Origin of the sequence: Mesorhizobium sp. C089B, from assembly GCF_030323125.1 — a bacterium.
GTDB lineage: Bacteria > Pseudomonadota > Alphaproteobacteria > Rhizobiales > Rhizobiaceae > Mesorhizobium.
The window spans coordinates 3,732,501-4,178,628 of sequence record NZ_CP100469.1 but is presented as its reverse complement, the minus strand read 5'-3'; the positions used below and the strand labels follow the sequence as shown (position 1 = coordinate 4,178,628).

At 63.2% G+C, this 446,128-nt stretch carries 440 protein-coding genes, 4 tRNA genes, 1 other RNA gene, 11 pseudogenes and 2 riboswitches (2 of these 458 only partly in view); of the genes and pseudogenes, 253 read left to right on the top strand and 203 right to left on the bottom strand.

All coding sequences use genetic code 11. The annotated features are described in order from the left end of the window. The 5 genes from kduI to NLY44_RS20695 all read left to right on the top strand — a co-directional run. Positions 1 to 324, top strand: the 3' end of a protein-coding gene (gene kduI, locus NLY44_RS20715) for a 5-dehydro-4-deoxy-D-glucuronate isomerase (protein ID WP_023806374.1). Its footprint begins 534 nt before the window's first position; only the last 324 of its 858 coding nucleotides appear in the window; the start codon falls outside the window, past its left edge; it ends in the stop codon at positions 322 to 324. Continuing rightward, entirely contained in the window at positions 321 to 1,088 is a 768-nt protein-coding gene (gene kduD / locus NLY44_RS20710) for a 2-dehydro-3-deoxy-D-gluconate 5-dehydrogenase KduD (RefSeq protein ID WP_023806373.1), read from the top strand. Before kduI ends, kduD begins: the two co-directional genes overlap by 4 nt. A gap of 10 nt (positions 1,089 to 1,098) precedes the next feature. Continuing rightward, positions 1,099 to 1,437: a cupin domain-containing protein gene (locus NLY44_RS20705; RefSeq protein ID WP_023684110.1), complete on the top strand. Its 339-nt coding sequence runs from the start codon at positions 1,099 to 1,101 to the stop codon at positions 1,435 to 1,437. Between the two features lie 264 nt (positions 1,438 to 1,701). Then, positions 1,702 to 3,540 (top strand): DNA helicase RecQ, encoded by a 1,839-nt coding sequence (gene recQ / locus NLY44_RS20700; protein ID WP_023806372.1) that lies wholly within the window; start codon positions 1,702 to 1,704, stop codon positions 3,538 to 3,540. Positions 3,541 to 3,936: 396 nt separating this feature from the next. Beyond that, positions 3,937 to 4,089 (top strand): hypothetical protein, encoded by a 153-nt coding sequence (locus NLY44_RS20695; RefSeq protein ID WP_023684112.1) that lies wholly within the window; start codon positions 3,937 to 3,939, stop codon positions 4,087 to 4,089. Between the two features lie 767 nt (positions 4,090 to 4,856). On the opposite strand, the gene NLY44_RS20690 is transcribed toward NLY44_RS20695, so the two are convergent. Further along, entirely contained in the window at positions 4,857 to 5,795 is a 939-nt protein-coding gene (locus NLY44_RS20690; RefSeq protein ID WP_023684114.1) for an AraC family transcriptional regulator, read from the bottom strand. Between the two features lie 126 nt (positions 5,796 to 5,921). On the opposite strand from NLY44_RS20690, the gene NLY44_RS20685 reads away from it, so the two are divergent. Beyond that, entirely contained in the window at positions 5,922 to 6,815 is an 894-nt protein-coding gene (locus NLY44_RS20685; protein ID WP_023668686.1) for an SDR family oxidoreductase, read from the top strand. 276 nt (positions 6,816 to 7,091) lie between these two features. On the opposite strand, the gene NLY44_RS20680 is transcribed toward NLY44_RS20685, so the two are convergent. Beyond that, on the bottom strand, positions 7,092 to 8,138 hold the full coding sequence (locus tag NLY44_RS20680) for a class I SAM-dependent methyltransferase (protein WP_023668687.1): 1,047 nt from the start codon (positions 8,136 to 8,138) through the stop codon (positions 7,092 to 7,094). Between the two features lie 267 nt (positions 8,139 to 8,405). On the opposite strand from NLY44_RS20680, the gene NLY44_RS20675 reads away from it, so the two are divergent. Further along, positions 8,406 to 10,385 (top strand): putative bifunctional diguanylate cyclase/phosphodiesterase, encoded by a 1,980-nt coding sequence (locus NLY44_RS20675; RefSeq protein WP_023806371.1) that lies wholly within the window; start codon positions 8,406 to 8,408, stop codon positions 10,383 to 10,385. On the opposite strand, the gene NLY44_RS20670 is transcribed toward NLY44_RS20675, so the two are convergent. Next, complete coding sequence (locus tag NLY44_RS20670; protein ID WP_286454927.1) at positions 10,382 to 11,374, bottom strand: IS481 family transposase; 993 nt, start codon at positions 11,372 to 11,374, stop codon at positions 10,382 to 10,384. The two genes, NLY44_RS20675 and NLY44_RS20670, sit on opposite strands and share 4 nt — an antisense overlap. Positions 11,375 to 11,846: 472 nt before the next feature. On the opposite strand from NLY44_RS20670, the gene NLY44_RS20665 reads away from it, so the two are divergent. Then, positions 11,847 to 12,107, top strand: a complete 261-nt coding sequence (locus NLY44_RS20665) for a hypothetical protein (protein ID WP_023806592.1) — start codon at positions 11,847 to 11,849, stop codon at positions 12,105 to 12,107. 224 nt (positions 12,108 to 12,331) lie between these two features. Next, positions 12,332 to 13,165, top strand: a complete 834-nt coding sequence (locus tag NLY44_RS20660) for a hypothetical protein (RefSeq protein WP_156941062.1) — start codon at positions 12,332 to 12,334, stop codon at positions 13,163 to 13,165. Positions 13,166 to 13,218: 53 nt separating this feature from the next. On the opposite strand, the gene NLY44_RS20655 is transcribed toward NLY44_RS20660, so the two are convergent. Then, positions 13,219 to 13,308: transfer RNA gene (locus NLY44_RS20655), tRNA-Ser, on the bottom strand. A 369-nt stretch (positions 13,309 to 13,677) separates the two neighbouring features. Here NLY44_RS20655 and NLY44_RS20650 point away from each other — a divergent pair. The 3 genes from NLY44_RS20650 (at position 13,678) to NLY44_RS20640 (ending at position 15,465) form a co-directional block, all read left to right on the top strand. Further along, positions 13,678 to 14,376, top strand: a complete 699-nt coding sequence (locus NLY44_RS20650) for a 50S ribosomal protein L21 (protein ID WP_023668688.1) — start codon at positions 13,678 to 13,680, stop codon at positions 14,374 to 14,376. 99 nt (positions 14,377 to 14,475) lie between these two features. After that, positions 14,476 to 14,745: a 50S ribosomal protein L27 gene (rpmA, locus tag NLY44_RS20645; protein ID WP_015315190.1), complete on the top strand. Its 270-nt coding sequence runs from the start codon at positions 14,476 to 14,478 to the stop codon at positions 14,743 to 14,745. 132 nt (positions 14,746 to 14,877) lie between these two features. Further along, the gene (locus NLY44_RS20640; protein ID WP_023684119.1) at positions 14,878 to 15,465 is read left to right on the top strand and encodes a GNAT family N-acetyltransferase; all 588 of its coding nucleotides are present in this window, start codon (positions 14,878 to 14,880) and stop codon (positions 15,463 to 15,465) included. A gap of 191 nt (positions 15,466 to 15,656) precedes the next feature. On the opposite strand, the gene NLY44_RS20635 is transcribed toward NLY44_RS20640, so the two are convergent. Then, entirely contained in the window at positions 15,657 to 16,520 is an 864-nt protein-coding gene (locus NLY44_RS20635; protein WP_023668690.1) for an endonuclease/exonuclease/phosphatase family protein, read from the bottom strand. Positions 16,521 to 16,687: 167 nt separating this feature from the next. Between NLY44_RS20635 and obgE the strand changes: the two genes are divergently transcribed. The 5 genes from obgE to NLY44_RS20610 all read left to right on the top strand — a co-directional run bounded on the left by obgE (position 16,688) and on the right by NLY44_RS20610 (position 22,295). Further along, complete coding sequence (gene obgE, locus NLY44_RS20630; protein ID WP_023668691.1) at positions 16,688 to 17,719, top strand: GTPase ObgE; 1,032 nt, start codon at positions 16,688 to 16,690, stop codon at positions 17,717 to 17,719. A gap of 2 nt (positions 17,720 to 17,721) precedes the next feature. After that, on the top strand, positions 17,722 to 18,900 hold the full coding sequence (gene proB, locus NLY44_RS20625; protein WP_023806590.1) for a glutamate 5-kinase: 1,179 nt from the start codon (positions 17,722 to 17,724) through the stop codon (positions 18,898 to 18,900). A 3-nt stretch (positions 18,901 to 18,903) separates the two neighbouring features. Further along, positions 18,904 to 20,190 (top strand): glutamate-5-semialdehyde dehydrogenase, encoded by a 1,287-nt coding sequence (locus NLY44_RS20620; protein WP_023806589.1) that lies wholly within the window; start codon positions 18,904 to 18,906, stop codon positions 20,188 to 20,190. A gap of 162 nt (positions 20,191 to 20,352) precedes the next feature. Beyond that, the gene (locus NLY44_RS20615) at positions 20,353 to 20,940 is read left to right on the top strand and encodes a nicotinate-nucleotide adenylyltransferase (protein WP_023698215.1); all 588 of its coding nucleotides are present in this window, start codon (positions 20,353 to 20,355) and stop codon (positions 20,938 to 20,940) included. Between the two features lie 74 nt (positions 20,941 to 21,014). Continuing rightward, positions 21,015 to 22,295: an MFS transporter gene (locus tag NLY44_RS20610; RefSeq protein ID WP_023698214.1), complete on the top strand. Its 1,281-nt coding sequence runs from the start codon at positions 21,015 to 21,017 to the stop codon at positions 22,293 to 22,295. Between the two features lie 15 nt (positions 22,296 to 22,310). Here the strand turns inward: NLY44_RS20610 and NLY44_RS20605 are convergent, their stop codons facing one another. Then, positions 22,311 to 23,141, bottom strand: a complete 831-nt coding sequence (locus tag NLY44_RS20605) for a mechanosensitive ion channel family protein (RefSeq protein ID WP_353654464.1) — start codon at positions 23,139 to 23,141, stop codon at positions 22,311 to 22,313. Between the two features lie 264 nt (positions 23,142 to 23,405). Here NLY44_RS20605 and rsfS point away from each other — a divergent pair, with 264 nt between their 5' ends. From rsfS to NLY44_RS20565, 8 genes and pseudogenes are all read left to right on the top strand, one after another. Continuing rightward, the gene (gene rsfS / locus NLY44_RS20600) at positions 23,406 to 23,783 is read left to right on the top strand and encodes a ribosome silencing factor (RefSeq protein ID WP_023668698.1); all 378 of its coding nucleotides are present in this window, start codon (positions 23,406 to 23,408) and stop codon (positions 23,781 to 23,783) included. A 62-nt stretch (positions 23,784 to 23,845) separates the two neighbouring features. Continuing rightward, entirely contained in the window at positions 23,846 to 24,328 is a 483-nt protein-coding gene (gene rlmH / locus NLY44_RS20595) for a 23S rRNA (pseudouridine(1915)-N(3))-methyltransferase RlmH (protein WP_023684125.1), read from the top strand. Positions 24,329 to 24,450: 122 nt separating this feature from the next. Beyond that, a pseudogene (locus NLY44_RS20590) lies at positions 24,451 to 25,808 on the top strand (murein hydrolase activator EnvC family protein). A 1-nt stretch (position 25,809) separates the two neighbouring features. Then, complete coding sequence (locus NLY44_RS20585) at positions 25,810 to 27,135, top strand: S41 family peptidase (RefSeq protein ID WP_023668701.1); 1,326 nt, start codon at positions 25,810 to 25,812, stop codon at positions 27,133 to 27,135. Between the two features lie 184 nt (positions 27,136 to 27,319). Beyond that, a complete protein-coding gene (locus NLY44_RS20580; RefSeq protein ID WP_023737901.1) occupies positions 27,320 to 28,501 on the top strand; it encodes a divergent polysaccharide deacetylase family protein in 1,182 nt (393 codons plus the stop codon). A 2-nt stretch (positions 28,502 to 28,503) separates the two neighbouring features. Further along, positions 28,504 to 29,019 carry an RNA pyrophosphohydrolase gene (locus NLY44_RS20575; RefSeq protein ID WP_023737900.1) on the top strand — a complete coding sequence of 172 codons (516 nt, stop codon included), beginning with the start codon at positions 28,504 to 28,506 and terminating at the stop codon, positions 29,017 to 29,019. 74 nt (positions 29,020 to 29,093) lie between these two features. Further along, positions 29,094 to 30,239, top strand: coding sequence for an alanine racemase (gene alr / locus NLY44_RS20570; protein ID WP_023737899.1), 1,146 nt, complete (start codon positions 29,094 to 29,096; stop codon positions 30,237 to 30,239). Between the two features lie 92 nt (positions 30,240 to 30,331). Continuing rightward, complete coding sequence (locus NLY44_RS20565; RefSeq protein WP_023668705.1) at positions 30,332 to 31,588, top strand: D-amino acid dehydrogenase; 1,257 nt, start codon at positions 30,332 to 30,334, stop codon at positions 31,586 to 31,588. Between the two features lie 104 nt (positions 31,589 to 31,692). Here the strand turns inward: NLY44_RS20565 and NLY44_RS20560 are convergent, their stop codons facing one another. The 3 genes from NLY44_RS20560 to NLY44_RS20550 form a co-directional block, all read right to left on the bottom strand. Further along, positions 31,693 to 33,843 carry a phospholipase D-like domain-containing protein gene (locus tag NLY44_RS20560; RefSeq protein ID WP_023806587.1) on the bottom strand — a complete coding sequence of 717 codons (2,151 nt, stop codon included), beginning with the start codon at positions 33,841 to 33,843 and terminating at the stop codon, positions 31,693 to 31,695. Further along, the gene (locus NLY44_RS20555) at positions 33,840 to 34,280 is read right to left on the bottom strand and encodes a phospholipase A2 family protein (RefSeq protein WP_023806586.1); all 441 of its coding nucleotides are present in this window, start codon (positions 34,278 to 34,280) and stop codon (positions 33,840 to 33,842) included. The genes NLY44_RS20560 and NLY44_RS20555 overlap by 4 nt, the downstream gene beginning before the upstream one ends. A gap of 123 nt (positions 34,281 to 34,403) precedes the next feature. Beyond that, positions 34,404 to 35,285: a LysR family transcriptional regulator gene (locus tag NLY44_RS20550; protein ID WP_023806585.1), complete on the bottom strand. Its 882-nt coding sequence runs from the start codon at positions 35,283 to 35,285 to the stop codon at positions 34,404 to 34,406. Between the two features lie 363 nt (positions 35,286 to 35,648). Here NLY44_RS20550 and NLY44_RS20545 point away from each other — a divergent pair, with 363 nt between their 5' ends. Further along, a complete protein-coding gene (locus NLY44_RS20545; RefSeq protein WP_023684131.1) occupies positions 35,649 to 37,145 on the top strand; it encodes a CoA-acylating methylmalonate-semialdehyde dehydrogenase in 1,497 nt (498 codons plus the stop codon). A 202-nt stretch (positions 37,146 to 37,347) separates the two neighbouring features. Further along, positions 37,348 to 37,647 (top strand): hypothetical protein, encoded by a 300-nt coding sequence (locus NLY44_RS20540; RefSeq protein WP_023684132.1) that lies wholly within the window; start codon positions 37,348 to 37,350, stop codon positions 37,645 to 37,647. A 36-nt stretch (positions 37,648 to 37,683) separates the two neighbouring features. Here NLY44_RS20540 and NLY44_RS20535 read toward each other — a convergent pair whose 3' ends face one another. Next, positions 37,684 to 38,373 (bottom strand): GntR family transcriptional regulator, encoded by a 690-nt coding sequence (locus NLY44_RS20535; protein WP_050588433.1) that lies wholly within the window; start codon positions 38,371 to 38,373, stop codon positions 37,684 to 37,686. Between the two features lie 69 nt (positions 38,374 to 38,442). On the opposite strand from NLY44_RS20535, the gene NLY44_RS20530 reads away from it, so the two are divergent. The 13 genes and pseudogenes from NLY44_RS20530 (at position 38,443) to NLY44_RS20470 (ending at position 53,363) form a co-directional block, all read left to right on the top strand. Continuing rightward, the gene (locus tag NLY44_RS20530; RefSeq protein WP_023806584.1) at positions 38,443 to 39,336 is read left to right on the top strand and encodes a dihydrodipicolinate synthase family protein; all 894 of its coding nucleotides are present in this window, start codon (positions 38,443 to 38,445) and stop codon (positions 39,334 to 39,336) included. Positions 39,337 to 39,387: 51 nt separating this feature from the next. Continuing rightward, positions 39,388 to 40,806, top strand: a complete 1,419-nt coding sequence (locus NLY44_RS20525; protein WP_280791064.1) for an NAD(P)/FAD-dependent oxidoreductase — start codon at positions 39,388 to 39,390, stop codon at positions 40,804 to 40,806. Between the two features lie 13 nt (positions 40,807 to 40,819). Further along, complete coding sequence (locus NLY44_RS20520) at positions 40,820 to 41,821, top strand: 4-hydroxyproline epimerase (protein ID WP_023806582.1); 1,002 nt, start codon at positions 40,820 to 40,822, stop codon at positions 41,819 to 41,821. 461 nt (positions 41,822 to 42,282) lie between these two features. Continuing rightward, on the top strand, positions 42,283 to 43,185 hold the full coding sequence (locus NLY44_RS20515; protein WP_023668715.1) for a branched-chain amino acid ABC transporter permease: 903 nt from the start codon (positions 42,283 to 42,285) through the stop codon (positions 43,183 to 43,185). Positions 43,186 to 43,189: 4 nt separating this feature from the next. Continuing rightward, a complete protein-coding gene (gene livM, locus NLY44_RS20510; protein ID WP_023668716.1) occupies positions 43,190 to 44,785 on the top strand; it encodes a high-affinity branched-chain amino acid ABC transporter permease LivM in 1,596 nt (531 codons plus the stop codon). Then, positions 44,785 to 45,891, top strand: a pseudogene (locus NLY44_RS20505) (ABC transporter ATP-binding protein); the annotation flags it as partial. The gene livM and the pseudogene NLY44_RS20505, both read left to right, overlap by 1 nt. Positions 45,892 to 45,911: 20 nt before the next feature. After that, positions 45,912 to 46,640, top strand: a complete 729-nt coding sequence (locus NLY44_RS20500) for an ABC transporter ATP-binding protein (RefSeq protein ID WP_023668718.1) — start codon at positions 45,912 to 45,914, stop codon at positions 46,638 to 46,640. 112 nt (positions 46,641 to 46,752) lie between these two features. Continuing rightward, positions 46,753 to 47,100: a DUF6867 family protein gene (locus NLY44_RS20495; protein WP_023806580.1), complete on the top strand. Its 348-nt coding sequence runs from the start codon at positions 46,753 to 46,755 to the stop codon at positions 47,098 to 47,100. Between the two features lie 137 nt (positions 47,101 to 47,237). Then, positions 47,238 to 48,359, top strand: coding sequence for a branched-chain amino acid ABC transporter substrate-binding protein (locus NLY44_RS20490; protein ID WP_023668720.1), 1,122 nt, complete (start codon positions 47,238 to 47,240; stop codon positions 48,357 to 48,359). A 282-nt stretch (positions 48,360 to 48,641) separates the two neighbouring features. Then, complete coding sequence (pyc, locus tag NLY44_RS20485; RefSeq protein ID WP_023732990.1) at positions 48,642 to 52,100, top strand: pyruvate carboxylase; 3,459 nt, start codon at positions 48,642 to 48,644, stop codon at positions 52,098 to 52,100. A 149-nt stretch (positions 52,101 to 52,249) separates the two neighbouring features. Further along, positions 52,250 to 52,510, top strand: coding sequence for a DUF2312 domain-containing protein (locus NLY44_RS20480; protein WP_023668722.1), 261 nt, complete (start codon positions 52,250 to 52,252; stop codon positions 52,508 to 52,510). A 93-nt stretch (positions 52,511 to 52,603) separates the two neighbouring features. Continuing rightward, entirely contained in the window at positions 52,604 to 53,044 is a 441-nt protein-coding gene (locus NLY44_RS20475) for a hypothetical protein (protein WP_023688925.1), read from the top strand. 7 nt (positions 53,045 to 53,051) lie between these two features. Further along, the gene (locus NLY44_RS20470) at positions 53,052 to 53,363 is read left to right on the top strand and encodes a hypothetical protein (protein WP_023688926.1); all 312 of its coding nucleotides are present in this window, start codon (positions 53,052 to 53,054) and stop codon (positions 53,361 to 53,363) included. A 62-nt stretch (positions 53,364 to 53,425) separates the two neighbouring features. Here the strand turns inward: NLY44_RS20470 and msrB are convergent, their stop codons facing one another. From msrB to NLY44_RS20440, 6 genes are all read right to left on the bottom strand, one after another. Further along, positions 53,426 to 53,830: a peptide-methionine (R)-S-oxide reductase MsrB gene (gene msrB, locus NLY44_RS20465; RefSeq protein ID WP_013529102.1), complete on the bottom strand. Its 405-nt coding sequence runs from the start codon at positions 53,828 to 53,830 to the stop codon at positions 53,426 to 53,428. Between the two features lie 100 nt (positions 53,831 to 53,930). Beyond that, positions 53,931 to 54,728: an MBL fold metallo-hydrolase gene (locus NLY44_RS20460; protein ID WP_023726160.1), complete on the bottom strand. Its 798-nt coding sequence runs from the start codon at positions 54,726 to 54,728 to the stop codon at positions 53,931 to 53,933. Positions 54,729 to 54,744: 16 nt separating this feature from the next. Continuing rightward, a complete protein-coding gene (locus NLY44_RS20455; protein WP_023806579.1) occupies positions 54,745 to 55,935 on the bottom strand; it encodes a vWA domain-containing protein in 1,191 nt (396 codons plus the stop codon). Between the two features lie 9 nt (positions 55,936 to 55,944). After that, a complete protein-coding gene (locus tag NLY44_RS20450; RefSeq protein WP_050485875.1) occupies positions 55,945 to 56,205 on the bottom strand; it encodes a type II toxin-antitoxin system HicB family antitoxin in 261 nt (86 codons plus the stop codon). A gap of 35 nt (positions 56,206 to 56,240) precedes the next feature. Continuing rightward, entirely contained in the window at positions 56,241 to 56,687 is a 447-nt protein-coding gene (locus NLY44_RS20445; RefSeq protein WP_023726162.1) for a GNAT family N-acetyltransferase, read from the bottom strand. Positions 56,688 to 56,745: 58 nt separating this feature from the next. Then, the gene (locus NLY44_RS20440; RefSeq protein ID WP_023737887.1) at positions 56,746 to 57,609 is read right to left on the bottom strand and encodes a LysR family transcriptional regulator; all 864 of its coding nucleotides are present in this window, start codon (positions 57,607 to 57,609) and stop codon (positions 56,746 to 56,748) included. A 142-nt stretch (positions 57,610 to 57,751) separates the two neighbouring features. On the opposite strand from NLY44_RS20440, the gene NLY44_RS20435 reads away from it, so the two are divergent. Next, the gene (locus tag NLY44_RS20435; protein ID WP_023806578.1) at positions 57,752 to 59,290 is read left to right on the top strand and encodes an MFS transporter; all 1,539 of its coding nucleotides are present in this window, start codon (positions 57,752 to 57,754) and stop codon (positions 59,288 to 59,290) included. 43 nt (positions 59,291 to 59,333) lie between these two features. Here the strand turns inward: NLY44_RS20435 and NLY44_RS20430 are convergent, their stop codons facing one another. Together NLY44_RS20430 and NLY44_RS20425 are read right to left on the bottom strand one after the other, a co-directional pair. Continuing rightward, positions 59,334 to 60,173 (bottom strand): AAA family ATPase, encoded by an 840-nt coding sequence (locus NLY44_RS20430; protein ID WP_023806577.1) that lies wholly within the window; start codon positions 60,171 to 60,173, stop codon positions 59,334 to 59,336. 210 nt (positions 60,174 to 60,383) lie between these two features. Next, a complete protein-coding gene (locus tag NLY44_RS20425; RefSeq protein WP_023732997.1) occupies positions 60,384 to 60,617 on the bottom strand; it encodes a hypothetical protein in 234 nt (77 codons plus the stop codon). A gap of 358 nt (positions 60,618 to 60,975) precedes the next feature. On the opposite strand from NLY44_RS20425, the gene ssrS reads away from it, so the two are divergent. The 5 genes from ssrS to NLY44_RS20400 all read left to right on the top strand — a co-directional run bounded on the left by ssrS (position 60,976) and on the right by NLY44_RS20400 (position 64,134). Continuing rightward, positions 60,976 to 61,131: non-coding RNA, 6S RNA (gene ssrS / locus NLY44_RS20420), on the top strand. Positions 61,132 to 61,223: 92 nt separating this feature from the next. Beyond that, positions 61,224 to 61,808, top strand: coding sequence for a 5-formyltetrahydrofolate cyclo-ligase (locus NLY44_RS20415; protein WP_023668732.1), 585 nt, complete (start codon positions 61,224 to 61,226; stop codon positions 61,806 to 61,808). A gap of 82 nt (positions 61,809 to 61,890) precedes the next feature. Next, positions 61,891 to 62,418: a DUF3592 domain-containing protein gene (locus NLY44_RS20410; RefSeq protein ID WP_196813862.1), complete on the top strand. Its 528-nt coding sequence runs from the start codon at positions 61,891 to 61,893 to the stop codon at positions 62,416 to 62,418. A gap of 56 nt (positions 62,419 to 62,474) precedes the next feature. Beyond that, positions 62,475 to 63,299: a TIGR00282 family metallophosphoesterase gene (locus tag NLY44_RS20405; protein WP_023668734.1), complete on the top strand. Its 825-nt coding sequence runs from the start codon at positions 62,475 to 62,477 to the stop codon at positions 63,297 to 63,299. Positions 63,300 to 63,372: 73 nt separating this feature from the next. Next, on the top strand, positions 63,373 to 64,134 hold the full coding sequence (locus NLY44_RS20400; RefSeq protein ID WP_023694576.1) for a TerC family protein: 762 nt from the start codon (positions 63,373 to 63,375) through the stop codon (positions 64,132 to 64,134). Positions 64,135 to 64,155: 21 nt separating this feature from the next. Here the strand turns inward: NLY44_RS20400 and NLY44_RS20395 are convergent, their stop codons facing one another. Genes NLY44_RS20395 through NLY44_RS20385 form a run of 3 tightly spaced genes read right to left on the bottom strand, consistent with a single transcriptional unit; the run spans position 64,156 to position 65,533 of the window. Further along, positions 64,156 to 64,638, bottom strand: a complete 483-nt coding sequence (locus NLY44_RS20395; protein ID WP_023698429.1) for an SRPBCC family protein — start codon at positions 64,636 to 64,638, stop codon at positions 64,156 to 64,158. Positions 64,639 to 64,667: 29 nt separating this feature from the next. Then, positions 64,668 to 65,054 (bottom strand): VOC family protein, encoded by a 387-nt coding sequence (locus NLY44_RS20390; protein WP_460221647.1) that lies wholly within the window; start codon positions 65,052 to 65,054, stop codon positions 64,668 to 64,670. After that, complete coding sequence (locus NLY44_RS20385) at positions 65,051 to 65,533, bottom strand: SRPBCC domain-containing protein (RefSeq protein ID WP_023668738.1); 483 nt, start codon at positions 65,531 to 65,533, stop codon at positions 65,051 to 65,053. Before NLY44_RS20385 ends, NLY44_RS20390 begins: the two co-directional genes overlap by 4 nt. Before the next feature lie 50 nt (positions 65,534 to 65,583). On the opposite strand from NLY44_RS20385, the gene NLY44_RS20380 reads away from it, so the two are divergent. From NLY44_RS20380 to NLY44_RS20365, 4 genes are all read left to right on the top strand, one after another. Then, positions 65,584 to 65,907, top strand: a complete 324-nt coding sequence (locus NLY44_RS20380; RefSeq protein WP_023668739.1) for an ArsR/SmtB family transcription factor — start codon at positions 65,584 to 65,586, stop codon at positions 65,905 to 65,907. A gap of 180 nt (positions 65,908 to 66,087) precedes the next feature. After that, positions 66,088 to 66,837, top strand: coding sequence for a YebC/PmpR family DNA-binding transcriptional regulator (locus NLY44_RS20375; protein ID WP_023668740.1), 750 nt, complete (start codon positions 66,088 to 66,090; stop codon positions 66,835 to 66,837). Positions 66,838 to 66,918: 81 nt separating this feature from the next. Continuing rightward, positions 66,919 to 67,707 (top strand): RDD family protein, encoded by a 789-nt coding sequence (locus NLY44_RS20370; RefSeq protein ID WP_023668741.1) that lies wholly within the window; start codon positions 66,919 to 66,921, stop codon positions 67,705 to 67,707. Further along, entirely contained in the window at positions 67,704 to 68,015 is a 312-nt protein-coding gene (locus NLY44_RS20365) for an Rdx family protein (RefSeq protein WP_023668742.1), read from the top strand. Before NLY44_RS20370 ends, NLY44_RS20365 begins: the two co-directional genes overlap by 4 nt. A 33-nt stretch (positions 68,016 to 68,048) precedes the next feature. Here NLY44_RS20365 and NLY44_RS20360 read toward each other — a convergent pair whose 3' ends face one another. Together NLY44_RS20360 and NLY44_RS20355 are read right to left on the bottom strand one after the other, a co-directional pair. Then, positions 68,049 to 68,525, bottom strand: a complete 477-nt coding sequence (locus NLY44_RS20360; protein ID WP_023668743.1) for an anthrone oxygenase family protein — start codon at positions 68,523 to 68,525, stop codon at positions 68,049 to 68,051. A 1-nt stretch (position 68,526) separates the two neighbouring features. Continuing rightward, positions 68,527 to 69,354, bottom strand: coding sequence for an NAD(P)H-binding protein (locus NLY44_RS20355; RefSeq protein ID WP_023806576.1), 828 nt, complete (start codon positions 69,352 to 69,354; stop codon positions 68,527 to 68,529). A 118-nt stretch (positions 69,355 to 69,472) separates the two neighbouring features. On the opposite strand from NLY44_RS20355, the gene NLY44_RS20350 reads away from it, so the two are divergent. Beyond that, positions 69,473 to 70,114: a TetR/AcrR family transcriptional regulator gene (locus NLY44_RS20350; RefSeq protein ID WP_023668745.1), complete on the top strand. Its 642-nt coding sequence runs from the start codon at positions 69,473 to 69,475 to the stop codon at positions 70,112 to 70,114. Positions 70,115 to 70,130: 16 nt separating this feature from the next. On the opposite strand, the gene NLY44_RS20345 is transcribed toward NLY44_RS20350, so the two are convergent. Next, positions 70,131 to 71,249 carry a helix-turn-helix domain-containing protein gene (locus NLY44_RS20345; protein WP_286454910.1) on the bottom strand — a complete coding sequence of 373 codons (1,119 nt, stop codon included), beginning with the start codon at positions 71,247 to 71,249 and terminating at the stop codon, positions 70,131 to 70,133. A gap of 122 nt (positions 71,250 to 71,371) precedes the next feature. On the opposite strand from NLY44_RS20345, the gene NLY44_RS20340 reads away from it, so the two are divergent. After that, the gene (locus NLY44_RS20340) at positions 71,372 to 72,079 is read left to right on the top strand and encodes a hypothetical protein (protein WP_031199509.1); all 708 of its coding nucleotides are present in this window, start codon (positions 71,372 to 71,374) and stop codon (positions 72,077 to 72,079) included. A 51-nt stretch (positions 72,080 to 72,130) separates the two neighbouring features. On the opposite strand, the gene rpmE is transcribed toward NLY44_RS20340, so the two are convergent. Continuing rightward, complete coding sequence (rpmE, locus tag NLY44_RS20335; protein ID WP_023668748.1) at positions 72,131 to 72,352, bottom strand: 50S ribosomal protein L31; 222 nt, start codon at positions 72,350 to 72,352, stop codon at positions 72,131 to 72,133. A gap of 204 nt (positions 72,353 to 72,556) precedes the next feature. Between rpmE and NLY44_RS20330 the strand changes: the two genes are divergently transcribed. Then, positions 72,557 to 74,359, top strand: coding sequence for an ABC transporter transmembrane domain-containing protein (locus NLY44_RS20330; protein WP_023668749.1), 1,803 nt, complete (start codon positions 72,557 to 72,559; stop codon positions 74,357 to 74,359). A 10-nt stretch (positions 74,360 to 74,369) separates the two neighbouring features. On the opposite strand, the gene NLY44_RS20325 is transcribed toward NLY44_RS20330, so the two are convergent. Continuing rightward, entirely contained in the window at positions 74,370 to 75,857 is a 1,488-nt protein-coding gene (locus NLY44_RS20325; protein ID WP_023694585.1) for a carboxypeptidase M32, read from the bottom strand. Between the two features lie 153 nt (positions 75,858 to 76,010). Between NLY44_RS20325 and NLY44_RS20320 the strand changes: the two genes are divergently transcribed. After that, a complete protein-coding gene (locus NLY44_RS20320) occupies positions 76,011 to 76,364 on the top strand; it encodes a DUF1304 domain-containing protein (RefSeq protein WP_023806573.1) in 354 nt (117 codons plus the stop codon). A 78-nt stretch (positions 76,365 to 76,442) separates the two neighbouring features. Here the strand turns inward: NLY44_RS20320 and NLY44_RS20315 are convergent, their stop codons facing one another. The 7 genes from NLY44_RS20315 to NLY44_RS20285 all read right to left on the bottom strand — a co-directional run bounded on the left by NLY44_RS20315 (position 76,443) and on the right by NLY44_RS20285 (position 82,569). Continuing rightward, positions 76,443 to 76,868, bottom strand: a complete 426-nt coding sequence (locus NLY44_RS20315; protein WP_023806572.1) for a hypothetical protein — start codon at positions 76,866 to 76,868, stop codon at positions 76,443 to 76,445. Between the two features lie 220 nt (positions 76,869 to 77,088). Beyond that, positions 77,089 to 78,120: a peptidoglycan -binding protein gene (locus NLY44_RS20310; protein WP_023728632.1), complete on the bottom strand. Its 1,032-nt coding sequence runs from the start codon at positions 78,118 to 78,120 to the stop codon at positions 77,089 to 77,091. A gap of 1 nt (position 78,121) precedes the next feature. Beyond that, on the bottom strand, positions 78,122 to 79,147 hold the full coding sequence (locus tag NLY44_RS20305) for a MotA/TolQ/ExbB proton channel family protein (RefSeq protein WP_023728631.1): 1,026 nt from the start codon (positions 79,145 to 79,147) through the stop codon (positions 78,122 to 78,124). Between the two features lie 179 nt (positions 79,148 to 79,326). After that, on the bottom strand, positions 79,327 to 80,043 hold the full coding sequence (gene trhA, locus NLY44_RS20300; protein WP_023688947.1) for a PAQR family membrane homeostasis protein TrhA: 717 nt from the start codon (positions 80,041 to 80,043) through the stop codon (positions 79,327 to 79,329). Between the two features lie 110 nt (positions 80,044 to 80,153). Beyond that, positions 80,154 to 80,954 (bottom strand): inositol monophosphatase family protein, encoded by an 801-nt coding sequence (locus tag NLY44_RS20295; protein ID WP_023684166.1) that lies wholly within the window; start codon positions 80,952 to 80,954, stop codon positions 80,154 to 80,156. A 22-nt stretch (positions 80,955 to 80,976) separates the two neighbouring features. After that, positions 80,977 to 81,543: an elongation factor P gene (gene efp / locus NLY44_RS20290; RefSeq protein ID WP_023668757.1), complete on the bottom strand. Its 567-nt coding sequence runs from the start codon at positions 81,541 to 81,543 to the stop codon at positions 80,977 to 80,979. 141 nt (positions 81,544 to 81,684) lie between these two features. Continuing rightward, positions 81,685 to 82,569, bottom strand: coding sequence for a LysR family transcriptional regulator (locus NLY44_RS20285; RefSeq protein WP_023806571.1), 885 nt, complete (start codon positions 82,567 to 82,569; stop codon positions 81,685 to 81,687). Between the two features lie 80 nt (positions 82,570 to 82,649). Here NLY44_RS20285 and NLY44_RS20280 point away from each other — a divergent pair, with 80 nt between their 5' ends. Beyond that, positions 82,650 to 83,666, top strand: coding sequence for a zinc-dependent alcohol dehydrogenase family protein (locus tag NLY44_RS20280; RefSeq protein ID WP_023688949.1), 1,017 nt, complete (start codon positions 82,650 to 82,652; stop codon positions 83,664 to 83,666). A 9-nt stretch (positions 83,667 to 83,675) separates the two neighbouring features. Here the strand turns inward: NLY44_RS20280 and NLY44_RS20275 are convergent, their stop codons facing one another. The 3 genes from NLY44_RS20275 to NLY44_RS20265 form a co-directional block, all read right to left on the bottom strand. Next, on the bottom strand, positions 83,676 to 84,740 hold the full coding sequence (locus NLY44_RS20275) for a tetratricopeptide repeat protein (protein ID WP_198025840.1): 1,065 nt from the start codon (positions 84,738 to 84,740) through the stop codon (positions 83,676 to 83,678). A gap of 46 nt (positions 84,741 to 84,786) precedes the next feature. Then, complete coding sequence (locus NLY44_RS20270; protein ID WP_023688951.1) at positions 84,787 to 85,434, bottom strand: thiamine phosphate synthase; 648 nt, start codon at positions 85,432 to 85,434, stop codon at positions 84,787 to 84,789. A 142-nt stretch (positions 85,435 to 85,576) separates the two neighbouring features. Then, positions 85,577 to 86,494, bottom strand: coding sequence for a DMT family transporter (locus tag NLY44_RS20265; RefSeq protein WP_023688952.1), 918 nt, complete (start codon positions 86,492 to 86,494; stop codon positions 85,577 to 85,579). 129 nt (positions 86,495 to 86,623) lie between these two features. On the opposite strand from NLY44_RS20265, the gene NLY44_RS20260 reads away from it, so the two are divergent. Beyond that, on the top strand, positions 86,624 to 87,061 hold the full coding sequence (locus tag NLY44_RS20260; RefSeq protein ID WP_023704892.1) for an Lrp/AsnC family transcriptional regulator: 438 nt from the start codon (positions 86,624 to 86,626) through the stop codon (positions 87,059 to 87,061). On the opposite strand, the gene NLY44_RS20255 is transcribed toward NLY44_RS20260, so the two are convergent. Next, the gene (locus NLY44_RS20255) at positions 87,018 to 87,515 is read right to left on the bottom strand and encodes a GNAT family N-acetyltransferase (RefSeq protein ID WP_023684173.1); all 498 of its coding nucleotides are present in this window, start codon (positions 87,513 to 87,515) and stop codon (positions 87,018 to 87,020) included. The genes NLY44_RS20260 and NLY44_RS20255 overlap by 44 nt on opposite strands. Before the next feature lie 205 nt (positions 87,516 to 87,720). On the opposite strand from NLY44_RS20255, the gene NLY44_RS20250 reads away from it, so the two are divergent. Then, complete coding sequence (locus tag NLY44_RS20250; RefSeq protein ID WP_023688953.1) at positions 87,721 to 88,491, top strand: sulfite exporter TauE/SafE family protein; 771 nt, start codon at positions 87,721 to 87,723, stop codon at positions 88,489 to 88,491. A 7-nt stretch (positions 88,492 to 88,498) separates the two neighbouring features. Here NLY44_RS20250 and NLY44_RS20245 read toward each other — a convergent pair whose 3' ends face one another. After that, on the bottom strand, positions 88,499 to 89,050 hold the full coding sequence (locus NLY44_RS20245) for a DUF2269 family protein (RefSeq protein WP_023806570.1): 552 nt from the start codon (positions 89,048 to 89,050) through the stop codon (positions 88,499 to 88,501). A gap of 310 nt (positions 89,051 to 89,360) precedes the next feature. On the opposite strand from NLY44_RS20245, the gene NLY44_RS20240 reads away from it, so the two are divergent. The 6 genes from NLY44_RS20240 to NLY44_RS20215 all read left to right on the top strand — a co-directional run bounded on the left by NLY44_RS20240 (position 89,361) and on the right by NLY44_RS20215 (position 93,984). Next, positions 89,361 to 89,741, top strand: coding sequence for a hypothetical protein (locus tag NLY44_RS20240; protein WP_023688955.1), 381 nt, complete (start codon positions 89,361 to 89,363; stop codon positions 89,739 to 89,741). A gap of 387 nt (positions 89,742 to 90,128) precedes the next feature. Beyond that, positions 90,129 to 90,659, top strand: a complete 531-nt coding sequence (gene rcdA, locus NLY44_RS20235; protein WP_023688956.1) for a protease adaptor protein RcdA — start codon at positions 90,129 to 90,131, stop codon at positions 90,657 to 90,659. A gap of 67 nt (positions 90,660 to 90,726) precedes the next feature. After that, positions 90,727 to 91,233, top strand: a complete 507-nt coding sequence (gene ruvC, locus NLY44_RS20230; RefSeq protein WP_023688957.1) for a crossover junction endodeoxyribonuclease RuvC — start codon at positions 90,727 to 90,729, stop codon at positions 91,231 to 91,233. A gap of 10 nt (positions 91,234 to 91,243) precedes the next feature. Beyond that, positions 91,244 to 91,864 (top strand): Holliday junction branch migration protein RuvA, encoded by a 621-nt coding sequence (gene ruvA, locus NLY44_RS20225; RefSeq protein ID WP_023684176.1) that lies wholly within the window; start codon positions 91,244 to 91,246, stop codon positions 91,862 to 91,864. 43 nt (positions 91,865 to 91,907) lie between these two features. Continuing rightward, a complete protein-coding gene (gene ruvB / locus NLY44_RS20220) occupies positions 91,908 to 92,945 on the top strand; it encodes a Holliday junction branch migration DNA helicase RuvB (protein WP_023688958.1) in 1,038 nt (345 codons plus the stop codon). Between the two features lie 136 nt (positions 92,946 to 93,081). Then, a complete protein-coding gene (locus NLY44_RS20215; protein WP_023688959.1) occupies positions 93,082 to 93,984 on the top strand; it encodes a metallophosphoesterase in 903 nt (300 codons plus the stop codon). A gap of 145 nt (positions 93,985 to 94,129) precedes the next feature. On the opposite strand, the gene NLY44_RS20210 is transcribed toward NLY44_RS20215, so the two are convergent. Then, complete coding sequence (locus tag NLY44_RS20210) at positions 94,130 to 95,380, bottom strand: glycoside hydrolase family 5 protein (RefSeq protein WP_023700289.1); 1,251 nt, start codon at positions 95,378 to 95,380, stop codon at positions 94,130 to 94,132. 65 nt (positions 95,381 to 95,445) lie between these two features. On the opposite strand from NLY44_RS20210, the gene ybgC reads away from it, so the two are divergent. From ybgC to ftsH, 9 genes are all read left to right on the top strand, one after another. Beyond that, the gene (ybgC, locus tag NLY44_RS20205) at positions 95,446 to 95,916 is read left to right on the top strand and encodes a tol-pal system-associated acyl-CoA thioesterase (RefSeq protein ID WP_023700290.1); all 471 of its coding nucleotides are present in this window, start codon (positions 95,446 to 95,448) and stop codon (positions 95,914 to 95,916) included. 312 nt (positions 95,917 to 96,228) lie between these two features. Continuing rightward, on the top strand, positions 96,229 to 96,939 hold the full coding sequence (tolQ, locus tag NLY44_RS20200; RefSeq protein ID WP_023673844.1) for a protein TolQ: 711 nt from the start codon (positions 96,229 to 96,231) through the stop codon (positions 96,937 to 96,939). A 9-nt stretch (positions 96,940 to 96,948) separates the two neighbouring features. Then, a complete protein-coding gene (gene tolR, locus NLY44_RS20195; protein ID WP_023673843.1) occupies positions 96,949 to 97,401 on the top strand; it encodes a protein TolR in 453 nt (150 codons plus the stop codon). A gap of 7 nt (positions 97,402 to 97,408) precedes the next feature. After that, positions 97,409 to 98,566 carry a cell envelope integrity protein TolA gene (gene tolA / locus NLY44_RS20190; protein ID WP_023700291.1) on the top strand — a complete coding sequence of 386 codons (1,158 nt, stop codon included), beginning with the start codon at positions 97,409 to 97,411 and terminating at the stop codon, positions 98,564 to 98,566. Between the two features lie 38 nt (positions 98,567 to 98,604). Continuing rightward, a complete protein-coding gene (tolB, locus tag NLY44_RS20185) occupies positions 98,605 to 99,909 on the top strand; it encodes a Tol-Pal system beta propeller repeat protein TolB (protein ID WP_023673841.1) in 1,305 nt (434 codons plus the stop codon). Between the two features lie 249 nt (positions 99,910 to 100,158). Further along, positions 100,159 to 100,665 (top strand): peptidoglycan-associated lipoprotein Pal, encoded by a 507-nt coding sequence (pal, locus tag NLY44_RS20180; protein WP_023684182.1) that lies wholly within the window; start codon positions 100,159 to 100,161, stop codon positions 100,663 to 100,665. 211 nt (positions 100,666 to 100,876) lie between these two features. Next, entirely contained in the window at positions 100,877 to 101,959 is a 1,083-nt protein-coding gene (gene ybgF / locus NLY44_RS20175) for a tol-pal system protein YbgF (protein WP_286454905.1), read from the top strand. 51 nt (positions 101,960 to 102,010) lie between these two features. Next, positions 102,011 to 103,417, top strand: coding sequence for a tRNA lysidine(34) synthetase TilS (gene tilS, locus NLY44_RS20170; protein WP_023806569.1), 1,407 nt, complete (start codon positions 102,011 to 102,013; stop codon positions 103,415 to 103,417). A 103-nt stretch (positions 103,418 to 103,520) separates the two neighbouring features. After that, a complete protein-coding gene (ftsH, locus tag NLY44_RS20165) occupies positions 103,521 to 105,446 on the top strand; it encodes an ATP-dependent zinc metalloprotease FtsH (RefSeq protein ID WP_023673598.1) in 1,926 nt (641 codons plus the stop codon). Positions 105,447 to 105,512: 66 nt separating this feature from the next. Here the strand turns inward: ftsH and NLY44_RS20160 are convergent, their stop codons facing one another. Beyond that, positions 105,513 to 105,881 carry a winged helix-turn-helix transcriptional regulator gene (locus NLY44_RS20160; RefSeq protein WP_023726185.1) on the bottom strand — a complete coding sequence of 123 codons (369 nt, stop codon included), beginning with the start codon at positions 105,879 to 105,881 and terminating at the stop codon, positions 105,513 to 105,515. A gap of 185 nt (positions 105,882 to 106,066) precedes the next feature. Here NLY44_RS20160 and NLY44_RS20155 point away from each other — a divergent pair, with 185 nt between their 5' ends. After that, positions 106,067 to 106,831: an SDR family oxidoreductase gene (locus NLY44_RS20155; RefSeq protein WP_023704884.1), complete on the top strand. Its 765-nt coding sequence runs from the start codon at positions 106,067 to 106,069 to the stop codon at positions 106,829 to 106,831. Between the two features lie 19 nt (positions 106,832 to 106,850). Further along, positions 106,851 to 107,735 (top strand): annotated as a pseudogene (locus tag NLY44_RS20150) (NAD(P)-dependent oxidoreductase); the annotation flags it as partial. A gap of 73 nt (positions 107,736 to 107,808) precedes the next feature. On the opposite strand, the gene NLY44_RS20145 reads toward NLY44_RS20150, so the two are convergent. Both NLY44_RS20145 and NLY44_RS20140 read right to left on the bottom strand, forming a co-directional pair. Further along, a complete protein-coding gene (locus NLY44_RS20145; RefSeq protein WP_023744990.1) occupies positions 107,809 to 108,261 on the bottom strand; it encodes a hypothetical protein in 453 nt (150 codons plus the stop codon). A gap of 241 nt (positions 108,262 to 108,502) precedes the next feature. Further along, complete coding sequence (locus NLY44_RS20140; protein WP_023806567.1) at positions 108,503 to 109,498, bottom strand: hypothetical protein; 996 nt, start codon at positions 109,496 to 109,498, stop codon at positions 108,503 to 108,505. Positions 109,499 to 109,841: 343 nt separating this feature from the next. On the opposite strand from NLY44_RS20140, the gene glmM reads away from it, so the two are divergent. The 5 genes from glmM (at position 109,842) to serA (ending at position 116,416) form a co-directional block, all read left to right on the top strand. After that, the gene (gene glmM / locus NLY44_RS20135; protein ID WP_023806566.1) at positions 109,842 to 111,194 is read left to right on the top strand and encodes a phosphoglucosamine mutase; all 1,353 of its coding nucleotides are present in this window, start codon (positions 109,842 to 109,844) and stop codon (positions 111,192 to 111,194) included. 251 nt (positions 111,195 to 111,445) lie between these two features. After that, entirely contained in the window at positions 111,446 to 112,291 is an 846-nt protein-coding gene (locus tag NLY44_RS20130; RefSeq protein ID WP_023806565.1) for an outer membrane protein, read from the top strand. Between the two features lie 227 nt (positions 112,292 to 112,518). Beyond that, on the top strand, positions 112,519 to 113,379 hold the full coding sequence (locus NLY44_RS20125) for an outer membrane protein (RefSeq protein ID WP_023694608.1): 861 nt from the start codon (positions 112,519 to 112,521) through the stop codon (positions 113,377 to 113,379). Between the two features lie 201 nt (positions 113,380 to 113,580). Then, entirely contained in the window at positions 113,581 to 114,756 is a 1,176-nt protein-coding gene (locus tag NLY44_RS20120) for a phosphoserine transaminase (RefSeq protein WP_023684193.1), read from the top strand. Between the two features lie 58 nt (positions 114,757 to 114,814). Beyond that, complete coding sequence (serA, locus tag NLY44_RS20115) at positions 114,815 to 116,416, top strand: phosphoglycerate dehydrogenase (RefSeq protein WP_023806564.1); 1,602 nt, start codon at positions 114,815 to 114,817, stop codon at positions 116,414 to 116,416. A 63-nt stretch (positions 116,417 to 116,479) separates the two neighbouring features. Here the strand turns inward: serA and NLY44_RS20110 are convergent, their stop codons facing one another. Both NLY44_RS20110 and NLY44_RS20105 read right to left on the bottom strand, forming a co-directional pair. After that, the gene (locus tag NLY44_RS20110) at positions 116,480 to 116,944 is read right to left on the bottom strand and encodes a DUF2231 domain-containing protein (RefSeq protein WP_023747277.1); all 465 of its coding nucleotides are present in this window, start codon (positions 116,942 to 116,944) and stop codon (positions 116,480 to 116,482) included. Positions 116,945 to 117,049: 105 nt separating this feature from the next. Beyond that, positions 117,050 to 117,955 carry a DMT family transporter gene (locus tag NLY44_RS20105; protein ID WP_023806563.1) on the bottom strand — a complete coding sequence of 302 codons (906 nt, stop codon included), beginning with the start codon at positions 117,953 to 117,955 and terminating at the stop codon, positions 117,050 to 117,052. 208 nt (positions 117,956 to 118,163) lie between these two features. On the opposite strand from NLY44_RS20105, the gene NLY44_RS20100 reads away from it, so the two are divergent. Both NLY44_RS20100 and NLY44_RS20095 read left to right on the top strand, forming a co-directional pair. Further along, the gene (locus tag NLY44_RS20100; RefSeq protein ID WP_023684197.1) at positions 118,164 to 119,462 is read left to right on the top strand and encodes an adenylosuccinate synthase; all 1,299 of its coding nucleotides are present in this window, start codon (positions 118,164 to 118,166) and stop codon (positions 119,460 to 119,462) included. Between the two features lie 76 nt (positions 119,463 to 119,538). Next, a pseudogene (locus NLY44_RS20095) lies at positions 119,539 to 121,196 on the top strand (hypothetical protein). 26 nt (positions 121,197 to 121,222) lie between these two features. Here NLY44_RS20095 and NLY44_RS20090 read toward each other — a convergent pair. The 3 genes from NLY44_RS20090 to NLY44_RS20075 are packed head-to-tail and all read right to left on the bottom strand — an operon-like array spanning position 121,223 to position 124,300. After that, positions 121,223 to 121,522, bottom strand: coding sequence for a CcdB family protein (locus NLY44_RS20090; RefSeq protein WP_023673676.1), 300 nt, complete (start codon positions 121,520 to 121,522; stop codon positions 121,223 to 121,225). Then, a complete protein-coding gene (locus NLY44_RS20080) occupies positions 121,522 to 123,639 on the bottom strand; it encodes a type II toxin-antitoxin system CcdA family antitoxin (RefSeq protein ID WP_353654440.1) in 2,118 nt (705 codons plus the stop codon). The genes NLY44_RS20090 and NLY44_RS20080 overlap by 1 nt, the downstream gene beginning before the upstream one ends. Position 123,640: 1 nt before the next feature. Then, complete coding sequence (locus tag NLY44_RS20075; protein ID WP_023690494.1) at positions 123,641 to 124,300, bottom strand: thiamine diphosphokinase; 660 nt, start codon at positions 124,298 to 124,300, stop codon at positions 123,641 to 123,643. Positions 124,301 to 124,462: 162 nt separating this feature from the next. Next, a riboswitch (TPP riboswitch) is annotated at positions 124,463 to 124,577 on the top strand. A 43-nt stretch (positions 124,578 to 124,620) separates the two neighbouring features. On the opposite strand from NLY44_RS20075, the gene thiB reads away from it, so the two are divergent. From thiB to NLY44_RS20055, 4 genes are all read left to right on the top strand, one after another. Then, positions 124,621 to 125,628 carry a thiamine ABC transporter substrate binding subunit gene (gene thiB, locus NLY44_RS20070; RefSeq protein WP_023752858.1) on the top strand — a complete coding sequence of 336 codons (1,008 nt, stop codon included), beginning with the start codon at positions 124,621 to 124,623 and terminating at the stop codon, positions 125,626 to 125,628. Between the two features lie 220 nt (positions 125,629 to 125,848). Next, positions 125,849 to 127,447, top strand: a complete 1,599-nt coding sequence (gene thiP, locus NLY44_RS20065; protein ID WP_023807014.1) for a thiamine/thiamine pyrophosphate ABC transporter permease — start codon at positions 125,849 to 125,851, stop codon at positions 127,445 to 127,447. Next, positions 127,444 to 128,208 (top strand): thiamine ABC transporter ATP-binding protein, encoded by a 765-nt coding sequence (gene thiQ, locus NLY44_RS20060; RefSeq protein ID WP_031356306.1) that lies wholly within the window; start codon positions 127,444 to 127,446, stop codon positions 128,206 to 128,208. The genes thiP and thiQ overlap by 4 nt, the downstream gene beginning before the upstream one ends. A 328-nt stretch (positions 128,209 to 128,536) precedes the next feature. Further along, on the top strand, positions 128,537 to 129,943 hold the full coding sequence (locus tag NLY44_RS20055) for a M48 family metalloprotease (protein WP_245260366.1): 1,407 nt from the start codon (positions 128,537 to 128,539) through the stop codon (positions 129,941 to 129,943). 82 nt (positions 129,944 to 130,025) lie between these two features. Here NLY44_RS20055 and NLY44_RS20050 read toward each other — a convergent pair whose 3' ends face one another. Continuing rightward, a complete protein-coding gene (locus NLY44_RS20050; protein WP_023693606.1) occupies positions 130,026 to 130,883 on the bottom strand; it encodes an RNA polymerase factor sigma-32 in 858 nt (285 codons plus the stop codon). Between the two features lie 397 nt (positions 130,884 to 131,280). Here NLY44_RS20050 and NLY44_RS20045 point away from each other — a divergent pair, with 397 nt between their 5' ends. The 3 genes from NLY44_RS20045 to NLY44_RS20035 all read left to right on the top strand — a co-directional run bounded on the left by NLY44_RS20045 (position 131,281) and on the right by NLY44_RS20035 (position 133,636). After that, complete coding sequence (locus NLY44_RS20045; RefSeq protein WP_023702802.1) at positions 131,281 to 132,054, top strand: amino acid ABC transporter substrate-binding protein; 774 nt, start codon at positions 131,281 to 131,283, stop codon at positions 132,052 to 132,054. Positions 132,055 to 132,191: 137 nt separating this feature from the next. Further along, complete coding sequence (locus NLY44_RS20040; RefSeq protein ID WP_023693608.1) at positions 132,192 to 132,872, top strand: amino acid ABC transporter permease; 681 nt, start codon at positions 132,192 to 132,194, stop codon at positions 132,870 to 132,872. Next, a complete protein-coding gene (locus NLY44_RS20035) occupies positions 132,869 to 133,636 on the top strand; it encodes an amino acid ABC transporter ATP-binding protein (RefSeq protein WP_023685808.1) in 768 nt (255 codons plus the stop codon). Before NLY44_RS20040 ends, NLY44_RS20035 begins: the two co-directional genes overlap by 4 nt. Before the next feature lie 196 nt (positions 133,637 to 133,832). Here the strand turns inward: NLY44_RS20035 and NLY44_RS20030 are convergent, their stop codons facing one another. The 6 genes and pseudogenes from NLY44_RS20030 to NLY44_RS20005 form a co-directional block, all read right to left on the bottom strand. Next, complete coding sequence (locus NLY44_RS20030; protein WP_023673664.1) at positions 133,833 to 134,414, bottom strand: CarD family transcriptional regulator; 582 nt, start codon at positions 134,412 to 134,414, stop codon at positions 133,833 to 133,835. A 426-nt stretch (positions 134,415 to 134,840) separates the two neighbouring features. Next, the gene (fdxA, locus tag NLY44_RS20025) at positions 134,841 to 135,179 is read right to left on the bottom strand and encodes a ferredoxin FdxA (RefSeq protein ID WP_013529180.1); all 339 of its coding nucleotides are present in this window, start codon (positions 135,177 to 135,179) and stop codon (positions 134,841 to 134,843) included. A 253-nt stretch (positions 135,180 to 135,432) separates the two neighbouring features. Beyond that, the gene (locus NLY44_RS20020) at positions 135,433 to 135,819 is read right to left on the bottom strand and encodes an RNA-binding S4 domain-containing protein (RefSeq protein WP_023673663.1); all 387 of its coding nucleotides are present in this window, start codon (positions 135,817 to 135,819) and stop codon (positions 135,433 to 135,435) included. A gap of 17 nt (positions 135,820 to 135,836) precedes the next feature. Then, a pseudogene (locus NLY44_RS20015) lies at positions 135,837 to 139,347 on the bottom strand (helicase-related protein). Positions 139,348 to 140,040: 693 nt separating this feature from the next. Next, positions 140,041 to 140,766 (bottom strand): acetoacetyl-CoA reductase, encoded by a 726-nt coding sequence (gene phbB, locus NLY44_RS20010; protein ID WP_023698448.1) that lies wholly within the window; start codon positions 140,764 to 140,766, stop codon positions 140,041 to 140,043. A gap of 129 nt (positions 140,767 to 140,895) precedes the next feature. Beyond that, positions 140,896 to 142,080: an acetyl-CoA C-acetyltransferase gene (locus tag NLY44_RS20005; protein WP_023673832.1), complete on the bottom strand. Its 1,185-nt coding sequence runs from the start codon at positions 142,078 to 142,080 to the stop codon at positions 140,896 to 140,898. A 302-nt stretch (positions 142,081 to 142,382) separates the two neighbouring features. Between NLY44_RS20005 and phaR the strand changes: the two genes are divergently transcribed. After that, positions 142,383 to 142,997, top strand: a complete 615-nt coding sequence (gene phaR, locus NLY44_RS20000) for a polyhydroxyalkanoate synthesis repressor PhaR (protein WP_023685813.1) — start codon at positions 142,383 to 142,385, stop codon at positions 142,995 to 142,997. A 45-nt stretch (positions 142,998 to 143,042) separates the two neighbouring features. Here the strand turns inward: phaR and NLY44_RS19995 are convergent, their stop codons facing one another. Together NLY44_RS19995 and NLY44_RS19990 are read right to left on the bottom strand one after the other, a co-directional pair. Continuing rightward, positions 143,043 to 143,498: a GNAT family N-acetyltransferase gene (locus tag NLY44_RS19995; RefSeq protein ID WP_031356307.1), complete on the bottom strand. Its 456-nt coding sequence runs from the start codon at positions 143,496 to 143,498 to the stop codon at positions 143,043 to 143,045. A 50-nt stretch (positions 143,499 to 143,548) separates the two neighbouring features. Further along, complete coding sequence (locus NLY44_RS19990; RefSeq protein ID WP_023702797.1) at positions 143,549 to 143,968, bottom strand: rhodanese-like domain-containing protein; 420 nt, start codon at positions 143,966 to 143,968, stop codon at positions 143,549 to 143,551. Positions 143,969 to 144,057: 89 nt separating this feature from the next. Between NLY44_RS19990 and ftrA the strand changes: the two genes are divergently transcribed. Continuing rightward, positions 144,058 to 145,050, top strand: a complete 993-nt coding sequence (ftrA, locus tag NLY44_RS19985; RefSeq protein ID WP_031215630.1) for a transcriptional regulator FtrA — start codon at positions 144,058 to 144,060, stop codon at positions 145,048 to 145,050. Here the strand turns inward: ftrA and NLY44_RS19980 are convergent. Further along, positions 145,047 to 146,186 (bottom strand): citrate synthase, encoded by a 1,140-nt coding sequence (locus tag NLY44_RS19980; RefSeq protein WP_023828284.1) that lies wholly within the window; start codon positions 146,184 to 146,186, stop codon positions 145,047 to 145,049. The genes ftrA and NLY44_RS19980 overlap by 4 nt on opposite strands. Positions 146,187 to 146,279: 93 nt before the next feature. Between NLY44_RS19980 and NLY44_RS19975 the strand changes: the two genes are divergently transcribed. The 9 genes and pseudogenes from NLY44_RS19975 (at position 146,280) to NLY44_RS19935 (ending at position 157,210) form a co-directional block, all read left to right on the top strand. Beyond that, positions 146,280 to 147,368 (top strand): citrate synthase/methylcitrate synthase, encoded by a 1,089-nt coding sequence (locus tag NLY44_RS19975; RefSeq protein ID WP_023807023.1) that lies wholly within the window; start codon positions 146,280 to 146,282, stop codon positions 147,366 to 147,368. Between the two features lie 372 nt (positions 147,369 to 147,740). Next, a complete protein-coding gene (locus tag NLY44_RS19970; RefSeq protein ID WP_023807025.1) occupies positions 147,741 to 148,871 on the top strand; it encodes a patatin-like phospholipase family protein in 1,131 nt (376 codons plus the stop codon). Between the two features lie 520 nt (positions 148,872 to 149,391). After that, on the top strand, positions 149,392 to 150,570 hold the full coding sequence (locus NLY44_RS19965) for an efflux RND transporter periplasmic adaptor subunit (protein ID WP_031204824.1): 1,179 nt from the start codon (positions 149,392 to 149,394) through the stop codon (positions 150,568 to 150,570). A gap of 81 nt (positions 150,571 to 150,651) precedes the next feature. Then, positions 150,652 to 153,822: an efflux RND transporter permease subunit gene (locus NLY44_RS19960; protein WP_023745740.1), complete on the top strand. Its 3,171-nt coding sequence runs from the start codon at positions 150,652 to 150,654 to the stop codon at positions 153,820 to 153,822. A gap of 96 nt (positions 153,823 to 153,918) precedes the next feature. Then, a pseudogene (locus NLY44_RS19955) lies at positions 153,919 to 154,076 on the top strand (DUF3309 family protein). Positions 154,077 to 154,426: 350 nt separating this feature from the next. Continuing rightward, positions 154,427 to 154,843, top strand: a complete 417-nt coding sequence (locus tag NLY44_RS19950) for a DOPA 4,5-dioxygenase family protein (protein WP_155923330.1) — start codon at positions 154,427 to 154,429, stop codon at positions 154,841 to 154,843. Positions 154,844 to 155,373: 530 nt separating this feature from the next. Then, positions 155,374 to 155,982: a hypothetical protein gene (locus NLY44_RS19945; protein WP_027050800.1), complete on the top strand. Its 609-nt coding sequence runs from the start codon at positions 155,374 to 155,376 to the stop codon at positions 155,980 to 155,982. Continuing rightward, positions 155,979 to 156,371: a phage holin family protein gene (locus tag NLY44_RS19940; protein WP_023693628.1), complete on the top strand. Its 393-nt coding sequence runs from the start codon at positions 155,979 to 155,981 to the stop codon at positions 156,369 to 156,371. Before NLY44_RS19945 ends, NLY44_RS19940 begins: the two co-directional genes overlap by 4 nt. Then, entirely contained in the window at positions 156,368 to 157,210 is an 843-nt protein-coding gene (locus tag NLY44_RS19935; protein WP_027050799.1) for a DUF3618 domain-containing protein, read from the top strand. The genes NLY44_RS19940 and NLY44_RS19935 overlap by 4 nt, the downstream gene beginning before the upstream one ends. A gap of 277 nt (positions 157,211 to 157,487) precedes the next feature. Here NLY44_RS19935 and NLY44_RS19930 read toward each other — a convergent pair whose 3' ends face one another. From NLY44_RS19930 to NLY44_RS19910, 5 genes are all read right to left on the bottom strand, one after another. Further along, a complete protein-coding gene (locus NLY44_RS19930; protein WP_023684042.1) occupies positions 157,488 to 157,733 on the bottom strand; it encodes a MoaD/ThiS family protein in 246 nt (81 codons plus the stop codon). A gap of 24 nt (positions 157,734 to 157,757) precedes the next feature. After that, positions 157,758 to 160,022: a xanthine dehydrogenase family protein molybdopterin-binding subunit gene (locus NLY44_RS19925; protein WP_023706258.1), complete on the bottom strand. Its 2,265-nt coding sequence runs from the start codon at positions 160,020 to 160,022 to the stop codon at positions 157,758 to 157,760. Continuing rightward, a complete protein-coding gene (locus NLY44_RS19920; RefSeq protein WP_023684040.1) occupies positions 160,019 to 160,501 on the bottom strand; it encodes a (2Fe-2S)-binding protein in 483 nt (160 codons plus the stop codon). The genes NLY44_RS19925 and NLY44_RS19920 overlap by 4 nt, the downstream gene beginning before the upstream one ends. Continuing rightward, a complete protein-coding gene (locus tag NLY44_RS19915; protein WP_023752873.1) occupies positions 160,501 to 161,361 on the bottom strand; it encodes an FAD binding domain-containing protein in 861 nt (286 codons plus the stop codon). Before NLY44_RS19915 ends, NLY44_RS19920 begins: the two co-directional genes overlap by 1 nt. 178 nt (positions 161,362 to 161,539) lie before the next feature. Beyond that, a complete protein-coding gene (locus NLY44_RS19910) occupies positions 161,540 to 162,496 on the bottom strand; it encodes an SDR family oxidoreductase (RefSeq protein ID WP_023806501.1) in 957 nt (318 codons plus the stop codon). A gap of 95 nt (positions 162,497 to 162,591) precedes the next feature. On the opposite strand from NLY44_RS19910, the gene NLY44_RS19905 reads away from it, so the two are divergent. Beyond that, the gene (locus NLY44_RS19905) at positions 162,592 to 163,500 is read left to right on the top strand and encodes a LysR family transcriptional regulator (RefSeq protein WP_023806502.1); all 909 of its coding nucleotides are present in this window, start codon (positions 162,592 to 162,594) and stop codon (positions 163,498 to 163,500) included. Here NLY44_RS19905 and NLY44_RS19900 read toward each other — a convergent pair. From NLY44_RS19900 to NLY44_RS19890, 3 genes are all read right to left on the bottom strand, one after another. Continuing rightward, entirely contained in the window at positions 163,464 to 164,639 is a 1,176-nt protein-coding gene (locus NLY44_RS19900; RefSeq protein ID WP_023806503.1) for an MFS transporter, read from the bottom strand. The two genes, NLY44_RS19905 and NLY44_RS19900, sit on opposite strands and share 37 nt — an antisense overlap. Positions 164,640 to 164,965: 326 nt before the next feature. Next, positions 164,966 to 165,274 (bottom strand): DUF1244 domain-containing protein, encoded by a 309-nt coding sequence (locus tag NLY44_RS19895; RefSeq protein WP_023673120.1) that lies wholly within the window; start codon positions 165,272 to 165,274, stop codon positions 164,966 to 164,968. A 12-nt stretch (positions 165,275 to 165,286) separates the two neighbouring features. Beyond that, positions 165,287 to 166,084 (bottom strand): N-formylglutamate amidohydrolase, encoded by a 798-nt coding sequence (locus NLY44_RS19890; RefSeq protein WP_023806504.1) that lies wholly within the window; start codon positions 166,082 to 166,084, stop codon positions 165,287 to 165,289. Between the two features lie 246 nt (positions 166,085 to 166,330). Between NLY44_RS19890 and NLY44_RS19885 the strand changes: the two genes are divergently transcribed. Together NLY44_RS19885 and pyk are read left to right on the top strand one after the other, a co-directional pair. After that, on the top strand, positions 166,331 to 166,819 hold the full coding sequence (locus tag NLY44_RS19885) for a DUF1036 domain-containing protein (protein ID WP_023673118.1): 489 nt from the start codon (positions 166,331 to 166,333) through the stop codon (positions 166,817 to 166,819). Further along, a complete protein-coding gene (gene pyk, locus NLY44_RS19880) occupies positions 166,816 to 168,261 on the top strand; it encodes a pyruvate kinase (RefSeq protein ID WP_023673117.1) in 1,446 nt (481 codons plus the stop codon). Before NLY44_RS19885 ends, pyk begins: the two co-directional genes overlap by 4 nt. An 8-nt stretch (positions 168,262 to 168,269) precedes the next feature. Here the strand turns inward: pyk and NLY44_RS19875 are convergent, their stop codons facing one another. The 4 genes from NLY44_RS19875 to ykgO form a co-directional block, all read right to left on the bottom strand. Continuing rightward, positions 168,270 to 168,734 carry a hypothetical protein gene (locus NLY44_RS19875; protein WP_023806505.1) on the bottom strand — a complete coding sequence of 155 codons (465 nt, stop codon included), beginning with the start codon at positions 168,732 to 168,734 and terminating at the stop codon, positions 168,270 to 168,272. Positions 168,735 to 168,739: 5 nt separating this feature from the next. Continuing rightward, a complete protein-coding gene (locus tag NLY44_RS19870; RefSeq protein ID WP_023806506.1) occupies positions 168,740 to 169,804 on the bottom strand; it encodes an alpha/beta fold hydrolase in 1,065 nt (354 codons plus the stop codon). A gap of 193 nt (positions 169,805 to 169,997) precedes the next feature. Continuing rightward, positions 169,998 to 170,579 (bottom strand): tetratricopeptide repeat protein, encoded by a 582-nt coding sequence (locus NLY44_RS19865; RefSeq protein ID WP_023690055.1) that lies wholly within the window; start codon positions 170,577 to 170,579, stop codon positions 169,998 to 170,000. 112 nt (positions 170,580 to 170,691) lie between these two features. After that, positions 170,692 to 170,817 (bottom strand): type B 50S ribosomal protein L36, encoded by a 126-nt coding sequence (gene ykgO / locus NLY44_RS19860; RefSeq protein WP_006327841.1) that lies wholly within the window; start codon positions 170,815 to 170,817, stop codon positions 170,692 to 170,694. Between the two features lie 242 nt (positions 170,818 to 171,059). Between ykgO and NLY44_RS19855 the strand changes: the two genes are divergently transcribed. Further along, a complete protein-coding gene (locus NLY44_RS19855) occupies positions 171,060 to 171,488 on the top strand; it encodes a lysozyme inhibitor LprI family protein (protein ID WP_023806507.1) in 429 nt (142 codons plus the stop codon). A 38-nt stretch (positions 171,489 to 171,526) separates the two neighbouring features. On the opposite strand, the gene NLY44_RS19850 is transcribed toward NLY44_RS19855, so the two are convergent. The 8 genes from NLY44_RS19850 to NLY44_RS19815 form a co-directional block, all read right to left on the bottom strand. Next, positions 171,527 to 172,603, bottom strand: a complete 1,077-nt coding sequence (locus NLY44_RS19850) for a 5-(carboxyamino)imidazole ribonucleotide synthase (RefSeq protein ID WP_023806508.1) — start codon at positions 172,601 to 172,603, stop codon at positions 171,527 to 171,529. Continuing rightward, positions 172,600 to 173,097, bottom strand: coding sequence for a 5-(carboxyamino)imidazole ribonucleotide mutase (purE, locus tag NLY44_RS19845; RefSeq protein WP_023754121.1), 498 nt, complete (start codon positions 173,095 to 173,097; stop codon positions 172,600 to 172,602). Before purE ends, NLY44_RS19850 begins: the two co-directional genes overlap by 4 nt. 74 nt (positions 173,098 to 173,171) lie before the next feature. Then, a complete protein-coding gene (locus NLY44_RS19840; RefSeq protein WP_031244798.1) occupies positions 173,172 to 174,377 on the bottom strand; it encodes an aminotransferase class V-fold PLP-dependent enzyme in 1,206 nt (401 codons plus the stop codon). A gap of 20 nt (positions 174,378 to 174,397) precedes the next feature. Further along, positions 174,398 to 174,859, bottom strand: coding sequence for a RidA family protein (locus NLY44_RS19835; protein WP_023673109.1), 462 nt, complete (start codon positions 174,857 to 174,859; stop codon positions 174,398 to 174,400). Positions 174,860 to 174,976: 117 nt separating this feature from the next. Next, positions 174,977 to 175,771: an amino acid ABC transporter ATP-binding protein gene (locus NLY44_RS19830; RefSeq protein WP_023673108.1), complete on the bottom strand. Its 795-nt coding sequence runs from the start codon at positions 175,769 to 175,771 to the stop codon at positions 174,977 to 174,979. A gap of 4 nt (positions 175,772 to 175,775) precedes the next feature. After that, positions 175,776 to 176,426 (bottom strand): amino acid ABC transporter permease, encoded by a 651-nt coding sequence (locus NLY44_RS19825; protein WP_023684027.1) that lies wholly within the window; start codon positions 176,424 to 176,426, stop codon positions 175,776 to 175,778. Position 176,427: 1 nt separating this feature from the next. Beyond that, positions 176,428 to 177,093: an amino acid ABC transporter permease gene (locus tag NLY44_RS19820; protein ID WP_023693641.1), complete on the bottom strand. Its 666-nt coding sequence runs from the start codon at positions 177,091 to 177,093 to the stop codon at positions 176,428 to 176,430. Between the two features lie 69 nt (positions 177,094 to 177,162). Further along, positions 177,163 to 177,993, bottom strand: a complete 831-nt coding sequence (locus NLY44_RS19815; RefSeq protein ID WP_023673105.1) for a transporter substrate-binding protein — start codon at positions 177,991 to 177,993, stop codon at positions 177,163 to 177,165. A 156-nt stretch (positions 177,994 to 178,149) separates the two neighbouring features. Here NLY44_RS19815 and NLY44_RS19810 point away from each other — a divergent pair, with 156 nt between their 5' ends. Continuing rightward, a complete protein-coding gene (locus NLY44_RS19810; protein ID WP_023806509.1) occupies positions 178,150 to 178,965 on the top strand; it encodes an IclR family transcriptional regulator in 816 nt (271 codons plus the stop codon). Between the two features lie 24 nt (positions 178,966 to 178,989). On the opposite strand, the gene NLY44_RS19805 is transcribed toward NLY44_RS19810, so the two are convergent. Next, positions 178,990 to 179,193, bottom strand: a complete 204-nt coding sequence (locus NLY44_RS19805) for a YdcH family protein (RefSeq protein WP_023673103.1) — start codon at positions 179,191 to 179,193, stop codon at positions 178,990 to 178,992. A gap of 240 nt (positions 179,194 to 179,433) precedes the next feature. Between NLY44_RS19805 and NLY44_RS19800 the strand changes: the two genes are divergently transcribed. From NLY44_RS19800 to NLY44_RS19775, 6 genes and pseudogenes are all read left to right on the top strand, one after another. Continuing rightward, the gene (locus NLY44_RS19800) at positions 179,434 to 179,613 is read left to right on the top strand and encodes a YdcH family protein (RefSeq protein ID WP_023684024.1); all 180 of its coding nucleotides are present in this window, start codon (positions 179,434 to 179,436) and stop codon (positions 179,611 to 179,613) included. A gap of 287 nt (positions 179,614 to 179,900) precedes the next feature. Then, positions 179,901 to 181,154 carry a flavodoxin-dependent (E)-4-hydroxy-3-methylbut-2-enyl-diphosphate synthase gene (gene ispG / locus NLY44_RS19795; RefSeq protein ID WP_023806510.1) on the top strand — a complete coding sequence of 418 codons (1,254 nt, stop codon included), beginning with the start codon at positions 179,901 to 179,903 and terminating at the stop codon, positions 181,152 to 181,154. A gap of 3 nt (positions 181,155 to 181,157) precedes the next feature. After that, on the top strand, positions 181,158 to 182,015 hold the full coding sequence (locus NLY44_RS19790; protein ID WP_023806511.1) for a lytic transglycosylase domain-containing protein: 858 nt from the start codon (positions 181,158 to 181,160) through the stop codon (positions 182,013 to 182,015). Between the two features lie 8 nt (positions 182,016 to 182,023). Beyond that, positions 182,024 to 182,574: pseudogene (locus NLY44_RS19785) on the top strand (chloramphenicol phosphotransferase CPT family protein). 167 nt (positions 182,575 to 182,741) lie between these two features. Continuing rightward, positions 182,742 to 183,878, top strand: coding sequence for a sterol desaturase family protein (locus NLY44_RS19780; protein ID WP_031356212.1), 1,137 nt, complete (start codon positions 182,742 to 182,744; stop codon positions 183,876 to 183,878). Between the two features lie 79 nt (positions 183,879 to 183,957). Further along, positions 183,958 to 184,710: a Stf0 family sulfotransferase gene (locus NLY44_RS19775; protein WP_023806513.1), complete on the top strand. Its 753-nt coding sequence runs from the start codon at positions 183,958 to 183,960 to the stop codon at positions 184,708 to 184,710. On the opposite strand, the gene NLY44_RS19770 is transcribed toward NLY44_RS19775, so the two are convergent. The 3 genes from NLY44_RS19770 to NLY44_RS19760 form a co-directional block, all read right to left on the bottom strand. Beyond that, entirely contained in the window at positions 184,711 to 187,053 is a 2,343-nt protein-coding gene (locus tag NLY44_RS19770) for a response regulator (RefSeq protein WP_023806514.1), read from the bottom strand. A gap of 85 nt (positions 187,054 to 187,138) precedes the next feature. Next, positions 187,139 to 187,324, bottom strand: coding sequence for a hypothetical protein (locus NLY44_RS19765; RefSeq protein ID WP_023684018.1), 186 nt, complete (start codon positions 187,322 to 187,324; stop codon positions 187,139 to 187,141). A 37-nt stretch (positions 187,325 to 187,361) separates the two neighbouring features. Then, complete coding sequence (locus NLY44_RS19760; protein ID WP_031195645.1) at positions 187,362 to 188,381, bottom strand: LacI family DNA-binding transcriptional regulator; 1,020 nt, start codon at positions 188,379 to 188,381, stop codon at positions 187,362 to 187,364. Between the two features lie 218 nt (positions 188,382 to 188,599). Here NLY44_RS19760 and NLY44_RS19755 point away from each other — a divergent pair, with 218 nt between their 5' ends. The 6 genes from NLY44_RS19755 to NLY44_RS19730 all read left to right on the top strand — a co-directional run bounded on the left by NLY44_RS19755 (position 188,600) and on the right by NLY44_RS19730 (position 195,359). Further along, positions 188,600 to 189,433 (top strand): inositol monophosphatase family protein, encoded by an 834-nt coding sequence (locus NLY44_RS19755; RefSeq protein WP_023806515.1) that lies wholly within the window; start codon positions 188,600 to 188,602, stop codon positions 189,431 to 189,433. 61 nt (positions 189,434 to 189,494) lie between these two features. Beyond that, positions 189,495 to 190,520 carry an ABC transporter substrate-binding protein gene (locus NLY44_RS19750; RefSeq protein WP_023806516.1) on the top strand — a complete coding sequence of 342 codons (1,026 nt, stop codon included), beginning with the start codon at positions 189,495 to 189,497 and terminating at the stop codon, positions 190,518 to 190,520. A 90-nt stretch (positions 190,521 to 190,610) separates the two neighbouring features. Then, the gene (locus tag NLY44_RS19745) at positions 190,611 to 192,815 is read left to right on the top strand and encodes an ABC transporter permease (protein WP_023806517.1); all 2,205 of its coding nucleotides are present in this window, start codon (positions 190,611 to 190,613) and stop codon (positions 192,813 to 192,815) included. Between the two features lie 14 nt (positions 192,816 to 192,829). Beyond that, positions 192,830 to 193,930: an ATP-binding cassette domain-containing protein gene (locus NLY44_RS19740; protein WP_050588942.1), complete on the top strand. Its 1,101-nt coding sequence runs from the start codon at positions 192,830 to 192,832 to the stop codon at positions 193,928 to 193,930. 98 nt (positions 193,931 to 194,028) lie between these two features. Then, a complete protein-coding gene (locus tag NLY44_RS19735) occupies positions 194,029 to 194,502 on the top strand; it encodes a carboxymuconolactone decarboxylase family protein (protein WP_023806519.1) in 474 nt (157 codons plus the stop codon). Continuing rightward, positions 194,502 to 195,359 carry a sigma-70 family RNA polymerase sigma factor gene (locus NLY44_RS19730; RefSeq protein WP_023684011.1) on the top strand — a complete coding sequence of 286 codons (858 nt, stop codon included), beginning with the start codon at positions 194,502 to 194,504 and terminating at the stop codon, positions 195,357 to 195,359. Before NLY44_RS19735 ends, NLY44_RS19730 begins: the two co-directional genes overlap by 1 nt. 115 nt (positions 195,360 to 195,474) lie before the next feature. On the opposite strand, the gene NLY44_RS19725 is transcribed toward NLY44_RS19730, so the two are convergent. Next, positions 195,475 to 196,059 carry a TetR/AcrR family transcriptional regulator gene (locus NLY44_RS19725; protein WP_023690068.1) on the bottom strand — a complete coding sequence of 195 codons (585 nt, stop codon included), beginning with the start codon at positions 196,057 to 196,059 and terminating at the stop codon, positions 195,475 to 195,477. A gap of 102 nt (positions 196,060 to 196,161) precedes the next feature. Between NLY44_RS19725 and NLY44_RS19720 the strand changes: the two genes are divergently transcribed. After that, a complete protein-coding gene (locus tag NLY44_RS19720; RefSeq protein ID WP_023806520.1) occupies positions 196,162 to 196,977 on the top strand; it encodes an oxidoreductase in 816 nt (271 codons plus the stop codon). 68 nt (positions 196,978 to 197,045) lie between these two features. Then, positions 197,046 to 198,047 (top strand): NADP-dependent oxidoreductase, encoded by a 1,002-nt coding sequence (locus NLY44_RS19715; protein WP_023745772.1) that lies wholly within the window; start codon positions 197,046 to 197,048, stop codon positions 198,045 to 198,047. 97 nt (positions 198,048 to 198,144) lie between these two features. On the opposite strand, the gene NLY44_RS19710 is transcribed toward NLY44_RS19715, so the two are convergent. After that, positions 198,145 to 199,062, bottom strand: a complete 918-nt coding sequence (locus NLY44_RS19710; RefSeq protein ID WP_023736994.1) for a polyprenyl synthetase family protein — start codon at positions 199,060 to 199,062, stop codon at positions 198,145 to 198,147. 132 nt (positions 199,063 to 199,194) lie between these two features. Here NLY44_RS19710 and NLY44_RS19705 point away from each other — a divergent pair, with 132 nt between their 5' ends. The 4 genes from NLY44_RS19705 (at position 199,195) to NLY44_RS19690 (ending at position 201,978) form a co-directional block, all read left to right on the top strand. Then, positions 199,195 to 199,902, top strand: a complete 708-nt coding sequence (locus NLY44_RS19705; RefSeq protein ID WP_050587122.1) for a biosynthetic peptidoglycan transglycosylase — start codon at positions 199,195 to 199,197, stop codon at positions 199,900 to 199,902. 153 nt (positions 199,903 to 200,055) lie between these two features. Continuing rightward, the gene (gene rpmF / locus NLY44_RS19700; protein WP_008834724.1) at positions 200,056 to 200,238 is read left to right on the top strand and encodes a 50S ribosomal protein L32; all 183 of its coding nucleotides are present in this window, start codon (positions 200,056 to 200,058) and stop codon (positions 200,236 to 200,238) included. Between the two features lie 197 nt (positions 200,239 to 200,435). Continuing rightward, a complete protein-coding gene (locus tag NLY44_RS19695; protein ID WP_023690073.1) occupies positions 200,436 to 201,383 on the top strand; it encodes an agmatinase in 948 nt (315 codons plus the stop codon). Between the two features lie 193 nt (positions 201,384 to 201,576). Beyond that, positions 201,577 to 201,978, top strand: coding sequence for a hypothetical protein (locus NLY44_RS19690; protein ID WP_023670154.1), 402 nt, complete (start codon positions 201,577 to 201,579; stop codon positions 201,976 to 201,978). A 247-nt stretch (positions 201,979 to 202,225) separates the two neighbouring features. Here the strand turns inward: NLY44_RS19690 and NLY44_RS19685 are convergent, their stop codons facing one another. The 3 genes and pseudogenes from NLY44_RS19685 to NLY44_RS19675 all read right to left on the bottom strand — a co-directional run bounded on the left by NLY44_RS19685 (position 202,226) and on the right by NLY44_RS19675 (position 203,672). After that, complete coding sequence (locus NLY44_RS19685; RefSeq protein WP_023701310.1) at positions 202,226 to 202,657, bottom strand: GlcG/HbpS family heme-binding protein; 432 nt, start codon at positions 202,655 to 202,657, stop codon at positions 202,226 to 202,228. Positions 202,658 to 202,832: 175 nt separating this feature from the next. Continuing rightward, entirely contained in the window at positions 202,833 to 203,066 is a 234-nt protein-coding gene (locus NLY44_RS19680; protein ID WP_023670152.1) for a hypothetical protein, read from the bottom strand. A 79-nt stretch (positions 203,067 to 203,145) separates the two neighbouring features. Continuing rightward, a pseudogene (locus tag NLY44_RS19675) lies at positions 203,146 to 203,672 on the bottom strand (winged helix-turn-helix transcriptional regulator). Between the two features lie 115 nt (positions 203,673 to 203,787). On the opposite strand from NLY44_RS19675, the gene NLY44_RS19670 reads away from it, so the two are divergent. The 5 genes from NLY44_RS19670 (at position 203,788) to NLY44_RS19650 (ending at position 206,605) form a co-directional block, all read left to right on the top strand. Then, positions 203,788 to 204,621, top strand: coding sequence for an alpha/beta fold hydrolase (locus tag NLY44_RS19670; protein ID WP_023727309.1), 834 nt, complete (start codon positions 203,788 to 203,790; stop codon positions 204,619 to 204,621). A gap of 116 nt (positions 204,622 to 204,737) precedes the next feature. Next, positions 204,738 to 205,394 (top strand): glutathione S-transferase family protein, encoded by a 657-nt coding sequence (locus tag NLY44_RS19665; protein WP_023683999.1) that lies wholly within the window; start codon positions 204,738 to 204,740, stop codon positions 205,392 to 205,394. 5 nt (positions 205,395 to 205,399) lie between these two features. After that, positions 205,400 to 205,726 (top strand): ArsR/SmtB family transcription factor, encoded by a 327-nt coding sequence (locus NLY44_RS19660; protein WP_023699361.1) that lies wholly within the window; start codon positions 205,400 to 205,402, stop codon positions 205,724 to 205,726. A 23-nt stretch (positions 205,727 to 205,749) separates the two neighbouring features. Continuing rightward, positions 205,750 to 206,124, top strand: a complete 375-nt coding sequence (locus NLY44_RS19655; RefSeq protein ID WP_032893136.1) for a nuclear transport factor 2 family protein — start codon at positions 205,750 to 205,752, stop codon at positions 206,122 to 206,124. A 16-nt stretch (positions 206,125 to 206,140) separates the two neighbouring features. Further along, a complete protein-coding gene (locus NLY44_RS19650; RefSeq protein ID WP_023670148.1) occupies positions 206,141 to 206,605 on the top strand; it encodes an SRPBCC family protein in 465 nt (154 codons plus the stop codon). Positions 206,606 to 206,634: 29 nt separating this feature from the next. Here the strand turns inward: NLY44_RS19650 and NLY44_RS19645 are convergent, their stop codons facing one another. The 3 genes from NLY44_RS19645 to NLY44_RS19635 all read right to left on the bottom strand — a co-directional run bounded on the left by NLY44_RS19645 (position 206,635) and on the right by NLY44_RS19635 (position 208,459). Next, positions 206,635 to 206,898, bottom strand: a complete 264-nt coding sequence (locus NLY44_RS19645) for an ArsR/SmtB family transcription factor (protein ID WP_023670147.1) — start codon at positions 206,896 to 206,898, stop codon at positions 206,635 to 206,637. Positions 206,899 to 206,923: 25 nt separating this feature from the next. After that, positions 206,924 to 208,168: an MFS transporter gene (locus NLY44_RS19640; protein WP_286454885.1), complete on the bottom strand. Its 1,245-nt coding sequence runs from the start codon at positions 208,166 to 208,168 to the stop codon at positions 206,924 to 206,926. 96 nt (positions 208,169 to 208,264) lie between these two features. Then, a complete protein-coding gene (locus NLY44_RS19635) occupies positions 208,265 to 208,459 on the bottom strand; it encodes a DUF1192 domain-containing protein (protein ID WP_023806521.1) in 195 nt (64 codons plus the stop codon). Between the two features lie 146 nt (positions 208,460 to 208,605). On the opposite strand from NLY44_RS19635, the gene NLY44_RS19630 reads away from it, so the two are divergent. The 3 genes from NLY44_RS19630 to NLY44_RS19620 all read left to right on the top strand — a co-directional run bounded on the left by NLY44_RS19630 (position 208,606) and on the right by NLY44_RS19620 (position 211,130). Continuing rightward, positions 208,606 to 209,613 carry an NAD(P)H-quinone oxidoreductase gene (locus tag NLY44_RS19630; protein WP_032905218.1) on the top strand — a complete coding sequence of 336 codons (1,008 nt, stop codon included), beginning with the start codon at positions 208,606 to 208,608 and terminating at the stop codon, positions 209,611 to 209,613. 357 nt (positions 209,614 to 209,970) lie between these two features. Then, the gene (locus NLY44_RS19625) at positions 209,971 to 210,111 is read left to right on the top strand and encodes a DUF1127 domain-containing protein (protein ID WP_023670143.1); all 141 of its coding nucleotides are present in this window, start codon (positions 209,971 to 209,973) and stop codon (positions 210,109 to 210,111) included. 326 nt (positions 210,112 to 210,437) lie between these two features. Next, positions 210,438 to 211,130, top strand: a complete 693-nt coding sequence (locus NLY44_RS19620) for a DUF1013 domain-containing protein (protein ID WP_023670142.1) — start codon at positions 210,438 to 210,440, stop codon at positions 211,128 to 211,130. 63 nt (positions 211,131 to 211,193) lie between these two features. On the opposite strand, the gene NLY44_RS19615 is transcribed toward NLY44_RS19620, so the two are convergent. The 3 genes from NLY44_RS19615 to NLY44_RS19605 all read right to left on the bottom strand — a co-directional run bounded on the left by NLY44_RS19615 (position 211,194) and on the right by NLY44_RS19605 (position 212,802). Continuing rightward, entirely contained in the window at positions 211,194 to 211,913 is a 720-nt protein-coding gene (locus tag NLY44_RS19615) for a helix-turn-helix transcriptional regulator (protein WP_023683994.1), read from the bottom strand. Positions 211,914 to 212,039: 126 nt separating this feature from the next. Further along, positions 212,040 to 212,450 (bottom strand): hypothetical protein, encoded by a 411-nt coding sequence (locus NLY44_RS19610; RefSeq protein ID WP_031205930.1) that lies wholly within the window; start codon positions 212,448 to 212,450, stop codon positions 212,040 to 212,042. Positions 212,451 to 212,631: 181 nt separating this feature from the next. Beyond that, positions 212,632 to 212,802, bottom strand: coding sequence for a hypothetical protein (locus tag NLY44_RS19605; RefSeq protein WP_023670139.1), 171 nt, complete (start codon positions 212,800 to 212,802; stop codon positions 212,632 to 212,634). A 204-nt stretch (positions 212,803 to 213,006) separates the two neighbouring features. Here NLY44_RS19605 and NLY44_RS19600 point away from each other — a divergent pair, with 204 nt between their 5' ends. Continuing rightward, positions 213,007 to 213,168 (top strand): hypothetical protein, encoded by a 162-nt coding sequence (locus NLY44_RS19600; protein WP_023670137.1) that lies wholly within the window; start codon positions 213,007 to 213,009, stop codon positions 213,166 to 213,168. Positions 213,169 to 213,177: 9 nt separating this feature from the next. Here NLY44_RS19600 and NLY44_RS19595 read toward each other — a convergent pair whose 3' ends face one another. The 8 genes from NLY44_RS19595 to tkt all read right to left on the bottom strand — a co-directional run bounded on the left by NLY44_RS19595 (position 213,178) and on the right by tkt (position 222,960). Then, complete coding sequence (locus NLY44_RS19595) at positions 213,178 to 213,498, bottom strand: hypothetical protein (protein WP_156941061.1); 321 nt, start codon at positions 213,496 to 213,498, stop codon at positions 213,178 to 213,180. Between the two features lie 25 nt (positions 213,499 to 213,523). Then, a complete protein-coding gene (locus tag NLY44_RS19590; RefSeq protein ID WP_023706280.1) occupies positions 213,524 to 214,237 on the bottom strand; it encodes an SGNH/GDSL hydrolase family protein in 714 nt (237 codons plus the stop codon). A 63-nt stretch (positions 214,238 to 214,300) separates the two neighbouring features. Beyond that, positions 214,301 to 215,041, bottom strand: a complete 741-nt coding sequence (locus NLY44_RS19585) for a DUF899 domain-containing protein (RefSeq protein ID WP_023806524.1) — start codon at positions 215,039 to 215,041, stop codon at positions 214,301 to 214,303. Positions 215,042 to 215,215: 174 nt separating this feature from the next. After that, the gene (locus NLY44_RS19580; protein WP_023806525.1) at positions 215,216 to 216,241 is read right to left on the bottom strand and encodes a class I fructose-bisphosphate aldolase; all 1,026 of its coding nucleotides are present in this window, start codon (positions 216,239 to 216,241) and stop codon (positions 215,216 to 215,218) included. Between the two features lie 121 nt (positions 216,242 to 216,362). Further along, entirely contained in the window at positions 216,363 to 217,565 is a 1,203-nt protein-coding gene (locus NLY44_RS19575) for a phosphoglycerate kinase (protein WP_023806526.1), read from the bottom strand. 145 nt (positions 217,566 to 217,710) lie between these two features. After that, on the bottom strand, positions 217,711 to 219,597 hold the full coding sequence (locus NLY44_RS19570) for a potassium/proton antiporter (protein WP_023683985.1): 1,887 nt from the start codon (positions 219,595 to 219,597) through the stop codon (positions 217,711 to 217,713). 205 nt (positions 219,598 to 219,802) lie between these two features. Beyond that, positions 219,803 to 220,813, bottom strand: coding sequence for a type I glyceraldehyde-3-phosphate dehydrogenase (gene gap, locus NLY44_RS19565; RefSeq protein WP_023683984.1), 1,011 nt, complete (start codon positions 220,811 to 220,813; stop codon positions 219,803 to 219,805). A 155-nt stretch (positions 220,814 to 220,968) separates the two neighbouring features. Then, entirely contained in the window at positions 220,969 to 222,960 is a 1,992-nt protein-coding gene (tkt, locus tag NLY44_RS19560) for a transketolase (RefSeq protein WP_023737393.1), read from the bottom strand. Between the two features lie 273 nt (positions 222,961 to 223,233). Between tkt and NLY44_RS19555 the strand changes: the two genes are divergently transcribed. The 4 genes from NLY44_RS19555 to NLY44_RS19540 all read left to right on the top strand — a co-directional run bounded on the left by NLY44_RS19555 (position 223,234) and on the right by NLY44_RS19540 (position 225,752). Then, on the top strand, positions 223,234 to 223,506 hold the full coding sequence (locus NLY44_RS19555) for a DUF4164 domain-containing protein (RefSeq protein ID WP_023670128.1): 273 nt from the start codon (positions 223,234 to 223,236) through the stop codon (positions 223,504 to 223,506). A 12-nt stretch (positions 223,507 to 223,518) separates the two neighbouring features. Then, on the top strand, positions 223,519 to 223,884 hold the full coding sequence (locus tag NLY44_RS19550) for a cell division protein ZapA (protein ID WP_023670127.1): 366 nt from the start codon (positions 223,519 to 223,521) through the stop codon (positions 223,882 to 223,884). Positions 223,885 to 224,074: 190 nt separating this feature from the next. Then, positions 224,075 to 224,734, top strand: coding sequence for a peroxiredoxin (locus tag NLY44_RS19545; RefSeq protein ID WP_023806528.1), 660 nt, complete (start codon positions 224,075 to 224,077; stop codon positions 224,732 to 224,734). Between the two features lie 145 nt (positions 224,735 to 224,879). Next, positions 224,880 to 225,752: an MBL fold metallo-hydrolase gene (locus tag NLY44_RS19540; protein WP_023818423.1), complete on the top strand. Its 873-nt coding sequence runs from the start codon at positions 224,880 to 224,882 to the stop codon at positions 225,750 to 225,752. 291 nt (positions 225,753 to 226,043) lie between these two features. Here NLY44_RS19540 and rpoH read toward each other — a convergent pair whose 3' ends face one another. Both rpoH and NLY44_RS19530 read right to left on the bottom strand, forming a co-directional pair. Next, on the bottom strand, positions 226,044 to 226,955 hold the full coding sequence (gene rpoH, locus NLY44_RS19535; RefSeq protein WP_023670124.1) for an RNA polymerase sigma factor RpoH: 912 nt from the start codon (positions 226,953 to 226,955) through the stop codon (positions 226,044 to 226,046). Between the two features lie 244 nt (positions 226,956 to 227,199). Next, complete coding sequence (locus NLY44_RS19530) at positions 227,200 to 228,258, bottom strand: RluA family pseudouridine synthase (RefSeq protein ID WP_023806530.1); 1,059 nt, start codon at positions 228,256 to 228,258, stop codon at positions 227,200 to 227,202. A gap of 26 nt (positions 228,259 to 228,284) precedes the next feature. On the opposite strand from NLY44_RS19530, the gene NLY44_RS19525 reads away from it, so the two are divergent. The 6 genes from NLY44_RS19525 to NLY44_RS19500 all read left to right on the top strand — a co-directional run bounded on the left by NLY44_RS19525 (position 228,285) and on the right by NLY44_RS19500 (position 231,734). After that, entirely contained in the window at positions 228,285 to 228,665 is a 381-nt protein-coding gene (locus NLY44_RS19525; RefSeq protein WP_023735222.1) for a hypothetical protein, read from the top strand. 13 nt (positions 228,666 to 228,678) lie between these two features. After that, positions 228,679 to 229,086, top strand: a complete 408-nt coding sequence (locus NLY44_RS19520) for a VOC family protein (protein ID WP_023735221.1) — start codon at positions 228,679 to 228,681, stop codon at positions 229,084 to 229,086. Between the two features lie 91 nt (positions 229,087 to 229,177). After that, positions 229,178 to 229,252 (top strand) — tRNA-Glu (locus NLY44_RS19515). Positions 229,253 to 229,935: 683 nt separating this feature from the next. Beyond that, on the top strand, positions 229,936 to 230,559 hold the full coding sequence (locus NLY44_RS19510; protein WP_023696434.1) for a VOC family protein: 624 nt from the start codon (positions 229,936 to 229,938) through the stop codon (positions 230,557 to 230,559). Beyond that, a complete protein-coding gene (locus NLY44_RS19505) occupies positions 230,543 to 231,418 on the top strand; it encodes a glutathione S-transferase family protein (RefSeq protein ID WP_023696433.1) in 876 nt (291 codons plus the stop codon). Before NLY44_RS19510 ends, NLY44_RS19505 begins: the two co-directional genes overlap by 17 nt. A gap of 55 nt (positions 231,419 to 231,473) precedes the next feature. Beyond that, the gene (locus tag NLY44_RS19500) at positions 231,474 to 231,734 is read left to right on the top strand and encodes a UCP034077 family protein (RefSeq protein ID WP_032887139.1); all 261 of its coding nucleotides are present in this window, start codon (positions 231,474 to 231,476) and stop codon (positions 231,732 to 231,734) included. 135 nt (positions 231,735 to 231,869) lie between these two features. On the opposite strand, the gene NLY44_RS19495 is transcribed toward NLY44_RS19500, so the two are convergent. Beyond that, on the bottom strand, positions 231,870 to 232,085 hold the full coding sequence (locus NLY44_RS19495; RefSeq protein WP_023696431.1) for a hypothetical protein: 216 nt from the start codon (positions 232,083 to 232,085) through the stop codon (positions 231,870 to 231,872). A 292-nt stretch (positions 232,086 to 232,377) separates the two neighbouring features. Between NLY44_RS19495 and NLY44_RS19490 the strand changes: the two genes are divergently transcribed. Beyond that, entirely contained in the window at positions 232,378 to 233,289 is a 912-nt protein-coding gene (locus NLY44_RS19490; protein WP_023806531.1) for a DUF2865 domain-containing protein, read from the top strand. A gap of 118 nt (positions 233,290 to 233,407) precedes the next feature. Here the strand turns inward: NLY44_RS19490 and NLY44_RS19485 are convergent, their stop codons facing one another. After that, entirely contained in the window at positions 233,408 to 233,764 is a 357-nt protein-coding gene (locus NLY44_RS19485; protein ID WP_023693676.1) for a hypothetical protein, read from the bottom strand. A gap of 242 nt (positions 233,765 to 234,006) precedes the next feature. Here NLY44_RS19485 and NLY44_RS19480 point away from each other — a divergent pair, with 242 nt between their 5' ends. From NLY44_RS19480 to phoB, 7 genes are all read left to right on the top strand, one after another. Then, a complete protein-coding gene (locus NLY44_RS19480; protein WP_245263868.1) occupies positions 234,007 to 238,515 on the top strand; it encodes a PAS domain-containing hybrid sensor histidine kinase/response regulator in 4,509 nt (1,502 codons plus the stop codon). A gap of 496 nt (positions 238,516 to 239,011) precedes the next feature. After that, complete coding sequence (locus NLY44_RS19475) at positions 239,012 to 240,040, top strand: substrate-binding domain-containing protein (RefSeq protein ID WP_023806533.1); 1,029 nt, start codon at positions 239,012 to 239,014, stop codon at positions 240,038 to 240,040. Between the two features lie 95 nt (positions 240,041 to 240,135). Further along, on the top strand, positions 240,136 to 241,596 hold the full coding sequence (gene pstC / locus NLY44_RS19470) for a phosphate ABC transporter permease subunit PstC (protein ID WP_023806534.1): 1,461 nt from the start codon (positions 240,136 to 240,138) through the stop codon (positions 241,594 to 241,596). Next, on the top strand, positions 241,593 to 242,909 hold the full coding sequence (pstA, locus tag NLY44_RS19465) for a phosphate ABC transporter permease PstA (protein WP_023693680.1): 1,317 nt from the start codon (positions 241,593 to 241,595) through the stop codon (positions 242,907 to 242,909). The genes pstC and pstA overlap by 4 nt, the downstream gene beginning before the upstream one ends. Positions 242,910 to 242,926: 17 nt before the next feature. After that, on the top strand, positions 242,927 to 243,751 hold the full coding sequence (gene pstB, locus NLY44_RS19460) for a phosphate ABC transporter ATP-binding protein PstB (RefSeq protein ID WP_023670110.1): 825 nt from the start codon (positions 242,927 to 242,929) through the stop codon (positions 243,749 to 243,751). Positions 243,752 to 243,792: 41 nt separating this feature from the next. After that, the gene (gene phoU, locus NLY44_RS19455) at positions 243,793 to 244,497 is read left to right on the top strand and encodes a phosphate signaling complex protein PhoU (RefSeq protein ID WP_023670109.1); all 705 of its coding nucleotides are present in this window, start codon (positions 243,793 to 243,795) and stop codon (positions 244,495 to 244,497) included. A 16-nt stretch (positions 244,498 to 244,513) separates the two neighbouring features. Next, positions 244,514 to 245,203, top strand: coding sequence for a phosphate regulon transcriptional regulator PhoB (gene phoB, locus NLY44_RS19450; protein WP_031193203.1), 690 nt, complete (start codon positions 244,514 to 244,516; stop codon positions 245,201 to 245,203). 30 nt (positions 245,204 to 245,233) lie between these two features. Here phoB and NLY44_RS19445 read toward each other — a convergent pair whose 3' ends face one another. After that, a complete protein-coding gene (locus NLY44_RS19445) occupies positions 245,234 to 246,469 on the bottom strand; it encodes an ROK family protein (RefSeq protein ID WP_023683969.1) in 1,236 nt (411 codons plus the stop codon). A gap of 266 nt (positions 246,470 to 246,735) precedes the next feature. Here NLY44_RS19445 and xylF point away from each other — a divergent pair, with 266 nt between their 5' ends. The 4 genes from xylF to NLY44_RS19425 all read left to right on the top strand — a co-directional run bounded on the left by xylF (position 246,736) and on the right by NLY44_RS19425 (position 251,850). Next, positions 246,736 to 247,776 (top strand): D-xylose ABC transporter substrate-binding protein, encoded by a 1,041-nt coding sequence (gene xylF, locus NLY44_RS19440; protein WP_023683968.1) that lies wholly within the window; start codon positions 246,736 to 246,738, stop codon positions 247,774 to 247,776. Positions 247,777 to 247,920: 144 nt separating this feature from the next. After that, on the top strand, positions 247,921 to 249,237 hold the full coding sequence (locus tag NLY44_RS19435) for a sugar ABC transporter permease (protein WP_023683967.1): 1,317 nt from the start codon (positions 247,921 to 247,923) through the stop codon (positions 249,235 to 249,237). 12 nt (positions 249,238 to 249,249) lie between these two features. After that, a complete protein-coding gene (locus NLY44_RS19430; protein ID WP_023683966.1) occupies positions 249,250 to 250,047 on the top strand; it encodes an ATP-binding cassette domain-containing protein in 798 nt (265 codons plus the stop codon). Positions 250,048 to 250,203: 156 nt separating this feature from the next. Further along, on the top strand, positions 250,204 to 251,850 hold the full coding sequence (locus NLY44_RS19425; RefSeq protein ID WP_023806535.1) for a CHASE domain-containing protein: 1,647 nt from the start codon (positions 250,204 to 250,206) through the stop codon (positions 251,848 to 251,850). Positions 251,851 to 251,889: 39 nt separating this feature from the next. On the opposite strand, the gene NLY44_RS19420 is transcribed toward NLY44_RS19425, so the two are convergent. From NLY44_RS19420 to NLY44_RS19395, 6 genes are all read right to left on the bottom strand, one after another. Further along, positions 251,890 to 252,132: a YMGG-like glycine zipper-containing protein gene (locus NLY44_RS19420; protein ID WP_023683965.1), complete on the bottom strand. Its 243-nt coding sequence runs from the start codon at positions 252,130 to 252,132 to the stop codon at positions 251,890 to 251,892. An 83-nt stretch (positions 252,133 to 252,215) separates the two neighbouring features. Continuing rightward, complete coding sequence (locus tag NLY44_RS19415; protein WP_023670101.1) at positions 252,216 to 252,542, bottom strand: hypothetical protein; 327 nt, start codon at positions 252,540 to 252,542, stop codon at positions 252,216 to 252,218. 142 nt (positions 252,543 to 252,684) lie between these two features. Beyond that, positions 252,685 to 252,861 carry a hypothetical protein gene (locus tag NLY44_RS19410; RefSeq protein ID WP_023670100.1) on the bottom strand — a complete coding sequence of 59 codons (177 nt, stop codon included), beginning with the start codon at positions 252,859 to 252,861 and terminating at the stop codon, positions 252,685 to 252,687. 129 nt (positions 252,862 to 252,990) lie between these two features. Continuing rightward, positions 252,991 to 254,025, bottom strand: coding sequence for a sensor histidine kinase (locus NLY44_RS19405; protein ID WP_023670099.1), 1,035 nt, complete (start codon positions 254,023 to 254,025; stop codon positions 252,991 to 252,993). Between the two features lie 163 nt (positions 254,026 to 254,188). After that, the gene (locus NLY44_RS19400) at positions 254,189 to 254,356 is read right to left on the bottom strand and encodes a DUF1328 domain-containing protein (RefSeq protein WP_023670098.1); all 168 of its coding nucleotides are present in this window, start codon (positions 254,354 to 254,356) and stop codon (positions 254,189 to 254,191) included. A 220-nt stretch (positions 254,357 to 254,576) separates the two neighbouring features. After that, the gene (locus NLY44_RS19395; RefSeq protein WP_023670097.1) at positions 254,577 to 255,371 is read right to left on the bottom strand and encodes a response regulator; all 795 of its coding nucleotides are present in this window, start codon (positions 255,369 to 255,371) and stop codon (positions 254,577 to 254,579) included. 212 nt (positions 255,372 to 255,583) lie between these two features. On the opposite strand from NLY44_RS19395, the gene NLY44_RS19390 reads away from it, so the two are divergent. Both NLY44_RS19390 and NLY44_RS19385 read left to right on the top strand, forming a co-directional pair. Continuing rightward, complete coding sequence (locus NLY44_RS19390; protein ID WP_023670096.1) at positions 255,584 to 255,787, top strand: NepR family anti-sigma factor; 204 nt, start codon at positions 255,584 to 255,586, stop codon at positions 255,785 to 255,787. A 3-nt stretch (positions 255,788 to 255,790) separates the two neighbouring features. Continuing rightward, positions 255,791 to 256,342, top strand: coding sequence for a sigma-70 family RNA polymerase sigma factor (locus NLY44_RS19385; protein ID WP_023670095.1), 552 nt, complete (start codon positions 255,791 to 255,793; stop codon positions 256,340 to 256,342). A gap of 56 nt (positions 256,343 to 256,398) precedes the next feature. On the opposite strand, the gene NLY44_RS19380 is transcribed toward NLY44_RS19385, so the two are convergent. Then, positions 256,399 to 256,776 carry a response regulator gene (locus NLY44_RS19380; RefSeq protein WP_023806536.1) on the bottom strand — a complete coding sequence of 126 codons (378 nt, stop codon included), beginning with the start codon at positions 256,774 to 256,776 and terminating at the stop codon, positions 256,399 to 256,401. A gap of 279 nt (positions 256,777 to 257,055) precedes the next feature. On the opposite strand from NLY44_RS19380, the gene NLY44_RS19375 reads away from it, so the two are divergent. The 3 genes from NLY44_RS19375 (at position 257,056) to NLY44_RS19365 (ending at position 258,741) form a co-directional block, all read left to right on the top strand. Continuing rightward, entirely contained in the window at positions 257,056 to 257,817 is a 762-nt protein-coding gene (locus NLY44_RS19375; RefSeq protein WP_023806537.1) for a Crp/Fnr family transcriptional regulator, read from the top strand. A 124-nt stretch (positions 257,818 to 257,941) separates the two neighbouring features. Continuing rightward, positions 257,942 to 258,268 (top strand): ElaB/YgaM/YqjD family protein, encoded by a 327-nt coding sequence (locus NLY44_RS19370; RefSeq protein ID WP_023670092.1) that lies wholly within the window; start codon positions 257,942 to 257,944, stop codon positions 258,266 to 258,268. An 11-nt stretch (positions 258,269 to 258,279) separates the two neighbouring features. Then, on the top strand, positions 258,280 to 258,741 hold the full coding sequence (locus NLY44_RS19365) for a hypothetical protein (RefSeq protein ID WP_023806538.1): 462 nt from the start codon (positions 258,280 to 258,282) through the stop codon (positions 258,739 to 258,741). Positions 258,742 to 258,798: 57 nt separating this feature from the next. On the opposite strand, the gene NLY44_RS19360 is transcribed toward NLY44_RS19365, so the two are convergent. Further along, positions 258,799 to 260,373, bottom strand: coding sequence for a sensor histidine kinase (locus tag NLY44_RS19360; protein WP_084013071.1), 1,575 nt, complete (start codon positions 260,371 to 260,373; stop codon positions 258,799 to 258,801). Between the two features lie 112 nt (positions 260,374 to 260,485). Between NLY44_RS19360 and NLY44_RS19355 the strand changes: the two genes are divergently transcribed. Next, positions 260,486 to 260,713: a hypothetical protein gene (locus tag NLY44_RS19355; protein ID WP_023670089.1), complete on the top strand. Its 228-nt coding sequence runs from the start codon at positions 260,486 to 260,488 to the stop codon at positions 260,711 to 260,713. Positions 260,714 to 260,739: 26 nt separating this feature from the next. Here NLY44_RS19355 and NLY44_RS19350 read toward each other — a convergent pair whose 3' ends face one another. Then, complete coding sequence (locus NLY44_RS19350) at positions 260,740 to 261,660, bottom strand: diacylglycerol/lipid kinase family protein (protein ID WP_023670088.1); 921 nt, start codon at positions 261,658 to 261,660, stop codon at positions 260,740 to 260,742. A gap of 258 nt (positions 261,661 to 261,918) precedes the next feature. Between NLY44_RS19350 and NLY44_RS19345 the strand changes: the two genes are divergently transcribed. Continuing rightward, entirely contained in the window at positions 261,919 to 263,223 is a 1,305-nt protein-coding gene (locus NLY44_RS19345; RefSeq protein ID WP_023706302.1) for a PRC-barrel domain-containing protein, read from the top strand. A gap of 88 nt (positions 263,224 to 263,311) precedes the next feature. Here the strand turns inward: NLY44_RS19345 and NLY44_RS19340 are convergent, their stop codons facing one another. After that, a complete protein-coding gene (locus NLY44_RS19340) occupies positions 263,312 to 264,859 on the bottom strand; it encodes an alkaline phosphatase family protein (protein WP_023806540.1) in 1,548 nt (515 codons plus the stop codon). Between the two features lie 217 nt (positions 264,860 to 265,076). Here NLY44_RS19340 and NLY44_RS19335 point away from each other — a divergent pair, with 217 nt between their 5' ends. The 4 genes from NLY44_RS19335 (at position 265,077) to NLY44_RS19320 (ending at position 268,246) form a co-directional block, all read left to right on the top strand. Continuing rightward, complete coding sequence (locus NLY44_RS19335) at positions 265,077 to 266,009, top strand: VOC family protein (protein WP_023806541.1); 933 nt, start codon at positions 265,077 to 265,079, stop codon at positions 266,007 to 266,009. Positions 266,010 to 266,013: 4 nt separating this feature from the next. Beyond that, on the top strand, positions 266,014 to 266,646 hold the full coding sequence (locus NLY44_RS19330) for an alpha/beta hydrolase (RefSeq protein WP_023806542.1): 633 nt from the start codon (positions 266,014 to 266,016) through the stop codon (positions 266,644 to 266,646). Then, on the top strand, positions 266,639 to 266,938 hold the full coding sequence (locus NLY44_RS19325; RefSeq protein ID WP_023683956.1) for a GNAT family N-acetyltransferase: 300 nt from the start codon (positions 266,639 to 266,641) through the stop codon (positions 266,936 to 266,938). Before NLY44_RS19330 ends, NLY44_RS19325 begins: the two co-directional genes overlap by 8 nt. A gap of 249 nt (positions 266,939 to 267,187) precedes the next feature. Next, positions 267,188 to 268,246, top strand: a complete 1,059-nt coding sequence (locus NLY44_RS19320; RefSeq protein ID WP_023737411.1) for a dipeptidase — start codon at positions 267,188 to 267,190, stop codon at positions 268,244 to 268,246. A 3-nt stretch (positions 268,247 to 268,249) separates the two neighbouring features. Here the strand turns inward: NLY44_RS19320 and NLY44_RS19315 are convergent, their stop codons facing one another. Genes NLY44_RS19315 through NLY44_RS19300 form a run of 4 tightly spaced genes read right to left on the bottom strand, consistent with a single transcriptional unit; the run spans position 268,250 to position 272,947 of the window. Further along, complete coding sequence (locus NLY44_RS19315; RefSeq protein ID WP_023670081.1) at positions 268,250 to 268,495, bottom strand: hypothetical protein; 246 nt, start codon at positions 268,493 to 268,495, stop codon at positions 268,250 to 268,252. A 2-nt stretch (positions 268,496 to 268,497) separates the two neighbouring features. Next, positions 268,498 to 269,724, bottom strand: coding sequence for an aminomethyl transferase family protein (locus NLY44_RS19310; protein WP_023806543.1), 1,227 nt, complete (start codon positions 269,722 to 269,724; stop codon positions 268,498 to 268,500). Between the two features lie 51 nt (positions 269,725 to 269,775). Further along, positions 269,776 to 271,341, bottom strand: coding sequence for a phytoene desaturase family protein (locus NLY44_RS19305; protein WP_023806544.1), 1,566 nt, complete (start codon positions 271,339 to 271,341; stop codon positions 269,776 to 269,778). Further along, positions 271,328 to 272,947, bottom strand: coding sequence for a phytoene desaturase family protein (locus tag NLY44_RS19300; RefSeq protein ID WP_023806545.1), 1,620 nt, complete (start codon positions 272,945 to 272,947; stop codon positions 271,328 to 271,330). Before NLY44_RS19300 ends, NLY44_RS19305 begins: the two co-directional genes overlap by 14 nt. Before the next feature lie 202 nt (positions 272,948 to 273,149). Here NLY44_RS19300 and NLY44_RS19295 point away from each other — a divergent pair, with 202 nt between their 5' ends. From NLY44_RS19295 to NLY44_RS19275, 5 genes are all read left to right on the top strand, one after another. Next, positions 273,150 to 273,950 carry a class I SAM-dependent methyltransferase gene (locus NLY44_RS19295; RefSeq protein ID WP_023806546.1) on the top strand — a complete coding sequence of 267 codons (801 nt, stop codon included), beginning with the start codon at positions 273,150 to 273,152 and terminating at the stop codon, positions 273,948 to 273,950. Between the two features lie 27 nt (positions 273,951 to 273,977). Next, positions 273,978 to 274,640: a transcriptional regulator BetI gene (gene betI / locus NLY44_RS19290; RefSeq protein ID WP_023806547.1), complete on the top strand. Its 663-nt coding sequence runs from the start codon at positions 273,978 to 273,980 to the stop codon at positions 274,638 to 274,640. A gap of 53 nt (positions 274,641 to 274,693) precedes the next feature. Beyond that, positions 274,694 to 275,776 (top strand): ABC transporter substrate-binding protein, encoded by a 1,083-nt coding sequence (locus NLY44_RS19285; RefSeq protein ID WP_023748364.1) that lies wholly within the window; start codon positions 274,694 to 274,696, stop codon positions 275,774 to 275,776. A 116-nt stretch (positions 275,777 to 275,892) separates the two neighbouring features. Next, the gene (locus NLY44_RS19280) at positions 275,893 to 276,969 is read left to right on the top strand and encodes an extracellular solute-binding protein (protein WP_023806548.1); all 1,077 of its coding nucleotides are present in this window, start codon (positions 275,893 to 275,895) and stop codon (positions 276,967 to 276,969) included. After that, entirely contained in the window at positions 276,966 to 278,261 is a 1,296-nt protein-coding gene (locus NLY44_RS19275; protein WP_023806549.1) for a flavin monoamine oxidase family protein, read from the top strand. Before NLY44_RS19280 ends, NLY44_RS19275 begins: the two co-directional genes overlap by 4 nt. A gap of 40 nt (positions 278,262 to 278,301) precedes the next feature. Here the strand turns inward: NLY44_RS19275 and NLY44_RS19270 are convergent, their stop codons facing one another. The 3 genes from NLY44_RS19270 to NLY44_RS19260 form a co-directional block, all read right to left on the bottom strand. Beyond that, positions 278,302 to 279,375, bottom strand: a complete 1,074-nt coding sequence (locus tag NLY44_RS19270; protein ID WP_023806550.1) for an ABC transporter ATP-binding protein — start codon at positions 279,373 to 279,375, stop codon at positions 278,302 to 278,304. Positions 279,376 to 279,466: 91 nt separating this feature from the next. After that, positions 279,467 to 280,291: an ABC transporter permease gene (locus NLY44_RS19265; RefSeq protein WP_023690125.1), complete on the bottom strand. Its 825-nt coding sequence runs from the start codon at positions 280,289 to 280,291 to the stop codon at positions 279,467 to 279,469. Next, positions 280,288 to 281,205, bottom strand: coding sequence for an ABC transporter permease (locus NLY44_RS19260; protein WP_023806551.1), 918 nt, complete (start codon positions 281,203 to 281,205; stop codon positions 280,288 to 280,290). The genes NLY44_RS19265 and NLY44_RS19260 overlap by 4 nt, the downstream gene beginning before the upstream one ends. Before the next feature lie 291 nt (positions 281,206 to 281,496). On the opposite strand from NLY44_RS19260, the gene NLY44_RS19255 reads away from it, so the two are divergent. After that, positions 281,497 to 282,909, top strand: a complete 1,413-nt coding sequence (locus NLY44_RS19255; RefSeq protein WP_023806552.1) for an aminotransferase — start codon at positions 281,497 to 281,499, stop codon at positions 282,907 to 282,909. A 15-nt stretch (positions 282,910 to 282,924) separates the two neighbouring features. Here the strand turns inward: NLY44_RS19255 and NLY44_RS19250 are convergent, their stop codons facing one another. Next, a complete protein-coding gene (locus tag NLY44_RS19250; protein WP_023806553.1) occupies positions 282,925 to 284,127 on the bottom strand; it encodes an aromatic ring-hydroxylating oxygenase subunit alpha in 1,203 nt (400 codons plus the stop codon). Between the two features lie 500 nt (positions 284,128 to 284,627). Between NLY44_RS19250 and NLY44_RS19245 the strand changes: the two genes are divergently transcribed. Beyond that, complete coding sequence (locus NLY44_RS19245) at positions 284,628 to 285,008, top strand: hypothetical protein (RefSeq protein ID WP_023690129.1); 381 nt, start codon at positions 284,628 to 284,630, stop codon at positions 285,006 to 285,008. A gap of 233 nt (positions 285,009 to 285,241) precedes the next feature. Here the strand turns inward: NLY44_RS19245 and NLY44_RS19240 are convergent, their stop codons facing one another. After that, positions 285,242 to 287,332 carry a hybrid sensor histidine kinase/response regulator gene (locus tag NLY44_RS19240; RefSeq protein WP_023670065.1) on the bottom strand — a complete coding sequence of 697 codons (2,091 nt, stop codon included), beginning with the start codon at positions 287,330 to 287,332 and terminating at the stop codon, positions 285,242 to 285,244. 221 nt (positions 287,333 to 287,553) lie between these two features. Beyond that, positions 287,554 to 288,282: a response regulator gene (locus tag NLY44_RS19235; protein ID WP_023690130.1), complete on the bottom strand. Its 729-nt coding sequence runs from the start codon at positions 288,280 to 288,282 to the stop codon at positions 287,554 to 287,556. Between the two features lie 94 nt (positions 288,283 to 288,376). Here NLY44_RS19235 and NLY44_RS19230 point away from each other — a divergent pair, with 94 nt between their 5' ends. Then, entirely contained in the window at positions 288,377 to 289,081 is a 705-nt protein-coding gene (locus NLY44_RS19230) for a response regulator transcription factor (protein ID WP_023670063.1), read from the top strand. Between the two features lie 71 nt (positions 289,082 to 289,152). Here the strand turns inward: NLY44_RS19230 and NLY44_RS19225 are convergent, their stop codons facing one another. Together NLY44_RS19225 and NLY44_RS19220 are read right to left on the bottom strand one after the other, a co-directional pair. Further along, entirely contained in the window at positions 289,153 to 289,323 is a 171-nt protein-coding gene (locus NLY44_RS19225; RefSeq protein WP_023670062.1) for a hypothetical protein, read from the bottom strand. Between the two features lie 33 nt (positions 289,324 to 289,356). Further along, entirely contained in the window at positions 289,357 to 289,689 is a 333-nt protein-coding gene (locus NLY44_RS19220) for a hypothetical protein (RefSeq protein ID WP_023713277.1), read from the bottom strand. Between the two features lie 333 nt (positions 289,690 to 290,022). Here NLY44_RS19220 and NLY44_RS19215 point away from each other — a divergent pair, with 333 nt between their 5' ends. Continuing rightward, complete coding sequence (locus NLY44_RS19215) at positions 290,023 to 290,484, top strand: L,D-transpeptidase (protein ID WP_023690132.1); 462 nt, start codon at positions 290,023 to 290,025, stop codon at positions 290,482 to 290,484. Between the two features lie 164 nt (positions 290,485 to 290,648). Here NLY44_RS19215 and NLY44_RS19210 read toward each other — a convergent pair whose 3' ends face one another. Continuing rightward, positions 290,649 to 293,732 carry an efflux RND transporter permease subunit gene (locus NLY44_RS19210; RefSeq protein ID WP_023806554.1) on the bottom strand — a complete coding sequence of 1,028 codons (3,084 nt, stop codon included), beginning with the start codon at positions 293,730 to 293,732 and terminating at the stop codon, positions 290,649 to 290,651. Continuing rightward, positions 293,729 to 295,033 (bottom strand): efflux RND transporter periplasmic adaptor subunit, encoded by a 1,305-nt coding sequence (locus tag NLY44_RS19205; protein ID WP_023806555.1) that lies wholly within the window; start codon positions 295,031 to 295,033, stop codon positions 293,729 to 293,731. The genes NLY44_RS19210 and NLY44_RS19205 overlap by 4 nt, the downstream gene beginning before the upstream one ends. 149 nt (positions 295,034 to 295,182) lie before the next feature. Between NLY44_RS19205 and NLY44_RS19200 the strand changes: the two genes are divergently transcribed. The 12 genes and pseudogenes from NLY44_RS19200 to NLY44_RS19150 all read left to right on the top strand — a co-directional run bounded on the left by NLY44_RS19200 (position 295,183) and on the right by NLY44_RS19150 (position 304,976). Next, entirely contained in the window at positions 295,183 to 295,719 is a 537-nt protein-coding gene (locus NLY44_RS19200) for a TetR/AcrR family transcriptional regulator (protein WP_023693712.1), read from the top strand. A gap of 332 nt (positions 295,720 to 296,051) precedes the next feature. Then, positions 296,052 to 296,840 (top strand): 3-hydroxybutyrate dehydrogenase, encoded by a 789-nt coding sequence (locus NLY44_RS19195; protein ID WP_023806556.1) that lies wholly within the window; start codon positions 296,052 to 296,054, stop codon positions 296,838 to 296,840. Between the two features lie 74 nt (positions 296,841 to 296,914). Next, positions 296,915 to 297,181 carry a metal-sensing transcriptional repressor gene (locus NLY44_RS19190; RefSeq protein ID WP_023806557.1) on the top strand — a complete coding sequence of 89 codons (267 nt, stop codon included), beginning with the start codon at positions 296,915 to 296,917 and terminating at the stop codon, positions 297,179 to 297,181. Next, complete coding sequence (locus NLY44_RS19185) at positions 297,178 to 298,215, top strand: cation diffusion facilitator family transporter (protein WP_023806558.1); 1,038 nt, start codon at positions 297,178 to 297,180, stop codon at positions 298,213 to 298,215. Before NLY44_RS19190 ends, NLY44_RS19185 begins: the two co-directional genes overlap by 4 nt. A gap of 39 nt (positions 298,216 to 298,254) precedes the next feature. Continuing rightward, positions 298,255 to 298,662: a HoxN/HupN/NixA family nickel/cobalt transporter gene (locus tag NLY44_RS32990; protein ID WP_245263869.1), complete on the top strand. Its 408-nt coding sequence runs from the start codon at positions 298,255 to 298,257 to the stop codon at positions 298,660 to 298,662. 25 nt (positions 298,663 to 298,687) lie between these two features. Next, on the top strand, positions 298,688 to 298,966 hold the full coding sequence (locus NLY44_RS32985; RefSeq protein WP_245263870.1) for a hypothetical protein: 279 nt from the start codon (positions 298,688 to 298,690) through the stop codon (positions 298,964 to 298,966). 144 nt (positions 298,967 to 299,110) lie between these two features. Further along, positions 299,111 to 299,929, top strand: a complete 819-nt coding sequence (locus NLY44_RS19175; protein WP_023806560.1) for a chromate resistance protein ChrB domain-containing protein — start codon at positions 299,111 to 299,113, stop codon at positions 299,927 to 299,929. Continuing rightward, positions 299,926 to 301,310 (top strand): annotated as a pseudogene (gene chrA / locus NLY44_RS19170) (chromate efflux transporter). Before NLY44_RS19175 ends, chrA begins: the two are co-directional and overlap by 4 nt. Before the next feature lie 237 nt (positions 301,311 to 301,547). Continuing rightward, positions 301,548 to 302,534 carry a methyltransferase gene (locus NLY44_RS19165; protein ID WP_023696403.1) on the top strand — a complete coding sequence of 329 codons (987 nt, stop codon included), beginning with the start codon at positions 301,548 to 301,550 and terminating at the stop codon, positions 302,532 to 302,534. 379 nt (positions 302,535 to 302,913) lie between these two features. Continuing rightward, positions 302,914 to 304,119, top strand: a complete 1,206-nt coding sequence (locus NLY44_RS19160; protein WP_352853675.1) for a pilus assembly protein TadG-related protein — start codon at positions 302,914 to 302,916, stop codon at positions 304,117 to 304,119. Positions 304,120 to 304,123: 4 nt separating this feature from the next. Beyond that, positions 304,124 to 304,576: a TadE/TadG family type IV pilus assembly protein gene (locus NLY44_RS19155; RefSeq protein ID WP_031209425.1), complete on the top strand. Its 453-nt coding sequence runs from the start codon at positions 304,124 to 304,126 to the stop codon at positions 304,574 to 304,576. After that, complete coding sequence (locus NLY44_RS19150) at positions 304,566 to 304,976, top strand: TadE/TadG family type IV pilus assembly protein (RefSeq protein ID WP_023708223.1); 411 nt, start codon at positions 304,566 to 304,568, stop codon at positions 304,974 to 304,976. Before NLY44_RS19155 ends, NLY44_RS19150 begins: the two co-directional genes overlap by 11 nt. 278 nt (positions 304,977 to 305,254) lie before the next feature. On the opposite strand, the gene NLY44_RS19145 is transcribed toward NLY44_RS19150, so the two are convergent. Both NLY44_RS19145 and NLY44_RS19140 read right to left on the bottom strand, forming a co-directional pair. Further along, positions 305,255 to 305,331 (bottom strand) — tRNA-Arg (locus NLY44_RS19145). Between the two features lie 106 nt (positions 305,332 to 305,437). Further along, positions 305,438 to 306,601 (bottom strand): M20 aminoacylase family protein, encoded by a 1,164-nt coding sequence (locus tag NLY44_RS19140; protein WP_023685374.1) that lies wholly within the window; start codon positions 306,599 to 306,601, stop codon positions 305,438 to 305,440. 233 nt (positions 306,602 to 306,834) lie between these two features. On the opposite strand from NLY44_RS19140, the gene NLY44_RS19135 reads away from it, so the two are divergent. Further along, positions 306,835 to 308,013 (top strand): D-alanyl-D-alanine carboxypeptidase family protein, encoded by a 1,179-nt coding sequence (locus NLY44_RS19135; protein WP_023694057.1) that lies wholly within the window; start codon positions 306,835 to 306,837, stop codon positions 308,011 to 308,013. Between the two features lie 3 nt (positions 308,014 to 308,016). Next, positions 308,017 to 309,120 carry a CobW family GTP-binding protein gene (locus NLY44_RS19130; RefSeq protein WP_023686739.1) on the top strand — a complete coding sequence of 368 codons (1,104 nt, stop codon included), beginning with the start codon at positions 308,017 to 308,019 and terminating at the stop codon, positions 309,118 to 309,120. Between the two features lie 3 nt (positions 309,121 to 309,123). Here NLY44_RS19130 and NLY44_RS19125 read toward each other — a convergent pair whose 3' ends face one another. From NLY44_RS19125 to NLY44_RS19105, 5 genes are all read right to left on the bottom strand, one after another. After that, the gene (locus NLY44_RS19125; RefSeq protein WP_031201282.1) at positions 309,124 to 309,381 is read right to left on the bottom strand and encodes a sulfurtransferase TusA family protein; all 258 of its coding nucleotides are present in this window, start codon (positions 309,379 to 309,381) and stop codon (positions 309,124 to 309,126) included. A 59-nt stretch (positions 309,382 to 309,440) separates the two neighbouring features. Beyond that, positions 309,441 to 310,736 carry a L,D-transpeptidase family protein gene (locus NLY44_RS19120; protein WP_023686738.1) on the bottom strand — a complete coding sequence of 432 codons (1,296 nt, stop codon included), beginning with the start codon at positions 310,734 to 310,736 and terminating at the stop codon, positions 309,441 to 309,443. 234 nt (positions 310,737 to 310,970) lie between these two features. Continuing rightward, a complete protein-coding gene (locus NLY44_RS19115) occupies positions 310,971 to 311,921 on the bottom strand; it encodes an acetyl-CoA carboxylase carboxyltransferase subunit alpha (protein WP_023685389.1) in 951 nt (316 codons plus the stop codon). An 88-nt stretch (positions 311,922 to 312,009) separates the two neighbouring features. Beyond that, positions 312,010 to 312,921, bottom strand: coding sequence for a site-specific tyrosine recombinase XerD (locus tag NLY44_RS19110; protein WP_027050748.1), 912 nt, complete (start codon positions 312,919 to 312,921; stop codon positions 312,010 to 312,012). Between the two features lie 21 nt (positions 312,922 to 312,942). Then, positions 312,943 to 313,095, bottom strand: a complete 153-nt coding sequence (locus tag NLY44_RS19105) for a hypothetical protein (protein WP_023804521.1) — start codon at positions 313,093 to 313,095, stop codon at positions 312,943 to 312,945. Positions 313,096 to 313,267: 172 nt separating this feature from the next. Here NLY44_RS19105 and NLY44_RS19100 point away from each other — a divergent pair, with 172 nt between their 5' ends. Genes NLY44_RS19100 through NLY44_RS19090 form a run of 3 tightly spaced genes read left to right on the top strand, consistent with a single transcriptional unit; the run spans position 313,268 to position 315,902 of the window. Beyond that, complete coding sequence (locus tag NLY44_RS19100; RefSeq protein WP_023804522.1) at positions 313,268 to 313,879, top strand: shikimate kinase; 612 nt, start codon at positions 313,268 to 313,270, stop codon at positions 313,877 to 313,879. Continuing rightward, positions 313,876 to 315,009: a 3-dehydroquinate synthase gene (gene aroB, locus NLY44_RS19095; protein ID WP_023742904.1), complete on the top strand. Its 1,134-nt coding sequence runs from the start codon at positions 313,876 to 313,878 to the stop codon at positions 315,007 to 315,009. The genes NLY44_RS19100 and aroB overlap by 4 nt, the downstream gene beginning before the upstream one ends. Continuing rightward, on the top strand, positions 315,006 to 315,902 hold the full coding sequence (locus tag NLY44_RS19090; RefSeq protein WP_023670669.1) for an HlyC/CorC family transporter: 897 nt from the start codon (positions 315,006 to 315,008) through the stop codon (positions 315,900 to 315,902). The genes aroB and NLY44_RS19090 overlap by 4 nt, the downstream gene beginning before the upstream one ends. Before the next feature lie 41 nt (positions 315,903 to 315,943). On the opposite strand, the gene NLY44_RS19085 is transcribed toward NLY44_RS19090, so the two are convergent. The 3 genes from NLY44_RS19085 to NLY44_RS19075 are packed head-to-tail and all read right to left on the bottom strand — an operon-like array spanning position 315,944 to position 320,778. Continuing rightward, positions 315,944 to 317,494 (bottom strand): SpoVR family protein, encoded by a 1,551-nt coding sequence (locus NLY44_RS19085; protein ID WP_023685369.1) that lies wholly within the window; start codon positions 317,492 to 317,494, stop codon positions 315,944 to 315,946. Between the two features lie 9 nt (positions 317,495 to 317,503). Then, entirely contained in the window at positions 317,504 to 318,811 is a 1,308-nt protein-coding gene (locus NLY44_RS19080; protein WP_023685368.1) for a YeaH/YhbH family protein, read from the bottom strand. Between the two features lie 17 nt (positions 318,812 to 318,828). Next, on the bottom strand, positions 318,829 to 320,778 hold the full coding sequence (locus NLY44_RS19075; RefSeq protein WP_023685367.1) for a PrkA family serine protein kinase: 1,950 nt from the start codon (positions 320,776 to 320,778) through the stop codon (positions 318,829 to 318,831). Between the two features lie 173 nt (positions 320,779 to 320,951). Between NLY44_RS19075 and NLY44_RS19070 the strand changes: the two genes are divergently transcribed. Beyond that, complete coding sequence (locus NLY44_RS19070; RefSeq protein WP_245260666.1) at positions 320,952 to 321,203, top strand: hypothetical protein; 252 nt, start codon at positions 320,952 to 320,954, stop codon at positions 321,201 to 321,203. 112 nt (positions 321,204 to 321,315) lie between these two features. Then, entirely contained in the window at positions 321,316 to 322,869 is a 1,554-nt protein-coding gene (locus tag NLY44_RS19065; protein WP_023804523.1) for an acetolactate synthase large subunit, read from the top strand. Between the two features lie 12 nt (positions 322,870 to 322,881). On the opposite strand, the gene NLY44_RS19060 is transcribed toward NLY44_RS19065, so the two are convergent. Then, a complete protein-coding gene (locus NLY44_RS19060; protein ID WP_023694052.1) occupies positions 322,882 to 323,184 on the bottom strand; it encodes a BolA family protein in 303 nt (100 codons plus the stop codon). A 168-nt stretch (positions 323,185 to 323,352) separates the two neighbouring features. Between NLY44_RS19060 and NLY44_RS19055 the strand changes: the two genes are divergently transcribed. From NLY44_RS19055 to NLY44_RS19030, 6 genes are all read left to right on the top strand, one after another. Next, positions 323,353 to 323,982, top strand: a complete 630-nt coding sequence (locus tag NLY44_RS19055; RefSeq protein WP_032887126.1) for a J domain-containing protein — start codon at positions 323,353 to 323,355, stop codon at positions 323,980 to 323,982. Between the two features lie 121 nt (positions 323,983 to 324,103). Further along, positions 324,104 to 325,090, top strand: coding sequence for a cobaltochelatase subunit CobS (gene cobS / locus NLY44_RS19050; RefSeq protein WP_023670677.1), 987 nt, complete (start codon positions 324,104 to 324,106; stop codon positions 325,088 to 325,090). Between the two features lie 11 nt (positions 325,091 to 325,101). After that, the gene (cobT, locus tag NLY44_RS19045; RefSeq protein ID WP_023706318.1) at positions 325,102 to 327,000 is read left to right on the top strand and encodes a cobaltochelatase subunit CobT; all 1,899 of its coding nucleotides are present in this window, start codon (positions 325,102 to 325,104) and stop codon (positions 326,998 to 327,000) included. After that, positions 326,997 to 328,022: an esterase-like activity of phytase family protein gene (locus tag NLY44_RS19040; protein ID WP_023804524.1), complete on the top strand. Its 1,026-nt coding sequence runs from the start codon at positions 326,997 to 326,999 to the stop codon at positions 328,020 to 328,022. Before cobT ends, NLY44_RS19040 begins: the two co-directional genes overlap by 4 nt. Before the next feature lie 177 nt (positions 328,023 to 328,199). Next, a complete protein-coding gene (locus tag NLY44_RS19035; RefSeq protein WP_023804525.1) occupies positions 328,200 to 328,571 on the top strand; it encodes an ArsR/SmtB family transcription factor in 372 nt (123 codons plus the stop codon). Continuing rightward, positions 328,568 to 329,044, top strand: a complete 477-nt coding sequence (locus NLY44_RS19030) for an SRPBCC family protein (protein WP_023804526.1) — start codon at positions 328,568 to 328,570, stop codon at positions 329,042 to 329,044. Before NLY44_RS19035 ends, NLY44_RS19030 begins: the two co-directional genes overlap by 4 nt. 47 nt (positions 329,045 to 329,091) lie before the next feature. On the opposite strand, the gene NLY44_RS19025 is transcribed toward NLY44_RS19030, so the two are convergent. The 3 genes from NLY44_RS19025 to rpmB all read right to left on the bottom strand — a co-directional run bounded on the left by NLY44_RS19025 (position 329,092) and on the right by rpmB (position 330,912). Beyond that, positions 329,092 to 329,769: a polyamine aminopropyltransferase gene (locus NLY44_RS19025; RefSeq protein ID WP_023804527.1), complete on the bottom strand. Its 678-nt coding sequence runs from the start codon at positions 329,767 to 329,769 to the stop codon at positions 329,092 to 329,094. 3 nt (positions 329,770 to 329,772) lie between these two features. Continuing rightward, positions 329,773 to 330,453 (bottom strand): queuosine precursor transporter, encoded by a 681-nt coding sequence (locus tag NLY44_RS19020; RefSeq protein ID WP_023804528.1) that lies wholly within the window; start codon positions 330,451 to 330,453, stop codon positions 329,773 to 329,775. A gap of 162 nt (positions 330,454 to 330,615) precedes the next feature. After that, complete coding sequence (rpmB, locus tag NLY44_RS19015; protein ID WP_023670682.1) at positions 330,616 to 330,912, bottom strand: 50S ribosomal protein L28; 297 nt, start codon at positions 330,910 to 330,912, stop codon at positions 330,616 to 330,618. 260 nt (positions 330,913 to 331,172) lie between these two features. Between rpmB and NLY44_RS19010 the strand changes: the two genes are divergently transcribed. The 3 genes and pseudogenes from NLY44_RS19010 (at position 331,173) to NLY44_RS19000 (ending at position 333,576) form a co-directional block, all read left to right on the top strand. Next, positions 331,173 to 331,973 carry a DUF3108 domain-containing protein gene (locus NLY44_RS19010; RefSeq protein ID WP_023706322.1) on the top strand — a complete coding sequence of 267 codons (801 nt, stop codon included), beginning with the start codon at positions 331,173 to 331,175 and terminating at the stop codon, positions 331,971 to 331,973. A gap of 45 nt (positions 331,974 to 332,018) precedes the next feature. After that, positions 332,019 to 332,906, top strand: a complete 888-nt coding sequence (gene yddG, locus NLY44_RS19005) for an aromatic amino acid exporter YddG (RefSeq protein WP_023699112.1) — start codon at positions 332,019 to 332,021, stop codon at positions 332,904 to 332,906. After that, positions 332,903 to 333,576 (top strand): annotated as a pseudogene (locus NLY44_RS19000) (lysoplasmalogenase family protein). The gene yddG and the pseudogene NLY44_RS19000 overlap by 4 nt, the downstream one beginning before the upstream one ends. On the opposite strand, the gene NLY44_RS18995 reads toward NLY44_RS19000, so the two are convergent. Together NLY44_RS18995 and gloB are read right to left on the bottom strand one after the other, a co-directional pair. Beyond that, positions 333,573 to 334,004 carry a cupin domain-containing protein gene (locus NLY44_RS18995; protein WP_023731081.1) on the bottom strand — a complete coding sequence of 144 codons (432 nt, stop codon included), beginning with the start codon at positions 334,002 to 334,004 and terminating at the stop codon, positions 333,573 to 333,575. The pseudogene NLY44_RS19000 and the gene NLY44_RS18995 overlap by 4 nt on opposite strands. A gap of 20 nt (positions 334,005 to 334,024) precedes the next feature. Beyond that, positions 334,025 to 334,792 (bottom strand): hydroxyacylglutathione hydrolase, encoded by a 768-nt coding sequence (gene gloB / locus NLY44_RS18990; RefSeq protein ID WP_023701385.1) that lies wholly within the window; start codon positions 334,790 to 334,792, stop codon positions 334,025 to 334,027. A 118-nt stretch (positions 334,793 to 334,910) separates the two neighbouring features. Here gloB and NLY44_RS18985 point away from each other — a divergent pair, with 118 nt between their 5' ends. The 3 genes from NLY44_RS18985 to NLY44_RS18975 all read left to right on the top strand — a co-directional run bounded on the left by NLY44_RS18985 (position 334,911) and on the right by NLY44_RS18975 (position 338,504). Beyond that, positions 334,911 to 335,693 carry a class I SAM-dependent methyltransferase gene (locus NLY44_RS18985; protein WP_023670688.1) on the top strand — a complete coding sequence of 261 codons (783 nt, stop codon included), beginning with the start codon at positions 334,911 to 334,913 and terminating at the stop codon, positions 335,691 to 335,693. 137 nt (positions 335,694 to 335,830) lie between these two features. Then, complete coding sequence (locus NLY44_RS18980) at positions 335,831 to 337,651, top strand: ABC transporter ATP-binding protein/permease (RefSeq protein ID WP_023804529.1); 1,821 nt, start codon at positions 335,831 to 335,833, stop codon at positions 337,649 to 337,651. Positions 337,652 to 337,715: 64 nt separating this feature from the next. After that, positions 337,716 to 338,504 (top strand): DUF1194 domain-containing protein, encoded by a 789-nt coding sequence (locus tag NLY44_RS18975; protein ID WP_023714977.1) that lies wholly within the window; start codon positions 337,716 to 337,718, stop codon positions 338,502 to 338,504. A 51-nt stretch (positions 338,505 to 338,555) separates the two neighbouring features. Here the strand turns inward: NLY44_RS18975 and NLY44_RS18970 are convergent, their stop codons facing one another. Continuing rightward, the gene (locus NLY44_RS18970) at positions 338,556 to 339,491 is read right to left on the bottom strand and encodes a glycosyltransferase family 2 protein (protein ID WP_023673297.1); all 936 of its coding nucleotides are present in this window, start codon (positions 339,489 to 339,491) and stop codon (positions 338,556 to 338,558) included. 195 nt (positions 339,492 to 339,686) lie between these two features. On the opposite strand from NLY44_RS18970, the gene NLY44_RS18965 reads away from it, so the two are divergent. Next, positions 339,687 to 340,058, top strand: coding sequence for a DUF1330 domain-containing protein (locus tag NLY44_RS18965; RefSeq protein WP_280790976.1), 372 nt, complete (start codon positions 339,687 to 339,689; stop codon positions 340,056 to 340,058). A 7-nt stretch (positions 340,059 to 340,065) separates the two neighbouring features. Here NLY44_RS18965 and metW read toward each other — a convergent pair whose 3' ends face one another. Beyond that, positions 340,066 to 340,680: a methionine biosynthesis protein MetW gene (gene metW, locus NLY44_RS18960; RefSeq protein WP_023673299.1), complete on the bottom strand. Its 615-nt coding sequence runs from the start codon at positions 340,678 to 340,680 to the stop codon at positions 340,066 to 340,068. Continuing rightward, positions 340,677 to 341,846, bottom strand: a complete 1,170-nt coding sequence (gene metX, locus NLY44_RS18955) for a homoserine O-acetyltransferase MetX (RefSeq protein WP_023685352.1) — start codon at positions 341,844 to 341,846, stop codon at positions 340,677 to 340,679. The genes metW and metX overlap by 4 nt, the downstream gene beginning before the upstream one ends. 59 nt (positions 341,847 to 341,905) lie before the next feature. Further along, a riboswitch (SAM riboswitch) is annotated at positions 341,906 to 341,983 on the bottom strand. Between the two features lie 126 nt (positions 341,984 to 342,109). Between metX and hisC the strand changes: the two genes are divergently transcribed. Together hisC and NLY44_RS18945 are read left to right on the top strand one after the other, a co-directional pair. Continuing rightward, entirely contained in the window at positions 342,110 to 343,219 is a 1,110-nt protein-coding gene (hisC, locus tag NLY44_RS18950; protein WP_023726966.1) for a histidinol-phosphate transaminase, read from the top strand. Between the two features lie 4 nt (positions 343,220 to 343,223). Beyond that, positions 343,224 to 344,159 carry a prephenate/arogenate dehydrogenase family protein gene (locus NLY44_RS18945; RefSeq protein ID WP_023685350.1) on the top strand — a complete coding sequence of 312 codons (936 nt, stop codon included), beginning with the start codon at positions 343,224 to 343,226 and terminating at the stop codon, positions 344,157 to 344,159. Positions 344,160 to 344,166: 7 nt separating this feature from the next. Here the strand turns inward: NLY44_RS18945 and NLY44_RS18940 are convergent, their stop codons facing one another. Next, a complete protein-coding gene (locus NLY44_RS18940; protein ID WP_023731075.1) occupies positions 344,167 to 345,090 on the bottom strand; it encodes a sugar kinase in 924 nt (307 codons plus the stop codon). A 124-nt stretch (positions 345,091 to 345,214) separates the two neighbouring features. Beyond that, the gene (locus tag NLY44_RS18935) at positions 345,215 to 346,213 is read right to left on the bottom strand and encodes a DUF2125 domain-containing protein (RefSeq protein WP_023731074.1); all 999 of its coding nucleotides are present in this window, start codon (positions 346,211 to 346,213) and stop codon (positions 345,215 to 345,217) included. Positions 346,214 to 346,337: 124 nt separating this feature from the next. Between NLY44_RS18935 and NLY44_RS18930 the strand changes: the two genes are divergently transcribed. The 3 genes from NLY44_RS18930 (at position 346,338) to NLY44_RS18920 (ending at position 348,694) form a co-directional block, all read left to right on the top strand. Next, positions 346,338 to 346,871 (top strand): gamma-glutamylcyclotransferase, encoded by a 534-nt coding sequence (locus tag NLY44_RS18930; protein ID WP_023698719.1) that lies wholly within the window; start codon positions 346,338 to 346,340, stop codon positions 346,869 to 346,871. Between the two features lie 165 nt (positions 346,872 to 347,036). Continuing rightward, entirely contained in the window at positions 347,037 to 347,984 is a 948-nt protein-coding gene (locus tag NLY44_RS18925) for an aldo/keto reductase (RefSeq protein ID WP_023698718.1), read from the top strand. An 83-nt stretch (positions 347,985 to 348,067) separates the two neighbouring features. After that, the gene (locus NLY44_RS18920; RefSeq protein ID WP_023698717.1) at positions 348,068 to 348,694 is read left to right on the top strand and encodes a LysE family translocator; all 627 of its coding nucleotides are present in this window, start codon (positions 348,068 to 348,070) and stop codon (positions 348,692 to 348,694) included. A gap of 69 nt (positions 348,695 to 348,763) precedes the next feature. Here NLY44_RS18920 and NLY44_RS18915 read toward each other — a convergent pair whose 3' ends face one another. Beyond that, a complete protein-coding gene (locus tag NLY44_RS18915) occupies positions 348,764 to 349,573 on the bottom strand; it encodes a lysophospholipid acyltransferase family protein (RefSeq protein ID WP_023673308.1) in 810 nt (269 codons plus the stop codon). A gap of 115 nt (positions 349,574 to 349,688) precedes the next feature. Further along, positions 349,689 to 350,594: a LysR family transcriptional regulator gene (locus NLY44_RS18910; protein WP_023698716.1), complete on the bottom strand. Its 906-nt coding sequence runs from the start codon at positions 350,592 to 350,594 to the stop codon at positions 349,689 to 349,691. Positions 350,595 to 350,708: 114 nt separating this feature from the next. On the opposite strand from NLY44_RS18910, the gene NLY44_RS18905 reads away from it, so the two are divergent. Then, a complete protein-coding gene (locus NLY44_RS18905) occupies positions 350,709 to 351,341 on the top strand; it encodes a pyridoxamine 5'-phosphate oxidase family protein (RefSeq protein ID WP_023673310.1) in 633 nt (210 codons plus the stop codon). Between the two features lie 92 nt (positions 351,342 to 351,433). Here the strand turns inward: NLY44_RS18905 and NLY44_RS18900 are convergent, their stop codons facing one another. From NLY44_RS18900 to NLY44_RS18885, 4 genes are all read right to left on the bottom strand, one after another. Further along, positions 351,434 to 352,153, bottom strand: a complete 720-nt coding sequence (locus NLY44_RS18900) for a YdcF family protein (RefSeq protein WP_023673311.1) — start codon at positions 352,151 to 352,153, stop codon at positions 351,434 to 351,436. Positions 352,154 to 352,286: 133 nt separating this feature from the next. Then, the gene (locus NLY44_RS18895; protein WP_023673312.1) at positions 352,287 to 353,276 is read right to left on the bottom strand and encodes a cell division protein FtsX; all 990 of its coding nucleotides are present in this window, start codon (positions 353,274 to 353,276) and stop codon (positions 352,287 to 352,289) included. Continuing rightward, positions 353,269 to 353,928: a cell division ATP-binding protein FtsE gene (ftsE, locus tag NLY44_RS18890; RefSeq protein ID WP_023685344.1), complete on the bottom strand. Its 660-nt coding sequence runs from the start codon at positions 353,926 to 353,928 to the stop codon at positions 353,269 to 353,271. Before ftsE ends, NLY44_RS18895 begins: the two co-directional genes overlap by 8 nt. A gap of 285 nt (positions 353,929 to 354,213) precedes the next feature. Continuing rightward, positions 354,214 to 354,480 carry a hypothetical protein gene (locus tag NLY44_RS18885; RefSeq protein WP_286454848.1) on the bottom strand — a complete coding sequence of 89 codons (267 nt, stop codon included), beginning with the start codon at positions 354,478 to 354,480 and terminating at the stop codon, positions 354,214 to 354,216. 284 nt (positions 354,481 to 354,764) lie between these two features. Between NLY44_RS18885 and hpt the strand changes: the two genes are divergently transcribed. Beyond that, positions 354,765 to 355,307, top strand: a complete 543-nt coding sequence (hpt, locus tag NLY44_RS18880) for a hypoxanthine phosphoribosyltransferase (protein ID WP_023673315.1) — start codon at positions 354,765 to 354,767, stop codon at positions 355,305 to 355,307. A gap of 64 nt (positions 355,308 to 355,371) precedes the next feature. Beyond that, a complete protein-coding gene (locus tag NLY44_RS18875) occupies positions 355,372 to 355,743 on the top strand; it encodes a response regulator (RefSeq protein WP_023804531.1) in 372 nt (123 codons plus the stop codon). A gap of 6 nt (positions 355,744 to 355,749) precedes the next feature. On the opposite strand, the gene NLY44_RS18870 is transcribed toward NLY44_RS18875, so the two are convergent. Continuing rightward, positions 355,750 to 356,700 carry a DMT family transporter gene (locus NLY44_RS18870; RefSeq protein WP_023804532.1) on the bottom strand — a complete coding sequence of 317 codons (951 nt, stop codon included), beginning with the start codon at positions 356,698 to 356,700 and terminating at the stop codon, positions 355,750 to 355,752. A gap of 226 nt (positions 356,701 to 356,926) precedes the next feature. On the opposite strand from NLY44_RS18870, the gene NLY44_RS18865 reads away from it, so the two are divergent. Continuing rightward, the gene (locus NLY44_RS18865) at positions 356,927 to 357,790 is read left to right on the top strand and encodes a LysR family transcriptional regulator (protein WP_023726969.1); all 864 of its coding nucleotides are present in this window, start codon (positions 356,927 to 356,929) and stop codon (positions 357,788 to 357,790) included. Here the strand turns inward: NLY44_RS18865 and NLY44_RS18860 are convergent. The 3 genes from NLY44_RS18860 to NLY44_RS18850 all read right to left on the bottom strand — a co-directional run bounded on the left by NLY44_RS18860 (position 357,787) and on the right by NLY44_RS18850 (position 361,866). After that, the gene (locus tag NLY44_RS18860) at positions 357,787 to 358,158 is read right to left on the bottom strand and encodes a glyoxalase superfamily protein (RefSeq protein WP_023685340.1); all 372 of its coding nucleotides are present in this window, start codon (positions 358,156 to 358,158) and stop codon (positions 357,787 to 357,789) included. The genes NLY44_RS18865 and NLY44_RS18860 overlap by 4 nt on opposite strands. Before the next feature lie 41 nt (positions 358,159 to 358,199). Further along, on the bottom strand, positions 358,200 to 360,788 hold the full coding sequence (locus NLY44_RS18855) for a TIGR02302 family protein (RefSeq protein WP_023804533.1): 2,589 nt from the start codon (positions 360,786 to 360,788) through the stop codon (positions 358,200 to 358,202). Positions 360,789 to 360,924: 136 nt separating this feature from the next. Next, positions 360,925 to 361,866, bottom strand: a complete 942-nt coding sequence (locus tag NLY44_RS18850) for a threonine/serine dehydratase (RefSeq protein ID WP_023804534.1) — start codon at positions 361,864 to 361,866, stop codon at positions 360,925 to 360,927. A gap of 50 nt (positions 361,867 to 361,916) precedes the next feature. On the opposite strand from NLY44_RS18850, the gene NLY44_RS18845 reads away from it, so the two are divergent. Continuing rightward, positions 361,917 to 362,219 carry an ArsR/SmtB family transcription factor gene (locus NLY44_RS18845; RefSeq protein WP_023815687.1) on the top strand — a complete coding sequence of 101 codons (303 nt, stop codon included), beginning with the start codon at positions 361,917 to 361,919 and terminating at the stop codon, positions 362,217 to 362,219. Between the two features lie 20 nt (positions 362,220 to 362,239). On the opposite strand, the gene lysA is transcribed toward NLY44_RS18845, so the two are convergent. The 3 genes from lysA to argH all read right to left on the bottom strand — a co-directional run bounded on the left by lysA (position 362,240) and on the right by argH (position 365,248). Further along, positions 362,240 to 363,508, bottom strand: coding sequence for a diaminopimelate decarboxylase (gene lysA / locus NLY44_RS18840; protein WP_023804535.1), 1,269 nt, complete (start codon positions 363,506 to 363,508; stop codon positions 362,240 to 362,242). A 64-nt stretch (positions 363,509 to 363,572) separates the two neighbouring features. After that, a complete protein-coding gene (locus NLY44_RS18835; RefSeq protein WP_023673325.1) occupies positions 363,573 to 363,779 on the bottom strand; it encodes a hypothetical protein in 207 nt (68 codons plus the stop codon). Between the two features lie 68 nt (positions 363,780 to 363,847). After that, a complete protein-coding gene (argH, locus tag NLY44_RS18830) occupies positions 363,848 to 365,248 on the bottom strand; it encodes an argininosuccinate lyase (RefSeq protein WP_023804536.1) in 1,401 nt (466 codons plus the stop codon). 34 nt (positions 365,249 to 365,282) lie between these two features. Here argH and tlpA point away from each other — a divergent pair, with 34 nt between their 5' ends. Next, the gene (tlpA, locus tag NLY44_RS18825) at positions 365,283 to 365,975 is read left to right on the top strand and encodes a thiol:disulfide interchange protein TlpA (protein WP_023804537.1); all 693 of its coding nucleotides are present in this window, start codon (positions 365,283 to 365,285) and stop codon (positions 365,973 to 365,975) included. Between the two features lie 99 nt (positions 365,976 to 366,074). Here the strand turns inward: tlpA and NLY44_RS18820 are convergent, their stop codons facing one another. Further along, on the bottom strand, positions 366,075 to 368,522 hold the full coding sequence (locus NLY44_RS18820; protein ID WP_023804538.1) for a bifunctional diguanylate cyclase/phosphodiesterase: 2,448 nt from the start codon (positions 368,520 to 368,522) through the stop codon (positions 366,075 to 366,077). Positions 368,523 to 369,001: 479 nt separating this feature from the next. On the opposite strand from NLY44_RS18820, the gene ugpB reads away from it, so the two are divergent. The 4 genes from ugpB (at position 369,002) to NLY44_RS18800 (ending at position 373,195) form a co-directional block, all read left to right on the top strand. Next, entirely contained in the window at positions 369,002 to 370,312 is a 1,311-nt protein-coding gene (ugpB, locus tag NLY44_RS18815) for a sn-glycerol-3-phosphate ABC transporter substrate-binding protein UgpB (protein ID WP_023743999.1), read from the top strand. A 71-nt stretch (positions 370,313 to 370,383) separates the two neighbouring features. Next, the gene (ugpA, locus tag NLY44_RS18810; RefSeq protein WP_023731064.1) at positions 370,384 to 371,268 is read left to right on the top strand and encodes a sn-glycerol-3-phosphate ABC transporter permease UgpA; all 885 of its coding nucleotides are present in this window, start codon (positions 370,384 to 370,386) and stop codon (positions 371,266 to 371,268) included. A 9-nt stretch (positions 371,269 to 371,277) separates the two neighbouring features. Further along, complete coding sequence (gene ugpE, locus NLY44_RS18805; protein ID WP_023804540.1) at positions 371,278 to 372,126, top strand: sn-glycerol-3-phosphate ABC transporter permease UgpE; 849 nt, start codon at positions 371,278 to 371,280, stop codon at positions 372,124 to 372,126. A gap of 7 nt (positions 372,127 to 372,133) precedes the next feature. Beyond that, on the top strand, positions 372,134 to 373,195 hold the full coding sequence (locus NLY44_RS18800; RefSeq protein WP_023742882.1) for a sn-glycerol-3-phosphate import ATP-binding protein UgpC: 1,062 nt from the start codon (positions 372,134 to 372,136) through the stop codon (positions 373,193 to 373,195). A gap of 35 nt (positions 373,196 to 373,230) precedes the next feature. Here the strand turns inward: NLY44_RS18800 and NLY44_RS18795 are convergent, their stop codons facing one another. The 3 genes from NLY44_RS18795 to NLY44_RS18785 form a co-directional block, all read right to left on the bottom strand. Next, entirely contained in the window at positions 373,231 to 374,313 is a 1,083-nt protein-coding gene (locus NLY44_RS18795; RefSeq protein WP_023704309.1) for an ABC transporter ATP-binding protein, read from the bottom strand. Continuing rightward, positions 374,310 to 375,881 (bottom strand): ABC transporter permease, encoded by a 1,572-nt coding sequence (locus NLY44_RS18790; RefSeq protein ID WP_023737454.1) that lies wholly within the window; start codon positions 375,879 to 375,881, stop codon positions 374,310 to 374,312. The genes NLY44_RS18795 and NLY44_RS18790 overlap by 4 nt, the downstream gene beginning before the upstream one ends. Before the next feature lie 154 nt (positions 375,882 to 376,035). Beyond that, the gene (locus NLY44_RS18785) at positions 376,036 to 377,043 is read right to left on the bottom strand and encodes an iron ABC transporter substrate-binding protein (protein WP_023804541.1); all 1,008 of its coding nucleotides are present in this window, start codon (positions 377,041 to 377,043) and stop codon (positions 376,036 to 376,038) included. 204 nt (positions 377,044 to 377,247) lie between these two features. On the opposite strand from NLY44_RS18785, the gene NLY44_RS18780 reads away from it, so the two are divergent. The 3 genes from NLY44_RS18780 to NLY44_RS18770 all read left to right on the top strand — a co-directional run bounded on the left by NLY44_RS18780 (position 377,248) and on the right by NLY44_RS18770 (position 380,576). Then, the gene (locus NLY44_RS18780) at positions 377,248 to 377,799 is read left to right on the top strand and encodes a sigma-70 family RNA polymerase sigma factor (protein ID WP_023685326.1); all 552 of its coding nucleotides are present in this window, start codon (positions 377,248 to 377,250) and stop codon (positions 377,797 to 377,799) included. A gap of 1 nt (position 377,800) precedes the next feature. Then, a complete protein-coding gene (locus NLY44_RS18775; protein WP_023671666.1) occupies positions 377,801 to 378,439 on the top strand; it encodes an NrsF family protein in 639 nt (212 codons plus the stop codon). A 202-nt stretch (positions 378,440 to 378,641) separates the two neighbouring features. Further along, entirely contained in the window at positions 378,642 to 380,576 is a 1,935-nt protein-coding gene (locus NLY44_RS18770; RefSeq protein ID WP_050587396.1) for a PAS domain S-box protein, read from the top strand. 27 nt (positions 380,577 to 380,603) lie between these two features. Here the strand turns inward: NLY44_RS18770 and NLY44_RS18765 are convergent, their stop codons facing one another. The 7 genes from NLY44_RS18765 to NLY44_RS18735 all read right to left on the bottom strand — a co-directional run bounded on the left by NLY44_RS18765 (position 380,604) and on the right by NLY44_RS18735 (position 386,032). Then, positions 380,604 to 381,482: a 3-hydroxybutyryl-CoA dehydrogenase gene (locus NLY44_RS18765; RefSeq protein ID WP_023804542.1), complete on the bottom strand. Its 879-nt coding sequence runs from the start codon at positions 381,480 to 381,482 to the stop codon at positions 380,604 to 380,606. A 119-nt stretch (positions 381,483 to 381,601) separates the two neighbouring features. After that, positions 381,602 to 382,531: an electron transfer flavoprotein subunit alpha/FixB family protein gene (locus NLY44_RS18760; protein ID WP_023742875.1), complete on the bottom strand. Its 930-nt coding sequence runs from the start codon at positions 382,529 to 382,531 to the stop codon at positions 381,602 to 381,604. A 19-nt stretch (positions 382,532 to 382,550) separates the two neighbouring features. Next, positions 382,551 to 383,300, bottom strand: coding sequence for an electron transfer flavoprotein subunit beta/FixA family protein (locus NLY44_RS18755; protein WP_023737458.1), 750 nt, complete (start codon positions 383,298 to 383,300; stop codon positions 382,551 to 382,553). A gap of 216 nt (positions 383,301 to 383,516) precedes the next feature. After that, positions 383,517 to 384,317 (bottom strand): rhomboid family intramembrane serine protease, encoded by an 801-nt coding sequence (locus NLY44_RS18750; protein WP_023804543.1) that lies wholly within the window; start codon positions 384,315 to 384,317, stop codon positions 383,517 to 383,519. A gap of 31 nt (positions 384,318 to 384,348) precedes the next feature. Beyond that, positions 384,349 to 384,930 (bottom strand): cob(I)yrinic acid a,c-diamide adenosyltransferase, encoded by a 582-nt coding sequence (locus NLY44_RS18745; protein ID WP_023671672.1) that lies wholly within the window; start codon positions 384,928 to 384,930, stop codon positions 384,349 to 384,351. A gap of 19 nt (positions 384,931 to 384,949) precedes the next feature. Continuing rightward, positions 384,950 to 385,141 carry a twin transmembrane helix small protein gene (locus tag NLY44_RS18740; RefSeq protein ID WP_023671673.1) on the bottom strand — a complete coding sequence of 64 codons (192 nt, stop codon included), beginning with the start codon at positions 385,139 to 385,141 and terminating at the stop codon, positions 384,950 to 384,952. Positions 385,142 to 385,165: 24 nt separating this feature from the next. Further along, the gene (locus NLY44_RS18735; RefSeq protein ID WP_084012944.1) at positions 385,166 to 386,032 is read right to left on the bottom strand and encodes an SDR family oxidoreductase; all 867 of its coding nucleotides are present in this window, start codon (positions 386,030 to 386,032) and stop codon (positions 385,166 to 385,168) included. Between the two features lie 60 nt (positions 386,033 to 386,092). Between NLY44_RS18735 and NLY44_RS18730 the strand changes: the two genes are divergently transcribed. Next, on the top strand, positions 386,093 to 386,944 hold the full coding sequence (locus NLY44_RS18730) for a YihY/virulence factor BrkB family protein (RefSeq protein ID WP_023671675.1): 852 nt from the start codon (positions 386,093 to 386,095) through the stop codon (positions 386,942 to 386,944). Here the strand turns inward: NLY44_RS18730 and NLY44_RS18725 are convergent. Beyond that, a complete protein-coding gene (locus NLY44_RS18725; RefSeq protein ID WP_031201294.1) occupies positions 386,941 to 387,816 on the bottom strand; it encodes a DMT family transporter in 876 nt (291 codons plus the stop codon). The two genes, NLY44_RS18730 and NLY44_RS18725, sit on opposite strands and share 4 nt — an antisense overlap. Positions 387,817 to 388,035: 219 nt before the next feature. On the opposite strand from NLY44_RS18725, the gene NLY44_RS18720 reads away from it, so the two are divergent. Next, a complete protein-coding gene (locus NLY44_RS18720) occupies positions 388,036 to 388,323 on the top strand; it encodes a hypothetical protein (protein WP_023701414.1) in 288 nt (95 codons plus the stop codon). Here NLY44_RS18720 and gluQRS read toward each other — a convergent pair whose 3' ends face one another. Continuing rightward, a complete protein-coding gene (gene gluQRS / locus NLY44_RS18715) occupies positions 388,324 to 389,199 on the bottom strand; it encodes a tRNA glutamyl-Q(34) synthetase GluQRS (protein ID WP_023804545.1) in 876 nt (291 codons plus the stop codon). It lies immediately after the preceding gene. Positions 389,200 to 389,272: 73 nt separating this feature from the next. Between gluQRS and NLY44_RS18710 the strand changes: the two genes are divergently transcribed. Both NLY44_RS18710 and NLY44_RS18705 read left to right on the top strand, forming a co-directional pair. Beyond that, on the top strand, positions 389,273 to 389,914 hold the full coding sequence (locus tag NLY44_RS18710; RefSeq protein WP_023804546.1) for a DNA-3-methyladenine glycosylase family protein: 642 nt from the start codon (positions 389,273 to 389,275) through the stop codon (positions 389,912 to 389,914). Between the two features lie 128 nt (positions 389,915 to 390,042). Continuing rightward, positions 390,043 to 390,600: an HNH endonuclease gene (locus NLY44_RS18705; RefSeq protein WP_008874122.1), complete on the top strand. Its 558-nt coding sequence runs from the start codon at positions 390,043 to 390,045 to the stop codon at positions 390,598 to 390,600. A gap of 283 nt (positions 390,601 to 390,883) precedes the next feature. Here the strand turns inward: NLY44_RS18705 and NLY44_RS18700 are convergent, their stop codons facing one another. Together NLY44_RS18700 and NLY44_RS18695 are read right to left on the bottom strand one after the other, a co-directional pair. After that, positions 390,884 to 391,402, bottom strand: coding sequence for a disulfide bond formation protein B (locus NLY44_RS18700; protein WP_023686688.1), 519 nt, complete (start codon positions 391,400 to 391,402; stop codon positions 390,884 to 390,886). 62 nt (positions 391,403 to 391,464) lie between these two features. Continuing rightward, a complete protein-coding gene (locus NLY44_RS18695; RefSeq protein WP_023673756.1) occupies positions 391,465 to 392,049 on the bottom strand; it encodes a YqaA family protein in 585 nt (194 codons plus the stop codon). 205 nt (positions 392,050 to 392,254) lie between these two features. Between NLY44_RS18695 and NLY44_RS18690 the strand changes: the two genes are divergently transcribed. From NLY44_RS18690 to NLY44_RS18680, 3 genes are all read left to right on the top strand, one after another. Next, positions 392,255 to 392,339: transfer RNA gene (locus tag NLY44_RS18690), tRNA-Leu, on the top strand. A 92-nt stretch (positions 392,340 to 392,431) separates the two neighbouring features. After that, positions 392,432 to 393,658, top strand: a complete 1,227-nt coding sequence (locus tag NLY44_RS18685; RefSeq protein WP_286454837.1) for a site-specific integrase — start codon at positions 392,432 to 392,434, stop codon at positions 393,656 to 393,658. Continuing rightward, positions 393,658 to 393,879 carry a site-specific integrase gene (locus NLY44_RS18680; protein WP_286454836.1) on the top strand — a complete coding sequence of 74 codons (222 nt, stop codon included), beginning with the start codon at positions 393,658 to 393,660 and terminating at the stop codon, positions 393,877 to 393,879. Before NLY44_RS18685 ends, NLY44_RS18680 begins: the two co-directional genes overlap by 1 nt. Before the next feature lie 13 nt (positions 393,880 to 393,892). Here the strand turns inward: NLY44_RS18680 and NLY44_RS18675 are convergent, their stop codons facing one another. The 7 genes from NLY44_RS18675 to NLY44_RS18645 form a co-directional block, all read right to left on the bottom strand. Then, positions 393,893 to 395,113, bottom strand: a complete 1,221-nt coding sequence (locus NLY44_RS18675; RefSeq protein ID WP_023804548.1) for an MFS transporter — start codon at positions 395,111 to 395,113, stop codon at positions 393,893 to 393,895. After that, entirely contained in the window at positions 395,110 to 396,504 is a 1,395-nt protein-coding gene (locus NLY44_RS18670) for an NAD(P)-binding protein (protein ID WP_023804549.1), read from the bottom strand. Before NLY44_RS18670 ends, NLY44_RS18675 begins: the two co-directional genes overlap by 4 nt. A 45-nt stretch (positions 396,505 to 396,549) precedes the next feature. Continuing rightward, positions 396,550 to 396,870, bottom strand: a complete 321-nt coding sequence (locus NLY44_RS18665) for an ArsR/SmtB family transcription factor (RefSeq protein ID WP_023804550.1) — start codon at positions 396,868 to 396,870, stop codon at positions 396,550 to 396,552. A 64-nt stretch (positions 396,871 to 396,934) separates the two neighbouring features. Beyond that, entirely contained in the window at positions 396,935 to 397,357 is a 423-nt protein-coding gene (arsC, locus tag NLY44_RS18660) for an arsenate reductase (glutaredoxin) (protein ID WP_023804551.1), read from the bottom strand. Then, positions 397,354 to 398,043 carry an aquaporin gene (locus tag NLY44_RS18655; protein WP_023804552.1) on the bottom strand — a complete coding sequence of 230 codons (690 nt, stop codon included), beginning with the start codon at positions 398,041 to 398,043 and terminating at the stop codon, positions 397,354 to 397,356. Before NLY44_RS18655 ends, arsC begins: the two co-directional genes overlap by 4 nt. 30 nt (positions 398,044 to 398,073) lie before the next feature. Further along, positions 398,074 to 398,406, bottom strand: coding sequence for an ArsR/SmtB family transcription factor (locus NLY44_RS18650; protein WP_023804553.1), 333 nt, complete (start codon positions 398,404 to 398,406; stop codon positions 398,074 to 398,076). A 156-nt stretch (positions 398,407 to 398,562) separates the two neighbouring features. Then, entirely contained in the window at positions 398,563 to 399,522 is a 960-nt protein-coding gene (locus NLY44_RS18645; protein ID WP_050588869.1) for a hypothetical protein, read from the bottom strand. A 191-nt stretch (positions 399,523 to 399,713) separates the two neighbouring features. Here NLY44_RS18645 and NLY44_RS18640 point away from each other — a divergent pair, with 191 nt between their 5' ends. Further along, positions 399,714 to 400,346: a recombinase family protein gene (locus tag NLY44_RS18640; protein WP_023804555.1), complete on the top strand. Its 633-nt coding sequence runs from the start codon at positions 399,714 to 399,716 to the stop codon at positions 400,344 to 400,346. Between the two features lie 954 nt (positions 400,347 to 401,300). On the opposite strand, the gene NLY44_RS18635 is transcribed toward NLY44_RS18640, so the two are convergent. Further along, positions 401,301 to 402,107, bottom strand: a complete 807-nt coding sequence (locus NLY44_RS18635; protein ID WP_286454832.1) for a hypothetical protein — start codon at positions 402,105 to 402,107, stop codon at positions 401,301 to 401,303. 1,812 nt (positions 402,108 to 403,919) lie between these two features. Here NLY44_RS18635 and NLY44_RS18630 point away from each other — a divergent pair. After that, positions 403,920 to 404,741, top strand: coding sequence for a ParB N-terminal domain-containing protein (locus NLY44_RS18630; protein WP_156940967.1), 822 nt, complete (start codon positions 403,920 to 403,922; stop codon positions 404,739 to 404,741). A 518-nt stretch (positions 404,742 to 405,259) separates the two neighbouring features. Here NLY44_RS18630 and NLY44_RS18625 read toward each other — a convergent pair. The 7 genes and pseudogenes from NLY44_RS18625 to NLY44_RS18595 form a co-directional block, all read right to left on the bottom strand. After that, positions 405,260 to 405,835 carry a cation efflux transmembrane domain-containing protein gene (locus NLY44_RS18625; protein ID WP_023673757.1) on the bottom strand — a complete coding sequence of 192 codons (576 nt, stop codon included), beginning with the start codon at positions 405,833 to 405,835 and terminating at the stop codon, positions 405,260 to 405,262. Between the two features lie 138 nt (positions 405,836 to 405,973). After that, positions 405,974 to 407,125 (bottom strand): YncE family protein, encoded by a 1,152-nt coding sequence (locus tag NLY44_RS18620; RefSeq protein WP_023704302.1) that lies wholly within the window; start codon positions 407,123 to 407,125, stop codon positions 405,974 to 405,976. 76 nt (positions 407,126 to 407,201) lie between these two features. Beyond that, positions 407,202 to 408,480, bottom strand: a pseudogene (locus NLY44_RS18615) (GNAT family N-acetyltransferase). Then, a complete protein-coding gene (locus NLY44_RS18610) occupies positions 408,480 to 409,883 on the bottom strand; it encodes a lipopolysaccharide biosynthesis protein (protein ID WP_023804559.1) in 1,404 nt (467 codons plus the stop codon). Before NLY44_RS18610 ends, NLY44_RS18615 begins: the two are co-directional and overlap by 1 nt. Before the next feature lie 264 nt (positions 409,884 to 410,147). Next, complete coding sequence (locus tag NLY44_RS18605; RefSeq protein ID WP_023686685.1) at positions 410,148 to 410,651, bottom strand: hypothetical protein; 504 nt, start codon at positions 410,649 to 410,651, stop codon at positions 410,148 to 410,150. Between the two features lie 152 nt (positions 410,652 to 410,803). Further along, on the bottom strand, positions 410,804 to 411,109 hold the full coding sequence (locus tag NLY44_RS18600) for a hypothetical protein (protein ID WP_081731383.1): 306 nt from the start codon (positions 411,107 to 411,109) through the stop codon (positions 410,804 to 410,806). Further along, entirely contained in the window at positions 411,087 to 411,359 is a 273-nt protein-coding gene (locus NLY44_RS18595; protein WP_023673765.1) for a DUF4242 domain-containing protein, read from the bottom strand. Before NLY44_RS18595 ends, NLY44_RS18600 begins: the two co-directional genes overlap by 23 nt. Positions 411,360 to 411,603: 244 nt before the next feature. On the opposite strand from NLY44_RS18595, the gene NLY44_RS18590 reads away from it, so the two are divergent. Continuing rightward, positions 411,604 to 414,192, top strand: a complete 2,589-nt coding sequence (locus NLY44_RS18590) for an ATP-binding protein (protein ID WP_286454828.1) — start codon at positions 411,604 to 411,606, stop codon at positions 414,190 to 414,192. Positions 414,193 to 414,410: 218 nt separating this feature from the next. Here the strand turns inward: NLY44_RS18590 and secA are convergent, their stop codons facing one another. After that, entirely contained in the window at positions 414,411 to 417,143 is a 2,733-nt protein-coding gene (gene secA, locus NLY44_RS18585) for a preprotein translocase subunit SecA (RefSeq protein ID WP_023804561.1), read from the bottom strand. A 244-nt stretch (positions 417,144 to 417,387) separates the two neighbouring features. Between secA and NLY44_RS18580 the strand changes: the two genes are divergently transcribed. Next, entirely contained in the window at positions 417,388 to 418,308 is a 921-nt protein-coding gene (locus NLY44_RS18580) for a peptidylprolyl isomerase (protein ID WP_023804562.1), read from the top strand. A gap of 46 nt (positions 418,309 to 418,354) precedes the next feature. On the opposite strand, the gene NLY44_RS18575 is transcribed toward NLY44_RS18580, so the two are convergent. Both NLY44_RS18575 and NLY44_RS18570 read right to left on the bottom strand, forming a co-directional pair. After that, the gene (locus NLY44_RS18575) at positions 418,355 to 418,942 is read right to left on the bottom strand and encodes a TetR/AcrR family transcriptional regulator (protein WP_023694003.1); all 588 of its coding nucleotides are present in this window, start codon (positions 418,940 to 418,942) and stop codon (positions 418,355 to 418,357) included. 139 nt (positions 418,943 to 419,081) lie between these two features. Further along, positions 419,082 to 420,311 (bottom strand): caspase family protein, encoded by a 1,230-nt coding sequence (locus NLY44_RS18570; protein WP_023686681.1) that lies wholly within the window; start codon positions 420,309 to 420,311, stop codon positions 419,082 to 419,084. Between the two features lie 169 nt (positions 420,312 to 420,480). On the opposite strand from NLY44_RS18570, the gene argJ reads away from it, so the two are divergent. The 5 genes from argJ (at position 420,481) to NLY44_RS18545 (ending at position 423,630) form a co-directional block, all read left to right on the top strand. Then, positions 420,481 to 421,722, top strand: a complete 1,242-nt coding sequence (argJ, locus tag NLY44_RS18565) for a bifunctional glutamate N-acetyltransferase/amino-acid acetyltransferase ArgJ (protein WP_023672988.1) — start codon at positions 420,481 to 420,483, stop codon at positions 421,720 to 421,722. A gap of 29 nt (positions 421,723 to 421,751) precedes the next feature. Then, positions 421,752 to 422,501, top strand: a complete 750-nt coding sequence (locus tag NLY44_RS18560) for a GNAT family N-acetyltransferase (protein ID WP_023713717.1) — start codon at positions 421,752 to 421,754, stop codon at positions 422,499 to 422,501. After that, positions 422,498 to 422,914 carry an 8-oxo-dGTP diphosphatase MutT gene (mutT, locus tag NLY44_RS18555; protein ID WP_023686680.1) on the top strand — a complete coding sequence of 139 codons (417 nt, stop codon included), beginning with the start codon at positions 422,498 to 422,500 and terminating at the stop codon, positions 422,912 to 422,914. The genes NLY44_RS18560 and mutT overlap by 4 nt, the downstream gene beginning before the upstream one ends. A gap of 97 nt (positions 422,915 to 423,011) precedes the next feature. Beyond that, positions 423,012 to 423,320, top strand: coding sequence for a hypothetical protein (locus NLY44_RS18550; protein WP_023686679.1), 309 nt, complete (start codon positions 423,012 to 423,014; stop codon positions 423,318 to 423,320). 127 nt (positions 423,321 to 423,447) lie between these two features. Continuing rightward, on the top strand, positions 423,448 to 423,630 hold the full coding sequence (locus NLY44_RS18545; RefSeq protein WP_023686678.1) for a Flp family type IVb pilin: 183 nt from the start codon (positions 423,448 to 423,450) through the stop codon (positions 423,628 to 423,630). A gap of 12 nt (positions 423,631 to 423,642) precedes the next feature. On the opposite strand, the gene NLY44_RS18540 is transcribed toward NLY44_RS18545, so the two are convergent. Next, a complete protein-coding gene (locus NLY44_RS18540) occupies positions 423,643 to 424,515 on the bottom strand; it encodes a methyltransferase domain-containing protein (RefSeq protein ID WP_286454826.1) in 873 nt (290 codons plus the stop codon). A 72-nt stretch (positions 424,516 to 424,587) separates the two neighbouring features. On the opposite strand from NLY44_RS18540, the gene NLY44_RS18535 reads away from it, so the two are divergent. The 4 genes from NLY44_RS18535 (at position 424,588) to NLY44_RS18520 (ending at position 427,052) form a co-directional block, all read left to right on the top strand. Further along, positions 424,588 to 425,373, top strand: a complete 786-nt coding sequence (locus NLY44_RS18535) for a ComF family protein (protein ID WP_198028940.1) — start codon at positions 424,588 to 424,590, stop codon at positions 425,371 to 425,373. A 22-nt stretch (positions 425,374 to 425,395) separates the two neighbouring features. Further along, the gene (gene grxC, locus NLY44_RS18530; protein ID WP_023804564.1) at positions 425,396 to 425,677 is read left to right on the top strand and encodes a glutaredoxin 3; all 282 of its coding nucleotides are present in this window, start codon (positions 425,396 to 425,398) and stop codon (positions 425,675 to 425,677) included. Between the two features lie 86 nt (positions 425,678 to 425,763). Then, positions 425,764 to 426,630: a carbon-nitrogen hydrolase family protein gene (locus tag NLY44_RS18525; protein ID WP_023804565.1), complete on the top strand. Its 867-nt coding sequence runs from the start codon at positions 425,764 to 425,766 to the stop codon at positions 426,628 to 426,630. Further along, the gene (locus NLY44_RS18520) at positions 426,627 to 427,052 is read left to right on the top strand and encodes a DUF1178 family protein (RefSeq protein ID WP_023685783.1); all 426 of its coding nucleotides are present in this window, start codon (positions 426,627 to 426,629) and stop codon (positions 427,050 to 427,052) included. The genes NLY44_RS18525 and NLY44_RS18520 overlap by 4 nt, the downstream gene beginning before the upstream one ends. Before the next feature lie 4 nt (positions 427,053 to 427,056). On the opposite strand, the gene NLY44_RS18515 is transcribed toward NLY44_RS18520, so the two are convergent. Next, positions 427,057 to 427,542: a MarR family winged helix-turn-helix transcriptional regulator gene (locus tag NLY44_RS18515; protein WP_023672979.1), complete on the bottom strand. Its 486-nt coding sequence runs from the start codon at positions 427,540 to 427,542 to the stop codon at positions 427,057 to 427,059. 101 nt (positions 427,543 to 427,643) lie between these two features. Here NLY44_RS18515 and NLY44_RS18510 point away from each other — a divergent pair, with 101 nt between their 5' ends. Further along, on the top strand, positions 427,644 to 428,534 hold the full coding sequence (locus NLY44_RS18510) for a DMT family transporter (RefSeq protein ID WP_023727011.1): 891 nt from the start codon (positions 427,644 to 427,646) through the stop codon (positions 428,532 to 428,534). An 87-nt stretch (positions 428,535 to 428,621) separates the two neighbouring features. Here NLY44_RS18510 and NLY44_RS18505 read toward each other — a convergent pair whose 3' ends face one another. The 4 genes from NLY44_RS18505 to NLY44_RS18490 all read right to left on the bottom strand — a co-directional run bounded on the left by NLY44_RS18505 (position 428,622) and on the right by NLY44_RS18490 (position 431,949). Further along, a complete protein-coding gene (locus NLY44_RS18505) occupies positions 428,622 to 428,954 on the bottom strand; it encodes an MmcQ/YjbR family DNA-binding protein (RefSeq protein WP_023685781.1) in 333 nt (110 codons plus the stop codon). Positions 428,955 to 428,977: 23 nt separating this feature from the next. Further along, positions 428,978 to 429,727 (bottom strand): bifunctional 2-polyprenyl-6-hydroxyphenol methylase/3-demethylubiquinol 3-O-methyltransferase UbiG, encoded by a 750-nt coding sequence (ubiG, locus tag NLY44_RS18500; RefSeq protein ID WP_023672976.1) that lies wholly within the window; start codon positions 429,725 to 429,727, stop codon positions 428,978 to 428,980. Positions 429,728 to 429,811: 84 nt separating this feature from the next. Continuing rightward, positions 429,812 to 430,111, bottom strand: a complete 300-nt coding sequence (locus NLY44_RS18495) for an antibiotic biosynthesis monooxygenase (protein WP_023685779.1) — start codon at positions 430,109 to 430,111, stop codon at positions 429,812 to 429,814. Further along, positions 430,108 to 431,949, bottom strand: coding sequence for a CHASE3 domain-containing protein (locus tag NLY44_RS18490; protein WP_023712843.1), 1,842 nt, complete (start codon positions 431,947 to 431,949; stop codon positions 430,108 to 430,110). Before NLY44_RS18490 ends, NLY44_RS18495 begins: the two co-directional genes overlap by 4 nt. A 245-nt stretch (positions 431,950 to 432,194) precedes the next feature. Here NLY44_RS18490 and NLY44_RS18485 point away from each other — a divergent pair, with 245 nt between their 5' ends. From NLY44_RS18485 to NLY44_RS18445, 9 genes are all read left to right on the top strand, one after another. After that, on the top strand, positions 432,195 to 433,448 hold the full coding sequence (locus NLY44_RS18485; protein ID WP_023685777.1) for an aspartate kinase: 1,254 nt from the start codon (positions 432,195 to 432,197) through the stop codon (positions 433,446 to 433,448). A gap of 83 nt (positions 433,449 to 433,531) precedes the next feature. Beyond that, the gene (gene ptsP, locus NLY44_RS18480) at positions 433,532 to 435,802 is read left to right on the top strand and encodes a phosphoenolpyruvate--protein phosphotransferase (protein ID WP_023672972.1); all 2,271 of its coding nucleotides are present in this window, start codon (positions 433,532 to 433,534) and stop codon (positions 435,800 to 435,802) included. 8 nt (positions 435,803 to 435,810) lie between these two features. Further along, positions 435,811 to 436,890: a peptide chain release factor 1 gene (gene prfA / locus NLY44_RS18475; protein ID WP_023672971.1), complete on the top strand. Its 1,080-nt coding sequence runs from the start codon at positions 435,811 to 435,813 to the stop codon at positions 436,888 to 436,890. Further along, entirely contained in the window at positions 436,883 to 437,761 is an 879-nt protein-coding gene (prmC, locus tag NLY44_RS18470; RefSeq protein WP_023804566.1) for a peptide chain release factor N(5)-glutamine methyltransferase, read from the top strand. The genes prfA and prmC overlap by 8 nt, the downstream gene beginning before the upstream one ends. Positions 437,762 to 438,065: 304 nt before the next feature. Continuing rightward, entirely contained in the window at positions 438,066 to 439,061 is a 996-nt protein-coding gene (locus NLY44_RS18465) for a DUF4167 domain-containing protein (protein WP_023804567.1), read from the top strand. A gap of 208 nt (positions 439,062 to 439,269) precedes the next feature. Then, the gene (gene clpB / locus NLY44_RS18460) at positions 439,270 to 441,876 is read left to right on the top strand and encodes an ATP-dependent chaperone ClpB (protein WP_023804568.1); all 2,607 of its coding nucleotides are present in this window, start codon (positions 439,270 to 439,272) and stop codon (positions 441,874 to 441,876) included. Positions 441,877 to 441,947: 71 nt separating this feature from the next. Beyond that, complete coding sequence (locus NLY44_RS18455; protein ID WP_023685771.1) at positions 441,948 to 442,304, top strand: MmcQ/YjbR family DNA-binding protein; 357 nt, start codon at positions 441,948 to 441,950, stop codon at positions 442,302 to 442,304. A 292-nt stretch (positions 442,305 to 442,596) separates the two neighbouring features. Next, positions 442,597 to 444,114, top strand: coding sequence for a L,D-transpeptidase family protein (locus NLY44_RS18450; protein ID WP_023743066.1), 1,518 nt, complete (start codon positions 442,597 to 442,599; stop codon positions 444,112 to 444,114). Between the two features lie 101 nt (positions 444,115 to 444,215). Then, positions 444,216 to 445,775 (top strand): MFS transporter, encoded by a 1,560-nt coding sequence (locus NLY44_RS18445; protein ID WP_023686665.1) that lies wholly within the window; start codon positions 444,216 to 444,218, stop codon positions 445,773 to 445,775. A 173-nt stretch (positions 445,776 to 445,948) separates the two neighbouring features. Here the strand turns inward: NLY44_RS18445 and NLY44_RS18440 are convergent, their stop codons facing one another. Next, positions 445,949 to 446,128, bottom strand: the 3' portion of a protein-coding gene (locus NLY44_RS18440; protein ID WP_023804569.1) for a M23 family metallopeptidase. 1,791 nt of this gene lie beyond the right edge of the window; the window shows 180 of its 1,971 coding nt (coding positions 1,792-1,971); its start codon lies off the right edge, out of view; it ends in the stop codon at positions 445,949 to 445,951.

The following is a 446,128-nucleotide window of genomic DNA, read 5'->3' as shown; positions in this document are numbered from 1 at the left end:
GTCAAGACCTGCCAACTGGTGGTCGGTATGACCCAACTGGCGCCGGGCTCGGTGTGGAACACTATCCCTTGCCATGTGCATGACCGGCGCATGGAGGCCTATCTCTATTTCGACCTGCCGGAGACGGCCCGCGTCTTCCATTTCATGGGCGAGCCGGACGAAACGCGGCATCTGGTGATGGCCAACGAGGAGGCGGTGCTGTCGCCGGGCTGGTCGATCCATTCGGGGGCCGGCACCTCGAACTATGCCTTCATCTGGGCGATGGCCGGCGACAATGTCGACTACACCGATGTCGATCCGGTGCCGCTGGGTGAATTGCGTTGAGCGGCCCTTCCTCCTTCAGCCTGGCCGGCAAGCGTATCCTGGTCACCGGCGCGAACACCGGCATCGGCCAGGGCATCGCCGGCTCGATCGCGCGCGCCGGCGGCACCGTCATCGGTGTCGGCCGCTCGGCGATGGACGACACGGAAAGACAAGTCGCGGAAGCCGGTGGCCAGTTCGAGGCGGTGCGATGCGATCTTGCCGACCATGCGGCCGCCAAGGCGATGCTCGACCATGTCTGGGAAAAGACCGGCCCGATCGACGGGCTGGTCAACAATGCCGGCATCATCCGCCGCGCCGATGCGGTCGATTTCTCCGAGGCCGACTGGGACGACGTCATCGACGTCAATCTGAAGACGCTATTCTTTCTCAGCCAGGGTTTTGCCAGGCGCGTGCTGACCGACCCGAGGCGGCGCGGCAAGATCGTCAACATCGCCTCGGTGCTGAGTTTCCAGGGCGGCATCCGCGTCGCGTCCTACACCGCGTCGAAACATGGCGCGCTCGGCATAACCCGGCTGCTGGCCTGCGAATGGGCGGCAAAAGGCATCAACGTCAACGCCATTGCGCCCGGCTATATCGAAACCAACAACACGCAGGCGCTGCGCGCCGATCCCGACCGCAGTGCTGCCATCCTGGCGCGCATTCCGGCGGGACGTTGGGGCGGGCCGGAAGACATAGGCGATGCCGCCGTGTTCCTGCTGGCGCCGGCGTCCGACTATATGCATGGCGCGGTGATTCCCGTGGACGGCGGCTGGCTGGCGCGATGAGGAGATGGTCATGATTGAAGCCAAGATTTTCGCACAGCCCGGCGAGAGCGCCTGGACGCCGACGCCGGACGGCAACAGACGCCGCGTTCTCGTCTCCACCGATGAGCTGATGATGGTCGAGTTCGGCTTCGACAAGGGCGGCGTCGGCGCACTGCATTCGCACCCGCATGTCCAGGCCAGCTATGTCGCCGAAGGTCGCTTCGAGGTGACCATCGACGGCCGCACCGCGACCATCGAGACCGGCGGCAGCTTCATCGTGCCGTCCAATCTGGTGCACGGCGTCAAGGCGCTGGAGGCCGGGCGCCTGGTCGACAGCTTTACCCCGCACCGCGCCGATTTCCTGGCCTGAACCTTTTTCGGCAATTCCAGAAACAGGAAACCCGCGCCTCCTGGGGAGGCGCGGGCTGTTGCCTGTGCGCTCGTGGCGCAGCGGTACTCGAAACATCGCCGCAGGGTTGGACGGTGCCGCAACATGGTGAAGATAGGTTTAACGATGCCAATCAGGTCGATCGCCGGTGGGGTGTTGCTGCTGCTTGTTGTGGTCACGCAGGGGCTGCGCTAATCGTTCTGTCCACGCCGCTGCTTCGGGCGGCCGATCGCAAAAACATCAGTGATGCAGATATCGACGACAAGCGTGCCGACGCACGATCCCAAACGGCGCGTCCTCAAGGACGTGTTCGGCTTCGACGATTTCCGTCCCGGACAGGCCGCGGTGATGGAGGCGCTGCTTGGCGGCCGCCATGTGCTGGCCGTCATGCCAACGGGTGCCGGCAAATCGCTGTGCTACCAGGTTCCGGCGCTGGTCAAGGGTGGGCTGACCATTGTCGTTTCGCCGCTAGTGGCGTTGATGCAGGATCAGGTCGCGGCACTGCGCCTCGCCGGCGTCGCCGCCGATACGATCAATTCCTCGATCGACCGTGATGCCAATGTCGCGGCATGGCGCCGCGTCGCGTCGGGCCAGACGCGGCTGCTCTACCTCGCGCCGGAACGGCTGATGACCGAGCGGATGCTGGATGCGCTTGCCAGGCTCGATGTCAGCCTGATCGCCATCGACGAGGCGCATTGCATTTCGCAGTGGGGGCCGGCGTTCCGGCGCGAATATGAAGACCTGTCGCAGCTGCGTGGCATCTTTCCCGACGTACCGATCATTGCGGTGACGGCGACGGCGGACGAGACGACGCGGGCAGACATCGAGAGACGGCTGTTTGGCGGGCGTGTCGAAACGCAGGTGCTTGGCTTCGACCGGCCCAACATCAAGCTTGCCATCGAGCCCAAGCAGGACAGCAAGCGGCAGTTGCTCAACTTCATCGAGCGCCATCAGGGGCGCAGCGGCATCGTCTACTGCCTGTCGCGCAAGAAGACCGAAGAGATGGCGGCGTTTCTCGAAAAGAACGGCGTGACCGCGCTCGCCTATCACGCCGGGATGAGCAAGGAGGCGCGCGATGCGAATCAAAACGCCTTCATGACCCTGTCGGGCGTCGTCATGGTGGCGACCATCGCCTTCGGCATGGGGATCGACAAGCCTGATGTCGCCTATGTCTTCCACACCGATCTGCCCGGCAGCCTGGAAGCCTATTACCAGGAGATCGGCCGTGCCGGTCGTGACGGGCGGGCGGCTGAGGCGCATATGCTTTACGGCCTCGGCGATATCCGCATGCGCCGCATGTTCATCGACGACGAGGACGCCGCTGTCGAACACAAGCGCCGCTCGCATGGCCGGCTCGATACGCTGATCGGCTATTGCGAGACGGCCGAGTGCCGCCGCCAGGTGCTGCTCGGTTATTTCGGTGAAGAGGCGGTCCCTTGCGGCAATTGCGACAATTGCCTGGAACAGGCGCCGCGCGCCGACGGCACCGCCGAGGCGCGCCTCATCCTGGCGGCGGTGGCGCAGAGCGGCGAGCGCTTCGGCTCCGGCCATGTCATCGACATCCTGATCGGCCACGAGACTGAAAAGATCGCGGCAAGGGGGCATCACAGGCTGGCAGCCTTCGGCAATGGCGCCGCGCACAAGAAGGATTTTTGGCAATCTATGATTCGCCAGCTGGTCGCGAACGGTTTCCTGATGCCGGACCCGGCCGGCCATGGCGGGTTGGCCATCGCGGACAAGGGCCACGCACTCGGCCGGGGCGAGGTGCCGTTCCAGTATCGGGTCGAGATGCGCACGCGCGCCGCGCGCCGCGCGGCTCGTGCCGGGCAGAGCCCCCAGAGCGAAAATGTAGATGCGTCGCTGCTCGCGACGCTGAAGACGCTGCGGCTGCGTCTGGCCAAGGAACGCCAGGTGCCGGCCTATGTGGTGTTTTCGGATCGTACACTGATCGACATGGCCGAGCGTCGTCCGCAAGACCTCGACGATTTTGCCGGGGTCAACGGCGTAGGTGCGGCCAAGCTCAAGGAGTTCGGCGCGATTTTTGTCAGCGCCATTGCCGCGCACCTTTCCGAGACGCCAGGCTGAAAGGGGTTTTGCTGGACCAAAGCCCGATCCGGCATCAGTACGCCTTCAACTTGCCCGCCCGCTTATCCTTTCATTTTGGCGCTACCCTGCCGTAGGGGAATGGCCTTCCAAATTGTATGGAACCGTGACGACAACACACATTCCTGAATCTATGCGGTCGATTCTTCGGATGTAGCCGTGACTATGGAAACCCGCTGTTGCGCGCGGATGGCGGTTTTCTCGGCCTTGGAGACGCTACGTCGGCAGCCGCTATCCCTGACCCGAATGGTATGATTCAGACCATCTTTGTTGTTGAAAACCCGCTTTCGACGGGAGTATAAAACTCGAGGTTACCATTGCTTTTCGTATAGAGGCTGTGGTGGAAACGTGGGTCCAATCCGCAAAGCATTGCCTTGCGTGGAAGTGGTCGAAGCCGGCGGCGAATGGTCCGTTCCTGTGGCCAAGGAAGACCAGGAAATTACCCGATCATTCGTGATTGAACCGTTTGCGCTGTCCTATGCTGAGGGCCAGCGGATACGCCTGCTTCTCGACAAGTTCGTTCGTCTGTAGAGAGGCTAAGCCCGATGAAAGACCGGTGGGAACCTGACCACCAGTTCATTGAAAGCGCCCGCCGTAGCCAGCTCCGAGCGGAGAGCCAACTGGACTCCCTGCAATCGACCATCGCCGAAACGCGACGCGTCCTAGAGGCTTCACGGAAGCTCTTGGAAAGATTGCCGAGCGGGAACACCATACCCAGCCATAGGGAATGGCCGGTGCAGGTTGGGCATGCTTGTGGGGCTTCACCGCACCGGCCACTGCGGGAAGATATGAGGCCCCCGCGCCGCCTAAGATATAGGCATATTAGCAATCGCGCAATTAACCCTATTGCGCTACCCAGCCGTAGAGGCAAGGAAATCGGAGAAGTTGGTGCCGGTTAACCGCCAGCACGCGAGCAAGTCATTCTGAAAGCATGAAAAACGCGATTTTGCTCGTGCCAATTGAGCGTCTGAAATCTAGTTCCTGCTGCCGATTATCCCTAAGTTAACTGAAATACTTATATTCCCGAAGGGTTGCGAATCAGTCGATTGTCAAGCGCATGCCATGGAGCAAGCAAGGGATCGATCTGAGCAGAAGGGCCGCAGCGGTCGAAGCGCGCTGGGAAATCCGAGCGGCTTCGGCAATTGTCCGCTCTGGCTCGCCCGCTACAACTCGACTCGCGCAGTGTGGACGGAATCACCGGCCATGTGGACGAGAACCATCTGGCGATGTCGTTCACCGAGTTTCGTTCGCGCTTCAGCCTTTAAGGGCAAGGTGATCAAGGCGATCGGATCGCCGCCTCAGGCGGCTTCGCGTTCGGCCTGCGCAGTCAGGTCCGGCTCCCGGCGGCTGTACTGCCGCGGCGAACAGCCCATGACGCGCTTGAATGCCGTGCTGAAGGCGCTTTCGGATTCGTAGCCGAGCGCCAGCGCGATGACGGAAACCGGATCGCCGGAATGCATCAGCCTGTCGCCGGCCAGCATCATGCGCCAGCGCGTCAGATAATCCAGGGGTGAGGCCCCGACCGTCTGCTTGAATCTGAGCGCAAAAGTCGATCGCGACATGCCCGCGCGCTCCGCCAGTTGCTGCAATGTCCAGCCATGCGCCGGGTCCTCGTGCATGGCGCCGATCGCCGCGCCGATCTGCCTGTCGGTAAGTGCGAACAGCCAGCCGACATTGCCTTGCGCGGTCATATGCAGGCGCAAGGCCTCGATCAGGATCATGTGGGCGAGGTGCTCGACGATGAGAAAGCCGCCGGGACGCCGCTGGCGCAATTCCTGCATCATCCGCTCCACCGGCCAGCGAAGCGCCGAATGGTCGCTCTCGCCGCGGATGTGGACGATGGGCGGCAGCATCCGCAAGAGGATGCCGGCATGGTCGCCGGACAGCGTGAAGCGACTGCTGACCAGGAGGAAATCGCCGCCGCCATTATGGACGGTGATGCCGCCGGTCCGCGCCGGTGAAAAGATCGTTCGCGCATCGACCGTCGGCAGGCCGAGATCGCTGGCAAGGCGGAAAGGCCGGCCGCGCGGCAACAGGAAGCAGTCGCCCACGTCCAGCCGCACCGCGTCAGGGACGCCCTCGACCGACAGCCAGCATCGGCCGGACACCACGGCGCCGCATTTGATGGCGGCCTGCTGGTCAGGAAACTGGATCGCCCAGTCGCCACCGGCTTCCAGGCCGGCGGACAGGTAATTGCGCGGCTTCAGCAGCGACAGCACGTCTGACAGCGGATCCATGAGGGTTCTCGGACGATTGCGAAGATATCTCGGATTTTACCGCATAGATCGTATGATCTCAACCTTCTATCTCCTTCGGCAACGGCTGCTTTGTGCAGTCATCGATGAAAACAAGGAGAAATCATCATGCGTGTGTTCGTTACCGGGGCTACCGGTTTTGTCGGTTCGGCTGTTGTGAGGGAATTGGTCGGGGCGGGCCATCAGGTGCTTGGCCTCGCGCGGTCGGAAGCAGGTGCGGAGTCGATCGTGGCCGCGGGTGCCGAGGCGCATCGCGGCGATATCGAGGATTTCGACAGCCTGCGCAGCGGCGCTGCCCAATCGGATGGCGTCATCCACACGGCCTTCAACCACGACTTTTCGAGATTCGCCGCCAGTTGCGCAGTTGACCAGCGCGCCATCGAAACGCTCGGCGCGGCGCTCGAGGGTTCCGAGCGGCCGCTGCTTGTCACCTCCGGCCTCGCCGGTTTTGCGCAGGGAAGGCCGGCAACCGAAGACGACAAACCCGCGCCTCCATCGGCCGCCATGCCGCGCGCTTCGGAAGCAACGGCCGTGGCGCTCGCAGCGCGCGGGGTGCGCGCATCGACGGTGCGGCTGGCGCCGACCGTCCATGGCGAGGGCGATCACGGTTTCGTGCCGATGCTGATTGCCATTGCGCGTGAAAAGGGCGTCTCGGCCTATGTCGGCGACGGCGCAAATTGCTGGGCGGCGGTGCACCGGTTCGACGCCGCCACCCTGTACAGGCTGGCGCTGGAGAAGGGGGCGGGCGGCGTCAGCTATCATGCGGTTGCCGAACAGGGCGTGGCGAGCAAAGAGATCGCCGAGATCATCGGCCGCCGGCTCGGCCTGCCGGTCGTTTCCATAGGCCCCGAGGACGCGGCTGCGCATTTCGGCTTTCTCGGGCATTTCATCGGCAGGGACTTGTCGGCGTCAAGTGAGCAGACCCGCACTGCGCTGGGATGGCAGCCGACCGGGCCGGGGCTCATCGCCGATCTCGATCGTGCCCGCTATTTCGAGGCCTGATCAGGCCGGCCAGTCGCGTTGCATTGCACGACCGACAGCCTGGCGATCAGCGGCAGTGCCAGCAAAACGGCCAGACGCAGCCCGCCGAGCGGGCAGCACCGTCGTGCTGCTGGAACCGCCGCCACATCTGTATGGCGGCAAGCAGAACGAACACGGCGTAGGCCGCCCGCAGCCCGGACGACCTGCTCGCCCGTCGCCGGAAAGCCGGCGAAGGCATGGCCTCGTCATGGCAGACCTACCTTGTTACGGGGATGCGCGCGCGATTCCCGCGCCTAGTTAGAGATCGCCCTTCCTCACCTTGCCGTAAACGATATTCCGGTTCGAGCCATAGTAGACTTTCGCGTCGAAAGGACTCCCGCCGAGGGCGGCATTGATGATGTCCCACATATCGTCGGCCGAACGTAGGATGAGCGGCCAATCCATGAAAGTCTCCATGTAACCATCCGTCGTTATCTCGTCGCTGAAATTGGCAAACAGGAATTCGCCACCGGGCTTGACGAGTTCCATGGCTCTTTGAAGCAGGCGGACGCCGATGGCACGCGGCAGGTAATCGTAAAGCCCCGATGCGTAGACGAGATCGAATGTGCCAAGGGCGTAGGCGCGGCGCAGGATGCCGCGTACGGAACCCTGGACTGCCTCGACTGCCGTGCCGGCAAAGTCGTGGTTCACCGTGGCTACGCTGACGGGGTCCTGATCCAGGCCGATCCAACGTTGCAGTTTATGCCTGGCCAACGCATCGGAGCGTTCGGCTTCCCTGAGGTGGCCGCAGGCAATCGCCAGCACCTCAGCCTTTTCCACACTGCTGGCCGTCTCGTCCACGGTCCTGGCCAGAATATCCCGCCGCTCGCGCCCCGCCACCGAACTGGCAGCTTCACTGGTGTACGCATAAATTTGCCGACCAAGTAAGGTCGACGAGGCCACGATCTCGTCGGCGATCGGATGCTTGTAGTAAATATCCAGCAGGCCTGCATCGCCTGAATACCCGCGCGGTTTTTCGACCGACCACCGCGTGAACGGGTCTTGGAGCAAATATTCCGCGACCCGATGCTGCTGAGCCAAAGGAACGAGTTTCTGCCAGACCGCGGGAGCAACCTGCCGGCGGAGCTTGTGGAGTCGCCCCGCCAAACGATGGACGACGGGGGCGGCCGGTTTGTTTCGCGCAAAGGCTTGATGAGCAAGGTCCAGTATCAGGGCGAGCTGGGCCGTGCTGTCCCTCAACTCGTCGGAGTCAGCCGCCTCTTCGGAGGTCGCAACATGTTTCTTCATCAGCCTGGTGGTGACCAGGCTGTATTGGTCGAGCTGCAGTTTTGGCTTGATAGGCATGCCGTTTACTCTCCGGTTTACCGCCCCGGTCCCCGGCCAGCAGCATAGGTGCGCCGCCAACCAATGCTAACAATTTTAATAAAATTTTAGTAAAATTTTAATCAACGGAACGGCCATCAATCCTGCAAACTGGCTAAATCCGAACCGCCCGTTTACCCTCGGTTAGCGACATCTGACTTTTCTTGCGGACAGGGACGTCTTCATTCCCCAACCGCAGGCGACGTCGGCTGTTGCATTCGCTACTGCAGATCGCGGAGGAGCGTTGCGATGCAACTGAGCGAGGACGTTGCCCAGAAGGTGGCGGCAGCGATTGGACGTCCGCGGTGGCATTCCGCCGATCCGGAACTCCTGACACTGTTCCTGCAGAAGGATGCCGATGAGAATCACAGCCTTGTGCGATGGGGTATTGCGGCTGCTGTATTCAGCTATGTGGCCTATGGCCTTTTCGATTGGTTTCTCTTTCCGGATGTCGCCGGCCGGCTTGTTTTGACGCGCGTTACGCTAGGGGTCACTTCCCTGGCGCTTGTCGAATTTGTCGCCCGACGGGGCTTTGCCCTTGCCACCTTGCACCTTGTAGCAGCGCTGGCGATTGTCTCCGGTGCCCTTGGGTGGCTCGTCTCCGCTGTTGGAACAGAGCATCAGGATGCCCTCTCCCATTTCATGGTTTTTGGCACAGTGTTCATCCTGGGTGCGAATCTGTTCTTCAACTTCCGTTTTTGGCTTTCAGCCCTTGCCTCCGCGACGGTCGCCGCAAGCTTTGTGTACGCCGCGATGTTCTCCCTTCAGGCCGACATCGCCGGTCGGGTCGTGTTGTCGGCCTATTTCGTGAACTGCCTCGTCTTGTCGCTTTATCTTTCCTGGCGGCTGAGTCTGGAGCGGTACCAGACTTTCCTGCACGCGCTTCGGGCACAATTCCAGGAGCAGGCTGCTATCAAGAAGGGGCAAAAGCTAACTGAAATCGCCGACACCGATCCGCTCACGGGAATGAAGAACCGCAGGGCGATCATTCGAGAATTCTCGGAGCTGCGCGAAGACTGGGCCGCGGACGACGACGAGATAGGCCTCATTCTGATCGACGTCGACTACTTCAAAAGGTTTAATGACGGACTTGGTCACCAGGCCGGCGACGATTGCCTGATCAAACTCGCCCATGTCCTTTCCGAGATGGCGGCTGCCAACAACGCCATCGCGGCCCGCTATGGCGGAGAAGAATTCGTCATTCTCTGCAAGGTCACCGGGCGGGCTCACCTTCATGAGATAACGAAGAAATTCTGTCGCGCTGTAGAGGATTTGGATATCTACCACCCTGATCGGGGCGACAAGCTCAACATCGTCACGATCAGTGCCGGAGCGTCGTTGACGCGCGCCGATCAGAGCATAGAGCTTAGAATCCTGCTGCAGGAAGCGGACCGCGCACTCTACGCGTCCAAGTTTGCCGGTCGGGCTACGTTCACGATTTACGACCCGCACGCCACCAGCCAGGATCGCTCCGGCGAAAATCTTTCAGAACTGCTGAAGCTGGCAATTTCCAACCAGCTCGTTTCTGTCGCCTACCAGCCAATTTTCGACCTGGCGTCTGGACGCGTGCTGGGCCACGAGACTCTGATGCGGCTGTGCGACTTCGATGGCACCATGATCGGTCCGTCCGTATTCATACCCGTTGCCGAGCAGACCGGAGCGATCGTGGAACTGGGTACGTGGCTGATCGATCGAGCCTGCGGTGACATGGCGGAATACGGATTGGGCTCGGTCGTGACGGTGAACGTCTCCGTTCTTCAGCTCAAGGCTCCCAACTTTTCGCTCCGGATCACCGAAATCCTTGGCAGGCACGGCCTTGCGCCCCAGAAACTGGCCATCGAAATCACCGAAGGCAGTGACATCTTTCTGGAGGCGCAAGCGGTAAGAAACGTGGAGCGGTTGCGAAAACTGGGCGTTCAGATCTGGCTGGACGACTTCGGAACGGGATTTGCCGGCCTGACATGGCTGCGCCGTTTCAAATTCGACGTGGTCAAGATCGATCGCAGCTTCCTCCACGATTGCCAGACGTCTCGTGGCTTGAGCCTGTTGCGGGACATGGTCGGGCTGCTTCGCAATCTCGGCCATGTCGTGCTCGCCGAGGGCGTCGAAACGGAGGAGCAGTACATATTGCTGCAGCGCCTGGGGGTAAATTTGATGCAGGGCTTCCTCACCGGGCATCCGGTCCCGATCGAAGACGTAAACCAAATGAGGGAAGGCCTCGTTGCCTAGATGTTTAGTCCCAAGGTTTGATGGGTTGGATCGAGCCTGAATCGTTCGGGCTCTTTTGTCCAGATTTTGCAGATGTATTCAAAGGGCGTGAGGCCCTTGAGGGTCTTCAGTCGACGGCCGAAATTATAGGCTAAGACGAAATCGGCGAGATGCTGGCGCAGTTGGTCATGGCTCTCGTAGTAGAAGCGTTTGACGGTCGCATCCTTGATCGTGCGGTTCATGCGTTCGACCTGGCCGTTGGTCCATGGGTGCCTTGGCTTTGTCGTTCGGTGGTCGATATCGGCCTTGGCGCAAGTATGTTCGAAGGCGTGCGCCCATATGATTTCTCCCGCCGCCATGGCTTCCTTGATCAGCGGAACGGCCGAGCCGCCGGCACCTGGGGTCGTGAACTGAATGCCGTTGTCGGTAAGCACTGTGTGGATCTTGTAAGGGACAGCATCAAGAAGATGGCGCAGGAAATCGGCGGAGACCGCTGTCGTTGCCTTCTCGTGCAGCTCGACGAAAGCGAACTTCGAGGTCCGATCTATGGCCACGAACATATGCAGCTTGCCCTGCTCGGTTCGGACCTCGGCGACGTCGATATGGAAGTAGCCGATTGGATAGGCCTTGAACTTCTTCCTTGCCGGCTTGTCGCCCTCGACATCCGGCAACCTGCCTATCCCGTGACGCTGCAGGCAGCGATGCAAGGATGACCGCGACAGATGCGGGATCGTCGGTTGGAGAGCATAGAGGCAATCGTCCAGTGGCAGCAGCGTATAACGCCGAAAGGCGACGATGACCGCCTCTTCCTCAGTCGATAGCACTGTCGACTTCGGATCTCTGGGGCCAGTCGGAAGATCGGCGGCCGACGTCCGGTTCCTCCACTTCCTAACCGTCTTCTGATTGATGCCGTAGCGCTTCGCCAGCGCCCTCAGGCTCTCTTGACTATGCTGTATCGCTCGACGGATCGCCTCTGTCGTCGTGGCGCTCCCATGAAGAACCTGGCCCATAGCGCATCCTTTGATTCGGACGAAAAGTATGCGCCATCAAAGCTTGGGATCAAACACCTAGAGCGTTTCACCGTTCACGGAAACGGCGAACCGCTCGATCTGCTTGTTTTTTGCAATCCCCAGGGGAAAGCGCTACGCGCTTTTCCCGAGAAAACCGCTCACACACTGCGATCCTCGCCTTCATTGCCCGACTGCCAGTTGGCTCCTTTCGGCCTGCTGGAGGCAGTGCTCAAGGAGAGGGAGCCATTCCTCAACCAAGGCCCTTTACCTAGACACTCCCCAAACGAAACCTCCAGCGCTTCCCTGCACCATGACCGCCGCTTCCCAGCCATCCTGCGGTCCATGGGTGTCCCACCAATGCGTCTCGCAGTACAGTAAGGTTCTCCGCTAGCTTTTTATTTACTGCTCTTTATGGTTTAATTCTTGTCGCTTGGGGCTTATCCCGAGTTTCAGAACAAGGGGGGAGTAATTGATGGCACCGGTTAAACCGACGATAGAACAACGCGTGGCAGAGCTAGAAAGAGCACTTAAACTGCTTACTCCGCGAGTTGACATCATGGAAAAAGGGGAAGTTCGTATCGTCGCAAAAGAGATGTCCGAGAGACCCTTTGACCTCGCCCTGTGGACAGCGGGCTACGGCGTCGCGCTTGAAAGATGGCCCACTACCGACCCTAAGGCGAACTTCACTTTAGTGTGGGGCGCAGGCAAGAGGAAGAAGCCCAAAAAGAACTAGTCTATCGGAAGATGCCGCCCTAGCGGCGGCGATGGCGCAGCGGCGCGTACTCACTTGGGGCGCGCCCTGCGCTTGTCCAGCTTTTGAGAACAAACTTCGGGTTCTGTCAGTCGGCTCGCACGGGACATGACTAATGCGCCACGAACAGAGGCGCCTCTTGGATTACAGTTTTGGCGCTACCATTTGTCATGCGGGCAAATAGCCGCCAAAGGGGGTGAACGATTGTGGGTGTGTTCTTTGAACCCTATTCGCCGGATCGCTGCTGCCTCTGCGGCTCTCCTGATGGCCTCACGGGTGAGCATAAGATCAAGGCTTCTGCGCTAAGATCAATATTTGGTCGTGATGCTATGGTGATTGGCCACTTCGACGGCCTACGTGCGCCGCGAGCCGCTCAGGGGCCAAAGTCACGCGAGTTTCATTTTTCAGCTAAGCTATGTGGCGAATGCAACTCAGTTCGAACTCAGCCAGCCGACAATGAGTTCGTTAGGTTTCATGAAAGCGCACTGGCACTTTATTCAGCAGGAGATGATCCGGCGCAGGCCTTTCGTCTCGATCGCTACCGCATCGGCTCTGAGCCATATTTGAACGTGTTCCGGTATCTGGCCAAACTTATGGCGTGTCACATTGCTGAATCGAAAGGGCCACGATCGTTATCGATTGCAAGATTCGCGAGCGGCGATTCGGATTTCAATCCAATCAAGCTCTTTATGGACCCTGATCCGACTTATCGCGAGTTTGCAAATCTAACTGGCGACCATAGCTTCGCTGCTCATGGCGGATTGGTAGTTAAAACGGACCCGAAAACTGAGCTTCCGACTGGCTTTCACACTTTCCTCACGCTTGGCCAACTTCGTTATGTTTTCTCGGTTGATTTTTCTCCACTTGTCGCGATCGCATTGAAGATGTTCCATCGGGATTTCTTCAACAAATGTCAGGCTGCTTACCGAGCAGCGCTAGCAGAACCGATCTCGGCGGATACACTGACAAAGCTTGGCCTTGACAAATCGCTAGCCCAAGATGAGCAGATCTGTAGCGAGGAAGATCGCGAAAGCTGTTGAACGTCCCATGGATGTTCCGAGAGCCTATCGAGAATTGCTGCAGCAAAGCAAACTGGCGGAGAGGGAGGGATTCGAACCCCCGATGGGCTTGCACCCATGCCGCATTTCGAGTGCGGTGCATTCGACCACTCTGCCACCTCTCCGCGGTCATGGTCGGCCGTTGCCGGCGCGGCGCACTAGATAACGGCTGGGCGGGCAGGTTACAAGGCCAAATCCGCGGGGGAATTCAGCTTCCTGTGCGGGCTCTGTCTGGAGGGCTGCGTTGCGGCCACGTCGGCAGATGGGGCCAACCGGTCCTCGACCGGAGAGATCGGGGGCGGCAAGGAGGCGGCGTGGCCAAGGATTCCGCCCGTTTGCCTTGACTCGTACCGAACCTTCGGTTAGGGGAAGCGCGCAATCGGCGTGGAGGGTTCTTCCACGCCGCTTGTTTTTCGAACCCGCAGACTGACAAAAAGACGGCCGAACCGCGTGACGCGGCTCATCGAGGCCGACCGAACAGCGAAAGGCAAAAAATGTTCGCAGTCATTAAAACGGGCGGTAAGCAGTATCGCGTTGCCGCCAACGATCTCCTGAAGATCGAGAAGCTCGAAGCCAATGTCGGCGATATCGTCGAAATCGGCAGCGTCCTCGCCCATGGCGAAGGCGAAAATGTCACTTTCGGCGCCCCGTTCGTCGATGGCGCTCTGGTCACGGCGGAAGTCGTCGAGCAGGGCAAGAACCGCACCGTCATCGCTTTCAAGAAGCGCCGCCGGCAGAATTCGCGCCGCAAGATCGGCCATCGCCAGCTTCTGACCACCGTGCGGATCGCCGAGATCCTGCTGGGTGGCGCCAAGCCTTCCAAGAAGGCCTCAGCCAAGGTGGAAGTCAAGGCTGACGTAGCGCCCGAGGCGAAGGCCGAGGCCGCGCCGAAGGAAGCCAAGGCGAAGAAGGAAGCCAAAGCCGAGGCTGCTCCGAAGGATGAAGCCAAGACGGAGACCGCCGTCGCCGCGCCGCTGTTCAAGGCGCCGAAGGGCGAGCCGGACGATTTGGCCGTGATCAAGGGCATCGGCCCGGTTGCCGCCGGCCAGCTGCACGAGCAGGGCATCACCACCTTCGCCCAGCTTGCCAAGCTGTCGGACAAGGACGTGGCCAAGATCGACGCGCACATGCCCTTCAGCACCGACCAGATCAACGACTGGCGCGAGCAGGCCAAGGAACTGGCGAAGAAGTAAAACGAACCGGCGACAAGGTCGCCGGATCGGACTTGAAACGGAACGCGAACGCGTTCATAAGACCATTCAAGCGCCCCAGGGCGCATCGGAGTTAGTTAGATGGCACACAAGAAAGCTGGCGGCTCGTCGCGCAACGGTCGCGACTCGCATTCCAAGCGTCTGGGCGTGAAGAAGTTCGGCGGCGAAGCCGTCATCCCGGGCAACATCATCATCCGTCAACGCGGCACCACCTGGCATCCCGGCGTCAATGTCGGCATGGGCACGGACCACACCCTTTTTGCGCTCGAGACCGGCGCAGTCACCTTCAACAAAAAAGCCAACGGCCGAACCTACGTATCGGTCAACCCGATTACCAAAGCCGCGGAGTAGCCGGTTCCGCACTATAAAACCGGCGCCCATCTCGGGAACCGGTGTCTGGCCAAACCAGTGAATGGAGCCAGGAAAAGGATCAGGGGAGATGGGTTTTCCATCTCCCCTTTTTTCTTGCCTGGAGGACGTCGAATGGTTGCCGAAGCGGAAGACACCGAAGACGAAAGTTACGCGATAGATTGCCCGGTGCTGGCCACGGAGCGGCTGGTGATGCGCGCCCCGTGTGAAGCCGACATCGCGCAACTGGTCGAGCTTGCCGACAACCGTCACGTCGCCGAGATGCTGGCCCGCATGCCGCACCCCTATGGCGAGGCCGAGGCACGCGCCTTCCTGGCTATGACCCGGTCGCGCCGGGCCGGCATCGCCTACGCCCTGACGCTCGCCGGCACCGACATTTTCGTCGGCTGCGCCGGCCTCAACATGACCGATCGCGGGCTGGAACTCGGCTACTGGATCGGCGAGCCCTATTGGAAGCGCGGCTATGCGACGGAGGCCGCGCACGCGTTGGTCGACCTTGCCTTCCAACGGACGTCGATCCACGTGCTGCAGGCTTCGACGCGGGTGATCAATCCGGCCTCGCGCCGGGTCATCCACAAATGCGGCTTCCAGTATGCCGGCCAGGGCATGCTGAACTCGATCGTCGCCGGCCAGGTGCCGGTCGAGCGGTACCGGCTGGACAGAAAGACCTGGATCAGTCTTCGAAACTGGGTGCATTTCTAGGTGTTTTGATATTCAGGTGAGGCCGGCCTGCAAACGCGGGTTTTATGCGCTTCCGGTGCACGTACTTAAGTACACTCCGCTCCGGTTCTCGAAAGACAGTGTTTTCGGCTCGGCCTGACCTGAATCTCAACACCTAGGCGCGTGCCTCCAAACGACAGGTTTGGAAACGTTGGTTGTGGATCGGGCTCAACTCAGCCCATCTCGACCCAAATCGGGAGATGGTCCGAACCGACCGCTTGCGGGTCGACCCACAGGCGCTTCAGCGATCCGGCGAGCGAGGCCGAGGTAAAGATGTAGTCGATGCGCTTGTGGCGGCTTGTGTCTTCGGGTCGCGTGGGATCGACCCAGGTGACGACGTCTGGTGTGTTCAGGCGCTGGGCGACGTCGACGGCGAGATCGGCGGTCAAGGGCATGCCGAATTCATGGTCCGGGCGGCCGACGAGTTCGACATATTCGGGCGAGCCGGGCAGCATGTTGAAGTCGCCCATGACGATGAAGGCTTCGGGATAGGGCAGGTCCGGCAGGCCGATCTCGGGAATGCCGGAGAGACCGCCGCCCTCGAAGGCATAGTTCAACAGGCGCTGGCGCAGGAAACGGATCTGGCTGGCGCGCTCAACCGGACTGCGATGGTCGAGATGCGTGGAATAGAAGCGGATGAAGCCGAGCGGGGTCTCGACCAGCGCCTCGAGTGCGCCGCGCTGGAAGTTCATCGCCTCAAGGCTGCGGCTGCGCGGCAAAAGCAGATTGCGCGACAGATGGATCGGTGTCTTCGACAGCACCATGTTGCCGAGCTGGAAAGTGGTGGTGATGGCGCGGCCGGCCTCCAGGCGCGAGCCGACATTGACCTCGAAATTGCTGCCGTAGGCGGCAAAATATTCGGGCAGCGCCTCACCGATCTCGGCGACCATGTCGCGGTTGCCGTTCCTCGGATTGTTGCGGGTCACTTCCTGCAGCGCGATCACGTCGGCGCCGCGAACCGCCTCGGTGATGCGGCCGAGATCGTAGCGGCCATCCAGACCGATACCGTACTGGATGTTGTAGCTCACAACCTTCATTCCCGCGCCCCTCAAGCTCCGTCCGCGAACACTGCTACCGCGTCCCCGACAAAAGGGCATCCGGCGCTTTAGTCGCAAAACGGCCTCGCCCTTGGCCGCGCCTTGGTTTAGAGCAAGGCGCAAGATCTAGAGCAAAGCCGCAAGGCCAACAGAAACTGCGTAGTCCAATGAAATTTCTCGATCAAGCCAAGGTTTATATCCGCTCCGGCGACGGTGGCGCCGGCTCTGTGTCGTTCCGGCGCGAAAAATTCATCGAGTTCGGCGGCCCGGATGGCGGCGACGGCGGCCGCGGCGGCGATGTCTGGCTGGAAGCGGTCAACGGTCTCAACACGCTGATCGACTATCGCTATCAGCAGCATTTCAAGGCCAAGACTGGTGTCCACGGCATGGGCCGCAACATGACCGGCGCCAAGGGCGCCGATGTGACGCTCAAGGTGCCGGCCGGAACCCAGGTGTTTGCCGAGGACAATGAGACGCTGATCTGCGACCTGACCGTGGTCGGCCAGCGCTTCCTGCTGGCCAAGGGCGGCAATGGCGGTTTCGGCAACCAGCATTTCAAGACCTCGACCAACCAGGCGCCTCGCCGCGCCAATCCCGGCCAGCCCGGCGAAGAGATGAATGTCTGGCTGCGGCTGAAGCTGATTGCCGACGCCGGCCTGGTCGGGCTGCCCAATGCAGGCAAGTCGACTTTTTTGGCAACCGTCACCGCGGCCAAGCCGAAGATCGCAGACTACCCCTTCACCACGCTGCATCCCGGCCTCGGCGTTGCCCGCATCGATGCGCGCGAATTCGTCATCGCCGACATTCCGGGCCTCATCGAGGGCGCGCATGAGGGTGTCGGCATCGGCGACCGCTTCCTCGGCCATGTCGAGCGCACGCGTGTACTTCTGCACCTGGTCTCGGCGCAGGAGGAAAACCCGGGCAAGGCCTACAAGACCGTGCGCGCCGAGCTCGACGCCTATGGCAATGGGCTGATCGAGAAGGTCGAGATCGTCGCGCTCAGCCAGGTGGATATCCTTGACGCCGATGAGCGCAAGAAGAAGGTTGCGTCCCTCAAACGCGCTGCCGGCCGCGCGCCGATGCTGCTGTCGGCGGCCACCGGCGAGGGCGTCGAAGCGGTGCTGCGCGCGCTGATGGCAGTTGTCGGCGAAGCGCGCGACAGGGCTGCCGCTCCCGTCGAGACCCGCTGGGACCGATAACGATGACGGCGCGGTCGCTGACAAAATACCGGCGCATCACGGTCAAGATCGGTTCGGCCTTGCTGGTCGACCGCACCAGCGGCCTGAAGCGCGACTGGCTGGCTTCGCTTGCCGAGGATATTGCGGTGCTGGCCAATGGCGGCGCCGAGATCCTGGTCGTGTCGTCCGGCGCCATTGCGCTCGGCCGCACCATTCTCGGTCTCGGAAAACGGGCGCTGAAGCTCGAGGAGAGCCAGGCGGCGGCCGCCGTCGGGCAAATTGCGCTCGCCGGCGCATGGTCGGATGCGCTGGGCAAGGGTGCGCTGAAATCGGGCCAGATCCTGCTGACGCTCGGCGACACCGAGGAGCGCCGACGCTATCTGAATGCCCGCGCGACGATCTCGACGCTGCTCAAGATGAAGGCGGTGCCGGTCATCAATGAGAACGACACGGTAGCGACCTCCGAAATCCGCTATGGCGACAATGACCGGCTGGCGGCCCGGGTGGCGACGATGATGGGCGCCGACCTGCTGGTGCTGCTCTCCGACATTGACGGGCTCTATACGGCGCCGCCGGCGCGCGATCCCGCTGCGAAATTCATTCCGGTGGTCGACCGCATTACACCCGATATCGAAGCAATGGCGGGGGCGGCCGCTTCCGAACTGTCGCGCGGCGGCATGCGCACCAAGCTCGATGCCGGCAAGATCGCCACCGCCGCCGGCACCGCCATGATCATCACCTCGGGCACCAGGCTGTCGCCACTGATGGCGATCGAGCGTGGCGAGCGCGCCACCTTCTTCAGGCCGAGCGCCAATCCGGTGAAAGGCTACAAGACCTGGATCGCCGGCCAGCTCGAACCGGCCGGGCGGCTCACCGTCGACGCCGGCGCCATCGGTGCGCTGCTGTCCGGCAAATCGCTGCTGCCGGCCGGCGTCAGGCTGGTCAGCGGCAATTTCTCGCGCGGCGACACGGTGGCCATCCTGTCGCCGGAAGGGCGCGAGATCGCGCGCGGGCTGGTTGCCTATGATGCCGCCGATGCCGTAAGGATCGCAGGCCTGAAGACCGCCGAGATCGAAACCGTGCTCGGCTACGAGGCGCGCTCGGCGATGATCCACCGCGACGATCTGGTGGTGAGCGATCCGGGTGACCAGATACGGGCTGCCGGCCAGGTATGGGCCGGGGGCGAGGTAAGCGGAGGATGAGACATGCTGAAACTGCATGAACAATCCGGGGATGACACCGTCGCGCTGATGGCTGATATCGGCCGCCGCGCCCGCGCGGCCGCCCGACCGTTGGCGATTGCGACCGCCGCCGCCAAGAATGCCGCACTCGTCGCCATGGCCGACGCGATCATTTCGCGTGAGCAGGACATTCTCGACGCCAACGCCATCGATGTCTCGAATGGCCACGAATCGGGATTGTCCGGCTCGTTCATGGACCGGCTGAAGCTCGATCCGGCGCGCACCCGTGCCATGGCGGATGGCATCCGTGAAATCGCCGAGCTCAGGGACCCGGTCGGCGATGTGATTGCCGCCTGGGATCGCCCCAACGGCCTGCAGATCGAGCGCGTGCGCACGCCGCTCGGCGTTGTCGGCGTCATTTATGAAAGCCGGCCGAATGTGACGGCGGATGCCGGCGCGCTCTGCCTCAAGGCCGGCAATCCGGTGATCCTGCGCGGCGGCTCGGACTCGCTCAATTCGTCCGCCGCCATTCATGCCTGCCTGGTCGAGGGGCTGAAGGCCGCCGGCCTGCCGGAAGACGCCATTCAGCTGGTGCCGACCACCGACCGCGCCGCCGTCGGCGAGATGCTGAAAGGGCTTGGCGGCAATCTCGACGTCATCATTCCGCGGGGCGGCAAGAGCCTGGTCGGGCGCGTCCAGAGCGAGGCGCGGGTGCCGGTCTTTGCCCATCTTGAAGGCATCTGCCATCTCTACATCGACCGCTCGGCCGATCTCGACATGGCGGTCAGGATCGCCGTCAACGCCAAGATGCGGCGCACCGGTGTCTGTGGCGCTGCAGAGACTTTGCTGGTCGACCGCGCGGTGGCCTCCACACATCTGGTGCCGATCCTCGACGCGCTACGCGCCGCCGGCTGCGAGATCCATGCCGATCAGGAAGTGATGAAGCTGTTCTTCGACGCCAAGCCGGCGACCGATGCCGACTGGATGACCGAATATCTCGAGGCCATCATCGCGGTAAAGCTGGTAGACGGAATTGCCGGTGCCATCGACCATATCGAGACGTTCTCCTCACACCACACCGAGGCGATCATCGCCGAGGATACCAAAGCGGTCGAGCGGTTCTTCAACGAGATCGACTCGGCGATCCTTTTGCACAATGCCTCGACGCAGTTCGCCGATGGCGGCGAATTCGGCATGGGAGCCGAGATCGGCATCGCCACCGGCAAGATGCATGCGCGCGGTCCGGTCGGCGTCGAACAGCTGACCTCGTTCAAATACCGCGTGCGCGGGTCGGGACAGGTGAGGCCTTGAGCGCTGGCCTTACCCTCCCCCTTGTGGGGAGGGTGGCGAGCGCAGCGAGCCGGGTGGGGGTACGACGCTGAATTCTGCAATCCCCCACCCCGCTCCGCTTCGCGGATCGACCCTCCCCACAAGGGGGAGGGTGGGGCGCCTCTTTCCTCGCACTACCTCCGCATGCCGCATGCCGAAAAGGGCCTTGCCGTCGGCCTGTTCGGCGGCTCGTTCAACCCGCCGCATGCCGGTCATGCGCTGGTGGCGGAAATCGCGCTCAGGCGGCTGGCGCTCGACCAGCTATGGTGGATGGTGACGCCAGGCAATCCGCTGAAGAGCACGAGGGAATTGGCGCCGCTGAGCGACCGGCTGCTGCAGTCGGAGCAGATCGCCAAGAACCCGAAGATCAAGGTCACCGCCTTCGAGGCGGCGCATCATATTCGCTTCACCGCCGACACGCTGGCGCTGGTCAAGGCACGCAATCCCGGCGTCGACTTCGTCTGGATCATGGGCGCCGACTCACTCCGCGATTTCCACCGTTGGCAGCGCTGGCGCCAGATCGTCATGGCCTTCCCGATCGCCGTCATCGACCGCCCGGGCGCGACGCTGTCCTTCCTGTCCTCGGTCGTGGCCAAGACCTTCGACTATGCCCGCGTCGACGAGGGTGACGCGCCCCGGCTCGCCCGCATGAAGGCGCCGGCCTGGACTTTTATTCACGGCCCACGCTCATCGCTGTCATCGAGTGCTATTCGCCAGCAAGCCAAGGGGTAACTCCGTAAGACCAGATCGCCGATGTCGCTTTTACGGCGGCCTTTCGCGATTGGCTGGGCGATGCTGCGCTGGATATGGCCACTTCAGTGAACCAGACCGACATCGACCCCAATCATGGCACCCCGCCGGCGCCCGTGATCGCCATTGCCAGCGTAATCGTGTCGATGGCGCTGATTGCGGTCGGCAACGGGTTGATGTTCGCCTATATCCCGGTCCGGCTTGGCGTCGAGCGCTTCGATCCGACCTGGGCCGGGCTGATCATCACCGGCCTGTCTGCCGGCGGACTTGCCGGCTGTATCCTGACCGGGCCGCTGGTGCGCCGCGTCGGGCACGCCCGCGCCTTCATGGTGCTGTCGGCGCTGATAGCGCTGTCGAATGCTGCCATTGGCGCCGGCACCTACCCGCTGCTGTGGATCGCGGCGCGCGCGCTTTACGGTTTTGCAATATGCGGCCTGTTCATCGTCGCCCAGAGCTGGCTCAACGATGCCGTCGCAAACGCCATTCGCGGCCGGGTGATGGCGGTGTTTTACGTCGCCTATGTCGCCGGACTTGGCGTCGGCTATGCCCTGCTGGCGGCGGTCGACATCGCGACGGCGCAGGCGCCGCTGATCGGCATTGCCTTCACCGCGGTGTCGATCCTGCCGGTCGGCATGACGCGGTTGGCTCAACCGCCGCCACCTCGCGCAGCCTCCGTGGCGCTTGGCCGCGCCTGGCGGATCTCGCCGGTCGGCGTGGCCGGCATGCTGGCCGTCGGCGGCCTGTCGATGGCGATCGCCGGGTTCGCTCCGATCCATGCCACGGCCAAGGGCTACAGCCAGGCCGATGTGGCGCTGCTTTTGTCGGCCATGCCCGTCGGCACGCTGATCCTGCAGATCCCGCTCGGCTGGATTTCGGATCGTACCGATCGCCGTTACGTGCTGGCCGGCGCTGCGGCACTGGCCATCGTTGCCGGTATTCTGGCTATCGGCTTTGACGGTGGCGCTCTGGCGGTGCTGGTGGTGATCTATGTGATCTGGGACGGCGCTTCGGAATCGATCTATTCGCTGGCCAGCGCACACGCCGCCGATCGCGCCGGCAAGGACGACATGGTGGCGCTGTCGAGTTCGTTGCTGTTTGCCTGGTCGCTGTCGGGGTTCATCGTGCCGGGTATCGTGACGGCCCTGTCGGCTGTCTATGGCACGCAGGCCTTCATTTATGTGGCCATCGTCATCGCCACTGTCTTCTGCCTGTTCGTGCTGTGGCGAGTGGCCACCACGCGCGCCGTCCCCGCTACGGAGACCAGCAGTTTCGCGCCGATGTCGGCGCAGGCGCCGCTGCCGGTGGAGCTCGCCTACGCCCCGGAAGATCAGCGCTGAACGGTTTCACAGCTCCTACTGCCTGGTAGCGGCAGTTTCCTGTCGAGCCTCCGGCGGAGGTGCGGGAACCGAAATGGCTTCGGCGTCGAACGCCTGCTTGACGCGTTTGGTGAGATCGATCTGGGTGGCGAAGAAATCCGCCGCCGTGGTCCAGTAGCGCAAGGTGATGGCGACGCTGGCATCGCCCACCGTGGCGACGAAGGCGATCGGCGCCGGCTCTCGCTTGACGCGGCGCTCGCCGCCGGCAACGCCCAGCATGGTTTTCTGCGCCAGGTCGATGTCGTTCCAGGAGCCGATGCTCAGCGTGATGTCGCCGCGGCGCACACCGTTGCGAGTAAAATTGCGCACCGGCTGGTTCCACAGCGTCGAATTGGGCGCCAGCACATAGACGCCGTCTGTCGTGCGGAGCTTGGTGGCGAACAAGCCGATTTCCTCGACGGTGCCGGAAATGGCGCCGACCTCGACATATTCGCCGATGCGGAATGGCCTGAGCGCCAGAAGCATGATGCCTGCGGCGATGTTCTGCAGCGTGCCTTGCAGCGCCAGGCCGATTGCCAGCCCGATGGCGCCGATGGCGGCGATGATCGAGGCCGTCTGAACGCCGAACTGGCCGAGCACCATGATGACGACCAGGATCAGGATGGCGTAGCGCACGATCTTCGAGAAGAAATGGCGCAGCGTCGCGTCGAAACCATGGATATGGCCGAGGCCGGCTGAGATCGATCGTTCTGCGAGCCCGGCGACGAGATAGCCGACGACCAGCAGGATGATGGCGCCGATGGCGGAGAAGGAATAGGAAACGATCAGTGTGCTGAGTTGCGCAAGGCCAGCCTGCACGGTGAGCAGCGTGTTCTGGGGTCGATTGGCATCAGGAAAATCCGTTTGGGGGGTGTGTCGATAACCCCTGCCGCGGCCATGGGTTCCGATTTTTCTCAAGGCTCCGGAACCGGAAGTCGTGCACTGCGTTCGCGGTGGCAGGGCCTCCCGTCTTGAAACTGCAAGGGAACTCTGCCTATCTATAGGGTGTCACCTGATTTCGTGGGTGATTTGGTTGTTCTTGCTGCGAAAGGAAATACACTGAGAACAGCATTGCGGAAGAAGGCTGACGTCATGCCTTCGCCGGCCAGGATCAGCGTAGATGACGCCGTGTCCCGTGCCATCAAGACAGTCCTTGCCAGTCTGGAAGACTCCAAGGCCGAAAATATTGTCTCAATCGACATTCAGCGGAAATCGAGCCTCGGCGACTATATGGTCATCGCGTCGGGCCGGTCGCACCGTCATGTCTCGGCTGTCGCCGACCACCTGCTCAAGGCGCTCAAGGATGCCGGTCTCGGCACGGCGCGCGTCGAGGGGCTGTCCGGCGCCGACTGGGTCCTGATCGATTCAGGCGACATCATCGTCCATGTCTTCCGCCCAGAAGTCCGCGAATTCTACAATCTTGAAAAGATGTGGCAGGCGCCGGACCTCGAGGAAGAGACCTTGCACTGAGCTCCGTCTCATGTCGTAACCATCCGGGGTGCGACATGGATTGAAAGCTCGCCGAGGCAGGGATGAAGATAGCAGTTCATGCCGTGGGCCGGATGAAGGCCGGCCCCGAGAGAGAACTCGCCGACCGCTATTTCGAGCGTTTCGCCAAGAGCGGCCCGGCGATCGGGTTCGAATTCTCTGGTGTCGCCGAGATCGCCGAGGGACGAGCCCAGAACGCCAATGAGCGCCGCCGCGAGGAAGGCCAGAAGCTGCAGGCACAGCTGCAGCCGGGCACGGCGCTGTTCCTGCTCGACGAACGCGGCAAAAACCTGTCCTCAGACGATTTCGCCAGCCGTATCGGCCAGCTGCGCGATGGCGGACGCAAGGCGTTGGTCATCGCCATTGGCGGCGCCGACGGGCACGACCAGTCGATTCGCGATCAGGCTGAGCTGATAGTCTCGTTCGGCGCGGCGACCTGGCCGCACCAACTGGTGCGCGTCATGCTGGGCGAGCAGCTCTATCGGGCGGCAACGATTCTTTCGGGACATCCCTACCACCGTTCGTAAATCAGTGGGTCGAGGATCAATCGTCCGGATTTCCGCCCCAACGCGCGGCTGTTTTGTGCTAGGCTTCGGTTCGATCATGGTTGATGGTTCGTTAACGAAGCCACGCATAGAGTCGGGCTTCAATGGCTGACAACGGGAAATCACGAACGGGCTTCCGGCACGCGCGCTGCGGCATCGCTGCAGCAGTGGTTTTGCTGTCGCTCGGGCTTGCGCGGGCCGAAAATACGCTGGACGTGGCGCCCGACCCCGATCTGAGCCGTGCCGAATATGAGAAGGTGTCGGCCGAGATCACGCTGTCGTCCGAACGGCTGGCCAAGCTCGCCGCCGACATTGCTTCGGTCAAGAAGGACCATGCCTCGATCACCGCGGCGCTTATCCAGTCGGCGATGACCGAGCAGAAGCTCGGCCAGGACATCGAGGATATCGGCGCCAGGCTCGAAGGACTGAAGGGCGAGGAACAGAAGATCCGTGTCTCGCTGGCGGCGCGGCGCGACGTGCTGGCCGAGGTGCTGGGGGCGCTGCAGCGCATGGGGCTCAATCCGCCGCCGGCGATCCTGGTCAAGCCGGAAGACGCACTGTCGTCGGTGCGCAGCGCCATCCTGCTCGGCGCAGTGGTGCCGGAACTGCGCCAGCAGACCGACAAATTGCTGGCCGACCTCAGGGAACAGACCCGGGTGACGGCCTCGATCGAGGCCGAGCGGACGCGGCTGACAGCGGCGGTCGGCGAGCAGACGGCGGAAAAGAAACGCCTCTCCATGCTGCTCGAAGCCAAGCAGAAGCTCGAGGCGGACACCTGGACGGCGATGGCCGCTGAAAAGCAGCGGTCCCAGGCGCTTGCGGCCAAGGCCGGCAGCCTGAAAGAGCTGATCGCTTCGCTTGAAGCCGACAAGAGCCGCAAGGCGGCGGATGCCGTCAAGGCAGGCGAACAGAAAGCGGCCGACAGCGATAAGCCGGACGCCGATAACGCCGATGCAGGCACAACCGCGTCGACGGAGCTGGCTTCGCTGCCCGTGCCGGAAGGCAACCGCCTCACCGCCGCCGCGCCGTTTTCGGCACTTCAGGGACAAGTCTCGCTGCCGGTCACCGGCAAGATCAAGCTGCGTTTCGGGGCCGATGACGGTAACGGCGCGGTGATGCTTGGCGACATGGTTGCGACACAATCGGGAGCCATCGTCACGGCACCGGCGGACGGAAATGTGCTTTATGCGGGGCCTTTCGCTCCTATGGTCAACTCTTGATCCTCAATGCGGGAGACGGCTATCATGTCGTCCTGGCGGGGATGAGCAGAATCAGCGTCGCGTCTGGCCAGTCGGTGCTCGCAGGAGAGCCGGTCGGCGCGATGGGAGAGGCCCGGGTGGCAAGCACCTCGGCCTCGAAGAATGGAAATGCCACGCCGGAACTCTATGTCGAGTTCCGCAAGGATGGAAAACCCGTCGATCCGACCCCATGGTGGGCGGACCGCTTCTCTGGAAGGACGTGAAATGATGCGGAAACTGTCGCTTCTTATTGCCGGTGCGCTGATGGGCGCGTCAGCGATGAGCCTGGTCTATGGCGCCCCCGGCTCGACGGCGAACGCTGCAGGCTCCGAGACCTACAAGCAACTGGCGATCTTCGGCGACATCTTCGAGCGCGTGCGGGCGCAGTATGTGACGCCGCCGGACGACAAGTCGCTGGTCGAAAACGCCATCAACGGCATGCTCACCTCGCTCGACCCGCACTCCTCCTACATGAATGCCGAGCAGGCGCAGGACATGCGCGTGCAGACCAAGGGTGAGTTCGGCGGCCTCGGCATCGAGGTCACCATGGAGAACGACCTGGTCAAGGTGATCACGCCGATCGACGACACCCCGGCTGCCAAGGCAGGCGTGCTGGCCGGCGACTATATCGCCAAGATCGACGGCCAAGAGGTTCGCGGCCTGACGCTCAACGATGCAGTCGAAAAGATGCGCGGCCTGGTCAACACGCCGATCAAGCTGACCATCCTGCGCCAAGGCGCCGACAAGCCGATCGAGCTGACGGTGGTGCGCGATATCATCAAGGTCAAGGCGGTCAAGTTCCGGGTCGAGAACGACATCGGCTACATGAAGATCACCTCCTTCACCGAAAAGACCTATGACGACCTCGAGAATGCCATCGACACCATCAAGAAGCAGGTGCCGAACGACAAGCTCAAGGGCTATGTGCTCGATCTCAGGCTCAACCCGGGCGGCCTGCTCGACCAGGCGGTGAGCGTGTCCGACGCCTTCCTCGACCGTGGCGAGATCGTCTCGACCCGCGGCCGCGACCCGAAGGACGTCACACGCTTCGACGCCAAGGCAGGCGACGACATCGGCGCCAAGCCGCTGATCGTGCTCGTCAATGGCGGTTCGGCCAGCGCCTCCGAGATCGTCGCCGGCGCGCTTCAGGACCTGCGCCGCGCCACAGTGGTCGGCACGCAGTCGTTCGGCAAGGGCTCGGTGCAGACCATCATCCCGCTTGGCGAGAACGGCGCGCTGCGCCTGACGACGGCGCTCTATTACACGCCGTCCGGCAAGTCGATCCAGGGCAAGGGCATCACGCCCGACATCAAGGTCGACCAGCCGCTGCCGCCCGAACTGCAGGGCAGGGACCTGACGCGCGGCGAATCGGACCTCAAGGGCCATATCAAGGGCGCCGACGAGAGCGATACCGGCTCGGGCTCGGCTGCCTATGTGCCGCCGGATCCGAAGGACGATCTGCAGCTGATCTATGCCGAACAGCTGCTGCGCGGCCAGAAGACCGATCCGGCATTCCCGCCGAATCCGGAGAAGGCAGTGCTCAACCAGTAAAATCGACTGGTAGCTCTGGCTGCCCAATCGAAGCGATGCAATGCTGCCGGGACCGTGAGGTTCCGGCAGTTTGATTCGGGGACCGCTGGGCGCTGCGCCTCAAAAGGCGCAGGGGACGCGCCGTCAGTTTTGGATCTGCGCATGGCGAAAAGATTTCGCTGATCACGCGCCCGGGGGATGCGGCTTGGCTGACGTCGGCAAGGACATCGAACGCCCGCTCGGACAGACCGTCCGACCGCGTGCCGCGTCGCGCGGGATCAGCGCTGGCGCCGTCGCGGCGACGCTGGTCGTGCTGGCCGCGGTCGGCATCTCCGGTGCGATCGCGCTGCGCGAGAAGCCGTTCCGCAAACCGGAAGCAATCGCGCTCTCGACGCCGAAGGTGACGGCGGCGGCCGAGCCCGCGGCCGCAGCGCCCACTGCTCAAGCGACGGCGGCAGCGCCGAAGGCGGAAACGCCCAAGGCCAGCGGTCCGCAGATCATCCATGTGCAGTCCCAGGAGGGTGATGGCCCGCCCAATGCAGCCATCGTCATCCACGACCCGTCGACGATCGGCCAGAACCTGAAGATCGCGCATATCCCCGACAGGGCGCTGATCGAGGCCAGCGACACCGGCCCGTTGCCGGTTCGCGCCGCTGACGGCCGGCGGCCGTTCGATGTCTATGCGCGGCCGTGGTCGGGTTCGCGTGGCGCTCGAGTGGCAATCGTCATCGGCGGGCTTGCCGTGTCGCAGACCGGCACGCAGGCCGCGATCGCCAAGCTGCCGGCCGAAGTGACGCTGGCTTTTGCGCCGCAAGGCAACAGCATCGGCCGCTGGATGCAGGCGGCACGGCAGAGCGGGCATGAGGTGGTCATGCAGGTGCCGCTCGAACCGTTCGACTATCCCAACGTCAATCCCGGCCGCAACACGCTGACGGTGGCGGCAAGCCCGGACGACAATCTGAAGAATCTGCGCTGGGCGCTGTCGCGGACCACCAACTATACCGGCGTCATGAACTATATGGGGGCGCGCTTTTCGGCCGACGCGACGGCGATGGGGCCGTTCATGGCCGAGCTTGGCAAGCGCGGCCTTGCCTATGTCGATGACGGCTCGTCCGCGCGGAGCCTGGCGTCCGATCTCGCCTTGAAGGACGGTGTGCCATTCGTCGCCGGCGATACGGCAATCGACGCCGTGCAGGACCGCGGCGCCATCCTGAAAAAGCTCGACGCGCTGGAAGCGACCGCGCGTGCCAAAGGCTCCGCCGTCGGCATCGGCTCGGCCTTCGACCTCACCGTCGATACCGTGGCGTCCTGGGTGGTCGAAGCAAAAAAGCGCGGCATCGAGATCGTGCCGATCTCGGCGGTGGCCATCGACCCGGAAAAAGGCTGATCATGACGAAGAAACCTGTCGACCCCGAGACGCTGCCTTACCGCCCTTGCGTAGGACTGATGATCCTCAATGGCGACGGGCTGGTCTGGGTCGGGCACCGCATCGCCGAACCGGACAGCGAATTTGCCGGGACCACGCAGCTCTGGCAGATGCCGCAAGGCGGCATAGACGAGGGCGAGGAGCCGCTGCAGGCGGCCGGGCGCGAGCTCTATGAAGAGACCGGCATGCGCTCGGTCACGCTGCTCGACGAGGCGCCGCACTGGATCAACTACGACCTGCCGCGCGATCTGGTCGGCATCGCCCTCAAGGGCCGCTATCGCGGCCAGACGCAGAAATGGTTCGCCTACCGCTTTCACGGCGAGACCAGAGAGATCCAGATCAATCCGCCGCCGGGCGGCCACACCGCCGAATTCGATGAATGGGCATGGCGGCCAATGCAGGACCTGCCCGATCTGATAGTGCCGTTCAAACGCAAGGTCTATGAGGACGTGGTGACGGCGTTCCGGCATTTGGCTTAGGCGGCTCGCTGTTGCGACGTCCATGATCTGTCCTTACTGATAGGGTTTGTTTCGTGCTCTGGTCAGGAGCGGGGATGAGCAGCGCCTCAGGGAAGTCATTGCATTCTGCACCGGAAGCCGGCTTGCAGCCGATCAGCGAAGCGGCGGCCGGCGCCGTTCTCACCATCGATCTCGGCGCTATCCGAGAGAATTACCGGCGGCTGAAGGCAAAGCTCGGCGGCGTGCGCTGCGCCGGCGTCGTCAAGGCCGACGGTTACGGGCTCGGCGCGCGGCAAGTGGCGGCGGCACTGGTTGCCGAAGGCTGCGACAGCTTCTTTGTCGCGCATCTCACCGAGGGTGTCGCGCTGCGCGACGCACTCGGACCGAAGCTGGAAATCCATGTGCTGAACGGCCTGCCGCCGGGCTCGGAACCTGAAGCGGTGGCCGCCGACCTTGTTCCCGTCATCAACAGCACCGGGCAACTGAAGGCGTGGAGCGAGGCAGGCCAAAAGGCCGGCCGCAAGCTCAAGGCCGCCATCCAGGTCGACAGCGGCATGTCGCGGCTGGGCATGGCGCCGGCAGAGGTCGAGGCGCTTACGGCCGATGCTTTCGCCGGCGTCGATGTCGTCCTCGTCATGAGCCATCTGGCCCGCGCCGACGAACCGACCAATGCGGCCAATGACGCGCAACTTCGGGAATTCGAACGGCTGCGCAAAATGCTGCCCAGGGCGCCGGCGTCGCTCGACAATTCCTCCGGCATCTTTCTTGGGCCGCGCTATCAGTACGACCTCGCGCGTCCTGGCGCTGCGCTCTACGGCATCAATCCGACGCCTGATGAGGCGAACCCGATGCTGCCGGTCGTGCGGCTCGAGGCAAAGATCATCCAGACACGCGGCATCGATAAGGGCGCGGGCGTCGGCTACGGACATGCGTTTCTGGCCAGCGGTCCCTTGCGCGCGGCCACGATCTCGCTCGGCTATGCCGATGGCTGGCACCGGCGCGCGGCTTCGGCTGCCTGGCTCGACGGCGTGCGACTGCCCTTTGTCGGGCGGGTGTCGATGGATTCGATCATACTCGACATCTCGGCCCTGCCGGCCGGCCGGCTGCGCGAGGGCGACCTTGTCGAACTCCTAGGCCCCTCGCAGAGCGTCGATGACGCCGCCGGTCATGCCGGCACGATCGGCTATGAAATCCTGACCAGTCTCGGCCCCCGCTTCCACCGCCGCTATGTCAACTCATAGAGCCGCGACACGCCGCCCCTTGGCGGACGCCGCAGAATCCGGCAGACAGGAGGCGGCGGCCCTCTGACGGAGTCGTCGTGGAGAGTGATGCGATGAAGATCTTCGTGTTGGGCGGCGGCGTTATCGGGGTCACCACTGCCTATTATCTCGCTGAGGCCGGCCACGAGGTGACGGTGTTCGACCGCCAGAAAGGGCCGGCGCTGGAAACCAGCTTCGCCAATGCCGGCGAGATCTCGCCGGGCTATGCTTCGCCCTGGGCCGGCCCCGGCATTCCGCTGAAGGCAATCAAGTGGCTGTTGATGAAGCACGGCCCGCTGGTGGTGCGGCCGGCCTTCGATCCGTATATGTGGACATGGCTCATCAAGATGCTGCGCAATTGCACCGCGGATCGCTACGCCATCAACAAGGCGCGCATGGTGCCGCTCGCCGAATACAGCCGCGACACGCTGAAGGCGCTGCGCGAGGCGACCGGCATCGCTTATGATGAGCGGACCAAGGGCACGCTGCAGCTGTTTCGCACGCAAAAGCAGCTCGACGGCACCGGCGGCGATGTCGAGGTGCTGAAGAAATATGGCGTTCCCTACGAGTTGCTCGATCCCGAAGGCTGCATTGGGGCCGAGCCGGCGCTGGCCGGCGTGCGGGAAAAGTTTGTCGGCGGGCTGAGATTGCCCGGCGACGAAACTGGCGACTGCAAGATGTTCACCGATCGGCTGGCCGAGCTCTGCGTGGCGCGCGGCGTCACGTTCGAGTACGGTACGCAGATCCGGCGCTTCTCCAAGAACCGCAATCGCATCGTCAGCGTCGGCACCGACCAGCGCTCGCGCGCGGCCGACGCTTATGTGCTGGCGCTGGGCAGCTATTCGGCGCGCTTCATGCGCCTGCTCAGGCGCCCGATCCCGGTCTATCCGGTCAAGGGCTATTCGATCACCGTTCCGATCAAGGACGCGGTCGCCGCCCCGGTGTCGACGGTAATGGACGAAACCTACAAGGTGGCGATCACCAGGCTCGGCGACCGCATCCGCGTCGGCGGCACGGCGGAGATTTCCGGCTTCGATCTCAGGCTGCATGAATCGCGCCGGCGCACCCTCGAACATTCGGTCGGCGATCTGTTCCCGGATGGCGGCGACCTCAAGGCGGCGTCCTTCTGGTGCGGGCTGCGGCCGATGACGCCGGACGGGCCGCCGCTGGTCGGCCGCACCGAGTTCTCCAACCTCTATCTCAACACCGGGCACGGCACGCTTGGCTGGACCATGGCCTGCGGCTCGGCCAAGGTGCTGTCCGACATCATCTCCAGCAAGGTGCCTGATATCGATGTGCGGGAGCTGGGGCCGGAGCGGTATTTGAGGTAGGGGTGCTTTCTAAAGCTCGCGGGCCAGCACCCCCTCTGTCCTACCGGACAGAGGGGGTGTAAAGGATCGCTACAGAACGGCATTCCTTCAGCCTCGCCAGCCTCTCAAAACGCCTCCTTCACCCAGCCCTTCGAGAACAGCCACCGGTAGGCCCAGGGGATCATTACCTTGGTCGATACCGGATTCGAATGGGCGACATAGTCGTCGTAGACCGGCTGCATCCTGGCGTAGAAGGCAGGGTCGAGCACCGTCATGCCGTTCTCCAGATCGTGGAAGAAACTGCGGTTGTTGAGATTGACCGACGAGATCGTCACCAGCCTTTCGTCGATCATCATGATCTTGGAGTGCAGCACGACATCGGGCGCCTTGAATTCGCGGATGTTGATGCGGTCGCCATATTTCTCGACGAACAGCTTGTTGAGCGCGGTCAGCAGCTTGCCGCCAATATCGCCCTTGAGGTCGATGCGGCCGACAATGTCGATCCTGACGCCGCGCGCCAGCGCCCGCTCGATGGCCAGGCTGAGCTTCGGCGTCAGATTAAGGTAGGGATTGACGATCTCGATATGGTGCCGGGCAGTGTCGATCAGCTCGACGAAATAGGTCTCGAGCGCATGGTTGTCCTCGTAGGGCACGGAAATGAAATGGCGCACCGTGCCCGGCGGGCGCCGGCTGTCGGAGCGCACCGGAATGGAGAAGGGCCTTGCGATGTTGGTGTCGGCGTCGCGCAGCCACAATGTCGAGAGATGCGCGGCCAGCGTCTCGACCGTGGCCGGGTCGGCAAACTCGATGTCGAAATCGCTCCAGTTCGAATAGTAGTTGAGCGAGAGGCCGTCGGTCTTGCCGTATTGCTCGAGGTTCGGATAGCGCGACAGGTCGATCGGCTTGTGGAACAGGAAGCCGTCATGAATGTTGCGGCCGCCGATGATGACGCGCGAGCGAGCGGGATCCTCGGCAAGTGTCGCCAGCATCTTGACGTGATGGGTCTTGTGCAGCTGTGACAGTTGCTCGTCGACCGGCGCGCCGTGGTCGGCCCGCCAGCGATATTCCTGCAACTCGACATTGGGATAATCGGCCGCCAGCCGGTGCAGCAGCGCGTCGTCCTTGTCGCGCTCCAGCACGTCTGTGACCATGATGCGCACTTTGGTGCCGAGGCCTGCGTGATGGCGGATCAGCCGCTCGATGACGCGGCCGGAAAAATCGGCCTTGAACTCCAGCGACGACAGATAGACCAGCTTGAGTTTCGGCGCGCGCGAGAAATCGAGCGGCAGTTCGGGGTCGGCCTTGTCGAAGGCGCTGTCGGGTAAAGGCGCGCCGAGCAGCGCTTCGACCTTGGCGTTAAAGCCGTCGCGCGACTTGCGTAACAGGCGCGGTGACCCGAGCGGCAGCGAACAGCTCTGCGACAGCCAGCGGCCGGCGTAAAAGACGCTGGCAAGCTTATCCAGGCGGGATGGATCGGGCACTGGACAACGCTCGTAGCGGCTGTCGAGCGCGGCTATCGCCGGATAGGCAACCTCTTCGCGCAGGATGGTGAGCGGGGCGCCTGCCGGCGCCAGACTGGAGCTGAGCTTGAGGCCGCAACGGTTCAAACCATCGCTGGGGAACAGGCTGGCGGTTTGCCCGGCCGACAGGCGGAGGCGGAAGGCGGCACCGCTCGCCACGCTGCGCGAGCCACCGCCGGCGCGAATCGCCAGCGCCCCGTCGCAGGCGCCAGATATCTCAACCGGCTGCTTTCCCGCCTGGCGCATCACGATCTCGATCGAGCGCGCCTGCAGGCCGGAAAAGCTGAACGTCTTTGGCGCGGAGGGCCGCGCGGCGGCGTTGACATAGAGCGTCTGCCGCGACACGCGCCAACGGCCGTTGAAATGGCCTTCGCCGGTGCCCCTACCTGCCGGCATCTGTTCGGCGCTAACCGGCTTCGCCAGCTGTTCCAGCGTCCGGTAGGTGGCCTGGAAATCGCGGTTGGCGATGGCGTGGCGGTCATGGCCGAACGGACCGGTGCCGTTCGCCCTGTCGATGGCGCCGATCTGGTTGTGGGCGAGCAGCGCCAGAAACTGCCTTTCATAGTCGCGGGCGCCGGCATCGCCGAAAAACGCTGCTGCTGCAGTCTGCGGTCCCGGCGTGTCGGCCGATAGCGACGGCCGGCCGCAATCCTTCGCATCGGGGAAGAAATCGCAGCTGTGCCGGATCGGGGCGGCGCAACCGGCAAGGGCCGCCAGCCCCAGCCCGGCCAAGGCCAGGCAGATGGCGCGGTTCATCCGGCCGCACCGTTCATCGTCTTCAGTTCAGCCGGATCGCGCGGCGGCAGGAAGCCTTGCGGAAACACCTTGCAGACGGGAAGTGCGAAAGTGGCGATCAAAAGCTCGGCCTCGCCGCGCATCTTTTTCGGCGCTGTCTTGTCATCACGGATCGCCTTTGCCGAGGCGACGAGCGCGCCGTCGCAGTCGCAATGATTATGGCGCGCGATGTAGCAGGCGTCATGGATTTGGCAGGCGCTGTCGAGGCGATTGACAGGGCGAGCCGAGAGGTCGCCGGTGCGGGTGCCGGGACCGCAGTAATTGCCGAAGACGAAAGGCGACGGGCGGGCCATTGCGATACGGACCGGCTTGGGCAGTTCGGCTTCCGGAACTACGGTCCATGGATTGGCGCAGGCGGAAAGCGCGACAAGCGGCAAGATGGCGAGCACCGCTCGCATTTTGATCCGCACCAGCTTTGCAAAAAAGTGTCCCACCCGGCGCAGCCAATCCTTAATAATAGGCGACATCGCGCTTGTTGCCACACTGGCCGATTTTGTGGCGAGGGCAAGGCGGCGCGGCCATCAGACAAACAGCCCGCGCTCTCTCTCGACTGCCTTGGTGATGAAGTTGGCGACGATCTGCACGCGGCGCAGTGGCCGGACCGATTCATGATAGACCAGCCAGTAGGCGCGGCGGATCGGCGTCACGATGTTAACGGGGATCAGCTCCGGCATCGAGCGGGCGACAAAGGTGTGCAAGATGCCGATGCCGGCGCCCGACCGCACCGCTTCGGCCTGGCCCAGCGCTGAGGAGATGGCGAAGCTGGTGCGCCAGTCCGGGCTGAACTCCGCCGCATAGTCGAGCGACGGGCTGACGATCAGGTCTGGGACATAGCCGATCAGCGTATGCTGGCCGAGTTCGGCAGCGGTCTCGGGTAAGCCGTGCGCCTGCGCATAGGCGCGCGAGGCAAACAGGCCGAGTGTGTAGTCGACCAGCTTTCCCGCCACCAGCCTGCCTTCGCTCGGCCGCTCGACGGTGATGGCGATGTCGGCCTCGCGCCGCGACAGCGAGAAGGAGCGCGGCACCGGCACCAGTTGGATGGTGAGTTCGCGGTGCAGCGCGGTCAGCGCGCCAAGACGCGTGGCGAGGAATGCGACGCCAAACCCGTCGGGCGCGCCGATGCGCACGGTGCCTGAGATATCGTCGCCTTCGCCCGACACGGCGGAGCGCGCGGCGATCATGTCGGCTTCCATGCGCTCGGCAATGTCGAGAAAGCGCTGGCCGGCCGGCGTCAGCTCGCTGCCGGTGGTAAGCCGGCGAAACAGTTTTGTCCGTAACGCATCCTCAAGCGCTGCGATGCGGCGCGAGACGGTGGCGTGATTGAGTTCCAGCCGCTTGGCGGCGCCAAGGATCTGCCCGGCGCGGGCCACGGCGAGGAAGATGCGGACGTCATCCCAGTTCATGGGGGTGGTCCGGGCTAGCGGCGAACGCGGCGTTCCCGCCCACCCCCTCTGGCCTGCCGGCCATCTCCCCCGCAAGGAGGGAGATTGGCAGCTCCGCCACCTGCGTCTCTTTTGCTGCGTTGAAGATTTGCGAAGGCGGCGGCCACATCTGATCTCCCCCCTTGCGGGGAGATGTCCGGCAGGACAGAGGGGGGTGTGACGGAGCGCAACCTTCGGGCCTTTCAGCAATCTGTAATTTGCGGCAATTAATGCACACTCGTCCTTCGTTGTCTATTTCTTGCACAACGGTTGCGTTTCCCCTCGCGTTGCCTTCGCGCCTGCAAAGGCGTTGAATGCTTCATCACAAACTCAGGGAGAGAAACCATGATCGAATACGGTCATTTCATCGGCGGCAAGCATGTCGCCGGGACCAGCGGGCGCAAGCAGGACGTCATGCAGCCCATGGACGGCTCGGTGCGCGGCACGGTGGCGCTGGCGTCGCCGGCGGAACTGCGTGCGGCTGTGCTGAACGCCAAGGAAGCACAGATCAAATGGGCTGCGACCAACCCGCAGCGGCGTGTGCGCGTGCTGATGAAGTTTCTTGAACTGGTTGCTCGCGACTATGACGAACTGGCCGATCTCCTGGCGCGCGAGCACGGCAAGACCATCGCCGACGCCAAGGGCGACATCCAGCGCGGCCTCGAAGTGGTCGAAGTCTGCATCGGTGCGCCTCACATGATGAAGGGCGAGTTCACCGACGGCGCCGGCCCCGGCATCGATGTCTATTCGATGCGCCAGCCGCTTGGCGTCGTTGCCGGCATCACCCCGTTCAATTTCCCGGCGATGATCCCGTTGTGGAAGATTGCCCCGGCGCTGGCCTGCGGCAACGCCTTTATCCTGAAGCCTTCCGAGCGTGACCCTGGCGTGCCGATGCGCATCGCCGAACTGTTCCTCGAGGCTGGCCTGCCGGCTGGCGTTCTCAACGTCGTCAATGGCGACAAGGATGTCGTCGACGCCATCCTCGACGATCCTGATATCAAGGCTATCGGCTTTGTCGGCTCGACGCCGATCGCGCATTACATCTACTCGCGCGGCACGGCCGCGGGAAAACGCGTGCAGTGCTTCGGCGGCGCCAAGAACCACATGATCATCATGCCCGATGCCGACATGGACCAGACCGTCGACGCGCTGATCGGCGCGGGCTACGGCTCGGCCGGCGAGCGCTGCATGGCGATCTCGGTTGCCGTTCCCGTCGGCAACGACACCGCCAACCGGCTGATGGAAAAGCTGATCCCGCGTGTCGAAAGCCTCAAGGTCGGCCCGTCGACGGATTCGTCCGCCGATTTCGGCCCGCTGGTGACGGCGCAGGCATTGGAACGCGTCAAGGGTTATGTCGACACCGGCGTCAAGGAAGGCGCCAAGCTGGTCGTCGATGGCCGCGGCTTCTCCATGCAGGGCTACGAGGATGGCTACTATATGGGCGGCTGCCTGTTCGACAATGTGACCGCTGACATGCGCATCTACAAGGAAGAGATCTTTGGTCCGGTGCTGTCGGTGGTGCGTGCGCCGACCTATGAGAGCGCCATCAAGCTCGCCAACGATCATGAGATGGGCAATGGCGTGGCCATCTTCACCCGTGACGGGGATGCTGCTCGTGATTTTGCTTCGCGCGTCCAGGTCGGCATGGTCGGCATCAACGTGCCGATCCCAGTTCCGATCGCTTACTACACGTTCGGCGGCTGGAAGGCGTCGTCCTTCGGCGACCTCAACCAGCATGGTCCGGACGCGTTCCGCTTCTACACCAAGACCAAGACGGTGACCTCGCGCTGGCCCTCCGGCGTCAAGGACGGTGCCGAGTTCGTCATCCCGACGATGAACTGACCGGACGATTTCGAAGATCGGCAAGAAGGCCCGGGTTCAACGTCCCGGGCCTTTCTTTGTACGAAACCGACATTGGCGATCACGTTCAAGCGATGGAACCAAGAGCCTGTCATCTGCCTTAAATTGCATTCCTGCCGTGTGCAGGCCATCAAAATAGCGCCGGTTGCAGCCGGGGTTCTCGTCTGGCGCAAGGAGGTGTCAGATGACACGACGTCTTGTGGCGGCGATATTCTTTGCGGTGTTCGCGATGTCCGGCATCGCCGAGGCCAAAGCCGATCAATGCGCGGCGCGGACCGACTTGGTCAAGGCGCTCGGCGAGAAGTTCCACGAAAACCAAGCCGCTCGTGGCCTGGTGAACCCGAATGTGGTGCTTGAGATATTCGTCTCCGACCAGGGCACCTGGACCATCCTGGCTACCGACACACACGGCCAAAGCTGCATCATCACGGCTGGCGAAGGCTGGGACGGGGCGACCATGGCCGCAGTCTTGCCGGGCACCTGATAAAGACCGGTCGGAAGTCTGGAGCAGAGACGGAGTTCAGCGTGTGGCGGCCACTTCGGCATGGCCGCGCAGCAGTGCCATAAGGCGTTTGGCGTCCTTGGCGGCAGCCTCTTCGTCACCAGCCAGGATCGAGCGGATTAGCGCGACGTGGTGCTCAGCCGATTCGGCCAGTCCTGTGTCGGCCTTGTAGCGGAACCAGAAGCGGCGGCTGTGGGTCTGCAGGGGCGCGGCCAGACGGGCCGCAAACGGGTTGTCGGCGGCCATCGCCAAGGCCTCGTCGAGCGCCTTGTCGGCCTGGATGAAGGCCAGCACATTGCCCGAGATGACGGCCTTCTGCATGGCAAGGGCTGCCTCATGAAACAGGTCGGCGGCCTCACGGGTGACGAAGCGGGCGGCCGAGCGCGCCAGCACCACCTCGACGCCGCGCCTGGCATCCAGCACGCGCAGCCAGTCGCCGGGATGAAGCGGGGCAATGGCGATGCCGGCGCGTGGCCTGACATCCAGCAGTCCTTCCCAGGCGAGGCGCTGGATCGCTTCGCGCACCGGCGTGCGTCCTAGCGCCAGCTTCTCGATGAGGGCGCCTTCGGTGACAAAGCTCGCCGGCGCCAGTTCCAACGTCACGATCATATGCTCGAGTACATGGTAGGCCTTGGCGGCGGCCGGCTCGGGGTATGCTGTCTCACTGGATATCAAAGGTGGGCTCCTGATATATCTCACATATATCATAACGAATTCCGCGTTGACAGCCGGTTTTCAAATAGATATACGGCTGATATATCAGATGGAGAGACGATCATGTGGACCGGAGTTTTCCCCGCCGTCACGACCAAGTTTACTGATGACGACCGCCTCGATCATGCCGAGATGGAGCGCTGCCTTGCTTTGCAGATGGAGGCAGGCTGCGACGGTATCATCGTCTGCGGTTCGCTCGGCGAAGGGCCGATGCTGTCGCATGACGAGAAGATCGAGGTGCTGAAGACTGCCCAGAAAGTTGCAGGCAACAAGCCGGTGCTGCTGACGGTCAACGAGGCGGGCACCCGCGAGGCGGCGAGCATCGCAAAGCGCGCGAGCCGGGAAGGCGCCAACGGGCTGATGGTGGTACCGAGCCCGATCTATCACACCAACCCGGAAGAGACGGTCGCCGCCTTGCGCGCCGTCGCTCAGGCCGGCGACCTGCCGGTGATGATCTACTCCAACCGCCTCGCCTACCGCGTCGACGTCACCGTCGGCCAGATGGAAGAACTGGCCGCCGACAAGCGCTTCGTCGCCATCAAGGAGTCCTCCGACGACATCCGCCGCTCGACAGAGATCATCAACCGCTTCGGCGACCGCTACGATTTGTTCACCGGCGTCGACAATCTCGCCTTCGAGGCGCTGTCGGTGGGCGCCATCGGCTGGGTGGCGGGTCTGGTCGTCGCCTTCCCGCGCGAGACCGTCGCCATCTACCAGCTGATGAAGCAGGGCCGCCGCGAGGAGGCGCTTTCGATCTACCGCTGGTTCCGGCCGCTGCTCGATCTCGATGTCTCGACCTATCTGGTCCAAAACATCAAGCTTGCCGAAGTGCTCGCGATCGACACAAATGACCGCGTGCGCATGCCGCGCCAGCCGCTGTCGGGCGAGCGCCGCAAAGCGGTCGAGAAGATCGTCAAGGACGCGCTGGCGGTACGGCCGAAGCTGCCGCAGTTCTGAAGGCTTTCTTCTCCCCGTGCACGTGCACGGGGAGAAGATGGCGGCAGCCAGATGAGGGGCAGCGCCGACGTGCAAGGAAATTCCAGGGACACAGAGGAGGGCCGCCGCCCCTCATCCGCCCTTCGGGCCCCGCAGCCCTTCGCTGGCGCTCCGGGCGTTCGTCGTTCGGAAAGCCAAGCAGTCGGCTTTTCCACCGCTTCGCGGACCACTCCTCACCCCCGTGAACGGGGAGAAGGGGTAGATATCGCCATTGTCGGTGGCGGCATTGTCGGCATCTGCGCGGCGGCCATGCTGGCCGAGGCCGGGCGCAGCGTCACGGTCTTCGACCGCACCGGCATCTGCGAGGAGACGAGCTCCGGCAATGCCGCCGCCTTCGCCTTCTCCGACGTGCTGCCGCTGGCGCATAAGGGCATGATGCGGCACTTGCCGAAATGGCTTGCCGATCCGCTCGGGCCACTCAGCATCCCGCCGGCCTACTTGCCGAAGCTGTTGCCTTGGCTGTTGCGCTTCTGGCGCGCTGGCGCACCAGAAAAATATGAGGCGAGCCTTGCTGCTCAGGCAGGCATGATGAAGCTCGCCGAGGCTGAATGGATGGGCCTGCTCGACCGTTCCGGCACGCGGCTGATGCTGCGCGAGGACGGCTCGCTGGAGCTTTATGAAAGCGAGGCCGAATTTCAGGCCGGGCTGCCGGGCTGGGCGGCGCGCGAGCGCTTCGGCATCGGCTTTCGCCATGTCGAAGGCGACGAACTGGCGCGGCTGCAGCCGGGACTGTCGCCGCGCTTCATCAAGGGCACCTTCGTGCCGGGCTGGAAGACCGTCGCCGATCCGAAACTGCTCGGCAAGGGGGTGTGGGCCTATGCCGAAAGGCTGGGCGCGCGTTTCGAAAAGGCGCGCATAGAGCGCGTCGCCGCCAATCCTGATGGCGCGACGCTGACGCTGACGGACGGCACGACCAGGCAGGCAAGACATCTTGTCGTGGCCGCCGGGGCATGGTCGCATCTGCTGACGAAGGCGCTTGGCGACACCATCCCGCTCGAAACCGAGCGCGGCTACAACACGACACTGCCGAAGACCGCTTTCGACGTGCAGCGGATGCTGATCTTTTCCGGCCATGGCTTCGTCATCACGCCACTCGAGACGGGCTTGCGCGTCGGCGGCGCCGTCGAGTTGGGCGGTCTCGACCGGCCGCCGAATTTTGCGCGTTCGAAGGCCATGCTGGAAAAAGCCAGACAATTCCTTCCGGGGCTGGACGCGTCAGGCGGCCGCGAGTGGATGGGCTATCGCCCGTCGCTGCCGGATTCGCTGCCGGTGATCGGCACGGCGCGAACCGCGCCCAACGTTGTCTACGCCTTCGGCCATGGCCATCTCGGCCTGACCCAGGCGGCGGCCACCGGCCGCTTGATCCGCAATCTTGTTCTCGGGCAAACTTCGCCGATCGATCTTGCTCCCTTCAGCCCGCAACGGTTTTGAGTTCGAGGAAATCATGGCCAAAAAATCCTTCTTTTGCATCGACGGCCATACCTGCGGCAATCCGGTGCGGCTGGTCGCCGGCGGCGGCCCTTTGCTTCAGGGGTCGACGATGATGGAGCGGCGGGCGCATTTCCTGGCGGAGTATGACTGGATCCGCACCGGGCTGATGTTCGAGCCGCGCGGCCACGATGTCATGTCGGGCTCGATCCTCTATCCGCCGACGCGCGAGGATTGCGACATAGCCATCCTGTTCATCGAGACGTCGGGCTGCCTGCCGATGTGCGGCCACGGCACGATCGGCACGGTGACGATGGCCATCGAACATGGGCTGATCAAGCCGAAGACACCCGGCGTGCTCCGGCTCGACACACCGGCCGGGCTGGTTATCGCCGAATACAAGCAAGTCGGCGACTATGTCGAGGAGGTGCGCATCACCAATGTACCGTCCTTCCTTTATGCCGAGGGACTGACGGTCGACTGCCCGCAGCTTGGCGAGATCACCGTCGATGTCGCCTATGGCGGCAATTTCTACGCAATAGTCGAGCCGCAGGCGAATTTTCGCGACATGGCTGATTATTCCGCCGGCGATTTCATCGCCTGGAGCCCCGTGGTGCGGCAGCGGCTCAACGAGAAGTACTCGTTCGTGCATCCGGAAAACCCCGGCATCAACCGGCTGTCCCACATGCTGTGGACGGGCAAGCCGACGGTAGCGGGCGCGGATGCGCGCAACGCCGTCTTCTATGGCGACAAGGCCATCGACCGTTCACCTTGCGGCACCGGCACCTCGGCGCGCATGGCGCAGCTTCATGCCAAGGGAAAGCTCAAGGCAGGCGACAGCTTCGTCCATGAATCGATCATCGGTTCGCTGTTCGAGGGCAAGGTCGAAAAGGACGTCACCGTCGCCGGCAAGCCGGCCATCATTCCCTCGATCGGCGGCTGGGCGCGGATGACCGGCCTGAACACCATCTTCATCGACGACCGCGATCCGTTCGCGCACGGTTTTGTGGTTAAGTGATACGGTAGGCTGCCGATCATCCACCGAGACCCAAGACTTGGACCCAGAGCGGGACCTCTTGGCGAAACCAGTCAGCGAAAGGTTAGCGCGTTGGGCGAGGCATCCACCGCCATAGTCGGGAAGTAACCCATGTTGCAGCTGGTCAGTACGGAATGTGGCTAAAAAACGAAGCCCGCCAACAACGCAAAGATTCGTCTCATCACCTAATTTTGACCGGGATTTCTTCGAAATGAGGTCGCTGGTCCGGCTGAATCGTCAAAGACATTGCGTTATGCCAATGATAGGGTCCGCGATAGTCCAGGGGTCGGGAGCAAAAAAACGGGCAATCGGAAGGCGTGCCGGCAAAACACGCTCGACGTTTGAAAAATCACGTTGCAATCCGGGCTCGAAACTTTACGACTAGGGGAAATACGAAAAGGAATGCGTCTGCATGGGCGACATTCCAGGGGAGCCATGTACACATGCAGTACTTTGTCCAGCAGCTTATCAATGGGCTGACGCTGGGATCGATCTATGGGCTGATCGCAATCGGCTACACGATGGTCTACGGCATCATCGGCATGATCAACTTCGCCCACGGCGACATTTTCATGGTCGGGGCATTCGCCGCCCTCGTCGTCTTCCTCATCCTCGGCTCCTTGTTCTATTCGGTGCCGGTCGTCCTGGCGCTGCTGATCATGATGATCGTGGCGATGCTGCTCACCAGCCTCTACAACTGGACGATCGAGAAGGTGGCGTACCGGCCGCTGCGCGGTTCGTTCCGGCTGGCGCCGCTGATCACCGCCATCGGCATGTCGATCGCGCTGTCGAACTTCATCCAGGTGACGCAGGGCCCGCGCAACAAGCCGATCCCGCCGATGGTCAGCCAGGTCTACAACATCAACGGCATCAGCGTGTCGCTGAAGCAGATCATCATCGTCGTCGTCACCGCCCTGCTGCTGGCGCTGTTCTGGTACCTGGTCAACAGGACTTCCCTCGGCCGGGCGCAAAGGGCGTGCGAGCAGGACCGCAAGATGGCGGCGCTGCTCGGTGTCGATGTCGACCGTACGATCTCGATCACCTTTATCATGGGTGCAGCGCTTGCGGCCGTCGCGGGCACGTTGTTCCTGATGTATTACGGCGTCATCGCCTTTTCCGACGGCTTTGTGCCGGGGGTCAAGGCCTTCACCGCGGCCGTTCTCGGCGGCATCGGGTCTCTGCCGGGCGCGGTGCTTGGCGGGCTTTTGATCGGCTTCATCGAGAGCATGTGGTCGGCGTATTTCTCGATCGACTACAAGGACGTCGCGGCGTTCTCGATCCTGGCGATCGTGCTGATCTTCCTGCCTTCCGGCATTTTGGGCCGGCCAGAAGTCGAAAAGGTCTGAGACAATGGCGGTTTCCGTATCCTCGGAGCGCGACACCGTCGCCTCCCCCGTGCAGCGTGCATTGCGCGAAGCGTTCTATGCCGGCGCCATCTCGCTGGGGTTGTTCATTCTCTTCATCGGCCTGAAGACCGACCAGAACATAAGCAACCAGCTGATCCTGGTGCAGCGCTGGTTGCTGCTCATCACCGTGGTCGTGCTGACCATGCTTGGCCGCTTCTTCTACATTGCATATGGCCAGCCGTTCATGGCCAATCAGAAGATCACCAATGTCGCCACCGGCCTGTTGCCGGCGAGCGTCGCGTCGCGCTTCTTCCTGCTTCCGGCCTTCATCGTCGCCGTCGTGCTGGCGGTTGTCCTGGTTGCGTTCGGCAGCGCCCTGCCGGTGTTGGTGGGACCCGATCTGGCCGGCTACCTTCAGTTCCTGCGCGCATTGGCCGTCATTTACGCGCTCGCTTGCGTGATCTTCTATTTCCGCTCCTTCATCCACGCCAATTTCACCAAGCTCGGGATTGCGGCGCTGGTGCTATACCCGATCCTCGTCGTCGTGGTGCTGTCGATCTACGCGTGGTCGATAACCGGCGGCCTGCAGGGCTCGTTGAAGTGGGTCGACAATTTCGGCATCCAGATCCTGATCTATGTGATGCTGGCCTGGGGGCTGAACATCGTCGTCGGCCTCGCCGGCCTGCTCGATCTCGGCTACGTCGCCTTTTACGCGGTCGGCGCCTATGCCTATGCGTTGCTGGGCTCGCAATACGGCCTGTCGTTCTGGATCCTGCTGCCCGCCGCCGGCGCCATGGCCGCCTTCTGGGGCGTTATGCTCGGCTTTCCGGTGCTCAGGCTTCGTGGCGATTACCTGGCGATCGTGACCCTGGCGTTCGGCGAGATCATCCGCCTGGTGCTGATCAACTGGCGTGAAGTCACCAACGGCTCGGCCGGCATCTCCGGCATCCCGAAGGTCACCTTCTTCGGCCTGATGACGTTTAATTCGACCGACCCGAACTACATCGGCAAGGTGCTGCACATTGCCCAGTCGAGCGCCTACTACAAGATCTTCCTCTACTATCTGATTCTCGGGCTGGCGCTGCTGACCGCCTTCGTCACCATCAGGCTCAGGCGCATGCCTGTCGGCCGCGCCTGGGAGGCGCTGCGCGAGGACGAGATTGCCTGCCGCTCGCTTGGCATCAACACCACCACCACCAAGCTCACCGCCTTTGCCACCGGCGCCATGTTCGGCGGTTTTGCCGGCGCCTTCTTCGCCGCACGGCAAGGCTTCGTCAGCCCTGAATCCTTCGTCTTCCTGGAATCGGCGATCATCCTGGCCATCGTGGTGCTCGGCGGCATGGGCTCGCTGGTCGGCATCGCGGTCGCCGCGCTGGTGATGATCGGCGGCACCGAGGCACTGCGCGAACTCGATTTCCTGAAAAGTGTCTTCGGAAAAGATTTCACGCCGGAGCTTTACCGCATGCTTTTGTTCGGCATGGCGATGGTCATCGTCATGCTGTGGAAGCCGCGCGGCTTTGTCGGCAGCCGTGAACCGACGGCCTTCCTCAGTGAACGAAAAGCGGTCTCCTCCTCCTTCACCAAGGAAGGGCACGGCTGATGAGCGCGACCTCCATTCAGAAGACCAATCCGGGTATGAAAGACGCCATCCTCCAGGTCGAGCATCTTTCGATGAAGTTCGGCGGCCTGATCGCCATCGGCGATCTGTCGTTCCAGGCCAAGCGCGGCGAGATTACCGCTCTGATCGGACCCAATGGCGCCGGCAAGACCACCGTCTTCAATTGCATCACCGGCTTCTACAAGCCGTCGGAAGGCATGATTACGCTCAACCGGGCCGACGGCTCGAGCTTCCTGCTCGAACGGCTGCCCAATCATGAGATCCCGGCGCGCGCCAAGGTGGCGCGCACCTTCCAGAACATCCGCCTGTTCTCGGGCATGACGCTGCTGGAGAATCTGCTGGTTGCCCAGCACAACAAGCTGATGAAGGCATCCGGCTACACGATCCTGGGCCTGTTCGGGATCGGCGGCTACCGCAGAGCCTCGGCTGAATCGGTGGAGCTTGCCAAGCACTGGCTGGAGAAGGCCGACCTTGTCGATCGCGCCGACGATCCGGCCGGCGACCTGCCCTATGGCGCGCAGCGGCGCCTCGAGATTGCGCGCGCCATGTGCACAGGGCCCGAACTTCTGTGCCTCGACGAGCCTGCGGCCGGTCTCAATCCGAAGGAATCGGCAGCGCTGAATTCGCTGCTGATGGACATCAAGAGCAGTACCTCGATCCTGCTGATCGAACATGACATGTCGGTGGTCATGCAGATTTCCGACCATGTCGTGGTGCTTGAATATGGCCGCAAGATTTCCGACGGCAGCCCGCAATCGGTGCGTACCGACCCGCGCGTCATCGCCGCCTATCTCGGCGTCGACGACGAGGAGGTCGAGACGGTGCTGACCGAGGTCGGCGATGAAGACGTCATCGAGCAGCTGGACATCGGGCCGGATTCGGCTCACGGACCAGGCACATCGTCTTCCTATCTCGCCGGCCCGGTAAGCGACACGATCGGCCACAGCCAGGGCGAGCGGGTCACAGTGTCGAAGGGAGCTTCAAAGGCCACCCAATACGATACAAGAGCCAACTCCGCGCCAAGAGCACCGTCCGAGCGTCTAACGGCCAAGTCCAAGCCGGCGCCCACCAAATCCCCGACAGGCAAGCCGCGCGGAGGGCGTAAGTGATGGCCGAGACAACGCTCCTCGACATCAAGGGCGTCGAGACCTACTACGGCAACATCAAGGCGCTGAACGGCGTCGATGTCCACGTCAACCAGGGCGAGATCGTCGCGCTGATCGGTGCCAACGGTGCCGGCAAGTCGACGCTGATGATGACCATCTTCGGTGCGCCGCGCGCTCGTGCCGGCTCAATCACTTTCGCCGGCACCGACATCACCCAGATGCCGACGCACGAGATCGCCCGCATGCGCATTGCGCAGTCGCCGGAAGGCAGGCGCATTTTCCCGCGCATGACGGTGATGGAAAACCTGCAGATGGGCGCCGGTCTCGACAATCTCAAGCACTATGACGAAGATGCCGAGAAGGTGTTCGCGCTGTTCCCGCGCCTCAAGGAGCGCATTGCCCAGCGCGGCGGCACGCTGTCGGGCGGCGAGCAGCAGATGCTGTCGATCGGACGTGCGCTGATGGCGCGGCCGAAGCTGCTGCTGCTCGACGAGCCGTCGCTGGGTCTGGCGCCGCTGATCGTCAAGCAGATCTTCGATGCCATCCGCGAACTGAACCGCACGCAAGGGCTGACCGTGTTCCTGGTCGAGCAGAACGCCTTCGGCGCGCTCAAACTCGCCACGCGCGGCTATGTCATGGTCAACGGCAACGTGACCATGAGCGGCACAGGCAAGGAATTGCTCGCCAATCCGGAAGTGCGGGCGGCCTATCTCGAAGGCGGCCATCACTGATTTTGGAGCGGAATGTATGCATACGGTATTCCGCTCCAACTTGTTTGTTTGTCGCATGACCTTTGTCCGAAAAGTCTGCAACTTTTCGGGATCATGCTAGGGAGTCTTCATCATGCAAGGCATTCTTCACGAGGAACCTTCCATCTGGCAGTTCTTCTTCGTCACCTGTCTGCTCGGCGGCTGGGCGGCATGGATGACCGGCAAGGCCAGCGCCCAGACATGGCGCAGCCTGCCGGCGCTGTTCGCCTATCTGCTGGGCCTCGGCATCGGCATCAGGTTCATCCATCATGCCTTGTTCGGCGGCACGATGTTTTCGCTGCAATACTATGTCGTGGACACAATCGTGCTCATGATATTGGGGTTTGTCGGCTTTCAATACACGCGTACGAACCAGATGGTGACGCAGTATAATTGGCTTTACGAACGGGCTTCGATCTTAAGCTGGAAACCGAAAGGTTGACGTTCATCATTAACGCCGTTCCGGGGATGAATCGGCGTGACAAGGGCCTGAAAATCGGCAAAGTACGCTTTCTGCGATAAGGGTGGGCATCGCATGAAAGTTTCATCCACGCCCACCTCGTAAATGGGAGCGTTTAAATGAAGAAATCACTTTTGTCCGCCGTTGCCCTGACCGCGCTTGTCGCGTTCGGTGGCAATGCATGGGCTGACGTTATCGTCGGCGTCGCAGGTCCGATCACCGGTCCGAATGCGGCCTTCGGTGCGCAGCTGCAGAAGGGTGCGGAAGCGGCCGTTGCCGACATCAACGCAGCAGGCGGCATGAACGGCGAGCAGATCAAGCTCGAAGTCGGCGACGACGTCTCGGATCCGAAGCAGGGCATTTCGGTCGGCAACAAGTTCGTCGGCGACGGCGTGAAATTCGTGATCGGCCACTTCAACTCGGGGGTCTCGATCCCGGTTTCGCAGGAAGTCTACGTCGACAACAACATCGTCGAAGTGACGCCTGCGGCGACCAACCCGAAATTCACCGAGCGCGGCCTGTGGAACGTGTTCCGCACCTGCGGACGCGATGACCAGCAGGGCGGCATCGCCGGCGGCTATATCGCGACCAACTTCAAGGACGCCAAGGTTGCCGTCATCCACGACAAGACCCCCTATGGTCAGGGCCTTGCCGACGAGACCAAGAAGGCGATGAACGCAGCCGGCCTGACCGAAGTCATGTACGAAGGCGTCAATGTCGGCGACAAGGACTTCTCGGCGCTGATTGCCAAGATGAAGGACGCCGGTGTTACCCTGATCTATTGGGGCGGCCTGCATACCGAAGCCGGCCTGATCATCCGCCAGTCGGCGGACCAGGGCCTCAAGGCTACCCTGATGTCGGGCGACGGCATCGTCACCGACGAGCTGGCTGCGATCGCCGGCGATGCGGTTATCGGCACGCTCAACACCTTCGGTCCCGATCCGCGCCTGATCCCCGAGAACAAGGCACTGGTCGAGAAGTTCCGCGCTCAGGGCTTCGAGCCGGAAGCCTACACTCTCTACTCCTACGCCGCCATGCAGGTGATCGCCGAGGCTGCTGCCGTGGCCAAGTCGAACGACCCCGTGGAAGTGGCCAAGGCGCTGCACGAGAAGGGCCCGTTCAAGACCGTTCTGGGCGATCTCGCCTATGACGCGAAGGGCGATCCGAAGCTCCCGGGCTACATCATGTACGAATGGAAGAAGGGTCCGGACGGCAAGATCTCCTGGTTCCCGAAGTCGTAATTCGGAACGCAGCTCTATGGAATGCCCGGCGCTCGCGCCGGGCATTTTTGTTGGTGACAGGGCGGCAGCGAGGGTGGCTGGACAAGCCGTTAGCCGGGGTCGACTTTGTGCGGGCACGACAATTAGCGTCACCTCGCGGCGCCAATCGCACGCAGCTTTTCGAGCCGTGGTGCTAGAATCGCGTTTAAATCGGTTTAATCTCTCCTCGATTTTGGTTGCACTGCAGCATTTTCGCGTTAATCATGCCTCCGCCCCATCCCTCCCTGTCCGGAGCCTCCTTCCTTGGCCATCACGAAGATCCTCGTCGCCAACAGGTCCGAAATTGCCATCCGCGTCTTTCGCGCGGCCAACGAGCTCGGCCTCAAAACCGTGGCGATCTGGGCCGAGGAGGACAAATATTCGCTTCATCGGTTCAAGGCCGATGAAAGCTACCAGGTCGGGCGCGGGCCGCATCTGGCCAGGGACATGGGGCCGATCGAAAGCTATCTGTCGATCGAGGAAGTGATCCGGGTCGCCAGACTGTCCGGCGCCGACGCCATCCACCCGGGCTATGGCCTCCTGTCGGAAAGCCCTGAATTCGCAGATGCCTGCGCCGAGGCCGGCATCACTTTCATAGGGCCGAAGCCCGACACGATGCGCCGGCTCGGCAACAAGGTCGCCGCGCGCAATCTGGCCATCGAGGTCGGCGTGCCGGTGGTGCCGGCAACCGAACCGCTGCCGGACGACATGGAAGCAGTCAAGCAGCTCGCCAAGACAGTCGGCTATCCGGTGATGCTCAAGGCATCGTGGGGCGGGGGCGGGCGCGGCATGCGCGCCATCCGCACGGAAGCCGACCTCGCCCGCGAGGTGATGGAAGGCAAGCGCGAGGCCAAGGCCGCCTTCGGCAAGGACGAGGTCTATCTCGAAAAGCTGATCGAGCGCGCCCGCCATGTCGAAGTCCAGGTGCTCGGCGACACGCATGGCAACGCTGTACATCTGTTCGAGCGCGACTGCTCGATCCAGCGCCGCAACCAGAAGGTCGTCGAACGGGCGCCGGCGCCCTATCTCAGCGAGGTATTGCGCCAGGAGCTTTGCGGCTATGCGCTCAAGATCGCGCGGGAGACCAGCTATATCGGCGCCGGCACGGTGGAATTCCTGCAGGACGCCGACACCGGCAAGTTCTACTTCATCGAGGTCAATCCGCGCATCCAGGTCGAGCACACCGTGACCGAGCAGGTGACCGGCATCGACATCGTCAAGGCGCAGATCCACATACTGGACGGCTTTGCCATCGGCACGAAAGAGTCGGGCGTGCCGGCGCAGGCCGACATCAGGCTGAACGGTCATGCGCTGCAGTGCCGCATCACGACCGAGGATCCGGAGCATAGTTTCATTCCGGACTACGGCCGCATCACCGCTTATCGCGAAGCCGCCGGTTTCGGCATCCGCCTCGACGGCGGCACCGCCTATTCGGGCGCGGTCATCACCCGCTTCTACGATCCGCTGCTGGAGAAGGTGACTGCCTGGGCGCCGACACCGGCCGAGGCGATCGCCCGCATGAACCGGGCCTTGCGCGAGTTCCGCATCCGCGGCGTGGCGACCAACCTCACCTTCCTCGAGGCAATCATCAACCACCCGCGCTTCGCCGACAATTCCTATACGACCAGGTTCATCGACACGACGCCGGAGCTGTTCGCGCAGGTGAAGCGGCAGGACCGCGCCACCAAGCTGCTCAACTATCTGGCCGACGTCAGCGTCAACGGCCATCCCGAAACCCGCGGCCGTCCGATGCCCAAGGCCGATGCGGCAGCGCCTGTCGTGCCCTATCTCAACGGCAACGTGCCTGATGGCAGCAAGCAGAAGCTCGACGCGTTGGGGCCGGAGAAATTCGCTGCCTGGATGCGTGAGCAAAAAGAGGTGCTTGTCACCGACACGACGATGCGCGACGGCCACCAGTCGCTGCTCGCCACCCGTATGCGCACGCATGACATTGCCGGCATCGCCGGCACATATGCGCGGGCGCTGCCGCGGCTGCTGTCGCTGGAATGCTGGGGCGGCGCCACTTTCGACGTCGCCATGCGCTTCCTGACCGAGGATCCGTGGGAGCGGCTGAGCAAAGTGCGCGAAGCCGCCCCCAACCTTTTGCTGCAGATGCTTCTGCGCGGCGCCAACGGCGTCGGCTACACCAACTATCCCGACAATGTGGTGCAACATTTCGTCAGCCATGCGGCGGCCGGCGGCGTCGACCTGTTCCGCGTATTCGACTGCCTGAATTGGGTCGAGAATATGCGCGTCGCCATGGACGCGGTGGGCGCCGAGGGCAAGCTGGTCGAAGCGGCGATCTGCTACACCGGCGACATCCTCGATCCGGCGCGCGCCAAATACGACCTTAAATACTATGTCGGGCTGGCGAAGGAATTGCAGGCCGCCGGCGCCCATATCATCGCCGTCAAGGACATGGCCGGGCTTTTGAAGCCGGCTGCCGCCCGCGTGCTGTTCAAGGCGCTGCGCGAGGCGACCGACCTGCCGATCCATTTCCACACCCACGACACGTCAGGCCTGTCGGCGGCGACGGTGCTGGCCGGCGTGGAAAGCGGCGTCGACGCCATCGACGCGGCGATGGATTCCTTCTCCGGCAACACCTCGCAGCCTTGCCTGGGCTCGATCGTCGAGGCGCTGAAGGGAACCGAGCGCGATCCCGGCCTCGATCCGCAATGGATCCGCAAAATCTCCTTCTACTGGGAAGCGGTGCGCAACCAGTATGCCGCCTTCGAAAGCGACCTCAAGGGGCCAGCCTCGGAAGTCTATCTGCACGAAATGCCGGGCGGCCAGTTCACCAACCTCAAGGAACAGGCGCGTTCGCTGGGGCTGGAAACGCGTTGGCACGAGGTGGCACAAGCCTATCACGACGTCAATTTGATGTTCGGTGACATCGTCAAGGTGACGCCGTCGTCCAAGGTGGTCGGCGACATGGCGCTGATGATGGTGAGCCAGGATCTGACCGTTGCCGACGTCGAAAACCCAGCCAAGGACATCGCCTTCCCGGACTCGGTCGTCTCGATGCTGCGCGGCGATCTCGGCCAGTCGCCCGGCGGCTGGCCTGCGAAGCTGCAGAAGAAGGCACTGAAGGAAAGCAAGCCGATCACCGAGCGCCCGGGCTCGCTGCTCAAGCCAGCCGACCTCAAGGCCAGCCGCAAGGAGATCGAGCAGAAGCTGGAGCGCAAGCTCTCGGAGTACGAATTCGCCTCCTGGCTGATGTATCCGAAGGTGTTCACCGACTTCGCCGCCGCGCAGGAAACCTACGGGCCGGTCAGTGTGCTGCCGACGCCGACCTATTTCTACGGCATGAAGTCCGAAGACGAGATCTTCCTGGACATCGAAAAAGGCAAGACGCTTGTAGTGCGCTGCCTTGCGATCGGCGACGTCGATGAGAAGGGCATGGTCACCGTGTTCTTCGAGCTCAACGGCCAGCCGCGCCGTGTCCGGGTGCCGGACAGGGCGCATGGCGCCTCGGCGGCCAAGGCTCGGCGCAAGGCCGAGCCCGGCAACGAGGCGCATGTCGGCGCGCCGATGCCGGGCGTGGTCTCCGCCCTTTCGGTTGCCGCCGGCCAAGCGGTCAAGGCCGGCGACGTGCTGTTGTCGATCGAAGCCATGAAGATGGAGACGGCCCTGCATGCCGAGCGCGACGGCACAGTGGCCGAAGTGCTGGTCAAGGCCGGCGATCAGATCGATGCGAAGGATCTGTTGATCGCGTTTGGCTGACGCGCGGATCCATCACACTGGGGACGGCTGGCAGCAGCCGTTGATGGAGCATCGATAATGGCTTGACCCGCCGCGCCTGCTCGGGCATCGAACCCGCTCCCAATTTACCGCGCCAGAATCGCGGTGCTTAAAAGTAGCGGAGAAAAAACATGGCCGACGACATCACAGATACCAGCCAGACTGTTGCCGCCGGCCAGTTGCGCGCCTTCATCGAGCGCATCGAGCGGCTCGAGGAAGAAAAGAAGACCATCGCCGACGACATCAAGGAAGTGTTCGCCGAGGCCAAGGGCACCGGCTTCGACACCAAGGCGATGCGGTCGATCATCCGGCTGCGCAAGAAGGACCAGGCCGAGCGCCAGGAAGAGGAAACCATCCTCGATCTCTACAAGGCCGCGCTCGGCATGGTGTAAGGCTGTGTGGAAATTCTACTCCGGTTGATATCGCCGGAGCGAATTTCGAAACAGTCTCGGGCCAAGGAATGATGCTGGAACGGGCATCGAACCATGAGCGAATTCGACTTCGGCGCCCGCCGCGCCTCTGAATTCCGCCAACGCAGCTTCTGGGCGCTGTTCGCCGAACGGCATCCGGAGGAACGCGCTTCCATGGCGCGGCGCGGACCCTGGTTCTGGCAGCGCGGGCTGCCTGACTTCGCTCTGGTCCTGTCCATGTATGTCGCGCCGGCGCAAAGCCAAGTTGGCGTCTTTTTCGGCCGTAACGGGAAGTTCGGCGCGACCGGGGTCTGGTCGCGGCTGAAGCCGTTCCAACCGGCAATCGAAGACAGGCTGAAGCTCAGGCCGGAGCAGAGCTGCGAGGGCCTCGGCATCAATTCGATGTGGCGGGTGAACTGCTATGCCGAGGACAACTGGCCGGCCATGGCCGACTGGCTGGTGACGGAATGCTCGCGCTTCGAGCGCGCCGTCACCGACGTGCTGGGAGAGGGATAGCTATCAGGTGTTGGTGCAAAGCATCGGATCCTTCTTCGGCTCGCGCTGGCAAGGCGCGGTGCCGGTCGAGCGGTTGTTCTGGCGCGATCTAGTCCTTGTCGGCACGGCGATCAACATCGCCTCGTCGGTGGCCGCGCTCATTCTGCTCGGCTTGAAGCTGCCGCTCGCCGTCGTCCTGGCGGTGCATTTCGCGCCCGTGCCCTACAACATCTTTCTGACCTTTGCCGTCTGGCGAACCACGGAAAAATCCAGTGGCGCCAAGGCTTCGTTGATGACGCTCGGGGCTACGCTTTGGCTGATCCTGGTGGTGGTTGTCTGAGAAGATTGACACGAAAAAGGGCGGCCGAAGCCGCCCTTTGAAGATGGTGGTCAAGCTGCGGCTTAAGCCGCCGGCTCGAATTTCAGCGCCACGCCGTTGATGCAATAGCGCAGGCCGGTCGGCGGCGGGCCGTCCTCGAAGACATGGCCGAGATGGCTGCCGCAGCGGGCGCAGTGGCATTCGGTGCGGACCATGCCGTAGCTGCGGTCGACGGTGTTTTCGACCGAACCGGGCACCGGATCATTGAAGCTCGGCCAGCCGGTGCCGCTCTCGAACTTGAGCTTGGATTCGAACAGCGGCTGGTCGCAGCCGACGCAGGAAAAGGTGCCGGCGCGCTTTTCGTAGAGCAGGGCGCAGCTTCCGGGCCGTTCGGTGCCATGGCCGCGCATGACCGCATATTGCTCGGGCGTCAGGCGGGCGCGCCATTCGGCGTCGGTGCGGGTGACAGGGTAGGTGTGGGTGTCCATTTGATCTCCTCAGCCTTGGCGGCTTGTTGTTGGTTGCAAGCTATCTTCGCTTAGAGATAGGCGTTTGTTACGTGTTTTGCTCGCATTTTCAGCCGAGCTCCTACCCAATCGCCTGAAGATAGCGGGCGATCGACGCATGAAATGCCGTTCCTGCGCCGCCGATGATGTTCTGCTGCCACCACGCGCCGTAGATGTCGTCGAATTCGAAAGGCTCAAGTGCCGCCGCGATGCGTCGCACGGCCGGCGCATTGAGCGGAATGTAGTTCGGATAGCTGTACATGAAGCTGACATGGCGACGCGTCGGCGTCACCTGCAATATGTCGCCGGACAGCAGGGCGTTACCGTCATCGCGTTTCCAATGCAGCACCTGGCCGCCGGCAAAATGGCCACCGCAACGCACGAGTGTCAGCGACGGGTTTATGGCCAGCGTCTCGCCCGCCCAGCTGACGATGGCGTTGTGCGGCCGCATGATCCACTGGCGGTCGTCGGCATGGAGATAGATCGGCACGCCGCCAAACGCCTCGCTCCACTCGACCATCACCGAATAATAGTGGCAGTGCGAAATGGCGATCGCGGCCAGGCCGCCGCGACGGTTGATTTCGGCTACCGCCTCGTCGCTCACCATCGAGATGCAATCCCACAGCACATTGCCGTGCGGCGTCTGCGCCAGCAGCGCCCGCTGGCCGATAGCAAAGCGCGGCTCGATGCCGAAAGCGAGAACGCCGGCATCGTCCTTCATCACAAGCCTATGCCCGGCAGAGAGTTCTTCCCCAGTGGTCCAGGCCTGGCCTTCCCAGCGCACATATTGCCGCTCGTCCTCGCAGATCGGGCAATTTTCTGGAGGGGTCTGCGTTGCCGCGAACTGGACGCCGCATTGCGGGCAAAGAAAGCAGGTCATCGGTTTTCCTCTCATATCAACGCTTGCGTGAGAGCTGCTTCGTCGCGGCTTCCAACCCGGCCAGCGTCAGTGGGAACATGCGGCCGCCGAAGAGATCGCGGATCATCGCGATCGAATGGGTGAAGCCCCAGTTTTTCTGATTTTCGGGGTTCAGCCAGACCGCATTCGGCCATTGCTGGATGAGGCGGTCAAGCCAGACACTGCCGGCTTCCGGGTTCCAATGCTCGACCGAACCGCCGGGATGCGCGATCTCGTAAGGGCTCGTCGAGGCATCGCCGACGACGATCACCTTGTAGTCGGGGCCGTATTTGTGAAGCAGATCGAAGGTCGGGATGGTCTCGGCATGCCTGCGCCGGTTGTCCTTCCAGACGCCCTCGTAAAGGCAGTTGTGGAAGTAAAAATATTCGAGCTGGCGGAATTCGGCGCGGGCGGCCGAAAACAGCTCCTCGACGCTTTTGATGTGGTCGTCCATCGAGCCGCCGACATCGAAGAACATCAAGAGCTTCACGGCGTTGCGCCGTTCGGGGCGCGTCTGCACATCGAGATAGCCGTGCTCGGCGGTGGCATGGATGGTGCCGGGCAGGTCGAACTCTTCCTCCGCACCCTCGCGCACCCAGAGACGCAGGCGCTTCAGCGCCACCTTGATGTTGCGGGTGCCGAGCTCGACGGCGTCGTCGAAGTTTTTGAACTCGCGCTTGTCCCAGACTTTCACCGCACGGCGATTGCGGCTTTCATGCTGGCCGATGCGCACGCCTTCGGGATTGTAGCCATAGGCGCCGAAAGGCGAAGTGCCGCCGGTGCCGATCCATTTCGAGCCGCCCTGGTGGCGGCCTTTCTGCTCCTCCAGCCGCTGCTTCAGTGTCTCCATCAGCTTGTCGAAACCGCCGAGCGCCTCGATCAGTTTCTTCTCTTCCTCGGTCAGGTGCTTTTCGGCGAGCCGGCGCAGCCATTCCTCAGGGATGTTGGCGACACCGACGGCATCGGGGCCGGTGAGCGCCTCGATCCCCTTGAAGACATGCGCAAACACCTGGTCGAAGCGGTCGATATGGCGCTCGTCCTTCACAAGCGCGGCGCGGGCGAGGTAGTAAAAACCCTCGACGTCATAGTCGACCAGCCCGGCTTCCAGACCTTCCAGCAGCGACAGATACTCCCGCAGCGAAACGGGAATCCGCGCGGCCTTCAGTTCGAGGAAGAAGGGGAGGAACATGGTTGGCCGTTATCTATGCCGAACGGTCACGGCGGAGTCGCCACGGGCACTGTCGATTTCGCCGGATTGCAGAAGATTTGCCACAGTACGTGGGTTGGGCATGGGCAAGTGCTTTGCGATGCGGGCTTCCGCCCATTCGCGCATAGCCGACGCGGCATCGGCTATCGCTTCAGCCGGGTTTGCGCCGGCCCCGTGGCAGCCGGCGAGATCGGGCATCCGCACTCCCCAAACGCCGTCACTGCCATCCAGGATTCCGACATAGCGGATCATTCGGCTCCTTCCGCGTTATTTCGATCGCGCTCGCATCATAGCAGATCATACTCGATAAACCCTGTCCGCCGCGCGACATGGTCGTAGAGCTTGCGCGCTGTGGCGTTGGTTTCGTGGGTCATCCAATAGACGTTCTTGACGCCGATCTTGCCGGCTTCCTGCTTGACCGCTTCAATGAGGGCCGCACCGATGCCCTTGCCGCGCACATCAGGGTCGGCGAACAGGTCCTGCAGGTAGCAGTTGTTTTTCTCCGACCAGCCGGAGCGGTGATAGAGATAATGGGTCAGGCCGACCGCCTTGCCGTCGAGCGTGGCGATAAACCCCTTCGGTTCGAATTCACCTTCCGTGAACAGTCGTTCCCAGGTGATGTCGTAGACCTCGTCCGGCAGCTTGGTCTCGTAGAAGGTGAGGTAGGCAGTCCACAGCCGCCGCCAGTCGGCATGGTCGGCCAGCGCCAGCGGGCGGACGGTGATCTCGGTCATTTCGGTTCCTCCAAAGCCTTATCGGATTCCGGCGGAATCAGATCGGAAACACCATCGCCTAATCCACCGGCGAATTGTACTCGCGAAATGCGGTCGCCAGCATCTGCAGCGCGTCACGCGCGCGCGGCGCCAGATTGTGCGAATGCAGCACCACTTCGGAAGGGTCAAGCGATGGAAGACCAAGTTTGCGGCCAACCTCGATCAGGCCGGGCGGAGCGACGCAGTGAGCCAGCGCCGAAACGGCAAAGCCCGCCGATATCGCAATGTTGACGGCCGCGCCGCCGCCGCCGACGAAGGCCTCCTCCCAGGCGATGCCTGCTTTGTCCAGCGCCTCGACCGCCCGCACACGATCCGGACAGTTGCACACGGTGCTTAAGAGCGCGAGGCGCAACGGCGTTCCGCGCTGCCACTCGAAGGAAGGTGCTGCGAACCAGCCATAGTGGTTGCGCGACAAGGTCCGGCCAGGACGGCTGTCGCCTTCGCGGTGCACGATGACTGCATCGAGCTCGCCGTGATCGAAAGCTTCCTTGAGCACCGTGCTGGTATCGATCCTCAAACTGAGCGTCAGCGATGGATCGTGCGCATGGAGCTGGGCAATCAGAATGGACAGCGCCGGACCGGCGGCATGATCGACAAAGCCGAGCGCAAGCCGGCACGGTGCTGACGCAAACTCCGCCATGGCGCGCTCGTGCGCGGCAAGGAAGTCGCGCGCGGCGGGGAGGAAGACGGCGCCTCGTGCCGACAGGCTGACGCGGCGCGGCGTTCTTTCAATCAATCGCGCGCCGAGCTTTTCCTCAAGACGGCGCAGCTTGACGCTGATTGTCGCCTGGGTGCTGCCCAGCGCCGTGGCCGCCTGGGTGAAGCTCTGCAGATCGGCCACCATCACAAAGGTTCGTACGGCGTCCACATCAAGACTGGTCATCGCAGCACTCCATTGGGCCAATCATTCCGTTTTGTCATTTCTGATATAGCCGAGCATAGCCTTTTTTCATGGTCGAGTCTCCTCTATCTCAAACCGGTCGCGGTTTGAAGAGCGCCTCATGCTCGGATGAAAAGAGATCGATATGCCAATTCAACGAAACACCATAGCGCTCACCGGCGTGTGCCTGGCGTCGCTGCTGTTCGGGCTCGAAATCTCCAGCGTGCCGGTGATCCTGCCGAAACTGGAAAGCGTGCTCGCCGCCGATTTCAAAGACCTGCAATGGATCATGAACGCCTACACCATTGCCTGCACCACGGTGCTGATGGCGACAGGGACATTGGCCGACCGTTTCGGCCGCAAGAGCGTGATGGTGATCACCACCGTCGCCTTCGGCCTCGCCTCGCTGCTGTGCGGCCTGGCGCCGAGTGCGACGCTGCTGATCGCCGCCCGCTTCCTGCAAGGTCTCGCCGGCGGCGCGATGCTGACCTGCAGCGTCGCCGTGCTGTCGCATCAGTTCCAGGACGGCCGCGAACGCGGCAAGGCTTTCGTCGCCTGGAGCGTCGTCTCAGGCATCGGGCTCGGTTTCGGGCCCGCCATTGGCGGCTTGATCGTGGCGCTGTCGAACTGGCAATGGGTGTTCCTCATCCACGTGCCGCTGGCGCTCCTGGCGCTCGCCTTTATCGGCGCCGGTGTCACGCAATCGCGCGATCACAACGCCCAGAAGCTCGACTGGGCCGGCATGCTGACGCTGTCGGCTTCTGTGTTCGGCTTCTCCTATCTGATCACGCAGGGTGCGGATCTCGGGACCAGCGCCCGCATCGGCGTGATATCAGCCTCCGTGGCTGCGTTCATCGCTTTCCTTGTCGCCGAGAGGGTCAATCCCTATCCGATGTTCGATTTCGCCGTGTTCCGCATCCGCCAGTTTTCCGGCGCGATCATGGGCGCCATCGGCATGAATTTCAGCTACTGGCCGTTCATCATCTATCTGCCGATCTATTATTCCGGCGTTCTCGGCTACGACAGCACGACGACCGGCCTGCTGTTGCTCGTCTACACGCTGCCCTTCATGGTGATGCCGCCGATCGCCGAGCGCCTGCGCGCGCGCTATCAGGCGCGAATTGCCATCCCGCTCGGTCTGCTGACGCTAGGGATCGGTTTCATCGCCATGTGGATCGGCTCCGGGCTCGAGGGCGCGACCTGGCTGACCATGCTGCCCGGCACGCTGATTGCCGGCATCGGCATCGGTCTCACCAATTCGCCGACCACAAACACCACGACCGGCGCGGTATCGCCGGATCGTGCCGGCATGGCGTCCGGCATCGACATCAGCGCACGCCTGATCACGCTTGCCATCAACATCGCGGTGCTCGGCCTGCTGCTGACGCAAGGTATCGTTTCCCACCTGCGGGCCACACTCGGCGCGGCTTTGGAGCCGGATGAGTTGCGGGCACTGGCGGAAAGGGTCGCCACCGGCAATCTGGAGGGCCTTGCGCAGGGGACGCCGAAGCTCGCAGCCCTCGACCCATCCGGCGCCATCGTGCATGCCGCCCTGGTCAACGGTTTCGGCTGGGTCATGCTCTATTGCGGGATCGGCGTTCTCGCCCTGTCGGTCATCGGCTTCGTCATCTTCGGGCCGAAGCGCGTCGCGCCGCAGGAGACAGGGCTTGCGGCGGCCGAGTGATCGGCCGAAGCCCGCTCATAGCGCTCAGCCCGCCCGACGATCCTTATCCCTGCCGCCTGGCCATGAAAGCAAGGCGCTCAAACAGATGCACGTCCTGCTCGTTCTTCAGCAGCGCGCCGTGCAGCTTCGGCAGCGCGTTCCTGGGGTCGGCGCGCAGATCCTCGGGTGCGATGTCGTCGGCGACCAGCAGGCGGATCCAGTCGAGCGCCTCGGAGGTCGACGGCTTCTTCTTCAACCCCTGCACGTCGCGGATCTCGTAGAACTGGGTCAGGGCAGCACGCACCAAATTCTGCTTTATGCCGGGATAGTGCACGTCGACGATTTTGTGCAGCGTGTCGACATCGGGAAAGCGGATGTAGTGGAAGAAGCACCGGCGCAGGAAGGCGTCGGGCAGTTCCTTCTCATTGTTGGAAGTGATGATGACGATGGGGCGCACAGCGGCGCGGATCGTTTCGCCGGTTTCGTAGACGAAGAACTCCATCCGATCGAGTTCCTGCAGCAGGTCGTTGGGGAATTCGATATCGGCCTTGTCGATCTCGTCGATCAACAGCACGACCTTCTTACCGGCCGCGAAGGCGTCCCAGAGCTTGCCGCGCTTGATGTAGTTTTTGATGTCGTTGAACCTGGCATCGCCGAGCTGGCTGTCGCGCAGCCGCGAGACAGCATCATATTCATACAGTCCCTGCTGCGCACGGGTGGTCGACTTGACGTGCCATTCGATCAGGTCGAGGCCGAGCGCCGATGCCACCTGGCGGGCAAGCTCGGTCTTGCCGGTGCCCGGCTCGCCCTTGACCAGCAATGGCCGCTCCAGCGCGATCGCGGCGTTCACCGCCACCATCAGATCCTTGTCGGCGACATAGGCCGCCGTGCCTTCGAAACGCATACTTGCTCCTCGGTTGGTCAGCGCGAGCGTAAGGACGCTGCTTGACCTGTGCAAGGGCGAGCCGGCTGCGACCAAAGCGCAATAAGAAGATTGCGCAGGACGTGCGGAAGGTGATGCGCGAAAACGGCTCAACGATGCCGGAAAACCTTCCGGTTGCCGAGCCGATCAGGGTAGTCGAAAAGAGAGTGAAGGCGGCCCGCAAACTCGAAATTAAGTCTTAGCCCACCGCTTTTCCGCTGCCTTCTTGGCAATTTCAGCGCGCCGCTCTGGCGTCATGTTCTCGGCGCGCTTCTTCCCGCCCTTGGCGCCCAGCGCCTTCGCAGCGGGGTCTTTGCCGTCGTCAATCACGGTGTCGTCTTCATCGCCAGTGGCAATGCGCATGACGCGGACGGCGTTGCCGATCACGTCGGCGGGGCGCTTCTGGCCTTTAGGTCCGGTTGGCATTGCTACTCCTATGTGCTTTCCAGAGTGACAAACACCAGCGGCACCTTCTCCACGTCCGCCGGCTGCGGCACATGTGTTATCTCGGTTACCGCGTAGATGGCCAGACTATCGCCGGATGGCATGTGCACCCAGTCGCCTATCACAGGCGTTGACGCGAACGTCCACATCGACGCTTCGTTTTCAATTTTGACAAGGCAACGGATCGCCACACAACCACTCCATGCTTTCCGCTAAGCATATAGGCGTTTCCGCCTATGCGGGCAAACCCGGACAGGCGCTTTCGCATATTTCAAATTTCAAACTGAGACACTACCTCATGTCACTAGCGCTTGACCGACCAGCCGCCTATATTGGGCTTGGCGGTCTGCGCTTCCCGGCAGGAGAACATTTTCCCCGGGGCCTTAACGATCCTTAGGGAGCTGTCCCTGGGAAGACCCGTGGGTTTTCTCATACGGCGCCCACCTACTTTGTAGGTTCCCGGGATCGCTCTCTCCACCGGTTGTGTGGATCGTCACTTACCTGTATCCGCCCAGTTTGGCGGATGATGTGGTAGAAAACGTCGCTCATGAAACGTCACCCAGATCCGACCTTTTCTATCGTCCGCGCATGACATCTCCCAAAGACCTGAAAAAGCAGTTGCGCCTCGAGGCACTCGGCCGTCGCGATGCGCTCGATCCGCTGTGGCGGGTGGAGATCGCGCTTGAAATGGCCGAGACGGCGCGCGACCACCTCGCCATCGAGCCGGGTCAGATCGTTTCAGCTTTCTGGCCGATGCGATCGGAAGTCGACGTCAGGCCGCTGATGTTCGCCTTGCGCGAGAAGGGGGCCAGGCTTTGCCTGCCGGCCATCCTCGACAAGACCACCATCGTCTTTCGCGAACTGGTGCGCGGCGCGCCGATGGTCGAGATGGGTTTTGGCACGGTCGGTCCGCATGCGGAGGCCGAGGTTCTCGATCCCGCGGTGATGCTGGTGCCGCTCGCGGCCTTCGACAGTCGCGGTCATCGCATCGGGTATGGCGCCGGCTATTACGACCGCGCCATCGCCAGGCTGATCGACAAGGGCCAGCCGCCACGACTGATCGGCATCGCCTTCGATTGCCAGGAGGTGGGTCTGGTGCCGGATGAGGCGCACGACGTCATCATCCCGGAAATACTCACCGAGAGCGGTTTGCGCCGCTTCGACATCGCTTAAAAGACCGCGATCCCGCTTAACGCGTTTCCAAGACGTGCCGGATAGTATTCCGGCAACACAGTCCGAGCCGATGGCGGCCATCATGTTTGTCTTCGCACGCTTCCTGCTGATGCCGTTCGTCCTCATCGCGGTAACGCTGTTCGCGATGGCATTGCACATTTCCGGAACGGCCCTGCACCACCAGTTCGCCTGGCATCAGACGGTTGCCACAGTGACGGATGTCAGTTCCTACAGCGAAGCCCAGGGTAATGGCCTCACCGCGAAAGGCATCAACGTCGCTGTCACCTATGTCGCGAACGATGCACCGATGACGTGGTCCGGCAAGGGAAAGGACATCGGCCTCTACACGGCGTCCAAAGGCGACGCGGTGAAGTTGTATTACAACCCTGCCAATCCATCGATCCTCGATACCGCGGCGATGAAGGGCTGGCGCGGCGGGCTGTTGCTCCTGGCCGCTACTGGTGGGTTCACTGTTTTTTACGTGTGGTTCTTCTGGCTGCGCGGACGCACCGCACCGCCGGCGTCACCGATGATGCCTTCGGCAGTTCGCGTTGCGGGCGCGAGCGCCAAGCCGCCTCAACAGCAGCGTGGTACTTTCGGCCGGCGTTAGCGCCAATCGCCCGGGTAGCGCTTGCCTAGCGTCCGTGCCTCTGGATAGAAGTGGGCATGAGACTTCTCTTCCTCGGCGACATGGTGGGCAAATCGGGACGTACGGCGGTGTGGGAACAACTGCCCGGCCTGATCTCGGATTTCAAACTCGACTTCGTCATCGTCAATGGCGAGAACGCCGCCGGCGGCTTCGGCATCACCGAAGACATTTTTCGCGACACCATCGCCGCCGGTGCGGATGTCGTCACCACCGGCAACCATGTCTGGGACCAGCGCGACGCACTGGTCTTCGCGCCGCGCGAGGAGCGCTTCTTGCGCCCGTCCAACTTCCCCAAGGGCACGCCGGGGCGCGGTTCCGGCGTCTATATCGCCAAAAACGGCGCGCGCGTGCTGGTCGCCAACATCATGGGCCGGGTGTTCATGCATCCCGAGCTCGACGATCCGTTCCAGGCCGGCGAGCGCGAGCTGGCCGCCTGTCCGCTGGGCGAGCAGGCCGATGCCGTGGTCATCGACTTCCATGCCGAAGCGACCTCGGAGAAAATGTGCTTCGCGCATTTCGTCGACGGCCGCGCCAGCCTCGTCATCGGCACCCATACGCACCAGCCGACGGCCGACCACCAGATCCTCAACGGCGGCACCGGCTACATGTCCGATGCCGGCATGTGCGGCGACTATGATTCCTCGCTCGGCATGGACAAGGAAGAGCCGCTCAACCGCTTCCTGTCGAAAGTGCCGAAAGGCCGCTTCGAGGCGGCGACCGGACCGGCGACATTGTGCGGCGTCGGCGTCACTATTTCCGACCGCACCGGCCTGACCGAGAAGATCGCGCCTTTTCGTCGCGGGCCGCGGCTCGAAGAAACCGCGCCATCCTTCTGGTCTTGACATTGATATAGTCGAGTAAAGTACCTAACTGGCGACGAAACTGCTCTAGATCGTTAAAGAGGGGACGACCTCCATGCAGCTGATCGAGTTCTTTGCGCCGCATTTTCAATTTGTTTCCGATCCAACCGCGTGGGTCGCGTTGCTGACGCTGATCGTCCTCGAGGTCGTGCTCGGCATCGACAATCTGATCTTCATCTCGATCCTGACCAACAAATTGCCTGAGGCGCAGCGCGCCCGCGCCCGCCGTCTCGGCATCTCGGCGGCGCTGATCATGCGGCTGGTGCTGCTCGCAACCATCTCCATCATCGTGCAGCTGACGACGCCGGTGTTCACAGCGTTCGGCCATGGCTTTTCCTGGCGCGACCTGATCCTGATTGCCGGCGGCCTGTTCCTGGTCTGGAAGGCGACCAAGGAAATCCACCACACCGTCGATCCCGACGACCACAAGGATACGATGATGGGCGAGACGCTGCAGATCTCGCTTGCCGGCGCCATCTTCCAGATCCTGCTGCTCGATCTCGTCTTTTCGATCGATTCGATCATCACCGCCGTCGGCATGACCGACGAGATTGCCATCATGTACATCGCCGTGATCGTGGCGGTGAGCGTGATGATGCTGGCGGCCGGGCCGCTGGCCAATTTCATCGCCAAGAACCCGAGCATCGTCATGCTGGCGCTGGGCTTCCTGCTGATGATCGGCATGACGCTGATCGCCGACGGCATGGGCTATCATGTGCCGAAGGGCTACATCTACGCCGCGATGGGCTTTTCCGCCCTGGTCGAGGGCCTCAACATGCTGGCGCGGCGAAGGAAGAAATCCAGCGGTGGGCATTGAGGCTGGGCGATCGGGGCGATCCTAGCGCCCCGGCACGCCCTTCGGATAACGGTCGCCGATCAGGCCAAGCGACAGGCCCTGTTCCAGCCATGCCTTTGCGCCGGCAAGAACGAGTGCGAAGCCGTCGGTCGAGCCGACCGCCTGCTTGACCTGCTCGTCGGCGGTGCCGGCGAAGCCGAAATTGCTGACCTCAAGAAAGGTCGCACCGTCAGGCGTTTCGGCGCCGGGCATCTCCGTGAATGTCCAGACCACAGTGGTCGGCGGATCGCTCCATTGCATGACGATCTTCTTGTTCTCGACGATCTCGCTGACATTGACCATCGCCGAGGCCCCGTACATGCGCCACTCCCAGCGAACCTCTTTGCGGCTATCCAGCCGGCCGCTACTGTGGGTAAACCAGAATTTCGTGGTGATGGCCGGGTCGACGATCGCCTCGAAGACCTCGGCGACCGGCCGCCTGATCAGCATGCCGGCTTCGGCAGTCGGCGTTTTGTGAATTTCCATCGATGCTCCTTTCCTTGTCCGGTTTGCGCTCACCAGGCGTAAGGCTCGCGCACCATGTGAACGATGCTGGCCGGGTTGGCGATCCAGAAGCCGCGAAAGCTTTCGCCCAGGGGCTCGACCGCGTCGCAACGGACGACGCCGGCCTTGGCGAGATGATCCGCAATGGCTGCAGAATTGTCGGTGAAAAGCTCAAGCCAGACTTCGGCCTGGCTCAGCATCGGCGCCTCGTCGATCCACAGACGGTTTGGGCCAAGCTCGAAGCCGATGGCCGGCGTCTTGGCGGTGAATGGATTCAAGCCGACGACGTCGCGATAGAAGGCGATCGTCGCCTCGTACTGATGTGACGGGACTTTCATGGCGATGTTGATTCCACCTGTCATTTTCGCGGTTATTGCGGGCTCCGTTGCGCTGTTCATCTGTTTGTCTCGTTGGCCGGCTCGCCCCTCATCTCGCCGCGGTAGTAGCCGTCGCGCAGATTGATGCCGTATTCGACATAGGCCTTCATGCAGGCCAGCATCTGCGACCAGCCCTCGCAATTGAGGTAGGATTTCTGCAGGCCGACCACGCCTTCCGGCCAGCCGGATTCAGCAATGGTCACAAGGGTGCCGCCATCGTCCAGCGGCTCGAAGTTCATCTCGATGCGTGTCTTGTAGGCGGGCTTGCCTTCGGCATCGGTGGCATCCCAGCGCAGCACGATATGGCGGTCCTTGATCACCTCATCGACTTCGACGGGCACCTTGCCCCACCAGACCACCCCGGTGCCGGCCTTCAGCGGCGCGCTGGCGCCGCCGATGGTGGTGAAATAGCCACTCAGCTTTTTGGGATTGACGACGGCGTCGAAGACTTCGGCGACCGGTTTGCCGATGCGCCCGGAAACTCTGAATCCAAGAGACATATCCACAGCTCCTCCTTGATTGGCTCGACGATATGTTATAGAAACATAACATGTCAAGCCAAACCGCAGACGATCACGTTTTCAAGGCGTTGGCGCATCCGCGCCGTCGCGAATTGCTGGATCGGCTGAAGGATGCGCCGCAGACGACCGGCATGTTGTGCGAGGCGTTTCCCGACATCGATCGCTGCACCGTCATGCTGCATCTCAAGGTGCTGGAAGAAGCCGAACTGGTGGTGGCAAAGCGCCAAGGGCGAGAGCGCTGGAACCATCTCAACGCGCTGCCGATCAAGCACATCCACGACCGCTGGATCAGCCAGTATGCCGGCCATGCGCTCAGCATTATCGACCGGCTGAAGTCCGATCTGGAGGGCTGAACCGGCGCGGCTGGACGAATTGAGCCGATTTATCTATAAGCCGGCCATTCCGACAGAGAACGCCGTGCATCCATCGCGTTGCACCTTGGACGGCTCTGAAAATTTGAATTCGAGTACCCGGGAGGACGAGGTGAGACCACCTCGCTTCGGGATGCTCTAGCCGAAGACGACAGGGGTGCCATGGCCGGCCATTCACAGTTCAAGAACATCATGCACCGCAAGGGCCGGCAGGACGCGGTGCGGTCGAAAATGTTTTCCAAGCTGGCGCGCGAAATCACCGTCGCCGCCAAGAGCGGAACACCGGATCCGTCGATGAACCCGCGTTTGCGCCTGGCCATTCAGAACGCCAAGGCGGTGTCGATGCCGAAGGACAACATCCAGCGCGCCATCAACAAGGCATCGATGGGCGATGCCGAGAATTACGAAGCGGTGCGCTATGAAGGCTATGGGCCAGGCGGCGTGGCGCTGATCGTCGAGGCGCTGACCGACAACCGCAACCGCTCGGCCTCGAACGTGCGCGCCGCCTTCACCAAAGCCGGGGGTGCGCTTGGTGAAACCGGCTCGGTGTCGTTCATGTGGAACCGCGCCGGCGAGATTTACTATCCGGCCTCCGCCGGCAGCGCCGACAAGGTGATGGACGCGGCGATCGAGGCCGGCGCCGATGACGTCGAGTCCGACGAGGAAGGCCACACCATCTACTGTGCGTTCGAGAGTATGGGCGAAGTGTCTAAGGCGCTGGAAGCCTCGCTTGGCGAGGCCGAATCGGTGAAGCCGATCTGGCAGCCGCAGAACAATGTCCCGGTCGACGAAGAGCGGGCGCAATCGCTGATGAAACTGGTGGCAACGCTCGAGGACGATGACGACGTGCAGAGCGTCTACGCCAATTTCGAGGTCGACGACGAGACCATGGCCAAGCTCAGCGCGGCGTAGGTCCGTGCAATACAGTCGGATGCGAATATTGCTGTATGACGGCGGCCTGCCTATAGATTAGTCAGTTATCAGGGGGGGCCGATGACCGAGTATAAAGAGGCAAGTTTTGCCGATGCGGTGGCCTGGCCTCGCCGGCCCGGCATATGGCGACGGTTTCTCGCTGCACTCATCGACTACCTTGTAATCCTGATCGCCCTCTATTTGCTCGTAGGGGCTCTATTTCTGCTGACCAACGGTGGCGTAAAAGGCAGCTTTTGGCTGAACTGGAAACTATGCCAGGAGGGTACGGTTCACGGTGCCCCGACACTTGCCCGTTATGATTGGCAGGTGTGTAGAACATCAGTACTCGGTTTGCCGGTCGCCATATGGAGCGTGGGTACGGCGCCGGGCTCAAAGCCTGGAGAAACCTCCTCCATCTCGATCGATCTGGATTCGCAAGGGAATTTCAGGCCTGCAGCATTGGACCTGGGTTTCCTCGAGCTGATCGCTCTGGCGTCTTATCTCCTCATTATGGAGTTGAAGTCCGGCCAATCAATCGGCAAGCGGCCCACGGAGCTCACTGTACATGATGAGGACGACAGACATAGGGTCGGCCTGCCGGCGAGAAAGGCTGTTCGGCGGCAACTTATCAAGTTTCTCGGCGCATTACCGATCGTCCTGACGGGAAGCTGGTATGCTTTTCAGGCTTGGGGCACCGCTCCCGGTGGCGTGCAGGATTACTCCAGCCTGGAAATAGTGGTTGCATCCGCTGCCCTCGTTTTGGTGCTGATCTGGCCGGTCTGGATTGCGATATCCATAGCTCTGGGCGACGACCCGATACACGATCGATTCGCAAATACCACGGTGCGCATACAGGAGGCCCAGACATGAGTGTGCCGGAGAGGCCCCGCGTGGTCATCACCTATTGCACGCAGTGCCAGTGGCTGTTGCGGGCCGGCTGGATGGCGCAGGAACTGCTCTCCACCTTCGGCACGGATCTTGGTGAAGTGACGCTGGTGCCGGGCACAGGCGGCATCTTCACCGTTTCCTGCAACGATGTGCTGGTCTGGGACCGCAAGCGCGACGGCGGCTTTCCCGATGCCGCCAAGCTCAAGCAGCTGGTGCGCGACGTCATCGATCCGGGCCGCGATCTCGGTCATTCCGACCGCAAGGGTCACACGCAAAAGGACCCCGCTTGAGGCGAGGTCCTTGCGTTTGCGAAGTGTCATTTTTCAGAGCAATGCGAACATGAAGCAGGCCATCGACACGATGGCGGTGATGGTGCGGACGTGGTTCCACATCACCCATTGATTCAGATGGTTCGCCCACACGGCTGCGCCATTGGCGCTGGCCGGGTCGACGGCGGCGAGCGCATCGTTGAGCGGCACATTGAAGACCATGGTCACGATCGGGTTGCCGATCAAATAGATCACGGCGCCGGCAAGCAGCCAGTATGAGCCGGACTGGCTCCACCCCATGAGAACGGCGGCGATAAGCACCAGACAGAGCAGGCCGGTGCCGAACAGCGCCGTCATGAAGGTGGGCGTGATCACCGTGATGTTGATCGAATTCATCGCTGCGATGCCTTGGGGGACCGGCAGCCGGGCAAGCGCCGCCATGATAAAGTTGGAAAAGGCGAAGAACACGCCGCCGACGACGCCCGAGCCGATGGCGGCGATGATGGTGAGGGTGGGAAGAAGCTTGATCATCTCAGTTGCTCCAGATGCCGGTTGCAGCGGTTTCATTTGCGTAGGCGGAAAAGTCTTTCGGCGCGCGGCCGAGCACACGCTGGACGCCGTCGGTCAGCGTCTCGTTGCGGCCGTCAAGCACTTCGGTGAACAGCTCGTTGAGCAGCCAGGCGATTTCGGGCGGCAGTTCGTATGCCGCCGTCGCGGCGGTGAATTCGTCATGCGAGATCTTGATATAGCGGATGTCGCGGCCGGTCGCCTTGGCGATCTCGGCAACCGCGTCGGCGAAGCTTAGCAGCCGCGGCCCGGTCAACTCATAGAGCTGGCCGACATGACCCGGTTCGGTCAGCGCAACGAAGGCAGCATCGGCGATGTCGTCGACATCGACGAAGGGCTCGCCAACAGGGCCGACAGGCAAAGCCACTTCGCCTTGCCGCAAGGACTCGACGAGAAAACCTTCGCTGAAATTCTGCGAAAACCAAGCGCAACGCAGGATCGTCCAGTCAGCGCCCGAGGCTTTGACCATCTCTTCGGCGCGCTGGGCTTCGGTCTCGCCGCGGCCGGAGAGCAGCACCATGCGGGTGACGCCATTTGCTACCGCAAGCCTGGCGAAGGCGCCGACGGTCTCGGCGGCGCCCGGCACGGCGATGTCGGGATAGTAACTGATGTAGACGGCGCCCACGCCCTGCATCGCAGGCTCCCAGGTCGCCGGAACCTCCCAGTCGAAGCGGGGGCTGCCGGAACGCGAGCCGATGCGCACGGGAATGCCCTGTGAGGTCAGCCGCTCGGCGAGGCGACGGCCGGTCTTGCCAGTGCCACCGAGGATCAGGACTGGTTTGGTGTTAGTCATTGGGGTTTTCCTTTGTTTGCAAATGTGAGTAATCCTCACATTTGCAAAACGTGATAAACCCTCGTATTTTGCGAGTCAAGCCGTTTGTTGGCAGATTTTGTCGAGGCCGGAGGCCGTCATGGAAGACACAGCAACGCCCGCATCTGCCCAGGAGCAGGTCGCATCGCCGCGACGGGCGCCCACCCAGCAGCGCAGCCGCGAGCGGGTCGAGCGCATGCTGGCCGCAGCCTCGGCGCTGATTGCCGAGCAAGGCAGCGACGCCATGCGCATGGGCGAGGTGGCGGAACGGGCCGCGGTGTCGATCGGCTCGCTCTACCAGTTCTTTCCCGACAAGCGGGCGATCGTCTGGGCGCTGGCCGAGCGCTACACCGCCGAAAGCCAGGCCTGCATCTCCTCGGCGCTCAAGGATGTCGTCGACGCCGAGGGCCTGCGGCAGGCGTTTTCGGAGCTGGTGGATATCTACTATCAGCTGTTCCTGGCCGAGCCGGTGATGCGCGACATCTGGTCGGGCACGCAGGCCGACAAGGCGCTGCGCCAGCTCGAACTCGCCGACAGCCGGGCGAATGCCGAATTCCTGACCATGGTGCTGAAGCGGCTGCATCCCGGCGCCGATCCGGTGGCGCTGGAGACCACAGCGTTTCTGGTCTGGCAGATGGGCGAGGCTGCCGTGCGGCTGGCGATCTCGGTCGACCGGCAGGAGGGCGACAGGCTGGTCGCCGCCTACAAGCGCATGGCGTTGCGGGAATTAGTCGGCGCCTGACCGGTGTCGCCCGCCTTCATTTTGTCTCGCCTGGCAACGGCATGGCCGCGAGATTTCGCTTCGACGGCCGATGCTCCAGCCGCCAAGCCTTCGGGCTCAAGCCTGTCACGCGCAGGAACTCGCGGTTGAAGTTCGATTTGCTGAGAAACCCGGCGTCGAACATGATGCGGGTGATGGGTTCGTCGCTGGCCGCCAGCAGGCGGCAGGCTTCGCCGATGCGCTGGTTGTTGACATATTGCGACACGCTCGATCCGTGGATGCGGTTGACCGCCGACGACACTTGCCGCGCCGACAGGCCGAGGCGCCTGGCGATACGGCCGAGGTTGAGGTCAACGTCCCTGTAGAGTTCTTTTGACTGCATCAGCGCGTCGACGGCCGCTGCGACCGCGGAATCCTCGCTCGTCGCCCGTGGCGTGGCTTGCGGCCCATCGTCTTCATCGTCATCCAGAGGCGCGGTTTCGCTGGCCACCGCGGCTGCACCGCCAAGCAGCAGCAGCGCCAGCACATTGCCGGCGGCAATCACCGCGCCGGAATGGGCACCGCCGGTCCATTCGAGGTCGAGGCTGATGATGATGTCGGTGACCGGCGAGGCCAGGATCGCCAGCGTCGTCACCAGCAGCGCCCGGTAGGAGCGCAAGACACCGTCCAGACGCGACTCGGCAAGGCCGTCCGGCCCGACCCGCGCAAGCCAAAGAAGGGTGACGCCATAACACAGGAAGACCAGCATGATCACGGGGCCTACCGGCTCGCGCCAGAAGATCAGCAGCAGGGCCACAAGACAGGCCGGCAACAGATGCGGCCACAGCGAAGCCAGGCGATGCCGCGAGCGTTCCCTCGCCAGACCGCTAAAAGCTATCCAGGCAAGCGGCGCGATCAATGTCGCCAACACCGCCTGGAAAGGCATGATTGCCCTGACTTCGTAGCCCCAGCGGATACCGATCAGCACCGACTGCAAGGCGTAGGCAGCCATCAGCAGCATGAAAAACATGTTTTCGCGCAGATCGGCCTCGTTTCGGCGGATCATCTGCACGAGCAGGATGACGAGCAGCAGGGCAACGACGAATGGCAAGGGAATGAAGATCATGATCGCAAGCGTGGTTCCAAAGCGGCCGACGATGGACCGGGCGGCCGACAATGACCTGGATTGCGTTCACGGTCGTCCCGGATCGTGATCGAGGTCGCGAAAATCGACGTCTCGGATCATCTGGGCAACGCCGCGGTCCTTTCGCGACCGCCCACCCATGATCGGAGACAATGATGAAATCCGCAATTCTCGTCTTGCTGCCCTTTGCCGCAGTTGCCCTGGCACCGCCGGTGGCCGGTGATGCCGCAAAGACGCTCGATCTCGCCGGTGTTACCGCCATCATCATCACCGGCGAGGCAAGCTCGGTCAAGCTGACCACTTCAGGTGCAGAACCCTACCAGGCGACGATCGGCAGCCGCCGCGAGGGCTGGTTTGCCAGCTGGTATTCGTCCTGGTTCGCTAATGACTGCCGCACCGCCAGCGACATGAAGCGAGAGGCCTCGACGTTGCGCATCAATGTCGCTCCGTCGTCCTGGCTGGACCCTTCGGATTGCAGGGTCGAGATCAACGCCAACATTGCGCCCGAGAGTTCGGTGTCGATCGACCAGGCGGCCTTGCTGGCCAGTATGACGGGGAATTTCTCCAGCATCGCCATTACCGGCAAGGCGGCCGATGTTTCGCTCGAAGGGCATGCTTCACGCATCGATCTCAAGGGCGAGGCGCTGAGGGCCAATCTCGCCTATGGCAGCATCCGGAAGGACGAGACTGTCGCCATTGCCGGCAAGGCGCTGGATGCCACGCTGACCTTCGGCAGGCAGGTTCAAATCAGCTACTCGGTGACCGCGTCGGCGTCCTTCGTCGACAGTTCGCTTGCCAACACTTCCGGTGCCAAACCCTCGATCGTCATCAAAGGCGATTTCGTCCGCGCCACGATCCGCTGAACAAAAAACCCGCCACAAGGGCGGGTTCCTGATCTGCGAAAGCCGATAGGCTTAAAGGCCGAACCCTTCGAAGCGCTTCTTGAACTTCGACAGGCGGCCGCCGCGGTCGAGCAGGGTCTGCTGGCCGCCGGTCCAGGCCGGGTGCGTGGTCGGGTCGATATCGAGGTTCATCGTATCGCCTTCCTTGCCCCAGGTCGAACGGGTCGAATATTCGGTGCCATCGGTCATGACGACCTTGATGGTGTGGTAGTCGGGATGGATATCGGCCTTCATTGTCGTGCTTCCTGGCTTGCGGCGCTACAGACGGGCCCGCGGCCTGCGTCGATGCGCCCCTTTTTAAAACTCGAAGCCGCAGCTATTGAAAAGCCACGGCTTCTAAAACGGTCGGCGAGCCTATACATCAGCCGGAATTGAATCACAAGGCCACGGCAGGCGCATATTGAACGCGCCCACCTGGAGCGGCCAGAGGAAACGGTCATGGCGGACATCAGCGGCGAGCAAGACGGGCGCAGGCGCTCGCTCGGGCCGCTCAGGCGCCTATATCCCTACATATTCCGCTACCGCAAACTGGTCATAGGCGCCCTCATTTCGCTCGCCATCGCCGCAGCGACGACGCTGGCGCTGCCGCTGGCCGTGCGGCGCATGATCGACCACGGTTTCAGCGCTTCCGGCACCGTCTTCATCGCCGAATATTTCGCCGCTTTGGTGGCGATGGCAGCCATTCTGGCGGCGGCATCGGCCGGACGCTACTACTTCGTCATCACGCTCGGCGAGCGGGTCGTTGCCGACATCCGCAGCGACGTGTTTTCGCATGTCACGACGCTTTCGCCGTCCTTCTTCGACACCGCCCAGTCGGGCGAGATCGTCTCGCGGCTTGCCGCCGACACCACGCAGGTGAAATCCGCCGTCGGCGCCACCGCCTCCGTGGCGTTGCGCAACGTCATCCTCGGCCTTGGCGCGGTGGCGATGATGGTCGTCACCAGCCCGAAACTGTCGGGCCTGGTGATCGCGGCCATTCCGCTCATCGTGCTGCCGCTGGTCGCGTTCGGCCGTTCGGTGAGGCGCCGGTCACGGCAGGCGCAGGACACGCTGGCGCAAGCGACCGCCTATGCCAGCGAGCAGATCGGCGCGGTGCGCACGCTGCAGGCGTTCACCAACGAGACGCTGGTCACCGGGCGGTTCTCGGCCGCGGTGGAAGCCGCCTTCCAAGCGGCGCGCTCGTCGATCTTCTCCCGCTCGCTGCTCACCTTCTTTGCCATCTTCATGATCTTTTCCTCGGTCGTGGCGGTGTTGTGGTTCGGCTCGCGTGACGTGCTTGCCGGCACGATGTCGCCCGGTACGCTCGGCCAGTTCCTGCTTTACTCCGTGTTTGCCGCAGGCGCGCTGGGCGCACTGTCGGAAGTCTGGGGCGAGCTTGCCCAGGCGGCGGGTGCGGCCGAAAGGCTGACCGAGATACTCGACGAGACGCCGGCGATTCAACCGCCGGCCAATCCGCTGCCGCTGCCCGCCAAGGCGACAGGCGCGATCAGCTTCGACGACGTCTCCTTCTCCTACCCGGCAAGGCCGGACCGTGCCGCCGTCCACGGCTTGAGTTTTCAGGTCAAGCCCGGCGAGACGGTGGCGATCGTCGGCCCGTCGGGCGCCGGAAAGAGCACCGTCTTTTCGCTGATCCTGCGCTTCTACGATCCAGAAACCGGCCGCATCGCCATTGACGGCGTCGACGTGCGCGAAGCCGATCCGGCTGAAGTGCGGGAGCGCATTGCGATCGTGCCGCAGGATGTCACCATCTTTGCGGCAAGCGCGCGCGACAATATCGGCTTTGGCCGGCCGGGCGCGACGAATGCCGAGATCGAGGCCGCCGCCAGGGACGCGCTGGCCGACGAGTTCATCCTCAGGCTCGACAAGGGCTACGACAGCCAGGTCGGCGAGCGCGGCGTCACCTTGTCCGGCGGCCAGCGCCAGCGCGTGGCGATCGCCCGCGCCATCCTGCGCGACGCGCCGATCCTGCTGCTCGACGAGGCCACGTCGGCGCTCGACGCCGAAAGCGAAACGCTGGTGCAGACGGCGCTGGAACGGCTGATGCAGGGCCGCACCACCATCGTCATCGCCCACCGGCTGGCGACCGTGCTGAAGGCCGACCGCATCCTGGTCATGGATGGCGGCCGCATCGTCGAGGAAGGCACGCACCAGAGCCTGGTCGCCAAGGGCGGAATCTATGCAAGGCTGGCCAAGCTGCAGTTCGAAACCGGAGCAAGCGCCTTCAGGGGTGCCGCGGAGTAGCAACCCGCAATCAGGCGGGACCATACCGCTTGCGGAGATGCTCGGTGAAATGCGCGGCATTCAGTTTCTCGCCGGTGGCGCGCTCAAGCAGTTCGGGCGTCGACCAGCGCGATCCCTGCGACCAGATCTTGTCGCGGCGCCAGTCATTGATGGCGGCGAAATTGCCCCTGGCGAGATCGCTGTCGGCTGAAGGATGGTCGCGCGTCAGCGCAGCCCATTGCTGCGCCGCCATCATGGCGCCCAGCGTATAGGACGGGAAATAGCCGAAGGCGGCGCCCGGCCAATGCACGTCCTGCATCGGTCCGTCGGCTGGGTTGTCGATGGTCGAAAGGCCAAGATACTCCCGCATCTTGGCGTCCCACGCTTCGGGCAGGTCGGCCGCCTGCAGCCGCCCCGAGACCAGCTCCTGCTCCAACTCGTAGCGCAGGATGACATGCAGCGGGTAGGTTACCTCGTCCGCGTCGACGCGGATCAGGCCGCGCTCGACCCGGTGCACATGCGGCAGGATGTCGTCGAGCGACCAGGCTTCGCCGAGATGCTTTTCGACCACGGGCAGCGCCCAGCGCCAGAATTCGGGGTTGCGGCCGACCTGTTTCTCGACGAACAGGCTCTGGCTTTCATGCACCGCCATGCCGCGCGCCTTGCCGAGCGGCCAGTGCGCCCAGGCCTTCGGCAGGTTCTGCTCGTAGAGCGCATGGCCGGTCTCGTGCAGCACGCCCATCAAGGCCGACAGGAAGTCGGACGTCTTGTAGCGGGTGGTGATGCGCACGTCGCTCGGCACGCCGCCGCAGAAGGGATGGTGCGATACGGACAGAGAACCGTGGGTGAGGTCGAAGCCGACCGAAGCCATCATGGCGAGACCAAGCTCGCGCTGCCGGTCGATCGCATAGCTGCCGGAGAGCGGCTTCACGGGATGCCTGGCCAGGCGCGCTTCCTGCGCGGCCAGGGCTTCCGGCACGAAGCCCTTCAGGAATGTCTTCAGCTCGGTGAAGACCGGCGTGATGTCGGCGGCGCGGTTGCCAGGATCGTATTGCTCCATCAGTGCGTCGTAGGGATCGAGGCCGAGCGCGTCGGCGCGCAAAGCGGCTTCCTCGCGCACCAGCGCGATGACACCTTCGAGCGCCGGCAGGAAGCCTGCCCAGTCATTCTTGGCGCGCAGGTCGCGCCAGAGCTGCTCGGAGCGCATACGCGCCACCGTCTGGCGCTCGACGAATTCGACCGGCAGGCAGGTCAGGTTGGTGTATTGGCGACGCAGTTCGCGGACCGCCGCCTGCTGCTCCTCGTTCAGCGCCTCCTGTTCGGCGGCGGCGAGCCAGTCGGCGATCTCCGGCGCGGTAGCCCTGATATGCAGCATCCCGGCCAGGGACGACATGGCTTCGGCGCGCTTCTCGCCGCCGCCGACGGCCATGTGGGTCGCCTCGTCGGCGCCGAGGATAGCGAGCGCATGTTCCAGCGCTTCGAGCTTGTGGCCGAGATCATCGAGCTTCTGAAAAGACATGGCAGGTTCCGCGTTTTGGACCGCGGGAAAAGATACCAACGCGCCAGGATTGGCAACCCTCAAAGGTGGCTTTCGCCGATGCAGCTTGCGCCGATGAGCTTGTGCGTGGAATGCTGGCTGGCGGTGGAACACCGCCATGCAGGGGAGACTAAGATGATCGGCAATATCCTGGTCGGGCTGGTGGCCCTGATCCACCTCTACATCGTCTATCTGGAGATGGTGGCGTGGGACACACCGCGCGGGCACAGGGCGTTCAACCTCAAGCCGGACTTCGCCAGCGCATCGAAGGTGCTCGCCGCCAATCAGGGGCTCTACAACGGCTTCCTTGCCGCCGGGCTGATCTGGGGCCTCTATCTCGGCGCAGCCGGATTCCAGATCAAGGTGTTCTTCCTGCTTTGCATCGCCGTCGCCGGCCTCTATGGCGCGGCGACTGCCAGCCGGAAGATCCTCTATATTCAGACCGTGCCGGCGGTGCTGGCCCTCGCTGCGCTGTGGCTGGGCTGGTGACAAAAAAGACGCCCTCGGAGCCAGATCCGGGGGCGTCAGACAGTCCCTTCCTCATTCCTGGAGATATCAGAGCGGATCTCAGCCGTTCGGATAATTTCCGCCGTCGGAGCCATCACCGATCATGAAGCCGCTGCCGGTGTCGGACATCAGCCTCTGATCGACATTGTCGAGGCGGCGCAGCAGATCGTCATATTGCGCGGCCGGGATCCGGCCATGGTCCGAAGCGGCGACCCGTTCGGCGGCCTGGCCGATATGCGCAGCACGCAGATGCAGCCACTGCGCTTCCGAGGTCGAGATGCCCTTCGTCTCGCGCGCATCCGTGATGCCCTGTTCGACGCCCCGCACCTGCTCGATCAGGCCGGTCACGCGCGGACCGGTCATGTCGGTCGGGTCGCTGGCGTCGAGGGCGCCCTTGTGATGTCCGGCGGCATAGGCGCCGGCGAGTGGAACAGTGATCAGAAGTGTCGTGAGGGTTGCGGTCCTGAGAGTCTTCAAAGAGCGCATGATGTGCGTCTCCTCCTGCTATGGAAGGGGCAAGCGCTTTCGCTCCGCCTTCCGGAAGCGGGCCGTCCGGTTCCGTCGCGTCGCGATGGGAGGCATCGCCGGCGGTTCTCGGCCCTGCGCGTCAAAGTAGGAGCCCGGAAACGCGAAATGTTTTCAGGCCTTGCCGGCCTGGCGTTTCGCCCTAGAGTTGAGCTGGCAAACAATTTCGCGTGACTGAAAATCACCGTTCGGTGAGCTTCAGTTCAATGCGTCGGTTCTTGTTGCGGGCGTCTTCGGTGTCGGCGGGGTCGAGCGGCTGGAATTCGCCGAAGCCGGCCGCAACCAGCCGGTTGGCGGGCACGCCGTTCTCGATCAGGAACTTGACCACCGAGGTCGAACGCGCCGTCGACAATTCCCAATTGTCGCGATAGCGGCCGGCGCCGGACAGCGGCTTGTTGTCGGTGTGGCCGTCGACGCGCAGCACCCAGTTGATCTCGGGCGGGATTTCCTTTTGCAACTCGATGATGGCGTCGGCGAGCTTCTTCATCTCGACCTTGCCGGCATCGTTGATCACTTCGGAGCCGGTCGGGAACAGAACTTCCGACTGGAAGACGAAGCGGTCGCCGACGATGCGGATGTTCTCGCGATCGGCGAGGATTTCGCGCAGGCGGCCGAAGAAGTCGGAGCGGTACCGGTTCAGTTCCTGCACGCGCTGCGCCAGCGCGACGTTGAGCCGACGGCCGAGATCGGCGATCTTGGTGTTGGAATCGCGGTCGCGCGTTTCGGACACGTTGAGGGCGTCCTCGAGCGCGCCGATCTGCTTGCGCAGTGCTGCGATCTGCTGGTTCAGGATCTCGACCTGGCTCAGCGCCTGCTGGCTGATCTGGCGCTGGCTGTCGAGTTCGCCGCCGAGCTCCGCGGCGCGCTGGTTGGCGGCGTCGCCGGTGCCGGCGCCTTGCGCCAGCAACTGCTCGAGCCGGCTCTTCTCAGCTTCCGCCGCCGACAGCGACGCCTGCAGATTGGCCAGCGAATCGTCCTTGTCCTGCGCGCTCGAGCGCTCCAGCGCCAGCAACTGCGTCAGTTCGTTGATCTGCGAGTTGAGGCGCGTGAGCGCCGTATCCTTGCCGGAGAGTTCGCGTCCGAGCAGGAACTGCGCCAGCACGAAAACGGTGAGCAGGAACATGATGGCCAGCAGCAGCGTCGACAGCGCGTCGACGAAGCCCGGCCAATAGTCGATCCGGCGATCGGTGCGCCGGCCCCTGGCGAGAGCCATGCTAGTGGACCCCGGGTTTCTTCAGCGCGTCGGCGATCTTTTCCAGCGTGTTGCGCATCGCCTTCTGCTCGTCCGACTGGGCCTCGACCCAGTCGCGCATGATCTGCTGCTCGGAGCGCATGTTCTTGACCAGGCCGGAAATGCCGTCGGCGAGATTGGCCATGGCGGTGGCGACGCGCGGATTGGAGCCGCCGCCGCTTTCCTGCATGCTGCGCAGCCGTTCCGACAGGACCCGGATCTCGTCGGAGGATTCAGTCTTGGCCTGGTCGGCGACGGCGATGTCGGAGGAGAGATCGGTGACCGAGGACAGCCAGTTTTCAAGCTCGGTATAGAAGCGGGTCTGCGCGCGGCCGGCCTGCAGATCGAGGAAGCCTAGCACCAGCGACCCGGAAAGGCCGAACAGCGAGGACGAAAAGGCCGTACCCATGCCGGCCAGCGGCGCCGACAGCCCCTGCTTCAGCGAATCGAGCACTGCGGCGGCGTCGCCGGTGCCGGGATCGAGCGATTCGATGGTTTCGCGGATCGAGCCGATGGTGTTGAGCAGGCCCCAGAAGGTGCCGAGCAGACCGAGGAACACCAGCAACCCGACGAGATAGCGCGAGGTGTCGCGGCTTTCGTCGAGGCGGGTGGCGATCGAATCCAGCATGGTGCGCATCGAAGACGTCGAGAAGGCGACCGTCGAGGAGCGGCCGATCATCGCCTTCATCGGAGCCAGCAGCACCGGCTCGGTGGTTTCGGAACCGGCGCGGAAGGAATTGACCCAGCGCACTTCGCGAAACAGTCGTCCGACCTGGGCGAAGGCGAGCAGGATGCCGACCACAAGGACGCCGACGATGAGGCCATTGAGGCCGGGATTGCTCCCGAAAGCGGTCGAGATCTGGCGGGTGAGGATGGCGGCGATGAAGGCGACGATGACCAGGAAGATGACCATGGTCAGGAGGAAGACCTGCGGGCTCGACAGTTTGTGCGGATCGTACATCAGGACATCAGAACGCCTGCCCACGCCGAAGGATCTGAGAAAAGCCATCCGTGCCCCGTTTCCGATGCTCTATTTGCCTTGACGCAATTCCGAACGGGAAGCCGCTCATACTTCCCTGGAACCGCTCCAGTGCCGCCGATCACGTAATTCGCGACTCTAAACGGAATTGTGACCAAATTGAATGGCGCTTGGCAATATTGCCCGACTGTCGGGCCGCACCACGCCGTTCAGAGGCGGTTGACGACCAGGCAGTCGACCATGGCGGCAAGATGCAGCCCGGCGCCGGTGACGACAAAGCCGTGCCAGAGGGCATTGTGAAAGCGCAGGCGTTTCCAGGCGAAGAAGATGACGCCGCAGGAGTACACGATGCCGCCGGCGACAATCAGCGCGATCGAGGTCGTCGGCAACGTCGCCACCAGCGGCTTGACCAGGACGACGCCGCTCCAGCCGATGGCGAGATAGAAGACAATGGCCAGACGATCGAAGCGGCCGGGCAGGAACACTTTCATGGCAATGCCGGTCAAAGCAGCGGTCCAGACAAGGACAATCATCGGCAGCGCCAGCGGCGAGCCGTCGAGCTGGGCCAGAAAGGGCGTGTAGGTCGCGGCGATCAGGAGGTAGATCGCCGCATGATCGAAGCGCCGCAAGATCCACTTCGCCGGCGACGTCACCGGCCACAGATTGTAGGTCAGCGAAATCGACAGCACAGTCAGCAGCGACACCACAAAGAAGGCGGCGGCGATGTATTCGCCGGGACCGGCATGGAAGGCGGCCAGTGCCAGCAAGGCCGAGCCGGCTGCTATCGCCAGCACGATGCCGACCGCATGGACGATGCCATCGGCGATCATCTCCGCACGCGAGTAGTGCCAACGCCCGACATAAGGGATTTCAACTGGCTGGTCTGGCTGCGCTTCTCGCGAGGATAGTGAAGGTATGCTCGTCATAAAAAATCCTGCGTCACCCTTATCTGGGCGGCCGCCGGGCAGTATTTCAAGCTTTGATTGCGGTTTTGCGACTGCGGCGCTTCAGCACGCCGCGCCGGCATGCCAAGTGATCAGCGCGCCGAAAGCGGCTTCTTCACCGCCTTGAGCAGCGCGCGCTGGATGACCTCGTTGCCGGCGACGAGCGAACCCGCCTCGAGCATATCCTGGCCTCCATCCATGTCGGAGACGAAGCCACCGGCCTCGCGGATCAGCAGCAGGCCGGCGGCAATGTCCCAGGCCGAAAGGCCGGTTTCCCAAAAGCCGTCCATGCGGCCGGCGGCGACATAAGCGAGATCGAGCGCGGCGGAACCCAGGCGGCGCACGCCCGAGACCTCGGCCATCACATTGCGCAACTCGACGAGGAAATTGCCGTGCTGGCCGCGGCCGAGATGCGGCACGCCGCAGCCGATGACGCAGTCGGTGAGCTTGCTGCGGCCGGCAACGCGCAGCCGGCGATCGTTCATGAAGGCGCCGCCGCCGCGCTCGGCGGTGTAGAGCTCATCCATTGCCGGATTGTAGATGACAGCGGCGACCAACTGGCCCTGTCGCTCCAGCGCGATCGAGATGGAAAAGATCGGAATGCCGTGCAGGAAATTGGTGGTGCCGTCGAGCGGGTCGACGATCCAACGGTGCTGGTCGTCGTCCCCTGCGATCATGCCGCGCTCTTCCATCAGGAAGGCATAGCCCGGCCGTGCCTTCGACAGTTCGGCAAACAGGATGTCCTCGGCCTTGCGGTCGGCTTGGCTGACATAGTCGCCCGGTCCCTTCATCGACACCTGCAGGTTCTGCACCTCGCCGAAGTCGCGCGACAGCGAGCGGCCGGCCTTCATGGCGGCCTGGACCATGACATTGAGAAGTGCGGAGCGTGCCATCGTATCTGTTCCTGCCTACGTGTCAGTCTGCGCGGCGCATGTAGGTGAGTTCGTTGGTGTCGACGACGATGCGTTCGCCGGCGCCGATGAATGGCGGCACCAGCACGCGGATGCCGTTTTCCAGGACCGCCGGCTTGTACGAGGACGCGGCCGTCTGGCCCTTCACCACCGGGTCGGCCTCGGTGATGGTCAGCGTCACCTGGTCGGGCAGCGAAATGCCGATCGGCCTGTCCTCATAGAGCTGGACCGTCACCATCATGCCGTCCTGCAGGAAGGCGGCGCGGTCGCCGACGAAATCCTTCGCCAGCTCGAGCTGCTCGTAGCTCTGCGTGTCCATGAACACCAGTGCGTCGTCCTGGGCGTAGAGGAAGGAAAAATCCTTCAGGTCGAGCCGGATCTGCTCGACGGTCTCGGCCGAGCGGAAGCGCTCGTTGAGCTTGGTGCCGTTGATCAGGTTCTTCAGTTCGACCTGGTTGTAGGCACCGCCCTTGCCGGGCTTGACGGTGTTGGTCCTGACCGCCACCCAAAGGCCGCCATCGTGCTCGATGACATAGCCGGGACGGATTTCGTTGCCATTGATCTTGGCCATGATGAGATTGATCCGGGATGCTACCAACGGCTTGGCCGTTGGTATGGGGATGGTCGCTGGACAAGCGATTTCGGGCCCCCAAGACCACAAATCGGCAGGAGAGGCAAGGGATGCCAGATCGCCCGACAAGGGCCGGTAGCCTCAAACCTGGGCTGCAATGACTTTGCCGACGGCCTCGACTATGGCATCCGCAGCCTCAGTCAGCCGGTTGAGATGAGGCGAACGAAGTGCGGCGACCTGCAAGGAAAGGTCGACATCTTCCGTGTTGACCAGCATGAGGCCGTCGGGAAGTCCGCGCCTTGCAAGACGCAACGGCACTAGCCCAAGGCCGTGCCCCCGACGGACCCATTCCATCTGCAAGGCCGGATCCTGTATCTCCGCCGCGATCTCGAAATAACGCCTTCCGCCGACCAGAACGGACATGAGTTTCTGGCGCGCGTCGCAAGGGGCCGGACTAAGCACCCACGGCATGGGTGTCCGGCCACCGTCTTCCGGATCAGGGACGGTGGACGCAGCTATGACGCCAAGACGTTCAGTGCCAAGCGCTTCCGGACCTGGCTTATCCGACGATCGCAGAACAATCGTCACATCGAGCTCGCCGCGTTCGAATTGATCGATCAGTTCGGCGCTCCAGCCGGTCTTGAGCCGTAGCGACACTTTCGGGAACGCCGCCGCGGCGTTGGCGATGGCCCCGGCGATGTCGCGGTCCGAGAGGCCATGGGCGAGACCCAGGCGGAACAGTCCTTCCGGCTCGGTCTTTCCGGCGAAGGATTTCAGCGCTTCTACGGAAGCGATGATATCGCGGCCGCGCGCCAGCACTTCCAGCCCCGTCGGCGTCAGTCGCGGCGGCTTTTGCCGGCGGTCGAGCAGCGTCGTGCCAAGCATGTCCTCCAGCCGCTGGATTTGCCGGGTCACAGCCGGCTGCGTCAGCGGCAGGCGCCGGGCGACCTTCTGGATCGAGCCCTCCTCGGCAAACAGGGCGAGCGTGCGCAATTCCTCAAGCATAGCCAGAACGATGTTTTGCAAGCATAATCATTCTGAACATTATGAATTTGAAATCCACCGCCTGGCAAGCGATTTTCCTTTCAAACGGAAGGACAATGACAATGAAGGCAATCGAACTGCAGAAGCCGGGCGGCATCGACAATCTCAAGATGGTCGAACGACCAACGCCGGAACCCGGCCGTCAGGAGATGATCGTCCGCGTCAAGGCGACGGCGCTCAACTACCGCGATGTGGAGATCGCGCGCGGCAGCTATCACACGACATTCCCCTTGCCGCTGGTGCCGCTTTCCGACGGCGTCGGCGAGGTCGTTGCGGTTGGCTCCGAGGTCAGCCGCTTCAAGGTCGGCGACCGGGTCTGCGGCACGTTCTGGCAGCGATGGGTCGGCGGCAGCTTCGCCATGGCCGAACCCTCATACCAGCGCGGTGGCCCCATCGACGGTTTGCTGAGCGAATTCGCCCGGCTGGACGAACAGGCAGCTGTCATCGCGCCGGCGCATCTCAGCGACGTAGAGGCGGCGACGTTACCCTGCGCCGCGGTCACCGCTTGGCATGCCTTGTTTACGGAAGGCAACCTCAAGCCGGGCGAGACCGTGCTCAGCCTCGGCACGGGCGGCGTATCGCTGTTTGCCATGCAGTTCGCGAAGGCGGCCGGCGCGCGGGTCGTCGTTACGTCGAGTAGCGATGAGAAACTTGTCCGAGCCAAAGAGCTCGGCGCGCATCACGGCATCAACTACCGCGACAATCCGGACTGGTCGTCGGCCGTGCTGGCGCTGACCGATGGCCGTGGCGCGGACCACATCATCGAAGTCGGTGGTCCCCAGAGTTTCGCGCATTCGCTCAAGGCGTCGGCGCGTGGCGCCCAGATCAATGTCATCGGCTATCTCGGCGGCAGCGAAGGGGTGATTAATCCGCTCGACATCTTCCGCCGCCAGGTGAAAGCACGCGGCATACCGGTCGGCTCGCGCGAGTCCTTCGAAGCGATGAACCGGGCGCTCGCCGTCAATCGGCTGCGGCCGGTGATCGACCGGGTCTTCCCATGGGCAGAGGCAGCGCAGGCCTTTCGCCATCTCGAACACGGCTCTCCCTTCGGCAAGGTCGTGCTGGATCATACACAGTGACGTTGCGTGTCAGAGCAGGCGGTTGGCCTTCTGCAAGGCTTGCTTTGTCTGGTCGTCGGTCAGCCCTTGCAGGAAATCGTCCATCTCCGGATCGATAAGGCCGGCGCGGCGGGCGACCACATACCAGGCCCCAGCCAGGATCAGGTCGGGGTCGGTGCCGATGCCGCCCATATAGAGCTTTGCCAACCGGTTCTGGGCAGCGACATTGCCGCCTTCAGCTGCCTGCTTCATCCAGTTGAAGCCGGATTTCAGGTCGCGAACACCGCCCCGGCCCTCGATCATCCAGGCGGCAAGATCGATCTGAGCGGTGTCGTAGTTCTGCCTGGCAGCCTGTGCCAGCAAGCTGCGCGCCTTTGCATCGTCTCGCGTCTTGCCGCCGACGCCATTGGCATAGATCTGCGCCATCGCATACTGGGCGTCGGCAAGCCCTGTCGCCGCGGCACGCTCATAATAGGGCACAGCCCGGGCGATGCCGGCATCGCCAGGATCCTGCTGCACGAGCAATTGCGCGAAGTTGAACTGCGCCAGCCGGTTGCCGGCCTCGGCGGCGGCCTGCATCAGCGCATAGGCTCCCTTCTCGTCCTTCTTGACGTAGCGGCCGTCGAGCAGCATCAGCGCATACTGGAACTGCGATTCAGGAATCCCCTGCTCGGCGGCCTGCGCATACCATTTGGCGGCTTCCGCTGGGTTGAGCGGCACGCCCAACCCGCGCGATAGGATCTCGGCCACCAGCGTTTGCGCCGCCGGGTCGCCATTCTGAGCCCGCACCAACGCCAGATTGTAGGCCGTCTTGTAAAGGCCGCGCTGGAAAGCGCCATAGGCGGGGTCCGCCGGCTTGGCGCCGAAACGCTCTGGGTTGATGGCGTCGGCCGACGGCAGCGGCGCGGTGGTCGCGGGCTGGGGCAGCGGGGTGTCGATCGGCTTGTCGATATGGACGCCGGAATCGGTGGCACCGGCTTTTGGGGCACCCGCATCGGGGGCGACCGCATCCGGCACGCTGAGGGCGGGCGGGCTGGTGTCCGGCCTCGGCTGCGGCAGCGGAACGGTCTCCGCCGCGACCGCTGCCCCGCTCATCAAGGCTGCGACGAGAATCGCGAGAGGAAGTCCAGGTCGGCGCACGTCAGCCCTCGAAGCGCGGCGCGGTTTGGTCGAGCAGCGCATTGGCGGCAGCAATCGCCGCCTTCGGATCGGCGCCTTCGGCGAAGACAGCGCTTGAGACGGCCACGAACTCGGCGCCAGTGGCGGCCACCGCTTCTACCGAAGCGATGGCGGAACCGGCCATGACGACGCAAGGGATCTCAATCACGTCCGCCCACCATTGCCCAAGCGACAGGTTGCGCGGATGCGGTTCCGGCTTGTTGTCGTAGCCGAAGCGGCCGAAGAAGATGTAGTCGGGCCTGGTTTCGCCGAGTTCCAGCGCGTCGTCGCGCGTCTTGGCGCCACCGGCGCCGACCATCATCTTGCCCTGGAAGTGTTCGATGGTCTCGGCGAGCGCGTCCTTGGAAACCTCGACATGAATGCCGTCGGCCTGGACACGGCCGGCAATGCGGGTATCGCCGGCGATGATGACGGCGATGCCGGCCGCTTGCGCCGCCGGTACGATCTGTTCTGCAAAGGCCTGGAAGGCAGCCTCGTCCATGCCGTTCTCAGGCAGGATCAGCGAAGCGATATCACCGCCGTCGAAGGCAGCCGCAATGCGCTGCGCCGGAGCGTCATTGGGCGCGATCAGCACGATGCGGCAGCGGTTGGGGGGTGTTGCGTCGTTCATTGGCTTCGATCCCGGGTTTCGCCTATGCCGGGCGAAGATGGTTGCATTGCGGCATAGAACAAAGCGCCCGCTTTGAACAGGCGGGCGGGGATCGATGCGATGGCTTTGGTTTACGATCGCCGGCGAGCCGACGCTCTGCGGCTCATTTGACGGCTTGCGGGCTTTCGGCCGGCGATTTGGCCCTCCACAAAGTCCAGCCGAGATTCATGCCAGCGGCGGCGATCAGGATGGCGGCTGCGCCGACGAGCTGGGCCGGATGCAGCCGGTGGCCGAAAGCCATGACATCGACCAGGATCGCAACGACAGGATAGATGAAGGACAGCGACCCCTGCAGATGCGTCGGCAGTTTCTGGATGGCGGCGTACATCAATATGTACACCAGGCCCGTGTGAACGACGCCAAGCGTGGCCAGCATGGCCCAGCTCCAGGCATCGGCGGGCAAATGCGAGAGGTTGGCGAAGGGCGCCAGCATGACGACGCCGACGCAGACCTGGATCAGCGCGATCAGATGCGGCGGGGTGCCCTTGAGCTTCTTGGCGACGATTGCCGCGACAGCCCAGAAGAAGGCCGCTCCGAGCGCCATGATGATGCCGATGACATAATCTGTGCCGGTTATGCCGGAACCGACACCCGCATCGGGCCCTGTCTGCACGATCAGCAGCATGCCGGCGAAGGCGATGCCGAGCCAGGTCAGCTTGGCCAAGGTCAGCCGCTCGCCGAAGAACAGCGCGCCGAAGCCGACCAGCATGAAGGGCTGCGTGTTGTAGACCGCCGTGGCAATCGAGATCGAGGCGCGGGAGAAGGCGCTGAACAGCAACAGCCAGTTGATGACAATGGCCGCGCCGCCAAGAGCGGCGATGGCAACAATGCGCAGCGTCAGCCTGCCGCGCAGCAGCCCGAGTGCCGCGCAGGTGATCAGCAGCGCCACCGCGCCGAAGGCGCAGCGCCAGAACACCACGTCCATGACGGGCTGGCCCGACATGACGACAAACCAGCCGATCGTGCCGACGATCGTCATCGCCGCCGTCATCTCGATCGTGCCGCGTACCGTGTTGTCCATGACAATACCTCTATCTGTTGAGGCCATAATCTCATGCCGTCTTGAGGGTTTATATGCCCTATGAAAGGTGATAAGGGGACAACACCTTATTTAATAAGGCGCGCGCTGCCCTTTTGCGAGGAGATGAAAATGCTGGACGAGTTGGACAGAAAGCTTCTCGACATCCTGATCCTGGATTCGCGGACTTCGTTGAAGGATCTGGCGCAGCAGGTCGGGCTGTCGTCGCCGAGCGTCTCGGAACGGCTGCGGCGGCTCGAGGAACGCGGCGTCATCCGCGCCTTCACCATCGAGATCGACCCGGAGGCGCTGGGGTTTCCGCTGCAGGCGATCGTGCGGGTGCGGCCACTGCCGGGCAAGCTGCATATCGTCCAGAAGCTGATCGAGGAGATCCCGGAATTCGGCGAATGCGACAAGGTCACCGGCGACGACTGTTTCGTGGCCCGGCTCTACGTGCGCTCCATCGGCGAGCTCGACAAGCTTCTCGACCGCATCGCCGACAAGGCGGAGACCAGCACCGCCATCATCAAGGCGCAGCCGATCCGGCGCCGTCCGCCGCCACTGAATTAAGCTCCAGCTTGTAGCCGATGTGGCTAGCCTTGAAGCCGAGCCGGTCATAGAAGCGATGCGCGTCCTGGCGGCTCTTGTTGGTGGTCAGCTGGACAATCTTGCAGCCGCGTTCACGGCACTGTTCGATCGCCCATTCCAGCAGACGCTGTCCCAGCCGTTCGCCGCGGCGGTCTGCGACGACGCGCACAGCCTCGATCTGGCCGCGCAAGGCGCCCTGCAGCGACAGCCCGGCGAGATAGCTGATCTGCAACGTGCCGATGACGCGGCCGCTATCCGTCATCACGGCAAGAAACTGGTTGGGGTCGGCGTCGATGGCGGCAAAGGCGTCGCGATAGGCCTTGGCGAGTGGTTCGGTCGCATCCTCGCGGCTGCGGCCAAGCGGATCGTCGGCGAGCATGACTACGATGGCAGACAGGTCGGCCGCTTCGGCGCGGCGGATGTGGGGTTCGCTCATTGTCAAAACCTGGGGGTCAAAAACCTGGGGCCAAAACCTGATGCAGCGGGGACGGCGCCCTTATGCATCGGCGACGATCTTGCCGCAAATCCGGAACCGTCGCTTTACGCACAGTTGATCGACACGGCCGGCATTTTCCCGGTCGCGGCGCAAGGGTTTCTGGGCTATTGCAGGGCAACCGTCTTCCCTCCAGCTTTTCCAGTTCATGTCAGGTCTGCTCGCCGATCCGTGGTTTTATGCCGCCGCCATTCCGGCGGTGATACTTGTCGGGCTGTCGAAAGGCGGCTTCGGCGGCGCTGTCGGCTTCGTTGGCGTGCCTTTGATGGCGCTGGCCATGCCGCCGGTGCAGGCGGCGGCCATCCTGCTGCCGATCCTGTGCCTGATGGACATCGTTTCGGTGTGGACGTGGTGGGGCGTCTACGACAGAAAGATGCTGGTCGACATGATGCCGGGCGCGGTGATCGGCATTGGGCTCGGCTGGCTGACGGCAGCGCTCGTAACCGAAGAGATGGTGCGGCTGATCGTCGGCGCTGTCGCGCTGATCTTCGTGCTGCGCTGGCTCTATCTCCAGTTCCGCCACGGTTCCGACCATGCGGCGGCGGCCAACCGCATCGCCGCCGCCTTCTGGGGCACCGTCGCCGGCTTCACCAGCTTCGTCGCCCATGTCGGCGGGCCCCCCTTCCAGGTCTATGCGCTGCCGATCCGGCTCGATCCGAAGGTGCTGTCGGGGACATCGGCGATCTTCTTTGCCGCCACCAACGCGCTGAAGCTGATCCCCTACTTCGCGCTTGGCCAGTTCGACACCGCCAACCTGACGGCGTCGGCCGTGCTGATGCCGCTGGCGCCGCTGGCCACCATCGCCGGCGCCTGGCTGGTGCGGCGCATGCGGCCGGAGATTTTTTATCCCTTCACCTACGCGACCGTGGCCGTGGTCGCGGTCAAGCTGCTTTGGGACGGAATCGCCGGCCTGTTCTAAATGCCGCTCAGGCGGCTGCCGGTTTGGTTCGCCGGGCGCTCGCAAAGGTCAGCGATGCACCACCCATGACCACGACCGCCATTGCGCCGAGAGTGGCGATGTCGTGCGCGGTCGGCTTCAGCACCATGTCGGCGACGACGACGATCATGATGACGAAATCGAACTTGACGATCCGTATCATGCGGCGCCCAAACGTTATGGCAGCCGGGGTCATGCCGTCTGCGGCAAGCATTGTGGCAAGCTTTTCGAACGAAGGCTTCAGCACGAGGATACCGGTCAGAAACGCGGCGGCGTAGCCGCAAAGGCCGATGACGACCCAAAGGTCGGAGAAGCCGGTCCATAGCGAAGTCAGCACCAGGCCAGAAGCCAGGGTCGCGACGGACGCCGGCACGAACAGACGCAAGCCGAGTTTGTCCGTCGTTCTCAGCATGACCATCAGCGTCTCGTCGTCGCCGGCGCGATCGGCGAGTATCGAAACCAGCAGCATGGCGAAACCGCCGCCGAGCCAGAGGATCGCTGCCATGACATGCAGGAATTTGAAGAGAGAATACCAGTCCATTGCCGCTCCTTGTGCATCGTTCCGGGGGTAAACGCTGCTTTCGCGCGTCTGCTTCCGAAGGAGGGCGGATTATCTCCGTACATGTATCCAGAAGATGCCGCGTGGGTGCCGGCTTGTTGCGGTGGCGCCGTCGCCGGATTTTACCGCAGCCCGCACAATACCCGGCATTTGCCGGATGGACGCCGTGTCGGCATTGGCTGGTTTCGCGGCATGATCCTGAAACCTGCGGGGACTAAGCCGCTCGCGACCGACGCTCCATTTTGGCCGCGCGCGGTCGGACCAAGTCTGGAACAACCATCGAGGGTATCCCATGCAAGGCGTAGCACGAAATTTCTTCACCCTGGCCGTCATCTATTCCCTGTGCGGCATGGCGCTCGGCCTGCATATGGCGATCTCCAATGACCATGGGCAGATGCCGACCCACGCGCACACCATGGTGGCGGGCTGGCTGATGTCGGCGGTGTTTGCCTTCTTCTACCACCTGTTTCCAGCGGTCGGGCAAAAGACGATTGCCGTCGTGCATTTCTGGCTGACGGCAATCTGCGGCATCGCACTGATGATCGGGCTTTACTTTGAACTTGCCGGCCATCCGGAGATCGAGCCGGTGCTGGCTTCCTCCTCGATGAGGTTTTATGCGGCAATGCTGCTGTTCGCCTTCATTTCCTTGCCGGCTGTGTGGAAGAAGGCATGAACAAGCTGACGATCAGGCTTCGGGGGCCGTTGTGCTGATACGGCACAGAAGGGCAGCGGTCGATCAAGAAATATCCGCGCCGTTAAGGGTTCATTAAGCTTTACAGGTGTTTACTATGTCCATCCAGTGATCTGGATTCTTACCGAGTGGTTGGAGCCACTTCGTTTGACGCCTCCCTGTTAAACTCCTGAGAGCCGCCTTATCCGCGGCTCTTTTTTTTGTCTGCTTTTGGTCCGCTTGGCGCCCCTGCGCAGGCGTTAACCGTTTGTTAAACATGTGCTTGCCTTCGCCGGCGGCGAAGCGCATTTTCAAGCTTCAGTCATCTAGGGTGCCGGCGTGACGGCGATGAAGCCGAATCAGCCGACGGGGCAGTGCAGGGGCGTATCGATGAACGAGCCTTCGAAGGGCAGCGCGAAAACCATCAAGCTGGCGGAACGCCGGGTTTTCTCCCAATCCTTCAAACCGCTCTACCAGGAAGGCATGGGCCTGGTTGAGCAAGCAGCGGAATATCTCGACGGCAAGGGCCGGGCCGAGGCCAAGAAGCTGTCCAGACTGGCGGCGACGCTCTATGCGGCCGAATCGATGCGGCTGACCACAAGGCTGATGCAGGTCGCCTCCTGGCTGCTTTTGCAGCGGGCGGCAAATTCCGGCGAGATGACCCGCGACCAGGTCGCCTCGGAAAAATCCAAGGTGCGTCTCGACACCGCCTCGGCGCATGACGAAGCGGTCGGCTGGGGCGAACTGCCGAAGGATTTCCTCGACCTCGTCACCCGCTCGCTGCGCCTGCAGGCGCTGGTGCGCCGCATGGACGAAGAGATCTATGGCGGCGCGTTTGCCGAGACGCCGGTAACAGGCCGCCGCGCCAATCCGGTTTCCGACCAGATCACGCTGCTGAATACGGCTTTCGCTCGAGGTTAAACGCTTCCCGTTTCCGGTTTGTTCACATTTCCCTGACATCGCTGTGCGCCGGAGGTAAACTTCGCGCATGAGGGAAGCGATTCGCATTATCGGTATCGATCCGGGGCTGAGGCGCACCGGATGGGGCATCGTCGAGAGCCTCGGCAACTCGCTGCGCTTTATCAGTTCCGGCACTGTACGCTCCGACGACAAGGCGGCGCTGGCGACACGGCTCTGCCAATTGCATGACGGGCTGGCCGAGATCCTGCATGCGGCCATGCCGCAGGAAGCGGCCGTCGAGCAAACCTTCGTCAACAAGGATGCGGTGGCGACACTGAAGCTCGGCCAGGCGCGCGGCATAGCCATGCTGGTGCCGGCGCTCGCCGGCCTTGTCGTCGCCGAATATGCCCCCAATGCCGTCAAAAAGGCGGTGATCGGCGTTGGCCATGGCGACAAGAAGCAAATCCACATGATGGTCAAGGTGCTGTTGCCGAAAGCCGTTTTCGACACCGAACACGCCGCCGACGCGCTAGCTATCGCCATCTGCCACGCGCATCACCGGCAAAGCGTCGCCTACAGGATGGCGCTGGCATGAGGGATCACGCATGATCGGCAAATTGAAAGGCACGCTGGACGAGATCGACGAGGATTTCTGCCTCGTCGATGTGCACGGCGTCGGCTATGTCGCCTATTGCTCGGCGCGCACGCTGGCCGCGCTGCCTTCGCCCGGCGAGGCGGTGGTGCTGTTCATCGAGACCTATGTGCGCGAGGACATGATCCGGCTCTACGGTTTCCAATCGGTGCTTGAGCGCGAATGGTTCCGGCTGTTGATGAGCAATGTGCAAGGCGTCGGCGCCAAGGTGGCGCTGGCCATCCTGTCGACGCTGGCGCCGGCCGACCTCGCCAATGCGATCGCGCTGCGCGACATCGCCATGGTCAGCCGCGCGCCCGGCGTCGGCAAGAAGGTGGCCGAGCGCATCGTCACCGAATTGAAGAACAAGGCGCCGGCCTATGCCGGAACCGCCTCCGGCGCCATCGGCCTGAAGCAGGAACTCGGGGAAGGCGTGGCGCCGGCGCCCATCACCGACGCCGTCTCGGCGCTGGTCAATCTCGGCTATTCGCGCGACACCGCAGCCAATGCTGTCGCGGCGGCGCTGAAGACGGCCGGCGAGGACGCCGATGCCTCGAAGCTCATTCGTTTCGGGCTGAAGGAACTGGCGCGGTGAGTGATTGCTTGTCCGGTCCTTTGCCCTGTGCGAGGAAGGCCGCATGAGCCTTTCACCCCGCCTCATTGCCCCGGAAAAGCGCGGCGAGGATGCTGAGCAGACCTTGAGGCCGCAGACGCTCGCCGATTTCGTCGGCCAGGCCGCGGTGCGGGCCAATCTCAAGGTCTTCATCGAGGCCGCCAAGGGCCGCAGCGAGGCGCTTGACCATGTGCTGTTCGTCGGGCCGCCGGGGCTTGGCAAGACAACGCTGGCGCAGATCATGGCGCGCGAGCTCGGCGTCAATTTCCGCTCGACCTCCGGTCCGGTGATCGCCAAGGCCGGCGATCTCGCCGCACTTCTCACCAATCTCGAAGACCGCGATGTGCTGTTCATCGACGAGATCCACCGGCTCAATCCGGCAGTCGAGGAGATCCTTTACCCGGCGATGGAGGATTTCCAGCTCGACCTGATCATCGGCGAAGGTCCGGCGGCACGCTCGGTCAAGATCGATCTTGCCCGCTTCACGCTCGTTGCCGCCACCACCAGGCTCGGCCTTTTGACCAACCCGCTGCGTGATCGCTTCGGCATTCCGGTGCGGCTCAATTTCTATTCTGTCGAGGAACTGGAGCAGATCGTGCGGCGCGGCGCCCGCATCCTGCAAATGCCGCTTGGCGACGATGGCGCGCTGGAGATCGCACGTCGCGCCCGCGGCACGCCGCGCATCGCCGGCCGGCTGCTGCGCCGGGTGCGCGACTTCGCCTCCGTTGCCGGCGACGGTCACGTCGACAAGCAGGTTGCCGACGAAGCCCTGACGCGGCTGGAGGTCGACGCGCTCGGCCTCGACGCGCTCGACCGCCGCTATCTCTCGATGATCGCGCGCAATTTCGGTGGTGGGCCGGTCGGCATCGAAACCATCGCCGCCGGCCTGTCCGAGCCGCGCGACGCCATCGAGGACATTATCGAGCCCTATCTGATCCAGCAGGGTTTCATCCAACGCACGCCACGCGGCCGCGTGCTGACCGCCAATGCCTGGCGCCATCTCGGCCTCGACGCACCGAAGGATCTGGCGCAGCAGCAGATCAACCTGTTCCAGGAAGAGTAACGGAGATTTGTCCTCCGGAACGGGCTGTCTGCGCAGAATTTCCTCAAGCCTGCCAGCGTGAAGGCGCATTCCTGGATGCTATCGGGCGTCGTAGTGTCGGCGCGAACTGCTCCGATCAAGCGTCGGAGCCAGAAAAGTGATCACCAGACGCGGGTTCCTGAAATTCGCCGGAGGTTCGTTCCTCTCGCTAGCTTCGCTCAGTGCCTATGCGGTCGGCATCGAGCCGATGCTGTTGACGCATGTGAAGCGCTACCGGCTGACGCCGCCGCATTGGCCTGCAGATCTCAAGCTGCGCGTCGTAGCACTTGCCGATATTCACGCCTGCCGTCCCTGGATGACGCCTGAGCGGATCGCTTCGCTCGTCGAAGATGCGAACGTGCTGAAGCCCGATCTGATCGTACTGCTCGGCGACTATTTCTCAGGCATGTCCCTGGTGACGAACCGGGTGGAGGCCCATGAATGGGCGCCGGCCTTGTCAGGACTGAAGGCGCCGCTTGGTGTGCTGTCGATCCTCGGCAATCACGACTGGTGGCACGATCCTTTCGCGCAGCAGGCCGGAGCGGGGCCGACTGTGGCGCGCAAGGCATTGGAGGAAGCCAGCATCTCGGTTCTGGAGAACGACGCCGTGCGCCTGCAAAAGGACGGATACGGCTTCTGGATCGCCGGACTCGCCGACCAGCTGGCCCTGTTACCGAACAAGGCCGCAGGCCGCGACAAATTTGAAGGCCTCGACGATCTCGACGGCACGCTGGCCAAGATCACCGACCAGGCACCGATCATCCTGCTTGCGCATGAGCCTGACATTTTCCCGAAAGTGCCGTGGCGGGTTTCGCTGACGCTGTCGGGCCACACACATGGCGGGCAGGTCAGGCTGTTCGGCTATTCACCGGTGGTGCCGTCCCGCTTCGGCAACCGCTTTGCCTATGGCCATGTCGTCGAGAATGACCGCAATTTGATCGTGTCAGGCGGGCTCGGCTTCAGCATCGCGCCGGTGCGCTTTGGCATGCGGCCGGAGATCCTGCAGATCGACCTCGGTTAGGGCATGCCGGTATTCAGGTGATGCCGGCCTGCAAATGAGGTGTTCCTGCGCTTCCGGTAGTCACGGACCAAAGTCCGCTCCCTTCCGGTTCTCGGAACCCCTCATTTCCGACTCGGCCTGACCTGAAATCTCGACATGCCCTAGGCTAATGGAGCGAGCGGATTGCATCCATCACGGCGGGTTCGGCCTTTTCGCCGTTGAAGGCATCGACGATGCCGAAGGCGCCGCCAAAACTCCACACCGACCATGAGAAGCCATGCGCCTCGGCGCGCGCGATCATGTCCTTGACATAGGCCGCGCGGTATTTGGGCGGCATCACATAGGGATTGCCATATTCCTGGCGGATCATGCCGAACTCGCCCAGCGTGATGTTTTCCGGCTTGATGGCGTTGGCCTTCGCCCAGGCCTCGACCTTTTCGAACGGCGCATCCATGACGCCGAGCAGCTTTTCGTCCGTGTCCATGCTGGCGACTTGTTCATCGAGATAGGCGAGCAGGCCGTTCCGTCTGGTCCGTGGCGCCTCGGCTTTTATCTTGGCGCGGATCGCATCCAGCGTCGCATCGAGCTCGGCGCGCGGCACCGCGGTCAGCGGATAGGGCAGGCCGGTAACATAGAGAATGAAATCGCCGGCCCAGGTCGCGCCCTGATGCGTCAGCAGGAACGGGTCGTAGGAGTGGAAGGTCCAGATGATGTTGTCGTCGGGGATCGACTTTGGGTCGATCCTGACCAGCGAAGCCGCACTGGAATAACAGGCGCCGGTCAGGATCAGCGTCAGCCTGGTGGCCGAGGCGCGCGCGGCCGCGAACAGCTTTTGCTGACGCTCCGGCCACAGGCTGGTGCCCTCGCTGTCGCAGTCGACGATAGGCTCGTTCATCGGCTCGAAAGCGACCTGCGCCGGGTCCTCAGTGGCAAGCGTGCGCGCCATTTTGCGGACGACCTCGACATAGGCCTCGAAGGTTGCGGGATCGTCCATCACCTGGCCCATGCCGATCTCGCGGCCGCCGCCGGCCGGGATCAGGTGCATGTCGACGATCACTTTCAGACCGGCCCGGTTGATCATGCGCGCCGAGTCTCGCACGCTGGCATAGAGGTCGTCGCGCAGCGCCAGCGTCTGGTCCGACATAAACGGCGAGGGGTCGACCGGCATGCGCAGAAAGTCGAAACCGGCGGCCTTCAGCGCCTTGAGGTCACCCTCGTCGAGGAACTTGCGCCATTCCGGATAGGGCAGGATGGCTTGTCGGTCGTTCCATTTGTCTTCCCCGACCCAGGTCGTCCACTGGTCGAGGTTGAGGCCGCGCTTCATCGAAAAGGTCGCGGCCTGACCGGGAAGCGCAGACGCCGCCAGCACCAGCAGCGCTGCCATCAAGGTCTTGATCATCGCCGTCAACAGTGCCATCCGGTTTGCTGCGCTGGTGATTTTGGCAAGACAGGTGCCCCGCCGGGGGCAAAAAGGAAAGCGCGATGGACGATCATGGTGAATCGGCGGCGCTTGCTGCCGGGCTTTCCGGAGCCTTGACGGAATTCGGCCATCGGCTGATGGCGCGAGTCTATTATGCCGACACCGATTTTTCCGGCGTCGTCTACCATGCGCGCTATCTCGAATTCTTCGAGCGCGGGCGCTCGGACTATCTCAGGCTGGCGGGCGTCCACCACACAGAACTTCACGAAGGCAAGCACGGCGAACGGATCGTCTGGGTGGTGCGACGCATGGAGATCGACTTCCGCTCGCCTGCCCGCATGGACGACATCCTGACCATCGACACATCAACGCAGGATATTTCCGGCGCCCGCATCGTCATGGCGCAGCAATTGAAACGCGGGACAGAGGTTCTGGTCGAAGCAAAGGTCGAGGCGGCGATCATTGGCGAGAACGGCCGGCCGAAGCGCTTTCCGAAAGAATGGATCGCGGCCTTTCTACCAGGAGCAAGCTGATATCCAGGCCTGCCGGCCGGCAACGGGCGGCCAATCGGCAGCGCATTCGATTGTGGATGGATGGTCCGCGTCGTCCCTTGGCGCGGCAATGCGCCGCGCCATATTTCCTAACCCATCCTTAACCATAACGGTTCATGAAGAGATCGGTGAAGATTGGAAGAATCCGCGCGCCTTCCTTTCACCAATATTTGCCCTGAAAAGGCCGCCAACGGTGCATTTTGGGGTTAATCCGGAAGCCAAGCGCGAACGGACCACAAGGGATGCCCATGGGCCAGCCGCCAGCGATGCCCGGAAAATCTTAAGGACTGAAGCATGGAAACTACCGCACTCGCCGATCCGGCAGCGCAATTGTCGATTTGGGCGCTGTTCACACAGGCCAGCTGGGTGGTCAAGCTGGTCATGATCGGTCTGCTCTGCGCCTCGGTCTGGACCTGGGCGATCATCGTCGACAAGCTGGTCAGCTATGCCCGCATGCGTCTGTCGCTCAATCGCTTCGAACAGGTGTTCTGGTCGGGGCAGTCGCTGGAAGAGCTCTATCGCACGCTTGCCGACCGCAAGACCACGGGCATGGGTGCGATCTTCGTCGCCGCCATGCGCGAATGGAAGAAGAGCTTCGAGAAGGGGGCCAAATCGCCGCTCGGCCTGCAGACCCGCATCGACAAGGCCATGGACCTGGCGCTGACGCGCGAGATGGAGAAGCTGGAGGGCCGTCTCGGCTTTCTCGCCACCACCGGTTCGGCTGCACCCTTCATCGGCCTGTTCGGCACCGTCATCGGCATCATGACCTCGTTCCAGGCGATTGCCGGTTCGAAGAACACCAGTCTCGCGGTTGTTGCACCCGGCATTGCCGAAGCGCTGCTGGCGACGGCCATCGGTCTTCTCGCCGCCATACCGGCGGTTATCGCCTACAACAAGCTGTCATCCGACGCGAACAAGATCGCGGTGCGGATGGAAGGGTTCTCGGATGAGTTCTCCGCCATACTCTCGCGCCAAATCGATGAAAAAGTAGCGCCTAAGGGCTGAGGTAAGAAGATGGGTATGTCGGTTGGCATGGCAGGACGCGGCGGGCGCGGACACAGGCGGCGCGGCCGCCACCATGCATTGATGTCGGAAATCAACGTCACGCCGATGGTCGACGTGATGCTGGTGCTATTGATCATCTTCATGGTCGCCGCACCTATGTTGACGGTCGGCGTGCCGGTCGACCTGCCGGAGACGAAGGCCAAGGCTATGAACGCCGACACCCAGCCGATCACCGTTTCGATCGACGCGGCCGGCAAGATTTTCCTGCAGGAGACCGAAATCCCAAGGGAAGAGCTGGTCGCCAAACTGCAGGCGATTTCCAAGACCGGCTACGAAGAGCGCATCTTCATCCGAGGCGACAAGGCGACCAACTATGGCGCCGCGATGGAGGTCATGGCCCTCATCCAGGCCGCCGGCTACAAGAATATCGGCCTGATTTCACTGCAGCAACAGGATCAGTAGACGCACGATGAAGACCGGCCTCACCACATCGGTGATACTGCATACGGTGGCACTGGCTTTCGGCCTGTTCACCCTGTCGGCGCCGGCCGCGCTGCCGTCCACGGATGTCGAGTCGATAGCGGTCGACATCGTTCCCATGGAAGCCATTGCGCAGACGCTGCAGGGGGACAAGAAGGCGGTGATGCACGAAAAGCCGGCGCCGATGCCGACCAAGCGTCCCGACATCGTGCCAGATGCACAGAAAATCGGCGAGAACAGCGTTGATACCGACAAGCCGGTGACGGACGATCCCAAGCCGAAGCCGGTGGAGAAAACAGCGACGGCTGCTCCGGCGCCGACGCCGACCGAAAAGCCGAAGACCGAGGACACGCCGAAGCCAAAGGAAGCGCCGAAGCCGACACCTGCGACGGAGGTGGCGCCGGAGCCGCAGCCGAAGGAAGAGGTCAAGCCCGAGCCGGTGAAGCAGGTTGAACCGAAGCCGACCCCGGTGAAGGAGCCTGCACCAACACCGCAGCCGGACACGACCGCCGCCATAGAGCCGAAGCCACGCGTGAAGCCCGATGCGGTCGCCGAAGCCATATCGGATCAGCAGCCTCTGGAAGAAGCGCAGCTTCCGACTTCCGCTCCTGCTCCCGAAGCACGGCCGAAGCCGCAGCCGGCGCAGGCCGAAAGCGCGAAGGCTCCGGACCGCAAGGACACCGACAAGCCGGTCAAGGAAGCCTCGTCGAAGCCGAAGTCGGATGACAAGCAGTTCAATGAGGCTGACATCAAGGCTTTGCTCGACAAGCAGAAGCCATCCGGCGGCGGCGCCAAGCGCTCGACCCAGCAGGCATCGCTAGGCGGCGACAAGGATCAAGGCCAGAAGCTGTCGAAGTCCGAGCAAGGGGCATTGGAAGAACAGCTCGGTGGCTGCTGGACCCTCCCGGTTGGGCTTGAGGGTTCTGAGGATTTCACCGTGGTGATCCGTTTCAGCCTGGATGCCTCCGGCAAGCTGGAGGGCCGTCCGACCGTCGAGAAGTCCAGCGGCAACCCCCAATTCGACAGCAGCGCGGTTCGCGCTGTGCAGAAATGCGATGTCGCCGGCCTGCAGGTGCCCGCCGGAAAGCATGACATTTGGTCCGACGTTCGCGTCAACTTCGATCCCAGAGCGATGCTTGGCCTGTAGCCTGAGCACCCAGAAATCAGCAAGAGAAGCGAGAAGACATGAAATCCATCCTCAAGCCGCTCCTGATGGTCGCCGCGATGGCGATGGGCATGAACGCCGTCGTCACCTTGCCTGCTCGAGCAACCCTCGAGCTCAACGTCAACAAAGGCAATGTCGAACCGATGCCGATCGCCATCCCAGATTTCCAGGGAGGGCTCGGCGCGCAGATTTCCGAGATCGTCACCGCCGACCTGAAGCGCTCCGGTCTCTTCGCACCGATAGACAAGAACGCCTTCATCGAGAAGATCGCCAATCCGGATGCGCAGCCCCGTTTCGACGACTGGAAGGTGATCAATGCGCAGGCGCTGGTCACCGGCAGCGTGAGCAAGGAGGCGGACGGCCGAATCCGCGCCCAGTACCGACTATGGGATATTTTTGGCAACCAGCAGATAGCCGGGGAGCAGTTTTTCGCCAACGACGCAAATCAACGCCGTGTCGCCCACATCATCGCCGATGCGATCTATGAGAAGCTCACCGGCGAGAAGGGCTATTTCGACACACGCGTCGTCTTCATCGACGAATCCGGCGCCAAGAATGCGCGTAAGAAGCGGCTCGCCATCATGGACCAGGACGGCGCCAATGTGCGCTATCTCTCCGATGGCCGCTCGATCGTGCTGACGCCGCGTTTCTCGCCGAATCGGCAGGAAATCACTTACATGTCGTATGAAAGCGGCCAGCCGCGGGTCTATCTGCTGCAGATCGAGACCGGACAGCGCGAACTGGTCGGCAACTTTCCCGGCATGACCTTTGCGCCGCGCTTCTCGCCCGACGGCCAGAAGGTGATCATGAGCCTGCTGCGCGATGACGGCAATTCCAACATCTTCGCCATGGACCTGCGAAGCCGCTCGACCACCCGGCTGACCAACTCGACCGCCATCGACACCTCGCCCTCTTATTCGCCCGACGGCAGCAAGGTGGTATTCACTTCCGATCGTGGCGGCCGTGCGCAGATTTATGTGATGGGCGCCGACGGCTCGGGCCAGACCCGCATTTCGTTCGGCGACGGCGTCTATTCGACGCCGGTGTGGTCGCCGCGCGGCGACCTCGTCGCCTTCACCAAGCAGACCGGCGGCGAATTCCAGATCGGCGTCATGAAGACCGACGGTTCGGGCGAGCGCATCCTCTCCTCGGGCTTCCAGCAGGAGGGACCGACCTGGGCGCCCAACGGCCGCGTGCTGATGTTCTTCCGCGACTCCGCCGGCGGCCCAAAACTGGTTTCCGTCGATCTCACCGGCCGCAACGAACAGTCGATCCCGACCGCGAATTTCGCGTCGGATCCCGCCTGGTCGCCGCTGCTGGAGTAGTTTCGGCCGAATTGCCACACCTGCTAAAAAGGGGCCCGTTTGGCCCCTTTTCCATTCATTAGTCGCGTTTCGGCCGCATTTCCGCCTAGGGTCCGCGCCAACTGTGACCGTGGATTTGAAGGTCGTGGACGGACGATCGAAACCAAACATTAACCGTATTTCTTGAATGCCGGTTAACCCAAACGTGGTTACTGGGTGATCAACGAAATCACTCGAAATACGATCACTCGAATACGAAGGAGAGGCGGCATGGGCCGTATCGCAGCACTTACCAGAAACCCGGCGATGATCGCCCTGATCGCGATGCTCGCCATCACCGGTTGCGCCTCGAAGAAAACCCCGAACAACGCTGCCGATCTCGGTCTCAATGGCGCGGGTGCCGCAACGCCGGGCTCGGCGCAGGACTTCACCGTCAACATTGGCGACCGCATCTTCTTTGACACGGACTCGACCGCGATCCGCGCCGATGCGCAGACGACGCTGTCGCGGCAGGCACAGTGGCTCAACCAGTACAAGCAGTACGCCATCGTCGTCGAAGGCCATGCTGACGAACGCGGCACACGTGAATACAATCTGGCTCTCGGCGCCCGCCGCGCCGCCGCCACCCGCGACTTCCTGGTCGCCAGGGGCGTTTCGGCGAGCCGCCTGAAGACCATTTCCTACGGCAAGGAACGTCCGGTCGCGGTCTGCGACGACATCTCCTGCTGGTCGCAGAATCGCCGCGCCGTCACCACGCTCTCCGGCGCCGGCTCCTGATGAGTAAGACGGCGGCCTTAGTCGCATAATTGCAACACCTCCATGCGAAAGGCGGCCTTGTGGCCGCCTTTTTCAGTTTCGGCCCCGGAAACAAACCCGGAAACAAAATTTGGCCGAAGTCTCGCCTCCTGCTAAGAGCCGAGGGCGTCGTGCCGGTCCCACTGTGATCGGAAGGCGCGAACAGGCTCACGATATTCACGGCGAGAGGCACATGCATTTCAGATCGGTCTTGAGCGGCACGCTTGCGCTGCTGCTCGTATCAGGCTTCGCGGCTTCCGCGAGCGGCACCGGACAACCCGCGGATAGCGGCTTTTCCTTCCATCTGCCGACGCTCGGCATTTTCGGCAAGAAGGAGAAGCCGGAGCAGCAACAGATCGCGCAGCAGCAGGACGGCACCGCCGCCGCGGGGCTGGAAGATCAGCTCCGGCAGATGAACGGCAAGCTCGAGGAACTCAACTTCCAGATCCTGCAGATGCAGGAGCAGATGCGCAAGCAGCAGGAAGACAACGAGTTCCGCTTCCAGCAGTTGGAAGGCGGCTCCAGCGGGCAGCCGCCGGCCCAGAAGAAATCGGAGGCCGCGCCGCAGGACGGTGGCGCGGGCACCGGCGTCGCCGAGGGCCCGGCAGACCAGGCGCCGGCCGATGCCGGCGCGCAGTCGGATGGCGGCCAGAGCGTCGGCGAGGTCATCGTCGAATCGCAGACCGGCGATCCCGGCAAGGTGATCAACGGCACGCCGCCCAAGACCTTCGGCACCATCACCGTCGACAAGAACGGCAATGTAATCGACGCCGGCGGCAACACGCAGGCAGCGGCGCCGGCGGAAGGTGCGGCTCCCGCCGCCGAGGCGCCGGCTGCCGGGGCTAAGACCGGCAAGTCGGACGGCACGGTGGTGGCGGCGCTGCCTGCCACCAACAACCCGGAAGAGATCTACCGCAACTCCTACCAGTTCATCCTGTCGGGCGACTACAGCACCGCCGAGCAGGGTTTTCGCGACCACATCGCCCGGTTCCCGAAGGACGCCAAGGCGGCGGACGCGCATTACTGGCTTGGCGAATCGCTGCTTGGCCAGCAGAAGTATCATGACGCCGCCGAGGTTTTCCTCTCCGCCAGCAAGGACTATCCGAAGGCCAAGAAGGCGCCTGACATGCTCCTGAAGCTTGGCGTGTCGCTGGTCGGCCTCAAGCAGAAAGATGTCGCCTGCGCCACCTTCGGCGAGATCGGCAAGCGCTATCCCGATATTTCGGCCGCGCTCAAGGAACGCGTTAAGCAGGAGAGGGCGCTGGCGGCGTGCTAGTCTTTGCCGTGTTGTCCCAGAACCGGGACCACTTTTGCGCGACATGCACTGATGCTCGATACCGAGCCTGACCTTTCGAATTTTTCGCAGATCGACTTTACCAACGGCGCGCTTGCGGCCGTATCCGGCGGCAGCGACTCGACCGCCCTCCTTCTTCTCCTCAAGGCTCACCTCGACCGTAGCGCCCCGACAGCCCGGCTGCTGGCGGTGACGATCGACCACGGCCTGCGTCCGGAAGCAGCAGTCGAAGCGCGCAGCATGGCAAAGCTCTGTGCCGAGCGCGGCATTGCGCACCGGACGCTCAACTGGTCCGGCACCAAGCCGTCGGCCGGCCTGCCCGCGGCGGCGCGCGAGGCGCGCTACCGGTTGCTGGCCGAGGCAGCGCAGGCGCAAGGCATTGGTGTGATCGTGACCGGCCACACCGCCGACGACCAGGCCGAGACCGTCCTGATGCGAGCCGCGCGGAATGATGGGCGAGAGCTTGCAGGCCGAGGTCTGGCCGGCATGGCGCCTGCCACTCTCTATGACTGGCGGACCTGGATCGCGCGGCCGCTGCTCGGCGCTCGGCGCGCGGCGTTGCGCGCCTTCCTGCAGCGCGAACATGTCGGCTGGGTCGAGGATCCGACCAACATCGACACGAATTTCGAACGCCCGCGCATCCGGGCCGTGCTCGGCGAAGACCGGAGCGGGCAGCGTTTTGCCGAGGCAATCGGCCTGGCTGGGCGGGCTGCCGGCGATCGCGAGGAACTCGGTCGCCGCGCCGCCGCCCTGATCGGTGAATTTGCCAGCCGGCCGGCGAGGGGTCTCATCCGTCTCGATCCCGGTTTTGCCGAAGCTGACGAAACGCGAGCCGCGGTCTATGCGCTGCGTGTTCTGCTGGCGGCGACGGGCGGCACCGCCTTGTTGCCGGACCAGGCGCGCGGCGAAGCGCTGTTCGAGCAAATGCGGGCCGGACCGCTTTGCGCCACATTGTCGCGGACGGTGGTCGATATCAGGCGAAACGGCATCTTCCTGCGCCGTGAATCGCGCGACCTGCCGCGTTCCGCGCCGGCAGCTGGCACTCTGCTCTGGGACGGTCGCCGGCGGATCACGCCAGACATCGAAGCCGGGGCGATCACATTGGGCGACAGTTCGGGTGCATGGTTGATCGCGCCGCTTGGCGCCGCTGCCGCCGCCAAAACGCCGATTGCCGGGGATGGCGCGCCGCCAAGCCTTGTGCGCGCCGCCCTGGCTGCGGAACCGGCGCTGTGGCGCGGCGGCGAATGCCGTGGTTTTGCAGGGGATGTAGCGGCGGCGGCGGCAATCGCCGTCAGTCCCGCCGTTGCGCCCTTTGCCCGTTTTCTGCCGTGCTTCGATCTGGTGTTGGCGCAGGCCGTGGCCGAGTTGATCGGCGCACCGCCTGTCCCGGCTTGCCCTTTGGCCGCCACAGTGCCGGTTGATCATGGCGCGAAAGCTTAACCCAGACGTGCTGTTATGCTTGGCAAGGGGGGGCGCTCTCCCTATGTTAGGCGCAAGTTTCCTCTCATGACGCGTGTCCCAGCGGGCACCAACGGGACAATTGATGAATCCGAATTATCGCAATCTCGCGCTCTGGGCGATCATAGCGGTCCTGCTCATTGCTCTCTTCAATCTGTTCCAGACGCCGCAGACTCGCGGGGCCTCGACCGACGTTCCCTATTCGCAGTTCCTGCAAGAGGTCGCGGCCGGCCGGGTCAAGACGGTGGTCATCGCCGGCGCCCGCATCACGGGCACCTACGCCGACAACGCCAATGGCTTCCAGACCTATTCGCCTGGCGATCCGCAGCTGGTCTCGCGGCTGCAGGACAAGAACGTCACCATCAATGCGCGGCCTGAGTCGGACGGTTCCAACTCGCTGTTCAGCTATCTGATCTCCTACCTGCCGATGATCCTGATCCTTGGCGTGTGGATATTCTTCATGCGCCAGATGCAGTCCGGCTCCGGCCGCGCCATGGGTTTCGGCAAGTCGAAGGCCAAGCTTCTCACTGAGGCGCATGGCCGCGTCACCTTCCAGGATGTCGCCGGCGTCGACGAGGCCAAGGAAGATCTGGAAGAGATCGTCGAGTTCCTGCGCGATCCGCAGAAGTTCCAGCGCCTCGGCGGCAAGATCCCGCGCGGCGTGCTTCTGGTCGGCCCTCCTGGCACCGGCAAGACGCTGCTTGCGCGCTCGGTCGCCGGCGAGGCCAATGTGCCGTTCTTTACCATTTCGGGTTCCGACTTCGTCGAGATGTTCGTCGGCGTCGGCGCAAGCCGTGTCCGCGACATGTTCGACCAGGCCAAGAAGAATGCTCCCTGCATCATCTTCATCGACGAAATCGACGCTGTGGGCCGCCATCGCGGCGCCGGCCTCGGCGGTGGCAATGACGAGCGCGAGCAGACGCTGAACCAGCTGCTGGTCGAGATGGACGGCTTCGAGTCCAACGAGAGCATCATCCTTATCGCCGCCACCAACCGGCCCGACGTGCTCGATCCGGCGCTGCTGCGTCCGGGTCGCTTCGACCGCCAGGTGGTGGTGCCGAACCCCGACATCGTCGGCCGCGAGAAGATCCTCAAGGTGCATGTGCGCAACGTGCCGCTGGCACCGAATGTCGACCTCAAGGTGATCGCACGCGGCACGCCGGGCTTCTCGGGCGCCGACCTGATGAACCTTGTCAATGAATCCGCTCTGATGGCGGCGCGCCGCAACAAGCGCCTTGTCACCATGGCCGAGTTCGAGGACGCCAAGGACAAGATCATGATGGGCGCCGAGCGCCGCTCGTCGGCCATGACCCAGGCCGAAAAGGAACTCACGGCCTATCACGAGGCCGGCCACGCCATCCTGGCGCTCAACGTGCCGTCGGCCGATCCGCTGCACAAGGCGACCATCATCCCGCGCGGTCGCGCGCTCGGCATGGTCATGCAACTGCCGGAAGGCGACCGCTATTCGATGAGCTACAAATACATGATCTCGCGGCTTGCCATCATGATGGGCGGCCGCGTCGCAGAGGAGTTCAAGTTCGGCAAGGAGAACATCACCTCCGGCGCGTCCTCGGACATCGAGCAGGCGACAAAGCTGGCGCGCGCCATGGTCACGCGCTGGGGCTTCTCCGACAAGCTCGGCCACGTCGCCTATGGCGACAACCAGGAAGAGGTTTTCCTCGGCCATTCGGTGGCGCGCACGCAGAACGTCTCGGAAGAGACTGCGCAGATCATCGACGCCGAAGTACGCCGCCTGATCGACGAGGCCTATGTCACGGCCAAGTCCATTCTGACCAAGAAGAAGAAGGAATGGATCGCTCTGGCGCAGGGCCTGCTCGAATACGAGACGCTTTCGGGCGAAGAGATCAAGCAGCTGATCGCCGGGCAGAAGCCCGCGCGAGATTTGGGGGATGACACCCCCACAAGCCGCGGCTCGGCTGTGCCGAAGTCCGGCCGCCGCAAGAAGGGTCCCGAGCCCGAAGGCGGCATGGAGCCTCAGCCGTCGAGCTGAGCTGACATCATGTGATGCAAGAAAACGCCGCGGCTCAATCCGCGGCGTTTTGCTATTCAGGGTCTCTCAAATAGCATGCGGGACGGATGCATTTGCTTTGCCGGGGCGCACACCGTCAGTCCGGCCAGCATGTTGCTTGCCCCATCTGGCCAGCGGGATCAGGGCATTGTCCAGCTCGATGCCGAATTCGGTAATCGAGTATTCGACCCTCGGCGGCACCTCGGGAAAGATTTCGCGATGGACGATGCCGTCGGCCTCCATTTCGCGCAGCTGTTGGATCAGCATCTTTTCGCTGATGTCAGGCACCAGCCGCTTCAGCTCACCGAATCGTGCCGGCGCCTTGTGAATCTGCCAGAGCAGTAGCGCCTTCCATTTGCCGCTGATGACCTCCAGCGCCGGCCCCAATCCGCAACTATCTGGCTGTTTCTTTCCCATGTTTCATCCAATTCTGAGCAATCGGTGGGTAGCTTACATTTTTGTCGGTACTTGAGAAAAACCAAGCCGGTCCATAGCTTCAAACCAGCTCGCCGGCATCGGCGAACACCACAACATCATATCGGTACCTCGCTTCGACCTGCAAAGGCCGTCGGCGGCCGGATTTTGTCAAAAAGGGATGGATCATGACACGATACGCAAACAAGAAGGCCGTTGTCATCGGCGGGACGCACGGCATGGGGCTCGCCGTTGCCGAAGCCCTGATCGAAAGCGGCGCCGAGGTCCTGGTCACCGGCCGCGACCAGCGCAACATCAAGGCCGCGCGAGCCAAGCTGCTTTCGCGAGCTCATGTCGTGCGGTCCGATATCTCAGACATGGCCGATATCGTCACGCTCGGTGCCGAAGTGGGGCAGAAGCTTGGCCAGATCGACTTCCTTCACGTCAATGCCGGGGTGGCCAATCTCGAACCCGTGGAGCGGGTCACCGAGGACAGTTACGATCGCACCTTCGACATCAACACCAAAGGCGCTTTCTTCACCGCGCAGCGCCTGCTGCCCCTCATCAGGGATGGTGGCGCCATAGTCTTCACCTCGTCGATCGCCGACGAATCCGGCACCGGCGGCATGAGCGTCTATTCCGGATCGAAGGCGGCACTGCGCGCCTTCGCCAAGGTCCTGGCCGCCGAGCTTCTGCCGCGCCGCATCCGCGTGAATGTGGTCAGCCCTGGTTTCATCGATACGCCGACGATGGGTGTGGCCGACGCCTCGGCCGAGGAGCGGGCCGCCTTCATGGCGATCGGCGACGCGGTCACGCCGATGAAGCGCCACGGCACGATGGAGGAGGTGGCGCGCGCAGTGCTGTTCCTGGCGTTCGACGCGACCTTCACCACGGGCGCGCGGCTGACCGTGGACGGTGGCCTTGGCCAGGACCTGAGCCCGACACCGGCGTAACCGCGCAACCAAACCAAGGAGAAGCAGAATGAGCGACATAACAGTGATCGGTCTCGGCGCCATGGGCACGGCGCTTGCCGAAGCCTTTCTGAACCAGGGACATGCGGTGACGGTGTGGAACCGTTCTCCGGCAAAGGCTGAGGCTTTGGCAGCCAAGGGCGCCACTGTGGCCAAGAGTGTCGAGGAAGCCGTCAGATCGAGTCCACTGATCGTGGCGTGCCTGCTTGTCTATGACACCGTTCGTGAGGTGCTCGGCCCAAGCCGAGACGCGCTGTCGGGCCGCACATTGGTCAATCTCACCAACGGCACGCCCGAGCAGGCGCGGGCGATGTCGGGCTGGGCGGTGAGCCAGGGCGCGAGCTATATCGACGGCGGCATCATGGCGGTGCCGCCGATGATCGGCGGGCCGCACGCCTTGATTCTCTACAGCGGTTCGCGCCAGGCGTTCGATGCCTGTTCGGGGCAGCTCGGAGCGCTCGGCACCAGCAAATTCCTCGGTGAGGATGCTGGCCTCGCGCCGCTCTATGATATCTCGCTTCTGACCGGCATGTACGGCATGTTCGCGGGCGTTCTGCAGGCGTTGGCATTGACGGGCGCAGCAGGAATCCCGGCCGGCGAGTTCATGCCGCTGCTGGCCTCCTGGCTTCAGTCGATGCAAGGCCTGCTGCCGAAGTGGGCGGAACAGATCGACAGTGGCGATCACACCAGCAATGTCGTTTCCAACCTGGGCATGCAGGTTGATGCCTACGTCAATCTCATCGATGCCAGCAGGTCGGCTGACGTCAGCACCGAACTCGTCTTGCCGATGCAAAGCCTGATGAAGCGCGGGGTGGCTGCCGGCCAGGCCAATGCCGATCTTACAAGCCTGGTCGCACTGCTCCAGCTCTCGAAACAAGGCGCTTGACGGGGCAAGACCCAAGAGAAGGCCCGCCAACCTTGCGGTTGAGGGCCTTCGATCTTCAAACGCTGCTGGTCGATCAGCTCTTCAGCTTGGCGTTGCAGAGGCTGTAATAGCCGCCGCCCTTCTGGATCCAGCGAAGGCCGTTCAACGTACCCGCGTCCTTGTTGCCGTGGTAGCCCTGCAGGCAGGTCTTCATCCGCGCCTTCGAGGGCTTCTCGGTCTTGAATTCGGCGGCGAGGGTGGTCGGGAATGTCACGCCCGTCGGCGCTACAGCGGGGGCGACCGCCGCGCTGGTTTCCTTCTGCGGCTGCGGCTCGGTTTTGACCGCATCCGCATTGGCACTCTCCGCAGCTGACGTCGCACACTTCTCGGTGCGGAAAGCGGTCCAATCCATGCCGTTCAGAGTGCCGCCTTCCTTGGCTGTGCGATAGGCCTCGCCGCATTCCTTCATTGTCAGTGCGCTTGCAGGGGTGACGCTCCACGCAATCCATGCCGTCACAGCCAATGCCGCCAATTTCAATCTGGACATAAGACCCTCCTGGTTGACAAAAGTTCGATGTCCTTTTGTATACCATTTGTTCTGCATATGTTCAATTGGAATCTTTGCGAACCACCGATATGTCTGGGGTGGGCAGTGTGGGCGAATAGATGATGCCGACAGCTTCCGCGATATGTAGACGTCGATCAACACCGGGTGTGTTCGAGCGCAATAAAAAGGCCCGCGCATGCTGCGATGCGCGGGCCTCTGTCTGGAGAATATTGCTACGCGATCAGCTCTTCAGCTTGGCATTGCAGAGGCTGTAGAAGCCGCCGCCCTTCTGGATCCAGCGCAGGCCATTCAGCGTGTTGGCATCCTTATTGGCGTAGTAGAGCTCGAGGCAGGTGTGCATGCGGCCCTTGGCCGGCGTCTCGCCGGCGTATTTCTTCGAGATCGCGGCCGGGAACTTCACGCCCTTGGGAGCGGTGACCGAGGGCTTCTCGGGCTCGCTGGTATAGGTCGCCTCGCTCGGAGCGGGCACGGTGTCGTCGTCATCTGCGCCTGCGCCGCATTCGGCCTTGCGGAAGTCGTTCCACTTCTTGCCGCCCAGAGTATTGGCAGACTTGGCAGCCTGGTACTTGGAGCTGCAATCGGCCATGCTCAGGCCCTTGCCGCTGCTGTCGGCAGCTGCCTTGGTGGTTGCCTTGGCGGGTGCTGCCGCGGCCGAGGCCCCGGCGGCGCATTCGGCCTTGCGGAAGTCGTTCCACTTCACGCCGTTCAGCGTGCCGGCGGCCTTTGCCGCCTGGTACTTGGTGCTGCATTCCTTGGCCGTCAGGCCCTTGGCGCCATCGTCGGTTGTGGCTGCGGCCTTGGTCGTGGCCGGTTCTGCCGCGGCGGATGCGCCGGCGGCGCATTCGGTCTTGCGGAAGTCGTTCCACTTTGCGCCATTGAGCGTACCGGCGGCCTTGGCAGCCTGGTACTTAGCGCTGCATTCCTTGGCCGTCAGACCCTTGGCGCCATCATCAGCAGCGGCGGCCTTGGTCGTGTCCGTCTTGGCCGCAGCGGCCTTCTTGGCCGCCGGCTTTGCGGTCTCGGTGGTGGCCGCCGCGTCGGTGCCGCACTCGGCCTTCCGATACTGATTCCAGGTCTGCCCGTTCAGCGTGCCGGCGTCCTTGGCGGCATTATACTTGGTACTACACTGGGCCATGGTCAGCGCGCTGGCGGGCGCCGCCATGAACAAGGTTGCGACGGCAAGACCCGTCAAAGTTGCAAGTCGGTGGATGAGCATGGCGTTCTCCCGTTGCTGCGCCCATAGGTTGTATCTGTGTCAATCAATAGCTCTCAACGCTAGGCTGCGCCAGATGCTAAACGGCGTTCTCCCGATAAGGTGATGGACCCTTGCGATCTGCCCCTCCAACAGTCCGGCTTACCGGCCCAATCTGCGCAGTGTGGCCCAGTGTGAATGTTATATTGCGGCAACACCGTGTCATGATACGCTGCCAACGCTCCGAACAGCCTGCTACAATGATTTTCTAAGAATTGGTAATATACAATCACACAATGTGATAGTCGGGCTCGGACCAATTGTGGCATTACGAGCCGGCTGAAAACCGACGGGGATTCTGGCAAGCATGGCAGGACGTTATTTTGGCACCGACGGCATTCGCGGGCGCGCCAACAAGTTTCCGATGACGGCTGAGATCGCGATGCGGGTCGGCATGGCCGCCGGCCTGTCGTTCCAGCGCGGCAGCCATCGCCACCGCGTCGTGCTCGGCAAGGACACCAGGCTGTCCGGCTACATGATCGAAAACGCCATGGTGTCCGGCCTGTGCGCGGCCGGCATGGATGTGTTCCTGCTCGGCCCGATCCCGACACCGGCGGTCGCCATGCTGGTACGCTCGCTGCGCGCCGATATCGGCGTCATGATCTCGGCCTCGCACAACCCTTATTACGACAACGGCATCAAGCTGTTCGGTCCCGATGGCTACAAGCTCTCCGACGAGATCGAGGAGCGCATCGAGAGCATGCTCGACAAGGATATCGAACTGGCGCTCGCCGATTCCGACGGGCTCGGCCGCGCCAAGCGCGTCGACGGCGTGCATGACCGCTACATCGAATTCGCCAAGCGCACGCTGCCGCGCTCGATGTCGCTGTCGGGTCTCAGGATCGTCGTCGATTGCGCCAATGGCGCAGCCTACAAGGTGGCGCCTGCCGCACTTTGGGAACTGGGCGCCGAGGTCATTGCCATCAATGTCGATCCGAACGGTTTCAACATCAACAAGGAATGCGGCTCGACCCATCCGGCCGGCCTGCAGAAGAAGGTGCATGAAGTGCGCGCCGATATCGGCATCGCACTCGACGGCGATGCCGACCGTGTCGTCATCGTCGACGAGAACGGCACCATCGTCGACGGTGACCAGATCATGGCGCTGATCGCCGAGTCCTGGCACCAGAGCGGGCGATTGGCCGGCGGCGGCGTCGTCTCGACGGTGATGTCCAATCTCGGCCTCGAACGCTTCCTTGGCGACATGAAGCTGCAGCTGCATCGCACCAAGGTCGGCGACCGCTATGTCGTTGAGCATATGCGCGCGCATGGGTTGAATGTCGGCGGCGAGCAGTCGGGCCACATCGTGCTGTCCGATTTCTCGACCACTGGCGACGGGCTGGTCTCGGCGCTGCAGGTGCTGGCCTGCATCAAGCGGCAGAACCGGCCGGTCAGCGAACTGTCGAAGAAATTCGAGCCGGTACCGCAGCTGCTGAAGAATGTCCGCATCGCCGGCGGCAAGCCGCTTGAGGAAGCCACGGTCAAGGCGGCGATCGAAGATGCGCGCAACCGTCTCGGCAAGGCCGGCCGCCTGGTCATCCGGCCCTCCGGCACCGAGCCGCTGATCCGCGTCATGGCCGAGGGCGACGACCCACAGCTGGTCGAGGCCGTGGTCAACGACATCGTCGACATCATTTCGGAAACGCGCAGCGCCGCCTGATTGCGCTGCCTACAACGGCAGGGGCGGACTGCCGGCTCAAGACTTCAAGCCCGCCTGCAGGCGGGCTTTTTGTTTCGGCCAGGGTTGGTCCCAGCGTCATGCCGGCGGAGGCCGTTTGCTAAAATGTCGAGAATTCGTGGTTAATCGACAGGGTTAAACGCCTTTTAACTTTTGCAATTCATTATCCACAACTGAGGTCAAACACATTCGAGCGGATTCAAAGTTCCGACGGGTTCTCAGGGGTGACAAACATGTTCAATACAGCAAAAATGGCTTTCCTTGCCGCGCTGTTCGCAGGCGTGGCCGGGCCAGTGTTCGCCGCGGATCTGGCGGAGCCGCCGGTGGTTGAAGAAGCGCCGGCGCCGATCGCCTACGAGCAGCCGGCGGATTTCGGCGGCTGGTACATCCGCGGGGATATCGACTATCACTGGTCGAAGTTCCGCGGTGGTGACTATATTACCTACGGACCCGGCACGAACGACTTCGACACCGGCAAGCTCAAAAGCGCATTTTCGGCCGGCGCCGGTGTCGGTTACCAGATCAACCAGCATTTCCGTACCGATCTCACACTCGACTGGATGAGCAAGTCCAAATTCCGCGGCTCGACCAGCGGAACCTGCGGCGATCTGCTTCCTTGTACTTCCGTCGACACTTCCTCCTATTCGGCATTGTTGCTCCTCGCCAATGCCTATGTCGATATCGGTACTTGGCACGGCGTGACGCCCTATGTCGGCGCCGGCATCGGCGGTGCATGGCTGAAGTGGGATACGCTGCACAACACCGACAGAGACGGTTCGTTCGAGCACCGCGGCGGCAAAGGCTGGCGTTTCGCCTACGCCCTCATGGCCGGCGCCTCCTACTGCCTGACCGACCGCGTCAAGCTCGATGTCGGCTATCGCTACAGCCACATCAATGGCGGCCGCATGTTCGAATATGCTTCTGGACTGGGTGGCACCACCGGCGCTGGTCCGGGCTTCGATCGCGGCATCAATGTGCACGAAGTGCGCGGCGGCCTGCGCTACCAGTTCGGCCGGTCGGACTGCGCCCCGCCGCCGGAGCCTTACCAGCCCGAGCCAGAGCCGATCTACACCAAGTAAACGCTTCGAAACTCCAGTTCGCGAACCGCCCGGCTTTTGCCGGGCGGTTTTCGTTGTGGTCTCAAAGAGACCTTCCAGACGGCATTGACCGCCAGGAAAAAGCCCGGCGAAATCAATTCGGTAACGCTCCGTTATCCTTAACCCTGACTTAACCACTATGGTTAACAATGCTTGTTGAAACGGCGCTCGCCTTCAACGAGGGTGCCAATTTCAGGAGCCGGGGACCCATGAATTTCAAATTGCTGACAGCGCCGGCACTTGCCGCACTCGCGCTAGCGCTGCTGACGCCGGCGCAAGCCGCGGACTACGACCCGCCGATCTATGTCGATCAGGCGCCGGACTATCAACCGGTCGAGGTCGGCTCGGGCTGGTATCTGCGCGGCGATGTCGGCTACGCGTTCAGCCATCCCTTCGAGCATGAGGAAGCGACAACCGGCCCGCTTAACAGCTTTACCGATGAGAGCAGCCTTTTCACAGGCAGTTTCGGTATGGGGTATCATGTCAACGACTATCTTCGGGTCGAGCTGAACGGCGGGATTCTTCCGACCGACAAATTCGGGGAACACGCCAAGTTGGCAGCCACTTGCGACGGCCATACGCTTGTGGACGACGGTTTTGGCACCATCAATTCCGTCGCGGCTACGCAGGCATGCGATCTTTCCGACAATGCTTCCAACAAAGGCTACAGCATCATGGCCAATGGCTATGTCGATCTCGGCACCTATGTTGGAATCACTCCATATCTTGGCGGAGGGGTCGGTGTCGCATACAATAAATATTACAGGAGCATTGGGGCGAAGGATTGCGTGGAAGTGGCCCCCAATTCGTCCGGCACGGGCGGGTTCTCTTGTGATGATCCGGCCGGCTACGAGGGTGCAACGGATAAAGAGGGCAAATTCAACCTTGCTTATTCGATCGGGGGCGGTCTTTCCTATCAGGTGGCCAAGAACGTGTCGGTTGACCTTGGCTACGAATATTTCTCGGTGCCGGGCGCCAAATACGTCGCTTATGACAGCGGCGCCTTCAACATCCACAAGGGCATCAATTATCAGACGGTCAAGCTCGGGCTGCGCTACGACCTCTGGTAGGCTGGCTGCAGATACGAAACCCGACGGCGGATCTCTTCGATCCGCCGTTTGCGTTTGGGCTCACGAAATCCTGATCCCGGACTGCTTCTATCTTGTCAGCGACAAAAACTTTCCTCTTGACGCCTGAGGGCTGAACGCATATCGCCGTCCGTGGGCCACCCCTCCCCAACGAGGGGCCACTATCTGGAAGGATAGACCACGATGACGACGCATACGAAGCCCGGACTCCGTCCGGCAAACCCCAATTTCTCCTCAGGTCCCTGCGCAAAACGCCCCGGCTGGTCGGTCGAGGCGCTGAAGAATGCTGCGCTCGGCCGTTCGCACCGCGCCAAGATCGGCAAGACCAAGCTCGAACAGGCCATCGAGTTGACGCGCGAGATTCTCCAGGTTCCGGCCGATTACCGTATCGGCATCGTGCCGGCGTCGGACACGGGTGCTGTCGAGATGGCGCTGTGGTCGCTGCTCGGTGAACGCGGTGTCGACATGGTGGCATGGGAAAGCTTTGGCTCGGGCTGGGTGACCGATGTCGTCAAGCAGCTGAAGCTCGCCGATATCAGAAAGGTCGAGGCAGGCTATGGCGAACTGCCGGATCTCACCAAGATCGATTTCGACCGCGATGTGGTCTTCACCTGGAACGGCACGACCTCAGGCGTGCGCGTGCCGAATGGCGATTTCATACCGGCGGATCGCAAGGGCCTGACCATCTGCGATGCCACCTCAGCGGCATTCGCGCAAAAGCTCGATTTCCAGAAGCTCGACGTCGTCACCTTCTCCTGGCAGAAAGTGCTGGGCGGCGAGGGCGCACACGGCATGCTGATCCTGTCGCCTCGCGCCGTCGAGCGACTGGAAACCTACAAGCCGGCGTGGCCGCTGCCGAAAATCTTCCGCCTGACCTCGGGCGGCAAGCTGATCGAAGGCATCTTCAAGGGCGAGACCATCAACACGCCGTCGATGCTGTGCGTCGAGGACTATCTCGATGCGCTTCATTGGGCGAAGTCGATCGGCGGTCTCGATGCGTTGATTGCCAGAGCCGATGCCAATGCCGCCGTGCTCGATGGGTTTGTCGACAAGTCGTCCTGGCTCGGCCATCTCGCGGTCGATGCGGCGACACGTTCCAACACGTCCGTATGTCTGTCCTTCACCGACGCCGATGTCGCGGCGCTCGACGCCGACGGGCAGGCGGCTTTCGCCAAGGCGATCGTCTCTGTGCTCGACAAGGAAGGCGTCGCGTACGACATCGGATCCTATCGCGATGCACCTTCCGGCCTGCGCATCTGGTGCGGCGCCACCGTCGAGACCTCCGATCTCGAAGCGCTGCTGCCCTGGCTCGACTGGGCCTTCGCCACGCAGAAGGCTTCGCTGAAGGCCGCAGCCTGAGATTTCGTGGTGGCCTGCGGGCCGCCCTTTCCCGACAATCCAATTCAAGGAGGCCGCCATGGCGCCCCGCGTTCTCGTCTCTGACAAACTCTCCACCACCGCCGTCCAGATATTCAAGGACCGCGGTATCGAGGTCGACTATTTGCCCGATCTCGGCAAGGACAAGGAAAAGCTGCTCGAAGTCATCGGCCAGTATGATGGCCTTGCCATCCGCTCGGCGACCAAGGTCACGGAAAAACTGATCAACGCCGCGACAAGACTCAAGGTCGTCGGCCGCGCCGGCATCGGTGTCGACAATGTCGACATCCCCGCGGCGAGCCGCAAGGGCATCATCGTGATGAACACGCCTTTCGGCAATTCGATCACCACGGCCGAACATGCGGTGGCGATGATCTTTGCACTCGCACGGCAGATCCCGGAGGCCAATGCCTCGACCCATGCCGGCAAATGGGAAAAGAACCGTTTCATGGGCGTCGAGATCACCGGCAAGACGCTGGGTGTCATCGGCTGCGGCAATATCGGCTCGATCGTCGCCACGCGCGGCGTCGGCCTGAAGATGCATGTCGTTGCCTTCGACCCGTTCCTGTCGGACAAGCGCGCCGAGGAACTCGGCGTCGACAAGGTCGAGCTGGACGAGCTTTTCGCCCGCGCCGATTTCATCACGCTGCACACGCCGCTGACCGACAAGACGCGCAACATCATCGACGCGGCGGCGATCGCCAAAATGAAGAACGGCGTGCGCATCATCAATTGCGCGCGTGGCGGGCTCATCGTCGAAGCCGACCTGGTCGCGGCGCTGAAGAGCGGCAAGGTGGCGGGCGCCGGCGTCGATGTGTTCGAGGTCGAACCGGCGGAGAACAACGCGCTGTTCGGCATGGAGAATGTGGTGGCAACGCCGCATCTCGGCGCCTCCACAGCGGAAGCGCAGGAAAATGTCGCGCTCCAGGTGGCCGAGCAGATGGCCGACTATCTGATCAAGGGCGCGGTTTCGAATGCCATCAACATGCCCTCGATCACGGCCGAGGAAGCACCGCGGCTGAAGCCGTTCGTCAAGCTCGCCGAAGTGCTCGGCGCCTTTGTCGGCCAAGTCACCGAGGACCCGATCAACGAGGTCGAGATCCTGTTCGACGGCTCGACCGCGACGATGAACACGCGTGCCCTGATCAGTGCCGCGCTTGCCGGACTGATCCGGCCGCAGGTCGCCGACGTCAATATGGTGTCGGCGCCGATCATGGTGAAGGAGCGCGGCATCATCGTCGCCGAGGTCAAGCGCGACAAGTCGGGCGTGTTCGACGGCTACATCAAGCTGACGGTGAAGACCGAGCACATGACGCGCTCGATCGCCGGCACCTGCTTCTCCGACGGCAAGCCGCGCTTCATCCAGATCAAGGGCATCAATCTCGACGCCGAGGTCGGCCAGCACATGCTCTACACAACCAATGCCGATGCGCCCGGCATTATCGGCCTGCTCGGCACGGTGTGCGGCGAGAACGGCGTCAACATCGCCAACTTCCAGCTCGGCCGCAACCGGCCGGGCGGCGACGCGATTGCGCTGCTCTATCTCGACGCGCCGTTCCCGGAAAAAGTGCTGGAACAGGTCAAGGCGCACAAGTCCATCGACTCGGCCAAGCGGCTGCAGTTCGACATCAACGCAATGTAGTTGACGGCGTGGCGGATGCGGCGGTCCTCCCCCATCGTTGGGGCGGCCGTCGCACAGGCCGGTTCAGGTCAATTCGTCTGAGCCGTCGGAGACGCCCACGCGATGCCGATAGACCAATTCCCAGCCCTTCCAGCCTGTAAACAGCAGGACCAGAACCACGATCAGCGACAAGATAAAGCCGGTCGGAATCACGGCCGCCGCTCCACCGACATAACGCGAGTACCAGTTATAAAGCTCGATCAGCACGACGAGCACGTTGCCGCCGGCATGGAGCCATGCCGTCGTGAGATTGCGGATCTGAACATCGCCGAGGACATCCGTCAGGCCGGTAAGAGCGGCCAAGGCGCCCATGATCAGGCCGGCGCCGAGAAGCCAAAGCGATCCGCTGACCCACCCGGGATCGGCTGTTTGCCAGAAAATCAGATCGCAAACGAAGGTGCCGACAAAGAAGGCGATCGGAAACGGAATCAGCATTGGATGAATGGGGTGACCGGCAATGCTTGCTGTGCTGCGAGGGTTATGGCTCATCTTGTTGCCTCCCACGCAAGCAAACTCCGCCAGAGGTAAAATGTTCCAGGTCGGCGCGCGGCAGCAGTTATCGCGACGGCGGCGCAGCGCGGCAGCGGCCAAATGTCATCCGCAGCGGTTCGGTGCCGACATCTTGCGCCCGCTGTATTCGGCGAGCGAAATGCCGCCCAGCACCAGGGCAAGCGCCAGCGCCTGGTAGAGCTGGAATGTCTCGCCGACGATCAGCACTGACAGCAGCGTGCCGAAGATCGGCACCAGATTGATGAACAGCCCGGCACGGTTGGCGCCGATCAGTTCGTTGCCCCTGATGTAAGTGATCTGCGAAATGACCGAAGCGCCGATCGCGGTATAGACGATGACCACCCAGCCGCTGATATCGGGGACGATAACCTTGCCGGCGGCGACCTCCCACAGGAAGAACGGCAGCGAGGTGATGAGGGCAGCGATCGCCAGGGACAACATCAGGCTCTGCCAGCGCATCACCGGCTTCAGCCGCAGCCCGACCGAATAACCGCTGTAGAGGACGACCGCGACCAGCATGATGGCGTCGCCGAAATTGAGTTCCAATGTGAGCAGCCGGCGCGGATCGCCGTGGCAGGCAGTCAAGATGACGCCGAAGATGGTCAGCACCACGCCCGCAATCTGCGCCCAGCTCACGCGCAGGCGGAAGAAGAAGAAATTGGCAATGATGATCAAGACCGGCATTGCCGCCTGTTCGATCGAGACATTGATCGCGGTCGTGTAGTTGAGCGCGGTGTAAAAAATGGTGTTGAACAGAGTGAAGCCGCTGGCGCCAAGTGCAGCCAGCACGAACCAGTGTTTGCGCACCACCTGCCAGTCCTCCCTGATCGTGCGCCAGCCGATCGGCAGCAGGATCGCGACGGCCAGCACCCAGCGCAGGAAGACCAGCGTCATCGGCGAGACGTGACCGACCGCCAGCTTGCCGGCGACGGAATTGCCGCCCCACAGCAGGGTGGTCAGCAGCAGGAACAGGTAGGCGCGTCGATGCATGCGGGATTCCGGCCGCTTGGGGAGTTGTGTTTGCCGGCCTATTGCCCCCGCCGACGCAAGTAAATGATGTCAAAGCCGAAAATTGTTGTGCCTCAGGGCATTTTCGGCGGCAAAGAAAGGTCGCGCTTGCGAGGTCTTGACGCTATAGAGGCCTGTCGTTTCGAACCATATCCAGGCCGCCAGGGCGGCATCTCAAGGGAAAAGAAACATGGCCAATGTGGTGGTCGTCGGCTCGCAATGGGGCGACGAAGGCAAGGGCAAGATCGTCGACTGGTTGTCGGAGCGCGCCGACGTGGTCGTGCGCTTCCAGGGCGGCCACAATGCCGGCCATACGCTGGTCGTCGACGGCAAGGTCTACAAACTGTCGCTGCTGCCGTCGGGCGTGGTGCGGCAAGGCAAGCTGTCGATCATCGGCAATGGCGTCGTCTTCGACCCGCACGCCTTTGTCGCGGAAGTGGCGAAACTCAAGGCGCAAGGCGTCGAGGTCACGCCGGACCGCCTGAAAATAGCCGAAAACACGGCGCTTATCCTGTCGCTGCACCGGGAGCTGGACGGATTCCGCGAGGACGCCGCCTCCAATTCCGGGACGAAAATTGGCACGACGCGTCGTGGCATCGGCCCAGCCTATGAAGACAAGGTGGGCCGGCGCGCGGTTCGGGTGATGGATCTGGCGGATTTGGAAACGCTGCCTCTCAAGGTCGACAGGCTGCTGACGCATCACAATGCGCTGCGTCGCGGGCTTGGCCATGGCGAAGTCACGCATGAGGCGATCATGACCGAGCTGACCTCGGTCGCCGATGAGATCCTGCCCTATATGGACCGCGTCTGGAAAATCCTCGACGACAAGCGCCGCGCCGGCGAACGCATCCTGTTCGAGGGCGCGCAAGGCACGCTGCTCGACATCGACCACGGCACCTATCCGTTCGTCACCTCGTCCAACACCGTTGCCGGCCAGGCAGCCGCCGGCTCGGGGGTGGGCCCCGGCGCCATCGGCTATGTCCTGGGCATCACCAAGGCCTATACGACGCGTGTCGGCGAAGGCCCGTTCCCGACCGAGCAGAAGAACGAGATCGGCGAATTTCTCGGTACGCGTGGCCACGAATTCGGCGTCGTCACCGGGCGCAAACGCCGTTGCGGCTGGTTCGACGCCGTGCTGGTGCGCCAGGCCGTCGCCGTCAACGGTATCAAGGGCATCGCCCTGACCAAACTCGACGTGCTCGACGGGCTGGATGAGATCAAGGTCTGCACCGGCTACCGTCTCGACGGCGAAACGATCGACTATCTGCCGGCCAGCCAGGGCGCGCAGGCGCGTGTCGAGCCGGTCTACGAGACGCTCGAAGGCTGGAAAGGCACCACAGCCGGCGCGCGCAGCTGGAACGACCTTCCGGCGCAGGCCGTCAAATATGTCCGTTACATCGAGGAGCTGATCGGGGCACCCGTCGCGCTCCTTTCCACCAGCCCGGAACGGGACGACACGATACTTGTGACCGATCCGTTTCAAGACTAGTTTTCTGAAGCCTTTCCGGGCATCGCGGCCGATTTGCGGGGGCCGGCGCGGAAACAAAATACAGGTCGACTGAAGCATGGCAGATTTCGTTGCTATTCTGAAAAGGCGCTCGACAAGCACGGCGACGAAACGCCCGAAAAGCGTACGCGGATCTATGAAAGCGTTCGTACCATGCTGGCGAAGAAGCTTGCGGAGTATTCGCCGCCGCTGGCCGCCGAAGCCATAAGCACGCAGAAGCGATCCCTGGAAGATGCCATCTCGAGCGTCGAGCGCGACTATGCCAGGGCGGTGCCGGCATCCGATCCGCTGGCGGAGCTGGAGCACATCTTCTCCTCCATCGACCGCAACAAGAACCAGTCCAGTCATGTAAAGCCTTCCGCCACGCCTGCGCCGGCCTGGCAGCCGGCGAAACCCGTGCAGCCGGCGCCGACCGCCAGGACAGAGCCGAGCTGGCAGAGGCCCGCGCCGACACCGCCGTCGCCTGCGGCGCGTGCAGAAACCATCGACAAGCAAGCCGCGGAGCTGGACGCTGACGACGATAGCGCCGATGTCTTTGCCAATGACGAGCAGCCGGCGGCGGACACGTTCCAGCGCCTGCGCCCCGCCGAGCGCAGGCGCAGCTATGGCGGGTTGATCGCGGCTGTCGTCGCGCTTCTGGTGGTCGCCGGCGGCGGCTATGGCATCTGGCTGAACAAGGATGCCTTTGGCTCGATGCTGGGCCTCGGCGGCGACACCAAGACGGTCTCGATCGAACCGCTGGTAAAGCCGGCGCCGGCCAAGCCCGCGGCCGATGCACCCGCACCGGCTGCTGCCGGCGAGGGAACGAAGTTCACCCAGCGCCTGTCGCCCGAAGGCGGTGAGACCGACCCCGGTCCCGCGGCCGGTCAAAGCGGGATCGGCGAGGGCGAGTCCGTTGCCGCGCTGACCACACCGCCCCCCGCGGCTCCAGCGCCACCTGCGGCTCCAGCGCCTGCGACCCCGCCGGCCGGCGACGCCGCAGCCACGGGCGCGCCCGCCACGCCGGCGCCCGACGCTTCCGCCACGCCACCGGCAACGCCGCCCGCCGATGGCGCCGCTCCGCCGGCCAATGGGGCAGCACCGGCTGATGCCGCCGCCACGCCGCCCGCGGCCGGCACGCCGCCCGCGGCGCCGGCGGCCGCCGCTTCCGAGCCCACCGTTGCGGTCGGCCAGAAGGCGATCTTCTACGAGGAACGCACCTCGACCGCGCAAGGATCGGCCGAACCCGGCAGCATCGTCTGGTCGCTGGTGCAGGAATCCCCCGGCGGCGACCTGCCGCCCGAGCCGGCGATCCGCGCCGAGGCGACCATTCCCGGCAAGGACATCCAGCTGCGCATGACCATCCGGCGCAATACCGACCAGACGCTGCCGGCCAGCCACATCATCGAGATGATCTTCCTGACGCCCGAGGGCTTTGACGGCGGTGGCGTCGACAACATCCTGCGCGTCGCCATGAAGAGTTCGGAACAGGATGCCGGCAGCCCGCTGATCGGCATTCCGGCCAAGATCGCCGACGGCTTCTTCCTGGTGGCGCTCAACGACACCAAGGCCGACGAGGACGCCAATATGACCTTGCTTCGAGGCCAGGACTGGATCGACGTGCCGGTGGTCTACAAGACCGGACGCCGGGCGCTGCTGACCATGGAAAAGGGCATTCCGGGCGAGAAGGTGTTCGACGAGGCGCTGAAGGCCTGGCAGGCCAAGACGGCAGGTTGACGGGCGGCAGTAGCGGCTGCCTTCGCTCAGAAGCCCTGGAACAGCATGTCGAGCGCGGCGACGATGTCGTCGTGATGTCTAGAAAGGTTTCCCTCTGGCATCCGCAATTCGGACGCGCTGAAGGCCGACACAAACTGTGTGACCATCACAAGATCTTTGCCGTTTATAGCGAAGGTCGGGTTCAGGCGGCGGCCAGGAAGCGGGGCAATCTCGGGCGGCATCAAAGGTACGACCACCCTCGTGCTCAGCCCTTCAAGCATATCTGACTGCACGTCGAGAAGATAACCGTCGCTCTCGGTACTCCGATAGAAATCGTAACGCGCCATCAGAACGGCCGGTGTTTAGCCAATGGCAGTCCGTTCTTTCGGACATATTCGTTGGAGCTTTCGATGGCTTCCCAGTTTTCTTCTTGCCATCGACGCGTTTTCTCCGCCGCAATCGCTTTCGCGATCCCTGCTTCGGCAGCGCGGGAGATGTTGATGCCCAACGCTTTGGCGTCCTTGATCAACTGAGAGTCAATGGACGTGTTGACAGAGGTCCGCTGAGTTTTTGGCGTCGATTGAAGCACGGAGATGCCTCCTTTTATGCGCACAATATACGCGCATAAAAGACCGCAGGCAATGCTACCCTCCATCTCCTCACGCAGCATTTCCAGTTCCAGCCACTCTTCCTCGAGTGCGGCCAGCGTGGCGCGTTCCTTGTCGAGGGCGGCGATGGTCTTTTGGAACGAGGCCGGGTCGCGCTCGTAATAGGCGGGATCGGCGATGTTGTTTTCCAAACGCGAGATCGAGGCCATTACCGCCTCGATCTTCTTGGGCAGCGATTCCAGGGCGAATTTCTGCTTGAACGACAGTTTCTTCGACGGCCCTTTTGGCGCTGCCGGCTCGCTCTTGCCCGGCGCCGGCGCATCGCTGGCTTCGGCCTTGGCGCGCGCCTTGCGGTCGTCGAGCCGGGTGCCGCCGCGCTGCGCCAGCATGTCGGAATAGCCACCGGCATATTCGATCCAGCGGCCGCCTCCGTCCGGGGCGATGATGCTGGTGACGGTGCGGTCGAGGAAGTCGCGGTCGTGGCTGACCAGGATGACCGTGCCGGCAAAGCCGGCGACAAGTTCCTGCAACAGTTCCAGCGTCTCCATGTCGAGATCGTTGGTCGGCTCGTCGAGCACTAGAAGGTTGGCCGGCCGCGCCAGAACACGCGCCAGGAGCAGCCGCGCCCGTTCGCCGCCGGACAGCTCGCGCACCGGGGTGCGCGCCTGTTCCGGCTTGAACAGGAAATCCTTCATGTAGGACACGACATGGCGCTGCTCGCCATTGATGACGAGGTTTTCGCCGCGCCCGTCCGTGAGATACTGCGCCAGGGTCTCGGCCGGATCGACCGCCTCGCGCTTCTGGTCGAGCGTGGCGATTTCCAGATTGGTGCCGAGCCGCACCGAGCCGGCGTCGGGCTTCATCTCGCCGGTGAGCATCTTCAACAGCGTCGTCTTGCCGGCGCCGTTCGGCCCGACAAGGCCGATGCGATCGCCGCGCTGGATGCGGGTCGAGAAGCCTTTGACCACGGTGAGGTCGCCAAAGCTCTTTTCGATGTTCTTGGCCTCGATCACCAGCTTGCCGGATTCGGCGGCGTCGCTGGCCACCATGGTGGCCGAGCCCTCGGCGCCGCGATGGCCGCGAAAACGCTGGCGCATGGTCTGCAGTTCGCCCAGGCGGCGCATGTTGCGTTTGCGGCGAGCCGTCACGCCATAGCGCAGCCAATGCTCCTCGCGCACGATCTGGCGGCCGAGCTTGTGCTGTTCGCGCTCTTCCTCTTCCAGCACAAGGTCGCGCCATTCCTCGAAATGGCCAAAGCCCTTGTCGAGGCGGCGGGTCTGGCCACGGTCGAGCCAGACGGTGGCGCGCGAGACGCGTTCGAGGAAGCGACGGTCGTGCGAGATGACGATCAGCGCCGAAGACGTCCGGACAAGCTCTTCTTCCAGCCATTCGATGACCGACAAATCGAGATGGTTCGTCGGCTCATCAAGCAGCATAATATCGGGTTCGGGCGCCATGACGCGGGCAAGTGCTGCGCGGCGCGCCTCGCCGCCGGAGAGATCGTTGGGGTTCTCCGTGCCGGCGAGGCCGAGATGCTCCATCAGATATGTGGCGCGGTAGGGATCGTCGGCAGGCCCAAGCCCGGCCTCGACATAGGCGCGCACATTGGCAAAGCCGTCCATGTCGGGCATTTGCGGGAGATAGCGCACCGTTGCCGAAGGCTGGCGGAAGACCTCGCCGTCTTGCGGCTCGATCAGACCAGCAGCAATCTTCAGGAGCGTCGACTTGCCGGAGCCGTTGCGGCCGACGAGCGCAATCTTGTCACCGGCGGACGCCGTCAGTTCGGCGCCATCGAGCAGCGGCGTGCCGCCAAAGGTCAGTCTTATGCCGTCGAGGTTGAGAAGGGGCGGGGCCATGTCAGCTTTCAGGCAAGGGGTAGGGGTGGGCGAGCAGCAGCGCGCGGCCATGGCCGAGCGCGATTTCGAGGCCGCCCCCGGTCGTGTTGGACTTCACCTCGTTCGAGATGGTCAGCGACGAGCCGAACACGACCTCGACATGGTCGAGCGGCCACTTCGCGCCGGACACGGTGAGGCCCGAAAGATCGGAAAAGCCGAGCACCGAAAACAGCGTTCCGTCGGCATAGTCGAAGCCGGCCTTGCCAGGCAGCAGAGGGGCGCCTTCCTGCGCTCCGCTGGTCAACAGCAATTTTGTACCGGCCTCGGCCAGCCGCAGGCTGAGCGCCAGATGGAGGAAGGCGTGGTCGGCGCGCTTGCCGCCGAAAGCGCCGGCCAGCACCAGGCTGGTGGCGCCGCGTTCCAATGCCGCCGCGATCGCCAGTTCGCCATCGGTCTTGTCCTTTTCGGGAGGAAACACCTCCCGCGGCACGGCGGCGAGATCGGCAGGCAGGTCCGCCGGCACGGAATCGAAATCGCCGACCCACAGCTCCGGCATCACGCCGAGCAGGCGGGCATGATCGATGCCGGCGTCGGCGGCGATGACGCGCGTGCCCGCGACCTGGCGGTCGAGCCGCGGCGTGCGGACGAGATCGCCGCCAAGCAGGATGGTGAATGTGCTCATATCCGCTGGCCCTTACCAGCCCCGCCGACGAAACGGAAGGCCGAGCGGCACCGTCACTCTTTGTTGGAGCATGATCTTTTTCCGGAAACGGATTCCACTTTCCGGGATCATGCTCGGGCAAACTTCCACTTGCGTGGCACCTTGGCCGGGCCTATGTGTCGAAACGCTCTAACGGGGTGCCGGACGCGATCTTCGCGGACCGGCTGAGAGGCAGTCTCGCCAACCCGCTGAACCTGATCCGGTTTGTACCGGCGGAGGGATTAGACGCTTCGGACAGCCCGACGCCTCAATTCCTTTCAACACGAATGAAGGAGGCGCCGATGCGCATGTTTTTGTCCCGTCTTGTCCCAGCGCTGGGGCTTGCTGTTTCGCTACTGGCAAGCTCTGCGTCCGCGCAGGAAAAACTCACGATCTATACCTATGAGAGTTTCACTGCCGACTGGGGTCCGGGCCCCCAGGTGAAGAAGGAATTCGAGGCCGAGTGCGGCTGCAGCGTCGACTTCGTCTCGGTGGCCGACGGCGTCGCGCTGCTCAACCGCGTCAAGCTCGAAGGTGCCTCGACCAAGGCCGATATCGTGCTTGGTCTCGACACCAACCTCACTGCGGAAGCCAAGGCTTCCGGCCTGTTTGTCCCACATGGCGCGGTGGCTGAAAACAACGTGCCGGGCGGCTGGAGCGACGACACTTTCGTGCCCTATGATTATGGTTATTTCGCCGTCGTCTACGACACCGAAAAGCTGAAGAGCCCGCCGAAGAGCCTGAAGGAACTGGTCGAGGGCGATGCCGCCGACAAGATCGTCATCCAGGATCCGAGGACGTCGACGCCGGGCCTCGGCCTGCTGCTGTGGGTCAAGTCGGTCTATGGCGACAAGGCGCCGGAAGCCTGGGCGAAACTCAAGGGCAAAGTGCTGACGGTGACGCCCGGCTGGAGCGAGGCCTATGGCCTGTTCACCAAGGGCGAGGCGCCGATGGTGCTTTCCTATACGACGTCGCCGGCCTACCACATGGTGGCCGAGAACACCGGGCGCTACCAGGCGGCCTCGTTCGAGGAAGGCGAGTATCTGCAGATCGAGGTCGCCGGCATCACCACCACGGGCGCGAAGAATCCGCTGGCGGCGAAGTTCCTGGCCTTCATGACCGGGCCGAAATTCCAGGATGTCATTCCGGAGACCAACTGGATGTTCCCGGCCGGGAAAACCGACAAGCCGCTCAATCCGGCTTTTGATAGGCTGGTCAAGCCGGCGAAGACCTTGCTGTTCAGCCCGGAAGAGGTCGCGGCAAATCGCAAGGCCTGGGTGGATGAATGGCTGGCGGTGATGAGCAAATAGCTTTGGCTGTATGATCGAAAGATGAGTGCCCTACGGCGCCCCCCTCTGTCCTGCCGGACATCTCCCCCACGAGGGGGGAGATTGGCTATCGTCGGCGATTTCGCCAGTCGCCAAGGTTGCAGGAATAAGCGGGGCGCGGAAATAGCTGATCTCCCCCCTTGTGGGGGAGATGTCCGGCAGGACAGAGGGGGGCGCGAAGGAACGCGACGCCCGGTAAAGAGTGCAACGCTCTGACCCCCGCATCACGGCCGGCATTGTCGCGCTTGCGGCAATCGCGCTGCTGATCGGTGGCGCCTTCGCCGGCCTTATCCGCGAAGGCGCGCACGACCTTTCCGGCGCCGCGTCCGCCTTTGACCTCTATCTCCTGCGCGTTGTCCGCTTCACGCTCTGGCAGGCTGCGCTCTCGATGCTGCTTTCCGTCGTACCGGCGCTGTTCGTCGCCCGCGCGCTGTCGCGGCATCCGCGCTTCTTCGGACGCGGCTTCATCCTGCAGCTGTTTACTGTGCCCCTTGCCTTGCCGGCGATTGTCGCAGCGCTGGGCATACTGGCGCTCTACGGCCGCGCCGGTTATTTCGCCGCGATCGGTGGCCAGAGCTGGCCCGACATCTATGGGCTGCCGGGCATCCTCGTCGCCCACGTCTTCTTTAACCTGCCGCTGGCCACCCGGCTGTTCCTCGAAGCGCTGGGCACGGTGCCGGCCGATCAATGGCGGCTGGCGAACCAGCTCGGCATGGGAGCGAGGCCAGCCTTCCGGCTGATCGAGTGGCCGGTGCTGCGCGCCGCGCTGCCGGGCGTCGCCGGGCTTGTCTTCATGCTTTGCATCACCTCCTTCACCATCGTCCTGATCCTCGGCGGCGGGCCGGCGGCGACGACGCTGGAAGTCGCCATCTATCAGGCACTGCGTTTCGACTTCGATCCGGCGCGAGCGGTGACGCTGACCGTGCTGCAGATCGCGCTGACTTTTGCCGTCATGCTGGCGCTGACGCGGCTTGGCGCCAATATGACCGGCGACGCCAATTTGCCTGTCGCGCCGCGCCGCTATCACTTGGCCGGCAAAGCAGAAACAGCGTTCAACGCCGTCCTGATCGTGCTCGCCTTGCTGTTCGTCGCCGGACCAATGGCGGCCACCGTCGCGTCCGGCCTCGACGCCGATCTCGGCCGGTTGGCGGGCGAGAGTGCCGTGCGTCAGGCGACGCTGACCAGCGCCGGTCTCGCCTTCTCGGCGGCGCTACTTTCGGTGGCGCTGTCGCTGTCGCTGATCATGGCGCGTCGGGCATTGTCGCTGCGCCGCCGGTCCAGTGCCCGTTCATTGCTCGAACATGCCACCGACACCGGCGCCGGCTTCGTCCTCGTCGTGCCACCCGTCGTCATCGGCGCCGGCTGGTTTCTCCTGCTGCGCACGGTCAGCGATGTCTTTGCCATCGCGCCGGTCATGGTCGTCACCGTCAATGCGGTGATGGCGATGCCCTTTGCCATCCGCGCGATGCGCCCGGCCTATGATGCGGCGAGCGAGCGCCATGAGAGGCTGTGCGCGCAGCTCGGGATTGCGGGCTGGAACCGGCTGCTTCTGGTCGACTGGCCGTCGCTCCGGCGGCCGCTGGCCACCGGCTTTGCCTTCGCCATGGCGCTGTCGCTCGGCGATCTCGGCGTCATCGCGCTGTTCGGCAGCGATTCGGTGCAGACCTTGCCCTATCTCCTGCTGGCGCGCATGGGCAGCTATCGCACGGCCGATGCTGCCGGGCTGGCTTTGCTGCTCGGGGCGGTCTGCCTTGCATTGGTGGTCGCGGCAGACTGGCTGGGACGGGGAGAGAGATCGTGACGTCCGCTGTGGAGAAAGGCACGACTGTCCGGCTGGACACGGTCTCGTTCAGCTATGGCGAAACGTCATTCCTGTTCGATGTCGAATTCGATACATCGAAGATCACCGCCATCATGGGGGCAAGTGGTTCGGGCAAATCGACCTTGCTCAATCTGGTGGCTGGTTTCGAGACGCCGGAGTTCGGTCGTGTGCTGATCGGCGGCGCCGATGTCGGCGCCGAGCCGCCTTCGGTGCGGCCGGTGTCGATGGTATTCCAGGAAAACAATCTGTTTGCTCATCTCTCGGTGGAGAAGAATGTCGGGCTCGGCCGCTCGCCATCTCTCAACCTGACCGACGCCGATCGCGCCGCAATCGCCGAGGCGCTTGACCGCGTCGGCCTGGCCGGCAAGGAAATGCGCCTGCCGCGCGAACTCTCCGGCGGCGAAAGGCAGCGCGTGGCGCTCGCCCGCGTTCTGGTGCGCGACCGGCCGGTGCTGCTGCTCGACGAGCCGTTCGCTTCGCTCGGGCCAGCGCTGCGCGATGATATGCTCGACCTGGTGTCCGGCGTTCATGCCGAGCGGGCGATGACGGTGCTGTTCGTCACGCATCAGCCGGAAGACGCTCGCCGTATCGGCGAGCAGATGGTTTTTCTGGACAATGGCAGGGTTGCCGCGACGGGACCTGCCGCCGATTTTTTCGACGGCACTGGCCCTGAAGCGTTTCGGCGCTATATCGGCGCAAGTTCGGGCGGATCACGCGATATTGCCCGGAAGCGGACATAATTTACGACCAAACCGGCTACAGGTGATGTGGCGCTTGCTTGCCATGGTCCAGTCGATGTGGCTAGGTCCGCTTAGTACTGGTCCGGCACGAGCCGTGATTTGCCCCTACAGCGCCGCACCCGGCCGGATGCGTAAACGCTGTAGGTTTTTTGATGTGCAGGATTGCCAACGAAAACCGATTTTTCGCTGGCGCGGGCCCCGGTCCAAATCATGCGCCGAGAGCTGAAGGAACGCCGTGCTAACGACCGGCACTGACACTTTGAAACGCAGACCGCTGGTGCGCTTCCTCGCGCTGGCCGGCCTTGCCGTGGCGCTGGCCAGCTGCCAGATGTTCACGCCTCCCGAAGTGCAGGAATCTGGCTTCCAGCCTTCCGACAAGCCGATCACGGTCGACAATGTCGCCGCCAACAGCAAGCTTGCCGAACTGGCGAAGGCACAGCATCCGCGCATCCTTGCCACCTATGGCGGCGAATATTCCGATCCCAAGCTCGAGCGCATGGTGGCCAAGGTTGTCGGCAGCCTGACCGTGGTGTCGGCCAATCCGACCCAGACCTATCGCATCACCATCCTCAATTCGCCCAACGTCAACGCTTTCGCGCTGCCGGGTGGCTATCTCTACGTCACCCGCGGCCTGCTGGCGCTGGCCAATGATTCGGCCGAACTCGCCGCCGTCATCGCGCATGAGATGGGCCACGTCACCGCCAATCATGGTCTGCAGCGACAGCAGCTCGAGGCCGAGGAAGGCCTGGCGACCAAGGTGGTCTCCGATGTGCTGGGCGACAGCCCGACCGCCAAGCAGGCATTGATCCGCGGCAAGCTGAGGCTGGCGCAGTTCTCGCGCAACCAGGAGCTGGAGGCAGATGCCATCGGCATCAAGTCGATCGGCGAGGCGGGTTACGATCCCTATGCCGCCGGGCGTTTCCTGCAGTCGATGTCGGCCTATACAGATTTCCGCTCGATCAGCGGCGCCACCGACGCCAGCCTCGACTTCCTGGCTACGCACCCCAACACGCCGCAGCGAATTGATCTGGCGCAGCGTCACGCCCGCCAGTTCGGCGCGCCGGGCATCGGCACGCGCGACCGCGATTCCTTCCTGGCCGGGATAGACGGCCTGCTCTATGGCGACACGCCGGAAGAGGGCTATGTGCGCGGCCAGACCTTCCTGCATCCGGGCCTCGGCGTATCGTTCACGGTGCCCGACGGCTTCATCATCGACAATTCGGCAGCGGCGGTGACGGCGACCGGTCCCGGCGACATGGCGATCCGCTTCGACGGTGTGTCGATCGACAAGGATCGTGCGCTGACCGACTACATCAGAAGCGGCTGGGTGGCCGGTCTCGACGAGACCAGTGTGCGCCAGGAGACGATCGACGGCAACGAGGCGGCGACAGCGCACGCCGGCGCCGATGGCTGGCAGTTCGACATTGCAGTGATCCGCGCCGGCGGCCAGGTCTATCGCCTGCTGACGGCCGCCCCCTCGGCCAGCACGACACTCGATCCGGTGGCACGCTCGGTCAGCGGTTCGTTCCGCGTGCTCAGCCCCGCCGAGAAAGCGGCACTGAAGCCGCTGCATATCCGCGTCGTCACGGTACAGGCCGGGCAGACGATGGGCACACTTTCGGCGCAGATGGTCGGCGTCGACCGCAAGCTCGATCTGTTCCGCGTGCTCAACGCGATGTCGCCGGGCGCCTCGGTTTCGGCCGGCGACAAGGTCAAGATCGTCACGGACAGATAGCGCCGGTCTTCGTCAGAAACCACAGCCTGCGTAGTGCTTTTTTCTGAGATAACTCAGGGCGGTACCCCTGTTCCTGGCAATCTCACGCTGCCATGAATTCGGGGTTCTGCTTGACCAGCGCGAGCTTGAGCTTTTCCATGGCGCGGGCCTCGATCTGGCGGACACGCTCCTTGGAAATGCCGAGCGTCTCGCCGAGCGCCTCAAGCGTCGCACCTTCGTCTGTCAGCCGACGCTCCTCGATGATCCTGAGTTCGCGGGCATTGAGCGCGCGGAGCGCCGTCTTCAGCCACATCAGGCGCCGTTCGACGTCGATGGTGTCGCCGGCGACCTCGTCAGGCAATGGATCGTCCGAAATCAGGAAGTCCATCCGCTCGGTGGTACCGGCCTCATCGGCGAGCGGTGCGTTGAGCGAAGAGTCAGGTGCTGAAAGCCTGGAATCCATCTTCTCGACATCGGCCTCGGAGACGCCGAGGGCTACCGAGACTTCGCGGTAGAGCGTGGCGTTAGAGATCGGCTCGGCGCCATTGGCAAGACGGGCGCGCAGGCGCCGCAGGTTGAAGAACAGTGCCTTTTGCGCCGAAGAGGTGCCGCCGCGAACGATCGACCAGTTGCGCAGGATGTAGTCCTGCATCGAAGCGCGGATCCACCATGTCGCATAGGTCGAGAAGCGCACCTCGCGCTCCGGCTCGAAACGCGCGGCTGCTTCCAGCAGCCCGACATGGCCCTCCTGGACCAGATCGCCGAGCGGCAGGCCGTAATGTCGGAATTTCGAAGCCATGGAGATGACCAGCCGCATATGGGCGACGGTAATCTGATGCAGCGCCTGCTGATCCTGGTCTTCCTTCCAGCGCAAGGCGAGAACATGTTCCTCATCGCGCTCGAGGTAAGGGGCTTTCATTGCCGTGCGGACCATGGTCCGTCCTGCCGTGTCTTCGATCATGCCGCGCTCCTGCTCCCGGACATTTTCGGACGGCCTGGCGGCCGTTATCTCTGTTTGACGCAATTCCGAAGGAAACCGCTTTCCCACTTTCCTGGAATTGCTTCGGGCCTAGCGCAGCCAAGGGTTCTTGAAATGGAAACGCGGCGCCCTACAACAAGCCATGAACGTGCCACACCGGGGATTGGTTCCGCCGCCGATGGCGGTTGTTTTGTGCGGTCCGACAGGGCGCATCGACACCGCAGATCGGGACTATTGGCACCGATCCGAGCTGCTTTGAGAATCTGATTTCTGGATCGCCGTTTTTTTGAAATCTGGTTCCTTATTTTGCTGCGCTGTATCTGTCAGTTTCCGGCTCTCACAAGCGCCGGACACCGGCCAAGGACGGGATCACATAGAAATGAAATGGCTCAATTCGCTCATCGTCGCCGGAACGCTTCAGGTTCTGGCTGTTACATCAGGCCATGCCGGCGCCAATCTTGACCAGATCAAGCAGGCCGGCACCCTCAAAGTCGGCACCGAAGGCACCTATGCACCCTTCACCTATCATGATGCTTCCGGCGCGCTGGTCGGCTTCGACGTCGAGATCGCCAAGGCGATCGGCGACAAGCTCGGCGTCAAGGTCGAGTTCCTCGAAGGCAAATGGGACGGGCTGATCGCCGGCCTCGACGCCAACCGCTACGACGCCGTGATCAACGAGGTCGGCATTACCGACGCGCGCAAGGCCAAGTACGATTTCTCCGATCCTTACATCGCCTCCAAGGCCGTGCTGATCGTGCGCGGCGACAATACCGACATCAAGACCTTCGCCGACCTCAAGGGCAAGAAGTCGGCACAGTCGTTGACATCGAATTTCGGCAAGCTCGCCGAGACCAACGGCGCCGAACTTGTCGGCACCGACGGCTTCGACCAGTCGATCCAGCTGCTGCTCACCGGCCGCGCCGACGCCACCATCAATGACAGCCTGTCTTTCCTCGACTTCAAGAAGCACAAGCCGGACGCCAATGTGAAGATCGCCGCGCAGGAAGAGAACGCCGACTATTCCGGCGTCATCGTGCGCAAGGGTGATCCGGAGCTGGTCGCGGCGATCAACAAGGCGCTGGCCGACATCAAGGCCGACGGCACCTACAAGAAGATCGCCGATACCTATTTCGGCCAGGATGTCTCGCAGTAAAGACCATCTCCCGGCGGTTTGCCGGCAATGACAAATAGCGGCGGGCCGTCTTTGACGGCTCGCCGTTATTCGCATGATATGAGAAGCACACAATCGCACTGCCGTCACCGCGGCGGTCTGTGAGGGAGGAGCCGTTCGTGCCGCACTGGCTACACCTGATGCTGGACTCGTTGCCGACACTGCTGTGGGCGGCGTTGATCTTCACCGTACCGCTGACATTGCTATCGTTCGCACTCGGCCTGTTCGTCGGCCTTGTTGTCGCCCTGGTGCGGCTGTTCGGCCCCAAGCCTCTGGTTGCCGTGGTCCGCTTCTATGTCTGGATCTTTCGCGGCACGCCGCTTCTGGTGCAGCTGTTCCTGATCTTTTACGGCCTGCCTTCGGTCGGCATATTGCTGGATGCTTTTCCGGCGGCGCTGATTGGCTTCACCCTCAACATAGGCGCCTACAGTTCGGAAATTATCCGCGCCGTGATCGGCTCGGTGCCGAAGGGCCAGTGGGAAGCGGCCTATTCGATCGGCATGACCTGGAGCCAGGCGATGCGGCGCACCATCCTGCCGCAAGCCGGCCGCGTCGCCGTGCCGCCGCTGTCCAACACCTTCATCTCGCTGGTCAAGGATACGTCGCTGGCCGCCGCCATCACCGTGCCGGAGATGTTCCAGGCGGCGCAGCGCATCGTCGCCACCACCTATGAACCGCTGATCCTCTATGTCGAGGCGGCGATCCTTTATCTGGCGATGAGCTCGGTGCTTTCGGCCTTGCAGACGCGGCTGGAGGAGCGGCTCAACCGCTATGGCGGCTTCCTGGAGGCGCGCTCATGATCGGCCTCACCGATATCGAAAAGCGCTTCGGCGACAATCTGGTGCTGAAGGGCGTGACGGTCACCATTGCCGAAGGCAGCGTCACCGCGCTTGTCGGTCCCTCCGGCGGTGGCAAGAGCACTCTGCTGCGCTGCATCAACCTGTTGGAGATCCCGACCTCGGGCATGGTGCGCATCGGCGACGAGACGCTGGAATTCCGTCCCGGCATCAAGATCCCCAGCCGCGACATCCAGCGCCTGCGGCTGCAGACCGGCATGGTGTTCCAGAACTTCCAGCTGTTCCCGCATCGCACCGCGATCGAGAACGTCATGGAAGGCCTGGTGACGGTGCTGAAATGGCCGACGGCAAAGGCGCGCGAGCGGGCACTGGCGCTGCTCGAGAAGGTCGGCATGGCGCACAAGGCGGATGATTGGCCGGCAACGCTGTCGGGCGGCCAGCAGCAGCGTGTGGCGATCGCCCGCGCCCTGGCGCCGTCCCCGAAAGTGCTGCTTTGCGACGAGCCGACCTCGGCGCTCGATCCGGAACTGGCGCAGGAAGTGGTCGACGTGCTGGGAAAACTCGCCAGCGAAGGCACGACCATGGTGATGGCCACGCACGACCTTCGCCTTGCCTCCAAGATTGCGCAGGAGGTGGTGTTCCTCGACGCCGGCGTCATCGTCGAGAAGGGGCCGTCCGCCGTGGTGTTCTCCAACCCGGAGCGTGAACGGACGAAGCGTTTTATTGCGACGCTGAAGCAGGAGGCGGAGAAGGAAGCCGGCGGCTGAGCCTTCTACCTCCCCCTTGTGGGAGGTCGGACGGAAGGTCCGGGTCGGGTCTGGTGCCGTCCCCCATCCTCGCTGCTTCGCAGCGACCCTGCCTGGGCGAGCCACGGGTCTCGCCCTTCCTTGGAACCCCACAAGGGGGTAAAAACAAAAACCCGGCACAAGGCCGGGTTTTTCATGAATTCGACGGTGAAAGCGATCAGGCAGCTTCTTCCTGCTCGGCTTCCTCATTGTCGGCCTTGGCGCCGCGCTTCGGGCCCTTGTTGAGGTTGACCTCGATCAGGCGCACGGCTTCGGTTTCCGACATGCGGTTGACTGCCGCGATCTCGCGCGCCATGCGGTCGAGTGCCGCCTCATAGAGCTGACGCTCGGAATAGGACTGTTCCGGCTGGTTGTCGGCACGATAGAGGTCGCGCACGACTTCCGAGATCGAGATCAGGTCGCCCGAATTGATCTTGGCATCATATTCCTGCGCACGGCGAGACCACATGGTGCGCTTGACGCGGGCGCGGCCCTGGACGACCTTCAGCGCGCGCTCGACATAATCCTCTTCCGACAGCTTGCGCATGCCGATGGAGGTCGCCTTGGCGACCGGAACCTTCAGGCGCATCTTGTCCTTCTGGAAGTCGATGACGAACAGTTCCAGCTTGTGGCCCGCAACTTCCTGCTCGTCGATCGAGACGATCTGGCCGACGCCGTGCGCCGGATAGACGATGTACTCGCCGGTCTTGAAACCGTGGCGTGCCGAGGTGGACTTCTTCTGCGGGGTGATCGTTGCCATTACGCCCTGAACTCCTTGTTGTGGCACCGGCGGCCTGCCGGTCCGAACGCATGCGACCGGGGACACCGATCGTTAGCCGCACAACAGATGAACCCATCGGAAAAAGCCGGGACCGGCAAACCGCATACATAGCGACTGCCTGGCCCAGATCGCTCTGGTCCGATTGGGGATTTCACCTTTCAGTGATTTGGGGCGCTTGCGCCATAAATCGACGTTGTGTCACCGGCATGTTTCAACTGGTGTAGCACAAAAAGTCGGAAGAATCAAGGTTTTGCTGCAAACGCGAAGGTCGAGCGCCATCGCCGCCTGTCAAGGCAGTTAATGTATGATGCGCGTTACGCAGCGTTATAACGATCCAATAGGCCGCACTTTTTTGCTTTGCGCATCACCCTTTCCGAAATCGATTCCGATTCCAGCGTCATGTGCTCAGTCGCCTTCGCCGGGCTCGGCGGAGAAATATTTCTCGAACTTGCCGGCCTCGCCGTCGAAGCTCTTGGCATCTGCCGGAGGCTCCTTCTTGGCGGTGATGTTGGGCCATTTCTCGGCGTATTCGGTGTTGACCTGCAGCCATTTGTCGAGGCCCGGCTCGGTGTCGGGCTTGATTGCATCGGCCGGGCATTCCGGTTCGCAGACGCCGCAGTCGATGCACTCGTCGGGATGTATGACAAGCATGTTCTCGCCCTCGTAGAAGCAGTCGACCGGACAGACCTCGATGCAGTCCATGTACTTGCATTTGATGCAGTTGTCGGTCACGACATAGGTCATTGGTCGGCTCCGGGACGTCCCGTTCTTGCTAGAGCGACGTGCGTCCAATTGGACGCACAAAGTACGCTCTGACACTTTGAATCTGCGCATCGTGCCTTCCGAAAAATCGATTTCCGATTTTCGGGCCGATGCGGCGGCTTTTTTGGTGAGGTAACGCCTTTGCCTGCCGCTTGCAAGGGCAGCCATTGCAGGCGGGGCCCGCGTGTCCGGAATGAAATTCCAGACCGCCGGCATGGCGCAGACGGCCAAGGCTTCAGTCTTCGCCGAACAGCCGGTCGGTTTGCCTGCGCTCTTTCTTGGTCGGCCGGCCGCTGCCGGCGTCGCGCAGCGCCGGAATGGCATCGGCAACAGCCTCGCCTTTCGGCGCCGGCGGCGGGGACATGTCCTCGTAGAGCGTGCGCGCTTCCTCGGCCGGACCGCGCCGCACGCCGGTGCCAAGCACCTTCCAAATGAAAATACGGCGCTCGTGCGTAATGGTCAAAACGTCGCCAGGCTTGACCAGATCGGAGGCCTGCGCTGCTTTGTCGCTGTTGATGCGGACGCGTCCGGCGACAACCAGCTTGGCCGCCAGCGAGCGCGATTTTATCGCGCGCGAAAAGAACAGCCACTTGTCGATGCGCTGACGACCTTCAGCAACCATCGCAGCGAACCTGGGGCTTATTTCTTCAGCTGGTCGCGCAAGGCGGCGAGCTTGGCGAAGGGCGAGTCCGGATCGAAGCGCGCAGGGCGTTCCTCGCGTGGCTTGGCCTGGAAAGCCGGCTTGGCGCCTTGCGGTCCGCCTTTGCCTTCCGGCCTGCCGCCTTTCCAGTCAGGCCGGCCCTCGCGCGGACGCTCGCCTTGCGGCTTGCCGTCGCGGCGCTGTTCGCCCTCGGCCTGCGGCTTGGGCTTGAACTTCGAACGGTCGAAGCGTGGCTTGGCGGCACCGTCGCGCTGGTCGCGCCGGCCCTGATAGGCCGGCCGTTCGCCCGGTGCCGGCTGTCCGCCGGCAGCGTCGGCCGGCGCATCGGCGCGGCTAGCCTGGCCGTTACGCGGGCGATTGTCTCTGCGGTTGTCTTGCCGATGGCGCGGGCGCTGCTCGAAACGGCCCTGCCGCCACAACAAGATGGGCTTTGGGGCTTCGGCCTCGGGGGCAGGCTCAGCGCTTCCACCCTCCCCTCGTGGGAGGGTCGGCGCGCAGCGCCGGGGTGGGGGCAGCGCCGGCGCCGGCGGTTGCGCCTGCATCGGCTACGCGGTCTGCACTATCGGTTTCGTCAGCGCTGTCACCCCCACCCGCGTCGCTTCGCGCCGCGACCTCCCCATCGAGGGGAGGTAAAAGCGTCGGCGCTTTCGGTGACAGTGTCGTCAGCCTCTGCAACGGCCGGAGCGTGTTCTTGCGCTGCAGGCTCTGCAGTTGTTTCGTCGATGGCTGGGACCTCGGCGGTAGCTTCAACGGCCGCAGCTGGCTCCGAACCCTCGGCAGGCGCTTCCGGCTGAGCGTCTGCAACAGCCTCCGCTGCGGCTTCGGCGACGGGCTGCTCAGCCGCAGGCTCAGCGGCGGCAACCGCATCCGGCTCCGATCCAACGGCCGGCGCTTCAGCGACGGCTTCGCTTGCAGCGGCTTCCGCCGCCTTGGCCTGTTCAGCTTTTGCAGCCGCGTCCGCAGCCAGCTTGGCGGCAGCCGCTTCCCGCACCGCGTTGTCCTGTGCTTCCAGCCGCGCCTTGACCTCTGCCGGCGGCTTCGGCTCGGCGCGATAGCCGAGACCTTTCAGGATCTCTTCCATGTCGTCGGCGGTTGCGCCGAGGATGGACATCATCGGCGGCGTCACCATGAAGGACTGGCCGTCATAGGCGCCGTCCGGGCGCTGTCCCAGACCGGGCTTCCAGTTGGTCGCAGGCCGGATCAGGTCGGCCAGCCGTTCCAGAATGTCGATGCGCACGGCGCGGCGGCCGAGATTGCGGTAGCCGGCAAGCTTGTAGAAGCTCTTGTCGAAAGCAGGATCGATGACCACCGAGGTGCGGCCGGAAGCCAGTGCGTGCACCACGTCGCCAAAGCCCGGCTTGTCCTTGCCGTCGTTCTTCAGCGCCCACAACAGCGTAATCAGTCCGGCGGGCGCCGGCTTGATCAGCGCCGGCACGAAGACGTGGTAGGCGCCGAAGCGCACACCGAGCCGGCGCAAGGCGGCGCGACCCTCCTGGTCGAGCGACTTCATTTCCTCGGCGATGTCGCGGCGGTTGATGAGGCCGAAATGCTCGACGAGCTGGAAGGCGATGCCACGGCCGATGCCGGCGATCTGCTCGGCATTCTTCAAGTCGACCAGCGGCTTCAGCAGCGACTCGATCTGGAAATTGACGAAACGCTCGGCGCGCGCGGCGACCTTGTCTCGGGCGGGGCCGGTCAACTGCTCGTCGGCCAAAAGCACCAGGCGCGGCTTCAGCGCGTCCTCGCCGGCAACCAGCGTGCCGATCGGCGCGCCGATCCAGCGCAGCGTGCCGTCGGAGCCGAGCGCAAGGTCGCCATTGGCGCAGGCGCCGAAGCGTTCGGCACGCGCCTCGAACTCGGCGGCCAGCGCTTTTTGCGCTGCCGTACGCACGGCCTTGGCGTCTTCGCCGCCGGCGCTCTGGTCGGCGGTGAAGCGGAACCCTTGCAACTCGCCGACATGATGGCCTTCGACAAGGACGGTTCCGGTAGGACTGATTTCGGCTTCAGGCATTGTATTTTCTCTAAGGCGCCGCATGAGGACGGAAGTCCTGCGGTCTACAACCGTTTCGTCAACCGCTCATGCAGCGCATCCGACAATCTGTCTTCGATTTCGCGCGTCTTTTCCCGCCAGTGTGCCTGATCGGCCAGCCAGCCCGGCCGGTTGGACACGAATGTCCAGGTGCGGATCTGCGCAATGCGGTGCGACAGCGTGTCGATGTCCCCCTCGGTCGTATCGGCGCGGCGCACCTGCTCGGCCATGTAGTTCTCGTCGACATGGCCGTGTTTGGCGAGGTCGGTGTAGATAGAAGCGATCAGGTCGGAGTGCTGGGCCGGCGCGATCTTGCGGTAGTCCGGCAACGCGCAGGCTTCCCACAGCAGCGCCACGCGCTTGGCATTGGTAGCCAGCGCGCGGATGTCCTCGTCGCGGGAGAGATGTTCGAGCGCCTGCGCATCGACCGCCGGCAGCGCCCGCGTCAGGCCTTCGACCGGCGCGTTGGTTTCGATCGAGCGCTTCAGCGCGTCGAGGCTGGCGAAGTCGAAATGCGCGGTGCGCCATTGCAGCACCTTCACCGGATCGAACTCGTGCCCCTCGATGCGCTTGACCAGTTCCTCGTCCAGCGGATCGACCTGACCGGTGACGCCGAAGGTGCCGTCGCGCAGATGCCGGCCGGCGCGGCCGGCGATCTGGCCGAGCTCGGCCGCCGTCAGGTTGCGGTACTGGTAGCCGTCGAATTTGCGGTTCTGGGCGAAGGCGACATGATCGAGATCAAGGTTGAGGCCCATGCCGATGGCGTCGGTGGCGACGAGATAGTCGACGTCGCCTGCCTGGAACATTGCCACCTGGGCGTTGCGGGTGCGGGGCGACAGCGCGCCGAGCACGACCGCCGCTCCTCCTTGCTGGCGGCGGATCAGCTCAGCGATGGCATAGACCTCGTCGGCGGAGAAAGCGACGATCGCCGTACGCCGCGGCAGGCGGGTCAATTTCTTCGAACCGGCGTAGGCCAGGTGCGACAGGCGAGGGCGCGTCACCACCGAGACGCCTCTCAGCAGCTTTTGCAGGATGCCATGCATGGTGGCCGCGCCGAGCAGCAGCGTTTCCTGGCGCCCGCGCAGGTGCAGGATTCGGTCGGTGAAGATATGGCCGCGCTCGAGGTCGCCGGCGAGCTGCACCTCGTCGATGGCGACGAAGGCAACGTCGGTCTCGCGCGGCATGGCTTCGACGGTGCAGACCGAATATTTCGCGCCGGGCGGCTGGATTTTTTCCTCGCCGGTGATGAGCGCCACCTTGTGGGCGCCGACCTTTTCGCAGACGCGGGCATAGACCTCGCGCGCCAGAAGGCGGAGCGGCAGGCCGATAATGCCGCTCTCATGCGCCACCATGCGCTCGATGGCGAGATGGGTCTTGCCGGTGTTGGTCGGACCCAGCACGGCAGTCACGTCGCGGCCCGACAGGATCAGCGGCTCGGTGTGTTTCGGCTGGATGTTCATCGGCCTGGAGATGAGGCTTTCTGCATCGTGTTGTCGGGAGCGCGCCTCGCGTGGCGCGTATGACAGGCGACACATAGGGATTTCAGGCGCGAAGCGAAAGCGGAATGTTCCGGCCGGCAATCCCACGGTTCGTCTTTGAGGTCTCAATTAACAGTTGGAACGAGTCTGGAACGAATCGGCGACGAATCAGTGACTCCGGCAGATTCAGCTTTTGTTCACGGCTACATGTGGATTTTGCGAGGCTGAGTCTCACCATATGCTGAATCGCGGAAACTGGCCCGATTCCTGCAAGGCGACCATTGGCGTTAACCTTTGCCGGCGGGGCATCGTCGTGATCCGATACGCCTCGGCCAACATTATGAAATTGTTGAATTTTCTTAATCGGCCTTAACCATTTGCCGGTGATTTTCGGCGTTGGTCGTTAACGTTGCGCTCAAAGCCGGAACGAATCGGCGATCAATCAGCGATGGCGGGATTTTCCTGGTTTGTTCACCCCAACATGTTGTGTTATCCACAGCTTGTCCACCGAGAATTCACAGCTTGCGAACCGGGTTTTGCACAGGGCGCCTGGAAATCGTTAATCTTTGCGTGCCGGAACGGGTCAATGTCTAGCGCGCAGCCCGGAACATCGCCGGCCGGCGATGAAAAAACGGGCCATAAGCCGGCCCGTCCTACCGGGCGAAATGCTGTCGTTCAGGCGAAATACTGGCCGCCATTGGCTGTGATGGTCGAGCCGGTGATGAAACCGGCGTCCTCAGAGGCGAGGAAGACGACGCAACGCGCGATCTCTTCCGGTTCGCCGAGGCGGCCGACCGGGATCTGCGGAATGATGCGTTCATTCAGCACCTTCTCGTCGATCGCCTTGACCATCTCGGTGGCGATGTAGCCGGGGCAGATGACATTGACTGTGATGCCCGCGCGCGCGCCCTCCTGCGCCAGCGCCTTCGAGAAGCCGATGTCGCCGGCCTTTGCGGCGGAATAGTTGACCTGGCCGGCCTGGCCTTTCTGGCCGTTGATGGAGGAAATGGTGATGACGCGGCCGAATTTGCGGTCGCGCATGCCGCCCCACAGCGGATGCGTCATGTTGAAGACCCCAGACAGATTGGTGTCGATGACTTCCTTCCACTGCTCGCGCGTCAGCTTGTGGAACATGGCGTCACGGGTAATGCCGGCATTGTTGACCAGCACCGAGACCGGGCCGAGATCGGCCTCGACCTGTTTGATTCCGGCGGCACAGGCGTCGTAGTCGGCGACCGACCATTTGTAGGCCTTGATGCCGGTTTGTGCGCTGAACTTCCCCGCTGCCTCGTCATTGCCGGCATAGTTGGCTGCAACGGTGTAACCGGCATTCTTCAGGCCGATCGATATGGCGGCGCCGATGCCGCGCGATCCACCGGTGACGAGCGCTACTTTGGTCATTGAAAGTTCTTCCTCCCTTTGGTCGGAAGAAGGGAATAGGGAATAGGGAGTAGCGAGTAGGGATCGATATCCCGCCGCGCTGCTCCTTCTTCCCCATTCACTACTCCCTATTCACTACTCACTTCTCTTTCACAGCGCTTCCACGCACAGAGCGACGCCCATGCCGCCGCCGATGCACAGCGTGGCAAGGCCCTTCTTGGCGCCGCGGCGGCGCATCTCGAAAACCAGCGTGTTGAAGACGCGGGCGCCCGACGCGCCGATCGGATGGCCGATGGCGATGGCGCCGCCATTGACGTTGACGATCGACGTATCCCAGCCCATGCCCTTGTTGACGGCGCAGGCCTGCGCGGCGAAGGCTTCATTGGCCTCGACAAGGTCGAGGTCCTTGACCGACCAGCCGGCCTTCTCGAGCGCCCGCTTCGAGGCGGGAATAGGTCCGGTGCCCATGATCGCCGGATCGACGCCGGCCGTCGCCCATGAGGCGATGCGCACCAGCGGGGTGATGCCGCGCCTTGTGGCTTCAGCCTCGCTCATCAGCAGCGCGCCGGCGGCGCCGTCATTGATGCCCGACGCGTTGGCGGCGGTCACGGTGCCGTCCTTGTCGAAAGCCGGCTTCAGCTTGGACATGGCGTCGATGGTGGCTCCGTGGCGGATGTACTCGTCCTGGTCGACGACAGTGTCGCCCTTCCTGCCCTTGATCGTGAAGGCGACGATCTCGTCCTTGAACTTGCCGGCCTTCTGCGCGGCCTCGGCCTTGTTTTGCGAGGCGAGCGCAAACTGGTCCTGGTCGTCGCGGGTGATCTGGAACTGGCGGGCGACGTTCTCGGCGGTGTTGCCCATGTGGTAGCCGTTGAAGGCGTCCCACAACCCGTCCTTGATCATGGTGTCGATCATCTTGTAGTCGCCCATCTTGACGCCGGCGCGCAGGTGCTCGGCGTGCGGCGACAGCGACATCGATTCCTGGCCGCCGGCGATGATCACAGTGGCGTCGCCGGCGGCGATCTGCTGCATGCCGAGCGCGATGGCGCGCAGGCCAGAGCCGCAAACCTGGTTGAGCCCCCAGGCGGTGGTCTCCTTGGGCAGGCCGGCATTGATCGACGCCTGGCGGGCGGGGTTCTGGCCCTGCGCGGCGGTCAGCACCTGGCCGAGAATGACCTCGTCGACTTCGCCCGGCTCGACGCCGGCGCGCGCCAAAAGCTCCCTGATGACGACGGCGCCAAGTTCATGCGCCGGGGTGGCGGCGAAGGCGCCGTTGAAGGAGCCGACAGCCGTGCGTGCGGCGCTGGCAACGACGATTGAATTGGAAGCGGACATTTTTCTCTCCAGACTTCGAGGTGTCGTGTTCTTGGGGGCTTGTTGGGACTTTTCTTGCCCGTTCCACACCCCAAGTCAAACCGGAAATGGGCATGCCGGCCAAGCGCCGCAAGCAGGGCGCGGGCGGCCGGCGGGATCGCCCAACCTTTGCTGCGCAGCATAATTGGCCGGCCATGCAGCAATAAATGATGCCGCACTGCACAAAGCGCTTGGAATTATAGAGCTTTTGCGCATATCCTTAAAAATGGCGCAATCGTTACCGGCGGCTTACTCAGGCGCGCCGGTGTCCCGGGAGGATGCTGATGGCCGCGAAAGACGACCCTATCATTATCAAGAAATATGCCAATCGCCGGCTCTACAATACCGGCACCAGCACCTATGTCACGCTCGAGGATCTGGCCGAGATGGTCAAGAAGGGCGAGGAGTTCACCGTCCAGGACGCCAAGACCGGTGACGACATTACCCATCCGGTGCTGACGCAGATCATCTTCGAACTGGAGAACAAGGATGGGCAGAACATGCTGCCGATCCCGTTCCTGCGCCAGCTGATCGCTTTCTATGGCGACCAGATGCAGCAGATCGTGCCGAGCTTCCTCGAACAGTCGATGATGGCCTTCTCCAAGGAACAGGAGCGGTTCCGCGAGCAGATGAAGGGCGCGATCGGCAAGTCGCCGCTGGATGTGATGAAGATCGCCACGCCGATCAAGGCGCTGGAAGAGCAGACACGCCGCAACATGGAAATGTTCCAGAACGCGATGCGCCTGTTCACGCCGTTCCCGACCGCCGCCACAAATGCTGCGGCCGCGGCTGCACCCGAGCCGGCCCGCAAGGATGTCCCGGAAAAGAGCGGCGACGACCTTCAGGAACTGAAGCAACAGATCGCCGCCATGCAGCGCAAGCTTGACACCATGTCGTAAGCGACCGCCGCATGGTCGACCGCCCTCAGTTGGTCGAGGCGGCTGTCACGGGTCGATTTTCAGCTGCCACGGTTCCCAGATATCGTCGGGCTGGCCGTCGAGCGAGCGGTAGAAGGCTTTGGCCGGCGAGTTGGATTTCAGCACCGTCCATTTGATGGCGGAGGCGCCAATGCTCAAAGCGTGTTGGCGAAGCTGTTCAACAAGCGCATGGCCGACCGCCATGCCGCGCGTCGCTTCAGTGACGTAGAGTTCCTTCAGCCAGACAACCGGCTTCAGGTCGTAGGTCCAGGGGATGAGGTAGTGGACGGCGATGCCGACGATCACGCCCTCTCGCTCCGCCACCAACACGCCGAACCGGGGCGATGGCCCCAGCCCGTGCTCGATGAGGTTCGCTTCGGTGACGCGAAGCTTGTCGTCATAACCCTCGAAGACGGCTAGCGCCCGCATGAGGGCGAGCACCGCACCGACATCCTGGCGCTCGAATGGACGAATTCTAACCATCGCCTTCTGCATGCTTGCTCAGTCTTCAAGGCCGACCATATCGCGTGGCCTCACGCGTGCAAGACACCGGGCTCCTTGCCTGAAGCGAAAGGAAGGTCCTCGTCCTGCCAACCGGTTATGCCGCCGATCATGATCTTCACGGGACGACCGAGGCTGGCCAGCTTGAAGGCCGCCTGATCCGCGCCATTGCAATGCGGTCCCGCGCAATAGACGACGAACAGCGTCCTTTCGGGCCATTGCACCATCCGCCCGGCCGATATTTCGCGGTGGGGCAGATGCAGCGCGCCCGGCACATGGCGGCGTCCATAGGCTTCCGGCGAACCTACCACATGCAGGAGAACAAAGTCCGGCTCCCCGGCACGCAGTGCGGCGGCGACGTCGGAACAGTCGGTCTCGACGGAAAGCCGGCGCAGAAAATGGTCGCGGGCGATATCCGGCGATGCCGCCGGAATGTCTGTCACGTGGCTCATCCTCGTATCTCCATTGCTGATGCGACGGAGAGATAAGACAGGAAGCAGGGCGATTGCAGCTGGCAGCTTTGCCATATATCGTCAAGATCATGCCATCCTCTGCGAATCCGCGCCCTGCCAACCCTCTTGTCGTTGCCGTTGCCTATGACGGGCTGTGCACGTTCGAGTTTGGCGTGGCGGTTGAGATCTTCGCCTTGCCCCGGCCGGAAATGGGTGAGGATTGGTACCGTTTTGCCGTTGCCGGGATCGATGGCGGTGAAATGCGCGCGGTGGGCGGCGTGCGTATTGTTGCCGACGGCGGGATCGATCTGATCGGCCAGGCCGGCACGGTGATCGTACCGGGATGGCGCGGAACGGAGGCTCCGGTGCCGCCGGCGCTGATCGAGGCGCTGCGGAAGGCGAGCGAGCGCGGCGCTCGCATTCTTTCGATCTGTTCGGGCGTGTTCGTGCTTGCGGCGGCCGGCCTGCTTGCGGGCAAAAGAGCGACGACGCACTGGCGCTATAGCGAGAAGCTGACGGAGCTCTACCCTGACATCACCGTGGTTCCGGATATCCTGTACATCGATGAGGGAAATGTCCTGACTTCCGCCGGCAGTGCCGCGGGCATCGACCTCTGCCTGCATCTGGTCCGGCGCGACTTCGGCACCAAGGCGGCAAACATGGTGGCGCGCCGTCTGGTGGTGCCGCCGCATCGCGACGGCGGCCAGGCGCAGTATGTCGAGAGCTCCGTTCCCGAGCCGCACGAACGCAGCCGGCTTGGCCCGTTGATCGACAGGATGCGCGCCGATATTTCCGCCGACTATCCCGTCGCCATCTTGGCCGAGCTTGCCGGGATGAGCGAGCGGACGTTTCTGCGCCGCTTTGCGGCCGCAACCGGCGTCACGCCGGCGCGCTGGCTGCTGTCGGAACGGCTTTCGCGGGCGCGCACGCTGCTGGAAGACACCGCCATGCCGATCGAACGCATTGCCGAGACCGCCGGCTTTGGCGCGGCAGGCACGCTGCGGCATCATTTTCGTCAGCAGTTCGCCACGACGCCCGTCGCGTACCGTGCGCGGTTCGGGAACACGGCCAGGTCGGCTTAAGTCACGCGTCCCTCATAGCGGCCACGCGGCCTGATGATGCTGCCGCTAATGATCTGTTCGACCATATGCGCGGCCCAGCCGACACTGCGTCCAAGCGCAAACAGCTGGAACGGTGCATCGCGCGGCAAGCCAAGGCCGCGCGTTAGTGCGGCCAGGGCGAAGTCGATGTTGGGCTGGGCACCGACCGCCGCCATAGCGGCTTTTTGCAGCTGTTGCAGCGTCTCGTCGACAGGGATGACTGCCAGAAGTGCGGTGGCACGGGGATCGCCGTCGGGATAGAGCGGATGGCCGAACGCCGGCAAGGGCCGGTCATGGCCGAGCCAGCGCCGGATCGCCGCATCCGCGCCGTGGGCTGCTGCATCTTCAGCCAGTTGCATCACCGCTTCGCCGGCGCCACCGTGGCGCGGGCCGGACAGCGTTGCCAGGCCGGCCAGCAGGCATGCGGCAGGCGAGGCGCCTGTGGACGCTGCGACGCGGGCGGCGAAGGTCGATGCGTTGAGTTCATGATCGGCGAGCAGGACGAGGGCGCAGCGGATCGCTTCCGCGCCGGCATCATCCACCGACCAGCCCTGCGCCAGGCGCTTATGGACGGGCGCTGTGCCGGCTTCAGCGCCCAGCGACTGCGCCAGCGCTCCGACTGTGCGCGCGGCCTCGGTGCACAGCGAGGCGGCGCTGCGCCCGAGCGAAGGCCGCCCGTGGCCTGCAAGCATGGCAAGCTGCGCAAAGGCCGAGGCGCGGCCGACTGGATGAGGCGCTTCAGGTGACGGAGCTTTGAACGTCACCGGTTCGGCCGATGCCCACAGCAGAGCGGCGGTTTCCTCCAGCGTCGCCGATTTGGAGAGCGCAACGGCGTCTTGCCCTCGGTAGATCAGTCGACCGTGCAGCACAGTCGAAATCGCGGTGACAATCGAGGGTTCGCCCCAGGCGATCGCGCTCGCGGCGATGGCCGAGGGACTGCGGCCCCGCGCCCGGCGGGTCGCCAATGCCGCGATGTCGTCGGCGCGGTACTGGCTGCGGCGCGGGTCGCTCTCATCCGGCCGCATGCCGATGCGGCCACGGCTGACATAGGCGTAGAGCGTCTGCGGCCGGACCTTGAGCCTTTCCAGCGCCTCTTCCCGCGACAGCCATTCGGACATTTTTAGCTCACATATTGATTATATTGATCAAGATTGATCGAGGCGCAGCCCAACCCTTATCTCCCATGCAGAAAAGCTGCAAGGAGATGAGATATGGCGAACGGGCTCGATGATGTGGTGGCGGCGGAGACCGTGCTCTCCGATGTCGATGGCCTTGGCGGCCGCCTGACGATCCGCGGTCATTCGCTGCCGGAATTGGCGGGACGCTGGCGCTATGCGCAAGTCGTTCGCCTGTTGCTCGACGGCTTCTTCGACGGCCTTCCCGGCGATGCCGAACTGGCAGCGAGGCTGGGCGAGGCTCGCGTCGAGCTGTTCGAGCGGCTTGCGCCCTCGCTGCCGCTGCTCGCACCGCTTGAGATCTATGGCGCCATGCGCGCCGGCATGGCGCTGCTGCCGGATGGCGAGACGCTGACGGACGCCTTGCGGCTGATCGCGGCGCCCGCCGTGCTGACGCCGGCTCTGCTGCGGCTGGCGCGTGGCGAGCAGCCGATCGCACCTGACGCGAAGGCCGATCATGCCGCCGACATGCTGAGGATGCTCGAGGGATCCGTCCCGTCGCCGGCGCTGGCAAGGGCACTCGACACCTATCTGGTCACCGTCTGCGATCACGGCCTCAACGCCTCGACCTTCGCCACCCGCGTCGTCGCTTCGACGCTGGCAGGGCTGACATCGTCGGTGCTGGCCGGGCTCGGCGCGCTCAAGGGGCCGCTGCACGGCGGCGCGCCCGGCCCGGTGATCGAGATGCTCGATGCAATCCAGGCGCATGGCGACGCGGCCGGTTGGCTGCGCGAGAAGGTCGCGCATGGCGAGCGCATCATGGGTTTCGGCCATCGCATCTACCGCGTGCGCGATCCGCGCGCCGATGTGCTGAAGGGGGTGGTGCGGCAGCTCGGCAGCGAGGGCGAGACCGGCCGCCGGCTGGCCTTCGCCGAACAGGTCGAGCAGACGGCGCTCGAAGTGCTGCGGATCGCCAAGCCGCAGCGCTCGCTGCAGACCAATGTCGAGTTCTACACAGCGCTTGTGCTTGAGGCGGCGGGCTTTCCGCCACAGGCGTTCAGCAATGTCTTTGCCGCCGGACGTGTCGCCGGCTGGATCGCGCATGCGCGCGAACAGCAGACGACAGGGCGGCTGATCCGTCCACAGTCGCGCTATGTCGGGCCGGTGCCGAAGCTTGTCGCTTGAGGTTTTTGCGAAGAGGACCCCACCCTAGCTTGCCGGGGCGAGCCACGGGTCTCGCCCGTCCTTCGGACCCCCACAAGGGGAGGGCAGCTGGCGCGCGCCGCCGAAACGTCGGTGGTTTGCTGAGATCAGCGTCTACCAAGTCTCCCTCCCCCTTGTGGGGAGGGATCAAGGGTGGGGGTATTCGTAGGGCGAAGACCTGGGCGTGGAGGACCATTCCCCATGACTAAAATTTCATGTGATCACGCGACCGTGTTCGTGTTCTTGCCTTGGTCATCCCTTATATGCTGCACTGCAATATAAATCCGCTGCCGTCGAACCCGCCCGATTTCCGGGCGGAATGAGGCAGCAGCGACCAAACCGAACAGGAACGCCATGACCAAAAACGGCAAGGCGGAGGAAACGAAAAAGATCAACATCGCGCTGCAGGGCGGGGGCTCGCACGGAGCCTTCTCCTGGGGCGTGCTCGACCGGCTGCTGGAGGATGGCAGGCTCGACATTTCAGCCGTGTCCGGCACCAGCGCCGGCGCGATGAATGCGGTGGCGCTGGCCGATGGTTTTGTGCGCGGCGGCGTCGAGGGTGCACGGCAAAAGCTCGACGATTTCTGGCGCGCGGTGGCGGCCAAGGGCCGCTTCAGCCCGGTGCAGCGCATGCCGTGGGACGTCGCCTGGGGCAACTGGTCGATCGAGAACACCCCCGGCTATTTCTTCTTCGACACCATGTCGCGAGTGTTTTCGCCCTATGTCGCCAATCCGCTGGGCTTGAACCCGCTGCGCGACGTGGTCGAGCAGGAGATCGATTTCAAAAATGTTCACGCCTGCAAGTCGATGGAGCTGTTCATTTCGGCGACCAATGTCGAGACCGGCCAGCTGCGCGTCTTTTCCGATGGCGAGATCGACCTCGACACGGTGATGGCCTCGGCCTGCCTGCCACAATTGTTCCGCGCCGTCGAGATCAAGGGCGTGCCCTATTGGGATGGCGGCTATGGCGGCAATCCGGCGCTGTTCCCGTTCTTCAAGACGGCGGCGACCGAGGATGTGCTTTTGGTGCAGATCAATCCGGTGGTGCGCGAAGGCACGCCGAGAAGCGCCAACGAAATCCAGAACCGCATCGACGAGATCACCTTCAATGCCGGGCTGCTGAACGAATTCCGCTCGATCGCCTTCGTCAAGGAGCTGATCGCCGCCGGCCGGCTGCCGCCTGGCGAATACCGCGACATCCGCATGCACCGCATCGATGCCGACGAGGCGTTCAAGGATCTGTCGGCGTCGTCCAAGGTCAATGCGGAATGGGCCTTCCTGAGCTATCTCAGAGACCTTGGCCGTATAGCGGCCAGCGACTGGCTGGAGGAGAATTACGACGCCGTCGGCAAGCGGCCGACGCTCGATCTTTCCGGCGAACTCGATGACGGCTTCAAACCGGTGCGCGGGCCGGCACCGGGACGGCGGGTGAAGGAATTTCTCGCCGCCCGCAAGAAGCCGGACGCCGAACGCCGGCGGGCCTGAGTCCGCCCGGATCGATCAAGACGATCAGCGAAGTGTTCGGCAAATCGGAGTAGCGCCGATGACTTTCCGTCCCGGAACAACCGTTGCGTGTGACGGTATACAAAATCATACTGACGCCTGCTGCCATTCACTGAGTGGCTACGCAGGTCGCGCCCACATTTGAGCGTCAAAAACTAGTGCAGGCACAGGAGAATGTCAGTGCTCAAAACGCCTTGAAAACAAAGCGCCTCCAACACCCGTATGGTTCCGAGACTGTGGTTCCGCCGCCTGACGGGGCGCTGACAAAACCGTTTCCCGTTGGCCACACTACATCGCCTGGCACAATGTTCCTGCAACTTTTCGACTGTATTGCGATGCAACTTTGATGTAGAAGCGCGGCTTCGCCGTTCACGGCAAATTGAACACGGCCTGGCGCGCACCCATATCGGCGACGCGCCCGAGTTGGAAGACACGGTAGCTGTTAGACGACGGACTCCTGTTGGATAACGACTTGGCCGAACCCCGCAGTGGAAAAACAATGATGCCGAAGATCAGGTTTCACAAGCTTGCCGCTATTGTCGTGCTCATCGGCTTCGCCGCCTGGATGGGAACAGGCGCGTTCTCGTCCGTCGGCAGCGCCGCTGTCGAAGGTGCTGGCAAGGCAGGCGATCAGGCCAAGCCGGGCGATCAGGCCAAGGCACCGGATGCAACCAAGACCGCCGAGGCCGAACCGAAGGCGCCGCTGCGCACCGTCGCTGTGGTGACGCCGCCGCGCAAGACCTATGCCCGCGCCATCCGCATTTCCGGGCTGACCGAGGCCGACAAGCGCGCCGTGCTGGCGACGCGCGTCGCCGGCGTCATCGAAAAGCTGCCGGTCAAGCAGGGCGATCACGTCAAGACCGGCGACCTGGTGCTGATGCTGGCGGCCGAAGAAAAGATCTCGATGGTCGACAGTGCCAAGCAGCTCGTCGCGCAGCGCCAGGCTGAACTCGACGCATCGCTGCGGCTCATGAAGACCGGCAATCTGCCCAAGCTGCAGCTCGACACGGCGCGTTCGAACCTGACCGCTGCGCAGTCGCAGCTGGAAACGGCGCAGGCCGAACTCGAGCGCAATCTGGTCAAGGCGCCCTTCGACGGCGTCATCGACCGGGTGCCGGTGGAGCTCGGCAGTTCCATCATGCAGGGCGGCGAGGTGGCAACCATCCTCAAGCTCGATCCGGTGATTGCGCGCGGCGAAGTCAGCGAACGCGACCTCGGCTATCTCAAGCTCGGCGACAAGGCTGCTGTGCGGCTGGTCAGCGGCCAGACCGTCGAAGGCACGGTGCGCTACATCAGCCGCGACGCCTCGTCGGCGACCCGCACCTTCCGCGTCGAGATTGCCGTGCCCAACGCCGATGGCTCCGTGCCGGCGGGCATGACGGCCGAGATTTCGCTCAGCGCGCAGCCGACCGACGCCGTCATGTTGCCGCGCTCCGTGGTGACGCTGGGCGACAAGGGCGATCTTGGCATCCGTGCCGTCGACAAGGACAACAAGGTGGTGTTCTTCCCGATCGACCTCGTTGACGACTCGCCGAAGGGCTTGGTGCTTGGCGGCATTCCAGCCGATGCCCGCGTCATCGTCGCCGGCCAGGAACTCGTCAAGGAAGGCGACGTAGTCAAGCCGGTCGAGGCCGACCAGGCGACCATCCAGAAACTGTTGGGCGAAGCGACAACGCAGTAGCGCCGGAACGGCCCCGGCCGGGGACAGCCGGGGCGGGGACAACCGGCCGCAATGCGGCTCCTGAAATCTTGAGAACAGGCCATGGATATCGTCAAACTCGCGATCAACAATGCCCGGCTGACCATTGCGGTGCTGGTGTTCCTGCTGCTGGCGGGCTGGGTCGCCTATCAGTCGACGCCGAAGGAAGCGGAACCCGACGTTCCTACCCCTTATGTTTATATAAATGTTGCCTATCAAGGCATCGCGCCCGAAGACGCTGAAAGACTTCTGCTTAGGCCTCTGGAGGCAAAGCTTAAGAGTCTCAAGGGGTTAAAGGAGATGAAATCATCCGCCTATCAGGGCGGTGCCTTTGTCTTCCTTGAGTTTCTGCCGTCTATAAAAGTCGACACCGCGGTGACTGATACACGCTCGAAGGTTCAGGACGCGAAGGCTGACCTTCCCCAAGCGGCAGAAGAACCGGTTGTTACCGAGGTCAACATTTCCGAGTTTCCCGTCCTGGTCGTCACGCTGTCCGGCGATGTGCCCGAGCGTGTGCTTACGGCGGCGGCGCGCGAACTGCGCGACCGCATCGAGGAAGTCCCGGGCGTTCTTGAGGGCACCATACAAGGCGCGCGCGACGATCTCGTCGAGGTCGTCATCGACCCGATGAAGCTGTCCTCCTACGGCCTGCAGCTCGACCAGCTGATCGGCGCGGTCGGCGCTTCCAACAGCCTGGTCGCCGCCGGCAATATCGAGGGTTCGGAAGGCAAATACGCGGTCAAGGTGCCGTCGCTGATCGAGACACCCGAGGATGTCGCGTCCTTGCCGGTGGTCGCCGGCCCCAATGCCGTCGTGCAGGCGAAGGACATCGCCACGGTGCGTTCGACCTTCGCCGACGCCGAGACCATCACCCGCCTCAACGGTAAGCCGGCCATCGCCATCGAAGTCAAGAAGCGCATCGGCGCCAACCTGATCGACACGCTGGCCAAGGTGCGGGAAGTGTCCGACGCCTACGTCAAGACCATGCCGGAAGGCATGAACATCACCTACACGCAGGACAAGTCTGTCTTCGTCAACCAGCTGCTGGGCGACCTGCAGAACCACGTGATGATCGCCGTCATCCTGGTGTTCATCGTCATCCTCTATGCACTGTCGGGACGCGCCTCGCTGCTGATCGGGCTTGCCATTCCGTCATCCTTCCTGATCGGCATCCTGCTGCTTGCGATGATGGGCTACACGATCAACATGATCGTGCTGTTCAGCCTTATCCTGGCGGTCGGCATGCTGGTCGACGACGCCATCATCGTCACCGAATTCGCCGAACGGCGCATGGGCGAAGGCATGCCGAAGGCGGAAGCCTTCACGCTGGCCGCCAAGCGCATGGCCGGCCCGGTCATCGCCGCGACGATGACGCGCATCGCGGCGTTTTCGCCGCTGCTGTTCTGGCCTGGCATCATCGGCGACTTCATGAAATACATGCCGATCACGCTGATCGTGACGCTATCGGCCTCGATGCTTTATGCGCTGGTGTTCGCGCCGACGCTGGGCGCGCTTTTCGCCAAGGCGCCGGAGCACCACGAGGAACACAATCGCGACGGCTGGTACATGGCGCTGGTCAAGCAGGCGGTGCGCTTCCCGATCACCGTGCTGGTGCTCACCGCCGTGCTTTTGACCGGCGTCGGCTTCGCCTATTCGAAATATGGCGCCGGCGTCGAGTTCTTCCCCAGCGTCGAGCCCGATTACGGCCTGCTCTATGTGCACGCCCGCGGCAATCTCTCGCTGGCCGAAATGGACACGGCGACCAGGATCGCCGAAAACCGGCTGCTTGGCTGGCCTGGCGTCAAATCGGTCTATACCCGCGTCGGCAAGACGCAGGGCGGCGGCCAGGACGTGCCGGAGGACGTCGTCGGCGTCATCCAGTATGAGTTCATCGACTGGCGCGAGCGCAAATCGGCGAACAATATCCTGGATGAGCTGCGCACCGTCATGGCCGGCATTCCCGGCGTCGATGTCGAAGTGCGCGTGCCGGAGGCCGGTCCTCCCACAGGCAAGGCGGTCCAGCTCCGGCTTTCGGCCATCGATCCAAAAGGGCTTGACGACCAGGCCCGTGCCGTTGCGGCGCGCATTGCCAAGGTGCCCGGTGTCATCGACGTTTCCGACGGCCTGCCGCCGCCCGGCGTGGACTGGGCGCTCGAGGTCGACCGCGCCAAGGCGGCGCAGTACGGCATCAGCCCGACCGCCGTCGGCACCGTGGTGCAATTGGTGACCAATGGGTTGAAGCTGTCCGAGTACCGGCCGGCCGGCGCCGACGATGCCGTCGATATCCGCCTGCGCCTGCCCGAAGACCGGCGCACGCTGTCGACGCTCGACGAGCTCCGGGTGCAGACTGCGCAAGGCTCGGTGCCGATCTCGAACTTCGTCGTGCGCAAGCCGGAGCCGACCGTCGGCATCCTCAACCGCATCGACGGCGCCCGCACCGTGGTCGTCCAGGCCAACGTCGCCGCCGGTAACCAGGTTGCGGCGGTGCAGGCGGAGGTGACCAAGGCGGTCACCGACATGAAGCTCGACAACGGCATACGCTGGAAGCTCGCCGGCTCCAACGAGGACAGCGCCGAAGCCAGCGCCTTCCTCGGCAAGGCCTTCGGCGCGGCGATCTTCCTGATCTTCCTGGTGCTGCTGATGCAGTTCAACAAGTTCACCAGCGTGCTTCTGGTGCTGTCCTGCGTGGTCATGGCGACGATCGGTGTGTTCCTGGGGCTGCTGCTGACAGGCGAAGCGTTCGGCATCGTCATGTCGGGCATCGGCGTCATCGCGCTGGCCGGTGTGGTGGTGAACAACAACATCGTCTTGATCGACACTTATGACCGGTTGCGCGAAGAGGGCTGGGACAAGATGGAAGCGGTGCTGCAGACCTGCCGCGAACGTGCCCGCCCGGTGGTGCTGACGGCGGTATCGGCCATCCTCGGCGTGCTGCCGATCGCCTTTGGTCTCGGCCTCGAAATCTTCCATCACGAGACGACGATCAACGCACCGTCGACGCAATGGTGGATTTCGCTGTCCTCGGCCATCGTCTTCGGCCTGTCGTTCGCCACCCTGCTGACGCTTGTGGTGACGCCGTCGATGCTGATGATCTTCACGCGCAGCAAGAACAGCCGCTTCTATGCCTTCTTCCGCCGGCTGTTCGGCCGCGACAAGAAAAGGGATGCGTCCACGGGGCCGAAGCCGGGTCCGCTCGATGAGCCGGCAATCGCCTTCCCGAAAGCCGCGGAATAGCTGCATTCGACCAGTCAGACGAAAGGCCGTCCGGAACAACCAGGCGGCCTTTTGCATTGTCCCCCCGTATCCGACCAGCAAGGCGAGGGACTCTTAATGACCGTCAGCACCATCCTCATCATTGTCTTGATCCTGATCCTGATCGGCGCCGTCCCGGCCTGGCCACACTCGCGCTCCTGGGTTATGGGCCGTCCGGAATAGTCGGCGCTGTGCTGGTGGTGCTGCTGATCCTGGTGCTGATGGGCAGGGTTTGATTGGGGCAAGAGACCTCTGCGATCAGCGGGTCCTCGCCCGATGAAGTGCTGGCAATAGGCATACGGCGGCGCCCGCCCCCACTCCGTCCGCTTCGCGGCCACCTCTCCCACATGTCCATGGGGGAGAGGAAATGCCAAGCTTTTCAAGGCAGCGACCTCGGCGATTAGCATTTCCTCTCCCCCACGAATGTGGGGGTAGAGGTGGCTGGGCGAAGCCGAGACGGAGTGGGGGAGCTCCATATGCGATTGGCCCGAAATCGAGATGACGAGCACACGCTGGGTCCCCCTTGGCCACCCCGCCCGCTTGCGTATACGCTGCCCGCACCACAATCACCGAGGGAGCCATCAAGGTGAACACCGCCAGCCCGCCAAGGCCTCTCGCCGAGATCGCCAGCTATCACGCCCACATCTACTATGACGGGCAAGCCGAACGGCAGCAGGCCGAATGGCTGCGCCTGCGCATCGGCGAACGCTTCCGCGTGCGACTGGGCAACTGGCGCGACGAGCCGGTCGGCCCGCATGAGCGGGCCATGTACCAGGTCTCCTTCGCCACCGAGATCTTCGCGACGCTCGTTCCCTGGCTGATGCTGAACCATGGCGGCCTCAGCATCCTCATCCACCCCAACACCACCAACCCCAAGCGCGACCATCTGGTCGATCCGATCTGGATCGGGCGGCCGCTGGGGGTTCATGGCGAGGTGCTGGGTGAAGAGGATGAAGCGGAAGAGGCGCTGGAGGTGAACACCGAGCCGACGCTGGGGGCGTAGGGAGGCGTTCTGCAAAGTAGAGACTTGGCCTTGGAGACGCGTTCGCCAGTAGCCTAGCTCAGGCATGCATGACAAGCCGCTTTGCCCCTCAAGCCGTATCCTATGCCTTCATCATTGCTTCGTTGAAGGTGCCGAACCAGCGCGGGGCCGTTGGAGCGATGGACCGTCAATTGATGGCAAGGGAGAGTTCTCCTTGGTCGCCGGTACGCCGAGGCGGGGTCGCCGAATAGGCAAAGATTGCAATAGAGGAGGCAGCCGGCACTCGTTCCCGCAGGGTAGGGCGCACCCGTTCGGACGGAGCAACTGGCGCTCCGCACGAGGGACAGGGCAACTCACTGGTGACTGGGTGCGTGCCTGACGAAGCTCTTCGTTTCGGCTGAGATAAATGCTCTCACTTACGGAACATCGCAGGTTCGTCGAAGTTGGAAAGCTACGGAGGACGTGCACATGAACAGTGTCATCTATCTTATCGGCCTTATCGTTGTCGTGCTCGCGGTCCTCTCCTTCCTCGGTTTTCACTAGGTGGCCTCATGCAGCATGAGAACGATCAGGGCGGACAGCGCACCGATTTCGACAAGGCGAAAAGCGACGTCTCGAACAGACTTCGCCAGGAAAATGAGCGTGCCAGCGAGTTGCTTCACGACGCGCGGGACGAGGTGACCCGTAAGGCTGGCGACTATGCATCTGAAGCCACGCAGATCATCTCCGAAAAGGCGGAGGAGGCGCAGCGCGACATCGGATCGAGCTTGGCGGCGTTGGGTGGTGCACTGCGAGTGGCCAGCGATCACCTTGCCAGCAACGATGAAAGGAACGCATCGAAATTCGCTTTGGATGCTGCCAGTGGCCTTGAGCGGCTTTCATCGTCCTTGAAACAGAAGCCCTTTAGCCAAGTCCTTGATGACGTGCAGTCCTTCGGCCGGCAAAATCCCGGTGTCCTGCTTGCGGGATCGGTGTTGGCCGGATTGGCTCTCGGGCGGTTCATCAAGGCTTCTCCGTCGGCAAGGCCCGATTCTGAGGCCGCTCCGGGAGGCCTCAGATCACACACCGATCAGCCACAGGGTTGGTCCGCTGATCGTCCACAAGATTTTGGCGTGGTCGGCGATGATGGCGCCACGCAGATCGCGGAGCAGGACAGATGAATAACCAGGACAATCCCAGCCTTGCCGGGCTAGTCACCGATTTGGCCCAGAATGTCACCACTCTGGTGCAAACCGAGGCGAGGCTGTTTCGGGCCGAGCTCTCTGAAAAGCTTACCAAAGCCGGAGCAGGTGCCGCGGAAGTGCTGGGCGGCGCGATTTGCCTGCTCGCCGCGCTCTTGGTGTTGCTGCAGGCGCTCATTATCGCACTGACGCGGGCAGGGCTTGGCGCGGGGTGGTCTTCCCTGCTGGTCGGTGTGGTCGTGGCGGTCCTCGGCGTCATCCTGCTGCGGACCGGGACGGCCAGCATGGCGCCTTCGGAACTTACCCCCGACCGGACCCAGGGACAGCTCAAGCGCGACGCGAGCGCGATTAAGGAACAGGTGAGATGAACGAGAAATCCGCAGCCGAACTTGAACGCGAGGCCGAGGCTGCTCGCGCTCGGGTGATGGAGACCGCCGAATCCATTCGAGGCAAGATGACGCCTGGACAATTGCTGGATGAGTTCACCGGGCTGTTCTCGGGAGGGGAGAGCGCGGCCATGCTCAGCAATCTCAGAACGCAGGTCCGAGACAATCCTTTGCCGGTCACCATGGTGGGCGCAGGTCTGGCCTGGCTGATGTTCGGCAGCGGTACCTCAAACACCGCCCACCGTTCGGCTGGCTATCCATTGCCTTCAGCGCCGGGACGACATGATGTAGCAGGGGAGCGCGGCGGCTTGGGCGGCACGCTCTCCGACGCCGCGGAATTGGTCTCCTCGAGCGCTGCCAGCGTCGGCGACACCATATCGAGCACCGCAAGAGCCGCTGCGGCGGGTCTGACGGGAAGCGCTGCCAATGCGAGCTCGACGACTGGGGACATGGCGGCGAAAGCCAGCCGCTCCGCGCAAGATCTGTTGGAGGATCAACCCTTGGCCGTAGCGGCCGTCGGTCTCGCCATCGGCGCCGCTATAGGTGCAATGCTGCCCCATACCGCAACGGAGGACGAGCAACTAGGCGCCTATGGCGACAAGCTTCGCGATTCCGCCGAAACTTTGCTCGACAGGGGCCTCGATGAGGCCAAGCAGGTCGCCGCCGACGCCTATGAGACCATCAAGCAGGAAGCTGGCCGGCAAGATATGGAAGCAGACACGATAGCCGATCAGCTCGGCGAGATCGTGAAGTCCACAGCAGACAAGACCGAGCATGCCGTGCGCGAACGAATTTCCGATACGTCTCAGCGCCAAACCTAGCTTGATGATCCTGGATCAACGATAGCCGGCCTCTCCAGAAAGGGGCCGGTGTTGTCCGTCAAACGGTGACCCGCTCGAGTCACTTCAGAGCCGTGTGCGGACTGATGTCCCTTGCCGATAGTAATCCAGCGGATCAGGTTCTCTGGATTGTTGGCCAACCCGCCGCCGATAAGACGCGGTCAGCAAAACTGGCATCTAGGCGAGGACCGACATTGCACTTGAAGTTCGCAGACCGAGGATGCCGGTCCGCTCTGGGACGTAGGGCGACACCCCCACTTCACCCCCCAGCCAGCCGCGGCAGCAGAAAAATCTCCGCCCCCGGCGGCAGTTCCTTCGACCACGTATCGCGATAGATCGTCCCGTCGATGGCCACCGCGATGCCCTTCTCGATCCAGGGCTCGATGCCGGGATACTGTTCAGCCAGTTTCCTGAACAGCTCCCTTATGTCCTTGGCCTCGACCTCGACCTTGCTCTGGCCGCCGGCGAGCTGGCCCAGCGCGCCCCAGAGCGTCACTTCGACCATTAGGGCAAGAACCTCATTTTTGCCCTAGCCTCCCCGTTCCGCCTCGATCGCGGCGAGAACCCGTGGCGGCGACATCGGGATGTGGGTCATGCGTACGCCGGCGGCGTTGGAGACCGCATTGGCGATCGCCGCCAGCGGCGGCACGATCGAGGTTTCGCCGACGCCGCGCACGCCATAGGGGTGGTTGGGGTTGGGGATCTCGAGGATCTGCGTGTCGATCATCGGCAGGTCCGAGCAGACCGGGATGCGGTAGTCGAGGAAGCCGGCGTTCTGCAGGCGCCCGTCCTTGCCGTAGATATACTCCTCGTTGAGCGCCCAGCCGATGCCTTGCGCGGCACCGCCCTGGTACTGGCCCTCGACATAGGTCGGGTGCACCGCCTTGCCGGCGTCCTGGATCACCGTGTAGCGGATCACCCTGGTCGAGCCGGTATCGGGGTCGACCTCGATGTCGCATATATGGGTGGCGAAGGAGACGCCGGCGCCGTCGGCGACGAGCTCGCTGTGGCCGGCGATCGGCCCGCCGGTCTTGCCGGAAGCAGCGGCGATCTCCTTCAGCGACAGGGCTGCAAGATTGCCGTATTTTTCGCCCTTGGCGATGGCGTGGCCGTTTTCCCAGACCACGTCGTCGACGGGGATGTCCCACGTCTGGGCGGCGCGCTCACGCAGGATCTTGATCGCGTTGCGGGCGGCCGAGATGGTCGCCATCGAGGACGAGAAGGTGCCCCGGCTGCCGTCGGTCATGTCGTTGTAGCCAAGCGAGGACGTGTCGGCGACCACCGCCTTGAGCTGGGCATAGTCGATGCCGAGCTCCTCCGCCGCCACCAGCGACAGCGAAGCGCGCGAACCGCCTACGTCCACCGTGCCGACAGCCAGCGACACCGAGCCGTCCATGCCGATGTTCAGGTCCACGCAGGTCTGGCCACCGAAGTTGAACCAGAAGCCGCAAGCCATGCCGCGACCCTGGTTCTTGCCCAGCGGCGCCTTCATGTGCGGATGGTGCTTGGCCGCCTCGAGCGTCGGGCCAATGCCGATCGGGCCGTAGACCGGGCCATAGGACGACCTTGTGCCTTCCTGCGCGGCGTTCTTGATGCGGAACTCGACCGGATCCATGCCGAGTTCCTTGGCCAGCTCGTCGACGGCACTTTCCACCGCGAAAGCCGCCATCGGTGCGGAGGGCGCGCGGTAGGCCGCGGTCTTCGGCCGGTTGACCAGCACTTCGAAGCCGACCGTCTTGACGTTGTCGAGCTTGTAGCAGGCGAATGCCGTCATGGCGCCGATCTCGGCCCAGGTGCCGGCATAGGGACCGCTGGTGTAGCGCAGCGTCGCTTCGGCGGCAGTGATGGTGCCGTCCTTGCGAGCGCCGATCTTCACGTCGATCGAGGTGGCACTGGTCGGACCCGAGGCGCGGAACACCTCGTCGCGGGTCATGACGAGCTTCACCGGCCGACCGGCCTTGCGCGACAGCGCCAGCGCCACCGGTTCGGCCCAGACATGGGTCTTGCCGCCGAAGCCGCCGCCGATTTCAGACGAGGTGACGCGCAGCTTCGAGGCTTCCAGCCCGAGCAGTTGCGCGCAATGCTGGCGGTAGACGAAATGGCCCTGCGTGCAGACCCATAGGTCGGCGGTGCCGTCGGACGAGACGCTCGCCACGCAGGCATGCGGCTCGATATAGCCCTGGTGCGTCTGCTCGGTCTTGAAGGAGCGCTCGACGATGACATCGGCGTGGCCGAAACCCTGATGGACATCGCCATGGCCAAACTGGCTGCGCTTGGTGACGTTGGAAGGCTTTACCGGCTTTTCCTCGAGACCTTCGGTGAAGATCGTGTCGTTGATCAACGGCGCGGTGTGCTTCATCGCCTCGTCGACATCGGTGACATGCGGCAACAGCTCGTACTCGACTTCGATGAGCTTCAGCGCCTGCCTGGCCGTGCGGGCATCGACGGCGGCGACCGCGGCCACGGCGTGGCCGTCATAGAGCGCCTTGCCGCGCGCCATGCAATTGTCGAGGACGTCGTACATGGCGGCATCGCCATCGGTGAGATCGGGCAGGTCGGCGGCGGTGATCACCGCCTTCACGCCGGCCAGCTTTTCCGCTTTCGAAGTGTCGATCTTGAGGATCCTGGCATGCGCATGCGGGCTGCGCAGGACACGCCCGACCAGCTGTCCCGCCATGTTGAAGTCGGCGCCGTAGCGCGCGCGGCCCGTCACCTTGTCGACGCCGTCGGGACGGATAGGCCGCGTGCCGACGGAGGAGAATTTGCGGCCCGAAAAGCGTGGATCGAAGTTCATGCGTGCGCTCCCTTCATCACATTGGCCGCATCCTGGACCGCGCGCACGATCTTGTCGTAGCCGGTGCAGCGGCAGAGGTTGCCGGCGAGGCCGAAGCGGATTTCTTCCTCGGTAGGATCGGGGTTCTTGGCCAAAAGGTCCTTCGCCGCGATGAGGAAGCCCGGCGTGCAGATGCCGCATTGCAGCGCTGCATGCTCGAGGAATTTCTGCTGCAGCGGATGCAACTGATCGCCATGCGCCATGCCCTCGACGGTTTCGATATGCCGGCCTTCGGCTTCAGCGCCAAGCACAAGGCAGGAGCAGACCAGCCGATTGTCGAGAATGATCGAGCAGGCGCCGCAGTCGCCGGTGCCGCAGCCTTCCTTGGCGCCGGTCAGGCCGAGCCGATCGCGCAGGACGTCGAGCAACGTCTCGTCGGGCTGGCAAAGGTATTCGACGTGATCGCCGTTGATTGTCGTTGAAACTGCTACACCGGCCATCATTTGCCTCCTGCGCGTGCGTAGGCGGTCGTCGCGGCCCGTCCGGCCAGCACGCCCGCAACTTTTCGTCTGAACTCGATCGTTCCGCGCTTGTCGTCGATGGGGCGGCAGGCCCCGGCGCAGACCTTGGCGAGCCGCTCAAGTGCCGCCTCATCCAGCTTCCTGCCGATGAGAGCCTCGGCTGCTTCTTCCACCAGAAGCACGGTCGGGGCCGCGGCGCCCAGCGCGACGCGCGCGGCCGTGATGACGCCATGCTCGTCGAGCGACAGCTTCACGCCGGCGCTGACCACGGCGATGTCCATCTCGGTGCGCGGAATGAACCTGAGATAGGCGTCGCCCGAACGCGGCTCCCGCTTGCCGAGCAGGATCGCCTCGACGATCTCACCCTTGGTGAGCGAGGTCTTGCCGGGCCCGATCGGCACGGCCTCGACAGGAATGGTGCGCTTGCCCGAGGGACCGGCAACCACCGCCTTTGCGGCGGCGGCCACCAAGGCCGGGACGCTGTCGGCGGCCGGCGAGGCGTTGCACAGATTGCCAACGATGGTGCAGCGGCCCTGGACCTGTTTCGAGCCGATCAGCTTCGACGCTTCGACGACACCGGGCCAGGCCTTCTTCAGAACCGAGCTCTCGCCCAGGACGGCGCAGGGGACGGTGGCGCCGATGCTGAAGCCGTCGGCCGTCTCCCTGATCTCGCTCAAGCCCTCGATCGCCTTGATGTCGACGATCAGGTCGGGATCGACAAACCCGCCCTTCATCCGAACGAGGAGGTCACTGCCTCCAGCGAGAATGGCTGATGTGCCGGAAGCGTCGGCCAGCAGGCCAACGGCGTCTTCGATTGAAAGCGGACGTATGTAACGCATCGTCTCCCCTTGGTGATGGTGATCTCGCCGACCGTTATAAACAGTCTCCTCATAATGACCATCCGGTTGCTGATTTCCAGCGATTGGGCCAGCACCGCGAGAGAGATTTTTGTCTAAAGTCTTTGTTTTGATGCATGTCGTTGTCCCAGAACCGCGCACACTTCTGGGCGACATGCATTTAAGCGGCGTCTTTTGCATTGTCGAGGCTGATGCCGATGTCCTTCAATGCCTCGGCCACGGCCTCGTCCAGCGGCGTGTGCGGGACTTCGCCGATGATGCTTGCCAGCCGGTCGGACACGAGCCGGTGCGGTTCGAAGCGCAGATAGGACATCGAGACGATCTCGCGCCACATCGCCACGAACGGGCTGCCGGCGCGCAGCACCCACCAAGGCATGAAGGTCAGTTTCAGCGGACGGCCCAGCGCCTTCTCGGCGGCGGCCTTTATGTCCATGTCGGTGACGGCGTGGCCGGGGAAGTTGAGCGCCTCAAAGAAGCCGAGCTTGCCCTGATTGCGCGCCAGGCCGACGAAGCCGATGGCGAAGTCCGGCAAATAGGCCCATTCGTGCACGAGGTTGGCAGGGCCAGGCGCTGTGTAGACGCCCTTGTTCATCTTGGCGGCGACGACGAGGTCGAACCATGAACCGCTGCCCGTGCCGCCGAAGAAATCGCCGGCGCGCAGGATGATGGTGCGGACGCGGCCGGCATCCGCCTCGCGGCGAAACAGCGCTTCCATGGCGCAGCGGATGCGGCCCTTCTCGGTCGTCGGACGAAATGGCGCGTCTTCGGTGACCACCTCAGGCATCGGCGAGCCGTAATTGTAGACAGTGCCGGGGAAAAGATGCAGCGCGCCGTTGGCAGGGCAGGCGGCCATGACGTTCTCCGCCATCGGCAGGCATTTGCTCCAGTCGGTGTAGATCGGGTTGAGACCGTTGAAGACGATGTCGACACCCTGCGTGGCGCGGATCAGCGCCTCGCGGTCGAGCGCATCGCCGGCGACGGCGGTGGCGCCCTTGAGTTCGGCTGGGACCTTGCCGCTGCGGGTGACGGCGCGGACGTCGAAACCGGCGTCGATGAAGGCTTTCCCAACCACGCGGCCGAGCCGGCCATTGGCGCCTAGAATTGCGATCTTGGTCATTTTTCTTCTCCGTGTCTGTGTTTGCACGGCGAATATGATGCGTTCATACGCGAATGAAAATTGACTATGGATGCAGATTTGTTATTCATAAATGAATGGAAGACATCGACTGGAACCTGATCAAGAGTTTCGTCACCGTGGCGGAGACCGGCAGCCTGTCGGCCGCAGCGCGCAAACTGTCGGCCAGCCAACCGACGCTCGGGCGTCACATCGGTGAGCTCGAACAGGCGTTGGGCGTCACCTTGTTCCGGCGCGGGCGGCGCGGCTATGCGCTGACGGAAGCAGGCGCCACGCTGTTCGAACGCGGCAAGGCCGTGAGCGAGCAGGCGAGCGCGTTCTCACTATTGGCATTGGGCTCGGTCGAGGCGATCGAAGGCACGGTGCGCATTGCCGCCAGCGAGGTGGTGGCGGCCTATGTGCTGCCGAAGATGACGGCGCGGCTCGGCATCGAGGAATCCGGCATCGAGGTCGAGATCGTCGCCTCGAACCAGGTCGAGAACCTGCTGCGAAGGGATGCCGATATCGCCATCCGCATGGTCAAGCCGGCGCAGAACGAGCTGACGGCGCGCAAGGTCTGCGATATCAAGCTCTGCTGCTGCGCGGCGAAATCCTATCTCGACCAGCACGGCCGCCCGCTCAAGCCCGCCGATCTTCTCGACCATCCGCTGATCGGCTTCGACCGCAGCGACGAGATGATCCGGGGCTTTACCCAGGCCGGCATCCCCGTCACCCGAAGCAGCTTCCGCTTCAGGGCCGACAACCAGATCGTGCTGTGGGAAGCGCTGCGGGCGGGAAACGGCGTCGGTCTTGGCCAGGAGCCGCTGACGGACAGCGACCCGTCGCTGGAGAAACTGCTGCCCGGCCTGCCACTGCCCAGCCTGCCGGTGTGGCTGGCCATGCATCGCGACGTGCGCACCAGCGTGCGCATCCGCCGCGTCGCGGATTTCCTCTATGAGGAGCTGAAGCGCTATTCGGCGGGGGCGGCCGCGAATTCGGCGCGGTGAGCGAGCCCGGCCATCAAAAGCACGACGATCAACAGCCCCGACATGGCGACGAAGATCGGCCCGAAGCTGGAATGCTCGGCGACGAAGCCGATCGCCGACGGCGCCACCAATATGCCGGAATAGCCCATGGTGGTGACGACGCTCATGCCGGTGCCCGACGACATGCCTTCCTGGTTGCCGCCGGCCGAGAAGATGATCGGCACCATATTGGCGATGCCGAAGCCGCACAGGGCAAAAGCCGCGATGGCAATCCAGGGCGAAGGCGACAGGCCGGCGACCAGCATGCCGGCGGCGGCGACCACCGCCGAGCCGCGCAGCGTCGCCACCGCGCCGAAGCGGTTGCGCACGCCGTCGCCGAAAAAGCGCATGACAGCCATGACGCCGGAGAAGGCGGCGTAGGCAAGGCCGGCGATGGCGAGGTCGGCGCCGAGCTCCTGCCGGAGATAAAGCGCTGCCCAGTCGAGCACGGCGCCCTCGGAAATCATCGTCAGCAGCGCCATGAGCCCGACAAGATAGACCAGCGGGTTGGCCGGCAGCGCAAATTTGTGATGTTCGGCGGCATGCGGCTTGTGCTCGGCGATGAGGTAGCCGACCGCCACGGCAATGACGGCAAAAGCAATGACCGTGACTACAGCCGCATGGGCGAGGTGGCCGTAAGTCTGGATGGCGTAACCGCCCAGACCGCCGCCGGCGAAACCGCCGAGGCTCCAGAAGCCGTGCGAGGACGACATGATGGCGCGGGAGAGCCGGCGCTCGACCACCACCGCATTGGCGTTCATCGCGACATCCATGCCGCCGATCGAGCCGCCGAAGATGATCATGGCGATCGCCGCCAGCGGGACGTTGGGCGCCAGCGCCACGATCAGCAGGCCGAGGCTGCCGCACAGGCCGAACCAGCGCAACACGGTGCGCGAGCCATGCCTGGAGATCAGATGGCCGCACCAGCTCATGGCCGCGACCGCGCCGACGCCGAACAGAAGGATCAGCAGGCCGAGGGTGAATTTCGAGATGTCGAGCCGGGTCAGGAACACCGGAATCTGCGGCGCCCAGCTGCCGGTCAGGAAGCCGTTGGCGAGGAAGATCGCTGCTACGGCCCATCGCCCGCGAATGGCGCTCTGCATGGTGTCTTGCGCGTCCATGGTTCGAATCCGGTCAAGGAATGGCTTTGCGCGGCAAATTAAATCGATTCAATTTCTCGTCAAGCGCTTGGCTGCGAAAAGCTTGTGGGCCACATCTAAGGGGAGAAACCGTTAAGCAGCGTTCCTTCGCGCCCCCCTCTGTCCTGCCGGACATCTCCCCCACAAGTGGGGAGATTGGCGGCTTCGGCGCCTCGCTTATTCTTGCACCGCTGGCGATTGGCTAGAGCCTGCGTGACGGCCAATCTCCCCCCAAGTGGGGGGAGATGTCCGGCAGGACAGAGGGGGCGCTGTCCCGCCGACGTCAATCCTGTGAACCGCGCGCTACTTCAGTGATCCCTCGGCCGTCTTGCCTCGAACTCCGCTTTCTTGGCGTCCGAAGCCTCGGTCTGGTTCAGCGCCTGCCATTGCGCATAGGGCATGCCGTAGACGATTTCGCGCGACTGATCCTTGCCGAGATCGACGCCCTCAGCCTCGGCCGCTTCGCGATACCAGTTCGACAGGCAGTTGCGGCAGAAGCCGGCGAGGTTCATCAGGTCGATGTTTTGCACATCGCTGCGCTCGCGCAGATGATCGACCAGCCGGCGGAAGGCCGCGGCCTCGAAATCGCGTTTCTGGTCATCGCTGAGTTCGGTCATTGCCTTGGATCCTCACAGCGGCCCGGTGCGCGAGCCGAACATCTTCACCTGATGTATATCGGGACGGCGGTCGATGGCGTCAACGATCGGCGCCAGCCGTTCCGTCCAGGCCAGCGCCCCCTTGCGGTCTGATATCAGGTCCTGGCGGATCTCGATCAGCGCATGGGCAAAGCCGTTGACGATGGCGTGCTTGAACATGGTGTCGCCGCGCAAAGCGCCGTCATAGGGTTCATTGTCGCCAACGACGAGGTTTTTATCCTGCGCCAGCATGTCGATCAGCGGCCGCGCCACGCGGTCGTCGAGGTCCCACAATATGCCGACATGCCAAGGGCGGATGAAGCCCTGCATGACAGGGGTGAAGGAGTGTACGGAGAAGATGAACGGCGCTTTGCCTGAGGCGTGCGCCACCGACGCGATCATGGCGCCGACCGCGTCCTGATAAGGCCGGTAGAAGCCGTCGAGCCGCCTTTCGCGTTCTTGCGGCGCCATAGGGTAGTTTCCCGGCACGACAGTGCCGTCATAGAGCTGGCGGATCAACGTCGGGTCGTCCTCGCCGCGATTGGGATCGATCAGCAGCCGCGAAAAATTGGCGATCACCGCCGGCACGTCGAGCGCCGCCGCCAGTTCGCGCGTCACCGTCTCGACACCGATGTCGTAGGCGATATGGCGATCGAGTTCCGCCGCCGGCAAGCCGAGACTGCCATACTCCTCCGGCAGGTCGCGGCGGGCATGGTCGGCGACAAGCACGATGCCTCGCTTGCGGTCGCCTTCGACGATATCGAAAGGCGCGAAAACTGTGGATCGGGTCATTGGCTGGAAAGGTCTGTTCGCTGGCTTCCGGGGAGGGTGGTATCGTCATTCCCACGAAGAGGACTGTTGCGCAATGCCGTTGTTTGGCCACGGTTTCTGCGAAAATCCTGTGACGCGCGGCGTATCGCGTGTCGGGGGCCTTTCTAAATCGATTGGAATTGGACAGAACGGCGCGTTGACATGCGCCCGGACTTTTCCGAAAAGGGGCGTTGAGAGATGCAGATGACGTTATTGAGGGGTTTCGGGATGGGTTCCGCCGGCAGGCCGCGTGCGCGCACCGCCTTTGCCGTGCCGCTCCTGACCCTGACGCTAGGGCTCACCGCGCTGGTCGCGGCTTCGCCTGCCCGCGCCGATTTCCGCGTCTGCAACGCCACGCAGAACCTGGTCGGCGTTGGCATCGGCTACCGCGCCAAGGCAGGCTGGATCACCGAGGGGTGGTGGCACATCGAAGGATCGAGCTGCAAGACGCTGATCGAAGGTCCGCTGTCATCGAGGTTTTACTATCTTTATGCAGAAGACGCCGAGCGCGGCGGGCGCTGGGATGGCCCGATCAACATGTGCGTGGCCGAAAAAGAGTTCAAGATCGCAGGCGTTACCGATTGCGTCGCCCGGGGCTTCCAGCGCGCCGGATTCCAGGAATATGACACGGGCGAGCAGGCAAGCTGGATGGTCCAGCTGACCGATGAGTCCACAACGGGAGGCGCTCCAGCCGCCCCGGGAACAAACAGTCAATGAGACGTAGCCGCAAGGTCAAGATCCTCGCCACCATCGGTCCTGCCTCCTCGTCCGAGGAGATGCTGCAGAAGCTGTTCGAAGCCGGCGCCGATGTCTTCCGCATCAATATGAGCCACACCGATCACGAGCTGATGCGCACGCTGGTCGGCCGCATCCGCGCGGTCGAGGAAAAGGTCGGCCGTCCGATCGGCATCCTGGCCGATTTGCAGGGACCGAAGCTGCGCGTCGGCAAGTTCGCCAACGGCAAGGAGGTTCTGACGCCGGGCCAGACCTTCACCCTCGACAACAATCCCGAGCCCGGCACGTCGACCCGGGTCTACCTGCCGCATCCCGAAATCCTGAGTTCGGTCGAGGCCGGCCACCGTCTGTTGATCGACGACGGCAAGCTGGAGCTCAGGGCGGTGAAGAGCGACGGCAAATCGATCACCTGCACCGTCGTCGCCGGCACCACCATTTCCGACAAGAAGGGCGTCAGCCTGCCCGACACCGACCTGCCGGTCGGTGCGCTGACCGAAAAAGACCGCAAGGACCTCGATGCGGTGCTGGCGGAAAGCGTCGACTGGGTGGCGCTGTCGTTCGTGCAGCGGCCGGAGGATTTGGCGGAAGCCCGCAAGATCGCGCGCGGCCGGGCGCTGATCATGGCCAAGATTGAAAAGCCGCAGGCCGTCGCCCGGCTGGCCGAAATCATCGAACTCTCCGACGCGCTGATGGTCGCCCGCGGCGATCTCGGTGTGGAAATGCCGCTGGAAGCCGTGCCTGGCATCCAGAAGCAGATCACGCGCGCCGCGCGCCGCGCCGGCAAGCCGGTGGTGGTCGCCACGCAGATGCTGGAATCGATGATCACCGCGCCGGTGCCGACCCGCGCCGAGGTGTCCGACGTGTCGATCGCCGTGTTCGAGGGCGCCGACGCCATCATGCTTTCAGCCGAATCCGCTGCCGGCGCCTATCCGGTCGAGGCGGTGGCGATGATGAACCGCATCGCCACCAAGGTCGAAACCGACCCGACCTATGCCGGCATCATCAACGCGCAGCGCTCGGAACCGGAAGCAACCGGCGCCGACGCCATTTCGCTCGCCGCCCGCGAGATTGCCGAGACTCTGAAACTGTCGGCGATCATAACCTATACGGCGTCGGGCACCACCGGCCTGCGCGCCGCGCGCGAGCGGCCGCAAGTGCCGATCATCGCGCTGTCGCCGATCCTCAACACGGCGCGGCGGCTGTCGCTTTTGTGGGGCACGCATTGCGTCGTCTCGCCCGACGCCAGCGACCTCGACGACATGGTCGACCGCGCCTGCCGCATCGCTTTCGAAGAGGGGTTCGGCCAGCCGGGCGACCGTGTCATCATCACGGCGGGCGTGCCGCTGAGGACGCCGGGTTCGACCAACATGCTGCGCATCGCCTATGTCGGATCGGACGTGCAGGCCACCCGCAACATAGGTTGACAGAGGCTTCAACTCATCACAGTTCGCAGCGCTCTTGCCGCACCTTCGGCGTGATCGATACGCTGAAGGAAGCGGTGTGCGCGGCGAACGGGGTCGTGCAGGTACTGGTCCGGACCCAGCATCTTTCGCCGGTTGAGTTCGACTGTGTCGAGCAGATCGAAATCGACCGTGGCGATCGTGCAGTGCCACCCGGGATTGCGCGACGCCCAGCCCCTCTTGTGGTGTTCCAAAAGCCGCTCGCGGGCGGAATAGCCGTGGTAGTCGAACGCGATCACGCCGTTGGTCGCGTAAATATGGTTCCCGGAAAAGCCCTCGCCAGGAATGATCCGTTCGCCGTAGAATCCTTCCAGAGGAGCATGCTCGAGAAAGGCGCCAGCAAGAATGGCGCACGCGCCATAGCCGAAGAAGATGCGGTCCGGCAACGCCCATCGCTTCTCCGGGTTTCTCTTGACGCCGTGTTTCAGGACATACATTGCGATCAGGTCGGGGCCAGTTCCGCGTCGGGCACTGTGATGTCGGGGCATCGCCCCTCATTGTACGCATCGCCGGCGATGCGTGCTTCCACGGTTTTTGCCATTGCCTGCAGGTCGACGACCTTGCCGGCGACTTTCTCGATCGCGCCGACGACGAGGTCGGAGGCGATCCAATCCGGCTTGTGGCCGAGATTGTGGACCCAGATCAGTTCGGCGCCGGGGATGTCCCTGACCAGGCCGACCGAATGGATCGAGGCATAGACCACCTTGTCGCGATCGCCCGAGATGACGATCGTCGGCGCTGTGATGTCGCGGTAATGCGGCGCGGCCTTCAGCGTATAGTCGTAGAGGCCGGCGACATCGATGGCGTTGGCGCGGAAAGCGCCGGGACGCAGCACCAGCGGAATCGAGGCATTGCCGACATAGCCTTCCGGCACCTTGTTGGGAGAAAACACGCAGGCCGTGGCGCTGTCCATCTGCAGCGTGCCTGCCGGATAGGTCAATGTCTGCGAGAACAGCCAGCCGATGATGGGGGTGGCGGTCAGCTTGTAGTACCAGGCGGTCGCGCCGCCCGGCCAGGCGTGGCTGACCGGCGACAGAAAGACCAGCCCGAGCGTCTTCTCCGGGTGTTCGCGGCCAAAGGCGGCGGTGATCACGCCGCCAAACGAATGGCCGACCATGATCGCCTTGTGGATGCCGAGACGGTCCATCAGCCTGGCGATGGTGTCGGCCTGCCCCGACGGGCTCTCATTGCCGGGGCCGCGTGCCGACCAGCCGAAGCCCGGCCGGTCGAGGAAGACCATCTCGGCGCGGCCTTCGAGCAAAGGCCTGATCGGCAGCATCTGATCCCTGAGGTTGGCGCTGGCGCCATGGATGAAGACGATCGCCGGCAGCTCGGCATTTTGAGGCGCCGGCACGTGGACATAGTGGATGCGGGTGGCGTCGATGTCGGCAAATTCGCCGGCCGGCGGGTTCCGCCACTCGATCAGCCACGTGCCGGCGCGGGTGACACCGGCCAGGGCAAAGACGAGCGCGAGGAGCAAAGCACAGGCGGCGTAAATGAGGTTCATGCGCGGAGATACGGGGGTGGAGGGGGATAAGTTCTAGGGAGTAGGGAGTAGGGAGTAGGGAGTAGGGAGTAGGGAGTAGGGAGTAGGGAGTAGGGAGTAGGGAGTAGGGAGTAGGGAGTAGGGAGTAGGGAGGTGGCGTCTCGACCAATCTTCTCTACTGACTACTCACTAATCCCTAATTCCTACTGCCTAATCAAATTCCTTCGCCGGCAAGCTCTTCCGAAATTGCCGCGACCTGGTCCTGGGCGCTGCGCATCATCGGATAGATGGTAAGCACCTTCTGCCAGGCTTCGAGCGCCGATTGCTTGTGGCCGGTGGCGGCCATGATCTGGGCCAGGCCCGAAAGCGCGCCGAAATGGCGTGGTTCCAGCTGCAGCGTCTGGTCGATGTCGGACATCGATTTCCCGAAATTCTTCATCATGTAATGCACGGTGGCGCGCCGGTTCCAGCCTTCGGCATATTTTGGCTGCAGGATGACGACCTGGTCGAGGAAGTCGAGGGCGACGTCGAACTTCTGGTCGTCAATCGCCTTTTGCGACCATTGCATCATCAGGTCGATCGAGGCGCTGCCGGACTGGAACCATTCGCCCCAGATGCGCCCGGCGATGCGCTCGGCCGCCTTTTCGTTGCGCTCGCGCTTCAGCTCGGCAAACAGTTGGTCGAGCCTGGCTTCCCTGGTCAGGGCAACCGGCGGCTTTGCCGGCGGATCGTCCGCCGACGCCGGAGCGACGCCGAAAAGAAAGAGGGTGGCCAAAAATGCAAAAAGAATCCGCATCGCCGGAATCTAACCCGGACGGCGGATCGTCAAACTGAAATTAGCGTGAAAGTGCCTGGAACCAGGCAATTACCATCGTATGGACGGAGGCAACGAGCCTCCGGCCGAACACTCAGCCCTGGCGCGCCTTGTAGCGTGGAGCGGTCTTGTTGATGATGTAGACGCGGCCCTTGCGGCGAACCAGCTGGTTGTCGCGGTGACGCGCCTTCAGCGCCTTGAGCGAATTCTTGATCTTCATGGTCTTGCCCGTCGGTCTGGGCCCTGTCCGGGCCGAATTATTAAGGCGCGCCTGAAAAGCGCGCCTTTGAACTTGCGGTGGCTCATAAACGAGGAGCCTTGCCCGTGTCAACCGCAAGCGTGCTGGATAGAGGCCGAGAATGGCTTTGGCCATCAAATATCCGCCATCTCGGCTCCACGCCATTGCGCGGCCGAAGGCGGGCTGGAATGGTGCGGCACCCGCAAGCCGATTTGGAGACCTCTATGCGCCTGTTGTTTGTGTCCGCGAGCCTTGCCGTTCTGGCAGCCGCCTCCATCGCGCAGGCGCAGGAATGCGACCGCAACGACGACAGCCAGCAGATGATGAACATCTGCGCCGGCGAGGACTATCGGGCGGCCGATGCCAAGCTCAACCAGGCCTACAAGGATCTCGTCAGTCGCAACGACGACAAGGGCAGGAAGCTGCTGCAGGTCGCGCAACGCGCCTGGATCGCCTTCCGCGACGCCGAATGCGCCTATACGACGACAGACAGCGAGGGCGGCTCCATCCATCCGATGGAGGTTTCACAATGCCTGACCGAACTGACGGACCAGCGCATCAAACAGCTCACCGCGGGCGCCAATTGTAGGGAAGGCGATGCGAGTTGCGCCAGCCCCGACGAAGACGGGGATCTGAACGACGAGCTGCAATAGGGCTCGAGCCACGCCCTCGCGCAAAGTGCCGGAATGGCTTAGCTACGGCGGCTGATGCGCGTGAAATGGCCCATCTTGCGGCCTGGGCGCGCTTCCGCCTTGCCGTAGAGATGCAGCATCAGATCGGGCTCGGCGAGCAAAGCGGGTACGCGCAGCACATCGTCGCCGATCAGGTTTTCCATGATGCAGTTTGAATGCCGGCCAGGGTTGCCCAGCGGCAGGCCGGCAATGGCGCGGATATGCTGCTCGAACTGCGAAACGATGCCGGCGGCTTCCGTCCAGTGGCCGGAATTGTGCACGCGCGGCGCCATTTCGTTGGCCAGCAGCGTGCCATCGGCAAGAACGAAGAACTCGACGCCGATGACGCCGACATAGTCGAGGGCCGACAGGATTTTCGCTGCCGCCCCCTGTGCCGTCGCCGCCGTCTCCAGCCTGATCTGGGCCGGCAGGGTCGAGGTATGCAGGATGCCGTCGCGGTGGACGTTCTCAGCCGGATCGTAGGCGGCGACCGCGCCGTCCAACCCGCGCGCGGCGATGACCGAGATTTCGCGCTCGAAAGCGACGAAGGATTCGAGGATCAGCGGCACATTGCCCATGGTCTCGCAGGTGCCGGCAAAGCCGCCCGTCTCCAAGTTGCGGAAGACGCGCTGGCCCTTGCCGTCATAGCCCATGCGGCGGGTTTTCAAGATGCCGCTGCCACCGAACTCTCTCAGCGCCGCCGTCAGCTCGTCGTCATTGTCGACGGAGCGGAAATCCGCTGTCCTGATGCCGATGCCGTTCAGGAATAGCTTCTCCGCCACCCGGTCCTGGGCGACTTCCAACGCCCTGGGCGGCGGATAGACCGGGACCTTGGCGGCGAGCGCGCCGGCAGCCGCCACCGGCACATTCTCGAATTCGTAGGTGACGACGGCGCTGACTGCCGCCAGTTCGGCAAGGGCGTCCGCATCGTCATAGGCGGCGGTGATCTGGCGGTTGGCGACCTGAGCTGCCGGGCAATCGGCCTGCGGTTCGAGGATAATTGTGCGGTAGCCGAGGCGCGCTGCGGCAACAGCCAGCATGCGGCCGAGCTGGCCGCCGCCGATGATGCCGATGCTCGATCCCGCGGGCAGACTCACGGCGCGTCCGTCGGTTCGGTGGCGACCCTGGCGGTTTGGGCGGTGCGCCAGGCATCCAGGCGGGCGGCAAGTTCTTCGTCGTTCAGCGCCAGCACGGCGGCCGCCAGAAGGGCGGCGTTGGCCGCACCCGCCTTGCCGATGGCAAGCGTGCCGACCGGAATGCCGGCCGGCATCTGGACGATGGAGAGCAGCGAATCCTGGCCTGACAGCGCCTTCGATTCGACCGGCACGCCGAACACCGGCAGCGGCGTCAGAGCCGCCGTCATGCCGGGCAGGTGGGCGGCGCCGCCGGCCCCGGCGATGATCACCTTGTAGCCGGCCGCCTTGGCGCCCTTGGCGAAATCATAGAGGCGGTCCGGGGTGCGGTGGGCGGAGACGATCAGCCGCTTGTGCGGAATGCCCAGCGCCTCCAGCGTTTCGGCGGCGTGGCGCATCGTCGCCCAGTCGGACTGGCTGCCCATGATGATGGCGACGTCGGCGCGGTGGTCGGTCAAGCGCATGCTCCCGGCGGTAAAGGCGCGCCTTAGCGGAATTCGGGCTGGCCCGCAAGGATGGCGGCCGCCGCAGCCTAGTCCGGCCAGCGCAGGGCGCCGGATGAATCCTTTCGCGGCTGTCTCATCGCATCCGCCGGCCTGTCGGCCGCGGTGAGCACGGCGCGCAGCTGCTCGGCGACGATCTCGGCCTCGCCGGGGTGCAGATTGCACGGGTCGAGGAAGAAATGGCCGCGCTCGGCCTCGTGGTTGCGCACGATGATGGGCGGCGATCCGGCCGCCAATGCCGAGGCGAGGCCGGCGGCGGTGAAGCGGCTTTTGGGCAAGACAAAGATTTGCAGCCGGTCGAGCGGATTGGCGGTCGGGTCGGGAATGATGTTTGCGACGATGCCGGGTATTCCCTGTAGCGAATCCCTCCACAGATTGAGCGCCGCTTCCTCGCGCCGGCGGATGCCGGCATGGTCGCGCTTTTCCCAGGCTTCGAGCGCAGCCATGGTGCCGGCGATGCTTTCCTTGCCGACCTTCATGGCGCGGGCGACGCCGCGGTTTTGCAGATAGGCGGCGCGGACCAGATCCTTGCGGCCGGCGACGATGCCGCTGGTTGGCCCCGACAGGAATTTGTGGCCGCTGTAGACGACGATGTCGGCGCCGCGGACCAGGAAGCTGCGCAGATCATATTCGGAAGCCGCGTCGACGATCACCGGCACGCCCCTGGCGTGGCAGATATCGCAGAATTCCTCGAGGGAAAGCATGCCGTATTGCACGGTGTGGTGCGCCACGACGTAGAGCGCCGCCGCCGTGCGCTCGTTGATAGCCTCGCGCACATGATAATCCTGCGTGACGCTGACCGTGCCAGCCGGAATGACCTTGGCGCCGGCGACGCGGATCGACTGGTCGATCGGTGCGCCGTAATTGACGATATGGCCGAGCTGGATGACGACTTCGGACTTCAGCCCTTCGGTATCGTCGGGCAGCCGTTCGATCGCCAGCAAATTGGTGCCGGTCATCGCCCCGGCGATCGCCATTGTGATGCCTGAGGCGCAGCAGGCGGTGATGAAGCCGGCCTCGCTGCCGGTGAGGCGGGCGGTGATCACGCTTGCGGCGCGCTGCAGATCGTCCATCTCCACCCATTGCGAGGCGATCTCGGCCATGGCGCTGATCGCCTCGGGAACGATGATCGAGGCGCCGAGCGTCGTCATCGTGCCGGAGACGTTGATGATCGGCCTCAGTCCCAGTCGTTCACGGATCGTGGTGTTGGAGCCGGTGTCGGAATAGGTTTTCATGTTCAGCAATCCCTTGACGGTCAGGCGGCGATCTCGACGACCGCTTCGATTTCGACGGTGATGTTTCCAGGCAGCGAGCCGACCCCGATCGCCGAGCGGGCATGGCCGCCGATCTTGTCGAAGACGCTGGCGAACAGGTCCGAGCAGCCATTGACCACTTTCGGGTGGTCGCTGAAGGTCGGCGTCGCATTGACGAAGCCGAGCAATTTGACGACGCGCACGATGCGGCCGAGATCGCCGGCGGCGGCGTGCATGACGGCGAGCAGGTTGAGGCCGGTGAGGCGGGCATGCTCATAGGCCTGCTCGACGGTGACGTCCTCGCCGACCTTGCCGGTGCACAGCGTGCCGTCGGCGCGCAACGGCCCTTGACCCGAAAGAAAGATCAGCCGGCCGCTTTCCGCATGAGTGACGAAATTGGCGATCGGCGTCGGCGGCTCGGGCAGCGTCAGGCCGAGTTCGGCGAGCCGGATGTAAGGCGTCATGTAAGAATTCTCCTTGGGCCGGCCTGTTGTTTTACGCAATTCCCAAGGCAAAGCGCTTCGCGCTTTTCCCGGGAAAACCGCTTACACTTTTCCTGGAATTGCTTTGGGCCGCCCATGTCAGAAATGCGAGGCGCGGAAGCGCGCCAGGAAAGAGCGCAGGCGCTCATTGGTGGTCTCTTCGGCAAGGATCTCCTTCGGCGGGCCAACAGCGCTGACACCGCCATCGGCCATGAAGACAATGCGGCTCGAAGCGTCGCGGGCAAAGGCCATCTCGTGCGTGACCATCACCATGGTCATGCCGTCTTCGGCCAGGCTGCGCACAACGGCCAGCACCTCGCCGACCAATTCGGGATCGAGCGCGGAGGTGATCTCGTCGAGCAGCAGGATCTTCGGCTCCATGGCGACTGCCCGCGCTATGCCGACGCGCTGCTGCTGGCCCCCGGAGAGTTCCGCCGGCAGGCTGTCGGCCTTGTGGGCCAGGCCGACGCGGCTCAGCCAATGCTCCGCGATCTGGCGCGCCTCGGCCTTGCTCTTGCCGCGCACCTTGGTGAGGCCGAGCATGATGTTGCCGGCGGCGGTGAGGTGCGGAAACAGGTTGAAGCTCTGGAACACCATGCCGGTTTCGGCGCGCATATTGGCAAGGTCGCGCTCGCTGCGCCGCTGGCGCGCGCCGGCCTCACGAAAACCGACCTCCTTGCCGTCGATGCGGATCGAGCCTGAGTCGTAGCTTTCGAGAAAGTTGACGCAGCGCAGCAGGGTGGTTTTGCCGCTGCCGGAAGGGCCGATGACGGTGACCACCTCGCCCCTGTCCACCTTGAGGCTGACCGAGCGAAGCACCTCGACCGAACCAAAGGCTTTCGAGACCCCGGCAATGTCGAGAAGGGCAGCATTGTCGTTCGAGCTTGTGGCCATCGTGCTAGTCCCGGATGAAGGCAAAGCGCCGTTCCAGCCGCCGGCTGGCGTAGGAAAGCGCATAGTTGACGGCGAAATAGATCAAGGCGCCGAGGATGTAGAGCGGCATCGCCTCATAGGTGCGGCCGATCACCTGGTTGATCGCCTGCATCAGGTCGGTGATGCCGAGCAGCGAGACCAGGGCGCTGCCCTTGACCGCATCGGTGACGCCGTTGATCCAGGGCGGCAGGAAGCGGCGGAAGGCCTGCGGAAAGATGACGTAGGTGAGCCGCTGGCGAAAAGTCAGCCCAATGGCCATCGCCGCTTCTGACTGGCCCTTGGGAATGGAGCCGACGGCGCCCCGGAGATACTCAATGACCTGCGCCGTCTTGAACAAGGTCAGCGCCAGCACCGCCGCCGAGAAGGATTGCAGATGCAGGCCGATGGCCGGCAGGCCGTAATAGACGAAGAACATCAGCACCAGGATCGGAATGCCGCGGATGGTGTCGGAGAAGATGCGCACGGCCCAGCGCAGCGGCGCCGGGCCGTAGACCAGGCCGACGCCGAGCGCGACGCCGGCAATCAGCGACAGCACCACGACCAGCAGCGACACCCACAAAGTGATGGCGAAGCCCTGGGCGAGGAACGGTACGGCGTAGAGGATCTGGCTCAGCATGTCAGCGCGCAGCCCTGAACCGGCGTTCGACCAGCCGCAGCCCAAAGAGCAGGGTGTAACCGGTCACCAGGTACATCGCCGTCGTCACCAGATAGACCTCGACGATGCGGAAGGTGTTGAAGTTGATCCACTGGGCGCCGAAGGTGAGCTCGGGCACCGAGATCACCGAGGCGATCGACGTGTCCTTGAAAAGCGAGATGAAGGTGTTGGACAGCGCCGGCAGCGTGATGCGCAGCATGGTCGGCAGGCGCACGTGAACCAACCGCTGCCAAGGCGTCAGCCCGATCGCCTTGCCGGCATCGAGCTGGCCGCGCGGCACGGCTTCCAGGCCGGAGCGGAACACCTCGACCAGATAGGCGCCGCTATAGACCGACAGCGTCAGCACGAACGAGGTCGGCGCGTCGTAGGCGACGTCGATCACCGTCGGCAGGCCGTAGAAGACAAGATAGACGAGCAGGATCAGCGGCACGTTGCGGATGAATTCGACGTAAGCCGCAATGATGGCGCGCACCACGCGTCCGGCCGAGACATACCAGACCGCCAGCACCAGGCCGATGACGACGCCGATGGCAATCGAAATCACGGCAAGCTCGAGGCTGAGCAGAAGGCCGCCCCACAGCTTGTCGAAATGGCGCCAGATCAGGTTGAAGTTGAGCGTATAGCCCATGCGTCTCCCGCAATAACCAAGGGGATGCGAACTAGAAGGCGGAAGGGCTAACCCTTCCGCCAGCGCTTGTCAGACAACCGGGAAACCGGGATGGCGGGCCGGGGGCTCCTGGCCGAAATAGTCCTTGAAGGCGGCGTCGTAGAGTGCGGTCTCATGGCCGAACATGGCGATGGTGAAGGTCTGGTTGACGAAGGTCAGCCAGTCCAGGTCGCCCTGCCTGACCGCCGCGCCGTAGAGCATCGAGTACCAGCTCTTGCCGGCATCGAAATATTTGTCGGGGTTGCGCGAGGCCAGCCAGCGCACGGTTGAAAGATCGACAGCGGCGGCATCGGCGCGTTTCGATTCCAGTGCCTGCAGCACATTGGCCTGGGTGTCGATCTGCAGCACCTGCGCCTCCGGCAGGGCGTAATGGACCGAGCTTTCGGCATCGACATTCTGCAGGATCGAGATGCGCGTCGCCGAACCACCGGCGAGCAGCTTGTCGAAGGTCTTGTTTTCCGCCGTCGGCAGCGTCAGCAGGGCGACGCCCTCGACATAGTATGGCCTGGAGAAGTGGATCAGCTGCGAGCGCTGCGCGGTCATGGTCATGAACTGGATGGTGATGTCGACCTTGTTGGTGGTGACATTGGGGATGCGCTGCGCCGGATCCTGCATGACGAACTCGACCTTGCTCGGATCGTCGAACAGACCCTTGGCCAGGATGCGGCCCATGGTGATGTCCATGCCGACCAGCTCGCCGGCATCGTTTTCGAAATGCCATGGCGCGTTGGTGCTGCCGGTGCCGACGATCAGCTTGCCGCGGTCAAGCGCGGTGCGCAGAACGCTGTCGGATGCGGCTTGTGCCGCCGCCTTTTCGGCGCTGACAGCGGTCATCACGCCCGCCGTTGCAAGCCCGGCCATGCCCAGTTTCAGAAAATCTCGCTTGGATGCGTCGTTCACTGCGACCTCCTGTTGTTTGAGTTCCCCTTACAGACACACGTGTCGCCGACCTGAATTGTCTCTTACAATAGACACATGTATCCTGTACAAGACAGATACTAACATCAGGAATCAGTTATGCAAGACAGCAATGGACTCACGGATCGGGCGGAGCTTGGTCCAGCCGAGAGCCCGACGCCCGACAAGACCTCCGGCTCGCGCGAGAAGGGCCTCAACCGGGTGCTGGAGATCCTGGACTTCCTGCATGTTACCCAGCGCGCCATCGGCATTGGCGATCTAGCCAAGGGGGTGAATGCGCCGCGCTCCACCACCTACACGCTGGTGCGTTCGTTGGTCGATGCGGGTCTCCTGGAGATGGAGGGCGACGGCAACCGGGTCTATTTCGGCAAGAAGCTGTACCTCTATGGAATGGACTATGTCAGGGGCAACGACCTGCTTAGGCGGGGCCGGCAGGAGGTCGACAATCTGTCGCGCGAGACCGGCGAGACCTCCGAATTGTGCATGCTGCAAAGCGGGCGCTATACCATCGTCCATTCCAGCCCCGGCACCAGGCCGTTCCGCATCAGCTCGGCCACCGGCCTGCAGATCCCGCTGCCATGGACGGCATCGGGGCGGCTGCTTCTGGCCGGATTGGAAAGGGCCGCCATCCAGGACATGGTCTCGGCAGACGACCTTTTGCTGCCCGACGGCCGCAGGCTGCAGTTCGACGACTTCATTGCCGATATCGCGACGGCCAGAACGACCGGCTATTGCATCACTTCGGGGCTGGTCGACGCCTACACCAAATGCCTGGCCGCCCCTGTCTTCGCGGCCGCCGGCAAGGTCGAGGCGACGATGTGTCTGGTGGTGCCGATCGACACTTCAGCGGAGAAGACCGACGAATTGCTGACGTTGCTGCGCCATCGCGCGGCGCGGCTGTCGATAGCGGGGTGAGCAGTTAGGCCCCGAGGCCGTCGGCTAAGCGATGATGTCCGGAATGATCTTGTCTTCCAGCGCCATCAGCCGGTCCTTGAGGAAAAGCTTCTTCTTCTTCATGCGCTGGATCTGCAAGGGGTCGCAGCCCATGGCGATCATCGCATTGATGGCCGCGTCGAAATCGGCATGCTCCTGCTTCAGGCGGGAAAATTCGAGGCGGACATCGGCCTTTTCCTGGTCGGACATTCTCTACCGTCTGCATGTCTGCGGCGCCCGGCAATGGGCATGATTGGGCGGGGGCGGCATCAATTGCCGCCGGCGCGCAGCCAATATCACATATCACATTGTCGTGGAATGCTACCACGCAGCATTCGACATCGCAGCCGGATGGTGGCAGACTGTCATGGTGCCGTCACAGATGCGACCTGCGGTGGACGTGCCTTTGACGGCTGCAATCGAGGAAAACCATGAAAGGGAGAACCAATCATGTCTCTTGCATCCCATCTTGATGAGTTGCAGCGGAAACACGGTGACATCGAACGCGAGATCGACGATGCGATGAACCATCCATCGGTCGACGACCTCGAAATCGTGAATCTGAAGCGACGCAAGCTGGCACTCAAGGACGAGATTGAAAAACTGAAGGCGAAACCGACGAGACACTGACGCCCTTCCAAGATTAGACGCGCCGCCCTGGCGCGTGACTATCGCTCCGGTGGCGACATGCCGCCGGAGGCCTGTTTTTGCTACTGATTCCGATACTGCTGGCCGGCGAAACCCGTCTGTGGGGTCGCCGCGCTACTGCGATTTGGCAGCTCTGCTTGTCTGTCGCCATTGACAAGCCATCTTTGCTCCTCCACCTCATGCCCGAACCTCAGCGCTATGCGCTGATAGCTGATTGAGCGTGCGTCGACGTGGACGTGTGTCGCTCGGGTGATCAAGAGGCTGCCGGCATGACCGGGTATTTTTCCTCCCCCTTTGCGCGCCGGACATCGGTCGGCGTCGATGTCGGCGGCGTGGTCGTCGGCGGCGGCGCGCCGGTCGTCGTGCAGTCGATGACCAACACCGACACGGCCGATATCGACCAGACCGTCGCGCAGGTTGCGGCTTTGCATCGCGCTGGCTCCGAGATCGTGCGCATCACCGTCGATCGTGACGAGAGCGCCGCCGCCGTGCCGCGCATCCGCGAACGGCTCGAGCGGCTCGGCATCAATGTGCCGCTGGTCGGCGACTTCCACTATATCGGCCACAAGCTGCTGGCCGATCATCCGGCCTGTGCCGAGGCGCTGGCCAAATACCGCATCAATCCTGGCAATGTCGGCTTCAAGGACAAGAAGGACCGCCAGTTCGCCGCGATCGTCGAAATGGCGATCAGGCATGACAAGCCGGTGCGCATCGGCGTCAATTGGGGGTCGCTCGATCAGGAGCTGCTCACCCGGCTGATGGACGAAAACCAGCGCCAAGGCTTTCCGCTGACGGCGCAGGAAGTAACCCGCGAAGCGATCGTGCAGTCGGCCATCCTGTCGGCCGAAATGGCCGAAGAGATAGGCCTCGCCCGCGAAAAGATCATCCTGTCGGCCAAGGTCAGCGGCGTGCAGGATTTGATCGCCGTCTATACCGAGCTTGCCACGCGCTCCAACCATGCGCTGCATCTTGGCCTCACCGAAGCCGGCATGGGATCCAAGGGCATCGTCGCCTCGTCGGCGGCCATGGGCATCCTCTTGCAGCAAGGCATTGGCGACACCATCCGCATCTCGCTGACGCCGGAGCCGAATGGCGATCGCACTCGCGAGGTGCAGGTCTCGCAGGAACTGCTGCAGACCATGGGCTTCCGTCAGTTCGTGCCGATCGTGGCCGCTTGCCCCGGCTGCGGCCGCACGACATCCACCGTGTTCCAGGAACTCGCCCAGAACATCCAGGCCGATTTGCGCAAGAACATGCCGGTCTGGCGGGAGAAATATCCCGGCGTCGAGAACCTCAAGGTCGCGGTGATGGGCTGCATCGTCAACGGCCCCGGCGAATCCAAGCACGCCGATATCGGCATCTCGCTGCCCGGCACCGGCGAGACGCCGACCGCGCCCGTTTTCGTTGACGGCAAGAAGTCGGCGACGCTGCGCGGTCCGTCGATCGCCGCCGATTTCGAAAAAATGGTTGCCGATTATATCCAGCAGCGGTTTGGACAGCACGGCAAAGCCGCGGCCGAATGAGCCATGCGGGGGCTGCTCAAAGCCGGTGTGATCCTGCTCTGCGGGCTGGGTGCCGGACAGGCACTTGCCGATCCACCGCAATCGCGCTCGGCGGCGAAACGATTGATCGGCCGTGTCTGTGACCTGATCGAGACGCATGCCGAGCGGAACGGCCTGCCGAAGGATTACTTCGCCCGGCTGATCTGGAAAGAAAGCCGCTTCGATCCCAATGCGGTTAGCCCGGTCGGTGCCGAAGGCATCGCCCAGTTCATGCCGGGCACCGCCAAGATGCGCGGGCTGGCCGATCCTTTCGACATCGAGCAGGCGATCCCGGCTTCGGCGAAATATCTCGGCGAGATGAAGCTCGCCTACGGCAATCTCGGCCTGGCGGCGGCCGCCTACAATGCCGGCGAGAACCGGGTGTCGCGCTGGCTGGGTTCGGGCGGCTTCCTGCCGATGGAGACCGAGAGCTACGTCTTCGACGTCATGGGCGAACCCGTCGACAAGTTTTCCGACAGCGCTTACGCCGGGACGGTCGAGCCGCTCGACGCGAAAACCGGCTTTGCCGTCGCCTGCCGCAAGCTGCCGGTGATCATGTCGAGAACCGTGGCGATGGCGTCGATCAATGTGAAGCCATGGGGCGTCCAGGTGGCCGGCAATTTCCGCAGGGGAGCTGCCATCAATCAGTGGCTGCGGGTCAGGAGCCGGTTTCCGGCGCTGCTTTCCGGTCGTGACCCGGTGGTCAGCCGGGTGCGCACGCCGATCGGCCGACGCGGCATCTACGCCGTCAGGATCGGCGTCGACGACCGTGCCGCCGCCAACGTCATCTGCCAGAAACTGCAAAGCGTCGGCGGCGCCTGTATCGTCGTGCGCAACCGATAGGGGGCGACATGACGGCCAAAATCGTCCTGCTCAATGGCGTCGGCAGCGCCGGCAAAAGCTCGATCGCCAGGGCGCTGCAAACGATCGCCACTGAACCGTTCCTGCATGTCCAGATGGATGCTTTCATCGACATGCTGCCGCCGGCGCTGCAGGATCATGCCGACGGGTTTTCCTTTGAGACCGTGCTGGAAGACGGCAAGCCGTCGGTGGTGATCAGGAGCGGGCCGGTCAGCGCGCGAGCCATGCGCGGCATGCGCCATGCCATCGCCGCCATGGCCGGGCAAGGCAACAATCTCATCGTCGACGACGTGATCTTCAATGAAGAGATGCGGAGTATGTCGAGTTGCTGTCGAGCTTTGACCTGCATCTGGTCGGCGTCATGGCGCCGCTGGAGGTGCTGGAAGCGCGCGAGGCCGCGCGCGCCGACAGGCTGCCCGGCCTGGCGCGCTGGCAATATGGACGCGTCCACAACGGCATAGACTACGACCTCGAAGTCGACACCAGCCGGCTGACGCCGCTTGAATGCGCCCGTCGCATCCAGGAAAGATTCCGACTATAGTGGCCGGTGTCTTTGACACGATCGCAGCTTTTACCAATTGCCCCAAAAGCCGATAGCCGTCTCTGGCCTGCAAAGTCGTGTCGATTAAATATTTATGAGCCCTGCTGTAGTAAGACGGGTGGAAATTTCCGGCGAGACCTTTTGAAGGCCGTTAACGGGGGAGCATCATGGCGGTGGCAAATTTCCTTAGACGCGTTGTAAGTGAACTTGAAACGCCGCGCGCCAAACGGCCGTTCGGTTCTGGCTGGCTGTCCGGCTCGATTGGCTTGCTTGCCGGGGTCACCGCCCTGCTGATGGTCATCGTGCTGCGCTACCCGTCGCTTACATCGATGCCGGATCTGGCCCCCATCCACCAGATGCTGTTCTTCAAGCCGGTGCTCTATTTCGTCCTCATCTCCGGCTATATCCTGGCGATCCTCAGCATGACGCTGCGCAGGCAAAAGACGCTCGGCGCGGCAGCGATGTTCACTGTGCTGCTGGCGTCGCTGGTCGGAATGCTTCCGGTGCGCCATCACCTGCACATAGACGGGGTGTTCTTCGGGCTCGATTTCTTCATCCTGAACGCCTTGTTCATGGGTGTGCTGTTCGTCCCGCTCGAACGTCTTTTCGCGCGCAACAAGGATCAGACCGTGTTCCGCGACGAATGGCGCGAGGACCTGTTCTACTATCTGGTTTCATCGCTGCTGGTGCAGATTTTGACCTACCTGACCTTGGCGCCGTCCAACTTCGTCAATGCACAGGGCGCCCTTGGTTCGGTGCGCGCCTGGGTCCACGACTTGCCGTGGCTGGTGCAACTGATGGCGGTAATGTTCCTGACCGACCTTGCCCAGTATTGGGTGCATCGGGCCTTTCATCGCATTCCCTGGCTGTGGAAGTTTCATGCCGTGCACCATTCCGCCAAGTCGATGGACTGGATTGCCGGTGCGCGCATGCATTTCCTGGAAATCATCATGCTGCGCAGCCTGACGGCAACCCCGATGTTCGTGCTGGGGTTCGATGAATCGGCTATCCAGACGTATATATTGATCGTCTACGTCTATTCGTCTTTCATCCATTCCAACATCGGAACCAGTTTCGGTCCAGTCGAAAAGGTGCTGGTGTCCCCGCGTTACCACCACTGGCATCACGGCTTCGAGAAAGAAGCGATCGACGTAAATTTCGCCATCCATTTCCCGCTGCTCGACCGGCTGTTCGGTACCCATCATATGCCCGAAGGGCGCTGGCCGAACGGCTACGGCATTCACGGACATCCCGTTCCGAACGGATACTGGCAGCAATTCCTCTATCCCTTCCGGCGCGGCTAGACTGGAGTCCTTCGCGAAGCGCGCGTGTCACCGCGCCTGGCGAGGTTAGCCCAATCCATGACAAGCGACAGAGCCCGAGATGCGTGACGGCTACATAATCTGCGGCACGCCGAGAACCGGAAGCACCTTGCTGTGCGGCCTTCTGGCCTCGACGAAAACAGCCGGCGATCCGCACTCGTTCTACCGGCGGCAGGACAAGGCGGAATGGGCAGAAGAGTGGAAATTGCCGCATCCCGATACGATGAGCGCGCATGACTTCGATGTCGCCTACCTCAAGGCGGCAATCAGCGCGGGAAAGGGCGGAACAGCCGTCTTCGGCTTGCGCCTGATGCGGGAGAACCTGGGTGAACTCTCGGCCATCCTCGACCGGATCTACCCAGACCTGCCATCGGACAAAGCACGCTTTGAAAAGGCCTTCGGCCGTATCCTCTACATCCATCTTTCGCGCGAAAACAAGCTGGCGCAGGCGGTGTCGCTGATCAAGGCCGAGCAGACCGGGCTTTGGCACATCGCGCCCGACGGAACCGAGATCGAACGGGCCGCACCGCCGCAGGAACCCCGCTACGATTTCAAGCGGATCCAGCGCGAGCTTGCCGAACTCGAAGCCTATGACGCGGCCTGGAACGTCTGGTTCGCGGAGCAGGGGATCGTCCCGCTGCGCATCGGCTATGAGCGCCTGTCAGCCGATCCGGCAGCGGCATTGTCATCCATCTGCAAGGCCCTGGGCGTTCCGGCGCCGAATGCCGCCGACGTAAAGCCGGGCGTCGCCAAGCTCTCCGACGAGACCAGCCTCGACTGGATGCGCCGCTATCATCTGGACGCGGCGATTTGATCAAGCCCTCTTTACCGCCACCGTTTCGCTGAGCCATGTGCCGATCTTGCTGCCGAGACGGTCGGGCGACACCGGCTTGGGTAGATAGTCGTCCATGCCGGACTCGATACATTTGTCGCGGTCGCCCTTCAGTGCGTGCGCGGTGACGCCGATGATTGGTGTGTGATTGCCACTCGCTGCCTCCGCCGCCCGGATGGCGCGGGTCGCCTCGTAGCCGTTCATCTCCGGCATGGAGACGTCCATGAGGATCAGCTTCGGTCGCAGCGCCCGGTACATCTCGACGGCCGTGCGGCCATTGCTGGCGATGCGGTAGCTGAGGCCAAGCCCATTGAGGATCTGGCCGAACACCAGCTGGTTCACGTCATTGTCCTCGGCGATCAGAATATCGATCGGGCCGTTTGGCGTGGCGATCGATTCAGGCACTGTGGCCGCCGGAATTGCCGGGCCGCGAATGACGGTGAAGGCGGGTGGCGTCACGGGTGCCGCCTGCGGAACAACAGGCTCGCGAACGAACTGGGCCTTGCCGATCTGGGCCCGCGCTTTCTGGATTGCCGAGATGACGGTGCCGAGCAGGACGGCCGAGCGCGCCGGCTTGGTGAGATGCGCGGCGATGCCGAAATCGATGACCATCTTGCCGAAATCGACCTGGTCGACGGAGGTCAGCAGCACCACCGGGATAGCGGAGAGACGGCTGTCGGCGGAAATCGCCTTGGCGACATCGGCGCCGTTCATGCCGGGCATCTGGTAGTCGAGGATGATGCAGTCGACCGCAGCACCGAGCTGGCTGGCCCGGTCTAGAAAGGCGAGGCCGACGGCGCCGCTTTCGGCGGCCGCGCAGTCGAAGCTCCAGCTTCTGAGCTGTTCCAGCAAGATCTCGCGGTTGACCGGGTTGTCGTCGATGACCAGCACGCGGGCGCCGGTGACATCGACCGGCACGACCTCGTTGCGCGTGTCCTGCTGATGCGCCGGCAGCGGCACGGCGAACCAGAACACCGAGCCGCGGCCGATCTCGCTTTCGACGCCGATCTTGCCGCCCATCAGGTCGATGAGGCGGGCGGCGATGGCAAGGCCGAGGCCGGTGCCTTCATGGCGGCGCGTCGACGAGCCGTCGACCTGCGCGAATTTCTCGAACACGTTCTCGAGCTTCTCGGCAGGAATGCCGATGCCTGTGTCCTCGACGCGGACCTTGAGCTGGACCATGCCGTCGACCACCTCGCCGCCGACATCGATCAGCACATGGCCCTTCTCGGTGAACTTCACCGCATTGCCGAGCAGATTGGTGACGATCTGACGGAACCGTCCGGCATCGCCGACGACATGGGCAGGCAGGCGCGGGTCGACACGCACGATCAGCTCGAGGTTCTTTTCGGCGACGCGCGCCGACACCAGTGTGGCCACGTCCTCGACCGCTTCGGCAAGCCGGAAGGGTGCAGGATCGAGCGTCAGCTGACCGGCATTGATCTTGGAGAAATCGAGGATGTCGTTGATGATGGTGAGCAGCGCATTGCCGGACTTGACGATGACTTCGGTGAAGGTTTTCTGGCGCGCGTTAAGCTCGGTCTTGGCGAGCAGTTCGGCCATGCCCAGCACGCCATTCATCGGCGTGCGGATCTCATGGCTCATATTGGCCAGGAATTCCGATTTGGCGCGGTCGGCCGCTTCGGCCTTGAACAAGGATGCGGCGGATTCGGTGAAGGCGCGGCGGATCGCATTTTCCATCGGCCGGAAGATCCAGAGGGCAACGATGGCAAGAACCGCGAACAGAAGGCCGCTTGCCCACAACAGCAGCCTGTCGCTGGAGGCGTCGGCCAGATGGCGTTCGCCATCCATGGCGGTACGCACACGCACCAGCATCGGCTGGACGAACAGGTCGTTCTGGTTGAGGATTTCGCGCGAACTCCATTCGTCGGTCTGTTGCGCCGCCGACATCAGGTTGAAGTTGCGCACGATGTCGCGCGACGACCAGAACAGGTCGCCGTTGACGGCGGCCGACGAGAGTTCGTCCAGCGTTTTGGCCGACAGGCTCGGCTTGATCGCGGCCAACTCCGCGGACAGTGTTTCGATCTCGCTGGTCAGGCGTTGCGAATGGCCGCGCGCTGCGGCGGCAAGGCCGTCACGGGTTTCGGTGCGCCAGGTCGTGCTGGCGGTTTCGGCAAAGCTGGAGGCGTTGCGCAGGTCGCGGGTGAAGACGACGAGATTGCTGCTCAGCGCGTCGATGTCGTGGCGGAAGGAATTGACGCGATTGAGCGCAAACATCACCGCGGTGGAAGCCAGCGCAAAGATGAGCAATCCCGAGATGTAGCGGATCCGGATCGAGCGGATGAAGAAAGAATATTCCGGCATGCGCAACCCCAACACATACGCATCATTTTAACGGTCGGGATTACGCTTGATTTACATTAAAATTCCGTTCGCGCCTGGCGGGCCGTCAAGATCCTGGCTGCACGTGCCCGGAGTTGGCGCCATAGAGGGTGGCATCGCATTCGCGCATCATGCGCAGTGCTTCTTCCTCGGTCAGGCCGAACTTGCGCATCATGCTCCGGATTTCGGGGCCTACAGCTATCTCCACCGGTCTTGCCGCCTGGCGGGTCTTCCTGGCCTTTTTCTTGGACATCAGTACGTTTCCCGTCTTGACCGACACATGTTTCGCATCAGCCCTGGCCCGGCCTCACCGTGCTGCGCCAGACCATGGGCGCATGGCAGATCAGGCGGCTGCCAGCCTCCTCCCGCGCGCCGGTCGCGAGCCGCACGGCGCGCCTGGCGATCTCCTCGATCGGCGGCGAGAACGTCGTCAGCCGGTAAGAGGCCCAGTCGGCCTGCTCGATGTCGTCAAAACCGATGACGCAGAGATCGCGGGGTACGTTGATGCCAAACTCGTGGCGGGCCGCATCGAGAAAGCCGCACGCAATCAGGTCGGTCACGCAGAACGCCGCATCCGGCCGCTGCCGGCCGGAAAAGAGCCGCCTGGCGCCATCGGCTCCGGTGGCATAGCCGGTGCGGCCCTCGCGCCACACGGTCACCTCCAGCCCTTCCTTCTGCGCGGCGGTAAGGAAGGCGGTTTCGCGGGAGAGCAGGCTGGGCGTGCCGGCAGCCGAGGTCACCAGGGCGGGGCGGGTACAGCCGGCCCGGATGAAGGCATGCAGCGCTGCCTCTGCGGCTGCAGCGTTGTCGACACCGATATTGTGCGGGCCGTCGAAGCGGTCATCGCGATTGATCAGCACCAGCCGCTGGCCGTTCTCAAGACAGGTGCGGATCAGCAACTGCGGCGGCGAGCCGGACAGAACGATGCTCGCATCGGCGCGATAGTTCAGCGTGTTGCGCAACGCCTGGTCGACATGGTGGCTGGGGCCGGAGGTGTTGAACACCATGGCCATTTTGCCGGCGTCCCGCAGATGTTGGGTCAGCGCCTTCTGCAGGCGGGCATGATAGGGCGTGTCGCCATCGGCAACGATGAGGCAGACAATGCCGGTCGAGGCCCGCATCAGGCCGCGAGCCAGATGGTTGACGTGATAGCCGAGTTGCTCGGCCGCCAGCATCACTCGCTCGCGGGTTTCCCCGGAAACGGAAGCGCCGGGCGTGAAGGTACGTGACACGGCCGAGCGTGAAACCCCGGCGAGGTCGGCAACCTGCTGGGCGCTGGAAAATCCGGTGCGGATTCTCGGAACCGTCAAGCGAACGCTCTCGCTGCTGTTTTCGTGATTCTTTGCACGCCCGTGCAATGTAATGCAACTCTCCTGCCATTGCCACCCACCGCACTTGACAGGCATGGCGGAATGCAACAGCTTTGCACAGCCGTGCAATACAAGCGGGCTCAAGAGTGGCATCGGAGGAATACCCTGTCCATTTCGCCGAAGACGGCATTGAGGGCGCGACTGTCCGGACCGGCTGCATGAGCAGGGCGGCGGCGCATTCGAAGGCGGACCGGCTGTCCGAAGCCGAGATGGACAGGCGTGCCGAGGTCTGCCGGAAACTGCTTGTCACGGCCGGGCAACTGGCGATGGAAGGCTATGCCCGGCAGGGCGCCGTCCAGCCGGTGGCGATGAAAGGCCCGCAGGATTTTCTCACTGAAACCGACGGCAAGGTCGAGGAGCACATCCGCGCGACGCTGGCAGACGCTTTTCCGCAGGACGGGTTTTTGGGCGAGGAAGGCGGTGGCATCGGCTCTGCCCGCATGTGGGTCGTCGACCCGATCGACGGCACCGCCAATTTCATGCGCGGTATTCCGCATTTCTGCATTTCGATAGCTTTCGTCGAGGACGGCCGCAGCGAGATCGGCGGCATTGCCAATCCGGCCATCGGCGAAACGTACTTTGCCCGTCGCGGGCAGGGCGCGACGCGCAATGGCGCGCCGATCCATGTGTCGCCGACGCAAGCGTTCGACCGCGCCTTTGTCGAGTTCGGCTGGTCGCCCAGGATTCCCAATCGCGACTATCTGGACAAGGTGAGCCTTGTCTGGGCACTCGGCGCCAATGTGCGGCGCTCCGGCTCCGGAGCGCTTGGGCTGGCCTATGTGGCCGACGGCCGCTCGGATGCCTATGCCGAGCTGCACATCAATTCGTGGGACTGCCTGGCCGGATTGCTGCTGGTGGAGGAGGCCGGCGGCCGTGTGAACCGGTTCCTCGACGGCGACGGCATGGCGAAGGGCAATCCCGTGCTAGCGGCAGCACCCGGCGTTGCGGCGACATTGTCCCAGGTGATCGGAGTGCCGCTCGACGACGGGTAGATCGTTTCCAGTGAGAAGACAGGGAGGAATATCGATGAAGACATTTGACAGTAAGCAAGGCTTGCGCGCCGCCTGGCTTGGCCTTGGCGCGGCGCTGGCCTTGTTCGGATTGGCGAGTGCCGCCCAGGCGGCCGCCCGGAGCCTCACAATGTATTGCGCCGTCGACGAGGCCTGGTGCCGGGCGATGGCGACCACCTACCAGAAGGAGACGGGCGTCAGCGTCGACATGACCCGCATGAGCGCCGGCGAAATCTACGCCCGCCTCCGGGCCGAGAAGGACAATCCGCAAGCCGATATCTGGTGGGGCGGCACCGGCGACCCGCATCTGCAGGCGGCGGAAGAGGGCCTCACCCAGGAATACAAGTCGCCGCAACTGGCAAACCTGCGCGACTGGGCGCTGAAGCAGGCCGACAGGTCGAAGAACCGCACGGTCGGCATTTATCTCGGTGCGCTCGGCTACGGCTACAATGAGGAAGATCTGAAGCAGCGCGGGCTGACCGCGCCGGCGTGCTGGGCCGATCTGGTCAAGCCGGAATTCCAGGGCGAGATCGAGATGGCCGACCCGAATTCATCGGGTACGGCCTGGACCATGCTTGCCACCATCGTCCAGCTGATGGGCGAGGACAAGGCATTCGACTATCTCAAGCAGCTCAACAAGAACATCGCCGAATACACCAAGGCAGGGGCCGCGCCGGCGCTCGCCGTCGGCAAGGGCGAGACGCTGATCGGCATCTCCTTCCAGCACGACGTGATCAATGCCGCGAAACAGAACCCTGCCGTGAAGGTGGTGTCGCCTTGCGAAGGCACCGGCTTCGAGATCGGTTCGATGAGCATCGTGACGGGCGCCAAGCATGCCGAAGAGGCGCAGAAATTCTACGACTGGGCGCTGAGCCCGGACGCGCAGAAGCTCGCGGCGCCGAACGGCAGCTTCCAGATCCCGTCGAACACCGCCACGCCGGTGCCGCCCGAGGCGCCGGACCTCTCGAAGATCAAGCTGATCGACTACGACTTCGCCAAATACGGCTCGTCGGCCGAACGCAAGCGGCTGTTGAAGAAGTTCACCGATGAGGTCCGCAATGGCGGCTGAGCGCGTTCTTTTGCGCTCACTCTAGCATCTGATCGCCGGCTGCCCCTCGCGGCAGCCGGCGCACCATCCTTTGGCACAGAAAGACATTGAATGGCCGCGGCCGGTTCCATGGTCAGTTCCGCTCCTGGACGCAGCGCGCTCGCGTGGGTGATGGCCGCGTGGGCGAGCTTCGTGCTCTTGCCTTGGTACAAGGTCGAAGGCGGCTTCCTGTCGTTCGACTGGCTGGCACAGCCGGCGGATGCGACGCCGGCCATACTGCTGGTCCTTGATGGCCGGCTCTGGCTCTTGCCCCTCATTCTGCCGCTTCTGCTGGCGAGCTGGCTGGTGGCGCGCAACAACCCCAAGAGCCTGGCGGTTGCAGGCGCGGCGGGCCTGCTGTGGCTGGCCATCGAAGGCTTTTCCATCATCCATTCGGGCTGGGGATTTGGCTTGCTTACCCGGATCGCCGGCACGCCGGGACCGATACAGCCGGGGCTCGGCTGGGGCGCGACGCTCTATGCCGTGGCGATGCTGATGTTCATCGCCGAGGCGCTCGCCGCGCGCGGCTGGTGCAAGGGCGACCGTTTCGTCGTCGGCTCGCTCTCAATCGTGATTGCTTCGCTGATCCTTTTCGTCGCCTATCCGCTGCTGTCGATCCTCACCTCGGCCATCAAGGACAATGACGACAATGTCGTGCCGGCGCTGTTCTTCGATAAGATCTTCAGCGCCAACATATGGAGCCTGCGCTGCCTCTATGGCGAGGGCTCCTGCGGCGTGGCGTGGAACACGGTGGCGATCGCAGTCCTCGTCGGCTTTTTCTGCACGGCGCTCGGCCTGGCCCTGGCGCTGATCGCGCTTCGCACCAAGCTGCCGGCCAAATGGCTGCTGCGCGGCCTGTCCATCCTGCCGATCATCACGCCGCCCTTCGTCATCGGCCTGGCGCTGATCCTGCTGTTCGGCCGCGCCGGCATCGTCACCAACCTCATGTCGGTGCATCTCGGCATTCCGCGCAGCCGCTGGATCTACGGCATGGCCGGCATCACCATCGCGCAGGTGCTGGCCTTCACGCCGATCGCCTTCCTGGTTCTGGTCGGCGTGCTGCAAGGCGTCAGCCCAAGCATGGAGGAAGCATCACAAACCCTGCGCGCCAGCCGCTGGCGCACATTTCGCACCGTCACCTGGCCGTTGATCCGGCCGGGGCTGGCCAGCGCCTTCCTGATTTCGTTTATCGAGAGCATGGCCGATTTCGCCAATCCGCTGGTGCTGGGCGGAAACTTCAACGTGCTGTCGACCGACATCTTCTTTGCAGTGGTCGGTGCGGCGCACGACCAGGGCCGCGCGGCGGTGCTGGCGATCGTGCTGTTGATGTTCACGCTGGCAGCCTTCGTCATCCAGCGCCGCTGGATCGGCAGCCGCAGCTACGTCACCGTTGCAGGCAAGGGCGATGGCGGTGTACCGGCGACGCTGCCCAAGGCCTTGCGGATCGGCTGCTACGCCACCGTCGTTCCGTGGCTGGTTCTGACCATCGTGGTCTACGGCATCATCCTGGGCGGCGGTTTCGTGCAATCGATCGGGCGCGACAACACGCCGACGCTCCAATATTTCATCACCGCCTTTTCGATCGAGAAAGGCGTCAATGGCTGGTTTTTCAGCGGCTCGGCCTGGCCGTCGCTGCTGATGACCATCGGCCTGGCGCTGGTGGCGATGCCGTTCACCGCGGCGCTCGGCATCCTGACGGCCTATCTGCTCGACCGGCAGCGTTTCGCCGGGCGTACCATGTTCGAGTTCCTGGCCATGATGAGTTTCGCCATTCCCGGCACGGTGATCGGCGTCAGCTATATCCTTGCCTTCAACGTGCCGCCGGTGCAGTTGACCGGTACCGGGTTGATCATCGTCATCTCCTTCATCTTCCGTAACATGCCGGTGGCGATCCGTGCCGGGCTCGCCAATCTCGGACAGATCGACAAGAGCCTGGACGAGGCATCGCTGACGCTTGGGGCGCGATCCTTCGCCACCTTGCGGCGGGTGATCCTGCCGATCCTGAAGCCGGCGATCGTGACCGCGATGATCTACAGTTTCGTGCGCGCGGTTACGGCGGTCAGCGCCGTCATCTTCCTGGCGAGCGGCCGGTTCAACCTTGCCACGGTCTACATTGTCGGGCGCGCAGATGTCGGCGAATACGGCATCGCGATTGTCTATTCGGCGGTGATGATCGTCGTCATGATGGTCATCCTCATCGGCATCCAGCTGCTGGTCGGCGAACGCCGGCTCGGCCGGCGCCGTGCGGGTCCGGAAGCCGTCGTGGCGGCAATCTGATGGGGAGAAGCGGCGTGGATCAGACGGCGAAGAATGCTGCCCCGGTTGTCACGGACAGGCCGGCCGTGCGGTTCGAGGGCGTCACCAAGAAATATGGCGCGGTGACCGCCGTCGACAACGTCAGCTTCGACATCGCGCCGGCCAGCCTGGTGACGCTGCTCGGGCCCTCGGGTTGCGGCAAGACGACGACGCTCAGGTTGATCGCCGGGCTGGAACAGACCAGCACCGGGCGCATCCTGATCGACGACAAGGACGTCACCTTGCTGTCCGCCGCCGAGCGAGATGTCTCCATGGTGTTCCAGTCCTATGCGCTGTTCCCGCACATGAACGTGATGGAGAATGTTAGCTACGGCCTGCGGGCGATGGGGCTTGGCAAGGCGCAGGCAGCCGAGCGCGCCGCCGAAAAGCTGTCGCTTGTCGGCCTGTCCGGCTACGAGAAGCGCCAGCCGAGCGAGTTGTCCGGCGGCCAGCAGCAGCGCGTCGCGGTGGCGCGCGCCATCGTACTGGAGCCGAAGGTGCTGCTGTTCGACGAGCCGCTGTCCAATCTCGACGCCAAGCTGCGCCGGCGGGTGCGCGACGAAATCCGCGGTCTCCAGCAAGATCTGGCGCTGACCATGGTCTATGTCACGCATGACCAGGAAGAGGCGCTCGCCGTCTCCGACCGCATCATCGTCATGAACGCCGCTCGCGTCGCCCAGGACGGCACGCCGCGCGACCTCTACAACGAGCCGACCAACCGTTTCATCGCCGACTTCATGGGCGACGCCAATCTGCTCGACGTCGAGGTGCTTTCCAGCAATGCGACCAGTGCAAGGGTCAAGGTCGGACCCTTGCTGCTCGACATGCCGGGTCGCGGTAACGCTCCGGGGCCGGCGATGCTCGCTGTACGCCCGAATGCCGTGCGCATCTTGCCCGGCCAGGCAGCGGGCACCATGAAGGGCCGGGTGGTCAAGAGCTCGTATCTCGGCGCCCACATGGAATACCGGATCGCGATCAGCGATCCGGCGGTCGAACTGTTCGCGACATCGCCTGATGTCACACCCGCCGTGGCGGAAGGGACGATGGTCGGGATCGATTTCGATCCGGCGAAGATCGTGCTGATCAAAGACGATTGAACGCGCCGGGAAAGCACCTTCGAAAAAATCCAGCCTGAATGTCACACCGGCCGGTCTTGTCTCGTCATGATGGCGTACCCAACACAAGGACTGCAATCATGACCGCCAAGATCGACCTCTTCGCCGCCGCCCCTGCGCTGATCAAGCAGTGGCAGCGCGAATCGACCGAACTCTCCGTCGCCGCCGGGCTCGAGCACAGCCTCAACGAGCTGGTGAAGCTTCGGGCGTCGCAGATCAATGGCTGCGCCAACTGCATCAATCTGCATGCCACCGAAGCGCGCGAGAATGGCGAGACCGAGCAGCGCATCTATCTGCTGCCGGCCTGGCGCGAAGCGCCCTGCTACAGCGACCGCGAGCGTGCCGCGCTCGGCTGGACCGATGCGCTGACGCGCCTCTCGGAAGGACAGGACCGCGAAAGCGCCTATGATGATCTTAAGGCGCATTTCACCGAGGAGGAGCAGGTGAAGCTCACCGTTTTGATCAACATCATCAATGGCTGGAACCGCATCGCCGTTGGCTTCGGGCTCTACACCGACGCAGCAACGATACGCGCCAGCGCCAAGGCGGCCTGATGACGGCGACGGCACCCGACGACGCGGCAGCGGGCTTCGGCCCGCTGCGTCCGAAGCTGATGCGGGTCGCCTATCGCATGCTGGGCTCGGTGAGCGACGCCGAGGATGTCGTGCAGGATGCCTTCATCCGCTGGATGGGGACCGACCGCTCGCAGGTTCGCGAGCCAGAAGCGTTCCTGCGCCGCACGGTGACGCGGCTTTGCCTTGACCAGCTCAAATCCACGCGGCGCCAGCGCGAGACCTATATCGGCCCTTGGCTGCCCGAGCCGATCGTCGAAGAGGACGATCTTGAAGATGTCACCTTGCCGCTGATGTTGGCGCTGGAGCGGCTTTCGCCGCTCGAGCGGGCGGCCTTTCTGCTGCACGATGTGTTCGGGCTGGAATTCGAGGAGGTCGCGACCGCCATCGAGCGCGATTCAGCCGCCTGCCGCCAGCTTGCCGCTCGCGCACGGGGCCATGTCCGCGAGGCGCGGCCTCGCTTCAAGGTGGAGAAGCAGCGTGGCCTGGAGATCGCCGAAGCCTTTTTCGCGGCATCGCGCAGCGGCGACATGCAGGCGCTCGGCGCGCTGCTGACGGAAGATGTCAGCGCTCATGCCGATGGCGGCGGCAAGCGTCCGGCGGCTTTGGCGCCGGTGCTGGGCTTCGACGCCGTCATGAAGCAATACGCGCAAGTCGCGGCCTGGCTGCGCGACAATCGCTCGACGCTGGTGCGCATCGGCTTCGTCAATGGACTGCCGGGGTTCGTCACGCGGGAGGCCGATGGCGAACTGCAGACGACCGCGCTTGACATCGAGGACGGGAAGATCGCGGCCGTCTATGTCATGCGCAATCCCGACAAGCTCAGGCATCTGCGTTAGACCCGATTGAATCGGAGCGAAATACCGGTTCGGCCCGCCTCCAAAAGCCGGCCCTTCCTGTGTGCGACCCGAGGACGATGTCAGGGCTGCCCTTTGCCGCTGCCGCCACCGACCTCTAGGATGCCTTCTCCCCGTCACGTGGCTGGATCAGCCTGCGCGCGGCATCTGCTCCTGCCGCAAGGAAGCGATCCGACAATTCGGTCCCTGCCACCGCGCGGGCCAGTTGAAGCGCGCCGATGAGGGTCGCAAAGACGCCCGTGGCAACGCCTTCCGGATCCCTGGCCTGCGGAAGCGCTGCAGACAACTGGCGCACCAAAACCAGCAAGCGTTCGGTGTAGACTTGGCGCGTTTCGGGCGGCTGACGCGCGAGTTCCGGCAACAGGGCGGCCGACGCGCAGCCGGCTCCCGGATTGTCCCGGTGCTCAGCTGACAGATACGCCGCTATGCCCATCTCCGGACCACCGGCTGCCAATACCTCCTGCAGTTGCTGCGACTGGGCCTCCAGTGCCGCTACAAGGCTTTCACGCACAAGCTCCGCCTTGGACTGGAAATGCGGATAGAAGGCTCCGTTCGTCAGTCCGGCGTCGCCCATGATGGCTGCCAGTCCGGACGCGGCGATGCCGTCACCGCGAAAACGCTGGGCTGCGACCTCGACGATGCGATCGCGAGAGGCGTCCTTTCGGCCCTTTTCGTAGCGCATGGCGCTCTTCCTTTCTGCTATTGCATTATAGGTGTAATGTGATATTACGATCATAATTCAATCAACGGCAAAAAGCTAGCCCTCATGTCTGTGGAGTATCAAATGAGTACCCTTTCGGGAAGAACCGCAGTCGTGACCGGAGCCTCTTCGGGCATCGGCCGCGCCAGTGCCGAGGCCTTGGCGCGGGCGGGGTATACCGTCTTCGGGACAAGCCGCAGCAAGGCCGGCAACGGCCCGGCGCAGGTGTCCATGCTGACCTGCGACGTGACCGACGGGGAGTCCGTCAGCGCCCTCGTTGCAACCGTGCTGGCCCAGACCGGTCGTATCGATCTGCTGGTGAACAATGCCGGTGTCGGCCTGCTTGGCGGTGCCGAGGAATCTTCGGTCGCACAGGTGCAGGCTCTGTTCGACGTCAATCTGTTCGGCGTCATGCGCATGACCAATGCGGTGTTGCCGTCGATGCGGCGCCGCGGCCAAGGGCGCATCGTCAACATCGGCTCGATTCTGGGATTGGTGCCCGCGCCATACTCAGCGCACTACTCGGCGGTCAAGCACGCGCTGGAGGGCTATTCGGAATCGCTCGATCATGAGGTTCGCGCCTTCAACATTCGCGTCTCGGTCATCGAGCCGGCATTCGTGCGCACCGTCTTCGACCAGAACGGCATGGAGCCGGATTCCCTGTTGAAGGACTACGATCAGGCGCGCGCCGGTCTCAAGGCGCTGCTTGCCGATGTGATGCCCAAAGCCGACCGGCCGGAAGTGGTGGCGGATGTGGTCGTCAAGGCAGCGACCGACGCCCGTCCGCGACGGCGCTATACCGCAGGGAAGGCAGCGCGCCAGGTCAGCCTGCTGCGCCGCTTCGCCCCCGCGGAGATGTTCGACAAGACCTTGCGCAAGCAGTTCCGCCTGCCGGTCTGAACAACGGTGGGACGGAGAATTTCACACACAAACGGCACACCAACGGACACTCTCAGAAAGTCACTGCCATGAAGGCATTCGTTGTCGATAAATATAGCAAGAAAGGCATTTTGCGGCTGGCCGAGATGCCGGAGCCGGAGCTGCTGGACAATGACGTCCTGGTCGAGGTCCATGCCGCCGGGGTGAACCTGCTGGATTCCAAAATCAGAACCGGCGAATTCAAACTCGTCCTTCCCTATCGCCGGCCCTTCATCCTCGGTCACGACGTTGCCGGGAGGGTTGTCAGGGTGGGCTCGAAAGTCCGCAAATTCAAACCCGGCGACGCCGTCTATGCGCGGCCGCGCGACGGCCGGATCGGGACATTCGCCGAATTCATCGCAATCGATGAAGCCGACGTGGCGCTGAAGCCGGCGAACCTCAGCATGGAAGAGGCGGCCTCGATCCCGCTGGTCGGTCTGACCGCCTGGCAGGCTCTCATCGAGAGGGCGGGTCTGAAGACAGGCCAGAAGATCTTCATCCAGGCTGGCTCCGGCGGCGTGGGGACATTCGCCATCCAGTTGGCAAAGCACCTCGGCGCGATCGTTGCGACAACAGCGGGCGCGGCAAGCAACGATCTGGTCAGGGATCTCGGTGCCGATGTCGTCGTCGACTACAGGAAGGACGACTTCGAGAAAATCCTGTCGGGCTACGACGTCGTCCTGAACAGCCAGGACGCCAAGACGCTTGAGAAATCCCTGACTGTGCTGAAACCGGGTGGGAAGCTCATCTCGATTTCCGGTCCTCCGGATCCCGAATTTGCCAGGAAACAGGGACTGAACGTGGTGCTAAGGCTGCTGCTGCGGCTGCTGAGCCGTGGTATCAGGACCAAAGCCAAGCGCCGGGGCGTGGGATTTTCGTTCCTGTTCATGTCGGCGCAAGGTGAGCAACTGAGCAAAATCACGTCCCTCATCGAAGATGGGGCGATTCGCCCGGTCGTCGACAGGGTCTTTCCTTTTGAAGCGACCAATGAGGCGCTGGCTTACGTCGAAACAGGACGCGCCAAGGGCAAGGTCGTCGTCAAGGTCAGATAGCGCGCCCAGTTGCTTTGGGGCATTTGAGAGACACCAAAGCAAGGCAGCGCAAGGCCGACAAATTCCGAAAACGGTTCGGCATCCGATCGCCCAAACCTCAGTTGTTGCGGATTGCCACGAAGCTTGCCGCTGCCTTCAGCAAGGCTGCCTGTTCACCGTAAGGCTCAAGCAATTCATGGGCCTGCTTGACCAGCCCATGGAGCTGGCTGCGCGCCCAGTTCGCGCCATGCAGCGCCACCAGCGTCGCCTTGCCGGCGGCTGCGTCCTTGCCGGTCGCCTTGCCCATCTGGCTGGCATCGGCGGTCAGGTCGAGCAGGTCGTCGGCAAGCTGGAAGGCAAGCCCGACCGCCGAGCCGAATTCGGCCAGCCGGTCGCGGTCCTGCGGTGCGGCGCCGGCAATGATCGCGCCGGCTTCGCAGGCGAAGCGGATCAGCGCGCCGGTTTTCATCGCCTGCAGCCGGATAATGCCGGCTTCGTCCGGCCTGCTGCGCTCGGCTTCGAGATCGAGCGTCTGCCCGCCGACCATGCCCCCAGTGCCGGCCGCGCGCGCCAGCGCCAGCACCAGTGCCGCCCTGCGCTCCGCCGGCAGCGCCGTCGCCTCATCGGCGAGGACATCGAAGGCAAGCGTCAGAAGCGCATCGCCGGCAAGTATGGCGGTGGCTTCATCGAAGGCCTTGTGCACGGTCGGCTGGCCGCGGCGCAGATCGTCGTCGTCCATGGCAGGCAGATCGTCATGGATCAGCGAATAGCAATGCACGCATTCGAGCGCCGCCGCCACGCGCATCGCCGCCTCGCCATCGGCGCCAAAAAGGGCGGCACTTTCCATGACCAGGAAGGGGCGCAGCCGCTTGCCGCCGTTCAGCACGCCATGGCGCATGGCCGCCATCAGACGCTCCGGCCGGGCGATCTCGCCGGCAAGCGTGCGGCCGTCGAGCAGCAGCCTGAGCCCGGCCTCGATCGCCGCCGCCCGCCCCAGAAGTGCGGCCTCAAAGGCCAATTGCTCGTCTTTCGTCATGGCCGGGAGCGGTAGCCGACACTCAGACGTTGCGCAAGAAGCCTCGCGCCATTATGCCGGAGGCGGGAGAGTGGCGCGGGTGGGGGCGGCTTGACGGAACCGATCGTCGATCATGAAACCGAAGGGTTTGAGATGGCGCGACCAAGGCGCGTGAACCGCGCCGGTCTGAAGCGCCTGGCACGGCGCGGCCTGGTCGTCGCCGTCGTGCTGGCGGCGATACCCATTGTGCTGACCTTCCTCTATCTGCCGTCCTTCGTGCATCCGATATCGACCTTGATGGTCAAAGACCTCGCGACCTTCTCCGGTTACGACCGGCGCTGGGTGTCGATCGACGATGTGTCCCCGGTGCTGGCCAATTCGGTGATCATGTCGGAGGACGGGCAATTCTGCTTCCATCGCGGCATCGATCTCGGCGAATTGCGCGGCGTCGTCGACGATGCGCTGGCCGGCGAGGCGACGCGCGGCGCCTCGACCATCACCATGCAGACGGTGAAGAACCTTTTCCTGTGGTCGCGGCCGCTGGGCTCGGTGCGCAAGGTGGTCGAACTGCCGCTGGCCGTCTATTTCGACGCGGTGATGTCGAAACGGCGGATCATGGAAATCTATCTCAACATCGCCGAATGGGGGCCGGGCATTTACGGCATCGAGGCGGCGGCGCAGCATCATTTCGGCGTTTCGGCCAAACAGCTGTCGCGGCGGCAGGCGGCATTGCTCGCCGTCTCGTTGCCCAATCCGATCGCCCGCAATCCGGCCAAGCCCGGTCCGGGTCTGCGGCGCCTGGCGTCGCTGATCGAACGCCGCGCCGGCCGTTCGGGCGCGTATGTCGGTTGTCTTGATTAGGTCGAACCGCTGCCGGCTCAAAAAAAATCGCCACGGTGCTGGCCAAAACGGCGCAGGGCGTGTATAGGCACCCGACTTTCTCAGATTATGGCCCTGACGCGGCCCTTTCACGAGGGCTATCGGGGCATTTTGACCATGTAGTGGAGCATATCCATGGCCGTTCCGAAACGAAAAACCTCTCCGTCCAAGCGCGGCATGCGCCGCTCGGCCGACGCTCTCAAGGCCCCGACCTATGTCGAGGACAAGAATTCCGGCGAAATGCGCCGCCCGCACCATATCGACCTGAAGACCGGCATGTATCGCGGTCGCCAGGTGCTGACGCCCAAGGAAAGCTGAGACCAGCTTTCGAAGGGTTTGAATGCCAAAAGAACCGGCCATTGGCCGGTTTTTTTGCGTTTGGTGCGCCGCGCCGCCAACTATGCCAAAGACCGGGCGTCCGTGGCGATACAAGCTGCGGCGGCGGTGCTGTATTGAGTCCGCATGCCTTGTCGCGGCGCTTCCGCGCGATGATCGACCGGCTTCAGAGGGACCGCATGACCAAGCTCACCACAGCACCCCGCGATATCTTCCAGACCTTCATGAACTTCCCGCTGGTCGAGGACCTCGATGCGCTGAAGGCGGATGTCGCCATCATCGGCATGCCTTACGGCAGTCCCTACACGATCGACGAGCTGGTCAACGACCAGACCAACGCGCCGACCGCGGTGCGGCGCGCCTCGCAGCGCATCAGCCTCGGGCTCGACCGCTATGATTTCGACATTGGCGGAACCCTGTTCGACGGGCAGGACGTCAAGGTGGTCGATGTCGGCGATGTCCCCGGCGATGCCGCCGGCAGCCACTACAGGTTGGCCGAAACGGCGATCCGCAAGATCCGCGTCGCCGGCGCCTTGCCGATCACCATTGGCGGCGATCACGGCATTCCAATCCCGATCCTGCGGGCGCTTGACGGCGAAGGGCCGATCACCCTGGTTCAGATCGATGCCCATCTCGACTGGCGCGACAATGTCAACGGGGTCAGGGAAGGCTATTCCAGCCCCATCCGCCGCGCTTCGGAGATGGCGCATATAGCCGGGATTTTCCAGCTCGGCATCCGCGGCCAGGGCAGCGCCCGGCTCGAGGAGGTCGAGGCGGCCCGCGCCTACGGCTCCAACATCGTCACCGCCAATGAATGGCAGGATATCGGTACGGCGGCGCTGCTCAAGCGCATCCCGGACCGTGGCCGCTATTACCTGACCATCGATGCCGACGGTCTCGATCCCGCTGTCATGCCGGCGGTCGAAGGCCCGGCGCCTGGCGGCATCAGCTACCGGCAGACGATCGAACTGATCAAGGGGCTGTTCGCCAAGGGACGTGTCGTCGGCATCGACATCGTCGAGATCGCGCCGGCGCGCGACGTCAACGAGATCACCTCGATGACCGCCGGCCTTTTCATCCTCAACGCTATCGGCGCCGCCGTGCGGACAGGCCAGTTCAAGCGCTGAATCCCGGCGTGTCGGTGGTCAGCCGGGGCAACTGTGGCTGACAGGGTTGTTTCGCGCGGTCTTTTTCCGTGTTTGCGGGCGCTAGCGAAAAATCTTGACGGCGTGCCTGCGGGGCATTCTACAGAAGGTGCCCCCATTGTTTAGGCAATTCCTTGGGAAACCGCTTTCCTGGAATTGCTAGAGGAGACGCCTGATGTTCGGTGCCATCCCGCTGCTGATCGTGCCCTTCGTGGCCTACAATCTCGGACTCCTCGGAATATTCGGCAGCGGCGACGATCCGTGGGCGACCGAGATCTTCTCGTTCAGCATGATGTCGGGCGGGGTGTTCTCGATGACGCTCGGCGACCTGATGGTGGTGATCGGGCTGATCTTCCTGTTCCTGGAAATGGTGAAGTCGGTGCGCACCACGAACGCCTCGATCATGGACCATCTGTTGTCGACGCTGGTCTTCGTGGCGTTCCTGGTCGAGTTCCTGCTGGTGAAGGGCGCGGCGCATTCCGTCTTCTTCACGCTGATGGTGATCGCGCTGTTCGACGTGCTGGCCGGGTTTTCGGTGTCGATGCGGTCGGCGAGTAGAGACATAAATTTGAACTAGCCGCCTTCGTTGGATGATCGCATCCGTTCGCGATTGGCGTGGCTGCTCTTTCTGGTCGTCATCCTGGGGCGAAGCAGGAGCGAAGCGACGCGGCGCAGACCCTGGGATCCATTCCGTGAAGCTAAGGCGTTGCAACGGTTCAGAGTTCTGCTCCGCTTACACTTGCGGCAAAGGTCGCGGCCTGGATCCCAGGGTCTTCGCGACGGAGTTTCGCTCCTGCTTCGCCCTGGGATGACGAAGCTCCCCCTCAGCCCGGATCGGCGATGAAGCCCGCCGCTTCGATGCCGGCGATGGCGGCGGCCTCGTCATTGTCAGACGTATCGCCCGAAATTCCGACGGCGCCGATGACGGCGCCTGCCTTGTCGCGGATCAACACGCCGCCGACGACAGGCAATACGCGTCCACCCGAAACGTCCGAAATGCCGGCGACGAGATGCGGCCGCTCCTTGGCGAAAGCCTCGACACGGCGCGAGCCCATGCCGATGGCGAGCGCGCCATAGGCCTTGCCGGCCGACATTTGCGGGCGCAGGAACGAGGCGCCGTCCTGACGCTGGAAGGCGACGAGATGCGCGCCGGCATCCAGCACGGAAACGCCGAGCGGTTTGAGCTTCATCTCGGCGCCCTTGGCGAAGGCGGCGTCGATGATGTGCTTGGCTTTTTCGAGGGTCAGTGCGGTCATGGCTGTCTCCTGATCAAAACGCGTCAATCATCGACCTGACATGCGGGATGCGAAATCCCGGTTGCGGTTGAAATTGCTTCGCGCGGGAAAGCGGAAATGGCGGGCATTGCTGATCGTGGCACATGGCGGATACGATCCGCCGGCATCCAGATGGCGCGTCGATGAAGAGACCGAGTTATTTTTTCTTGGCTCGGGCCGCTTTCTTGACCGGAGCGGCGGGTGCGTTGGCGAGGTCTTCCGCTTCCTTGGCAAGGCGCAATGCCCGGAGCTTGTTGGTCTTGGCCTGGCGGGCGTCGGCCTCGGCGACATACTCCGCCATCGCCTTTTGCCGCACCGTGGCGGCCTCTTCCTGCTTCTTGAAACGCATATCTGCCCGGGCGCGGGCAGTATCCTTAGAGTTCTCGACCAAGAGCGTTATCCAATCCCGTAAATTATGTTTTTCAGCCCCTTGATAGCAGAGCCGGCCTGATAATGGGGAAATAAGTTGGTCAAGCGGCCGGGGCCTCGATGCCGCTCGACGCCTTGCGGGCTACCACCGCCTCATATCCGGCCTGCAATGTAGCGCGGACGGAAGGCTGCGCGGGTGTGGCGACAGGCGTGCCCAGATGGTCGTGGCGCAACTCGTCCATGAACTGCTCCCACATTGGCGGCCCGCCTTTCTCCAGCAGCTCGGCGCGGATCGAAAGCTCCTCGCTCACCGGCAGCCAGACGCGGCCCCAAGCGCCGAGATGCGCCATGATCGGCACCAGCGTGATGGCCATCTCGGTCAGGCTGTAGATCGCCTTCTGCTTGTGCGAGGGGTCGTCGGCCTTGGTCAGCATGCCGAGTTCCATCAGCCGCTTCATCCGGTCGGCCAGGATATTGGAAGCGATGCCCTCGATCGAGCCGTTGAGCAGTTCGCGAAAGTGGCGTTTGCCGCCAAAATCATGTCGCGCAGGATGATCAGGCTCCAGCGATCGCCAAACACTTCCAGCGACAGATTGATAGGGCATCCCGAGCGGTGTTCGGTTTTCATCCGACTCTCCTCAAAAAACCGGTTGCATTATCGTATCAGTTTTATTATCGTGCAACCGATTGCAAAATGCAACCAGTTTGATTGGCCTTTGATTGGCCGATAGGAGGAGAGTCCCATGACAAGGGCCGCAGCACCCGAAATCGTCTCCCAGACGTTTGGCGATCCCGGAGATCCAGCCATTCTGCTGATCATGGGCGCCATGGCCTCGATGCTCTGGTGGCCGGAGGCGCTCTGCAAAAAGCTCGCCGGCGAAGGCCACTTCGTGATCCGCTACGACAATCGTGACACCGGCCTGTCGACCAAATATACGCCGGGCGAGCCGCCGTATACGTTCGACGACATGGCGGACGATGCGGTGCGCGTCCTCGACAGTTGCGGCATCGGCAAGGCGCATGTGATCGGGATGTCGATGGGCGGCATGATCGCGCAACGACTGGTGTTGAAACATCCCTTGCGTGTCATCTCGCTGACCGTAATCAGCAGTTCGCCGGTGGGGATCGACACATCGCAGCTGCCGGGAACGACCGAAGCCTATATGGAGCACTCGGCCGATGGCGCCAGAGTCGACTGGTCGAACCGCGACCAGGTGGTCGGCTTCGTCGTCAAGGATGCGCGTGCGATCGCCAGCACCGCGCATCCCTTCGACGAGAAGGCGATGCGGGCGTTCGTCGAACGGGACTACGACCGATCCGGCGGCTTCCTGAGCGCGACTAACCATTTCATGCTGAAGAGCTGCGAGGATCTGAAAGGACGCCTGCGCGAGATCAAGGTTCCGCTGCTCGTCATTCACGGGACATCGGATCCGATCTTTCCGGTCGAGCATGGCGCAGCCCTTGCCGACGCTGTTGCCGGCGGGCGGCTTGTCCGCGTCGAAGGCGGTGGCCACGAACTGCATCCCGACGACTGGGGCACGATCGTTGCCGCCATCGTCACGCATACCAAACCCTGAAGGCAGTCTGGAACCTTGACACATTCGCCTCACGGAAATAGTTAAGTAATTGCTTCAGTGTCGGCGCAGGCTGGCACCGCTCCAGCATCGGCGAACCACAAACAGACGAGCAAAAAATGTCCCTGACCTTCCATTTCCATCCGCTGGCATCGTTCTGCTGGAAACCGCTGATTGCGTTCTACGAGAACGACACGCCCTTCACGCCGGTTATCGTCGACCTCGGCGACGAGCAGTCGCGGGCAGCATTCCTGAAGGTGTCGCCGACCGGCAAGATGCCGGCGCTGCGTGACGATGCACGCAATCGCACGGTGCTGGAATCGACCATCGTCATCGAATATCTGGCCGCGCATTATCCCGGGCCGGTCGAGCTCATCCCGGCCGAGGCCGACCTTGCTCTCCAGGTCCGCCAGGCCGACCGTTTCTACGATTTCTACGTGCAGGCTCCGATGCAGAAGATCGTCGGCGACAGGTTGCGCCCGCAGGACAAGACCGATCCGTTCGGGGTCGAGGAAGCGCGCGCGCAACTGCGCAACGCCTATGCGATCATCGAGGAGGAGATGCGTTCGAAAATCTGGGCGGCCGGCCCCACCTTCACCATGGCCGACTGCGCGGCCTCGCCGGCGCTGTTCTACGCCAACAAGGTCGAGCCGTTCGGCGACAGCTATCCGGCCGTGAAACACTACCACGACCGCCTGCTCAAGCGGCCGTCCTTCGCCCGGGTGGTCGAGGAGGCGCAGCCCTACTTCAAGTTCTTTCCCTACAATAACGGCTGATCGCGATGCTGCACGATCCCGCCCAGCTCGACCTGATGTTCCAGGCGCTCGCAGACCCGGCCAGGCGCAGCATGGTCGAACGGCTGTCGCGTGGGCCGGCCTCGGTCAGCCAGTTGGCCGAACCGCTGGCGATGTCGCTGTCGGCCGTCGTCCAGCATCTCAACGTGCTCGAAGCAAGCGGGCTGGTGCGCTCGGAAAAGCTCGGCCGCGTGCGCACCTGCCAGATCGCGCCGCAGGCGCTGCGCAGCGCAGAACACTGGATCAACGAACGGCGGCTGACATGGGAGCGTCGGCTCGACCGGCTCGGCGATTTTCTCGCCGGGACCGAATGACCTGAAGCAGAGGAGAAATGACCATGCCCGGCAAAAGCAGAGCGGAGTTGATCCGCGGCTATTTTTCCGCCTACCAGGCGAATAACAAGGCTGCCGTCGCGGCGGTGCTCGCCGACGATTTCACCTTCACCAGCCCCTATGACGACGCCATCGACCGTGCGACCTATTTCGAGCGCTGCTGGCCGGACAGCCCGGCCTTCAGCTCGATCGTCATCGAGCGGATATGCGAGGACGAGGACGCCGCCTTTGTCCTCTATCGCTGCGAGACGGCGGACGGAAAGACCTTCCGCAACACCGAACTGCATCTGTTCCATGGCGACAGGTTGCGCGCCGTCGAAGTCTATTTCGGCGCGTCCTATCGCGACGGCGTCTTCGTCGCGCAGAAACCATCAAGCTGACCAAGAGGACCCGACCATGGCCGAACGATCCGTCGTCCACTCCACCTTCGTCCTCGAGCGCCTCTATCCAGTTGCGCCGGCGAAAGTCTATTTCGCGCTCAGCGATCCGGCCGCCAAGCGGCGCTGGTTCGCCGACCCCGACAACCCGATGACCCACAGGCACGAAATGGATTTTTGCGTCGGCGGCCAGGAGGTCAATGCCGGCGGGCCGAAGGACGGGCCGATCCACACCTATACCGCCACCTATCAGGACATCGTGCCCAACCAGCGCATCGTCTACAGCTACGACATGCTGTTCGGTGATGTCAGAATCTCGGTTTCGCTGGCGACAATTGAGCTTCGCCCGGAAGGCACGGGCACGCGTCTGGTGCTCACCGAGCAGGGCGCGTTTCTCGATGGGCACGACACACCGTCATCGCGCGAGCATGGTACCGGATTCCTGCTCGATGCGCTGGGCAAGGCGCTGGCAACGGACACTTGAAAGCCAGGGAGGCGAGCTGGAATCGCGGCCTATGCTTCCCAGAACTGATCAAGCCAAATATTGAGCTTGAGGAAGCCGCCACTGCTGACTGTATAGACCCGCCTCGTGCCCTCGGCCTTGGCCTGAACCAGACCGGCGTCCAGCAACACTTTCAAATGCTGGGACACGGCCGGGCGGGAGACTGGCAGGCCCGAAGCCAGTTCGTTGACGGTTTTCGGGCCACGCCGGAGCTCTTCCAGAAGATAGCGCCGGTTGGGGTCCGCAATCGCCATGAAGGCGTCAGAAAAGATCATGCCTATACTTGTGGGGCAAAGCTTTTCAAATCTCAACCGTCGGCTTCCGCTTTCTGAGCCGCAGTGCTTCAGGGGTGACCGAGCGATCGGCCGGCTGGGTCTTGAAGGCGTCGCGGTCTTCGATCGGCACCGGCGCGCGGCGGCTGATGCGCAGCAACGTGTAGGCGGCGAGGCTGAGATGCGCCAGCGCGGTGGCCAGGAACAGGCCTTCGGGGCGGAGCCAACCCATCAGGGCGGCAGCCAGCAGGGGCCCGATCATGGTTCCGAAGCCATACAGAAGCAGCAGGCCGCCCGAGACCTTGACGAAATCCTCCGATCGGGCGTGGTCGTTGGCATGCGCCACGGCGATCGAATAGAGCGTGTAGGCAAAGGCGCCGTAGGCGGCGGCGAAGACAATGACGAGGACGGCGGAACGCGGTTCGAACAGGAAGATCAGGATGGCGAACAGTGCGGCGCCGAAAGCCGCGCCCGCCAGCACGAAACGGCGGTCGGTCTTGTCGGAGAGGCGTCCGGCCGGAAGCTGCATGGCCGCGCCGGCAATAACGACAAGGCTCATCATCAGTGCGATCTGGGCGGTGGAGATGCCGATACGGGCGCCGTAGACGGCGCCAAGCGTGCCCCAGGCGCCATTGGCGATGCCGACCAACAGGCAGGCGATCGCCGACACCGGCGAGTTGGCGTAGAGACCTTTGACGTCGAGCTTGACGTCCTGCAAAGGCTTGGGAGACGAAGCCGACGACACCGCGGTCGGGATCAGCGACAAGCAGAACAATATGCCGGTGATCATGAACAGCGACGCCGATCTGACGTCGCCGCCCGCAACGATCATCTGGCCGCCCATGATCGAGGCATAGGTGACCATCATGTAGAGGCCGAAGACGGTGCCGCGGTTCTCGTTGGTGGCCTTCTCGTTCAGCCAGCTTTCGATGACCATGAAGGCTCCGGCCATGGTGAAGCCGGTGAAGGCGCGCAGCAGGATCCAGACATATTCGTCGATGATCAGGCCGGTAAGCAGCGCCACGATGGCGCCCGAAGCGGCAAAGGCGCCGAACGCCCGGACGTGGCCGGCGCGGCGCACCAGGCGCGGTGCGAAGAAGCAGCCGGTGACGAAGCCACCGGCCCAGGCCGTGCCCATCAGACCGAGCGATGCGGTCGAAAACCCTTCGATCTGGCCGCGCAACGGCAACAACAGGCCGTGCAATCCCGAAGCTGCAAGCAGGAAAGCGGTGCCGCGAAGCAGCGAGAGGATCGGCCTGTAGCTTGCAAACATTGTTTGATCCGTCTGGAGATTCGGTGGCGGGGTCTGAAGACAGGCGCATTCGGGCTTTTCGGCGGCGGATGCTCAACGCCGAAACTAACGCGAAAACTAGCCGCGGCGAAACAGGGCTTCGGCCGCCGATTTGGTGCTGCCCTTGGTCTGGAGCTCGGCTTCGAGCCGGGCAATCTGCTCGCGCAGGATGCTGATCCGTTCGGTAAGGTCACCGACCGAAAGCAGCGACAGATCCTGTCCGATCTCATGCGGGCGGGCTTTCTTTTTGGGTTCGTCGTCGAAGATCGCCATCGTCGCTCCTCCCTATTCAGTATTGGGCTGATTTGGCCATTTGCCTGATCCGGCAATCAGCATACATAGGGCAGGGGCGCAGATGCAAACAGCCGGCAAGAAGCTGGCAGCCGGCGACAGACCGGCGGACCGAGACGGGAAATTTCATGGCGAGCGGACATAAAATTCCAGCCACGATGACGGCCATCGCAATCTCGCAACCGGGCGGGCCGCGGGTGCTGAAACCGGAAACGCGCGACGTGCCGGTGCCTGGTCCCGGCGAAATCCTGATCCGGGTGCGTGCGGCCGGCGTCAACCGCCCCGACGTGCAGCAGCGCAAGGGCGCCTATCCGGCGCCGCCCGGCGCCTCCGACCTGCCCGGTCTCGAGGCATCGGGCGAAGTGGCCGCCCTTGGCGACGAGATATCGCGCTGGCGCATCGGCGACCGGGTCTGCGCGCTGACGCCGGGGGGCGGTTATGCCGAATATGTCAAGGTTCATGCCGGCAGCGTGCTGCCGCTGCCCGCCGGCTTCACCCACACGGAGGCGGCCGCGGTTCCGGAAAACTATTTCACCGTCTGGCACAATGTGTTCGAGCGCGGCGGCTTGAAAAAGGGTGAGACGCTGCTGGTCCATGGCGGCTCATCGGGCATCGGCACCACGGCGATCCAGCTGGCGTCGGCCTTCGGCGCGTATGTCGTCACCACCGCCGGCAGCAAGGAAAAATGCGACGCCTGCCTGAAGCTCGGCGCCGACCGGGCGATCAACTACCGCGAGGAGGATTTCGTCGCGGCGGTCAAGGATGCGACTGGCGGCAAGGGGGCCGACGTCATTCTCGACATGGTCGGCGGCGACTATATCGCGCGCAACTACGAGGCCGCCGCGGTCGAGGGCAGGATCGTCCAGATCGCCGTCCAGGCCGGCGCGGTGGCGAGCGCCGATTTCTCGAAAATCATGGTCAAGCGGCTGACCCACACCGGCTCGACGCTGCGGCCTCGCACGGTCGAGTTCAAGGCGGCGCTCGCCGCCGCACTGGAAGCACAGGTGTGGCCGCTGCTCGGCACCCGGGTAGCGCCGGTGATGGACATGATCTTCCCGCTGACCGACGCCTGGCGGGCGCATGAGCGCATGGAAGAGGGCGAGCATATAGGCAAGATCGTTCTCGACGTCGGCTAGATGGGGCGAGATTCAGGTGAGGCCGGCCTGCGAATGGCGGCTCCCTGCGCTTCCGGCCTTCCGCCGGCCGAAGCCCTCATGAGGGGTTGCGGCAGTTAAGGCTACGGCCGGCGTAGGCCGGTGCTTCGTACTGAAGTACGCTCCGCTCCGGTTCTCGGGAGCCGCCATTCTCTGCTCGGCCTGACCTGAACCTCGCGCCATGCTCCGCGCTCAGCCTGTCGGCAAGATGAACAGAAGCTTAATGCTGCAATGCAGCATTTGCATTGCGGCTATGCAAAGACGTCCGTTCAATTCGTGGGCAGCACTGCCTATCTAAGCGTCATCGAAACGATTTGATCCAACAACTGGAGGACAACCATGAACCCGATCCGCGCTTTCCGTAACTGGCGTATGTACAACGAAACCGTGCGCGAGCTGAACAAGCTCAACGCCCGTCAGCTCAGCGACCTCGGCATCAGCCGCGGCGACATCGAGAGGATTGCCCGCAAGGCCATCTAATTCGAAGCCTGGTCGGCCGATGAGGCCTGACCACGCGGCAGAAGCAAGAGCCGCCGCAGACGGTATCCCGTCGCCGGTTCCGAGCCCGCTGGACCCTGTCCGGCGGGTTTTGTCGTTTTGGACCCCCTGTACAACTCGGCATCAATGATCGCCGGAGCCGAGGTCCTCCTGGCCTCCCCCGCTGTCCGGTGTCCGACGGCTGCGCCCTGCGCCAAAAACATTGCGAAACGGCAGCGGAGCGGTTATACAGGCCGCGAATTTCCCATTTTGGTGGCTCTAAACCACCGCCCGCGCGGGAACGCGGGCGAACGAGAAGGATTTTTGAAATGGCCAATACGCTGCTGATGCCCAAGGCGACCGCCGTCTGGCTGGTCGACAACACCGCGCTTTCCTTCGAGCAGATCGCGCAGTTCTGCGGGTTGCATCCGCTCGAGGTCAAGGCGATCGCCGACGGCGAATCGGCGCAGGGCATCAAGGGCATGGATCCGATCATGACCGGACAGCTGACCCGCGACGAGATCGCGCGCGCCGAGAAGGATCCGAACCAGCGCCTGAAACTGTCCGACCCCAAGGTGCGGGTGCCGGAATCCAAGCGCAAGGGTCCCCGCTACACGCCGTTGTCGAAGCGCCAGGACCGGCCCAACGCCATCCTGTGGCTGGTCCGCAACCATCCGGAATTGAAGGACGCGCAGATTTCGCGCCTGGTCGGCACGACCAAGTCGACGATCGAACAGATCCGCGAGCGCAAGCACTGGAATTCGGCCAATCTGCAGCCGATGGACCCGGTGACGCTGGGTCTCGCTTCGCAGATCGACCTCGACATGGAAGTCAACCGCGCCTCGCGCGGCCGCGAGCAGGCGCAGCCTGTCGGCGACACGCTGCTGCCGGCTGCCGTGACCGAGCGCCTGGTGCCGGCGCCGGAGAAGCCGAAGGACGAGGATGCCGAACTCGACGCCAACGCCGTGTTCGCCAAGCTCTCGGCGCTCAAGTCCAAGAAGGAAGATGCGGACGACGAGTAAGGTTTGCGACAGTTCATCAAAAAAGCCCGCTTCGAGCGGGCTTTTTCATTGATTATCGAAGTCTCAGCTGCGCGCCGCCCGGTCCGGCGTCATGCCATAGTCCTCCGAGCGTTCGACGGCGCGGTAGAAGTCGGCAAGCTGCTTGCCGCGCTCAGGCTTGAAGATGCGGCCGGCGATGACCACCGAGGCGATGCGGTCGATGCGGAAGGCGCGGAAATCGTCGCGCATCTCGCACCAGGCAACCAGCGTCCATACCTTGCCCCAGAACCACAGACCGAGCGGACGGATGTCACGCCCGGTGCCGCGGCCGGCCTCGTCGCGGTAGTCGATGGTCAGCACCTGTCGCTTCTCGACAGCGCGCTCGATCACGTCGATCGCCTCACGCGCGGCGTCGCTCACCACCCACATCGGCGTGTGGATCTCGGTGCGGGCGATGCGGTCCTTCTCGGCGTCGGGCAGGACGGCGCCGATCTTGACCAGCGCCTCGTCGGCCGCACGCGCCATGGCCGCGCCGCCAAAGGCCCGCACCATGCGGGCGCCGGCGACCAGCGCGACGATTTCGTCACGCGTGAACATCAGCGGCGGAAGGTCGAAACCCTCCCTCATCATGTAGCCGACGCCGGCCTCGCCGTCGATCGGCACTCCGGTCGACTGCAAATCGGCGATATCGCGGTAGATGGTCCGCTCGGAAACCTCGAGCCATGTGCCGAGCTTCTGGGCGGTGACCAGCCGGCCGCCACGCAGGTGCTGCACGATCTGAAAGAGCCTGTCGGCACGTCGCATCGTATGGTCCCTCGACTGCTTGTCTATGAATGTCATGGTCCCAAAACCGGTTCCGGGTGACATCCATGTCCTGTTTTATGCTTGTCGTTCTCCCAAAAACCGCTGCGCACTTTTGGGCGACACGCATTATGGTTTAAGTCCTTCGCGCCTGCGCTGCACGGCGACGAATTCCGCGCCGAAGGACAACTTCTTCGTTGTCGGCGTGTTCACGTCGAGCACACGCCAGTACGGCGTGATATCGTTCAGCGTCATGCCGCGTTCGAGATCCTCATTGGCGGCTTCGGCGACGGTTCGCAGATGATAACCGATGGTGACCGGACATGTCACTTGCGCCCCATGCTCGATGGCGAGCGCGGTGCGCAAGGCGCGTACATCCATCTCGAGGCCGTTGGGGATCGTGCGGATGAAATCATCGACCTGACGGGGCGTCGGCACCAGCATCGGCTGGCCCTCGACGACGTCGCCCATTGTGCGTGGCGTCGGCTTCACGCCGTTGACGCCCGGCGTGTTCAGCCTGTCGTTCCAGCTTTTCACCATTCATGTCTCCTGACACGTTTATGGCATGGTGCTCCTGACAGCATTCTGTCAGGAGCCTTCAGCATTGTCCGTAGCAGGCGCCAAAGTTTTTGCGCCAGCCCGAGGGGTCGCCGCCCGGGGGGGCATGTCAATGATCCGGGCGTTGCTGGGTTCGCATCCAAGCATTGTCATGTAAAACGCCTCAGATCTCGCGAATGCGGCTGTGACCCTCATACATATCCGGCCAGCCAATGTCCTTGCGGATGTCCGCGGGCAAGGAGTTCAGGAAGCGCTGGGTACGAACTTCATTGCGCATCGTGCGGATCTTGCCGACATAGTGCTGTACGCTGTTCAAAATACCAAAGCTGTTCATGACCATCTCCTCTTCTCTGATGGAGACACTATTGCATACCCCTCCTGACAGCAGTCTGTCAGGAGCATGTCAGGTCGTTGAAGAAAGCTGCGAGGTGCTTGGCGGTCGGTTCGGAAACGAGCCTTTTGTCAGGAATGGCCAAGTCGACCGAGACCATGCAAGAACCGCTTTGACAGCCTGTCGCGATGCTGCTCAAAGGCGGGCATGTCGAAACTCCTCGCGCTCGTCATCATCGGCATGATGGCCATTCAGCTGATCAAGCCGCTCGGCTGGCCGGGCCTGAAGCGGCGCGGCGATTTCTGGAAGCTGGCCCTGATCGCCATGGCGGCCATCGCGCTGGCGGGTGCGCTGGGGCACTGGACATAGCCTTGAGGGTCAGGTCGGGTCCATCGTTCCCATGGCAATCATCCGGATGGCGTTGAGGCTGGGCACGAAGAAGTAATCGCCACCGCGCGTCGTCATGAATTCCGGCAGGTTCGCCGCAATAAAAGGCGTGGCGTTGGCGGGGCCGGCCGGAATGACATGCTTGCTCGATTCGGCGCGGTTGCCGGTCAGCGTGCAGGTGTCGTTGCCGGTTTCGGAATCCAGGCCGTAGCTCATCCATTGCTGCTGGATGATATTCTGGCTCAGATCCATTGGAAGCAGGCTGCAATCAACAGTATTTGGAAATACTCGCGTCAGTTCTCTGAAGCCCACCAGTCCGAGCTTGTGCCCCCTCAGGTCAATCGGCGAGCACCCATCCGACCAGATGTTCGGCCCAGGCGCGGTAACCGGCTTCCGAGGCATGAAAGCCATCGGAGGCAAAGCCGGCCTCAGGGTTGGTGATCGGCAGCCGTGGCGCCGGCACGGCGCCGCGCTCGAAACAGAGGCGCTCGCCCATGCGGTTCATTGCGGTAGCGCGGATTTCTAGTATCTTGCCGAGCAGCGGCGGCATGGCCGGCGCACGGGTGAATTCCAGCACCGGCGACCAGACGACGCGGGCCTCCGGCCATTTGGCGCGCAGCGCGTAAAGCAGGCCGCCGAACTCTTTCTTGAAGCGCGGCACCGAGTGGAAATTCTTGGTGTCGTTGGTGCCGATGGCCAGCACTATATGCGTCCACCGATCGGCCGACAAATTGGGCAGCACATGGTCGCGGATCTGGCCCGACGTTGCCGAGTTGAATCCGGCGGCGCGCCAGCGCACGGCAAGGCCGGTTCGTTTTGCGACCAGCATTGCAAGCTGCGCGGCAAGCCCGTTCTCGGAATTGCCGATGCCGACGGAAGCGGCCGAGGAATCGCCCAGCACCAGCAGCGAGATGGCCGGCGCCTTGCCCGATATTTCGTGCATGACCGGCCCTTGTGCCGGCAGCATGCGGGTGGTGCGGCGGCGCACGCCGAGGCCCTGCCAGACATAAACGGGGTAGGCGAGCCAGGTAAGAAGGGCCGGGAAGCGCATGGCGATACCGTTTAGAGATCAGCGGCAGCCTTAGCGCAAGTTTTGCCTGAGGTGAACGAGCTTCTAGTCGCAGCAGTTCGGCTTGTCCGCCTGCTTGTCCTGATATTCGTCATGCAGCCGCACCCAGTCCATCAGGCTATGATAAGGGCCATTTTCGCCGCGGCCCTTCGGTGTCATGTCGAGATAGTCGTAAGTGCCGATCTGGGCCTCGCCGCCGCGGGCGCGCGACATAAAGGTAAGGAATATGTCGCCGTTCTCTTCCTTGTAGAAAACACTGGTGCCGGGAAGGTCCTTTGACGTGCGCGGACGCGTCTCGAAATTGTAGGTGGTGTCGCCGGCCGCGATCTGCTTGTCGGTGAAGGAGACCTGCATGTCGAAGTTGAAATCCGAGGCGTAGGACGACACCCAGTCGAATTTCCACCCCATACGCTGCTTGTAAGGCAGCAGTTCCGCCAGCGGCGCGCGCGCAACCACCACCAGCGACACGTCGTGGTGCCTCAGATGCTGATCGGCGCCGTCTATATGGTCGGCAAGGAAGGAGCAGCCTTCGCAGCGGTGGTTCGATCCTGGCGTCATCATGAAGTGGTAGACGATCAGTTGGCTGTTGGCGCCGAACAGTCCGGCCAGGTTCTTCGGACCCTGCTCGGTCTCGAAGACATAATGCTTGCGGATTTTCATCCAGGGCAGTTCACGTCGCTCGGCGGCGATGCGCTCGCGCAACCGTGTCAATTCCTTCTCGCGCGCCAGATGCGCCTTGTGCGCCTCAAACCAGTCTTCACGCGAAACCACCTTATTGCGAGTCATGAAGTTCTCCCTGTCTGTTCACCCAAGGACGTTTCGGGTGGGCAGAAACCGACATCGCCGTCAGCTTTTGCCGAAAAGGAGATAAGGATGGGCGAACTCCGTCCCAAGCCCGCCTTGTCATAAACAAAACCCGGGCGCATCGGCCCGGGTTGTATGACAACGGGAGGACTGCGCTCAGGCGGCCTGTTCGAGGCTCGCCGTCCATCGTCCCAGCGCCGCCAGATGGTTCATGTGGGCACGATGGGTGAAGGCGGCCTGGCCGGAGGCGACGTTCGATGCCTTGCCGCTCCAGGCCTTTTGTGGGGCGGCCTGCAAGGCGCGGCCATAGGAGAAGGTCAGCTTCCACGGATGCGGCCCGATGGCGTTGATGGCGTTGAGGTTGGCGGTCGCCTCCTCGTCCGACTGCCCGCCCGAAAGGAAGGCGATGCCCGGCACCGCTGCCGGTACGGTTTCGCGGAACAGTTTTATGGTCTTTTCCGCGACCTCTTCGGGGCTGCTCACCTTGCCCGACTTCCTGCCGGCCAGCACCATGTTCGGCTTCAGGATGGTGCCTTCCAGCACAACGCGCGCCGCATGCAGCTCGTCATAGAGCTTGATCAGCGTTGCCTTCGAGATGTCGTAGCAGGTGTCGATGTCGTGCGCGCCGTCCATCAGCACTTCCGGCTCGACGATCGGCACGATGCCGGCCTCCTGGCACAGTGCGGCATAGCGGGCCAGCGCATGGGCGTTGGAGCCAATCGAATTGACCGAGGGCACGCCCTTGCCGGTGTCGATGTCGATCACCGCGCGCCATTTGGCGAAGCGGGCGCCGAGCTTGTAATAATCCGCGAGCCGTTCGCGCAGGCCGTCGAGGCCTTCGGTAACGGTATCGCCGGGAAAGCCGGCGAGTGGCTTGGCGCCGGCATCGACCTTGATGCCGGGAATGGCGCTCGCCGCCTTGATGATGTCGACCAGAGGCGTGCCGTCGGCAGCCTTCTGACGGATGGTCTCGTCGTAGAGAATGACGCCGGAGATGTACTTCGTCATTGCGTCCTTGGCGCGGAACATCATCTCGCGGTAGTCGCGGCGGCTATCGGCGGTCGATTCGACGCCGATAACGTCGAAGCGCTTCTTGATGGTGCCGGAGCTCTCATCGGCGGCCAGCAGGCCCTTGCCGCCGGCCACCATCGCGGCGGCAATGTCTTCGAGACGTTCGCTCATTTTGCTTCTCCTTGACGGCGTTGTTCCGCGCTTAACGGAACTCTACCGCCAAAGGAATGGCATCGGAAAGCTCGAATCGGTTGAAAGTTCCTGGCGTCCGTTTTTGTGCCCCCCAATCCGGTCAGGCTTGTTTCTTCAGCACGTCGACGCCGGGCAGCGGCTTGCCTTCCATCCATTCGAGGAAAGCGCCGCCGGCGGTCGAGACATAGGTGAAATCGTCGGCGACGCCGGCATGGTTGAGGGCGGCCACCGTGTCCCCGCCACCGGCGACCGAGACCAGCTTGCCGGCCCTGGTGCGGGACGCCGCGTGCTTTGCCGCAGCCACCGTGGCGTGGTCGAAAGGCTCGATCTCGAAGGCGCCGAGCGGGCCGTTCCAGACCAGCGTCGCGGCGCGGTCGATCCATTCACCGATCGTCTTCACGGTCTTTTCGCCGACATCGAGGATCATGCCGTCAGCCGGGACATCCGAAATGGCAACGGTCTCGCTGGCCGCACCCGCCTTGAATTCCTTGGCGACGACACCGTCGACAGGCAGGATGATGGCGCAGCCGGCCTCGGCGGCCTCGATCATGATCTGCTTGGCGGTCGCGGCAAGGTCATGCTCGCACAGCGACTTGCCGACAGCGGTGCCACGCGCGGCGAGAAAAGTGTTGGCCATGCCGCCGCCGATCACCAGCGCGTCGACCTTCTTCACCAGGTTCATCAACAGGTCGATCTTGGTCGACACCTTGGCGCCGCCGACAATGGCGACGACAGGGCGGACCGGATTGCCGAGCCCCTTCTCCAGCGCCTCGAGCTCGGCCTGCATGGTGCGGCCGGCATAGGACGGCAACAGCCGCGCCAGGCCTTCGGTCGAGGAGTGTGCCCGGTGGGCGGCGGAAAAGGCGTCGTTGACGAAGATATCGCCATTGGCGGCGAGCCGCTCTGTAAAGGCCGGGTCGTTCTTCTCCTCGGTCTTGTGGAAGCGGGTGTTTTCCAGCAGCAGCACATCGCCCTTGTTCATGGCGGCGACCGCACTGCCCGCCGTGTCGCCGACGCAGTCGCCGGCAAAGCCGACGGGGCGGCCAAGCACCTCCGCGGCAGCCTTGGCGATCGGCTCCAGCGAGAATTCGGGCGAGGGACCATCCTTCGGGCGGCCGAAATGCGCGAGCAGGATGACCTTGGCGCCCTTGCCGGACAGCTCGGCGATGGTCGGCGCGATGCGTTCGATGCGGGTGGCGTCGGTGACCTTGCCGTCGGCGACGGGCACGTTGAGGTCGACGCGCACCAGCACGCGCTTGCCGCTGATATTGCCGATATCGTCGAGTGTCTTGAAGGCGGCCATGCGGGTTCCTTTCCGTGGAAAATCGCCGGGACCATACCTCGCATCGATGACGATGCAAGGCTTGAGCCGGGGTGCGAGCTAAATTTTGAGATCAAGGCGAAGGCTGTCGTGATGATGCGGGACGTCAGCGTGAACCGATCGCTTGTCAGCCTTCTGTCGTTATCTTTTCCGCCGTCGGCTCAAGGGCCTTCTCATTGGCTGTCGCCTCTGCAGTCTGCGTCTCGGTCGGCTTGCGCCAGTTGCGGATGAAGGCGGAGACACGATCGCCGATCTCGCCGGCGCTCAGGAACACCGGAACCCGCGCCACCGGCGCGGTCGGCTCGAAGGAGAGGCCGAGACCGGTGATCTTGCCCTTGTCGTCGACGTCGCGGACGATCAATTCGATCGGGCCGATCAGCACCCGGTCGGCATATTCGGCATGGCCGCCAAGCCTTGCCGTCACCAGCGCGCCGACGGTGAGCTTCTGCTCGGCTTCGCTCAATCCCGGTGTGTATGCGGCCTCGAGCTCTGCGGCCGAGCGGGCGGGATCGACGGCGAAGGCGCCGAAGAAGTCGGCATCCTCGGGGTCGACTACGGCGCGGCTGGCAAACAGCTTGTCAAGCAGGCGCGGATAGCGGTCGGGCACGAAGATATAAACCTGGTCGCCGGCCGCGAGCCGGCCCATGTCCTGGAAACGCATCGAGCGGCCGTCGCGCAGCACCAACGAGGGCCGTGCCCAGCGCGGGATACGCTCGCCGCGCGCCACCGGGCTGCCGGGCGCCACGCGGTAGGCGAGCAGTTCGTGATGGGCGGAGCCCGGCAGTTCGAGTTCGACCTTGTCGAGCGGCCCGAGCCTCGCCGGCACGATCAGGCCGAGCCGGCGCGCCAGCGGACCGACCGACCAGCCCTGCACCACCAGCGATACCAGCACGATGATGAAGGCGACGTTGAAGATGGTGCGGCCGTTCTCCAGTCCGCCGAGCAGCGGGGTGATGGCAAGCAGGATGGACACGGCGCCGCGCAGGCCGACCCAGGAGACGAAGGCGATCTCGGGACGCGGCAGGCGGAACGGGATCAGGCAGAGCCAGACGGCGACAGGGCGCGCGACAAACATCAGGAATAGGCCGAGCAGCACCGCCGGCACCATGATCGCCGGAAACTGCGAGGGTGTCGCGAACAGGCCGAGGATCAGGAACATGATGATCTGTGCCAGCCACGACATGCCGTCCTGGAAGCGCTTCAGGATGGTGACGGCGCGGATGTCGGAGTTGCCGGCAATGAGCCCGGCGAGATAGACCGCCAGGAAGCCAGAGCCGCCAATGGCGCCGGCCGCGGCGAACACCATCAGTGACAGGGTCAGCACGAAGATCGGCAGCAAGCCATGGTCAAGGTTGAGCCGGTCGACGAGGCGCACGATGCCGAGCCCGCCAAGCACGCCGACGACGGCGCCGAGCCCCATATTGAGCAGGAAGCCGAGGATCAGGTCGGTGACCAGCACATGGGTCTCGGGATTGGCGTGGGCGGCGATGATCTCGACCAGCGTGATGGTCAGGAAGATGGCGATCGGGTCGTTGGTGCCGGATTCGACTTCCAGTGTCGCGCGCACGCGTTCGCGCAGATTGATCTCGCCGGCGCGTAGCAGGAAGAAGACGGCCGCCGCATCGGTCGAGGCGACCGCGGCGCCGAGCAGGAAGGATTCCAGCCAGCTGAGGTCGAGCAGGTAATAGGCGGCGGCGCCGAACAGGCCAGTGGTCAGGATTACGCCGAAGGTCGCCAGCGACACCGCCGGTCCGGCCGCCTGGCGCAGCGCGTTGAGCGGCGTGCCGAAACCGGAATCGAACAGGATGACCGCCAGCGCCAGCGAGCCGGCAAAATATGCCACGCGCGCATTGTCGAATTCGATGCCGAGACCATCGACGCCGCTGGCGAGGCCGATGCAGAGGAAGAGCAGCAGCAAAGGGGCGCCGAAGCGGAAGGCGATCAGGCTCGAGAACGCTGCGGCGACGACTAGCGCTGTGCCGACCAGCGTGACGAGATAGATCGCATGCTCCATCCGTGATTTGCCCCTCGAATTCCTCTTTCTACCGATTCACGGGAGAGTGGGGCGAAGGCATGGCCGGTGCAAGGCGCAAGGATGGCTTTTTGCCTGATGCCGCTGATTTTCCGGCGTTTGGCGGCTTGGCGCGCCTTGCCCGCCGCCCTGACGAAAAACGCCCGGACAAGCCGGGCGTTCGAAGCTGCGAGACGATGCCTTCAGGTCAGGCGATGGTCTTGCCAAAGGCGACCGAGGTGTCGGCCATGCGGTTAGAGAAGCCCCACTCATTGTCGTACCAGGACAGCACCGAAACGAAGTTGCCGTCCATGACCTTGGTCTGGTCGAGCGCCAGGATCGACGAGCGCGGATCGTGGTTGAAGTCGATCGACACATTCGGGTGATGGGTGACGCCGAGAATGCCCTTCAACTTGCCGTTGGAGGCGGCGATCACCGCTTCGTTGATCTCCTGCACGGTGGTGGCGCGCTTGGCGATGAACTTGAAGTCGACAACCGAGACGTTGGGGGTCGGCACGCGGATCGAGATGCCGTCGAGCTTGCCCTTGAGGTCGGGCAGCACCAGGCCGATCGCCTTGGCCGCACCGGTCGAGGTCGGGATCTGCGACAGGGCAGCCGCGCGGCCGCGGTAGAGATCTTTGTGCATGGTGTCCAGCGTCGGCTGGTCGCCGGTGTAGGAGTGGATCGTCGTCATCATGCCCTTTTCGATGCCGACGGTCTCGTGCAGCACTGCGGCCAGCGGCGCCAGGCAGTTGGTGGTGCAGGACGCATTCGAGATGACGATGTGGTCCTTGGTCAGCTTGTCGTGGTTGATGCCGTAGACGACGGTGAGGTCAGCACCTTCGGCAGGCGCGGAGACGACGACGCGCTTGGCGCCAGCGGTCAAGTGCGCGGCAGCCTTGTCGCGGGCGGTGAAGATGCCGGTGCATTCGAGCGCGATGTCGATGCCGAGCTCCTTCCACGGCAGCTGCGCCGGGTCCTTGATCGCGGTGACCTTGAAGGTCTCCTTGCCGACGGTGATCTGGTCGCCCGAGACCGACACTTCGTGCGGGAAGCGGCCGTGCACGCTGTCATAGCGCAGCAGATGCGCGTTGGTCTCGACCGGGCCGAGGTCGTTGACGGCGACGACGTCGATGTCCTTGCGGCCGGATTCATGGATGGCGCGCAGGATGTTGCGGCCGATGCGGCCAAATCCGTTGATGGCAACTCTGACGGTCATTTTACTCTCCCTGGGAGCTGGAGGCGGCAGATGGGTCCGCAGCTTCATAGCGGCGGATGGCACAAGAATCCAGCCGCAGAAGGCCGAATTTAAATCGATTAGGTTGGTCCAGCCCCGCGAATCCGCCTTGGAGGTGCGCGGGACTGACCCTGATCTTACTTGCCGTGCAGGCGGGCTTCCGCGGCCTTGGCCGCGGCTTCGGCGGTGATGCCGAAATGCGGGTAGAGCTGCTCGATGGTGCCGGAAGCGCCGAAGCCGGTCATGCCGATGAAGATGCCGTCGGAGCCGATCAGGTGATCCCAGCCCTGGCGGATGCCGGCCTCGATCGCCATCTTGATCGGCGCGTTGCCGATCGTCTCCTTGCGGTAGGCGTCGCTCTGCCGGTCGAACAGTTCGAAGCAAGGCACCGAGACGACGCGGGTCGGGTGCCCATGCTTTTCAAGCAAATCACGGGCGCCGAGCGCGATCTCGACCTCGGAGCCGGTCGCGAAGATCGTCACCGCCGCTTCGCCGCTCGCCGCGGCCAGTTCATAGGCGCCCTGGCTGCTGAGGTTCCTGGCCGAGTGCTCGGTGCGCACCGTCGGCAGGTTCTGGCGGGTCAGCGCCAGGGTGGACGGGGTCTTTTCCGATTCAATGGCAATCTGCCAGCATTCGGCGGTTTCCACCGCGTCGGCCGGACGGAAGACATTGTGGTTGGGGATGGCGCGGAGCGCCGCCAGGTGCTCGACCGGCTGGTGGGTCGGCCCGTCTTCGCCCAGACCGATCGAATCATGGGTCATGACGAAGATCGAGCGGATGCCCATCAGCGACGCCAGCCGCATCGACGGACGGGCATAGTCGGAGAAGCACATGAAGGTGCCACCATAGGCGATGAGGCCGCCATGCAGCGTCAGGCCGTTGAGGGCGGCCGCCATGCCATGCTCGCGGATGCCGTAGTGGACATAGCGCTGGCCGTAATCGTCCGGCGTGATGTTCTTGGTCTGGCTGGTCTTGGTGTTGTTGGAGCCGGTGAGGTCGGCAGAGCCGCCGATGGTTTCCGGCACCGCGCCATTGATGACTTCCAGCGCCATTTCCGACGATTTGCGGGTGGCGACCTTCGGCTTGTCGGCCGACAGCTTCTTCTTGTAGTCGGCAATGACGGCATCGAAATTCGACGGCAGCTTGCCGGCAAGGCGGCGCTCGAACTCGGCCTTCAACTCAGGCTTGGCCTTGGCGAGCCGGCCTTCCCAGTCGGTGCGCGGCTTGACGCCGGCCTTGCCGGCGGTGCGCCAGGCGTCGAGAATGTCGGCCGGAATTTCGAAGGGCGGCGAGTCCCAGTTGAAGAATTTCCGCGCGCCTGCGATCTCGTCGGCGCCGAGCGGCGAACCGTGCGCCTTGTTGGTGCCGGCCTTGGTCGGGGCGCCGAAGCCGATGGTCGTCTTGCAGGCGATCATCGTCGGCTTGTCGGAATGGCGGGCGGCTTCGATGGCGTAGGCGATTGCCTCGGGGTCGGTGCCGTCAATGTGGCTGGCGTTCCAGCCCGAGGCCTGGAAGCGGGCGACCTGGTCGGTGTTGTCTGCAAGCGAAACCGGACCGTCGATCGAGATGTTGTTGTTGTCCCAGAAGACGATCAGCTTGTTGAGCTTGAGGTGCCCGGCCAGCGCGATGGCTTCCTGCGAAACCCCTTCCATCAGGCAGCCGTCGCCGGCCAGGACATAGGTGTAGTGGTCGACGAGGTCGTTGCCGAAGGCGGCGTTCATGATGCGCTCGCCGAGCGCGAAGCCGACCGAATTGGCGAGACCCTGGCCGAGCGGGCCGGTCGTCGTCTCGATGCCGGTGGCATGGCCGTATTCGGGATGGCCGGCAGTCTTGGAACCCAGCTGGCGGAAATGCTTGATCTGGTCGAGGGTCATGTCCTCGTAACCGGTCAGATGCAGCAGCGAGTAGAGCAGCATAGAACCGTGGCCGGCCGACAGGATGAAGCGGTCTCGGTCCGGCCAATGGGGGTTCTTCGGATCATATTTCAGAAAGCGGGTGAACAGCACTGTGGCGATGTCGGCGCAGCCCATGGGCAGGCCGGGATGGCCGGACTGGGACTTCTCGACGGCGTCCATGGAGAGAAAACGGATCGCATTGGCCATCCGGTCATGTTGTTCACGCGACGTCATGGTACCTCCGGGGTGGGGATTTGTGGGCTTGGCAGAGCCCAGGAAAGAGTGCGCGACACATAGCAGCCACGGGCTTTTAGTCAACAAATCGGCTGCACATTTGCCGGTCTTGTGATGGCTTTGAGACCTTATGGGGCGACCTACATTAGCGTTAGCGGGGGACAGTCGCGAGAGCTTTGTTGACGTTGCCTTCACCCGGTGCCTAATGTTTCCTTGTTAACGCGTTCTGAACGCGAAGCGATTCGGTGATGGGCAGGGCACAGGACGAAGGCCATGACCGGCGAAACCACACTCAAGGAAGTCATCCACAGGCTGGGCAAGGCCATCGAGGGGCTGGAAAACGCCGTCGCGGCCAAGCTCGAGCACGAGCGCGACTATTCCGAAGCCGAGGCTGAGGTGCAGCGCATGAACGCCGACCGTTCACGGCTGGCGCAGGAACTCGACAATTCCGAAGCCCGCGCCGAACGGCTGGAAGATGCCAACAAGGAAGTGTCGCGCCGCTTGGTGACCGCCATGGAAACCATCCGCGCGGTGCTGGACAGGTAGGAGCTGCAGGCCATGGCACAGGTCACGGTTTCCATCGACGGCAAGCAGTATCGCATGGCTTGCGACGAGGGTCAGGAAGAGCACCTGATCGACCTCGCCGAGCGGTTCGACCGTTATGTCTCGCATCTGAAGGATTCGTTCGGCGAGATCGGCGACCAGCGGCTGACGGTGATGGCCGGCATCATGGTGATGGACGAGCTTTCGGAGCTGCAGAAGCGGGTCAAGGGCATGGAGACCGAAGTGCAGACGCTGCGCAAGACGCGCGACGAAGCGCTGACCAAGGCCGACAAGAACGACACTGTGCTGACCAGCGCGCTCGGCGCGCTCGCCCAGCGCATGGAAGACCTGGCCACGTCGCTGGCGGTCAACAAGGCCTGAGCCTTTCCCGCACAAACGAAAGATTGTCGGCCCAACGTCGGTCCGTAGAACGAAAGTGCTCGTTCCGTCGCCAATAATAGTTTTCTATTGTCCTGCAGCCGCGATTTTTGCGCTAAGATGCGGGAATGCCGGAGCGTTGACGCCGTCCACGGCCGCTCCTGACGAAATCTGTTGCTGGGGAAATAATGCCATGAGCCTTCGTATCAACGACATCGCGCCTGACTTCACCGCCGAGACCACGCAAGGGCCGATCAAGTTTCATGACTGGATCGGCGACGGCTGGGCGATCCTGTTCAGCCATCCGAAGAATTTCACCCCGGTCTGCACCACCGAGCTGGGCACGATGGCGGGGCTCGAAGGCGAGTTCAAGAAGCGCAACGTCAAGGTCATCGGCATTTCCGTCGATCCCGTTGCGAGCCACGACAAGTGGCAGGCCGACATCAAGACGGCGACCGGCCAGACGGTGCACTACCCGCTGATTGGCGACAAGGACCTCAAGGTGGCCAAGCTTTATGACATGCTGCCGGCGGGCGCCGGCGAGACGTCGGAAGGCCGCACGCCGGCCGACAACGCCACGGTGCGCTCGGTCTATGTCATCGGGCCGGACAAGAAGATCAAGCTGGTGCTGACTTACCCAATGACGACGGGCCGCAACTTCGACGAGATCCTGCGCGCGGTCGATTCCATGCAGCTGACGGCCAAGCACCAGGTGGCGACGCCGGCCAACTGGAAGCAGGGCGAGGATGTGATCATCACCGCCGCGGTTTCGAACGAAGATGCGGTCAAGCGTTTTGGCGCTTTCGAGACGATCCTGCCCTATCTCAGGAAGACCAAGCAGCCGTCAGCCTAGGTTTTCTCCGCCGGAGCTATTTGGGGCTTCAGTCCTATTTGTGGCAAGGCGTGCTTGACCGGCGCGCTTTGCCAGATGACCATGCTCTTGTTCAACCCGACGGAGAAAACGGTTCCTGTCGGGCAAGGGGCAGGGGGGCCGGACATTGGACATCGCTTCGGCCAAACCTGAGGTCGCCGGCTTCTACGACAAGCCGACCGGCGCCATCCAGTATGTCGTCACCGACCCGGTGACGAGACGCTGCGCCGTCATCGACCCGATCCTCGATTTCGACGAAAAATCCGGCGCGACGGCGACGAAGAATGCCGACGCCTTGCTGGATTTTATCCGCGAAAACGGGCTGGAGCTCGAGTGGATCCTGGACACCCATCCGCATGCCGATCATTTCTCGGCGGCGCACTATCTCCGGGAAAAGACCGGCGCGCCGACGGCGATCGGCGACAGGATCATCGAAGTCCAGGCGCTGTGGAAGGCGATCTACAACTGGCCGGATTTCCCCGCAGACGGCTCGCAGTGGGACCGGCTGTTTGGGGAAGGCGAAACGTTCATGATCGGCAACCTGCCGGTCAAGGTGCTGTTCTCGCCCGGCCACACGCTCGCCTCGATCACCTATGTCATTGGCGACGCAGCCTTCGTCCACGACACGCTGTTCATGCCCGACAGCGGCTCGGCAAGGACGGACTTTCCCGGCGGCAGTGCCGCGCGGCTGTGGCATTCGATTGAGGGCATTCTGGCGCTGCCGGACGATACGCGGGTGTTCGTCGGCCACGACTATCAGGCCGGCGGGCGCGAGCCGTGCTGGGAGAGCACGGTCGCCGAGCAGAGGGCAAAGAATATCCACCTCGTTGCGGCGCGCAGCGAAGCCGAGTTCGTCGACTTGCGCGAAGCGCGCGACAAGACACTGCCGATGCCGCGGCTGATCCTGCATGCGCTGCAGGTCAACATGAATGGTGGACGGCTGCCGGAACCGGAGGCCAATGGGAGGCGGTATCTGAAGTTTCCGCTTGATGGGCTTTGAGAGGGCAGTGGCGAAGCTGCCGATCTCCCCCTTGCGGGGGAGATGCCCGGCAGGGCAGAGGGGGGTGCTGTCCCGCTGACCTTTGGCTGTGTGCTCGAACAATTCCAGGTTGGGGATAGTTAAAATCGCAAGCTGCGATCCGTCACGCCCCCCTCTGTCCTGCCGGACATCTCCCCCTCAAGGGGGAGATCAGCTGTTGTCCGACTTTCGCTAACCGCCGACGGACGACAAAACAAAAAAGGCGGCGCCGGTTTCCCGACGCCGCCTTCTGTTCCTTAACCGAACCCAGCCTTAGGCCGCCGGCTGCGCCTCGATCGTGCGCAGCGCCTGCATCTGGCGCTTGGCGGCGGCCTTGACCGCGTCCTGCACCTTCTCGAAGGCGCGCACCTCGATCTGGCGCACGCGCTCGCGGCTGATGTCGAACTCGGACGACAGTTCTTCCAGCGTCAGCGGCTCCTCGGCGAGGCGGCGGGCCTCGAAGATGCGCCGCTCACGATCGTTGAGCACGGCCAGAGCGCCCGACAGCATGCCGCGGCGGTTTTCCAGCTCGTCCTGCTCGATCAGCATGTCTTCCTGGCTTTCGTGGTCATCGACCAGCCAGTCCTGCCATTCGCCGGATTCACCTTCGCTGGCGCGGATCGGCGCGTTCAGCGACGCGTCGCCGGACAGGCGGCGGTTCATCGACACGACTTCAGCTTCCGACACGTTCAGCCGGGTGGCGATCTCGGTGATCTGGTCGGGCTTGAGGTCGCCATCGTCCAGCGCCTGGATCTTGCCCTTCACCTTGCGCAGGTTGAAGAACAGGCGCTTCTGATTGGCGGTCGTGCCCATCTTGACCAGGCTCCACGAGCGCAAGATGTACTCCTGGATCGAGGCCTTGATCCACCACATGGCGTAGGTCGCGAGGCGGAAGCCACGCTCGGGTTCGAATTTCTTGACGGCCTGCATCAGGCCGACATTGCCTTCCGAGATCACTTCGCCGATCGGCAGGCCGTAGCCGCGATAGCCCATGGCGATCTTGGCGACGAGCCGAAGATGGCTGGTGACGAGCTTGTGCGCAGCGGAAGTGTCTTCATGCTCGGCGTAGCGCTTGGCGAGCATGTACTCTTCCTGCGGCTGAAGCATCGGAAAGCGGCGGATTTCTTCCAGGTAGCGGCTGAGGCCGCCTTCGCCGGAAACAATACTGGGTAGTGACTGGGCCATGATTGCGCCCCCTCTCTATTGGAGTGATGCCCCCGAAACGCGGCGGGCATGTGACGCGAGCACCAAAAGGCTCGCCCGCGGCAACTGATTTATATAGGAACAAAACCAGAAAAGACAGGCATTTGTTCAACACGAAACAGTGTGTCACGCTGAAGTGAACAATGCCGCTCAGGTTTTAGCTGGCTTGTTTAGACGCAATTCCGGACGGAAAACCGTTTCACACTTTTCCTGGAATTGCTCGGGTTCAGAGTTTGCGGAAGCCGCCGACGAGTTCCTCCATGTCCCCCGGTATCGGCGCCTCGAACCTCATCGGTAAATGGGTAGCCGGGTGCCGAAATGCAAGAAGCCAGGCATGCAAAGCTTGCCTGGAAAATGCCTTGACCTGACCCTTCAGCAGTTCGGGCAGCCGGTTGGCCTTGGTGCGGAAGGCCTGGCCGTAATCGGGGTCGCCGATGACGGGATGGCCGATATGGGCCATGTGGACGCGGATCTGGTGGGTGCGGCCGGTTTCCAGCCGGCATTCGACCAGGCTGGCGGTGGCGAACGCCTGCTGGCCCTCGCCGAAACGCTCCTTGACGGTGAAATGGGTCACGGCGTGGCGGGCATCGTCACGGCCTTCCGGCACGACGGCGCGGCGCACGCGGTCGGCGGCACGGCCAAGCGGCGCGTCGACCGTTCCGGTCGGCCGCGACGGGATTCCCCAGACCAGCGCCAAATAAGCACGTTCGAGGTCGCCGGTGCGGCCGTGGTCGGCAAAGGCCTCCGACAGCGCCTTGTGGGCGCGGTCGGTCTTGGCCACCACCATGACGCCGCTGGTTTCCTTGTCCAGCCGATGGACGATGCCCGGCCGCCTGACGCCGCCAATGCCTGAAAGACTGTCGCCGCAGTGGTGGATCAGGGCATTGACCAGCGTGCCGGTCCAGTTGCCGGCGCCGGGATGGACGACGAGGCCGGCCGGCTTGTTGATGACGATCAGCTCGTCGTCCTCATAAAGCACGTCGAGCGCGATGGGCTCGCCTTGCGGTTCGGCCGGTTCGGGCTTGGGCATGACGACCGATACGCGCTCGCCGGCACTCATTTTGCGCTTGGTCTCGTCGACCGGCTTGCCGTCGATCGAAACGGCACCTTGCCGGATCAGCATCTGCACCCGGCTGCGCGACATGTCAGGCCCGAGGGCGCTCGCCAGCCACTGGTCGAGGCGCTGGCCGGCCGCTTCCGCGCCGGCTTCGAGCACGGTCGGCGCCGCCTCTATGAATTGTCCAGCCTCTATCAATTCAGGGGTCTCTTCGCTATGAGCGCTCATCGAAAAAAGTTCCGGAAAGTTCTGCCATGGCCCGGCCCGTTGCCGATGAAGAAGAAAAGCCGCTCGATCCCGAGATCGAAAAGGTGCGCGGCAGGCTCATCCGTTTCATGGCCATCAATCTCGGCCTGCTTTTGCTGGCCCTTATGGTGGTGATCGCGGCCATTGTCTACAAATCGCGCAAAGCGCCGCCCGCGAACCCGCCGCTCGCCAACGACATTCCAGTTCCGCCCGGCGAGCCGCTCGTGGCCGACATAGTGCTCCCGGTCGGAGCCAAGGTGATCAGCCAGGCTCTGTCGGGCAATCGCATTTCGATCGACGCCGAGATCAGCGACGGCAGCCGCACCATCTTCGTCTACGACATCGCCGAGCGCCGTATCATCGGCCGCTTCGCCATCCGCAACAAATGAGCGGGCCGAAACAATGACCGGGTTTGCCGACCATCGCCGCATCGCAACCATCACGCTCGTCGTCGCCGACTATGACGAGGCGATCGCCTGGTATGTCGGCAAGCTTGGCTTTGTCCTCTGCGACGACATCGAGCTCGGCGACGGCAAGCGCTGGGTGACGGTAACGCCGGCGGTCGGGCAAGGGCCCCGGCTGCTTCTGGCGGAAGCGTTGGACGATGTGCAGAAGAGCCGCGTCGGCGACCAGACCGGAGGCCGCGTGGTTTTGTTTCTCGAAACCGATGATTTTGCCAGGGACCATGCGACGATGCTGGAAAACGGCGTCGAGTTTCACGAAACGCCACGCCATGAGCCTTACGGCACCGTGGCGGTTTTCGCCGACCTCTATGGCAATCTGTGGGACCTGATCGAGCCGAAACGCTAGGTCCACGAACCGACATTGCACAGAAGCGGTCCGGCCGTTCGAAGCCAGTTGCTTTTTCCAAACCGTCAGCCTATATCGCCGGTTCTTGAACGCGCCCATCGTCTAGCGGTCAGGACACCGCCCTCTCACGGCGGGAACAGGGGTTCGATTCCCCTTGGGCGTACCAAGCAACGACTTTCCTTCCGCATCATCGAAAATTTCGGGCAGCAGCCGCGCGGATCGCGTGTGACCGCGAGGGTCGGCGGCATCAGCGAAATTCGGCAAGTCCGCGCACCCGAATACACCCAATTTAAGTCAGGCCGCGACGCTTGAAAGCGTAGCGATCTCTGTTACTTGCGGTGCGGGGATAGCATCTGCGGCAACGCGGATTTGGTTGGGCATAGCAAGTATGAGTTCGGCAAAAATGATATGCTCGCGCTGTCACGGCAGCGGGCAGGTTTTCGATTGCTTGAAATGGCGTGAGTCGAAAGGGCATTGCTGCCCGCAAGGTACGCATCGGGCCGGCTGTCCCGGGCAGACCATGGCATGCGCCGAATGCGCGGGCCTGGGCACGCTGGCGGAGGCCGAACTTAGAGCCGTCGCTTAGCCAAGATTCGACAACCTTGAGCGCTTGGCTCTCCACGCATCGTTAGCTATCGTCGCTTCTGGCGCGGCGCTGCCAATTGCACTAGCATCATTGTACGAAGCCTTTCCAAAGGGCTCGTTACGGCGCGCAAAACGCCGGGGAACAGATAGGGGGAAACGCCGCCAGGCATGCACATCGGCCACGCGCATGGCGTGCGGCGATGGTATGAGGTGGCGGGATCCAAGCTCGCCCCGGAAGGCGAGGGGTCGGCGAGGAGGAGACCGATGCAGAAACTGCAGTCGCAGGGCGTCCATCACATCACGCTCGTCGGCGCCGGCCGCCAGACCTCGATCGATTTCTGGGAGGGCGTGCTCGGCATGCCGTTCATTTTCGAGCAGCCCAACCTCGACAAGCCAAGCGAAAGCCATCTTTATTTCGATCCCGGCGACGGCAGGCTGATCACCGTCTTCACCGACGAGAGCCGCACGCCGGTCAAGCGGCGCACGCCGACCGAACCGGGCTGCGTCCATCATATTGCGTTCTCGGTGTCGCGCGTGACCTTCCTGCAGGCGGTCGCTCGGCTCGATGAGCGCGCCATCAAGCACAGCGGCGTCAAGGATCGCGGCTTCATGGATTCGATCTATTTCGAGGATCCGCTCGGCCTCTTGATCGAACTCGCCTCCTATCGCTTCGATCCGCCGGCAGGTTTCACCCATGCCGACGTGCTGATGCAGGCGCACAAGCTGCGCGTTGCGCGCGGCGACTACAACATCGCCGAAGTACACCTTGCCGACGCGATCCAGACGCTGGTCGAATGGTCGCGCGCGACCTTGTCAGACGACCGGACGCCGAAGAATCCATACCGACGGCCAGCAAAAGGGGAGGACCACAATGGCAAAGACAGTTAAGAGCGCTGGCAAACCAGCGGCCAAGCCAGCAGTAAAAGAGGCAGTGAAGCCGGCGGCAAAAGCGGCCGTAAAGGCCGCGCCGAAGGCAGCCGCAAAGCCGGCCGCCAAAACCGCGACGAGGCCGGCTGCCAGGAAATCCGCGCCGAAGGCCAAGGCGGCGAAAAAACCTGCGCTGAAGCTCTCGATGCTGAAGCCAAGCGTCAACAACATGACCGTTCGGGTGTTTGCCCGTGCAGCCGGGTTCGACGCCGCCGAGACCGACGCCTGGGGCCACACGCGGTCGCCGGAATATATGGCGCGCAATCCGGCGCATCTGACGCCGATGATCGAGGACAAGGGGCTGCCGCGCGGCGTGCTGTGGGAGAGCTGTGCCATCATGCAGTATCTCGCCAACAAGCACGGGCTGGAGAAATTCTATCCCAAGGCACCGGCCAAGCGGGCGATGGTCGACAGCGCCATGTTCTACCTGATCGGCACGCTCTACCCCTATGTGGCGCGCGCCACCTATCCGGCGCTGGGTTTCCCGCACTATGCCGGCGAGGTCGGCCATAGCGACGCTCATCCGGAGAAGAAGTCCGAGGCGCAGAAGGCCGCCATGGCGGCGATTGCCGAGCCGCTGGAGGTGTTTCACTCCTTCTTCAGGGACGGCAAGCCGTTCATCGGCGGCAAGCACCCGTCGATCGCCGACATACGCCTGGCATCGACGCTGGAGTTCCTGGCCGTCATCGACTATGCGCTGCCAAAATGGGCCAAGGAGTATGTCGCGGCGATGGAGAAGAAACTCGGCAAGGCCTATGCCGAGCCGGCCGGCGACGTGCGCGGCTACATCGCCTATGTGAAGTCGCAGGCCAGCGCGTAAAGCTAAGGATTCATTAACCAGAACGCTGTCTATTGAAGGCACCGCGCGACCACGGATGTACTGGCGCAAGGGTGAAGGGAAAGGTCGGCGCAATGCCGGCCTTTTGCTTTTCGCCGATGCGCCATCAGGCCCGTCTCATGCCGTAAAGTCTGACATCAGGATCAAGGTCGATGGCGATGCGGATACCAGGAAGTCGTTCGTCGACGCCGCAACCACTGCCCTGCAAAAGTGCCTGCCGTTGAGCTTCTCGCCGACGCTGGCGCAAGGCGTCGCGGGCAATGTCTTCACCGTGCAATTCGCTTCGCCCAAGCAGTAGGCGAGCGGGCGAGCGTTTCACCGTTTTCACAGAAACGGCGACCCCCTCTCTCGTTGTCTTGACGCAATTCCCAGGGGAAAGCGCTACGCGCTTTTCCCGGAAAAACGACTCACACTTTTCCTGAAGTTGCTCTGATCAGTTGTGCAGGCGTCTGATATCGACATGCCGCTGCAGTTCCGGCGTCTCGAAGACGTAGTCGGCCCAGGCGGATTCCGGAATCTGTCCGGCCAGATAGCATTCCAGCAACAGGCTCTGTTCGGGATCGAGCGCTCTCGGCGCCCGCTCATGGTCCAGCCCCAGCGAGTGGAACAGGTTCCTGGTCAGGCCAGAGACAGTGAAGTGAATAGACATCTTCGTCTCCTTTGCCCGACACAACGCGAGACACCGGAGAAAGGTTTCATCCGCAAGGGCCCGATAACGCGGGATCGATGATTGCGGGCGGCCTGGCTCGCCCGAGCCTGGCTTCGTCTCATCTTGAAACAAAAGTGTAATAGCGAATTTACAGGAACCGGCATAATACACTCGGCATAAAATACCTGGCGGTTGCTGGCGTCTCTTGAATTAGACTTACCTCCCGCATTGAGGCTCAATCGGCTGGAGCGGCGATCGGCTCCACAGGGGTACAAGGAACCAGGTGTCGCCGATGATGCGTTTGTGGCTTGTCGTGACCTTTGCACTGGTGTCGGTAGCGGCAAGCGTCCTCGGCATTTCGGCTTCCCTTGCCGATCCATGCGCCGCGCTCAGGAGCCAGCTGGCACCGTCCGGCCGCAGCGGCGGGATCAGCTCCGAGCTTGCGCAGCTACGTCGCCAGCTTGCGGCGATCCAGGGGCTGGAGAGGCAACGCCGGTGCACGGCGCAAAGTGCGGTGGGGGGCTTCTTCAATGCTTGCGCCGACCTCGCCAAAAGCCGCACACAGGTGCAACGCCAGATCGCCGGCGCCGCGATTTCGCGCCGGGATGCGTCCGGACTGCAGGCCAGGCTCGTCGCGCTCGGCTGCAGGCCCGCCGCCGGGCAACAAAGACAGCGTCCGGCTGGTGCCATGATCGGCAGCAATTCGATGCTGTTTTGCGTTCGTCTCTCCGACGGCTATTTCTTCCCGGCGCCGAAATCGCAGTTCGTGCAAGGCGGCGATGTCAAGGAGATGGTCGATCAGTGCCGCTACATCTGCGACGATGCCGGCGTCGACCTGTACATGCTCAGTGACCCAAGCCTTGAAACCGAAGAGATGGTCGCGCTCGATACGCGCACATCCTACAAGGACCTGCCGACGGCCTTCAAATATCGCGATGATGCGAACTTCAGGGCCTGCGACCTCAAGCGCTATCACCGGCGCGTTGCCGAGCTGAGAGCGCGCACGGTGACGCCAGCCAATATGGCCAACGCGATCATTCCTTTGCCGTCAGCGAAGCCGGATCTTGGCACCGTGGCGCAACTTCCCCAGCCTGGCGCAGACGCTGCAGAGGCCAGGGGCGCCGCCCAGCGACAACCGGTCGAGCCATTGGCCGGCTCGCGGCCGGTCAGGGTGGTCGGGCCGGCTTTCTTCCCGGCGGAGTAACCTGCGCCTAGAGCGTTTCACCGTTTCACCGAAACGGCGAACCGCTCTATGTCTTTGTTTTACGCAATTCCGGACGGAAAACCGTTTCACACTTTTCCTGGAATTGCACTAGTACCAGCTATTCGCAAACCATCCTGTAGCGTTTGCCGGGTTCGCTGACATTCTTGCAGGTGAGCGGATTGGCCGGTTCGGAAGCCATGCTGGGCGGGCTGGACCTGACGTGCCGCCTTGGCGCAGCTATTTGTGTTGTGTGCCTGCGTGCCGCGGGCCGGTAGGGCTCCTGCGGCGGCGGCGTCGGAAACACACCGGCTGCCGCCTGCATCCGGCTGGCCTCAGTCTGCGACGGATCGCGATCCCAGACCCGCCTGATATCGAGCGGCTTCGGGATCACCACCGTGCCGTCATAGCTGCGTGCGCAGCCGCTGCCCGCAAGCAGCGCCAGGCACAGGAAACAAGGCACGATCCAACCCGTCATCAGCAACACCCCCGCCGACTTATAGCCCGGCCGGGGTTCCGCCGACAACCGGCGGAATACCGCAGGGCAATGTGGCTCTGGCCGCAGTCTGGATTGGTTATGGTTAGCGGATCATTAATGCTTCTCGGGCAAATTCCGCCGGCGAACCGCTGAGGGGGTTCGGCCTTGGCTTTCGGGGTGGGAACGGGATGGCTGACGGGACTGTTGGAACACGCGGCGGACGCGGTTCCCGAAAAGGGGTGGTGAACGGCGAGGATACGTCCGTCGGGGGTTCGCCCGAAGCGCTGCGCGAACTGGTCGAGGCCGGCGCCGACTGGGTCTGGGAGACCGACGCCGAGCTGCGCTTTTCCTGGCTTTCGGAGAACTACCAGGCCGCCACCGGCATCGATCCCGCCAGCATTCTTGGCCGTTTCCGCTTCGATTTCCTCAAGCAGATGGTGCACGGCAATCGACACGCCGCCGCGCATCTGGAGGATCTGCAGGCGCATCGGCCGTTTCGCGACTTTGTTTATGAGTTGAAGGGCGGCCGTCCCGCCTGCCGCTGGGTTTCGATCACCGGTTCCCCGCGGTTCGACGGCGAAGGCGAATTCATCGGCTATCGCGGCATCGGCCGCAACGTCACGGCACTGGCCGGTGCGCTGGACGAACTGCGGCAGGACGAGAGCGATCCCCCGGCCGGGGAGGCCACGCAGCACCTCGCCGATCTCGAGCGGACGATGGATGCCATGCATATGGGCGTCGTGCTGCTTGACGAAAAGCTCGGCACACTCATCGTCAACAAGGCCTATCGCGAGCTCTCCAGGATTCCCGATGGCGCCGTCACTGTCGGCGCGCCGTTCAGTCTGTTGATGGAACTCAACCGCCGCAACGGCATCTACGGCGATCTCGATGAACAGCAGTGGCAGCACTACCTAGCCACCCGCATCGAGGAGATCAGCGCCGGCTCGGTTGCGCCACGCGAATTTCTCCATGCCAACGGCAGGACGATGATGTTCTCGGTGACGGCATTGTCCGGCGGCAAGCGGCTGTTGACCTACTACGACGTCTCCGAGCTCAAGCGTCGCGACGCAGAGATCGAGAGTGCCAACGCCAAAATCACGGAGACCTTCGCCAATCTTCGCACGATGGTCGACCAGATGCCGATCGGCGTGCTCGTCCTTGATGCGGACATGCGGGCGGAGGTGATCAACCGCGCCTTCTATGATTTCTGGGAAATCGATCCCCGACGCGCCAGGATCGGCTGCGGCTTCCGCGAACTGATGCAGGCCAGCCGCGATATGGACCCGTACGGTGCTGACGATGCGGAATGGCAGGACCACATCGCCGAGCGCGAAGCAGAAATCTCGGCCGGCCTGGTGGGCTCCAGGCAACTGCCACGCAATGACGGCCGTACGCTGATTGCATCGCTGGCGCCGCTCGCCGGCGGCAAAAGGCTGATCTCCTATGTCGACGTCACCAACATGAAGGATCGCGAGGCTGAACTCGCCCATGCGCTGGAGAAATCGCGGCTGGCCGAGGCGGTGATCAACGGCGTCAAGGACCCGATCTTCGTCAAGGACGACAATCTGCGTTTCGTCTTCGTCAATGAGGCGTTTTCGGCACTGTTCGGACAGAGCCCGCAAGCGATGCTGGGCAGGCCCGGCGGCGACTTCCTCAAGCAAAAGGACGCCGCGCAATTCGAAGACAGCGAACGCGCCGTGCTGGCGACCGGCACGCCCTACGAGGTCGAGGAGACTTTCGACGCCGAGGGCGCCAGCCGCTCGCGCATCGTGCGCAAGAACCGCGTCGGCATGCCCAGTGGCCGCAACTATGTCGCCGGTTTCCTGTTCGACATTTCCGACATGAAGCGCCGCGAGACCGAGGCCGAGGACGCGCGCAAGAACCTCGCCACGGTGCTGGAGTCGCTGCCGGCCGCCGTCATCATCTATGACCGCGACGACAAGTTCATCTTTGCCAATCGCAAGCTGCAGGACACGCTGCCGGCGCTGAAACCGGCATGGCAGCCCGGCCGCACCTTCCGCGAGGCGTTGGAACTTGGACATTCCGTGGGATATTTCCGCTTCAGTGGCGATCCGGAGACCGACAAGCTCTATGACGGCGATCGAGACATCTGGCTGGATGCCATTCTCGCCCGCTACCGCCTGCCGAACTCCTCCTACGAACGGTGCAATCCCGACGGCCGCTGGTATCAGGTCTACGATATGCGCACCGAGGACGGCACCTTCATCGGCGTGCGCGTCGACATCTCGGAGATCAAGAGCCGCGAAAAGGCGCTGCAGGAAAGCATGCGCCAGATCGACCTGTTCCGCCACGTCATGGACGAACTGCCGGTCGCCGCCTTCATCAAGGCGCAGGATCTGAGCATGGAATTCGTCAACAAGGCCTGGTGCGCGCTGACCGGCATCCCCAAGGAGGAGGTCATCGGCCGAACCGATCTCCAGCTTTTCGGCATAGACGACGCCGAAACCTACGCCCATGACGACACCCAGGTCGTCGTCACCGGCCGCGGCCGCGAGATCGAGGAGCCCGTTACCCATCGCGACGGCACGGTGCGGCAATTGATGACGCGCAAGAGCCGGCTGGTGGCGCTCGATGGGTCGGTGCACCTGGTCGGCTCCAGCACCGACATCACCGACGTCAAGGCACGCGAGCAGGCGCTGGAAGAGAGCATGCGCGAGAACGAGGTGTTCCGCAATCTCATCGACAACGTGCCGGTGTCGATCTACGCCAAGCGCTCCGACCTCAGGCAGTTCTACGTCAACAAGGGCTGGTGCGACCTCACCGGCCTCCGCAGGGAAGACGCGATCGGCAAGACGGACATCGAGATTTTCGGCGAGGACGGCGAAGCCTTCGTCAACAGCGATCTCGCCGTGCTGCGCACAGGCGATACACAGGAGATCGAGGAAACGGTGACGCTTGCCGACGGCAGCGTGCGCCACCAGTTCGCCCGCAAGGGCGCGATGATCGCGTCCGACGGTTCGCTCTATCTGATTGGGTCGACCACCGACATCACCGAACTGAAGCTGCGCGAGGCCGAACTGCGCGAGGCGCGCCAGCGCGCCGTGTTGGCCGACCGCGCCAAGTCGGAATTCCTGGCCAATATGAGCCACGAGATCCGCACGCCGATGAACGGCGTACTCGGCATGGCCGAGTTGCTGGCCAAATCCGACCTCGATCCCAAGCAGAAGACGTTCACCGACATCATCGTCAAATCGGGTAACGCGCTCTTGACCATCATCAACGACATACTGGACTTCTCCAAGATCGATGCCGGACAGCTGGTGCTCGACCCTGCGCCCTTCAACCTGCCCGAAGCGATCGAGGATGTGGCGACGCTGATATCGACGCGCGCCAAGGAGAAGGACCTCGAGCTCATCGTGCGCGTCGAGCCGGGCCTGGAAAGCCTGTTCGTCGGCGATGTCGGTCGCATGAGGCAGATCGTCACCAATCTGGTCGGCAACGCGGTGAAGTTTACCGACGAAGGCCACGTGCTGGTCGACGTGACCGGACAAAGGGGGCCGACGGGGACAAAGCTTACCGTTTCGGTCACCGACACCGGCATCGGCATTCCGCAGCAGAAACTGAAGCTCGTCTTCGAAAAATTCAGTCAGGCCGACACCTCGTCGACCAGACGCCACGAAGGCACGGGGCTCGGGCTCGCCATCACCTCGCGGCTGGTCGAGTTGATGGGCGGCGAGATCGGTGTCGAGAGCGCCGAAGGCAAGGGCTCGACCTTCTGGTTCACCGTGACATTGCCCAGGGCCGAGGAACAGACCGGACGGCGGATCATGCCGGTCGACGTGACCGGCTCACGGGTGCTGATCGTCGACGACAATGCCGTCAACCGATCGATCCTGAGCGAGCAGATGGCGTCATGGACCTTCGATTCCTGCGCCGCCGAAAGCGGACCCGAAGGGCTCAAGGTGCTGGTCGCCGCGGCTGCCTACGGCGTGCCGGTCGATTGCGTCGTGCTCGATTATCAGATGCCGGGGATGAGCGGCGCCGAGATGGCGCGCGTCGTGCGCAGCACCGCAGGGCTGGCCGACACGCCGATCATCATGCTGACTTCGGTCGACCAGTCGCTCGCCAACACCAGCTATCGCGATCTCGGCATCGACGCCCAGCTGATCAAGCCGGCGCGCTCCTCGGTGCTTCTGGAAACGCTGGTCGCCACCATCCAGCGCCACCATCACAATATCACGGGCGGCCGTGTGCTGCCGGCGGCAAGCAGCGGTTCCGGCGGCGGCAGGAACGAACCGTCGCCGGCAAAGCCGCCGCTCGCTGCCTCGGAACGGGCCCTGCTGCAACCGCCGCCGGTTCGTGCCCGCGCCCGGGCCGCCGGGGATGAACGCCGGCTCGACATCCTCGTTGCGGAGGACAATGAAGTAAACCAGATGGTGTTCACCCAGATAATCGGCGAAACCGGCTACAGTTTCGAAATCGTCGGCAACGGGCGCAAGGCGCTCGATGCCTTCGGCCGGCTTAATCCGCGCATGATCCTGATGGACGTCTCGATGCCGGAGATGAACGGGCTCGAGGCCACCGCCGCAATTCGCCGGCTTGAAGAACATACGGGTATGCATATCCCGATCGTCGGCGTCACCGCGCATGCCTTGAAGGGCGACCGCGAGCGCTGCCTGGAAGCCGGCATGGATGACTATTTGCCCAAGCCGATCAGCCCCAGGGCGCTGCTCGAAAAGGTCGAGCGCTGGGTCGGCATATCAGGCGAAGCCCAACGAGACGCTGGATAGCAACCTGCGGCGCCGCCGGGATTCGGCCGCGCCGCAACAGCCAAGGCTATGGTGCGATCGCACCATATCAAAGCTGGCGCCCAGTCAGGACAATGGTCGCAACGAAACCGCTCATTCAGTTACGGGCGGGAGCAAGCGACCGCCGACAAGAAACAGCGTCGAATCTACCCCAACGGACCTGTTTTTGGCGATGGCTCGGCCAAGATTCGCTCTGGCCACGGGCAACGCGCTCCCGTCCGGTTTTTCTTTCTCGGCATCGCGGCCTGCGATCTGCCGGGACTTGATGCCAGCACGAATCGCGCAAGCGTCTGATTCCAGCGGCAACTTCCATCCCCACAAACCGGCTTAAAGGCTGCGGCTCACGAGGCGTCTGTGCGACGTTACCGGGCTGACACGAAACTGTCATGCGACTGTAATAATCGAAGGCTATTGGCCTCAGCGGGCGCCGGTTTGAAGAGGGCGCCAAGAGACCATCTTCCGAACAGGAGCAGGCCACATGAAGAAATTCCTCGTTACGGCATCGGCCGTGGCGGTAGCGTTCGCCGCATCGTCCGGTGTCGCCGCTGCGCGTGACCAGATCCAGGTCGCCGGTTCGTCGACCGTGCTGCCTTACGCCAAGATCGTCGCCGAGCAGTTCGGCGAAACCTTCACCAGCTTCAAGACCCCGGTGGTCGAGTCCGGCGGCAGTGGCGCCGGTATCAAGGAGTTCTGCAAGGGGGTCGGCGAAGACACGATCGACATCGCCAACTCCTCGCGCCCGATCAAGAAGGACGAGCTGAAGTCCTGCGCCGACGCCGGCGTCAAGGACGTCCAGGAAGTCCGCATCGGCTATGACGGCATCGTCTTTGCCACCGACATCAAGGGTCCGGACTGGGCGCTGGTTCCCGCCGACATCTACAAGGCGCTCGCCGCCAAGCTGGTGGTCGACGGCAAGCTGGTCGACAACCCGAACACCAAGTGGAACCAGGTCAATCCGAAGCTGCCCGACTGGGATATCGCCGCCTATATCCCGGGTGAGAAGCACGGCACCCGTGAAGTGTTCGAGACCAAGCTGCTCGACGCCGGCTGCGACAAGGCCGCTTTGAAGGCTGCCGGCATCGCCGACGACAAGGAAATCGGCAAGACCTGCATCGCCATCCGCAAAGACGGCAAGGCTGTCGACATTGACGGCGACTACACCGAGACGCTGGCCCGCATCGACTCCAACAAGACCGGCGTTGGCGTGTTCGGCCTCGCCTTCTACGAGAACAATGCCGACAAGCTGAAGGTCGCTACCGTGGAAGGCATCGTGCCTTCGACGCAGACCATCGCCGATGGCACGTACCCCGTGTCGCGGCCGTTGTTCTTCTACGTCAAGAAGGCGCATCTGGGCGTCGTTCCCGGCCTCAAGGAATATGTCGAGTTCTTCCTTGATGACCAGATGATCGGCCCGGAAAGCCCGCTCGCCCAGTACGGCCTGGTTTCCGCTCCCGACGCCGAACGTCAGGGCCAGCGCGACGCCTTCGCCGCTGGAAAGACAATGTAATCAACGGACGGATCAGGGCGCGGATGAACTCCGCGCCCTGACTTCGCCGCTTGCCGCAACGGCTGCGGCGATCTGAATTTTCCCTGGGGTGGGTGATGTCGTCCTTGCTCGTACTCGCCATAGTCATCGCCATAGGCGTGGTCGCTTTTGTGGTCGGCCGCCAGCGCGCAGCGGCGCAGGATACCGGCAAGGTCAAGCCGCATTCGCGCGCGCATTATCATGGCTGGTGGGCCTTTCTGCTCGCGGTCCTGCCTGCCGTCCTTTTGCTCGCCGTCTGGGATATCGGCTCTTCCTTCTATCTCGACCGGCATATCCATGCCGCTTTGCCCGAGCGCACCGCCGACACAAAGGTGGCCAGCGAAGCGCTCGACGCCAGCCTGGTGAAGAGCCTGGCCAAGGGCCTGCGCCGGCTCGATGGCGATACCGCACTTCCCGCTACTTTCGCCGAATTGCAGCCGCTGCTCGCCGCCAAGGGCGTGGCACTGGCCAGTGACACCCAGGACTATATGATCCCGATCGCGGTCGAGGCGAACCAGGTCCAGGACCGGCTCGGCCTGTTCAGCGCCGTGCTGACCTTCGCGCTGTCGGTCGCCGGCGCCTTCTATGCGCTGAGGCAGATCGCGCCGCGCGCCAGGGCGCGCAACAACGTCGAGAAGCTGATGCTGTGGGGGCTGCTTGCGGCCTCGACCATCGCCATCCTGACCACGGTCGGCATCGTGCTGTCGATGCTGTTCCAGACCATCACCTTCTTCGAGAGCGTGTCGCCGATGAGCTTCTTCTTCGGCACGGTGTGGGATCCGCGTTTCGCCGCCGCCGGTTCCGGCGGCAGCCAGGGTCAGTTCGGCCTGATCCCGCTTCTTGCCGGCACGCTCTACATCGCCGCCGTCGCCCTTCTGGTGGCAGTGCCGGTCGGGCTGATGTCGGCGGTCTACATGTCCGAATATGCCTCGCGCGGTGTGCGCTCGGTGGTCAAGCCGGCGTTGGAACTGCTGGCCGGCATTCCGACCATCGTCTACGGCATCTTCGCCGTTGTCACGCTCGGACCGTTCTTGCGCGACCTGTCGGCGGCACTCACCGGCGGCTCGCCCTTCATCCAGGGCCAGAGCATCTTCACCGCCGGTCTGGTGATGGGCGTCATGCTGATCCCGGTCGTGTCCTCTTTGTCCGACGACATCATCACCGCGGTGCCGCGCGCAATGCGTGACGGCTCGCTCGGCCTCGGCGCCACGCGCTCCGAGACGATCAAGCGGGTCATCCTGCCGGCCGCGCTGCCCGGAATCGTCGGCGCCATCCTGTTGACGGCGTCGCGCGCCATCGGCGAGACGATGATCGTCGTGCTGGCGGCGGGCGTCGCCGCCAATCTGACGGCCAATCCGTTCGAGGCGATGACGACCATCACCGTCAAGATCGTCAACCAACTGACCGGCGATCTCGAGTTCAACTCGCCGCAGACGCTGGTCGCCTTCGCGCTCGGCCTGACGCTGTTCGCGCTGACGCTGGTGATGAACATCGTCGCCCTCTACATCGTGCGCAAGTACCGGGAGCAGTACGAATGACCGACATCCCCCTGGACACGATGGCGGGTGCCGTCGCGCGTCCGCGCCGCGACATCGGGCTGAAGGCGCGCTATGCCGCCGAACGCCGGTTCCGCATCTATGGCGTGATTGCGATCTCGGTGGGCCTGGCGTTCCTGGCCATCATGTTGATCACCATCGTCTCGAAAGGCTACACCGCCTTCTGGCAGACGACGGTGACGCTTCCGATCACCTTCGATGAGAAGGTCATCGACCCCTCGAACAAGCGTGCCACAGACCCGAATGTGCTGATCAAGGCGAACTATCCCAAGCTCGCCGAAAACGCGCTGGTGGCCAAGCTCGGCATCGATCCGGCCAACAAGCCGATGATGCTGAAGCTCAAGGGCTTCCTGTCGGAAGGCGCGCGGGTCCAGCTGCGCGACATCGTCTCCGCCGATCCGTCGGTGATCGGCACGACGCGCGATGTCGACATCCTGGCTGCCGCCAATCTCGACTCGGCCTTCAAGGGCCAGATCGACCTCGGCGTCGATGAAGCGCGCCGCAAGGTGTCCAACCAGCAGATCGACTGGATGAACAAACTCAAGGCCGAAGGCGCGATGGCCGAGCATTTCAACACCGGCCTGTTCAGCTATGGCGCCTCCAGCCGGCCCGAGACGTCGGGCATGGGCGTGGCCATCATCGGGTCGTTCTACATGATGGTGATCGTGCTTTTGCTGGCGCTGCCGATCGGCGTCGCCGCCTCGATCTATCTCGAGGAATTCGCCAAGAAGAACCGCTTTACGGACCTGATCGAAGTCAACATCAACAATCTCGCGGCGGTGCCGTCGATCGTCTTCGGTCTGCTTGGCCTTGCCGTGTTCATCAACTTCCTCGGCATGCCGCGCTCGGCTTCCTTCGTCGGCGGCCTGGTGCTGACCTTGATGACATTGCCGACCATAATCATCGCCACGCGCGCCGCCCTCGCCGCGGTGCCGCCGTCGATCCGCTCGGCGGCACTCGGCCTCGGCGCCTCCAAGATGCAGATGGTGTTCCACCACATCCTGCCGCTTGCCGCCCCAGGCATCCTTACCGGCACCATCATCGGCCTGGCGCGTGCGCTCGGCGAGACAGCACCGCTGCTCTTGATCGGCATGGTCGCTTTCGTCGCCGATTATCCGGCGACGCCTTTCGATCCGGCGACCGCGCTGCCGGTGCAGATCTATATGTGGGCAAACGAGGCTGAGCGCGCTTTTGTCGAGCGCATGTCCGGCGCCATCATCATCCTGCTCGTCTTCCTCATGGCCATGAACATCACCGCGATCGTGCTCCGGCGCCGGTTCGAGCGGCGCTGGTAGAAAAAAGGCAATTTGGTATGAACATCATGACCGAACAGTCCCTTGAGAATGCAGTGGGCGACAAAATGAACGCCAAGTCGAACGAAGTCATCAAGATGCGCGGCGACAAGGTCGGCGTCTTCTACGGCGAGAAGCAGGCGTTGTTCGACGTCAATCTCGACGTCCGCCAGAACCAGGTGACGGCGCTGATCGGCCCGTCCGGCTGCGGCAAGTCGACCTTCCTGCGCTGCCTCAACCGCATGAACGACACCATCGATTCGGCGCGGGTGACCGGCAAGATCACGCTCGATGAAGACGACATCTACGACAAGAACATCGATGTCGTCGAACTGCGCGCCCGCGTCGGCATGGTGTTCCAGAAACCCAACCCGTTCCCGAAGTCGATCTACGAGAACGTCGCCTACGGCCCGCGCATCCATGGCCTGGCCAAGCGCAAGTCCGACATGGACCAGATCGTCGAGCAGAGCCTTAAGAAGGCTGCGATCTGGAACGAGGTCAAGGACCGCCTGCAGGAGCCCGGCACCGGCCTGTCCGGCGGCCAGCAGCAGCGCCTGTGCATCGCGCGCGCCATCGCCGTGTCGCCGGAGGTGATCCTGATGGACGAGCCCTGCTCGGCGCTCGATCCGATCGCCACCGCCCGTGTCGAGGAGCTGATCGACGAACTGCGCCAGAACTACACGATCGTCATCGTCACCCACTCGATGCAGCAGGCGGCGCGCGTGTCGCAGCGTACAGCGATGTTCCATCTTGGCTATCTCGTCGAGGAGGGCGCCACCGACAAGATGTTCACCAACCCCGACGACAAGCGCACCCAGGACTACATTACCGGCCGCTTCGGCTGAGCCGTCCGGCGGGTGAATTTTCAGGCACGAGGACCAAGACCATGGGTGAACATACCGTCGCCTCCTTCGATGAAGAGCTCGGGCAGATCAGTAAGCTGATCCGCGACATGGGCGATCTGGCCGGCTCGATGGTCAGCGGCTCGACCAGGGCGCTGCTCAATTCGGACAATGCGCTGGCACAGCGTGTCGTGTCCGACGACGCCATCATGGATGCGCGCCAGCGCGAACTGGACGACCGCGCCATCACGCTGATCGCCAAGCGCCAGCCGATGGCCAACGATCTGCGCGCCGTGGTCGGCTCGATCCGCATGGCGGGCGACCTCGAGCGCATCGGCGACCTCGCCAAGAACATCGCCAAACGCGTCGGCACCGTGGGCTTGAGCGTCACGCCGCGCGACCTCTCGCACTCCATCGATGCCATGGCGCAACTGGTGCTGATCCAGGTGCAAGGCGTCGTCGAGGAATATGCCGCCACCGATGCGGCAGCTCTTGCAAAACTCAGGAATGACGACGAGCGCATCGACGTCAAATACACGTCCGTGTTTCGTGAGCTCTTGACCTACATGATGGAAGATCCTCGCAACATCACCGCCTGCACGCATCTCTTGTTCTGCGCCAAGAATCTTGAGCGCATCGGCGATCATGTCACCAACATCGCCGAAAATGCGTATTATGTGCTGACCGGCCAGCAATTGCCCGCCAATCGTCCGAAGCAGGACGAGACGGCGATGGCCACGCCGGCCTGATGAGGGTGAACTGCCTATGATCGCGCCACGCATCATGGTCGTGGAGGACGAGGAGCCACTAGGCGTGCTCCTCCGCTACAACCTCGAATCCGAAGGCTATCACGTAGAGGTGGTGACACGCGGCGACGAGGCCGAGATCCGCCTGCAGGAAAACGTGCCCGATCTCCTAGTGCTCGACTGGATGGTGCCCGCTGTTTCCGGCATCGAGCTCTGCCGGCGGCTTAGAGTGCGGCCCGAAACCGAGCGGCTGCCGATCATCATGCTGACCGCGCGCGGTGAGGAAAGCGATCGCGTGCGCGGCCTGTCCACCGGTGCCGACGACTATCTGGTCAAGCCATTCTCGACGCCGGAGTTCATGGCGCGCGTGAAGGCGCTGCTGCGCCGGGCCAAGCCGGAAGTGCTGTCCAGCGTGCTCAAGGTCGGCGACATCGTGCTCGACCGCGAGTCGCACCGTGTCTACCGCAAGAAGAGCGAGATCAGGCTCGGACCGACCGAGTTCCGGCTGCTCGAATTCATGATGCGCCATCCCGGCCGCGTGTTCTCGCGCAGCCAGCTGCTCGACAATGTCTGGGGCGAGACGATCTACATCGACGAGCGAACCGTCGACGTCCATGTCGGGCGCTTACGCAAAGCGGTCAACAACGGCCGCATGCCGGATGTCATCCGTACCATTCGCGGCGCCGGCTACGCGATCAGGGAAGACTAGGATGCTGCGCGTCGCGCCGTTGCCGGCCATTCAGGCGACATGCTTGCCGGATTTGGCCTGAATGCCCGGCGCGAAAATCTCCTGATCGACGAAGCCGAGCGCGCGCATGGCACAGCCTTCGCGGATCAGCGGCAGCTCGTTGGGCTCGGTGTCGAAGGAGATCGATTTCGAGTGCTGGCCGCCGGCGGTCTGGGCGATCGCTTCGCGCAATGCCGGCTCGATCAGGTCGAAGGCGGCGGCGCTGACGCCAACCATGGCGACAGGCGCCGGGTCGATCAGCGCAAACAGGCTGCCGAGGCCGAAGCCGAGCGCCTCACCGGCCTTGCGATAGGCTTCGCGCTCCGGGCCATCGGTTTCGCGGGCGCGCGCGGCGAGTGCGCGCATATCAGCGTCGCCGATATCGACCGGCTCGGCATCTTCGCTCATCATTTTGGCGCTGCGCCAGATGGCGTAGTTTCCGGCATAGGCCTCGACGCAGCCGCGCCGCCCGCAGCGGCAGAGCGCGCCGCCCGGACGGTGGATCATGTGGCCGAACTCGCCGCCCGAGGAATGGGTGCCGGTGAACAGTTCGCCTTTCAGCACCAGCCCCATGCCGATGCCGTGCGACAAGAGGATCGCGATGAAATTGTCGCGGTAGCGCTCGGGCTGGCGCCATTGCAGGGCCACCGCCATCATATTGCAGTCGTTCTCCATGGTGGCAGGAATGCCGAATTCCGCTTCCAACATGTCGGCGAAGGCAATGTCGGTCAGTGGCGTGATTGGTGACCACAGCATGGCCCGCGCCTGCGAATCGGTGATGCCCTGGATGCCCATGGCAATGCGGGCGATGCTCTGGACATCGAGGTCCGGGTCCGCGAGACGCCGCCCGACGATTGCTACGCATTCGCCGATCAGCTCGTCGCGCGGCATGGTCAGCGTGTCGAGCCGGCGCTGTTCTTCCGCGACCACCTGGCCGGCATAGTCGATGACGGTGACGGAGAGGAAGTTCAGCGACAGCACCACGGTCATGACCGCCGCCGCTTCCGGGTTGAGGCCAAGGCCGACCTGCGGCCGGCCGCGTTTCAGCGAGCCGGTCTCGCCAGGCTTGCCTTCAATCAGGATGCCTTCTTGAATTAGATCAGACGAGATTGCCGATATCGTCGAATGGCTGAGGCCGGTGGTCGCCGCAATCTCGGTCCGCGACGGCTGGCCGGCCCGGCGCACGGCCGAAATCACCATCGCACGGTTGCGACGGCGCAGATCGTCGTGGCGGATCCCAACCGACATTTGTTTTCCTCCCGGCCTCCTCGCGCCTCATGATAGTGAAGGCGTTCGACGGCACCAGCCAAATATTGGCAGACGCCGGCAGCCCTGTCATTGTTTATTGCGGAGCTCGAAAAAATTCGGCAACGCCATCAGAATCCATCATAATCGATGTTGACAGTGCCTTATCATTGAACCAGTATTTTTTCGAGGCTCGAAAAAATGGAGCCTCTTTGTGCAGGCCTTCGGGCCGGTTTTGTCGCGCCGTGGGCGGCGCAGGGAGGGTTATAATGAACAGATTTGCAGCCGCCATGCTGGCGGGTGTCGCCATGTCGCTGGCGCTGATGTCGGTCGCGCAGGCGAAGGACAAGGTCATCGGCGTGTCGTGGTCGAACTTCCAGGAAGAGCGCTGGAAGACCGACGAGGCGGCGATGAAAACGGCGATCGAAGCCGCCGGCGACAAGTACATTTCGGCCGACGCGCAGTCCAATCCCGGCAAGCAGCTGACCGACGTCGAAAGCCTGATCTCGCAGGGCGCCAACTCGCTGATCATCCTGGCGCAGGACGCCTCGGCCATCGGCCCGGCGGTGCAGAAGGCGCTGGATGAAGGCATTCCGGTCGTCGGCTATGATCGCCTGATCGAGAACAAGGACGTCTTCTACCTGACCTTCGACAACAAGGAAGTCGGCCGCATGCAGGCCCGCGAAGTGTTCAAGGCGAAGCCCGAAGGCAACTATGTCTTCATCAAGGGCTCGGGCTCGGATCCGAATGCCGATTTCCTGTTCTCGGGCTCGATGGAAGTGCTCAAGGAAGCCATCGACTCGGGCAAGATCAAGAATGTCGGCGAGGCCTATACCGATGGCTGGCTGCCGGCCAACGCCCAGAAGAACATGGAACAGTTCCTGACCGCCAATGACAACAAGGTCGATGCCGTGGTTGCGGCCAATGACGGCACCGCCGGCGGCGTTGTCGCCGCGCTGACGGCGCAGGGCCTTGCCGGAACGGTTCCGGTCTCGGGCCAGGACGGCGACCATGCCGCCCTGAACCGCATCGCGCTCGGCACGCAGACGGTGTCGGTGTGGAAAGACGCGCGCGAACTCGGCAAGAACGCCGCCGAGATCGCCTCGCAGCTTGCCGATGGCAAGAAGACCGGCGACATTGCCGGCGCCAAGGACTTCACCACGCCTGGCGGCAACACCGTCAAGTCGCTGTTCCTGACCCCCGTCGCGATCACCAAGGACAACCTCAACGTCGTCATCGACGCCGGCTGGATCAAGAAGGACGAAGTCTGCACAGGCGTCGCCGCCGGCAGCGTCGCGGCTTGCAACTGATCTCGACGACTTGAAGAAATGAGGCGCCGCGGCTGTCAAGCCGCGGCGTTTTCTCTACGAGAATTGTGTGTTTCCGCCATCGGCGGCAAACTTCTAGGCTGTGGTCCGGCATCCGCGCCAGACGGCAAGCCGCTGGAGGACATCATGACCGACACGACCTCAAATCCGCAGGCCGATACGGCACGAGCGTCTGAACTCGGCGCGGTCGCCCGGTTCCTGAAAGCGACCGAGCTCGACACGCGCATGCTCGGCATGGTCGGCGCGCTGCTGGTCATCTGGGTCGGCATACATATCCTGTCGGGTGGGCTTTTCCTGACGCCGCGCAATCTTTGGAACCTGTCGGTGCAGACGTCCTCGGTCGCGATCATGGCGACCGGCATGGTACTGGTCATCGTCATGCGCAACATCGACCTTTCGGTGGGCTCCGTCGAAGGCGTGATCGGCATGATCATGGGCGTGGCACAGGCCGAATTCCTGATTCGCGTCATCGGCTTCCAGCTTGGAAACCCCTGGCTCTGGGTCGTCGCGCTTGCCGCCGGCGTGGTGCTTGGTCTGCTGATCGGCGCGTTCCAGGGCTTCATCATCGCCTATATGCAGGTTCCGGCCTTCATCGTGACGCTTGGTGGCCTGCTGGTCTGGCGTGGCATGGCATGGCTCATCACCAGCGGGCGCACGGTCGCGCCACTCGACGCCACCTTCCAGCTGATGGGCGGCGGACCACGCGGCTCGATTGGCGCCGCTGCCAGCTGGATCGTCGGCATCGTCGCCTGCGCGGCGGTCGCCTTCGCGCTGCTCAACGGTCGCTCACAGCGCAAGCGCTTCAGCTTTCCACTGCGCCCCGTCTGGGCCGAGACCTTGCTTGGCGTGGTCACTTGCGCGGCCATCCTCGGCGCCGTGTGGATCGCCAATTCCTATCCATGGCCGATCGGCATCGTGCGCCAGTACGCACAGCAGAACGGCATCACCGTTCCCGAAGGCGGGCTGTTCATCGCGCATGGCATCGCCATACCGGTGCTAATGGCGGTGATTGTCGGCATCATCATGACGTTCATCACCAAGCGCACGCGTTTCGGCCGCTATGTCTTCGCCATCGGGGGCAATCCGGAGGCAGCGGAACTCGCCGGCATCAACACGCGCTGGGTGACCATGAAGGTGTTCATGATCATGGGTGTGCTGGCTGCAATCAGCGCGGCGATCTCGTCGGCCCGTCTCAATGCGTCAACCAATGCGCTGGGCACACTGGACGAGCTTTTGGTGATCGCGGCCGCTGTCATCGGCGGCACGTCGCTCGCGGGCGGCGCCGGAACGGTGATGGGCGCCATGCTCGGCGCGCTACTGATGCAGTCGCTGCAATCCGGCATGGTGCTGCTCGGCATCGACTCGCCGCTGCAGAGCATTGTCGTTGGCGCTGTCCTGGTCATCGCCGTCTGGCTCGACACCGTCTACCGCAAGCGCGTCTAGGGAGGAACGATTATGGAAAAAACTGCTCCCACCGGTACGCCACTGATCGACATGCGCAACATCTCGATCGCGTTCGGTGGCATTCGCGCCGTCGACGATGCGTCCATCGATCTTTTCCCGGGCGAAGTGGTGGCGCTGCTTGGCCACAACGGCGCCGGTAAGTCGACGCTGATCAAGATCCTGTCGGGCGCCTACAAGCGCGATGCCGGCCAGATCTTGGTCAACGGCCAGGAGGCCTCGATCTCCAATCCGCGCGACGCCAAGAAATACGGCATCGAAACGATCTACCAGACGCTTGCGCTGGCCGACAATGTCGACGCTGCCGCCAACCTCTTCCTCGGCCGCGAACTGATGACCGCGTGGGGGACACTCGACGATGTCGCCATGGAGGCCGAGGCGCGCAAGGTGATGGGCCGGCTCAATCCGCGCTTCCAGCGCTTCAAGGAGCCCGTGATCAAGCTATCGGGCGGCCAGCGCCAGTCGGTGGCGATCGCACGCGCCATCCTGTTCAACGCCCGCATCCTGATCATGGACGAACCGACGGCCGCGCTTGGGCCGCAGGAGACGGCGCAGGTCGGCGAACTGGTAAAGCAGCTCAAGGCCGACGGCATCGGCATTTTCCTGATCAGCCACGACATTCACGACGTGTTCGAGCTTGCCGACCGGGTCTGCGTAATGAAGAACGGCCAGGTCGTCGGCACCGCGCTCACCACCGATGTGACGCAGGACGAAGTGCTCGGCATGATCATCCTGGGAAAGTGCCCGCCCGGCGCCATTCCCGGTCCGGGTGCGCTGAAGATCGCGGCCTGAGACCACGCTATCGTCAGCTGTCATGTTCACTGATGCTCGAGATCGATAAGCCGGCTAAATATGCATGATATGCCAGCTGTCATTATGGCTTGGCCGCGCCATTGTCTTGCCGCGGCGACTTGCCCATAAAGGTCCCGAACCGTCCATGGGCCTGCGTTGAAGAAGTTTTTCCCGATCCTTGCCTTCATTGCCGTTGCACTGATCAGCCTGACGATGGCGGGCTTCGCCTATTTCGCGACCCAGGAAGCGGCGCGCATCAAGTTCGAGGCGACGGCCGACGACGCGCTCAACCGCATCGAAAGCCGTATCGATCTGCATCTGTCACTGCTGCGCTCGACGCAGGCGCTGTTCGACGCCCGCAATGGCGAGATTTCAGGTAGCGAATTCAAGGCCTTCTTCAGCGCCCTCGATGTCGATAACAATTTCGCCGGCCTGCGCGGCATCGGCTATCTCAGGCTGGCCAAGACCGGTGACGAAGCGGCGGTCGAGCGCGACATGTTGCGCGACCGCGGCGCCGCCCACACGGTCTATCCGGACACGACACAGCCATGGCGCACGCCCGTCGTGCTGTTCGAGCCGCTCGACCCTGCCAACGAATCCACCATCGGCTACGACATGTTCACCGAGCCGGTGCGGCGCGAGGCGATCGAAAAAGCGATGGCCGATGACGCACAGCACGCAAGCGGTCTGGTCGAGCTCGGCCAGGACACTGGCGCGGCGCAGACCTTTACCGGTTTCCTGGTCTTCGTCAGGCTCAATGTCGAAACCGCGCCGGATGGTATCAATGCGTCCAGATCATCGACATCAGGCCTTCTCTACGCGGCCTTCCGCGCCCGCGACCTGTTCCAGACCGCGCTCAGCCGCACGCCTTTGCTGCCGGTCAACACCGCGGTCTATGACGGCACGGCCGACGCCGACAATCTTCTGTTCCAGTCGGAAACGCCGCCGGTTGCGAGCTTTGGCGACAGGCTGTTGGTGACGCGCAAGATCATCGTCGCCGGTCGGCCGTGGACGGTGCTGTTTCGGCCGACAAGTGCATTTTCGCAACCGTCCTCGCGCGCCATTCCGGTCATGCTCGGGCTGTTCGGCCTGCTTCTGGCCGGGGCCATCGCGTTGGTGGCGCGCTACCAGGAGCGCGCCTACGACGCCAAGTCGCTGCTGCATGAAACGACGGAAAAAAGCCTGCTCGAAAAGGATTTGATGCTGCAGGAGATGAAGCATCGGATCAAGAATTCGATCACGCGGGTGCTGGCGATTGCGCGCCAGACGGCAGCGCAAGCAACCGACGTGAAGGAGTTCTCAACTTCCTTCTCAGCCCGCCTGCAGGCAATGGCGGCTTCCCAGGATATGCTGACGCGTTCGCGCTGGCAGAAGGCCGATCTTGGCGACCTGCTGCGCATCGAGCTCGGCCAGGTGTTCGGCAAGGAGCTTCCGGAAGGGATATTGTCAGGGCCTCAGGTGCTGCTCGACGAGAGGACGACGCAGGCGCTTGGCCTGACCTTTCACGAACTGGCGACGAATGCGCTGAAATATGGCGAGGCCGGCAATTCCGTGGGTGCGCTCAAGGTCGACTGGTCGTTCGAGGGGCGCGGGTCCGAGCGGATGCTGGTTCTGAACTGGCGCGAGGCCGGGCAGAAGGAACTCGAAGCGCCGGCGAAGACCGGCTTCGGCACCAAGCTGATCGACCTCAATGTCACGCGCGAATTGCGCGGCACGATTGCCCGAGATTTTCGCATCGATGGGCTTACGGTGGAAATCAGGATCCCGCAGCCTGATGCAGTCAAACAAACGGAGACCGGCTGACCGGTCTCCGTCGCGATTGTCTGACGCTTTTGAAGCGGATCAGCAGCGAGCGGTGTAGAGCCGGCCGCGATTGTCGCGATACTGGCAATAGCCGTTGCGCAGGTTGCGCACCAGCAGGCCGGAACCGGCGCCAACGGCTGCGCCGATCAGCGCACCCTTGCCGCCGCCGATCAGTCCGCCGGCCAAAGCACCGACACCGGCGCCGACACCGACATCCTGCTCGGTCGTGCTGCAGCCGCTGACGGCGACCACCGTAACCATGGCAATAATCAATTTCCGCATAGAATCTCTCCTCACTTTTGTCCTCACTTTAGTAAGCTCCAGCCGCTATTTAGCACGAAACAGCAGCCTTTGCCCGCTCGATCTTATTGTTGGCTAAGAGAGTCTTTTTCGCGGCGCGTGGCGTTCGACGCGACCACGACACTGGAAATCTGCAAAGACGCGTCGAGGGTGCCGTCCGGGCGCACGTTCCAGACGATCTGGTCGTAATCATCCTCCAGCGCGGGGTCGACCGTAAGACATTTGGCAACGACGTGCTCGGCCTGACCCTGCACGTCGCCGGCAGCGAATGGACGTTCTGCCGTGCATGCTTCGGCGGTTTCGAAAACACTGACCGGCACCGGCAGTTCACGACATTCGGTCATGTTGTTCGAACAGCCAATTACCAAAAGCAAAGCGGCGATGTGTTCCACGGCGATACGTCCTCTCGCCATAAGAACGGTCCACAGCCGTCAAAGTTCCTGTGCCGAAAGGGGCGTTAATAATTGGTCGGCTACGAGCTGGACAGCTTCTGAGCCAGGCTGCTTGGGAGCAGCGTGAACCTGAGCATCTGGCTCAGGCCAATTGCGACGCCACGATCAGCACAACAGCGGCGACGAGCGCGACAGCGGCGACGCGAAGCAAGGGATGCCAGGCGTGCTGCAAAGGCGAGGCTGAAGCGTCAGGATCCTGAAAGCCGCTCATGGACACCCGGGCGGCCTGCTCCAGCCTGTTCATATCGGCAACCGTCATGATCATTCCTCCCATACTCGCGTTGCAGGCTGCGGCCGAAACATCGGTTGAATCGGTCAAGATCCAGCAATCTCTGGGAACCACAGCATCGGATTTTATGGTGAACAGCCGGTTAAGGAATCCCGCCGCTCATTCGGTTTCGAAATTGCCGTGCGGAACGACGAGGCGATATTCGAGGCGGTCACTGGTGATCTCCAGCGTCGCCGTGCCGTTCAGCGATGCCGGCACGACACGTTCGAGGGCAACGCTGCCGAAGCGTTTCTCGGTGCGCCTGTTATCATTGGCGACAATGGCCTCGACCCAGGTCAGCGACAAAGCCGGCTTGTCTGCGGCCTCTGCGACGTTCGACAGATCGGCGGTTACCTCGACAAAGCCGTCCGGCCGCGCCAGGGCGCCGTAGCTGAATGAATTGACGGCGAGTTCGTGCATTGCCAGTCCGATATGAATGGCCGCGTTGGGATTGAGGTAGGGGTTGACGCCATTGAAGCGCAGGCTCTGCGCGGGATCGGCGCCGTAGCGAACGACCTGGCCGCGGATAAGCTCGCGAAGTGCTGCACCCCGCCAGTTCGACGACGTTACCAGATCCTGGGAGGAAGCCAGTGACTGCAGGCGGCCGCGAAAGCGCTTCAGGAAATCGTCGGGTGTCTCGGAATAGCGGCCGGTCTGGGTGGCAATACTCTGGATGATGGCCAACAGGTTCTTGGAGCGGTGGCTGACTTCGCGCAACAGCGTCTTCAGCGTCTGTTCGCGGCGTTTCTGCTCGGTGGTTTCCACCATCGTGGTGACGACGCCCTGAACGTCGCCGCGATGGCCCCGATCGGCATCGACCCATACCTGGAACCAGCGCATGCCATCACCGGTGGGAACACTCAGTTCAAGGCGTTCCGGATTGCCGGAAGCGATCACATTGCTTTTGGCGGCGGCGATTTGCTCAGCTTGCGCCGGTGGCAACGCGCCGTTGCTGTCGGCTGTGTCGGAAACCCACGGCGCACGCATGTTGCGGGCCCATACAGTCTTCAATTCACGATCCTGATAGAGGACGGAAATGCCGGCATTGTGCAGAGCGTGAAGCAAGGCCCGGCCAAGCTGCATTCCGCTTTCAGCCGGGTGCAGTGCGATCACCTCGTCGCCCTGTCCGCTCTCGCCTCCGCCAATGGAACGCATCAATCACCTGTCCACCTGATCAGGACCGAACGATTCACTTGGACTCAGTTCCTGAGTAGGTCCCCAGAAAAGGTCCGCCGGACGATGTCCCGTTGGAGGACATCGCCCGGCGGTGGCTGGAAACCGTTTGAGGGGTGCGGCTTCCAGTGTTCTTCGCCCGCTCCTACGATGCCCGTCTGAACAGGCCGGCCAGAAGCGAGATGACGAGGAAGGCGAGAAAGATGAAGAACAATATTTGCGCGATACCGGCCGAGGTACCGGCGATGCCGCCGAAACCAAGCGCGCCGGCGATGATCGCCACGACGAGAAATACGAGCGCCCAGTAGAGCATGATCTGTCTCCTTCCGATACTGGATCAAGAACGTGAGTGATTGCTGTTTGTTCCACCATTTGCCGAAAAAGAAGGTCTTTGGAAGAGGCCCGGACGCGAATTGATTCGCGCGCGTGAGCGCGATACGGCGCGACGGGCAGCCGCCGATCGCCGGGTTAGGCGATCGCCAGTGCCGCCAACGCTGCGAGGCGGCGAAAAGTTGGAGATTGAAGGCCCTACTTCACGCGGCGGCCTTGGCCTGCCGGTCGAAGAACAGCGCTTGGCTGATCAGCGCCTTGACCATGTCGGGATTGAACGGCTTGGTGACGAGGAAGGCCGGTTCAGGCCGCTCGCCGGTCAGCAGACGTTCGGGGAAGGCGGTGATGAAGATTACCGGCACCGAAGTCGACGACAGGATTTCGTTGACCGCATCGATACCCGAGCTGCCATCGGCAAGCTGAATGTCGGCCAGCACCATCTTCGGCCTTGTCTTGCCGAACATCGCCACCGCCTCGGTATGGGTGCGCGCGGTTCCGACCACGTGGTGGCCGAGGCTCTCGACCATTTCCTCGATGTCCATGGCGATCAGCGGCTCGTCCTCGATGATCAGCACATCGGTCGCCACCTGGCGAGAGATCTCGTTGCTCGCCTGGGCAAGCAGTTCGGAGAATTCCTTGGCGTCGACATCGAGAATTTCAGCTGCCTCGTCTTCACCGAAGCCTTCGACCGCGACCAGCAGGAAAGCCTGGCGTGGCCGTGGCGCAATGGCGTTCAGATTGGCGGCGGCGCGCTGCTCCCATGCCGATTGCGCCTGCTCCTGCGGAACGCGGATGGCAATGGAGGTGAACAGTTTGGCGAATACCTTGTAGAGCGCGATGCGGTCGCTTGACGCTTGCGGGAAGATGTCGACGTCGGCGATGATGGCTTCGAGCATCGCGGCTACCAGCGCATCGCCACTCTCCTGCGATCCGGATACGGCGCGTGAAAAGCGGCGCAGGAACGGCAGGTGCGGAGCGATGGTTGCGGAAAGGCTCATGGTAGACGTCTCCCTCAGATGACGTGATTGCATAGATTGAAGGTCAAGCTGATTGCAAGCCCCAACACCCAAACGCGGGTTTTGCGAAAAAGTTCCGACACTTGTGGAACGAAACTGCACGGGCGACGTTTGTGGTGCGATGGGCAACCAGACGAGGGGGCCGCTTTGCGTTGTGTAATGGGGCGGCTCGGGGCGCTGGATTTAAGGGCGAAATGAAGGACATGAATAAAGAAACGCTGGCTGGCGCCGCTGACAGGCGCCGGGCCAATTCCGGCGACCCGCTCGGGGCGAATTCGGAAATTGGCCGTAAACTCAAACAGTATTATGACGAGCTGGTCTCGGACAATGTGCCGGATCGCTTTGCCCAGTTGCTCAGCCAACTGGAAAAGGCCGAACCCGCACAGAAGAAGGACTGAGGCATGGCAGCTGTCTCACAAGGGTTCAAGACCGACCTGCTCGGCTCGATCCCGAGCCTGCGGGCTTTTGCCGTGTCGCTGACGCAGAATGCCGACAAGGCCGACGATCTGGTGCAGGAGACGCTGGTCAAGGCTTGGGACAAGCATGAGAGCTTTCAGCCCGGCACCAATCTCAAGGCATGGCTGTTCACCATCCTGCGCAACGAGTTCTATTCCCAGATGCGCAAGCGCGGCCGCGAGGTGCAGGACAGCGACGGCATCATGACGGCCAGGCTTGCCGTTCATCCGGCTCAGCACGGCCAGCTTGACCTCAAGGATTTCCGCGGCGCGCTCGAGCAACTCCCCGAGGACCAGCGCGAAGCCATCATCCTCATCGGCGCTTCAGGCTTTTCCTATGAAGAGGCCGCCGAAATCTGCGGCTGTGCGGTCGGAACGATCAAGAGCCGGGTCAGCCGGGCCCGCACGCGGTTGCAGGAGATCCTCAAAATCTCCGGCGAAGACGAATACGGGCCGGACGCGATCTCGTCCCAGGTGACGGGTTCAAACGCTGCCTGACGGCGGAGGCCCCGTTTGCGGGCCTGGGCTCTCTACACATACGCATCGAAGATATCTCAGACTGGCGCGCGTCCGCAGGCCGCCGCCAGAGCCTCGACGAGATCGGTCCCCGAATAAGGCTTGGTGACCAGGCGGATGCCGGGAAAAGACACTTTGATCTCATCCGGGTCCGAATAGCCGGAGGCAAAGACAAACGGCAGGCCCGATTGGCGCAGCCGCGAGGCGAAATCGAGTGTAGACGTTCCGCCCAGCATGAGGTCCACGATAGCGGCGTCGAACTCGCCAACGACCTTCTGCTCATCGATCTCGGCCAGAGCGCGGGCAATCACTACGTCGCTCGCGCCATGGTCGCGGCAAAGCTGCTCGACATCCATGGCGATCAGGAATTCATCCTCCAAGACAAGAATTCGCAATCCCTCAAGCAATGGCGGCACTTGGCAATCTCTCCTCAATTCTTGCAGCATCGGGTACAGTGACTCCAGTCAACCGCATCGCGGACCTTGGGGGATCGGTCAGGCCTTAATCCGAAAAGTTCGCCCACCGGCTCTACTCCACAAGCGAGCTTCGAATTCGCCTCAGTCGAGTGTAGCGAGTCATGATCGCTATTTGCCATCCTGTCATTTAAAAAAGACATGCCATCGGCAGCGGAACCGCGGCCTTGCAAAGGCGTAGCACTCAGTCTCTGGCAAGAGACTTTCGAAAGAGGGATCGAAATGTCTGGCCAGAATGGTCGTTCGTTTTCCAGCCGTCAGTACCCATGCGAGATCTGCCCGCTTCGGGCATTGCCGGTGTTCCGGGAATTCGAGAAGCAGGAGCTTGCCTATGTCAGCATGTTCAAGAAGGGCGAACTGGCCGTCGACAAGGGCGCCACAGTGCTGGTCGAAGGCAGCCAAAGTGCTCATCTCTACACCGTGCTTTCGGGCTGGGCCTTCCGCTACAAACTATTGTCGGACGGCAGGCGCCAGATCCTGAACTACTCCATGCCCGGCGATCTTATCGGGCTGCAGGGCAGCCTGATGGGCGAAATGCAGCACTCGGTCGAGGCGCTGTCGCCCATGCTGTTGTGCGTCTTCGAGCGTGAAAACCTGCACGAGCTCTACCGCAACCATCCGGGCCTTGCTTACGACATTACCTGGCTGGCGTCGCGCGAGGAGCGCATGCTGGACGAGAACCTGCTCAGCGTCGGTCGGCGCACGGCGGTCGAGCGCACCGCCTATCTCATTGCCTTCATCGCCAGCCGCGCGGCGGCAGTCGGGCTCAACGGCAAGGCGCCGGTGCAAATCCCGATTACCCAGCAGCATGTCGCCGATACGCTCGGCCTGTCGCTGGTCCACACCAACAAGACGATCCGCAAGCTCATCGATCGCAAGCTGATCGCCTGGCGCGACGGCGGTTGCGAAGTGATCGACGGGGAGGGGCTGAAGGATCTCGCGCGCTGGGAGGGCCTAAGCGAAGGCCGTCGGCCGCTGATCTGACAGGCAGGCCTCCATCTGGGGCTGGACTCGCACTTGCAAACACCCTTTCATGGATACGGTCTCCGATTTCGGAACCATGACGTGTGTCGGGCGTTTGAAGCCAAGCAAACGCAAGGAGTTTAGAATGGCAACTGCCGCAGGAAAAACCGCCAACGAAAGTCAGACGAACGCCGACCTCGAAGCCGACATTCGGCAGTTGAAGGCGGATATCGAAAAGTTGACCAAGCAATTGGCCAAGACCGGCGAACATGGTTACGGCACGGCGCGGCGCGCTGCTGCCGAAGGCGTCGACCAGTTGCGCGCCCAGGGTGAAGCCGTCTTCGACAGCCTGCGTGGCAACGCCAAGGATCTTGAGGCCCAGATCACGGCCAATGTGCGCGAGAAGCCAGTTACTTCACTGGCGATCGCGGCCGGCGTCGGCTTCCTGTTTGCGCTTCTTGCCCGGCGCTAGTTTCGACAGAGATGGGCATGCTGGCACCGCTTATCTCGGCCTTGGCCTCGGGTGAAGCCATTGCCGCCATGCGCCGCGCGCGCACGGCGGCAATCGTCTACGGGTTCGCCGCCGTCGCTGCCCTGTGCGGCCTCGGGTTTCTCCTGGGGGCGGCCTACATCTGGGCGGCTGACCGTTATGGCTCGATGGCCGCCTGTCTCGGCTTCGCGGCTGGTTTCCTGGTACTGGCCGGGCTTATCGTGCTCATTCATCAACTTGCGGCTGGAACGCGTGCGCGCCGACGTGCGCGAAGGCGCAATGCCGACCTGAAGGCGCTCGGTATCACCGCGGCGCTTGCCGTGCTGCCGGCCTTGCTCAAGGGGAAAGGCGGGAAGGGCGTCATTCTCGGCCCGATGATCGCGCTCGCGGCCTATGCCATCTACCGTGAGAACGTCAAGCCGGACCGGGGCGATCCGGACAGCGAAGCCGACTAAAGCGCGCGCGCTGATACGCTGTTCCCGGGAAAACCGCTTCGCACTTCTGAAATTGCTTTAAGCCGGCAGATCTTCAAGCGGCATCGATATTTCGGCGAACACGCCTTCGCTGCGGAATTCGTGGGTCACTTCGCTCGATAAAACCTTGGCGAGGCTGCGGCGGATCAGGATAGAGCCGAAGCCCTGGCGTTCCGGCGGGTCGACTTTCGGCCCGCCGCTTTCGCTCCAGGTCAGCACAAGGCGGCGCGCGCCTTTCTTGCCCGCCGCCTTCCAGTCGACATCGACCTTCCCCGAGCCAACCGACAGCGATCCGTATTGCAGCGCGTTGCTGGCCAGTTCGTGCATGATCAGGCCGAGCCCCACCGCCTGGTCAGGCGAAAGCAGCAGCTCCGGACCGGAGATCACGATGCGCGGCCGTTCTGCCGAATCGAACGGCTTGACCTCGATCTGCATCAGTTCGCGAATACCGATGCCGCGCCATTCGCGATCCGACAGCAGGTTATGGGCAGCGCCCAGCGCCTGCAGCCTGGCGCCGAAGGCTTCCAGGAATTCGCTTGGGCGGCGAGCGTGGCGAACGGTCTGCGTCGCCAGCGCCTGCACCGTCGCCAGCGTGTTCTTGACCCGATGGTTGAGTTCGCGCAGCAGCAGCCTTTGCCGGTCCTCGCCGAGCTTGCGTTCCGAGATGTCGTAGTTGACGCCAAAGATAAGCGTCGGCTTGCCTTCGCCGTCGCGCTCGATGACGCGGCCGCGGGTGACTATCCAGCGCGGCGGATCGAAGCCTTTGACACGGTATTCGCCGAAATAGTCGTCGCTGCCGGTCAGGGCATCGCGAAAGCGCGTCTCGGTCTGGTAGACGTCGCGCGGGTCGATGGCGGCCAGAATGTCGCGCGCCCGCAGCCGGTTCGAACGCGGCAGGTTGAACAGCTCCGACAAACGCACGTCGCATTCGATCATGTCGGTGCGGATATCCCAGGCCCAACTGGCGAGCGAGGCGGCGTCGAGCGCTATGGCTCGGCGCTTTTCCTCCTGCGCCAAAGCAGCCGTGGCAATGGCGCCGCTGCGGGTGGCGTCCTTGAGGGTAAACAGGCTGGCGGCGAGGCTGGCCAGCGATTTCAAATGATCGAGCGCGGCAGCGGACGGAAATTCATGCGGCTCCCGGTCGAGTACGCACACCGTGCCGACGCGCGCGCCGGCGACCACCATCGGCGCGCCGACATAAAAGCGGACATGGTGTTCGCCGGTGACCAGCGGATTGCGGGAGAAGCGAGGGTCGATGCTGGCATCCGGCACCACCATCGGCTCGTCGCCGGCGGCAATGGTATGGGCGCAGAACGATATGTCGGTCGCGGTTTCGGTCTCGTTGAAGCCGACACAGGATTTGAACCACTGTCGTTCGGTGTCGAGCAGCGTGACGAGCGCGATCGGCGCCTGCATCACGGCTGCGGCAAGGTCGGTGATGTGATCGAAGTCGGGATCGGAGTCGGTGTCGATCGCGTCAAGCCCGTGCAGTACGGCAAGCCGCTCCGGCGCCGCCACGGCGCGGCGGACCTCAACCGGCAAACCAGCCTGCTTCGCCACCTTGCTATCCACCAAGCCCCCTCGCTTGCAGGCCCCACCCGCGGTGGCGCGCATCTTGCGCGGCCGTCGCGCGCCGGAACTTTTGTAGCAAGCAATCGTTACCCCACCATGTTTCGCCGGCGATGGTTTCATCGACCATGCCGGTTGCACGATAGGAACGCCGCCAATGACCAAGATCGCCCCTGAAAACAAAGCCCGTCAGGGGCGCTGGGGTTGGCACGGCCTGCGCATATTGGTCGCCGCGTTGCTCCTGGCTTTTATTGCTTGGGGAGCGGCCGAGATTTATGGCCAAAAGATAGATCCAGATACCCCTGAAAGCCAAGGGCAGCCCACCGGCCAGACCGCGCCGGCCAACCAGAGCTCGCCAGCCGGCGAGGGGCAGTCGGGCGGCTAGGGTTTTCCGCGTCATTCGTAATCGCATCAGGCGGCCTTCGCCTGGGCGGCTTGCGCCGGAACCAGGACGTTCAGTGCTCCAGGGTGGATCTGGATTGTCGTTTCGCGCTCCAGCTTGACCAGTTCGCCGTCGATGACGGCGCCGAATTTCTTGCTCCCGGTATGGATCTTCACGATTGCCTTGTCGGCCTGATGAGTTTCGACATGATCGCTGTCGCGCCACCTGCCTCGAGCCATGTCGAAGAGCGCCCTGACCAGCTCGCCACGCTGCCGCGCCACGGTGACATAGATGCCGAGCACGCCGCCGGCAGGATTGTCGGCATAAGGCAGATGGCCTTCGCCAAACAGATTGTTGGAAATGCCGATGCCGCTGATGCGGGTCACGATCTCGGCTTCGCCGACCGTCAATGTCACCTTCATGGCGGGAGGATTGTTGATCGTCGTCCAAGCGGCCTTGGCCGAAGCGCGAATCTTTCCCAAGCGCGAGGCGAATTCCATATTGTCGCGCAGCTTCACCATCCTGGCGTGCAGGCCGATCGAGAACTGATGCACGAACGGCCGGCCATTCGCGCTCGCGATATCGACCGCCATGATCTCGCCGTCGGCAAAGGACTTCAGCGCGCCATCGATGGTCTGCGGAATTCCAAGGCCGCGGGCGAACAGGTTCATGGTTCCTGCAGGCAGGACGGCCAGCGCCTTCTTGCCATTCATCAGCCGCCCCGCGGCGGCCGAAATGGTGCCGTCGCCGCCACCGGCCAGCACGACGTCGATGTCGCGCCGCGCGGCGACCTTGTCGAGCGCCGCGACAATCTCCTTGCCGGCGACGATGTCGATCTCGATGGAGTGACCAGCCGCCTCGAGCGTCTGGCGCATCCGGTCGGTTAGCGCTGAAAGATCGGTGGTCCGCAAGGTGCCGCCGTCCCGGTTCAGCACCGCTGCAAATCGCATGCCCCACTCCGTATTCTTTTTAGCGGCCGGAATGCCAGCCGCAGGCTGAAACGGGCAAGCTTGGCAAAGGTTCCATCGGCCGGGCGGGAATGTCGGGCGATTCCGCGGACTTGCCCAGGGTATTTCGATGCTCCCGTTTTTTCGGAACAAGCGCCTTGTCACAACGTTGTGATCCCATTGGATGCGCCGCCTTCGGTCTCCCGGCAAGTGGTTTGCCGATTGCGGCGCGCATGAGATCACGCAAGAGGAGACTTAATCATGATCCGCACACTGTTCGCGACGACTGCACTCGCAACGCTGATCGCTACCGGTGCGTTTGCGCAGTCAACGACGGCCCCGGCGACGACCCCAGCGCCGGCTGAAGCCCCTGCTACCATCGCGCCGGCGCCGCAACAGGCCGACGGCGCGCTGATGACCAATATCATCGGCGAGTCCGTCTACAATGGCACTGGCGACGATGCGCAGAAGATCGGTGACGTCAGCGACGTCGTCCTCGATGAAAACGGCCAGGCGAAATCCGCCATTATCGGCGTTGGCGGCTTCCTCGGCATAGGCAGCAAGAACGTCGCCTTCGACTACGGCAAGTTGCAATGGGTCGAGAGGAATGGTGACCGCTGGCTCGTCGCCGAGACGACGAAAGAAGCGTTGACGGCGCTGCCCGATTTCGACCGCAAGCCCTACGATCCGGCCCCGGCCACTGCTTCCACGGCGCAGAACGACCCGCAGAAGCCGGTTGATCTCAACGCCGCGCCGTCAGAACCGGCGGTGAAACGCGCTGACGGCAATCTCGCAACCAACATCATCGGCGAGAATGTCTACAATGGCACTGGCGACGATGCCCAGAATATCGGCGACGTCAACGACATCGTGCTGACCAAGGATGGCAAGGCGCAGTCGCTGGTGATCGGCGTCGGCGGCTTCCTTGGCATGGGTGAAAAGAATGTCACCTATGATTTCGCCAAGGCGCAGTGGGCCGAAAAGAACGGCGATCGCTGGCTGGTGGCGCAGACCACCAAGGAGGAACTGCAGGCGCAGCCTGATTTCGACCGCAAGCCCTATGATCCGGCGCCGGTGACGACAACCTCCGACGCAACGCAGCCGACTGCTCCCGCTGCCCCGACGGCCGTTGCACCGGCTGACAATGCTCAGCCAGCGGACAAGACCGCGGAAGCTCCGGCCGGTACAAAAGCCACCGATCCGACGCAAACGGCAGCGATCGACAAGTCGACACTGACCGAAATGCCGGTCGGCAACATCAGAGGCGACGACCTGAAGGGCACCACCGTCTATGGCGCCAACGACGCCAAGGTCGGCGAGATCGGCGACGTCGTGCTCACGCCCGACAGCAAGCCGGATGCCGTCATCATCGATGTCGGCGGCTTTCTAGGCATCGGCGCCAAGGAGGTCGCGGTCGGCATGGACAAGCTCAAATTCATGACCGACAAGGACGGCAACAAATATCTCTACACCAACTTCACCAAGGAGCAGCTGCAGGCGCAGGCCGCCTATGACAAGGGCAGCTATGCTGAGAAGCGCGACCAGCAGCGGATGATGGTACAGTAAGGGAATAGGCAGTAGGGATTAGGCAGTAGGCGAAAAACCAAGCGACTAGGCATCAGGCCGCCGGAAACATTCTGCTGCCTGCTGCCTCCTACTGCCTGCCCACATACCCCACCACCCCCTGGCCCGTCAGCTCTGCAAGCGCCAGCGGCTGGTCGAGATGCTCGGCGCGCCAGGCAAGCAGCCGCTCGGCAAATTCAAGCCGCACGCTGAGATAGGCCGGGTCGGCGGCAACGTTGGCCAGTTCGCCCGGATCCTTCTCCATGTCGAAGAGCAGCGGCGGCAGGCCGCCGCCGAAATGCACGTATTTGAATTTTTCCGTACGGATGACGGCGAGGTTGCACTGGCGCGAGCCGATGCCGAAATGCCGTTCGGCCTCACCGCTGGCAATCGAGCGGAAGTCGAACTCCCAATGCGCCGCGTCGCGCCAATCCTTAGGCGGTTCATCTTGCAGGAACGGTTTGAGCGAGCGGCCGTCGAGATGCAGCTGGGCGTCGGCGTCAAGCAGATCGAGCAAAGTCGGAAAGATGTCGACTGCCTCGGTGAAGTGGTTGACGATCGAGCCGGCTGCATTGCCGCGTCGTGGGTCGCGCACGATCAATGGGATGTGATAGCTGCCGTCGAAGAAGCCGCCTTTGCCCAGCATGAAATGGTCTCCCATCATCTCGGCGTGGTCCGAAGTCAGCACGATGATGGTGTCATCCCATCCATTCGCCGCCTTGATCGCTTGCCAGATGCGGCCAAGCTGCGCGTCGACCTCCGAGATCATGCCGTAATAGATCGCGCGGATGGCCCGGATGTTGTCCTCGCCCCAGTCGCGCACGTGGCCGTCGGTGCCCGGGCGGAAGCTTTTCCGCTTCTGGCGGCCAAGATCATATGCCAGATAGGGATGGCTCTCAGCTTCCACCTGCCAACTTTCCTGGCGGCGGAAGGCGGGACCATCGGCTGGATCATACATAGTGTTGTAGGGCTGCGGCACGACAAAGGGCGGATGCGGGTTGATGAAGGAGACATGCGCGAACCATGGCGCATCCTGTTCGTCCAGCCAGCGAATGAATTTGCCGGCAAGAAAAGCGGTCGGCGTCTCGTCCCTGGAATAAACAGGCGGCGCATTGGTCACGGCGCCGCTCGCTTCCCCGCCCACGGGACGGTGAATGCCGGGAGAGCCTGCGCTGGTGTCGACGCCACGTGCCTTCAGCCATGACAGCCATGGTTTCTGATGCTCAGGCAGGAGCTGGCGCACGCTGAAGCCGGGCAGCACGCCCTCATAGCTTTTCAGCCGGGGATCGCCCGGCGCCATCGTGCGCGGATCGGGCGAGACGTCGGTGTAGCCGAACAAAGTCGGATCATAGCCGAGGGCGCGGGCCGAAAGCGCCATGTTGCCGTGGCGGGCGTCGAGCGGCGTGCCGTTGCGGCAGACGCGATTGTTCATCTGGTAAAGGCCGGTGTAGAGGCACGCGCGGGCCGGCGAGCAGGGCGCCGCGCCGCCGTAATGCCGCTTGAAAAGGACGCCTTCGGCGGCGAGCGCATCGGCATTCGGCGTCTTCACCACGGGATGGCCGGCAGCCGACAGGCAATCGCCCCGCCATTGGTCGCAGGAGATCAATAGGATGTTTGGGCGTCTGCTTTTCGCGGCCAATGCTCTATCCTGTCACGTCGGGAAGACGTTCAATGAACCGGAATTTGGCTGCGGCGCAAGCCTGTCGGTCTTGCTTAAATGGTGAACGAAAATTTCCTGCTGTTCACTATTAGGATACAGTCCATTCTGAGTTTGCCGCCTTTGCCATTGCCGGGCGGCCCCTCATATAGGCGTGGACAGCGGCAAGGGCCGCAAACCGAAGGGAAGGAGCAAGACAATGCTCGACCAGATCAAGGGCCTGCATCACGTGACGTCGATGGCCGGCGATGCGCGCCAGAACAATGATTTCTTCACGCACAAGCTCGGCCTGCGCCGGGTCAAGAAGACCGTCAACTTCGACGCGCCAGATGTCTATCACCTCTATTATGGCGACGAGCACGGTACGCCCGGCTCGGTGATGACCTATTTTCCGTTCCCCGACATTGCCAGGGGCCGCCACGGCGTCGGCGAGGTCGGTACCACGGCCTATTCGGTGCCGGCCGGCACGCTCGGCTATTGGGAAAAGCGCTTCGCCGATGAAGGCGTTGCGGGTGTCTCCCGCGAAGAGACGTTCGGCGAGAAGCGGCTGGCCTTCGCCGGTCCCGACGGCGACGGTTTCGCGCTGGTCGAAGACAAAGCGGACAGCCGCGCGCCATGGTTGAAAGGCGGCATTCCCGCTGATGAGGCGATACGCGGCTTCCACTCGGTCTCGCTCAGATTGAAGGATGGCGGCGCCACGGAAGAGCTGTTGAAGTTCATGGGCTATGAGCAAGTGGACAAGTCCGGCAATGTCAGCCGGCTCGCCATCAAGAACGGCAACGGCGCTGATGTCGTCGATATCGAATCGCTGCCTACGGCGGGCTTTGCCAATCTCGGCGCCGGCTCGGTCCACCATGTCGCCTTCGCGGTGGAGAACCGCGCCCAGCAACTCCAAGTGCGCAAGGCGCTGATCGATACGGGTTATGGCGTAACGCCGGTGATCGACCGCGACTATTTCTGGGCGATCTATTTCCGCACGCCGGGCGGCGTGCTGTTCGAAGTCGCCACCAATGAGCCGGGCTTCGACCGCGACGAGGACACCGCCCATCTCGGCGAAGCCCTGAAACTGCCGACGCAGCACCAGCATCTGCGGCCCTATCTTGAAGAGCATCTGCAGAAGCTGGAAGGCTGAGACGATGAGCAAGGAAGCTTACATCCATAAGGCGCTGCCGGGTTCGCCCGGCGGCCCGCTGCTCTTCGTCTTTCACGGCACCGGCGCGGACGAGAGCCAGCTGCTGTCGCTCGGGCGCGACCTCGCGCCACAGGCGACGATCGTATCGCCGCGCGGCGATGTTTCCGAGCATGGTGCGGCGCGTTTCTTCCGCCGCACCGGCGAGGGCGTCTACGACATGGACGACCTCGCGCGGGCGACCGGCAAGATGGCCGGTTTCATCAAGGCGCAGGTGGCAGCGGCAAGGCCATCTTCGGTCTTGGGTCTCGGCTATTCCAACGGCGCCAACATCCTGGCGTCCGTAGTGTTCGCCGCGCCCGAGCTGTTCGATGCGGCGGTGCTGATGCACCCGCTGATCCCGTTCGAACCGCAGGTGCAGGGCAGCCTTGCCGGACGCCGCATCCTGGTCACCGCCGGCAAGCGCGACCCGATTTGCCCGCCCAACCTGACATCCCGGCTGGAGGGCTATTTGCGCGCCGATGGCGCCGATGTCACAGTGGAGTGGCACGATGGCGGCCACGAAATTCGACCAAACGAGATCGAAGCGGCGAGGCGGCTTTTTGCCGATGCGCCGGTTGAAGGAGCAAGCGATGCCTGACGAATTGCCTGAGATCGAACTCGAGGACCGCGGCTCGAAGGGACGTTATGTCCTGCGCGGGCCCGGTGGCGCCGAGGCGGAAATGACCTTCACCAAGGTCGGCGAGCACCAGATCATCATCGATCACACCGAAGTGCCGGACGTGTTTCGCGGCCAGGGCGCCGGCCTTCGGCTTGTCACACGCGCCGTCGAGGACGCGCGGGCAGTGGGCAAGAAGATCATCCCGCTCTGCCCCTTCGCCAACGCCCAGTTCCGCCGCCATCCGGAATGGGCGGATGTGCTGAAGCAATAGACCTTTTTCCCTTCTCCCCTTGTGGGGTGAGCAGCCGGTTCGCCGCAGGCGAATTCATCGTGCCGGTGGCATGATGAAAGGCCGGCGAACGCCGGGACGCTGCGAAGCAGCGGGGACCGGCAGGTGGTTGGAGTCGCTCAGCCACAAGAGCGAACGCCTCTCTGGCATTTGCGCAGTTCGGCCTTCTTGCCTAAGTACACAGTTCGCTGCGGTTCGTCCGCTCCTGCCAACTGACCGAATGGCTTCCTGATGACCGAATCCGATCTCGTCCCCGTCTTCGACGGCCACAACGACACGCTGCTGCGACTGTACCAGTCGAAAGACACCGACGTCGAAAAGCTGTTCATCGAGGGGACGCAGGGCGGTCATATAGATCTGCCGCGCGCCAAGAAGGGCGGCTTTGCCGGCGGCATGTTCGCGATCTTTCCACCGCCGGTCGAGAAGAGCAAACGCTCTGCGGTGCCGCCGGCGCCGAGCGACAATGAGCCGTTGCCGCCGGAACTGCCGCGCGCTGATGCGCTCAATTCCACCATCGGCATGGCCTCGATCCTGTTTCGGCTGGAGCGAGCGGGGGCGCTGACCGTCTGCCGCAGTGCCGGTGACATTCGCGAGGCGATGGCGAAAGGTTCGATCGCGGCGGTGTTTCATATTGAAGGCGTCGAGGCGATCGATCCCGAACTTACCTTGCTCGACGTGCTCTACGAAGCCGGCCTGCGCTCGCTCGGCATTGTCTGGAGCCGCCCCAACGCCTTCGGCCACGGCGTCCCGTTCCGCTTTCCGTCGTCGCCCGATACCGGACCGGGGCTGACCGATGCCGGCAAGGCGCTGATCAAGGCCTGCAATCAGCTCAAGATCATGGTCGACCTGTCGCATCTCAACGAAAAGGGCTTTCGCGATGTCGCCGCACTCAGCGATGCGCCGCTGGTCGCCACCCATTCGAACGTGCATGCGCTGTGCACCCATTCGCGCAACCTGACGGACTGGCAGCTCGGCGCTATCCGCGAGACCGGCGGCATGGTCGGGCTCAACTTCGCCACCGGCTTCCTGCGCGAAGACGGACGGATGAACTCGGACACCAGCCTCGACATCATGGTGCGCCATGTCGACTCGCTGCTGCAGGCGCTGGGCGAGGACGGCGTCGGTCTCGGCTCCGATTTCGACGGGGCGATGATTCCGGCGGTCATCGGCGACGTTGCCGGTCTGCCGAAGCTGATAGATGCGCTGGCCGCGCGCGGCTTCGGACGCGCATTGATCGAGAAGATCGCCTATCGCAACTGGCTGAACGTTCTCGAAAGAACCATAGGCTGAGGCTTAAGCGCCCATGCGCTTCAGCCAATCCTGGCCGCCGCGATCCCTGATCATCGGCAGCGGGTTCTCCCAGTCCAGCCGCGCGCAGATGCGGTAGACTTCGAGCGTCTCGGCGCTCATTTCGCCGCGCTTGTAGAAGTACATGGCGGCGGCATAGCGGGCGCGACCCGACCATTTTTCGCCGAGCGGCGTGTTGACCAGCTGCCACTGTTCGGCGGCTTCCGCCTCATCATCCGGTTCGTTGGCCATGATCAGAAATCCGCCGGCGGATTGGCGGTGCGGCGGTCGAGCTTGATGAAGGGACGGGCCACCACCTTGGCCCGCTTCATCAGCTTCTGGTACTGCAACTCGCGCATTGCGTAGATCTCGACCCAGAGGTCTTCGACCATCCTATCACCATAGGGACGCGTCAGCGAGGCGATGGCGATATTGCGCTTGGCCATCGGCGACCACATGGCGGCGCTGACCAGCCCGACCTCCTGATGCTTCTTGTGATAGACGATGGCGTGTTCGGCCGGGATGTTGCCTTCGATCTCCAGCCCGACCAGCACGTAAAGCAGCTTGCGTTTGGCACGGGCTTCGAGGATGGCGCGGCGGCCATTGAAATGGCCTTTTCCCAGGGCGACCATAAAGCCGAGACCGATCTCGTCCGGCATGCGCAGACGGTCGGCGCGAATGGCATGGTCTGCGGTGGTGAAGTCGGCATTGGCGACGATCAGGCCGGCTTCCAGCCGGGCGCGGTTGAGGGCGGCGTAGCCGATGGCGCGGATGCCGCGCAGTTCGCCTGCCATCATCAGGCGGTCCCAGAGGCTGAGCGCTTTTTCGGCCGGCACGAACAGTTCGTAGCCGAGATCGCCGGTGAAGCCGGTGCGCGAGATGATGATAGTGCCGCCATCGTGCGGGAATTCGGCGAGATCGAACACTTTGAGTTTTTCAACGCCGGCGAAACCCGCCTCGTGCAGCACGGCGAAGGAGGTTGGGCCTTGCAGAGCGAGACCAGCGACGCTTCCAGTCTCTTCCTCGACTGTCACCTCGAAGCCGGTCGCGCTGTCCAGCAGCCAGGGCAGGTGCCGCTCCTGCGAACACAGGCGGAAGCGGGTCGGCGACAGCCGGAACAGCGTGCCGTCATCGAGGACAAAACCTTCGTCGTCGCACCATGCGGTGTAGTGGACGCGGCCCGGTTTCAGCTTGGTGACATCGCGCAGCGTGACGCGATCGAGGAAGGCTTCGGCATCCGGCCCCTCGATGCGGTATTTGGTCATCGGCGAGATGTCGAACAAAGCCGCCTGGCTGCGGATGGCGAAATATTCGAGTTCCTCGTCCCACAACGAACGCGGCGCGCGATAGCCGGCCCAATTGTACCAGTCCTGAGTTTTGGCCAGCGCATCGATGCGCGGCTGGAACGGCGTGCCGAGACGCAGTGTGCGGAAATGCGACTGCGCTGTGGTGCGGGCGGCGTTGTTGATCGGACTCGTCATGACGGCATTCCTTCGCCGTAAAGTGCGGCGTTGACTGGCTGAAACATCAGATCATCCCTTCATCGCGATGATGCGCCGCGCCGCATTCAAACCGGGAGCACCCGAAACGCCGCCGCCCGGATGCGAACCGGCGCCGGCCAGGAACAGCCCCTCGATCGGCGTGTCGTAGCCCGACCAGCCGGAGACGGGCCGCGACATCAACATCTGGTCGGCCTGCAATTCGCCGTGGTGCCAATGGCCGCCCGGCATGCGGCAATTGGCTTCGATATCGGCTGGCGTCAAAAGCTCGGCATGCAGCACGGACTTGCCGATACCGGGGGCGTACGCTTCGAGCTGCGCCATAACAGCCTTGAGGAATTTCGGCTTGCCGGCATCCCAACCCTCTTTCAGCGCATAAGGCGCGTATTGCGCGATCGCCGACAGCACGTAGGCGCCGCTTGGCGCGAGCGACGGGTCGGAGAGCGACGGCAGTGTGATCTCCATCACCGGTTCGGCTGAGAACTCGCCATATTTTGACGGGTTGAAGGCGCGCTCGACATGGTCGGCCGAGGGCGCGATGACCAGACGGCCCTTGTGGCTGGCGGCGTCGACGCCGGCGAAGTGCGGCGGCCGGTCGAGCGCCAGATGGAGCTTGGCCGCATCGCCCTTCATGCGAATGTTCTTCACCTTGCGCACGAAGCCGGTGCCGATCTCGCGTGACCCGACCAGGCCGAGCATGGTGGTCGCCGGGTTGATGGCGGAGATGATGGTTCTGGCTTGCAGCACCTCGCCGCTGTCGAGGGTCACGCCGACGGCGCGGCCTTTCTCGACGACTATCCTGGCCACGGGCGCTGCCGTGCGGATGGTGACGCCGGCTTGCTCCGCCGCCGCGCGGATCGCGGCGACGACCGCACCCATGCCACCTTTCGGCAGCATCTGTGCCCCTGCCGCACCGCCGGTCTCGCCGGCCAGCCGATAGTAGAGGCCGAGCAGGGAGGTCGGCGAACGCGGGCCGAGATGGCTACCAAGCGTGGCGTCGAAGGCAAGCAGGCCCTTCAGCCTGATATCGGCAAGCTGCTCGTCGAGCAGGTCGGCGACGTTCATCAGGAGAACGCGCAGGAAGTCGCGCATGTCTTCCTTGCCGAGCTTTTTCAGCGCCACGACCGTCTGGCCGAGCGCTGCGGTTTCAAGCAGCGACATGCCACCGAGATCGGGCGGGCGCCGCGACAGGAACGGTTTCAGGATGCCGGCATAGCGCATGAGTTGGGCGCGCAATTCCTTCCAGGCGGACTGCTCGGACGGAGTGGAGCCGGTCAGCACTTCGCCATAGGCGCCATGCAGGACAAGCGGCGGGCCGTCCTTCGCCAAGGCGACCGACGGCATGAAGTCTGTACGGGTGACCTGCACCCCGTGTTTCTCCAGCTCCAATGTCTTCACCACGTCGGGGTGCAGGCGGTTCAGCACATGCGCGATCGAGGAGACCCGAAAACCCGGCGCAAACTCTTCGGTGCGCGCCGCGCCGCCGACATCGCCAGCGGCTTCCAGCACCAGCACCTTGCGGCCGGCCTTGGCCAGCGTGGCGGCAGCGACAAGGCCGTTGTGGCCACCGCCAATGATAATGGCATCAAATGACGTCATGGGCCGGGCTCATATGGGAGGTCGATTTGGCGAGGTCGCGCAGGATCTCGGCTGCCGCATTGCGGCCGGGTGCGCCCATGACGCCGCCGCCGGGATGTGTCGAGGAGCCGCACATATAGAGCCCGCCGACCGGCGAGCGGTATTGTGCGTAGCCCGGCACCGGCCGGTTGAACAGCAGCTGGTCGAAGGTCAGCTCGCCCTGGAAAATATTGCCTTCGGTCAGCCCAACCTCGGCCTCGATCTCGCGTGGCGTGCGCACCTCCATATGGACGATGCGGTCGCGGAAGCCTGGCGAGTATTCCGCGATCTGCGCAACCACGCTTTCAGCGAAGCCGTCGCGGTCGGTATCGGTCCAGTCGCGGCCGTTCACCTTGGACGGCGCGTACTGCACGAAGCAGCTCATGAAATGCTTGCCCGGCGGCGCCATGGTCGGGTCGAGCGTCGTTGGGATGACCATGTCGAGGAATGGGTCGGCCGACCAGCGACCGGCCTTCCAGTCGTCATAGGCGCGCTCCATGCGCTCCATGGAATCGGTGAAATGCATGTCGCCGCGATAAACGGGCGAATCCTTCGGCAGTGCCGGGAAATCTGGCAGCGAATCCAGCGCGATGTTGACCTTGCCGGAGGAGCCGCGGATCTTGAAATTCCTGACCCGACGCAGGAAAATGTCGGGCAGTTCCTTCTCCTCGACCAGTTTCAGGAATGTGCGTTTGACGTCGGCGTTGGAGACGACGAGCTTGCCGTAGACCTCCTCGCCGCCGGCCAGCACCACGCCCTTGGCCTTGCCTCGGCTTACCAGCACATGGTCGACCTCGGCGCCGGTACGGATGGTGCCGCCGGACCCCTTGAAGGAAGCGGCGAGCGCCTTGGTGACGGCGCCCATGCCGCCGCGCGCATAGCCCCAGCCGCCGACCGAGCCGTCGACCTCACCCATATAATGGTGCAGCAGCACGTAGGCTGTGCCGGGCGACATCGGCCCGAGCGCTGTACCGATAATGCCGGACAAAGCGAAGTTCGCCTTGATGACATCGGTCTCGAAATATTCGTCGAGGAATTCCGAGATCGACATGGTCCAGAAGCGCAGCGTCAGCGCCATTTCTTCTGATGACAGGCCGACGAATTTCTTGCCGAGATAGAGAAGCTCTCCGAGGTCGCGCGGCTTGAGACTGGCCGGGTCCGGTGCGGTGCGCATCAGCAGCGGCTGGATGAAACGGCACTGCCGCGTCACGTCGCGCGAATAGCGGTCATAGGCCTCCGCGTCGCGCCTGGAGAAGCGGGCAAACTCGCGCCGGTGCGCATCGTGATCGCGGTAGTTGGCGAGGTAGTCGCCATCGCGCGTGAACACGGCGCCGCCCTCATAGGAAATCACCTGCAAGCCGAAGCGCGGCAGTTCGAGGTCGCGCATGATTTCAGGGCGAAACAGCGAGCAGACATAGGAGCAGTTGGAGTAGAGGAAGCCCGGCGTCAGCTCGCGGCTGGTAGCGGCGCCGCCGACCCAGTCGTTCTTTTCCACCACCAGCACGTCGAGCCCGGCGCGTTGCAAATAGCAGGCGTTGACCAGGCCGTTGTGCCCGCCGCCGATGACGATCGCATCCCAAGCTTTCATTCGCGCCCAGCCTTCATGGTGCTCGACCCTTCATTTTTCGCGTGATTTGTCGCCGAATGCGCGGAATTTGGCACGGCAGCGGCTATTCTGTCCAGCCGTTCTGAATGAATGTTCAGCAAATGATATTGCGTTTTCCTGTTAATACGCTACGCTTTGCCGGCATTCGAACCTGCGCAATTCGGCTGATGGGACTTAAGGTCTGATGATCGAAACGGCAGATGGCGAGCCGGAATATGACGACGCCGCGATCCGCTTCCTCGAGGCGCTGTGGGGCGAGGGTTATCTGTCGCCGGGCGGACCAGACGAGGTCGACCGGGTGGTGGAAGGGCTGTCGCTCAACGGCAAGACGATCCTCGACATCGGCTGCGGCTCCGGCGGGATCGCGCTGCATCTGGTCGAGCGCCACGGTGCCGCTCATGCCACCGGCTTTGACATCGAGCGGCCGGTGATCGAGGCGGCCAGAAAGCATGCCGCTGCACGAGGGCTTTCAGACCGCGCCAGCTTCGTCCAGGCGCCGCCGGGGCCGCTGCCTTTTGCCGACGCTTCGTTCGATGTCGTCTTCTCCAAGGATGCGCTGGTGCACGTGCCCGACAAGGACGCGCTGTTTGCCGAAATCTTTCGCGTGCTGAAGCCGGGCGGCGTCCTTGCCGCCTCCGACTGGCTGATCGGCCATGACGGCGAGCCGTCATCTGAGATGAAGGCCTATGTCGCGGCCGAAGGCCTGTCCTTCGCCATGGCCTCGCCGGCACGCTATGCGCAAGCGATGCGCAGCGCCGGCTTTGCCGATGTCACTGTGAAGGACCGCAATTCTTGGTATCGCGAGGTCGCACGCGGCGAGCTGGAAAGGCTGAAAGGCCCGCTCTACGAGACGGCGGCAGTCGCGGTCGGAGCGGCCTATGTCGACAAGAACATCAAGACCTGGGAGGCCATGCAGAAGGTGCTTGACAGTGGCGAGCACCGTCCCACTCATCTTCGCGGGTGGAAGCCGGCTGTGGTGGGATAGCCGGCAATGTGGAGCATGACGGCACCGATGAAAGCTGCGCGCGAAGAGCGATCCTCCGACACGTCTGGAAAAACCGAACCGGAAAAACGCGGCCGCAAGGCGTCGAAGGAGGTCAGGCAACAGCAGCTGATCGAAGCGACCATCGATTCGCTGGCCAAGCGCGGTTATTCGGAAACGACGATGGCCGATGTCGCTGACGGCGCCGGCCTGTCGCGCGGCATCGTCAACTTTCATTTCGAGAGCAAAGAGAAGCTGCTGATCGCCACCCTGCAGTATATGTATGACGAGTATTCGGCACATTGGCGTGCTGCCCTGCGGAAAGCCGGTGATGACCCAGCCCGCCAATTGCAGATTCTGGTTTGGGCCGACTTCGACCGCTCGATCTGCAACAAGCGCAAGCTCGCCGCTTGGCTCGCTTTCTGGGGCGAGGCCAAGTCGCGGCCGGTCTATCAGGCGCTGAGCAGTTCCCGCGACGCATATTACCAGCAGGTCTTCATCGACCTCTGCGCGACGCTCAAGCAGAGCGGCGGCTATGCCTATGAGCCGCAGGTGATGGCGCTGGCGCTGTCAGCCATGTTGGAAGGCCTGTGGCTGCGGTTGATGATGGGAACCGAAGACACCACGCGCGAAACCGCGCTGCAAGCGGCCAACGCGTTCCTCGCAGCCGCCTTTCCCAAGCACTACGGATAACCAGAAGCCGGCCAGTCGAGTCGGCAATGCAATGACAAAGAGGATGGAACAGCATGAAAAGAATAACCCGACGCCTGACACTGACATTGGCGCTGACGGCGACGCTGGCTGGTTCGGCCGCGGCGATTGCGGTCGCCGCCGACAAGGACCTGATCGTGTTCGACTGGTCCGGCTATGAGGACCCGAGCTTCCACCCCAAATATGTCGAGAAGAACGGCGACTCGCCGACCTTCGCCTTCTTCGGCGACGAGGACGAAGCCTTCGAGAAAGTGCGCTCCGGTTTCAAGGCCGATCTTGGCCATCCCTGCTCGCAGAGCGTGACAAAGTGGCGTGAGGCGGGGCTGCTGCAGCCGCTCGACACCTCGAAGATCACCGGCTGGAAGGATCTCAATCCCGGCATCATGGCGATGAAGGATCTGGCCACCACTTCGGACGGCAAGGCCTGGTTCATGCCGTGGGACTGGGGCAACACCCAGCTCACCTACAACTCCGACAAGATCGACGCGAAGGATGTGCAGTCGCTGAAGGCCTTCGCCGATCCCAAGTTCAAGGGGCGGGTCTCAATCGGCGACAATGTCGACGACGCCTATGCGCTGGCCAGCCTTGCCATCGGGCTTAAGGACTGGACCAAGATGACGGACAACCAGTTCAAGCAGGCTTCCGACTTCCTGCGTCAGGTGCACAAAAATGTCCGCTCCTACTGGACCGATACCACCGACGTCGTGCAGTTGCTGAGCGGCGGCGAGGTCGATCTCGCCTGGGCATGGAACGATGCCACGGTACAATCCGTCGCTGCCGGTGTGCCGATCAAGTCCAAGAAGGATACGGACGAAGGCATCTCGACCTGGGTCTGCGGCTACGTGCTGTTCAAGGACGCACCCGGCAATGTCGACAAGGCCTATGACTACCTCAACGCGATCAACGATCCCGAGACCGCCAAGGTGCTGGTCAAGGACTGGGGTTATGGCCAGGCCAACGCCAAGGGCATGGCCGGCGTCGACCCGGCGATCCTGAAAGAAAAGGGCTATGACGACGTGCAGAAATTCGTCGACAAGACCCTGTTCCAATCGCCCGTGCCGTCGTCGCTCAAGCTCAAGATGATCGCCGAATTCGAGAAGATCAAGGCAGGCTACTAAAGCTCTGTCCGGCCTCCTCCGTCTGCCTGTCAGTGCGCCGGGCAGACGGTCTCGCCAAGGCCGCTGAAATTCCGTAACGTCGCCCGGCCGCTTTTCGCGATGAGGAGTTTCGCGCCATGAATTCCATGCTTCGCCGCCTCGCCCTTGCCGCTGCTCTTACAGTCGGCGCCGGCGCCGTGCTTGCTTATGCCGAAGGCGGCGGCGACCTCGTCGTGTTCGACTGGTCAGGCTATGAAGATCCGTTGCTGCACCCCGACTACACCGCCAAATACGGCGCCGAGCCGACCTTTGCTTTCTTCGGCGACGAGGAGGAAGCGTTCCAGAAGATGCGCGCCGGCTTCAAGGCCGACATCGCCCACCCCTGCTCGCAAAGCGTGACCAAGTGGCGCGCGGCCGGCATTCTGCAACCGCTCGACACCTCCCGGATCGCCGGCTGGAAGGATCTCAATCCCGGCATCATGGCGATGAAGGATCTCGCCGTCACCGCCGACGGCAAGGCCTGGTTCATGCCGTTCGACTGGGGCAACACTTCGCTGCTCTACCGCACCGACAAGGTCACGGCGGAGGAAGCGCAGTCGCTGAAGATTTTCGCCGATCCCAAATTCAAGGGCCGCGTCACCATCGGCGACAATGTCGATGACGCCTATGCGCTGGCCAGCCTGGTCATCGGCCTCAAGGACTGGACCAAGATGACCGACGCGCAGTTCCAGGAGGCGTCCGCCTTCCTGCGTGACGTCCACAAGAACATCCGCTTTTACTGGACCGACGACACCGACCTCAACCAGGCCTTTACCGGCAATGAGGTCGACCTCGTCTGGGGCTGGAATGAGACCTTCGTGACGCTCAAGGGCCAAGCCATGCCGATCGCCATGAACCGCGACACCAGGGAAGGCATATCCACCTGGGTGTGCGGCTATGTGCTGATGAAGGATGCGCCGGGCAAGCTCGATCAGGCCTATGATTTCCTCAGTGCGGTCAACGCGCATGCCGTTTCCGATTACTTGGTCAAGACCTTCGGCTACGGCCACGGCAACAGCGCCGGGATGGCCGCGATCGACCATCAGGTGCTGAGCGACCGTGGCTTCGACAATCTCGACAAGTTCTTGGACAAGACGCTGTTCCAGCAGCCGGTGCCGCCTGAGCTCAAGCAGCGCATGGTCACGGAATTCGAGAAGATCAAGGCCGGCTATTGAGCGACAGGACTGAAAGAACCGATGTCGTCATCGTCGGCGCCGGTTTCACCGGCCTGTCGGCTGCGCTTGAGCTGAGAAAGGCCGGCACCAATGTCGTGCTGCTCGAAGCACGCGACCGCGTCGGCGGCAGGGTCGAGGCTATTCGCAACGGGCTTGGCGAGCGCATCGACAGCGGCGGACAGTTTTTCTGCGAAGACATGCCGGAGGTCACGGCGCTTGCCGCGTCCCGTGGCAAGGCCTTCGTCGAAACCTATGTGAATGGCGATTTCATCACCCATCCATCGCTGTCGGTCGAAGAGGCCGAACGGACCTATCATGGCGCGATGGCAATCCGCGAGCGGATGAATGCGATCGAGCCGGACGATCCCTCGATCGCCGGCATGAGCGCTGCCGCCTGGCTCGAACGCCAGCATGATCCCACTGACGCCAAGACAGCTTTCCGCTCGATGATCGAAGGCCTGTGGTGCCTGGCGATGGACAAGGTGCCGCTGTGGTACCTCATCGACAATGACCGCCGCATCACCAACGAGGTGCCTGAGCTGCAATATTCGCTGCTCGAAACCATGCAGTCGCTGGCCGAGGACATGGCGGGAGATCTCGGCGACAGGGTTTGGCTGAACGAGCCGGTTACGCGCATCGAGCACGGGCCGCAAGGGGTTCGTGCCGTCTCGGCAAGCAGCGCCATCGAAGCGCGAAAAGTGCTGGTCGCGCTGCCGCCGGCGACGGCCGCGAAGCTGGATTTCGCGCCCGCTCTGCCGCCGGCTCTCGCAAAGGCGCTCGGCGTCTGGGAAAGCGGTGCGGTGATCAAGATCCTGGTGCGCTATCCCACGCCGTTCTGGCGCAAGCGCGACCTGTGCGGCATGGTGATGTGGCGCGACCTGCCGGGCCTGTTCGCCTGTGACGCCAGCAAGGATGCGCAACATGCTGCGCTGGTCGTCTTCGTCGGCGGACCGCTGGCCTTGCATTGGCGTCCGCTCGCGGACGCGGCGTTGCGTGCGGAGGTCACGGCAAGGCTCGTTGATGCCCTTGGCCCGGAGGCGGCCGACATTGTCGATTTCAGCCAGCGCGACTGGATCGATGACCGCTGGAGCGGCGGCGCCTACAGCGACCTAATTGTCGATGTGACGGCACGGGATGCCGAGCGCACGATCCGTGCCGGCGCTGCCCCGGTTCATTTAGCATCGTCGGAACTGTCGCCGTCATTCCCGGGCTATGTCGAAGGCGCCATCGTGATGGGGCGGATCGCAGCCAAACAGATCGCGACGGAACTTAAAATTCTTAGTGGAGCATGATCTTATTCCGAAAATCGGTTCCCACTTTTCGGGATCATGCTCAGTCCGCCATCGCCACCAGGGCCTCGGGATCGTAGCCGAGGCGGACCGACGTGCCGACGGGGATATCGTCGGCGCCGAAGTCGTTGGTCTCGGTGACCGACAGTGGCTTTTCCAATCCGGGTATCTCGACGATCAGGTGGGTGATCTCGCCAAAATAGTGGCGTTCGACCACCTTGCCGGCCACTTCGAATTTCGCCGTCGCGTTGTCCCACAGCACGCGCAATCGCTCCGGCCTGATGCCCAGCGTGGCGCCGCCGCCATTGCGCACGAAGGCCTTCGGCTTGTCGGTCCTGACCCGGCCGAAGCCCAGCGTGTCGACGACCAGCGAGGCGCTGCTCTCCTCGACGATCTGCGCTTTTACGAAATTCATGCCGCCGAGGAAATCGGCGACCTGGCGGTTGACCGGCCGCTGGTAGATTTCCTTGGGCGAGGCGACCTGGGCGATCTTGCCGCCGAACATTACGGCGATGCGGTCGGACATAGCGAGCGCCTCATACTGGTCATGGGTGACCAGCACGAAGGTGATGCCGACCGCCTGCTGCAGGCGGCGCAGTTCGACCTGCATCTGCTCGCGCAATTTCTTGTCGAGAGCCGACAGCGGCTCGTCGAGCAGCAGCACCTTGGGCCGCATCACCAAGGCGCGGGCGAGCGCCACGCGCTGGCGCTGGCCGCCGGAAAGCTCGGTGGCGAGGCGTTTGCCGAGGCCGGTGAGCGACACCTGCGCCAGCGCTTCCTCGACGCGGCGCTTTTCTTCCGTTCCTCCCAGCCTGAGCCGTTTCAGCCCATAGGCGACATTCTGCTCGACATTGAGATGCGGGAAGATGGCATAACTCTGGAATACCATGTTGGTCGGCCGGCGGTTGGCGGGGATGCCTTCCATCGACTGGCCGCCGACCGAGATCGAGCCGCTGGTCGGGTTGTCGAAACCGGCAATCATGCGCAGCAGCGTGGTCTTGCCGCAGCCGGAAGGGCCGAGCAGCGAAAAGAACTCGCCCTCCTTGATGGTCAGCGAGGCGTCGTCGAGCGCCTTGAACGCCCCATAGCTGCGGGTAATGCTGCGGATTTCGATCATTGCTCGGTCGGTTTGGGGTCGATCAGATTGGGCCCGCTCGGACTTATCTTGCTTGGATGGCTCATCCTGAGGCCGTTCGGCCCGGGACTGCTCAGGCATAGAGGCCTCCCTCGCTCTGGGTGCGTCTGGCCGCATGACGGCGCAGGATCTCGGCAACGGTCATCAAAACGAAAGAGGCAACCAGCAGCAGCGTGCCCAGCGCCAACACACCCGGCAGCTTGGCGGCAAAGCGCAACTGGCCCCAGATATAGATCGGCAGCGTCGTCTCGGTGCCGGTCAGGAAGAAAGCGATGACGAACTCGTCGAGCGAGATGGTGAAGCAGACCAGGAGGCTGGAAATGATCGCCGGCGCCACCATCGGCAGCGTCACCCGCCGGAAGGTGCCGAAGGCACTCTCGCCGAGATCGGCGGAGGCTTCTTCGAGGCTGCGGTCGAAGCCCTCGAAACCGGCGGTCAGCACCGTCATCGAATAGGGAATGCAGATCAGGACATGGCCGAGCACGACGGTGAACAGCGACAGGCTCAGGCCTAACTGCAGCATGACCAGCAGCATGGAGATGGCGAGGATGATTTCCGGCAGCACCAGCGGCGCCATGATCAGGCCATTGATTGTGCGGCGGCCGGGATAGCGGTAGCGGGTGATCGAGCGGGCGGCGAGGATGCCGAGCAGCGTCGACAGCACCGATGCCGAGATACCGACGATCAGGCTGTTCCAGGCGGCGTCAAGCAGCGCCGGCGTCTTCGGCAGGTCTTGGTACCATTTCAGCGTATAGCCGGTGAGAGGAAATTTTGGCGTCGGCGCGGTGTTGATCGAGAAGATCGGCAGGAAGATCACCGGCAGATAGAGAAAGACGACGTAGAGGAGGGCGTAGGCGGACAGCCAGCCGCCGGGGAAAAGGCGCCGCCTCGCCGTCATCGCGCCAGCCTCTGCAGCGCGCGGATGATGAGCACGGTGGCGCCCGCCATCAGCGTCACGACCAGCATGGTGGTCACGGACAGTGCCGCGCCGAGTGGCCAGTTGGAGGCCTTGTGAAACTGCGACTCGATGGCATTGGCGATCATCACGCCATCCTTGCCGCCGACCAGCCTTGCGGTGACGTAGTCGCCGACGGTGGGGATCATGACGATGAGAGCGGCCGAGATGACGCCCGGCGCCGACAGCGGCAGCGTCACGCGCAGGAAGGAGCGCAGCGGGCCGTCGCCAAGATCGGTGGCAGCCTCGACCAAGGTGCGGTCGACCTTCTCGAGCGAAACGAAGATCGGCAGGATGGCAAAGGCCGCCCAGGCGTGTGTGAGCGTGATGATGACGGCGCTGGAATTGTAGAGTAGCGCGGTCGATGGTTCGTCGATGATGCCGAGGCCCATCAGGCCGGAATTCAGCACGCCATTATAGCCGAGGATGACTTTCCATGACATCACGCGCAGGAGATAGCTGGTCCAGAACGGGATGGTGATCAGGAACAGCCACAGGCTCTTGTGGCGACCGCCATGGAACGAGATGAAATAGGCGATCGGATAGGCGAGGATGACGGTGAAAAAGCTCACCGTCAGCGAAATGTAGAGCGAGCGCCAGAGCAGATCGCGGTAGATCGGCTCGGTCAGCGCGATGCGATAATTCTCCAGCGTGAATGTATGGTCGATGGTGAGGTAGTTCTGCGTCCAGAAGGAGTGGGCGAAGACCACCAGGATCGGCACCAGCAGCAGGATCAAAGCGTAGACCAAGGTCGGGCTGATCAGGGCAAGGCCCTGGACGGACTCGGACTGCAGAAGGGCGTTTCGCCTTGCTCGCGTCATGCGCCGCGTGGGCACCCCTTCGGCAGCTACCGTCATTGCAGCGACCCGGGCGTGATCTCGGTTGCTGGCTCGAACTGTTCCGCCATGATGCTCCCATCGACCGGGCCGGCTGCCTGTTCCCAATTTTTGCGGAGCGCGCTTTGCTGGTTGCGCTCAAGCTTGCCGGCTTTCTTTCATCATGAGCGCATCCGTGCATTGAAATCAAGCGCTATTTCTGTAATATTGATTGAACCGACATTCAAAATGAAGTGAAGAAAGCCGGCTTTCCTGCCCTTGGCGCTTCGCTTTCTGTCCGGTGAAATTACGCTCAGACGATGCGAGGCAATGATGGCGGCTGCAAGAGACCTAAGAGCGATGGAAATGGCTGACGGTGGCGATGCGGTCGAGCTGGCCAAGCGCCATCTCATCCAGCCCTGGCCTTATGCCGGCTCGGTCGGCAATGAAGCGCGTGCGCTGATCGGCGAGGGCGATGGCATCTACATCACCGATGTAACAGGCAAGCGACTGATCGACGGGCCGGCCGGCATGTGGTGCATCAATGTCGGCCACCGCCGCGAGGAGCTGGCCAGGGTGATGTACGACCAGGCGATGATGCTGTCCTACAACACGCCCTGGTATACGATGAATGCGCCGTCGGCCGAGCTCGCCAAGCGCCTCGCCGATCATGCGCCGGGCGGTCTCAGCCATACCTTCTTCACCACCGGCGGATCGTCGGCTGTCGAGACGGCGCTGCGCTTCATGCAGTTCTACAACAATGTGCGCGGGCGGCCGGAAAAGAAGCTGATCCTCAGCCGCGGTGGCGCCTATCACGGCTCGACCTATCTGTCGGCCTCGCTCAACGGCCGGCCGCGCGACCGCGACTGGATGGACGGCGCCGACGATCTGGTCATCAAACTGTCCTCGCCAGACCCGTTCCGGCGGCCGAAAGGCATTGACATCGCCGCCTTCTGCGATTTCCTGGTCGATCAGTTTCGCGTTACGGTCGCTCGCGTCGGCGCAGAGAAGATCGGTGCTTTCGTTGGCGAACCGGTGCAGGCGTCAGGCGGCGTCGTCGTGCCGCCGGATGGCTATCTCAAGCGCATTCGCGAAATCTGCAGGGACAACGACATCCTCTATATCTCCGATGAGGTGGTGACCGGCTTCGGGCGGCTCGGCCATGTCTTTGCCTCTGGCGATGGCTTCGGCATCGACCCCGACATGATCACCTTCGCCAAGGGCGTCACATCAGGCTATTTCCCGCTTGGCGGCGTCATCATCTCGGAGCGGCTGCTTCAGGAAATGCGCCGTTCCAACCATCCCGACGCTATGTTCGGCCATGGCCTGACCTATACCAGTCATCCCATCGGCTGCGCGGTGGCGCTGAAGAACCTCGATATCCTGGAAGACAGCGTGCTGGCCCACACGCGCGATGTCGCGCCCTATTTCCAGGCGCAGTTGAAGACGCTGGAGGAACTGCCGCTGGTTGGCGAAGTCCGCGGCATAGGCCTGATGGGCTGCGTCGAGTGCGTAGCCGACCGCGAAAGCAAGGATCCGCTTCAGCTCGACAAGGATGTCGGCAAGCGCATCGACGCGCATTGCCACGAACTCGGCCTCCTGGTTCGGCCGCTGATCAACATGTGCGTGATGTCGCCGCCGCTGATCATCACGCGAGAGCAGATCGACGACATGGTGGCGATCCTGCGCGAAGGCATTTCGCGGACCATGGATGATCTGCGCAAAGAGGGCGTGTGGCAGGGGTGACTGGCAGTTCCGCCCCTACACCTGCGAGCGCATAGCCTCATTGAGGTTCCACATGTCCTTCTCCTCCGGCGCCGTCTCCAAGCCCAGCACCGGGATCTGCTTGCGCAGATGGTCGTGGTGGGTGCGCACACCGTATTCGAGGTCGGAGAGATAAAAACCCTTGAAGGCCTCCGAGATCATGGACTCGTTTGACCAGACGGAAAGCTGCACGTCCTCGTTCATGGTATCGCGGTCGATGCGGTAGGCGAGATAGCGGGCGGCCGCCTGTTCCCTGGTTTCGTCGGGGTAGCGGTAGATGGCGCCGCGCAGCAGCGTCTCGCCGGTCGACAGCGGGAACTCCTGATAGAACTGCACCGATTCCGGCATGATCGACAGCGCGTTGTTGGGGAAGATGCCGTAATAGATCCAGGCCCTGCGCAGATGCTCCGGCAGGTGTGAGGCATCGGGCGTGAGCTTGATGTATTCGCGCACGCTCCAGCGCCGGCCGGCATGCGGACTGTAGGTGGCAAACGAGCGCGACACGCCGTCGATGAACGGCTCGTCGAAATAGGTTGAGCCGTAGAGATCCTGCAGCGCCGGATGCGCCATGGCAACGTGGTAGCCTTCATTGTCGACGTCGCGCACCGACTTCCAGTTGACCGGCGTCTTCTGTGTCCAGATGCCCCAGGACGCCACCATCTCGGCCACATTGTAGTGTGCCATCTCGGCCTCGATCGGCTTCAACAGTTCGGCCACCGAAGGCTGCGGGCCGCCCTTGCGAAAGCGGACAAAGATGAAGCCCATCCATATCTCGAGGTCGAGCGGCATCAGGCCGAATTCGGTCTTGTCGAGCCCGGGGAAGGAGCGCGGCCGGGCGGCGCCGCGCAGCGTGCCGTCGAGATTGTAGACCCAGCCATGGAACGGGCAGACCAGCGCGTTCTTGCAGGTGCCCTGGCTGTCGGCGACGACGCGGCTGCCGCGATGCCGGCACATGTTGTTGAAGGCGCGCACGATGCCGTCCTTGCCGCGCACGATGAGCGCCCGCTCGCCGACCACGTCCATAGTCAGATAGTCGCCGGCATTCGGCACGTCGCAGACATGGCCGGCGATCTGCCAATGGTTGCGGAAGACGTATTCCTTCTCAAGTTCGAGAAGCGCGTCGGAGTGATAACTCCAGCCCGGCAGACCCCGCCGGTCCCAATCATTGGGGATCGCCACGTCACGGAGATGCGGGTTCATAAAAAAGCTCTTCTTTTATTGAATACTCATTCAATAAAACCATATTTTGCATTGAAATGCAATGGCTTGTAGAAATCTCAACTTTTCAAGTCGGTACAAAAGGGCCGCCTGAAAGCCAGAAAATCCCGGAATATCCGGGCGTTAACGGGGTCGTGAAATAGCTGTCCGGCATGCGGATTTCGCCGTGCCGCTTGCAAAAACGTCCCGCTCCAAGGCGAAAATACCTGCCGTCCGCAAATTCGACCGCAGTGTGAGCTTGTTCATAGTGCGGCGGACAGGAAGCGGGCTTGGTGCGTTCGCGGCCCGCCTGTCGTCAACATTTGATTGCGCGCATGAAACAGCTTCGCAAATGCATCTTGCCGTCGGCACATGACCGGATCTGTCCGGATATGCCCGAATTTCTTGTTTCAAACCTGTTACGCGGGCAAGCCAAGCGCATCATTCGCCCGTTACCAGGCGCGCTTAGGTTCGTTTCATAAGAAAAACGAAGGGGAGCAGAAATGCATACGAAAGTCGAGATCACCAGCAACGAACGGCGCGCCAAACTGGCACTGCGTCAGCGCGCCAGCGACCATCCGGTTGCGATGTTCTCCATGCTGGGCGCCTGCGCTCTGGCCGTCATGTTCCTGACGCCGGCTTCCGGTCCGGCTTTTGCTTCGCTCAACCCGCCGGCCAATGTCGTCCAGGGCGCGCCGACCACCATCAAGACCACCCGGCTGCCGGAGCCGGAAATCGATTTTGCCTGCCAGGGTCAGGCCTGGGGCGCCGAGAGCGCGGAGTGCCTGCGCGTCATCGCCGCCCAGTCCGGCGTGCACAAGGCGCGTTCCGTCCGCATGATCGCCAACGCAGCGCCGCTGACCACGACACCCAACGTTTTCTGAACCTCCCGAGCGCTTCCTCCCGCGCTCGTTCTTGGCTCCCGCCGCTTCCCTCGGTCGGGAGCCTCTTTTTAGGGCCTATCGATATTCGGGTGAGGCCGGCCTGCGCATGGAGGTTCCCTGCGCTTCCGGTGCTCGCGTACTTCAAGTACGCTCCGCTCCGGTTCTCGGGAACCACCATTCTCGACTCCGCCTGACCCGAATCTCGATAGACCCTACGTGGGTGCTTCGGAAAATTAGCCGGCGGCGGCGACCTGGTCGGCTATTGCCGAGAGTACGCCGCGGACGTCCAGCGTCGAGAACGGCTTTTCCAGGATTTGCGGGCGCTGCGGCGCCGGCAAGGCTTCGATCTCGGCCTTGGCGCCGATCAGGTCGCCGGTTACCAACACGAAGCGTTTGGCCAGCGCCAGGTTGTCGGCGAGCAATTCGCGGTAGATGGCAATGCCGCTGGTGCCGGGCATGCGCAAGTCGGAAAAGACGATGTCTGGTGGCATGTGGCCGGTCAAGGTCGCCGCCGCCGACGTCCAGGCCGGCACGACCCGCGACTTGATACCCATCAGTTCCAGGATGTCGGAGAGGGAGCCGGCGACGTCGGGTTCGTCGTCGATGATCAGCGCATGGCGCAAGCCGCTGGAACGAGCCGGGCTGTCGCCGGCTGCTGCCGCGCCGCCGGTGATCACCGGCAGCTGGACGACGAAGCGCGCGCCACGCGGCAGCACCTCCTCGAACCAGATATTGCCGTTGTGGCGCTCGACGATCGATTTCGAGATCGACAGGCCGATGCCGGTGCCGACGCCGACCGGCTTGGTGGTGAAATAGGATTCGAAGATGCGGCTGCGGATCGCCTCGGGAATGCCCGGTCCGTTGTCCTCGACCGAAAACCCGGGGTTGCCGCGATCGCTGCGGAATGTCCGCACCTTGATCAGGCGGTCGCCGCCGATACCGGCCAGAGCGTGTTGGCTGTTGATCAGGAAATTGGCGGCCACCTGCGTGACGTGGTCGGCATCGGCCATCGCCAGCAGCGGGCCGGGCGCGAAATCGGTGTCGATGATGATGCCGCTCGAGCGTGCGCCATAGGCGGTCACTTCGAGTGCGGCGCGGATCACCTGGTTGAGATCGGTCTCGGCCTGCGCCGCCGGATGCAGGCGCACCATCGACAGGAAGCTTTTGACGATGCGGCCGCAGCGCTCGGCGGCGGCGCGCACTTTCTCGGCGCGAACCTTGGTCTGCGGGTCGGTGGCGAATTCATGCAGCAGCGTCGACTGGGCAACGACAACGGCGAGCGGGTTGTTGAGCTCGTGCGAAACACCGGCCAGCAGCGAACCCATCGCCGCCATCTTCTCGTTCTGGTGCAGTTTTTCGCGCTGGCGATTGATCTCTTCTTCGGCGCGCAGCTTATCGCGCAGATCGCGGATCGAACCGAAGATGAGCTGACGGTCGGCCACCCGCATCTCGGTCGCCGTCAATTCGATGGGAAACACCTCGCCGGCCGCATTCTGTGTCACGGTCTCAAGCCGCTGGCCAACCATCGGCGCGCCGCGGCCAGACATGTATTCGGCGCCCGAGACATAGCCCTTGCGGTAATATTCCGGCACCACGGTATCGAGCAGGTCCTTGCCGAGGATGTCGCTGCGCTGATAGCCGAACATCTTTTCGGCGGCCGGATTGAATTCGATGATCGAGCCGGTCTCGTCGATGACGATGATGGCGTCGAGCGACGCCTGCAGCATGGTGCGGCGGATGACTTCGCTGGCATGGGCGTCGGACGGCGAGTGCTCGATGGCGTCGCCGATGGCGAGCGCGATGATGTGCATCGTCGCCTCTTCCTCTTCGGTCCATTCGCGCTCGTTTAGGCAGTCATTGACCGCGAACGTGCCCCACAGATGACCGTGCGCGAACACCGATACCGACAGGAACGACTTGATGTGCTGCTTTTCGAAATCGGCCCTGAGGAACCCGTCGAGATCGCGCGTATGGCCGGCGAAGATTTTGCCTTGCCGCTCGTCCTCTCCAATCCGCTCCAGCAGCGGATCGGTATCGACGATCGACTGCATGATCACCGTCGGCGAAGCCAGTTCGCCGCCGAAGCGAGGATCGATCCAGTAGGCGGCGACCGATTGGGCGAAGCCCTGGCCGGGCAATTCGCGCAGCCTGAACAGGATGCCGCGCTGGCAATTCATGGCGCTGCAGAGCGTTTCGAGGATGGTTTCCATCTCGCGCTGCCAGTCGCCGGCATCGCGCAACCGGCGGACGACGCGCACAGCCGCCATCGCGGCGCTCTGGCGAGCGCCTTGCGGGTCCATACGTGGTGCTGGTTCAGCGGTCATGTCAGCCATCAGTAAAGGGCCGTCGAATTAGGCAGCTATGGAGCATTTCACGAAAAAGGTGAAACGCTCCATGTTTCAATGCAATCCCGAACGGAAAATCGCTACGCACTGTTCCTGGAATTGCTAAAGCGCTTCACCGTTTCACGGAAACGGAGAAGCCTCTATCTCTTTGTTTTCACACAATTCCGGGCGGAAACCGCGTACACTTTCCTGTAATTGCTCTAGTGCCCGTCACCGGTCGGCAGCGAGAAGATATAGCCTTCGCCGCGCACTGTGCGCAAAAATTTCGGATTGGCCGGATCGGTTTCGATCTTCTTGCGCAGCCGCATGATGCGAATGTCGACGGCGCGCGACGATTCAGGATCCTCGACAAAACCAATCGCCTCGGAGATCGCCGATCGCGTCAACAGCCGGTTGGCGCGGGTCAGGAAAACCTCCAGCACATCGAACTCGCTCTTGGCCATGTCGATGACGGCGCCGTTGGCGCCGGTGACAAGCCTGCCGTCGAGGTCGGCCTGGAACGGGCCGAAGGTCAGGCGGCGGCCGCCATCGGCTTGTGTCTTCGCCGCCTGGGGCGGGCTCGGCTGCGGAACGCGGCGCAGCACGCTGCGCACACGAGCCAGCACCTCACGCAACTCGTAGGGCTTGACGATGTAGTCGTCGGCGCCAAGCTCCAGCCCGACAATGCGGTCGAGTGCGGTGCCGGCGGCCGTGGCATAGATGATGCCGACCGGTATTTGCGAGCGCAGCCAGCGGCCGAGCGACAGTCCGTCCTCGCCCGGCATGGCGATGTCGAGAATGGCCAAATGAAACGATTCCGTCTCCAGCAAGGCGCGCGCCTCGGCCGCGCTTCCGGCCTGGGTCACATCGTAGCCGTTGGCGCCGAGATACTCGGCGACCGCGTCCCGGAGATCGGGCTCGTCCTCGACGATGACAATCCGTGCCCGCACTATGGCCTCGCTCCCGCTTTCAGCGGAAAGTAGATTGGGTATAAACATGATGTCCAGCACTCATATCCGGTTGCGGGGGAACGGGAAGAAAAACATGGCTGCACGATCCGTCATCGCGCTGGTTTCCGTCGCCGATGTGGTGGCCGGCGATCTTGCCGATCATCTCGACCGGCGCGGCCATGACGTCCGCGAGGCGCGGCAGCCCTGGGAAGCTGAATCCCTGCTTTCGGCCGGAGGCATCGATATCGTCATCGTCGGCGACAGCCTCAGCCAGGCGGAGGGGCGGGACCTGCTCAGGCGTTATGGCGGCGGCCAGAGCGCGGACGGGAAGGCGGGGCCGGATTTCATCCTGATCTGCCGGCCGGCCGATCTGGTCGACAAGGTGCTGGCGCTCGAGCTTGGCGCCGCAGATGTCGTCGAAAGTCCGCTCAATGTCAGGGAGCTTGCCGCGCGCATCGGCGGCCTGCTGACGCGGCGCGGCAGGTCCGCCCAGGAACTGATCGTGCTGGAAAATGCCACCGTCGATTTGCGGTCGGCCATCGTCATGCACCGTTCGGGTACGGAAGAACAGCTGTCGCCGGGCCAGGTGGCGCTGCTCAGGCTGTTTCTGGCCAGCCCGCGCAAGGTGCTGACGCGCGACGACATCATTGCGGCGGCGCCCGCCGAAAATGCCGATGCCTTCGACCGCTCGATCGATTCGCGCATCGTGCGGCTGCGCCGCAAGCTCGACACCGAAACCATCACAACTATACGCGGCGCAGGCTACCGGTTCGACCCGCCGACGCAGCGCGCCGACTGAGGGTCGGGAGGCTGGATTGTTCCTCGGCTCGCCCAAAAAAGCTGCGCAATCTCGGGCGCCATGCATAGGCGTCAGCGCACCACCAGAAGCGATGGTCCCGACGGCAATTCGCTGGCGACTACGATTTCGCTGGCGGCATGCGCGCGGTCCTTCAGAAGAACCGTGGCGAGACCGGCAAAGCCGAGCAGGCCTTGTGCATAGAGCAGTACCGAAAGCACGGAGGCTGCAGATTTCGTCTTCATCGGTTGTCCCCAAAAATCAGAACCGCGGGTGCTTCAGGATAAACCCGAAGTGCCCGCGTCGCCCACGGAGCCCCCCGTTGCGACGCGGGCCTTCGGTCCTCTCGGCAGCAAGTTGCCGGAGGGGCCGCGCATCCACTTCAACCCGAGGCCGACCCGCCAGAGGGCCCTGAGACGGTTGATGCGCAGACTGGAGACAATCCAGACCAAGGCTATGAACAGCGCGGCATGCAGCGTCGAAATCTCACCCGAATTCATCACCGCCAGTTTCGTCATCGGGGTGCCGGCTACTGTGCCGATGCCGCCGACGACAAATGCGGCGATGCTTATCCTGAAGTACCAGGACAGGGTGGTCGATTTGATGCTCATTTTCGTTGGCGCCGGCTGTTCTCGTTGGGATGACTGTGCCGCGAGCCTGTAACCAGATCATGCCGCCCAGGCCGCGCTTTGTTGCAAGTCGGTTTCGAGCGAAGCCAATCTTCTTTCATATAAGGACATCAGCACTTTCGTTTGTGGGCGCGGTGGGTGATTGGGAGTGCGCAGCGAAGACGGGAGCACGCTCCTTGTTGTCCACCTTGCTTGTTAATCCGAGGAAACAGATTCGAAACACAAACGAGCGTCAACCGAAATCAGCTTGAAACATGACGCAGGGATAAACGGCCATCGAATTGACGCCGGCCGGGCCGGCAAAGGGGAGCCATCATGTACAAAGCCATTTCCGCCAAACTCATCAGCGTCACCGCCGCCGCTGCCGGCGCCGCGCTTCTGCTTGGCGCCGCCAACAGCACCGCCCATGCCGCGGCAAACCAGATCGTCGCGCGTGTTTCGCTGTCGCAGCAGACCATGGAAGTGCTGGTCGATGGCCGGCCGACTTTCGCCTGGAAGGTCTCGACCGGCGACAGTGCGCATGTCACGCCGACCGGCTCGTTCAGGCCGACCCGCATGCACGAGATGTGGCATTCGAAGAAATACGACAACGCGCCGATGCCGCACTCGGTCTTCTTCAGCGGCGGCTACGCCGTGCATGCGACCAACGCCATCAAGCGGCTGGGACGGCCGGCGTCGCATGGCTGCGTGCGGCTGCATCCCGACAATGCCGCCGACTTCTACCAGTTGGTCGAAACCTTCGGCCCGACCAACACCAGCATCGTCATCGTCAAGTAGCAGACTGCGTTTGGAGCGATGGTGCAGCGCAGCCGGCCAGGTCATGCCGCACCGCAAGTTCCCGCCTGAAGCTCCATCAGAGCTTCGCGGTAAATCAATCCAGTCAAAAAAGAGGCCGGAAATTTCCGGCCTCTTTTCGTTTGTTCGCTAACGCCGTTCGCAGCTCAGTCCGCGTGCACCGGCATCAGCTTCGGGTCTGGCTTTTCGGCGTGGTGCGGCAGGTCCTTGCTGGCGATGAAGGTGTAGAACATCGGCACCACGAACAGGGTGAACATGGTTCCGACCAGGATGCCGGTGAAGATCACGAGGCCCATCGAATAGCGCGCCGCCGCACCAGCACCACTGGACACGATCAGCGGCACGACGCCGAGCGCCATCGCCGCTGTCGTCATCAGGATCGGCCGCAAGCGCACCTTGGCCGAGGCGACGATCGCATCGCGCCGCCTCATGCCATGCAACTCGCGCTGCTGGTTAGCGAACTCGACCAGAAGAATGCCGTGCTTGGTGATCAGACCTATCAGTGTGATCAGGCCGACCTGCGTGTAGATATTGAGCGTTCCAAGCCCCAGATTGAGCGGCACGATGGCGCCAAAGATCGACAGTGGCACCGCCATCATGATGATCAGCGGGTCGCGGAAGCTTTCGAACTGCGCCGCCAGCACCAGATAGATGACGATTACGGCGGCTGCGAACGCGATAAGGATCGTGTTGCCCTGCTCCTTCTCCTGCCGGGACTGGCCGGAATAATCGATGAAGAAGGTATCGGGCAGGCTCTCCTTGGCAAGGTTCTCCAGGGTCTGCAGCCCGTCGCCCGTGGTGACGCCGGGAAGCGGCAGCGCTGATATCGTCGCCGAGTTCAGCTGGTTGAACTGCTCGATCGCGGCCGGCGCGGCGTTGGTCGAAATCTTCACCACCGCTGAAAGCGGCACCATTTCGCCGGTCACGCTACGCACGAAATATTCGCCGAGCTTCTCGGGATTGTCGCGGAATTCCTTCGGCACCTGCGGGATGATGTCGTAGCTGTTGGAGTCGCGGTCGAACTGAGCCAGTTCGGCGCCGCCGACCAGCAGCGTCAGCGTCTGGCCGATGTCGGCGATCGGCAGATTGAGAGCCGCCGCGCGGTCGCGGTCGATGGTCACCGTCACCTGCGGCGCGTCGTATGACATCGAGTTTTGCACGACGATGAAGCGGCCGGAGGCCTGCGCCTTGTTCTTAATCTGCTCGGCCGCCTCGTAGACCTCCGCGGAACCACCGGTCGAGCGCACCACCATGGAGATCGGCAGGCCGCCGCCGGAGCCCGGCAGCGTCGGCGGCGCGAAGACGAAGGCCTCGACGCCGGCCACCTTGCCGAGGCGTCCCTGGATATCGGCTTGAAGCTCCTTTGAGTTGCGCTGGCGCTCGGCCCAATCCTTAAAGGCGAAGCCGACAAAGGCGCCGTTGGTGGCGCCGCCAAAGGCAACGGCGGAGAATTGCGCCCTGGTTTCGGGAATGTCCTTCACCAGGCCGAGGATCTGGTTGACGTAGGTCTCGGTGTAGTCCGAGGTCGCGTAGCGCGGTGCCGTCACGATAGACAACAGGAAGCCCTGGTCCTCTTCCGGCGCCAGTTCGCTCGAGGTCTTGGTGAACATGAAGCCGGTGAGCGCAACCAGCGCCACGACCATCAGCAGCGTCACCGGTCGATTTCTCAAGGAGGCGGTGACCGCCCGCTCATAGACATGCTCGACACGGCTGAAGGTTCCGTCGACGACGCGCTGGAAGCGACTGTGCGATCCCGTCTTGAGCAGACGCGCCGCCATCATCGGCGTGATGGTGACGGCTATGAGGCCGGACAGCACCACCGAACCGGCGAGCGTCACCGCGAACTCGCGGAACAGCGCGCCGGTCAGGCCGCCGGTGAAGGCCAGCGGCGCGAACACGGCGGCGAGCGTGATGGTCATGGCCACGATGGCGGAGAAAATCTCGCGCATGCCGTTGAAGGCCGCCTGCATCGGCGACATGTGGTCCTCCTCCATGTGGCGATGGATGTTCTCCACCACCACGATAGCGTCGTCGACGACAAGGCCGATGGCCAGCACCATGGCCAGCAGCGACAGAAGGTTGATCGAATAGCCGACCGCAAACAAAAGGAAGCAGACGCCGACCAGCGACAGCGGGATGGTCACGATCGGCATCATCACCGAGCGGAATGAGCCGAGGAACAACAGGATGACCACGACGACGATGGCGACGGCTTCGGCGATGGTCTTGAACACTTCATCGATCGAGGCGCTGATCTGTTCGGTGGAATCGTAGACGATTTCGATGGTCATGCCTTTCGGCAGCGTCTCTTGAATCAAAGGCACGATCTTGTGGATCGCCTCCGCCGTTGTCAGCGGGTTGGCGGCCGGCGTCGGGAAGATGGCGAGGAAGGTGCCGGGCTTGCCATTGAAGCTCACCCTCGTGTCGGTGCTCTCGGCGGCAAGCTCGACTCGCGCCACGTCGCGCAAGCGCACCACCTGGCCGTCCGTCGAGCGCAGCGGAAGCTCGGCAAAGGCCTCAGGCGTCTGCAGCGTCGAGCGAACCGTGATCGAGGAGACGACATATTCGTTCTCGGTGTTGCCGGGCGCCGACAGGAAGTTGGAGTTGTTGATCGCCGCCAGCACCTCGGCGGCGGTGACGCCACGCGCAGCAAGCTTGACCGGGTCGATCCAGACCCGCATCGAATATTCCTCGGCGCCGAAGATCTGCACGTCGGCGACACCTTCGACCGTCGACATGCGGGGCCGCACGACGCGCTCGATATATTCGGTGAGCTGCTCCTTGCTCATGTTCGGATTCTGCATCGAGATGTACATCATCGCGAACTCTTGGCCGGTGCCCTTGACGATGACCGGGTCCTTGGATGCATCCGGCAAGGTGCCGCGTACGCCCTGCACCTTCGACAGGACCTCGGTGAGCGCGACATCCGGATTGGAGCCGAGCTTCATCTGGACGACCACAGTGCTCGAAGACGGCCGGCTGGACGAGGTGACGTAGTCGATGTTCTCGGTCGAGGCGACGGCCCGCGCGATCGGGGCGGAGATAAAGCCCTGGATCAGGTCGGCGCTGGCGCCGGGATAGGCGGTGGTGATGGTGATCGCCGTCTCGTCAACCTTGGGATACTGCCGGATCGACAGGTTGGAGATGCCCTGGAAACCCAGGAGCAGGATCATGCAGGCGAGGACGGTGGAGAGGACCGGCCGGCGAATGAAGATGTCGGAAAAGTTCATTGCTGAGCCTGCTGGTTAGCCGACTTGCTGGGGTCAATGGTGTTGTCGACAGCGACGGACATGCCGTTGAAGAGACGGTTCTGACCGGCGGTGACGACCTCGTCACCGGCCTTGATGCCCTCGATGATCTCGACCATGCCGTCGTTGCGGCGGCCGGGCTTCACGAACACCTGCGACAGCACGAGCGCCGGCTTTTCCGGTTCTGCCGCGGGCTTCGCGGGGTCGACAGCCGGCTTGTCCGCGGGCTTCGCCGCGGCGTCTTCGGCAGCCGGTTTCGCGTCTGCCGGCTTTGCATCTGCCGCCGGCTTTGCTGCGTCGGCCCCCGCGGCAGGCTTTTCCTCGGGTTTCGCGGCTGGGGCGCCTTCCGCCGGCTTCGCCGGAACGACGACGAAGACGAAGTCGCCATAGAGGCTCGACGTCAATGCCGTCTGCGGCAAGGACAGAATGTTTTTCTCCTGCGGCAGCTCGACGCGAACCTGGACGAACTGGCCGGGCGTCAGCTTGCCGTCAGGGTTGGCGACCTCGCCGCGGACGGACACCAGGCGGCTTGAAGCGTCGATCTTGGGATCGATGCCGCGAATGGAGCCGGCAAACGGCATGTCGGCGCCGCCGCCGGTGCCGCCGAGGCCGAGCCGCACCGCCTGGCCTATCTTGAGCAGCGGCAGCTGCTGTTCGGGTACCGAGAAATCGACCCGCATGGTGTCCAGATCCTGCAAGGTCACCACTGCGTTGCCGGGCGAGAGATATTGGCCGAGGTCGATCTTGGGGATGCCCACGGTGCCGGCGAACGGCGCCGTCAGCTGCTTCTGATCGAGCACGGCCTGCAGCTTGTTGACCTGCGCGGCGGAGGCCGATGCAGCGGCTTGAGCGGTGTCGAGCGTGGCATCCGTTCCGACGCCGCGCCGCTGCAGCTCCAGCGCGCGTTCGAGCGCCGTCTTGTCGGACACGGACTGCGCCTTGGCCGCGACCAGATCCGCGCGTTCGACGGCATCGTCGAGCTGCAGCAGGACCGAATCGACCGGCACCTTCTGGTTGGCATGGAAAAGGATCTCCTTGACGATGCCGCTGGTCTCGACGGTAAGGTCGACACCGCGCACGGCGCGTACCGTGCCGATCGCCTCGACCCCCGGCGTCCAGTCGGAAGGCTTGACGACAACCGTCGACACGGTCGTCGCCGGCGGCTTCATGGTGGCGAAATACTGTTTGATAGCGTTGTCGCGGAACAGGTTGAAGCCGACAACGCCGACGCACACCAGAGCGAGCAGAAGCAGAATTGCGGTGATAGAGATGAAGCGCTTCACGAACTGTCCCCTCGGCCGATGTCCGGCAAAATAGCCGAATAGCGGGACACTTATCGACGCCAGGTCCCGATTACAAATGACGGCGAACTTACTGTACCGTCTGGACGGTCTTGTCAATTCCGCCTAGGCTGGCGCGGGGGAAGGGATCGATGAAGACCCAAAGGGCAAATTCGCGCGACAAGATACTCGCCGCCGCCGCCGATGTCGCACGCGAGACCGGTCCCGGCAGCCTGTCGCTTGACGCCGTCGCCAGCCGCGCCGGCGTGTCGAAAGGCGGCCTGTTATATAACTTTCCGACCAAGGCCAAACTGATGCAGGGCCTGGTGGAGAATTACCTGCGCGCGTTCGAGCTGGCGCTGGAATCGGGCCGTGTCGCCGGCGCCAGCGGCGAGAGCCTGCTCGCCACCTATATCCGGCTCTCGGCGGATGATTGCGAGGAGCCGAAGCCGACGGCTTCGTGGATATTCTCGGCGATCGCCGAGGATCCGGATTTCCTGACGCCGATAAAAGCCTTCAAGTCGCAGCTGCTGCAGCGGCTGAAGAGCGAGACGCCGGACCTGAAGACGCTGCTGGTCTGCTTTCTGGCCATCGAAGGGCTGCGCAGCATGAACCTCTTCGATTCCGACGTGCTTTCCGCCGACGAACGCCGCTTGCTGGTATCGGCCCTGCTGGAGATTGCGGGATAGCTCAAGGCGTCGGATCGAAGAAGCGATACGGGCTGGGGGAAACGACGGTTGGTGAGCGGCATGGCATAGGCACGCATCACGACATCGGCGATTTCAAGCTACAGCCCCCCTGATTCGTTGGATCGATGGTTCAGGAATGACTGCGCGAATGCGCGGCCGACTATGTTGCGTCGCACCATAACACTGCCGTGTCAGCCTTGAGACGGCGCTCGGCGAGGCCGGCAAAGCGCGTTTTAGGGCTGTGATGGCGCCGACATATGGTTACGGCATTGTCATGTTGCGGCGCACAAACTATGTGCCTTTGTAGTCCTCCTAACAGTCGCGAGATCTCCATGGGTTCCCTTTCTTCGAAGAATGCGCTCGTCACCGGATCGACCAGCGGCATTGGCCTGGCCATTGCCCGCGCCCTTGCCGCCGAGGGCGCCAACGTCACGATCAACGGCCTTGGCGAAGCCGCGGCGATCGAACAGGAGCGCGCCGGCATCGAGAAGGATTTCGGCGTCCAGTGCCGCTACTCCGGCGCCAACATGATGGACGGCGCAGCGGTGACCGCCATGGTGCGCGAAGCCGAGCAGGCCTTGGGCAGCCTCGACATTCTGGTCAACAATGCCGGGATACAGCATGTCGCGCCAATCGAGGAGTTTCCCGACGACAAGTGGGAAGCCATCATCCGCATCAATCTGCTTGCCGCCTTTTACGCGATCAAGGCCGTGGTGCCCGGCATGAAGGCGCGCAAATGGGGCCGCATCATCAACACCGCGTCGGCGCATGCACTGGTCGCCTCGCCGTTCAAGTCGGCTTACGTCTCGGCCAAGCACGGCATAGCGGGTCTGACCAAGACGGTAGCGCTGGAAGTCGCGCAGGACGGCATCACCGTCAACGCCATCGCGCCCGGCTATGTCTGGACGTCACTGGTCGAAAGGCAGATCCCCGACACGATGAAGGCGCGCGGCATGACCGAGGAACAGGTCAAGCGCGACGTGCTCCTGGCGGCACAGCCGACGAAGCAATTCGTCACCGTGGAGGAGCTCGCCGCGCTGACGCTGTTTCTGTGCTCGGACTCGGCCAGGCAGATTACCGGCACGACTTTGCCGATGGATGGCGGCTGGACGGCGCAGTAGGCGCGGTCCCCGAGATCAACTCGCCACCACAGACTGCAGATTGACTCATCCCCCGGGGAGGATAGTCGACTCGCATGACAGACAATACGCATCGGTCGCATCCCGCTATCGTGAAGCGTCTAAAGCGCGCGCAAGGCCACCTTGCGGCAGTGCTCTCCATGTTCGAAGCTCATCGTTCCTGTGTTGACCTCGCACAGCAACTCCATGCCGTGGAAAGCGCCATAAGCAGCGCCAAGCGCGAACTGATCCACGATCATATCGAACATTGCCTGACCGACACCGCCGAGGGCGGAGCGCACGACTCGCTGACTGAACTCAAGCAGCTGGCCAAGTATCTATGAGCGGTCTCGGCAGGCGCACTCTCGACTGGTTCGGTTTCGGTTCGCATGATCATTCTGGCCACGATCATGACCACCACGGTCCGCATGGCCATACACACGGCGTCATCGATGCAACCATCGCGACGACCGATCGAGGCATCTGGGCTATAAAGTGGTCCTTTGTCATCCTGGCGGTCACCGCAGCAATGCAGATGGTCGTGGTGGTTCTCTCGGGAAGCGTAGCCCTTCTTGCCGACACCATTCACAATATTGGAGACGCAACCACTGCCATTCCCTTGTGGGTCGCCTTTATGCTGGCGAGGCGCAAGCCGTCGTCAACCTTCACCTACGGGCTCGGTCGGGTCGAAGACCTTGCCGGTATCATTATCGTGCTGATCATTCTGTTCAGCGCCATCGTCGCCGGGTACCAGGCTATCGAGCGCCTAATCCATCTGCAGGCAGTGACGCATCTCGGTTGGCTGACGACGGCGGGCATCGTCGGCTTCCTCGGCAATGAGGCCGTCGCGGTGTTTCGCATCCGTGTCGGCAGGGAAATCAACAGCGCGGCGCTCGTCGCTGACGGCTACCATGCCCGCACCGACGGTCTCACGAGCCTTGCCGTGGTCATCGGCGCCATCGGCGTGTGGCTCGGATTTCCGCTGGCCGACCCGATCATCGGGCTTCTCATCACGGTCGCCATTTTCGGTATCGTCTGGCAATCGGCGCGCTCAGTGCTCACCCGTATGCTCGACGGCGTCGAGCCGGGTGTGATGGCCGAAATTCATCATGCTGGCGAGCACGTGCCGGGTGCTCACATCATCGATGCCAAGGCCCGCTGGATCGGCCACAAGTTGCACGCCGACATCGCCATCGCCGCAGACGAAACCTTGCCGCTCTCGGAGGCAAACAAGATCACGGCGGCGCTGGAGAATGAATTGTTCGAACACATGCCGGCCCTCGCCGCTGCCAACATCCGTTTTTCGAGCGAATATGGCGCGCACGAGCATCCACACCCTCACGACCACAATCATGGCGAACACCAAAACCAACACTGACGTGCGCAGAAAACCAACCGCGTCAGCTAGTCTAGGCTGATGCTCCAGACGCTCGTCGAATTCCAGCGCACGATCTACCTGGCGCTCGCCGATCAGATAAAACTGCTCTCGGCTGGCGGTGGCTGGCTGGCGTTCCTTGCCTTTCTGCCGATGGGCGTGCTGTTTGGTGCGGCGCATGCCCTGACGCCTGGACATAGCAAAGCCGTCCTGGCCACGTATCTGGCCGGTTCGGACGCGAAGGTTTCGCGCGGTCTCCTGGTGTCGATAACGCTTTCCTTCACGCATGTGACGATCGCGGTGCTGATCGCGGCGTTCTCGTTACCACTGGTATCGATTGCCTTGGGAAGCGTTGGCCGAGCGCCTCTGCTGGAAGACATCAGCCGTGGGTTGCTTGGCCTGATTGGCGTCTGGATGTTGTGGCGCAATGAGCCACGGCCACTATCATAAGCACGAGGGCGAAGCCGTTGGGATCATGGCCGGCCTGATCCCATGCCCGCTGACGCTTTTCGTTATGACCTTCGCGATATCCAGAGGCGTTCCGGTTGCCGGCATTCTGTTCGCAACCACCATGATGATCGGCGTGGCCCTGACGCTGTCCAGCGTGGCGGTACTGTCGATCCTGTTTCGGGAACGGCTGGTGCATTTTTTCGACAGCCGGCCACGCTTGTTCGACATAATATCCAGAAGCATCGAAGGTATCGCCGGCTTCATTCTGGCTGGAGTGGCTGTTTGGCAAATTTCTGCGCGCTGAGGACGTTGAAACGAACAGCTAGGTTATGGATTGACAAGCACGAAGGATCGATCCAGCATCATGGCAAGGGGTTCCTTCGCGACGACCCCGTGAGGCGCCAGCCCAAAGATCGCGTCCAAACTCTCACTTCTGGAGGTGGACGCCATGCCGTCAACAACCGCAATCACCGTAGCGCAACTTTCCCGGATTATCGGCCTGCCCGACGCACCTGTTCTTGTCGATGTCCGCATCGACGAGGACTATGATACCGATCCGCGGCTGCTGCCGGCCTCATGCCGGCGCGATTTCAAGACCGTCTCTACCTGGGCGGCCGAGTTCACCGGAGCTCATGTGATCGTTATTTGCCAGAGAGGGCAGAAGCTTTCGCAAGGCGTCGCTGCATGGCTGCGCCATGACGGTGTCACAGCTGAATCGCTCGAAGGCGGCTTCGAGGCCTGGCTGGCGGCAAAGGGACTTCTGGTCAAGGCCGACAAGATACCGCGCCGCGACGATAAGGGCCGCACGGTCTGGGTGACGCGCGCGCGCCCCAAGGTCGATCGCATCGCCTGCCCCTGGCTGATCCGTCGTTTCATCGATCCTTCGGCGGTGTTCCTGTTCGTCGAACCGGCCGAAGTGCTGGCTGCCGCCGATCGTTTCGCTGCGATCCCCTTCGACATCGACGATGTGTTCTGGAGCCATCGCGGCGAGCGCTGCACCTTCGACACCATGATCGAGGAGTTCGAGTTGCGGTCCGAGGCGCTCGATCGTCTTGCTTTGATCGTGCGTGCAGCCGACACGGCGCGCCTCGATCTCATACCGCAGGCGGCAGGGTTCCTCGCGGCATCGCTCGGCCTGTCACGGATGTTTCGCGACGATCTCGAACAGCTTGAGGCAGGCATGTTGCTCTATGACGCGTTTTTCAGGTGGTGCCGCGATGCCACCGACGAAACCCACAACTGGCCGAGCGGGGGCAAAGCGACATGAACGCTTTTGCCGCCGACGACAGTCCGCTCGCTGCACCAGCCACGCCAACCTTTCGCCAAGCCGCGAAACTGTGGGCCAGGATCGGCCTGCTCTCCTTCGGCGGGCCGGCCGGCCAGATCGCGCTGATGCACAAGGAACTGGTCGAGGAGCGCCGCTGGATCGGCGAGCAGCGCTTTCTGCATGCGCTCAACTACTGCATGCTTTTGCCCGGCCCCGAGGCGCAGCAACTGGCGATCTATATCGGCTGGCTGCTGCACCGAACCGCCGGCGGCCTCGTTGCCGGCATCCTGTTCGTGCTGCCCGGTGCGCTTGTCATGCTGGGCCTCAGCGTCTTCTACGTGCTCTACAACGATGCTCCTTTCATCGAGGCGCTGTTCTTCGGCATCAAGGCGGCGGTGCTGGCCGTTGTCGTCGAGGCGGTCATCCGCATCGGCAAACGGGCGCTCAAGAACCGGGTTATGGTGGCGATCGCGGTGGTCGCCTTCCTTGCCATCTATGTCGTCAGGCTGCCGTTTCCGCTCATCATCCTGTTTGCAGGGCTGACCGGCTGGGTTGGCAGCCGCCTGGCGCCCACGCGTTTTTCCGGAGCCGCTCATGGCAAGGGCAATTTGCCTGATGTCAGGGGCGCCGTCGACCTGATGTTCGAGCGCGGCGAACTCGCCCACACCAAGCCGACGAAATGGCACGCGCCGCGCACCATTGCGATCTGGCTGCCGATCTGGCTCGGACCGGTCGTGCTGATCCTGGGTCTGACCGGCCCTGCCAGTGTGTGGACGCAGCTTGGCGGCTTCTTCAGCCTGATGGCGGTGGTCACATTCGGCGGCGCCTACGCCGCACTCTCCTATGTCGCGCAGGCAGCGGTGACCTCGTTCGGCTGGCTGGCGCCGGGTGAAATGGTCGATGGGCTTGGTCTGGCCGAGACGACGCCGGGACCATTGATCCTGGTGCTGCAGTTCGTCGGCTTCGTCGCCGCCTATCGTCACGCCGGTGCGATGGGACCGCTTGTGGCCGGATCGCTCGGCGCATTGCTGACGCTCTGGGTGACGTTCGTGCCGTGCTTCTTCTGGATCTTTCTGGGTGCCCCTACATCGAGGCGCTGCGCGGCAACAAGGCGCTGTCGGCGGCGCTGAGTGCGATCACGGCGGCTGTGGTCGGCGTGGTGATGAACCTTGCGCTGTGGTTCGCACTGCATGTCGTCTTCGGCGCGGTGCACCGTTTTGGTCTTGGGATGGAGCTACCGGTGCTGTCGTCGCTGGATTGGCGCGCCGCGCTGCTGGCGGCGGCCGCCATGGTCGCCATGCTGAAACTGAGGATCGGCATGCTGCCGACATTGGCCGGCTCGGCGCTGGCCGGACTGGCGCTGCTGGCCTTGCCTGCGTAGCGTCCGAAGGCGCGACCAGCCATTATCACAGCCGGATTTTTGAGGTATGCCGGGCCGGCGCACAACGGTCGCGGGCGCTGGTAGGATCAGCGCCGGCCCCGGAGATACCCTTTATGTCGAACCCGATACCGCCAAGCTGAACCTGTTCGACGTGGAGAGCGACGCGCTGGTGAACTGATTTGACGAGGTTGGCCGAGCTGTTCAAAGTCGATCCTGGATCGCACAACGGGATATGACATGGTGGATTCCGATCGGATCGACAAGCTGATCGCAGGGGTGCCCCCCGCCTTGGCGCTTCGTGCCGGGCTGGACCTTGGCATCTTCACCTGGCTCGGCGGCGATGCTGCGACTGCCGACAGCCTTGGGGCAGCGCTCAAAGTCGAGCCCGCTCGTCTGTCGCGGTTCCTCTACGCGCTCGCCAGCATCGGTCTCCTCGACGTCGAGGATGGTCAGTTTCGCAACGGAGCCGAAGCGTCGGAGTTCCTCGACGCGTCCAAGCCGACCTATCGCGGCGGCGATCATGTGCTGCTGCGCGAACTCTGGGGAGCCGACCTTTTGACCGCAGAGTCGCTGCGGCAGAATCGGCCGGCCGCGCTGCACGACTTTTCCGAAGCGGGGCCAGAATCCGCAGCGGCCTTCAGCCGCATGCTCGCACCGGGAGGGGTGATTTTCGGCCGAAATCTCGCCCGTGAACTGGACTTCTCGGCGGTCAGTTCGGTGATCGACATCGGCGGCGGCGCCGGGACCATTCTGGTCGGTCTTCGCGAGCGATGGCCGCATATTGCGGCGACTTTGATGGAACTCCCGACGGTCGCGGCGGTCGCACCAGCGATCCTGTCGGAATACGGTGCCGGCGATGTGGTTGTCGAAGAAGGCGACATAACGGTCGCGCCATCGACCGGCCGGCATGACTTGGCAATCCTGAAGGCTGTCGTCCAGGTCCTGCCGCCGGACCAGGCGCGCAGTTCGATCCTGAACGCGGCGCGTTGCCTCACCCAAGGAGGCGAGATCGCAATTGCGGGGTGGGGTGTCGTCGATGACGACCGTCTCGGCCCGCCTGAGGGTGTCTTTCTCAATCTCACCTTCCTGAACCTTTACCGCGCAGGCGAATCGTACACGGAAGGTCAGTATCGCGGGTGGATGGCCGAAGCTGGGTTCCGGGATATCTCCAGGTCGCAGCTGACCGACGGCACCACGTTGTTTCGTGGGCGCCTCACGGACTGATTGTGGCTGGAGTAGTTGGTTTCGGGCGTGTGTGGCCCTCAGAGCCAGCCCCGGACGGATTGCACAAAGTTCCTGAGGCGGCGTGAGCCGATCTTTCCCCTTACCGGCAGCGCGGTGTCCCCTGTCTTCTCGATAGCTTCTTCGCAGAGGGGGCATTTAAATGTCACTTGGTCGACAACAAAGTTCGGGATAGCGGCATATTTCGCATTCGTCGATTGGGGCGGAACCTCCGACAGGATGTTGCGCGGTCGCTGCAACTTGCGCCTAGCTAGCCCGTTCGACTACGTCGAATCGGAATGGAGTTTTTAGACATTCGTTTATCTATTCGTGGTTTCTAATACATATGGCATCCAACGCGTTCACCCGGATTTGGTTTGCTTTGAGCCGCCTAAGGCGCGCCACGAACGGTAACGTTGCCGTCATCTTCGCCTTCACCTTGCCGGTCGTGGTCGGCGGCGCCGGCCTAGGTATCGAGACGTCCTTCTGGTACTACAGCAGCCTTAAGCTGCAGGCCGTTGCCGATGCCGCGGCCTATGCCGGTGCGCTCGAGAAAGTCGCGGGTTCCGACAACCCGACCATCATCGCCGCCGCCACGCAGTCCGCAACTTCGAACAATTTCGCCACGCCGGGCACGATCCAGGTCAACACGCCGCCATTGTCTGGCCCGAACACCGCAAAGAAGGCGGTGGAGGTCATCGTCAAGCAGAACCTCGATCGCTACTTCACGGCGATTTTCAACAGCACGCCGGTTCCGGAACAGGCGAGGGCGGTGGCACTGATCACCGATGGCGCCTATGCCTGCAACACGGCGCTCAATCCGTCGGCCTCGCAGGCGGTGAGCATTTCTGGCAACACCAGCCTCAAGCAGATCGGCTGCGTCATCAATACGAATTCGATCGCCGCCGATGCCATCAAGCTTCAAGGCTCGGCGACCCTCCAGACTGACTGCCTGATAGCGGTCGGCGGCGTTTCGCTTAGCAGCACACCCACGATGGTTTGCAAGGCCCCGATCACGCATGCTCTGCCGGTGGCCGATCCGTACGCCGATCTGCCGACGCCCACCGGCGGCAACCCGTGCAAGAATGTCAACGGCAACAAAACCTCGCAAACGCTCCAGCCTGGCACCTATTGCAGCGGCATGAGCCTCAACGGCAACGTCACGCTTTCTCCCGGCGTCTATGTCGTGCAGGGCAGTATGAAGGTCAACGCCAACGCGGTCGTCGCGGGCAGCGGGGTAACCATCTTCATGGCCGGCAGCAACACCGTCAGCATGAATGGCAACGCCACGGTGACGTTAAGCGCGCCGACATCCGGAGCCTATTCCGGCGTGCTGTTCTACGGCGACAGGACTGGGACCGCAGCGCAGAGCACCTTCAACGGCACGGCGAACTCGCTTCTGACCGGCGCCATCTATTTCCCCAGGCAGCAGGTCAACTACCTTGGCAACTTCTCGGGGAACGGCGGCTGCACCCAGGTCGTCGCCGACACCATCCAGTGGTCTGGCAGTACGACCATCAAGCAGGACTGCACCAGCCTCGGGATGAAGAACATCCCGGCGGCGCTGTCCGTTCAGCTCGTCGAGTAGCGGGATGGGTAAGCGGGCCTTGCGCATTGTCCGGGACAAAGCCGGGTTGGCCGCCGTGGAATTTGCCATGTTGCTGCCCATCCTGTGCTTGGTCTGCCTCGGCATCGCCGACGGCTGGTCCTACGTGACGAGTTACCTGCAGATGCGGGCCGGCGTCAAAACCGCGGCCAATCTGGTGATGGCCGGCGCGGGCAGTGACGCGGCCAAAGACACGGGAACGCAGGCGGTCGCGCTTTCGAGCTGGGACAACAAGCCCGATGACGCCGCGGTCGTGCTGGTCCGCTCCTATTTGTGCGGCACCACGGTCGTGGATGAGACCACCATCTGCGGCGGAAAGAAGCTGCCGACCGTCTTCATCCAGATAACGGCGACGGGCACCTGGGTGCCCCCGTTTAACTTCGGTGTCTTCCCGGACCCGCGCGCGATCAGTCATCAGCAGGTGATCCGTGTCCGCTGAAAGGATCGGGTCCAGATGGCGCCGTGACTGCTCCGGCGCAGCCGGGCTGGAATTCGCCTTGATCGCGCCTTTCCTGGTGATGCTTTTGTTCGGAATCTTCGCCTTCGGCTGGGCCATGAATGCCGTGTCGACCGTCCGCTATACACTGGAAACCTCTTCCCGGGCGCTGCAGCTGAACAACACGCTTTCGCAGAGCGACATCCAGGCTATCGCCACGCAGAAATTGGTGAACCTGGGTCTGAAGAACGTCATTGTGACGATCGCGACCGACCCTGCCAGCGGCGGTTTCAAGATGGCGCATCTGACCGCCAGCTATGCCTTCGTCATCGCTTTCCCGTATTTCGACCAGTATCCGATAAATTACGCCACGACCGTCACGGTGCCCCTGGTTGCCAGCTAGGATACGGCCGGCTTAGTCGAGTTGGCGGCGCCGAACTCAGACCGTAACGGATCGACTGGGAACCATCGCTCGATCTGGAATTGTACTTGCAAGAGGTCGATTCTCTTCGCGGCTGTAGATGCTTAAAGCTCGCTCCTGAGACCTCAGGGATGGACTTTTTCTATGGAACTAAAGTCGGGCTGCTTGCTTGGTCGCGTCCGTGAAAATCACCGAAAACCAGTCCATCAGTGCTGCAACATGCCGACAGGCTATCTCAGTCACCAAGCCTTTGATCTTGCTGGTGATCCCGACAGGAATCGAACCTGTGACCTACAGATTAGGAATCTGCCGCTCTATCCTACTGAGCTACGGGACCACGCGGCCCGACACATAGCCGCTTCCGATCGTTTCGCCAAGAGGCTCACCGAAGGCAATGAAGAGGCCGGCCGAAGGCAATTCGGCCGGCCTTTCGGCGGCATATGTCAGGCTGCGAGCGCCGTTTCGGCCAGTTTAACCCAGTAGCTCATGCCGTGCGGGATGACTTCGTCGTTGAAGTCGTAGGCCGGATGGTGGAGGCCGGCGGTCTCGCCATTGCCGATGAAGATGAAGGCGCCAGGGCGGGCTTCCAGCATGTAGGAGAAGTCTTCGCCGCCCATCACCGGCTGGATGGCGCGGTGGACCTGGGTGTCGCCGGCGACATTTGCCGCGACATCGCCGGCAAAGACCGTTTCTTCCGGATGATTGAAGGTCACGGGATAGTTGGCGTCATAGTCGACGGTGATCGTCGCGCCGAAGGCGGTGGCTATTCCTTCGCAGATGGTGCGGATGCGCTCTTCCGATTTCTTGGCGATCTCTTTCTTCAGTGTGCGCACCGTGCCGGCAATCTCGGCGGTCTCGGGAATGACGTTGTAGGCGTCGCCGGCGTGGAACTTCGTCACCGAAACCACCACCGCCTCGACCGGATCGGTGCTGCGCGAAGCGACCGTCTGAAGGGCGCCGACCAACTGGCTGGTGATGACGATCGGGTCGATCGTGCCGTGCGGCATCGCCGCATGGCCGCCGCGGCCCTTCACGGTGATGGTGAACTCGGCGGTCGCCGCCATGATCGGACCCGGCCGGATGGCGAACTGGCCCACCGGCAGGCCCGGCATGTTGTGCATGCCAAAGACGCGCGAAATGTCGAAACGCTCCATCATGCCGTCCTTGACCATCTCGTTGCCGCCGCCGCCGCCCTCTTCCGCCGGCTGGAAGATGACCGCGACCGAGCCGGCGAAATTGCGCGTTTCGGTCAGATATTTGGCGGCGCCCAAAAGCATCGCCGTATGGCCGTCATGGCCGCAGGCATGCATTTTGCCGGGAATGGTCGAGGCATAGGGCTTGCCGGTGATCTCGTTGATCGGCAGCGCGTCCATGTCGGCGCGCAAGCCGATGGTTGCGCCTTGCCCCTTGCGGCCATGGATGATGCCGACCACGCCGGTCTTGCCGAGGCCCGTCACCACGTCGTCGCAGCCGAATTCCTTCAGCTTCTCGGTGACGAAGGCGGCGGTCTTGAAGACATCGAAATTCAGTTCTGGCGTCTGGTGCAGATGGCGTCGCCAGCCGGCAACTTCATCCTGCATCTCGGCGGCGCGGTTGAGAATCGGCATAATGGTTCCATCTCGCTGTTGGAGCAGACGATCTGGCCTGCTTGATTGCAATTGTGATTGCCATGCTTGTTGCCATCTTGGCACTTTGCCATCTTGGCGTCACATAGGGTAAATAGCACCCCAGACAATGTGATCCGGAAATTGAGGGCCGGATCAGGTCATGCTGGCCATCGCGTAACGAAATCTTACGGAGCCAGGGGCGACTACGGCAAGAGGCGATTTCGGATTCCATGATGCGGCACAGCCATATCCTCAAATTACTGCTAACGGGCGGCTTGGCGCTACCCATGCTGGCTGGGCCAGCTTTGGCCAATCCGGTGATCCTGTTCGACCTCAACAGCGGCAAGGTTCTGCAGCACCAGGACGCATTCAAGCGCTGGTATCCCGCTTCGCTGAGCAAGCTGATGACCGCCTATGTCACCTTCCGGGCGATTGCCGCCGGCGAGGTCCAGCTCGATTCACCGATCAAGGTGACCAAGCATTCGGCGGGCGAACCGCCCAGCAAGATGGGCTTCAAGCCGGGCTCGGTGATGCGGCTCGACAATGCGTTGAAGATGATGCTGGTCAAATCGGCCAACGATATCGCCATGGCCATCGGCGAAAACATAGGCGGCTCGCAGGCCGGATTCGCCGTTCGCATGAATGCGGAGGCGGCGCGGCTCGGCATGACCGGAACGCATTTCGTCAATCCGAACGGACTGTTTTCGCCGGAGCAGTATACGACGGCGCGCGATCTTGCCCTGCTGGTGATGGCGATCCGCAAGGAATTCCCGCAATACGCCCCCTGGTTCTCGATCGAAGGCCTTGCCGTCGGCAAGAAGGCGATCTCCAACTACAATCTCTTGATCGGGCGCTATCCCGGCGCCGACGGCATGAAAACCGGGTTCGTCTGTCCCTCGGGCTTCAACATGATCGGCTCGGCGACACGCAATGGCCGCACGCTGGTCGCGGTCGTGCTCGGCGAAAAATCGGCGATCAGCCGTGCCGAGACAGCCGCCAGGCTGCTCGACCAGGGCTTTGCCACGCCCGACCCGAACTGGCTCACGGTCGCGGCCATGCCTTCCTATGGCGATACAATGTCACCCAACGACATGCATGATGAGATCTGCAGGAAGAAGGCGCCGCACGAGCAGTCCGAGGCGGCTCCGCCGGTGGCCGCGAAGGGTGCCGACGTGCCGAAATCGCCCTATCAGGAAAAGCTCGACCACGTGCCGACGCTGGTTGCCGTGGGCCTCGGCGGCGCCACCGGGCCGGCGCCGAAGGCGATGCTCGACCAGGGCGGCCAGGAATACGCCGATGTGCCGCTGCCGAGCTGGCGGCCAGACATTCCGGCGCCAAAGGGCGCCGAACCGGCCGTGGTGGGCCAGGCAACCGCGGTGCAGGGCGACCAGCTGGTCAAAGCCGCGAACTAGGCGATGGCTGGCTTTCCGATACCCGTCACGGTGGTCACCGGCTTCCTCGGCGCCGGCAAGACGACATTGCTCAACCGGCTGCTCAAAGATCCGGCACTGGTCGACACGGCCGTCATCATCAACGAATTCGGTGAGGTGGCGATCGACCACCTGCTGGTCGAGCAGGCCTCGGACGGCATCATCCAGTTGTCCGACGGCTGTCTGTGCTGCACGGTGCGCGGCGAACTGGTCGATACGCTGGCTGACCTCGTCGACCGGCTGCAGACCGGCCGTATCGCCCGCCTTGCCCGCGTCGTTGTCGAAACCACCGGGCTCGCCGATCCGGCGCCGGTGCTGCAGTCGATCATGGCGCATCCCGCCCTTGTGCAGGCCTTCCGACTTGATGGCGTCATCACGCTGGTCGACGCGGTCAACGGCAATGCGACGCTCGACGGCCATGTCGAGGCGGTCAAGCAGGTGGCGGTCGCCGATCGCATCGTGCTGACCAAGGTCGATCTGGCCAGCGATCCCGGCGACGTCGATGCTTTGCGAACGCGACTCCATCAGCTCAATCCAGGCGCCGTGGTGCTGGACGCCGGCGACGGCCGAACCGGCGTCACGGCGCTGTTCGATTGCGGCCTCTACAATCCGGCGACCAAATCCGCCGATGTCCGGCGCTGGCTCGGCGAAGAAGCCGCCCATGAGCACCACCATCATCATGATCATGACCACGGCGAGCATGAGCACCACCACCGCCACGATTCCCGCGTGCGCTCCTACTCGCTGGTCCATGACGGCCCGGTGCCGTTTTCGGCGATCGAGATGTTCCTCGACCTGCTGCGTTCTGCGCATGGCGACAAGCTTTTGCGGATGAAGGGCATCATCGAGCTTGCGGAGGACCCGTCGCGGCCGCTTGTCGTCCACGGGGTGCAGAAGATCCTGCACCCGCCGGCGCGGCTGCTGGCCTGGCCGGACGGCCAGCGCGGCACCAGGCTGGTGCTGATCACGCTCGATATGCCGGAAGACTATGTGCGCCGGCTGTTTTCCGCCTTCACCAACCGGCCGTCAATCGACACGCCGGATCGCGCGGCGCTGGAGAGCAATCCGCTGGCGATAGCCGGGGGCTGATTCTCAGGCTCGCTCTGCGCCGCGTTCGACCAGGAAGCGGTGGCCGCCGCTGACGGCTGACGTTTCCACCAGTTGGTGACCAGCGTCGGCGCAAAAGGCGGGGATGTCGATGACCGCCAGCGGGTCGGTGGTCTCCAGCCAAAGCCGGCTGCCCGGCTGCATTGCCGCCAGGCGTTTTTTCGCCTTGAGAACGGGCAGAGGGCAGTTCAGGCCCTTGAGGTCATAGATCGCGGTGTGATTTGTTTGTTTGTCTTCATGCATGTCTTTGTCCCAAAACCGCGGCGCACTTTTGGGCGGCATGCATCGGCAAGGCGAAAACCTCAGCCGCCGAACATGCCTAGCAGCTTGTTCTTGATCTTCGACATCCGGCTTTCGTCCGCCGGCGGTTCTGCAGGCGCCGCCTCGACGCTCGCAGTGGCGACCGGCTGCTGGGCGGCCTGCTTGGCTGCTTCCTTTTCGGCCAGCGCTTGGGCCTTTGCCGCTTGCTTTTCAGCCAGTGCCTGGGCCTTGGCGGCTTTCGCAGCCTCGATGGCAGCAACCCGCTGTTCCTCGGCCTTGCGCTTGGCTTCCTTCTCTGCGTCCAGCGCCGCCATCTTGCGGCCGGCGGGCGAATCGATGCGCCCCATGCGCGCCGTCTCGGTCAGCGTGCCGTCGGAATTCAGCGACGGCGGTTCGATCGGCACGCGCTCGCCCCGGGCGCGGCGCTTCGACCAGTCGGAAACGATGGCGGCTTCCTTGATGCCGGCAATGGTCGGCTTGGGCGCCGGCACGCTGGCTTTGACCGCGCCGGTGAAGGCCGCGTCATAGCTGCTTTGATAGGCGTTGAGTGCGCTCTTCAGCGAATCCGGCTGCGTGGTCGCCGGGCAGGCGCCGGTCGGATCGAATGTCGTGCCCTCGGGCGCCACCTGGTTGAAGACATAGCGCTTGTCGCAGACATCGACCTTCGGTGGCACCTTGGTGATCTCGAAATTGTCGTAACCGACCTTCAGCATCTTCCAGAACTCATAGTTCGGGTCGTTGCGGTAGCGCGCCATGTTGGCGGCGGTCATGCGGAACGGGAAGGCCTGGATCTGGAACTCGGTCTGGCCGCCCTGGAAGGCATCGCGACCAAAAGCGTAGATCTGCTCGATCTGCGGATCGGTCATCGAATAACAGCCCGACGACGAGCAGGCGCCGTGCACCATCAGATTGGCGCCGGTGCGGCCATTGGCACGGTCATAGGCGTTGGGATAGCCGATGTTGAAGGACAGATGATAGTTCGAGCGCGGATTCATCTGCGACGGGCGGACCGTATAGAAACCTTCCGGCGCCTGGCGGTCGCCCTCGGTGTATTTTGGGCCGAGCTTGCCCGACCATTTGCAGATGTCGTAGCTGGCGACCATCTCGTAGCGGCCGGTGGTCTTGGCCTTCCAGATTTCGAGCTTGCCTTCTTCCTTGAAGATGCGGGCCATCACCGACGAGGTGCGGATCATGCCCTTGGCCTTCATGTCGGCCAGGATCTTGTCCGGCAGCGGCTTGCTGGCTTCCGGCGCAAAATTCTTCATCGAGGAATCGTTGCAGCCGGCAACGCCAAGCGCGGCGATCAGAAGTCCAGTGCGGGCAAGCTTGGTAAACATGGATACGGCTATGTCTTTTTCTCGCGTCACGGCCGGATAGCGCCCGGGCCTGCATGCTGAACACCGACGGACCCTAAGCCCGTTAACCTTGAAAATTCCTTACCGCAAGCATCGGAAGGCGCCCCCCACGGCAATTCGCTCGGTGTCACGGATTTTTTATTGAGCCGAATGCGGCGGCATTTTTGTGGCGAAATTGCTCCTTGACGCCACATTGCGGTGCGCTGCCGGCAAAAATCAGAGGCTGCGGCCCATCGCCAGATATTTTTCGCGGCGCTGTTCGCGAAAATCGGTGTTGGCGCCGGCAAAATCCTTCATCGTCTTGGCGATGAGGTCGCCGGTGGCGGCGATCACCGTTTCGGGCGCGCGCTGGGCGCCGCCGAGCGGCTCGGCAATGATGGCGTCGATGATCTTCATTTCCAGAAGGTCCTGGGCGGTGATCTTCATGTTGGTCGCCGCATCTTTCGAGCGCGTGGTGTCGCGCCACAGGATCGAGGCAGCGCCTTCCGGCGAGATCACCGAATAGATGGCGTGTTCCAGCATGTAGACGCGGTTGGCGGTGGCGATCGCAATGGCGCCGCCCGAACCGCCTTCGCCGATGACAACCGAAATCGATGGCACTTTGAGGCCGAGGCAGGCCGAGGTTGAGCGGGCGATGGCTTCAGCCTGGCCGCGTTCCTCGGCGCCAACGCCGGGGTAGGCGCCGGCGGTGTCGACCAGCGTCAGAAGTGGGATCTGGAAACGGTCGGCAAGTTCCATCAGCCGCACGGCCTTGCGGTAGCCTTCAGGGCGCACCGAGCCGAAATTGTGCTTGAGCCGGCTCGCCGTGTCGGAGCCCTTTTCCTGGCCGATGACGGCCACCGGTTCGCCGCGGAAGCGGGCGAAGCCGCCGATGATCGCCTGGTCCTCGCCGAAATTGCGGTCGCCGGCGAGCGGCGTGAAATCGCTGAACAGACCCTTGATGTAGTCGAGGCAATGCGGCCTGTCGGTGTGGCGCGCGACCTGCACCTTCTGCCACGGCGTCAGCGCCTTGTAGATGTCGCGCAGCGCGTCGCGCACGCGCTTCTCGAGCCGGCTGATTTCGTCGCCGACGTCGACCGCCTCGCCATTCTCGGCAAGCTTCTTCAGCTCGAGGATCTTGAGTTCAAGGTCCTGCACCGGCTTTTCGAAATCGAGGTAATTGTACATTCTTGAGCGGACCGATGCGTCGGAAGGCAAACATCGCGCAGATGTAGGCTCCGCGCGGGCACGTTGCCCTCACATAGCGATATGAGGCCTAGTCGGCAAGCGGATGATGATCGTTGACCAGCCGCACCAACCGCTCTTCCAGCACATGCGTGTAAATCTGCGTGGTCGAGATATCGGCGTGGCCGAGCAGCTGCTGCACCGCCCTGAGATCGGCGCCGTTCTGCAGGAGATGGCTGGCGAAAGCATGGCGCAGCACATGCGGCGAAATTTTCGCCGCCGATATGCCGGCCCGCGCGGCAAGGCCTTTGAGATCGCGGGCAAAGACCTGCCGGGAGAGAAAGCCGCTGTCGCCGGCGGCCGGGAACAGAAACGGGCTGTCGGCGAAAGCCGGCACCGTGGCCCGGGCTGTGAGCCAAGCCCGCATCGCCGTGCGGGCCTTGGCCGACAGCGGCACCATGCGCTCCTTGTCGCCCTTGCCGCGCACCATGAAGAAGCGGTCGTCGCGCTGGGCGACGGTCACCGGCAGGCCGACTAGTTCGGAGACGCGCAAGCCGGTGGCATAGAGCACCTCCACCAAAGCGTGCAGGCGCAGTGCAGCCACCCGGTCACCATTGACGGCATCGCCTGTCTCAAGCGCGGCGCGGTCGAGCAGCCGACCGGTATCGGCCTCGCTCATCGTCTTGGGCAGCGGCCGGCCCTTTTTCGGACTGTCCAGCGTGCCGGTCGGGTCGTCGCCGCGCAAGCCCTCGGCGTAGAGAAACTTGAAGAACTGGCGGATCGCCGACAGTTTGCGCGCCTGCGACGTCGACGCAAAGCCGCGCGCCGCGATATCGTCGAGATAGGCGCGGATGTCGGCTGCGGCGGCAGCGGCAAGCCCGCCGGCAATCTGCTGCGAAGCGTCTTCGAGATCACGGCGGTAGGAAGACAGCGTGTTTGCAGCGGCACCGCGTTCGGCGCTCATCATCTCGAGAAAGGCTTCGATGCGAGCCGCGCTGTTCATGTTCCAGGGGTCAGTTTTGGGTCAGTTTTTCTTGGGGTTCAGCTTTTCCGGTGGAATGCGCACGGTCATTTCGGCTTTTTTCGGCTCGACGAACATCGCCAACGCCACCATCGTACCATAGGCAATGCCGGCAAGAATCATCATCGTCACGACAAAGCGGAACAGTGTCGGCATCAATCTTCGCCCGTCTTCTTACTCTGCGATTCCAAGCCCTGTGTCCTTATGGGACGCTAATTCCGTCAATTCAAGGACGAAGGGCTCTGCGTGCGAAAGGCGCTATGCTTGACGCAAACGGGCTTTTGATGTCGATACGCCGGCAAAGACGGCTTAGAAACAGCATGGTCTCATGAACGCGTTACCAGCAAATCCTCCCGGCGATAGCCATGCCGCGCTGCTCGACAGGCTGGGCAGCCGCTCGATCGTCTTTGTCGGCCTGATGGGCGCCGGCAAGACGGCGATCGGCCGCAAGGTGGCGACGATGCTGTCGCTGCCCTTCGTCGACAGCGACCAGGAGATCGAAACCGTGTCGCGCATGACGGTGCCGGAACTGTTCGAACGCTATGGCGAGACCGAATTCCGGGCATTGGAGCAGCGCGTCATCCTGCGCGTGCTGGAGAGTGGGCCGCAGGTGCTGTCGACCGGCGGCGGCGCGTTCATGAATGTGCAGACGCGGGAAGCGATCGCCGGGCATGGCGTGTCGGTGTGGCTGAAGGCCGAGATCGACCTGTTGATGGAGCGCGTGTCCAAGAAGCAGAACCGGCCGTTGCTCAAAAGCGCCGATCCGCGCGCCGTGCTCGAGCGGCTGATGGGCGAGCGCTACCCGGTCTATGCCACGTCCAACATCACCGTGCCGACACGCGACGACCGCAAGGAGGTCATTGCGACCGAGGTTGTCGACGCGCTGTGCGGGCATTTCGGCATTCCGGCTCCGACTGCGCCGGGCGAGGTGCGGCTGTGAGCGAACCGGTCACTGTCGAGGTCGGCCTTGGCGAGCGTGCCTATGACATCCTGATCGGCCCCGGCCTTTTAGCGCGCGCCGGCGCCGAGATTTCGCGCCGCCTGCCCGGCACGAGAGCGGCGGTGGTCACCGACGATAATGTCGCGGCGGCACATCTCGACGCGCTGAAGGCCGGTCTGGAGACACGCGGCATCCAGCCTGCCGTCATCACTTTGCCGGCCGGCGAAAAGACCAAGAGCTTTGCCCATCTCGAAGAGGTGGTCGACGGCGTGCTCGCCGCCAAGCTGGAGCGCGGCGATGTCGTCATTGCGCTCGGCGGTGGCGTCATCGGCGACCTCACCGGCTTTGCCGCCGGCATCGTGCGCCGCGGCATGAATTTCGTCCAGATTCCAACCTCGCTGCTGGCGCAGGTCGATTCCTCGGTCGGTGGCAAAACCGGCATCAACAGTCCGCGCGGCAAGAATCTGGTCGGTGTCTTCCACCAGCCGAAACTGGTGCTGGCCGATACCGAAGTGCTCGACACGCTGCCGATCCGCGAATTTCGCGCCGGCTATGCCGAGCTTGCCAAATACGGGTTGATCGACCGACCGGCGTTTTTCGCCTGGCTGGAAGCGAACTGGGAAAAGGTGTTCGCTGGCGGACCGGAGCGGGCCGAGGCCATCGCCGAGGCGTGCCGCGCCAAGGCCGATGTCGTCGCCCGCGACGAGTTCGAAACCGGCGACCGCGCACTGCTCAATCTTGGCCACACGTTCGGCCATGCGCTGGAAGGCGCCACACAGTATGACGGCGCCCGCCTCGTCCATGGCGAAGGCGTCGCCATCGGCATGGCGCTGGCGCACCGCTTTTCCGCAAGGCTCAATCTGGCCAGCCCCGACGACGCGGCGCGGGTCGAGGCGCATCTTCGCGCCGTCGGTCTACCCTGGCGGATGGCCGACATCCCTGGTGAGTTGCCCGATGCCGAGGCGCTGCTTGGCTTCATCACCCAGGACAAGAAAGTGTCGCGCGGCGCGCTGACCTTCATCCTGACGCGCGGCGTTGGCCAGGCTTTTATTGCCAAGGATGTACCGGCGTCGGAAGTGCTTTCGTTCCTCAGGGAGAACCACCCGGGCCAGGAAAGCCGGCAGCGATGATCAACGAGCCCGGCTGGACCGTCGTCGCCGTCCTTGCCATCCTCATCCTGCTGGTCCTGGCCGTGCGCACGCGCCTGCTTGCCATGTTCGGCTATGAGCTGTCGCGCATCGAGCCGCAGCGCTCGACACAGGACGAGTTGCGCGGCGCGGTCGACGATTTCCGCCGCGACGGCCAGATGGTGCGTGAGGACCGCGACCGCGTCGGCGGGCTGTTCGATCTCGCCGAGCTCGAAGTCTCCGACATCATGGTCCACCGCACCAATATGCGCTCGGTCAATGCCGACAATGGGCCGGAAGCGGTGGTGCGCGAGATCCTGCAAAGCCCGCACACCCGCATGCCGTTGTGGAAAGGCTCTCTCGACAACATTGTCGGCGTGCTGCACGCCAAGGACCTGCTGCGAGCGCTGAACGAGGTCGGCAACGACTTTTCCCGGATCGACGTGATGAAGATCGCTTCGAAGCCTTGGTTCGTGCCCGACACCACGACGCTGCAGGAACAGCTCAACGCCTTCCTGCGCGCCAAGGCGCATTTCGCTATCGTCGTCGACGAATATGGCGAGGTCGAAGGGCTGGTGACGCTGGAGGACATTATCGAGGAGATCGTTGGCGAGATCGCCGACGAGCACGATGTAGACATTCAGGGCGTGAAGCAGGAGGCGGACGGTTCCGTGGTCGTCGACGGCACCGTGCCGATCCGCGATCTCAACCGGGCGCTCGACTGGAACCTGCCTGACGAGGAAGCGACCACCATTGCCGGCCTGGTCATCCACGAGACGCAGTCGATCCCCGAGGAAAAGCAGGCTTTCACCTTCCACGGCAAGCGCTTCGTGGTGATGAAGCGCGACAAAAACCGGATCGCCAGAATCAGGATCAGGCCGGCGGGCGAATCTTAAAGGTACCGAGCAGGCCCGCCACATGACGCTCTTTGCCGAGCTTATGCCGCGATCTGGCTCGTAGACCGTTCGTGGATGGTCGCACCGGTTTGAGCGTCAACTGCGACCAGGCTGACCTCGTAGCCCCAGAGGCTGCGGACATGGCGCAGCGTCGCGTCACGGCTGGCCCCTTCGAGCACAACACCATCCTTTACCCTGTGTTGCAGTCGCAACTGCCGGTCGCCGAGCAGGTCGACATCAATCACCTGGATGTCCGGCCGATTCGCTCCAAGGTCGTAACCGTGGGCTAGCTCGGCCCGTATCTTGTGATAGCCACGTTCGTTGTGGATCGAGGCGACTTCGAAATGCGGTTGGTCGGCTCCATCGCCAAGCACGAAGAACCGCCATTTTCGGATCAAGCTCGGGCTGAGGTACTGGCGGATAAAGGATTCGTCGCGGTGGTTGGCCCAGGCCTCAAGCAGGACCTCGCGCCAGTTGCCATGTCCTGCAATGTCCGGGAACCAGTCGCGGTCCTCCGCCGTCGGCTCGGTCGAAATGCGCTGTATGTCCTGCATCATGTCGAGGCCGAGGGCATAGGGATTGATGCCTGAAAACCGGGGATCGTCAAAGGCCGGCTGGAAGATCACGTTCGAATGGTTGCGCAGGATTTCGAGCATGGCACCTTCGCCGATCCGGCCGCGATCGAATAGCATGTTCATGAGCGTATAATGCACGAAGGTGGCGCAGCCTTCATTCATGACTTGAGTCTGTCGCTGCGGGTAGAAATATTGCGCGATGACGCGGACGATCCTGATGATCTCGCGCTGCCAGGGTTCCAGGATCAGGCTGTTCTTCTCGAGGAAATAAAGGAGGTTTTCCTCGGGAAGGTTGAGCGATCTCTTGCGCTCCGCCATCCCTTGATCCTCATTGCCGGACTTGTTTTTGTTCTGCGACGGCGGGAGCGTGCGCCACAGATCGTTGTAGGAGCGCTCTTCGTATTCGAGGCGCTCGCGAAGCCCTTCGCGCTGTCGCTCCGACGAGAGCTTTGGCGGCCGGTGGTAGCGGAACACCCCTTGTTCCATCAGCGCATGGGCGGAATCGAGAATAGCCTCCACTGCTGCAAGGCCGTGCCGCTCCTCGCACCGGGCGATGTAGCCCTTGGCGAAGTCCAGATAACCCAGGATTGCCCCGGCGTCGGTCCATTGCTGAAACAGATGATTGTTCTTGAAGAAATGATTGTGGCCAAGCGCCGCGTGGGCCGTCACAAGGGCCTGCAAGGCCATGGTGTTTTCCTCCATGAGGTAGACGATGCAGGGATTGGAGTTGATGACCAGTTCATAGGCCAGCCCCCGACCACCCTTACGGTAAAGAAGCTCCTGGTGAAGGAAATGTTTGCCGAACGACCAATGCCGATACATCAGTGGCATGCCGATAGATGAGTAGGCGTCGAGCATCTGCTGGGAGGAGATTATCTCCATCTGGACCGGGTAAGTATCGAGATGCAACTCGTCGACCGCGATCGCCTCGATCTCTTCAAAAGCCCGCGATAATTTCTCGAAATTCCAGTCGGAACCGGAAAACAACAAATTCGTTTCGTTGGCTCGCCTGACCATCTCTCTCTCTCAAGCGCTCTTGATGGCCACCGGCTGCCTGGCGAAGAGCCGGTGGAAGACCGGGTAAATATCCGCGGGAGCAGCGATGCGGCTCATCTGGAAGTTGGGCCATTTCAGCTCGATCGTACTGTAGGCGCGCCAAAGCGACGTCCCGTTTTCGGTAGCACCGAATATGTGGCTCTCGCGTTCGTCGATGATCTCGACATAGGCGAAATACTGGCACAGGCGCATGAGCTTGCCGTTCATGAGCTCTATGCATCGCTCGGAATCGGTGGTGAAATTGTCCCCGTCAGAGGCCTGCGCGGCGTAAATGTTCCACTCGCTGGCAGGATAGCGCTGGCCGATAATGCGGTGCATTTCGTCGAGCGCGGTGGAGACGATCGTACCGCCGCTCTGCGTGTTGTAGAAGAACGTGTCCTCATCCACTTCGTGCGCCTCATGGGTATGGCGGATGAAGACGATCTCCGTGCGTTCGTAGCGCCGTTTCAAGAACAGGTGCAGCAGCACGAAGAAGCGTTTGGCCAAGTCCTTTTCGCGTTGGCCCATCGATCCGGACACGTCCATAAGGCAGAACATGACGGCATTGGCATTCGGCACCGGCCGGGCGTCGAAGCGGTTGAATCGGATATCGACCGGATCGACAAAGGCAATTCGCCTGCGCCGTCGCTCCAGCCGGTCAAGCTCGTCGCGTAATTCCGCGATGCGCTGGCGCACCGCCGCGCCGGCCGGGGCCGACTCAAGCGTGACGATTTCCCGGAGGATCGCCTCCAGTTCCTGCTGCGTGGGGCGCCTCAGCGCAATGCGCCGGCCTAGGCTGTTGCGCATCGTGCGGCCGGCATTGATGTTGGTCGGGGAACCAGTTGCCGCGAAGCCGGCCCGGCGCGGCTTGAAGGCAAGGATTTCCTTGAGATTGAGCTTAACCAGGTCGGGCAGTTCGAGATCCTCAAAAAAGAGTTCGAGCACCTCCTCGCGTGACAGCACGAAACGAAAATCGTCTTCCGACGCCGTGTTTCCTGGCGACGACGCCGCGCCGCCCCCATGCGGCTTCGGGAGCAGGTCTCCAGGGGAAAAATGCCTGTTGCCCGGAAGGATGTGTCGGCGCCGTCCGCTGGCCCTGTCATCGTTGAAGCTCGGCTCGGCCGTTTTCCTTTCAGGCATGGGCACGGCGTGCTCGGTATCCACGTCGGCGATCCTGCCAGTGCGGATTTGATCGCGAATGCTCCGCTTCAACTCCTCGCGAGCACGCCTGAGGAAGCGCTGTCGATTGCCAAGGCTCTTGTCCTTGGGGTTCAGGCGACGGTCGATGAAGATCGGCATGGAACCATCCGGCTCTGTCAACCCGCCTTGTTCACCCGCATGTACCAGTCCACCAGCCGGCGTACCTGCCGTTCTGTGTAGCCACGCTCGATCATGCGCTGTACGAATTCGTTATGGCGCTTTTCCGTAACGCTGTCTTGCTTGGAGCCGAAGCTGATCACCGGCAAGAGGTCCTCGACCTGTCCGAACATCCGCTTCTCGATGACCTCGCGCAGTTTTTCATAGCTGGTCCATGACGGGTTGCGGCCGTGGTTTCTTGCGCGAGCGCGCAGAGTGAACTTCACCACCTCGTTACGGAAGTCCTTGGGATTGGCGATGCCTGCCGGTTTCTCGACCTGCGAAAGTTCGTTGTCCAGGATCTCCCGGTTGAGGATCTGGCCGGTGTCGGGGTCCTTGTAGTCCTGGTCCTCAATCCAGGCATCCGCATAGGCGATGTAGCGGTCGAAGAGGTTCTGGCCGTATTCGCTATAGGACTCCAGATAGGCCTTCTGGATTTCGTGGCCGATAAACTCGGCGTAGCGCGCCGCAAGCTCCGACTTGATGAATTCAAGATAGGCCGCTTCCGTTTCCTTCGGGAACTGCTCCCGCTTGATCGCCTCCTCCAGAATGTACATCAGATGCACAGGATCGGCGGCCACCTCCTCATTATCGAAGTTGAATGTCTGCGAAAGGATCTTAAAGGCAAAGCGCGTGCTGACGCCCGTCATGCCTTCATCGACGCCGGCGGCGTCGCGATACTCTTGGACCGACTTTGCCCTGGGATCGACTTCCTTCAGATTTTCGCCGTCATAGGCGCGCATCTTGGTGTAGAGCGGCGAGTTGTCGTGCTCGGCCAAGCGCGTCGAAACTGCAAAGCGGCTGAGGATGTCCAAAACTTCAGGGGCACAGGGGCTGGCGGCCAACTCGCTCTCACGCAGCAATTTCTCATAGATCTGCCTCTCTTCGGTGATCCGCAGGCAATAGGGTACCTTGACCACCAGGATGCGATCGAGAAACGCCTCATTGTTCTTGTTGCTCTTGAACTGTTGCCATTCCGACTCGTTGGAATGGGCGACGATGATCCCCTGGTAGGGAAAGGCGCCGAAATTTTCAGTGCCGTTGTAGCTGCCTTCCTGTGTCGCGGTCAGCAGCGGATGCAGAACCTTGATGGGTGCCTTGAACATCTCGACGAATTCAAGCAGACCTTGCGTGGTCCGGTTCAGGCCACCGCTATAGGAATAGGCATCGGGGTCGGACTGGCTAAAATTTTCCAATTGCCTGATGTCGACCTTGCCGACCAGGGCCGAGACATCCTGATTGTTCTCATCGCCAGGTTCGGTCTTGGCAATGCCGATCTGGCGCAGCCGCGAAGGCATCAGCTTGACGACGCTGAATTTGGAAATGTCGCCAGACAATTCGTCGAGGCGCTTGGCCGCCCATGGCGAAATCAATCCGTTCAGCCGGCGCCGGGCTATGCCGTATTTATCCTCTAGCAGATCACCCATGTGATCGGGATGGAACAGCCCAAGCGGCGACTCGAAAACCGGGCTGATCTGGTTGCCGACCTTCAGCGTGTAGATCGGGCGCTGCTCCATCAGTTTCTTCAGGCGCTCGGCCAGAGAGGATTTGCCGCCGCCGACCGGGCCGAGGAGATAGAGGATCTGCTTGCGTTCTTCGAGCCCCTGCGAGGCATAGCGGAAATACCCGGCTATGCGCTCGATCGTATCCTCCATTCCATAGAAGTCGGAAAAATGAGGGTAGACCTTGAGGGTCCGATTCGCGAAAATGCGGCCGAGCCGCTCGTCTTTGCTGGTGTCAACCAGTTTTGGTTCGCCGATTGCGTCGACCATCCTTTCGGGAGCCGAAGCGTACATCGATTTGTCTTCCCGACAGGCAAGAAGATACTGTTGGATGCTGACCTCTTCGTCCGCCGCATTGGCATAAATTTCCGAAAAAAGATCGAAGACGTCGGATTGGGTTGCACGCATGATGTTCTGCCCTCGGAGCCGATCTGGATTCCAATCGCCTCATCACCTTCAACTGTCGGAAAGCATTGTTGGTTCCCTTCACATGAAGGAGAGTGGCTGCAATCCGGGTAGAAGGCTTGGGAGGAAACATTCGGAGTGGCTGGAATGGCGGGTTGCCCGGTGCTGCGGCGCTGATGGGCGGCGTTGTCGCCGGCCAGCTATCTCGATGGACACAAGCATCCGCCGACCTTCATCGCCTATTCGCGCGCCGAAGGCTGCGACGACCAATCGAAGGCTTTGCCAAGCGCCTGCGCGCCACCGGCACTGAAGTGACGCTGTTCGACGGCAACGCCTACACGCATATGTCGATCAATCACGACTTCGGCGAGGACGTCGACGCGTTGACCGCCGCGATGCTGGCCTTCCTGAATGCGACCGTCGGTTGATCCCGGATCCCCGCGAGGCGTCCTGGATCAGACCAAAAGCCCCGGCGGGACATTGCCGACCCGGCGCCTACAGGTGCAATTGTTCCTGAATTGTCGATTGGGAAAGAAAATCATGAATGGCGCCGATCTGCTGTGCGACGTGCTCCTGGCCAATGACGTCACGGTCTGCTTCGCCAATCCTGGCACATCCGAAATGCATTTCGTTGCCGCACTGGACCGCAAACCTCAGATGCGCTGCGTGCTCGGCCTGTTCGAGGGCGTGGTGACCGGCGCCGCCGACGGCTATGCGCGCATGACCGACCGCCCGGCAGCAACGTTGCTGCATACCGGACCGGGTCTCGCCAACGGTTTGGCCAACATGCACAACGCAAGGCGTGCGCGCAGCCCGATGATCAACATTGTCGGCGACCATGCTTCTTACCATCTGCCGCTCGATGCCCCGCTGACCAGCGACATAGAAGGCCTAGCGTCGCCGATGTCGAACTGGGTTGGCCGCGTCAAGGGGCCGGCCGATATTGTGCCGGCCGCAGAGGCGGCTTTCCGCGCTTCACTCACGCCGCCTGGCGTCACGACCTTGATCCTGCCTGCGGATGCCGCCTGGGGCGAAGTTGCTGCGATTTCGCCTGGCAAGGTGAAGCTGGAGCCGCCGCCCGCCGTCGACATGGATGTTGTGCGCACGATCGCCGAAGCAATCCGCGCCGCGCCGGGCCGTGTCGGCATGGTGGTGCGTGGGCAGGCGGCGCGCGCCGAAGGACTTGAAATCGCAGGGAGAATCTCATCGGGAAGCGATGTCAGGCTGTTCAGTGAGGTTCTGATCGCCCGCATGCAGCGCGGCCGCGGGCGGTTCGCCCCGACCCGCATTCCCTATCCGGTCGATGCGGCGACGGCCACGCTCCGGGATATCGATTTGCTGGTGCTGGTCGGCGCCAAGGAGCCGGTTGCCTTCTTCGCTTATCCCGGCAAGCCCGGGCGGCTGGTTCGGGACGATTGCAAGGTGCTTTCGCTGGCGGCGCATGGCCAGGATCTGAAAGCGGCGCTGGAGGCGCTGGCCGACGAACTCGGCATCAAGCCGACGCAGCAATTCACCGCGGCAACCGCCTTTCCAGACGAAACGACGCTGAGCGGGAGACTGACGGACGATGCCATCGCGCTGTCGATAGCGCGCAAACTTCCGGCCAATGCCATCGTCTGCGACGAAGCAGTCACCTCGGCGAGACGGTTCTTCGCGCTATCCGCCTTTGCGGCGCCGCACGACTACATGATGGGTACGGGCGGATCGATCGGCGGCGGCATTCCCATGGCTACCGGCGCAGCGATCGCCTGCCCGGACCGCAAGGTGATCAATCTCGAAGCCGACGGCAGCGGTATGTACACGGTGCAGGGACTGTGGACCCAGGCCAGGGAAAAGCTTGACGTGCTGACCATCATCTTTTCCAACCGGACCTACGCCATCCTGCATGGCGAAATGAAGAATGTCGGGGTCAATGAAATCGGCGAGAACGCCAAGCGCATGCTCGATCTCGACCATCCTGCGCTGGACTGGGTTGCGCTGGCCAAAGGCATGGGCGTCGAGGCGGCCCGCGCCGACACGTGCGAACGGTTCGACGCGCTGCTCGACAGTGCGCTGTCGCGTCCGGGACCGTTTCTCATCGAAGCGGTGATCTGAGGCGGAAGAGACTTACCAGCGGGTCTTTTCGCCGGGTGCAGCCGGTTCGATTGCCAGCGCATGGACGCCGCCTTGCAACTCCGCTGCCAGCAATTCGTTGACGGCGCGGTGGCGGTCGATGCGGCTCATGCCGGCAAAGACGGATGAGACGATGCGGACGCGAAAATGCGTCTCGCCAGTGCCGTCATAGGCACCGTGATGGTCGGAGCCGTGGTGGTGATGACCGGCATGGAGATGGCTTTCATTGACGATCGCCAGCCGCTCCGGCGAAAACGCCTTGTTCAGCTTGTCTTCCATCGTCGCCTGTATGGACATCGCCATCTCCCTTCACCATATCTGCAAGGCGTGATCGGGAAATCGGGATCGATCCCGCCGGGCCGCCTCAAAAATCGCCATTCGCCCTGCTTTATGCCGCGATTCAGCGGTTAGGGCGATGATCGCGAAAATGTCAATTCTTGTTTCGCACGTGCGAACAGCCCATAAATGGGTGAGATGAAACCGTACCCCAAATATTTCGAGAAAATTCGGGTCCGTCCCGACAAGGATGCGGAGCTGAAGTCGCACTCGCCGATCTGCCAGTGGGACGGCTGCAAGGAGGCCGGTACTCACCGGGCGCCGGTCGGACGCATGAAGGAAGGCGAGTATTTTCAGTTCTGCTTCGATCATGTGCGCGAATACAACAAGGGTTTCAACTACTTCTCCGGCGTGCCGGACACCGAGATCGCCCGCTTCCAGAAGGAAGCGATGACCGGCCACCGGCCGACATGGAAGATGGGCGTCGCCGGCGCCTCGACGCGCTCCTCGCCCGATTTCGCCCAGCAGCGTTCCGGTCGCGCCGGCTATTACAACCGCATGCGCGATCCTTTCGACCTGTTCAAAGGGCCGAAGGACCCGCGCGAGGCGCGCGAACGCAAGGCCAAGCCGCTTGAGGCCAAGGCGCTGGAAACGCTTGGCCTTGATACAAAGGCGACTGGCAAGGACATCAAGGCGCGCTATAAGGAACTTGTGAAGCGCCACCATCCGGATGCGAATGGCGGCGATAGAGGTTCGGAAGACCGGTTCCGCGATGTGCTGCAGGCCTATCGCGTGCTCAAGCAGGCGGGTTTGTGCTGAGCAACCTAACGGTTCGTCGTTTTCCAACTTTCATAAGGGTGGAAAAGGCTCTAAGACCGCCCCCGGACAAAATCGATTGCCGGCGAAATCGGGCATTTCGCCAGTGGAGACTTGGATAGAGATGAACAAGGTCGATCGCGACATCGCCAATTTGCCCGACACGACGGTGTCGGTGAAAGACAAATTCGGCTTCGAGTCCAAGATGGTGGTGCCGGCCTATTCGGTGACCTCGGAACATGTGCCGGACATCGATCCGGATTATCTGTTCGACAAGGCGACGACGCTGGCGATCCTTGCCGGCTTTGCCTACAATCGCCGCGTCATGGTGTCTGGCTATCACGGCACCGGCAAATCGACCCATATCGAACAGGTCGCCGCCCGCCTTAACTGGCCCTGCGTGCGCGTCAACCTCGACAGCCATGTCAGCCGTATCGACCTCGTCGGCAAGGACGCCATCGTCGTCAAGGATGGCCTGCAGATCACCGAATTCCGCGACGGCATCCTGCCCTGGGCCTACCAGCACAATGTCGCGCTCTGCTTCGACGAGTACGATGCAGGCCGTCCGGACGTGATGTTCGTCATCCAGCGCGTGCTGGAATCGTCGGGCCGCCTGACGCTGCTCGACCAGAGCCGGGTCATCCGCCCGCATCCGGCGTTCCGGCTGTTTTCGACCGCCAACACGGTCGGCCTCGGCGACACCACCGGCCTCTATCACGGCACGCAGCAGATCAACCAGGCGCAGATGGATCGCTGGTCGATCGTCACCACGCTGAACTACCTGCCGCACGACAATGAGGTGAACATCGTGCTGGCCAAGGCCAAGCACTATCGCGACGGCAAGGGCAAGGACATCGTCAACAAGATGGTGCGCGTCGCCGACATGACGCGCTCGGCCTTCATCAATGGCGATCTGTCGACCGTGATGAGCCCGCGTACCGTCATCACCTGGGCCGAAAATGCCGAGATCTTCGGCAATATCGGCATGGCGTTCCGGCTGACCTTCCTCAACAAGTGCGACGAGCTGGAGCGTTCGGTGGTGGCCGAGTTCTACCAGCGCGCCTTCGGCGAGGATTTGCCCGAGAGCGCCGCCAACGTGGTGCTGGGGTAAGCTGAGCCTCGATGGCGGGTCCGGGCGACAACACGCGCAACAAGTCGAAGACGGGGTCTGAAGCCGACAGCTTCAAGCGTGCCGTCACCGTCTGCATGCGCGCCATCGCCGGCGACAAGGAGCTCGAAGTCGGTTTCGCCAAGGACCGCCCGGCGCTCGCCGGCAGCCGCGCCCGACTGCCCGAACTGCCGAAGAAAGCGTCCAAGACAGACATCGCGATTACTCGTGGCCTGGGCGATTCCATGGCGCTGAAGCGCGCCTGCCACGATCAGCGCATCCACACCAAACTGGCGCCGGAAGGCAAGCTGGCGCGCTCGATCTATGACGCCGTGGAACAGGCCCGCGTCGAGGCGATCGGCAGCCGCGCCATGCAAGGCGTCGCCGACAATATCGGCTCGATGCTGGAGGACAAATACGCCAAGGCCAACCTTGTCGACGTCAAGGACAAGGCCGACGCGCCGATCGAGGAGGCGCTGGCGCTGATGGTGCGCGAAAAGCTGACCGGACGGCCGATCCCGAAGAGCGGCGAACGGCTGGTCGACCTCTGGCGGCCCTGGGTCGAGGAAAAAGCCAAGGCCGATCTCGACGGACTGTCGGCCAAGCTTGGCGACCAGCAGGCCTTCGCCCGCGTCGTGCGTGAGATGCTTGCGTCCATGGAGATGGCCGAGGAACTCGGCGACGACCAGGAAACCGAAGACTCCGAGGACAATGACGACAACCAGCCGCAAGGCGAGGAGCAGAGCGAGGAGGGCGGTGAAGACGATTCCGGCTCCGAGCAGTCGCAGTCCGAGGATGCCGAGGCCTCGGCTGATGACGAACAGTCGTCCGAGACGGAGGCGTCCGACGCCACTGCCGACGATCTTTCCGACGATGACGATGCGGACGCCGAGACGCCGGGCGAAGCCCGCCGCAACGACAACCCCTTCGCCAATCTGCCGAAAGAGATCGACTACAAGGTTTTCACCACCGCCTTCGATGAAACGGTCGGTGCGGAAGAGCTGTGCGAGGAGGAAGAACTCGACCGGCTGCGCGCCTTCCTCGACAAGCAGTTGGCCAATCTCTCCGGCGTCGTCGGCCGGCTCGCCAACCGGCTGCAGCGCCGCCTGATGGCGCAGCAGAACCGTTCCTGGGATTTTGACCTCGAAGAGGGTTATCTCGATCCGGCACGCCTGGTTCGTGTCGTCATCGATCCGATGCAGCCCTTGTCGTTCAAGCAGGAGCGCGACACCAAATTCCGCGACACGGTGGTGACGCTGGTGCTCGACAATTCGGGCTCGATGCGCGGTCGGCCGATCACGGTTGCCGCCACCTGTGCCGACATTCTGGCGCGCACGCTGGAGCGCTGCGGCGTCTCGGTCGAGATCCTCGGCTTCACCACGCGGGCGTGGAAGGGCGGACAGGCTCGCGAGAAGTGGCTGAAGGACGGCAAGCCGCCGAACCCCGGCCGGCTCAACGATCTGCGCCACATCATCTACAAATCCGCCGATCATCCGTGGCGTCGCGCCCGGCGCAATCTCGGCCTGATGATGCGCGAGGGCCTGCTCAAGGAAAACATCGACGGCGAGGCGTTGTTATGGGCGCACAACCGGCTGATCGCCCGGCCCGAACAACGCAAGATCCTGATGATGATCTCGGACGGCGCGCCGGTTGACGATTCGACGCTGTCGGTCAATCCTGGCAACTATCTCGAGCGGCACCTGCGCGCCGTCATCGAGCTGATCGAGACGCGCTCGCCGGTCGAGCTTCTGGCCATCGGCATCGGCCACGACGTCACCCGCTATTACAGGCGCGCCGTCACCATCGTCGATGCCGAGGAACTGGCCGGCGCCATGACCGAGCAGCTGGCCTCGCTGTTCGCCGAGGAAAACGTGCGCGATACACGCCGCGGCGGCTACCGGCGCGCCGGATGATTTTTTTGCGCGGCGGGTTTCGGCAGATGCTCTTCGCGGTCACTGCCTTGTCCGGCATGGCGTTTGCGCCGGCCATCGCCGCCGGCCCAAGCGCGGTCGAGCCGGTCGAAGTCTCGGCGCGGCCGATCACCACCTTCCATATCGGCAGCGCCGACAAGCAGTTTGGGCCGCTGGAATTCGTCGGCGGTCTTGAGATGGACTCGACGACGCGCGATTTCGGCGCGCTGTCGGCATTTCGGTTCGTCAAACCCGGCAGCGATTTCATCGGCGTCGCCGATACGGGCTTCTGGTTCTTCGGCTCTATCACCCATGATGCCGACAAGCGGCCGTCCGGCATCCAGAATTTCCGCATGCAGCAGATGGTCGATGAGAAGGGCCGGCCGATCGACAGGAAATGGGAAGTCGATGCCGAGGGCCTTGCAGTCAAGGACGGCATCGCCACCGTCGGCTTCGAGCGCGATCACCGCGTCGCCCAGTTCAAGATCGTCCCCAGCAACATGACGGCGCCGTTCAAGCAACTGAACTTTCTGGTTCCAGCCCGCGAACTGCGACAGAACCGCGGTTTCGAGACCGTCACCCACGCCAATCCCAACGGCCAGCACGAGGGCGGCCTCGTCGTGGTCTCGGAAAAGAGCTTGGACAAGGCTGGCAACATCTATGCCGCCATCATCGAAGGGCCGCACAAGGGCGTCTTCACGGTCAAGCGCAACGGCGATTTCGACATCACCGACGGCGCTTTCCTGCCGGATGGCGATCTCTTGCTGCTGGAGCGCAGTTTCTCGATGGCCGGCGGTGTCAGGATGCGGCTGCGACGCATCTATGGCGAAAGCGTCGAGAAGGGCGCGGTTGCCGACGGGCCGGTGCTGATGGAAGCCGATATGGGATACCAGATCGACAATATGGAAGGGCTCGACGTCTGGACCCGCGATGACGGAGCGCTGATGGTGTCGCTGATCTCGGACGACAACCATTCGATCCTGCAGCGCAACCTCTATCTGGAATTCATCCTGCACCAGGATTGAACGGCGCTGCTTCCGCTTCCGGTCTGCAACCCATGCACCGTTTGGCACGCCGAATCGGCAAATTGCTATGCAATCCCGTTTTCCGTCTATTGCCTGGCTGACCAGCAGATCGTGTCGTTCCGCAAAAATACTTTAGCCACGACTTGACAATTTTCCGACTTTGGAATACTCAAGTACATGCTTGACTATTCCAAGATCGACAGCATCCTGCGGGGTCTTGTCGAGCCCACGCGCCGCCAGATCCTGGAAAGGCTGAGCCGCGGACCGGCGACCGTCAGCCAACTGGCGGAGCCGTTCGGCATGACCTTTGCCGCCGTGCTGCAGCATCTGCAGGCGCTGGAAGCCTGCGGGCTGATCCGCAGTGAAAAGACCGGGCGGGTGCGCACCTGCCGAATCGAACCGGGCGGGCTCGCCCCGCTCGCCGACTGGATCGCGGAACGCCGCATTCCGGCCGAGCGCTACCTCGATCGTCTTGGCCAGATCCTGGCCGAGACGGACCTCGGCGACCAATCCCCCAAGCATAACCACGACAAGGACCAGAAACAATGAACCAGATGGCCCCCGTAGACGGGCACTCCGTCATCCACTCCACCTTCTCCATCGAGCGCACCTATCCCCAGTCGCCGGTCAAAGTCTTCCACGCCTTTGCCGACAGGGAGACGGTGCAGCGCTGGCGCGTCGAAGGGCACGGCTTCACCGTTGCCGAATTCAGCTTCGACTTCCGTGTCGGCGGCGCCGAGGTGTCGCGGTTCAGCTACCAGGGTGGCCCCGAGATCAGGCTCGACGCGCAGTTCCAGGACATCGTTCCGAACCAGCGCATCGTGTTTTCCTACCGGATGGCAATCGGGACGCAGACCATGTCGGCATCGCTGACCACAGTCGAGCTGTCACCCTCCGGCGAGGGCACCCGCCTGATCTTTACCGAACAGGGCGTGTTCTTCGATGGCGTCGATTCGGCGCAAGGCCGCGAAGAGGGCACGCGCGGGCTGTTGGAGGCACTTGCCGCCGAATTGTCGAGATAGCTTCCGTCCACGGGATCGAAGCGTTCCGCCCGTCTTTCCCCAAGGCGTCAGCGAGAGGGGGTGGTGGCGATCCAGATGACGTGGCGCGCGCCGCGCTTGCCATTGGCGCGCGTCTTCACCTCGTCCACGACAAAGCCCGCCTGATTGAGCCTACGTGTGAAGCCGGCATCGGGGCCTTGCGACCAAACAGCCAGCACGCCCCCGGGCCTGAGCGCTGCACGCGCCGCGCCGAGGCCGGCAGCGCCATAGAGGGCGTCGTTGCCCTTGTAGACGATGCCTTCGGGGCCATTGTCGACATCGAGCAGGATGGCGTCCCAGGCTGCCTTGTCGGATCTTATGATGTGCCCGGCGTCGGCTTCGCGAACCGTCACACGGGGATCGTCGAGACAGCCGGCGAAGACCGCCTCCATGGGGCCGCGCGCCCAGGCGATGACGGCGGGGACAAGCTCGGCAACGGTGATGCCTGCGTCGGCGCCCATTTGGGCAAGCGCAGCGCGCAGCGTAAAACCCATGCCGAGGCCGCCGATCAGGATTTTCGGTTGGGCGCGGCCGCCGATCTTTTCACAGGAGAGCTTGGCCAGCGCTTCCTCGGAGCCGCTGAGGCGGCTGTTCATCAGCTCATTGGTGCCGAGCATGATCGAGAATTCGCTGCCGCGCTGCTTGAGGCGCAGTTCCTGTCCGCCGTCAGGCGTTTTGGCCGAGCCGAGCTGGACCCAGGGAATCACGGCCTAGACAGCCACGGCCGGCTGGCTCCAGTGGGCGGCGAGCAGCCGGTAGGGGATCAGGGCCACAACAGCGATGATCAGCTTCACCGAGAGGTCGCCCAGCGCCCAGGAGACCCAGCGCATGGACTCGACCGGCAGCACGCCCATCAGCGGCGCCGTCTCCAGCGCAAAGCTGTCGTTCGGGCCGGCAAAAGCGAAGGCGGCCGAAAAGGCGATGCTGAAGAACACCAGGGTGTCGAACACCGAGCCGACCAGCGTGCCGACGATCGGCGCGCGCCACCAGCTCTGCCGGCGCAACCGGTTGAACACGGTGACGTCGAGCAATTGCGCGCAAAGGAAGGCCGCGCCGGAAGCTGCGGCGATGCGCACCAGCCGGTCGGCTGATGTCTTGAACTCGATCAGGCCGTGGCGAAACAGGAAGGGCGGGACGAGGATCGAGCAGACCACAGCGGTCATGAAGCCGACAAGGACGATGCGGCGCGCCACGGTCGGCCCGTAGCGGCGGTTGGCAAGGTCGGTGACCAGGAAGGAGAAGGGATAGGTGAAGGCACCCCAGGTCAGGATGTCGGCCAGCGACAGACCGCCGGCCTGGCCCTGCATCGGGAACTGCACGAGGATGTTCGATGCCACGACGACAAGCGCCATGGCGGCCACAAAGGGCAGATATCGCGAGAAGGAAGTCATTTTTTTATCCTGGGTAATGGAACCAGCCAGGCGCTAGCCGAAATCCGGATCGCGCTGCCTTGCAAATTTTTAGCATCGGATTGCTCCGATGCTGCTGCCTTAGAAGTTTTGAGCATCGGATTGCTCCGATGCTCAGGGCGGTCGTCCCCCGCCTTGATATTGTTAAGCGGCGGGCTGGTCGGCCAGCTTCTTGGCAATCTGCTTCTTCAACAGGCGCGCGCGCTGCGACAATTCCTTGGCGTCGGCCTTGGCCAGGAAGGCGTCGAGGCCGCCGCGATGCTCGACCGAACGCAGCGCGTTGGCCGAAATGCGCAGGCGCACATTCTGGTTCAGCGCTTCCGAAATCAGCGTCACATTGACGAGGTTCGGCAGGAAGCGGCGCTTGGTCTTGTTGTTGGCGTGGCTCACATTGTTGCCGGTCTGGACTGCCTTGGCAGTGAGTTCGCAGGTGCGGGACATGGTTCTAACCTTCAGTTCTGTCTAAGCCTGCCAAACCTTGTTCGCCCGCGCCGGGTGGCGCGCGGTTTCAGTCAGGCGGCCTTATGGAAAAGTTGGCGTTCCTTAGTTGCATTTCGCCAATGCGTCAAGCTCCGGCTTGCCCACGACTGTGACGGGCGTTTCACATAAAGGCCGGAATTCAGCCTATAAGCGGTCGGACAGGGACATTTCAAGCCGGAGTCGCCCGCCCTCCGGTTAAAAAATCAAGGACCGAGCCCGCCATGCTTCGCCCGTTACATGCCGTTGTCGCCATATTTGTCGCCGCCTTGCCGACATCAACCCTTGCCGCCGCGCCCGCAGCCACCGCACAGTCCTTCAAGGGCGAATACACGGTGTCGTTCCTCGGGCTTTCCGTGGCCAAGGCGACATTTTCCAGCCACTACGAAGGCGGTAGCTATTCCATAGAGGGCACCGTCTCCAGTGCGGGTCTCGCCACCTTGTTCGACGACACGAGCGGCACGATCTCGTCAAAGGGCAAGATCCTGGGCAAGCAGATGCAGCCGCAGGTATTTCGCGCCGATTATAAGTCCGGCAAGAAGGCTTCCATGGTCGATATCCGCTTTGCCAATGGCGCGGTGACCGCCACCCAGGTCATTCCCGAGCCGAAAAAGCGCAATCCCAAAAACTGGATACCGCTGGGCAGCAACGATCTGGCATCGGTGCTCGATCCGATGGCGGCTACCGTCATCCATGCTGACAGCCTCGACCAGGTCTGTGGGCGCAAGGTGAAATTCTATGACGGCGAGATGCGCGCCGACCTGACGCTGACCTACGCCTCGAAAGGATCGATCTCGGTCAAGGGCTACAAGGGTGACACCGTCACCTGCAAGATGAGCTTCGAGCCGGTGGCAGGCTACCGCAAGGGCCGCAAGGCGCTGAATTACCTGAAGAAGAAGAGCCAGATGATGGTGACGTTTGCACCGCTCGGCCAAACCGGCATATATGCGCCGATCCACGCCACGGTCGGGACGCAGATCGGCACCTTGACTGTCAGCGCGGGGCGGTTCGAAGCAACTGAATAGACGCGCCCACCCGAATAGAATTGGGGCGCGTCGCCGGAGACGGGCATGGGGCGCGCAACACTGATCGGTTTCTCGGCGGTCGCCATGTGGGCGCTGCTGGCGTTGCTCACCGATGCGTCGGGCGCCGTGCCGCCATTCTTGCTCTCGGCCATCACCTTCACCATCGGCACCGCGGTCGGGCTGGTTGCCCGGCTGTTCATGCCGGCCACCGATAAAAGCCTGAAGATCCCACGCCAGGTCTGGGTGATCGGCATTGCCGGACTGTTCGGCTACCATTTCTTCTATTTCACCGCGCTGCGCAACGCGCCGGCGGTGGAGGCAAGCCTGATCGCCTATCTGTGGCCGCTGCTGATCGTGCTGGGATCAGCGCTGATGCCGGGCGAGAAGCTGGCCTGGAACCATGTCGTCGGCGCGCTGCTCGGGCTCGCCGGGACCGTGCTGATCGTCACCAAGGGTGGCGGCCTCGCCTTCGATGCTCGCTACACCTTCGGCTATGCGATGGCGGCCGTCTGTGCGCTGCTGTGGTCGTCCTATTCGCTGCTGTCGCGGCGCTTTCCGGCGGTGCCGACCTCGATTGTCACCTGGTTCTGCGCCGCCACGGCAGCCCTGTCTCTCGTCTGCCATCTTCTGCTGGAAAAGACGGTGCTGCCCGATGGTCCCGGCCAGTGGCTGGCGGTGCTTGGTTTGGGGTTGATGCCGGTGGGCGCGGCCTTCTACGCCTGGGATATCGGCGTAAAGCGCGGCAACATCCAGGTGCTCGGCGCGGCAAGCTATGCGGCGCCACTGCTGTCGACATTGGTGCTGATCGCGGCGGGCGTTGCCGAGCCGTCGCTGCGTATCCTGGCGGCCTGCGTGCTGATCACCGGCGGCGCGGCACTGGCGGCGAAATCGTTGTTCCTGCGCAAGGCGGCAACGGGTGGGGCAAGCGCATGACGATGCCGTTTGCCGGCGGCATCGACGCCAACGCCAATGCAACATTGATTTTTCGCTGGTGGCGGCAGTGATCTACGCCTTCACCCTGGATATGCGGCCGACGCTGGCCCGCTCGGCGGCAAAGACGCTGGCCGTGGCCATGCTTGCGGCACTCGCCTTCATGCAAGGTGGGCCGCTGTTGCTCGTCGTCGCACTGCTGCTCAGCGGCGTCGGCGATGCCTTCCTGTCGCGTGACGGCGAAAAGGCCTTCCTCGGCGGGCTGGCCAGCTTCCTTGCGGCGCATGTCCTCTATGTGCCGCTCTTCCTGCGCAGCGGCGGCGGGCTGGATGTGCTCAGCACCGAGACATGGCGCGGCGCCATCGCGCTGGCCATGGCGGCCTTCGCAGTCGTCATGCTGGCAGCACTCTGGCGCCGTGTCAGTCCCGGCCTGCGGGTGCCGATCGCCGTCTATATCGCGGCCATTCTGGCGATGGGCATCTCGGCGTTGACGCTCGACAATCCGTGGGTCATCGGCGGCGCTGTTATGTTCATGGCATCGGACGGGCTGCTTGCCGCGGAGAAATTCCTGGTTCCGGCAATAGCACCCTATCGCGCCGGCATCCGTTATGCGGTCTGGGTGCTGTACTACGCCGCCCAGCTCTGCATAACTCTTGGTTTTCTTCTGGCCTAAGGCTGCCAGCCCGGCTCGGCCATTTCAAACGCGGCGAAGTCGAAGCCCGGCGCCACGGTGCAGCCGACCAACGTCCATTCGCCGAGGCTGCGCGCCGATTGCCACCAGCCGGCCGGCACGACGATCTGCGGCCGCTCGCCCGCCGCAAGTTCAATGCCGAGCACCTGCTCGATCACCTGGTTAACCTTTGGACTGCCTTCCTCCCAGATTGACAGCGCCAGCGGTGCTCCGGCATGGAAGTGCCAGACCTCGGCCGCGTCCTTGACCCGGTGCCAGGCCGAAATCTGGTCCTGTTCGAGGAGGAAATAGATCGCCGTCGAATGGCCACGCGCGCCACCGGCGCCGTCGCGAAAGGTCTCGGCATACCAGCCGCCTTCCGGATGCGGCTTGAGGCCGAGCGTGGCGATGATTTCAGCGGCGCTGGTCATGGCTGATCCCGGTACGATGCTCAGAAATTGTCCTTGCGCTTGCGGATTTCCGCGAACACTTCGGCGTCCGGGGCCGCCTCCATACCGAGATGCTTGCGGATCGCCGGGTCGTGCCAGCGCAGGAACGGATTGGTCGACAATTCCTCGCCGATCGTGGTCGGCAGCGTCGCCTTGTTGTCGGCGCGCAGGGTCTCGATTTTGGCGGCGCGTTCCCTGAGCGCCGAATTGGTCGGGTCGACGGTCAACGCAAAGCGGGCGTTCGAAAGCGTATACTCATGGCCGCAATAGATGACCGTGTCCGCCGGGAGTGCGGCGAGCTTCTTCAGCGACTCATACATCACCGGCGGCTTGCATTCGAACAGCCGGCCGCAGCCGAGCGCGAACAAAGTGTCGGCGGTGAACGCCACTTTCGAGGCCGGAAAATGATAGGAGACATGGCCCGCAGTGTGGCCGGGCGTGGCGATGACATCGATCCGCTCGCCGCCGAGATGGACGACCGAGCCTTGCCCGACGGTCTCGTCGATGCCGGGGATCTTTTCCTTTTCAGCCTCCGGTCCGACGATGCGCAGCTTGAAGCGCTCCTTCAGCGCCAGATTGGCCTCGACATGGTCGACATGGTGGTGGGTGGTCAGGATCATCGTCGGCTTCCAGCCGGTACGCTCGATCGCGGCAATGATCGGCGCTTCTTCGGGCGCGTCGATAATGGCGGTCTCGCCGCTTTTCGGGTCATGCACCAGCACGCCGAAATTGTCGCTGCGGCACATGAACTGTTCGATTTCGACGGGCATTGGCATCTCTCCATCTGTTGGCGCAGACATAGGGCGCTTGGCCGCCGATGTCACTCTAGCTTTGCAGAACGTGCCGGCTTTGTTGAACTTGGGCGGCATCGCAGCTACCGTCCCGCGCATGCATTCCGATATCGTCGATCTCCGCTCCTTCTATTCGACCACGCTCGGCCGCCTGGCTGAACGCTCGATCACCATGGCGCTGTCCTCAATATGGGCAACAGTGCCCAATGAGCGGCTGGTCGGGCTCGGCTATACCTTGCCGTGGCTGGAGCGGTTCGGCACCGATGCCGAGCGGGTGTTTGCCTTCATGCCTGCTACGCAAGGCGCCGTCGTCTGGCCGGCGAACGGGCCGACGGCTACGGCGCTGGTCTTCGACGAGGAACTGCCGCTGGTCGATTCCTGCATCGACCGCATGCTGCTCGTGCATTCGCTCGAACATGTCGAAAACCCGCGCGAGACGCTGAACGAGATCTGGCGGGTGCTGTCGCCGGCAGGGCGCGTCGTCATCGTCGTGCCCAACCGGCGCGGTGTCTGGGCGCGGTTCGAGCACACGCCGTTCGGCAATGGCCGGCCGTTCTCGCGCGGCCAGCTGACAGAATTGCTGCGCGAGGCGAATTTCACACCGGCTTCCTGGTCCGACGCGCTGTTCTTCCCGCCATCGCCGCGGCGCTTCATGATGCGGTTCCACAATGTGCTGGAGCGCGCCGGCCGGCGGTTCTGGCCGATCTTTTCCGGCGTCATCGTGGTCGAGGCGCAGAAGCGGCTCTATCAGGGCGTGCCGGTCGCGCAGCGCGCCTCGCGCCGTGTCTTCGTGCCGGTACTGTCACCGCACGGTGCGACGCGGCTTGGCCGCCGGGCGGAAGGGGTGACATCGACGACGCGTCAGGTGACACCTTCGTGATCATCATGAAAACTGGTGTTGCGTGGGTTTTTCCCACCTATCTGTCGCAGATGCATTCGCGGTCCGTTTGAGCGGCGGATGCCTTCAAGTCTCTCCATCTGGTTTCAGCAACGCTTCTGAACGCAAGGACCTCGTGCATGGCTGATCAACCGGACAAGTCCGCCACCGTTCAGCCGGTAACCGTCGAAGCCAGCAGCCTGCGCGATCAGGTAGCGACGATCAAACGGGCGCTGATAGGCTCACCGGTGCGCAAGTGGCTGGTCTGGACGTCGGTCGGCATTATGGCGGTCATCGTCGCGACGTCGATCGGCCAGGTTCTGCTCAACCGCTGGAACCAGCCTTTCTACGATGCGCTGGCGCGTCGCGACATGGCGGCCTTCCTGCATCAGCTGATGATCTTTGCCGTGATTGCCGGCACGCTGCTGCTGCTCAACATCGCTCAGACCTGGCTCAACCAGATGATCCGGCTGAAGCTGCGCGAGGCGCTGACGCTCGACCTGATCGACCAATGGATGCGGCCGGCGCGGGCCTTCCGGCTCGCCAATGCCGGCGCCATCGGCGTCAATCCCGACCAGCGCATGCAGCAGGATGCCGCGCATCTGTCCGATCTGTCGACGGACCTCGGCGTCGGCCTGCTGCAATCCTTCATCCTGCTGGTGTCGTTCGTCGGCGTGCTTTGGCAACTCTCGTCGGGCTTCGTCTTCCACATCAACGGCTGGTCGCTGGCGATACCGGGCTACATGGTCTGGGCCGCGTTCCTCTATGCCGGCATCGCCTCCTGGCTGAGCTGGCTGGTCGGGCGGCCGCTGATCCGCCTCAACAGCGACCGCTACACCCGCGAGGCCGAGCTGCGTTCCGGGATGGTGCGCGTCAACGAGAATGTAGACGCCATCGCGCTCTATCACGGCGAAGCCGATGCCAAGAGACGGCTCGAAATCGACCTTGGCACGGTGCTGGGCGCGATGCGAAACATCTACAAAGCGCAGATCAACCTTTCCTGGGTGACCGATACCTATGGCTGGATCACCGTGGTGGCGCCGATCCTTGTGGCATCGCCGGTCTATTTTTCAGGCGATATCAGCTTTGGCGGGTTGATGATGGCGGTCGGCGCCTTCAACCAGGTGCACTCGTCGCTGCGCTGGTTCATCAACAATATCGGCGGCATCGCCGACTGGCGCGCCACGCTGATGCGCGTTGCCGACTTCCGCATTGCGCTCGATGAAACCGATGTGTTGCACGACAAGGAAAAGCGCATCGAATTCGGCGATAACGCCAATGGCAGCCTGACCTTCGAGAAGCTCCAAGTGGCCTCGCCGGAGGGCTGCACCAAACTTTCAGACAGCCATGTCGAGATCCATCCCGGTGAGCGCGTCATGATCACCGGCGACCCAGGCGCCGGCAAGACATTGTTCTTCCGCGCCATTGCCGGCCTTTGGCCCTGGGGCAGCGGGCGGATCGGCTTGCCGGCCGGAGAAACGCCGATTTTCGTGCCGCGTGTTCCGTATTTTCCTGCCGGCACGTTACGCGAAGTGCTGCATCCGAATGGCTCGGCGCCGGCTGGCGATGCTGATTTTGGGGCGGTGCTGGCCGAGGTCGGCCTCGAGCGGCTGTCATCCTTGCTCGACCGTTCCGCACGCTGGGAGCGGGAACTCAACGATGACGAACAGCGGTCGCTGGCCTTCGCCAGGCTGGCCTTGCGGCAGCCGAAATGGGTGATCATCGACGAAGCGATGGACGCGTTCGATGGTCCTTCGCTGCGAAGGGTACTGTCCATGCTGGAGAAACGCCTGCCGGAAACCGCGATCCTCAACATCGGGCGCGGACTGCACAATGGTCATTTCTTTCCACGCGCATTGAACATCGTGAAGGATACGGGTGCTGCGCCATTGAAACCCGCCCGAGTCAGGACCGGCGCCATCGACCCGCCGCCGAAAGCGGCCGTGCGGCGAAAGAAGTAGAAGGGGCTTTATTTCGCCGCGATCGCGGCGAAGATTCACGGGTCGAAACATCCGTGGTGCGGCCATGCTCGATGCGCTCAGCCTGCTTGCCTGCCTTGCCTGCACCACGCCCGTGGCTGCCCCGGCCGTTGCCGTGGATGTCGAACTGGTGCTGGCCGTCGACATATCACAGTCGATGGACGAGAGGGAGTTCGCGCTGCAGCGCGCTGGCTATGTCGAGGCGCTCAGGCATCCCGATTTCATCAAGGCCGTGCGCTCGGGAACCACCGGGCGCATCGCGCTTGCCTATTTCGAATGGGCGGGCGTCGTGCGCGAGGATGGCGTCATCGCCTGGCAGGTGATCGACAGCGCAGAGAGCGCCAACGCCTTCGCCGACAGAATAGAAGCGCGGCCGTTCCGCAGCTTTCGCGGCACCTCGATTTCCGGTGCGCTTGCCTTCGGCGCCGGGCTGTTCGAGGGCACGGGGTTCGATGCGCCACGCAGCGTCATCGACATTTCCGGCGACGGTCCCAACAACACCGGGCTGCCCGTCGCCACGACACGCGATGCGGCGGTGGCCAAGGGCATCGTCATCAACGGCCTGCCGATCCTGATCAGCCCGTCGCCGACGTTCAGCCATCTCGACCAGTATTATGACGACTGCGTCACCGGTGGGCCAGGCTCCTTCGTGTTGCCGATCTATGCGGCCTCGGAATTCGCCACCGCCATACGCCGCAAGCTGATCCTGGAGGTGAGCGGCATCGCCGATGCGACCGTGGTCCCGATCGATGCCGCCGCACCCATGGACTGCCTACAGGGCGAACGCGACCGGCGGCTATATTCCGACCCATATCTGCCGGAACTCGACAAATGAGGTTTGAGGCAGTTCGGAGGGGAAAGCCGCTGCGCGGCTTGTCGGCAAACTTCAGGCCGGCCGTGCACCGTATTTGTCGCGAAATTCGGCATAGAGATCGCGGCGCCAGCGCCGGCCGCCGACATAGCCACGCAACAGCTGCGGCAGCGAATAGCCAAGCGCCTTCGACGACCGGTTGGCCATATAGCCGGAGAACGCCTGCGAAACCCTGCCCTTGAGTGCATCGGCGATGAGCTGCCGGGCGATCATGTAAGGCGGAATGTAGGGGTAGCGGTCGGCGATATAGGGGTGCTTGTCGATCAAGCTCGCATAGGCTTCGACATAGCCGTCCCGGCGACCGGAGATCGAATTCTCCGAGTTGTACTTTTTCCAGTCGATCACTTCGGACAGCTGCGCGCCGCTGCGACGGGCAAAGCGCAGCAACAATTCGCGATCCTGCATGCGCGTGACGTCACTGTCGTAGCCGCCGATGGCCAGCAGCGACTCGCGCCGGGCGGTGATTGCCGACCCGGCAATGAAGATGGTCTGCGCGACAAGGGCCCGCTCCAGCGAGTCGCGGCTCAGCAGCGCCTCGCGGTTGACGCAGTTGGTGCGGCGATTGCCCTTCAGCGACACGAAGGAACTGATCAGCACTTCGAGTGAGGGATTGTTGTCGAACTGCTCCAGCGTCCGCGCCAGGCGATCCGGCAAATAGACGTCGTCGGAATCGAGGAATGTCACCACCGGCGCCTGCGCCCGCTCGATGCCGGCATTGCGGGCGGCATTGGCGCCGCGCCATTTCGAGCCAACATAGATCAGCCGTGGATCGCGGATTTCGGCAAGTGCGGCTGCCGTACCGTCGGTCGAGCCGTCATCGACGACAATGTGTTCGAACCGGGGAAAATTCTGCGCCAGCACGCTCTCCACGGCGCGCACCACCTTGCTGCGGCGATTGTGCGTCGGTGTGATCACCGAGATCAGCGGAGCGAGGTCGGTTGCCTTGGACATGTTGCTTCGATTGTGCCCCGAAATGCCTGGAGGCCGGAGGTTTTGATGGTCGCCGTCCAAGCCTTACCCCGGGATGGCATTCGATTCGACGCTACAAAAAACCAGCGGCAATGTCATCACAAACTGTTGAGCCAGGACGCCGTAAGCCGGCCGATTACCCCAGACGTAATCGACCGATGGCCATCATGTCTGCAGATTGCGCCAACGAAGCCGGTCGTCGGGCTTCGATCTCACAGGGAGTTCAGCCGTGCCGCCTACGCCGTCGCCCATATGCGTCAAGTCACAATGGGCCCGCAGATTGTCGAGTATCTGCAGAGGATCGACGCCACATTGGAGCCGTTCGGCGGCCGCTTCCTTGTCCACGGCGGCGACATGGACGTGGTCGAAAACGAATGGCCCGGGCATCTGATCGTCATCGAGTTTCCGGACAGGGCGCATGCGTGGGGCTGGTACGATTCATCAGCCTATCGGGAGATTCTGGCCTTGCGCACCGACAACTCCCACGCCGATGTGATCATCGCCGATGGCGTTCAGCACCCGCACAAGGCGACGGACGTGCTGGAATAGGGGCAAACTACCGCTTCAGCAAGAACACCGCTTGCTGGCCGAAGAAATTCCAGAACCACCATGGCATCGACAGTCCGATCTTCTGGCCGTTGCCGTCGAGCGCGGTGGCTTTCTCGACCGAAGCGCCGAGTTCCTCGACCAGATTGACGAAGTCGCGGATGGTGCAGAAATGGATGTTGGGCGTGTCGTACCAGGAATAGGGCAGGTCCGCGGTCACCGGCATCCGGCCATTGACGAACAGCGACAGCCGCACCCGCCAGTGGCCGAAATTGGGGAAGGAGACGATGGCGCGGTTGCCGATTCGCAGCAGCTCGTCGAGCACCAGCTTCGGGTTGCGGGTCGCCTGCAGCGTCTGAGACAGGACGACGAAGTCAAAACCCTTGTCTGGATAGAATTCGAGGTCGGTATCGGCATCGCCCTGGATGACCGAGAGACCGCGCGCCACGCATTCATTGACGCCGCGCTGTGACAGCTCCAGCCCGCGGCCGTCGACCTGCTTGGTCTCCTGCAGGAGTTCGAGCAGCAGGCCGTCGCCGGAGCCGACATCGAGCACCCGCGACTGCGGCGGTATCAGGTTGGCCACGACTTCGAGGTCGACGCGCTGGCTGCCATTGACGCTCATGAGGCGAGCCCCCTTGCGCGGGCCGCCGAGCCGATGAAGCCCTTGATGGCGGCAAACAGTTCGGGTTCATCGAGCAGGAAGGCATCATGGCCGCGGTCGGTGTCGATCTCGACGAAGGAGACGGAGGCGCCGGCGGCGTTGAGCGCATGCACGATCGAGCGGCTCTCCTCGGTCGGGAACAGCCAGTCCGAGGTGAAGGACACCAGGCAGAAGCGGGTCTTGGTCCCGGCAAAGGCATCTGCCAACCGGCCGCCATGGTCGGCGGCGAGGTCGAAATAATCCATCGAACGGGTCATGTAGAGGTAGGAGTTGGCGTCGAAGCGGTCGACGAATGTCATGCCCTGGTGGCGCAGATAGCTTTCGATCTGGAAATCTGCGTCGAAACCGAAGGTCAGCGCTTCGCGGTCCTGCAGATTGCGGCCGAATTTCCGATGCAGGGCGGCTTCCGACAGATAGGTGATGTGGGCGGCCATGCGCGCCACGGCGAGCCCCTTTTCCGGGCGCTTGCCGTGCTCGAAATATTTGCCGCCATGCCAGTCCGGATCGGCCATGACGGCCTGCCGGCCGACCTCGTGGAAGGCGATGTTCTGCGAGGAATGGCGTGCGCCTGTGGCGATCGGCAGGGCCGAGAAGACGCGCTCGGAATAGCACGATGCCCATTCCAGCACCTGCATGCCGCCCATCGAGCCGCCGAGCACGCAAAACAGCTTTTCGATGCCGAAATGGTCGACCAGCATCAGTTGCGCCCGCACCATGTCGCGGATGGTGATGATTGGCAGGTCGAGGCCGTAGGGCTTGCCGGTGGCGGGATTGGTCGAGGCCGGACCCGTGGAGCCGAGGCAGCCGCCGATGACGTTGGAGCAAATGACGAAGAAGCGGTTGGTGTCGATGATCTTGCCGGGACCGATCAGCACTTCCCACCAGCCGGGCTTGCCGGTCACCGGATTGGTGCTGGCGACATGCTGGTCGCCGGTCAGCGCGTGGCAGACCAGGATGGCGTTGGTGCGGGCATCGTTGAGGGCGCCATATGTCTGGTAGGCGATCTGGAACGGCGACAAAAGCGTGCCGGCGTCGAGCTTCAGCGGCTTGTCAGGGCCAAAACGCAACACAGGGCTCGACGGGTTGTCGGCCTCGTTGTTGGTTTTTGTAGCGCGGAGCGCGGCCATGTGACTCTCCTTGCCCGCCGTCAGGCAATAAAAACCGGCAGTGCGATCGCAAAGCCGGTTACGTCACGCAAACGGCCCTTTAGCGAGTTGTTTAACGTGGCTGCAAGCCGACCGGCCAAATCACCACGGAACTGTTGCGTTCTTCTAGAACTCGTGCGGCCCGGCGTCAACGGCCAGCTATTGCCCGCCTCTCGACATTCGCGGCTACGGCTTGTATTTCCGCTGCGGCCTCCGGACGGAGGCATTCTCGATGGATTTGCGACATGGACAAGACAGCGGACAAGGCACGGCCGACGCCCCGCGCGGGCATTATGGACATCGACGCCTATGTGCCGGGCAAGAGCACGGCACCGGCCGGCGTCGCCAAGGTCCATAAATTGTCGTCGAACGAGAACCCGCTCGGCCCGTCGCCGAAGGCGATCGAGGCCGCGCGCGAAGTGGCTGGCAAGCTCGATGTCTATCCCGACGGCACCGCCCGCCGGCTGCGCGAGGCGATCGCCGAGGTGCATGGCCTCAACCCGGCAAACATCATCTGCTCCAACGGTTCCGACGAGATTTTGGGCCTGCTGGCGCAGACCTATCTGGCGCCAGGCGATGAGGCGATTTTTACCGAACATGCCTTCATGGTCTACAAGATCTACATTCAGTCGGCGGGGGCCAAGCCGGTTGCTGTGAAGGAAACCGAGGAGCGCGCCGACGTCGACGCGATCCTGGCCGCGGTGACGCCGCGGACCAAAATCATCTTCCTCGCCAATCCCAACAATCCGACCGGCACCTATCTGCCGTTCCAGGAGGTCCGCCGCCTGCATTCCACGCTCCCGGGCAACGTGCTTCTGGTGCTCGACGCGGCCTATGCCGAATATGTCAGGCGCAATGACTACGAGGCCGGCATCGAGCTGGCGGGCAGCGCACAGAATGTGGTCATGACCCGCACCTTCTCCAAGCTCGGCCTTGGCGGCGCGCGCATCGGCTGGATGTATGGCCCACTGCACATCGTCGATGCCATCAACCGTATCCGCGGCCCTTTCAACGTTAACGCAACAGCGATCGAGGCCGGCATTGCCGCCATCCGCGACCGCGCCCATGTCGAGCGCAGTTCGTTGCACAACGAGACCTGGCTTACCTGGCTGAATGAAGAGCTGACGAAGCTTGGGCTCAGGGTGACGCCCAGCGTCGGCAATTTCGTCCTCATCCACTTTCCCGACGACAAGAAGCATTCGGCTGAGGCGGCGGACGACTACCTCACCCAGCGCGGCTATATATTGCGGCGCGTTACCGGCTATGGCTTTCCCAATGCGCTGCGCATGAGCGTCGGCACCGAAGAAGCCAATCGCGGCGTTATCGACGCCCTCACGACGTTCCTGAAAAGCTGAAACAATGACATCACCGATGTTTGAAAAGATCGCGCTGGTCGGCATCGGCCTGATCGGCTCGTCGCTGGCCCGCGTTATCCGCCGCGAGGGCCTGGCCCGCCATGTCGCCATCGCGACGCGCAGCCCGGCCACGCTGGCGCGGGCGAAGGAGCTCGGTCTTGGCGAGAGCTACACCACCGGCGCCAGGGAAGCGGTCCGCGACGCCGACCTGATCATCGTCTCGGTGCCTGTGGGATCGTCGGGCGAGGTGGCGCAAGAGATCGCGCCGGGGCTGAAAAAGGGCGCCATCCTCACCGATGTCGGTTCGACCAAGGCCTCCGTCATTGCGCAAATGCAGCCCTATGTACCGGACGGCGTGCACTTTATTCCGGGGCACCCGCTGGCAGGTACGGAGAAATCGGGCCCGGATGCGGGTTTCGCCGACCTGTTCGAAAACCGCTGGTGCATCTTCACGCCGCTGCCGGGAACCGATCCGGCCGCGCTGGAAAAGCTGTCGGAATTCTGGCGGCGCTGCGGCTCCAACATCGACTCGATGGACCCGCAGCATCATGACATGACGCTGGCCATCGTTTCGCATCTTCCGCACATCATTGCCTACAACATCGTCGGCACGGCCGACGATCTGGAATCGGTGACCAAGTCGGAAGTGATCAAATATTCGGCTTCCGGTTTCCGCGACTTCACCCGTCTGGCCGCCTCCGACCCGACCATGTGGCGCGACGTGTGCCTGCACAACAAGGATGCCATCCTGGAAATGCTGGCGCGCTTTTCGGAGGACCTCGCCTCGCTGCAGCGGGCGATCCGCTGGGGCGACGGCGACAAGCTGTTCGACCTGTTCACCCGCACCCGGGCCGTTCGCCGTTCGATCATCGAGGCCGGCCAGGATATCGACGTGCCGGATTTCGGCCGGCAGGCGGTCGAGCACCCGGTGAAAAGTTAAATCTGTTTCAGACGGGCCAGGTCGCCGCGACCATGGCCATTGCCTCGTCCCTGTTTGGCGCCCCCAGCCGGCCGCCGAAGCGCTGGCATTTGAGCGCGGCCGCCGCGCTGGCAAAGCGCAACGCCTGCTCGATCGGCATGGTTTCCGCCAACGCGACAGCAAAGGCGCCGTGGAAAACGTCGCCGGCGGCCAGCGTGTCGACCGCCTTGATCTTCGGCGCCGCGATGTGGCGCACGCATCCGGCGGACCGGTCATGCCACCAGCTTCCCGCGGCGCCGCCGGTCACCGCGACAAAGGCGTCTGTGCGGCTGGCGAGGTCGGCGCAGGCGGTTTCGGGATCCAGCGCGTGGTCGCAGATAATGCGTGCAGCCGTCTCCGAAGCGACGATGTGCGAAGCCAGCGGCAACAGACGCTCCAGCACCTCCAGCGGCGCCGTGTCGGCGTCGAGGATTGCCGGGCAACCGGCGTCGCGCGCGGCGGTCAAGGCAAGAGCGGCGGCGCCCGGCCAGCGCACATCGACCAGCACGGCATCGAAGCCGGAAAGATCGGCGACAGGCACCGCCTCGGGGTCGGCCTGCGCCTTTGGGTCGTAGAAGGGCACGATGATGCGCTCGCCATGAGCGTCGACCAGGATCGCGGCCAGCGCCGAGCGGGCGCCTTCGACGCGGCGGACAAAGCGGCAATCGACGCCCTCGGCCTCGATGCCGGCCAGCAATTGGTCGCCGACGGCATCGTCACCTGCACTTGCCCACAGGAACACCTCGGCGCCGAGACGGCGGGCGGCGCAGGCAGCACTTGTCGCCATGCCCGAGGCGATCTGGATGCCGTCCGAGGCGATGAACTTGCCCTGATGCGTGGGCAGGGTTTCGACGCGCAGGATGGTATCCAGCGTCAGCGCGCCAACGCTCAGCAGTTTCACCGGTCGGTTCATGCGTCGGCTTGCTCGAGCATGATCTCTCCCCAAAAGCCGTTGCCGCTCTTTGCGATCATGCTCTATCTCTTTGTTTTAACGCAATTCCGGACGGAAAACTGCTCACACTTTTCCTGGAATTGCTCTAATCGAGCGGCTTTATCTTGCCCAGCGGAATGAAGCCGAGCGAGACCTTGCCCTTCACCACCTTGAGCGGCATCGACGGTTCGTTGCCGAGCAGCGCCAGACCGGCAAAGCCTTGCTCGATCTGGCTCTTCTGCTCGGGGATTGCGGTGGCGAGGATTGCCGCCACGGCTTTGGGATCCTGCAGCTTGATCGTCAGGTCGGCATTGACCTGGCCGTTGGCGTCGACCGACACCGGGCCGGAGACGGTGATGCGCGCGGTTCCCGACGACAGATCGAGCTTGTGGATGCCGACCGCCTGGCCGCGCAGGCTCCTGGCCTGCGTCTTCATCAGCGCGACGCCGTTCTTCAGCGTCGCGTCGCCGCTGCCGTCGAGCGGCGGCAGCACGCGCCCGCCGATCGCGTCGGCGTCGATCTCAAGATCGGTGAAGCTTCCGGTATAGCCAAGGTCCTGACCGTCCGGCCGCAACTCGCCCGCCGCCGTTCCGGCGCTGAACAGTGAAACCGGGTCGGTGTCGTCGGCCGGATCGGTCTGGCCGGACAAGCTCTCGGCCTGCAGCGAAATGCTGCGTGGCAAGGGCCAGGAGAGCTTGGCATTGGCCTGCAGATTGTCCCAATCGATCCATAGCGGCGCCATCCCGGGCACCGAGGTCCGCAGTGGCCCGCGCAACTCGGCGGCGGGCGACAAAGGCCGGATGAGTTCTGCAACGAAGTTGAAGCTGCCTGCCGAGGCGGCAACGTTCCTGGCGTCGTCCTCGTAAGCCAGATTGTCACAGGAGATGGCAAAACGCAGGGGGTAGCCGCTGACGGTGAGGTTGGCGCAGCCGGCCTCGATGCCTTTGTCCTTGAGCGAGGCCACCGCCTTGTCGGCTTCGCTGCTGACGCGACCGGCGACATAGAACCAGACCGCGCTGTAGGCGCCGAACAGCATAACGACCAAGGCAGCGAGCCACATCAGCCGGTGGCGAAACTTCGACGGACGCTCGTCACTTGACGTCATGCTGCGGCTTTCATTAACGCGGGCGTGTTGCGGGTGGACTGTGGCTTACGCAACAAGCAAAAAGAACAGAAGAGCACCGATTCCGATGCGGCGGCGTCACTCTCGTGCAATCAGGCTTGGCGATATGGGCGATTTTTGGGTTTTTGGCTACGGCTCGCTGATCTGGCGACCGGGATTCGCCCATGTCGAGACACGGCGCGCGCGGCTTTACGGCTACCGCCGGTCGCTGTGCGTCTATTCCTTCGTGCATCGCGGCACGCGCCAGCGGCCGGGCCTGGTGCTAGGCCTCGACCGTGGCGGCTCCTGCATCGGGCTGGCCTTTCGCGTGCCCGGCGAGCTGCGCGATGAGGTGCTGACCTATCTGCGCGAGCGCGAATTGGTGACCAGCGTCTACCTCGAGCGTGTGCTCGATGTCAGCCTCGACGGGAATGGGGCGGCCGCGGGAGAGAGAGTGAAAGCGGTCGCCTATATCGTCGACCGCCAGCATGAGCAGTATGCCGGCGGGCTCGACCCCGCGCATGCGGCAGGTGTTATCCGTGGCGCCGTCGGCCAGTCCGGAAACAACGAGGACTATGTGCTCAACACGCTGCAGCATCTCGCGGCGCTGGGTATCAGCGACCACTGGCTGGAAGAGGTGGCGAAGCGGATCGCCTCGTGAGCCAGTAGACCACGGCGAGCCTGCAGGCGAAGCTCTCGCGCCTTTGTGAAGCGCTGGCCCGCTGGAAAAATTGGCTGAGGCCTTTGACCTCGGCGCGGCGAGACCTAGCTTAGCTGCGGCCCGAAGCATTCGGGTCGCCCGCCGCCAGCCCCACGGAGCCCCGTCTTGCAAAAACGCCGTCTCGGTCAAACCGACCTTTCCATCGCGCCGCTGGTCCTGGGCGGCAATGTCTTCGGCTGGACCGCGGACGAGAAGACCTCCTTCGACCTGCTCGACCGGTTCGGCGACGCCGGCCTCAACGCTATCGATACCGCCGATGCCTATTCGCGCTGGGTGCCCGGCCACGCGGGCGGCGAGTCCGAGACCATCATCGGCAAATGGATGAAAAGCCGCGGCAACCGTGACAAGATCATCGTCATCACCAAAGTCGGCTCGGATATGGGACAAGGCAAGAAGGATCTGTCCGCTGCCCATATCGAAAGGGCAGTCGAGGCGTCGCTCAAGCGACTGCAGACCGATGTGATCGACCTTTATCTCTCGCATTGGCCGGACCCGACAACCCCTTATGAGGAGACGCTCGGCGCCTACCAGAAGCTGCTCGCTGCCGGCAAGGTCCGCCATATCGGCGCCTCGAATCTTGACGCCGGCCAGCTGCGCGCCGCGCTCGATGTTGCCAGCCTGCGCGGGCTGCCGCGCTACAGCGTGCTGCAGCCGGAATACAATCTCTACGACCGCTCATCCTTCGACGGGCCGCTGCATGATCTGTGCGTGGCCGAGGATATCGGCGTCATCACCTATTTCAGTCTCGCCAAGGGGTTTTTGAGCGGCAAATACCGTAGCGAGGCCGATCTCGGCAAAAGTGAACGCGGCGGCGGCGTGAAGGCTTATCTCAATGCGCGCGGCATGCGCATTCTGGCCGCACTCGACACCGTCGCGGCGCGCCATTCGGCCAAGCAGGCGGAAGTGGCACTCGCCTGGGTGATGGCGCAGCCCGGCATCACCGCGCCGATCGCCAGCGCCACGACGCTGGACCAGGTCGACAGCCTGGCGCGCGCCGCATCGCTGAAGCTCAGCGCGGAGGATCTCGTGGCGCTGGACAAGGCCAGCGCCTAGCCGCGCAGCTTCGGCACGATCGTTCAAGACGACGGCTGTCCGCCTCGCCACACTGCTCTCCATTATTGTGGAGAAGAGGCAGCATGGCCGCAGACATTCTTTCGCAGGCGCAGCCCTGGCAGCAATTGCTGGCGCTGGTGCTGGCGGCAACCGTCGTCATGGGCAGTCCTGGCCCGGCGACGATCAGCGTCACGGCGATAGGGGCCGCCTTCGGCCTGCGCAATTCGCTTCACTACACATCGGGGATCATTTTAGGCACCGTCGCGGTGCTGCTGGTGGTGGCCACCGGCATCAAGGCTATCCTTACCTCGATGCCGGGCGTAGCGCCGGTGCTGGCGGTCGCTTCCGCCGCCTATATTCTCTACCTCGCCTACAGAATAGCGACAGCGCCGCCGCTGGCCGCGCGTGACAGCAGCGCGGTTCTGCCGACCTTCCTCGGCGGCTTCCTGCTCGCCGTTGCCAACCCGAAAGCCTATGTGGCGATTGCTGCGGTCCTTGCTGGCTCCGCGACCGCAGCCGGCGCCGATGCTCTCGGCATCCCGGCCAGGCTGGCGGTTCTCACCCTGATGATCGTAGCCATCCATGTGCTGTGGCTGCTGGCCGGCGCGGCCTTCGCCCGCACCCTGCGCCAGCCGCTGGCGTCGCGGATCATCAATCTGGCCTTCGCGGCGACGCTGGTGCTGACCACGGCGCTGGCGGCGTGGCCTTGAGCCGGCCCGCAGAAGAGATCAAGCTTTGGTCTTTTTTGTTTTGGCGCGATTCAGGACGGAAAAAACCGCTCACACTTTTCCTGGAATTGCTTTGGCGGCCGCGGCGAGTTCGGCCAGCCGCTTGACCGCCGTCGGCGGCATTTGCGGCGGGTTAGGAGCCTGCGATGCCTCGATTAGCAGCTGGTCGCAGGCGGCTTCCGTATCGCCGATCAGCCGGTCCATGAATTCGTCCTTGCCGAGCCCGGGCGGAATCGGCGGCAGGAAGCGGGCCTTGATGGTACCGGGAAAGCGCAGGAATTTGCGGCGCGGCCAGTAGAGGCCGGCGACATGGGCGACCGGTACCACCGGGACGCCAAGCTGCGTATAGAGCTCGACAATGCCGTATTTGTAAGCCGGCTCGTCGCCTGGCGCTCGGCGCGTGCCTTCGGGGTAGATAATCAGCTGGCGCGGATTGCGCCCCATCTCCTGCTTTGTCGATGCAACGACCTGCTTCAACGCCTTGGAGCGGCTGCCGCGGTGAACCGGGATCATCCGCATCTTCAGGATGTACCAGCCGAAGAAGGGGATCCAGGTCAGCTCGCGCTTCAGGATATAAAGCGGGTCGTGGAGGAACGGAAAGAAAGCGATCGCGTCCCAAAACGACTGGTGTTTCGGCGCCAGGATGAAAGAGCCCTCCGGCAGGTTCTCGACGCCGGTGATGTCGCTCCTGGTGCCGGCGATCTTGTCGTAGAGCCACAGGCTGGTGCGCGACCAGAATTTCGGCACGAACCAGGCGCGATGGCGTGGCGAGAGGAAGTAGTAAGGGGTCCAGAGGACCATCTGGACGATCAGATTGACATAGAAGACGAAGTTGAACGCCAGCGAGCGGATATAGAGCATGCGGGGAAGGGCCCGTTGAGGAGGTGTGCGTTGGTTACACCAAGCGCGGGCAAAAAGGAAACGCCGCAATGGCCTGACATAGGCCGGCTCGCCACTGACTCAAGCCAGTCTCAACTCACCACGTCGCCTGCAATAGCCGCTGCTTCAGCCGCGGAGCGGCGAAATCGAGGAACGCCCTGAGTTTCACCGCCAGCAGGCCTTGGCCGGCATGGACGAGGCTCACCGGCCATGGCTGCGGCTCTAAGGGCCGCAAGACCGGGACGAGCACGCCGGAACGTACTGCGTCCGCGATCTGGTAGGAGAGCACCCGCGTCATCCCGGCGCCTGCAATCGCGGCATCGATTGCAGCTTCCGCCGTGTTGACGCGCAGCCGTGAGCGGATCGGCACGATCAGTTCGCCCTTGTCGCCGGCAAAGCTCCAGCTGGCGAGAGCGGAAGGCCCCTCGAAACTGATGCATTCATGCGCGGCCAGATCGTCCGGCGTCCGCGGCATGCCATGCGCGGCGATATAGGCGGGGCTGGCGCACACGACGCGACGGATCGCGCCGACGCGGATGGCAATGAGGCTCGAAGGCGCAAGCTCGCCGATGCGGATGGCAAGGTCGAGATGTTCCTCCGCCAGTTGGGTTATCCGGTCAGCCAGCGTCAGGCGAATGTTGACTTGAGGATAAGCCGCCAGGAATTCGGTGACGACAGGCAGCACGTGCAAGCGACCAAAGACGACCGGCGCGGTGATGAACAGGTCGCCGGTCGGCGTGCTGTATTCGCCGGCAGCGGTGCGTTCGGCTTCGCCGACCTCGCCGAGGATGCGGCGGCAGGCGGCGAGATAGGCCTGGCCGGCATCGGTCAGCGTGAGCTGCCGGGTCGAACGGTTCAGCAGGCGCGCCTGAAGGTGCTTTTCGAGGTCGGAAACCTTGCGGCTGACCGTTGCCAGTGGAATGCCGAAATGGCGGCCGGCAGCAGAAAGGCTGCCCGCTTCCACCGCGGCGACGAACAGCGACATGGCTTCGAGACGATCCATACTTTCTTCCGGAAATTGGAAGGATAGCTTGCAACTATGCCATCTACATCCAAAACATGGAAGGATCTACCTCTTCGCGTACAATGGCCGTGTTTCGGCCTCGCGGAGGCTTCCATGAATGCTCATACTTTCACCAGCGATGTCGCCTTCACGCCGACGGTCAAGGCGATCCAGACCCGCAAAGGTTCGCGCAAGGGCTATGCCAGCGCCGAGGAGCGCGGCGGATGGCGCGCCCATATGACGCCCGACCTCGCCGACTTCATCGCGGCGCAGACCAGCGTCTTCCTGTCGACGGCAAATGGCGAGGGTCAGCCCTACATCCAGCATCGCGGCGGGCCAGCCGGCTTCCTCAAGGTGCTGGACGAGAAGACCATCGGCTTTGCCGATTTCTCCGGGAACAGGCAGTTCATCACGCAGGGGAATCTCGCCGACAACAACCAGGCATTCCTGTTCCTGATCGACTATGCGCATCGCCAGCGCGTCAAGATCTGGGGCACGGCGCGCGTCGTCGAGGACGATGCCGAGCTTCTGGCAAGGCTGATGCCGCAGGACTACAAGGCGCGCCCCGAGCAGGTCATCTTGTTCACCGTCTCGGCCTGGGATGCCAATTGCCCGCAACACATTCCGCAGCGATTCGAGGCCGCCGATGTCGCGGCCGCACTCGCCGAACGCGACAAGCGGATTGAAAGCCTCGAACAGGAGATTGCGCGGCTGCGTGGCGCGGAAGACGGCACGGCCAAGGGGTAATCGAGCGCCGTCAGAGTCGTCTGTCCAATTCCCAAGGGAAAGCGTACGTGCTTTTCCCGGGAAAACCGCTACACACTTTTCCTGGAATTGCTTTAGTCCTTGGCGGTCGAAACCTCGGCCAGTGCGACGCTGTCGGCAGTCTGGCGGACCGGGACGACGCCGCGCGCAAGCGCCAGCAGGTATTTGCTGTATTCGGTCAGAAGCACGCGTAGCGCTTCCGGCTTGGTCAGCCAGTCGCCATTGTCCAGATTGGTGTTGACCACCGGATAGGGTTCAAGCCTGGCGCCATGCAGCAGGCGGCCCATCTCGAGCAGGCTGCGCGGCATGTGGTAATTGTTGGTGACGAGGATGACGCTGCCATAGGCGTGGCTCTCCACCCATTTAGCGCTTTCCTCGGCATTGCCGATCGTGTCGAGCGCGGCGCGGTCGATGTCGACACAGCAGGAAAACAGCGCCTTGTCGCCGCCGGTAGCAGCCTGCAATTGGCGGCGGCTGGCAGAGGGATGCACGCCTGAGATCAGCAGCCGCTCGCCCTTGCCGGAGGCAAGCAGATCGAGTGCTGCGTCGAGGCGGGCCTGACCGCCGGTCAAGACGATGATCGCATCGGCCTTGGCCGGGTTGGTCGGGGTCGTCATGTGGCTGACCTTGCTGGCGAACCAGCCGAAGCCACCGGCAAACAGGGCCACCAGCAGCAGTAGACAGAGGGAGGCGAGACGCAGGGCGGTGCGCAAACGGCCCAGCCCGGTACGCACACGCAAACGCACCACTGGCATCTGTCCAGCCGTTCCGGTCGACTCCCGCGCGTTCATCATCCTATGGTTAATCCTGAAATGCCTTTTTGGTAAGGAAAAAAGCGCACATTGCGTTACGTCGGTTTTCGATCCGTGATCGTCCCTTCCATTCCTGTCCTTGCCCCCGAACTGTTTTCGCTTCTGCCCTCACGGGTCACCCCGCATCCGGCTGGCGGACATCGATGTCGCTGAGATAGGCGACGACGGTGGCGTGCGAGGTCGCCGCCGTCAGTCCGCCGATCACCAGCACCATCAGGCCGACGCCGAGATAGCCTGCCGATCCGATGGCGAAATTGCCGAACAAAGCGGTGGCCTGGTCGGCCTGCGGCGTTGCCATGTTGCGCGACGACCACCAGGAAAAGACGATGAAAACGAGGATCGCGGCTGCGCCGCCGGCGGCTGCGCCCTTCATCCCGGTGACCAGGAAATGCCAGCGGAATTCGCGCGCGATGAAGCGCGCCTCGGCGCCGACGAAATGCAGCACTTCGATGATATGGCCGTTACCCGCCATGGCGCCGCGCGTCGCAAACACTACGGTCAGCACCGTCGCCGACAGCATCAGGACCAGCACGGCGATGCCGATGGTGACCGTGGTGCGGGCCATGGCGACCAGCCGGTCGACCCATGTACGGTGATCGTCGAGCGAAGCACTCGGCAGCTTGGGCGTGAGCGCCGCACGGATGGCGCTGAAGTCGGGCGGGCTGGTCTCGTCGATGGTGACGATGATCAGGCGCGGCACCGGCAATTCGTCGATATTCAGGCCCGAGCCCAGCCATGGCTCCAAAAGGCGCGCGGTGGCGTCGCGATCGATGATCCGGGTTTCCTTTACGCCGGGGAATTCGCCGACGATCTGCGAGGCCTGGGCAAGGGCTGCCTCCATGTCGAGGCCGTCGACCGGCTTGATCTGAATCGTCGCCTCGCGCGAGATCTGGTTTTCCCAGACCGAGGCAGTGTCGCGCACCAGCGTGACGGCGCCGAAAGTCAGGCAGGACAGGAAGGTCATGATGGCGATGACCAGCACCAAGGCGCGGCCGGCAATATTCTGCGCCGGCACGATCGGCGCCATGCGGCGCTGGACGCGCTGCGTCGTCGTTGCGGGCTCGGCGGCGTCTTCATGCAGCTGTTCGGCCGATAGCTCAGTCATAAATATCCAGCCTTCCGCCGGCCAGGATCATGCGGCGCGCGTCGACCTGCTCCATCAGGCCGAGATCGTGAGTGGCGATCACCACCGCGGTGCCGAGCCGGTTGAGCTCAATGAACAGCCTGAGCAACCGGCGCGCCAGCGGCGGGTCGACATTGCCGGTCGGCTCGTCGGCAAGCAGGATTTCGGGCTGTTCGATCAAGGCCCGAGCGATTGCCGCGCGCTGCTTTTCGCCGCCCGAAAGGACCGGCGGCAGCACATGCATGCGCTCGCCCAGGCCGACCCATTTCAAAAGTTCGGTGACGTCGGTGCGGTAGCTCGCTTCCTCGCGGCCGCGCACGCGCAGCGGCAGAGCGACATTCTCATAGGTGGTCATGTGGTCGAGCAGGCGGAAATCCTGGAACACCACGCCGATGCGGCGCCTGAGATGCGGCAGTTCAGCGCGCGAGATGCGCGAGCGGTCCTTGCCGAAGATGGTGATCAGCCCGCGTGTCGGCTTCAGCGACATGAACAGAAGGCGCAGCAGCGTCGTCTTGCCGGCGCCCGAGGGCCCGCTCAGGAACTGGAAGGAGCTCTCCGGAATGTGCAGGGAGATGTCGCGGAGGATTTCCGGACCCATGCCATAGCGAAGGCCGACATTTTCGAAGCGGATCACGTGCGACGACCTGAGGTGTGGCGGCGGCGTGCCAACCCTTTCTGTCCAACGACCATCGGCCGCCATGGTTAACCGTCGGTTAATTTTCGCTGTTTTTGAATGCGTCACAAGGGTTCCGGTGGGGAAGCGTTAACCATTTCCATTTACGCAAAAGAAACGAAAAGGCAACAGCGGGGCCATGATGGCTGAGCAACGAACCGCGCGCCCGGTTTCCGGCGAAATCATGACCGGGACAAGTGTCGCACCGGAATCGCGTCCTGTGGCGACCGACATCGTCGATGCGGATTATGAGGTGCTGCCGCAGCTGATCCCACTGATAGAAGCCATGCCGACGCCGGCGCGCGACATCGCGACGCCGTCGATGGAAGGCATGGAGATGCTGCGCAAATCAGATGCGTCAGCCGGGCGGCCGGCATCGCGTGGCGGGCCGATCTTCTGGATTGCCGGCATCGGTGCGGCGCTTGCCGCCTTCTGGGTCTCGGGTGGCCATGCGCTGGTGCGCCAGACGCCGTTCTGGTCAGTCGAACAGCCGGAGGGCGCCGTACTCAGCATTGCCGGCGTCACGTCGCGTGTCGACGCCTCAGGACCCGCCCCGGTGCTGTTCGTGGATGGCGAGGCCGTCAATGACGGTTTGAAGGCGGGACAATTGCCGCCGCTGGAGATACGTGTCACCGGCAATGACAGCCGCATCACCCGTTATACTCTGGGGACATCCAACCGTTCTCTGGCGCCCGGCGAAAGATTCGGCTTTCCAGCCGCCTCGATGTGCCTAGAAACGGCGTCAAGGCCGTGGCGGTCACCTTCGCCGGCTAGTCGGTTCTCTGGAAAGGTTGTTGATGCCAGTTGTGCGCGGCAAGGACATCGAGGTCCTGTTTTCGGCGTCCGCGATCGCGCGGCGCAATCTCGAACTCGCCAAGGAGATCGCCGAGCACGACTATCACGACCTGCTGGTGATTTCGGTGCTGAAGGGCTCGTTCATCTTCGCCGCCGATTTGATCCGCGCCATGCACGATGTCGGGCTGTCGCCCGAGGTCGAGTTCATCTTCATTTCCAGCTATGGCGCCGGCACCACCAGCGGCGAGGTGAGGGTGCTGCGCGACATCGACAATGAGGTCGCCGGCCGCGACGTGCTGCTGATCGACGATATCCTGGAGTCGGGCAAGACGCTCTCCTTCACCCGCAACCTGATGCTGTCGCGCGGCGCCAAAAGCTGCGCCATCGCGGTGCTGTTGGACAAGCGCATGCGCCGCCAGACCGAGCTGAACGCCGACTATGTCGGCTTCGACTGTCCCGATTACTTCGTCGTCGGCTACGGCATGGACGTCGCTCACGCTTTTCGCGAACTGCCGTTTGTCGGTGTCGTCAAAGGCGATGCCTGAGAAAAGGCCCCCGACGCTTCAAATTTTCAGAAAAAGTCAACTTTTGCCCGCCAAATTCCGGCCCATGGCAAAGCTTCTGATCGTCGAGGACGATGAGTCCGTCCGCACCCTCGCCGCCCGCGCGCTCGAACGCGCCGGGCACTCGATCGATATCGCCGCCGACGGCGCGCAGGGGCTGGCGATGGTCAGTGCTGCAGGCGGCGGTTACGACCTCGTCGTCTCCGATATCCGCATGCCGGAAATGGACGGCATCGAGATGGCGATCGCCGCAGCCAAGCTTTTCCCTGACATGAAGATCCTGCTGATGACCGGCTATGCCGACCAGCGCGAGCGCGCCGAGGAATTGAACGGCGTCATTATCGACGTCGTGCAAAAGCCTTTCACGCTGGCTGAAATCCGCTCGCAGGTCGACCAGGCGCTCGCCTGCTTCGCCTGACACGCTTCAGGCGACATCCTGAGACGCGGCGAGGACAGGCGCAGCGCTCCGGCGCCGTTCGGTGTTGAGCGCCAGCAGACCGGCGCCGATGATCAGCGCCGCACCGATGGCAGTGGTCGAGCGCGGCACCTCGTCGAAGAACAGGAAGCCCCACAGCGGCGACCAGATGATGCCGGTGTATTCGAAGGTGGCGACGCGGTTGGCGGGCGCCAGCCTGTAGGCCTGCGACAGCAGAATCATGCCGGCCGAAGCGACGAAGCCGCAGGCCGCCATCTTGAGGAAATCCGGGGTCGTCGGCCAGACCCACGGCCGCACCAGGAATTCGAGGCTGGGGTGGACAGCATGGGTTATGCCGGCAAGCCAGAATGTGCCGGCAACCGCAGCGGCGCCGACCAGATAGGCGCCGTTCTGGTAGAAGGCCATGACGGTGGAGGATTCGGTGTCGCCGATCTTGCGCGCCATCAGCTGTGAAAAGCCGTAGAGCAAAGCCGAGCCCAACGAAAGCAGCGCCGCCCAGTCGAACAGGCCGGCGCCCGGGCGCAGCATCACGACCACGCCCAGCATGCCGGTCAGCACGGTGGCGAGAGCCTGCCAGGAGACGCGCTCGCCGAGATAGGGCCCGGCCATCGCCATGATGAACAGCGGCGCCATGAAATAGAGCGCCACCGCGTCGGCGAGCGGCAAGGCAGCGATGGCCAGATAGTAAACCGTATAGGAGGAGAACTGGATGAAGGCGCGTATCGTCAGCAGGCCGAACCGCTTCGAGGCGATGGCCCGCAGGCCGACGTCGGCGCGAACGAGAAAGATCAGGATCGGCAAAGCGACGATCGAGCGGATCCACATCACCTCGGTCACGGGATAGCCGGCCGACACCGCCTTGACCAGCGGGTCCTGGAGCGAGAACACCAGCACGCCAAGGCACAGGCTGATGATGCCGAGAACGATCCGGTTGCGCATGTTGTTCTGCCGGCCCTTGCCTTGACTGCCCGCAGCCGCCCGGCCATGGGGTAAAAAGAACCCGCCACCGTTTCGGGCAGCGGGTATGAGTGAGGACTCTTTGATTGGTCCGCAGCCGGTTTCGCGGCGGCATATCCAATGGGCGAGCGGACTATGCTGCGGCGTTTGACATGTTGCAAACGAATTGGAATGATACCAGCGATCAAATTTGCTTATGACGGATTCGATGCGGCCAGCCCTCGACAGCGATCTCCTGCGCACCTTCGTCGCCATTGCCGAAGCGGGCAATTTCACCCGGGCGGCGGAGCAGGCCGGGCGCACCCAGTCGGCGGTGTCGATGCAGATGAAGAAGCTCGAGGAGCTGGTCGGCGACAGCCTGTTCGAACGCGGCTCGCGCGGCGTGGCGCTGACGCGCCGTGGCGGCGAGCTGATCGTCAATGCCCGCCGCATCGTCTCGCTGCTCGACGAGACGGCGGCATCGATGGCGGCGGCACCGCTTGGCGGGCCTGTGCGCATCGGCATTCCCGAGGAATATGGTCACGCCATCCTGTCGCGCGCGCTCGGCGCCTTCTCGAAGCGTCACACCAAGGTCGAGGTCACCGTGCGCTATGCACATTCGGGCGCCCAGCTGGCGGCGTTGGCGGCCGGTGAACTCGACCTCGCCGTGGTGTTCGAATGGCAGGATCCTTCCGGCGGCGAGGTGCTGATGCACGATCCGACCGTGTGGGTGACATCGAGCCTGCATCACATGCATGAGGAGCGGCCGGTGCCGATCGCGCTCTACAACCGGGCCGGCTGGTGCAAGGACTTCGCCATCAAATCGCTGGAGCAGCGTGGGCTGGCCTACCGTGTCGCCTATACCAGCGACACCACCGGCGGCCTGAAGCTCGCCGTCACCTCCGGCCTGGCGATCGCGCCGATCTCGCACAGCAACATTCCCGATGGCTGCCGCGAGCTCACCGCCGCGGACGGGTTCGGCCATATCGATTCCTCGAATGTGGTGATGCACCGCAGCCCAAATGCCTCAGGCGAGGCTATCGACGGCATGCAGGAGGCGATCCGCGAGGCATTCGTCAACCGGCCGGCTTAGTCTGTTGCATCCTCGTAGAAATGCAGCCGATTGCCGAAGGGGTCGCCGACCGACACTTCACGGGTCTGCCACGACGTGGTTTCGAGGCCCGGCCGGGCGTAGCGGTATCTCTTGCCGATCAGTTCGCGGTGCAATGCCGCGATGTCCTCGACCTTGATGCGCATGGCTATACCCGGCGCGCCGTCGCCATGATGTTCGCTCAGATGCAGGACACAGCCGTCGCGGATTACACCCATGTAGAGCGGCGCATTGTCGTCGAAGCGGTGCTCGAACTCGACCTTGAAGCCGAGAAAGTCGACATAGAATTCGCGTGCCTTGGCGATGTCGAAGATGCGCAGGATGGGCGTGACGGCACCGAGTTTCGGCATGGCGCTGATACCATTCAGTTCGACGGATGTTGCCTTGGAGGCTACTTCAGCTCCAGCAGCCGCTCGAGGTAGCTGCGCTCGATGTCGGGGCTGAGCGCGTTGCCGAGCCGCTTGCGAATCGCCTCGAGAATCTGGCGGGCGCGCTGCACGTCGATCTCGTCGGGCACCTTCACCGAATCGCCGAAATCGGGTCCGCGGCTGGCGCGCGGTCGGCCCAGCGGATCGCGGCCGGCGTCCTGTTGGCGGCCGCCTTCCTGGCTGCCGCCCTGGTCGCCCTGCATCGCCTGCAGCTGCTTCATCATCTCCTTGGCGCCCTTGCGCAGCGCTTCCAGCGCGCGACCCTGGTGGCCGACTGCCTGGTCGCCTTCGCCTTCGCCAAGCGACTTTTCGGCGTTGCCCATGGATTTGCCAGCGTCGCCAAACCCCTCATTGGGCTGCATGCCCATGCCTTCCAGGCCCTTCTTCAGCTTGTCGAGTTCGCTCTGCAACTGGCCCTGGCCTTCCTGCAGCTGCTTCATCGCATCGGCGAATTCCTGCGGTGTCATCGACTTCGGCCGGGCGAGAGGATCGCGATCCTTGCCGACGCCCGGCTGGTCCGGGTCGTCGCCATTGCCTTCGCCGGGCTGCTGATTATCTCCGCGCTGCATCTGGTCCATGCGGTAGGTGTCGTTCATCATCTCCTGCTGGCGGCGCATGATCTCGCCCAGCTTGTCCATCTGCTGGCGCATCTCGCTGTCCTGCTCGCCGCCCTGCTGCTGACGGCCGGCCTGCAGGTTGTTCATCATGTTTTCCAGCTGCGACAGCAGCTCCTGCGCCTTGTCGCGGTCGCCCGACTTCGCCAGGTTCTCGATCTGGTCCATCATGCGGTCGATATCACTCTGCCGCAGCTCGCGACCATTCTGCTGCATCTGCGGCGCGTTCGGGTTCTGCTTGGCGCGCTCGGCGAATTCCTGCAGGAATTCGTTCATCGCCTCGCGCAGTTCCTTCATCGCCTTTTCGATCTCTTCGTCGCTGGCGCCGCGCTTGATGGCGTCCTGCAGCGCCTGCTGGGCCTGGCGGAGCCGCTTTTCGGCGGACGAGAGATTGCCTTCCTCGATGCCGAGCGCGATTTCCCAGAGATAGGCAACCTCGTTGCGCAACTGATCGTCGCTGTCCGACATCTTCAGCCGGCTGCGGGCGCTCATGATGGCGAGGTAATGCGACATGTTGTCGAACGTGTCCTCGGGTCGCAGCGTGATGGCGTCCATCAGGTCGAGCACGCGCGGCTTGGCATTGGCGTCGAGCGCCAGCAGGCGGCGCTGCTCGACCACCGCCCGCGCCAGCGGGTTGGCGAAGGGCCGCTCCGGCATCACAATAGTCTTGGTCTCGCTGGTCGCGGTGTGTCCGGCATCGTCGGTGGCGACAAGCGACAGCTTGATGCTGGCGCCGGCCCAGACGTGCTCGGTGAGGTCCTTGGTGGTCTTGGCGGCGTTCGCCTTGCCGCCGCGGCGCGGCAGCGCCAGCGGCAGGTCAGGCGGACCGTAGAGCGGATGCGCATCGGGCGCCGCCGGATCGGCCAGCGCGAAAACCGCCTTGGCGGTGGCCGCGCCATAGTCGTCGTCGATCTGGTAGTTGAGCTCGAAGGCGCCGTTGACGGCGCGCTTGGGCTCGCCGACGAAGCGGATCGTCGGCGGCTTGTCGGGGATCACCGCGAAGGCCCAGCGACCGAGATCGGCTTCGCCCGACTTCAGCGTCAGCGTGCCGTCGGCGGTCAGCTTGCCGGTGAACTGGCGCAGCTTGGGGGTCGCGGGGTTGACCGCCGCTGCCTTGACGGCCGCCACCTGTGGTCCCGACGGGTCGATGGCGCGAGCATTGCCGCCCTTGTCGGCAAAGCTTAGCGTTTCCTCGCCGGAGCCGCCGGTCACGCGCAGCGAGACGTCGCTGCCTTGCGGCACGGTGAAGGTGGCAACCGCCTGCTTGGCGTTGCCATCGATGACTGGCGCGGTCAAGAAGATGGGCGGCTTGCCGGTATAGGCCGGCGGGGTCACCCAGGCATCGATGCGCGGCGGTACGATGTCGCGCGCCGCATGCGCACTGAAACCATCGGACAGCCTGCCGCCGGACGGTCCGAAGGAAAAGGCAAAAGCGGTGACCAACAGCAGCGCCGCCACGGCACGCAATGCCCACGGATCGCGCTCCGGCACGCGGGTACGCGGCAGGTCGGCGCCAAGGCTGCCGAGCTTGTCGGCCATGCGCTTTTGGTGTTCGCGCCACAACGCCTGGGAAAAGATGCTTTCCTTGCCGCTGGGACGGTCGGTCTGCACCAGCACCGGGCTGTGCTGCAACTGGTTGGCGGCCTCGATACGGCGGTCGATTTCAGCGGCGGATGGAAGCTTGAAGAAACCCAGCGGATAGAGCGCCGCCAGCGTGGAAATACCGAACGCCGTGACCATGATAATGCGCGCAATGTCAGGCAGCCGGGGGAAAAGGCCGAGCCAGGAGAGGCTGAGAAACAGGCTGGCGACGATGAGCAGCGGCAGAAGCAGCGGCCAGCCGCGCTCGACCGTCATCGAGATCCGTGTCGCCAGCCGGCTCAGGGCAAGCCGCCCGGCCAGGCTGCGATCGCCACTGGAAATGGGGCGTTCCGTCATCGGCCCTTCCTGCCCGGGCGGGATAGCCCGGACTCAACAAGCAGAAGTTTACCAGCAAACACGGCAAAGGCGAGGCGGTTCCGGAAAACTTGAAAAGCTTTGACGGGTTTGCGTCCCACTTCAGTCGAAGCAAGGTTTAGAATTTCGCCGGATCGGTATTCGAGCCGCAGACAAGGACGGCGATCCGCTCGCCCGGCGCCGGCGTGTAGCGGCCGGACAGCAGCGCTGCGAAGGCCGCTGCGCCGCCCGGCTCGGCGATGATCCGCACCCGCTCCCACAGCGCCTTTTGCGCGGCGATGATGGCGTCGTCGGTGACCAGGATGGAGCGTTCGACGAAGGCCTCGGCGATCGGGAACATCATCTCGCCGACGCGTTTGGGCGCCAGCGAATCGGCGGCGACGCCTTCGGCCGGCGCATCGACGGGGTGGCCGGCTTCGAAGGCGCGATGCAGCGTCGGCGCGCCTTCGGGCTCGATGGCGATGATCCTGATGCGGCCGGCAAACCAGGCGGCGATGCCGCCGATCAGGCCGCCGCCGCCGACAGCGACCAGCAGCGTGTCGATGTCGGGCAGATCGTTTTCGATTTCGAGGCCGAGCGTGCCTTGGCCGACCAATGTTTCCTCCTGGTTGAAGGCATGGATCTGCAGCGCGCCGGTCTTTTCAGCAAAAGCCTCGCTGGCGGCCAGCGCCTCGGCATAGCGGGCGCCGCCGACGATCAGTTCGGCGCCGTAGCCGCGGATGCGCTGCAGCTTGGCCGCCGGGCTGACTTCGGGAACGAAGATCGTCGCCTTGTGGCCAAGCCGCATGGCGGCATAGGCGACCGCGGCGCCATGATTGCCGCCCGAAGCCGCAACCACGCCGGCCGCAGGCACCGGCCGTTCGAGCAGATTGGTGAAGGCGCCGCGCGCCTTGAACGAGCCGGAATGCTGCAGGCATTCGAGCTTGAGGTCGACCGCTAGCGGCGGCCGGTCGAAATCGGCCATGTCGACGCGCAGCACCGGCGTGTGCCTGATATAGGGGCGGATGCGCGGTTCCATCGCGGCAATGCGTTCGCGCGTGACGGTGTTGCCGTTCGTCATGACCATCTCCTTGGGATTGACAGCAATTAGTAACTTGGCAAAATGGCTAAATGCAAGAGGTTGATGTCTTCAAGGCGATCGCCAACGAACGCAGGCTGCAGATCCTCGACTGGCTGAAGGATCCGCAGGCCCATTTCCCGGCCCAGGCAGATGGCGATCTGGTCGAGGACGGCGTTTGCGCGCTGCTGATCGCGGAGAAGCTCGGCATTACGCAGGCGACGCTCTCCGAACATATGCGCGTGCTTACCCAGGCCGGCCTGCTGCGTCCCAAGCGCATCAAGCAATGGACGTTCTACCGCCGCGACGAGGACAGGATCGCCGACACAAGGATGCTCGTCCAGAACCGGCTGTAGCGCAGCCGGCGTGGCAGCTCCTATGCAAGCCAGTCGGGCACCGAATCCAGGCCGATCAGCTCGTCATAGGTCTGGCGCCGGCGCACGACATGGAAACGGTCGCCGTCGACCAGAACCTCGGGCACCAGAAGGCGGGTGTTGTAGGTGCCGGATTGCACCGCGCCATAGGCGCCGGCGGTGGTGACGGCAATTAGGTCGCCAGACTTGAGCCGGGGCAGGTCACGGTCGAGGCCGAGATAGTCGCCTGTCTCGCAGACCGGGCCGACGACATCGACCGCCATGCGCGGCGTATCGGCCGGCGGCTGCACCACCGGCTTGATGTCGTGGAAGGCATCGTAGAGCGTCGGCCGGATCAGATCATTCATGGCGGCATCGACGACGAGGAAGTTCTTGGCGTCGCCTTCCTTCACGAATATCACTTCCGAGACCAGGATGCCGGCATTGCCGACGATCAGCCTGCCCGGCTCGAACATCACCTTCACCCCAAGCTTTGTCAGATGCTTCCTGACGATATCGGCATAGGCATCGGGCAGAGGCGGCGGGCTGTTGTCGGTGCGGTAGGGGATGCCGAGGCCGCCGCCGAGATCGACATGCTCGACGGCGTGGCCATCGGCGCGCAGCGCGCCGACCAGTTCCGCCAGAAGCGCGAAAGCATCGTCAAAGGGCTGCAACTCGGTGACCTGGCTGCCGATATGGGTATCGATGCCGATGGGCTTGGTGCCCGGCAGCCCGGCCGCGCGGGCATAGACCTGGCGCGCCCTTTGCCAGGGAATGCCGAACTTGTTCTCGGCCTTGCCGGTGGAGATCTTCCTGTGCGTCCTGGCGTCGACATCCGGGTTGATGCGCAGCGAGACCGGCGCCACCTTGCCGAGCGCGGTGGCGCGGGCCGACAGCAACTCCAGCTCCGGCTCGGATTCGACATTGAAGCAGAGAATGCCGGCCTCGAGCGCAAAATCCATTTCGCGCGCGGTCTTGCCGACGCCCGAGAATACGATCTTGCTGGCCGGGATGCCGGCGGCGAGCGCGCGGCGCATTTCGCCTTCCGAGACGGTATCGGCGCCGGCGCCGAGCTTTGCCAGCGTCCGCAGCACCGCCTGGTTGGAATTCGCCTTCAAGGCGTAACAGACCAGCGTGTCGAGCCCGGCAAACGCCCCGGCGAACACCCGGTAGTGCCTCGTCAAGGTTGCCGCCGAATAACAATAGAACGGCGTGCCGACGCTTGCGGCGATGTCTGGTATCGCCACGTCCTCGGCATGGAGCACGCCGTCGCGGTAATCGAAATGGTTCACGAGAGTGTTTCCGGAAGTTGGAGCACGAGACCTGGTCAGAAAGACCAAGCCAGTCTCATCGGCTCTAGATCAGCGGGTCGAGGATGAATTTCTTGTCCACGACCGGTTTTTCCGGCTCCGGCGGCACCGGCTGTTTGGCGCGCTCGGCGTCCTTGCGGGCCTGGACGGCCGCTTCATAGGGCGTGTCGAGACCGGCCTTACGGCCGCAAGCGGTCACGGCAGCCATCGCCGTCAGCAGCGTCAGCGTCACCAAAATCCTGCTTGCGGTCATCGATCCATCCGTCCGAAACTTTATGTGCTGCGCTTTTAACCGAGTTTTAGGCGCATTGCACCCCGGCATCATGCCCTGGCGATGCGCTTTTTCCAGCTGCGGATCTGCTTCCTGACCTCCGACGGCGCCGTGCCGCCGAAACTGGTGCGGCTCTTCACCGAATTCTGCACCGCCAGAACCGAGAAGATGTCTGCCGTGATGCCGGGGTTGATCGACTGCAGATCTTCCAGCGACAGCTTTTCAAGGCTCACCTTCTTCTCTTCGGCCACCGCCACCGCGCGGCCGGTGACATGGTGTGCCTCACGGAAGGGAAGGCCCAGCGCGCGCACCAGCCAGTCGGCGAGGTCGGTCGCGGTCGCGTGGCCCGAGCCGGCGGCTTTTTTCATGGCGGCGGCATTGACCGTCATGTCGCGCACCATGCCCGTCATCGCAGCCAGCATCAAATCGAGTGTTTCGGCAGCGTCGAAGACCGATTCCTTGTCTTCCTGCATGTCCTTGCCGTAGGTCAGCGGCATGCCCTTCATCACGGTCAGCAGCCCGACGAGATGGCCGGTGACGCGGCCGGTCTTGCCGCGCACCAGTTCGGCGGCGTCCGGGTTCTTCTTCTGCGGCATGATTGAGGAGCCGGTGGAGAAACTGTCCGACAGTCTGACAAAGCCGAATTGCGGCGTCGACCAGATGATGATTTCTTCGGCGAGCCGCGACAGATGCGTGGCGGAGATCGCCACCAGGCTCAAAAACTCCAGCGCGAAATCGCGGTCGGAGACGCTGTCCAACGAATTGCGCATCGGCTCGCGGAAGCCGAGCGCCTTGGCGGTCTTGTGGCGATCGATCGGAAAACTGGTGCCGGCAAGCGCTGCCGCGCCGAGCGGGCTTTCATCCATCCGCTCGATGGCGTCGCGGACGCGCGACAGGTCGCGCGAAAACATCTCGACATAGGCCATGCAATGGTGGCCGAAGGTCACCGGCTGCGCCGCCTGCATGTGGGTGAAGCCGGGCATCACGGTCGCCGCATGCTCCTCGGCGCGATCGAGCAAGGCTGAGATCAGCCCCTTCAGCGCCTCGGCGACGCGAAAGCACTCGTCCTTGACCCAGAGCCGGAGATCCACCGCCACCTGGTCGTTGCGTGACCGCGCCGTGTGCAGGCGGCCGGCGGCCGGGCCGATCAGATCGGCGAGGCGGGCCTCGATGTTCATGTGAATGTCTTCCAGCCGGGTCGAGAACTCGAACGTGCCGGCCTCGATCTCTTTCAGGATCGTGTTCAGCCCGTGAGCGATCTTTTCTTGATCGGCCGCCGAAATAATGCCCGTTTCAGCCAGCATCTCGCTGTGGGCGATCGAACCTCTTATGTCTTGCGCATAGAGTTTGCGGTCGAACGAAATCGACGCGTTGATCGCTTCCATGATCGCGGCCGGACCCGAGGCAAAACGTCCGCCCCACATCTGGTTGCTGGCCTTCTTGTCGCTCATCGCTATAACCCGTGCTCCGGAGCAGTCTTAGAAAATGGCAGACGGTAGCAGATACTTCCCGGCCCCGCGCCTGATCCTCGCCGCTTTGCTGGCGGGGGTGCTGGCCGGCGTGGTCGCGGTATATGTCAGCGAGAGCGGGTCTGGCAACAACGCAGCCACCGGCAGCGCACCTGCGGCCGGCGCGGGCAACAGCAAGGACGACGTCGCCTGCGCCGCCAAGAGCGACCGCGCCAAAAAGGTTGCCGCCGCGGCCACCGGCCAGGTGGCGGCATTGCTGCCCGCCGATCCGCCGCAATCGCTGAAAAGTCTCGCCTTCAACGGTCCCGACGGCAAGCCGATGACGATCGCCGATCATGCCGGCAAGACCGTGCTGCTCAACCTGTGGGCGACGTGGTGCGCGCCCTGCCGCGCCGAAATGCCGGCTCTCGACGCCTTGCAGAAGGAAAAGGGCAGCGATGCCTTCGAAGTGGTCGCGGTCAATGTCGATGCCGGCGACGATGTGAAGCCGAAGAAGTTCCTAGCCGATATCGGCATCGGGTCGCTCGGCTACTACCGCGATTCGACGCTGGCGCTGTTCAACGACGTCAAGACGCGTGGCTTGGCGCTAGGCCTCCCCGTCACCATGCTGATCGACGGCGAAGGCTGCCTGATCGCGCATATGAACGGACCGGCCGAATGGTCGGGACCGGATGCCAAGCGCCTGGTCGAGGCCGCACTCGCCCCTTAGAGCGGTTCACCGTTTCGTCGAAACGGCTACCCGCGCTAACTTTTTTGTTTCGACGCAATTTCGGACGGAAAACCGTTTCACACTTTTCCTGAAATTGCTCTAGGCTGAGCGCAGGGCCGCCGCCGGCGGCAGCATCAAGATGCTGCCGCCGCGTTGTTTGACGCTGGCGTCGTCGTGTGCCGCCGGCGCCGCGACGCCGGTCAGTTCGCTGAACGCCTCGATCGGGCTCGGCCGGCCTAGATAGTAGCCCTGGCCGATCTCGCAGGCCTCGGCGTCGAGGAATTTCAGCTCGCCCAGCGTCTCGACGCCCTCGGCCAGAACCGGCAGGCCGAGACCGCGGCCAAGCCCCAGAACGGCGCGCACGATGGCTGCCACCTGGCCGTTGCTGTCGACTGATTTGATGAATGAGCCGTCGATCTTGATCTTGTCGAAGGGGAAGGCGCGGAGATTGGACAGCGAGGAGTAGCCGGTGCCGAAATCGTCCATCGCCACACGCACGCCAAGCGCCTTCACCTGGCGCAAGGTCGCCAGCGCGCGCGGCATGTCCTTGACCAGCGCCGTTTCGGTGATCTCGAGTTCGAGCCTGCCGGGCGTCAGGCCGGAGCCGAGCAGGACTTCATGCACCTTGCGGCTGAAATTCGGATTGTGGAGCTGCACCGCCGAGACATTGACCGCGACGGTGAGAGGGTTCTTCCAGCGCGCTGCCTCGGCGCAGGCCGTCGCCAGCACCCATTCGCCGATCTGGATGATGACGCCGCTGTCTTCGGCCACCGGGATGAAGGTCGCCGGCGACACGTCGCCGCGCTGTGGATGGCGCCAGCGGATCAGCGCTTCGAACCCGACCATCCGCCCGCTGCTGATCTCCTTTTGTGGCTGGTAGACGAGGCGAAACTCATCGCGCGCCATGGCCTGGCGCAGTTCGTGCTCCATCACGCGCCGGTCTCGCGCCTCGGCGCCCATCGAGGCCTCGAAGTAACGGTAGGTGTCCTTGCCCTCGGCCTTGGCGCGGTAGAGCGCGGTGTCGGCGTGGCTGACCAGGAGTGTCGGCTCATCGGCGTCGAGCGGATAAAGTGCAATGCCGATGCTGGCCGACACCAGCCCGCCACCGACCGACAGCCGGTTTTCCTCGCGCATGGCCGCCAGCACCGCCTCGGCGATGCGGCCGGCCGCCTGCGGATCGGGAAGGTTCGGAGCGATGATGGCGAACTCGTCGCCGCCGAGACGCGCCAGCATCTGTCCGTGGCGGAGCACGGCGGAGGCGCACAGCGCCACCTTCTGCAGCATGGCATCGCCGGCGCCATGCCCGAACAGGTCGTTCACTTCCTTGAAGCGGTCGAGGTCGAGCAGCAGCAGCGCAAGATGCCCACCCTTGCCGCCGCGGTCCATTGCGGCAATTTCGGCCTCGAGCCGGCCGGAGAAACTGCGGCGGTTGGGGAGCCCGGTCAGCGGGTCGAAATGGGCGAGGCGCAGGATCTCCTGCTCGGCCTTCCTGCGTTCGCGGATGTCGCGCACGGCGACCACGCTGTGCCGCTTGCCGCAATAGTCGATGCTTCTGGCGATAAGTTCGACGGGGATGGTGGCGCCGTCATGGGCTCTGAGTTCGGCTTCCTGTGCCTGTCCGCTGCAGTCGGACATGCCGGCCGCGGTGCGTTCGCCGAAGAGGTCGCCAAGCAGCATCGCGTTCAGCACTTCCGGCGCAATGCCGGTGAGTGCCGCGATGCTGTCATTGGCGCTGACGATGCGGGCGCCGTCGCAGACGATCAGCCCCTCGACGGCGGCGTTGGCGAGGCCGTGCATGCGCTCGGCCTCGAGCTTGTGACGCCGGAAGCGAAGGTCGATCCACAATGCTGCGGCTGAAAGCACCAGGATAGCCATGCTGACTGCAGCGGCGGCGAAGGCCTGTGACACCGGTTCGACCGTGAACTGCGATATCTCGATGGAGGAGTCCGGGAAGATCGACACCGCGCCCATGGCGATGAAGTGCAGGCTGCAGATCGCCAGCGTCAACAGGATGGCGGCGGCGATTGTGGCCTGCATGGACGGCCGTCGCAACACGACCAGCAGCGCCAGCGCGGCGAGGGTGACGCCTGTCAGCACCGAGACGCCGACCAGCAGCGGGTTCCAGACGATGCGCCCTTCGACCTCGAAGGCGGCCATGCCGATATAGTGCATGGCGGCGATACCAGCGCCGAGGACCGCGCCGCCGACCAGAGGGTAGTCGATGCCCCGGCGCAAGGTGGCGATCCACATGCCCGCGGCGGTCAGGGCGACGGAACCGGCGAGCGAAAGCGCCGACATTTCCGTATTGTAGGCGTTGGGGATTCCGGGAGAAAAGGCAAGCATTGCGATGAAGTGCGTCGCCCAGATACCGAAGCCGGTGGAAGTGGCTGCTATCATCAGCCAGGTATAGCGGTTGCGCTCGCTCGAGCGGTCGACATGGCGAAGCAGGTTGACCGCCGAGAAGGAAGAAATACCGCAAATGAGCGCTGCCAGTGCGACCAGTCTCAGATCGTGCTCATGCACGATACAATTATAGACCGTCAGCATCTCGCCCCACCTGCTCTCCCACAGCAATCAAGCCGTCCACTTGATTAGTATGCCACGCTTGACGAAGAATCGGTTATGCGAACTACAACTACAGCGGGTTTTTCGGGTTGTACGTTGCGGCGATCCTGTCTCATTCCAGACGCACGGTTACAGCAGCGCCTGGCGCGATGCCGCTCGGCCGATCTCGACCTGGCCGAGCGCCGGTTTGGCGGCCGCACGGTGCAGGTGCGTGGCGCTGTCACGCGGGCCCTTCACGCATCGCTGGGCGGTCGGCGATCCTTGCAGGCCCACCATGCCCCATTCTATCGCTGAGCCGGCTTGGCATTTCTCTCTGTCCTCGTTGCAAGGCGAGGGGGCGCGAAGTTAGCCGGGTATGAAATTCACGAAACAGCAACAAATCCGTTGTCCGATTGTCATCAGCGACACATATTCCGTTCGCGGGAGCGCCCCTTTCGCCAATGACAAACGGGAGATGAAACATGAAGTTGTTCGGCTTTGCGGCCGGTGTTGCCGCCACCTTGACCCTGCTTTCCACCACCTCCGCCTTCGCCGCCACCCAGATCAGTTGGTGGCATGCAATGACCGGCGCCAATGCCGAGGTGGTCGACAAGATCGCCAAGGATTTCAATGCCAGCCAGAGCGACTATGAAATTCTCCCTGTTTTCAAGGGCACCTATCCCGAAACGCTGAATGCCGGCATCGCTGCCTATCGTGCGGGGCAAGCGCCCGACATCATCCAGGTGTTCGACGTGGGTACCGGCGTCATGATGGCAGCCGAAGGTGCGATCAAACCGGTGGCCGATGTGCTGACCAGCGCCGGCGTGACCTTCGACAAGAGCCAGTATTTGCCCGGCATCGTCGGTTACTATTCGAAGCCGGACGGGACCATGCTGTCCTTCCCCTATAATTCCTCGTCGCCCATCCTCTACTACAACAAGGATATTTTCCAGAAGGCCGGGCTTGATGTGAACAACCCGCCAAAGACCTGGAACGAGGTGTGGGAAGCCGCCAAGAAGATCAAGGCGAGCGGCGCCGCTTCCTGCGGCTATACCTCGACGTGGTTGACCTGGATCCACCTTGAGGCCTTCGCGGCCTGGAACGACGTTTCCTATGGCACCAACCAGAACGGACTTGCCGGAACCGACGTCGAGCTCAAGATCAATGCGCCGATCTTCGTCAATCATTTCCAGGCGCTCGCCGACCTGGCCAAGGACGGCACCTTCAAATATGGCGGCCGTACATCCGAAGCCAAGCAGATCTTTCTTGCCGGAGAATGCGGCATCTTCACCGAATCGTCGGGGGGTCTCGGTGACATCGTCAAGTCGGGCATGAACTACGGCATCGGCCAGCTTCCCTATGATAGTGACGCCAAGGGCGCGCCCCAGAACACCACGCCGGGCGGCGCCAGCCTGTGGGTGTTCGGCAACAAATCGGACGAGGAATACAAGGGCGTCGCGGCGTTCTTCTCCTACCTGTCCAAGACCGAAGTGCAGGAGTATCTGCACCAGAAGTCGGGTTATCTGCCGGTGACGCTCGCTGCCTATGAGGCGACCAAGAAGTCCGGCTTCTATGACAAGAACCCGGGCCGTGAGACGCCGATCCTGCAGATGCTGGGCAAGGCGCCGACCGAGAACTCGAAGGGCGTGCGCCTCGTCAACCTGCCGCAGGTGCGCGACATCGAGAATGAGGAGTTCGAGAAGATGCTGGCCGGCCAGCAGACTGCGCAGCAGGCGCTCGACAACGCGGTCGCGCGCGGCAACAAGGCGATTCAGGAAGCGATCGGAAACTGAAGCGATTTGTCAGTTGAACCTCGTCCACGCGGACCCGCGTGGACGATTTCCTGAATAGCGAGGGAATCACACTGTCTCCACGCGTCGTCTTTCCCAACAAGACCCTGCCTTACCTGCTGGTGGCGCCGCAACTCGCCATTACGCTGATCTTTTTCTACTGGCCGACGGGGCAGGCGCTCTACCAGTCGATGCTCAGGGAAGACCCGTTCGGGCTGAAGAGCAAGTTCGTCGGGCTCGCCAATTTTCGCAAGGTGCTGGCCGACCCGGCCTACCTCAACTCGATCAAAGTTACGCTGGTGTTCTCTCTGGCGACCGCGATCGTCGCCATGGGTGTGGCCCTGTTGCTTGCCGTCATGGCCGAGAAGGTGGTGCGCGGCAAAGGCCTTTATCGCACGCTGCTGATCTGGCCGTATGCGGTGGCGCCGGCGATTGCCGGCATGTTGTGGCTGTTTCTGTTCAACCCCTCGATCGGTTCGCTGGCCTACGCCTTGAGAGGTCTCGGCATCGCCTGGGATCCCTTGCTTAACGGCAACCAAGCCATGATCCTGCTGGTGTCTGCGGCTGCCTGGAAGCAGATCAGCTACAATTTCCTGTTCTTCGTCGCCGGGCTGCAGGCGGTGCCGAAGACGTTGATAGAGGCGGCGGCCATGGACGGCGCCGGGGAGACGAAGCGCTTCTGGACCATCGTCTTCCCGCTGCTCGCACCGACGACCTTCTTCCTGCTGGTCGTCAACACTGTCTATGCGCTGTTCGACACTTTCGGTATCGTCCATGCGGTCACCGGCGGCGGGCCGGGCAAGGCCACCGAGACGCTGGTCTACAAGGTCTACAATGACGGTTTCGTCAATTTGATCCTCGGCGATTCGGCCGCGCAGTCGGTCATCCTGATGGTCATCGTCATCTCACTCACGGCCATCCAGTTCCGCTATGTGGAACGCAAAGTCCACTACGGTTGAGCGCGAGCGATGATTGGTCAGTCCCCGCTTCGCGCCCTCATCGCCCACGCCGTGCTCATCCTGGGCATCCTGATCGTCGCTTTCCCGATCTACTACACCTTCGTTGCCTCCACGCAGACGCTGCAGACCATCCTCAAGCCGCCATTGCCTCTTTTGCCCGGCGACCAGGTCTGGAACAATTACAGCGAGGCGCTGTTCGGCGGTGTCGGCCGCATCGGCGGCGTCAGTGTCGGCCGATTGCTGCTCAACACCACGATCATGGCGCTCGGCATCGCGGTGGGGAAGATTTTCATCTCGATCCTTTCGGCCTATGCGATCGTGTTCTTCCGTTTTCCGCTTCGGATGGTCTTCTTCTGGCTGATCTTCATCACCCTGATGCTTCCCGTCGAGGTGCGCATCCTGCCGACCTACAAGGTGATGGTCGATCTCGGCATGATCGACACCTATGCCGGCCTGATCATTCCGCTGATCGCCTCGGCCACCGCCACGCTTCTGTTTCGCCAGTTCTTCATGACCATTCCAGGTGAGTTGGTGGAAGCGGCGCGTGTCGACGGCGCCGGACCATGGCGCTTCTTTTTCGACATCCTGTTGCCGCTGTCGCGCACCAACATCGCAGCACTGTTCGTCATCCTCTTCATCTATGGCTGGACGCAATACCTGTGGCCGCTGCTCGTCACCAACAGCAATGACAAGAACACCATCGTCATCGCACTTAGAAAGATGGTCTCCTTCGCCGATGCCGATACCCAATGGCATCTGGTCATGGTCACCGCGATGCTGGCCATACTGCCGCCGATCCTGATCGTGGTGCTGATGCAACGCTGGTTCGTGCGCGGACTGGTCGATACCGAAAAGTGAGAAGCTGATGGCGACCGTCGATCTGAAGGATGTGAAGAAAGTCTATCCCGGCGGCGTCGAGGCGGTGAGGGGTGTCTCGATCGCCATTCCCGACAAGGAGCTTTGCGTGCTGGTTGGGCCGTCCGGCTGCGGCAAGTCCACGCTGCTGCGGATGATCGCCGGGCTTGAGACCATTTCTTCCGGCACCGTCGCCATCGACGGCAAGATCGTCAACACGATCGGTCCGACCGAGCGCGACATCGCCATGGTGTTCCAGAACTATGCGCTCTATCCACATATGAAGGTCTACGACAACATGGCCTACGGGTTGCGCAACCGGGGTACTCCCAAGGACGAGATCGACAGCAGGGTTCGCTCGACCGCCAAGGTGCTGGAGCTCACGGCGCTGCTCGACCGGCGCCCGCGCGAGCTTTCCGGCGGCCAGCGCCAGCGCGTGGCCATGGGTCGCGCAATCGTGCGCAATCCAAAAGTCTTCCTGTTCGACGAACCGCTTTCCAACCTCGACGCCAAACTGCGCGGCCAGATGCGGGTCGAAATCAAGAATTTGCAGCGCTCGCTCGGTGTCACCTCGGTCTACGTCACCCACGACCAGCTTGAGGCGATGACGCTGGCCGATATTCTCGTCGTCATGAATGGCGGGTTGGTCGAGCAGACGGGCGCGCCGCTCGACATCTACGAGAAGCCGGCATCGACCTTCGTCGCCTCCTTCATCGGAGCGCCGCCGATGAACCTTCTGCCTCTTTCGCAAGGACCGGCTGGTCCGGCGCTGACCGACGGCAAGACGGTTGACTTCGCGCCTACGAACGCCGCCACGCTTGGCTTCCGCCCTGAGGATGCCGACGTCACCTTCAGTGCCGAGGCATCATCCGGCGCGCTTATTCTGCCTGCGGCGGTCGAGGCGGTCGAACCTGTGGGAGCCGAAAGCTTTCTTCACTGTGCCGCCGGCGGCAACCGCATCGTCGTGCGTGTGGCCGGCCGCGCCACGGCCAAACCCGGCGATCAACTGCGCGTCGTGGCCAGGGCCGAGAAGCTGCATTGGTTCGACAATGCTGGGAAACGAGTCGATTGACGCAGCCGCTCGCGCCAATCCGACGCATCGGCAGTTCAGGCGAAGACATGCGCCTTGCCGGAAACTGTCAGACGCACGATCTCGCCGACGGCAGGTGCGTCGATTCCCGGCTTGCGTAAGGTCAGCGGTGTGCTGCCGATCGCCGCGGCGTCCGGCGGATCGGGGTTGTTCAACAGCCGCACGGCAATGGTGCACATCGAGCCTGCGAATTCCGAGTCCGTCACCTCGGCGAATATCGTGCCCGCAGGACCCGACATGCCTTCGCGCGACGTGCGCTTTACCTGCACCTGCTCCGGTCGCAGCATGATGCGGGCGATGTCGCGCCGCTCCTTCGAGTCGACGGCTATGCGACCAAGCGAGGAGGTGGCGAAGCCGCCTGAAATCTTTGCCGGCAAGATGATGGCGTCGCCAAGAAACTCGGCAACCATGCGGTCTTTCGGCTGCAGATAGAGTTCTCGCGGTGTGCCGATCTGAGAGAACCTTCCGTCGCGCATGACCGCCACCTGGCTGGCGAAGGACAGCGCCTCGGCCTGGTCGTGGGTGACCAGGATGGTGGTGATGCCGGCGGCTTCGAGTAGTTCGGCGACCGCCTTGCGCATCGAGGCGCGCAGACCGGTGTCGAGCGCCGAGAACGGTTCGTCGAGAAGCATCAGCCTGGGCTTCATCGCCATGGCGCGGGCCAGCGCCACGCGCTGCTGCTGGCCGCCGGAGAGCTGGTGCGGGCGGCGCTTGAGGATCGCCTTGTCCAGCCCGACGGTATAGGCGAGCTCGGCGATGCGCTCGGCGCGCTGGTCCTCGCCGCGGGCCATGCCAAAGCCGATATTGTCGCCGATGCTGAGATGCGGGAACAGGGCGCCATCCTGCGCCACCAGGCCGATGCCGCGGCGGTGCGCCGGCACCGCATGGCCGCCATTGGCCAGCACCTCGCCGTCGAGCACGACGCGGCCCTGGTCGGGCGCCTCGAAGCCGGCGATCAGCCGCAGCAACGTCGTCTTGCCGCAGCCGGACGGGCCGACGATCGCGGTGCGACTGCCGCTTGCGGCGCTGAGCTCGATGCCGGCAAGGGCTGCGACCGGGCCGTAGTGCTTGGTGAGGCCACTGATTTCGAGAAAGCTCATCGCCCGGCCATCCGTTTCGACTGGACATAGAGCAGCCAGGTCAGCGGCAGCGACATCGCCACCATGATGAAGGCGTAAGGGGCGGCGGAGGCATAGTCGATCTCGCCGCTATAGGACCAGAACGCCATGGCCAGCGTGCGCGTGCCGTTGGGCGCCAGCATCTGGGTGGCGGTCAGCTCGTTCATGATGCCGAGCGCGACCAGCGCCATGCCGGCCGCAGCCCCCGGCGCCGACAGGCGAATCGTTGTCGACCAAAGCGCCTTCAGCGGCGGCCGGCCAAGGCTGGCGGCGGCGCGTTCGAGCTCGACCGGCGCCTGTGCGATCGAGGCTCTGAGGCTGATCAAGGCGCGCGGCAGGAACATCAGGGCATAGGCGACCAGGATTGTGAACAGCGTCTGGTAGAGCGGCATGGCGATGCGCACGGTAATGGTGACCAAGGCCAGCGCGATGACCACGCCGGGCAGCGAACCGACAATGTAGTTGCAGCCTTCGAGCAGCCGCTGCAGCGGTCCCGGCGCGCGGATCGAGATCCAGGCCATCGGCATGGCGGCGATGGTCGCAAGCAAGGCGCCGGCCAGCGCCAGGAACAGTGTCTGGCCAAGCGCCAGGCCGATCTCGTCCAAACGCCAGACATCGGCGCCGCCGGCGACCAGCCAGCGGCCGATGGTGACGAAGGGCACGCCGATGGCGAGAAGCGTGGCGATGGCAGGCAGAGCCAGGCAGGGCAGGGTGGCGCGACCGAGCCTGGTGCGCTGCTGGCGGCGCGCGGCACCCGAGCCTACGCGGGCATAGCGTTCCTCGCCGCGCACCAGCACCTCCAGCGCGAGCAGCACGAAGCAGCAAGTCACCAGGACGCCGGCCAGCATGTTGGCGGCGGGACCGTTGAAGGTCGACTGGAACTGGTCGACGATCGCCGTGGTGAAAGTGTCGAAGCGGATGAAGACGTAGAGGCCGTATTCGGCCAGCAGATGCAGGCCGACCAGCAGCGCGCCGCCGCAAATGGCCAGTCTCAGCTGCGGCAGCACGACACGCCAAAACACCCGCCATGGTCCAAGGCCGAGTGCTGCGGCTGCGTCCTCCAAAGCAGGATCGAGCCGGCGCAGAGCCGCCGCCAGCGGCAGATAGAGGAACGGGAAATAGGCGAGAACCGAGACCAGCACGCCGGCCCACAGGCCGTGCAAGGTCGGCACCATGGTGATCCAGGCGTAGGAATGCACGAAGGCGGGGATGGCGAGCGGCGCCACCGACAGCCAAGCCCACAGGCGGGCGCCGGGCAGGTCGCTGCGCTCGGTCAGCCATGCCAGCGTCACCGACAGCACGGTGGCGATCGGCACGGTGAGCGCCACCAGAAGCACGGTGTTGACCAGAAGTTCGCCGACGCGCGGCCGGAAGACCAGGGCCGAAGCAGTGTCCCAGCCGATCTGCACACCGATCCAGATGATGAACGCCAGCGGCAGCAGCGACAGCAGCGAGACAATTATGGCGGCAAGCGCGATCCAGGACATGGGCTTCCGGCGGGACCGCCCGACTGTCTGGCCTGAACGTGCGAGATCGACCGCAGTTTGCATCAGCTCGACCGCGCCACTGCCGCCGGGGCGGGGGCGCCGCAGGCGCGGCCGGAAACGCAATATGTCGTCATGGACGAAGCCATCCCGAAAACAGAGCGCTCCTGCGGAAAGCCTCGCAGGAGCGCAAACGTTGCCCTTTTAGGACGAACGCGGACTAAAGCAAGCCGGCTGCCGTCATCAGGTCGGTCACCTTTTTGGAGTTCAGTGTCGCCGGATCGACCTTCGGCGCCTGCAGGTCGGCCAGCGGCACCAGCTTGGGATTGGACTGCGCGTCCTTGCCGATAGCGTATTCGAAGGACGTGCCGGTCTTCAGCACGTCCTGGCCGCCTTTGCCGGTCACCCATTTGAGGAACGCCTGGGCTTCCTTCGGGTGTTTGCTCGAGGCGAGCACGCCGCCGCCGGAGATCGAGACGAAAGCGCCGGGATCCTGGTTCTTGAAATAATGCAGTTCGACGTTCTTGCTGTTTTCGCCGGTCTTTGCCTGATCGCCGAAATAGTAATAGTGGTAGATGATTCCGCCTTCGATCTCGCCGGCATTGACCGCCTTCATCACCGTGCCGTTGCCCTTGTAGGCGGTGAAATTCTCCTTCATGGCCTTCAGCCAGTCGGCGGTTGCGGCTTCGCCCTTGAGCTCGAGCAGCGCGCTGACGATGGCCTGAAAATCGGCGCCGGAAGGCGAGGCTGCCCAGCGGCCTTTCCAGCTCGGATCGGCGAGATCGAGCATCGATTTGGGCAGCTTTTCGGCCGTGAGCTTGGTTTTGTTGTAGGCAAAGACGGTGCTGCGCGCCGCGACACCCACCCATCTGCCGCTGCTCGGCTGGAATTCGGCCGGGACTTGCGCCAGCGTGTCGGCGTCGACCGGCGCGAAAAGGCCCGCCGCTTCAACCAGGGTCATCGCCGGCGAGTTTTCGGTCAGGAACACGTCGGCCGGCGAAGAAGCGCCCTCGGCGACGATCTGGTTGGAGAAATCGCTGTCGCCGCCATTGCGCAGCGTGACCTTGATGCCGGTTTCCTTGGTGAAACCTTCGACCCATTCCTTGGCCAGGCTCTCATGCTGGGCGTTGTAGACGATGATGCCGGCATCCGCGGCCATCGCCGGCCCGGCGATCATGCTCACGGCCAGCGCTGTGGCCCACGCTAGGGTGGAGAGCGTGTATCTCATGGCGTCATCCTCAATCTCGGTGGTTCTGGTTTCGCAGGCTGCACCTATCGATACCTGACAGCAGTAGTCAACATTGCTCGGCTGCTTCAATCGGTCGCCGCTCCCGCAAACTTTCGTGATTTTGCGGCACTTTGGCTTGGACATCATTTCGCCGGACACGTAACAAATCGGTGCCGAGGCGCGAAGATCGGGGAGTGAACTCTTGTGAGCGGCAAGGATGAGGCCGAGCTTTCCCGGCTGATGCGGGCCGCGATCGCGGGAGATGAAAGGGCCTACGCCGACTTTTTGCACCGGATCGCCGCGCTGGTTCGCGGCTTTGCGAGGCGCAAGATCGTACAGGGCGGGGTCGATCCCGAGGATGTTGTGCAGGAAACCTTGCTGGCCATTCATGTGAAACGGCATACCTGGCGCCAGGACGCGCCGGTGTTGCCATGGATCTATGCGATAGCCCGCTTCAAGCTGATCGATGCTTTCCGGCGGCGCGGACGGCGCATCGAAATCGAGATCGACGAGATCGCCGAGACCTTTGCCGAGCCGGAAACCGAGACCGTCAGCGAACGCGACATCAACCGGGCGCTGGACGGACTGCCGGCTGCGCAGCGTTCCGTCGTTTCTTCGATCTCGGTCGACGGCCGCTCCATCGGCGAGACGGCGGCCACGCTCGGCGTCAGCGAGACGGCGGTGCGGGTGTCGCTGCATCGCGGGCTTGCCGCGATCGCCAAGCGATTTGGGCAGGGGCGCTTCGGGCGGCAGTGACATGAGGACGGAGGATCTCATCAAGGCACTCGACGCCGACACAAGCAGCAAGGCGATGCCGCTGCGCTCGGCCTGGTTGATGGCGGCGGCAGCCGCGGCGGTGATCGCGGCTCTGGTCTTCTTTCTCACCATCGGCCCGCGTCCCGACATAATGACCGCCATGCACACGATGCGGTTCCTGGCGAAGTTCGTGTTCACCATCGTGCTCGCCGTCACCGCCTTTGGCCTGGTCCGGGCGTTGTCGACGCCGGGCGCTTCGACGGCAAGAGCCGCGGCTTGGATGCTGGCGGCGCCGCTGCTGGTGGCCGTGGCGGTGGCTCTCGAACTGTTCATGGTGCCGGAGCCGATGTGGAGCACGCGCATGGTCGGCTCCAACATGATGATCTGCATGGGCTTCATCCCGCTGATCGGCATCGGCCCGCTTGCCGTCTTCCTGTGGATGCTGCGCTATGGCGCGCCGACGCGGCCGGTGTTGGCCGGGGCGGTCGCGGGACTGCTCGCCGGCGGCCTGGCGGCGACCTTCTACGCCGCGCACTGCTTCGACGATTCGCCGCTTTTCGTCGCCACCTGGTACACGCTCGCCATCGCCGTCCTCGCCGGTCTGGGCGCGCTCGGGGGACGGTTCTTCGTGCGCTGGTGACCGGGCCGTTCAAGATCGCCCAATAATCACCGATCCTTAATCATGCCGGCAATTGTTTGCGGGTTCACCGTGTTGCCGGTGGCTCCGGCGCAACCTTTCCTTAAAATCGATCATCCAGTGTTTTTTGCAGAAATGTGTTGCGCATGGGGTGGCATGCACAGTGATGCGGCGAGAGCGAAAAAGCCTGCGGGCTGACAGTCACGTGGCTTTGGTGCTTGCGGCCGGAGGGCTTTGCGCTGCCGTGGTCGCGCTCCTGCTGTCGCGGCTCGATGTCAGCGCCGAAGTGCTGAAGCTATGCCTGCAGATATCGGTGCCGGTCGCCGCCGTGGCGCTGATTCTCGCCGCCCTGTTCATTTACCGGATACTGGACGATCGCCGGCAGATCGCCGAAAGCGAGCAGCGTTTCCGCCGCGCCATGGAGGATTCGGCGATCGGCATCGCCATTGTCGGCCTCGACGGCCGCATCCACGAAACCAACCCGGCCTTCGCCGCCATGCTCGGCTACAGCAAGCAGGAGATCGAGGCGCTGACCTTCTTTCAGATCACCCATCCCGACGATGTGCAGATCGGCCGTGAGACGATGGACGGCATGCGGGCGGGCACCGTCAACTCCTTCCACTTCGAAAAGCGCTACCTCAGGAAGGACGGCACGCCGGTATGGGCCCATCTTGCCGGTTCCGTCATTCGCGACGAGAAGAGCGGGAGCCCGCTCTACCTGGTCTCGCAGATCGAGGATATCGACGCGCGCAAGCAATCCGAGGCGCGCATAGCCGAGGCCGAAACGCGCTGGAATTTTGCCCTGGCCAGCGCCGGACAAGGCGTCTGGGACCTCGACATGCGCAAGGGTGGCACCACCTACTCCGCCACCTGGGTGAAGATGCTGGGCTATGCCGATGGCGAGCTGGACGGCGACCCCGACCGCTGGCTGGCGATGATCCACCCCGACGATCGCGAAAACGTGGCCGAAGCCGATCGTGCCCATCTGGAGGGCAGGACACCGTTCTTCGAAGCCGAGTTCCGGATGCGCCACAAGGATGGCCACTGGGTCTGGATCCTTGATCGCGGCAAGACGCTCGAACGCGACAAGGACGGAAGGTTGGTCAGGGCCATCGGCAGCCTGACCGACATCACCCAGCGCAAGCAAACCGAGGAAAGCCTCATCGTATCGGCGGCAATGCTGGCCGACGAGAAGGAGCGGCTGAGGGTGACGCTGCAGTCGATCGGCGACGCCGTCATCTGCACCGATGCCGCAAACCGCATCACCTTCATGAACCCTGTCGCCGAAAAGCTCACCGGCGTTGTTGGCGCGGAGGCGCTCGGCAAGACGCTTGGCCATGTCTACTGGGCAGTGGACGAAGAAACCGGGCAAAGGATCGGCATGACGCGGCCGGCGCTCGGCAGCGCCAGCCCTGCCGACCAGAACAGTCGCGCCGTCCTCATCCGTCGCGACGACACGCGCTGCAGCATCCGCCAGGTGGTGTCGCCGATCATGAACGACCGCCAGGAGTTCTGCGGCCTGGTCATCGTCTTCCAGGACTTCACAGATGCGCGCGCCTTGCAGCGCCAACTCGCCTATGCCGCCGCGCATGATGCGCTGACCGGCCTTGCCAACCGTTCGAGCTTTATCCGCACCATGGAGGAACTGGTCGACCGGAGCCGCAAGGCCGGCACGGCCAGGCCGGCGGGCGAGCATCATTTCATGTTCATCGATCTCGATCATTTCAAGCTGGTCAACGACACTGGCGGCCACGCCGCCGGCGACGCCTTGCTGAAGCGGGTTGCCGAGGCCATTCGCGGTGCGCTTGGGCCGGAGGATATCGTGGCCCGCCTCGGCGGCGACGAATTCGCGGTCGTCCTGAAAGCCGGCTCGAGCGCCGGCGCCAGGATTGCCGCGCGCTCGATCATTGAAGCGATCCGCGCCCTGCAGTTCACCTGGGACGGCCGGCCGCATGCGATAGACGCCAGCATCGGGCTGGCGCCGATCCACAGCAACAGCGGTGAAGTCGACGAGATCATCGCCCGGGCCGATGCTGCCTGCTATGCGGCCAAGGCCGCCGGCCGCGGCTGTGTTTCCGTGGCGCCTGACGATACCGGGTCAAGAGGCCAAGCAGAGCCGCCGCTTGCAGCGGCGTCCTGAGGTAGCACGGAACTTTCGGTCTGGTGGTTAGCGCGTCGGAACCGGATGCTCGCCGCGATAATCGTAGAAGCCGCGCCCGGTCTTGCGGCCGAGCCAGCCGGCCTCGACATATTTCACCAGCAGCGGGCAGGGGCGATATTTCGAATCCGACAGGCCGTCATGCAGCACCTGCATGATCGACAGGCAGGTGTCGAGGCCGATGAAATCGGCGAGCTGCAGCGGTCCCATCGGATGGTTGGCGCCGAGCCGCATGGCGGTGTCGATGGCATCGACCGAGCCGACCCCCTCATAGAGCGTGTAGATCGCCTCGTTGATCATCGGCAATAGAATGCGGTTGACGATGAAGGCCGGAAAATCTTCAGAGACGGTGATCGTCTTGTCGAGCTGTTTCACATAGGCCTTGGCCGCCTCGAAGGTCTGATCCTCGGTAGCGATGCCGCGCACCAGTTCGACCAGCTTCATCAGCGGCACGGGGTTCATGAAATGTATGCCGATGAAACGCTCGGGACGGTCGGTCTGCGCCGCAAGCCGGGTGATCGAAATCGACGAGGTGTTGGTCGCCAGAATGGCTTCCGGGTTGAGCTGGGGACAGAGCTGCGCGTAAATCTTGCGCTTGACCGTCTCGTCCTCGGTCGCCGCCTCGATAACCAGATCGGCACCGGCGAGATCAGCCATGGTGGGGGCTGCGGAAATGCGCGCCATCGCTTCGTTACGCAGCTTTTCCTCAAGCTTGCCGGAGCCGACCTGACGGGCCATGTTGCCGCTGACCGTGGCAATGCCCTTCTCGATACAGTCGGGCGAGACGTCGTAGATCAGCACCTTGAAACCCGAAAGTGCTGATACATGCGCGATGCCGCCGCCCATCTGGCCGGCGCCGATGATGCCGATCGTCTCGATCTTGGCCATTTGCAGCGATCCCGTCGAAAAGGCCTTGCGGCCTGCTTTTTGTGCAGTGCAAACTAAAAGGGTGGGGTAGCTTCGTCTACCCCACCCTTTCACAATTTAATACGCTTTGGCAGAGAGCGTCAAAGCGCCTTTTGCAGTTCCGGCAGGATGACGAACAGGTCGCCGACGAGGCCATAATCGGCAACCTGGAAGATCGGCGCCTCCTCGTCCTTGTTGATGGCGACGATGACCTTCGAATCCTTCATGCCGGCAAGGTGCTGGATGGCGCCGGAAATGCCGACGGCAATATAGAGGTCCGGCGCCACGACCTTGCCGGTTTGGCCGACCTGCCAGTCATTCGGGGCGTAGCCGGCGTCGACGGCAGCGCGCGAGGCGCCGACGGCTGCACCGAGCTTGTCGGCGACCGGCAGAATGACTTCCTGGAACTTTTCCGAGGAGCCGAGCGCGCGGCCGCCCGAAATGATGATCTTGGCCGAGGTCAGCTCCGGACGGTCGGTCTCCGACAGCCTGTTCTCGACGAAGGTGGACAGGCCCGGATTGGACGCTGCCTGGATCGTCTCGACCGCGGCCGAACCGCCTTCGGGCGCGCCCTGGAAGGAAGCGGTCCGCACGGTGATCACCTTCTTGGCGTCGCTCGACTGCACCGTCTGGATGGCGTTGCCGGCATAGATCGGACGCTTGAAGGTATCGGGCGAAATCACTTCGATGATTTCCGACACCTGCGCGACATCGAGCAGGGCCGCGACGCGCGGCGCGACGTTCTTGCCCGACGAGGTCGCCGGCGCGATTATGGTGTCGTAGGCGCCGGCCAGTGAGACAACGAGTGCGGCGAGCGGTTCGGCGAGGCGCTCGGCCAGTTCGTCGGCCTCGGCCAGCAGCACCTTGCTCACGCCCTTGAGCTTGGCGGCGGCGTCGGCAGCGCCTTTGGCGCCTTTGCCGGCAACCAGAACATGCACGTCCGAACCGATCTGCAGCGCCGCCGAGAGCGCCTTGGCGGTCTGGTCAGAAAGGCTGGCGTTGTCGTGTTCTGCGATGAGGAGAATGGTCATTTATCTGTTCCTTCCAGTCTCAGAGCACGCCGGCTTCGTTCTTCAGCTTGTCGACCAGTTCGGCGACGCTCTTGACCTTCACGCCCGCCTTGCGGCCGCTGGGCTCCTCGGTCTTGAGCACCTTCAGGCGCGGCTTGACGTCGGCGCCGTAATCGGCCGGGCTCTTTTCGTCGAGCGGCTTCTTCTTGGCCTTCATGATGTTGGGCAGCGAGGCATAGCGCGGCTGGTTGAGACGAAGGTCGGCGGTGATGATCGCCGGCATTTTCAGCTCTACCGTCTGCAGGCCGCCGTCGACTTCGCGCGTCACCTTGGCCTTGTCGCCGTCGATCACGACCTTGGAGGCGAAAGTGCCCTGTGCCCAGCCGAGCAGGGCGGCCAGCATCTGGCCGGTCTGGTTCGAGTCATCATCGATCGCCTGCTTGCCCAGGATCACGAGACCGGGCTGCTCGGCGTCGACGACGCCCTTCAGCACCTTGGCGACGCCGAGCGGCTCGGTCTGTTCGTCTGTCTTGACCAGGATGGCGCGGTCGGCGCCCATGGCGAGCGCGGTGCGGAGCGTTTCCTGCGCCTGCTGCGGGCCGATCGACACGACGATGATCTCTTCGGCCTTGCCGGCTTCCTTCAGCCGGAGCGCCTCTTCCACCGCGATCTCGTCGAACGGGTTCATCGCCATCTTGACGTTGGCGAGTTCAACCGCCGAACCATCAGCCTTGACGCGAACCTTGACGTTCGCATCCACAACCCGCTTCACGGGCACAAGGATCTTCATTTGCCTGTCACCTCTCCTGAGATATCCGGGCGCGCTATAGCAGCGTGCGCCTCCGCAGAGTTGTCGAAAGCCGACATTCCTGACTGAATTCCGGCCAAACGGAATTCTGGCCGGACGGAATTCTTGTCTTCTGCCGCCTAGCGGTGGCGCTCTCCGTAGTTGTGGAGACGCAACACGTCAATATGCCACGGCAGCGGCCAAACCGCTCAAATCGGTTCAGTTGTGACCGGAAGCGCCACCCCGGCCCCAACGCGTCTCAGGTTGCACGGGAGCGGGACCGGCTGGCGCCGGCCCAGTAGAAGCGGCTGGCTGATCGGCGGGTTCCGGCTCGCCGTCGTCACCGGCGAGCAGCGGCACGCCGCGGCTGCGCATGATGAGCACCAGCACGCCACCGGCAATGATGCCGCCAATATGGCAGGCCCAGGATATCTGGTTTTCGCCGCCGGCGGCAAACATCACCACTTGGAAGCCGATCCACAGGATCAGCGGGATGAAGGCCGGGATACGCAGCGGAATGCGGGCAAAGACCAGCACCCACACTTTCACCCGGGGGTAGAGGACCAGATAGGCGGCGACGACGCCGGCAATGGCGCCGGAGGCGCCGATCAGCGGCACCTCTGAACTCCAGGCGACGAGCCCCTGGAAGAAGGCGCCGGCGATGGCGCAAAGCAGGTAGAAGATAAGGTAGCGGATGTGGCCGAGTGCGTCCTCGACATTATCGCCGAACACCCACAGGAACAGCATGTTGCCGCCGAGATGAAAGATATCGGCATGTAGGAAGGCATAGGTGAGGTAACTCAGGCTCTCCGGAATGACGACGAATTGGGGCGAGAGTTCTGCCGTGTCGTGGACAACCGAAGGGATGAAGCCCAGGCCGAGCACGGCGGCGTTGTTGAAATTTTCGCCGCCGATCGTGGTGATGAGAAAGACCAACGCGTTGGCCGCGATCAGGCCGATCGTCACATATTGCAGCCGGATGTGGCGCAACCTGTTGGAGTCGTAAAGCGGGATGAACATGCCCCAAGCCCTTTCCCGCCTTCGAGAAAATTCAGCGGTTCTTGCCGGGCACCCATAACACGTCGGCATTTCCGTTGTCATTGACCGCACGAGCGGCGACGAACAGAAAGTCGGAGACGCGGTTTATGTATTTCAGCCCCTCGCGATTGACATGTTCGGCCGGGTCCTGCGCCAGTGCCACCATGATCCGCTCGGCCCGTCGCGCCACAGTGCGGGCAAGATGAAGTGCTGCCGCCGCCGGCGTGCCGCCATTGAGCACGAAGGATTTGAGCGGCTGCAGATCCTTGTTGAGAAGGTCGATATCCTTTTCGACGCGGTCGGTCTGCGAGGCGATGATGCGCAGCGGCTCGTAGCCGAGCGGCTTGCCGTCGTCGGGCACGGCGAGATCGGCGCCGAGGTCGAACAGATCGTTCTGGATGCGGGACAGCATGGCGTCGATGGCGGGATAACTTGCCGCTGTGTGCAGGCGGGCGATGCCGATGCAGGCATTGGCTTCATCGACGGTGCCGTAGGCATCGACGCGCAGGTCGGATTTCAGCCTGCGTTCACCGGTGCCGAGGCCAGTGGTGCCGTCATCGCCGGTGCGGGTGTAGATCTTGTTGAGCTTGACCACGTCGCCTCCCGAACGGCCGTCACTTGCGGGTGAAATACACCACCAGCAGGATTAGTGCCAACGCCAGCGCCTGCAGCAGCACGCGTGCCTGCATCAGCTTGTTCGAGCTCACACCGGAGCCGCCGCGCATCATGTTGATGAGGCCGCGGACAAGCACGATCACCACGGCGACCATGACGAGGACGAGGAGGACTTTGATGACGGTTGCCATGATCTGTTCCCAGTTCTGTTGCGATCAGGCGCGTCCGGCCAGAACGCGGTAGAGCATCGATGCCGGCAGGATGCGCTTGAGCATCACGCCAATCCTGGCCGGCACTGTTACCACATAGTGCGGGCGCGGGCGCCGCGACAGAAGTGCATGGCGCAAGGCCGCATAGACCACCTCCGGCCCCTTTTTCAGCCGCGATGAGCTGCCGCCGGCCCGAAGCCGCACCAGCTGCGTGGCATAGGCGACGTGGTGGACGGAATTCTCGTGGTCGATGTTTTTCAGGAACCAGAACAGCCCGTTGCTGGCGATTTTCGAGGTCACCGGCCCCGGTTCGATCAGCGAGACATGGATGCCGCTGCCCCTGAGTTCCTGCTGCATGCACAGCATCAGGCCTTCGAGCGCGTGCTTGGAGGCTGAGTAGGCGCCGCGAAAAGGCACCGGCGCGAGCCCAAGGATCGAGGAACAATGAACGAGGCGGCCATGTCCCTGGCGACGCATTACCGGTACGATGCGTCGGGTGAGGTCGTGCCAGCCGAAGAAATTGGCCTCGAACTGCTCGCGCAATGCCGCAACCGGCAGGTCTTCCACGGCGCCGGGCTGTGCATGGGCGCCGTTGTTGAACAGGGCGTCGAGGCGTCCGCCTGTCCGCTCCAGCACCGATGCCGCAAGTGCTGCGATGGAATCCGGCTCACGGTAGTCGAGATAAAAGGCCTCGATGCCGTCGGCTTCAAGTGCGGCTATGTCATCCGGCTTGCGCGCCGTTGCAAACACGCGCCAGCCATCCGCCTTCAGTGCACGGGCGCAGTGGGCGCCTATCCCGGACGAGGCGCCGGTGACGATGATGGTGCGCAACTCTTTGGCAGGCGGCATCGTGGTTTGAGCAAGGGTTGCCATTTGCCACAATCCCTTCCCATATTCGCGGCGTCGAGACAATCGAAGGGAACGCGGCTCTTGATGCGGAATATCGTCGTGCTGCGCCGCGTGCTCTATGACGCGCTTGGCCATTTCAACACCGATGACGGCTGGGCCATGGCCAGCCATCTGGCGATCACTTCGCTCATGGCGCTGTTCCCGTTCCTGATCTTCGCCACCACGCTGGCGAGCTTCCTCGGCGCGCAGGCGTTCGCCGATACTGCCGTGCACCTGGTCTTCGACACCTGGCCCGAACAGATCGCCAAGCCTATCGCGCGCGAGGTGCTCAACGTGCTGACCGTGCGGCGCACCGATCTTTTGACCTACGGCGTGCTTCTGGCGGCCTATTTCGCCTCCAACGGCATCGAGGCGCTGCGCACCTCGCTCAACCGCGCCTACCGCGTCGCCGAAACGCGCGGCATCATCTACCGCCGGGTGCAGAGCATTTTCTTCGTGCTGATCGCGACGGCCGGTTTCCTGGCGATCAGCGTGCTCCTGGTCTTTGCGCCTTTGCTGGCGCGGCTGGCGGAAGCTCATTTCGAGTGGATCAAACCCTATACGGGCACGATCACGCTGTGGCGCTACGTCATCGCCTCAACCGTCATCATTGGTGGCTTGTTTGCCGTCCACTACTGGCTGCCGGCGGGCAAGCGCCGCTTTGTCTCGCTGGTGCCTGGCATCATCTTCACTCTGGCTGCGTGGCTTGTCGGCTCGACGATGTTCGCGACCTACCTCGACCATTTCTCGTCCTATGTGACGACCTATGCCGGCCTCGCCTCGATCATGATCGCCGTGGTTTTCCTCTATATGCTGTCGGCGATCTTCATCCTCGGCGGCGAACTCAATGCGGCGATCAGCCGCTTTCTCGAAGCGCGCGCACGTGTCGGCAGCTAGGTTCTGGCTGGCCGAGCCGTGGCCAGCCCGACGCCGAGCGTCGCGATTGCCATGCCGACGATCTGCACGAGGCTGAGCTGTTCGCCGAACAGCACCCAGGCGATGACTGCGGTGACGGCCGGCACCAGGTAGAACAGCGACGCGACCTTCGACATCTCGCCGTCGCGAATCATCACCATCAGCAGGAAGATGGCGCCGATCGACAGCACCAGGACCAGCCAGGCCATGGCGAAGATCAGTTCGCCGTTGATGATCACCGTGTGGGTCTCCAGTGCCAGCGAAGCCAGGATCATCAGCGAGCCGCCGCCGATATATTGCCACATCGTCGCCGCCACCAGGTCGCCACCCGAGGCATAGCGCTTCTGCCAGATGGTCCCGGCGCCCATGCCCAGTACCGAGACCAGCGACGCCGTCAGGGCTTCGGGCGTAACGCCGCCGCCGAGAGCGCCGAGCTTCGGCCACAGCACGATGATCACTCCCACAAGGCCGACGGCAAGGCCGGCCCAGTGGCGCGGCAGGATGGCCTCGCCGAGGAACCGGCCGGCAAGCACGGCGGTGATCAGCGGTTGCAGGCCGACGATCAGCGCCGAAAGCCCGGCGGGCATGCCCCTGTGGATCGCCCAGAACACGGCGCCCAGATAGATGCCATGCATGAGGATGCCGGCGACCGTGGCGTGAAGCGCTTCTGCCCTTGTGGCTCGCTTCGAGCCAAGCACGAGCATCAGGCCGGCGAGCAGCAAGGCGGCGATGACAAAGCGGGCCGCCAGAAAGGTGAAGGGCTCCGCCCAGGGCATGGCGTAGCGCGCGCCGATGAAACCTGTCGCCCACAGGACGACAAACGAGGCGGGGATGAACCGCTTGAGACTGTGCATTTTCGGGGAAGCCGTTTCCGGTGGAGAGGTCCGATTCGGTGAAGAGACAAATACGGCAAATGCTCTAATGCGGTTCAATCCGGCAAGCAAAGCGAAACAATTGGTACATAAGCTCATCCTGATGTAGGAGGTGGCCGAATTCAAAGGGCGGCGTCAGGGCAATCGACTTCTGTCGATCGATCCGGCGACATGGCGTTTTGGCTTCGACAGGGAGCGCGCATGCTGTTGCATCTGGACACAAGCTGGCTGTTGATGACGGTGGCCAGTGTGGCCGTGTTCGGCTTCTTCTTCGGTTCAGCGCTCGACGCCATCATGCAGGAGGACGGTTTTGGGTCGACCGGCAACACATTGCTGTTCACGCTCGGCTTTTTCGTCGCGGTCATGGCCGCGAACGAACATGGCATCGTCCTGAGAGATCTGAAGCTCGCGGTTGCCTGGGGACTGGGCGGCGCCTTCGCGTTTATCGGCGCGTTGGCGCTGCTCAAGGCGGGGCTGGCCCGGCTTTAGTCAGAGCCCGACCAGCAGCCTGACATCGTCCGGCGACATGCCTGCCTGCCTCAGCGCGGCAAGGCCGGTATCAGCAAAACTCTTCGACAGTTTGCGCCCATCCGGTCCGAGTATGAGACGGTGGTGGAAATACTGCGGCTGGCCGAGGCCGAGCAGTTCCTGCAGCAGGCGCTGGATGCCGGTCGCGGAATAAAGGTCGCGGCCACGCACGACATGGCTGACGCCTTGCAGAGCGTCGTCGACGACGACGGCCAGGTGATAGCTGGTCGGGATGTCGCGGCGCGCCAGAATGACGTCGCCCCAGTCCTGCGGACGCGCCTCGACACGCTGCGTCGCCGAAAGCGTCTCTTTGGTGAATTCGAGCCAGGACAAATCCGTGCCGACGCGCGCCAGCGCTGCATCAATGTCGAGGCGCCAGGCCAAGGGCGCATTTTCGGCGATGCGGCGTTTGCGTTCGCTGACCGGCAGCGCCTTGTCGGCGGCGGGATAAAGCGGCACGCCGTCCGGGTCGCGCGGCCAGTCGCGGCCGCGTTTTTCACTGTCGGCGATGAAGGCCCTGATCTCGCCACGGCTCATGAAGGCAGGGTAGACGAGGTCTTCGCGGACCAGCCGGTCGAGCACGGCCTGGTAGTCGGCGAAATGCTCGGCCTGGCGCCGCACCGGCCGCTCCCATTCGAGGCCTAGCCATTCGAGGTCGCGAAAGATGCCGGCCTCGAATTCAGGCGTGCAGCGGATCGTGTCGATGTCCTCGATGCGCAGCAGCAGGCGGCCGCCGGCCGCACGCGCCAGTTGCTGGTTGAGCAGTGCCGAATAGGCATGGCCGAGATGCAGTTCGCCATTCGGGCTCGGCGCGAAGCGGAATGTCAGGAGCGTCATCTCACAAGCGGCAATCGGGTTGTGCAGCGGTTTTGCCAATTGCTACCGTGCGGTCGGTTCAGGAACAAGAAACATGCAACGCATCGCGACACTGGACGATATTGCGCGCGGGCTGGATGCGCTTTGCGCAATCGATCCGCGCCTGGAAAAGGTGCGCGGCATGGCCGGAGAGGTGCCGCTGCGGCTGTCGGAGCCCGGCTTTCGAAGCCTGGCCTCCATTATCGTTTCGCAACAAATATCCCGTGCGAGCGCCGATGCCATTTTCGGCCGGCTGGTGAAACTGGTCGATCCGCTGACGCCGCAGGCGATCCTTGCCGCCGGCGAGGACATGTTTCGCGAGGCCGGGCTGTCGCGGCCGAAGCAGCGCGGTCTGATCGCGGTTGCGCAGGCCGTGGTTGAGGGGCTCGACCTGCATCACCTCTGTTCGCTCGACGCCGAAGAGGCGATCGCGGCTATGATCGCGGTGCCGGGCATCGGCCCGTGGACGGCGGAAGTCTATCTCCTGTTTGCCGCCGGCCACCCCGATATTTTCCCCGCGCGCGACGTCGCGCTGCAGAGCGCGGTCGGCCACGCGCTCGGTATCGAGCCGCGTCCGCCGGAGAAAACGCTGATCGCCCTGGCCGAATCATGGAGCCCGTGGCGAGGCGTCGCATCGCGGCTTTTCTGGTCCTATTATCGCGAAACCAGGGGCCGGGACGCAGCACCTCCGGCCTGAAACCGTAAAAAAGCATGAAAATCCTGCATTTTTGCCGCTTTTGGCTGATGACAATCCGCTTCACATCCCTGTCATGTCGGGCTTACAGTATCCGCGCCGATCGGTTCTAGAACGAGGAGGTCAACAAGGTGACGGTTGCCGTATCTCCGGATGGGCTTCCTGCGCTGGTGCTGAATGCGGATTACCGTCCGCTCAGCTATTACCCCTTGTCGCTCTGGTCCTGGCAGGACGCCATCAAGGCGGTGTTCCTCGACCGGGTCAACATCGTCGCCGAATACGAGCATGCGGTGTCTTCGCCGACCTTTTCGATGAAGCTGCCCAGCGTCGTCAGCCTGAAGGCCTATGTGAAGCCGTCGAGGCACCCGGCATTCACCCGCTTCAACGTGTTCCTGCGCGACCGCTTCCAGTGCCAGTATTGCGGCACGCCCGAGGATCTGACCTTCGACCACGTCATCCCGCGCCATCGCGGCGGGGCCACGACGTGGGAGAATGTCGTGGCCGCCTGTTCACCCTGCAATCTGAGGAAGGGCGGCATGATGCCGGCGCACGCCAAGATGTGGCCGCTGCAGAAGCCATACCAGCCGACCGTGCACGACCTGCACAACAATGGCCGGCTGTTCCCGCCCAACCATCTGCATGAAAGCTGGATGGATTATCTCTACTGGGATGTGGAGTTGGAGCCGTAGGGATTGGCGCGATCGGCCTTGCCAGGGCAATCGCCGATGTCAGGTGCTGCCCCTCATCCGGCTGCCGCCACCTTCTCCCCCTATAGTGACGGGGAAAAGGGAATTGGCTGCAACCTCGGCGCTCGTTCTGCAACGTTGAAAATTGGCGAAAGCATGGATGAAAGTGTCTTTCTCCCAGTCGCTATACGGGGAGAAATGCCCGGCAGGGCAATGAGGGGCGGCGCAACCGTTCAAGCCCAGCCGCAGAATGGGCGGTGCGAGTTCTGTTTCTCGCGTCGCTAGATCAGTCGCGCGCCAGCGCGCCGCGGAAGGCGACGGCGGCGAGGATGAAGCTGGCTATGGCGTTCCAGCCGGCCAGCGACAGGCCGAGGATACGAAGGGCTGCCTTGTCGCAGGATGGCGGCACGAATTTGTCGAGCGCGTCGAGCACGCCCTTGCCGCCGGTGTCGACCGGGCCGGCGCCGGCCGTGCAATCGGCCGGGCCCTGCCACCAGGCCCATTCGACGCCCGAATGATAGACGCCGAGATAGAGCCCGTAGAGCATCAGCAGGCCGCCGACGGCAAGCAGGCCGCGCGTCAGCCATGCGGGTGCGCTGAACATCGAGGCGATCACCGCCAGCAGCATCAGCGGGGCGCCGATATAATAGGGCGTGCGCTGCTCCAGGCACAGATGGCAGGGGATGTAGCCGCCTATGTGCTGGAAGGCGAGCGCGGAGCCGACCGTGGCGGCCATGGCGACGGCGAGAAACAAAGCGGTGCGCGTCCGCTGGCGTCCGGTATCGGCTGTCATCGTGGCTGTCATGTTTCGTCCGTTGAATTCGCCGTCCGCCGGCATAGTCCTGACCCACCGCCCGCCTTGGGCGGTCAGAAGGCGTATTTGACGACGATATAGAGCAAAATCAGGGCGGCGGCGCCGGCGCCGACGATCAATCCCAAACGCTTCTCGATGAATTCCTTGATCTCTTCGCCATAGCGGCGCAGCAGCCAGGCAAGAAGCAGGAAACGAGCGCCACGCGCCAGGATGGCGGAGACGATGAAGACGAAAAGATTGACGTGGAGGGCGCCTGCCAGAATGGTGACCACCTTGATCGGCGGCAGGTGGGCGGCACCCGATGTGACGAGCAGCACCAGCATCAGCCCGGTGCCGGCCGACTGCCACCTCTCGAACGCGTCAAGGCCGCCAAAGTGCTCCAGCATCGGCCGTGCTATCGTGTCGTAGGCATAGTAACCGATCAGCCAGCCGGCAATGCCGCCCAGCACGGACGCAACGGTGGCGGTCAGCGCGTACCGATAGGCGCGTTCGGGCCGCGCCAACGCCATGGGCAGGTACAAGACGTCGGCAGGTATGAAAAACACCGAGCTTTCGACGAAAGCGATGAAGGCCAGCCACCATTCGGCGGATTTGCGGGCCGCCAGCGACAAGGTCCAGTCGTAAAGTCCGCGAAGCATCGGCTCTCCTGGATGCAGGTTGCCACACGCAACGCGCTTTGATGCGCGTCTGTCTAGAAAGATTTCCCGCGCCGCACAATGGCAGGAGCGTCATGAAACAGAAAGGCGGGCTTTTGCCGCAAGCAGGGCACGGCGGCGCATTTGGCCAGTTGACGAACAGGCCTCCAACCGTATAGTCCGCGCCCATCCAGGCCTTTGGGCCTGAGCCCCTATGGCGGAATTGGTAGACGCGCTCGACTCAAAATCGAGTTCCGCAAGGAGTGCTGGTTCGATTCCGGCTAGGGGCACCACTGACGACCCGTCAGGCCAATAAATTCAAGGCTTTCAAGGGCTTGATCGTCCCCCGAGGTACATCATAGAGGTACATCGTGGGGTCCAACGCATGAGCAAAGTGATTGTGGAATACTGGCAGGAACGCAAGAGCAAGAAGCTGGGCAGCACTACCTATCGCTATCGGCGCCTCGTCGAGCGGGAACTGAGACCAGTCTTGGGGAAGGGCGAAATCACCATTGCGCTGGGGAAGGTCAAGGACGAGGCCTTGGCGAAGTATCGGAGGGTACATCGCGAGGTGGAGCAGACATTCGCGGCGGCTTGGGACGAGTTGCGGGGCATCAAGAAGCCCAAAACCGCAAGAGATTTGTTCCAAGAGACCGTTGAGAGGATGAAGGCGCTGGGGTTCAATCCTTATCGCGAGCCGACCGAGATTGACGGGGACGAGGACGAAGACGACCACGGGGTGCAAGATTGGATCGAGCGTAGCGTTGTGGCCGAAGGCATTGCCGCCAAGTACCCAACTGACCCCGAGACCGACTACCCGGTGGGGGTGAGCGCTGAAGACACCCGGCTGGTGCGGATGCTCTACACCTCCAGTCCCAAGTTCCCTGCGCCGACCCTTGAGGATGCCAAGAAGCTGTACCTCAAGGACCGCTTTGCGCTGAATGAGCCCAAGCCGCTGGAGCGGAAGAAAGACGAGCAACGGGCAGAGCGGGCGGTAGGCTACATCGCCAAGGCTCTAACAACGACACCCGACAAGATCACGGTGGCGAGCATCACCCGCGAACAGGCCCGAAAGGTGCAGAACTTCATACGGGGCGGGGTTGGAAGCAAGGCGACTGTTGACCGGTATCTGAACGACATCCGAGCCATCATCAATCACGCCATTTCCGAGGTGACGGAGCTTCACGGGCTGACCAATCACTTCACAGGACTGCCGGTGCTTGGGTCTGGACGTGGCGGCGAGACACTTGAACGGGACAAGCGCAAGCCCTTCACCAAGGATGAGCTTCTGAAGATCAGGCAGCGGATCGACGCTCACGCGGGCAGAGAAGACCTGAAGTTGATTTGGCGGATGCTGGTGGGGACCGGCTGCCGCCTTGCTGAGGTCACCGGCCTTAGGGTTGCCGACGTGGTCGTGGACACCGACATGCCGTATGTCGAGGTCGAGTGGCACGAGGAGAGGCGCATCAAGACGACCCCTTCAAGGCGTCGGGTGCCTCTCATAGGCGACGCGCTAAGTGCAGCCAAGGCAGCCGTGGGGCTTAGTGACGGGCCGATGCTATTCCCCGATACGGACGGGCGGGTGGCAGCACAAGCGCGTCGGCGGCTCTAATGAAGCATGTGCGCATCGTGACTGATGACCGCAAGAAGGTGGTGCATTCGCTGCGGCATAACATGAAGGACACGCTGCGCCGGGGCGATGTCGACAGGGACAAGCAAAACCTCATTCTGGGTCACACGCTGGGTGGCGACGGGGAAACCTATGGGGGACCCGAGGGGAGGCTCGAGGAGGCAACGCGGGCGATGCGAATGGCGATCTTGAGGGAAGCCTGAGGCAGACCCCGAGCTACTGCAATCGAAGCTGCAGGGCTCGGTGGCGGAAGATCATCCAGCCCAAACCGCCGGCCAGCGCGACGTTCAGCAGCGCCAAAATCAAGAGAACGGCAAGCGTTCCGTGGGCGCCTCCGCGTTCCAGCAGCAATGCCCCGATTGATGGAGCGGCTGCTTGGGCGATCAAGCTCGGCATGGCCAGACGCCCCATTAGCTTTGCGTAGCCGGTGGGGCCGAACAGGGCGAGGGGCAGCGTGCCTCGCGCAATGGTCTCAAGGCCGATGCCGCCTCCATAGAAGGCCAGTGCGACGGCAACAACCGGCATCCCGACCCAAAGCGCTGCAATGCCGACCGCGACGAAGGTCACCGATGCCAGTTTCGTCCAGATCGGATGATGGAAACGAGCGATCATCATCTCGACGGTGCGCGCTGACACCTGTGAGGGACCGACCATTGCCCCAAATCCGACCGCAGCCGCAAGCGTCAGACCACTGGCCTGCAGGATGGTCAGAAGATGAACCGACACTGTCGAGGAGATGACCGCTGCCAGCGTCAGTGTAGCAGCCAGGACGATCATGACCGGTGTTGACGGCGGTTGCAGGGGCATCGACCCCTGAGCGGCCGCAGGCTGACCTTGATGGCTCTCAAGCGGTATCCCACGCGGCAGCATGAAGATGTAGAGCGGCAGCGCGATCAGGAGCTGCACAGCGGCGTAGACCAAGCAGGTGCCCCGCCAACCAATCTCGCCCATCAGGAAGGCCGAAAGAGGCCAGCAGACCGTGCTGGCGAAGCCGCCGAACAACGAAAGTGTGGTGATGGCGGAGCGTGCGCTATGGCCATACAGCCGCCCAAGCGTCGCAAAGGCAGCGTCGTATAGCCCGGCTCCCATCCCAAGCCCGATCACCAGCCATGCCGCGATATACAGGGCAAGGTTCGGGGCGACGGCGAGGCCGATCTGTCCGAGGCCGATGCAAGCCGCGCTGAACGCGAGCACGTTACGGCCCCCATGCCGTTCGATGGAGGCGCCGACGTGCGGCGAAATCACCCCAGCAATGAGCAATCCGAGCGACAAGCCACCGACGACCCATGGCAGAGGCCAGCCGGTATCGGCGGCGACCGCAGGCGCAATGACCGCCGGCAGATAGTATGAGGACCCCCACGCCATGATTTGGGTCAGTCCAAGCACAGTGATCACGGTTCGGCGACCGCGCTCAGTCATGGCTGGCGACACGATCATGCGGCTACTTTGCAACCGCAACCGCCCTTGCCAGCGGCTTTCGCTACGGCGTCGGCGACGCAGCAGGCATCCACCGCGACAGCGGCTGGGCCACCACAACACCCCTTGGAGGCCGAGCCTGCCGCTGATGCCGGAACGGTACAGACGCCGGTCTCAGGCAGCACGAGTTGTACGGCGTCGGCTGCTGCGACGTCCCCGGCGAGCGCTGCTGCAACCGAGCGAACCTGTTCGTAGCCGGTCAGCAGCAGGAAGGTCGGAGCGCGACCATAGCTCTTGATTCCGACCGTGTAGAAGTCTGGTTCCGGGTGGCTGAGTTCGCGATGCCCGTGGGGCGGGACGTCACCGCAAGAATGCTCGTTGGGATCGATTAGAGGCCCTAACGCCTTGACGCTCTCAAGCCATGGGTCGAGGTCCAGCCTAAGCTCGCGGGTCATTGAGAGATCGGGGCGTTGTCCTGTCGCTGCGATGATCCGGTCGACAGGACCGATCTCATGCAATCCATCTTTCGTCTGGCCCTCCACCGTCAGGCGGCCATCAGAGGAGCGGATGGCTACCGCCGCGAAGCCCGGCACCAACCTTGCACGGCCACTTTCCACCAGCTCACGAACGTCAGCGCCTAGCTCGCCACGGGCGGGCAGTTGGTCAGCATCCCCGCCGCCGAAGATACGAACCAGATCAGTGCCGCGTGTCGTCCAGAGGAAAGTGGTTCCGGGCTCCACCGAAGCCAGCCTGTCGAGGTCGAGTAAGGCGTTGGCCGCCGAATGGCCTGAACCGGCAACAAGCGTGGTGCGGCCGGCATAGAGGCTGCGGTCGTGGCCGAGAATGTCGGGAATACCGTAGGCGATCCTGTCGGCAAACTCCGTCTCACCCTCCGCCGCGATCCCACCGGCCCCGAGTGGATTTGGCAGCTGCCAAGTACCTGACGCATCAATAACGGCCCGCGCTCTGTCACGCCTCACCCCGCCGGCTGTCTCAACCACCAGCATGAAGGGCCGCACCTGTCGATCCTTGCTTACGACCTTATCTGCACCCCAGCGGGAGACCCCAACCACCCTCGCGCCAGTTTCGATGGACGACGAGAGTTCAGGAAGCTTTGCGAGCGGCTCAAGGTAGAGCGCAACCAGTTCATCAGCGGTAGGGAATGCTTCCGGCTCCGGCATCGTCCAGCCAGCGCGCTCAAGAAGCCTTCGGGCCGTCTGGTCGACACAGTAGCGCCAAGGGGTGAACACCCGGACATGGCCCCAGTCCCTGAGATTGGTGGCGATGCCAGCGCCAGCCTCGTAGACCTTCACAGGGACCCCCCTTTGAATGAGCTGGACTGCAGCCGCCAAGCCGACCGGCCCTGCCCCGATAACGGCGACGGGGAGAGTGTTCGGATCATTCTTCGACATTGTTCTATCCTTCCAGGATCATCGAAATATGAGACAAAAAAGAAGCTATGCCGCCGCCTCTGTCTCGACACCGATGCAGGCGGCGTCGGCGCAGCACTCGTCAGCCAGGAAGCCGATCAGGTCCCTCATGATGGGATAGTTGGCCCGACAGATCAGTGTCGTTGCCTGCCTTTCCTGTGTCACGAGGCCAGTAAGAATGAGGCGATGGAGGTGATGGGACAGCGTCGAGGCCGCGATGCCAAGACTGTCCTGCAAGTGCCCAACTGGCCTGCCTGCTTCGCCGGCTCTGACCAGTGTCCGATAGAGCTTGAGCCGTGTCGGGTTGCCGATGGCTTCGAGTTGTTTTGCGGCTTGTTCGAGGTTCATGGAAATAGGGTGCACCCATTTTTCCCGCAGGTCAACACCTATTTCGACAATGATCGAAATATGGTCAAACGACCAGCTTGCCGCTCGCGTCAATCACCACCTCGCCATCCTCCTTGGTGAAGGGGCCGATGTCGGGATTGGGCAGGATCGGCAGTACTGCCTCGGAGGGTCGGGCCAATACCACGTCCAGCGGCGTCACTACGATTGGGCGGTTGATCAGGATCGGATGCATGAGCATGGCGTCGATCAGATCGTCGTCCGACCACTTCGGGTCACCGAGCCTAAGCTCCCAATAGGGCGTTCCCTTCTCCCGAAGCAGGGCACGCGGAGTGATACCCATGGCTGCGATCAGTTCAACCAGCTTGGCACGCGAGGGGGGCGTCTTGAGGTATTCGATGATCTCGGGCTCTTCGCCGCTCTGCCTGATCATGGCCAGCGTATTCCGCGAGGTGCCGCACTCGGGGTTGTGATAGATCGTGATTGTCATTCGGCAGGTTCCACTTTCGTGAGGGCTTGGGGTTCCGCGAGTAGCCAGCCAGCGAGCGCCATAGCGACCAGAGCGCCGGCGAGCTGAGCTGCGATGAAGGCGGGGACGTCGAGCGGTCGAATGCCCGCGAAGGTATTTGAGAGGGCACGGGCCACGGCCACTGCTGGGTTCGCGAACGATGTCGAGGCCGTGAACCAGTAGGCGGCGACGATGTAGAGCCCAACCAGCCACGGGATGGCATCCGCTCGGAAGCGGAGGCCCGCGAGGATGGTGAAGACGAGCCCGAAGGTCGCGACGGCCTCGGCGATCCACAGGCCAGACCCCGAGCGCACCGTGGCTGAGAGGCTGAAGAGCGGCATGTCGAACATAGCATGAGCCACCAGCGTGCCGAGAATGCCTCCAGCGAGCTGGGCTGCAACGTAGGTAAGAGCGACGTCGCGGCTGATCTGGTGCCGCAAGCCGAACACGAGCGTGACCGCTGGGTTGAAGTGCGCACCGGAAATCGGGCCGAGTGTGGTGATCAACACGACCAGTATCGAGCCGGTCGGCAGGGTGTTGCAGAGTAGGGCAAGCGCCACGTCATGGGTGAGCCGTTCAGCCATGATCCCGGACCCGATCACAGCCGCGACCAGCATGGCAGTTCCAAGTGCTTCGGCAGCGAGCCGTCGCGGAAGGTCAGCGGACATGGTGGCAAGGCTCCGGTGAGATTGAGGTAGTCAGCATTTGCATGTCGCCGCTTGGATGACTGGCTGGCAAAGCTCGGGGCCGCCCCTGCAGCAGTCTTCCATCAGGTAAGCCAGCAGATTGCGAAAGGCGTTCATGTCGACGAGATACCGGATGATCCGCCCGTCGCGTTCGGCACGAACCAACCCGGCGCGGTCGAGGACCTTCAGATGTGCTGACATGGTGTTCTGCACCGTCCCGAGTTGCGAAGCGATCTCGCCGGCTGGAACACCTTCGGCACCAGCTCTCACGAGCAGCCGGAAAGCCCCAAGCCTTGTGTCCTGGCCGAGCGCAGCCAGCGCGAGAAGAGCGGCTGTCTTGTCCATGCATCCATTCATCCAGATTTGTGGATGTGTGTAGGTCCCAAGCATGACTGTTGGATGACAGGCCGAAGGGGGTCGGAATTTTTTGGCCAAAGATTTGCCCGCCCAATCCGATCATCAGCACGCGCCAAGTTCCCCCCCTGCCGGGCCTCCGGCCTATTAGGACCGCGTCGCGGTCTTGGGCGTGGGACTGGGCTTCCTTGATCGGGGCTTTCTGGAGGTGGCTTCAGAGCCACAGGAGCTGCACTGTGCGACGTACCTCCCGCCCCTGCCCCGGTTGGGCTGCCACTGCACAACTATCTTTGACGACTGGCATCGCTCACAGCGGGCAGGAGCAGCGGCCTTCCGACGAAGGGCCACCGAGGTGTAGACTTCTACGACATGGGAGGTTGCCGAGAAGGCAAGCTCAGCGTCGGCTCTGGTCGCACTTGAGCTGTGGGTGAGCCAGTTCGCCAGCCGCCACGCTCGCTCGGCGGTCGATTTGACATAGGCGCGGGCGTACTCTTTGGCTGCGCCGCCAGCGAGTTCATTGGCGAGCCGGTCGTTCCATGCAACGAAGTCGCCGGCCTTGGGGGTGTCTCCGGTTAATTCAACGTTTGCCGCGTCGATAAGCTCACGGATAAACACTAACAGGCACTCCCGACAGAGCATCCCAATCCCTTGGAACTCCTCGACCTCGTCGGCAACGTCCAGTGCTTCGCCTACTTGTACCAGCTTGCGTTGAGTGACCAAGAACAGCTCAACCTCGGCTGGGGTGCCATGGTAGCGCCGAGCGGCCGCTACGCGAGCCATTAGGCCGATGTGGAACGACAGCGTGTAGTCCATGCTCGGCATCAGCCGCTGGGAGTAGAGGTTGGTCGGGTTGGTGATCACCCACCACCGCTCCTTGTCGGTGTGGACGTCCCATACATCGTAGTCCCGTCCGAAGACACGCTCACTCGTGACCTTCTCGGCGTGCTGGACGATCTCTTCGCCATGAGCCTGCCATTCGAGGTAGTCGGCGATCCGCTTTGCCTCGTCCCCGGAGTGTCGGAACAAGAACCTCTCCAACTCCGCCAACGGCAGTTGGGGCGGGATTACGCACTCATCCTCCATCTTCTTTGTTCTTGATGTGGCCATGGGACCTCCAACTGCATCCTATTTGGCCCGTGACGATGAGTGCAAGCCGGCCAGTGCCTCGCGGCCACCGGGTAGTTCTCTTAGGTGTGCCCTTTCCGAACCGGGGTCAGACTGGTGCGATAAATGCCTCTTGACCAGTCAAAGCGAACCATCTATTAGCGAACCAGTCAAACCGAACTGGAGCGCGGACCGTGACATTCATCAGAGCCTACCTCAGGGCCTCGACCAAGGAACAGGACGCAGGTCGCGCCCGGGGGGACCTTGAGGAGTTCTGCCGCGACCGAGGGCTGACCATCGCCGCCACCTATGAAGAGAACGAGAGCGGGGCCTCGCTGCACAGGCCAGAGCTGTTCCGGCTACTCAGGGACAGTAAGCCCGGCGACATCCTGCTCACAGAACAGGTCGACCGCCTGAGCCGCCTTTCGGACAAGGACTGGGACCAGCTCAAGCGCGAGATTAAGGCCCGTGAGGTGAAGGTCGTGGCGTTGGACTTGCCGACCTCGCACATGATGCTGAAGACCGAGGACGCCTTCACCGGGCGTATGTTCGACGCGATTAACGGGATGCTGCTTGACATGCTCGCCGCCATTGCCCGCAAGGACTATGACGACCGACGCCGCAGGCAGGCTCAGGGGATGGCCAAGGCGAAGGCTGAAGGGCGCATGAAGGGCCGGCCAGAGGATGCCGAACGCAACGAGGCCATCATCGACATGCTGCGGAAGGGCCAGAGCTGGAACACCATTGTGCGAGCCACCAACTGTTCACGCTCGACGCTCGCAAAGCTGGCGAAGCGCCTCGAAGGAACCGAAGCCGCCGCAGGGTGACTGGACGCCCTCACCCACACCACGGGCGAGGCGTCGGCGGGCAACTCGTCGACCCGCAGACAAACGGCACGGCCAACCCCTCTGACACCAACACATCCCCAACATCGCGGCCATCGGCAAAGAGGGACCCGCAGCTTCGCCCGTAGTTGCAGGCGCCAGTGCCCTCTGTCCCCGGCGGGCAAGAACACGGAACCATCTTCAATTCCAGTTTCGCGGCAGCAGCCAGCTCTTTGAGGCGCGCCTTCGCTCGACGCCCAAGGTCTCCCTCAGCGTCGCACCTTGGCTCGATGCTTTCGGGCGCGTTGAAGCCGACCAACCGGGTTCCCTTCGCGGCACCATTGAGCCGAATTGTATCACCGTCCGTGATCGTGAACTGGCTCCTCGCCAATGGCTTCAGGCTTCCAGCGTCTGGCAATGCAGGGCCGGGGTCGAGTGAGAAGGTCGTATGCGGGTGGGAGACGTAGGAGTAGACGAGGGAACCGACGACCAAAGCCAGGGCGAACCCAAAGGCTCTGGCAAACCGGCCGGCCAGATACCGGGCTTCGCGCACGACCGGGCTCCGTCGGCGATGCGGTCTCCAAGTTGGTGACTGAGACTTGTTCGGTCGTGGCTGCGGTGGTGCGGGGCTGCTTGGCGGGACGTAGCCGATAGCCTCGAAGAGCTTGGCGCGCTGCTTGTCGGTCAGCCTCGTGTTGGGGCCGTACTTCACAAGACGGGCGTGAATGTCGACGAGGAAGTGTCTTTGCCATTGGCTGAGGCGACCGCCAGCCAGCGCAATCTCGATGCGGACCTTCAACTCCTCGGGTTCCAAAGTGAATGCCCCCCGGCCTCACAGACAGACCAACGCGGCACCAAGTTGCCGACGCCTCCAGACTAACACCACGCCAGGCCAAGGCCCAGACTGCCGGCCCCGCTCCCTCGCGTCCTATGCGGTGCGCCTGAACCTCGGCAACCCTATCTCCACATCGCCGCATGGGAATGCCGGTTCCGAAGTACATGGCCAACTATTTGGCCGGCATCGCTCATGGCTCGCGCTTCTGTTTCGTGCCCAACAAAAGTCTGAAGCGCCCTTGTCATCCCATCGGGGCCAATCACTGAACTCTGAACTCCTCGCTCAGTGTGAAGGTTGAAGACAACATTTCCTCTGACATTGATGGCCGCAACTCCAGTGCTGGCGAGCCCAGGCAACAGCTCACGCATCCCCACAGTTGCTGTCCAGATGAATGAGCAATCTCGACCCGCAGCATCGCTTGTGATCCCCACAACGACGCCGTCGTCATTGATCGCCACAGGAACGGCGCCCTGACCGCCCAGCGTCCCGAGGTCGATCATTCCACCCTGCTCGGACCAGACAAATGCTCGTTGCGGTCCTCCCGGAAACGTTCTCGCGAACCAGCTATGGCCAATGACAACGCCGCGATTGTTGATGGCTACAGCACGACTATTCCAACCCTCCCGCAATGCGCCGATGGACCGGATTTGAAGGTCTTTGCCAGCGACGAATGCGGTCTCACCCTTGTCGCCCGGGTCATTGCCCGCGATAGTCCAACTGGACCCTATCAGCGTGCCGCTGTTATTGATGGCGAACCCGTGGCTGTGCATGCCGCCCAGCGTATCGAGGACGCGGAACCCATTAGGACCATTGTGGAACGCCCTGTTTGCACCGCCGTCGACCATCATTGTGCCGACGATTTCTCCGGCGTCATTGATGCCGTTCACCTGACTTGGGGCTGTTGCCTCTTCGACGACGTAGAGACCCAAATCATTGGACCAGATGCAGGCGACCGGTGGGTGAGGGTCACCGACTGAGCAGTACCCTCCAGCAAGTCCCGCGTTGTTGACGCACAACGCTTTTGCGTGACCACCAACCCCGGCAGCTCCGTCAAATCGAGGCGTTCATCGCTCGGCACAGATTGGGAAGGTACTGGCAGACATTTATCGGGCTCTGGTTGGACAATCCCGGGTCCGGCGCTGAAGTTCCCAACTGGTACGATTTGAGCTTCCGGCCCCAACAAGCCTCGGATCGTCGCCAGCATGTCCGAACCGTTGGCAATTGTAAGTGGCTCAAAGCGACCAGTTATGGTGCCGTGGGTGTGCCCTATGCCCCTCGTCCGGTACATCGAGTAGCTATACGACGCGCTACTGACGGTGTTGCGTGTGGATGGTGAATTTGAAGCGGCCCTAATCAGAGCAGCCATCTGGCGTTGGATTTGGGATGCATCGTTACCGTTCCGAGCTCCAATTCGAAGCCTTTGCAGGGCGAGTTTCGAAACGGCGGCCACGCCAGAGCCGCACATTACTGTTCGCAAAGCGGGACTTCTATCGACCTCGATCTGTAGTTCCGAAAGCGGCGTCGCTCGTGAAGCCCCGTGAAGCCGATCGACATTCGAAATCATGGCTATTTGGCTCCGTCCTGCCACGAGAGCGCCAACCAGAAATGTGTGGGCGCCCCGAAAGCCCACGGACTTCAGCCAGCGAGTGCCTTCACGACGAAGAACCTCAAGGAGGCCCGGAAATGATGCACTTTCGTCGGGATTTGCGAGGACCCAATCGCGGATGAAGTGTGAGGTGTCCTTCGACTTGCGGACACGACCCACGCCGCAATAGGAGACGATCGCCTGCCAGTCCGGTTGGTCTATGCGAAGAACCTTCGCGGACGCATCAGATACCACACGGCCACCCGAAGACAGGCGCAGGTCGGCAGCAACATGGATGCTGTCACGGGTGGCAAGCATCAAATTCAGCGTCATTGCTGCCCCCAAGGATCGGCCCACCTTAGCATATCAAGGAGGAGAGCCGGAACCAGTCGATCCCGCCGGCATCGACCAACGCGGCAAGGTGCCGCTGTCCTTCGCGCTCCTCTGCTGTTAGACGCTTGCCTGCTCGGCGATGCGGGGTGGCCATTTTGGGGAACAGAATTGACGAATTGGACGGCAAGACGGGAACGGAAGGCCGACGTAATGGGGCGGGCTCAGGAGCCCAGCCACATGTTCGGCCGATGCCGCGTGGTGGGCTGCAGCAAGCCGGCCAGAGCTGGCACCGAGGACGGTCTGGACACTCGGTTCTGTCGATCCCACGCAGATCACTACGCACGCCACGGGAGCCCCTACAGGCCCTCATACGGGGCGCGAGAGGTCGCACCATACCGGGATGCTGCGCTCGCGTGGCTGAAGGCTCACGAGAATGACACCTATGTCCGCAATGCGGTCGACCGTGTGGTCACCTTGCTGCAGACCTCAGGGCCTCATGTGGAGGCGTTCAGGCTTCGCGGGCTGTCGCCCCATGATCGAGCAAAGGCTGCCTGGGCGAGGCTGCGGAAGGCTGCAGTGGACCCTCGCCGGGTGGTGGCGGCATGGCTCGCAATCGAGATGATCATTCGCGATGATCCGCAGGCCGAGCGCAGGGCCGAGTTCAAGCAGGTGCAGGCGGCGAAGCTGATCCACAAGATGGCCTCAGGGACGCACAAGAGGTGGGGCGAGGGGGCGAACGCCAAGGAACTCCACGTCTACCCAAGGTCCCGTGGCCGTGTCCTAAGGCACGTTGGTGAGGCTCTGGAGGAAGCGTGCGCCCTCCTTGTCGACCATCACAGGGCCGGCTTTCCAACTGCAACCCAACCATGAAGATGCGATAGCGATGGACGCAATGAACCCCCAGACCGACGACCGCGTGACTATCCGCCTTGACGGCTTGGTCATGGACCCTGCGACACAAATCAGACAGGAAACCAACGCCGCGACCGTGAGGCAGTATCGGGATGCCATGCGGACCGGTGTGGTCTTTCCTCCCATCACGGTCGCCCCTGTCGATCCGAAGGACCCTGATAAGGGATTTGTGCTGATCGACGGATGGCATCGCGTGACCGCTGTGCAGGCCCTTGGCGGGGAGACGATCAACGCTGTAGTGGCCGCTGGTGTCATGCCGAATGAATACCGGTGGATCGCCGCTGAGAACAACCGAAGCCATGGCCTAAGGCTGACCAACGCGGACAAGCGGGAAGTCTTCAGGGCTTATGTGCAAGCGGGAAGGCACCGAATGGAGAACCGTGGTCGACGGGTGAAGTCGGCTCGGGAGATGGCGCGTGACTTGCAGGGCATCGTCAGTGACCGCCGCATTCCCGTGTGGATGCTGCAGGATTTCCCGAAGGTCTACCGGGCGATGCGCGCAGGCGGCTTGGAGGAGAACCCCGGTTCGGACTTTGGAAAGAAAGACAGGGACGTGATCCATGCCGAATTGGCGACCACAGCCTTGGTGCAATTCAAAGCCTCTTTCTCGGCTATACGGTCGAAGGAACAGCAACAAGCCCTGTTGGTCGAGATCACAAGGGCCGCTCAGGATGTCGCGAAGGTGGCAACGGGCGGGCGCGAACTGCCAGCCGTGATCCCCGAGGACTTCTAAGGAATAATAGAGCAAAATCAACCACATAACCGGCATAGTGCGAAAGTTCGCAATGCTGGGGGCGCACTTGCTCACCTATTGCCTTGTTTCTCTTAGGGAAATCGGAACTTACCTCGGAACAAGGAGAAGCCTCGGCCGCGTCTCGGTAAAGTGGCTTGGGCAAGGGCAAGCAGCCTTGACGCTGAGGTACAGCATTTGATACCCATTGAGGTACATCAACGCATTCGCGCCTCGGGGGGCGGTCGACCCGTAAGATATTGAATTAAAAGGCCAAATTCCGGTCTGGAGCGATAGTTCGATCCAGCGTGGAGACCCCGGCTAGGGGCACCATTTTTTATCTCACGCCAGTTCGCTTCGCTCACGGGCTCCGATGGGGCGGCCTGACCGGCCGACGGGCGGTCGCCCTTGCGAACCCTCCGGGTTCGAACAGTGCCTCGAACACAGAGCCAACCGCGGCTGCTGAGGATGACAGCGATAGCGCCAATCAGCGGCGGCCGGTAGCCCCGCTCTACGTGCTCTCAGGCCGCCGCACGGTGTTCTTCACGGGCAGCTTCCCACACTTCCCGGGCCGCGTCGGCGTTCATGACCGCGATCCCCAATCCCACCGCCAAATCGGGCCACGCGGAATGCCAGAGCAAGGCCGTGACCAACCCTGCGGCAATAATGGCGATGTTGGCCAAGGCGTCGTTGCGGGCCGACAGGAAGGCCGCCTTTGTGAGGCTGCCGCCACGATGCCGGTGCGCGGCGAGCATGTAGGCACAGGACAGGTTGACGGCGAGGGCGCCAAGTCCCGCCAAGGTCAAGGCGATGGGCTGCGGCGGCACCGGCACGTTGAACTTTTCCCAAGCCGTCCAGAGCGTTGCCAGACCCGGCATGAGAAGGATGAGCGCCAATGCCATCCCCACCCGCGCACGGGAGCGCACAGACCACCCAAGTGCGAGCAGGATAAGGAGGTTCACGGAAGCATCTTCAAGAAAGTCGATGCTGTCGGCGAACAGGGACACTGATCCAATGGCGAGCGCCACAGCGAACTCGATCCCGAAATAGGCAAGATTGAGAAGCGCGACGATGAGGACGATGCGGCGAAGGTTCATCTTCTGGCAGTATCCGAAACCAGTGTGTGGAGCTACAGCTTCGCGGTTTCCAAGGAAAGCCCCTGCTCGTTCCGGGTCCCGGCCGATGGCGGTTGCCCTTGCGACCTTTTGCGTTCGAGCCGCGCCTCGAACACGGACTTAGCGCATATTCCCCGTATGCCCTTGCGAATACCGCCCCGGCTGTGGCCACACCGTCAGGCCGTGCGGCTCTGAGCCAACCCGAAACTTGGTCACCGCGCCTGATGTCGTGTCGATCATGTAGGCGGCACTGTCGAAGCGGCCGGACAGCCATAGTTGTTTGCCGTCGGCGCTGACGTTGCCCATGTCGGGGCTGCCGCCGCCGGGGATCGGCCATTGCGTGACGACCGCGCGGGTAGCGAAGTCGATCACCGTCACGCTGCCCGGTCCCTTTGCCTGGCCCTGCTCCATCTTGTGCGAGCCCCGGTTCGAGACATAGAGCCGCTTGCCGTCGCGGCTGACGACGAAGCCATGGGCGCCGATGCCGGTCGGGATGAAGCCGATTTCCTTGAAACTGTCGCCATCGACGAGGAACACGCCGTCATTCATCATGTCGGCGACGTAAAAAACCTTGCCGTCGGGCGAGAGGCGGATGTCCTGCGGCATGCCCATTTTCGAGAAGTCGAGATGGCCAAGCACCTTCTGGTTCTTCAGGTCGATCTTTGCCAATCCGCCATTGCCGTATTCGCAGGTGAAGATCGCGTAGGCCCCGTCGACCGAGAATTCGGCGTGGTTGATGCCGGGGCAAGTGGGCGTCGGCAGGCTCGACATTAGCGCCATGGTGTGAGGATCGCGGAAATCGAGCCGCTCCAGGGCTTCGTCGACGACGATGGCCGCGCCCGGCATGAAATACAAATTGTAGGGATCGTCCACGGCGATCTGCGGGCCGGGCTTGCCGGTCATCGGGTCGATCGGCGTCAGGCTGCCGTTCTTGCCGGTGCCATTGTTGGCGACCCAGAGCGTCTTCAGGTCCCAGGACGGCACGACGTGCTGCGGTTTGCTGCCGACCGGGAACCTGTCGACTTCCTTGAGTGTCATGGTGTCGATCACCGTGACGCTGTTGGAGGAGCGGTTCGGCACATAGACGCGCGGCAGTGCACCCAGCGTGGCCGGGCTGAGATAGCTGGCGGCGGTGTGGCTGTAGATGTTGATGGACGGCGCGGGCTCGCTGCAATCCTCGGGACAGCTATCGGCCCAGGCGCGGACAGGCAGCAGTGCAAGCAGCGAAAAGGCCGCACGGGGACCGGCGTGACGCAAAAAGGTTCTGATCATCAGGATGGCTTGTCGTGAAGGCCGGCCGAAATTGCCGCGCCGACCCATAGCTGGTGTCTTGCCGTTGATCCAGTGGCTATCGCCGTCCCAGCAAACTCTTCACGCGGTTGCGCAGCAGGCGGGCCATGTTGCGGGTCTCGCGGTAGAGATGCAGCTGCGAGGCGGCCTGGCGGGCGAGGCGGTCGGCATCCGGCGTCAGCCCGATCACCAGCGAGCCCATCGGCTTGCGCTCGCTCCACAGCCGGCTCATCACCGGGTGGTCGGGCACGGCGCAGGAATCGGTCATCATGATGTTGGGGTCGTCGAGATGCTGCCTGGTCACCTCGATCATCAGCAGCGTGCCCGGCGAATAGGTCGCCAGCGTCTCGTCATAGGCGGTCTTCCAGGTGTAGGCGACGCCGGCCTCGACGAAGACGACCAGGCAGGCGATTGTGCGGCCGTCCAGCGTCAGCGAATGGATGCGGCACATGTCGTGCTCGGCCAGCCGGTGCACGGCTTCGCGGGCAAAGGCGGCGCGGTAGCGGTCGATGGCCATGGCGGTGCGCTCGCGGCCCTTCCAGCCGGCCGCCTCCAGCGTCAGGAAACTTTCGATGGCGTGGCGGATTTCGTCCGGTCCCGCGCCACGACATGCTCCAGCCTGCCGAGATCCCCCAGGCGCCGTTTCAGGCGGCGGAATTCGCGGTAGTGGTGCGCGCGCAGCGATGCTTTCAAATAGGCCTCGCCGTCGAGGGTGCTTTCGAGCACCGGCCGGTCCGCCTTGCCGGTGGTGACCATTGTCAGGCCGCGCGTCTCGGCAACGGTGGCCAGCACGCTGGCCAATGGGCCGTCAAGGCGCATGTCGGGCAGCACGAAGACCTTCGGCAGCTTGAGATGCGGCCGCGACAGCATGCCGAAGAAATCCTCGACGACGCCGATCGGGTCGTCGTGGTCGACCAGCGGTGTGCCGATCGGGCCGAACGGGCTCGACCAGGTGCGCATCACCGGAACGCCGAGCGGCACGGCCGGCCTTTCGACCGAGAACGGCACCAGCAGGCGCAGCCGGTTGCGGTATTCGTCGCCGTCGCGGATCACCGCCAGCTTGACCTCGCGATCTTCCAGCCGGGGCATGGCCGGCGCCAGAAAGCGCGGGTTGAAGAAGACGTTGGGCTCGATCGTGCGGGTGCACAGATAGTCGAGTTCCTCGACCAGTTCGAAGCCGGCCGAAGCCGGATAGATCGCCAGCTTGCGCAGCGGCCGGTTGTTGGCGAGGATCTCGAGATGCGCCGGATCGGCGTCGCGCGCCAGGCCGGCAAGGCCGACACCATGGCGCCGGCCGGACCGCCGCTGGTTTCCTCGATCAGCGGGATGGCGGCCATCAGGCGGCTCCCCTGGCTGCGGGCACGAAGATCAGCATGACGATGCCGAGCTTGCGCCAGACGGTGAAGGACAGGGCACTGGCTTCGAAGACCATGGCGAGGCTGGTGGCGATCGCCGCCCCCCACAGGCCGAAGAGCGGGATCAGCACCACGTTGAGGCCGATGTTGAAGGCCAGCGTCATGGCATAGACGGCGGCGCAGATGTTCTGGTTGCCGCTCATCGTCAGAAGGCTTTCGCAAGGGCCGACGGCGGCGCGCGCCACGACGCCGAACACCAGCAGGAACAGCAGCGGATAGCCGGCGGTGAATTCGGGGCCGAACAGCACCAGCATCGGCTCGCCGAGCGCCAGCACCAGCAGCGCCATAAGCAGCGAGGGCCAGAACGTCCACGACACGGTCTCGCGGGCGAAGGCGGCGAGCTTTTCCGGTTCGCCATGGGTGAACTGCGCATAGCGCTGGGCAACGCCGGCCTTGACGGAGAAATAGACGAAATGCACCAGCGCCAGCGTCTTGACGGTGGCGAAATAGACGGCGACGTCATTGGGCTGGAGATAGGCGCCGACCATCAGCACGTCGGCGTTGGTGAGCAGGAAGAAGAAGCTCTCGACCAGGAAGATCGGCAGCGAGACGATGAACCACTCGGCGAAATGCACCTTCATCGGCCCGGCCGGGATATTCCTGCCCATGCGCGTGGTCACGCCGATGAGCTGGCCGAGCGTGGTGGCGTAGGTGGCGGCGATCGAAGCGAAGATCGCTGTCCTGGCGTCGGGCGCATAGCCCATTGCCAGCATCAGCGCCATCAGCGCCAGGATCAGCACCGGCCGCACCAGATATGTCGGCGACAACGCAAACAACGCCCAGGAATTGGCGCGTGACTGGCCTTGCAGCAGATCGCCCATGGCGATCATCGGCAGGCAGAACAGGCCGAGGATGAAGGGCATCACATAGTAGCTCTCGATCCAGTTCGCGCACAGCCAGACGCCCAGTGCGCCAAGTCCGGCGATCGCGGTCGAGGCAATCAGCACGAACAGGCGGCTGGCGACCACGATGCCGCGCAGCTCGGCCAGCATGTTGCGTTCGCGATATTCGGGGATGAAGCGGATGACCGAGGTGTGGAAGCCGAGGCAGGCGAGGTTGCCGACGATGACCATCGTCACCCAGACGAGGACGAAGATGCCGTATTCGAACGAGCCCATCCAGCGCGCCATCAGCACCTGGCTGATGAAGGCGATGACGGCGCTGACGATGCGGATGGCAAAGGCGATCAGCGACATGCGGCCGGCTTCGCCGCGTTCGTCGGCGGTGAACAGCACCGCATCGATGCGGCCAAGCAACGGCCTCATGCGCAACGCCAAGCGCTGCGGCAAGAACCGCCCGGCCGTCGTCGCCGCGGAAAAGCGCACCCCGATGTCTCTCCGTTTTCCGCCTGTTTCCAAGCTTTCGATGTATCCGAAACACCTTAAGAAAGGGTGGGCAGGTGCGGGTGCGCCGAGGGGCCAAGGACGGCCGCGTGTGCAAGGTGCGTCATCGTATGCCGGGGCATAATAAAAGGCGAGCGAACGCCGGGGAAGACTGGGGAGCCGGTCGGCGTTTCGCTCGCCCCTCCCCCGCCAAGGGGGATGGCCAGGCACCGGATGTCCGGTGCCCGAGGTGTCACATGTGAGGCGTTACATCCCCTTCATGGCGTCGCACGACACGTTCGGGTTCATGTCGGCAAAGGCGCCCGTCGGGTTCTGTTTCCATGCCCAGACGTGCAGTTCGTAGAACGGGCCGAGGCCGTAGCGATTGGGGGCGCTGTTGAAGTTGAACAGCTGGCCTTCGAGCGAGGCCGGGCCCTTCGAGGTGATGTATTCGACCGCTATCAGCTTCAGGCTGCCGTCGGCCGTCGGCTCGTACATCACCGCTTCGGGCTTGGCGACATCGACGGCATCGTCCTTGAGATAGGCGCCGTTGACATAGTGGATGCCCATGGCGCCGCCGGTGATGCCGCTGGCGCAAGGGATGGGGGCATAGCCTTCGGCGGTGGCGGCTGCCACATTTTCGAAGCGGCTGTTGGCTGCGCGCACCTTTTCGGCCAACGGGTTGGCGTCGTGCGCCTGGGCGGCCGCACCCGCCGCGATCGAGATGGCGGCGAAAGCCGCGAAGCGTGTCGTCCAAAGCATTTTGGTCATGGTCTTCCGTTCGTTTGTTGACGCTTGAGGCGACGGCGGCCGATGCCGAAACGCCTGCGGCGTTGGTTTAGGATTTGGTTTGTCCGTCCCGGTTCATGCGATGCGGCTTCCGTTGCCGGGCTTTGGCCGCAGCCCTTAAAAACCGTGAAAAATCAACGATCCCAAAAGTAATATTGCCAATATTCCTGCGGGACGTCCCGCTCCGATAGCCCGATGTCGCGCCTCAGATAGTCGCCTTCCGGGGGCAAGCGCCGCCTTTCAGACAGATACGCAGGCAGCTTCGACGCGAACCGCCATAGACGGCCGAGCACGGAGGTTGGCCGGCCGGTCTTTCCCAGGACAGGCCCGATTCCACCGAGCGGCAGGCCATCAGGCAGTTCGCCATGGCCGCGAAGGACAGTTTGATGCTCATCACCGTGGCGACCGAACGCAGGATCAGAGGTAAAAGTAAGGGTCAAGAACCCGCACCTCCGTGATCTTGTCGACCGGCAGCGAGTTTTTCTGAGCGGTGCTGCGGATCGCTTCGGGCGTCGGCGCGTCGTAGATGCAGAAGCTGTGCTTCTTGTCGGGCGTGACGAAGGACTGGATCCAGGTGACGCCCTTTTCGGCATTGCGCATGACGACGCCGCCCACCGCGCTGGCGCCGATGTCGGTCATCGGTATGTTGAGGCCGTCCGGAAATGTGCGTTCAATCAGGTAGCGAGGCATGGAAGGTTTCCTTTTCCATTGGTTCACGCTCGATCGGAGCGCGGCTGGACGTTGACCACGCCCGCCCGGCCCGCGCATCGGAACGATTCCCCATATTGGACGGGACGATTCCCTATATTGGCGTCGTTCTTTGTGGAAAGAGGCACGGCAATGTGTGCAAAGTCACATTGCGTCGCTTTCTTCACGGGCTAATCGTGAGCGGCCCGCCATGGTGGGAAAACTCCGATCCTGTGAGACGATGACAATGATGCTTCTGGAACGGCAGACGCAGCTGCAGCAGTTGGAGAGCCTGCTTGGCGATGCAATAGGCGGCCATGGCCGCGTCGCCGTGCTGGCCGGGGAGGCCGGCGCCGGCAAGACGGCGCTTGTCGAGGCATTCGCGGCCCGTGTCGGAGAGAGCGCGGCGACGTTGCGCAGCGCTTGCGAGGATCTGTCGATCCCCGATCCGCTGGGGCCGCTTTACGATCTGGCCCGTGAGGCGCAATGGGCGCTGCCGCGCGCAATCGACGCCCGGCATGGGCAGAGACTGCCGCTGTTTTCCGATGCGCTCGACGCTTTTGCGGCCAAGGGGCCGTGCCTGCTGATCATCGAAGACCTGCACTGGGCCGACGATGCGACGCTCGATTTCGTGCGCTTCCTCGGCCGGCGTATCGTCAACACCCACATCCTGCTGTTGCTGACGGCGCGCACCGACCGCAGCGAGGGACAGATGCGGGTGCGCCGCGCCCTGGGCGAAATCCCGGCCGGCAGCGTGGCGCGCATCGACGTGCCGCTGCTCAGCCAGGCGGCCGTGCTGTCGCTCGCCGATGCGGCCGGACGCGATGGCGACGCCATCTACCGGGCGACCGCCGGCAATGCCTTCTTCGTCACCGAATTGCTGTCGGCCGAAAACGAAACGGCGCTGCCGGCAAGCGTGCGCGACGCCGTGTTGGCGCGGGCTGAACGGCTGTCGCCAGGCGCCCGCGCAATGCTCGACGCGGTGTCGGTGTTTCCGCGCCGCGCCGACGCCTGGGCCCTGCAGGGCCTGTGCGGCGTCGCCAGCGCCGGCCAACTGGCCGAGTGTGTCGCCAACGGGCTGCTCGACGATCTGGGCGACGGCTACGCCTTCCGCCACGACATCGCGCGACGCGCCATCGAAATGATGCTGACGACGTCGCACAGGCGGCAGTTCAACCAGCGTGCGCTGGCGGCACTGCTCGAAAATGGCGACGTCTCCACAGGCCGCCTGGTGCATCATGCGGTCGAGGCGCACAATCTGGCGGCGGTGCGCGAACTTGCGCCGATCGCCGCGCGCGAGGCGTCGCGCGTCGGCGCCCATCGCGATGCCGCCGGCTATTACGAGATCGCCTTGCAGCAGGCCGACAGCCTGCCGGTGATTGACCGCGCCGCGCTCTACGAAAGCCATGCGTTCGAGTGCCATCTCATCGGCAAGATCGACGACGCGCTTGCAGCGCAGGGCGAGGCGCGCCGGTTGCATCAGGCAGACGGCAACAGGCTGAAGGAGGGCGACAGCCTGAGATGGCTCTCCCGGCTGAGCGAAATGGGCGATGACCGCGAGGCGGCGGCCGCCTTCGGCGCCGAGGCTGTGGCGATGCTGGAAGCGGCTCCCGCCGGCCCCGAACTCGCCATGGCCTATTCGAACCTTTCGCATCTGGCGATGCTGTCGGAGAGGGTGGAGGACACACTGTTCTATGGCGAGAAGGCAGCGGCGCTGGCTGCGCGGATGAACCGTCCCGACATCGCCTCGCATGCCCTCAACAATGTCGGCTGCGTCGAGCAGTGGCTCAATCCGGATGCGGGACGCCTGCGCCTCGACCAAAGCCTTGAAATTGCGCTCCAGGGCAATTTCCAGGAGCATGCCGCGCGCGCCTTCACCAACCGCGCCTGTTTCGAGATCACCCAGATGAGCTACGACGCGGCACGTCCGGTGCTCGAGAGCGGCATCCACTATTGCACCGAGAACGACCTCGGCACCTGGCGCGACTATCTCAGGGGCATGCTGGCCGATGTGCAGCTGCGTCAGGGCCAATGGGATGAGGCCGCCGCGACGGCAAGCGATGTCATCGACAATGAGCGGACAACCACCGTGGGCCGGTTTCCGGCGCTGCTGGCACTGGCGAAACTGCGCCTGAGGCGCGGCGATCCCTCGGCCGAGCCGCTGTTCGCCGAAATGGCGCGTCTGGTCGGAAGCGGCGGCGACCTGCAGATGCTGAGCTCTTACGCGGCGCTGATGGCGGAGCAGGCATGGCTGGGCCTGGCCGACAGGCAAGAGGCGCTGGCGCTGATCACCCGCGCCGAAACGCCGGTGCGCTCGCGTGCCCATGTCGGTGAGCTGGCTCTGTGGCGAACATTGCTCTCTCCCGATATGCCGGCCGGCGACACCGCCGAGATGGCGACACCATACCGGCTGCTCCTGACCGGCGACTGGCGTTCGGCTTCGGCACTCTGGTCCGAATTGAATGCGCCATACGAGCGCGGACTGGCGCTCATCCTCGGCGACGACGAGGGGCAGCGGCTGGCATTGGATATTTTCGACGGCCTGGGGGCAAGGCCGGCAGCCCAGCGCCTGCGCGATATCATGCGCAAGAACGGCGTTGGCGGCATCGCCCGCGGCCCGCGCCGCTCGACGCGCGCCAACCTCGCCGGCCTCACCTTGCGCCAGATGCAGGTGCTGCAGCTGATCGAACGCGGCCTCTCCAACAAGCGGATCGCCGAGCAATTGACGATTTCGCCAAAGACGGTCGATCACCATGTCTCGGCGGTGCTGGGCAAGCTGGACGCGGTCTCGCGCGGCGAAGCGACGGCGGCGGCGCGCGATTCGGGGTTGTTGTGAGGTTTTGACGAGGGTTGGACCGAGAGGTCGCGATCCTTCGCACCCCCCTCTGTCCTGCCGGACATCTCCCCCTCAAGGGGGGAGATTGGCTGTCACTGTGGCTTTCGCCAATTGTCGAAATTGAAAGAAGTTACGGCGCCGAAGCTGCTGATCTCCCCCTTGAGGGGGAGGCCGGCAGGCCAGAGGGGGGTGTTGTCCCGCCGACCTAGCCTTCGAAATCAGGCAAACGCGCCGTGGCAGTGCTTGTATTTCTTGCCGGAGCCGCAGGGGCAGGCTTCGTTGCGGCCGATCTTGCCCCAGGTCGCCTGGTTGTTCGGATCGCGGTCTTCTGGAGCGACGATGGCGTTGCTCTCCTGGCGGACCAGAAGTGCGGTCTCGCCACCCTCGAAATCGTCCTCGCCCGTGGTGCCGTCAATGTGGCTGCCGAACATTTCAGGCGCTTCGGGCGGCGGCGCTTCGGCGGCCTGGCGGACCAGTTCGACGCGCATCAATTGCGCGGTGACGGCCTGGCGCAGATTGCCGAGCAGCGCCTGGAACAGCTCGAACGCCTCGCTCTTGTATTCCTGCAGCGGGTCGCGCTGGGCGTAGCCGCGGAAGCCGACGACCGAACGCAGATGGTCGAGGTTGACGATGTGCTCGCGCCACAGATGATCGAGCGTCTGCAACACCACCGAGCGTTCGACATAGCTCATCACGTCTGGGCCGAAGCGCTCGGCGCGCTCCTTGGCGGCGTCGTCGGCGGCCTTGGTCAGGCGCTCGCGGATGTCGTCCTCGGCAATGCCTTCTTCCTTGACCCAGTCCTCGACCGGCAGGTCGAGATTGAGGAATTCGGCGACCTCGGCCTTGAGGCCGGCGACGTTCCACTGCTCGGCATAGGCGTTTTCGGGGATGTTCTTGGTGACGATCTCCTCGATGACGCCTTCGCGCATCTCGGCGATCGTCTCGGACAGGCCTTCGCCGTCCATCAATTCGATGCGCTGCTCGAACACCACCTTGCGCTGGTCGTTCGAGACGTCGTCGTATTTCAACAGGTTCTTGCGGATGTCGAAGTTGCGCGCTTCGACCTTCTTCTGCGCCTTTTCCAGCGCCTTGTTGATCCACGGATGGATGATGGCCTCGTCTTCCTTGAGGCCAAGCTTCTGCAGCATGCCGTCCATGCGCTCGGAGCCGAAGATGCGCATCAGATCGTCCTGCAGCGACAGGAAGAATTTCGAACGGCCGGGGTCGCCCTGGCGGCCGGAGCGGCCGCGGAGCTGGTTGTCGATGCGGCGCGATTCATGGCGCTCGGTGGCGAGCACGTAGAGGCCGCCGGCGGCTAGCGCCTTTTCCTTCAGGCGCTCGACATCGGCAATGATTTCCTTTTCGCGCGCCTCTCGCTCGGGACCAGCAGGCATGTCGCCCAGTTCGTCCTCGATGCGCATCTCGGCGTTGCCGCCGAGCTTGATGTCGGTGCCGCGTCCCGCCATGTTGGTGGCGATGGTGATGGAGCCGGGTTTGCCGGCCTGGGCGACGATGGCGGCCTCGCGCTCGTGGTGGCGGGCGTTCAACACCTCGAAATCCTTGAACCCTTCCTTGCGCAGGCGCTCGGCCAGTTGCTCGGATTTTTCAATGGAGGTGGTGCCGACCAGCGTCGGCTGGCCCTTGGCGCGCGCTTCCTTGATCTCCTTGACGATCGCCTTGTACTTCTCCTCGACCGTCCGGTAGACCTCGTCGTCCTCGTCCTTGCGGATGACCGGCAGATTGGTCGGGATCTCGGTGACTTCGAGGCCGTAAATGTTGCCGAACTCCTCGGCCTCGGTCAGCGCCGTGCCGGTCATGCCGGAAAGCTTCTTGTAGAGGCGGAAGTAGTTCTGGAAGGTGACGGAGGCCAGCGTCTGGTTTTCCGGCTGGATCGCCACATGCTCCTTGGCTTCGAGCGCCTGGTGCAGGCCTTCCGAATAGCGGCGGCCCGGCATCATGCGGCCGGTGAATTCGTCGATGATGACGATCTCGTCGTTGCGGACGATGTAGTCCTTGTCCTTCTGGAACAGCCGGTGCGCCTTCAGCGCGTTGTTGACGTGGTGGACGATGGCGACGTTCTCGACGTCATAGAGCGACTCGCCCTTGAGCAGGCCGGCCGCGCGCAGCAGGTTTTCCAGCTTCTCGGTGCCTTCCTCGGTGAAGATCGAGGTCTTCTGCTTCTCGTCGATCTCGTAGTCGGCTGGGCCGAGCTGCAGCATGAAGGCATCGATGGTGTTGTACATTTCCGAACGGTCCTCAAGCGGACCGGAAATGATCAGCGGCGTGCGCGCCTCGTCGACCAGGATGGAATCGACTTCGTCGACGATCGCGTAATTGTGGCCGCGCTGCACCATCTGCGCGCGCTCATACTTCATGTTGTCGCGCAAATAGTCGAAGCCGAGCTCGTTGTTGGTGGCATAGGTAACATCGGACGCGTAGGCGACGCGGCGTTCCTCGTCGGACAGGCCATGGACGATGACGCCGACCGAGAGGCCGAGGAATTTGTAGACGCGGCCCATCCATTCGGAGTCGCGGGTGGCAAGGTAGTCGTTGACGGTGACGACATGGACGCCCTTGCCGGCAAGCGCGTTGAGATAAACGGGCAGGGTGGCGACCAGGGTCTTGCCCTCGCCGGTACGCATTTCGGCGATGCCGCCATTGTGCAGCACCATGCCGCCGATCAGCTGCACGTCGAACGGGCGCATGCCGAGCACGCGGCGGGATGCCTCGCGGACGGTGGCGAAGGCCGGCACCAGCAGGTCATCGAGCGTGGCGCCGTTGGCGATATCCTGGCGGAATTTTTCCGTGCGGGCCTGAAGCTCGGCGTCGGACAGCGCCCGCATCTCGTTTTCCATGGCGTTGATCGCCTCGACACGCGGCCGGGTCGATTTTACGCGACGATCGTTGGAGGAACCGAAAACCTTACGGGCGAGACCGCCGAGACTGACCATCCGATGGTCCTTTCGATAGAATTCTCAATTTTGAGATGAGCGCCGGCCGGCCCCATCAATTCCGCGTGAAACGCGGACAAACACAAAAAGCGCCCGGAAAACGGTTCTGGACGCAAAGTCGTTGGACAGATAAGAGGGGGCTCAACTGATGTCAACGCCGCGTTAGCCCTATGGGCAGCGCCAAATTCCGCCACAATCCGGCTGATCTGCAAGCCCTACCAATCCCCCCTTGGAGTTAATCTTGATGTCCCTACTGTTTCGCCGTGCGTCGCTCGCCAGCCTTGGCCTGGCTTTCGGCCTGTCGGCCCTGTCGCTGTCTCCGCTGATGGCCCAGGAAGCCGCTCCCGCCCCGGCCGATGCCGCAGCAGCGCCGGCGGCAGCCCCCGTCGATCCGAACACCGTTATCGCTACAGTCAATGGCCAGAAGCTGACCGAGGCGGACCTTGGGCTTGCCGAGGGCGAGCTGTCGCAGCAGTTCTCGCAGTTGCCACCCGAGCAGCGCCGCGCCGCGGCCCTTTCGGCGGCCATCGAAATCCGCGTCATGGCCGCCCAGGCGGTCGCTACCGGGCTCGACAAGGATCCCGAATTCCAGCGCCGCATGGCGTTCCTGCAGCAGCGCGCGCTGCATGGCGAGATGGTCGAGAAGGGCGTCGTCGACAAGGTTACCGATGCCGAGGTGCGCGCCCGCTACGACCAGGAAATCGCCAGCACGCCGCCGGTCAATGAGATTCATGCCCGTCACATCCTCGTGAAGACGAAGGAAGAGGCCGAGGCGATCATCAAGCAGCTCGATGGCGGCGCCGACTTCCAGAAGCTCGCCAACGAGCATACCAGCGATCCCTCGGGCAAGACCAATGGCGGCGATCTCGGCTGGTTCGGCCCGGGGCAGATGGTGCCGGAATTCGACAAGGCGGCAGTTGCGCTCGAAATCGGCAAATACACCAAGGAGCCGGTGCAAACGCAATTCGGCTGGCATGTCATCAAGCTCGAGGACAAGCGCACCAAACAGCCGCCGGCCTTCGACGACGTCAAGGACCAGGCCAAGCAGGCGGTGATCCGCGACAAGTATTTCGCACTGGTCAAGCAGCTGCGCGGCGCCGCAAAGGTTGAAATCCCCGACGCCAATCTGAAGAAGGCCGTCGACACGATGGAAGCCGGCAAGTAAGGCCGGCACCGAAAAAACATGCAAAGGGCGCCGTTCGGCGCCCTTTTCAATTGCGGGAGATGCCGGACATCACATAGCGGACAGTGGCACGGATTGTCGCCTCATCTTCGTCCAGCCGGTTGGTCAAAAGGTGTTTCCAGGCATAGGAAGCGATGAGGTCGGCGACCAGCGCTGCGTCGATATCGGCCGCAACCTCGCCGCGCGCCTTGGCGCGCTCGATGATCCGAGCGGTGTGGGACACGCGCCCATCGGCATAGCCAGTCAGGGCCGCGGCCGCCGCTTCGTCGGACTGGGCCTCGGCGATCAGCGAGCGGAATACGCTGCCCGAGGATGTGTCGCGCCAATGCGCGAAGAGGTTCCTCAGAAAACCGACGAGGTCGTCTTCGAGACTGCCGGTATCGGGGACGTCGACACGCTTTTGCCGCTTGTAGACCTCCAGCAGCAGGGCCGCCTTGCTCGGCCACCAGCGATAGATCGTGGGTTTGCCGGCGCGCGCCCGCCGCGCCACGGCCTCTATGGAGAAGCCGGCATAGCCGGCCTCGACCAGCACCGCCTCCGCGGCCTCGAGAATGGCCTCGGCGCTGTCTGGGTTGCGCCGCGCCCCGATCGATCTGCGGGCCGGATCCTCGCCCATGTCTGTCCTCGCCAACAATCTCGCCGGCAATCCTGGCCAACAATCTCGCCGGCAATATAGGTGAGCTGGCAGGCAAACGAAACGGCCCGTTTCCAGCGCTTGTAGAAGCAGGCCTCACATTCGCCCTGCGCGGGGATTTTCAGTTCATCGCTTGCGAGGTTTCCGAGGCGATCCGCCACTGGCCGTCGCTCTTCACCAGCCCAAGCGTGACTCGTGCCTTGCCGGTCATGCGCGCCGCCGATTTGTCTTTCGACATATAGTCGTAGCTCATCGCGAACACGGCTTCGGCGCGATTCTCGCCCTGCGGCGTCACATTGAGGCTGCCGGGCTCGAGACTGAACGACCAGGATGCAAATTGCGCGAACCAGTCCGTCTTGAGCTTGACGACGGCGTCGCTGTCATAGCGCGTGCCGAAGATGGTGGCGGAAGGCGCATAGAGCCGCTTGACGGTCTCGCCGATCGCCGCGGCATCGGGCGCAAGATAGTCGTCGCGCAGGAATTTCTCGATTGCGGTCTTGTCGTCGCCTACAGACCGTTCGAGTGCCGCAACCTTTGTTTCGGGCGCCGGGGGGACGGCGGGCTTCGGCTGTGCAACCGTTTCGCCGCCGGGCACAAACTCAAACCGTTCGAGCAGCGAACCCTGTTCCCATGGGCGCTGTCCCTCGCGGGTTTCGGAGACCACGTCGCGGCGCACCGCGATCATCATGTCGTTGATGCTCTGGCCGGGCTCGGCCATGTGCCGCAGCAGGGCGGCGGCGAACGGCGAATTGCGTCCGGTGCCGTCCATGGCGACAGCGCCTGGCGCCGTCGAGAAGGCGATGAAGGAGCCGCGGGTCGAATCGAACTGCGCCAGACCGGCAAGCGCCGTTGCCGAGCGCGTGGTGGCGGTGCGGCTCAGGCTGCGGGCAAAGGGATTGTTGCGGCAGGCATCGAGAAAGACCAGGCTGACCTTGGTCTGCTGCTCCATGATGTCGAGGACTTCGTCGATCGGCACGGCTTCGAGCTGCAGCTTGACCGGCATGTCGAGCCGGGCGTCGACCGGCACGATGTAGTTGCGCCCTTCCACCTGCAGGCCGTGGCCGGCGTAATAGAAAAGCCCGACGCCCGCACCTTCCAGCGCATCGGAAAATTCGCCGATCTTGCGCTCGAGTTCGCGCTTGCCGAGATCGTTGCCCTCGATGACGTCGAAGCCGATCGAGCGGAGCTTGCCGGCAATATCGAGCGCATCGTTGACCGGATTGGTGAGCGTGCCGGCTTCGGCATAGGTGCCATTGCCGATGACCAGCGCCACGCGCCGTTCCGGCTGCGCATCGGCGCTCAGGAGCAAAAGCCCCATAAACGCCACCGCCAAGATCACCAGCCTGCCCATGGCCGATATCATAACGCCAGAGGCCCCGGTGACGCCAACGGATTTGAAATGCAAGCTTAATCCCTGGTGGCTTGCCGACAGCGGCGGCCAAGAAAACGCCCTTGCGCCGGGCCGTGCTATCGGGCAAACCGGCCTTCGCCCAGCGTTTTTCCCTCGCCCGAGGTCTCCAATGTCCGCAACGATTTCGCCGCTCGCGCCGAAGAAATATCCCAAAATGCCTGCCATCGAGGGCGTGCGCATCGCCACCGCCGAGGCCGGGATCAAGTACAAGAACCGTACCGACCTCTTGGCCATGGTCTTCGATGCCGGCACAGCGGTTGCCGGCGTGTTCACGAAGTCGAAATGCCCCTCGGCGCCGGTCGACTTCTGCCGCGAGAACCTTGGCGCCGGCAAGGCACGGGTGCTGGTCGTCAATTCCGGCAACGCCAACGCCTTCACCGGCAAGAAGGGCCGCGCCTCCACCCAACTGACCGGCGAGGCCGCGGCCAAGGCCGCAGGCTGCACGCCAGGCGAAGTGTTCCTCGCTTCTACCGGGGTAATCGGCGAGCCGCTCGACACCACCAAATTCAGCCATTTGCTCGCCGGACTGGTCAAGGACGGCAAGCCGGATCTGTGGACCGAGGCCGCAAAGGCCATCATGACCACCGACACCTATCCGAAAGTGGCGACAGCGACGGTCAAGCTCGGCGACACCGACGTCATCATCAATGGCATCTCCAAGGGCGCCGGCATGATCGCGCCCGATATGGCGACTATGCTGTCCTTCATCGCCACCGATGCGCCGATCGCCGCCCCCGTGCTGCAGGACTTGTTGTCGCGCGGCACGGCCAAGACCTTCAACGCCGTCACCGTCGACAGCGACACCTCGACCAGCGACACGCTGCTGTTGTTCGCCACCGGAGCCGCTGCCAAGCGCGGCGCGCCCGCCATCAGCGATCCCAAGGATGCGCGTCTCGGCGCGTTCCGCCGGGCGCTGGGCAAGGTGCTCAAATCGCTGGCGCTGCAAGTGGTGCGCGACGGCGAGGGCGCCCGCAAGCAGGTCGAAGTCACCGTTACCGGCGCCAAATCGGCGCGCTCGGCCAAGCGCATCGCGCTTTCCATCGCCAATTCGCCGCTGGTCAAGACGGCGGTTGCCGGCGAGGACGCCAATTGGGGCCGCGTCGTCATGGCCGTCGGCAAGGCCGGCGAGCCGGCCGATCGCGACCGGCTGTCGATCTGGTTCGGCGACAACCGTCTGGCGCATGAGGGCGAACGCGACCCGGGCTACTCCGAGGAAGCGACCTCGGCCTATATGAAGCGCGACGACATTCGCATCCGCGCCGATATCGGTATCGGCCGCGGCAAGGCGACGGTGTGGACCTGCGACCTCACCAAGGAATATGTCGCCATCAATGGCGATTACCGGAGCTGATGGAGTTGGCTTCCAGGCATCCGGCAAGCATGCTCGCCATCGTGCGCCGCTACGAGGCTGCGGGGTTTCGCGCCTGGCCGGCGGCGGCCGTGCATTATGACGGCACCTGGGTGGTGCGGCTGACAGCCGGCCATCCGGCCAAGCGGCTGAACTCGGTCAACCCGCTCGATCCCGGCGACACCCAGCACATTGCCGAGCGCATCGGCCGCGCCAGCCGGCGCTTCGACGCCTATGGCAGGCCGCTGACCTTCCGCATCTCGCCGCTGTCGGGGCCGGACCTGGCCAAGCATCTCGACAATGAGGGCTGGAGCACATTCGACGAATCCCTGGTGATGCGGCTGCCGCTGGCGGACGCGCAACTGGCGCCGGCCATGGACCAGATTCCGCTGAAGGATATCAGCCGCTTTCTCGGCGCGTCGCTCAAGGTCAGCGGCTCGGATGCATCGCTGCGGCCCGGTCTTTCGGAAATCATCGGCGCTATCCAACCCGAAGTCGGGCTGTTTGCGCTGGAGGAAGGGGCCGACCCTCTGGCGGTGCTGATCTGCGTCCATGACGGCGATCTTGCCGGTCTGTTCGAGATCGCCACCGCCAAGTCGGCGCGCAATCAGGGCCATGGCCGCAACCTGATCCTGTCGGCGCTGAAGTGGGCGAGGCTGCGTGGCGCTCGCGAAGCCTGGCTGCAGGTCGAGGCCGGCAATGCGCCGGCGCTGGCGCTCTATCGCTCGCTGGGCTTCGACGAAGTCTATCGCTACCACTATCGCCGGCCGCCGGGCGCATGAGCGAGATCACCGGCAAACGCCTGCTGCTGGTCGCCGCGTGCGCGCTGGTCGATACCGATGGGCGGGTGCTTCTGGCGCAGCGGCCCGAGGGCAAACAGCTTGCCGGCATGTGGGAATTTCCCGGCGGCAAGGTAGAGCCAGGCGAGACGCCGGAACAATGCCTGATCCGCGAACTGCAGGAAGAAATCGGCATCGAGACTGACATTCCTTGCCTGGCGCCGCTCACCTTCGCCAGCCATTCCTATGATGATTTCCATCTCCTGATGCCCCTGTTCGTCTGCCGCCGCTTCCGCGGCATCGCGCAGCCCAGGGAAGGGCAGGCGTTGAAATGGGTGCGGCCAAAGCAGATGCGCGACTATCCCATGCCGCCGGCCGACGCGCCGCTGATCCAGTTCCTCATCGACCTGTTGTGATACAAAGCCATTTCGCGGTCTGATCTAGCCAGCGTTAATGGAAGATTTATCTCGTCGTGAAAAATTGCGGCAAAGCGGGTTCGCGGGGAGCGATTGCATGAGCCTCGACAGGGAATGGGACTCGATCCGGCCAGATCGCAGCTTTCGCGCCGCCGGCGTCGGCTTATTGCGCGTCACGCTGTTGTTCGGCTCGGCCGCAGTGGCGCTGGCGCTGATCGCGGTCCCCGTGCTGGACAACCAGACGCGATCATCCAGCCGCGATGCTCTTGCAGGCGGTCTCGACCCGATGAGCACGGGTTCGATCGGCTCGCGGGCCACCTATACGCTGCGCAGAAGCGTGCTGCAGCCCTCACCGAACTCAGTCTGCATCATCCGCGCCGACGGCCAACGCAGCGGCGACTGCTGACCAACAAGGTCGACACCAGCTTGAGAACTTCCTCAACGCAGGCCCATTTCACAGCCTGTTAAGCTTGTGCCGTTAACCTTTCTTAACAGGTCGGCGATATGGTCGGGGATGAGAGGGATCGACGATCATGAAGCCATTGCTGCGCCGATTTTTGCAGGACGAAACAGGCGCCACGGCCATTGAATATGGCCTGATCGTTGCGGTGCTGTCGCTTGCCATCGTCGGGGGTGTCGGCAAGGCCAGCAATGCGATCCAGTTTCTGTTCAGCGACAACAACAGCAGGCTCGCAAACGCCTTCGCCAAGCATTGATCCGGAGCGCCGTCACCGCCCGCCGGGGTTTTCCAGTATCGTCTTCAGCGAGACCTTCGCCGAACCCGGTTTCAAGGGCTTTTGCTGCGAGGCATCGGGCGCCCAGCCCGACATCCAGACGATGGAAAAGCTTGCCCTGATGCGGCCATCAGCGTCCGAAAAGCGTTCGGCATAGATTTCGGCGGCACGGGTAAAAAGCTTTCGCGCTCCCGGTCGCCGGCTGCGATCAGTCAGCGCGCTGGTTTCGCCCATCGCCCTGAGATCGGCAATGAGGTCGAAGAGGGTATCGTAGCGGACGGTCACCGTTTCGACGTCGGCCACCGGCAGCGCCAGTCCGGCGCGCTGCAGCAGTGCGCCGGCGTCGCGAACATCGGTGAAGGGGATGACACGCGGGCTGGCGCCGCCACAGAGTTCGGTCTCGGCGGCGAGCAGGCTTTCGCGCAATTCGGAAAGCGTGCCGGCGCCGGCAAAGGCGCCGAGGAAAAGCCCGTCGGGCCGCAGAGCGCGGCGGATCTGCACCAGCATGCCGGGAATGTCGTTCATCGCCTGCAACGACAGAAGTGAAACGACGAGGTCGAGGCTTTCCGGCTGGAACGGCACTGTTTCCAGCGGTGCTATCAGCCCTGGCCGGCCGTCCAGAAACGCTGGATCTGCCTCGACGCGCACGATCTCCGCTGCCTTGCCGCTTGCAGCGACCACGTCCGTTGCGTCCGGCGTCTGGCAAAACAGCACCGCGGCCTTGCCGAATTTCCGCTCGACCGCGCCGAGCCGGTCGGCAAGGTCTTCCGCCGCCCGCCGCATCAGAAAATCCGCGCCGGCTACGGGGTGGGCCAGCGCCCTGCGCTTGCGCACCAGCCAAAGTTCAGTATCGATGATCGGCTGCAACGGTAGACATCCCTGTTTGTCCGTCTAGTGATATCCTGGCGCGGACGTCAAAACCACGTGGCCGATCCGGTGATGGAGATCAAGAGCCTCGCTCAAACCATGTTGAAACTGGCCATGTTGGACTGGCCGGCGCGGATGCTGTTCCCGCCGGTCTGTGCCGGCTGTCGCAGGCACGTCTCGCAACCCGGCGTTTTGTGCGGTGCCTGCTGGCCGAAACTCAGGCTGCTGGAGCGGCCATGGTGCGCGGTGATGGGCACGCCATTCACGCACGATATGGGCGAGGGATTCCTGTCGGCCGAGGCGATCGCCGATCCGCCGCCGTTCGAGCGGGCGCGGGCGGCCGTGGCCTATTCAGGTGTCGCCCGCCAGATGGTGCAAGGTCTGAAATACCAGGATCGCACCGATCTGGCGCCGTGGATGGCGCGCTGGATGCTGCGCGCCGGCGCTGAGCTAATTGCAGACGCCGATGTCGTCGTACCGGTGCCGCTGCACTGGCGGCGCTTCTTTCGCCGGCAGTTCAACCAGTCGGCGGAGTTGGCAAGGGCGGTTGCGCAGCTTAGCGGGCTGCCTTTCTCGCCCTCGGCGGTCCGGCGCGTCAAGCTCACGCGCCAGCAGGTCGGGCTGGAGCGGCAGGAGCGCGAGGCCAATGTCCGCGCCGCCTTCCGTGTGCCTGCGGAAGCCGAAATCGAGATCACTGGGCGCCGCGTGCTTCTGGTCGACGATGTCTACACCACCGGCGCCACCGTACGCTCGGTCGCCAGGGCGCTGAAGAAGGGCGGCGCCGGAGCGGTCGATGTGCTGACCTTCGCGCGTGGCCTGCCGGGGGACTTTCGGGCCGACGAGTCCGCGACTATATAAGGTCGAGGAAAGGCACGGACCGATGCTCGATGTGACGATTTACACCCGTATGATGTGCGGCTATTGCGCGGCGGCCAAGCGGCTGCTCGAACGCAAGGGCGTCGCTTACACCGAGCATGACGCTTCGTTTTCGCCGGAATTGCGCCAGGAAATGATTTCGCGGGCGCATGGCCGCTCGACCTTTCCGCAGATTTTCATCGGCGACACGCATGTCGGCGGCTCCGACGACCTCCACGAATTGGAGGCGCGGGGCCAGCTGGACAGGCTGCTTGCCAACGGCTCGACGACAAAGAGCGGTTCGTAGGGCCGCTCTATGTCTTTGTTTTTATGCAATTTCGGACGGAAAACCGGTACACACTTTTCCTGGAATTGCTCAAAGAGGACGTGACGATGGGTGTTTTCAAGGCGGCGGCGATCCAGATGCGTTCGGGCGAGAGCCCCGAGCGCAACGCGGTCGATCTCGAACGGCTGGTTCGCGAGGCGGCAGGCCTCGGTGCAACCTACATCCAGACCCCGGAAATGACCGGAGCGCTGATTCGCGACAAGGAAGCCAGGGCTGCTTCCTTCACCTCGGAAGACAAGGACATCGTCGTGGCGACCGCGCGCAAGCTCGCCAGCGAACTCGGCGTCTTCTTGCATATTGGCTCTACCGCCATCCTGCGCGCCGACGGCAAGCTCGCCAACCGGGCGCTGCTGTTTGGGCCGGATGGCGCGACGCTCGCCACCTATGACAAGATCCACATGTTCGACGTCGATCTCGACAATGGCGAAAGCTGGCGCGAATCCGCCGCCTATGAGCCGGGCACCGAAGCGGTCGTCACCGAGATCGACGGCGCCAGGCTGGGCTTTGCCGTCTGCTACGATCTACGCTTTCCGCAGCTGTTCCGCGCCGAGGCGATGGCCGGCGCCGACCTCTTGTCGGTGCCTGCCGCCTTCACCCGCCAGACCGGCGAAGCGCACTGGCATGTGCTGCTGCGAGCCCGCGCCATCGAGAACGGCGCCTATGTGGTTGCTGCAGCACAAGGTGGCCTGCATGAGGACGGCCGCGAGACCTATGGCCATTCGCTGATCGTCGACCCGTGGGGTCGCATCATCGCCGAGGCCGTCCATGCCGAGCCGGGCGTGATTATCGGCGAGATCGATACCGCACAGTCGTCGGCCGCGCGCAAAAAAATCCCCAACCTTAGGAATGCGCGCGATTTTGCCGTCAATGCCGGCACGGCTGAAGTGCCGCGGCTCAGGGGCGCGGCTTCGTGATCCGCTTTGCCCTGATCTGCGAGCACGAGCACGAATTCGAGGGCTGGTTTCGCAGCAATGACGATTTCGACACGCAGAGGAAGCGCGGCTTCGTCGATTGCCCGAGCTGCGGCTCGCACAAGGTGCAAAAGGCGCTGATGGCGCCAGCCGTCTCCACCGCGCGGAAGCAGGAAACAATTGCGCTGGCCATGGGCGAAACCCAGAAGCAGGCTTTGGCGCAACTGAAGGCGATGGCCGAGAAGGTGCGCGAGAATGCCGACTATGTCGGCGACAAGTTTGCCGAAGAAGCGCGCAAGATCCATTTCGGCGAGAGCGATGCGCGCGGCATCTATGGCGAGGCGACGTTGGACGAAGCCAAGAGCTTGGCCGAGGATGGCATCGATTTCATGCCGATCCCGAGTTTTCCCGAGGAGCGCAATTGAGCGATCAGCTGGCGCTATCGATCAATTTGCCAAGCAACTGAGCCAGTGCCCCCCGCTCCGTGCCGGTGAGCCCGGCGAGGATTTCATGCTCGTTGGCGACGTGGGCGGTCAGGGCTTCGTCGATCAAGGCCAGACCTTTTTCGGTCAGTTGCACGACAATGCCACGCCGGTCGTTGGGGTGCGGGCCGCGCAGGATCAGTCCGGCCTTCTCCAGCCGGTCGAGCCGGTTGGTCATGGCCCCAGAGGTCACCATCGTCGCCTCGTATAGAGCGGTCGGTGTCAGCGCGTAGGGCTGGCCGGAGCGGCGCAGCGTCGCCAGCACATCGAATTCGCCGGCCTGCAGCCCGAAACGGGCAAACAGCGGGGCGAGGCGCTCGCGGGCGATTAGCGACGAGGCTTCGTTCAGCCGCCCAAGCACCAGCATTGGCGACACCTCCAGGTCCGGCCGTTCCCGCTTCCATTGCTCCACCGCCTTTGCCGCGCGATCCATCTGTCTCACCGCTAAGTATCTTGACGTTAAGAATCTTTGTGGTATGCTACCTCAAGATACAGTTTCGACCCAGTGCCGCAAGTGAGTGACGGGACCATCCGATGAAATTTCTCTGGGAATCGGCGCTTGGCCTGCTGGTCGTCACCGGCGGCCTGCTCGGCCTGACCCTGCCGTTCGGCAAGCTGGCGACGGCTGCCGGCGTTCCGGCCATGGTCTGGGCCTTCGTTATCTCGTTCGGCGCCGGGGGCGTGCTGCTGTGCGCGTTGCTCGCGAACGGCGAGCGCATGCGGCTCACCTCGCACAGACTGCGCTATTTCTTCATCACCGCCGCCGTGTCCTACGCCGTGCCCAATCTGCTGATGTTTTCGGCTATCCCGCATCTCGGCGCCGGCTATACCGGCATCATGTTCACGCTGTCGCCGGTCATCACACTGGTGTTTTCGATCCTGCTTGGCGTTCGACGGCCAAATATGCTCGGCAGTATCGGTATCGCCGTCGGCTTCATCGGCGCGGTCATGGTGGCGGTGACTCGCGGCGAGGCCGGCCAGCCGGCCGATTTCTTCTGGGTACTGGTCGGACTTTTGATCCCGGTCAGCCTTGCCGCCGGCAATATCTATCGCACCGTCGACTGGCCCGAAGGCACCGGTCCGATCGAACTGGCCGTCGGCAGCCACCTGGCCTCGGCGACGCTGCTGCTGATCGGCATTCTCACGCTGTTCGGCGTTGGCGCTTTCGCCCCGCTCAGGGCCGTGCCGCTGGTTGTCGTGGCGCAAGTCGCTTCGGCCTCGGCGATGTTTGCCTTCTTCTTCCGGCTGCAGGCCGTGGGCGGTCCGGTCTATCTCAGCCAGATCGGCTATGTGGCGGCGGCCGTCGGCCTGTTTGCCGGAACCATCTTCCTCGGCGAGCACTACCAGTTGCTGACTTGGGCCGGCGCGGTGATCATCACCATCGGCGTGATCATCACCACCAAGGCGCAGAGCCAGAAGGCATAGGGTCTTTGGTTTACGCAATTCCCTAGGCAAAGCGCTATGCGCTTTTCCCGGGAAAACCGCTTCACACTTTGCTCGAACTGCTCAAGCTCAAATTTGGCTCGCGTCGAGGCGCTTCCGTAGCGCCGGCGGGGCGACGTTTCGCCAGGCCGTCCGAACTGCGCTGCGGAATGTCTGTTCGTCGCAGGCTTCGAGCATAATCGACGTCCATCCCTTTTGGCCCCAGCCGCCTGTCACGGGCCTGAAAACCGATGGCTCAGCCGCGGCCATCATCTCTTGCTGGTCGCGGTCGAGCTTGACGACAGCACGGTCGGCTTCGGGCAGCGAGACGAAGATACGGTTGCGGACGCGGAAGTCAGCCTTGCCGAAATGCGATTGCTCGACCGTTTCGGGCAGATCGAGCGCCAGCTCTCGGGCCCTCATAGTGTCCACGGCCGCCCCTTCGTTCAGACCGATCGTTTTTCCGCCAGCACCATATAGTTGACGTCCATGTCCTTGGAGCGTGCCCAGCGGTCGGCGAGAGGATTGTAGGTCACGCCGGTACGGTCGATGATGGTCATGGCGGCGCTGCCGAGCGCCTTTTCAAGCTCTTCGGGCCGCACCAGCTTGCCGAACTGGTGGGTGCCGCGCGGCAGCCACCGCAGCACATATTCGGCGCCGATGATGGCCAGGCCCAGTGCCTTCAGCGTGCGGTTGATGGTAGCCACGAACATGATGCCGCCGGGCTTGACCATCTCGCCGCACTTGCCGATGAACAGGTCGACATCGGCAACATGCTCGACAACTTCCATGTTGAGGACGACGTCGAATTTCTCGCCGGAATCGGCCAAATCCTCAGCGGTCGTAGCGCGATAATCCACCGTCACGCCGCCTTCGGCCGCGTGCAGCTTCGCCACCTCGATGTTGGTTGCCGAGGCGTCGGCGCCGACCACTTCGGCGCCAAGCCTTGCCATCGGCTCGCACAATAACCCACCGCCGCAGCCGATATCGAGGAAACGCAGGCCTTCGAACGGCCGCGCCGCCCGCGGATCGCGGCCAAAGCGCGCCGCCACCTGGTCCCGGATATAGGCAAGCCGGACCGGGTTGAATTTGTGCAGCGGACGGAATTTGCCGTTCGGGTTCCACCATTCGGCGGCAAGCGCGGAAAAGCGTTCCACTTCTCCGGCATCGATTGTCGATCGTCGGGCCTCTGGCATGGGGCGGGTCTCCTCGGACGCTAGGAAGTCGGGTGCCGGGGCAAGAAAGTCAAGGACGGTTTTTGCGACTGCTGGCTAGTCGACCTATGGCCTCGAGATCACAATTGCCGAATGTTCCATCGCAACACTTGCGGGATCGATGGCCCGCATCGCTTCGCAATCGCCGATCTCGGCCATGATGCGGCCCGCGGCGGCGAGAGCCTGCTCGCGACTTCGCCAGCGCACCACATCGACCCATCCGCCATCGTCCCGCCGCGCCAGGCAGCGGTTTACGAAACCAGGTTGCCGCGCCAGCCAGTCGGCGACCAGGTTGTTGGCGGCGGCAAAGGCCGCTTCCGCTCCAGGCTTGAGGCGAAAGGTGACGATTTCCAGGGTCTCGGTCATCTTGCGTCCAGCACGTCGCGCAATTTCGCCGCCAGCTGCTCGATGGTGAAGGGCTTGGCCAGGAAATGCACGTCATGGTCGAGCACGCCATTGTGGACGACGGCGTTCCTGGTGAAGCCGGTGGTGAAGATCACCTTCAGCTTCGGCATGCGCGCCAGCGCCTCCTCGGCGAGCTTGCGCCCATTCATCACCGGCATGACGATATCGGTGAACATGAGCGCCACACCAGGGTTGTCGCCCAGCTTTTCCAGCGCTTCCTGGCCGCTTGCGGCATGAATGACGGTGTAGCCGAGTTCGCGCATGGCATCGGTGGTGGAAGCCCGCACGCGTGGATCGTCCTCCACGACAAGGATGGTTTCGGTGACCGGCACGGCAGGATTTCCGGCTCGTTCCGAAGATATGGCGGCCTCTTCCGGGCCGAAGAAGCGCGGCAGGTAGATCCTGATCGTGGTGCCTTGGCCGGGTTCCGAGTAGATCTTGACGTGTCCGCCGGACTGTTTGACGAAGCCGAACACTTGGCTCAGCCCGAGGCCGGTGCCCTTGTCGACCGGCTTGGTGGTGAAAAATGGCTCGAAAGCCCGCTCCATGACGTCCGCCGGCATGCCGGCGCCGGTGTCGCTGACCGCGATCATCACATACTGGCCGTCTTTGACCTCGGCATGGGTGGCGGCGTAGCTCTCGTCGAGGTGGCTGTTGGCGGTCTCGATGGTCATCTTGCCGTCCTCGCTCATGGCGTCGCGCGCATTGACCGCCAGATTGAGAATGGCATTTTCGAGCTGGCTCGGATCGGCATGGGTCTTCCACAGGCCGCCAGCCAGCACGGTTTCGATGCGGATGGTTTCGCCGAGCGCCCGCCGAAGCAGGTCCGACATGCCGGCGACCAGACGATTGGCGTCTACAACCTGAGGCGCGAGCGGCTGCTGGCGCGAGAAGGCAAGCAGCCGTGACGTCAAGTTTGCGGCCCGGGTCGCCGCATCGGTCGCCGCTTCGATGAATTTCATGATGTCGTGCTCGCCCCGCGCCAGCTTGCGCTGGGCGAGGTTCATGGCGCTGATGATCACCGCCAGCATGTTGTTGAAATCGTGGGCGATACCGCCGGTCAGCTGGCCCACAGCCTCCATCTTCTGCATCTGGCGGATCTGCGATTCGGCCTTTTCACGCGTCTGAATTTCGTTGCCGAGCTCGATGTTCTTGCGCATCAGCTCTTCCTGGGCGATGGCCACTGCGCGGAACCGGCGGCGCGAAAGGCGAACCGTGTAGGCGCCAAGCAGGAAGATCGCCAGCAGCGCCGCTATCGAGCCGATTCGCAGCCAGTTTTCGACCCGGTCGGTATGAGCGTCGCGCGCGGCGATGGCTGCGCCGCCAATGCGCCGGATCGTGTCCATGCTGGCCCGGATCTGGTCCATGGCGGCCTTGCCCTGGCCGCTGCGGACCAGTTCCAGAGCTTTTGCCGCATCGCCGCGATCGTAGAGTGCAATCGTCTCAGCCAATTCGGCCTGGTTTTGTGAAAGCGCGTCCTTGACGTGGTTGATCTGCTGCACGAGTTCGTCGTCCGGCGCGGTCATGCCGTCGATGCGGGCAAGCTGGCCCGGAATGGCGTCGACCGCCTGCCGATAAGGCTGGAGGTAGGATTTCTCGCCGGTCAGGAGATAGCCGCGCTGGCTGGTCTCGGCCTCCTGAGCCATCGCAAGCAAACCGGAAAGCAATTCCTGATACTCGACCGCCTCGCGCGCGGCCTCACGATTGGCTCTCTGGGTCTCGACCAGCACGGCGCGTGTGCCGACGATCAACGCCAGCACGGCGAAGCCGATGAACAGCGGCAGCGATTGCCACCGCATGGCGCGTCGAAGGCGAACAATCATTCGATATGCCGGACCAAAAGGAGTTTCCCGCGGGCAGCATTTGGTAAGCGGCGGCGGGGCCGAACGCAATATGCCGCGATCCTGAAGCCGGCATCCGCCGCCAGCCTTGCGAAACCGTGATCATTTGGCTAAGGAGGCGCGCATTCAGCGGCCGGCTTCTGTCGAGCGCTTACTTCCCCTTTCGGTCCTGGGCCGGCTTCAGTCAAAGGCATTTCGCTTCCATGGCGCGCATCGTGATGAAATTCGGCGGAACCTCCGTCGCCGACATCGCCCGCATCCGCAATGTGGCGCGTCACGTCAAACGCGAGGTCGATGCCGGCCATGAGGTCGCTGTCGTGGTTTCGGCGATGGCGGGCAAGACCAACGAACTGGTTGGCTGGACGCGCGAAGCCTCGCCCATGCACGACGCGCGCGAGTATGACGCCGTGGTCGCCTCGGGCGAGCAGGTGACTGCCGGCCTGCTGGCGATCACACTGCAGAATATGGGCGTCCATGCCCGCTCCTGGCAGGGCTGGCAGATCCCGATCAAGACCGACAACGCGCATGGCGCGGCGCGCATCCTCGACATTGACGGCGCGTTCCTGATCAAGCGCTTCGGCGAGGGCCAGGTGGCTGTCGTCGCCGGCTTCCAGGGCATCGGCCCGGACAACCGCATCGCCACGCTCGGCCGCGGCGGCTCCGACACAAGCGCGGTGGCCATTGCCGCGGCGGTCAAGGCCGACCGCTGCGACATCTACACCGATGTCGACGGCGTCTACACCACCGATCCGCGCATCGAGCCGAAGGCGCGGCGGCTCAACAAGATTTCGTTCGAGGAAATGCTCGAAATGGCCTCGCTCGGCGCCAAGGTCTTGCAGGTGCGCTCGGTCGAGCTTGCCATGGTGCACAGGGTGCGTACGTTCGTGCGGTCGTCCTTCGACGATCCCGATGCGCCCGGAATGGGGGATTTGCTCAATCCTCCGGGAACGCTCATTTGCGACGAGGAAGAGATCGTGGAACAGCAGGTCGTCACCGGAATTGCCTACGCCAAGGACGAAGCGCAGATTTCTCTGCGCCGCGTCGGCGACCGCCCGGGCGTTGCCGCCGGCATTTTCGGCCCGCTGGCCGAGGCCAACATCAACGTCGACATGATCGTCCAGAACATCTCAGAGGACGGCAAGTTCACCGACATGACCTTCACCGTGCCGTCCGGCGACGTGGACAAGGCGCTGGCCGTGCTGGAGCGTCTGAAGGCTTCGATCGGCTATGACGTGGTGCAGTCGGAAGCCGGCATGTCGAAGGTTTCGGTCATCGGCATCGGCATGCGCAGCCATGCCGGTGTGGCCGCCACCGCTTTCAAGGCGCTGGCCGACAAGGCGATCAACATCCGCGCCATCACCACCTCCGAGATCAAGATTTCGATACTGATCGACGGTCCCTACACGGAACTTGCGGTTCGCACTTTGCATTCCGTGTACGGTCTGGATAAGCAGTAGCGAGAACGATTTGAGTTGTTGCGTGTGCGCCGGTGGCAGTGGAAACTGCGGCGGGCAAAATGCCCATTGGAGAAGAAGCCGCGATGCGTGATACGGCCAGTGGCCCGCGCGTTCTGCTGAAACGGCTCCGCGAGCTCATGCAGGAGCCGCTGGAGCCGCAGGAGCGGCTCGACCGGATCGTGCGCGACATCGCCTCCAACATGGTCGCCGAGGTCTGCTCGCTCTATGTGCTGCGCGCCGATTCGGTGCTCGAACTCTATGCCACCGAAGGTCTGAACCCGAACGCCGTCCATTTGGCGCAGCTGCGGCTGGGGCAGGGCCTCGTCGGCACCATTGCCGCCAGCGCGCGGCCGCTCAACCTCTCCAATGCGCAGGAACATCCGGCCTTCGCCTACCTGCCGGAGACCGGCGAAGAGATCTACAATTCCTTCCTAGGCGTGCCGGTACTAAGGGCAGGGCGCACGCTCGGCGTGCTGGTGGTGCAGAACAAGACCATGCGCCACTACCGCGACGACGAGGTCGAGGCGCTGGAAACGACCGCCATGGTGATCGCCGAGATGATCGCCACCGGCGATCTCGCGCGCCTGACCCGGCCCGGCCTCGAACTCGATCTGCGCCGTCCCGTCAGCTTTACCGGCCTGTCCTTCAACGAGGGCGTCGGCCTCGGCCATGTCGTGCTGCATGAGCCACGCATCGTCGTCACCAATCTGTTCAACGAGGACAGTGAGGAAGAGGTGCGCCGGCTGGAGACGTCGCTCGGTTCGCTCAGGCTTTCTATCGACGACATGCTGGAGCGGCGCGATGTCGCCTTCGAGGGCGAACATCGCGAGGTGCTCGAGGCGTATCGCATGTTTGCCAACGACCGCGGCTGGGTGCGCCGGCTGGAAGAGGCGATCCGCAACGGCCTGACAGCGGAAGCGGCGGTGGAAAAGGTCCAAAGCGACATGCGCGCCCGCATGCTGCACATGACCGATCCTTATTTGCGCGAGAGGATGAGCGACTTCGACGATCTCGCCAACCGGCTGCTGCGCCAGCTGATGGGGCGCGGGCCTGACGACGTCGCGGCGTCACTGCCGAAGGATGCCATCCTGGTCGCGCGCTCGATGGGCGCGGCCGAACTGCTTGATTATCCCAGGGACAAGCTGCGCGGCGTGGTGCTGGAAGACGGCGCTGCCACCAGCCATGTCGTCATCGTAGCGCGCGCCATGGGCATTCCGGTCGCCGGCCAGATGAAGGGCGCCGTTTCCATGGCGGAAAACGGCGATGCCATCATCGTCGACGGCGAGGAAGGCACCATCCATCTGCGGCCGCAGCCCGACCTCGAAGCCGCCTATGCCGAAAAAGTGCGCTTCCGGGCGCGCCGGCAGGAAGTCTACCGGGAACTGCGCAAGAAGCCGTCGGTGACCAAGGACGGCGTCCAGGTCGACCTGCTGATGAATGCGGGCCTGGCCGTCGACCTGCCGCAGCTGGCCGAGGCGGGTGCGGCCGGCATCGGCCTGTTCCGCACCGAATTGCAGTTCATGGTCGCCTCGACCTTCCCGCGCGCCGAGGCGCAGGAGCGGCTCTACCGCGACGTGCTGGACGCGGCGCGTGGCAAGCCGGTCACCTTCCGCACCATCGACATCGGCGGCGACAAGGTGCTGCCCTACTTCAAGGGCGCTGTCCAGGAAGAAAACCCTGCGCTCGGCTGGCGCGCGATCCGGCTGACGCTCGACCGGCCGGGTCTGCTCAGGACCCAGATCCGCGCTCTGCTGAAGGCCTGCGGCGGGCGCGAACTGAAGCTGATGCTGCCGATGGTGACCGAGCTCGGCGAAATCGCCCAGGCGCGCGAGATCATCGACCGCGAAGTGCGGCATCTCTCCCGCTTTGCCCACCATCTGCCGACCAGCCTCAAGGTGGGCGCCATGCTGGAAGTGCCGTCGCTGCTGTTCCAGCTCGACGAGTTGATGAAGGCGGTCGATTTCGTCTCGGTCGGCTCCAACGACCTGTTCCAGTTCGTCATGGCGGTCGATCGGGGGAACACGCAGCTCTCCGACCGCTTCGACACGCTGTCGACGCCGTTCCTGCGGGTTCTGAAGCAGATCGCCGACGCCGGGGTTCGCAACCACACGCCGGTGACGCTGTGCGGCGAGCTTGCCGGAAAACCCATTTCCGCCATGGCGCTGATCGGCCTCGGCTACCGCTCGATCTCGATGTCTCCAGCCTCGATCGGCCCGGTCAAGGCGATGTTGACCGAACTGCCACTGGAGGAATTGGAGGCTTTCTTTGCCGACAATCTGATGGCGCCAGCTCAAGGGCTGCCGATGCGGGCGCTGCTGCAGGCCTTCGCCGACGACCGCTCCATCCCGCTATAGCATTAGCCATGGTCAATCTTCCCCGCGAGCGTATGGATCAGGTCGTCAAGCGTTTCGAGATGCTCGAAGCGCAGATGTCGGCCGGCCCGGCGGCCGATGCCTATGTGAAGATGGCCTCGGAATATGCCGAGCTGCAGGACATGGTGGCCAAGGTCAGGGAACTGCGCTCAGTCGAGCGCGAGCAAGCCGACCTCGAGGCGATGCTTGCCGACAAGGGCACCGACGCAGAGATGCGGGCCTTGGCGGAGGCAGATTTGCCGGGCGTCGAAGCGCGTATCGAAGAGCTGCAGAAGGACATCCAGATCCTGCTGTTGCCCAAGGACGCGGCCGACGACAAGAACGCCATCCTTGAAATCCGCGCCGGCACCGGCGGCGATGAGGCGGCATTGTTCGCCGGCGACCTGTTTCGCATGTATGAGCGCTATGCCGCCGAACGCGGCTGGCGCTTCGAGACGGTGTCGGCCAGCGACGGCGATGCCGGCGGCTTCAAGGAAATCATCGCCACCATTTCCGGTAGGGGAGTCTTTGCCCATCTGAAATTTGAATCCGGCGTGCACCGCGTGCAGCGCGTGCCGGCGACCGAGGCCAGCGGGCGCATCCACACTTCGGCGGCGACGGTTGCCGTACTGCCGGAGGCCGAAGAGGTCGACATCGACATTCGCGCCGAAGACATCCGTATCGACACGATGCGCGCCTCGGGTTCGGGCGGCCAGCACGTCAACACCACCGATTCTGCGGTGCGCATCACCCATTTGCCGACCGGCATCATGGTGGTGCAGGCGGAGAAGTCGCAGCATCAGAACCGGGCGAAAGCCATGCAGATTCTGCGTGCGCGGCTTTACGACCTCGAGCGCAGCAAGGCGGACGAGGAGCGCTCGGAGTCACGCAAATCGCAGGTTGGTTCGGGCGACCGTTCGGAGCGCATCCGCACCTACAACTTCCCGCAGGGCCGCCTTACCGACCATCGTATCAACCTGACGCTCTACAAGCTCGACCGGGTGATGATGGGCGAGCTCGATGAGGTCATCAATGCGCTGATCGCCGACCATCAGTCGAAGCTGCTCGCCGATATTGGCCTCGATGGCTGACATGTTGCCCGGCGCGCTCGGGCCGTTGTTGCGGGTGGCGCGGGAGCGGCTTGCCGCGGCCGGCCTTTCCGACCCGGCGCTGGATGCCAGGCTTATCGTCGAGCATTTTTCCCGCACGGACCGTACGCAGGCGATCGCCGACCCGCAACGGACGGTCGATGCGGGTGCGGTTGCCGCAATCGGCGCTGCTCTGCAGCGCCGCATGGCCGGCGAACCGGTTCACCGCATCCTCGGGTTTCGCGAGTTTTACGGCCTGCGGCTGTCGCTGTCGCCGGAAACGCTGGAGCCGCGGCCGGACACCGAAACGCTGGTCGAGGCGATCCTGCCTTTTGCCGGCGCGACGGCCGAAAGGCTGGGGGAATGCCGTATCCTCGATCTCGGCACCGGTACCGGCGCGATTGCGCTGGCGCTGCTCAGCGCGGTTCCGGCCGCGACCGCCACCGGGGTCGATATTTCACAAGACGCGCTGGCAACCGCGATACGCAATGCCGAGCAACTCGGACTCGCCGGCCGGTTCGTGGGGCTGCAGTCTGACTGGTTCGAAAAAGTTTCGGGCCGATACCATGTAATTGCCGCAAACCCTCCCTATATATCGTCTAGAGACATTGGAAATCTGCAGGACGAGGTCCGCGATTTCGATCCGCACAGAGCCCTTGATGGCGGTGTGGACGGTCTTGGCCCCTACAGGATCATCGCCGCCGAGGCGGCAAAGTTTCTGGAAGCAGAAGGCAAGATAGCGGTCGAGATCGGCCACACGCAGCGCAATGAGGTCAAAGACATATTCGCGGCAGCCGGCTACAGGCTGGCCGGGGCATTTGTCGATCTTGGCGGAAACGACAGGGTTCTTATGTTTGAACAGGGAAAGCCTTGACGCAGTGCAAAAAAGCGCTTGGCAATGCCGGGGAATGCGGCTAGGGTCCGCCCTAACCGGATGAGACGAAGCAGGCAGTGCTCTTAGCGATTCGGTTTTCCTTGGAAATAGCTGCCTTCTTGCGCAAACGACGCCCAAGCTTCGTGCGGGAATCGTCCGGCAAGTGATGTAACCGGAACAGGATGACACGTGGCGCCAACGCAATTGATGCGGGCGAACGCCGGTGAAGAAACGAAACGGCTGGCTGCATGAGCGCCTCCGTTCGTGAAACGTTTTTCGAAAATTTCAAAATGAAGAGAGTCTTATGAGGCCACAACAGCAGAACAGGCGCATGCGCGGTCGCAACAACAATGGCGGCGGCGGTGGCAACAACAATAACAACAACAACAACCGCAAGGGCCCAAATCCCCTGACGCGCAACTACGAGAGCAACGGCCCGGACGTGAAAATCCGTGGATCGGCTCAGCAGATCGCCGAAAAATACGCCACTCTGGCCCGTGATGCGCAAAGCTCCGGCGACCGGGTTATGGCGGAAAATTACCTCCAGCACGCCGAGCACTACAACCGCATCATTGCCGCCGCACAGGCGCAGATGCCGATCCAGAATGCCCCGCAGAACCGCGACGAATTCGACGACGATGAAGATCGCGACGATTTTGACAATGCCGGCAGCGGCAATGGCGGCGAGACTCAAGCGCCGATGGCGAACCACGGCAACGGTCCGCAGCCGACGATTGAGGGCACGCCGGCCGAACTCGCATACGGCCAGGAAAACGGCCGCGAGAACAACAGTGGCCGTGACAATAATGGCCGTGACAATAATGGCCGCAACAACAACGGCCGCGACAACAATGGCCGCAACCGTGACCGCCGCCCCAATGGCGGCTATGGCCAGAACGACCAGCGTGGCGACTTTGCCCAGCGTGGCGAGCAGAACGGCCAGCGCGGCGACCAGCAGCGCTTCACCGAAACCCCGGCACAGGCGGAAACCGTTTCCGCGGTTGAGCCCGAAGCCGAGAGCGGTTTCTCCGAGCCGGCGCCGCTGTACGAAAACCTGTCGCCGGCGGCTCTTGCCGCCCGGGCCGAACTCAATGAGGCAGCCGCCGAGAGCGGCGCTGCCCGTCGCCCGCGGCGTCCGCGCCGCCCGCGCAACAATGCCGATCAGGTCGGTGACGAACAGTCTGGTGGTGGCCAGGTGGTGGATGGCGCCGGCGAGACCGCTGCCGCTGTTGACGTGGTGGATGCGGCGCCGGCCGAAAGCCCTGCCGGCGACCTGTTCGCCGTCGACGCCAACAACTGACCCACAAGACATAAGTCGATGAAACGGCGGAGAGAAATCTCCGCCGTTTTCGTTTGCTCGGCCATGCAATATCATCAGCCGGACGTCTTGAGCGGCAATGGCTTGCGCCCCATATCTGGCGTGAACTGGACCCGGCTCGGATGAGCGGGTCCGTCACCGCAATCTGATCCGGTGCCGCAAAGCGGGCCGGTGATGGAAGGAGACAGATATGAACCTCGAGAAATACTCCGAGCGCGTCCGCGGATTCATTCAGTCCGCCCAGACCATGGCGCTCTCGCGCAATCACCAGCAATTCACTCCCGAACATATGCTGAAGGTCCTCGTCGATGACGATGAGGGGCTGGCCGCCTCGCTGATCGAGCGCGCCGGCGGCAACGTGCGCGACGTCAAGCTTGGCGTCGAGACCGCCCTTGAGGCCATGCCGAAGGTGGAAGGCGGCAACGGCCAGCTTTATCTGGCGCAGCCGCTGGCCAAGGTGTTTTCGACCGCCGAGGAATTGGCCAAGAAAGCCGGCGACAGTTTTGTCACGGTCGAGCGGCTGCTGCAGGCGCTGGCGATGGAGAAGTCGGCCAAGACGGCCGATATCCTGTCCAAGGCCGGCGTCACAGCGCAGGCGCTGAACCAGGTGATCAACGACGTCCGCAAGGGCCGTACCGCCGATTCGGCGAGCGCCGAGCAGGGCTATGACGCGCTGAAGAAATACGCGCGCGACCTCACCGCCGATGCCCGCGCCGGCAAGCTCGACCCTGTGATTGGCCGTGACGACGAGATCCGCCGCACCATCCAGGTGCTGTCGCGGCGTACCAAGAACAACCCGGTGCTGATCGGCGAGCCGGGCGTCGGCAAAACGGCGATCGCCGAAGGTCTGGCGCTGCGCATCGTCAATGGCGACGTGCCCGAATCGCTGAAGGACAAGCAGTTGATGGCGCTCGACATGGGCGCGCTGATTGCCGGCGCCAAATATCGCGGCGAGTTCGAGGAGCGGCTGAAGGCCGTGCTCAACGAAGTCACCTCGGCGGCCGGCGGCATCATCCTGTTCATCGACGAGATGCACACGCTGGTCGGCGCCGGCAAGGCCGATGGCGCCATGGACGCTTCGAACCTGTTGAAGCCGGCGCTGGCGCGCGGCGAACTGCACTGCGTCGGCGCGACCACGCTCGATGAATACAGGAAGCATGTCGAGAAGGACGCGGCCCTTGCCCGCCGGTTCCAGCCGGTCTTCGTCAACGAGCCGTCGGTGGAAGACACCGTGTCGATCCTGCGTGGCCTGAAGGAGAAGTACGAGCAGCACCACAAGGTGCGCATCTCGGATTCGGCGCTGGTCGCGGCGGCGACCTTGTCCAACCGCTACATCGCCGACCGTTTCCTGCCGGACAAGGCGATCGACCTTGTCGACGAAGCCGCGTCGCGGCTGAGGATGCAGGTCGATTCCAAGCCCGAGGCGCTGGACGAAATCGATCGCCGCATCATGCAGCTCAAGATCGAGCGCGAGGCACTGAAGGTCGAGAAGGACGAGGCGTCAAAGGACCGGCTCGCGCGTCTCGAAAAGGAACTCGTCGGCCTCGAGGAGGAATCGACCGAGATCACCGCCAAATGGCAGTCGGAGAAGCAGAAGCTTGGCCTCGCCGCTGACCTCAAGAAGCAGCTCGACGCGGCCCGCAACGACCTCGCCATTGCCCAGCGCAAGGGTGAATTCCAGCGCGCCGGCGAGCTTGCCTATGGCAAGATCCCGGAACTGGAAAAGAAGCTGAAGGAAGCCGAAGCCCAGGACGGCAAGGCCGGCATGGTCGAAGAGGTGGTCACGCCCGACCACGTCGCCCATATCGTGTCGCGTTGGACCGGCATTCCGGTCGACAAGATGCTGCAGGGCGAGCGCGACAAGCTGCTGCGCATGGAAGACGAGATCGGCAAGCGAGTCGTCGGCCAGGGCGAAGCGGTACAGGCGGTGTCCAAGGCCGTGCGTCGTGCCCGGGCCGGGCTGCAGGATCCGAACCGGCCGATCGGCTCGTTCATGTTCCTCGGACCGACCGGCGTCGGCAAGACCGAACTGACCAAGGCGCTGGCCAATTTCCTGTTCGACGACGAGAGCGCCATGGTGCGCATCGACATGTCGGAATACATGGAGAAGCACTCGGTCGCCCGGCTGATCGGAGCGCCTCCCGGTTATGTCGGCTATGAGGAAGGCGGTGCGCTGACCGAAGCGGTGCGGCGCCGGCCCTATCAGGTTGTGCTGTTCGACGAGATCGAGAAGGCGCATCCGGATGTCTTCAACGTGCTGTTGCAGGTGCTCGACGACGGGCGGCTGACCGACGGGCAGGGCCGCACGGTCGACTTCCGCAACACGCTGATCGTCATGACGTCGAACCTCGGCGCCGAATATCTGGTCAATCTCGGCGAAGAGCAGGACGTCGATGCCGTGCGCGACGAGGTTATGAGCGTGGTGAGAGCCTCGTTCAGGCCGGAGTTCCTCAACCGCGTCGACGAGGTGATCCTGTTCCACCGGCTGCGCCGGCAGGATATGGGCCGCATCGTCGAGATCCAGCTCAAGCGGCTGGAAAGCCTGCTCGCCGACCGCAAGATCACACTGTCGCTCGACCAGGAATCGATCGACTGGCTGGCGGCGAAGGGCTACGACCCGGCCTATGGCGCGCGGCCGCTGAAGCGGGTGATGCAGAAGGACCTGCAAGATCCGCTGGCGGAAAAAATCCTGCTTGGCGAGATACTCGACGGCTCGACCGTCAAGGTCACCGCCGGCTCCGACCGGTTGAATTTCCGGTCCAGGCCCACTGTGGTGCCGACCGACGCGGCAGCCTGATCCAACGCCGCGCGTCCGACCGGACGCGCGGCATTTTCTTATGAAACAACAATCCTTTGACGGGGGTGCAGATGACGCTGGACGACTACAACAGCTTCTGCGCCTCGCTGCCGCAGACGACGCACGTCGTGCAGTGGGGCGGGGCCGATGTCTGGAAAGTCGGTGGCAAGGTCTTCACCATCGCCGGCCATGACCGGGAGGGTGGCGTCTTCGTCACCTTCAAATGCTCTGAGATGGCATATGACGTGCTGAAGGATCAGCCCGGCTGCCGGCCGGCGCCCTATCTCGCCTCGCGCGGCATGAAATGGATCCAGCGTCAGACAAGCCAGAGCATGGATGATGATGCGCTGAAGGACTATCTCGGCGAAAGCCACCGCCTCGTCGTCCTCAAGCTGACGAAGCAGACGCGCAAGGAATTGGGCCTGTAGCAACCAGTAATCCGCCATCTTCATGCCCGGTTCATGTTGGAAAGCTTATGTTGTGGTTTGCTGGCGAAGGGGTTTGCCTGCAGGCTTTTGACGATCAGGGCGTTCCTTGCGCATCCAAACGGTGGCGAGAACGTTCTGGTGGGAACACTGCCGGGCGGCGGCAATTACGCATGACCCCGAAAATCGAAATTCGATTTTCGGAAAGGATCATGCGCAGACATGAAGTGTTACAACGTCCTTTGCGCGTCCAAACGGACGCGCGGCGCTGTAAGTACCGGAGAGTTTGACCACCATGTTCCGCACGATCCTTGCCTTTTCGGTGCTCGCCGCCGGGCTGCTCACGTCCAGCGCCATGGCATCGCCGACTGTGGACAACGCACTGCCGGCCGTCCGCGCCGCCGATAGCGGCGGCATTGTGCTTGCCCAGGACGGCAATCTCGACATCTATTACGACGCCAGGGGCAACCGCGTCATCGTCGATGCCGAGACCGGCAAGGTCATTGCCATCCAGCCGCCGCAGACCAGGCTCGACCGCCGCGCGCTGCGCCGGGAAATGCGGGCACGTGAGCTTGGACGCGCACCGGTCGAAGACGACGACCGCTACTATCTCGACGATCCCGAAGACATGGCGCGTTTCCGCCGCAGGCAACTGGACGATCAGGGACGAATCCCCGGCCCGCCGGTTGATGAATACGATCCTGAAAGCGACAGATTCCTGGGGGCCGCTCCGCAGGATGATGCCAATGACAGCGACACCTATCCGGAAGCGCCGAAATCCGCTGAACCGCGGCCCCTCAAGCGCCAGCCGCTGAACGAAGCCTCTATCGATCCCGCCGAACCGGCGGCGCCCGCCGACCAGGCCGCGCTGCCGCCGAAAGCCGGTGGCAAGACCGTGGTCGATCCCTCGCTTTCACTCGGCGCACGCCAGGATGTAGCCGCCTTGCAGGTGCTGCTCGACCGCGCCGGCGCTTCACCCGGCGTCGTCGACGGGCGCTTCGGCTCCAATGTCGACAAGGCGCTTGCCGCCTATAACCAGATCACCGGCAGCAATCTGCGCTCGACCGACGCGGTCGGCATCCAGGCTGCGCTGGCGCAAACCGGTGGCGATGCTTTCGCCAATTATACGATCACGCCCGAAGACGCGGCCGGGCCTTATGTCGCCTCGATACCGGAGGATTACAGCCAGAAGGCGCAGCTCGACCGCATGGCTTACACCTCCGTCACCGAAGCCTTGGCCGAACGGTTCCACATGGACGAGAACTACCTGAAGGGGCTCAATCCCGAGGCCGACTTCAGCCGTCCCGGCACCATCATCAAGGTCGCCAATTTCGGCAGGCTGGTGGCGACGCCGGTTGCCCGCATCGTCGCCGACAAGGACAAGAAGCAGGTGTTCGCCTATGACGCCGGTGGCAAGCTGGTCGCGGCCTATCCGGCCACCATCGGTTCAGCCGACACGCCCTCGCCGACCGGCACCCATACGGTGTCGCGCGTCGCGCTCGATCCGAACTACACCTACAACCCCAGCATCAATTTCAAGCAGGGCCAGAACGATAAGATCCTGACCATCCCGCCGGGTCCGAACGGCCCGGTCGGCTCGGTGTGGATTGCGCTGGACAAGCCGACCTATGGCATTCACGGCACGCCCGATCCCTCCAAGATCGGCAAGACCGAAAGCCATGGCTGCGTGCGCCTGACCAACTGGGATGCGCGTGAACTGGCCAAGCTGGTGTCGCCGGGCGTCACCGTCGAGTTCGTCGGCGGTCCCTCGGCCGATGATGTTGCGGAGCAAGTGAGCGCTCCAGCGCAGTGATGTCGGCCTGCCCATAAGGCAGGCCGACATCTAAGCTGGATTCATGAGCGCAGGGCGCTGGCTGGTTGTTGCCGGCCCGCAACAAGTCTAAGCAGGCGCTGATGAAGTCTCCGAGTGAAGCCGCAGCCGTTCCCCTGACCAGGTCGCTTTCCAACGGTACATTTTGCCCGCAGTCGCAGCGCAAGTTCGTGCTGGTTGCGGCGATCCTTGCGTCAGCGCTCGGCTTCATCGACGGGTCGATCCTGGCCATTGCCATGCCGGCAATGCGCGTCGACCTCGGCGCCAGCCTGGCCGAGGTCCAGTGGATTTCCAACGCCTATGCGCTGACGCTGTCGGCGCTGATTCTGGCCGGCGGCGCCGCCGGCGACCGGTTTGGCCTCAGGCGCGCCTTCGTTGCCGGCATTGCGTTGTTCATCGTCGCTTCGCTGGCCTGCGCGGTGGCGCCGAATGCGCTGGTGCTCATCGCCTTTCGCGCCATTCAGGGCCTTGGTGCGGCGATCATGGTGCCGGGCAGCCTCGCCATCATCGCCAAGGCCTATCCGAAGAAGGAGCGCGGCCGGGCGATCGGCATCTGGGCCGCCGCCTCGGCGCTGACGACGGCGCTCGGTCCAGTGCTCGGTGGCTTCGTCCTGTCGGCCTTTGGCGGCGGTATCTGGCGGGCGATCTTCGCCGTCAACCTGCCGCTCGGGCTGATCTCGATCTATCTCCTGCTGGCCAAGATTCCCGCCGACGCGCCGACGGAGAAGCGAAGCCTCGATCTCGGCGGCGCCGCTCTCGCCACGCTTGCCTTCGGGGCGCTTGCCTACGGACTGACCTCGATGAGCGCCGAAGGCAGCGGGCTGATGTCGGGGCCGAGCATCGCCGCAGGCGCCGTGCTGCTTATCATCTTCATCGTCTTCGAGCTTCGGCAGCGCGAGCCGATGATCGATCTCAAGCTGTTTCGGATCGGCGCCTTCGCCGGCGCCAACCTCGCCACCTTCTTCCTGTATTTCGCGCTGTCGGCCAATCTGTTCTACCTGCCGATGCTGTTGATCGCCGGATGGGGGCTGAGCACCAAAGAGGTCGGTTTCATCTTCCTGCCGCTGTCGGCGTTGATCGCGCTGCTGTCGGGTCTCGTCGGCCAGTGGTCGGATCGCATCGGTCCGCGTTTTCCGATCGCCAGCGGCTGCCTGGTGGTCGCCATCGCCTTTGCCGGGCTGGCTTTGCTCACTCATGCCGGCATGCACAATTTCTGGACCGGTATCTTTCCGCTGATGGCGGTGATGGGGCTCGGCATGGCGCTGGTGGTGTCGCCGCTGTCGACGGCGGTCATGACCGCGGTCGAGGACAAGGATACCGGCGCCGCTTCCGGCATCAACAATGCGGTTTCGCGCATTGGCGGGCTGATTGCTGTGGCGGCGATGGGCTCGCTCGCGGCCTGGGTCTATTCGACGATGCTCGATACCAGCGTCAGGCCGGGCATTCCGGGGTTCGGAGAACCGGCATTGGCCGGCCTGGCGTCAGACCTTGATGCAACACGGCTCGCCGCCAGCGATGCGGCGTTCGCGGCCGTGTCGACAGTGACGGCCGTGCTTTGCCTCCTTGCCGCTATTATCGCCTGGGCCACCGTTTCGGGGCAAAAGCTGCCTTGGTCACGAGCCGAAGAGGAGCAGTCGACCTGATTCGGAGCCGACCCGATTCGGAATGCTCTGATGGGGCGATTATGATTCGCCGGCGCCGAGTGTGACGGCTTAAAGCGCGTCGCGCTGAAACGGATTCATACGACGCGCTTTAAGTCTTTGTTTTGACACATGTCCTTGTCCCAGAGCCGCGGCACACTTCTGGGCGACATGCATTAGCCTTCGATCTTGGCGCTCGCGACCTTCAGCGGATTGCTGTCTTCCTGCTTGAGCAGTTCATCGATGCGCTCGCGCTCGCGCTTGAAAGCGACCAGGTCGTCGCCCTTCAGCACCTTGCCGACCGGCAGACGCACGCGCATCGGGTCGACCTTGGTGCCGTTGACGATCAGCTCGTA

Excerpts from the sequence above, each read along its gene's own strand:
- NLY44_RS19980 (WP_023828284.1), bottom strand. The coding sequence starts at position 146,186 with ATGTCCGAATGGCTGTCGCGGGAAGAGGCGCTGGAAAGGCTCAAGGTC.
- NLY44_RS20635 (WP_023668690.1), bottom strand. The coding sequence starts at position 16,520 with ATGAAGGTTGTGAGCTACAACATCCAGTACGGTATCGGTCTGGATGGC.
- NLY44_RS19730 (WP_023684011.1), top strand. The coding sequence starts at position 194,502 with ATGACGGCGACGGCACCCGACGACGCGGCAGCGGGCTTCGGCCCGCTG.
- arsC (WP_023804551.1), bottom strand. The coding sequence starts at position 397,357 with ATGACAATCACGATCTATCACAACCCCGAGTGCGGCACCTCGCGGAAT.
- NLY44_RS19255 (WP_023806552.1), top strand. The coding sequence starts at position 281,497 with ATGGCGGCTGCAAGAGACCTAAGAGCGATGGAAATGGCTGACGGTGGC.
- secA (WP_023804561.1), bottom strand. The coding sequence starts at position 417,143 with ATGGTCAGTCTCGGCGGTCTCGCCCGTAAGGTTTTCGGTTCCTCCAAC.
- ftrA (WP_031215630.1), top strand. The coding sequence starts at position 144,058 with ATGCCATCCTCTGCGAATCCGCGCCCTGCCAACCCTCTTGTCGTTGCC.
- NLY44_RS19115 (WP_023685389.1), bottom strand. The coding sequence starts at position 311,921 with ATGTACAATTACCTCGATTTCGAAAAGCCGGTGCAGGACCTTGAACTC.
- NLY44_RS19545 (WP_023806528.1), top strand. The coding sequence starts at position 224,075 with ATGAGCCTTCGTATCAACGACATCGCGCCTGACTTCACCGCCGAGACC.
- NLY44_RS19070 (WP_245260666.1), top strand. The coding sequence starts at position 320,952 with ATGGGCGGCGTTGTCGCCGGCCAGCTATCTCGATGGACACAAGCATCC.
- NLY44_RS20360 (WP_023668743.1), bottom strand. The coding sequence starts at position 68,525 with ATGATCAAGCTTCTTCCCACCCTCACCATCATCGCCGCCATCGGCTCG.
- NLY44_RS20160 (WP_023726185.1), bottom strand. The coding sequence starts at position 105,881 with ATGGGAAAGAAACAGCCAGATAGTTGCGGATTGGGGCCGGCGCTGGAG.
- fdxA (WP_013529180.1), bottom strand. The coding sequence starts at position 135,179 with ATGACCTATGTCGTGACCGACAACTGCATCAAATGCAAGTACATGGAC.
- NLY44_RS18510 (WP_023727011.1), top strand. The coding sequence starts at position 427,644 with ATGAAATTTCTCTGGGAATCGGCGCTTGGCCTGCTGGTCGTCACCGGC.
- NLY44_RS19900 (WP_023806503.1), bottom strand. The coding sequence starts at position 164,639 with ATGGACGCGCAAGACACCATGCAGAGCGCCATTCGCGGGCGATGGGCC.
- rlmH (WP_023684125.1), top strand. The coding sequence starts at position 23,846 with ATGAAGATAGCAGTTCATGCCGTGGGCCGGATGAAGGCCGGCCCCGAG.
- NLY44_RS18885 (WP_286454848.1), bottom strand. The coding sequence starts at position 354,480 with ATGCTGAGTACGGCGCCCTCCGGCTGTTCGACTGACCAGAACGGCGTC.
- NLY44_RS19325 (WP_023683956.1), top strand. The coding sequence starts at position 266,639 with ATGCCTGACGAATTGCCTGAGATCGAACTCGAGGACCGCGGCTCGAAG.
- NLY44_RS18860 (WP_023685340.1), bottom strand. The coding sequence starts at position 358,158 with ATGCCGAAACTCGGTGCCGTCACGCCCATCCTGCGCATCTTCGACATC.
- NLY44_RS19715 (WP_023745772.1), top strand. The coding sequence starts at position 197,046 with ATGAAGGCATTCGTTGTCGATAAATATAGCAAGAAAGGCATTTTGCGG.
- NLY44_RS19195 (WP_023806556.1), top strand. The coding sequence starts at position 296,052 with ATGGGTTCCCTTTCTTCGAAGAATGCGCTCGTCACCGGATCGACCAGC.
- NLY44_RS20255 (WP_023684173.1), bottom strand. The coding sequence starts at position 87,515 with ATGAGCGAACCCCACATCCGCCGCGCCGAAGCGGCCGACCTGTCTGCC.
- NLY44_RS19265 (WP_023690125.1), bottom strand. The coding sequence starts at position 280,291 with ATGACGGCGAGGCGGCGCCTTTTCCCCGGCGGCTGGCTGTCCGCCTAC.
- NLY44_RS20500 (WP_023668718.1), top strand. The coding sequence starts at position 45,912 with ATGGCCGAGACAACGCTCCTCGACATCAAGGGCGTCGAGACCTACTAC.
- NLY44_RS20120 (WP_023684193.1), top strand. The coding sequence starts at position 113,581 with ATGACGACGCATACGAAGCCCGGACTCCGTCCGGCAAACCCCAATTTC.
- NLY44_RS20030 (WP_023673664.1), bottom strand. The coding sequence starts at position 134,414 with ATGGCAACGATCACCCCGCAGAAGAAGTCCACCTCGGCACGCCACGGT.
- NLY44_RS20305 (WP_023728631.1), bottom strand. The coding sequence starts at position 79,147 with ATGGCTTTTCTCAGATCCTTCGGCGTGGGCAGGCGTTCTGATGTCCTG.
- NLY44_RS20310 (WP_023728632.1), bottom strand. The coding sequence starts at position 78,120 with ATGGCTCTCGCCAGGGGCCGGCGCACCGATCGCCGGATCGACTATTGG.
- NLY44_RS19670 (WP_023727309.1), top strand. The coding sequence starts at position 203,788 with ATGACAAGGGCCGCAGCACCCGAAATCGTCTCCCAGACGTTTGGCGAT.
- ugpE (WP_023804540.1), top strand. The coding sequence starts at position 371,278 with ATGATTGGTCAGTCCCCGCTTCGCGCCCTCATCGCCCACGCCGTGCTC.
- NLY44_RS18710 (WP_023804546.1), top strand. The coding sequence starts at position 389,273 with ATGCAACGCATCGCGACACTGGACGATATTGCGCGCGGGCTGGATGCG.
- NLY44_RS19120 (WP_023686738.1), bottom strand. The coding sequence starts at position 310,736 with ATGTTTACCAAGCTTGCCCGCACTGGACTTCTGATCGCCGCGCTTGGC.
- NLY44_RS20400 (WP_023694576.1), top strand. The coding sequence starts at position 63,373 with ATGCAGCTGATCGAGTTCTTTGCGCCGCATTTTCAATTTGTTTCCGAT.
- NLY44_RS20615 (WP_023698215.1), top strand. The coding sequence starts at position 20,353 with ATGCCGCATGCCGAAAAGGGCCTTGCCGTCGGCCTGTTCGGCGGCTCG.
- NLY44_RS19285 (WP_023748364.1), top strand. The coding sequence starts at position 274,694 with ATGAAAAGAATAACCCGACGCCTGACACTGACATTGGCGCTGACGGCG.
- NLY44_RS19310 (WP_023806543.1), bottom strand. The coding sequence starts at position 269,724 with ATGACGAGTCCGATCAACAACGCCGCCCGCACCACAGCGCAGTCGCAT.
- NLY44_RS20050 (WP_023693606.1), bottom strand. The coding sequence starts at position 130,883 with ATGATCGAAGACACGGCAGGACGGACCATGGTCCGCACGGCAATGAAA.
- NLY44_RS18740 (WP_023671673.1), bottom strand. The coding sequence starts at position 385,141 with ATGGCAACCGTCATCAAAGTCCTCCTCGTCCTCGTCATGGTCGCCGTG.
- NLY44_RS19360 (WP_084013071.1), bottom strand. The coding sequence starts at position 260,373 with ATGCGCGCCACCGCGGGTGGGGCCTGCAAGCGAGGGGGCTTGGTGGAT.
- NLY44_RS20240 (WP_023688955.1), top strand. The coding sequence starts at position 89,361 with ATGCAAGGCGTAGCACGAAATTTCTTCACCCTGGCCGTCATCTATTCC.
- hisC (WP_023726966.1), top strand. The coding sequence starts at position 342,110 with ATGGACAAGACAGCGGACAAGGCACGGCCGACGCCCCGCGCGGGCATT.
- NLY44_RS20435 (WP_023806578.1), top strand. The coding sequence starts at position 57,752 with ATGCCAATTCAACGAAACACCATAGCGCTCACCGGCGTGTGCCTGGCG.
- NLY44_RS18450 (WP_023743066.1), top strand. The coding sequence starts at position 442,597 with ATGTTCCGCACGATCCTTGCCTTTTCGGTGCTCGCCGCCGGGCTGCTC.
- NLY44_RS18650 (WP_023804553.1), bottom strand. The coding sequence starts at position 398,406 with ATGGACAAGACAGCCGCTCTTCTCGCGCTGGCTGCGCTCGGCCAGGAC.
- NLY44_RS19375 (WP_023806537.1), top strand. The coding sequence starts at position 257,056 with ATGTCTGGCCAGAATGGTCGTTCGTTTTCCAGCCGTCAGTACCCATGC.
- NLY44_RS18850 (WP_023804534.1), bottom strand. The coding sequence starts at position 361,866 with ATGACGAACGGCAACACCGTCACGCGCGAACGCATTGCCGCGATGGAA.
- NLY44_RS20140 (WP_023806567.1), bottom strand. The coding sequence starts at position 109,498 with ATGCTCATCCACCGACTTGCAACTTTGACGGGTCTTGCCGTCGCAACC.
- NLY44_RS19280 (WP_023806548.1), top strand. The coding sequence starts at position 275,893 with ATGAATTCCATGCTTCGCCGCCTCGCCCTTGCCGCTGCTCTTACAGTC.
- phoU (WP_023670109.1), top strand. The coding sequence starts at position 243,793 with ATGGGTGAACATACCGTCGCCTCCTTCGATGAAGAGCTCGGGCAGATC.
- NLY44_RS20260 (WP_023704892.1), top strand. The coding sequence starts at position 86,624 with ATGCTGGACGAGTTGGACAGAAAGCTTCTCGACATCCTGATCCTGGAT.
- NLY44_RS18785 (WP_023804541.1), bottom strand. The coding sequence starts at position 377,043 with ATGAGATACACGCTCTCCACCCTAGCGTGGGCCACAGCGCTGGCCGTG.
- NLY44_RS19780 (WP_031356212.1), top strand. The coding sequence starts at position 182,742 with ATGGCGGTGGCAAATTTCCTTAGACGCGTTGTAAGTGAACTTGAAACG.
- NLY44_RS19915 (WP_023752873.1), bottom strand. The coding sequence starts at position 161,361 with ATGCGTTACATACGTCCGCTTTCAATCGAAGACGCCGTTGGCCTGCTG.
- NLY44_RS20280 (WP_023688949.1), top strand. The coding sequence starts at position 82,650 with ATGAAGGCAATCGAACTGCAGAAGCCGGGCGGCATCGACAATCTCAAG.
- NLY44_RS19190 (WP_023806557.1), top strand. The coding sequence starts at position 296,915 with ATGACAGACAATACGCATCGGTCGCATCCCGCTATCGTGAAGCGTCTA.
- NLY44_RS20415 (WP_023668732.1), top strand. The coding sequence starts at position 61,224 with ATGACATCTCCCAAAGACCTGAAAAAGCAGTTGCGCCTCGAGGCACTC.
- NLY44_RS19745 (WP_023806517.1), top strand. The coding sequence starts at position 190,611 with ATGGCCGCGGCCGGTTCCATGGTCAGTTCCGCTCCTGGACGCAGCGCG.
- ispG (WP_023806510.1), top strand. The coding sequence starts at position 179,901 with ATGACCGGGTATTTTTCCTCCCCCTTTGCGCGCCGGACATCGGTCGGC.
- NLY44_RS18865 (WP_023726969.1), top strand. The coding sequence starts at position 356,927 with ATGCGGCCAGCCCTCGACAGCGATCTCCTGCGCACCTTCGTCGCCATT.
- NLY44_RS19105 (WP_023804521.1), bottom strand. The coding sequence starts at position 313,095 with ATGCCGACACTGTTCCGCTTTGTCGTGACGATGATGATTCTTGCCGGC.
- rpmA (WP_015315190.1), top strand. The coding sequence starts at position 14,476 with ATGGCACACAAGAAAGCTGGCGGCTCGTCGCGCAACGGTCGCGACTCG.
- ugpB (WP_023743999.1), top strand. The coding sequence starts at position 369,002 with ATGAAGTTGTTCGGCTTTGCGGCCGGTGTTGCCGCCACCTTGACCCTG.
- rpmF (WP_008834724.1), top strand. The coding sequence starts at position 200,056 with ATGGCCGTTCCGAAACGAAAAACCTCTCCGTCCAAGCGCGGCATGCGC.
- phaR (WP_023685813.1), top strand. The coding sequence starts at position 142,383 with ATGGCCGCGAAAGACGACCCTATCATTATCAAGAAATATGCCAATCGC.
- NLY44_RS19155 (WP_031209425.1), top strand. The coding sequence starts at position 304,124 with ATGGGTAAGCGGGCCTTGCGCATTGTCCGGGACAAAGCCGGGTTGGCC.
- NLY44_RS20475 (WP_023688925.1), top strand. The coding sequence starts at position 52,604 with ATGAGCGAATTCGACTTCGGCGCCCGCCGCGCCTCTGAATTCCGCCAA.
- NLY44_RS18945 (WP_023685350.1), top strand. The coding sequence starts at position 343,224 with ATGACATCACCGATGTTTGAAAAGATCGCGCTGGTCGGCATCGGCCTG.
- NLY44_RS19405 (WP_023670099.1), bottom strand. The coding sequence starts at position 254,025 with ATGCGTTCCATTGGCGGAGGCGAGAGCGGACAGGGCGACGAGGTGATC.
- NLY44_RS19605 (WP_023670139.1), bottom strand. The coding sequence starts at position 212,802 with ATGAACAGCTTTGGTATTTTGAACAGCGTACAGCACTATGTCGGCAAG.
- NLY44_RS19220 (WP_023713277.1), bottom strand. The coding sequence starts at position 289,689 with ATGAGCATCAAATCGACCACCCTGTCCTGGTACTTCAGGATAAGCATC.
- NLY44_RS19610 (WP_031205930.1), bottom strand. The coding sequence starts at position 212,450 with ATGGTGAAAAGCTGGAACGACAGGCTGAACACGCCGGGCGTCAACGGC.
- NLY44_RS19525 (WP_023735222.1), top strand. The coding sequence starts at position 228,285 with ATGGCCCGGCCCGTTGCCGATGAAGAAGAAAAGCCGCTCGATCCCGAG.
- tlpA (WP_023804537.1), top strand. The coding sequence starts at position 365,283 with ATGGCAGACGGTAGCAGATACTTCCCGGCCCCGCGCCTGATCCTCGCC.
- NLY44_RS19370 (WP_023670092.1), top strand. The coding sequence starts at position 257,942 with ATGGCAACTGCCGCAGGAAAAACCGCCAACGAAAGTCAGACGAACGCC.
- NLY44_RS19765 (WP_023684018.1), bottom strand. The coding sequence starts at position 187,324 with ATGTCCAAGAAAAAGGCCAGGAAGACCCGCCAGGCGGCAAGACCGGTG.
- NLY44_RS20375 (WP_023668740.1), top strand. The coding sequence starts at position 66,088 with ATGGCCGGCCATTCACAGTTCAAGAACATCATGCACCGCAAGGGCCGG.
- NLY44_RS20350 (WP_023668745.1), top strand. The coding sequence starts at position 69,473 with ATGGAAGACACAGCAACGCCCGCATCTGCCCAGGAGCAGGTCGCATCG.
- pstC (WP_023806534.1), top strand. The coding sequence starts at position 240,136 with ATGTCGTCCTTGCTCGTACTCGCCATAGTCATCGCCATAGGCGTGGTC.
- NLY44_RS19805 (WP_023673103.1), bottom strand. The coding sequence starts at position 179,193 with ATGTCCGACCAGGAAAAGGCCGATGTCCGCCTCGAATTTTCCCGCCTG.
- NLY44_RS19940 (WP_023693628.1), top strand. The coding sequence starts at position 155,979 with ATGAATAACCAGGACAATCCCAGCCTTGCCGGGCTAGTCACCGATTTG.
- NLY44_RS19575 (WP_023806526.1), bottom strand. The coding sequence starts at position 217,565 with ATGGCCGCCTTCAAGACACTCGACGATATCGGCAATATCAGCGGCAAG.
- NLY44_RS19200 (WP_023693712.1), top strand. The coding sequence starts at position 295,183 with ATGAAGACCCAAAGGGCAAATTCGCGCGACAAGATACTCGCCGCCGCC.
- NLY44_RS19600 (WP_023670137.1), top strand. The coding sequence starts at position 213,007 with ATGTCGAAACTCCTCGCGCTCGTCATCATCGGCATGATGGCCATTCAG.
- NLY44_RS18455 (WP_023685771.1), top strand. The coding sequence starts at position 441,948 with ATGACGCTGGACGACTACAACAGCTTCTGCGCCTCGCTGCCGCAGACG.
- tilS (WP_023806569.1), top strand. The coding sequence starts at position 102,011 with ATGCTCGATACCGAGCCTGACCTTTCGAATTTTTCGCAGATCGACTTT.
- NLY44_RS19820 (WP_023693641.1), bottom strand. The coding sequence starts at position 177,093 with ATGGGCTATACGCTCAACTTCAACCTGATCTGGCGCCATTTCGACAAG.
- xylF (WP_023683968.1), top strand. The coding sequence starts at position 246,736 with ATGAACAGATTTGCAGCCGCCATGCTGGCGGGTGTCGCCATGTCGCTG.
- NLY44_RS19300 (WP_023806545.1), bottom strand. The coding sequence starts at position 272,947 with ATGAAAGCTTGGGATGCGATCGTCATCGGCGGCGGGCACAACGGCCTG.
- NLY44_RS20245 (WP_023806570.1), bottom strand. The coding sequence starts at position 89,050 with ATGGACTGGTATTCTCTCTTCAAATTCCTGCATGTCATGGCAGCGATC.
- NLY44_RS19080 (WP_023685368.1), bottom strand. The coding sequence starts at position 318,811 with ATGCCGATCTTCATCGACCGTCGCCTGAACCCCAAGGACAAGAGCCTT.
- NLY44_RS19885 (WP_023673118.1), top strand. The coding sequence starts at position 166,331 with ATGGGTTCCGCCGGCAGGCCGCGTGCGCGCACCGCCTTTGCCGTGCCG.
- NLY44_RS20385 (WP_023668738.1), bottom strand. The coding sequence starts at position 65,533 with ATGTCTCTTGGATTCAGAGTTTCCGGGCGCATCGGCAAACCGGTCGCC.
- NLY44_RS18620 (WP_023704302.1), bottom strand. The coding sequence starts at position 407,125 with ATGATCAGAACCTTTTTGCGTCACGCCGGTCCCCGTGCGGCCTTTTCG.
- NLY44_RS19585 (WP_023806524.1), bottom strand. The coding sequence starts at position 215,041 with ATGACTCGCAATAAGGTGGTTTCGCGTGAAGACTGGTTTGAGGCGCAC.
- NLY44_RS19960 (WP_023745740.1), top strand. The coding sequence starts at position 150,652 with ATGGATATCGTCAAACTCGCGATCAACAATGCCCGGCTGACCATTGCG.
- NLY44_RS19640 (WP_286454885.1), bottom strand. The coding sequence starts at position 208,168 with ATGTTTGCAAGCTACAGGCCGATCCTCTCGCTGCTTCGCGGCACCGCT.
- grxC (WP_023804564.1), top strand. The coding sequence starts at position 425,396 with ATGCTCGATGTGACGATTTACACCCGTATGATGTGCGGCTATTGCGCG.
- NLY44_RS19185 (WP_023806558.1), top strand. The coding sequence starts at position 297,178 with ATGAGCGGTCTCGGCAGGCGCACTCTCGACTGGTTCGGTTTCGGTTCG.
- NLY44_RS20405 (WP_023668734.1), top strand. The coding sequence starts at position 62,475 with ATGAGACTTCTCTTCCTCGGCGACATGGTGGGCAAATCGGGACGTACG.
- NLY44_RS20620 (WP_023806589.1), top strand. The coding sequence starts at position 18,904 with ATGCTGAAACTGCATGAACAATCCGGGGATGACACCGTCGCGCTGATG.
- NLY44_RS20535 (WP_050588433.1), bottom strand. The coding sequence starts at position 38,373 with ATGATATATGTGAGATATATCAGGAGCCCACCTTTGATATCCAGTGAG.
- NLY44_RS20705 (WP_023684110.1), top strand. The coding sequence starts at position 1,099 with ATGATTGAAGCCAAGATTTTCGCACAGCCCGGCGAGAGCGCCTGGACG.
- NLY44_RS20495 (WP_023806580.1), top strand. The coding sequence starts at position 46,753 with ATGCAAGGCATTCTTCACGAGGAACCTTCCATCTGGCAGTTCTTCTTC.
- NLY44_RS18915 (WP_023673308.1), bottom strand. The coding sequence starts at position 349,573 with ATGCTCTATATCCGCTCGCTGGCGTTCAACTTCGTCTTCTATGTCAAT.
- NLY44_RS20430 (WP_023806577.1), bottom strand. The coding sequence starts at position 60,173 with ATGCGTTTCGAAGGCACGGCGGCCTATGTCGCCGACAAGGATCTGATG.
- NLY44_RS19995 (WP_031356307.1), bottom strand. The coding sequence starts at position 143,498 with ATGGTTAGAATTCGTCCATTCGAGCGCCAGGATGTCGGTGCGGTGCTC.
- NLY44_RS20550 (WP_023806585.1), bottom strand. The coding sequence starts at position 35,285 with ATGAACTGGGATGACGTCCGCATCTTCCTCGCCGTGGCCCGCGCCGGG.
- efp (WP_023668757.1), bottom strand. The coding sequence starts at position 81,543 with ATGGCCAAGATCAATGGCAACGAAATCCGTCCCGGCTATGTCATCGAG.
- NLY44_RS18975 (WP_023714977.1), top strand. The coding sequence starts at position 337,716 with ATGCTCGATGCGCTCAGCCTGCTTGCCTGCCTTGCCTGCACCACGCCC.
- NLY44_RS19530 (WP_023806530.1), bottom strand. The coding sequence starts at position 228,258 with ATGAGCGCTCATAGCGAAGAGACCCCTGAATTGATAGAGGCTGGACAA.
- NLY44_RS19035 (WP_023804525.1), top strand. The coding sequence starts at position 328,200 with ATGCTTGACTATTCCAAGATCGACAGCATCCTGCGGGGTCTTGTCGAG.
- glmM (WP_023806566.1), top strand. The coding sequence starts at position 109,842 with ATGGCAGGACGTTATTTTGGCACCGACGGCATTCGCGGGCGCGCCAAC.
- NLY44_RS19825 (WP_023684027.1), bottom strand. The coding sequence starts at position 176,426 with ATGCTGAGCCAGATCCTCTACGCCGTACCGTTCCTCGCCCAGGGCTTC.
- NLY44_RS20530 (WP_023806584.1), top strand. The coding sequence starts at position 38,443 with ATGTGGACCGGAGTTTTCCCCGCCGTCACGACCAAGTTTACTGATGAC.
- obgE (WP_023668691.1), top strand. The coding sequence starts at position 16,688 with ATGAAATTTCTCGATCAAGCCAAGGTTTATATCCGCTCCGGCGACGGT.
- hpt (WP_023673315.1), top strand. The coding sequence starts at position 354,765 with ATGCCAGTTGTGCGCGGCAAGGACATCGAGGTCCTGTTTTCGGCGTCC.
- NLY44_RS32990 (WP_245263869.1), top strand. The coding sequence starts at position 298,255 with ATGCTCCAGACGCTCGTCGAATTCCAGCGCACGATCTACCTGGCGCTC.
- NLY44_RS19260 (WP_023806551.1), bottom strand. The coding sequence starts at position 281,205 with ATGACGGTAGCTGCCGAAGGGGTGCCCACGCGGCGCATGACGCGAGCA.
- NLY44_RS18670 (WP_023804549.1), bottom strand. The coding sequence starts at position 396,504 with ATGTCGAAGAATGATCCGAACACTCTCCCCGTCGCCGTTATCGGGGCA.
- NLY44_RS19930 (WP_023684042.1), bottom strand. The coding sequence starts at position 157,733 with ATGGTCGAAGTGACGCTCTGGGGCGCGCTGGGCCAGCTCGCCGGCGGC.
- tkt (WP_023737393.1), bottom strand. The coding sequence starts at position 222,960 with ATGACGTCGCGTGAACAACATGACCGGATGGCCAATGCGATCCGTTTT.
- argH (WP_023804536.1), bottom strand. The coding sequence starts at position 365,248 with ATGAGCGACAAGAAGGCCAGCAACCAGATGTGGGGCGGACGTTTTGCC.
- pstA (WP_023693680.1), top strand. The coding sequence starts at position 241,593 with ATGACCGACATCCCCCTGGACACGATGGCGGGTGCCGTCGCGCGTCCG.
- NLY44_RS20210 (WP_023700289.1), bottom strand. The coding sequence starts at position 95,380 with ATGGCACTGTTGACGGCGATGATCAAGACCTTGATGGCAGCGCTGCTG.
- NLY44_RS19975 (WP_023807023.1), top strand. The coding sequence starts at position 146,280 with ATGGCGAACGGGCTCGATGATGTGGTGGCGGCGGAGACCGTGCTCTCC.
- NLY44_RS20460 (WP_023726160.1), bottom strand. The coding sequence starts at position 54,728 with ATGACCTGCTTTCTTTGCCCGCAATGCGGCGTCCAGTTCGCGGCAACG.
- NLY44_RS18755 (WP_023737458.1), bottom strand. The coding sequence starts at position 383,300 with ATGAAGATCCTTGTGCCCGTGAAGCGGGTTGTGGATGCGAACGTCAAG.
- NLY44_RS18730 (WP_023671675.1), top strand. The coding sequence starts at position 386,093 with ATGCGGAATATCGTCGTGCTGCGCCGCGTGCTCTATGACGCGCTTGGC.
- NLY44_RS19090 (WP_023670669.1), top strand. The coding sequence starts at position 315,006 with ATGATCAACGAGCCCGGCTGGACCGTCGTCGCCGTCCTTGCCATCCTC.
- NLY44_RS20575 (WP_023737900.1), top strand. The coding sequence starts at position 28,504 with ATGACGAAGAAACCTGTCGACCCCGAGACGCTGCCTTACCGCCCTTGC.
- NLY44_RS19775 (WP_023806513.1), top strand. The coding sequence starts at position 183,958 with ATGCGTGACGGCTACATAATCTGCGGCACGCCGAGAACCGGAAGCACC.
- NLY44_RS20565 (WP_023668705.1), top strand. The coding sequence starts at position 30,332 with ATGAAGATCTTCGTGTTGGGCGGCGGCGTTATCGGGGTCACCACTGCC.
- NLY44_RS20075 (WP_023690494.1), bottom strand. The coding sequence starts at position 124,300 with ATGAGCACATTCACCATCCTGCTTGGCGGCGATCTCGTCCGCACGCCG.
- NLY44_RS19020 (WP_023804528.1), bottom strand. The coding sequence starts at position 330,453 with ATGACTTCCTTCTCGCGATATCTGCCCTTTGTGGCCGCCATGGCGCTT.
- NLY44_RS20295 (WP_023684166.1), bottom strand. The coding sequence starts at position 80,954 with ATGGCACGCTCCGCACTTCTCAATGTCATGGTCCAGGCCGCCATGAAG.
- NLY44_RS19790 (WP_023806511.1), top strand. The coding sequence starts at position 181,158 with ATGCGGGGGCTGCTCAAAGCCGGTGTGATCCTGCTCTGCGGGCTGGGT.
- NLY44_RS18905 (WP_023673310.1), top strand. The coding sequence starts at position 350,709 with ATGAATGCTCATACTTTCACCAGCGATGTCGCCTTCACGCCGACGGTC.
- NLY44_RS19210 (WP_023806554.1), bottom strand. The coding sequence starts at position 293,732 with ATGAACTTTTCCGACATCTTCATTCGCCGGCCGGTCCTCTCCACCGTC.
- NLY44_RS20020 (WP_023673663.1), bottom strand. The coding sequence starts at position 135,819 with ATGGTTGCTGAAGGTCGTCAGCGCATCGACAAGTGGCTGTTCTTTTCG.
- ybgC (WP_023700290.1), top strand. The coding sequence starts at position 95,446 with ATGGACGATCATGGTGAATCGGCGGCGCTTGCTGCCGGGCTTTCCGGA.
- ruvC (WP_023688957.1), top strand. The coding sequence starts at position 90,727 with ATGAGGGAAGCGATTCGCATTATCGGTATCGATCCGGGGCTGAGGCGC.
- NLY44_RS19165 (WP_023696403.1), top strand. The coding sequence starts at position 301,548 with ATGGTGGATTCCGATCGGATCGACAAGCTGATCGCAGGGGTGCCCCCC.
- NLY44_RS20690 (WP_023684114.1), bottom strand. The coding sequence starts at position 5,795 with ATGGATCCGCTGTCAGACGTGCTGTCGCTGCTGAAGCCGCGCAATTAC.
- NLY44_RS18855 (WP_023804533.1), bottom strand. The coding sequence starts at position 360,788 with ATGACGGAACGCCCCATTTCCAGTGGCGATCGCAGCCTGGCCGGGCGG.
- NLY44_RS19550 (WP_023670127.1), top strand. The coding sequence starts at position 223,519 with ATGGCACAGGTCACGGTTTCCATCGACGGCAAGCAGTATCGCATGGCT.
- NLY44_RS19695 (WP_023690073.1), top strand. The coding sequence starts at position 200,436 with ATGACCAAGCTCACCACAGCACCCCGCGATATCTTCCAGACCTTCATG.
- NLY44_RS20055 (WP_245260366.1), top strand. The coding sequence starts at position 128,537 with ATGTTCACGCCTCCCGAAGTGCAGGAATCTGGCTTCCAGCCTTCCGAC.
- NLY44_RS18720 (WP_023701414.1), top strand. The coding sequence starts at position 388,036 with ATGCTGTTGCATCTGGACACAAGCTGGCTGTTGATGACGGTGGCCAGT.
- NLY44_RS19965 (WP_031204824.1), top strand. The coding sequence starts at position 149,392 with ATGCCGAAGATCAGGTTTCACAAGCTTGCCGCTATTGTCGTGCTCATC.
- ruvB (WP_023688958.1), top strand. The coding sequence starts at position 91,908 with ATGAGCCTTTCACCCCGCCTCATTGCCCCGGAAAAGCGCGGCGAGGAT.
- NLY44_RS18685 (WP_286454837.1), top strand. The coding sequence starts at position 392,432 with ATGAGCAAAGTGATTGTGGAATACTGGCAGGAACGCAAGAGCAAGAAG.
- metW (WP_023673299.1), bottom strand. The coding sequence starts at position 340,680 with ATGAGCGTCAATGGCAGCCAGCGCGTCGACCTCGAAGTCGTGGCCAAC.
- NLY44_RS20525 (WP_280791064.1), top strand. The coding sequence starts at position 39,388 with ATGAGGGGCAGCGCCGACGTGCAAGGAAATTCCAGGGACACAGAGGAG.
- NLY44_RS18595 (WP_023673765.1), bottom strand. The coding sequence starts at position 411,359 with ATGCCTCGCTACCTGATTGAACGCACATTTCCGGACGGCCTCAACATA.
- phoB (WP_031193203.1), top strand. The coding sequence starts at position 244,514 with ATGATCGCGCCACGCATCATGGTCGTGGAGGACGAGGAGCCACTAGGC.
- NLY44_RS19055 (WP_032887126.1), top strand. The coding sequence starts at position 323,353 with ATGGGTGAGATGAAACCGTACCCCAAATATTTCGAGAAAATTCGGGTC.
- NLY44_RS19870 (WP_023806506.1), bottom strand. The coding sequence starts at position 169,804 with ATGAACCTCATTTACGCCGCCTGTGCTTTGCTCCTCGCGCTCGTCTTT.
- NLY44_RS20325 (WP_023694585.1), bottom strand. The coding sequence starts at position 75,857 with ATGTCTTTTCAGAAGCTCGATGATCTCGGCCACAAGCTCGAAGCGCTG.
- NLY44_RS20410 (WP_196813862.1), top strand. The coding sequence starts at position 61,891 with ATGTTTGTCTTCGCACGCTTCCTGCTGATGCCGTTCGTCCTCATCGCG.
- NLY44_RS20555 (WP_023806586.1), bottom strand. The coding sequence starts at position 34,280 with ATGCGAGCGGTGCTCGCCATCTTGCCGCTTGTCGCGCTTTCCGCCTGC.
- NLY44_RS18895 (WP_023673312.1), bottom strand. The coding sequence starts at position 353,276 with ATGACTGAGCTATCGGCCGAACAGCTGCATGAAGACGCCGCCGAGCCC.
- NLY44_RS19720 (WP_023806520.1), top strand. The coding sequence starts at position 196,162 with ATGAGTACCCTTTCGGGAAGAACCGCAGTCGTGACCGGAGCCTCTTCG.
- NLY44_RS20680 (WP_023668687.1), bottom strand. The coding sequence starts at position 8,138 with ATGCCTATCAAGCCAAAACTGCAGCTCGACCAATACAGCCTGGTCACC.
- tolQ (WP_023673844.1), top strand. The coding sequence starts at position 96,229 with ATGGAAACTACCGCACTCGCCGATCCGGCAGCGCAATTGTCGATTTGG.
- NLY44_RS19510 (WP_023696434.1), top strand. The coding sequence starts at position 229,936 with ATGCAGAAACTGCAGTCGCAGGGCGTCCATCACATCACGCTCGTCGGC.
- ftsH (WP_023673598.1), top strand. The coding sequence starts at position 103,521 with ATGAATCCGAATTATCGCAATCTCGCGCTCTGGGCGATCATAGCGGTC.
- metX (WP_023685352.1), bottom strand. The coding sequence starts at position 341,846 with ATGGCCGCGCTCCGCGCTACAAAAACCAACAACGAGGCCGACAACCCG.
- NLY44_RS20395 (WP_023698429.1), bottom strand. The coding sequence starts at position 64,638 with ATGGAAATTCACAAAACGCCGACTGCCGAAGCCGGCATGCTGATCAGG.
- NLY44_RS19365 (WP_023806538.1), top strand. The coding sequence starts at position 258,280 with ATGGGCATGCTGGCACCGCTTATCTCGGCCTTGGCCTCGGGTGAAGCC.
- NLY44_RS19945 (WP_027050800.1), top strand. The coding sequence starts at position 155,374 with ATGCAGCATGAGAACGATCAGGGCGGACAGCGCACCGATTTCGACAAG.
- NLY44_RS20355 (WP_023806576.1), bottom strand. The coding sequence starts at position 69,354 with ATGACTAACACCAAACCAGTCCTGATCCTCGGTGGCACTGGCAAGACC.
- NLY44_RS18515 (WP_023672979.1), bottom strand. The coding sequence starts at position 427,542 with ATGGATCGCGCGGCAAAGGCGGTGGAGCAATGGAAGCGGGAACGGCCG.
- NLY44_RS18725 (WP_031201294.1), bottom strand. The coding sequence starts at position 387,816 with ATGCACAGTCTCAAGCGGTTCATCCCCGCCTCGTTTGTCGTCCTGTGG.
- NLY44_RS19320 (WP_023737411.1), top strand. The coding sequence starts at position 267,188 with ATGACCGAATCCGATCTCGTCCCCGTCTTCGACGGCCACAACGACACG.
- NLY44_RS18870 (WP_023804532.1), bottom strand. The coding sequence starts at position 356,700 with ATGCGCAACCGGATCGTTCTCGGCATCATCAGCCTGTGCCTTGGCGTG.
- NLY44_RS19420 (WP_023683965.1), bottom strand. The coding sequence starts at position 252,132 with ATGCGGAAATTGATTATTGCCATGGTTACGGTGGTCGCCGTCAGCGGC.
- NLY44_RS19355 (WP_023670089.1), top strand. The coding sequence starts at position 260,486 with ATGACCAAGATCGCCCCTGAAAACAAAGCCCGTCAGGGGCGCTGGGGT.
- NLY44_RS19660 (WP_023699361.1), top strand. The coding sequence starts at position 205,400 with ATGCTGCACGATCCCGCCCAGCTCGACCTGATGTTCCAGGCGCTCGCA.
- ykgO (WP_006327841.1), bottom strand. The coding sequence starts at position 170,817 with ATGAAGATCAAGAATTCGCTCAAGGCGCTGAAGGCGCGTCACCGCGAC.
- NLY44_RS19735 (WP_023806519.1), top strand. The coding sequence starts at position 194,029 with ATGACCGCCAAGATCGACCTCTTCGCCGCCGCCCCTGCGCTGATCAAG.
- NLY44_RS20455 (WP_023806579.1), bottom strand. The coding sequence starts at position 55,935 with ATGTTCCTCCCCTTCTTCCTCGAACTGAAGGCCGCGCGGATTCCCGTT.
- NLY44_RS19625 (WP_023670143.1), top strand. The coding sequence starts at position 209,971 with ATGAACCCGATCCGCGCTTTCCGTAACTGGCGTATGTACAACGAAACC.
- NLY44_RS20585 (WP_023668701.1), top strand. The coding sequence starts at position 25,810 with ATGATGCGGAAACTGTCGCTTCTTATTGCCGGTGCGCTGATGGGCGCG.
- NLY44_RS19815 (WP_023673105.1), bottom strand. The coding sequence starts at position 177,993 with ATGGCCGGGCTTGCAACGGCGGGCGTGATGACCGCTGTCAGCGCCGAA.
- NLY44_RS18795 (WP_023704309.1), bottom strand. The coding sequence starts at position 374,313 with ATGAGCTTTCTCGAAATCAGTGGCCTCACCAAGCACTACGGCCCGGTC.
- NLY44_RS19485 (WP_023693676.1), bottom strand. The coding sequence starts at position 233,764 with ATGACGGGTTGGATCGTGCCTTGTTTCCTGTGCCTGGCGCTGCTTGCG.
- NLY44_RS18665 (WP_023804550.1), bottom strand. The coding sequence starts at position 396,870 with ATGAACCTCGAACAAGCCGCAAAACAACTCGAAGCCATCGGCAACCCG.
- NLY44_RS19620 (WP_023670142.1), top strand. The coding sequence starts at position 210,438 with ATGGCCAATACGCTGCTGATGCCCAAGGCGACCGCCGTCTGGCTGGTC.
- NLY44_RS19330 (WP_023806542.1), top strand. The coding sequence starts at position 266,014 with ATGAGCAAGGAAGCTTACATCCATAAGGCGCTGCCGGGTTCGCCCGGC.
- betI (WP_023806547.1), top strand. The coding sequence starts at position 273,978 with ATGAAAGCTGCGCGCGAAGAGCGATCCTCCGACACGTCTGGAAAAACC.
- NLY44_RS19925 (WP_023706258.1), bottom strand. The coding sequence starts at position 160,022 with ATGAACTTCGATCCACGCTTTTCGGGCCGCAAATTCTCCTCCGTCGGC.
- NLY44_RS20670 (WP_286454927.1), bottom strand. The coding sequence starts at position 11,374 with ATGGGCCAGGTTCTTCATGGGAGCGCCACGACGACAGAGGCGATCCGT.
- NLY44_RS20445 (WP_023726162.1), bottom strand. The coding sequence starts at position 56,687 with ATGACCGAGATCACCGTCCGCCCGCTGGCGCTGGCCGACCATGCCGAC.
- NLY44_RS19840 (WP_031244798.1), bottom strand. The coding sequence starts at position 174,377 with ATGAAAACCTATTCCGACACCGGCTCCAACACCACGATCCGTGAACGA.
- NLY44_RS19650 (WP_023670148.1), top strand. The coding sequence starts at position 206,141 with ATGGCCGAACGATCCGTCGTCCACTCCACCTTCGTCCTCGAGCGCCTC.
- NLY44_RS18750 (WP_023804543.1), bottom strand. The coding sequence starts at position 384,317 with ATGTTCATCCCGCTTTACGACTCCAACAGGTTGCGCCACATCCGGCTG.
- NLY44_RS19990 (WP_023702797.1), bottom strand. The coding sequence starts at position 143,968 with ATGAGCCACGTGACAGACATTCCGGCGGCATCGCCGGATATCGCCCGC.
- NLY44_RS19075 (WP_023685367.1), bottom strand. The coding sequence starts at position 320,778 with ATGCGTGCAACCCAATCCGACGTCTTCGATCTTTTTTCGGAAATTTAT.
- NLY44_RS18465 (WP_023804567.1), top strand. The coding sequence starts at position 438,066 with ATGAGGCCACAACAGCAGAACAGGCGCATGCGCGGTCGCAACAACAAT.
- NLY44_RS19655 (WP_032893136.1), top strand. The coding sequence starts at position 205,750 with ATGCCCGGCAAAAGCAGAGCGGAGTTGATCCGCGGCTATTTTTCCGCC.
- NLY44_RS19060 (WP_023694052.1), bottom strand. The coding sequence starts at position 323,184 with ATGTCCATACAGGCGACGATGGAAGACAAGCTGAACAAGGCGTTTTCG.
- NLY44_RS20035 (WP_023685808.1), top strand. The coding sequence starts at position 132,869 with ATGATCGGCCTCACCGATATCGAAAAGCGCTTCGGCGACAATCTGGTG.
- NLY44_RS18550 (WP_023686679.1), top strand. The coding sequence starts at position 423,012 with ATGAGCCTCGACAGGGAATGGGACTCGATCCGGCCAGATCGCAGCTTT.
- cobT (WP_023706318.1), top strand. The coding sequence starts at position 325,102 with ATGGCGGGTCCGGGCGACAACACGCGCAACAAGTCGAAGACGGGGTCT.
- NLY44_RS20545 (WP_023684131.1), top strand. The coding sequence starts at position 35,649 with ATGATCGAATACGGTCATTTCATCGGCGGCAAGCATGTCGCCGGGACC.
- NLY44_RS18985 (WP_023670688.1), top strand. The coding sequence starts at position 334,911 with ATGCATTCCGATATCGTCGATCTCCGCTCCTTCTATTCGACCACGCTC.
- NLY44_RS19085 (WP_023685369.1), bottom strand. The coding sequence starts at position 317,494 with ATGGTCAGGCGAGCCAACGAAACGAATTTGTTGTTTTCCGGTTCCGAC.
- NLY44_RS18700 (WP_023686688.1), bottom strand. The coding sequence starts at position 391,402 with ATGACAGCCACGATGACAGCCGATACCGGACGCCAGCGGACGCGCACC.
- NLY44_RS20125 (WP_023694608.1), top strand. The coding sequence starts at position 112,519 with ATGAATTTCAAATTGCTGACAGCGCCGGCACTTGCCGCACTCGCGCTA.
- pyk (WP_023673117.1), top strand. The coding sequence starts at position 166,816 with ATGAGACGTAGCCGCAAGGTCAAGATCCTCGCCACCATCGGTCCTGCC.
- NLY44_RS19295 (WP_023806546.1), top strand. The coding sequence starts at position 273,150 with ATGATCGAAACGGCAGATGGCGAGCCGGAATATGACGACGCCGCGATC.
- msrB (WP_013529102.1), bottom strand. The coding sequence starts at position 53,830 with ATGGACACCCACACCTACCCTGTCACCCGCACCGACGCCGAATGGCGC.
- NLY44_RS19865 (WP_023690055.1), bottom strand. The coding sequence starts at position 170,579 with ATGCGGATTCTTTTTGCATTTTTGGCCACCCTCTTTCTTTTCGGCGTC.
- NLY44_RS19685 (WP_023701310.1), bottom strand. The coding sequence starts at position 202,657 with ATGACCGCACTGACCCTCGAAAAAGCCAAGCACATCATCGACGCCGCC.
- NLY44_RS19800 (WP_023684024.1), top strand. The coding sequence starts at position 179,434 with ATGTCTCTTGCATCCCATCTTGATGAGTTGCAGCGGAAACACGGTGAC.
- NLY44_RS20005 (WP_023673832.1), bottom strand. The coding sequence starts at position 142,080 with ATGTCCGCTTCCAATTCAATCGTCGTTGCCAGCGCCGCACGCACGGCT.
- NLY44_RS19445 (WP_023683969.1), bottom strand. The coding sequence starts at position 246,469 with ATGTCGGTTGGGATCCGCCACGACGATCTGCGCCGTCGCAACCGTGCG.
- NLY44_RS19555 (WP_023670128.1), top strand. The coding sequence starts at position 223,234 with ATGACCGGCGAAACCACACTCAAGGAAGTCATCCACAGGCTGGGCAAG.
- NLY44_RS20610 (WP_023698214.1), top strand. The coding sequence starts at position 21,015 with ATGGCCACTTCAGTGAACCAGACCGACATCGACCCCAATCATGGCACC.
- NLY44_RS20480 (WP_023668722.1), top strand. The coding sequence starts at position 52,250 with ATGGCCGACGACATCACAGATACCAGCCAGACTGTTGCCGCCGGCCAG.
- NLY44_RS19065 (WP_023804523.1), top strand. The coding sequence starts at position 321,316 with ATGAATGGCGCCGATCTGCTGTGCGACGTGCTCCTGGCCAATGACGTC.
- recQ (WP_023806372.1), top strand. The coding sequence starts at position 1,702 with ATGCAGATATCGACGACAAGCGTGCCGACGCACGATCCCAAACGGCGC.
- NLY44_RS19350 (WP_023670088.1), bottom strand. The coding sequence starts at position 261,660 with ATGCGATTTGCAGCGGTGCTGAACCGGGACGGCGGCACCTTGCGGACC.
- NLY44_RS20365 (WP_023668742.1), top strand. The coding sequence starts at position 67,704 with ATGAGTGTGCCGGAGAGGCCCCGCGTGGTCATCACCTATTGCACGCAG.
- rpmE (WP_023668748.1), bottom strand. The coding sequence starts at position 72,352 with ATGAAGGCCGATATCCATCCCGACTACCACACCATCAAGGTCGTCATG.
- NLY44_RS20340 (WP_031199509.1), top strand. The coding sequence starts at position 71,372 with ATGAAATCCGCAATTCTCGTCTTGCTGCCCTTTGCCGCAGTTGCCCTG.
- NLY44_RS20685 (WP_023668686.1), top strand. The coding sequence starts at position 5,922 with ATGCGTGTGTTCGTTACCGGGGCTACCGGTTTTGTCGGTTCGGCTGTT.
- NLY44_RS19395 (WP_023670097.1), bottom strand. The coding sequence starts at position 255,371 with ATGAGCCTTTCCGCAACCATCGCTCCGCACCTGCCGTTCCTGCGCCGC.
- NLY44_RS19385 (WP_023670095.1), top strand. The coding sequence starts at position 255,791 with ATGGCAGCTGTCTCACAAGGGTTCAAGACCGACCTGCTCGGCTCGATC.
- rsfS (WP_023668698.1), top strand. The coding sequence starts at position 23,406 with ATGCCTTCGCCGGCCAGGATCAGCGTAGATGACGCCGTGTCCCGTGCC.
- NLY44_RS19890 (WP_023806504.1), bottom strand. The coding sequence starts at position 166,084 with ATGACCCGATCCACAGTTTTCGCGCCTTTCGATATCGTCGAAGGCGAC.
- serA (WP_023806564.1), top strand. The coding sequence starts at position 114,815 with ATGGCGCCCCGCGTTCTCGTCTCTGACAAACTCTCCACCACCGCCGTC.
- gap (WP_023683984.1), bottom strand. The coding sequence starts at position 220,813 with ATGACCGTCAGAGTTGCCATCAACGGATTTGGCCGCATCGGCCGCAAC.
- NLY44_RS18775 (WP_023671666.1), top strand. The coding sequence starts at position 377,801 with ATGAGGACGGAGGATCTCATCAAGGCACTCGACGCCGACACAAGCAGC.
- NLY44_RS19175 (WP_023806560.1), top strand. The coding sequence starts at position 299,111 with ATGCCGTCAACAACCGCAATCACCGTAGCGCAACTTTCCCGGATTATC.
- NLY44_RS19705 (WP_050587122.1), top strand. The coding sequence starts at position 199,195 with ATGGCGCGACCAAGGCGCGTGAACCGCGCCGGTCTGAAGCGCCTGGCA.
- NLY44_RS20320 (WP_023806573.1), top strand. The coding sequence starts at position 76,011 with ATGATCGGCAATATCCTGGTCGGGCTGGTGGCCCTGATCCACCTCTAC.
- NLY44_RS18545 (WP_023686678.1), top strand. The coding sequence starts at position 423,448 with ATGAAGCCATTGCTGCGCCGATTTTTGCAGGACGAAACAGGCGCCACG.
- tolA (WP_023700291.1), top strand. The coding sequence starts at position 97,409 with ATGAAGACCGGCCTCACCACATCGGTGATACTGCATACGGTGGCACTG.
- NLY44_RS19905 (WP_023806502.1), top strand. The coding sequence starts at position 162,592 with ATGGAAGACATCGACTGGAACCTGATCAAGAGTTTCGTCACCGTGGCG.
- NLY44_RS20130 (WP_023806565.1), top strand. The coding sequence starts at position 111,446 with ATGTTCAATACAGCAAAAATGGCTTTCCTTGCCGCGCTGTTCGCAGGC.
- mutT (WP_023686680.1), top strand. The coding sequence starts at position 422,498 with ATGAGCGAGATCACCGGCAAACGCCTGCTGCTGGTCGCCGCGTGCGCG.
- NLY44_RS19895 (WP_023673120.1), bottom strand. The coding sequence starts at position 165,274 with ATGACCGAACTCAGCGATGACCAGAAACGCGATTTCGAGGCCGCGGCC.
- NLY44_RS19935 (WP_027050799.1), top strand. The coding sequence starts at position 156,368 with ATGAACGAGAAATCCGCAGCCGAACTTGAACGCGAGGCCGAGGCTGCT.
- alr (WP_023737899.1), top strand. The coding sequence starts at position 29,094 with ATGAGCAGCGCCTCAGGGAAGTCATTGCATTCTGCACCGGAAGCCGGC.
- NLY44_RS18995 (WP_023731081.1), bottom strand. The coding sequence starts at position 334,004 with ATGACCAGCGCCGCTGAAATCATCGCCACGCTCGGCCTCAAGCCGCAT.
- NLY44_RS18675 (WP_023804548.1), bottom strand. The coding sequence starts at position 395,113 with ATGATCGTGTCGCCAGCCATGACTGAGCGCGGTCGCCGAACCGTGATC.
- NLY44_RS18445 (WP_023686665.1), top strand. The coding sequence starts at position 444,216 with ATGAAGTCTCCGAGTGAAGCCGCAGCCGTTCCCCTGACCAGGTCGCTT.
- NLY44_RS20380 (WP_023668739.1), top strand. The coding sequence starts at position 65,584 with ATGTCAAGCCAAACCGCAGACGATCACGTTTTCAAGGCGTTGGCGCAT.
- rpmB (WP_023670682.1), bottom strand. The coding sequence starts at position 330,912 with ATGTCCCGCACCTGCGAACTCACTGCCAAGGCAGTCCAGACCGGCAAC.
- NLY44_RS19500 (WP_032887139.1), top strand. The coding sequence starts at position 231,474 with ATGTACTGGCGCAAGGGTGAAGGGAAAGGTCGGCGCAATGCCGGCCTT.
- NLY44_RS18485 (WP_023685777.1), top strand. The coding sequence starts at position 432,195 with ATGGCGCGCATCGTGATGAAATTCGGCGGAACCTCCGTCGCCGACATC.
- NLY44_RS19315 (WP_023670081.1), bottom strand. The coding sequence starts at position 268,495 with ATGGCCAACGAACCGGATGATGAGGCGGAAGCCGCCGAACAGTGGCAG.
- yddG (WP_023699112.1), top strand. The coding sequence starts at position 332,019 with ATGGGGCGCGCAACACTGATCGGTTTCTCGGCGGTCGCCATGTGGGCG.
- NLY44_RS19345 (WP_023706302.1), top strand. The coding sequence starts at position 261,919 with ATGATCCGCACACTGTTCGCGACGACTGCACTCGCAACGCTGATCGCT.
- rcdA (WP_023688956.1), top strand. The coding sequence starts at position 90,129 with ATGAACGAGCCTTCGAAGGGCAGCGCGAAAACCATCAAGCTGGCGGAA.
- NLY44_RS20675 (WP_023806371.1), top strand. The coding sequence starts at position 8,406 with ATGCAACTGAGCGAGGACGTTGCCCAGAAGGTGGCGGCAGCGATTGGA.
- NLY44_RS18575 (WP_023694003.1), bottom strand. The coding sequence starts at position 418,942 with ATGGGCGAGGATCCGGCCCGCAGATCGATCGGGGCGCGGCGCAACCCA.
- NLY44_RS19495 (WP_023696431.1), bottom strand. The coding sequence starts at position 232,085 with ATGTCTATTCACTTCACTGTCTCTGGCCTGACCAGGAACCTGTTCCAC.
- NLY44_RS18835 (WP_023673325.1), bottom strand. The coding sequence starts at position 363,779 with ATGACCGCAAGCAGGATTTTGGTGACGCTGACGCTGCTGACGGCGATG.
- NLY44_RS19710 (WP_023736994.1), bottom strand. The coding sequence starts at position 199,062 with ATGACGAAAGACGAGCAATTGGCCTTTGAGGCCGCACTTCTGGGGCGG.
- NLY44_RS18940 (WP_023731075.1), bottom strand. The coding sequence starts at position 345,090 with ATGAACCGACCGGTGAAACTGCTGAGCGTTGGCGCGCTGACGCTGGAT.
- NLY44_RS19920 (WP_023684040.1), bottom strand. The coding sequence starts at position 160,501 with ATGGCCGGTGTAGCAGTTTCAACGACAATCAACGGCGATCACGTCGAA.
- NLY44_RS19855 (WP_023806507.1), top strand. The coding sequence starts at position 171,060 with ATGCGCCTGTTGTTTGTGTCCGCGAGCCTTGCCGTTCTGGCAGCCGCC.
- NLY44_RS19475 (WP_023806533.1), top strand. The coding sequence starts at position 239,012 with ATGAAGAAATTCCTCGTTACGGCATCGGCCGTGGCGGTAGCGTTCGCC.
- NLY44_RS18570 (WP_023686681.1), bottom strand. The coding sequence starts at position 420,311 with ATGGGCAGGCTGGTGATCTTGGCGGTGGCGTTTATGGGGCTTTTGCTC.
- NLY44_RS20540 (WP_023684132.1), top strand. The coding sequence starts at position 37,348 with ATGACACGACGTCTTGTGGCGGCGATATTCTTTGCGGTGTTCGCGATG.
- NLY44_RS20100 (WP_023684197.1), top strand. The coding sequence starts at position 118,164 with ATGGCCAATGTGGTGGTCGTCGGCTCGCAATGGGGCGACGAAGGCAAG.
- NLY44_RS18590 (WP_286454828.1), top strand. The coding sequence starts at position 411,604 with ATGATGCTTCTGGAACGGCAGACGCAGCTGCAGCAGTTGGAGAGCCTG.
- NLY44_RS18655 (WP_023804552.1), bottom strand. The coding sequence starts at position 398,043 with ATGTCCGCTGACCTTCCGCGACGGCTCGCTGCCGAAGCACTTGGAACT.
- NLY44_RS20330 (WP_023668749.1), top strand. The coding sequence starts at position 72,557 with ATGGCGGACATCAGCGGCGAGCAAGACGGGCGCAGGCGCTCGCTCGGG.
- argJ (WP_023672988.1), top strand. The coding sequence starts at position 420,481 with ATGTCCGCAACGATTTCGCCGCTCGCGCCGAAGAAATATCCCAAAATG.
- prmC (WP_023804566.1), top strand. The coding sequence starts at position 436,883 with ATGGCTGACATGTTGCCCGGCGCGCTCGGGCCGTTGTTGCGGGTGGCG.
- NLY44_RS19725 (WP_023690068.1), bottom strand. The coding sequence starts at position 196,059 with ATGCGCTACGAAAAGGGCCGAAAGGACGCCTCTCGCGATCGCATCGTC.
- NLY44_RS19520 (WP_023735221.1), top strand. The coding sequence starts at position 228,679 with ATGACCGGGTTTGCCGACCATCGCCGCATCGCAACCATCACGCTCGTC.
- NLY44_RS20275 (WP_198025840.1), bottom strand. The coding sequence starts at position 84,740 with ATGAGCGGGGCAGCGGTCGCGGCGGAGACCGTTCCGCTGCCGCAGCCG.
- NLY44_RS20090 (WP_023673676.1), bottom strand. The coding sequence starts at position 121,522 with ATGGCGCGTTACGATTTCTATCGGAGTACCGAGAGCGACGGTTATCTT.
- thiB (WP_023752858.1), top strand. The coding sequence starts at position 124,621 with ATGCGCATGTTTTTGTCCCGTCTTGTCCCAGCGCTGGGGCTTGCTGTT.
- NLY44_RS19125 (WP_031201282.1), bottom strand. The coding sequence starts at position 309,381 with ATGCATGAAGACAAACAAACAAATCACACCGCGATCTATGACCTCAAG.
- gloB (WP_023701385.1), bottom strand. The coding sequence starts at position 334,792 with ATGCCCGTCGAAATCGAACAGTTCATGTGCCGCAGCGACAATTTCGGC.
- NLY44_RS20490 (WP_023668720.1), top strand. The coding sequence starts at position 47,238 with ATGAAGAAATCACTTTTGTCCGCCGTTGCCCTGACCGCGCTTGTCGCG.
- NLY44_RS20270 (WP_023688951.1), bottom strand. The coding sequence starts at position 85,434 with ATGAACGACGCAACACCCCCCAACCGCTGCCGCATCGTGCTGATCGCG.
- NLY44_RS18680 (WP_286454836.1), top strand. The coding sequence starts at position 393,658 with ATGAAGCATGTGCGCATCGTGACTGATGACCGCAAGAAGGTGGTGCAT.
- NLY44_RS18800 (WP_023742882.1), top strand. The coding sequence starts at position 372,134 with ATGGCGACCGTCGATCTGAAGGATGTGAAGAAAGTCTATCCCGGCGGC.
- NLY44_RS19810 (WP_023806509.1), top strand. The coding sequence starts at position 178,150 with ATGCAAGACAGCAATGGACTCACGGATCGGGCGGAGCTTGGTCCAGCC.
- NLY44_RS20425 (WP_023732997.1), bottom strand. The coding sequence starts at position 60,617 with ATGCCAACCGGACCTAAAGGCCAGAAGCGCCCCGCCGACGTGATCGGC.
- NLY44_RS18935 (WP_023731074.1), bottom strand. The coding sequence starts at position 346,213 with ATGACGTCAAGTGACGAGCGTCCGTCGAAGTTTCGCCACCGGCTGATG.
- NLY44_RS19875 (WP_023806505.1), bottom strand. The coding sequence starts at position 168,734 with ATGTATGTCCTGAAACACGGCGTCAAGAGAAACCCGGAGAAGCGATGG.
- NLY44_RS18790 (WP_023737454.1), bottom strand. The coding sequence starts at position 375,881 with ATGCAAACTGCGGTCGATCTCGCACGTTCAGGCCAGACAGTCGGGCGG.
- ubiG (WP_023672976.1), bottom strand. The coding sequence starts at position 429,727 with ATGCCAGAGGCCCGACGATCGACAATCGATGCCGGAGAAGTGGAACGC.
- NLY44_RS18970 (WP_023673297.1), bottom strand. The coding sequence starts at position 339,491 with ATGTCCAAGGCAACCGACCTCGCTCCGCTGATCTCGGTGATCACACCG.
- NLY44_RS18910 (WP_023698716.1), bottom strand. The coding sequence starts at position 350,594 with ATGGATCGTCTCGAAGCCATGTCGCTGTTCGTCGCCGCGGTGGAAGCG.
- NLY44_RS20080 (WP_353654440.1), bottom strand. The coding sequence starts at position 123,639 with ATGGCCCCGCCCCTTCTCAACCTCGACGGCATAAGACTGACCTTTGGC.
- NLY44_RS20105 (WP_023806563.1), bottom strand. The coding sequence starts at position 117,955 with ATGCATCGACGCGCCTACCTGTTCCTGCTGCTGACCACCCTGCTGTGG.
- NLY44_RS19690 (WP_023670154.1), top strand. The coding sequence starts at position 201,577 with ATGTTCGGTGCCATCCCGCTGCTGATCGTGCCCTTCGTGGCCTACAAT.
- NLY44_RS18490 (WP_023712843.1), bottom strand. The coding sequence starts at position 431,949 with ATGCGGTGGCAATCGCTGCCGCTGTTCATCGGCTTCGCCGTGCTGGCG.
- NLY44_RS20650 (WP_023668688.1), top strand. The coding sequence starts at position 13,678 with ATGTTCGCAGTCATTAAAACGGGCGGTAAGCAGTATCGCGTTGCCGCC.
- NLY44_RS19505 (WP_023696433.1), top strand. The coding sequence starts at position 230,543 with ATGGCAAAGACAGTTAAGAGCGCTGGCAAACCAGCGGCCAAGCCAGCA.
- NLY44_RS19245 (WP_023690129.1), top strand. The coding sequence starts at position 284,628 with ATGCATACGAAAGTCGAGATCACCAGCAACGAACGGCGCGCCAAACTG.
- NLY44_RS18820 (WP_023804538.1), bottom strand. The coding sequence starts at position 368,522 with ATGCTGACGGTCTATAATTGTATCGTGCATGAGCACGATCTGAGACTG.
- NLY44_RS18735 (WP_084012944.1), bottom strand. The coding sequence starts at position 386,032 with ATGGCAACCCTTGCTCAAACCACGATGCCGCCTGCCAAAGAGTTGCGC.
- NLY44_RS19130 (WP_023686739.1), top strand. The coding sequence starts at position 308,017 with ATGGCTGGCTTTCCGATACCCGTCACGGTGGTCACCGGCTTCCTCGGC.
- NLY44_RS19435 (WP_023683967.1), top strand. The coding sequence starts at position 247,921 with ATGACCGACACGACCTCAAATCCGCAGGCCGATACGGCACGAGCGTCT.
- NLY44_RS18920 (WP_023698717.1), top strand. The coding sequence starts at position 348,068 with ATGGCCGCAGACATTCTTTCGCAGGCGCAGCCCTGGCAGCAATTGCTG.
- NLY44_RS20315 (WP_023806572.1), bottom strand. The coding sequence starts at position 76,868 with ATGCGCTCTTTGAAGACTCTCAGGACCGCAACCCTCACGACACTTCTG.
- NLY44_RS18645 (WP_050588869.1), bottom strand. The coding sequence starts at position 399,522 with ATGGCCACATCAAGAACAAAGAAGATGGAGGATGAGTGCGTAATCCCG.
- NLY44_RS19390 (WP_023670096.1), top strand. The coding sequence starts at position 255,584 with ATGAAGGACATGAATAAAGAAACGCTGGCTGGCGCCGCTGACAGGCGC.
- NLY44_RS20520 (WP_023806582.1), top strand. The coding sequence starts at position 40,820 with ATGGCCAAAAAATCCTTCTTTTGCATCGACGGCCATACCTGCGGCAAT.
- NLY44_RS19490 (WP_023806531.1), top strand. The coding sequence starts at position 232,378 with ATGATGCGTTTGTGGCTTGTCGTGACCTTTGCACTGGTGTCGGTAGCG.
- NLY44_RS19590 (WP_023706280.1), bottom strand. The coding sequence starts at position 214,237 with ATGCGCTTCCCGGCCCTTCTTACCTGGCTCGCCTACCCCGTTTATGTC.
- NLY44_RS19250 (WP_023806553.1), bottom strand. The coding sequence starts at position 284,127 with ATGAACCCGCATCTCCGTGACGTGGCGATCCCCAATGATTGGGACCGG.
- ybgF (WP_286454905.1), top strand. The coding sequence starts at position 100,877 with ATGCATTTCAGATCGGTCTTGAGCGGCACGCTTGCGCTGCTGCTCGTA.
- NLY44_RS18505 (WP_023685781.1), bottom strand. The coding sequence starts at position 428,954 with ATGAGGGCCCGAGAGCTGGCGCTCGATCTGCCCGAAACGGTCGAGCAA.
- tolR (WP_023673843.1), top strand. The coding sequence starts at position 96,949 with ATGGGTATGTCGGTTGGCATGGCAGGACGCGGCGGGCGCGGACACAGG.
- NLY44_RS19835 (WP_023673109.1), bottom strand. The coding sequence starts at position 174,859 with ATGACGCCTTACATCCGGCTCGCCGAACTCGGCCTGACGCTGCCCGAG.
- phbB (WP_023698448.1), bottom strand. The coding sequence starts at position 140,766 with ATGACCAAAGTAGCGCTCGTCACCGGTGGATCGCGCGGCATCGGCGCC.
- NLY44_RS19230 (WP_023670063.1), top strand. The coding sequence starts at position 288,377 with ATGGCTGCACGATCCGTCATCGCGCTGGTTTCCGTCGCCGATGTGGTG.
- NLY44_RS19335 (WP_023806541.1), top strand. The coding sequence starts at position 265,077 with ATGCTCGACCAGATCAAGGGCCTGCATCACGTGACGTCGATGGCCGGC.
- ruvA (WP_023684176.1), top strand. The coding sequence starts at position 91,244 with ATGATCGGCAAATTGAAAGGCACGCTGGACGAGATCGACGAGGATTTC.
- NLY44_RS19635 (WP_023806521.1), bottom strand. The coding sequence starts at position 208,459 with ATGGCGATCTTCGACGACGAACCCAAAAAGAAAGCCCGCCCGCATGAG.
- ptsP (WP_023672972.1), top strand. The coding sequence starts at position 433,532 with ATGCGTGATACGGCCAGTGGCCCGCGCGTTCTGCTGAAACGGCTCCGC.
- NLY44_RS18495 (WP_023685779.1), bottom strand. The coding sequence starts at position 430,111 with ATGACCGAGACCCTGGAAATCGTCACCTTTCGCCTCAAGCCTGGAGCG.
- NLY44_RS19225 (WP_023670062.1), bottom strand. The coding sequence starts at position 289,323 with ATGAAGACGAAATCTGCAGCCTCCGTGCTTTCGGTACTGCTCTATGCA.
- NLY44_RS18930 (WP_023698719.1), top strand. The coding sequence starts at position 346,338 with ATGGGCGATTTTTGGGTTTTTGGCTACGGCTCGCTGATCTGGCGACCG.
- NLY44_RS20640 (WP_023684119.1), top strand. The coding sequence starts at position 14,878 with ATGGTTGCCGAAGCGGAAGACACCGAAGACGAAAGTTACGCGATAGAT.
- NLY44_RS19270 (WP_023806550.1), bottom strand. The coding sequence starts at position 279,375 with ATGATCGAAATCCGCAGCATTACCCGCAGCTATGGGGCGTTCAAGGCG.
- NLY44_RS20045 (WP_023702802.1), top strand. The coding sequence starts at position 131,281 with ATGAAATGGCTCAATTCGCTCATCGTCGCCGGAACGCTTCAGGTTCTG.
- NLY44_RS20665 (WP_023806592.1), top strand. The coding sequence starts at position 11,847 with ATGGCACCGGTTAAACCGACGATAGAACAACGCGTGGCAGAGCTAGAA.
- NLY44_RS18760 (WP_023742875.1), bottom strand. The coding sequence starts at position 382,531 with ATGACCATTCTCCTCATCGCAGAACACGACAACGCCAGCCTTTCTGAC.
- NLY44_RS19665 (WP_023683999.1), top strand. The coding sequence starts at position 204,738 with ATGTCCCTGACCTTCCATTTCCATCCGCTGGCATCGTTCTGCTGGAAA.
- NLY44_RS20110 (WP_023747277.1), bottom strand. The coding sequence starts at position 116,944 with ATGAGCCATAACCCTCGCAGCACAGCAAGCATTGCCGGTCACCCCATT.
- NLY44_RS19040 (WP_023804524.1), top strand. The coding sequence starts at position 326,997 with ATGATTTTTTTGCGCGGCGGGTTTCGGCAGATGCTCTTCGCGGTCACT.
- NLY44_RS18605 (WP_023686685.1), bottom strand. The coding sequence starts at position 410,651 with ATGACCAAAATGCTTTGGACGACACGCTTCGCGGCTTTCGCCGCCATC.
- NLY44_RS20440 (WP_023737887.1), bottom strand. The coding sequence starts at position 57,609 with ATGACCAGTCTTGATGTGGACGCCGTACGAACCTTTGTGATGGTGGCC.
- NLY44_RS20560 (WP_023806587.1), bottom strand. The coding sequence starts at position 33,843 with ATGAACCGCGCCATCTGCCTGGCCTTGGCCGGGCTGGGGCTGGCGGCC.
- NLY44_RS20390 (WP_460221647.1), bottom strand. The coding sequence starts at position 65,054 with ATGAACAGCGCAACGGAGCCCGCAATAACCGCGAAAATGACAGGTGGA.
- NLY44_RS19305 (WP_023806544.1), bottom strand. The coding sequence starts at position 271,341 with ATGACGTCATTTGATGCCATTATCATTGGCGGTGGCCACAACGGCCTT.
- NLY44_RS19410 (WP_023670100.1), bottom strand. The coding sequence starts at position 252,861 with ATGACGGTTGCCGATATGAACAGGCTGGAGCAGGCCGCCCGGGTGTCC.
- NLY44_RS20250 (WP_023688953.1), top strand. The coding sequence starts at position 87,721 with ATGTCAGGTCTGCTCGCCGATCCGTGGTTTTATGCCGCCGCCATTCCG.
- NLY44_RS19615 (WP_023683994.1), bottom strand. The coding sequence starts at position 211,913 with ATGCGACGTGCCGACAGGCTCTTTCAGATCGTGCAGCACCTGCGTGGC.
- NLY44_RS18580 (WP_023804562.1), top strand. The coding sequence starts at position 417,388 with ATGTCCCTACTGTTTCGCCGTGCGTCGCTCGCCAGCCTTGGCCTGGCT.
- NLY44_RS20145 (WP_023744990.1), bottom strand. The coding sequence starts at position 108,261 with ATGTCCAGATTGAAATTGGCGGCATTGGCTGTGACGGCATGGATTGCG.
- NLY44_RS19100 (WP_023804522.1), top strand. The coding sequence starts at position 313,268 with ATGAACGCGTTACCAGCAAATCCTCCCGGCGATAGCCATGCCGCGCTG.
- NLY44_RS18525 (WP_023804565.1), top strand. The coding sequence starts at position 425,764 with ATGGGTGTTTTCAAGGCGGCGGCGATCCAGATGCGTTCGGGCGAGAGC.
- NLY44_RS19215 (WP_023690132.1), top strand. The coding sequence starts at position 290,023 with ATGTACAAAGCCATTTCCGCCAAACTCATCAGCGTCACCGCCGCCGCT.
- prfA (WP_023672971.1), top strand. The coding sequence starts at position 435,811 with ATGGTCAATCTTCCCCGCGAGCGTATGGATCAGGTCGTCAAGCGTTTC.
- NLY44_RS20265 (WP_023688952.1), bottom strand. The coding sequence starts at position 86,494 with ATGGACAACACGGTACGCGGCACGATCGAGATGACGGCGGCGATGACG.
- pal (WP_023684182.1), top strand. The coding sequence starts at position 100,159 with ATGGGCCGTATCGCAGCACTTACCAGAAACCCGGCGATGATCGCCCTG.
- rpoH (WP_023670124.1), bottom strand. The coding sequence starts at position 226,955 with ATGGCCCAGTCACTACCCAGTATTGTTTCCGGCGAAGGCGGCCTCAGC.
- NLY44_RS19580 (WP_023806525.1), bottom strand. The coding sequence starts at position 216,241 with ATGAGCGAACGTCTCGAAGACATTGCCGCCGCGATGGTGGCCGGCGGC.
- NLY44_RS19770 (WP_023806514.1), bottom strand. The coding sequence starts at position 187,053 with ATGCCGGAATATTCTTTCTTCATCCGCTCGATCCGGATCCGCTACATC.
- livM (WP_023668716.1), top strand. The coding sequence starts at position 43,190 with ATGGCGGTTTCCGTATCCTCGGAGCGCGACACCGTCGCCTCCCCCGTG.
- NLY44_RS18695 (WP_023673756.1), bottom strand. The coding sequence starts at position 392,049 with ATGCTTCGCGGACTTTACGACTGGACCTTGTCGCTGGCGGCCCGCAAA.
- NLY44_RS18625 (WP_023673757.1), bottom strand. The coding sequence starts at position 405,835 with ATGAACCTTCGCCGCATCGTCCTCATCGTCGCGCTTCTCAATCTTGCC.
- trhA (WP_023688947.1), bottom strand. The coding sequence starts at position 80,043 with ATGACGAGCATACCTTCACTATCCTCGCGAGAAGCGCAGCCAGACCAG.
- clpB (WP_023804568.1), top strand. The coding sequence starts at position 439,270 with ATGAACCTCGAGAAATACTCCGAGCGCGTCCGCGGATTCATTCAGTCC.
- NLY44_RS18980 (WP_023804529.1), top strand. The coding sequence starts at position 335,831 with ATGGCTGATCAACCGGACAAGTCCGCCACCGTTCAGCCGGTAACCGTC.
- NLY44_RS19755 (WP_023806515.1), top strand. The coding sequence starts at position 188,600 with ATGAGCAGGGCGGCGGCGCATTCGAAGGCGGACCGGCTGTCCGAAGCC.
- NLY44_RS18560 (WP_023713717.1), top strand. The coding sequence starts at position 421,752 with ATGCTCGCCATCGTGCGCCGCTACGAGGCTGCGGGGTTTCGCGCCTGG.
- NLY44_RS20515 (WP_023668715.1), top strand. The coding sequence starts at position 42,283 with ATGCAGTACTTTGTCCAGCAGCTTATCAATGGGCTGACGCTGGGATCG.
- NLY44_RS19135 (WP_023694057.1), top strand. The coding sequence starts at position 306,835 with ATGCGGCACAGCCATATCCTCAAATTACTGCTAACGGGCGGCTTGGCG.
- proB (WP_023806590.1), top strand. The coding sequence starts at position 17,722 with ATGACGGCGCGGTCGCTGACAAAATACCGGCGCATCACGGTCAAGATC.
- cobS (WP_023670677.1), top strand. The coding sequence starts at position 324,104 with ATGAACAAGGTCGATCGCGACATCGCCAATTTGCCCGACACGACGGTG.
- NLY44_RS19430 (WP_023683966.1), top strand. The coding sequence starts at position 249,250 with ATGGAAAAAACTGCTCCCACCGGTACGCCACTGATCGACATGCGCAAC.
- NLY44_RS18900 (WP_023673311.1), bottom strand. The coding sequence starts at position 352,153 with ATGATGAACGCGCGGGAGTCGACCGGAACGGCTGGACAGATGCCAGTG.
- NLY44_RS19570 (WP_023683985.1), bottom strand. The coding sequence starts at position 219,597 with ATGGAGCATGCGATCTATCTCGTCACGCTGGTCGGCACAGCGCTAGTC.
- NLY44_RS19830 (WP_023673108.1), bottom strand. The coding sequence starts at position 175,771 with ATGGCCACAAGCTCGAACGACAATGCTGCCCTTCTCGACATTGCCGGG.
- NLY44_RS20370 (WP_023668741.1), top strand. The coding sequence starts at position 66,919 with ATGACCGAGTATAAAGAGGCAAGTTTTGCCGATGCGGTGGCCTGGCCT.
- NLY44_RS20155 (WP_023704884.1), top strand. The coding sequence starts at position 106,067 with ATGACACGATACGCAAACAAGAAGGCCGTTGTCATCGGCGGGACGCAC.
- tolB (WP_023673841.1), top strand. The coding sequence starts at position 98,605 with ATGAAATCCATCCTCAAGCCGCTCCTGATGGTCGCCGCGATGGCGATG.
- NLY44_RS19630 (WP_032905218.1), top strand. The coding sequence starts at position 208,606 with ATGGCGAGCGGACATAAAATTCCAGCCACGATGACGGCCATCGCAATC.
- NLY44_RS19400 (WP_023670098.1), bottom strand. The coding sequence starts at position 254,356 with ATGCTCTACTGGGCGCTCGTATTTCTCGTCGTGGCGATCATCGCCGGC.
- NLY44_RS20450 (WP_050485875.1), bottom strand. The coding sequence starts at position 56,205 with ATGATCCGCTATGTCGGAATCCTGGATGGCAGTGACGGCGTTTGGGGA.
- pstB (WP_023670110.1), top strand. The coding sequence starts at position 242,927 with ATGAACATCATGACCGAACAGTCCCTTGAGAATGCAGTGGGCGACAAA.
- NLY44_RS19030 (WP_023804526.1), top strand. The coding sequence starts at position 328,568 with ATGAACCAGATGGCCCCCGTAGACGGGCACTCCGTCATCCACTCCACC.
- NLY44_RS18875 (WP_023804531.1), top strand. The coding sequence starts at position 355,372 with ATGGCAAAGCTTCTGATCGTCGAGGACGATGAGTCCGTCCGCACCCTC.
- NLY44_RS19645 (WP_023670147.1), bottom strand. The coding sequence starts at position 206,898 with ATGATCTTTTCTGACGCCTTCATGGCGATTGCGGACCCCAACCGGCGC.
- NLY44_RS19110 (WP_027050748.1), bottom strand. The coding sequence starts at position 312,921 with ATGAACAGCGCGGCTCGCATCGAAGCCTTTCTCGAGATGATGAGCGCC.
- NLY44_RS19910 (WP_023806501.1), bottom strand. The coding sequence starts at position 162,496 with ATGACCAAGATCGCAATTCTAGGCGCCAATGGCCGGCTCGGCCGCGTG.
- NLY44_RS18845 (WP_023815687.1), top strand. The coding sequence starts at position 361,917 with ATGCAAGAGGTTGATGTCTTCAAGGCGATCGCCAACGAACGCAGGCTG.
- NLY44_RS18765 (WP_023804542.1), bottom strand. The coding sequence starts at position 381,482 with ATGGCCAAGATCGAGACGATCGGCATCATCGGCGCCGGCCAGATGGGC.
- NLY44_RS19240 (WP_023670065.1), bottom strand. The coding sequence starts at position 287,332 with ATGACCGCTGAACCAGCACCACGTATGGACCCGCAAGGCGCTCGCCAG.
- NLY44_RS19970 (WP_023807025.1), top strand. The coding sequence starts at position 147,741 with ATGACCAAAAACGGCAAGGCGGAGGAAACGAAAAAGATCAACATCGCG.
- NLY44_RS19140 (WP_023685374.1), bottom strand. The coding sequence starts at position 306,601 with ATGCCGATTCTCAACCGCGCCGCCGAGATGCAGGATGAAGTTGCCGGC.
- NLY44_RS18535 (WP_198028940.1), top strand. The coding sequence starts at position 424,588 with ATGGAGATCAAGAGCCTCGCTCAAACCATGTTGAAACTGGCCATGTTG.
- NLY44_RS19010 (WP_023706322.1), top strand. The coding sequence starts at position 331,173 with ATGCTTCGCCCGTTACATGCCGTTGTCGCCATATTTGTCGCCGCCTTG.
- gluQRS (WP_023804545.1), bottom strand. The coding sequence starts at position 389,199 with ATGACGCTCCTGACATTCCGCTTCGCGCCGAGCCCGAATGGCGAACTG.
- NLY44_RS32985 (WP_245263870.1), top strand. The coding sequence starts at position 298,688 with ATGGCCGGCCTGATCCCATGCCCGCTGACGCTTTTCGTTATGACCTTC.